Here is a 461373-nt window from a genome sequence, read left to right on the forward strand (position 1 = left end):
ACCTCAAAATTCAGAAAGACTGATCTACTTCCAATCAGTTAGGAAGTGTGATTTCAACTATTAATTAGCAATCAATAAACACGCAATTACTATGAAGATTCTTGTTTGCATCAGCCATGTGCCTGACACAACAACAAAGATCAAATTCACTGCCGACAACAAGCTGGATACAGCAGGTGTACAGTTTATCATCGGTCCATATGATGATTATGCTTTGGCAAGAGCTGTAGAGATAGCAGGTGAAACAAGCGGAACAGTAACCGTACTGAATGTAGGTGGTGCTGATACTGAACCAACCATTAGAAAAGCTTTAGCAATTGGTGCAGACGATGCAATCAGGGTAGATGCAGAACCTGTTGATGCGATGTTTGTAGCAAAACAAATTGTAGAGGTAGCAAAACAGGAAAACTATGACATGATCCTGATGGGACGTGAGTCTTCTGACTACAATGGTGGTCTGGTTCACGGTCTTGTAGCAGAAATGCTGGGCATGCCATCTATTGCGCCTTGTATGAAACTGGACCTGAACGGCAACACAGCAACACTGTCAAGAGAGATCGAAGGTGGTAAAGAGGAGTTGGAAGTTCAACTGCCATTTGTAGCAGGTTGTCAGGAGCCAATCGCGGAATGGAAAATCCCGAACATGAGAGGTATTATGTCAGCACGTAAGAAGCCATTGAAAGTGGTTCCAGCTGTTGATACTGAAAATGTTACTTCATATGATGCCTTCTCGTTACCTCCAGCTAAAGGAGACTGTAAGATGGTTGAGCCTGATAATATGACTGAACTGGTTCGCTTGCTGAAAGAAGAAGCAAAAGTAATCTAATTCTAGTGTCAAATTATGGTCATTTTATTTGGCCCTTTGATTAACTTATTTCGAATCCAATAAACATATTATATAGATGTCAGTACTTGTTTTTGTAGAGGCCGACAATGGCGCAATCAAGAAATCATCGTTTGAGGCTGTAACATGTGGTGCCAAGCTTGGTGATGTTACAGCTGTAGCAATGGGAGATATCAATGCGGGTGAATTGGAAGCCCTAGGTAAATATGGAGCAAAGAAAGTGTTGCATGCAGCTGATTCTCGTCTGAATGACGGTGTGATTGCTGCAACAGCCCTTTTGGTTGCTGAAGCTGCAAAGAAAGAAGGAGCACAAACTGTTCTTATGGCTCGTTCATCTTTGGTGGATGCAGTAGCTGCAAGAGTTGCAGTAAAACTGAATGTGCCTGTAGCTTCAAACGTAGTAGAGCTGCCTGATACTTCAGCAGGCTTTAAAGTAAAAAGAGGTGTATTTACAGGTAAGGCATTTGCAGAAGTGTCAATTCCTGGCGATAGCCGCGTAATTACACTGGCAAAGAATGCGGTTGCTCCTGAAGAAGTTGGAGGAACAGCAGCAGTGGAAGCGTTCGAGGTTAACTTCTCAGATGCGGACTTTGGTGTGAAGCGTACATCAGTACATAAACAAGAAGGAGATATCCTGCTTCCAGAAGCAGACTTGGTGGTTTCAGCAGGTCGTGGTCTGAAAGGTCCTGAAAACTGGGGAATGATTGAGGAGCTTGCTAAAACTTTAGGTGCGGCAACTGCTTGTTCTAAGCCAGTATCAGATATGGATTGGAGACCTCACCATGAGCACGTAGGACAGACAGGTATCAAGGTTAGCCCTAACCTTTATATCGCAGTTGGTATCTCTGGTGCGATTCAGCACTTGGCAGGTGTTAGCTCATCACGTGTGATTGTTGCTATCAATAAGGATCCTGAAGCGCCATTCTTCAAGGCAGCAGACTACGGTGTAGTTGGGGATGCATTTGATGTAGTGCCTAAATTGATTGAAGCCCTTAAGGCAAGCAACTAAGCACATTGTCAAATTTGAAGAAAATGCTTTTTGGTACTCCATCTGGAGTTAAGATTAGATGCACTCAAATACCTTTATAGGTTCGAGGATAAATTCATGATTGATAGTAAAAGCCAGGCAAATCTGCCTGGCTTTTCTTATTGAATGGGTTTGCATCCCTGATTAAGGGTTTTTTCGTAGTTCATTGGTTACCATTCTGATTTTTAGTTGAAGCCTGCTAAGTTCTTCATCTTTCATTTCAAACATGAATTTTGATACTGTATCATGATAGACTTCATAGGCTCCAATAGTATCACCCATCCTCATATAATAGTCACCCAATATTTCATTGTTCAGTGGGTTGTTGTGTAAATCAATTGAGTGGGAAACCCATTCATAAGCCTGATCCATGTTATAGCCTCTGTTGATACAGATTTGAGCAGCTCTGGCGTAAAGGTTCCAGTCTCCTTTGGATCCGTTTTCAACGGCTGACCTGATATACTCAATTTCTTGAGCCTTTTTCTTGTTCTTTTCCTTGTCATTGGCGTACGAAAACGACATTAGCATTACAAGGGCAGCAAATAGCAATGAAAATCTTCTGATAGTATTCATAGTAGTAGAGGGTAATTGGGGTTTAATTAATTTGACACGCATGCTTTGGTTACGAGGGCCAAAGTCTTTTAGAAATTTGATTTGTCAATGCCAAATACGTTGCCTTTTTTATTTAAATCACTGATATGTAGGTAGTTATATAATGAAAGTATTCTGATGATTAAAAAATTAATGCTCGATATTGAACACTCTTGTACAGTCTTGAAAATGAAGTAGTTAAAAGTGTGTTCTGTTCAAAATAACCTAAGAATAGTGATGTGTAGATTGTCAGATATGAATACAATACAGTATGAAATTAAGATATAGATTCAATGGTGTTAACGTAGGCTGTTATAGAGGTGAAAAAGTGCGGACATTTTTTCTGTTTTTGGACATGTAGATATTTTGCGATTTAAGACTGATTTATTGAGCAAACCTCGATTTCCTTACATAAGGTTGTTACTGCAGGTATATTATCCATTCAGATATTTTGATATATTTTTTCAACTATTCAACCACTACAACTCTTGATATGTCTTTCAAATCGTCATTGTAGCAATGTCCAATTGTGGTTTTTGATGTAGTACCTAACTATCATCATAAAGTCGTCAGCAACATCACTTTTGAACCTTGTCTCAGGCATTCAAGACTTAACCAAAATCCAGCAGATGAAAATTTCATTCAATTGTCAGTCATTTAATATTCATGATTTGGCTATTAGCTTAAGGGAAATGCACCAACTACGTGCAGAAAAAAAGAAGCTGAACTTGAGATTAAGCGTCGATAATTTAATCCCTGAACAAATTATAGGAGATGAAGCGAGGCTGCTTCAGGTACTGAATAATCTGATTGAGAATGCCATCAAGTTTACTTCAGAAGGAGATGTTTCGCTTGTTATCGAACTACTCTCATCTGATGAGCACTTTTTGACCATCAATTTTTCTGTTTCAGATACAGGAGAGGGGATACCACCTAATAAGATGGCGTTCATCTTTGACCCTTTCAATCAATTGGAAAGTGAAGTGAACAAGAATGCGAATGGAACAGGGCTTGGTTTGGCGATAACCAGACATATTCTGGAACAGATGGGGAGTTCTATTGAAGTGAAAAGTGAAGTTGGAAAAGGATCAAGCTTTACATTTAAAATAAGGTTTGAAAAGGAAATGCAGGTTGCATCAGATAATGCATCTTATGATAATGAAACACAAACCTTTGAAGAGGAAGGACACTTCAAAGGTAAAAATATCCTGATTGTTGACGACAATGATGGAAATTTGATGATTATGGAAGAGTTTGCCAATTACTGGGGGTTTGAGACCTATCTGGCAAAAGACGGAATAGAAGCGATAGACAAGATAAAAGAGCGGGAATTGGATATTGTATTGATGGATATTGCCATGCCACAAATGAATGGGTATGAGACTTCTCATGTGATTCGGAATGAAATGCAGATTAGTGGTGAGAAGTTACCAATAATTGCCCTTACTGCTGTGGCGATGGTAGGAACAAATATCAAAATCAGAGAAGCAGGAATGAATGATTATGTGACTAAACCTTTCAGCCATCAGGATTTGTTTAAAAAGCTTAAAAATTATCTAAACTGAGAGTAGATGAACATAACCAAACGATCTTATGTTTTTAATATAGTATAGTATAAGTTGAAGCAAACTAGTTAGCCTTGGTTTAAGAACCTTGTCAATCAACGCCCTGTGGCTTGCCACAGGGCTTTCTTTTTTTAATTGGCTGAGTTATTTTTTTTCCAGCCTGAAGCTTTGAACAAATTTGGTTTAATAACCACCATTGCCCAAGCCCAGTAGTTAAATTTATCAGCATCACCACCTTTCAGTACTTCCATGTTTTCATCAGCAAACATGGCCGAAACACCACCCTGAATATTGATAAACTCATTGAGACTATACATAGCCGTAAGATCAACCTCAGCTCCTAGATACTTGTCAATTTCTTCATTGTTCTGAATCATGTTGCCCCAAGTGTTGAAAATATGGATCATTCCATAGAATTTGAGATCGTCGGCTTTTACATTGAAGCCTCCAAAATAATCCTGTAGCCCTACATTGTTGAAATGATTTCCTACATAGAAGTAATCCATAAGTCCATTGAACTTGTGGTTTGTACCATAGAATGGAGAAAACGATTTGTTTTTACTTTCAATACGTATTGGTGTTCCAGGAGTATCAAAATTGATATCTGAGCCAGAGAGCCATTCAAAGCCAGCCACTATGCTTACGCCATTGTCTAGTCCAAGTGTTATAACTGGGCTTAAATCGAATGCCCTTATTTTGACATCGGTAGCATCTTTACCGCCTTGGTAGTAAAAGTTGATATCAAACTTGATAATATCTAGGTCAAACTTGGCTCTTGCCCCATAAGTTTGGCTGTAGATGGTTTCAAGATCTTCACGGGTAGGGTTGTTATTGTCAATATATTCCTGTCCATTATTGAAGAACAGCAATGTTAGGTCAAGGGCGTCCAGCTTTTTATTAAACCTTGCAAATTGCATGGCTTTGTAGTTATTGACGGTGTATTGTTCTCTGAATTGTGTTTCCCTATTGTTGTGTATGGCAGCACCGATTTGCAATTCATAATCGCCTTTATGTTGATATAGAATAGCATCGTGCGATCGACCTTGCATAGCCCAGTCAACATTACCTAAGAAGCGGTTATCATCATAACTCAACTCCTGTCGACCGATTCTAATAAAGTTGGCAGTATCAAAATGGATCGTTCCCCAACCTTCATACATTCCAAGATTATTATTATCACCAATTCCTAGTTGTGGCGTAGCTCCCCATGTCCTTATATCCTGAAGTGATAGCTTGAAAGAGAGTTTGCTGGATTTGTCAGCGAATGAAGTGATGATTCGAGTTCTTTGTGTAACAAAATTGGCAGCAACGTCTTGTGCATCATTGACTGGCCTTAATGTGAAGGAGCCTCTTCTGTGTTCATAGCGAGCTCTAAGGTCTGCATCAAGGCTAAATTCTTGGGCACATAAGTGCGTAGTAAATCCTGACGCTAGAATACTAAGAAACAGCAGTAGTATTTTTTTCATGAGTTATCAGCATTGATATTAAAGATTGTAACTAATGTTATGAAGCGGAAAGACCTTAAATGCTATCGAAAACAAAGGGAAGGGAGTTGGGTTGGTCGATCCGAAAAACAATAATTATATAGAAGGGTATAGGGATAACCAAAGCAGTTTCATAAAACTGCTTTGGTTATGGTTAATTGATTTGTATGTTGTTGTTCAAGGCTAATCTTCTTTTTTACCTTTAAACATATCTTCCAAAAAGTCTTTGGCTTTTGAAGCAGATTCTTTAGCCTGACCAATAATTGGCTCGGCTATATGCATAAAGTCATCTTTGTAACCTTCTGCTGCCTTTTTGGCGTGATCACTGAAAGCAACCTCATCATCTTCTGTGTAATATCCTCTCAAGATTGAATCGTACTCACCTCTCTGCACCCATTTCAAAAGTTCATTCAACCTACTAACAGGGAATGGGTGAGACTTGTCCACAACATTCATAATCTTATGGAAGCTGTCGCTGACTGAGTTTGCATTTTCATACTCTTCAGCCTGCTTGATGAATTCACCCAAATTCATTTCTTCAAGGTGGTTACCTCCAGCAAGCTTCATCAGCAGGTTGATAGAGACCTCTGGGTCTTGTACCACGAGCAATCCTGCTCTGTCTGCACTTAGCTCACTTTTGCGGTCCCACTCTCTCAGAGCAGCGATGATCCCTTGGATTGCCATCATACTAAGTGGAATGTTTACGGCAATCACTGAAATTCTGATGATAAAGAATAATAGTGTTTTGTAAAGCACATGACCACTTTTGATATGTCCCAATTCATGTCCAAGAACCGCCATCAGTTCGGCTTCAGAAAGGGAATCAATCATGCTTGAGTTAATGGTGATAAAGGGTTTTTCAACGCCAATGGCACCAGCATTCAAAACAGGACTTTGAGAAACATAAAGTTCTGGACGCTCTTCAAAGTCAAGAATATCACAGCATTCCTGATAGATTCTGTTGAGTTTGCTGAATTGCTTGTCATTGACCCTGACAGCTGATGCCAAAGTCAGAAGTCTCAATGACTGTTCACTGGTTTTACCTATTAAAGCTTTAATGGCTATATCTAACCCTGGCACTTTTTTGAGTGCCTGTAAAGCAGCTCTATCGGCAGGGTGTTCCCAAGCACTTGGTTTTATACCTTTAAAATGTACTCTAACCTTAACTGGTTTATCATTCATGGTTTAAAAGAATATCGTTTCTGGATTAATACATAGCCGAATGAAAAAAAGAAGTTCAGCTATAGATTGCTTTTATTTCATCCAATATAGGAAAATTTGATGTATCAACTTAACCAATCTTATAGCTAAAATTTAATGCTGATGATAATCATCATTTTATAAATGCTTTCACCGTGTTGAGGCAGTAAGTAAAAGTATTCAAAGGATTAAATGTATATTTGAACTCTAATCACTCAACATAATCATCGATTTAGAAGTTGGAAAATGGGTCGTTAGCTGTAAAGAAGGTTGTGTGAATTATACCTTAGATAAACTAAAATTGAATTTTTTGGCGTGTTGAGCAATCAAAACTTCAATATACATATCAGAATAATGCTGGTAATGTTGCTGGCAGTAATTGGAAGCTGTTCTCCTACGAAACAACTAAAGGAAGGAGAGTACCTACTTTTTTCACAGGAAATTAAAGGTGCAAGCAAATCCAATAAACCAAGGCTGGAGCAACTGATCAGGCAGAAACCAAACAGGAAGATTCTTGGTGTAGCGGGCTATCCCTATTTGGAGGCATACCGAATTGGTAAGAAACGGTATGAGGAGCAGCTGCCTAAAGATTCTGTATTGCTGAAGCAACTGATACATGAGTATGATTCCTTGGTGAAAAACCAACGGAAGATCATTTACCTGCTCAATGATGACTATGAGCAGCAGGTCGAAAAGGTGGTAGCCAAATTTGGAGACAAAGACTCTTTGAGTGTTTACAGGGAGCTTTATAAGCTTGATAAGGAACATGAAAAGGATACTTTATCCATTCTGAAGAAAATCAGGAAGATAAGGTTGAAAGGAAACTCCAAAATAACGAAGGTTAAGCGCAAGATTGAGGAAGGAAACTGGCTAATGCGTTCTGTTGGGGAGCCACCAAGTATCTATGATGGATCTCTAACTGAAGTTTCGAGAAAGCAAATTGAAAAGCACTTGAAACAGAAAGGGTATTTTGATGCGGAGGTGACAGTAGATGTTGATACTACTGACAAGAAGGTCAGTCAGGTATTCAATGTGACTGAAAATACGCCTTCAAAGGTGCGTATAGTAGATATTATATCCCAAGATACAGCCGTTCATACCCTTATTGCCAAGAATATAGAGAAGGCTCCTTTAAAAGAATCTCAGCGTTTCGAAGAGTCAAGACTAGAAAAAGAGCGTGACTGGATATATGCATTGCTTCGTAAAAATGGGTATTACGACTTTAATAAAGGGTATATCTATTTTGAAGTGGATACAGGTGCATCTCCCAATCTTGTAGATGTTAGTGTTCTTATCGATGCTCCCGAAAATCAGGCATCGCATGACAAGTATATTGTTGATGAGATTGTTTTTGAGACAGACGTGGCAATCAATGCCCGTAAGGTGAAGCAAGATACGGTCATGTATGAAGGAGTAGCCTACTTGGATAAAGGTAGAAAGTACTCCAAGAGGGTCTTGGACTCCAAAGTGCTGATTGAAAAAAATGCGCCCTACTCAGAACAGGCTACAGCTGATACCAGAAGGGTATTGGGGAACATGGATATTTTCAAATTCGTGAATGTCAATTACGAGAAAAAGGACAATGGCCACCTCAAAGCCCATATTTTTGCCAGCTCTCTGGACAAGTACCAATACTCTTTTGAAACTGGTTTGAATGTGAATGACCGTCTTCCGGGACCATTTGCAAGTTTTACATTCAAGAACAGGAATGTATTCAATGGTGCTGAAGTGTGGCAAATTCAAGGAAGGTACTCACTTGAAGCCCAAGCCAGTGCTTCCAATACACAAGATACCTACACAGGTCAGGAGATCGGTTTGAACTCATCTCTTATCTTTCCTAGGGTGATGTTTCCCCTGTCAAGAAGCTTGAGAAGAAAGTACTTTGCACGCAGTGCACAAACCAAACTCTTTTCAGGTATTTCTTATACAGAGCGTCCTGAGTACACACGTCTTAACTTACAGGGTGGGTTGAGTTATCAGTGGCGAAACAGGAAGAATGCCTTGTTCAACTTGAGTCTGGTGGATTTGAGTGTGATCAATACGCCTTTTATCAGTGAGGATTTTGACAAGCGTTTGAGTGACCTTCAGGAAGAAGGAAACAACCTGATCTATTCTTTTGACAATTCCTTTGTATCAAGTGTGAGTGCTTATTACTCAAAAGCTAAAGGGAACTATGGTACTTCTCAACTGGGAAAATCGTCTTTCCTGAAATTGTATGCAGAACTTGGAGGTACTTACCTGAACCTGTTGGGACAAAGGTTTGTAGATGAAAATGATCGAATATTCGGACTCCGTTATTTCCGTTTTATGAAGTTTTATGCGGATTTGAGACAGAGTCTGCCAATCATTCCTAATGTGCAGCAACTTGCTTCAAGATTGCATATTGGTATGGTAAAATCATATGGAGATGGTGTAGATGCGATTCCTTATGAAAAATACTTTTTTACAGGAGGCAGTAACAGCAACCGAGCATGGAGACCTCGTCGTATTGGTCCGGGTTCTTTCACTCCTGATGTAAACCCAGACGGTACATTTGATTACAGCTTTGAACAGCCTGGGGAGATCATAATGGAGGCCAACCTTGAATGGCGGGCAAAGCTATTCAGCATTTTCAACTGGGCATTCTTTTTAGATGCATCCAATGTCTGGACCTTTAATGAAGAGGAAGGCCGACCGGGTTCACAGTTTCAATTCAGAGATTTCTGGAAGGAGTTTGCGGTGGGTTATGGTTTTGGTTTAAGACTGGACTTTTCTTACCTGCTTATCCGTTTTGATGTTGGGTTGAAGATGTATGACCCTGCCCGCCCTGACGGAGCCAAATTTGTTGGAGGGTATCAGTTTTTTGGCAGGGAACAGGCTGAATATAACTTGGCGATTGGTTATCCTTTCTAACATTTGTTGATAATCGCAAAACAGAGTTAAAAATTTACTAGTTTTGCGGCTTCAATTTGCTACAGGCATTGATGAGTAATACTCCGATAGAGATATGCGGGGGATCTTTCACTAACCCCACTAGGGAATACTACTTTAATGAAAAATCTGAAAACAGCTTATATCCTGCTAGGCGGAAACCTTGGCGACAGAATGTTGATGCTGGACAACGCTCAAAAACAAATAGCAAAGCTTGCTGGTGAGGTGGTCAAGGTGTCAGGAGACTATGAGACAGCTGCGTGGGGAGTAGAGGATCAGCCAAGTTTTTTCAATAGAGTATTGGCGATTCAAACCGATAAGGAGCCGATGCAATTGCTTGAAACCTTGCAGCAAATAGAGTTGGATCTCGGTAGGGAGCGACATGTAAAATGGGGAGCAAGGTTGATTGATATAGATATACTTTTTTATGAAGATGAGGTAATCGATTTGCCTAGACTGAAAGTACCTCATCCGTTTCTTCACGAGAGAAGGTTTACCCTTGTACCACTGGCAGAGATAGCCGAAAATTACTTGCATCCGGTTTTGAAAAAATCAGTTTCAGCGTTGTTGGAATGCTGTCCTGACGAACTGGAAGTGCAGCCGTTGAAATCCGTACAGGCGGCAGGGTAAATTGAGTTTGGAATACATAATTGCTGAAATAAATATATGGGCAGAAGAAGGAAGGAAAGAATTTCCCTTGAAAAGGTAGAAATTCTAGATATTGGCAGCGAAGGAAAAGCAGTTGCCAAAGTTGATGACATGGTCATCTTTGTAAGAAATGCTGTGCCAGGCGATATAGCGGATTTAAGAGTGACTAAGAAGAAAAAGTCATTTATGGAAGCTGAGCCAACGAACTTCCACAAGCTATCGGAAAAGAGAGTAGAGCCTTTCTGTGATCATTTTGGTTTGTGTGGTGGCTGTAAGTGGCAGATGCTGGATTATCAGGATCAGGTAGCTTACAAGCAAAAACAGGTGATGGACCAGTTGGAGCGTATTGCTAAAGTAGAGTTGCCTGAGTGTAAAACGATCCTGCCTTCGGAGAATACCCAATATTACCGTAACAAGCTTGAGTTTACGTTCTCTACCAAAAGATGGCTGACAGGCAACGAGCTGGAGGAAGAAAACCCTGAAAATACGGCACTAGGATTTCACTTGCCAGGTAAGTGGAACAGAATCCTGAGTATCGACCACTGTTACCTGCAGGGTGGTCCTTCCAATGATATCAGGTTGAAAACCTTGGAATTTGCCAGAGCCAATGACCTGACTTTCTATGATCAGGTGGAGCAGACTGGTTTTATGCGTAACCTGATTATTCGTTCGGCTGTTACAGGAGACCTGATGGTGATTGTACAGTTTGCTGAACATGGTGAGGAAAACATAAAGCTGGTAATGGAATTCCTGAAAAATGAATTCCCTGAGATCACCTCTCTGATGTATGTGGTAAATACAAAAGGCAATGATACATTCGGAGACTTGGATGTACAGTGCTATCACGGTGAACCATATATCACAGAAGAAATGGAAGGGTTGAAGTTCCGTGTAGGACCAAAATCTTTCTACCAAACCAATTCTGAACAAGCTTATGAACTTTACAAAGCTACTCGTGAGCTGGCAGGGTTGACAGGAGAAGAAAGGGTGTATGACCTTTATACAGGTACTGGTACTATTGCTCAGTTTGTTGCAAAACAGGCAAAAGAAGTAATCGGTATTGAGTATGTGGAGGCTGCAATTGAGGATGCCAAGAAGAATGCTTCTCTGAATGGTATTGAAAATACCAAATTCTTTGCAGGTGATATGAAAGATATCCTGACAAGGGATTTTATTGCTGAGCATGGTGCGCCTGACGTCATCATTACAGACCCTCCGAGAGCAGGTATGCACGAAGATGTGGTAAAACAGATTATGGCAGTGGAGCCGAAAAAGGTGGTTTATGTAAGCTGTAACCCTGCCACACAGGCAAGGGACATCAATTGGATGGACAGTAAATATAAGGTGGTAGAGATACAGCCTGTCGATATGTTCCCACATACTCACCACGTGGAGAATATCGTATTACTAGAAAGGAGATAAGTGGTTTAAGTTTTGTAAAGTCAACAGGTTAATAAAAGCCTGTTGACTTTTTTTATATTTTAATTATGGCATCAATTCAGTCAAAATATTTAAAAATAGAGTACTTGATTATAGCATTTTTATGGCTATGTGTCTTGATCTCCTATTCAATAGCATTGTTGACAGACTATGTTTTGTATACATCAAACTATCTAGGTTTCATCGGGTTGTCAATAACTACTTTGATTGTAATTAAGTTTCCTGAAAAAAAGACTGTCAGTACTCTGATATTATTGATACTAGGGGTATTCGACTTATTATCATTTATCTATTTCTTTAATACAATCTTTAGTATTTCAATTGCTAAAAGGGTTTCTATTGAATTTCAAGAACTTTCATTTTGTTTACTATTGATTTTACTGTTTAGTAGAAAAGAAAAAGTTATTCTGATTGTAAGGTCTTTGTTAAAAACAACTCCAAAGGATATCGCTGAACAGAGCAATTCAATGCATAATAGATTTAAAACTAAGTTTCAAATGTTAACTGATAAAGAAATTGAAGACAGGTTGTGTAATGACTTAACATTTGAAGCTAGGGAAGCACTTTTGGAGATTCAGAGGGAACGAAAAGAATTGGTAAAATGAGTGAAAAATAAGTGACTCATTGTGATATAGAGTTGTTAGGTAACTACTGCCTTCTTTTTTAACATAGAAATTGTTTTCGTTCTGAAGAATAGAGAACAAATGATCACAAATGTTGTCAGGTCCTTTCATAAACTTGTCCAATGCCAATCCTTAAGGCAACTCCCTCTAAATGATTCACCGTTCCCATTATTCATCTTCGAAACGCAACAATAACGCATACCAAATCTCTGACAACCTAATACCTACTGCATGGCTACTGGTTGGTGGTGATAACATGTAACAAACAGGCTGAAATCGCAGGGAGAATTGAAGAAAAAAAGAGGGGGCTACTTCCTTATGCCACCATTTTTTGACGGGAGGGCATAGTGATCCCATTTACCTGTGGAGCTACAGGCTGTAAGGTGGGATAGACTGGAGGAGCTGAGGTGATGGCAATTGGGGTTGGTAATGGTTGCTCCACTGCCACTGTCGGTTGTGAAATCATTCCTTTACAGGGGGCTAACCACTTCCTTCGCCAGTAATTGCGGTGGTTGCGTACGTATTGCAAGATGTCGGCATGGAGCCAGTCATAACAGAAGGAACGCCTTCTGTTAGGGCGATAGCGGTAGGTGGGCAGGTAATGGTTATTTCTTGGGGAGAAGTTGAAGGTCAACTCATATGGAGGGAAGAGCCGCATGTGTAGTCTGGAGTGGAGGTAAGCCCCTCTTGCCCCAAAGCGTCCCAGATAGCGCCAGCAAAGGGAACTGGCTACCCAACTGTTTCCCTTTCGTAGGGCATTGGCATAATGCCGCCTGCCCCGCTTTATCCGTTCAGCGTATTCGGCTGTATACACCTTACGCATTGGACAGGTATTGCGGCTGATCTCCCTGCTGACCGTAGAGCGGTGCACACCCAACACAAGGGCAATAGCCGACTGGCTTTTGCCTTCCGTCAGGAGACGTTCGATCTGTTTTCTATGTGCTAAGGTCAGCTGCATCTATTAGTGTAACGGTAGCAGAGGGCTTATGTTGGTTGGGGACTTTGCTTCGTGGTGTAAGGATAGGGCGGTATTTAGATTAATGTGAGTTTTGGATTAGAATTCGCTTTTAAGGCATCATGAATGAGATGGATTGAAATCCATCACTATTATATTTTACCCTATCAGGGTAGATGTCCCGAAAGGACTGAATATATCAGCGATGGCCGTTGCACGCGCGATTATCCCGTCGTAATGAAAACCACACTGTTCAGTCCTGAAAGGGCGATATACTTGAAGATAAATCCATAATTCACGTTAGATTATGGTTTGGGCGCCCCATCTAACCGACTGTAACTAATCGTCCATATTTAGGCGACCCTGTCAGAACTATCATATTATGAGCATTCGCTCACTGTAATATGAGATGCTTCAAAAAAATAACAGGTCTTAGTATGGGACACTCAATGCTGTCAACTTAACGAATCGTATCCCCGTAGGATCACGCCAACGGCGTGTTCGATCGTACCACGGACATGTCTTTCGTGGTGCTTCGCAAGAGCACGCCATTGGCGTGATCCTACAATTTTGCTTAAGTTGACAGCATTGTGTGAGACACTAAGACCTGTTAGGAATGAAAGCCAATGGCTTTCGTTTAACTTTGGGAAGCAAATGCTAGTGCTAATGGAGCTTCGTATCTAAAAAGAACAAACCACCAAGTTTTTACACTTGATGGCTTATTTTATATCTTTCTGATATCCCCTATGTTGTGGTTCGATTCGGGACAGAGTCCTTAGAAGACAATTCACCCGCATTTTGCTTTGATAAATGGCGGACGATGGTGGAGATACTCAACTATTGGGGGAACATTTACTCTGTTTGTGCATAGAAGGCCTAGATCCTCAATTATTGGGGCTACTTGCTCCAGTGTATCCTACTATTGGTTTGGAATTAATATACCTTGATAATTCAAATATTCATCAAAACTCATACATTCAATAGAGTCTAAATTTTCTTTTGCCATATCAGTAATAAAAGGGGTGTTTAAATTAGTATCCATAAATTTATCTAATACTTCTAAATTAAATGCTGTCCCACTGCATATTGTAATCCGATTACCTTGATCCTTACCTAAATACCCCCCTAGTTCATAAAAAAGTATCATTGGTTCATAAGGATCTTCAATAAATTTATTTCCCCTTATTATTTCCTTTAGTTTAAGTCTCCATGTTAAAAAAGAAGAAATAAATACTTTATCAAGATAGCTTCCTTTTAAGTTTCCTGAAAGAGTTAGATTATGTGTAATCTGACCTATAAATTTAGATTCCTCATCCGATAAAATAGCAAATTGCTTAGGAATATTAGCCATACAAAATTTTGTTATTACACCAAACTCTTTTTTATACAAAAACATTCTTCTATAATACTCAAGAAATAAAATTGAACAAGTTGTAGAAGCAAGTTTTGCTTCTCCCCAATTTGTTATGTTTATAACTCTATTTATCTCTTGATTTAAAGTTTCCCTCTCCATCATAAGCCTTCTGATTTTAATATTATATTAACAATTTCATCTAAGTTCATTAGATTTTCTTGAACATTCATGCCATTAGGTATTTGTCTATACCACCCCATGTTAGGATGTGAATAATGATCGAATTGAAAGCTAATATTATTTTGATTGACTGATAAATCATGTGCACCCTTACTATAAAACCTAGGTGAGTTACGTGTATCTACTTCTATAAAACCTCTATAAGGTAATCCTTTTTCCATAAGTTTAGATTCTATATACTCATGGGCTAGATATGCTTTAAAATTAGAAACTATATCTTCTGATTGGTATGTGATGTCACCAAAATCAGGGTCCTTAATAGTAAAAGACTTGAATCCATCTTGAACAGACTCCCAATATCTAGCATCCTCAATAAATCTTGTAAATTTACCATAGTTATAGAAATTAGAACTAGGATCTATTATAAGGTGTTTTCTTCTAAATAGATGTTCTTTCATAACTTTCAAATACCCTTCAAGCTTTGGTATTTGTGTTTTACTTAAACCCAACTCTTTAGCTAAGTTTTTTGCCATTATTGGAATATCTTTCGTATCAGGTATTTCGGCAATTTTTTTACAAGCATTTATTACATCAGGGGCAGTATTAGGGTAATCAGTTTTTGATACACTTCCACCTAACTTACTAGCTATTTCATCATATTTACCAGCTTTATATAAAGCATCTAATTCTAAGCTTAAGCTATACTTAGCTAAGTTTTTAAGAATATCTTCTTTATTACCTGTATAGTTTTTAAACTCATTTAATAATAAGTTCTTATCATGCTTAGTGATAAAGGATGATATTTCATCAAGATATTTAGTATTTAATAATAAAGCCTCATCAACATCAGCTTTTTTCAACACCACCCACGCATCAACCGCCTTTGGGTTATCTTCAAAGAACTTAGCCCCTAGTTTTGCATAATCCTCCTTAAAAGCCTTATGAAGGTCCGTGGTGGGTAACTTGGCTAGCAAATCATCCAATAGATCCACCTCATAGGTATTGTGCACCAGTACTTTACCGTCACCTACAAAGTAGTTGTGTACACCATCTACCATCAGGTTATAAACCTTCACGGCCGTGTCCTGCACGGAGATATTACGGATAGCCTGTCGTACCTCTCCTTCGCTAAAGAGCTGTACCTTGGTGCTAAGGTGTTGGGCGGCTGTCCACTTGTCCTTGCCAGTATAGAATGGGTGCTCGGCAGTGGTATGCAAGGTGTCCGTATCGGTGGCCAAATGGTAGAGCTGTGCTACCTGCCTTACTTTTCGGGCCAGCACCACTTTCAGTTCTGCTTGCTGCAGCTCGGTATCATAAGCCCATACGCTGTCTCCACTGTCGCAAGTATGAGTATTTCAAGCGAGCACAGCGAGTGCCTAAATACGATACTTGTGCCTAAACTATTAAGGAAATATTTACTTCATTTTCCCAAAAAAATATGAATACCCTGCTAGCCATAGTATTCATTATTACCTATCAGAAAATGAGTGTCTTCTCTTTCACTGAATTGATAAAGATAAAAAAGCCTTAGTGAAACACATGAATGAGATGAATTGAAATCCATCACTATTATATTTTACCCTTTCAGGGTAGATGTCCCGAAGGGACAGAATATATCAGCGATGGCCGTTGCACGAGCAATTATCCCGTCGTAATGAAAACCACACTGTTCAGTCCTGAAAGGGCGATATACTTGAAGATAAATCCATAATTCACGTTAGATTATGGTTTGGGCGCCCCCATCTAAGCGACTGTAACTAATCGTCCATATCTAACTATCATCTTGTGAGCATTCGCTCACTGTAATATGAGATACTTCAAAAAATAACAGGTCTTAGTATGAGACACTCAATGCTGTCAACTTAACGAATCGTATCCCCGTAGGATCACGCCAACGGCGTGTTCGATCGTACCACGGACACATCTTTCGTGGTGCTTCGCAAGAGCACGCCGTTGGCGTGATCCTACAATTTTGCTTAAGTTGACAGTATTGTGTGAGACACTAAGACCTGTTAGGAATGAAAGCCAATGGCTTTCGTTTAACTTTGGGAAGCAAATGCTAGTGCTAATGGAGCTTCGTATCTAAAAAGAACAAACCACCAAGTTTTTACACTTGATGGCTTGTTTTATATTTCTCTGCTATCCCCTATGTTGTGGCATTGGGTCATTCACTTGATTTTAAACTATCTATAAACTCCTCAAGCGAAGGGGAAACATATTCAAAAGGATCACTATCTCCACTATCAAATTTATCAATCCATACTTGGCCATAAGTATCTTTTGCTATAGAGATGTTGAAAACCCAACCACCTGAATCTGTAGCAAAAGGTAACCATAGAGCTGCTCCATACTCTTCTTTATATGTCTCAATAATATTTTTAGCTGTTGCATTACGTTTTGATGACAAGGATAAAAAGAATGAAATACTAGCTTTACTGCTATAAGTATTTTCCTTCACCCTACTACCACCATATTTTAACAAAACTTCCTTGTATATATCTGGTAAAGTCATATCTAATTCTTTTTCGAAGGACGTTAACTCTTCCAATGTTACTTTTTTTCCTTGAATTTCTATTGTTAATTCTTGCATATCATTTATAATCAATACCTTTAAAAGATTCATATTGTTTTACTGAACCTGAATGAGCCATACCTGAAATTCTTGTATGAGCAGCATCTTCAACAAGTTGCATTGTACACCAAATATCTCCATACATGTCATCTAAATGATGCCATACATATTCCCCATCAATTACTTTTACAGGAGCTTTATCCCCAAACTCATTTACAAAGCCAGCTTTTTTATTAGCAGCATAAAAGTCTCCATTTTTTGATGTTCTACTACCAGTCATTTTTATTCTAACTATGTTTTTAAGATCACTACCTTCATTTATTGGATATAAATACTGTCGACCACTTCCCTTGGAGTAATCTGGCGCAATCTTATTTACACTTAACTCAACTGGTATATTAGGGTTTGCATCAGGATTATATGCTCTAGAATATTTAGTGGTCTTAAATCCCCCTCCATCTATTGGATGTACAGAAATCACTTTATTTGAACTAGCCCCTCCTCTTTCTAATACAATGGTTAAACGCCCTTGTGTATCCTCTAATATTTCTTTAATTGGATAATTTATTTCATTAATAATCTTGTCTATTTCAGACTGAGGTAGTTTACCTGTTTTATCCTTTATAAAATTTAGAACTACTGTAATACGATACTTGTGCCTAAACTATTAAGGAAGTATTTACTTCATTTTCCCCAAAAAATATGAATACCCTGCTAGCCATAGTATTCATTATTACCTATCAGAAAATGAGTGTCTTCTCTTTCACTGAATTGATAAAGATAAAAAAAGCCTTAGTGAAACACATGAATGAGATGGATTGAAATCCATCACTATTATATTTTACCCTTTCAGGGTAGATGTCCCGAAGGGACTGAATATATCAGCTATGGCCGTTGCACGCGCGATTATCCCGTCGTAATGAAAACCACACTGTTCAGTCCTGAAAGGGCGATATACTTGAAGATAAATCCATAATTCACGTTAGATTATGGTTTGGGCGGCCCCATCTAACTGACTGTAACTAATCGTCCATATCTAACTATCATCTTGTGAGCATTCGCTCACTGTAATATGCGATGTTTCAAAAAAATAACATGTCTTAGTATGGGACACTCAATGCTGTCAACTTAACGAATCGTATCCCCGTAGGATCACGCCAACGGCGTGTTCGATCGTACCACGGACATGTCTTTCGTGGTGCTTCGCAAGAGCACGCCATTGGCGTGATCCTACAATTTTGCTTAAGTTGACAGCATTGTGTGAGACACTAAGACCTGTTAGGAATGAAAGCCAATGGCTTTCGTTTAACTTTGGGAAGCAAATGCTAGCGCTAATGGAGCTTCGTATCTAAAAGAACAAGCCACCTAGTTTTTTACACTAGTTGGCTTGTTTTATATTCCTCTGCTATTTCCTATGTTGTGACTCGATTCGGGACAGAGTCCCTTGAAGGCGATTTCAAACTCGACGAAGTCAAGTTCGATTAGCAGATACTCAACTATTAGTAACGCTATTTCCTAACTCATTTATTAAAATTGCTCTCCATTGGTCTGTAGTATAACACCCTATAAAGTTAAAGTCTGTGTATACATTATATACTAATGCTTCAAGTAGTTCACATAAGCATAAAATAAAAGCAAATCCAAATAGTCGATCATTGTTACTAAATAGCCAAGTTAATTTATATGTGAAATTTAAAGCTGATGCTCTAGATGCAAAAAGCTTTGCATCATCCCTATTAAACTTAGCACTCTCAACAATCAAATCTTCGGCTGTATTGAATTCATCATATGGTTCAGTATTCTTCCATAAAATACAATTTTGTGAAAATTGGCCAAAGAACTCTGTAGAAAGGGAATAGCTATTTAAATTTTGATTCAACATCAATTCTTTGTCATTTTCTTTAGCGGAGTCTAAGTAGTTATCACAAAAGAAAGATTTTAAATACTTTGTATTAATTTCATTAAATCCATCAATTACTTCAATCAAAGTCAAATCCCTTCTTTTGGTAGGTATAATTTCTATTTCTATAGCCATCGTTAATTAATAAGTTTGTAAGAAGCGTCAAAAACAATTTCTTCACCTCCCATTACTATTTTAATTTCATTGAATGTGTTTTCAATGCCAAAAAGGAGATGCCTTCTATTCTCTTCTATACCAAAGTAATAATCTAAAAAATCAGATTTTGTAAAACCACTTTCTACATCTACACGAATATAAGTATTCACATCATCTCACCCACTGTTGCAAGTATTAGCATTTCAAGCGAGCACAGCGAGTGCCTAAATACGATACTTGTGCCTAAACTATTAAGGAAGCATTTACTTCATTTTCCCAAAAAATATGAATACCCTGCTAGCCATAGTATTCACTATGTTCTAACTTGAGATTGATTCTTTTTAAAACCAAAACCAGCTTAAGATATGAAAACTAATGAGAAAATGATCACGGATGCTGTTAGGCTTGCTTATAAGAATGTAGTAGAAAATGGTGGAAAGCCTTTTGGTGCAATATTGGTGAAGGATGGTGAGATTATCGCAACTGGAGTCAATGATGTCTTGGAAACACACGACCCGACAGCACATGCTGAAATTCAGGCAATCAGAAAGGCTTCTGAAAAGCTTGGAACTGATGACTTAAGTGGAATGATAATGTTTGCAAGCGGACACCCTTGTCCAATGTGCTTGGCTGCAATGCATTTATGTGGGATTACAGAGATCTATTATGCTGCCAGTTTGGAAGAGGCAGCTGAAGCAGGTTTCGGTGTATCCCATATTTATACAGAGGTAGGGTTGCCGAATGAGAAAAGGAAGCACCCATTGAAGCGTATTTCTGCTACTCAAGGTACAGAAAACCCAATGAGTGCTTGGAAGAACAGAGATGATAGTTAGCAATAATAATCACTAGCTTTTATTACTCAGACCTGAGGCTTTGAGATTGTATATCATCTACTTTTTTGAATATATCAGGTGTGTGTTTTCTTATCTTAATCTTGACATATTTGGATGCAGGCATATTGCTTTCTTTCACAACATTGTTGACCGAAACCAAAACGTTGGTTTCAGGGAAGTAAGTGACAGTATTTTTTTCAGGAATCGGGTACTCTACAATGATAAATAAAGGCGCTATACGTTCTATGCCATCATCGTAGTTAAATAGATCCACTTTGTCACCTGACTTAATACCTGCTTTTTCTATATCCTTTTTATTCATGAAAATGACTCGTCGCTCATTATGAATACCTCGGTAACGGTCATCAAGCCCATAGATAGTGGTATTGAATTGGTCATGGGTTCTAGTTGTAGCCATCAGGTACTCGTCAGCATCAAGTGTGTTTTCTGGAATGTCGGTTAATGTGAATGACGCACGGTTTCCAAAGTCTCTTGTCTTGAAGTCCCCATCACGGGCAGCATTTGGAAGGTAAAAACCACCTTTCTGTTTTACCCTTTCATTGTAGTTCTCAAAACCGGGGATACACTTTTCTATATCATCCCGTACAGCATTGTAGCTGTTTATATATCGATCCCAGTCAACAACGGACTTGTTGCCCAATGTTGCCTTAGCCAATTTGCAAACAATGTGGGTTTCATTGATCAAATGTTGAGAGATAGGTGTCAGCATACCTCTGGACCATTCTACTACGCCCATTGAATTTTCAGTACTTACAAATTGCCTTTCGCCATTTACCATATCAATCTCACTTCTTGAAAGTGTCGGCAATATCAAGGCTTCCTTTCCGTGGATTAGGTGACTGCGGTTTAGTTTGGTCGATACATATACGGTTAAATCCAGTTTTCTTATTCCTTTGGCAGTATAAGTCGTGTCAGGAGTGGCAGACAAGAAGTTTCCACCCATACCAAAAAACACCTTCACCTGACCATTCTGCATGGCTTTGATGGTTTTGACCACATCCAAGCCATGTCCTCTTGGAGGCTCAAAACCAAATACTTTTTTCAGTTGGTCTAATTCTTCAGTAGTCGGAGTGTGGTTGATAAGCATCGTTCGGTTTCCTTGAACGTTACTATGTCCACGAACGGGACATGCACCACCGCCAGGTATTCCAATGCTACCTTTCATCAAAAGTAGGTTAATGATTTCTTTGATGATATCGACACCATTATGCTGTTGTGTTAGTCCCATTCCCCAGCAGAAAATGATGCGTTTTTTGAATGACATCATTTGCGCTGCCTTGTTTACCAGATCGGCAGCTACGCCTGATTTTTGAATAAGGTCATCAAGGTTGTACCCCTCGAATTGTTTAAGGAATTCTTGATACCCAACAGTCTTATTCGCAATGAAGTTTTTGTCTAATACTTTTTCAGGTGATTCTTTTTCGAATTGAATTAATAGCATTTCAATGGCTTTCAGCAGAGCCATATCACCATTGATCTTGACAGGAAGGTAGAGGTCTGCCAGTTGCACACCACTGCCCAATATCCCTTTTACTTTTTGTGGATCCCTAAACCCCATAAGCCCTGCTTCCGGTAAAGGATTGATCGCAATGACTTTTGCACCATTGCCTTTCCCTTTTTCCAATGCACTTAACATCCTTGGGGAATTGGTGCCGGGATTCTGACCGATTATGACAATTACATCAGTGTCATAAAAGTCACGCAGTTTGACCGTTCCTTTACCGATACCAATTGTAGGAATCAGGGCAACTCCAGAGGTTTCGTGACACATATTGGAACAGTCCGGAAAATTGTTTGTACCAAACTCTCTAGCAAATAGCTGATAGACAAATGAGGCTTCGTTGCTTGTTCTGCCTGATGTATAAAAAGCAGCTTCGTCAGGAGATTCCAACTTATTGAGGTGATGGGCAATTTTCTTGAAAGCTTCATCCCAACTGATCGGTTGGTAGTGTGTACCATTTGGCGGCATATACATTGGCTCGGAAAGCCTTCCAAAATGCCCAATTACATAGTCAGATAATTGGGAAAGGTCATAGACAGAATTTTCCTTGAAGAACTCAACTGTTATCTTTTTGTTAGTAGCCTCTTCAGCAAGGGCTTTTGCTCCATTTTCACAGTATTCACCAAGTGGAGAACGTTCATCATCAGGATCAGGCCATACACAGCTCGGACAATCAAAACCGTCAAACTGGTTCATTTTGAAGAGTGCTTTTCCACCTCTTATAAGCGTCTTTTCTTTCAGAAGAGTTTGAATCGAAACTTTTACTGCGGGTATACCTGCAGCCCATGATTTTGCTTTAGTAACCTGAAGGTTTAGTAGTTTGTACGGTGGTTCGGCTGAAGGGGCCTTTTGGTGTGCTTGCTTATGTTCGTCGTTTTCCATGACCCATTTTATTATGTGTTGGCATTGAGATGCATTCATTGCAATTGTAAATATTAAAGCGATCCTCTTTAAGGAAGCCTATAAGGGTGATGTTGAATTCTACAGCAAGTTCTACTGCAAGGCTGGAAGGTGCACCAATAGCCGCTACAATGGAAATACCTGCCATAGCGGCTTTTTGAATCAGTTCAAAACTTGCCCTGCCACTCAATAGTAAGATATGTCTATTCAGTGGAAGCAGGTTGCATTTCAGGGCAGTGCCAATTAGCTTATCCAAGGCATTGTGCCTGCCAACATCTTCCCGAATAAAAAGTGGTTTTCCGTCTAGTGTAAAAAGACCAGCGGCATGAATGCCACCCGTTTTTGAGAAACCACTTTGCGCAGCTTTCAGCTGTTTTGGCAGTTGATACAAAACATGAACGGGGATATTTAATTCAGGTCTTTTAGCTTGAAAAAATGGACTGATTGTTCGGATAGACTGGATGGAGCTTTTTCCACAAACGCCGCAGCTGGAGGTGGTATAGAAGTTCCGATCAGTTTGCATTAGGTTTGGTATAGCGTCTTCACTTAGTTCGATGATGATAATATTCTCCTTTTGGAGTTGGCAGGCCATACCACCATGATAAATATCCTTTACTTCACTGTAGGAGGAAATAATTCCTTCAGTAAATAAGAAACCGGCAGCTAGCTCAGGGTCATTGCCCGGAGTACGCATCGTTACAGAAATGTTCTTTTGTTGCCGATTGGAAGAGGTGCCATAATGTACTCTTATTTCGAGTGGTTCTTCAACAGAAAGGATATCAGAAAAGTGTGTGCTTGATACTCCATTGTACCTATCGATTGTAATTTGTCTAGTGGAAGTGTTTTCTGGAGTATTCATTTTAAGTGGTTTTATGGGAGAGTTTGTTAACTAATTAACAAAATTCCATTTTAAAATGTGCTGTCATCAAAGTACTTATTCCACCATGGTAACATCAGCTCTGTTAGAAATAGTATGGGTATTTATTGGTATCTTTATAGTATGAACTAACCATGACCAACTATGAAAATCCTAAATGTCTTAGTCATGATGTGGATCGTATTCACAGCATGTTCTTCCAAAGAAAAAACGGAATGCTACACTTCCTTAGATGGCAAAAATGATGTTGAGTTAAAGCTGGTTATTAGCGGAAACCATGTTGCTGGAGATATGGATTATCATCTTGAAGGCAAGGACCTGAACTCAGGTGTTGTTGACGGTGAGTTTTTGGGAGATACCTTAAAACTGATTTACAGGTTTGAATCAGAAGGAGTGGAGTCTGAAAGGGAAATACTATTCTTGAAGCAAGAAGGCAAACTGGCAGAGGGTTATGGTCCAATGGAGCAGGAGGGTGGTAACATGGTATTTACAGATTGGGAGGCTGTTGAGTTTGGTAAGGGGATCATTCTGAAGAAAGAAGATTGCAAATAATTCAAAAATGCTCCGCTATTACTGTAAAACAGTCTAAATTATAGACTGTTTTTTTGTTTTTATGGTATTCAGGTGTTGAATACTTGACTTATTTTGATTTGTTTTACATCCCGAAAAATGCCCTTACCAAAACAAGTGTGTTTATCAGGACAAAATTAAAATTGTCCAAAAAAATGTGTTCACCTTTTGGGGTGACTTTTAGCTACATTAAATCACTATAAATACCAAAACAGATGATGGGGACTACGCTGGAAGCAATTAAGGCAAAATACGAGGAGGCAAAAGCTAAAAACCTGAACCTTGATATGCAAAGGGGAAAGCCAGGTAATGAACAACTGGATTTGGCGTTGCCAATGCTTGATCTTGTAACTTCTTCAGATTACAAAAATGAAGGAGATGTTGACCCTCGTAACTATGGTGGCTTGGATGGAACACCTGCCATGAAAGAACTTTTCAAGGAATTTTTGGAAGTATCATCAGTGGGTGAGGTAATTATTGGCGGTAACTCAAGCCTTAACCTGATGCATGATACTGTCGCTCGTGCAATGTCTCATGGCGTTGTTGGAAGTGAGCAACCTTGGAACAAGCTTGAAAAAGTGAAATTCCTTTGCCCATCTCCTGGTTATGACCGTCACTTCTCTGTTTGTGAACACTTTGGTATCGAGATGGTACTGGTGGATATGACAGCGGAAGGTCCTGACTGCGACCAGATTGAAGCTTTGGTAGCCAATGATGCAAGCATCAAAGGTATTTGGGTAGTACCTAAATACGGCAACCCAACAGGTATTACTTGTTCTGATGAGGTAGTGAAACGCTTGGCAACAATGCCGGTAGCAGCGGGTGACTTCAGAATCTTCTGGGACAATGCATACGCAGTGCACCATTTGGAGGAAGAAGAAGATCAATTGGCTAATATTCTGGATGCTTGTAAGGCGGCAGGAAACGAAGACCGTGTATTTATCTACGGATCTACGTCAAAAATCTCATTTGCAGGAGCGGGTGTTGCTGCAATGGGTGGTAGCAAAGCCAACATGGACTGGATGAGAAAGCACCTTTCTATGGCGACAATTGGACCAGACAAACTGAACCAGCTTCGTCACCTTCGTTTCTTCAAGAATATGGAAGGCGTAAAAGCGCATATGAAGAAGCATGCTGAAATCCTGAAGCCTAAGTTTGATACCGTAATTGAGGTACTGGAAAATGAGCTAGGTGGAAAAGGGTTGGCTAAATGGACAAAACCAAAGGGTGGCTATTTCATCAGCCTTGATACAAATGAAGGCTGTGCGAAAAGAGTAGTAGAATTGGCAAATGAGGCAGGTGTAAAACTGACTGGTGCTGGTGCTACTTACCCTTACAAGAAAGACCCTAAAGACTGCAACATCCGTTTGGCTCCTTCTTGTCCGTCTGTTGACGAGATCAGACAGGCAATGGAAGTAGTTTGTCTTTGTGTGGCTATTGCAGATGCTGAGAAAAACGCATAAGCATAATAGCTGTCATATATAATAGAAGAAGCCCTTCAACTTATTGAAGGGCTTTTTTATGCTATATTGTCATAGTGAGTTATTTATCATTTTAATATCATCTAAATGGAAAAGGTGGAAAAACTGTTTCTGACTTTCATACTTGGAATGGAGTCAAGAAGTGCCATTTTTAATGAAGGGGAACAGCTGGAGAAAATTATCAGTCTTGATATTTTGAAAAGCTACAGGTTGCCTGATGAGTTCAAGCAGCTTTATACTGTAAGAAACGGTTTGAAAAACTATCCTGAAGCGCAGCAGATAGACCCACCATTGGAAAACTTGGGATACTTTCTTTCGATTGAATTTGCTGACAGTGTCTATCAAAAGCTTAAGTCTGAAGAAAAAATACCGAAGCACCTTTACCCAATCTTTGACTTTACAGGAAACGGGGATTACTTGTTGATTGCTTTGGATCAGCATCAGGATGATTACGGAATGGTCTATATGTATTCACCATCACAGCCTCAGTTGGCCTCTACCAATCATTTGGTAACTGCTTATGATAGCATAGAGTCAATGCTGGACACCTTGGAGGAGCTGATTGATAAGGAACTCAGCTTGTCTTACCTGATTACCGGATCGGTAGACGATTTCAGGGCTAAGATGCTTGCTGAAAGGGAAGTCTGCAAAAACAGGAACCCAAAGTCTAAGTATTGGCAATTATAGGTTAAAAGAGTACTTGAATTACCGTGAAGGTTCTATTGGTAAATACTATCAGTAGAACCTTTTTTGGTGGAGGATAAAGAAGGCGCTAACTAATATCCATTCATCTCGCACTAAAGTCCAATATTGTGTTTGATGTAAGTAATGGTTTCTTTTTTAATGTTTTCCTCATTAAGGAATAGGTTATCAGTTAATTATACAAAAATAGGGTAAAGTCAAGACAATGTTATTGATGTGCGATTTGATTATTAATAATGGTAAATACACTTTTTAACGTCTATTATCAGGTAATACCTTATGTAAGGTCATGATTGCCCATAATTTATCTCAATAATTATTTGAATAGTTTAAGGCGCAATTTGAAAAACGGCAATCCTGTAATAAAGTGAAGCATTTTAAAGAGCCATTCTTGACGGAGTGTTTTCACAACTTTTGGATTCCAATTATTTCCCTTAAACCTTACAATTAAATGGCACATTACAAGCCTCCCATTTACATCTACAATCATTGCACAAAGCACCTAGCCAGGACTGTATTTTCTTCCGCTCACAAGTATGACATAGCTTCAGTATCGACTTCCTTGAGCCAACATATTCCTGAGGCTTGGAGATTTCCGATCATTGACTGCTACTCAGAAAATAGCGGAACAGGTGCTTATGATTTCAATGAAGTAACCTTTGTTTGGTGTGATTACTCCAAATCATCTACAGACCTGACAGTAGAGTTGTTTGGTACATTTGACAAGCTGTATAAGGCTATTCCACTTAAAAGGGTTGAAAAATCAATGTACTACACAGTCTCCCTTAAGATCCCTAAAGGAGAAGTACACTACTACAAGTTCAAAGTCAATGGACAAGTGGTATTGGATCCCATTAACCCTCAGCGACACACAGATGAAGGTGACAACGAATGGAGTCAATTTTTTACGGACATGTGTAACCACCTGCTGACTTTTGAAAAATGGGAAGCGGACTTGTTGCAGAAGATAACACAGCACATTCTGCCTTTCAGGACAACCAATGGCAAACGGTTTTTGGACTATTATTACCATGCACTGAGTAATAGTGGAAAGCGAACAGCATCTAGGTTGGACGAGACAGTTGGGGTTGTCAATTTCATTGATAAAGTGTTGACAAGAGAAGAAACGTATCACTTGGTAGATTACCGTATCTGTCTGGAGGTAATTGATAGGCTTCTCCGCAAACGGAATCCGTTTATTGATCCAGTTGAGATGGGAAGTGAGATTTATGAAACACTGTACGATGAAATGATGTCAGGACAGTTTATCCCTGATTGGGACTACAGTAAGTTCAATAACCCTCAATACTTTATGGAACTGATCAGGCGCCACACTTTTACAGGAGCATTCTGTCACCCTCGATATGGAGGAAATATTGGAGCCGCTGGTTGGGAATATATCAGTGAGTCCAACAAGGATGCAGAAGGAAATACACTTTTTAATTGGAAACTGGCCATTGAACAGCCATTTGGAGAAAACCTTGAATACATCTCTTAACACATAAAAGAATCATGAACCAAGAATTTGATATCATTATTATCGGCAGTGGTGCTGGTGGGGCTCCTATTGCTCAAGAAATGGTAAAGAAAGGGAAATCGGTGTTGATGTTGGAAAAAGGTCCCTTATTTCAGCCTCAGTATCTTTCTGACTCAGGCGTAAGTGACTTCAGAAGAGACGAATTGTATGCAACAGGACCTGAAAAGAAAATTACCTTGGATGTCTCCAATAAAGGGGAACCATATTATTCAAGCCACGTTGAGCCTGACCTAAACGATGAACCACATATCTACAGACACGGAGGAGCTGTGGAAGAAGACAGAGCCACACTTGAAGGATATACTGCCCAAGTGGTAGGGGGTGGGACCCAGTTATATGGTGCCGTATCGCTTCGCTTTGCAGAAAATGATTTTAAACTGAAATCATATAACGAGAACAGAGGCTATAACCTGAATGGTGATCCAAATGGAGATGTAGACAGGGAGGTAAGAGATTGGCCAATCAGCTATCAGGATTTGGAGCCATATTATGCCAAGGCAGAAGAACTCATCGGTATCAATGGTACTTACGAGAAACAAGGGAAGCCATTTTCCTCAGGCAATAAGTATCAGACGCCACTGGCTCCAAACCCTATCAGTCAGTTTGTCAAAAATGGGATGGAAGCCAAAGGAATGGATTGGTACAGAACTCCTTTAGCGGTTATTACGGAAGACCATCAGCCAAGTGGCAGAAAGGCAGGGTATGCCAAAACAGGCTATGTCAACAGGTATGGAGATCCAATGGGTTTTAAGTCCAATACATGGGTTGCGCTGTTAGCACCAATAAAGGATGAGCCTAATTTTGATCTCAGGTGTAACTGTACTGTAACACTTTTGAAAAGTGAAAACAGGAAAATCAAGGAAGTCGTTTTTCTGGATGAGAGTGGTGAAACACAGACTGCCAAAGGTAAGGTTGTAGTGGTTGCATGTTCGGCAATAGAGAGCACAAGGTTGCTGATGCTGTCAGCGCAGCATGACAAAAATGGGTTTGGGAAAATCGTCACCCAAAGTGGAACGAATGACCTGTTAGGGAAATACTTTCTTACACACTGTTTTGGAGGAGCGGAGACGACTGTACCAGGAAAGTACGACAAGTCTATATCCTTGGATAGTGATTATGCAACGGACTTTGCTTCCTCAGAAAGCTTTATGAAGGAGAAAGGGCTTTGGGCTGGTGCGGCTATTTATAACAACACGTCCGATCAGGCACTTCCAATTTCATTGGCTCGTACACATGCCAGTCAGGATATTGATACTATCTGGAAAGGGTTTGTAAAGAACTGGCCTGAGTCAGGAGAAACACCAGGAGTTGGAGAAGATCTTTCAAGATGGATTGGGAATAATTTCGGCACAAGGCTGTCAGTCAGCTTTATGGCCAATCAGGTACCGCTAAAGGGAAATCGGATTGAGTTGCATCCAAACGTAAAGGATAAGTGGGGAAGACCTGTCGCATATATTATCAAGAAGTGGCATGAGCACGACAGATACCTGATGGATACGGTTTCAAGTGTTTGCAAGGATATTCTGATTGCTGGTGGCGCTAATGCTGACCGTCTAGGATCAGGAGGTGTGTATCTGTCTGAAAACTCAAGGGCACGTATCGCCAACCACATATTGGGAGGTGCAAGGTTTGGAGACGACCGAAACGATTCTGTATTGGACAAAGACTGTAGGCTTTGGGATGCTGATAACCTCTTTGTAACAGATGGGTCTTTTATGCCTACTTCTGGTGGTGCAAACCCAACACTGACTATTCAGGCAAACGCTTACCGCATTGCGGATATTTTAATCCAAAAATACTTGAACTGATGAACCCTCAATTTGACGAAATATACACCTCACCTGAAAATCAGGTCTTCCATGTTGTGTTCTATCCTGACAGGATTTACCACGCACGATACCTCAATGCTACTCGCAGTAAGCGATACCGCTATAATGTTACAGAAGTACGAGGCAAAGCGGACTTTATAGTAATGAAAGGACAGGTCTACCTAGATGGTAAGTTTTACTCAAACTTTATCAGGATAGAGTATAAGGCAAGCCGTCTGCTTGAAAAAGCAAGGGAGAGTAAAAGGTTCCTTGCTCAGTCAGTGATGGCATGGGTCAAGTTGCACCATAAGGATGGACAACAAGCAGAAGCGACAATAAAGTTACACTATTGCGAGTGGGTTAAATCTTATCAGGTGGAGATTTGGGATAACTTGGAGCCTCCATTCAATAATCCTCACGACATCAAGGTACTTGACTTGGTCGGTTATCAGGGAGAGATCACGAAGGTAAAGCCCTTTACCAATTTGATTAAGGAGGTTAGTGATGTAGGCAAGGTTGAAATAGCGTTCCGTGAAAACAATATCAACTTCCCAATGGGATGGGCTATTACGGATATGGATGCGCAATGGGACAATAACTTTGGAAGAGGTATTCAGGTGCCAAATACCCTTGATCCAAGTAATCAGCAGAATACGGTAGAAATGAAAAATTACATGGTTGACTTCCAAAGGGCATATTTTCTGGAAGCAGAAAATGTTCAGCCAGTCCGCTACAGAAATGCGATGATGAATGATGACAATCCTGAAAGGTTTGACAACAACATTATAGAAATGAAGTGGATGTTGCAGCGAGAGCTGGGAGGTAATCTGGTATTTTTCCATGAGGTGACAATTCCGCCGCATACGGTAGAAGGTACCCACAGGCATATCGGAAGCGAGGAGCTTTATTATATCGTGGAAGGAGAAGGAGTTGCTTATATCGGTGAAGGTGATGACCCTAAGGTGGATGCTGCTTATGAAACAGTCAACACTTCCATTTATGGTTTGGAAAACAGGAACTGTAAGGAGGTACCTGTTAAGCCAGGTGCAGTGATCTATACCAAAAGTGGAGGTATTCATGGTATCAGAAATTTAAGTGATAAGCCACTCAAGTTTGTAGCTTTCCTTTATCACAGTGCTTAACCTAAAAATAGAAAACCAATGACGGCTAATCAGAATGAATTTCAGAGCGCCCCTTATATTGACAGCAATGATGACATTTTTATAAGTGCTGAAGGAGGCGCTCCCAATTATAATGTCAAAAACCCTGTCTGGAAATTGGCAGGGCTTGTTCAGAAAGTGGACATGGCGGCAGAAAGGGAGTTTTATTTGGGAGACAGTCTTGACTACCTGTTTCCTTTCAGGCATTTGGTCTTGTACAATGAGGCAGGGAAAGAAGCGGGGCCTGTTGTAGAACCAAGAGACCAAGACAACAAGAATGATTTTCAGAAGCAAAACATCAAGGACTTTATAATTGAGCATTTTTATTTGGTGAGGGGGTATGCAACAGTGGAAGGAAAAGCATATCCATTTCTGAAGGTTTCTTATGACGCTGGAACGGGAACGCCTCTTTCTGAAGCAACTGGACATAATCTGGGTAAGTACCTGCATGTATGGTTAAAAGTGAGGGATAATCAGGTAGCAGACTTGATAAAGTTGCCATACAATGAGGCAAATGATCGCTATGAAGTGGAGTTGTGGGGATTTACCGATGGTGACTTATACAGTAAGCTTGATACGAAGGGGCAAAAAGCAATGGAAAGGGAAGGGATCATCATCAGGACTGACCTGATTAAGGGAAGTGCTTTTGACTTTACTAGAGAGCGGGTAGAATCCATGAAGAAGACCTATGTCATGTCAAAGGAACATACGATGCATCCTATTTTACCATTACCTGTGGAACTGGCATTTACGGATGTGAATGAAAGACATTGGGACTCTTTAGATGGAAGAAATTACCGAGTGGTTTTTAATATGCTTTTCAGGGGATGGAACAATTACATTCAGGGAGGTGTATCAGCTAATCCGCATGGTGGTGTTGGACACCTGGAATTCCGTAACCTGTTTTCCAATTATTTTACGCATACCAATCACCTTGGAAATGAACTCAAAAAAGATGTCTATTCCTGGAACTTTGATGCACATGGCAATCGGTCTGAAGAATACTTTACGGAAAAATTTATGGCTGTAGAGTATATGGATTTGCATATCCTTAAGTCAAACTGTGTCATAGGCATTCATAGGCATCGTGATAATCAGGAGATTTTCATGATGATGAAAGGTTCCGCTATGATGGTTACAGGAGATTGGATCAAGTTTCCAGACAGGATGAGGGCATTTGAAGTAAAAAACATGAGGGAAGGAGACTTGGTCTTGTGTAAAAATGGAATGTTACACAGCCTTGTCAACCTGACAGATGAGGATATACAACTCTTTATGTTTGGAGGGTATGATTAATCCTCCTTTTGAATAAGATTCGGCGTTTCAGTTTTATACTGTTATTTTTTATATGGTCTGTATATCCAATGCAGACCATTTTTTAATCCCACATCCACCATTCTGCCTTGATACCAAGGTAATGCCCCCATCTTTTTTCTCCTGCAAACTGTAAGTATGGTGAGTAGAGTGTTTCCTTGGCCTGATCATTATAGCGAGCCAATGAAAAGACAAATCTCAAATGAGGTCGTGCCCATTGGCTTCTTTCCTGTGTCGGGGCAATTGTAGGTGCCAGACTGAACTTTACAACAGAGGCAGGGTCTATGGTACCATCCTTCCTTTGGCTATAATGCAGCTCCCAAAAAAGATGGAACAGGTCAGTCAGGTAGTGAGTTGCTCTTCCGCCTATCGTAAAGTCTTCCTTTTTGTTGAGGACTTCTTGTCCGAGGAACGTTGGAGCCATATCATTGCTTTTAGCAGCGCCTTTACTTTTTGTATAAATGATATATCCTGCTGTGGTCAGTTTGGGGTTAAGGTTTAATACCGAGTGAGCTACAAATGACCATGAATAGGCACCTTCGAACTTTTGACTGTTAAGGTCAGGTGCTCCAAACGTTAGGTATGTTCTGGATACTCCTCCATCGCCTCCATTGGCAATTCTACTTCCATACCGTAAGCTAAGGTTGCTATAAGAGCCATCCAGTAGTGTGCTGTGTATTTTGTTTAGTCTGGCCCCCAATACCCAGCCATTGTCTGATGGATAATTGACTAGTTTTCTAATGCTGTCAGGGAGTACTTCAAGGTCTTGGTCATTGGCATTTTCCAAGTGTTGGAATTCAAGAAGACCTGTTACGGTACTGTATGGAGTGATAGGAAAGTCTTGTTCAAGAGCATATACAAATCGCCCTCTTAACGCCAAGCTGGGTGTTCCACTCTGGATATTGATAAAGAATGAAGGCGGAAGTGTTGAGGCGGTATCTGTCGAGGAAACAAAGATAGTGGTGAATCTTGTGTCTTTGTATTCGACTCCAAAACCTTGTCCTGAGTGATCATTGAAATAGAAGTGGTCAGCAATATGGACATCTTCACCTCTGTAGAGTCTGGCACCAACCCATACGTTGAGTGGCAACCCTTTGATATCTCTGGCAAGTACAAATATTTCAGGTACTGCCAATGTAAGTCCTTGAAAACTGGAACTGGAGGTGTTGCCAAATAAGTTTAGGCTTTGGGAGTAGACCGAAAATCTTGTCTGGACATGGATATCTGTGGAATCATTATTTTTAGGCTTGAATTTTATGACATTTACAAGCTCAAGGTAATCTTGCTCTTCCATTCTTCCTCCAATACTGCCCATGTTCAGTAGGTTCAGCTTTTGACCAATGGAACCATTGTTTTCATAGTTCCATCCAAAACCGACACGACCATAGCCGCCTAAAGCGATTGCTTTATTGTTTACTAGCTGATACTGAATCTGCGCCTGAGATAAATGGCTATAAAAGGTAAGGAATATGAAAAAGCAGAGTAGTGCTTTCTTGTACATGTGGTTGGGTTGATAAAAGTGGTGATAAGGTTCTTTATTAATTTACAATATCACATTCAAAACACCACTACTCAGTATGGCTAAAACAGTTAATCCTATTTAATAAGCGGTTGATATTGTTGGTAATTGACCCAAAAAATGCGGATTGTATATCAAAAAAGGGATATAACAGGAGTTCTCTTCAGTCTTTACATTAAAATGAATGAACAACTGCTATTGGAATAGCGTGTGATTATTACTTTATTTTAACTGTTATTTTTACAAATATTAATTAAAAGCATATAACTATTCAGTGACCTTCTTATATTTATCGGTCATGAAACAGGCAATCAACAATACAATCTATTAAACTAACCAATATGGAAACCTACGCTAAAACCTTATTGTATGCGATACCGGGCTTTGTTGTCCTGATGCTGATAGAGGTCGTTTACGGTTATGTGAAAAAATACCAGACTTTTAAAGGAATGGATACAGTCTCAAGTTTGAGCTCAGGATTTACCAATATCCTGAAGAGTACACTCGGACTTACCGTTGTAATCATTTCCTATGAATGGATCGTCGGGCGAGTGGCCCTGATAGAGGTAGAAAGCAGCTGGCTTGTTTACCTTCTAGGCTTTATTTTTATTGATCTTGCAGGGTACTTATGGCATAGGGTCAACCATAAGGTCAACTACTTTTGGAATGTTCACTTGATTCACCATAGCAGTGAAGAGTTCAATCTGGCATGCGCCCTACGACAGACAATTTCCAATGTTTTTGGATATTATGCACTTTTCCTGTTGCCAGCAGCACTGTTGGGTATTCCTCCAAAGGTAATTGCCATCATCTCTCCATTGCATTTGTTCCTTCAGTTCTGGTACCATACCAGACATATCGGTAAGATGGGCTTTCTGGAATATATTATTGTGACTCCTTCACAGCATAGAGTTCACCATGCCATCAACCCTGTTTATCTGGATAAGAACTTTGGACAGATATTCTCCATTTGGGATAGAATGTTTGGTTCATTTCAGGAGGAGCTGGATGATGAACCTTGCGTCTATGGCATCACAAGACCTGTGAGTACTTGGAACCCTATCAAGATCAACTTTCAACACTTTTGGCTGTTGATCAAAGATGCTTGGAGAGCAAAAAGCTATTGGGACAAACTTCGTATATGGTTTATGCCTACAGGCTGGAGACCGGAAGATGTAAATGAGAAATACCCAGTTCATTATATCCAGAATCCACACGACTTCGAGAAATATGGCATAAAACTCTCAAATGGACTGATCGCATGGACGTGGTTTCAGTTCGTTGTTTGCTTTGTATTGCTGTTGCATATGTTTGCCCACTTTGGGGCAATCGGTTTTCCAAACCTTTTGTATTATGGAGCTTTCTTGTTTGTAGCAGTTTATGGGTATACTTCAATGATGGACAAGACATGGGACGGCTTTCTAGCCCAGATGCTTTATGGCATTGGAGGTGTTGCATTTATTGTCATAAATGGAGACTGGTTTGGTATCAATGATCTTTTCCCTCAAGCTGATTTTGTGCTGTTATCATATTTTGCACTGACTGGAATTGGTGCACTTTATTTCAGCTTGACAGAATTGAAACAGGACAAGCAGCCTACTAAAAAGCTGGCAGTCTGACTTTTGATAACATCTTCTAAAAGTCCCGATCGGTTTTGATACTGGTGGGGACTTTTCTTTTGAAATAATAATTCTTACTGTTTGAACTTATTACCAAACATAATCAGATTAAAAAGTGTTTATTGCGAGGTTTGCGGGAAAAAAACCGGCAAACTATTTTGCTATCGACCATGTGACAATGTGGATACCTTAGATTGCTATTCACCTTATAGTCCAGTGCTTTTGCTCGTGCTTTATTGTAGTATTATCTGATTCCATTTTTTACAGTAAGGGACTGCGGCTCTGAAAAAAGTCTTAAGGGGGAGTTGTCACATAGGGAAAGGTCTCATAGCCATATTCTTTGTTCAATTTCAAACAATATGACTTATGAAGAGACTTCTTTCACATTACAAGTCAACACTATCATTGGGAATCCCAGTGATACTCGCCCAAATGGGGCAAATCTCGGTCGGAATCGTAGACAATATGATGATCGGGCATGTCGGTACACAGGAACTGGCAGCAGCCTCCTTTGCCAACACCATCTTCGGACTGACCCTTATTTTCGGGATGGGGTTTTCCTTTATTTTCACACCACTTATTGGAGAAGCTTTCGGGCAACAACAGCACCAACGAATTGGTCTTTTGCTTAAAAATGGGCTGGTCAGCAGTTTGCTGGTAGGTTTGGGAATGATTTCACTTCTATTGGTGACCTCTCTGATGATGGATAGAATGGGACAGCCAATGGAAATTGTCCCCGCATCCAGAAGCTATCTGCTAATCCTGACCTCAACAGTATTGCCTATGATGCTTTTCTATACCTTTAAGCAGTTTGCTGAGGGGATAGGAGATACCCGTACTTCTATGGTAGTCATGCTGGTTGCGAATGTGGTCAACGTGATTGGTAATTATATCTTTATCAACGGTTACCTTGGTATGCCAGAAATGGGATTGATGGGTGCAGGGATAGGGACTGTTATGGCAAGGATTACGATGATGGTAGGTGCCATAGGCTGTTTTGTCTACCGCAATCACATGAAAGTGTTTGTTACGCCATTTAAACAAGCTCAAGTAATCGTAAGTGAGTTGAAGGAAATGGCAAAAATGGGTATACCATTGGGAGCACAAACCGTGATGGAAGCTTCTGCATTTGGGCTGAGTACAGTGATGATGGGCTGGACAGGAGCAGTAGGGCTTGCAGCACATCAGGTAGCTATCAGTATCTCCACTTTAGGGTTTATGATTTATCAGGGGATTGGAGCAGCTACTACCATCCGTATCAGTTTCTTGAGAGGGAAGCTCGATTTTGAAGGGATAAAAGATGCCTCCATTGCTTCTATACATATCACAATGGGTTTGGTACTGATACTGGCATCTTTCTTCCTGATAACAAGCAATTGGTTACCTACTTTATATACGGATGACCATTCGGTTATTATGTTGGCTAGTAGTTTTATGTTGGTGTTGGCAGCATATCAGTTGCCGGATGCCATGCAGATAATACTAGCATCTATGCTGAGGGCAATGTCCGATGTGAAAATACCTGCTGTGATTACATTTATCTCTTACTTTATCATCAGTCTTCCGGCAGGGTATCTGATGACTTTCCAATTGGGAGTAGGAGAGATAGGAATCTGGTATGGGTTTCCGATAGGGCTAACCATCTGCTCAACCCTGTTTATCTTTAGGTTTTTGTTCGTTTTGAAGGAAAAAAGGAAGAAAACAGTGGCACAATATCAACTTTAAGTACAAAGGCACTCAAAAATGGGTGCCTTTTGTGTTTATAAAATGAGGATAAACTTTTAGGAGTTGGACAATATCAATATGATCAGGGAGTGACGAAATTGTCACACTAATTTTATTGTGAAATTTTTTACTAGAAAGGATTTTAGAGTTTACCCATTGTTGTTTAGCCGTTTAAACAGCAGATTCAAAATGTTATTTTGATAATTTTTATGAGAATAATATTAAAGAGAATCAACAGAAAAGGATTTACAGAAGTAAGTATGTAAATTCGCAGAATCATGAAGTATGCAATAGTAGATATAGAGACTACCGGAGGGAACGCCAAAACAGGCAAGATTACTGAAATTGCGCTGTTTGTTCACGATGGTGAGAAAGTTATAGATGAGTTTACGTCTTTGGTAAATCCTGAATGTGATATCCCACCGTTTATCACATCCCTGACAGGTATTTCCAATAAGATGGTCAAGGATGCTCCAAAGTTTTATGAAATAGCCAAAAAGATTGTAGAGGTCACTGAAGACTGCGTGATTGTGGCGCACAACAGTGAGTTTGACTACAGCTTTATCAAGCAGGAATTTCAGCAGCTAGGATATAAGTACAGAAAAAATACGCTCTGTTCTGTGGAAATGTCAAGAAGGCTTATTCCAAATTGTCAGTCATACAGTTTGGGAAAACTTTGTAAGGAGTTGGGTATTGACCTAAATGGCAGGCATAGGGCTTATGGCGATGCTGAAGCAACAGTCAAGCTCTTTGAGATGATGCTGGAGAAAGAGTATGTACAAGCCGTAATGGATGAAGTAATGCGTTACGATCTGTACAATGCGAAGATCCATGCAAACATCAAAAGAGAGGTCATAGACCAGTTGCCTGATGAAACAGGGGTTTATTACCTCTATGATGAGAATGAAGAACTCATATACATTGGTAAAAGTAAAAATATCAGGAAGCGGATTCTTCAACACTTATCTAATACATCAACTCAACGTGCGCAACGCATGGCTAGGGGTGTCAGGAACATTGACTTTGTACTGACAGGAAGTGAGTTGATTGCTCTACTATTGGAGTCTGATGAGATCAAGAAACACCAACCAAGGTATAATCGGGCACAGCGCAAGACAAAAATCCATTTTGGCATCTACAAGGCTCTTGATGACAAAGGGTATATCAACTTTCAGGTAGCACCGATTGAGATGGGGGACCATCCTGTTACAACAGCTTTTTCTAGACAGGAAGGCACCAGATTGCTAGAGAAAATGAGTGAGCGGTTTAACTTGTGTCAAAAGTTGTGTGGACTGTATAAGGCAGAGAAATCTTGTTTCCAGTATCAGATAAAGCAATGTAAAGGAGCATGTGTACAGGAAGAGTCTGTGGAGAGTTATAACCAACGAGCGGAGAAGGCTTCACAGATTTTCAGTTATGGGGTATCTAACGTTATGCTGATTGATGAAGGTAGACATGCTGAAGAACGTGCTGTTGTACAGATTGAAAATGGGATGTATAAAGGTTTCGGTTATATCGAAGTGAACGGAGGCGTTTCTAAAATTGATGAGCTGAAAGCAGTGATCAAACCATACAAAGACAACAAGGATGTCAACAAGATTATCAGGGGATATCTAAGGAAAAAGAAGCTAGAAAAGCAGATACAATATTAGTATCCAAAGCATCTAAATATAGACGGACACAACAGTAGATTGTGTCCGTTTTTTTATGCTTTAAACTGACTTAAAAAGCCTTCATAAAAAAGTTCCTTCATGTAAGGTTTGCAGTTATGATTCATTGAATCAATATTTTATTCTTCATGAGTTTAAGTAACTTACTTAAAGAATCATATTCTAGCTATTTAAAGATAATTATTCTGTGTTGCTACCAACGCTATTCTTTATAGTGCGACAAAGCTATATAGAAATCTAAATTTGTTGTTTGTGAAAGCAATCTGATGATTTGAAAAAATCTAACTGACGTCAATTATCTACTCTTGTTTGTTCGCTTTTATAAAATGCCGGAGGGTTATACTCTTCGGCATTTTTATGTCTTATAGGGTTTGATGTGTTTAGCTTGTATCAACTGATATCTTCCAGCATAATAGCTTCCCATTTTTGCTGTGCGGAGAGTTTACGCTCTTTTACTTTTTCCATAGCATCTTTAACCTTCCGACTGAATTTCCAACAAGTATTTTTACCTATTTCAAACCTGTCAGCCAACTCTTGAGATGTAATGTTTCCCTTCTTTGTGTAAATAAGGAATGCCATCAAGAAGGCTTTTTGGATAGGGAAGTGCAATCTGTGAAATAGAGTCCCTGTTGTGGTAGTTTCATTATAGCCACATTTTGTGCAACGCCTTGCCAATGGTCCTGTACCTGAGGAATACTTCTCGTTTCCACATTTCTTACATTCAAATTCGTTGCGCCATTTGATCTGCTCCAGATACTGGTAGCATTTATTATCGTCAGAGAAAACCCGCTCAAATTCATCAAAAGCAACTTGCCTTTTGTAATCATCATCCAGTTTGGGTTCTTCTGCCTTAGGGGTTTCAGTTTTGGCAGCCAAAGCAGCTTCCAGTTCTATGATTTTATTGGCTTGTTCTGTCAGTAAGGCCGTACTGCTCCGGAGTTCTTTCTGCTGCTTAACTAGCATAAGCCTTAGTTCTTGCTTTTCTAGTCGATCCATTTCGACTCTTTTTTCCAGCTCTTTCAGTCTGCTTTCAGCAGTTTCTTTTGCTCTGGTTTCTTTTCTGAAGTTTAAACTGATGGCTCTTGTATATAGTTTCACTTCCGATAGCAGCAATAGAATGGGACTTAATCCTGCAAAGAAATAATAAAGAGAACATTGGTTGGAAGGAAGTCTGGCATGTTCAGTGAAATAAGAGATGTTGACCATCAGAATGGCAAGGAACAATGTCAACAAACCGATAATTCGTAGAAGTGAGATAGCCTGACGTGGTTGTGACTTGAATGCACCAATCAGCAGAACAATAAAAGGTAATCCGTAGAATGGTGATCCCCATAGAGAGCTTCCTGCCATCATTGCGTAGAGCCAAAAGGCTAAATTGATTGCTGTAAACCCCCAAATCAGTACAGAAATATAGGAAGACTTAATCCTTTGCCAGATGATTGGCTTGTCTCCAGACTTTAGGATATGTCGCTTATTGGCGTAATAATATACCAATGGAAAGAATAATATCAGGACAGGTGCAAAGGTTTCGATGACTGTATGCCAAGCAGGGGTATCATCCCACCAGAACACCGAGCCTGTAAGGTCTTGGGAAAGTCCCATCAATATTAAGCCAAGGACCAAAAAACTGAGAGACCAGTATTCTTTTTTGAAAAGCGTGATATGAAGAATAGAGGTAATGAGCAATACAGAAAGGAGAATACCATAAAACAGTCCTGCATGATAGCTATTTCTGCCAAATAGGAAGAAGGTGTTTGGTAGCTTTTGAATAGAGATACTCTTTGCATTGACAGAGCCTTGTTTCGTCCTGAAATAGAAAATAACCGATTCCTGATTTCGAGGGATAGGGAATAGGTAGTCAGGTTGCCTAAAGTTTTTCATCCAGAAAGGTAAATCAATTCCTGATGTACCAAGGTAATGTGGTTTACCTTTCAATATTAAGTACATCTGAAGTTCTCTGATACTTCGTGCATCAATATTGAGCAATAGTTGCTCGGGGATATTGTCATCAGCATGGATAATAAGTTTATACCATACAGCTGCTTGTGGCATGTATGGCTTTAGGGATTGCCAAGACTGAGGTTGTATTTTAAGAACATCAGATATACCAAACTGGGATTGAGGATCTGGGAAAGTTGAAATTACTGCAGCAGGAATTGCTTCACCGTATTTAACGGTACTGATATGTAAGGTATCTGCTCCTTTGGCTTCAGCGAGCAGATACACTGACATAAAAATCATACAGTAAAGCAGTTTTACAAATTTCATTTTCCTGTTACTGAATAATAGCTGCGGACTTTATCGAACTTTTATCGAATACATAAGTGTACAAGAAAATAGTTCCAGCAATCGGAAAATGAAATGATCAATGTTGATGGTATGGAATATTTTACAGAATATATCTTAAACTTGAAGGAGTGGTATGGTAAAATAAAAAATGCTGCCTTCTCCTTGTTTGGAATCCACCCAGATATGACCGCCATGCAGTTCGATAATTTTTTGGCAATGAGCAAGCCCTATACCGTTACCTTCATATTTTTGCTTGTGCTGTGGTCGCTCAAACATATTGAAAATAATAGCCTTGTCATTTTCATCAATACCAATACCATTGTCCTCAACTAAGAACTTCCAAAGATTACCGTCCTTGGTGGATGTAATATATATCCTTGGTGCTGTGTTGGGTTTTCGGTATTTAATGGCATTTTCAACCAGGTTTTGAAAAAGTAAGCGCATCTCAATTTGGTAAGCATTGATTTTAGGCAATTTTCCAAGTCTGATAATTGCGCCGGTTTTATTAATTGAGCTGATTAAATCATGCTCAATGTCTTTAACCAATTGATGGCAGTCAACCATGGTCAATTTTCTCTGAGTACCTATCCGGCTGTAATTCAGCAATGATTTTATCTGATGACTCATGCGGGCAGATATCTCAAATATGTAATTTAGAGTTTTAAGACCTTCCGCATCAAGCCAGTCACTGTAGGTATTGATCATCAGATCAACAAGTGTAATGATTGTATTGAGAGGACCTTGTAAGTCATGGCTTGCAATTGAGGCAAACTGGTCTAACTCCTTATTTATTTGTTTTAACTTCTTATTGTTTTCAGTCCACTTTTTTTCCGTTACTTTCCTTTCAGAAATGTCAATAAACGTTCCTATAATTTTAGTGGCTTTTTGACTTTTGTTTACCTCAAAAATTCCATCTCTGCTAAGGCACCACATCCAAGAACCATCAGCTTTTTTTATTCTATACTCTGTTTCTATAATATCTCCAATTTTTGAATTGGCTACTTTTTCATAATGCTTTATCACGGATTCCTTTTCATCAGGATGAAATAGTTTTATGAAACTTTCATCTAAGATGCTATTGATCTCTTCAATAGCATAACCTGTCATTTTGGTGAACTGCTTATTAATATAGACATAACCTCCTTTTATCATATCATACACATATATACCATTGACAGAAAGTTCAAGAACTTTATGTTCAAACTCTTCACTTTTCATTTCCATGTTTGTTAGTTTATTCTGGCTTGGAATAAGCCTTTAGCTAGTTTTTGTGTTAGTAATTTCAATAAATGCTAGTTGGAAAGTTAGTAACATGTATAGTCCTAAACTATCAATCTATCAGGAAATTAGAGAGTAAGGTGAATTGTCTAAAAATAAATGGGGCTATCATTACGCTTGTAGAAGTTTTGTTGGGGTAGTGGAGTAGGGATTTTTAGATAAGATAGCCAAGATGGAGAGATTAAAGATGAATCTGTGTTTATGTAGTGGGTATCAATCATATACTATACACAAGCAAAATGATAACTTTCTTAAAATTTGAACAAAGAATATTCAGATTCTCATGTTTGATATGCTTCAGTGTTGATTTTATTAGGTGTATTGTGGCTTCTGTTATCTACAAGGGCTATACGTCTTCATTCTCATTTTACTTTTCAGTATTCGATATAATTGTATTGGGAACTATTTTCCTGATGTCAAGTAAAGAGAAGCCTAACAAAAAGCTTAATTATCTCTTTGTGGGCTACCTGACATGTTCAGTTTGTATTCAATTTATGTTAAATAATGGGCATAAGGGAGTCGTACCTTATGTCCAACTGATGATTGCATTGCTTTTTGCGGCAATTGTAAGGTGGAAAACCTTTTTGCCATGGATGGTATTTTTTTATGTAGTAACCTTTTCCTTGCACCTTATTAGCCATATGAAGGAGGAATGGATTGTATTTCACAGTGATATTACAACCTTTTGGGTTTGGAGAGTAACGGTGTATATGATGGCCATGCTCATCATCATAGTAGTGGTAGCCATATTGAGATACAATCATCAGGTAGCATATAAATCCTCGGTATATAAACGGTTAAAGTTGGAAAAGCAGCGAGAGCTTCTAGAAGTGCAGAAAGTTCAGATTGACCAATCATTGGCCGCTATTACTGAAAGCATTCGATATGCTGAGAGAATACAAAATACACTACTTCCTGACCAACGTGAGACCCAGTCGCTTTTACCTGAAAGCTTTATTTTTTATCAGCCTAAAGATATTGTCAGTGGTGATTTTTACTGGATGGCACAGCAGGGTTCTGCCAAGGTTGTAGTTGTAGCAGATTGTACCGGACATGGGATACCGGGTGCATTTATGTCAGTATTAGGGTATGTTTTTTTGGATCAGGTCGTCAATGTGGATAAGATTTTATCACCTGCTGAGATGCTAAGTATAGTCCATGAGAGAGTCAACCAAACATTATCTCATAAGGGAAGAGAACTGACAACACATGACGGAATGGACATGGCGATCTGTGTGATAGATACTTCAACGTCGACCTTGACTTTTTCAGGTGCTAGGTTGTCATTGCATTATGTACAAGATGGCAAAAACCAAATCATAAGAGGTGTCAAAAAGAGTATCGGCGATGTTTATCGAGAAGATCTGGAATTTGAAAATCACACCATTTCACTAGAAAAACCGACTACCTGCTTTCTTTTTACAGATGGATTCCAAGATCAGTTTGGAGGACCATTAAAGAAAAAGTACCTCTCCAAAAACTTAAAAACGCTTTTGTATAACAATGCAGAATTGCCTATGGATTTACAGAAATCTAACATTGAAAAAGCATTTTTAAATTGGAAAGGTGAAGAACAACAGGTAGACGATGTCTTGGTCGTTGGATTTAGAATCAGCTCATAATTTTTAATTATGGCTATTGGCTATAGACCTTTCAGGTTCGTCATTGTAAGGAATGTAGTTTTCCCAGTACCAAGGCGTATAAATATCCCCAATTCCAACCTCCAATACTTCTTTGAAAATACTTTCTGCATTGTCACTGTTAGACATTAGCAGAATTCCCATATTCTTTTCAGGGAAGATGATAGAATAATGTTGAAACCCTTCTCCATGGCCTTCTTTAAAATATCCGTTTCCATAAGGGGTTGTGAGTATTCCCCATCCCAATCCATAATTTAATTTTATATCCTTATTCTCATCAGTTTTTTCTATTGAATGTTTGCCAAATTGTTGTTTTGAATCAATACTGATATTAGGCTTGAACATCAGGTTTGTTATAGGAGAATCGTTGGATTTCAAGGAAAGAATATGCTCCATAAACTTTGAGTAGTCTAGAGGAGTGGTTTCCATTGATCCAGCAGAAGCCGCTTCATCAGGAATGTCTTTTTTAATAACTTCTTGCTTGACTGTATGACCGTTACAATATTCATTTTCAAAACGTGGTAGCCACAAATAGCTGGTCATATCCATGTTCAATGGATTAAAGACACGTTCTTTAGCTAATTCTTCAAGTCCTTTTCCTGTAATTTTTTCGATTACATATTGTAATAGCATCATTCCCTCACCAGAATAGCTGTATTGAGTGCCTGGGTCGAAGTAAAAATGAATATCACCTTCTGGGGTGAAAACACCTGTCCGACTTATCCATCTCCAGTTTGGAAGCCCAGTGGTATGTGAAAGGCACATTCTGCCTGTGATTCTCTGATACCTTTTATCGTTTTCCAAGTTTTTGAAACCTCTCCATTCTTTTTCAAATTCCATCTCTGGAATAGGAGTGTCCAGATAGTCCTGTAAAGGTTTATCCAAGTCAATTATTCCTTCATTGGCAAGTTGTGCTACAAGGTATCCAAAAACGGATTTGCTCAATGATGCACCATAGAAGACTTGATTGATATGCAGGCTATCTTTTTGTTGATAGTTAGCATAACCAAATGCTTTTCGATAAATGGTTGTGTCGTGATTGAAGATGGTTAGTGTAAAGCCAGAAACATGAGCGGTATCTACAAGTTCCTGAACCTTTTGATCTAGCTTCGAATATGTTATCTGTGAGCCATCCAAACGTTGGACTAGCTTTTCAGTTTGATCCATGGTTTGTTTATTGTCAGTATCACTGCAACCAAATAGGATTGATAAGGTAAATAAGGGTATTAATACTTTTTTCATCTTACTATAAAGGGGAATGAAAAATAAAGTTTTGTTTGAGGTAAATGGGTTAATAAAATTAGGGGATAGTTGACATGGTATTGTAAATCTATTCAGCTTTTTCTCTTTTGAAAACAGTGAAAAATTCATCAGTCTTAGAATCTCTAAACATGATATGATCAGAAGGGATTGGTTCCATTTTAACCAGCTCCCAACCATCATTGCCCCATTTTTGGAAAGCTTCATCAAGTTCTAGTCGGAAGCTTTTTTTACTGAGGTGAGCAATGCTTATCATCACGAATTTGTATTCAAATTTTTTCATGTTTGTGTTTTAGTTTAGTCTATTTTAATCAGTCAAGCTGGGCCCTCACTTTTTGGTAAATGGCTAATATCATCATACCGCTTCCTGTTCCGATAAATATTCCGTAGCTGAAGTCTGAAATTTCAGAATAGTGGGAACATATTTGAGAAGAAACTATAGTTAGCAGTCCTGCTATAAGCAAAATTAAATATTTAGAGGTCTTTAGGTTTTGCATAAGCTTATTTTGTTAAAATATTCTCTTTAGTTTACGAGAGTTAATAAACAATTGTTTTAAAAATTAATCTTAGGACTTCTCAATTATCTTATTGATTTTATATTTGAAGCTCAACATAAACCGCCCTTTTTCCATATTAGAACTGAAATAATTGTGGGTGACAGTATTGCTGAACTGCTGTTTCAAGTCAGGGTTTCCTGAAATCAGTCGTATAGTGTTAGTATTTAAGTTATTTTACCACCATTTGTGAAAGTTTATAGGATGTGATTTTTTGCAGAATACTATCCTTAATAGTTATTTTTTTTCCTATCAGTACGGTATTTTTTTAATTCTGAATGGTTCTCGCTATTTTATTGTACCAATTAAACAACTGAATTTTTTATGAGAATAACACTTACTTTTTTATGTCTCCTTTTGATGGGAGTTTTGTCTGCTTTTGGACAGGACCGAACACTGGAGGGTATAATGCTAGATAGCAATGGTGAGCCTATGCCTGGAGCCTCACTTTCTATAAAGGGAACCAATATAGGTACTGTTACTGATATGGAGGGACATTATAAGCTTACAGCGCCTGTTGGAGCAACCATTGTCGTGTCGTTGGTTGGGTATAAAACGAGAGAGTTTGTTGTACCTGGTAATTCTCCTGTAGAAATAGTTAAACCTACTGTCACTACTGTAAAGCAAAAAAAGACTTCAGTATCTCCGGCATCTTCAGGAAAGGGGATTGGGGTATTGGATGACTCATCTCCGACCTATGTACCGATTGATTACTATAATATTTTTAATCGTTATGCACTATCTAATTACGAAGTTAAATACAAACAGCATAAAGGTAAATACACATTTAAAAGGAAAGAGGAGTATACTATACCAACACTTCAGTACCGATTGAGTACAAAGGTCGGGTGGATAGGAAAGGCTCCTAAATTACAGGATAGTTTTGCTCAGGGTAGCCCTAATGAAGGCTCTTATCAATGGAAGGGCGGAGACCAGCAAGAAATGTTCAGCTGGGGACCAAGGGTAAGTCAGTTACGATATGATGGTAGTTCATACCCTTATGATGTCAATGGTAGTTTGGAATCTGTTGGAACAGGAGGTAATGCCAAGACTTATGATCCTTACGATCTTTTCAAACCTTCTTTTTCTCACCGTCATTATTTAGCCCTAAATGGTAAAGCAGGAATACTGAATTATAAGAGTAGTTATAGTCATGAGTCGATAGATGGGATTATAAAGCCTTCAGAGCGTACAAATGATAATTTATCCTTTGACTTGGGAATTAGGAAAAGAGCTTTTGAAGCAGATTTCAATTACTATTATGGTCAAAAGAGAGACAAATGGTTTCCAATGAATGGTAATTATCAGCAACTGCTTTTTAACTTGATTACCACACCACCTACTTTTCATAACAAAGATGAGAATGTTCGGTCTGTACAACCATATAGAACCTATGCAGCAGGATGGAGTAGAAACCCCTATTCAATGATGGAAGATGACCTCAGTTTGCAGAAGTATAACTCACATATGGCAGGGCTTGGATTGTCATATCATCTTGAGAAATGGAAGTTTATGCTTAATTCTACCTATCAGCGTAGGTGGCAGGATCAGCGTTATGATGTGAATTCATTTGCCAGAACGGACGATATTTCTCGGAATTTGGATTTCCAGTACTGGAATGCTGATGGTGGGATTTCCAAAGAGTTTACGGATTATTATCGTGAATTTCATTATGAAACACTTCTCCATTATCTGTTTGAGTCCAGTCTTCGGGATTACGGGGTGCAAAATATATCAGAGAGTAGGGCTTACAGTGATTATGTGGAGCGGAAGTCCTCTTCCCTAAAATGGGGAAATGAATTGAGATGGGATTACCTTGATATCCAACTAAGTTTGGGTAATACTTTTTACCATTCCAATACATTTTCAGGAGGGAAGTGGAAACCTTGGGCACCTTATGCAAAGGCGACTATACATCCATTGTATATCCTGGATGAACTAGCAGGATTGTATGTAGACCCATTTTCAAGCCCAGACTTTTTCGAGGTTTCTTTGGGGTATTATCGATCTTATCAGGAATGGGCTTTAGAGGCAAATCCACTTTATGCCAATAGTATGACCTATAGCAGTCAGGATTGGAATACTTATTATCCAACTCAGGAAGTGGGGAGAGCGAATGGGCTTCAGCCTGAACAGTATGGTAAGTTTGATTTGAACTTCCGTTCTTTTGTGCGTTTAGGTGCTGTGTCTTTGACTATGGAAGCTTCCAATTACCATTATCAGGTAGAAAATATGTTGGCACCTGTTGTGTCTGAAGAGCAGCTGTTACAGTATGAAAATGTAGGCGCTTATCAGAATAAGGGTTGGGAGGTTTCTTTGGAGTTTGCGGGAAATTTCAACTATAAAGAGAATTTTAAACTGAAGCAAAAAGTCTCCTGGGAGCGTGCACGGACAAAGGTTTCTGAAGTTTATAACCCATCAGGAAGGCAACAACTGGCAGGGTTTACCAATATCGGTAAGTATATCGTGGAGGGGCAACCTTTGGGTGTACTGGTAGGTACACGATTTGAAAAGGACGCATTTGGAAATCTGGTGATAGACAGTGAAGGTTTTACTATGGAAAGTGATCAGGTGGGAATTATCGGTGATCCAAATCCAGATTGGGTGATACAGTCAGCCACGTCTTTAACCTATCGAAAATGGCAATTCAATATGATTTGGGACTTCAAGCATGGAGGAGATGTTTGGAATGGTACAAGGCAGATGCTGGATTATTTGGGGAGGTCTGCCAGTACAGGGGAGCAACGCGAAGTCACAGGATATGTTTTTGATGGTGTCACACAAACTGGTGAACCCAACCAGATGGCTGTAGACTTTGCTGATCCTGCCAATGGATTGGAGGGTAACCGTTGGGTACGTTACGGACCTGAAGGTGTAGGTGAGGCAGGTATTGAGGATGGAAGCTGGGTTCGACTTCAATCACTCTCATTAGGTTATTCCATTACAAATAAGTCTGATGATAAACTGATAAGAGCATGGAAAGTATCTGTAGTAGGAGAGAACCTATTGCTTTGGACACCTTATACAGGCGTAGACCCTCAAACATCACTTTTGGGACAACCATCAGGAATGGGAATAGACTATTTTAATACCCCATCAATGCGTACTATCCAGTTTAAGCTTTCATTTACGCTATAAATCCAAAAACCAATGAACCTATTACAAAAACTAAGCACTGCAATATTGCTATCTAGTCTGCTGCTACTATCAGCAGTACCCATCATCAAGCAATACACTTTACAAGACATAAAAGATACCATCTCTCGGTATAATGAGAAGTTACCACAGGAGAAAGTGTATCTGCAACTGGATAAGCCTATCTATAAGCCGGGTGAAACCATTTGGCTCTCGGGGTATCTAAGGAAAGGCTCAGATCTGCATGCTTCAGATATCAGCGATATAGTGTACGTTGACTTGTTAGATCCAAAAGGGAATGTAAGTAAAAAGCTGACACTTCAGGTAGTGCAAGGACGTTTTGAAGGCAACTTTGATTTAAGGGAAAATGAAGTGGGTGGTAATTACAAGGTAAAAGCTTATACCCTTTGGATGAAAAACTTTGAAGACAGGGATCAATACACCAAAGAGCTGCAAGTGATCAAGATTGTAAAACCGAGACTGCTGATGAAACTGGACTTTGAGCGTGAAGTTTATGGTGCTGGGGATGAAGTAGCAGCTGATCTTGATATCAGAACACTGAATGATTTACCATTAGCCAATACAGAGGTTTCCTTTACTTACCAGCTTAACGGGGAGCCGCAAGCAAAGCAGACTGCAATGACCAATAAGGAGGGAAAGGTTAAACTAACATTCAGGTTACCGACTGACTTGACTACCAATGATGGTTTATTGAATGCGCAAATAGGTTTTGAGGGAAGTGTAGAAGCCATATCACGTTCTATCCCGATTGTATTGAATGATATTGACTTGCAGTTTTTCCCTGAAGGTGGCAATGCTGTGGCAGGTGTAAAAGGGAAAGTAGCCTTTAAGGCACTGAATGAGTTTGGTAAACCGGCTGACATCAAAGGTGTCCTGATGGATGGTGAGGGGAATGTCCTGACAAGCTTCGAAAGTTTTCATCAGGGAATGGGGGCTTTTGAGTGGTTGCCTAAAGAAGGGGAAGACTATTATGCCAAGATTACACAGCCAAAAGGCATCAACAAGAAATATACAATGCCTTCTGTGATGGATGAAGGTTTTAGTCTGGCAGTCAAGCAAGGAGAGAAACAAACACTAAAGGTAGTATATCATAGCCCTTCTGATACGGATGTACATCTCTTGGTCAGGCATGCAGGCTTAATTTGTCATTCAGAAACCTATCAGGCAAATAAAGGGGAGAATGAAGCATATGTGCTATTGAAACAAATGCCAACCGGTGTATTGCAGGTTACACTATTGGAGAAAGATGGTAAACCTCAAGCAGAACGTCTGTATTTCAATAAGGGAGATGGTCAGCTTCAAATCTCTATGGAGACGGACAAGGCACAATATGCCCCTCGTGAAGAAATCACCTTGAAAGTCAAGACTACTGATGCAACAGGCAAACCGATTCCTGCATCCTTGTCATTGGCTGTAGTAGATGATAAACTTCTTACAGTAGCGGATGATAAACAACACAATATTCTTTCATGGCTTCTGATGGGAAGTGAACTGAAAGGGGATATAGAAGAACCTTCATTCTATTTTGATCCAAAAGAACCTAAAGCTGAAAAGGCACTGGAATACGTAATGCTTACGCATGGATGGAGAAGGTATACTTGGGATGATATACTAGATGAAAAGCACGAATTCAAGTATTCGGCAGAAAAGGAAGGAGTTGTGGCAGGGCAGGTGATTAATACAAAGTCCCAAAAGCCACTTGAAACAACCGTTCAGCTATTTGAAATGGGTGGCAAAAGGCGGACACTGAAAATCTCAACAGATAAGCAAGGACGGTTTATGTTTGTGGGTGTTAACCCTTCTCTTGATATCAATATTCTGGCTGAGTTACCTAAAGGGGTTAAGGAACAAGATGTCATGATTAAACTGACAGAGGAGGGAATTGTGGAGGAGATAGAGGAACTAAACTCTAAACTTGAGATTGAACAAGCTTTACCTCAACAAATTCTTATCACCAAAAAAGAAATGGCAGACGAGCCACAAGCCGAACTAGATAAAGTTGCTGCTGAGAATAAGGTAATGGCAATGCCTGCTTTGCAGATGCAGGAAGATGTTTCCAACCTTGAAGAGGTGATAGTGATCGGCTATGGTACACAAAGAAAGAAAGGTTTAACAAATTGTGTTGTCGAGGTTATGGCAGATGACCTGAATGGTAACATACAAGATGTAGGTTCAGTTGTACAAGGACAAGTAGCGGGTGTTAGTATCACACAAGCTGGTAATGCATCTATTATCCGAGTGAGAGGATCAAGTACAGTAGGATTTCAAAATGAACCATTATATGTAGTGGATGGTCTGCCTGTCGCATCAAATCAGTTGTATGGAATTTCACCAGATGAGATTAATTCTGTGTCAGTCATCAAGGGTGGAGAAGCGACTGCATTGTATGGAAGTAGAGCGGTTGGCGGTGTCATCATTATCAATACTAAAAATGAGCTGTATGGCAGGAATATTAAGGTTGGAACCCGTTATGCACTAGCTTATATGAAGGCCGGCAGAAAACTGAGTGCAGTAAAGGAATTTTACATGCCTAAATACACTAAAACGGATACACCCCCTGAGCGTACGGATTTTCGCGAAACGATCATGTGGATACCTAACCTTAAAACAGGAAATGAAGGAACAGCTGAAGTGAAGTTTTATAATTCAGATGCAGTGACCACTTTCCGTGCTATAGCTGAAGGTATTGGAGCTTATGGTAATGTAGGGAGACAAAGCCATACCTTCTCTTCACAAATGCCAATTGGATTAGATATGAAAATGCCGGCTTATTTGACAATGGAAGATACGGTTTACCTTCCTCTTTTTTTAAAGAATAATACAGAGAAGGTGATTACAGGTGTACTGAATGTAGACAGCCCTCTTACCTTATTGGGAGATCCTGAATATATTCATAAGATTGAGCCAAATGAAACCAAAAAAGTGATTTATAAGGCTGTAGCTACTTCCCCGATAAAAGGAGAATTGGTTGTGTCACTAAAAGGCTTAGGTTTTTCAGATGTTGTCAGACAACCAATTGAGGTAAAGCCAAAGGGATTTCCAAGTATCGTTTCATACAACAGCAGTGAACCTAATGTTCATTTCCAGTTTGACCTGAATGATCCGGTTAAGCATACACCTGAAGGAAACATTACCATTTTTGGTAATATGACGGATCAGCTGATGGATGGTGTTGCTGCCATTATCAGGGAACCATACGGATGTTTTGAGCAAGTGTCATCCGCTACTTACCCTAACCTGATGGCACTTCGACTGATGGAACAGACAGGTTATGATGACCCGGATGTAAAGAAGAAAGCCCTTCAATATATTAAGAATGGATACAATAGATTAATTGCTTACGAAACGAATCAAGGAGGTTTTGAATGGTTTGGGCATACACCTCCTCATGAAGCCCTTACAGCTTATGGATTATTGGAATTTACCGAGATGCAACCATTCTATCATGGGGTAGATCAGTCAATGATTGACAGAACAAAAGAATGGCTGCTGAGCCGCAAGGATGGCAAAGGGAGCTTTAAACAAGCAAAAGGTAAATATGATCATTTTGGCAGGGCAACTACTGAAACCACCAATGCTTATATCGTTTATGTGATGGCACGTATTGGTGAGACAGGAATTGAAAAAGAGTATGTATATAATTATAAGAAAGCGTTTGAGGATGATGATGCTTACAGAATGGCACTGATGGCAAATGCAGCTTTTCTGTTAGGCAAAACTCAGGATGGGCATGCTATGATGCATAAATACCTTGAATCAGTCAAAAAGGTGGGACTGGATAGCCTCTCAGGAGTGTCTATAACACAAAGTGGAGGTAAAAGCTTACAGATTGAAATAGCAGCGTTGGGAGGATTGGCTATGCTTCGTCAGGCTGACCATTATATGCCTGAGATAGCTAACGTAGCGGATTATCTGCTTAAGAATAGAACATTTGGACGCTATGGTGCTACACAATCTACAATACTGGCATTAGAGTTTTTGACTGAATACAGTAAGTATACAACCCAATCGGCTCAGGAAGGTGAAATGATTGTGTATATCAATGATCGGCAAGTACTGACAAAAGCAATTGCAGCCAAAAGGGGAGGAAACCTTGTATTGAGTGAATTGGAAGCTTTTTATACTAAATCAGGTAAGCAGGATATTCGGATTGAATTAAAGGGAATAGATTCGCTTCGTTATGCTTTTGATAGCCGTTGGAATACCAGAACGCCACAATCCAATGAGTCCTGTGAGGTAAGCTTAAAAACCGAATTGGAAGGTAATTCGCTTGTTGGTAATACCAGCCGTTTGTCTGCTGTAATTACAAATAAGAAAAGTTTTGGATTACCAATGGTTGTAGCGAAAGTGGGAATTCCTTCAGGACTTTCCATTCAACCTTGGCAACTGAAAGAACTGGAAGAGAAAAACAAGGCAGACTTTGTGGAGATTTTTGAGAATTATATCGTTTTCTATTTTACAGGTATGTCTCCTAATGAAGTTAGAGAAATTAACCTTGACCTAAGAGCTGAAATTGGAGGACATTTTGAAGCACCTGCGAGTTGTGCTTATGTGTATTACCGAGATGAGTTAAAGGATTGGCAGGCAGGGGAGCGAATACATATTAAGGATCAGGAAATGCTTCACGAAAATTGATTTTCTTTAAGAAGAAAAAAGCGTCAGTCAACTCTAATTGAGTGGACGGACGCTTTTTTTAGAACCTAACAGTCATAATACTCAGGTGCTTTGTCTACTTTCAATCCTAATAAAGCTTCGAGTTTATCTTTATAATTATCGAATGCATGGCACTTTCCACTAGCGACGACATATTTTATATCTCCACTGTTTATTTCCAAATACGCACCTCCTGAACCTTTTGCGGGCAATACATTTTGAATTGTAAGTGATTCGACTTCTTTAAAATCAAATACTTGACAGAATTTTGTATCAGCAAAGCCTATACAATTATTCTTACGGTCTACCCATATCAAAGGCTGAGGAGTTTGAGCTAGTTTAGGCGGTCGACGTTTCACTTTCTTGTTTCTTTTATAATCAGCGTAGACTTTGATATTTTCATCTATCAGCAAAACATCACTTACTTCAATCATATCCTCATAGTGCTTATTAATCAGTAATTCGGGATACTCACGCTGATTTTTAATTAACACTAAAGTATTTCCTCCATCAAACTGCCAACCATTGTCATATGTATAAACCAATGAGATCTTGACACCATTGGCATCAAAAGAGAAATGTTTTTGATCAGCCCTTTCATACTCCAGCTTTTGCTGTTGTAAAGGAAAGTCCTTTTGCAAAAGTCTCTTAAGCTCAATGTAACTTATATCTGTATTTGAGCTATCATAACAGTTTGTATAAAAATCGATGATCGGAACATCTTTGCGATCATTATCAAAATAGGTAAACAGTTCAGTCAACAGCAGGTTTCCTATTCGGACAGGGTGCTTGAATTTCAATAAGTTCTGCCCATAAGCTGATTTTTCAAAAAGCACATTCGGATTGTTGACAAGTCCTTCATATGTCGTATCCCAATTAATAAAATCCTTTTCTGCTGATTGAATTTCAAACCCAACTTGATAATCATTGTACGAGTCGTCTAGAATACGATAGTTAGCTTTGATTTTCTTCCTCCAAATTTCCTTTTTGATTGCCTCTTTAGTAAAAACATTTTCAAAAAATTGGACATCATTAAAACCCAGCTTTGCAGAAAGCGAGCGGTAAACAGCTTCAAAACCTTTTAAATTGGCAGGGATGTAATGTTGATGAAAGTCAAAAAGAAAAAGGGAAGCCATCGAGTTTCTTGTAATTAGATAAGCGTATTGCAAGTCATATATATTGACTTCGCTTGGCGTAGCAGACTGATTTATTTGATAGATAACCTTGTTGCCATCAATAAAGATTGAACCATCACCTGTTTCGGCAGGGAAGTTATAGTTTTGTTCTTTAGCAGGTTTTGTCTTCATATGCTCAGAAAGTTTGTCGCTGATTGAAAAGTAAAAGAGCAATAGGCTATTTTTGCTTATTGATCTCTTCAATGATTTTTAAAATATCCTCTCTAACCTCTTTAAAATCATTTTTGTCAATTATATCACTAAAATCATGTGTGTGATATTCATTTGAGAATATCTCTCCACACTTTTTCAGTGTATCCAAACACTCAGATTTGTTACCAAGCTTTAAAGCTACTTTTGCCAATCCATAATAAGGTTTCGTATAAAAATCTTTCCCCATAACCCGACTTTCTTCATACTGTTGTTGTGCTTTGATCAATGTTGCCCTATTGTTGAATTGCTCAATCAAACCTGCATAAGCATATAAATAGTCAGCATGGTATATACTCAATTGGAAGTCATCTATTTTCTTTTGAGCCGCTTCAAAAATGTCAAGACCTTGAGTCAACAAGTCTTTAGCAGTTTCAAACTGACCATTCTGAAGATGAATCAATGCTATTTTTTGTAAGGCACTACTGGCGTAATGCGGATTTGTCCAGCTGGTACCGTTAATTTTTAGCGCTTTTAGGAAATACTTCACCGATACCTGATAGTAAGGAATACTTTCCTCTTTTTGAGCAAGTCTGTCATACAGGTGTCCAACACTGGTTAGAAAAAGATCATCTACAGAGCTAATCTCAGTCATCTGATCCATTACTGCTACAATTTCTATCCAAATACTTTCAATTGTTTCAGCAGAGATTTTACAAGAGGGAATTTTAGGATATTGTTCCCATTCTGTAATCCTGAAAAGGGTTTCAGCCCAATGGAAAAGAATTTCAGGCTCTTGTTGAATATAAGGTTTGATAGCTTCCATAAATGAGGATAAATAATCCTGATGGAATTGTTTTGCATTCCCAATAGGTAAAGGCAATAACTGGTAGGATGTCCTTAAAAAATGGTTGATAGCAGTGCCATTAAATCCGTAAAAACTGCTTTGATGTTCCTCTTTTCTTTCTATATGCAAAGCTTCGAGATACAGTTCCTTGATTTCATTTAGCATTTGCTCCTCATCTTTTTTTACTAGCTGCATGTAGCTAAAAAGATTTTCAGCAAGGTCAGTCAGGAGTGTTACATCTTCACTTTCAATCTTTTGTTGTGCCCTAAACTCTTCGATACACAACTTCTTATTTTTTACTTTTTCTTCATGTTCAGTACTGACAGATGAAACCATTTCATATACATGTCCTTTGAAGTAGTGATACGATTCAAATTCAGGTTTCAGCAGTTTTACTTTTTCTATCCAATCCATCATTTCCCAAATCCAGTCCAGGTTATTGAACTTGTTACACATATAATCATAATGGCATTGGGAGAAATGAGAAAGGTATCCATCAGCTAAAATGCCCTTTTCCTCAGGACTTCCTTCTTTATGTAGCTTCTCAAATAGTTTATCCAGTTTTGATGGGTCTTCTTCATCTACATATTTTGAGATTAGATCTTCTAGGTTACTCATATCAGTTGTTTTAGTATAAAAAATATTGACTAAGGAGTAGAAGGGTAGGAGAAAAAATCAGTTTCCTAGACCCTATATCATGATAGACTCGAATATAGGAATTTTGTCAAAAAATAAAGACCGTAGTGCTTTACTACGGTCTTTAAATAGGGGAATTTGTTAATTGTTTTGGTAATTAACCATCCAATTGATTCCGTATTTATCTGTAAAGCTTCCAAAATAGGCTCCCCAGAACATATCTTGAAGTGGCATGGTGATATTGCCACCAACCGAAAGCTGATCAAATATGCGCTTTGCTTCTTCCCTTGATTCAGGTTCAAGATTGATATGCATATTATTTCCTAAAGTCACGCTGAAGCCCATTTCTTTAGGAGCATCTGTTCCCATCAGTATATGATTACCGATAAGCGGTAACTCAACATGCAAGACCATTTTTTTGATGTTGTCTGCGATTGGAGGCTGGTTTGGATCGGGAGGAACTTCTTCAAAGCGTTTGATACCATTGATGAAATCTGTCTTGAAAACAGATCTGTAAAACTCGAAAGCTTCTTCTGTATTGCCAGGGAAATTTACGTATGTAGCGACTCTCACCTTATGTTCAGGCTTGTTTTGTTTTCTCAAGTAAAACTGTGCACTGATATACTGATCGAGGTTTTCCAATCCGGCAGTGAATCCTTCTTTAAAGCCCATTTCGATGATCTGCTCCAAGTCTTCCAGCTTGTCAAATTTAATGTCAATATGGACCATCGTGCTATCATCTTCAGCAGTGAAGTTATTGGTCCAAAAGCATCTCGGTTTGGTGTCTTTAATGTTTTCATTTTCATCACAGAAGGCGTCCAAACCTGAGAATCTTTGCGGTTGTACGACCTCTTTGTACTCAAAAAGACACCAATGCTTTTCACCTTCAGGACTTACCATTGCATAGTGCCATTTTCCACCTTCTCGGAAGTCCATTGTTTTTGTTTCAGCCTTCCAAGGTTTAGGTGCCCACCACAGGTCAAGAATCTCAGGGTCCGTCCAAGCTGACCATACCAAATCAATCGGCGCGTCAAAAGAGCGCTCCACTTTGATGGTGTTGTTTTCCTTGTCTACAAGAAAATTGAATAAGATTGCACTGTTCATTTTTTAGTTGTTTTCAGGTTACTTAATACTTCATCTAGCTGGTCAAATCGTTGAGCCAGCAGCTTCTTGAATTGCGCTAACCAAGTTTCTACCTCTTCCATTTTATTGGCATTCAGGTGGTAATATATTTCCCTTCCCTGACGCTTTTGGGTCAGTATTTCACATTCAGTTAGTATTTGTATGTGTTTTGAGACAGCCTGTCTACTACTGTTGAATTCCTCAGCGATAGCATTGGGTGTCATGGTATTGACAGCAAGCAACATTATGATGGCTCTACGGGTAGGATCTGCTATTGCTTGAAATACGTCTCTTCTTGTTTTCATGATTTATACGCAACTATTTGATTGCTAATATATCTGCAATTATTTAGTTGCGCAATATTTTTTACATAAAAAAACGACCTGACTTAGTCTGTCAGGTCGTTTAGTCTATACTTGCAACTGCTTAAGAATCAGATTTTTTTGAAGGCTTGAAATACTTCTTTATTTAATTGCTTCTCTGTTTCAACTTCCAAGATACAAGGCTTATCAGAGATAGAGGTGAATTCCTTAATTGCGACCTCATATTCTTCTCTTGTTTTGGCACTGATGTAGTGGATACCAAATTCCTTGCAAAGCTGTTCTGCATTACTATGCTGGAATGTCTCAAAGTATTCTTCCAATTCAGGTTGCCTTGCAGGCCCATCAATCATGCGGAAAATGACACCTCCGTGGTTGTTGAGCAACAAGACTTTTTGGTTGCCTTTATTGACATAGTTGTTCCAGAATGCATTTCGGTCATAAAAGAAGGCAAGGTCACCTGTAATCAAGATATTCGGTTTATCATTGATTAAAGAGTGTCCAATCATGGAACTGGTACAACCATCTATGCCACTGCTGCCCCTGTTGGCCATTACTTCTACATCAGGTCTGTCTTTGATATTGATAAAGTTGGCATATCGTACGGACATGCTGTTTGCTAGATGGAGATTGGTACTTTCTGGCAACTGATCAATCAGGGTTGAAACGGCTTCCAATTCAGAGAATGGCTGACTTGTAAAGAATTCAGCTTTGCCCAAATCATAGTTACTGTCTTCCCTTTTCCATTTGTTCAAGTAAGAAGTTTCTCTCAAATCATTGGAAGGCATAGCTGCCAGCTTACTGAAAAACACCTCAGGAGTAATTCTTATAATCCTTGAAAGTGCCTGATAAGTATCAGCAGCATTGCCGGCAGGTTGTATTTGCCAATGTGCTTTAGGTTTATGCTTACGAAGGTAAAGTTTAAGGTTTTTGGAAATAACAGAGTTTCCAAAAGTGATCAGTAAGTCAGGTGTAAGTTCTCCATCAACCTTGTTGAGGAATACATCCTGATGTCGGATAGCATTAGGTAAGAAGGAATAATTGGAGATCACATCCGCACAGACAGGGAAGGGGAGTTGTGCCAATGAAGCAGCCAATTCTTCATTTTTTGAATCTTGTCCTGCAACGATCAGAATTTTTTCATAGCCAACCAATTCGTCCGAAAGGAGATTCCATTGCGATTCTGTAAAATCGAGTGTAGCCTCAAATGATTCTATCACTTTTACAGGATAGTCAAAATTAAGGGTTTCATCGACTGCAGGGTAAAATGGCTCCCTAATGGGAATATTGATATGTACAGGACCTTTAGGAAAGGCATTTGCTGTATTGATGGCTTCTGATATTGTGCGGTCATATTGCCATTGGGCGTCTGGATGCTCAAAGCTCGCTGGCAAATGGTAACTGGCTTTAACGTGATTCTCAAAAATATTGCGTTGGCGTATCGTTTGCCCATCCTGTTGGTCTACCCATTCATCCGGTCGGTCAGCAGTTAATACTATCAAAGGCACATTCTGGTAAAATGCTTCCGCAATGGCAGGTCCATAATTAAGTGCTGCTGTACCTGAGGTACAAACAATCACAACAGGTGATTTGTCCTGCTGTGCCATACCCATAGCAATAAATGCTGCCGAACGCTCATCACTGATGGTTTTTGTGATGATTTCCGGATGACGAACCATTGCCATGCAGAGTGGGGCACACCTTGAGCCTGGTGACAGAACAGCATGTTTTACCTGTTTCTTGGCACATATACTGGCAATATTGACCAGTGGTTGAAGCTTATATTCATTCATGGTGATCCTGATTGGGTAGTGTTTTAGTCTTTAATTGCAACTGCCTAAAAAATCAAATCAGGGTATTTAAATTTGCACCATTTTAAATACCCTAAACTTTTATCCTATAACTGATCAGTTTCTGAAAAGGATGGAGGAATCTCCATAGCTCAGGAATCTGTAATCATTATCCAAAGCCTGATTGTAAATTTTGCGCCAGTCTTCACCAACGAATGCTGCGATAAGCAGTACAAGCGTTGTGGAAGGCAAATGGAAGTTGGTAATCAATGTATCCACTACCTTAAACTGATATCCTGGCATAATGAAAATGGATGTTTCTCCATTCAGCTCATCAAGACCCTTTTCATTCATGATATTCAGAATTGTCGTAAAGCTTTCTTTACGAGTAGGCAACACACCTTCCTGCTGGTATGGTTCAAGTTTTTGGATATCAAACTTAGCGTCCTTGTCTTTCATCAGCCTAACTCCAAACCAGTAAAGGCTTTCCAATGTCCTCATTGAAGTTGTACCTACAGCGGCTACTTTTTCTGATTCAATCAGTGCTTCCAGGTTTTCTTTGGTCACAATTACCTGTTCGTTGTGCATGTCATGTTCGACCACATTGTCTACACTGATTGGCTTGAAAGTACCAGCACTTACATGAAGCGTCAGTTCATTGGTTTTTACACCTTTCTGCTTCAGTGTATCAATTACCTCTTCAGTAAAATGAAGACCTGCTGTTGGAGCTGCCACAGCACCCTCTTTTTTGCTGTAAACCGTTTGGTATGTACTTCTGTCTTCTACCGTCGCTTCTCTTTTAAGATAAGGAGGAAGAGGTGTCTCACCTGCAGCACTTACGATGTCTACAAACTTGAACTGTGGCTTATTCCACTCAAATTTGACCAATTTCTTTTCCCTGTCTACCAAAGTAGCCGTAAAAATGGTTGGTATTCCATCCACATCCAGTTCTGTAACCAATGGTGTGTCTTTCCACCTTTTCAGGTTTCCGATGGTACATGACCAAACAGCGCCACTTTCAGCGACCATCGCACTGGTAATATCAGCCGAAGGTAATACTGGATTGAAAAGGAAGATTTCAATCAGTGCTCCTGTTTCTTTTTTAAAGAAGAGCCTTGCAGGCAATACCTTGGTATTGTTGAAAAATAACTGGTGGTCAGGTGTCAGAATATCGGTTACTTCCTTGAAAATGCGGTGCTCAATATTTCCATTCTGGTAGTAAAGCAGTTTGGATTCATCCCTTTTCTCTTTTGGAAACTTGGCAATTCGTTCAGTCGGAAGTTCAAAAAAATAGTCCTCCAGTCTGATCTCAGGAAGCTTATTTGTCATTTTGTTCATCATTTATCATTACAAAAGCACCTCATTTTTTCACTTCAATTTGAAACGAAATAGCGTGCTTATGTTTTGTGTTTTAATTACTTAAACAGTTTATGCATTAACCTGCCGATATGATTTTTCGGTAATAATTCTTTCAACAGGCTTGAAGAAACACCTTGTTAATTGTATTTTTGCGCAAATTTACGCTTTCGTTCCCAAATCCCATAGTGAATTGGGTTAATAGGTGAAAAGCAAACAGACAAACGTAACAAAACCATTCTGGAAAAGATGTACAAATCCTTCATTCGTCCCGTTCTTTTTAATTTTGATCCTGAAAAAGTTCACCATTTCACCTTCAATACACTCAAATTTGCGATGAATCTGCCAGGCGCAGGTGCCATTGCTCGAGGATTGTACAAAGTTTCAGACCCAGTGCTGGAAAGAGAAGAATTTGGTATCAAGTTTCCATCACCTGTAGGGCTTGCCGCTGGTTTCGATAAAGAAGCTAAGGTGGTTGATGAGTTCTCTAACTTTGGTTTTGGCTTTATTGAAATTGGTACACTTACACCAAAAGGACAGCCAGGTAATCCCAAGCCAAGAATTTTCCGCTTAAAAGCAGATAATGGGCTGATTAACCGAATGGGTTTCAATAATGAAGGTGTAAAGGAAGCGGTTGAGCGACTGAAGAAAAGAAAGAGTAACGTCATCGTTGGAGGAAACATCGGTAAAAACAAGGTGACACCTAATGAGGATGCTGTTTCGGATTATGAGCAGTGCTTTGAAGCGTTGTTTGATCACGTTGACTACTTTACAGTAAACGTAAGTTCTCCAAATACTCCTAACCTGCGTGCGCTTCAGGATAAAGAACCATTGACAAAGCTGTTACTTGCGCTTCAGGCGTTGAATAATCAAAAAGCTACGCCAAAACCGATTCTACTGAAGATCGCTCCAGACCTGACAGACTCTCAACTGGATGATATCATTGAGATTGCTGAGACGACTGGAATTGCTGGAGTAATTGCAACGAATACAACGATCTCTAGAGCTAACCTGAAATCTTCGGAGAACATGGTTGAGAATATTGGCGCTGGAGGTTTGAGTGGTAAGCCACTGACCAAAAGGTCAACTGAAGTGATTCGTTACTTGTATGAGAAATCAGGAAAGAAGCTGAAAATTATTGGAGTAGGAGGGATACATTCTGCTGCTGATGCAATTGAAAAATTGGAAGCAGGGGCTTGCTTGGTTCAGGTTTACACTGGTTTTATTTATGAAGGACCAAATCTGGTAAAGGAAATCAACAAGGCGCTGATCAAGTATTATAAATCAAAAAAGAACTAAAAATAAAAGTCTGTTCTTGCAACTGCTTTAGCAACAAGAACAGACTTTTTTACTTCAAAGTATATTAGCTGTAAATCTCTTTGTACCTGAATGAAAGGTAGGAGAGCACATCCCCAAATTTTTCGAGTTGTTGCTGCATTTCCTCGTTAACTGTTTTTCCTCTCATTCTCAAAAGCAACAAGCCATAGATACCATTCAAGCAGATTTGAATTTCGTCTGTAATCAAGCCATTGGCAGCCTTAAGGTTTGTTTCAATAGCTGATTTTGCATCCTCATAGATCTTCTGATAATCCTCATCATCTGCAAGCAGTTGCGTGTGCAAGTCAGAGAGAGTCTGAACTTCTTTTTGTACTGTAGAAGTGTGGCCTTGTTCCAATACACCATCTTTTTCCATCTGATCTTTCAGCTGTGCATACCAAGCTTTGATCTCAACTTTTTCTACATCATTAGCAGGTACATGCTTGATGACATACTCATCAACTTGTGTCATATCACAATCAAAAGCCCTAATCAGGTCTTCTGACTGGTACATGAAAACAATGTATTCCGCTATATTCTTCTTTTTCTTCTCAGCTGCTATGTTCATCAGAGTCTTTCTGTTTGTGTTGATCTTTATATATGTGGTCGCAAAAATAAAAGACCTGAAGCTATTTAAAAATAACTTCAGGTCAGTGTCTATATTTTTACTGCGTCTTCTTGTTAAGGTGGTTGCGTTAATCCAGCTCTTCGCCTTGTTTGCGTTTCAGCTCACGGATTTCATCTTGTAGTTTCCAGATGGCTTCCTTCATATCACCCATTGGGTTTAGTGAAGTGTCTTCAGGGAAACTTTTGCCAATATATGCAGCGAATTTCCAAATTTCATAAACCTCTTCAGCCATCACTTCAAACGGAGCGTAGGCAAGGTTTGTAGATTTTAGCAGCAGGGTGTTAGACTCCTTGATCTTGTTGTAGACCTTCTTGAAGACTACACCATCACGTTGGGTTGCAACGATACAAAGGTCACCGTCTCTAACACCGCTCCAATCAGTGAGGTATTCCCCAATGACGATTGAGCCACTAGTGATAGGCAACATTGAATCACCTGAGATTTCGAATGCACGGTAAGTCTTGTTCTTAGGCAAGAAAGGCAGGTTATATTTAGGAAGGTCCTTAATATACTCTGTGTCTTTATAGCCTAATGTGTAACCGGCTGCTGCTTTCTGAGGAACAAGTGCAATAGACTCATTTTCGTCAGCGTCTGTAGTGATTGCAAGTACCCGCAGGTTACTGCCACTAATATAATTTTCCGTATTTTCCTTCTCCAGTAAAAGTTTGTCTGCCATCTTCTCAAAATCAATTTTGAGGAGGTCATCAACGTTTACTTTGAAGAGTTTTGCCATTTCTATGAGTAATTCTAGCTTAGGTTCGGCACGCCCGTCTTCATAAGAACTGATGGCACTGCGGGTAGCATCCAGCATGTTGCCAAGAGCTTCCTGACTGCATTTTGGTTCTAATTGCTGACGCAGGTATCTGATGTTCTTTGCTAGTAGAATTGATTGATTTTTTGCCATAATCTACCAAATTTGACTTTTTGTTGTTTCCAAAATTAACAAATGCTTTTATGTTAAGCAAGAAATCTAGATGTAATCTTTTTGAATATTCAAATCTTTTTTATAGGAAATAGCATCTTTTATGAAACGTGAAAATGAATTTCAAGGAAAAAACAATGTCATTAATTCCCCTAAAATGAATGCATTGTGTTATTAATAATAACAATTGGATGTGTAAAATATAGGCATTGAAATTGGAGCTTAAAAAATGGTTTTTTTGTATTTTTCAAATCTAATTGTTCAAGAGTGTTATATTGTATTTCAGAATGAGGCATGGCAAATTGGATTTTAAACCAAAAGCTTCAATTGATATTAGCTATGCTACTTTTTTATGATGTTTCATTTTAATTGATATGTGAATATGGGGTCTTTTCTTAAGACGATTTTTGCAACAATTGTAGGGGTATTTGTAGCCTTTGCCCTAATCGTGGTTGTTGCAATAGGAATGTTGGTTACAACTGCTTCCAAGATTGGATCTGCTGAGGAGCAGGTTCAGCTAAAAGACAATACGGTTTTGGTACTCAAGTTTGATAAGCCTGTTTCTGAAGTGGCCAATGACCTTCCGTGGGATGATTTTCCATTGCCGTTTACTACTAGCAATGGTACACTTGGACTTCACAAGTTGAGAAATGCTATCAGTCAAGCCAAAACAGATGATAAGGTTGCTGGTATTCTTCTGGAAGGTGGACAGTTCCAAGGCGGTTTTGGTATTGAAACAGAGGTGAGGGAAGCTTTAGAGGATTTCAAGAAGTCCGGAAAGTTTATCTATAGCTATGCCAATAATATGTCAGAAGGCGGCTATTACCTAAACTCAATTGCAGATGAAATATATTTGAACCCTGCTGGAAATATAGAGCTGAATGGTCTTTCTGTTGAACTTCAGTATTTCAAGGATTTCTTTGCCAAGATTGGTGTAGAACCTGAAGTTTTCAGAGTTGGTAAATACAAAAGTGCTGTAGAGCCTTTTATAACTGACAAGATGAGTGATGCCAACCGCGAGCAAATCAGTGCTTACCTGAACTCGATGTATGATTATTATTTGGATGTGGTTGCTGCATCCAGAAATATAGATAGGGCTGAACTGAAAAGGGTTTCTGATGAAATGCTGGTAAGAAACCCAGATGATGCACTTAAGAGCAAGCTGGTTACACAAGTGGCTTACCGCAACAAGATGATGGAAGACTTAAAAGTCAAACTGGGTCAAGATGCAGAAAGTAAATTGAACTTGTTGACGGTAGAGAAATTCATGAAATCACTGAAGGCTGATAAGTCACACTCTTCAAACAAGATCGCCGTTTTGGTTTGTGAAGGTGACATTGTCGACGGTAAAGGTCAAATTGGTCAGATTGGTGGTGATGACATTGCTGATAGGCTAAGAAAGCTTCGTGAAGATGACGATGTAAAAGCGGTGGTATTGAGAGTGAATTCTCCAGGCGGAAGCGCTCTAGCTTCAGACATCATGTGGCATGAAGTACAATTGATGAAGGAGAAGAAACCTATTATAGCGTCAATGTCTTCATATGCAGCTTCAGGAGGATATTACATGTCAATGGGATGCGACAAGATTGTAGCCCTGCCAAATACCATTACAGGCTCAATTGGCATCTTTGGATTGGCGCTTAACCCTTCCAACCTGTTTGAGGATAAGATGGGCATTAACACTTATGCTGTTTCTACTGGTAAATACTCAAACTTTATGAGTTTGTTGGATGACTTCACTGAAGAGGAGAAAAGCATTATTCAGCAGAATGTCAATGAAGGCTACGAGCGTTTTACTTCCAAAGCAGCCGCAGGCAGAAATATGTCAAAAGATGCGCTGCTTGAAATTGCTCAGGGAAGAGTATGGACAGGAGCAGATGCCATACGTATCGGTTTGGTTGATAAACTGGGCGGCATTGAACAAGCAATTGTTTTGGCAGCTGAGCAAGCAGAAGTAGGAGAGGATTATGAAGTAGAGTACATCCCGAAAGAGAAAAACCTGCTTGAATCACTTTTTGAGGATTTAGCAGATGACTATACCGAATATAGTCTCAAAAATAAGTTGGGACCGATGTATGAGGTGTATAAACAAATGGAGTTGGCTTTTGGTCTTCAAGGTGTCAATGCAAGATTACCGTATACACTTGATATTAAATAAAAGCTTAATGCTCATAATATTGAGTCCATGTAACGGCAGGTTACATGGACTTTTTTTATATCCAAATAGATTGAATATAAGTCGCAACTTGCAACTAAATATTACTTGATATCCTCTAAATATTCTAACTCGTAATCCGTATCTTTTAAAACAATTTAGGAAAGGCCTTGTCTTATAGCTGATATCATTTCTATTGTAAACGATCACTTCATATGAACACCAAAAGCATATCATTCCCAAACTTTGAAGGTCAGCAACTTTCAGCCAAACTGGATCTTCCAGTAGATCAACACCCAAAAACATTTGCCATCTTTTCTCATTGCTTTACCTGTAACAAGAACCTCTCTGCAGTAAGGAATATTAGTCAGTCGTTGACGCAAAATGGGATTGGGGTTCTTCGGTTTGATTTCACAGGGTTAGGAGACAGTGAAGGCGATTTTTCGGATACCAACTTTTCAACTAGTGTCGACGATCTAATTGCTGCCGCCAAATTTCTTGAAAACAATTATGTAGCGCCATCCCTGATGGTAGGACATTCATTAGGGGGAGCAGCTGTAATCTTTGCAGGTAGCAGGTTGGACTCCATTAAGGCAATTGCGACAATAGGTGCACCCTCAGATCCTGAACATGTTCAGCACCTGCTAAAAGAAGGGATGGAAGAGATTCAGCAATTAGGAGAAGCGACTGTCAGGATAGGAGGTAGGCCTTTCAAGGTTAAGAAGCAGTTGATAGATGATTTGAACCAGCAGGCCATGTATCCATTACTAAAGCATTTGCGAAAAGGACTACTGGTGATGCATTCCCCTCAAGATAAAATCGTTGATATCTCCAATGCAGCAAGAATCTATGAGACAGCATATCATCCGAAGAGCTTTGTCTCTCTGGATGGCGCAGATCACTTGATGAGTAATCCAGAAGACTCACGGTATGCAGGAACTGTAATTGCTGCTTGGGCTAAAAAGTATATCAAGGAAGAAAGTAAAGCTCCAGACCTGAAAACAGACAAGGATGTAGTCGTCAGTATTGGGGATAAAGGATATACTACAGAAATGTTGGTGGGAAAACATTATATGGTAGCCGATGAGCCCGAAGATGTAGGTGGCTTTGATTTTGGACCGAGCCCCTATGGTTATCTTACAGCAGCACTGGGAGCATGTACTGCTATGACCCTACGGCTTTATGCAGACCACAAGCAATTGGAAGTTGAAGAAATTAATATCCATTTGAGTCATTCAAAAAGCCATATGGAAGACTGCGAAAATTGTGAAGCTGATAACCAAAGTAAGATTGATCACTTTGATCGGGAAATTGAAATAAAGGGAAACCTTACTGAAGCCCAACGGAACCGAATGCTTGAGATCGCTGATAAGTGTCCTGTCCACCGGACATTACATGAAGAAGTCAAGGTTTCTACCAAGCTGAAATAGAAATGGCATGCATAAAATAATAAAAGCTCTTTGGGATAGACCCTCAAAGAGCTTTTATCATTTATAACGATTGAAGCTTAGTGCCAGGCGATATCAAGGCAGATGTCGTCGTACTGATGCTCGCCAGTGCCAAATTCCAATTCAAGTTCAGGAAAACGGTTAGTGACAATATTCAGCAATTGTCCGATCCCCGCAAAGTCAACAATTGTATTGGCAGCTGTCAGCAGCGTGATTTCTGCGCTTTTGGGCGTATTCTTCACATTGTCAAGTTCTTTGGTTAGCATAGTTGCCAATTCATCTAGGTTATTGCCTGTTACAGTCAGATTCCTTCTCATGGTAATTATTTTGGTTGTATATCATTGTGATGCCGAAAGCGATTGTCAAATACAGCTTCAGCTAAATAGCTTTTGGTCAAATTAAAGCAAATTCAAGGTTGGTTTGAAAAAGGTAGCGGAATATTTATACATATAATACTGAATATTAAGTCAATAAATTTGAATTGTTAACGGATATAAATAAATTATAATTAAATAATGATCCAATTCAATTTTTCAACAACAAAAACCTATAGCTCCAAGCAGCTATGCTTATATAGAAATTCCCCTCATTTCTATTATTTACTTTCAAACATTAAACATACATGAAAAAGGTAATAACCCTTTTAACTATCCTATCCTTATCATTCCTTTTTTCTTGTGAAAAGGAAGAATCAAATGTAAATCCTATAAATGAAGCTACTCCTGAATTAATTGCCAAGCTTAACAATCTTGGTTTTAATACGCATGATTTTCAAGTGGTCGTTTATGAGGGCAATATCATCGTTGAAAATGATATCGTTCTGACAATGGATCAGCTTGATAAAATGTCTGCCGTAAAGGCAATGCCAGATCAGGAGCATTATGCTACAGATTATTTAGTAGCAAGTTTGCCACGTACAATCAATGTGTATGTGAGCACCAGTTTTTCGCAAAACTATTTTGATGCTACCGACGCTGCCATTTCACGCTACAATGCGGAAAGTCTGACACTGACATTCCAGCGTGTTACCAGTTCAAGTAGTGCTGATATTTCCATTGTACCTTCACCTTGGTACTATGGCTTTTTCGGTATTTTGGGTTCTGCTGGTTTCCCTACAGCTGCTGGAGACCCACACAATGAAATTATGCTTACAAGATCTTACTATGACGGTGTAACAGATCTAGGAGCATTGACAACTACTATTGCGCATGAAATGGGGCACTGCATCGGGTTCAGACACACAGACTATATGGACAGAAGTTTTAGCTGTGGTGGCTCTACTGATGATGAAGGTGCCTCAGATGTAGGTGCCAACCATATTGCAGGAACACCTACAACTCCTGAAACTGGCTCTTGGATGCTTGCTTGTTCTGACGGTTCTGACCGTCCTTTCACTGCAAGTGATAAAACGGCTTTGGACGTACTTTATTAATTGCCAATTCAATAAAACTTAGAAATGAGGGAAGCCCCGCTTTATATAGGAAGCGGGGTTTTTATTTGGGCAAATCATTATCTAATTTCAGAAAAAACATTCCGATATTTATGTCAGTATCACTTTCTGTCAGCTACCCAAAACTATACTTCAAATTGAATACAACTACCACCCGAGACGAACTTTTCAGAAGACTATCATGGTCATTACTCACAATCCTAATTCTCAGTGCTATAGGTTGGGGAGGTTGGAAAGCCTTCGATCTATTGGCACCTAAAACAGTTTATGTACGCTTCAGTATAGAGACACCAGAACAGGCGAGCTATTACCTTAAAATTGGGGCGAAACTTCATGAATCCCCTTGGAACACAGGAACTGTTTTCTTACCAGCAGAAGCCAACAAAAGAAAAGATAGTCGTTATAAAACCCATGTAATGACTCCATGGTTTAACCTGGCCGAACTACCTAAAGCAAAGCTCCACAAATCCCTGAATAGGGCAGGAGGCAAGTCAGAATTACCCAATGTCATCTTACAGATTTATGGACTGGAAAACTTTAACCCTAAGAAGCTCATTATAGAACTGGCTACCCAAAAAGGAGAGAAGAAGAGCATTGAAAAGCGTATGGAGGAAACTTTCAATGGAAACTGGACCAGCTTCTTGGTTTCTCCAACTTTACAATTGGATGCCAGTGAACTGGAAACAGCTTCTGAAATGACAGAAAGGCATTTGGAGTGGGCTAAGGCAATTTCAGGAAACGAAATGGTTACTCCTGAAAAGCTGATTATCCAGACCAGTCTTTGGGGTAAGCAACGTGAGGAACTGAATGAAAAGGAAGCGCAGGTCTTGAAATACTTGGGTTTTAATACTGTATCGTCAACCATAGACAAATTCCATGAACTGTATGGCTTCAGGAAACCTGTACATTCCCATGCGATAAAGGTAAGTCCCGCCTTAACCAATGAAGATGCCTATCAATTGATGAAAGACCTACTTTTACCCAATCAGAAAGGAAAGCGTAAGGTTATTCCTCAAAAAGGGACACCTTTTAATTTTTCTGATGAACTGGTTTGTAGACCTCCAATCGGCAAAGACTCTGCAGCAATAACACATTTTCATCAATGGCTTTCTGATAACCAGATTTCAGCAAATGAACTGGGAGTAGACAGTCTTTCAGCAGTGGTGCCTATAGAAACGCCCAATGACCTAAGAGAAAGACAGGTAAAGGAAAAGCAGTTTGCCAATCGCATCTTTTATTATACATCGCGTTTCAGACAGGAAAAAGCAACTTCTTTATTAAGGCAATATACGGTTTCGCTTCACCAATTAGCAGGAGCGTCCATGGTATCATCTACACTGATCGCTGATCACCCTTATTTTAGTGGTACTGGTTTAGGTATGGGAATGACTCCCAATATGGCTTGGGGAGGATCGCCTTTGGCATTGGACTGGTTTGATATAGGAAGACGGGAGGCTGTAGACCTGATAGGTATTGAAGACTGGCTTGGCTTACAATACATGTATGGTCCAAATTATACATGGGAAGGCTTTCAACTGTTGGGTTTTCAGGCTGCCATTTTCAGAAGTGCAAGCCAAGGGAAGCTACCAATCATTACTTGGATAACCCCAAGTGATGAAAAGAACTTGCGTTTAAAAGCATCTTCTGCTTTGTGTCAAGGAGCCAAGCATTTTTACTTTTGGAGTTATGGGCCGACATCCATGAGTACGGAAAACTATTGGTCTGATCTCAAAGGAGAATATTATGGGCTAGTGGATATCACAAGGCGATTGGCTAAGACCGAAGACATTATCGCCCCTGGTCATACACGAAAGACCAAGGTGGCAATTTTGTATAGTATCTCATCAGATTTATGGCAGCCATTTGGGTATCAGCATATGCTAGAAAGGAGAGGGCTGTACTTTTCTCTAATACATGGTCAGTATCTGGTTGACTTTCTTTCCGAAGAGGATGTTGAAGCTGGCAGGTTATCAGACTATGAAGTGCTCTATACCGCTGACCCTTGCATTAAAACCTCAGCAGTGACAAAAATTGACGACTGGGTCAGAAATGGTGGATTACTCTATGGAACCTGTATGGCTGGTAGCCGAAATGAGTTTGGTGAAGAAGTGGATGGACTCTCAAATGTATTTGGCATTACACCGAAACCTAAAGCCACTTTACAGAAAGGAAAGTACAGAATTAGGGGAGAGCTGAACCAGTTGGAATACCTTGACAAGGTCAAAACGGAATATGTAGAGATTGGTGTTGTAGGAATGAAGGTTGATTTTGCACCATTAAAAAGTACAGAAGTAAAAGGACGTTTCAATAATGGCAGACCTGCATTGGTCATCAACAAATATGGCAGTGGGAAGGCAGTTTATGCAGGCACTACACCTGGTATTTCTTATATCAAAGACGCTAATTTTGCCAAGAAAGGATTAAGGGAAAAGTGGCCCACCAACCCTAGAATCTTTATCAACCATTGGGTCAATCATATCAAGCCTTTGGTGAAACTATCAGCTCCAGTCGTAGAAACAGGAATATTCGAGACTTCAAATGCAACCGCCTTGATTCTGGCTAATTTCACTTACATCCAAATACCAAACCTTCAGGTCAGTATAAATGTGAAACAAAGACCTTCTGCTGTTACCTCAACAGAGCATGGAGGAGTGAGTTTTAACTTGTCCAAATCAGATAACAAAACCTATCCTTATAAGGTAGACTTTGTCTTGCCTTTGGACTTGAATGATATTATTATGATAAAATAAAAAAAGCTGGAGAGTTTATTCTCCAGCTTTTTTTGGGTGGCTAGTAAGCTAGCTTATTTATGGGCCCAATCAAACTGATTGATATTGGTAACTGCGGTTGTAAGCAGATTTACCATAGCCTTTACATCATCCTCATGTACCATTTCAGTGGTTTGGTGAAGGTACCTCATAGGTAAGGATATTGCACCTGCAATAGCGCCATTCTTAGCCATTCTCTGGATTCCAGCTGTATCTGTACCTCCAGCTGGTAGGATTTCCGTTTGGTTGGCAATCTTATTCTCCTCCGCGATATTTGTTAGGTACTCGATCATTCTGTAGTCACAGATAGTACCTGAGTCATACAGCTTGACAGCAGCTCCTTTACCCATCTCTGTTACCTTTTTATCAGGAGATATACCTGGAATATCATTGGCAACAGTTACATCCAATGCAATTCCAAAGTCTGGGTCCACACCGTGTGCAGCCACATGCGCTCCTCTTAGGCCTACTTCTTCCTGTACAGTGAATACAGCATACAAATCGTATGGCACTTCCTTAAGCTGCTTTAGCATCTCAATTAAGGCATAGACACAAATTCTGTCATCCAGTGACTTCCCATTGAGCATATTGCCAATCATCATCAAATCCTGACGGCGGCTAACGGTATCACCCGGTTTTACCAATTCCTTCACTTCTTCAGCAGGAAGACCAAGGTCAATAAAGTACTCATCCAGTTTGACAACACGATTTCTTTCTTCTTGACTCATTGAGTGAATAGGCTTACATCCCATCACACCAACTAGGTCTTTTTTACCATGTACAATTACCCTCATAGAGGTAATCGTTTTAGGGTCAAAACCTCCCAGTGGAATAAAGCGCAGGTAGCCTTGGTCATCAACATGGCTTACCATAAAGCCTATTTCATCCATATGGGCTGCAACCATCACCTTTTTACCATCAGGGTTGTTGGTACCTTTCTTGACAGTAATCAGGTTACCTATATTATCGGTGTAAAACTCATCCACCAACGGCTTGATTTCCTCAATGATCCTGTTTCTTATTCTCGCCTCGTATCCAGGAACACCAGGAGTTGAGACAATGTCATTCAGTAGGTCAAAGTCAATTTTATTAAGCATAATGATATGGTTTTTGTTAAGTCTAATCTTTGGAATGGAATTCACATACCAAGATATTTTCGGAAACTTGCTGCGAAACAATTTTTCTGTTTCTGCTGTCAACTTCTATCTCCAAGCTATTGTCAAAGGCCATGGCATCCAAAATCTTCAGCGTTGTACCAATGCCAATTCCTACCTTGTCAAGGTATTGTAGAAAAGTACTGTTGGAGTCGTCAACAGAAACTACTTTATATTGTCTCCCTCTTTTACACTCTGACAGCTTGAGTGATATAACCTGATGATTGAAATTGCCCTTTGCATCCGGAATCGGATCACCATGAGGGTCAAACTTGGGATATCCAAGAAACTCATCAAGTCGCTCAATCATTGGAACTGACTTAATGTGCTCCAACTGCTCAGCCACTTCATGGACTTCATCCCAGTTAAACTTCAGTTTTTCAAGTAAAAAAACCTCCCAAAGGCGGTGCTTTCTGATCACCCAAAGCGCTATTTTCCTTCCATCATCTGTGAGGGTAACCCCTTTGTACTTTACGTAGTTGACCAACCTTTTACTATCCAGCTTCTTGATCATATCCGAAACAGATGCTGGTTTGGTACTTAACACTTCAGCAATTGCATTGGTAGTAACATTGTCGCCTTTTTCGGAAAGGTGATATATGGTTTTCAGGTAGTTTTCTTCAGCCCTGCTATAGTTCATAAAAGGTGGTTATGTTCTGTGTTGGCTGGCTGAGAGTTGCCAGGCTTGTCATTTGATTAAAAGGCAAGTTCAATTGCCACATGGCGAATTACGGCATATCCGACATCACTTTCAACAATTTTGGCGCTTCAGTATCCCAAAATGCCTCATAAACTTCACCCTCAGGGTAATATTCTTGTGATTGCATTTTATGAAGAACTACTTCGGGATCATAATTCCTGTAATCAATAAATACAGCTGCCTGATGAGGTTTGCATACTTGCTCCCATAGTGGATTTGACTGAATGACCATCGGTTTTGCCATTGCCAAGCATTCATAGAGCTTTGTGGGGATACAGTTTTTTGTACTTTGGTTTGGCTGATACGGAAGTAAAACAAAGTCAGCCCTTATCATAGCCATTATGATATCGGTATGAGCTGATAGGGCATCAATATTATCCATGCTTATAAAAGAGTAAGTTTTGGCTGTTTTCTTAAGCCATTCAGCTAACTCAGGCTCTACGCATTTTCCGCTTATGGTTAGCATTATGTCAGCGTTATACTCATGTAGTTTTATCGCAAACAACACAGCTTCCTTTGTGCCGAAAACAGTAGACAATGTTCCACAAATCAGTAACTGAATTTTATGACCCTGCTTTACAACATGGGAAAGTTCTTGATGTGGCTTTTTGAATTTATTTTCCAAAAAAACACATTTATAAGAAGGGTATTTCCGCTCTTTTAAATAAGTCTTTTCAGCCAGTAAGTAGTGTTTGATAAAAGGCGCAGCGAGTAGTTCCGTGACCATTGCGCCAGTAGCCAGCAGGTATTTCCAGACTCCTTTATGTATTGGCTGGTATAAGAAATTGTAAATGTAGTTTTCCTGTACATCATACAGCAGCTTTACCTGAGGGTGCTTCATCTTGTGTATCACAGCCGCAGGTAATAGCTCAATAGTATGGATGATGATAATATCGGGTGCTATCACACGCAGTTGTGACAGCAACTCTTTGGAAGCTTTCGATCTAGCACTTTCCTTGTATGCAAAATCGAATAATTCTATATGCTGAATGCGATGGTGTGCTGGCTTAAATGTACTGTCGCTCGCTTTATACCCCAATACATATACCTGATGTTCCTCAGCCAATGTCAAGGCAAACTTCTCATACATCCGGCAGTCGTCAACTGGTTTAAGGACTGAAGCCAGTACTATTTTTTTCATATCAGCTTATTGGGGCCTTTTCAACCAGTCAGAGGCTGCCTCAAAAGTATTGAAGAAACGAAGGTAGACTTCCTTATTTCTGTCGTACTTTCCTAACAGGCTATCCTCATCCAGTTCATCAAAAATATCCCTCGGTACAACGAATGCTATAAACCGAACACCACTCTTGTATAACTTAGGATGAAATTCTTTAACTGACCATACCTCAGTATCATGGTCAGGCCATTGGAGTCCACGGAAGTCAACCATCCAATGCAACTGCTCAAATCGATCCTTGTTTTCGATGTATAAAGCCAGTTTTTTTTCTAATGTCTCACGAAACTCATTAGGTCTACAAAGTGCAATCCATTTCTCATAGATTGCCGGAATCTCTTTGTCAAGAATCAGTTGAACAAATTGATTTTGGTGAAGAATCTCAATCATAGTTATTTATTGTTCATCTATAGATAATTGCGGATCAACACTTTATATAAAAGCGATACAAATTTACCTTATTATTATTATCATAAAAAAATACCTGTGATATAAAGACTGATCATAATAGCTGCCGCCGCAACTGTAACACCCCAAACAAGGCCTATTCTTAGTTTGTTCTCTTCCATATCCCTGACACGGTAATAAATTGCCAACCCAATGACGGCAAATATAACAGCAGTGACAAACACAACAGAATTGTGTACCAGTCTATCATCTGATGTTTTGAATACAAATTGAGACAGTAGGTTTCCACCCGAAAAACCTATCAATAGACCTACAGCTATAAACCGCAAGAAATATTTATCTTTCATGACTTCTTATCTTCTTGTTTCGAACGTTTACCCTCAATCAACAATTGACGTCCTTTCTCTTCGTTCTGAACCACATTCAAGTGGAATTTACTTTTAAGCTTATCGATCAGCTCATCAACAATCTTGTGGCTGATGCTCAGTTTCCGGTTACCTGACCTTATAATGACAACTTCTAGTTTCAACCCAACCCGGCTTAATAGGCGAGGTAGGAACACACTGATCAACCACAGTCTGGACTTTGATTCTGTCGCAGATCCGACTTCATTAATCAGCAATTTCTTGATGTTCTGATGGATGATGAATGATAAGGCGTGTTCGTATGCAAACTGGTATGCCTCATATGAAACATCACCAATCAATTTGACCTCGATATACTGTAATTTCTCTTCGAGGATAATTTTTGCATTGGGTTCATCAAGTAGTAGTGTCATTTGAAAAAAGGGTTGTTATACAATAACTTTCAGAGATTGAGGTACCACTTCAAAGTTGAGTGGACTCTTTGCCATATAAGGTTCTCCATCCCTATGAACAAACAGGTTTGTATCTTCTTGACCAGTTTTTCTGATCTGAATCTTTTTACCTTTCACAGTCAGAACATGTGGACTCCTGTGAATCGTTTTGTTAAAGGTTCGGATTACTAGCGGAATACCTTTCCATTTTGGGAAATGCTTCAGGATTGTCACATTTAATAATCCATCCCTGGTACTTGCCTCAGGAGCGATATAGGCATTGTTTCCGTATTGGGCTGCATTGGCAACGGTAATGGCATAAGCATCTACTGTTAGCTTGTCACCATCGACAATCAGTTCATATTCAGATGAGCTATAACGAAGGTATTCTTTTACACCTGCCTTTACATAGTTGCTAAGACCTCTTCCGGTGGCTGTTGCGAATACGTGGCTTACATAGGCATCAAAGCCCGTTCCTGCTGTACAAAAGAAAGGTACGTCATTTAATATACCACTGTCAATGACTCTTGTCTCCCCTGTAACCAATCTTTTGAGAGCAAATTTGGATTGCAACGGAATACCAAGATGTCTGGCAAGTCCATTGCCAGAACCAATCGGAATAATCCCTAAGGCAGTATCGGTATGTCTGAGGGCTTTTGCTGTTTCATTGATGGTACCATCCCCACCAACTGCTGCAATAATCTTAAAACCTTCTTTTACCCCCTCAATTGCAATTTCAGTTGCATGGTTTACAGCCTCTGTAAATCGGATATCTGCATCCAATACAGTTCCGTCAAGATGAGTTTTGATATAAGAGGCAATTTCCTTTCCTTTAGAAGCCCCTGAAATAGGATTAACGATAAAAAGTATTTTAGGCCTTTCCATACAAATCTTCTTAAAACAGTTTTTTCAGATATAAAACTGTTCAAATCTTCCCCATTTTATTTGACAATAGATTGAATATTTAACACACAGAAAATATTGTTAAATCAAGTTTTTGTTCAACCCTTTCTTCGGCAAATTAAGCATTCATTTAGATTAAAGCTAGATTCGAGGCTGAATTGCAGCTATCTTGAATCTGAACATTTAAAATAAAAAATGAAAAAGCAATTGAATACATTTCAACCACACCAACAATCTACTTTGTTTACACTCCCAACTTATATCTCAGGCTTCACAGAGGAGGGAGTAAGTCCTTTAAACCATATTGAACCTTATGAATTCAGGCTGTTTCTCAGTAGACAAAAGGGAGTTGAAATCCTTAGTTTTCATGACTTTGAAACTGATTACGACTGCTCTTATATGTTATCATTGGTAGAAATGAATGATGATAAGTTTTTGATATTTTGTAACAAGTATTTTCCCTATGTAGCTGTTTCTAAAGTTTTGGAAGAAGGTGTGTCTCTAAAAGATGAAACAGCAGAACTTCCACGCAACAGGTTTGTCAAAGATATTGGACTGTCTGAGATAGACGATTTGCCTTTTTCCTTTTTAGAAGTAGAATTGCTAGAACTAAAAGTGGACGCAGACAATGCTGACAGTATGTTTGTTCTTAAGCAGATAAGCGATACCGAGTTTGCGGAGTTTAGCTACTGGCAACCGTTGATAATTGCTGATATCATCTTTAATCGATGGACAAAAAAAAGACAGGCCCTATAGCCTGTCTTTTCTTTTATATGCTAAGCTGCTGTCTTGGCAGCCCTTAATCTTTGAACCTTTTTGATCACAGGGTAAAGCAATACCGAAGAGAGTATCATCAAGGTTCCGAGATAAAACCCTGAGGTCATCTTCTGCTCCTCCTGAAAGTCTGGTAAGAACTCTCCCAAAATCAGTGCTAGTATAATACCATAAACAGGCTCCATATTGATGGACAAGTTGACATAAAACGCAGTCAATTTTTTCAACACATGGATACAAGTATAGAAGGCATATACAGTACAAACACCAGCCAATACTATTAGGTACATCATGTCTTCAAGACCTGGGATATGTAAAAGTACGCCGTCCTCTGATGGGAAATAGTGTTTGAAAGCTGGCAACAGCAATATGCAAACCAAGCAACCACCAACCATCTCATAGAATGTAATCTGTGATGATTCGTAAACCTTTGTAAACTTACTGTTCATTACAGAGAAGGTTGCTGAAAGGAGTGAGGATATCAATGCAATTCCCAATGCTGTGGAATGGCCGAATTCAAACCTGAATATGACATAAAGTCCTCCAATTACAATCAGTCCAAGCATTACTTCATAGGACTTGATTTTCTCTTTCTTGAATAGAGGTTCCAGGAATGCCGTGAAAAGGGAACAGGTTGCGATACCCGCCAAGCAGACACTTACCGAAAGTTTGGATGCTGCAAAAAATGTGATCCAGTGTAGGCCAACTAAACTCCCCGTCAGGATTAGTTTACCAGCAGCTCTTGGAGGCATTTTAAGCAAGTTGCTTTTCTTGCTCATTACCAAAACTGCGGCGAGCCCAATAGCTGAAAGAAATGTTCGGTAAAACACTAACTCAACCGCATCAATTGAAATCAGTTTTCCTAAAATGGCGGTAAAGCCCCATAGGAACACAACAAAGTGAAGTTTTAGCTGATCTTTAAACATTAGAGATGAAAGTTTGGATGTTTATTATAAATAGTGCTATTGGATTGTCAGAATTCAAAAAACACTGACTCTTTTTTGAAATGCCGCAAGATAGTATTAGAACAAACAAAATTTGCATTCCATTTGAAAATAAATTTTGAGGCTAAACAAAAAGCCCCTGCACATCTTGTGTGCAAGGGCTTTCCAATTGATCTTTTTGTACCTGTTACTTCGGTAAGGTATAGTAGAGTATTGAGGTGATACCGAAGAAAAGCATATTTGGTAACCATGCGGTCAGCATTGGATCAAGAGACCCTGCCTGTGCGATACTCCGTCCCATGATAACCAACAATATATATACGAATGCCAGTACAAAGCCCATTGCGATAAGGAAGCCACTTCCTTGCCTTGTCTTTCTGGCAGATACAATCACACCTAGTGCTGTCAGGATAATGATCGCAAATGGGTAGGCATAACGTTCATGTTTTGCGTTCATGTAAACACCAATACCCGCTACATTACCTCTCAGCTTTTCTTGCTTGATATAATCATTCAGCTCAGGAATGGTAAGTGTTTCTTCAAGCTTGTATTTATTGTCAAAATATTTAGGATTGACATGGAGGTCAACTTCCATGTTTTTGCCGCTGACCATCGTTTCTTCTCCATTGCTTCCAAATGTGTAGAGATCATATTTATCCATTCTCCACAGTTGTTTGGCTGAGTCCCATTCGATACGTGGACCACTGATCTTCTTGTAAAGGCGGTTGTCCCTGATCGTTTCAATGGTACTGCGATAACCTCTATCTATTCGGTTATTATAGCTTTCCATATACATGTAAGTCGAATCATCTACACGCATATGTATATCACGCTCATTAAAATAGAATGGAGGCTTTAGGTAGGCCACCTCAAACTCCACTTTGTCTCTGGAAGCTTTCGGAATCACCCAACCAATAAGCAGGAAAGTCAGTCCACCAAGTAGTGTTGCTCCCATTAGAAAAGGAGAGAGGAACCTACGGAAACTAATTCCATTGGTCAGAATGGCAATAACCTCAGAGTGCGATGCCAATCGGGCTGTCAAGAATACTACTGCGATAAATACCGAAATAGGACTCAAGGTACTTACCCAGTGAACAAACAGATTGACATAATAGTCAAAGAAGATTTCATTGAATGATAGGTTGTTCTTGATAAAATCATCAGACTTTTCGGTATAGTCAATCACGCAAACAATGACGTTCAGCGTAAGCACTACGAAAAAGAACGTCTTAAAAAATTTCTTCAGGATATACTTATCTAAAATCTTCATGCAACAATCTGTTGGTGTTGTAATGATATAAAGACGAAATAAGGAACTTTTTTGGAAGTCGCTCATTCAGCCTACAAAAAAAGAGAGGAAAATAGAATATTCCAATCGTCAATATACTGTGGTATACAATACTCTTCAGTTATTTAACTTAGTTTAAGCCAAAGTATGATATACCAAGTTGAGGTATTTAGCATTGAAGTGGGGTAACCCGTTGCCCTTCAGAAACTTCAAGCACAATAAAGCCTTCCGCTCAATTAAGCGGAAGGCTTTTATTGTAGTGTTGTTAAATATTATTAAAATAAGAAGGTTTATCTAACCACACTTACTTTCATCATATTTGTCTTCACTTTTTCTTTTCTACCGATTGGAGCACCAGCGATGTTGATATAAACATCACCTTTTTCCAGCAGGCCTTTCTCTTTCAATACTTCCGCCAGTTCGTAGAAAGTATCCATGGTACCTTGACCTTCTTTTGGCTGGTAGAAGAATGCTTTCACACCCCAAGCCAGATTCAACGTACAAGCCAAGTGCTGGTCTGTTGAGAAGATATAGATGTTGGCTTTCGGTCTGTGTCTTGAGATTCTGAATCCTGTAAAACCAGAGTCAGTCATGCCTACAAATGCTTTTGCGTGCATTTTCTCAGAGATATCAGATGCAGACTCAACAATCAGGTTACCTGTGTAAGTATCATGTTCTGGATTGAACTCGTAGTTTCTGTGGTAGATTGAGTCAGTGCTTCTTTCTACAGCAGTAATGATTTTCACCATCGCCTGAACTGTTTCTACAGGGAATTTACCTGCAGCAGATTCAGCTGATAGCATTACAGCATCTGCACCATCAAGAACAGCGTTAGCAACGTCGTTAGCCTCCGCACGAGTAGGGCGAGGGTTACCGATCATGCTTTCCATCATCTGAGTGGCAACGATAACTGGTTTAGCAGCTTGGTTACACTTACGGATGATTTCTTTCTGGATCATTGGAACGTCCTCCATTTTGATCTCAACACCCAAGTCACCACGCGCAACCATGATACCGTCAGCAGCTCTAAGAATCGCATCAAAGTTTTTGATTGCTTCAGGTCTTTCGATTTTTGCAATCACTTTAGCGTTAGAACCTCTTTCCTTGATCAGGTCTTTTACATATTCGATGTCCTGAGCAGTACGCACAAATGAAAGTGCTACCCAGTTAACATCTACTTCCAGACCGAAGTCAAGGTCTCTTCTGTCTTTTGCTGTCAGTGAAGACTCTGAGATGTCAGTATCAGGCAAGTTCATACCTTTTTTAGACTTCAGTTTACCACCGTAAGTCACTTCAGTAACGATCTCGTTGCCTTTTACCTCTTTAACACGTACTTGCAGGTTACCGTCATCAATCATGATGTTGTCACCAGCTTTTACGTCTTTTACAATATTGGAATAAGTTGTGCTTACTCTCTGTGCATTACCAACGATAGGGTTGTTCGTAATTACCAGTTCTTCACCTTCCTTGATATCAACAGCACCACCTTCGATGTCACCAATTCTGATTTTCGGACCTTGCAAATCCTGCAATACTGCGATACTGTGACCAAACTTAGAGTTGAATTCGTTAACCCAGTTGATCACCTTTGCATGTTCCTCATGAATATCGTGAGAGAAGTTCAGTCTGAAAACATTTACACCTGCATGGATCAGTTCAAGAATTTTTTCTTTACTTCTAGTTGCAGGACCGATTGTGGCAACAATCTTAGTTTTGTTAAAAGCGGTACTCATTTGCTTTTTCGTTTTTATAGGAATGAAATTTTATTTCAATATGATAAAATCGTGACAGGAATGGCTAAAAATGCTTATTTGGCTTGCTGCCCTGTACAATTTTGGATTTTTGATTTTCACAAAAGCGTTGCAAATTTACAGTTTTGTACAAATAATCAAAAGTCCATTATCGTATTGTAAAAGCTGTACTTCTAACACTTTATATTGCAGTATTAGAGCAATTTACAGTCTAATCTTTTGATAGATAGTTCTTTCTGATGGCAAAAACAATGACTTTAATCTTCGCTTGATAGTCCAATAACTAGGTAGAGAAACTTGAAAAAGATTCTTAATGAAAATTAATTAATTGTTAAAGGTGATTTTTACCTATTTTTTAGCTTATAAATCAGCCTAAAAGGAGTTAGACTCCATATAAAAATAGATAGATGAATTTACATACTTGTATTGCTGAGCGAAAAGCTCAGAAGCTGAAAACAATTGCTGTCTTGATTGACCCTGACAAGACAAGTCCAGAACAGTGTATTAAGATAGCAAACAGTATTAGTGATGAGATGCCCGTAATTTTTTTGGTAGGAGGTAGCCTGATTTCAAATGGGAGTTTGTCAGCAACAATCCAAGCCTTGAAGAGTGCTTCGAGTTTACCCGTAATACTTTTTCCTGGAGGTGTAACACATATTTGTGAAGAAGCGGACGGGATTTTATTGCTTTCCCTTATTTCTGGAAGAAATGCTGATTTTTTGATAGGGCAACATGTAACAGCTGCTCCAATCCTTAAAAAGTCAGGCATGGAAGTGATTTCAACAGGATATGTACTAGTAGATGGAGGTGTTCCCACCAGTGTGTCTTATATGAGTAATACAACACCTGTCCCTGCCAATAAGACTGATATTGCCGCTTGTACGGCTATGGCTGGTGAGATGCTCGGCTTAAAGATGATCTACCTTGAAGCGGGGAGTGGAGCCCAAGAACCCGTCAATATTGAGATGGTAAAGGCTGTAAGGGAATCTATCGCTATTCCACTAATTGTAGGAGGAGGCATCAGAAGTGCAGCACAAGCAAGTGATGCATTCAATGCAGGTGCGGATATGATTGTCGTAGGAACTGCCATAGAAGAGAACCAAGAGTTTCTGTACGCACTGCTTGATCTGACTGCTACGGTTAACGCTGTGCAGTGATTAGACATAGAAAAACCGGCTTTGAAAGTTTAAATCCTTCCAAAGCCGGTTAAAGAAAAAGTTCTTGGGTCACAATCACCATTAGGCAATCAGGTAGTTTCTAGATGTCTATCAAAGAATCTCTTCTTCTCATTTTTCCAGCTGGAATTCCAAACATCATCTTGAATCGGCGACAGAAGTATGCAGTGTCCTTGTAGCCGACTTCCTGACCTATGGCACGGATACTTTTCTTTGATGTTCGAAGCAGCTCTACAGCTTTTTCCATTCTCTGATATTCAATGTAGTCTTGAGGGTTAATACCAGTCAGCATTTTAAAATACTGTCCTACATAATCCTCCGAAACATTGGCAACACCTGCCAGCACTTTATTTGAAAGATCTCCAGCCAAATGCTCCTTGATATAATTGAATATATCAATCAGGCGAGAATCCTTAAAGTAATTGCTGTTGGTTGCAAGCTGCTCAACAAACATGTTGTTCAACAGAATGTAACGGAACAACTCTATGATCAGGTGTTCGGTAACAATATTCGTGATCCTTGACTTACCTGGCATGTCAGAGGTATGCTCTCTGTAAACCTGAGAAGTCAGTTCCTTTAACATTTTATTCTGCTTTACCACAAATGGCGGCAGATCCAGAGAAGTAAAGAAGTTGACAGAGTCAAATGCCTTTACGTCAAACGTAAGCGTTGTAAAGTTTGTGTGAATCACTTCGTCATAAGTATCCACACCACCTGATTTGCTTCCATGTTGCCTCAAAAACTGATCTCTCTTAGTCATGAACACGTCATTCGGAATTTCGTCAGTCTCTTGACCTCCAAAAGTGATTTCCGCTGACTTGCCACCTGGTAAGAAAATCAAGTCTCCCGGACGAGCTTCTTCATCTTCATCCAGCTTAATAACACCTGAATTAACAAGGATCAGGGTATTCTGAACGTCATAGAAGTTGCTCACCTTTACTGGCTGAATTACGTTCAGAGTATTCGAGCGAATAAACTTGATGTTTAGCGACTCGATGATTTTGTTATAATCATCAATCATGGTACTTGGTTTAAGTTAACAAAGTAAAGGATGTAGCAGTCATTGCTTTAGTCTCAATAACTAGTTTTCATGTCATCATTGTAATGCACAATTCCTATTTAAGTCTAAAATAGTATTTTTTTGATTTAATAAAAAAAGTTCAATCCTTATATCTAAAAAAATACTATCAATAACAAGGTAAACAATTGTGCAAGAAGAATATTTTCAAACAAAAATAACTCAATCACACTGACATAACTAAAAATCTTACCAAAAGATTCTATTATATTGATAGAAATTAAAATATTACCTTTTCAAGATAAATCCAAGAAAATTGCTAAAAGAGAGATGTAATAAATATTAATATAGTACAATACTGCCTGCGACCTTACAGTGACCAAAGTGTCAATTGATAATAAAAAAACTGTCAAAAGTACGCCTCAAGTGCATCAAACACTGAGTACACACCCGATAAGTCCGTGATTGACAGCTAAAAACTTACATAGCCACATGTAGGATTTTTTTAAAACTTTACATGAAAAAAATGAGCCAAAAAGCCCATTTCACATAATTAAAGTCGGTAAGTGTAGACATAATCATTCAAACATTACTTTTTGGAGCTTTCCATCTTTCTGATTTGTTCTTCCAACTCCAATACTCTGTTCTGGAACTTTAGCAGCTCCTCCTTTCCCTTTCTCATTTCCATCTCTTTTACCCTGAGTTCCTCGTTCTTAAGTTGTGCCCTATCAAGCATGTTTCGTAGCTCAAGTTCTTTCTTTACCTGTTCAGATATGTCTTGCACATAGGCTATGTAGCGCTTTTCTCCCTGAAAGTCGTGGGCATTAATAAAGAGTTGTGCATCAAATACAACCCCCGTCATTCTTTTCAGTTTTTTGCGAATACGTTTGTGTAAAGCCCTTTCATAGTTTTTACCCAACATGCTTTGGACATCCATCTTATACATTCTGTCTTTGGAGGTAATGAAGATTTCTTCTGCTGCAGGATTGATATTCTCAACAAGTCCACGTTCATTAAAAGCGATCATGGCATCCATCGCACTATTGAAAAATAGCTTACTTTCCTGTTCCCGCTCTTCAAGAAGCTGTTGCCTATTCTCCATCTCTTTTTGAGTAATGGATAACTTTTGCAGGTTATTCTTGAGTTCCTCTTCCTTTTCTTTCATGATATCATTGTACCGTTGGGTTTCTGCAAGCAAGGCTTCTGTCTGTTCAGTAGACTTTAAGGATAATAGCGCCATACTTAGGTTTTCTGCTACTGAAGTAATGAATTGTCTTTCATAAGGTGTGATAGAATGGAAGGTAGCAACTTCAAGCACACCAAAAGTCAGTTCCTGTATTTTCAGAGGCACCAATAAGACGTTAGTTGGCAGTGCTTGCCCCAAACCAGATAATGTAGCCTTGTAAGATTCCGGAACCTTTGTTATCAAAAAAGCTTTACCATTACGGGCCACTTCTCCTGCGACTCCTTCACCAACCATAATTCTTTTTTCCTCCAACTGCCTCTCATTTGGAGAAAAGCAGGCTTTCAGCTCTAGCATGTCTCCAGAATCATCCTCAACGTAAAGCGCTACATTGATGGCACTGATATACTTCCCAATCTCACTTGTTACCTTTTCACTTAGCTCTTCTATTCTGTTGATTGAGATAAGTAACTCACTGATGGTGCTATTTCCTTCTGCGACCCACCTTTCATTGGTCTCTATCTGTTGTTGCTCTTTAAGCTTATCCCTTAGGTTGATTAGCATATTGCCAATCATGTCATGTTCATCTACCTCAAACTCTCGTTCAAATTTGCCTTCCAAAAGGTTTTGAGCAATTCGGACATTCTGTTCCAAATTAGTTTGAGACTCCATAAAGTGTGCATAAAACGCATTCTTTCGAGATTGAGAGCGGAGCAATTGGGAAAGTGCCGTACAGAAACCTAAATGGAGCAAGGACATGGCAGCCATGAAAAAGAGACCTGTAGAAACGCCAAATATCTTTTCTTCAGATTCAGTAACTGCTTCTAACCAAAAATTGTCAGTAAAAAACAGTAGCATCAGATGGAAACCATAAGTAAGGCTAAAATAGTAGACCAAAACCTCCCAACTCTGTAGCAAGATGAGCAATGACATTATACCAAAGAAAATTAATTGAACTTCAGCTATAGAGGGTAGTTCCAAGGTATATTGTACCTGAAAGGTGAAAAGGACTGAAGTCAGCAACATTCTTTGTGTGGCAATGCTTAACCCTCCAAACCTGAGCATAAGAACATAAAAGAAAAGCGAAAAGGTAGAAATACCCAGTGCTATACCCCATGTATCATAGATGAAAGACATGACACCTCCAGTACAAAAAAGCGTCAGAAGCACATAGTTGAAAAATGAATTGATCCGGCTATATAACTGACTGTTATAACGATCAATTTCTGACTGTGTAAGTTCTGCATGTTTTGATTGAAGTAAATAGGACATAGGATGTGGGTTATTAGGAGAATGTTGACCTGATTATACTTGAAGGAAAATAGGACTTTTCCGATTTAGGTTATTGAAGTGAATTACTCAAGGTCAATACAGCTTGTAATATGGTCTTGCTGCTATTTTCATTATATTAAGGAAAATATTTTACTCAAGTAATAAAATCAACTTATTCCAAGGATAATTTTCAGCTAACAACCTATTAAGACCATATGGGAATAAAAGAGGAAAAGTATATTCTGGCAATGGATCAGGGAACGACCAGCTCCAGAGCGATCATATTTGACCATAAAGGGCGTTCAATGGCATCAGCCCAAAAAGAATTTAAACAGTATTACCCAAAACCTGGATGGATTGAGCATGACCCTCAAGAAATATGGTATACCCAAGTTTCAGTAGCTGCCGAGGCAATTGCCAAAATGGGAATCTCAGAATCAGCCTTGGCTGCAATTGGGATTACTAACCAACGAGAAACAACCATACTTTGGGATAAACAAACTGGGAAGCCTGTCTATAATGCCATCGTCTGGCAAGATCGAAGAACTTCCAATTACTGTGATACACTCAAAGAAAGAGGAATTCAACAGAAGGTCAGAGAAAAAACAGGGCTTGTGATTGATGCCTATTTCTCGGCAACCAAGATCAAGTGGATTTTGGATAATGTTGAAGGAGTAAGAGAAAGGGCTGAAGCTGGACACATCTTATTTGGTACAGTGGACTCTTGGCTTATTTGGAAATTTACAAACGGCAAGAAGCACGTGACAGATGTGACTAATGCAAGCCGTACACTACTCTATAATATCAACACCCTCGAATGGGATATGGAGCTACTAGAAGTTTTCGATATTCCTGAATCGATCTTACCCGAAGTCTGCTCTTCCAGTGAGGTGTATGGTTATGCAGAAAGTTTGGGGCATGTACCAATTGCCGGTGTTGCTGGCGACCAGCAAGCGGCATTATTCGGACAGTTGTGTACCGAAAAGGGAATGGTTAAGAATACATATGGAACAGGATGTTTTCTGGTAATGAATACAGGTAGTAAACCTGTACCATCCCAAAATAACCTACTTTCAACTATTGCATGGAAAATCGGAGATCGTGTTGATTATGCGATAGAAGGAAGTGTATTCGTAGGAGGGGCTGTTGTACAATGGATCCGTGATGGACTTCATTTGATTAAGGATTCAGCTGAAATAGAAAGGCTTGCTAGAACAGTGGATGATAATGGAGGTGTCTATTTTGTCCCTGCCTTGACAGGTCTAGGCGCTCCTCATTGGGATCAGTACGCTAGAGGGATGATGATTGGACTTACTCGAGGTACAACAGCTGGGCATATAGCAAGAGCCGCTCTTGAAAGTATTTGCTTCCAGTCACTTGACCTGATCAAGGCTATGGAAGCTGATACTGAACTAAAACCAAAGGAACTAAGAGTAGACGGAGGCGCTGTGGTCAATAACCTACTGATTCAATTTCAGTCTGATATTGTTGACTTTCCTGTCGTTAGACCAGAGACGTTGGAGACAACAGCACTTGGAGTTGCCCAATTAGCGGGACTGGCTGTTGGTTACTGGGAAAGTATTGATGAGTTAAAAGAAAACTGGCGCACCGAAACTGTTTTTGAATCTAAATTGGCTTCTGAAAAACAGTCATACCTTTACCGTAAGTGGACAAAAGCTTTGGAAAGGTGTAAGGAGTGGGCTGATGATTAATTGTCTAAACTGAAAGTAGATATAACCCAATAAACGAAAAAGCATGAAAAGGAGTGAAATGCTTGACATCTTGAAGGAGTCCCAAGAAAACCAATGGGATGTGCTGGTGATTGGAGGCGGTGCTTCTGGGTTGGGAGTAGCTTATGATTCAGCAATGAGAAGTTATAAAACAATTTTGCTGGAGCAGGCTGATTTCGCAAAAGGTACTTCGAGTAGGAGTACAAAACTCGTTCACGGAGGAGTGCGGTACTTAGCACAAGGAGATGTCACCTTGGTAAGAGAAGCGTTGGTGGAAAGAGGATTGCTACGAGAAAATGCGCCACACCTTGTGTCTAATCAGGCTTTTATTATCCCTACATACGACTGGTGGGAAACACCTTATTACGCAGCAGGGCTGAAAGTTTATGATATGATGGCAGGCAATCTGGGGTTAGGGCCTTCTGAGCAGATTTCCAAAGAAGAAACATTGGAAGCAATTCCAAATTTGAATAAGGATGGTCTTACAGGGGGGATCATTTACTATGATGGACAGTTCGATGACGCTAGACTCGCTATCAGTTTGGCACAGTCAGCTGTGGATTATGAAGGAGTTTTGGTCAATTATATGAAGGTGGTTGGTTTGATGAAAGATACTGCCGGAAATATAGTTGGTGCTGTTGCAAAAGATATGGAATCAGGAGAGGAATTTCAGATCAAAGCAAAAGTAGTAATTAATGCAACCGGAGTATTTGTGGATGACATTCTGAAAATGGATAATCCTAGTTCTGAAAAAACAATCCAACCAAGTCAAGGGGTGCATATTGTATTGGATAAACATTTCCTGCAAGGTGATACTGCCATTATGATTCCCAAAACAGATGATGGAAGGGTGCTTTTTGCTGTACCGTGGCACCAAAAGGTGGTGGTCGGCACAACGGATACCCCATTAGAAAAGCTCTCATTGGAACCACGTGCTTTGGAAGCAGAGATCGATTTTATTCTTCAAACAGCGGGAAAATACTTAGTGGAAATGCCAAAGCCAGAAGATGTGCTTAGCGTTTTTGCAGGCTTGAGACCTTTGGCTGTAAACAACGGTGATACTAATACGCATACCAAAGGTATTTCAAGAAGCCATAAACTGATCAGGTCTACTTCTAACTTATTGTCAATTGTTGGTGGAAAATGGACGACATTCAGGAAAATGGGAGAGGATGTGATGGATACGGCTGTCAAAGTAGGGAAACTGCATAACCGAAAATCTATTACAAAAAATGCCCTGATTCATGGTTACACCAAACGGTTTGAGCGGGAAGATCCTTTACATGTTTATGGAAATGATCAGCTCAAAATCAGAAAGAAAATAGAATTGAGTCCTTATTTGGGTGAAAAACTTCACCCAAATTTACCTTACCTGAAAGCACAAGTGGTATGGGCAGTAGAGGAGGAAATGGCTAGAACAGTGGAGGATGTCTTGGCAAGAAGAACAAGGGCCTTATTACTGGATGCCAAAGCCAGTATTGAAATAGCTCCAGCCGTAGCTGAAATAATGGCGTCCTTACTCAAAAAGGATAAAGATTGGGAAATAGAACAGGTAAATGAGTATACTGAATTGGCACATGGTTATATGATAGACCAATACCATTCTTGATTTCAACCAAAAACACCTTTCAATTGACTTTATTGAAAGGTGTTTTGCTATTCTTATAACTCATTCAAGCCCATCAAGCTCAAAAGTGACTCTAAAAAACCATTGAAATCTTCCGGAAAATCATTAACCCCTGAAGAAACCAGTACATGCTCCCTAAATACAATCCGAACTTTCCATTTTGTATCACCAGCATCACTAGATGCTCCTTCATATGTATCTTTCCATCTCAAATTGGTCAATGAATTAAAAAAATACATCCATTCCTCATTCAGTGGGCTATATGCATGCGTGTTTTTTCCAGCAGGGCTTACTTTTGTATAATATAAAGTTAGCTCCTTGTTTTTGACCATAATTGTCACACCTGAAGCCAAAGAAATTTCCACCTCAAAGATCAGTTTATCCATATAGTTACAATGTTTCAGTCTTTATTTTTGTTGCCTAATGTCTATTATCTACCTTTAGCTCTTTATTGAACTATATCATCATACATACTCCACATGATAAACATCGAATATAAGAAACATATTCTACGCTTCAATTTTCCTGCAAAAACTTCCAGAGGGGCAATGGATGTAAAGCCAACCTACTTTATCAAACTAACCGATACAGAAAACCCTGAGTGGTTTGGTGTTGGCGAATGTAGTATGTTGCCTGGATTAAGTATTGATGATGACGTTAATTATGAAATTTATCTGGCGAGCTTTTGCCAAAGCCTGATGCATCTTCAAGACATCAAAAGTATTGATGAACTGCATGATATCAGTAACTTCCCGAGTATAAAGTTTGGTCTTGAAATGGCTGTTAGAGATTTTCAGCGAAACAAGAACAAAAAACTGTTTAGCAATGGTTTTGCAGAAGGAGAAATTCGTATCCCAATAAATGGTTTGGTCTGGATGGGTAATAAGAACTTCATGCTGGAGCAAGTCAAGACAAAAATTGAGAAAGGGTTTGACTGCATTAAAATTAAGGTTGGTGCCATTAATTTTGATGAGGAACTGGAAGTGATTAAATCTATCAGAGATACTTTTTCCTCTGATGAGATTACAATCAGGTTAGATGCCAATGGAGCTTTCAAACCGGGTTCAGATGCCCAAGAAAAGTTGCTAAGGCTATCCGAATTTGAAATCCATTCGATAGAACAGCCAATTATGGCTAAACAATGGGAAGAAATGGCAGCCCTCTGTGCTCAGACACCTATCCCGATTGCTTTAGATGAGGAATTAATCGGTGTAATGCCAGACCATAGAAACCAACTGCTAGACATGATCAAGCCACAGCATATCATTCTTAAACCATCTCTGATTGGAGGTTTTACTGATGCTAAAGACTGGATTGAAAAAGCGGAAAGTAAAGATATAGGATGGTGGGTTACATCAGCACTTGAGTCAAATATTGGCTTGAATGCCATTTGTCAGTTTACTGCCAATTATGACATCAAGATGCCTCAAGGTTTAGGAACTGGACAGTTGTACCATAATAATATTGATTCGCCATTGACTATTGAGAATGGTGAAATCTATTATGACAATAATAAAGACTGGGGGAAGGTTTTCTAACAATCAATTGATCCCAATGAAATGGTCCTATTGAGAGTGTAAAATGTAGACTCTCAATGGGACTTTTTTATTATGGTCTGAACTTCTCTTTTCCAATCAGCAAATGCCAAAAAAGTATAAAGTCTGAAGCAAGGCTCCAAAGTGGATATTGAAAAGTAGCAGGCTTGTTTTTTTCAAAGAAGAAATGACCAACCCAAGCAAAACCATAACCAATTATGGGGAGTGTATAAAGGAATGTCCACTGTTGGGTGAATATGGCATAAAATAGAACCCCAAATAGGATAGAGGTTCCAACAAAATGAAGCGTTCTACAGGTTGGGTTCATGTGTTCAGAAAGGTAGAAAGGGTAAAACTCTTTCAAGCTTTGGTAGCGTTTTTCTTTTGTTTCCATGTGTGTTTATTGAATAAGCCAAAATAATAAGGGGTCACTTGTGACCCCTTATTATATTAAATTATATTGGAATAATTAAATGCTAATCTAATAATTCATACATGCGAAAGCGAGAATATTAGCGCCCATTTCAAGAGCCTTTCTTCTAACCTCTTCAGGGTTATTGTATATGGATTGATCTTCCCAGCCGTTACCCAAGTCACATTCATAGGAATAGAAACAAATCAGCCTGCCTTCATAGACAAGACCAAACCCTTGAGCAGGTTTTCCATCGTGCTCGTGGATCTTAGGCAAGCCATCAGGGAAACTAAATTTCTGATGATAGATCGGGTGATCGAATGGCAACTCGATAAAGTCTAACTCTGGGAATACTTTCTTCATTTCGACCCTTACAAACTTGTCTAGCCCGTAGTTGTCATCAATGTGTAAAAATCCACCTGAAATAAGGTAATTTCTTAGGTTTTCAGCTTCCTGATCAGAAAAGACCACATTACCATGTCCAGTCATATATATGTATGGATAGACAAATATTTCGGAACTCCCAACCTCAACCACCTCATCTTCAGGGTTGATATTGGTACCCAAATTCCTGTTACAATAGTCAATCAGGTTTGGTAAAGCTGTTTTGTTGGCATACCAGTCACCGCCACCATTGTACTTTAGCTTGGCAACTTTAAAAGCATAGTTTTGTCCTGATACCAATGAAGTTTGCATCAAGAAAAACAGTAGCATTGGAATTAGATAAATTACTCTTGTCATGTATGCGGATTGGTTGATATTTATATTCAAGGGTTTTGATCAGTATACGAAATAAGCAATGTGTATGGCTAAAAACAGTTCTGTCAGATATTTTTAAGGTTCAGGATATGACAGGCAGCTAATGCAGCGGTTTCTGTTCTCAAACGACTTTTCCCTAGGCTTACAGCTTCAAATCCACTTTCTGTAGCCATTGCTACTTCTTCTGGAGTAAAGCCTCCTTCAGGACCAATCAAGACACAATACTTTTTACTTGGTGCTGCTTCCTTGAAGAGGTGTTTGTCAGGGTCTTCAGGGACATAGCAGATATATTTTTCGTCATCGTCGCAACTGCTCAAAAATGATTTCAGAGAAACCATTTCATCTATTTCAGGCAGGTAGCTTTTCTGAGACTGTTTCATGGCAGATACAGCTATTTTCTTGACTCTTTCTGTCTTGACTACAGTCCGCTCAGAGTTATTTGTTTTGATAAATGTGATTCGGTCAATACCCAACTCAACAGCCTTCTCAACAAAATACTCAATCCTGTCCATGTTTTTGGTAGGGGCTACCGCAATATGAATTCCGTAGCCTCCAAGTTTGGACTCGTATTCATAATGTACAATTTTAAGTTGACTTTTCTTAGGGTCAGGTTTGGTAATTTCGGCTTCATATTGGCCTCCTTTACCGTCAGTCAGTAGTACACTGTCTCCCGCCTTCAACCTTAACACCTTCGCTACGTGCCTAGAATCATCTGCATTCAACTCTACAGATGTTAAATTTTCATTCAGATCCGGATGATAAAAAATCCTCATTTTTCTACTTTTAAAAAATTCAATTTTCAAATAGTGACTTTTCCTTTAAATAGGCAAACTGCATTTTCCTGATTTAGGAAATATTGATATTTCTTTTGCCTGCAAACTTAAGAAAAGGATAGTCTTGTATTGAAAAAGTAATATATTAGCGATACTTAGGTACATGTTTAATGATGACCTGATTTTAGAAAAAACCGAGGGGAATGATAAGTGGTTGATGTTCAATTCAAGTGAATCGCTTTGTCTGGATTAGACCACAAAGATCAGTAAATGACTAAGACCTCTTACTACTGACTATATTCTGAATGATGTACAAAAATGAAATCAGTAAATATGAGAATGCTTCAAGGTGTGTACATCGCCTGCTGAAGGGGGTGCGGTATTTCCCATTGGAGAAGCTGTATTATGAGTTGAATCTGTTTTTTGACATTCAACAGCCTTCCACATTGGAAGATGCAGTTGCTACCCTAAATGCAAAAGAAAACACTTTTGTATTATTACATAAGCACTATTGCTTGCTGCTGAACCTTAAGCAAGGTGCCCAAAGTTATATTAATGGTAACTTTCCTGAGGGAGATTGGCAGTCTGAAGAAAAAGTGTTACACTATTTTATTCTAGAGAAGGTTTTTGGCATTATGTGTCAAGCCCAATTGGGCAGTCAGATAATCAAGACAGCCAATAGGATAGAGGCATGCATTGACGCCGTTAAGAAATGCACGGCAGATTATGCCATCATTAGAACCAGCTATTTGGATTAATAAGGGAATCAAACGCTAAACCCGTTTTAGAAGCGGTCACGTGATTGCCTTATTATACTTCTCTCAGTACCCTGTTTCCCTGTTCTATTAGGGGAATGTAAATTTTGTAATATTTTACAGGGAGAAGTTTTTGAATCATATATTTATTAGTAAATTTGCAAGCCTAAAACGTGACAGTGGTGAAAAAGAAAGCCAATAACGCGTACAGCATCGATATCTACAACCTTTCAGAAGGTAAGAAGTATGAGTTTTCATTCCATGTAGATAATTCTCTGTTTGAGATGTTCTCATCTAACTTGGCAGAGGCTATTGATGCCGATGTGGAGGTCCTCCTTTCAAAAGGTGCCACCACGATTCAGGTAGACCTGAAGATTAAGGGAGAAACAACCCTGATTTGTGATCGCAGTCTCGATTCATTCAATCACCCGATAGAGGTGGAGGAGAGAATTTATTTTAAATTTGGAGATCACTTTGAAGAGTTGGATGACAACTTGATCATGATACCTGAAAATGAATTGAGTTTGGATTTGTCTCAGGCGCTCTATGATATTATTTCATTGGAGATTCCGATCAAAAAAATCCATCCTGATCTGAGGACAGAAGAAGATGAAGAAGACTTTGATGACGAAGAAGCTGATCTTGGACTTCTTTTCTTTACGACTGCTGATGATAAGGACGAGGAAATCGATGATGAAGGTGAGGAGGATGACGATGATGATGACAAACCAATCGACCCTCGTTGGGAACAATTGAAAAAACTTAAGTAGCAACATAAAAGAATTCTAAAAATGGCGCATCCTAAACGAAAGATCTCGAGAACTCGTAGAGACAAGAGAAGAACGCACAAAAAGCTTAGCACTCCTACATTGAGCGCTTGTCCTACAACAGGTGAGGTTCACTTGAGACATAGAGCTTACTGGTCTGAAGGTAAAATGTACTACAGAGGCCAAGTGGTAATCGACAACAGCACTGAAGAAGAAGTAGCTGAATAGGCTCTTGATCTTCATGACTTTATATAAAAGGAGTTTCCTTTAATGGAAACTCCTTTTTTTATGCTTGAAATCCTACCCAATCAATATTCTGTAAACGCCCAATTTATCTAACATAGATTCTGTTTGGTTGCGCAAAATTTAAATTCCTGAAACCAAACTTCACTTTAAACCCTTTTTCAATGGTTCTTTGTTAGGAAAATAGCCGTGGACTCTCTTATATTTGGGGCTATTCTAAGGATTGTATCAATAATTCTTAGAGAAAAACAATTAACAACCTGACAGTCGATTTTTTTTCTTCTGTCTTATAAATAATGCCTTGCATGACAAAGATGAAAGCAGCCATTACAGGGGTTGGTGCATACCTTCCTGACTATGTACTTACGAATGAGGAACTGTCAACGATGGTAGAAACCAACAACGAGTGGATACTGGAAAGAACAGGGATCAGGGAGAGAAGAATCCTGAAAGGCGAAAAAGGAACATCCTATATGGGGGTGAGGGCTGTGCAAGAACTGCTTGAAAAGACAAATACTCGCCCTGAGGAAATTGACTTGATTATCTGTGCTACTGTTACAGCAGATATGCATTTCCCATCAACTGCCAACCTTATTGCCGCTGAAGTAGGTGCTACAAACTCTTTTGGTTATGACATCAGTGCGGCTTGCTCTGGTTTCCTATATGCACTTGCAACCGGTACTCAGTTTATCGAAAGCGGTGCTCATAAAAAAGTGATTGTTGTAGGTGCAGACAAAATGTCCAGCATTATTGACTATCAAGACCGTACTACATGTGTACTTTTCGGTGATGGTGCAGGTGCTGTATTGCTAGAGCCTTCTGAAGATGAAACAGGAGTTCTTGATTTCATTTTGAAGCACGATGGTAACGGCGGTCAATACCTTAAAATGCCAGCCGGAGGTAGCTTGAAGCCTGCTTCTCACGAAACTGTAGAAAACAGAGAGCATTTTGCAAAGCAAGATGGAAGACACGTATTTAAGCACGCCGTTGTAAATATGGCTGATGTTGCTGCCGAAATCATGGAGAAAAACAACCTGACAGGTGATGATGTTTCATGGTTGGTGCCACATCAGGCTAACAAGCGTATCATCGATGCTACAGCCAACCGCATGAATGTTGGTTCGGACAAAGTAATGCTGAACATCGACAGATACGGTAACACAACAGCAGCAACGATTCCACTTTGCCTGTGGGATTATGAGAAACAACTCAAAAAAGGGGACAACTTAGTCCTAGCTGCATTCGGTGGCGGATTCACATGGGGTTCAGTTTATGTGAAGTGGTCATACGAAGGGAATAAATAATTTGGATAGAAAGGGAAAATAAAACTGACTGAAACTCTGACTCAAAGAAGTACTGTTACTTAAATGGGTAGTACTTTATGCCAACAGATTTTCACCTTTTTGTTTTCTTTTTCTAAATTAGCCACTTCTTTTGCGGACATGTAATAGTAAATGCAAAAGATATAGCATAAATCAATTAAGCATTTTTATGGCTAGTACATCAGATTTTAGAAATGGCCTTTGTATAGAATTCAACCACGATATTTATCAGATTGTTGAATTCCAACACGTAAAACCAGGCAAAGGCGCAGCTTTTGTAAGAACAAAGCTGAAAAGTATCAGAACTGGTAAAGTTATTGATAATACGTTCAACTCAGGTGTGAAAGTGACTACCTGTAGAATTGAGAAAAGAAATTATCAATTCCTGTTCAAGGATGACTTCGGTTTCAACTTGATGGACAATGAAACCTTTGAACAGATTGCAGTACCTGAAGAGCAAGTTGAGAATCCAGACTTGATTAAGGACGGTCAGGAAGTATTTCTTAAGTACTATGTTGAGAAAGATCAGATCCTAGGTGTTGAGCTACCTCAATTCGTTCAGCTGGAAGTAACATACTCTGAACCAGGTTTGAAAGGTGATACAGCAACCAACGCGACGAAACCTGCAACACTGGAAACAGGGGCTGAGATTCAAGTGCCACTGTTTGTTAATGAGGGGGATGTACTCAAAATTGACACAACCACTCGATCATACGTTGAAAGAGTGAAGAAATAATCACTTATAAAGGCCGGAAAATCAGGATTTTCCGGCTTTTTAACTGAATGGTAATTTTTAACTGAACAGACTCCTAATCTGTATAGACTAAATAAGCATAACATCACAATTACTAATATGAAAGCACCAGAAATCAAAGACTTAATTAACTTTATTGCTAATTCAGGTTTACAAGAAGTTAACGTTGAAACAGCAGAAATTAAACTTCACATTAAAAGAAATGTAGATTCAGCAGTATCTGCAAGCCCTTTCAGAACTGAGGCTCCAGCTGCTCCTTTGGCTCCTGCCGCTCCAGTAGCAGCAATGCCGTCTACACCTGTTGAAGCTCCAGCTGCACCTGCGGCACCTGCAGAAGCTCCGGCTGCTGCACCAGCACAAGACGAAAGTAAATTCGTTACTATCAAATCACCAATGATTGGTACATTCTACCTTACTCCTAACCCAGATGCAGAAGCATTTGTGTCAGTTGGTGATCAAGTATCGAAAGGTCAAGTTGTTTGTATCGTTGAGGCAATGAAACTTTTCAACGAAATTGAGTCTGAAGTATCAGGTAAAATCGTGAAAGTATTGATCGACAATGCTTCACCTGTAGAGTACGATCAGCCACTATTCTTGGTAGATCCATCTTAAGACAAAATTTAGGTTCAGTAGCATTTTTGCTGCTGTTTTGAAAACAAAATTCAAGGTTCCACACTTATTTTGTATTTCAGATACATCTTTTTATCTGGAACCCGTTTTTTGAAATCAACTAAACGATACAAGCTGTGTTTAATAAGATACTAATTGCCAACAGAGGTGAGATTGCTTTGAGAGTAATCAGAACCTGTGCTGAGATGGGGATCAAAACTGTAGCTGTTTACTCAACAGCAGATAGAGACAGTCTCCACGTGAAGTTTGCTGATGAGGCTGTGTGCATCGGTCCCTCAAACAGTGCTGCTTCATACCTGAATATACCAAACATTATTGCTGCAGCAGAGATTACAAATGCTGATGCAATTCACCCTGGTTACGGTTTCCTTTCAGAGAATGCAGAGTTTTCTGCGATCTGTGCCGAAAACAACATCAAGTTTATCGGTGCTGATGCTGATATGATCAACAAAATGGGAGACAAGGCTACTGCTAAAGCAACGATGCAAGCAGCAGGTGTTCCTTTGATTCCAGGCTCTGATGGCCTACTTGCCTCAGTGGAAGAAGGCTTAAAGATTGCTGAAGAAATTGGTTACCCAGTGATCTTGAAAGCGACTGCCGGTGGTGGTGGTCGTGGTATGCGTATCGTAAACGAGCCAAGCGAATTTGAAAAAGCTTGGAACAGTGCTCGTCAGGAAGCTGGCGCTGCATTCGGTAACGATGGTATGTACCTAGAGAAATTTGTGGTAAACCCTCGCCACGTTGAGATCCAGATTGTAGGAGATCAGTATGGCAACGTAAGCCACTTGTCTGAAAGAGATTGCTCTATTCAGAGAAGACACCAGAAGCTAGTGGAAGAAACTCCTTCACCAGCTATTACTCCTGAAATCCGTGAAGCAATGGGTGAGGCTGCTGTAAGAGGTGCCAAAGCCATCAAATACGAAGGAGCTGGTACTGTTGAATTCCTGTTGGATGTAGAAGGCAACTTCTACTTTATGGAAATGAACACCCGTATTCAGGTAGAGCACCCAGTTACTGAGCAAGTAACAGGATTTGACCTGATCAGAGAGCAGATCAAAGTAGCTGCAGGAGAGCCAATCTCAGGTAAGCACTATGAGCCTAAAGCTTTCTCTATGGAGTGTCGTATCAATGCTGAGGATCCAGAAAAAGATTTCCGTCCTTCACCAGGTACGATCACTACACTTCACCTACCAGGTGGACCAGGTGTAAGAGTAGATACGCACGTATACGCTGGATACACAATTCCTCCTAACTATGACTCGATGATTGCGAAGCTAATCGTAACAGCTGAGACAAGAGAGGAAGTATTGAGAAGAATGAAGCGTGCATTGAATGAGTTCGTAATCGAAGGGATCAAAACAACTATTCCTTTCCATCTGAAATTGATGGACAACGAGCAATTCAAGTCAGGAGACTTCACTACGAAGTTCCTTGAAACATACTCATACGAAACGCTATAATGTGCAGGGCATTGGCTCTGTTTAAATGATAAAGCTTACAGGTGGGCAGTCCTAATCTAGATTAGGACTGCCTTTTTTATACACCTGATTTTTAGTGCATTAATTTACCTCTATATGATCATGTAACTTTTGAAAAAAATATGTAAGTACTTTTATATAAGTACTTTTACATTTAATCTTTTGTCCCTATACTTGTATGAAAATACCCCTTTAGGGGTATGCACTCCAATGGTTTATTACAGTTTAAAAGCAAGAATTAATCTTTAAAATATGCTCAAGGAAGAAGCAAAAAGTCTTTGGTGTCAATTGAGGGATGGTGATGAGAATGCCTTTTTGAAGATATATCGGGCTTATTATCAAGACTTATATGCTTTAGGGCTCAGTTTATCAGCAGACAAGAGTCTGACCAAGGAATGCATTCAACAAGTATTTACAGATATTTGGAGTAATAGAATAACACTGAGTGAGGTAGAAAATGTAAAGGGATACCTCTTGACTTGCCTGAGAAATATGACCCTAAGGCAACTAACAAACAGTAATCGTCTAACATCCTTCAATAAAGATATTCATTCATCGAGCTATGGTAGCGAAATATCTGTGGAGCAAGAAATTATTGAGGATCAGCGAATGATTGAGCTGAGAGGGAAATTACTGAAAGCTATGGACAAGCTGACTATCAGGCAAAAAGAACTTATTGAGAGGAGATTTTTGCAAGGAATGAGTTATGAGGAAATTGAGGAGGAAACCAACCTGACACGCAGAACAATCTATAACCATATTCATATGGCTATACAGATCCTAAAAAACAGTATCCTTTTCATCCTTTTGAATCTCATTGCCCAATAAGAAAAACAACCAATATCAAGTAAATTATAAGGGAAGATGACTCTTATAATCGACACAGCTATTATTAGCTCAAATTCGTAAGGTTTATGCCGGTAAACCCTACAAATATCAGATTAACAAATTATACAGGTATCACCAAAAACCAAGAATGGACTATTCAGAATATAACGTTGAGGATTTTGCTGCAAATGAATCATTCCAGCATTATGTACTTGGCAGTGCTGAAGAAGATGTGAAGTTTTGGAATGAATGGCTAGAACAGCATCCTGATAAATGGGAAGAAGCTAACAAGGCAAGAGACATCATTCTGGGCTTATCTTTACAGCTACCTCAAGAAGAGTTTGAACAAGAATATCAGAAAATAAAAGCTTTTGTCAGCCAGCAACCTGAGTTACCTAAAAAAGAGATTGTAAAGCCCAGGTCATATTTGTTTGGTTCCATAGCTGCTGCTGTGGTTCTGCTTGTCATTGCTTTTATGGCTTGGCAGGTTTCAAAAGAACCAACTTCAGAAATACTGGTTGCTTCCACTCTTGCTGGGGAAAAGAAAGAAATTCATCTGGAAGATGGGTCTACAGTACTCTTAAATGGAGAAAGCACTTTGAAATATCCCGAACATTTTGATGGAAAACTTAGGGCTGTAGAACTTCAGGGAAGGGCTTTTTTCGATGTAAAAAAAGATGAAAACAAACCATTTCAGGTAAAATCCAAATACTTAACTACAGAAGTATTAGGAACAACCTTTGTGGTGGATGCCTACCCATCTGATTCAAATGAAGATATATCCTTGCTTACTGGAAAGGTAAAGGTACGCTCCAATATCGACTCAAGGAAAGAACTGGCTGTTCTGACTCCCAACCAGCAATTACATTTTGTACAAAAAGATCAATCTTATCAGATAAAGACCTTCCAAACGGATGATGTAATAGGTTGGAAAAACAACATCCTCGTATTTAACAACATACCTTTTACCAAGGTAGTTAAGGAACTGGAATTATGTTACGGCATCAAGATAGAAATTGAGAACCTACCAAATCATATCAAGTCATTTACAGGTAAGTTTAAACAACAGCCATTAAGCAATGTCTTGGAAGGTTTGAAGTTTTCATTTGGATTTGATTACTACTCAGTAGACAAAAAACATATTGTTCTCAAATTCAATTATTGAGACATTGTGAAGGATTTTAAAACCAAGATTCCAAACCCTGACTGAGTTCCAGCCAGGGTTTTTTAATGCTAATTTCAGCGGAATGCAATTCAAAGAAAATCAACCATTTACTGAAATGACCCATTTTTTTAATAAAAAAAATCAAAAAACTCCGGTAAAAACACACTCCCTTTCCCTCTTCTAATAGAATAATATTTCGAAGTCAATGTCCCGAAAAAATCTAATGGCTTTGCAACATGATCAAGTACCATATTCTTCATTTTCACTTGGAGAAATGTACTTAAAAGCATTGCTGGTTGATTTTCCACAAATACCCAAGAACTATCGGGAGACCAACTTTTAACGCAAACTTTCTAACAATGAAAAGTACTATTACAGAACTGAGGAGAGGACTTTCCTGGCTGATGTACGGCTTACTGTCGCTCCCATTACTCTTATCACCTTTTTTTGCTGAAGCTAATCAGGCAAGTAATATCGGTGAGGTGAAAATTTCTATCCAATTAACGAATGCTACTGTTGCTGAAAGCTTTCAGCAAATTGAAAAGAAAACATCATTCACTTTCAATTATGTTGAAGAAGACATCAATCAGCATATCAGGCTGAGCAAAACCTATCAAGATGCCACTGTCAAGGTTATCCTAAGTGACATCGGTACTACAGCAGGCCTTGTATTCAAGCAGGTAGGAAATAACATCTATGTTTCCAGAGAAGCTGAAAAGGCAAAAATTGATGAAAGAATCATCAGAGGTACTGTTGTGGACCAAAATGGTAAACCTGTGATTGGCGCTACTGTCAGTATTCCTGGCACTACCATCGGTACGATTACCAACATTGACGGAGCTTTTGCACTTGGCATCTCAGATGATGTGGCTTTTTTGGGAGACTTGAAGGTAACATTTGTAGGGTATGAATCTGCTACAGTGCGTGTCGGTGACAATAACACTGTAGAAGTGATCTTGCAGGAAAGCACACTTACAATGGAAGAGGTAGTGGTTACTGGCTATCAGGAAGTAGACCGTCGAAAGATGACGGGGTCTGTAGTGACACTTAAGACTGATGAGATCAAACAGGATGCCCTGCCTAGTGTAGACCAGATGATTCAGGGCAAAGTATCTGGTGTTTCAGTTATTAATACTTCAGGTGCACCTGGTGCTACACCAAAGATTCGCATCAGGGGAACTTCATCCTTGAGCGGTATTCAGGAACCTCTTTGGGTAGTTGATGGGGTAATTCTTGAAGATCCTGTACGTGTGAACCCCAACCTGATCAATGAGCCTAATGCTCTTATTTCTTCCGGCATCGGTGGACTGAACCCAGAGGACATCGAATCTATCACTGTTTTGAAGGATGCTTCTTCTACAGCAATCTACGGAACCAGAGCTGCCAATGGAGTAATTGTGGTGACAACCAAAAAAGGTAAGGGTGGAACCATGCGCCTTAACTATTCCGGCAATGTGACGGTATCACAAAAACCTTCATACAACCGCTATAATGTCATGAACTCTAAGGAGCGTATGCAACTGAACAAGGATTTGATCGATGGCGGTTTTAATCTAGGTCTTGGCCAACCGGGTATTCAACCATATAAGATGGGTGATTTTGAGAAAGCACTGATGGATTACTATGCAGGTAATCTTAACAAACAGGAATTGGATGCGGAGATGGCTACTTTGGAAACTGTGAATACAGACTGGTTTGATATCCTTTTCCGAAATGCTGTTTCCCAACGTCATAATGTGAGTCTGTCAGGTGGAAATGACAAATCTACCTATTACATGTCTTTAGGTTATATGGACCAGCAAGGTGATGCAATTGGTTCAGGTATGAAACGATATACGGGAACCGTAAACCTAAAACACCACCTGAACGACCGAGTAACTTTAGGAACGAATCTGGCATATAGCAAAAGAGATGTAGAAAGCTTTTTTACTGGATTGTTTGGTATCGGAAACCCATTACAGTATGCTTTGGGAACACCTCGAAATCAACGCGCCTTCAATGAGGACGGAAGCTATCATTATTACACAAACTATTTTGGCGATTTCCATTACTTGGATGAGTTGGAAAAAGGATGGAACACTTCTGAAGTGGAGGATTTGCGTGCCCAACTTAGTTTAAACATAAGGCTGTTGGACAATTTGGAGCTTCATACAATTGTATCTGCTCAACGCTCTGCTACAAAATCTGAGATGGGGACAGTTGAGGAATCTGCCTATGTCAGGTACATGAAAGACCAATATACTCCACGAGGAGCAAATGAAAGCTACTGGAAATCGGGTGGTTATTTAGATGCTTCTGCCATTGATGGTTCCAATTACATGCTCCGAAATTCCCTGACTTATCGTCCTTCAATTGGCAATGACCATTCATTTGACATTATGCTGGGTAACGAGATGAGAAGTTTTACCAGCGTAAGAACAGCTACTAAGGTATATGGCTATACCAGTGAACCTACCAAGATTCAAATCCCTCAGAATGAGCTTCTGAGCTATTTAGGGCAACCTTACTGGTCATACAATGAGAGCTTCAACAACTTCCTGTCATGGTATGCCACCGCTGCCTATACTTTCAGAGAGAAATATACGGTAAATGCCAATGCCCGTATCGATGGATCTAACAGGTTCGGTGCCAATACCAAAGCGAAATTTAAACCACTTTGGTCAGCAGGCTTTAACTGGCAGATCCACAAGGAAGCTGCTTTGGATAATTTGGACTGGCTAAACTCACTTGTGCTTCGAGGCTCTTATGGAGTACAAGGAAATATCTCGGAGTTTGCGGTATCAGACTTAGTGACTTCAGTAGGGGATTATGATCAGTACATTGGTGAAGTGCCATTGGTCATTAGGAATGCACCTAACCCTGACTTAAGATGGGAACAAACCTATTCCAGTAACCTGGCAATGGATTTTGTCCTGTTCAACAATGTATCAGGTTCGTTGGAATACTATGCAAGAAAATCAACAGACCTTATTGCTCCAAGGGCGGTTTCAGGTGTGTCAGGTTTCCAAAATATGGAGGTAAACTGGGCTGATATGGCTAACAGAGGCTTAGAATTGACACTAAACTTTTCACCGCTTCGCACCAATGATTTTGAATGGAATATGAATTTCACTGCTGGAATCAACAAGAATGAGGTGCTGAAAGTAAACACCATTCCAACTTGGAATGATTTGTCCAGCATGGCGAAAACCAGATCCTCTTCTGCAGTGGAAGGAAAACCATTGGGCGCATTGTATTCATTCAGGTTTGCCGAGATAGGCAACGATGGCATTGCCTATTTCTACAATGAGGACGATTCACTGGTGTACGGTGGCATTGCTGATACGGATGCAATGAAGTATGAGGGCAGTGTGTACCCTGTCTTTACCGGAGGCATTACCAATACCATTAAGTACAAGAACTTCACATTGTCAGCATTATTCACATACGGAGGTGGAAATGTATTGAGAATGAACAGCCTTGGCTCTTACTGGATAACTCCTCGACTGACAGATCAATTATCAAAAGAGTTTATCAACAGATGGAAGCAGGAAGGTGATGAATCCAATACTTCAATGCCCGCTATTCTACACCCTAGCAGTCCTGAATGGTCTTCTTTATACTCCGGTTCTTCTCCTTACAATGAGGCACTTTACAATGACAGTGACATCAGAGTGGTAAAAGGGGATTATTTAAGGCTTCAGAATATCACATTAACCTATGATGTCCCAAGCAAACTGACCCAAAAGCTGGGGATGCAAAGTATGAAGTTGAATATCCAAGGGCAGAACCTTTACCTATGGGCTGACAAGCGACTATATGGTATTGACCCTGAGTCTGCTTCATTCCAGACCAATACTTCCAACTATAACACATCATACATTGGGACCGATACTTCTTTGCCCATCCCAAGAACGGTTACGGCTGGTGTGAATGTCACATTTTAATTGATGCTTCGAGATAACAGTAGCTTGATTGAAATTTAACTGAAAATGAAAATGAATAGATATATCATAAAAATGATGAAAGGAGCGATGCCATTTGTTGCGCTAGCCCTATCAACTGCTTGTACTGATTTCCTTGATAAGAACCCTGGTAACCTTGTCGTGCCGACTACAGTGAACGAGTATAGTTCCTTACTGATGGAAGGCTACCCAACAACGGATGTATTCATCCGAACAGAATGGTTGACAGACAATATGGATTATGCAGCTAACAGTGATGCCAACAAATTGGCACAGGCATTCTACTTTTTCAAGGATAACCATATTGATCCATCAGTGGTCGCTGATGGTAGAGACTTCTTCTGGGATGAGCTTTACAAGGCTGCCTATTATGCCAACATCACGATGAGCGAACTTTTAGCTTTGGCAGAAGAAGAAAAGTCAACGGCTGAATACAATCAAGTACTAGGGGAAGCCTATGCATTGCGTGCTTATGCTCACCTGATGTTGGTTAACCTCTATGGCTTGCCATATAATGTCGGTGATCCTGCTTCAAATCTAGGGGTGCCATTAAGTGATACACCCAATGCTGCTGACCATGTTGGGAATAACACAAGAGCAACAGTTAAAGAAGTCTATGACTTTGTAATGCAGGATATCACTCAGGCAAGGGAACTTCTTGAACTGGGCACCAATGAAAATCTGGAACTGAAGCATCGGTTCTCAACTTCAGCGTTGGATGCCATGTCTGCCCGCATTGCACTCTATCAGGAAAACTGGGATCAGGTCATAGAACTGGCTACCTCACTCGTCAGTAAGTATCCAATCGTAGACTCTTCAACATTTCAGAGTTATGGAAACCTTTTCTCTAAAGGAGGCTTAAATAACGAGGTGTTATTCCGTACAGGAGCCAACTATTTCACTGACCTGTATGACTTCTTGAGAGGACAGAATTCCATCAGAATGTCAGCTTATCTATATAGCCTGTATCCTGATGGCGACTCAAGAAAGAGTCCTATTTACTTCGATTCAAGGGATAACAGTTACTCCCCAGTAAACAAGCTAGATTTGTATACACCATCTCCAGTTTTCAGGTCCAGTGAACTGCTATTGAGCCGAGCAGAAGCCTATGCGCAAAAAGGTGATCTAGATAAGGCTGTAGCAGACCTGAACCTACTGAGAAGCAAACGGATTTTGGGTTATACACCAGTTGCTACCAGTGATATTGGAGGGCAAGCTGAAATATTGGCAGCTGTACTAAACGAGAGGAGACTTGAGTTGCTGTATGAAGGTCACAGATGGTTTGATTTACGTCGTACAGGGATGCCGGAGATAGTCCATGAATTCAAGGACCAAACCTATATCCTTAAACAGGGAGATCCTCGCTATGTATTACAGATTCCACAACAGGAACTGGAAGTTAGTCCAGATATGCAAATAAACCCTAGAGACTAAATTTTCGAGATTGATAGAGGGACGCCCCTAAATATTCCCCTCTATCAAAATCATGGCTTTCACTTAAAACAGTAACTCATACCTATGAAAATATTGAATAGAATATTGGCTTGTACGTTGGCTGGAGCTTTGATACTGTCTGCTGCATGTACTGAAGAGGAAGTGCTTACCCCCTCAGATGAGTCATTAATAATAGCTCCTACATTTCCTGAATCAGCACTGGGGAATCAGGCAAAAGCTCTCTATGAAAAATATGGAGTTGAATTGGTGTTTGAAGGGGAAAACCTCCAGCAAGAGGCCTTTTCGAATTTTCTAGAATCATTACAAAGTAGCATACAACCTCCAATTACACAAGCTTCAGAAGAGGATATCACCATGGCGATAACAGTACTGGACAAATGGTTTGCTTCCCTACCGGAAGGATTTATCTCTGAACAAGGGAAAAAAACATTTCTGGTAGGCACATTGGAACCAGGAGGATGGGATGCATATGATGGGTTTACTTATGACTCCTATGCTTTTTACTACTATCAGTTTGTGACAGCCATTGATGACTTTATAATATCAGACAACACTGAGGAGGTTTTATACCAAACTGACTTGGTTTACAATATGGCTGAGATGATTGGTCAATCATATGCCTATGGCAAAATACAGGAATTGGAAAAGTTTCAATTTATCAGTCAGGCTTATTACAAAGACTGGCCGGCTTATGCTGAATCAGGTCTTATGGCGGGAGGATTTCTATCATCAGAAGGTCAAAGAAGTTATGCTAAAGACTTTGGAGTATTTGTGGCAGAAATCATGACCAATACAAGAGAAGAGATGATGGCTAAATATGAAGGTTATGCTTTCATAGAACAAAAATACGAGCTGGTGATTGACTCATTCAAGCGACAAGGATGGGATTTACAAGATATAGGCAACAAATATTCTTCAAGCAGGGCAACCTTTCAATCAGTTCCCGAATAATTGACTTTTGAATTGTGACCGGTAGTAGGTGTGGGGGTAGTCTTCGGATTATCCTCACATTCTTTAGAAACTGATCAGCCCGATCATAATGGAGAAGATTTTCACTTTTTACTATTTAAAACCTTTCTTATGAACAAGAAAAACATCATAGCAGGATTGATCGCATTATCAGCATGCGGATGTACACAAATCAAGCAAGAGACTCCTGTACAGGAAGCCATCATTTCCGGCTATGTAGATACCGATAAATTACAAAGCGCAAGAGTTTACCGAGTTGATTATGAGTCAGCTTTGGATGCGTCTTATATTGAGGTCGATATAAAGGACAAGCAATTTAAGTTCTCCTTGCCGGTCAATCCTAATGGGGAAATACTGACCTATAGAGGAGCTCCTGTTTTTGTGCAGCCAGGTGATAGTGTACACCTTGAATTTAATCCATACAACAAGGAGAAGTCTATCACATTTTCAGGGAACCACGCAGAGCTGAATGAGAGCTTGCTGAATATGCCTCCTTCATCAGGGTTCAATTCAGGCAAATTGTATGAGTCAATGAAATCAGGGGCAACATTGCAGGAAGTTTCTTTCACCTATGACTCATTGGTAAAGGTTGCAAATAATCAGTATGCAAAGCTGAATAATGTACCTGCTGTAGCACAGGAATTTGTAGAGCAGAATAACAAGGCAGCAAAAGCCTATTTTATGTCTATCTACACCTACTACAATAAGGACGTAGATCTATCTCCATTCTTTTTGCGACTCAGAAAAGACTTGGTCAGTAGCGATTTTCTGGATTTCGTAATGTTCAGAAATGTAGGAGAGTTCTTGACAAGAAATGATAATAAAAAGTTGATAGGAGGAGAGGAGATCAATGAACATTACTATATCCTGAACCGTGTAAAAACTGCTCGCTCCAACATCAAGTATATGCTATCCGAAAAAAGCGTAGCATTTGTGGATTCCATAATGGCATTGCTACCAACGGAGTATGCTTCCTTGCTGAAAGAGGATTATGATAAAAGCATGGAAACGTACCGAAAGTTGGGCAAAGGAGCAGAGGCACCTTTATTCAGTGCTTTAACAGCAGAAGGACAAAAAAGATCACTTTCAGATTTTAAAGGAAAAGTCGTCTATATTGATGTATGGGCTACATGGTGTGGACCTTGCCGCTTTGAAGCCCCTCACTTTGAAAAATTGGCAGAAGAATTCAAGGATAATCCAAACGTCACATTTCTGACTGTTTCAATTGATGAACAAACTGAACGGGAAAAATGGATTAAGATGATTGCCAAGAAGAAATACGGGGAACATCTGCTTGTCAGCAATGCCTGGAAAAATGAAATTGTCACGGAATACAAGATCAATGGAATCCCAAGATTTATACTGATCGACCAAAATGGCAAAATCATCAGTGCTGATGCTCCTAGACCATCAAACCCAGATGAGGTGAAATCACTGATTGAATCAGCCTTAAATTTATCGTAGTTTTTTGATAAGCCCCAGTCTTTAATTAATCAAGATTGGGGTTTATTGTTTTTATGTTTTACAGGTGTATTACTGCAATAACAAAAACAACTAATGGCGAAGACAGTTTATTTGTTTTATTTCATTACAAAATTTCATATTTTAGATAAAGATTCAGAAGGAAAATACAGTACGTTGTGTTATAGGAAATAACTTTACTTTCAATCAAAAACTAACAAGTTATGCTTACAAGTATATTCAAGCCTAAATCAAGAGATAAGAATAGCAAAGGTTTTATGCGCGTAGCCAATGTGTTAACTAAGGATGGTGATTGGCTAACTGAAACTCAATTAGCGAAAAGAGCAGGGGTTTCATTGTATGAAATCAGAACCATTATGGCAGTACTTTCAGAACGAAACCTAGTAGAGAAAAGCTGTACAGATGATGAACCAATCTACAGAATTTCAATAGTAGGGGAACAGCCAAACTAGTATAGTATTGCTTTTTTTAACTCATTGCACACATGAACTAAATGGAATTTTACTTTTACTTTTTGACCTTCTTATTCTCATTTATCATATCAACTATTCAATTCGGAGAAGAAAACATAGGCAAAGACTATAGCTATTTGTATGGAGAGAGTGCCTCTTTTTGGGCATATGGCATCATCCATGGTCTTTTAAGTGTATTGGTACTCGTTTTTTTAGTAGAGAAAAACATCCTTTCATCCCCAAACCTTCTAGATAAGTTTATTTATGCAGCAGCATTAGGCTTATCATTGAAAGGCTTCGCCAACATCTCATTTTTCAATAAGCAAGTAAACAATGACCAAACGATCTCCTTTGGACCGAAGTTGATCATGGACTATTTGGACAATTACCTTGGTAGTAGAATCATAGAGCTACATGATGATATTATCCTTAAGCGTATTGCTACTGCACTTACTACCAACCTGACAAAGTATGATCAAGCAGAACTGAATGAGATACTTGCTGAGTACATTCCCAAATCAAATAAACTCCAGAAAGAGAGCTTTAAGTTGGAGCTTGAAAATGCCACAAAGATTGATTCCTTACGTTTTTTCATCAATCAGTACGGAATGAAACGATTTGATATTATGATCAAAAATATCAAAGATGACTCTCCTTTGATTAGGGAAATACTAAAACGATAGCAAGTAGTGTTAAATAATAGTATGTAATAACACTAAAAATCGTTTCAATCATTATTAATTATGTTTAGACAATCAATATTTTTTTTACTACTACAAGTGTCATTTTTTTTACCTTACCATACTTCTTATGCACAAGAGAACTATTTACCAGGGAAAATATTTACGTTAGAAAAAGACACATTAGATGGTTTTGTAGATTATCGAAATTGGGAAGCTAACCCAAAAAAAATCACATTCAAATCTCTAGATGACAAAACTCAAACATTTACAGTTCTAGAAATCAATGGATTTACGGTACATGATGAGCTATACTTAAGCGCAATTGTAGAGTCTGACCCAAGTGGGCAAAGTATTAGAAAAGGATTGGATGCAGACCAAAAAGTAGTTACTGAGAGTGATACTGTCTTTCTTCAAACAATCGTTGAAGGACATAAAAGCCTATATCATAACCGAAATGATGATGGTAAAAGTGAATACTATATTGGAAAGGGTGATACATTCGAATTGCTAGAGTTTAAGCAATATTTAAAGTACAAAGAAGAAAATGGCATTAGACGAGTGTATATAGGTGAGAATAATAAATTCAGAGGTCAGCTAATACTATATATGCATGATTGTCCAGATATTGATAAAAAAATAGCCAACATTAATTATTCTATAAGAGACCTTAAAAAAGTTTTTGATTTCTATTATTCGAAAGCCGGTAAAGTAAAATCATTTGATAAAACTCAAGATAAAGCAAAACTTAATACAGGTATTTTATTGGGTGCTACAAATTCAAAACTAACTATCAAAGGTGTTGATTTTCCTTATTTAGCTTCACAAGACTATGCAGCTTCACTTAGCCCTACTTTTGGTGTTTATTTTGATGTTGTCTTACCCCGCAATCAAGGGAAATGGTCTATTTATAATGAATTGATAATGAATTCATTTAAGGTTCAAGGAGAATATAGTGAAGTAGAAAGTCCTGATAAAATGCATAAATACTCTACTAAACTTGGTGCTACATATCTAAAAATGAATAATTTAGTTAGGTTTACTTACCCAATCAAAAAAGCATATTTTTTCATCAATATTGGAGTATCAAATGGGTTTGCAGTACAAGTTGAAAATTCCATGTCAGTATATTCCAAGTTTTATAATACGGAAGACACAGAAACTGAGAAAGCTGTTGAAGATTTCAGAAAATATGAACAAGGCTTATTAGCAGGGATTGGGGTAAAATACCAAAAATTCTCGATCGATTTGCGTTTTGAAAATGGAAATGGTTTCTCAGAATATAAGTTACTAGAAACCAAGCTTAATAGATATCAATTACTTCTAGGTTACAGGTTATAACTAAAGTAAAAAAGGTGAAAGAGGGGAATACTTCTTTCACCTTTTTTTATTATATAAATCATTTTGTGGTTACAAAAATCAAAAGGGACTTTTTGGAATTCATACATTCATTTCTAACTTCCATTTTAACGATTTCACACGCTACAGAAAATTGACAACCATGAATCCAGAACTAATCAACAAACTCACCTTATTTAGAAGAGAACTTCACCAGAATCCAGAAGTTTCTGAAAATGAATGGAAAACAAGGGATCGGGTAGCTGAATACCTCAGGCTAAATTCTGAAGCTGAGATTATCCCTATTGGTATCACGGGACTTGCTGCCATTTTTGACAGTGGCATTGATGGGGAAACCATTATGTTGCGAGCAGAACTAGATGCCCTACCTATTCAAGAGGTAAATGACTTTTCATACCGTTCCATCAATAATGGTGTCTCTCATAAATGTGGTCATGATGGACACACTACGATTCTTTGTGGTGTTGCAGAGATGTTGAGCAAAGAACCGATTTCAAAAGGAAAAGTAATTCTTTTGTTTCAGCCTGCCGAAGAAAATGGAGAAGGAGCCAAACAAGTTTATCCTGATTTTGAAAAGAAAGGGTTGTTGCCTGACAAGGTATTTGCACTACATAATTTACCAGGCTACCCAGCCCATCAGATAGTAGTGAAAAATGGGAGTTTTACACCAGCTGTCAAAAGTATTATCATCACGCTTGATGGAAAGACATCCCATGCAGCTGAACCTGAAAATGGACTTAACCCTGCAGCTGCAATGTCAGAGGTCTTTCTGAATACGATAGCGCTCAGTAATAATAACCCTGATTCAGATGACTTCAGGTTGGTGACTCCTGTATTCGCTGAGATGGGAGAGAAGGCACATGGCATTTCTGCCGGCAAAGCCGAAGTTCACCTGACCTTCCGTTCTTGGACAACCTCTGCGACAGAACAATTAGCCTTGGAGATCGAAGCTGTATCAAAGCAAGCAGCAGACAAATATGGATTGACTGTCAATTTTTCATACCTACAGGAGTTTGATGCCAATATGAATAATCAGTTGGCAGTGGATATGATCAGAAATGCGGCAACAGAGTTGGAATTGGATATTCTGGAGAAAAACTATCCTTTCAAATGGGGTGAAGACTTCGGTTACTTTACAACCCGACATGATGGTGCCATGTTTGGATTAGGTGCTGGAGAAAATGTGCCTGCCTTGCATAATCCAGATTATGATTTTCCTGATGAAGTCATTAAAACGGCTGTATTATTATTCATGAAAATTGTAAATTTATTATAAGCGGCGTTAGCTCTCCATTACGCTGCCGATTATTTCCTTGATCTTATTGCCACTGTAAACGACTAACAGACTCTATGACATTTTCAGCAAGCGAATATCGGGATACAGAAAATTCAGCAACCTCTATGCACTCGTCAAAAATTTACTTAAACAAGCAAGCACTGGAACGCAACATCAGCTTCCTTAAGAAAATCATCAAGAAAGGTGTGAACATTTCTTCGGTCATAAAAGGAAATGCATATGGACATGGCATTAAACATTTTGTCCCTATGGCAATGGAAGCTGGTATCAATCATTTCTCTGTTTTTAGTGCTGAAGAAGCTCAGCAAGCTCTTAATGCGGCCATTTCTCCTGTTACAGTAATGATTATGGGGCAATTGGAACATGATGACTTGAAATGGGCTATGGAAAACAGAGTAGAGTTTTTTGTTTTTGATTTCCATAGATTAGAACATACGATCAAGGTTGCTCAGGAATGTAATTTGAAAGCCCGTATTCATATAGAAGTAGAAACAGGTATGAACCGTACAGGGTTCAGTATGCAGGACTTACCTGAGGTACTTCACCTGCTCAAGACGAATGGAGAGGCACTGGAAATGAAGGGACTTTGTACACATTTCGCAGGAGCTGAAAGCATTGTAAACGAAGAGCGGGTACTGAAGCAACAACAGGTTTTCAAAAAAGCACTTGAGCTTTGCGAAGAAATGGGTTGCATGCCCGATTATGTCCATGCAGCCTGTAGTGCCGCTACAGTAAGGTACCCCGATATGCAATTCAATATGGTCAGAATTGGCATTATGCAATATGGTTTCTGGCCTACCAAAGAGGTTTACGTTGAGTACCTAAGAGAGCGATCACAGCCTGAATACAATCCATTACAGCGGGTAATTTCATGGAAAACCTATGTGATGTCGATTAAAAAGGTCAAAGAAGGCGAATATATTGGCTACGGAGACTCTTTCCTTGCTCAAAGAGATATGAAGTTGGCCATTATCCCGATAGGATATGGATACGGATACAGCAGGTCTCTCAGTAATCAGGGTAAAATGCTGATAGGCGGGAAGTTTGTCCCTGTAATAGGAACAGTGAACATGAACTGTGCGACTGTAGATATTACAGAGGTTGAAAATGTTCAGATCGGAGATGAGGTTGTACTGATTGGGCAGCAAGGGGAACAGGAACTTACAATTGCTTCTTTTGCAGAACTCAGTGAACAAGTCAATTATGAAATGCTGACACGATTGCCCCGAAATATCCCTCGTATAATTCAGGAATAAGAAAATCAAAACAGAAGCCTCTCAAACCAATTTGAGAGGCTTTTTCATATATTCAGGTAATAATTTTCTGTATGAAAATCAGGAGATAAATTCTAAATAAATGTCATTTCATTTTCATTTTTGGTGATTGAATAGCAGTTTTTCTATATTAACCGACTGCAAACAGATGAACAGCTCAAAATGAAGTAAAAAACATCTGTGCAATAATATCTACGGGAAAGAGACTAACTAACCAACGAAGCAGAATGACAAATACAAATCTGTTGGAAGCAATGACCGTCCGAGAAAGAACCAAGAAAATTCTGGAAACAATCAGTCAAGGACTATTTGAAAGAGAGGAAACAGTAGCAATGGCCTTCTTGGCTGCAATTGCAGGAGAAAGTATCTTTATGCTGGGCCCTCCTGGTGTTGGTAAAAGTATGCTTGCCCGAAGACTGAAGCACGCCTTTAAGGAAGGACGATCTTTTGAATATTTGATGAGCAGGTTTAGTACGCCTGACGAGATATTCGGCCCGATCTCCATCTCAAGGTTAAGTAAAGAAGATAAGTACGAGCGAAATACTGAAAGTTACCTACCTGGGGCTACTGTCGTATTTTTGGATGAAATCTGGAAAGCAGGTCCAGCCATTCAGAATGCTCTACTGACAGTAATCAATGAAAAGCTGTATAGGAATGGAGAACAGGAAGTTAAAGTCAAACTTCAGGCTTTGATTTCTGCTTCCAATGAGTTGCCAGAAAGAGGGGAAGGACTTGAAGCGCTTTGGGACCGTTTTCTGATTCGCTGCTTTGTTGATCGTATCTTGGATGAAGACAGCTTCTATAAGATGATCACCGCCACAGAGATCAAGGAAGAAATAGAGTTAGAAGAACACCTTCGCTTGTCGGAACACGAGATCTCATTGTTGACCAAACAAATCAACCATATCAATGTTCCTGATGAAGTTCTGAAAGTGATTACGGTAATCCGAAAATTCATTGCTCGTCACAATCAGCAACTCGAAAGCAACAGTGAGGAAGAAGTCTATGTTTCTGACCGTAGATGGCGCAAAATCATCCGTTTGCTCAGGGCTTCAGCCTTGTTGAATGGAAGAGATAAAGTTAACCTTGAAGATTGTCTACTGATCTCACATTGTATTTGGAATACGCCTGCACAAATTGACCTGACTAAAGATTGGATCAATCAGGCTGTTTATGAATATGGATGGCAGAGTAAGTATAACCTGAAAACAGTTGATTTGCAGATTGAGTCTTTGCAGAAAGAAATAGACGAGCAAACAAGAGAGGAAAAAGACATGTACGTCAACAGTCCTCAGCTGGTTGAAGGGAAATATTACCAGATTGAAAATTTCAAAAGCTGGTATGACAAGATTCTTGAAGAGGATTTTGAATTGCTTTCAGGTATCGCCACAGACTGTAAACTTTATACCAATACGGGTAGATGTGAAGTTTATCAGCTTGGAAAAATATCCTCCACTGAGGTGGAAATAAGAGTTGGGGACGGTTACCAACGCTACAAACTGAAAACAGTTAGAGAGCGTAAAAAGGGATTGGTACCTAAAAAGGCTGATACACATGTATTGGAACACCTGAATGACCACGCCAATAAGATCCTTACCTATTTGAACAAGGTAGCTGGTGAATTGGAAGAAATCAGAAAACAACTGATGGATGGCACCGAAACCCACCTTTTTATCAATAAAGTAAGAAGGGAAGAAATGGAAAACTACTTGAATCAAATACTTAAAAAAGTGTTTGATGAAAAGATGCAGGTTCAGAAAATGAAAGAAGCGTATGGAGGCAACTTGGTCTGATAGGCTCGATCAGTTCAAACTATTTGGCAGTATAGGAGAGGTACAGGAAAGAGAATGGCTTGCGCATTACCTACAAAATATTGCCAAAGGTGAAACTGTCACAGTTGATGAAAACAAACTGTCTGAGTCTACCTTATATTATAAAGGTATTGTGGATGATATTTTCCATACTCCCGGCTTACAGGACTTGATCAGCAAACACACCATGTTCAGGGAACAGGTTGTGATGGATGTAGTTGACTTTTTGGAGCAGGCATCTGGAAATGCACCACAGAAAAAGAAGCGGAGATTCAACTTTTCTTTTTCATTTCCATTTGGAAAGAAAAAGCAGAAAAAGGATGGAAGTAAAAGTAACTCTAAGTCCAAGAAAAAAGGGAAGATGGATCAGATGTCTCAGGCACTTTCTGACTTGTTGAATATGGATAACTCCAAGCAGCGAAAGAAAGTTAAGAAGCTTGGGAAAAAGCTGAAAGAAAAGGCTGATAACTTTGAAAAGGTGATGAAGCTGCTGATGCCATTCAAGGAAGGAGCTTCTGAAAAATGGGGAGATTTTGAAGGTAAATGGCAGCATACTGGTTTGGCCGTGTTAGATCAGTATCAGGATTTACTTAAGAATGATCGACAGGTACAGCAACTTGCAGATTTACTTGGAAGGTATAGGGATGTTGAAAAAGATACTGCCAATGACATTATGACCTCAGTCTCAATCAAGCCATTCCGTAAAACATTGAGCAGGGGTAAAAGTCAGTTGGTAGGAGTCCAACAGAACGATGATCTCGCACACCTTCTTCCTTCTGAAGTAGCATTGCTGGCAAATGACGACACCAAAATGATATTCTATAAAAAGTATGCGGAGAAAAAACTGCAAACTTTTGAATTGAAAGGGGTTGTTCCTGATAAGCAGAATAAGGAAGGTAAAAACACCAAAGAAGGAAGTAGACCAAAGCCAAAAGGGCCTATTATAATCTGTGTAGATACCAGTGCTTCTATGACGGGTAAGCCCGAGCAGATTGCTAAGATACTTTGCTTTGCCTTGCTGAAAAAAGCCATGGAAGACAAGCGTAAGTGTTACCTGATTAGCTTTTCAAAAGATATTCAAACGATTGAGTTGACAAACCTCACCACCAACCTTGAACACTTGCTGGAATTTTTGGCTATGTCATTCAGGGGAGGAACGGATGCTTGTCCTGCTCTTCAAAAAGGGATTGAGCAAATCAAGGAGAAAGAATATGAAAAAGCTGATTTGATTCTGATTACTGATGGTCGAATACCACAACCTGATGATATGACCAAGCACCAGATCAGAATGGCACAAGATCATGGGAAAAACAGGTTCTTCCACCTGATGATTTCCAATGAGGCCCAACATGGTCAGATCGTACAGTTTGATGCAAACTGGTATTACAATCCAGCCAAGAAGGATGGTCTAAAAGAAATTGTCCGACATTTAAAGGAAATGAAAGACTAAACAAAAAAGCCACAACGCAATCAGTTGTGGCTTTTTTGCTTTATAAAAAATATCAATATCCAGCAGCCTGCCCATCTTTTCTAGATTCTGAAGCGCCATGATAAACGCCTTTTTCAGCATCATACATAATGGCCTGATAACCGCCATAACCACCTACCTTGAAAGTGACTTTGTGTCCTTTTCTCATCAAAGCTCTAATAGTATCATAGCCAATACCGCTTTCCAAATGAAGTTCACCACCATCAACCATTACTTCACCTGTAGGCTCTGACGAACCGGTATGCCTGATACGTGGTGCATCGCCAGCCTCTTGCAAGCCCATTCCAAAATCAATCATATTGACCAGTATCTGTACATGTCCTTGCGGCTGCATGTCTCCACCCATCACTCCAAAACTCATAAATGGTTTTCCATTTTTAGTAACAAATGCAGGAATAATCGTATGGAATGGACGCTTGTTAGGTTCATAGACATTAAAATGAACTTCTTCAAAAGTGAACAATTCACCTCGGTCTTGCAGCATAAAACCTAATCCTGTTGGCACCATTCCTGATCCCATTCCTCGGTAATTGCTTTGAATCAAAGATACCATATTACCCTCCTTATCTGCCACTGTCATATAAATGGTATCACCATCTTTCAGTTTACCCGCTTCGAGTCTTCGTGAAGCCCTGTCTGGGTTAATCAATGATTTTCTTTCTGTTGCATAAGCTTTTGAAATCAGCTTTTCAACAGGCAATTCATTGAATGCAGGGTCTGCATAATACTTAGCTCTGTCCTCATAAGCGACCTTCTTCGCTTCAGTCAATGTATGGATATACTCAGCTGAACCAAATCCCATACTTTTAAGATCATACTGTTCTAAGATATTCAGCATTTGTAGTGCTGCAATTCCTTGGCCATTAGGCGGTAATTCCCAAACATCATATCCCCTGTAGTTTACAGATACTGGTGTTACCCATTCCGATTTATGGTTGGCTAAATCTTCATAAGAAAGAAAACCTCCTTGTAACTTGATAAAGTCTGCAATCGTGTGTGCAATATCTCCCTTGTAAAATGCATCACGTCCTCCTTTGGCAATCTGCTCCAATGTATTCGCTAAATCGGGATTGGTGAAAATATCTCCTTCCTCCAGTGCTTTTCCATTGGGCATATAGGTCTCCTTGAAGTTTGGATACTTATTAAGGTAACGACTGCTGCCTTGCAAGTAAAATGCAATAAGCTCTGTAACGGGGAATCCCTCTCTGGCATAGTTAATCGCAGGGCTTAATACCTCTTTCATCTTGAGTTTGCCAAACTTGTTATGCATCTCAAACCATCCATCAACACAACCTGGCACAGAAACGGGAAGGGGGCCCAAAGCAGGTATCTTGTCCATTCCTTTCTCTTTAAAGTAACTTAATGTGAGCTCCTTAGGAGATCTACCACTTGCATTCAGTCCATATAATTGCTGAGTTTTTGCATCCCAAATAATGGCAAACAAATCCCCTCCAATACCATTACCTGTTGGCTCCATAAGTCCCAATGTCGCATTGGCAGCAATAGCAGCGTCAATCGCATTGCCTCCTTTCTTTAAAATATCTAAAGCAACCTGAGTGGCTAGTGGCTGACTTGTACAAGCCATTCCATTTTGTGCAATTACAGCTGACCGAGTAGCAAAGCCTTTTCCTGTAATCCTGTCTTGTGCATTTCCCAAAAGTGGGAGTAGGGTGATACCCAATAAAAGTGAGAGAAATTTGTTCATTGAATTGGTTCGTGATTTTGAGATTGTAAAAAGTTCAATTTTATAGTCGAATAATCTAACTCCAAAATTCATTTCCCACAAATCCATCTTGTGGTAATCCTGTAAAATCTCTACTTTTGATATATATTATGAAGCATAACTTCCTTAGAGATGTTATTATTACCAATATTGTATTATTATATTTACACAATCGGGTTAATACATATGCTTACAAACGACAATTCACATATGTACATTATTAGTATGTGATATGCATTAATTCAAATACATATATATGTTTATTATTACAATAGATGGAAATTTCAGTAGGAGCTAACAAAAAGCAAGAATTAGGTTCAAACAGAAGGATTACGGGAAAGGCTTGGACAATAAAAGACGTTTGTGAGCTTTACCATGACTATTTATGTCTCAAACTTGGGATAAATAGAAATGATGTCGAGTCATCGATTTACTCAGAGACAAGACCTATTATTTCTAAGGCAAAATCAAACCTGTCTTTATTTCTGAAGTATGTCCTTGAAAACCTGGGAGGAGAAATTGGAGATGCATTGAATACTTTTGAGCGATATAGCTTGTTTCTTTCCACTCAATTGGAAATGGAAGAAATCACAGCAAACCGATGCTCTTACTTAAAAATGTATGCCACACGTTATCGTAAATACCCTGAACTAAAAGGCTTTGTGGTATGGATCAACGATGTAAAAATCAAACACCTTAAAGATAAAAACACTACTTACCAAATTAAGGGACATCCTTTGGTGCTGGAATTTGCACAGTGGCTCAAGTTACGTTCAAAACTAAATCGAGAGTCCAAATATGCAAAGGCAGCTACAGATGCTGTTTCTCTTTTTATTCGTTGGGTACAAGAAAATCATAATGGCGAAGTTCACATCAATGCCTTTACAGTCAACCAGTATTTGAATGCCAAATCAGACCTTGCGCTTACTACACTAAATAAATACCTCGATTGGATAAAGTTGTTCTGTAAGTTTTTCATGGAACGATTTGAGAAAAAAACACCGCCATCCAGAAGAGACGATTTTTATCACAATACTATTTCTGAGATTAAAGAAATTCTGAACCTGAGAAAAAAAGAATATGATGACACTCAGGTTGAGAGAATTGCCATTCCAAATGAGCACCTCATTAAAATGCTTAACCTGGCAGATGAAAGAATGAAAATGGTAATCAGACTTGGTTCTGAGATGGGCTTAAGGGCTAGCAGCATGTTTGCTTTGAAAGTCAAAGACATTGACCTGAACAATAAAAGAATGATGGTCCAGCTAAAAGGAAGAAACCAGCCTCAGGTACTTCCCATTCCAGTTTCACTAAATAATATGCTGGCTACATATTTTACATCTCAGAAGATAAAACCAGAAGATAAGCTTTTAAGGTTTAATGGTCAGGAACCTGCTACATTATCATCAGCTTTCAATCAGTTTTTAAAGAAAAACGGATTAAAATACGTTGACAAATCTGGAAAGCTATATGGCATTTCCCTACACAATCTTCGACATACTTTCGCTTATAACAGTATTGATCGTTTTGGTTTACTGATGACTAGCCGGCTGCTTTGTCATAAATCAGTGGAGGTCACAGAACGACATTATCTGAAGGATAAATTGACTGACGCTTTATATAAAGTATATGAAATGGATGAAGAAGAAATAAAGCGAATGAAAGAAATGTGGTAACAACTAATATAAAAAAACGGCTATCTCAATCGTGTTTTGAGATAGCCGTTTCCTTTTTATTCTGACTTTCATATAGCTTTCGGAGCTGTTGAAGCCTTATAGCCCTTTGTCTTTCTGTATAATGGTAGACAGCAACTAGCTCTTGGATATTCACATGTACTTTTTCAAATGCATAGAGCATTTCATCTCCACCTACATAAAACTGCAACCACGAAACCACTTCAGAATAGGGGACTGGATTCTCAATCCCTGCTTTTTGTAAGAATTTGATTGTCAACCTCGTCCAAGTATCACCTTGTTTTACTTCATAACTATAACGGTAAGTCTCAATATTTCCTAAATCTAATTCTGATGAAACCCCTTTAGAAGGAAGAAGTAAAATCCATGAAAAAGTAAAAACAGCAATGATTGTTAATTTAGCATTCATGATTTAAAGTGTTTTGTTATTTATCAATTGGGTTTTAATAATCTGTATATCAATTATTTGATAATGCTAATATAATGATCATTTATTTTAATATGCAAGGAAAAATTAAAAAAATGACATTTTTCGTAAATGAATTTATTATTGAATGAAAATAGGGGAGAGGTACGTTAATAGTGAACTGGGGGAAATATTTCAAAAGTAAAATCACAATCCAATAATCACTGATATTCAGTTAATTACAATTACTTAAAATCTAAATAATTGAAGCTATTCAATGCTCAATGAATAAAGTGAACAATGTTACGAAAATAGGAAAGTGAAGTTTTGAAACATAAACTAATACTGGAATACTAGATGAAAGGAAAATGATAAAAAAATGAACGTGAAAGGGATTATAGTAGTGAGAGTAAAAGAGCTATTTATATAAGTGAATTTAATAACTCAAACACTCTATTTAACATAATATATATTATACAACTTTTTGTGCAGTGAAAAAGCAACAAATCTGGTTGCTTTAATCGTCCCATGCTAATGATCTGATAGCCAGTTTAGACATGATAAGTAAATGTTTTGAAGTCTCGATCTGCCTAAATGGACTCTTCCGTACAATTTTCAGCTCATGTTTGGTGTCTTCCTCTAATTTTTCACCTACAGCTATAATTCCAATATTAGGGTCAACCTCCTGCAATGCTTTTCTGATATGTTCCTCAATCATTGGTACTGCCACATAGTAATAATGAAAAAATGTGGCTTGCTCCATCATCAATTGATCTGATTGAACTTTATCCAAGTATGCCAAATCAGATACACCAAAAAGTAACGGTAACTTGTTCTTATCCTCTTTATTCTTTCTTACTATACCGATCAGGTCTACTTTACCTCTGGCTTCATCACCTAGAATATTGAAATTGACAAATGAACTGTAACGGCTTATTTCATACTGATCCAGCGTCAGGCTAATCCAACGTCGAGTACGTAATGCATTGATAATATTGGCTTCCGTTATATCTTCCGAATTTAAGTGAAAGCGTTGCATCTTTCGGTAGTCACGCATCAGCTGTACATAAGTCTGATCCTTGATGCTTTTGTTGACAGAGCTAGACTGCATGGAGTATGGCACTTCAAACTGCTGTTGCTCATCTTTAACCATTCCTGACTCATAATAGTCTTTTGGCTTTCGTCCCCGTTCGGTCTTCCCTCCTTTTAGCGGTCTGTATATTTGCCAAAGTTCTTTCAGCTCGTGTCTCATGCCTTGCCCATCCAACATCTTTTCTTTCACCTCCTGTACAATGCTTTCAGGTGCAATCGTCCTGACCTTACTATACATTTCAAGTTGCTCAGGAGTTGTCTTGACCTCTCCTTCCCTAATCTCATCCAATGTAGGAATACCTTTAATATCCATGTAGATTCTGGCTCCTGAACGGGCTCTCCATAGTGTTGACACATTGATGCCGCTCCTCTTTGCAAGGTCTTTTACATATTCTGTGAATGAACGAGCTCTTACGTTATATAAACCTTTTTGCTCAATGGTCTCCAATAATTTGGCAACCCTTAACCAGTTTCTGCGGTCTTTTTGGATGATAATATCAAACTCAAGTTCTATTTGTTTGAGCTCCTGTACCCTATTAGTCTTATTTATTTCGTCCATTTAGTTGCAAGTTGCGACTTATATTAACAATAATTACAATATAATCACCTGAAATGTTATTTCAACGATTTTTACAAGATTGTTTCATTGATAATCCTATATAAATTTGTAAATAAGAAAGACTAAGTAACTAGACCATGATCTATCAGAAGACAGGTTGGTTTGTTCACAATGTCCTCTACCCTTCCTTGACTTGGAAAAGGGAGACAGAAGAAAAGGTCATTTACCTGACTTTTGATGATGGCCCGATTCCTGATGTAACGGAATGGGTATTGGAACAGCTTGAACAGTATCAGGCCAAAGCCACATTTTTTTGCGTTGGGGATAATGTGAGAAAACACCCAGAAGTTTTTAAAAAGCTAATAGCAAATGGGCACAGGGTCGGCAACCACACCTATAATCATTTAAAAGGTTGGGTTACTGACAACCAAAAGTACTTTGAAAACATTGCATCTTGTAGAGATATCATAAGCCAGTATACTTCTGACACCTCTCACCTATCTCTGTTTAGACCTCCATATGGGCAGATTTCCACCAAACAGATCAAGGAATTGAATGAGCAGTTTGATGAGTTGGTGATGTGGCATGTACTGACATGTGACTATGACCAAAGCATGAATGAAGAAGTGTGCCTCAAAAAAAGTCTGAATTTGACGGAAGCAGGCAGTATAGTTGTCTTTCATGATAGTTTGAAAGCAGAAAAAAACCTAAGGTATGTATTACCCCGTTATCTGAAACATTTCACAGCTCTAGGGTATACTTTCAAACATTTATAGAATAAGCCGCTGACAGGTGTAGAAACCATCACAGCGACAATTGATGTTATACTTTTGTGACAAAACCTGTGTTAAGATATCGTAATCTCGCATTAAATTATCTTAAAAAGGTTATTACCTTGTTATTGTAAATAACCTAAACACAGCACCTTACAAAACACATCTATTAATGCATTTGCAATGAAAAATGGACAGAAGAAGGTCAATTTGTTGTGAGTGCGATTCTTATTAAGTAAATTTGTCATCGTTTTTTGCACGATTTTAATATTCCATTGTAACATATAAATAACAATTAAGGTGGATTTATTTGAAAAATTACTAAAAGATAGAGGACCTCTAGGTAATCACTCTAAACTTGCACATGGATATTATGCTTTCCCTAAACTGGAAGGTGAGATTGCCCCTAGAATGCAATTCAGAGGCAAAGAAGTACTTACTTGGAGCTTGAATAACTACCTGGGCTTGGCTAACCACCCTGAAGTAAGAAAAGTTGATGCGGAAGCTGCAGCTGATTACGGAATGGCATATCCGATGGGAGCTCGGATGATGTCAGGTAACTCAACAATCATTGAGCAGTTTGAGGCTCAGTTGAGTGAATTCGTAGGCAAGCAGGACACAATGGTTCTGAACTTCGGTTACCAAGGTATTATGTCCGTTATCGATGCGTTGCTTGACAGAAGAGACGTTGTAGTATACGACTCTGAGTGCCACGCATGTATCATTGATGCACTGAGAATGTTCCCTGGAAAGCGTTACGTTTTCCCTCATAACGATATTGAAAACTGTGACAAGCAGCTGGAAAGAGCTTCTAAGCTGGTTGAAAAAACAGGTGGTGCGGTTCTTGTTATTACTGAAGGTGTATTCGGTATGCTAGGCGACCAAGGTAAACTGAAAGAGATCGTAGAACTGAAGAAGAAACACCAGTTCCGTCTTCTTATTGACGACGCTCACGGCTTCGGTACACTGGGTAAAACAGGTGCTGGTGCAGGTGAAGAGCAAGGTGTTCAGGATGGTATTGACATCTACTTCTCTACTTTCGCTAAATCTATGGCTTCAATTGGTGCCTTTGTTTCAGCAGATGAGCAAGTAATCGAATTCCTTCGTTACAACACTCGTTCTCAAATCTTTGCCAAAACGCTGCCAATGCCATTGGTATTGGGTAACATGAAGCGTCTGGAGATGCTTCGTACAATGCCTGAGTTGAAGGACAAGCTTTGGACAATTGCTACTGCCCTGCAGAATGGCTTGAGAGAAGCTGGCTTTAACCTAGGTGCAGCAGGTGAATCACCTGTAACTCCTGTATTCCTGAAAGGTGGCCAGAACGAAGCTGTAAACATGGTAATGGACCTTCGTGAAAACTACAACATCTTCTGTTCAGTAGTAGTGTACCCTGTAGTGCCAAAAGACGTGATTATGCTACGTCTGATCCCTACATCATCTCACTCGCTATCAGATGTTGAAGAGACTATTATTGCTTTCAAGGCTATCAAGGATAAATTGGAGTCTGGAGAGTATGCAAAGGCTGAACCAGTGATATTCTCATAATACCAAAAAATAACGTCCTTTCGGACATATATCTACGGATAATCCAATTGTGGCTTCGCCTCAATGGGTTATCCGTTTTTTTTTCTTTAAATATTCATAAAAATGTTTGGGATGTTTAGGATTTTACCAACTATTTCATAAATTGCCTTAGGTAAGTAAAACTAATTACTGATTACATCACTAACTTTTCAACAATGGAAAAATTTAAGCAACTAGTTGAACTAGTAAAACAAACCGAAGAGGATGCAGCGAAATTCTACGAAAACAACGTTCAAGCTGCAGGTACAAGAGTAAGAAAGAACATGCAAGAAATTAAAAAACTTGCTCAAGACATCAGACTTGAAGTACAGGAAATCAAAAATAACGCGAAGTAATTCGTGATGATTTCTGCTCATTAATTGAGCACAAATACAAAATCCGCAGTACTGCTTTTGCACTGCGGATTTTTTTATTCATGAATTTCGTAACCGGAATTTCCTAAAGTAAGGATTGGATTTTTTCTTTTAACTGGTCTGAAGCTCTGAACAGTGGCAACCTCACAGAGGAGCTACAAACTCCCATCAACTCCAAAGCTTGTTTGGCACCAGTAGGGTTCCCCTCTTCAAACAATGATTCAATCAAAGGTATTGATTCCATCAGTATAGATGTTGCACGCTCAAAATCATTGTTAAGTGCATGGTTTACCATCTTACAAAAAGATTCAGGCACCACATTAGCCGCTACTGAAATCACCCCTACTGCACCTATTGAAATCAAAGGTACAGTAAGTGGGTCTTCACCAGAGATCAATAGAAAACCTTTTGCTGCATTCTTCTTGATCCAAAGACTTTGAGTCAGGTCTCCAGAAGCCTCTTTTACAGCAATAATATTCGGGTGGAAAGAAAGTTGACAGATGGTATCAGCAGTCATGTTGACTGCCGTACGAGAAGGGACATTATATAAGATGATTGGTTTTGTTGCATGATCAGCAATTAGCTCATAATGACGCAACATCCCCTGTTGAGTAGGTTTATTGTAATAGGGAGCTACGGATAGTATGGCATCAACTTCTTGTAGGTCAAATGCCTCTAATTGGCTGATGACTTCCTGTGTATTATTCCCTCCTATTCCAAAAACAATTGGCTTTAGGCCCTTATTATACTCAGCTACAAAGTCAAGTATCGCTTGCTTTTCCTCTCCTGTAAGAGTGGCTGACTCCCCTGTCGTACCATTCACAACCCAATAATCAACATAAGGAGCGGTGTGATCAAGGACCTTTTTCAATGAAGAAAAGTCCACTTCATTTTCCTCATTGAAAGGTGTAATCAAAGCTACACCAGTACCGTTTAATGCTTTCATAATTTTCTACCTCACAGAAAAATTTCTCTCTCTTCTAAACCCTGATTGTTTCCACCACCTTCAGCATATTTTCGAGCATATCATCCAATTCTTTCTGATTGGCTCCTACCATAAGCTCAAAAAATGGTTCTTTTCCTTCTCTGCTAATCCCTACTCTACATGATGCTTTGCTTTCTGCTAGCACATAGTCAAATGCAAGACCACCTTCTACAGAGGCAAAGAAAAGGTAATCATAGTTCTTGTCTATAAACCTTTGCGCATCTTCGGAATCTATCTCTCCAAACGACTTGATTTCACTATCAGTAAAGAATTTAAAGTTGAAGTTATAGAGGTTTACTTCTCCACTATTGAAAAAAGTCAACACATCTACGTTCTTACCGCTATCCTGTAGTTTTTGAATAAACTTTTTCAGCACTTTTACTTCCAGGTCGTGATTAACCTGAAACAGCACTCCAATATTGCGGGCATCAGAAAAGGATACCGTCTTTCTTGGTACCGTTTTACTGTTAGCCATAGCCTTATTGATTTTCTGCTTGAAAAAAAATTCTTTAACTGAATTCACGTATATCAATAGTTTAGTTCGTCTTACATCAATATCATAAAGTGAGGCAACTCACCCTTACCTGAAGATTAGCACAAATATAATGTCAAAATTACAGAATAAGGGTGAATGATTTTTTTTAACTGAATAAAGAAATCAATTTGCTGCTAAAATAAAGAGACAAGCTTCACTTGCACTTTACTTAGATTGAATCCCTCAGTTTTGAACCATCGCCAAAAACTCTTCCTCAGAAATTATATTAATCCCCAAATCAGATGCTTTCTGTAACTTGGCTGGTCCCATTTTGTCACCAGCAACCAGAAAGTCTAGCTTTTTGGAGATAGAAGAAGTCACTTTCCCGCCATTGGCTTTGATCATTGCCTTTAGCTCATCACGGCTAAATTGGGTGAACACACCTGAGATGACAAATGTTTTTCCATCCAATGCATCACCTGTTTCGGCAGAGGTAGAAAGTTCACTTTCATCCAGTTCAAGTTTCACACCAGTTGCCTTCAGTTTTTCAATAAATCCCTGATTTAACGGATCAGCAAAAAACTCTTTTACACTGTCTGCAATTTTCTCCCCAATTTCAGGAACATTCACCAATTCCTCTTTACTAGCTTGAGACAAAGCATCCAGACTTTTGAAATGCTCAGCCAACTTTTCAGCTACAGTAGCTCCTACAAAGCGAATGCCTATTGCAAAAAGTACACGGCTAAACGGGATTTCTTTTGAAGCTTCTATCCCTTCAATAAGCTTGTCAGCTGACTTTTCCTTGAACTTATCCAGTTTTGCAATTAGCTCCACTTTACGAAGCGAATAAAGGTCAGTAGCATCCGCAATCAATTGTTTCTCCAGCAATTGCTCGATTCTCTCACTGCCCAAGGAGTCGATATTCATCGCTTTTCGCTGCACAAAATGCTCCACTTTTCCTTTTACCTGTGGAGGACATTGACGCTCATTAGGACAATAATAGGCCGCTTCTCCTTCCTTTCTGATCAGCTCTGTCTGACAGGCAGGACAGTTTTTCAAAAACTCAATCGGTAAAGATCCTACTTCTCTAGCCGAAGCATCTACTCCAGTAATTTTTGGAATAATTTCCCCACCTTTTTCAACGTACACCATATCGTGCTCGTGTAGATCCAAGCGGGCGATCTCATTGGCATTATGAACGGATGCACGCTTAACCGTTGTTCCAGCTAACTGCACAGGCTCCAGATTTGCTACGGGTGTTACTGCTCCTGTTCTTCCTACTTGATATGTAATCGAATTAAGGCGAGTGGTAGCACTTTCTGCCTTGTACTTATAAGCTATCGCCCAGCGAGGACTTTTGGATGTATTACCCAATGTACGCTGCTGGTTATAGCCATTTACCTTGATTACCACGCCATCAGTATCTAGAGGAAGTTCAAATCTCTTCTCCTGCCAATCATGGATATACTCAAGAACTTCCTTAATGTTCTTACAGCTTCTGAAAGTTGGTGAAACATTGAAGCCCCATTTCTTTAACTTGTCTAGTGCCTCAAAGTGTGTTGCTACCTGATTGTTGTCAGAGATAAAACTGTATACAAAACAATCAAGCTTTCGCTCTGACACTACAGCAGAGTCTTGCATCTTAAATGTCCCTGAAGCCGCATTACGAGGGTTTGCCAGCAAGTTTTGTAATTTCTTTCCAGCAGACTGTCTTTTCAGGTTTTCCGCTTCAATCTGGCTATTGATTCTATTAAAAGACTCTCTGCTCATAAAACCTTCACCACGTACCTCAAACAGTTCTGGAACATCCTCTCCATGAAGCCTTAAAGGTATCGTACGAACAGTCTTGACGTTTGCCGTGATATCATCACCCTGCACACCGTCACCTCTCGTCGCAGCTTGCTTAAGAATTCCATTCTCATAAGTCAAGCTCAAGGCTACTCCATCAAATTTAAGCTCACAAACATATTCAAAGTCATCCCCGATAGCATCACGGACACGGTTATCAAAATCCAACAAGTCTTGTTCATCATACGAGTTGGATAAAGAAAGCATTGGATAGCGGTGAGTCACCGTCTCAAAATCTTTTGTGATGGTTCCTCCAACACGCTGTGTAGGTGAATCATCCTGTTGCCATTCTGGAAATTGGTTTTCCAATTGCTCAAGTTCTTTCAGCAGTGTATCAAACTCATAATCTGACACCTCTGAAACACTATTCATATAGTATTGATAGTTGTAGTAGTTCAGCTTTTCGGTCAGCTCTCCAATTCTTTCTTTTGCCTGATTGCGGTCCATGTTGATTTATTCTTAAAAGATGTTTGTGAGTATTTGGTTGCTATGAATATGCAGTCGCAATTATAGACTTAATTGTTTTTCAAAATGAAAGCGAAGCTTGTGCTTCGCTAAACATCAAAATCTTTGTATTACAAATACTGCTTGATATTATCAGCAATTTCCTGCATTTCCTCAGGAGCCAATTTCAGCTTTTCGGATGTAAAGTTCAGGTCTCCGATATCGTTCAAAGGAACCAAGTGCAAGTGCGCATGTGGAACTTCCAAGCCAATTACAGCCTGCCCTACTTTTTTACACGGATAGGCTTTCTTGATAGCCGCAGCAAGTTTCTTGGCAACAATATACAAGCCTGCCAAATCCTCATCCTCCATGTCAAACATGTAATCTACCTCTTGCTTAGGTACCAGTAGCACATGCCCTTTCTTCAAAGGGAATACGTCAAGAAAAGCCAAATACTTATCATCTTCATACACTTTGTAAGAAGGGATTTCGCCTGCGATAATTTTAGAAAAGATTGTTGCCATCGGTTCAAATGTTTTTGGATATACTAAGAATCTATTTTCTTTTTTCTGTACCAAATATAGAATTAGCCATAGAGCTGTGCAAAGCCATTCATTCAAAAAAAGCGTTAAATACCTCAGCTGATTGAGAATTAGGGCAAAAAAAAACTGCCAACTCAAAAGTCAGCAGTTCCTTTATACTTATAATATATCAAGAGACTTCTTCAGGTATATTACAAGCCTACATCGAGTACCTCAAAAATCATTTTACCACGAGGTGTAACAATATCTGCTTTGTCACCAACTCTTTTTCCAATTAGGCCTTTACCAATTGGTGAATCAACAGAAATCTTATTTTTCTTAAGGTCAGCTTCTTTGGCAGCCACCAACTGATATTCCATTACGGTACCGTTTGGTGCTTTGATTTTCACGCGTGAAAGAATGCCTACTCTATCTGTATCTAGTTTAGACTGGTCGATGACCCTCCCGTTAGCTACCAGATTTTCAAGTTGTGCAATTTCTGCCTCCAAGTGCCCTTGTGCATCCTTTGCTGCATCGTATTCAGCATTCTCACTCAAGTCACCTTTATCTCTTGCTTCTGCAATCGCATTAGCAATCTCTTTTCTTCCTTGTGTTTTCAGCCTATGCAGTTCATCCTTGAGCTTCTGTAGCCCTTCTGCGGTATAATATGTGATATTTGACATTTTGATATAGGTTTAATGGCCTAATCTGAAAAGAAAAAACGATTCAAATTGTTTGAATCGCTGCTCGTACTTATAGGCACGAAATACAAATGTAATCAAAATTATAAGTTCCTGGGGAACGTTCCTCTAACTTTTAAATAGATCTTTCTATTGAGAAATCATGTAATGTATAAACCAAAAGTTAAGGAAATGTAATCAATTATTAAAGAAAAAAGCTAGGATTTTGAGTCTTTCCCAGCTACATATGCCGCTCCTATTAGAACCACAAGCAACAAAACGGCTATCAACTCAAAGGCCAGAATAAAGTCCGTCATCAAGTTCACGCCAATGATTCTGATAGATGAACCGTTATGGATTTCGCCTGCATTAGCGGCATCTGCAATCCAAGGAACATCCTGCCAAACCGTCTGAACTATTGTATAACTCAGTAATGCAAATGCTGTCAAGCTGGCGATAATACCACCAAAAAAATTGGAGCTACCTGAATACAACCCCTTATTTTCCCGTGTTTTAGTAAACATGACCCCAAAGAGCAGCAATACGAGGATCCCTCCCATATAAACCACAATTTGAGTAATGGAAAGGAAGTCAGCTCCTGACAAGGCATATAACGCAGCAACTCCTAAAAAAGAGAGTAGCAACATCAACGCACAATAAAGGACATTTCTGGTAAAAAGAATCAGAATAGCAGGCAATACGGTTACAGCCGCAAAAAAATAAAATATATACTGTTCCATGATACGCTACTATACTTTCGGTTTGAAACTCGGTCTGAATTTAGGCTTTGCAGTTCCTGTACTTTCCGGCTTTGCTTCAGTATTTTTTGCAGCTGCTTGTTTTTTAGCAGCCTGAGCTTCCTCAAAAAGACGCTTTTTCTCTTCGACTTCTTCAGGGGTCATCTCTGAGAATTGATAATTCAGCTTAAATAGATCGTACTCACTGAATTCATAATCCTTAGTCATCGTCAGACATTCCGTTGGGCAAACCGTAGTACACAAACCGCAGAAACAGCACTTTGCCATGTCAATATCAAACTTGGCTGCATAGATACGTTTCGGTGTACCGTCAGAAGTGGTTCCAATTACTTCAGCGGACTTCACAGGTTCGATATCAATACAATTCACAGGGCAAACTTTGACACACTTGTCACAGACAATACAGTCATCAATCTCATTGTGAAGCTTGTACCTACCCACATCAGGTACAGGAAACTTCTCACGAGGATACTCCATCGTCACAATTCCTTCCTGATATTTCGTGAAATAATCTTCGTGTGAAGTGCCAATTGGTTGCCTTCTTTCCTTACTAATAGCCTTGTTGAAGTGATCAAGTGTTAGCTTCACTCCTTCTATTGAAGTACTGATTGCTTCCTTGATCCCTCCCCAATAAGAACTATTAGCCCCCTTTCTCGGATTCGTCATATAGAAATTCAGTTTACCTGAAAGTTTTCACATTTGTTCATTTCTGCATTTAGGAAATTTTCAATTTCAAACGCAGTTGCAAGTATAGACTATTAATCTAAAACTATGAAATGTCCGTTAGGTTTAATAAAACCTAGATTAAATTGAATTTTTATGAATTAATCCCCTGCTCTTTCTGAAGGATAAACTTCGCTACTTCATCTTCATACATATACAATTCAACCAGCAATGGATTAACCCATCTGCGGATCATCGGCGGCAAGTCATCTTCAACGGCAGGCTCTTTTTCACTAATAAACTCCTTAAGGTATTTCTCAATCAGCTGCTGCTGTTTATCATAGGCAATCAGCAACTTATCTACTTCATAGTCTTCACTCCTATGCAAGTGCAACAGTCTGGTTTCATCCAGTGTGGTTTCAATATTCAATAAGTGAGCTGCTAGGTCTTCTGACAGAAAACTTTTACTGATCAGTGCTTTCTCGTGTTCTTTTATTTCTTTCATATCAGTGTGCGGATTATATGGTTGCTTGGATAAGCAAAGTTATGATTTTTTTCCACAATCAATTAGTACATTTCAAATACAGCTCAAATATTCCTTCTGCTGACAAAATGAAAGTCAACCTTGACAAAATTTCAGCAAAATCTATCCTTAAGCATTCTTAATCAGTCATTTTGACACAATATTGATCAAGAAAATAGTCTTTTTTCAAATGGTACAGAAATTGAATTTTATAATGTAAAATCAACAACACACAGTCAGTATATAGCTGACCTATTTCATGTTAAACCAATAAACCATTTCGCTATGTCACTGATTAAAAAAGAACCTGGAATGCTTCCAACATTCGGGAGAATGTTTGAGGACCTATTCAACAAAGACCTGTTTGATTTGAGTGAAAACTTCTTTACAGGTAACAAAATGCCTGCTGTGAATGTAAAAGAAACTGAACGGGCCTATGAATTAGAAGTTGCCGCACCTGGCATCAACAAGGACGACTTTAAGATTGAAGTAAACGACAATGTGTTGACTATATCGAGTGAGGTCAAAAGCGAAGTGAATGAAGAAGATAAAGGTCAATTCAGAAGACGGGAATTCAGTTATCAGTCATTCAAGCGTTCATTTACATTACCACAGGACCATGTAGACCTTGAGAACATAAAAGCAAGTCATAATAATGGCGTACTGATGCTGAACATTCCTAAAAAAGACCCAAATGTACCCAAAACAGTAAGGTCCATTGAGATATCGTAATAGGCACAGCCGTCTAACACCAAAAAGCCGAAGTTTACCGCTTCGGCTTTTTTTATCCCTGAAATTACTATTTTGTATACTACATTTGTTACAAGACAAACAGACACTTTTTAAACTGTATCTGCTCAACTGGTCAAAGTCTAAGAAATGAATATGTCAAGTAGGTTAATAATTGAAGAGTTCCAGAATGAGAAAGTAACATCTGAACAGATGGAAATGCTTTTGGCCGCTGGATGGAGACATTTTGGGGAGAAGTTTTACCGATACAATATCAGCATTTACGAGAATAGGGTTTGCAGTGTAATGCCACTTCGCATCAGTATGAAGGACTTTCAGTTCAGTAAAAGTCAAAGAAAAATTTTAGCTAAGAACAAGGAATTTAGCGTTGAGATCAAAGACCTTGAAGTGGATGCCGAAAAAGTAGCACTGTTCGAAAGACACAAAAGAAAATTCAAGGAAAATATCCCTCAAAGCATTTATGATTTCCTTTCTTACAAATCTCCGGCATACTGCCCACTCTTAACCAAGGAAGTAAGCGTTTATGATGGCAGAAAGCTGATTGCCTGTAGCTTTATGGATGAAACAGTAAATACTTGCTCAAGCATTTACGGAATGTTTGACCTTGACTACGGAAAGTATAGTCTTGGGTTACTTACAATGTTATTGGAGCTTGAGTTTGCCATCGCTAACGGAAAGGAATACTATTACCATGGTTACTGTTATAACATTCCTTCTTTTTATGATTACAAAAAGAAGTTCAACAGCCTGTATTATTATGATTGGCATGGGCAATGGCTCCCATTTCCAAAACAGTAAAAGTCCCGAACTTTCAATTTCTTCACTCTGATTCAGAAAATCTCTAATTTATCCTATTTTTGCGCATAATCTGAAGCAAAAATTAGGATAAACAATTATATGATTCTAGGAATAATTCCTGCCCGCTATGCCTCCACAAGATTTCCAGCCAAACCTTTGGCAGATATCAAAGGCAAAAGCATGATTCAGCGTTGCTATGAACAAGTAAGTAAGGCTCAATCAATTGACAAGGTAGTTGTGGCTACTGACCATCAAGAGATTTATGATCATGTCCAAAGTTTTGGGGGCAATGTAGTCATGACTTCTACAGATCACCCAAGTGGTACTGATCGTTGCTTTGAAGCTTTGCAGTTGCAAGAAGAGACTTATCAATATGTGATCAATATTCAGGGCGATGAACCTTTTATCGATCCATCTCAGATTGATGAACTGGCAGCATTACTTCAATCAGGTGAAACCGAAATCGCTACATTAGGGATCAAAATCAAAGAGGCTGAAAAGCTTTTTGACCCCAACACAGTCAAGCTGATCAAAAACAGCGAGGCTGATGCGATCTATTTCAGCAGACAGGCAATCCCATTCTTAAGAGACTTCCCTCAGGATGAATGGCTCGCCCAGCATGATTTCTACAAACACTTAGGAATGTATGCTTACCGAAGCGATGTGCTTGAAAAGATCACACAATTAAAACCCTCTACCCTTGAGCAGCTAGAAAAGCTAGAACAGCTACGTTGGTTGGAGAATGGTTATAAGATAAAGGTGAGTATCACAGACAAAGAGAGTATTGGAATAGACACTCCTGAGGATCTTGAGAAGGCTATTAAGAAACTGCTATAAAAATAAAAGGCTGACATAAACTGTCAGCCTTCTTTTTATTTAAACCTGAATTTCATCATAACAGGATAATGATCTGAAATATCTCCAAAGTCACTTAGCACTTTCCATTCCAGACTTTCAATTCTATCCTTGGTGTAAAATATAAAATCCAGATGCTCATTATCAGGATAATAAGTTACAGCTTGTCCTTCATTTAATTCTGACTCAGGACACGCCACTCCCATCTCAGGATCATCCAGCAAGATCTTAATTCCTGCATTCTCATAGTCAGGATCACTGTTGAAATCTCCCAGCAAAATTACAGGATAACTCTTAGCATACTGTTTAAATAATTGCTGTGCATATTCGATGTGGTTGATTCTGGTTGTCTGGTCAAAAGCCTCAGTATGTATATTGATCAATATGACCTCAGTGCCATTAATATCAATTTTGGCAACTTCAGCTAACCGATCGAGGTACATGGCTTTATAATAGAATGGCTGGCTTTCCACTTTTTCCAATACAATTCTTTCGTGCTCCTTAATCGGGAACTTACTCAAGAACGATTGTCCGGAAACAATTCTTCCATAATGAGCTGAAACAGGAAAATATGGAAATGGCAAATACTTTTTATCCCAATTGACTGCAATTGCTCCATACTGCATTTTAAGGTGCTTTGCCAGCTCATCATGCTGATTGACTTTATAAGAACGATTGCTGTTGAAATCAATCTCCTGAAAAGCTATAATATCTGCATTGACAGCCGAAAGCTTTTCTTTAGCCCTCCTCATATTATCTTCAAACAGCACTTTCTCCATCTTTACACTTTGATTATTGAGCATTCCTGACAAATACCCAATGTTATAGGTTAGCAGAGTAAAGACTGAATCATTCTTAGACGCTTCAGCGTCAGTATAAGTCATAACTTTACTGTACTCCGCTTCTTTGAGGTTAGGAGACTTTGCCCAAAAATAAAATGCTCCTACTCCAACCAAGAGTAAGTCAAATGTATAAAATGCGCCTTTAAATAGTTTTTTCATTATTGGTTAGTATTAGCATTTGTAATGGAGAATTGAATAACTCTCTTCTTAAAAAGTTTTTTAATCCAACTTCTGGTTGTTTTAGCATCACAGTAGAAGTTAATTATGAAATACGTCATTGCCCCTCATATAGCCGATTATATTTGGAAATAATCCAGTCAACATATTTCGACATAAAAATAGCGTAGCTTTTACGAAGCTACGCTATTTAGAGGATAAAAAATCATTACAATTTTATCTTTCAACTTTAACGGATTGTTTTGATTCTATCTCTTTCAGCATTTCATCCAAAGATTTGCCATGATACCCATCTTTCTTGGGTATTTGAGCCATGGCATATTCACTAAGCGTGGTGATTGTCAAGCTTGGGTTTACACCTAGGTTACATGGAATGATTGAGCCATCCAAGACATACATATTTGGATAGCCATTGACCTCAAACTTATCATTGACAACACCTTCATCCGCATTCTTACCCATTGGACATCCGCCAAGGATATGTGCCGTCATAGGTGTATTGAAGAGTATTTCTGTCAAAACATTTTGAGGCGTTCCATTTACTTTTTCTGCATATCGGTACAGTACCTGTTGCCCAATATCGATATAAGCAGAGACAGCTTTGCTGCTTTTACTGTCAAATTTCATACTTCCACCAAACAACCCCTTCTTCCAAACCATCTTCATGGACTCTTCCAATGACTGCATTACGAGTAAAATCAGCGACTGATCACCCCATTTCCTGAACTTGAATGTAGCCTTCAAAAACTGTCGTGGCTTTGAAATAATATGTCCGATCATTTTCCCTATCCTGACTACTCCAGGTCCTGGACCAGCCGCCATTGCAGCCAACCGTCCCATAGCGCCTGATTCAGTATTATACTTTACAACTTCAATATGTGTATCTTTGTCAGGGTTAAAGTATGAACTGATTGCAACTCCATGGTTCAGCTTCTCATCCGTATTGGCAATCCCACACAGCATCTCTGAATTTGTTCGAATATTAGAACCCAGTTTGTCAGAAAGCTTTGATAGTGTACCATTTTCAAACTTTTGACTTAATAGCATCTTTAGAGTACCAATTACACCACCACTGACCACAAGCCCTTTAGCACGAAAGCTTTTCTTTTCTTTACCAAAAAGCTTAGTGCTGCTTTTTGTCTCAACAGTGTAATACGCTCCATCATGAGAAATACTTGTTGCCAAGGTCTCTGGTAAAATTTCTGTCCCAAATTTTTCAGCAAAATAGAGGTAGTTCTTTTCTAAGGTATTTTTGGCATTATGACGGCAGCCGATCATGCAGCCAGCACACTTCTGACACCCTTTACGTGCAGGACCTAATCCTTTGAAGTATGGATCTATTTCCTTATTCGGATCCCCATAATATACCCCAATATTTACACCTCCGAATGACTCTTCTTTACCCATGTCCCTTGCGACTTCTTTCAGTATCTCATCCTCACGATGAAAATCTGTGTAGGGTATTGTTCCAAGCATAAACTTGGCTTTGTCATAAAATGGCGTCAGTGTTTTTTCCCAGTCACGGTAATGAGCCCAGACCTTATTCTCAAAAAACTCGTCTCCCGGTATCATATGAGTATTCCCATAGACATTGCTTCCACCACCTACTCCAACACCTCCCAAAATGAATACTTCTTTAAAAAAAGTAAGCTTCTGAAACCCAAAACACCGAAGTAGAGGTGCCCAAAGAAATTTCCTTATATTCCAATCCGATTTCGGGAAGTCCTTGTCCTTAATGCGCTTTCCTTTTTCAATTAACAATACAGAGTACCCTTTCTCTGATAAGCGCATAGCAGAAACACTTCCTCCGAATCCAGATCCGATAACTATATAATCGTAGTAATTTTCCATTGTGATTTGGTTTGGTACCAATACTGATTTGGTTGAAAGGCGAGACTTTTAATATTTAAACGATTTGATATGGTAAAAGTAGTCTCGATTAATCAGTCAGTATTTGTACTTTTTGTATAGCTTTACAAAAAATACCGAATCAATCTGTTATAGGATATAATAAATATTGACACTTAATTTTCAGATACTTGGCACTACTATTTCCTATATGATTTACGGTAGTTTGTCAATGTAGTAAATCATTTAAATTAATGTCAAAAATACACGTAATATGAATATGGAAATGCACACTGTTTAAGGTATTTTTTATCATTTGTTAAAAACAAAGCCCCCTCAATTGAGATAATTTCAGTTCAGCTATCGAATTAGATTTTTTAATGAATAACTTTAAACTTAAATAGACATCCCAATATATGACGCCATTAATCAAGGAAATATTTCTCTACCTGTCCATACCTCTTTCCAGTGGGATCATTGGGTGGTTCACCAATATTATGGCGATCAAAATGACCTTTTACCCTTTGGATTATATTGGGATAAGACCAATTGGCTGGCAGGGCATCATCCCCTCAAATGCTCGAAAAATGTCAGACAAGGCGGTAGACTTGCTTACAACCAACTTACTGAAGATCGATGAGCATTTCAGTCAGCTAGATCCTGAGTTCGTTGCTAAAGAAATGCAAGCTAGTCTGCTTGACCTCACTAGAAAAACGGTCGATGAAGTAATGATGGCTGAAGCCCCTGCCATATGGGAAAAAACACCTCAAAAAGCCAAGCAAGTTGTATATGATACAGCAGGAAGCAATATTCCTTCAGTGGTCACCAAGGTGATGGAAGATATCGGTGGGTCTATCAAAGAAATGCTTGACCTTAAAATGCTGACGCTGGAAGCTGTATCCAAAGACAAAAGACTACTGAATACCATCTTTATTAAATGCGGAAAGGAAGAGTTCAAGTTTATAGAAAAGTCGGGATTCTACTTCGGTTCCCTATTTGGAATCACACAGATGGTGATTGCCTACTTCTATAACCCTTGGTGGTTGTTACCGCTATTTGGCGTCATTGTGGGTTATGCAACCAACTGGCTAGCCTTAAAGCTTATATTTGAGCCTAAAAAACCTATCAAGGTTGGACCTTGGACACTCTTGGGACTTTTCCTCAAGAGACAGAAAGAAGTGGCTGACGAGTACTCCACCATCATTACTGAGCGAATCTTGACCACTGAACGCATTTTCCAGTATATCTCAAGAACTTCCGGTAGAGATAGACTTAAAGAGATTTTGGAACATAGACTTGGAGAACTGATTGATTCAACCTATGATAAAGTGAAGGACCCTGTTGAGATTTGGGTAGAAAGTGAAGATGCACAAAAGCATTTGGGTATTATTAAAAGTATCGCACTTTTTCGCTTTATGCAGGAGTTTCATATCTGCTTAGAAGATATCTACCCCTATGCAGACAAGACACTCAACATTCGAAATATCTTAAGGGAGAAAATGGAACAACTTCCGTATGAAGATTTTGAAGGATTTTTACGCCCTGCCTTTCAGGAAGATGAAATGACGCTGATTATTGTAGGAGCTATATTAGGAGGATGTGCAGGAGCTTTACAATTTATACTACTGTTCAGCTAATAAAAAAGCATTGACCATTAAGGTGGCAATGCTTCTCTATTCAAGGACGTTTTTTTCTATAAAAGATAAGTACTAACCCCAATATAAAAGCTAAAATATATCCTACCATACTAATATAAGGTATCCCCCAGGCATTTCTTGGTAGATGATCTCCAGAGGCTGCGACCATTATCGATGAGGAAATAATAAGCGTCGAAACCAGCAGGGTAATGTTAAGTCTAGTCACTACAACTCCCAGCATAGCCGACAGCACTTCGATAGAATCGATATCCAACTTGAGTGAGAGCTTACCCGTACGAGCCTTCTTTAGGATAGATTTTAACTCCATCGGCAGATTATAGAAGAGTGAACTCATCTGCGTTATGGAATAATAGAAATCTGTAGTCAAATTGCCTAACGTAAACTGTTCCTTAATCAGTTTTGTACCATAAGGCTTAATCATTGGCATCATATCAAACTCTTTGTAGAGTTGTCTGCCGATCCCTTCTAAAATTGTCAGGGCTCTAAGTATCAGAAAAATTGAACCTGATATTGAAAGTCTGTACTTATAAATGATTTTTTGTAGCCTTCCAGTTATTTCAGCCATCTGAACATCTTCATCTCCATAAAGGATAAAGTCTTCAATCAGCTCATTCAGATCTTGCTCAAGGTCTTTTTGGTTTTCGATTTCATTGCCAGATGACATCCGTTTCAGATAGATCGCCATCCCTCTAGCATCCGCCTTAGACATGCTCACCATAAAATTTGCAAAAGCAAATCGCTGTGCCTTGGTAAGCTTGCCAATCATGCCATAATCCAGTAACAGAATTGTACCGTCAGGCTTCACCAAAACATTACCGGGATGAGGGTCTGCATGAAAATATCCTAATTCAAATATCTGTTTCAGGTAAATTTCCATTCCATTCTCTACAACTTCTTTAGGGTCAAGTCCCCATGCTATAAGTTGAGTTACATCCGTGATCTTACAACCACTGACAAACTCCATTGTAAGCATTTTTTCAGTCGTCAGTTCTTTGTAAGGCTTGGGTACATAAAGCTTCTTATCATTTTCGTAAGCACGTCTGAAGTTTGCTATGTTTCTGACTTCCGTATTATAGTCAAGTTCAGTCTGCATGCTCTTTTCAAACGTACTGACAATTTCTAGTGGATTGAGTATACCAATACTTTTAAAGAAACTCTCTGTTTGCTTTACAAAATCTATTAGTAGAGAAAGGTCTGTCTGAATCTGTTTCTTTGCTTCAGGACGTTGTATTTTGATGACAACATCTTCGCCATTGATTAGCCTTGCTCTATGAACCTGCCCTATTGAAGCCGATCCTAAAGGCGTACTGTCAAAATAACTAAATGTTGCGGAGATAGGCTTTCCAGTTTCTGTCTCAATAATCGCTTTCGCTATTTCAGCATCAAACGGAGGAACATTGTCTTGAAGCTTTTCAAATTCCTGAATCAGGGGCTTGGGTAGTAGGTCAGGTCGGTTACTTAGTATCTGTGCGAATTTGATAAAAGTAGGTCCTAACTCTTCAACTACCATACGGATACGTTCCCAACGTGTATAATCCTTTACAGGACGATCATCACGTTGCCAGTCTTCCTTTACAAATCGGTTCAGTTTTGTAGTTGTTACAATATCTTCAAACCCGTATTTGACAAGTACTTTAATAAACTGCTGAATCCGCTGAATATTTCTGACTGTGTTGTTGAAAAGCATTCCGAAAAAGTTTTTTAGGTTATCTGTTTGTTAGCATTGACAATGTGAAGCTCCGAAAGCTTTTAATAATCCAATTTAAATATATGTAAATATATGGAGGTTTAAAGAGAACCTGAAAGAATAATCCAAATTAATGAACACCTATTCATTATGAATAGATGTTGTTATTGCTCCCATATAACATAAGCAGCTTTTAGAATGGATATCCAATCGCTACATTCACTACTAGGTTTTCTGTAAACCAATTCCAGTCAAAATCTTTAATGACCCACTGATGATCAATAGGACCTCCTGAAATCGGGTCAATATTGTATGGAACTTTAAATGGCAAGGCAAAATCAAACCTAAGGATAAAGAACCCTGCCGCATCTATTCTAAATCCTGTTCCACCACCTATTGCCAAGTCATTTAAGAAAGTTGATTTATTAAACTCTCCACCAGGTCTTGAACTGTCAGCATTTTTTAACCAAATATTACCCGCATCTACAAATAGTGCCCATTTTAAATACTTATGCAAGTCATAACGGTACTCAAGACTTGACTCCAGTTTGATATCACCCGAATGTAATGCAAAGCTATCACTATTGGCCTCATCACTAGGGTCTACAGAGTATGACCCAGGTCCTAGTGTTCTAGTTCTAAATGCCCTGATACTGTTAGGTCCTCCCACAAAATATTGCTTCACAAATGGCATTGTGGTAGAGTTTCCAATCGGGAAGCCAAGTCCTGTATACAGTCTTGCTCCAATTTTAGACTTCTTGGTCAGCTGCCAAAAGTACCTAAAGTCCGTACCTAACCTGATATATTGAGAATACGGATAGCTGAAGAGTCTATATGGATTGGTTTCCGGATCATGGTTAGGTGAATCCCCTCCCTGCAATAGGTAAAGCAAGTTACCCGAAACATCAATCGACCCTCTGAAGAAAAACTTATTAATATTCTCAATCTCTGGAGCAGAATTATAGGTAAAGGAGTAATCAGACCCTACAATAAACTGTGGTCTGAATGTCTGCCCCAGAAAAGGAAACGTCTCCGATAAATCAGCAATGGCACTGGTATCACTTGCATTCTGGAAGCCTATCACGACAGGATTGATCTGATGCCTGATTTTTTCACTTGTGCGCCAATCATATCCAAAAGACGCATTGAAGTAATCAATTTTCAAGCTAGGGTTATCAAACTGGTCGGTTGGTGGCAGACTGAAATCATAGCGCTGCATAGATACCAGAAAGTTGGTAAAAGGAATATATTTCCCCTTTTGCCAATTGACCTTAAAAGGAACCATCAGTCTTGGAACTGTCAGCCTTGTTTCCAGACCATATATCAAAAGACGATCTACGGTAGCATCGGATTTCCCATATTCGGTCTGAACGCCCAAGTTTCCTTTTACGGAAAATACTTCACCTCCTCCAAACAGGTTTTTATGCTTCCACGTTACATTGAACTCAGGTCCAATAAACCCATTATCCCAATAAGCCATACCCAGTTCGAACTGCAATGACTTCTGCGTCACCTGAGACATCCTTAACCTTGCATCAAGTACCTGTGTAGAATCGTCTCTCTCCTTCAGCTTTAGGTCAACAAACCTAAAAGCGCCCATGCCTGTGAGAAGCTTAATTGTTTTCTGTTGCTTTTCCCGAGAGTACAGGTCTCCCTCATGAAATTGGATAAGGTCTTCCAATACAGAAGGTCTCATATTTCTTGGATTCCCCCTATAGGTGAATTCCTCCAATTCAAGTGTCGTATGGTTCTTCGATACATTCAAGCTGTCCAGGTCAAAGTCTGGTTCTACGACAATGTCTCCAATTCGGTATTGCTTAAATGCCTTATCTGTAATGGAGGGACGAATCTTTAACTCAACATCCATCTGCCTGTTTCCTACTGTCGAATCTACCAGAAACTCCAGATACTTTGGGTTAAAGTAATAGTAACCCAGATTTTTCAACTCATCATCAATATGCTCTGCCTCATCTCTTAGTTTCTGAAGACTGTAGCGCTCCCCTTCCCATAGTAGGCTGTATTCCTGCAGGGCATAAACAGTCTTTTGTAAGGAAGTACTATCGCTATATGGAAACGCTATACTTCTTATTGTGTAAGGCTGTTGGTCAATCGTAACTTTGTAAATTACGTTTACCTCTTTTTCCTTTTCATTTACTTCTTTACTGGCTGTCACCTGGGCGCCATAGTAACCATTATTATTCAACTTGTTTTCCAGAAGTCTTACAAGCTTATTGGTGATCAACTCATCATACAGTACGGGTTTTTCCCCGAACTTTTTACCCATCCACTTTGGAATGCCTTTCTTTTTTTCCTCAGCTTTAAAATGATAATAGACACCTACCCTCTTTCCAAATAGTTGACTGTTTGGCGATGGCGTTAGAGAGCCTTCTAATTCCCCTTTTACATCATTGGTCACAATGATACTGTCAGGAACGTTATACTCGATGGTTGCTCCATTATAGAAGTTTTCATTTTCAGCTAAATATTTGGATGGATTACAGCCAAAAAGCAGAATTAAAAAAATGGCAAAAACATTTAGGCGTATCTTCAATGACATGCTCTCTATTAAATAGTTATTCGATTATTATTGAATCATTCATTAGGTAGAGGAAATTTACTCCTCTTCTTCTCTTGGCTCATACTCTCCATTACCATGCATAGCAGGAGACTGACCTGATGAGTTATTCTCTGGTGTATTTTCAACAGGGTCCTTGTCCGGAAGGTTTTCAAAAGAATCTCCTCCACTGTGTTCTGTCTTATCAGGTGCTCCAGTATTGGAGTTTTTCAATGAATCAACAGCAGAGTTGGTTTTAGCAGGTGCTCTTCTTGACCTAGTACCTTGTTCGGTTCGTTTGATTCTTCCGATCTCTCGCCTTCTGTCTTTCTTCTTCTCTATATTCCGAATAAACAGCTCCCTGAACTGATTATATTGTCTGTCATATATAATGGAAACACCAGTCTTGATTACTTGTGGCGTAAAGTATTCCTTATCATTCTCACTGAATAGTTTTGTACGCAAGGTTCCATCACGCATGATCTTATACTCCAGTTCAAAGTCAGTTGTAAAACCGGATGTGTTTGCGGCTGCACTAGCCTCTGCACCTGATTCACTTTCCACAGAATAAGTACCCCCTACAGTTACAGAAATTCGGTCATTGAGCTGTTTCTTCACTTCAACACCCACATCTGTAGTTGTACCAGCATTATTTCCCTGATCATAACTATCCAAGTTGAAATTCAGGTCAACGCCCTTGATATACTCACTTGAAAGGTTATTCAGTTGGTTCGTGATCATGGAACTCAGTGTACCTCTTACAATCTCAGCGCCCTCAGTACCTCCAGAACCTGTCATATCTACAAACCCTCCTACCATTAGAAGGGAGAATACTTGCTTATTCAGTGTACTTGGGTCATCATTAAGTTCAGCCAATGCCTTTTCTATATTGACATCCCTGCCATTAATATCTTCAGGGTATTTCAATTCAAAGGAAATCTCAGGGTTCATTACTTCTCCATTCAGGTTCAGGTATACCTGAAAGGTTTTCCTTTTCCTGTAATTTACATCATCATTTCTAACCAAATTGGCTACTAATGGATATGGCGGTGTTTTGACAGTATAAATAGCACTAATATCTGCCAATGGCTCATATGGGTCTCCAGTCCAATAGATACGACTGCCACTTCTCATGGTAAACTCCTTTTTAGGAACCACTCGATAAAAAGTCAGTCCATAATATCCATCCTCAATTATATACTCTCCTGTCATGGTCATGTCTCCTCCCGGATCCATATTAATGTTCAGTTCCCCACTACCTGTAAGTTCCAGTGCATCTCCTGCTTGAGGGTCCATCACTACTGTCATCTTGGTACCACTCTCAATATTGACCCTTGACTCCAACTCTAACTGGGAATAAGTTGTATTACTTTGGTATGTAGAATCTATATCAAGACTGTCCATGGTTATAAAAGTCACAATGTCTTCCCCTTTATCAAGTTCACCAACCCCTCCATCAACATATACATAAGTCAAGTCTGTTGTATTGTCAATATTGACATTAGACTTAATGTCCAAATGATCTAATGTTCCCTTGATTTTGGTTGTGTTATCTACTACCAGCAATCCATAAATTTCTTGCCCTTTTTCAGGTTCAGAATTGATCAGTTCAAATTTGTCCGCCAGTATATTCAAGTCAAACTGAAAGTCCGCATAATCTTTCGTAAGAATAAAGCCATATAAGGATGCCTTATTACCATTGGTGTCTACAAGATCAAAATCGTCTATTTTTATTCCTTTCTCTATAAAGGCTATTTCTCCTCCTTCAACCTCAAACCTACTTCCCGTCATTTTAATCTTGAATTTCGGTTCAAGTGTATTTACTTCCCCCCTTACTGAAAGTGGTGCTGTACCTAAACCTTTCACATCCAATTCTCCTTCAATTCCTCCTCTCAGGTCAGATAAATAGTCCTTGGCAAAATAGGCAAATGGGTCAAAGAGAAACTTATCGATGTCCAAGCTCAGGTTTAGCGGCACTTCTTCATTATCCAAGTTGTAATTCCCATTTAAAGCAAACGCTCCTACAGGTCCTTCCATCGACATGTCAAAGTCATATTTACTAACCCGAGATTTGTTACTTGCTGACAAGTTTAGGTCTCCAAATAGGTTATTCATAACCCCCATATCCTTAAATAGGAGTTTCGCGTCTAAAGCGCCGTCATCTTCATATTTCAATGATAGATTCAAGTTGCCATTCACATAAGAAGTATCCTTCTCTGTAATCTTGGTCAAATGAGTAAAGTCCAGATTATCTATATTGGCAACAATAGTTGTGTCCTGTCCCGACGTTTGAGATGCTACAGCCAGTGACATTCCATTATGTCCAATTTTGAAATCCTTGAAGAATGGTAAGCCATCTCCTAGAATGATCTGATTATTACTGTCAGCTATCCAAGGATCATAATTGATGATCAATGTATCTTTAAGGTTGAATGCATAATGGTTCTCCTGACTGGTCAATTGACCTCCTATATCCAACCATTTCTCTTTAGTATCACTTAATCCAAGGATATTAAAGTCTATCTTGTCATTGGCTACCTTACCAAACACCCCAAAGTTTTTCAATACCATTAGCTCAGGCACTGTTACTTTCTCCACTTTAGAGAAGAATTTAAGGGATTTTGAATCTGCTTTTATACGTACTTTCAAAGAGTCTACCGTCACATCCTGATAAACCATATTTGGCATCACAGTCGATAGGTATAATGCATCTCGCTCCTCATCATACTCTCCTTCAATTCCTGAGAAGGTTATACTTTCCAAGCCAGGAACCAACCCACTAGTCAGTAATGACAGGTTTACAGGCTTAATTGAAAAATGAAAGTTTGCTCCCTTGATTTCCTCTATCTCTACTTCAACGCTGTCATTTATGGAGAAATAGTTTTCAAACCTTGCCGTCACCATCGTAAGAAGCGTATCCATTGGGATATTTGACTCAAAATTACCTTTTATGATATCAGAGTTCAACACACCATGTGCACTGGTACTATCCAAATGACCTTCAAAATCAATTGTGTTGATGGAATACTTTTTTGTGCCTTTCAACAAGCTAATGTCTTTCAACTGAACATCTGCTTTCATATTGGAAAGTTCTACCCCCACAATATTCATATCCAGTTCGGTACTGACAGCTATGGTATCCTCCATAAATCCCAACTCCTTGAAATGGGCTTTCCCCAAAATACCTTTCAACATTATGGTAGGAACTTCTTTATTGAAGTCTGCATCAGCTGCTATTTTATATTCCAAGCCATCCCCATCTATACTAGAAATAGCTTTTACAGCCATCCTATCAGCTTCTCCTTTCAAAAGAAGGTCTTTGTAATGATAATGGTTATACTCAGCATCAATCACTCGAAGATCAAAGTCTACATTCAGGTTATTCTCAGGATCAAAACCAACTCCTTCAGCGATTACAACAGCAGTCAAGTTTCCAATGGTTGTATCATTCAGAATATTCCCTACTTCCAAATGAGAGACTTTAGCTTCACCTCCATATTGCTCTCCAGGCTTCATAAAAGCATTTAGGCTGACATCTCCCATATCAGTGGTTGCATCAACTGTCGCAACAAGGTTTTCCAAGGTACCCTTATAAGTTGCTTTGGCATTTAACCTCTTTGGAAAAGTCATCCCTTCAGGAAAAAGTGTATCAGGTAAAATACCATAGACCCTATTCAGGTCAGCATACATTGTATCCACAGAGATATCCATCAACAAGGAATCCACTTCAGGCAAGCCCTTTATATTACCACTGGCTTGCATCAGTATATTCCGTTGTTCTCTTACAGTTAATTTCTCAATGTTAAAGTTATTGACCTTCCCTTTTACTCGACCATTCCCTGTTATATTCCACCCCTTCAGTTTGGTAAAATATGGGTCTGTTTTTAATTCAGGAGAAAAGTAAAGTGCATCCTTCGGTGAAAGCAACATCGAGTCCAATGCATAACTGAACCCTACCTTATCCAACTCATCCGCAATTCTCAATAAGGAAGGAAAGTTCAAGGACAATTGATTTTTGAGGTAACTGTTTCCTGTTGCCATTACAAGGTTTTGTGCTTTCAAACCTTCTTCTGGCTTTATCTCAATAAGTCCTTTAAGTTTTTTGAGTTTAAAACCTGACTTCTCCACAAAATTACCGGAAACCCAATCAACAGCAATCAACTCATCTCTGACTACTAGATTTTGCAACTCAACCCCAAACTGCTGAACCAGTAAATGACTGAAATCCATCCCTTCAGCTACAGGTTCATCATGAAAATCGTCAAAACGGAGTGTGTTATCTTTCAGTAAAACATTTCCGACATCCACTTTCCACCCCATAACCAGCCCCGTCTCTGATTCATCAACTGCAGATGGTTCGTCCTGAACTTCAAGTGAGTCTTTTGGAGCACCCAAATCTTTGATAGCATAGCCTGCTTTGGTTTCAATTAGAGAAACTTGCTCAATGTTCACTTTCTGGTTCAGCAAGTCAACCAATATTTCCTCTACATTGAATTCACCTACAACAAGGTTGGCTTCATTACCTCCGGGCAGGTCCTCATACAGTGCTTTCACATTTTCCAACCCTACACTTTCAAGGTTAATCCTATAATCAAGAGGCTCAGAGGAGACTGTATCTTCTGATACAACCTCGCTGGCAGGAGTCTCTGTGGCTTTTCTCATTCGATAAACAAGGTCCGTATCCACCAGCTTGGAGTCTCCAATCCGATAATCATTGGTATTCAGGTTTATCTCATCAATTTCTGTCTTAAACTCTCCTAGTTTTACTTCAGCAAAATCTCCTGATGCTTGGTCGTCATACAGGAGATAAATATTTTTAAGAGAAATATCTTCAATTATAATTGGTGGGACAGCCGTGGAAGTAGTATCAGGTGCAGACGCTTCAGAAGCAAATGCATTAACGATATAGTCAAAGTTAAAAACACTATCTGCAGACTGTCTCACTTTGGCTGTAAGCCCATCCAGCTCCACATCATTAATATGGATAGACTCGTAAAAGATTGTTTCAAAATCAACATCTATAGCCAAATCTTTCACATACAACAAGGTATCACCTGTCTGATCCTCTAAATAAACTCCCCCCAATACCAATGAGGTGGGAAAACTCAATGCTATCTCATCGATTCGCACTTCAGAACCTATCTTTTGCTCTAGGAAATTTACAGCGTACCCTGTTACTTTTTCTTGAACATAGGGCACTCTCAAAACCCCAAAAATGAGGATACATAGCAACAGAAAAATGATTCCAAAAGCCAAAAGCCCTGCCTTTAGAATCTTTTTGCCAATTGAAGACTGATGTTCTTGTTTTTCTTTTTGATTTGTTTCCATTAAATAATCACTCATCACGGCTGCATCCTATTCAATGCACCTATTGATATTATTCAGATGTCCTTATTGGGATATACCTTACTTAAATATATTGATTAAAATTGACCTTTCTCTGTAAAAATCGGTCAGCACAGGGAGATACTGCTTCTATTTTAGATTAAATAAAAAGTTTTAACATAAAAAAGCTATACCAACACAAATATGGCTGAAATATAGGTCTGAAACAGCGTTAGGAGTAAGTAACAAAAAAAACCTTCGAAATTAATTCCGAAGGTCTTCATTATATAATCCAATATGGGTAGCAACTTTTCCTAGTTGTCCCAAATATTCATTTTCCAATATGCATAACGCTCATTGATAATAGACTGCACCTTTTCAAAGTTTTCCCAGTTATCCTGTACTTTAAAGATGCTTTCCTCATTATCTCCTCCAAGCGTCTGATGGAAGTCTTTCATATACATTCCGCTTTCGTAATAATAGGTAGTGAATGCATTTCCCTCAGGCATACTAAACTGATCTGAAGAAATAATCCCGTCCCAAAGTTCTCCTACAATTACGCAGCTAAGGTCTCTGTTCTTAAATCGAAAAATTTGTACACCGAACTCATCTTCGAAGTCTTCACTGTAAAGTGAATTCTCAATTATCCATCCAAGGTATACCCCAATATGTAAATAGGCTTGGTCCAAGTGTATTTCTGAAGATGCAAACTCTTTAAGGAAGTATTGCTTTGCATCATCGATTATCTTTACCTCATTATACAATGAAGCATTAGTGTTTTCTTGTTCCATTATTTATTATGGTTTAGCTTTTTAGCAATGTATCATCCTACAACACTTTCAACGTTGCAAAATAGTAATATTCTTGAATCACTAAAAATAGTTTCACCTATATAACAGGCAGAATACTATTCATAGTATAATTTTTATACGTATCAACTTCGTCTTTTATTCTACAAAACATTACATTGCTAGACAGATTTATTTCCTGACTAACGCACATAAGTGCTAAAACGTGTGGATACAACCCTGATTTTAAGTCAGCTAAACATAAAGACCTTCAATTAAAAAATTATATCATATTCACCAACAATGAGATTAATTACAGCTAATACTTTCATTTTTTTCCTATTTATTCTGTTTTCCGTTGAATCATTTGCCCAAAAAGCAACTATAAGAGGTATTGTAACGGATGCGAATGGAACAGGAATTCCTCATGCCACTGTAATGGTGGAAAACCTTGAAAAGGTTAGCTACATTACCAATGAAGCTGGTGCTTATATCCTTACAATACCGGCTGACAAACCAATTGACCTAATCTTCAAACATGTTCAGTTCCTACCTGAAAGGACAACAATAGTCCTTGCTCCCAATGAAATTCGGGTTTTGGATATTTCCTTCAAGGACAAGGTCACAGAGTTGAGCGAAGTAGCCGTTACAGGACAGAAACTCCCAGAAGCAAGACAGGAAGCTGGTACCATCAAAGTTTCTCCCAATACCTTAAAGTCAATTCCTACACCATTTGGGGACTTTAACCAACAGCTGATCTCTGGTGGCGCTTTGGGTATCTCAGGGAACAGTGAATTGTCTTCTGCCTATTCGGTAAGAGGTGGAAGTTTTGATGAAAACCTCGTTTATGTAAACAATATTCAAATTTACAGACCTTTTTTGGTCAGAGCAGGACAACAGGAAGGTCTTAGTTTTGTTAACTCCGAAATGGTCCAATCTGTAGCATTTTCGTCTGGCGGATGGCAACCTAAATATGGAGACAAGCTGTCATCAGTGCTTAACATCAACTACAAAACACCTAAACAGTTTGGTGCATCGCTGAATGCCTCACTACTTGGAGGAGGCTTACAAGTAGAAGGAGCTTCAAAAAACCAAAAGTTCACTTATGTAACTGGTCTCAGATACAAGACCTCTGAATACTTACTGAATACACTAGAAACAGATGGACAATACCTTCCTAGATTTGGCGACATCCAAACATACCTTCAGTATGACTTAAGCCGAAATGGGGAAAGAAACAAAACAGTGCTTGGGGTTTTGGCTTCCTATGCTTCAAACAGGTACAAAGTAGTTCCTGAAACCCGAACAACTCGATTTGGAACATTTCAGGATGTGAAAAACCTGACAGTAGCTTTTGATGGTAGGGAAAATATGGACTATGATACTTTTCAGGGAGGTCTAAAGCTGTCTCACCGCTTTGCTGACAACTTCAACTCAGATTTTATAGTATCTGTATTGAATACCAGCGAGAGAGAAAATATTGATCTGGAAGGAGGTTATAGAATTTGTGACGTTGATAACAATCCTTCGTCATCTACTTTTAATCAATGTGTATTGGTTACTGGTATCGGAACACAATACCATTATGCCCGAAACGCTCTTGATGCAGAAATCTATTCCGCAGAGAACCGAAATAAGTGGCACCTCAAAGACAATATGACATTGGAGTTTGGAATGCGGGTCGATCATGAAAAAATAAATGACACTTTACATGAATACGAGTTCCTTGACTCAGCTGACTATGTGATTGAGTTAACACCATTATTAAGCAGCCACAATACACTTGACAGCTACAGGTACAGCGCCTACTTGCAGAACAGTGTATCATTGGGAGATTCGCAAACCTTAACCTTTGGAGCCAGAACCAATTACTGGAGTGTCAACAAACAATGGTTATTTAGTCCAAGAGTTCAATATTCTGTAAAGCCGGAATGGGAAAAGGATATCATTCTGAGTATGTCGGCAGGGCTGTATCACCAGCCACCATTCTACAGAGAAATGCGAGACTTTCAGGGTAATTTGAATACGGACCTGAAAGCACAGTCGTCAGCCCACATAATTGCAGGACTTGACTATAACTTTGAAAAGTGGGGACGCCCTTTCAAGCTTATCTCAGAAGTCTATTACAAATACCTATGGAATGTTGTTCCATATGACGTTGATGACCTTCGCTTGAGGTATTATGCCACAAACAGTGCTGTTGCTTATGCGACAGGACTTGACCTTAGATTAAGCGGTGAGTTTATTCCTGATACGGAATCATGGATGAGCTTGAGTATCATGTCAACAAAAGAAGACTTGGAAGAGGACAGTAAAGGTTATATCAGACGTCCAACAGACCAAAGAGTAACATTCACCCTGTTTTTTAGAGACCACTTACCAAATAACCCAACCATGCAAATGCATTTTAGGTTACTTTACGGATCGGGTCTTCCATTTGGACCACCCAATAACCTGAACCAACGAAATATATTAAGCTCAGGCACAGATTATAAAAGAGTGGACATTGGTTTCAGTAAACATATTGACTTTGGTGGGGACTCAGAAAAAAGCATCATCAAAGACCTTTCAATTGGGCTAGAAATCCTCAATGTCATCGGCAGTAAGAATAACATATCATATACTTGGATCAAGGACTTCAACAATATCCAGTATGCGGTACCCAACAGTCTTTCACAAAGATTTTTTAATGTCAGAATGCTTTTAAGACACTAAAAAAAATCTTACTTTATATTATGACAATGAAGAACTGAGGGCGTGTATATTAGAAAAAGTACATGCCCACTTATTAGACTATCATACTCTCTCTTAAACGATTAGACTAAATTCCATTAAACTATTTTCTTTTTGCCTATGTACACAAGACCTATCATAAGTAAGTCTTCTCCCGTTAGACGCGGAAGATTTGGAAGAAATGAGATAGCCATCATAGGAACAACCTGTCAGGAAGTGAAGGCTTTAGCCTTTGAACTGACACACTCTTTCTTTTCTGGCTATAAGGTTGGCTATGTGGATGCTGACCATTTCAGTTCTGAACTTGAAAAGGAACTAGGTTCTGATTCAAATTCAGCACTTTCACATGGAGCTTGCACTGAGTTCTACGATAAGATCACATTTACAAGACTTGATTTCAGGAAATCCTTCAATAACTATGAGTTAAAACTACTCTTCAATGATAAAGACCTCGTATTTGTAAATGGCAACCATTTTAAAGCTACACAACAAATACTTGTTCTGGACCCTGAAAAGTTAGAGAAGCTACCTTCAAAGCTACACAAGATTACGAACGTCAAGGCAATTTTATTAAAAGATGGTGTTAGTGAAATCCCAAAATTTATAGAAAACCATATTGGCAGCAGCATTCAGCATATTCCTGTACTCAATTGGGAGAATCTGTATGGTATTCGTAAAATAATTGAAGAGCTGATCAATACGAATAAGCCTCCGCTCAATGGATTGGTACTTGCAGGCGGTTTGAGTAAAAGAATGGGTGGAAAAGACAAAACAAAGCTCAACTTTCATGGCAGATCACAAAGAGAACATGTATTTCATCTGCTAGACGACATTTGTGATAATACTTATATGTCTTGTCGTAAGGAGCAGGCCAAAGAATTCAAAGGTAAATACCCATACATCACCGACAGCTTTCTTGGACTGGGACCTTTGGGAGCTTTACTTTCAGCTCACCGAGAACACCCTGACTGCTCTTGGCTAGTGGTTGCTTCTGATTTACCTTTTGTTTGTCAGGAAGCATTGAAGTATCTCATTTCACACAGAAATGAATCGGCATTGGCTACTGCCTTCAGTCACCCAACAAGTGGACTGCCAGAACCTCTGTTGACCATTTGGGAACCACAAAGCTATATGACACTATTGTTATACATGTCCCAAGGGCTTAATAACCTCTCTGAGATATTAATGAACTGTCAAATTGAGCAACTTAAAACACCAGTTCCTGAGGTATTAGCAAATGTAGATACTCCTGATGAATTGGATGAAGTAATTCGGATGCTTAGCAACGATATATCATAACAATTACTGCCTTGTCTCCACACATAGGCAAGGCAGCACTCAACCACTGTTCACTGATAAATGCTATTTTTAGGTTGGGTTTATAAGATAAAATTCAAATTACAAACCAGCATTTCTCCTACCTGATCTACCTCTTAATCAGAGTCTTAATATTCCTTTTTATTTTACAATAAATTTTTCGGTAACACTAAGATTCGTTATTTTCTGTTTAATCATTACTTTTGTAGGGGAAAACAAATAAAGGCGATAAATTGGATAAGGTAAGACTTGAAATATTAGGGCTTTCAGCCAGTCATTCAACTCACGGTTCTTTTGCGTTGGTGCTCGGAGAAACTTCTGGGAAAAGACGTTTACCAATCATCATTGGGATGTTTGAAGCTCAGGCAATTGCGCTTGAAATTGAAAAAATCACTTCCAATAGACCGATGACACATGACCTTTTTAAGGCATTTGCTAATAACTTTCAGATTGAGATAAAAGAAGTAATTATCTCAGATTTGAAAGAAGGCGTATTCTATGCGACTATGGTATGTGTAGACAAGGATGGGAACGTGATCAAAATGGATGCAAGACCTTCAGATGCTATTGCAATTGGGATTCGCTTTAAGGCGCCTATTTTTGCCACTGAGTCAATTCTGAATGAGGCAGGGATCAAAATTGATGACCTGTATGAAGAGGAAAATGAGGAAGAAGACGAAATCTCTCTAGACTCAGACGAAGATGAAGCACTGATGGAACTGATGCAAGAAAAAGATGAAAGTGAGTTATCTACCATTCCAGTTGACAAGCTGCATGACATGATGAATGCAGCGATTGAAGCAGAAGACTACGAAAGAGCTGCTCAAATTAGAGACGAAATCAACAAACGTTCATAAAAAGAAAAGCCTCGAAGATTAAACTTCGAGGCTTTTTTATGTCCTTTTCTAAACAAGATTTACGCTTCTTCTTTCCCCTCTTCAGCAGTGATTTTTTTCACTTTCTTGCCTTCACATTCATCATTTCTGCAAACGCCATAAAAGTTCAGTGAGTGGTCATCTATATCGAAATCATAGATTTCCTCAACCATCTGTTTGATTTTCTGAATTCTAGGGTCACAGAACTCAAGAATCTTATGGCACTCACGACAAATTAAATGGTCATGCTGCCTGTAACCGTATGCCTTCTCGTATAGAGCAAGGTTCTGACCAAATTGGTGTCTGGTAATCAAACCACACTCCAACAAGAGGTCAAGCGTATTATAAACGGTTGCGCGGCTTACCCTGTAGTTCTTGTTTTTCATATTGATGTAAAGAGACTCTACATCAAAATGACCGCCCCTACTGTAAATCTCCTCCATGATCGCAAAGCGTTCTGGCGTCTTACGTAGTTTCTTTTCCTCAAGGTAACGGACAAAAAGACGCTTGATTTCATCAAATTTCGATTGCGAATTATCCTCTGTGTTATTCATATTTCCTCCTAAATTGTAAAAGGGTTAATTACAAGTCGCCTAAATATTCTTCTGCATCCTGAAGCCAATAAATAAGCCCTTCATCTCCATAGTTGAGTTTCAACTTTCCTTTAAAGGCTACTTCATCCATGCTAAACTTTCTAGGTTTTTTCATGAAAATTGACATCACCGATTCCGGTCCAACATCACTGTTACAAAAGAAACAACTACTAAACGGATATGCTGAAAGCACTAACGAATTATCTTCTGTATCAACAGGAAGCAGAAATCCTTTGATGACAACCTCCTTACCGTCTAAAGCTTTGACAGAAGCAGGAAAAACTGATATTGAATATCCTCCTTAAATTTTTCACTGTATTTAAACTCCCATTCAGTTTTCAGCAATGTCTCCCACACATTGGACTCCTGAGCTTTAGCCTCAAGAGTCAAAAGCGAGACTAACAGAATTGCCAAAAATGAAAATGTAAGCTTCAGTTTATTCATAATTAAATGTTTTACTGATTCCTAAACAGAAAACAGGTGAAACAAAAATTTGTTCTTTGGTAATCCGAAAAGTAAAAATACAAAATACCACATCAACTCCATACATGGCATGGTATTTCCTAAATACTATATCAATATTTTTTCTTAGTAAAATACATTTTATCTTCGAATTCTTAAATGAATAGCGTATTTTGCCTTAGTTAAATACTAATAAGCAAAGCTACAATCAAATTTTCTAAGAATTAAACTGAAATGGAATTAGCGCAATTCATTTCGGGCAAATGATTTTAATACTAGCATAATGAAAGACAAAAAGATCAGTGTACTTTTTGTGTGCCTTGGTAACATTTGCAGATCTCCAATGGCAGAAGGAATATTCAGCAGTCTTGTCCAAGAAAGCAACTTAACCCAGTATTTTGAGATTGACTCAGCTGGTACCAGTGGATGGCACAATGGCGAGCTGGCAGATCCCAACATGAGAGAAACAGCCAACAAACATGGAATCACACTAACTCACAGATCCAGAAAATTTATAGTCAACGACTTTTCAGCATTTGACTATATCATACCAATGGATCAAAGCAACTTAAGAAATATCCGTACACTTTTACCACAAGGTGAAATTCGTTCAGAGATCGAACTGATGAGAGCATTTGACAATGCCAACTCTGGACTTGACGTAGAAGACCCATACGGAATGAGCATGAACGGCTTCGAAAATTGCTACCAAGTACTACTAGAGAGTTGCCAAAACTTATTAGATCATTTGGTAACTGTACACGATATCAAATAGGACTGACTCAAAACTTCCTAAATGGAAGTACTTGAAAATTACTAAAGCTCATCCCATAAAAACAAAGGAGTAACCATTCCGATATGCTAATAAGACTTTTATCCGGTGGTATTTTCCTGTTTTTGTGTTGTTTTCAATTAACCGTATTAGCACAAAAAACAGCCAACAAGCCTTTTGTTCTGGTCATAGACCCTGGACATGGAGGAAAAGATCCTGGTAAACCGAGAGGTTCAACAAACCATTTACACGAAAAAGATGTCAATTTATCTATCGCTCTAAAACTGGGTGAAAAAGTAAGGGCCAATATGCCTGACGCTAAAGTAATCTTCACCCGAAAGACAGATGTTTATATTCCTCTTGAGGAGCGAGTTAATATAGCCAACAATGCCAATGCGGATTTATTTATAAGTATACATTGCAATTCGAACCCGAATAAGTGGATTGCAGGAACAAAGACACATATTCACTCACACGATCATAAGTCTAGCCAGATGCTCGCTTATACAATCGAAGAAGCTTTATCCAGTAAGGGTGGAAGAAAAAGTAGAGGTGTAATGAGTGCCTATGACAGAGGTTACAACCTTTATGTCTTACAAAACACAATGATGCCAAGTGTATTGGTGGAGTGTGGATTCCTGACAAACCCATATGAGCAAACCTTCTTGAATGACAGGATTGGTCAAGTGAAAATTGCCAATGCTCTCAGTCAAGGAATTCAAAAGTTCAGGGAAAATAAGCACCCTTACCAAAGCTCTCCTTTTATCTATAAAGTGCAGGTTTTGGCATCAGACAAGAAAGTTCCTCTTGATTCTGCGGTATTCAGCAAGTTGAATATGCCAGTTGAAGAACATAAAATGCCCGGCAATGGCAGTGAAAAGTATTATTACAAATACATGGTCGGAGAAGAAAAGAACTCTGACCAAGCAACCAAACTCAAACATAAGGTAAGAGACCTTGGATACAAAGATGCTTTTGTCGTTAAGTTCAGGTAATAAAAAAGCCCTTGCATTGTCATATTGCAGGGGCCTTTCTATTATAGACTTCGATAAAAGTCTATACTTTGCTGAATCTCTTCCCAAGTTACAAACTTGTCAAAAACAGCCTCTCCTATTCCAGCCAATAGCGAACAGTTGATTTGTTCTCCTTCGTTTTTCTTGTCTTGCATCAAATAGTCATGCAATTGAGGAATGTCTTCATCATTTAAAGCCACTTTACCATAAACCGACAATAACGCTGAAGAAACTTCTTTCAGTTCTTCCTCAGTCAAGCCAGTATTCTTGGATGAAAGGGAAGCTTCACAAATCATCCCTACTGCTATGGCCTCACCATGCAACAACTTCCTGTTAGGAATGTCCAACAGATAACTCTCTATTGCATGTCCTACTGTATGACCATAATTCAGTATTTTACGAAGTCCCTTTTCTTGAGGGTCACTTTCGACTACACCTTCTTTAATGGCTACAGAATGAGGAATTACTTCTTCCCAATTTTGATCAGAAATTGGTTTTGCAATCAGCTTATTCCATTCTTTAGAATCTGCTATCAGACAATGCTTCAACACTTCCGCATAACCGGAGCGTAACTCCTCAGCAGGTAACGTAGACAGGAATCCACTATGAATCACCACTTTTTCGGGAATCCTAAAGACACCTATATGGTTTTTCAGTTTACCAAAGTCAACTCCTAACTTCCCTCCTACACTTGCATCTACTTGAGAAAGAAGTGTAGTTGGCATCTGCCAAAAGTCAATCCCTCTCTTGAATGTGGCTGCACAGAAACCTCCCATATCTCCGATTACACCTCCACCCAGGTTCAACAAAAAGCTTTTTCTATCAAACCTTAGATCAGTTAAGGATTGCCAAATTTGCTCACAGGTCCCAAGGTGTTTTTGCTCCTCACCACTTTTGATTTCTATAAGATGATGGTCAGGCAGCAGGTCTTTAACGATTGGATAGCAATTGGCTTTAGTGTTTTCATCTACAAGCACTGCCACTTTTTTGTATTGATGTAGTTCTGTAAATGTCTCTTTGGTAAGCTTTTGTTCAAATACAACCCTGTTAAGCATGCTTGATTTAGTTAAGAAAAAAATGATAAATAAAAGTGGTTTGGGAAAGCATATCCCAAACCACCTAATAAAATATTCATTCCTATATCGCTTATTCAGCTCTTTCTGTATTGACAATCTTAGTTTGCAGTCTGATTGACTCATCGTGAATCAACTTGAACATCTGCTCAATGAAAGTCTTGCTCAAACCAAGTTCAGAAGCCAAACCTGGACGCTTTTGGAAAACATCAATCCAACGTTCTGCTTGGAAAACTGTCAGGTTATTGTCGCGTTTGTAACCACCAATTTCTTCCACGACATCCATTCTTGAAGCCAAAGCCTCTATAATTTCCCTATCAATTCTATCGATTTTACCTCTCAAGTCAGACAATTTGTTTTCCTCAATTGGATCACCATCAAGCTTACGCTTCTTGATTTTCACTTCATTAAGGATTTCAGCCAAACGCTGTGGTGTCACCTGCTGACTAGCATCACTCCATGCTTCCTCTGGGTTTCTGTGTACCTCGATCATCAAGCCATCGTAGTCAAGGTCCATAGCTTTCTGAGAAACAGGCAGAATCAGATCTCTTGTACCACCAATGTGGCTAGGATCGCAAAGTAGAGGAATATTTGGAAGCTCTGTCTTAAGTGCGATAGGCAGTTTCCACATTGGAATGTTACGGTATTTTGTTTTTTCGAAAGAAGAGAAACCTCTATGAAGCGCCGCAACTTGAGTAATACCAGCATTGTAAATACGCTCAATTGCTCCCATCCAAAGTGCCAAATCAGGGTTTAGCGGGTTCTTAACGATCACCGGAATATCTACCCCTTTCAAGGCATCAGCAATTTCCTGAACTGTGAACGGGTTCACTGTACTTCTAGCACCGATCCACAATACATCTACATCGTATTTAAGTGCAAGCTCAACGTGTTCAGCATTAGCCACCTCAGTTGTAATAGGCATGCCAAGTTCTTCTTTAACATTCTTGAACCACTGAAGTCCAACTTCACCAACACCTTCAAAAGAGCCAGGTCTTGTTCTTGGTTTCCAGATACCAGCACGAAGCATAGTAATATCAATGTTCTCCTTAATCTGACGGCAAGTTTCCATCAGTTGTTCTTCTGTTTCTGCGCTACAAGGACCTGCAATTGCAATTGGTGTATCACGAACGATGTCCCAGCTTTTTAGTGGCTTGATGTCTTTCATTGTTTTTGAATTTTAGCGGTTTCCGTTGAATAAACACTCACGTGATCGTTTTAAGTCATTGGGTTCACAATTGTTGGATTTTTTTATTCTTCCCAAACAATCAGAGCAACTGAAAAGTGATAAAATAAAAAAGCCTGATTCCTTTCTGTCAAGGAATCAGGCTTTTCTTACTCTTCTACGCTTTTGGTTTAGCATGTACAGTAGCTCCAGCATTCCTTGACAGAACGAGTTCTAAAGTAAAACCAATAAAAATAATATGTCGCGTTGAAGAATTTCATGTATTTCAGAATAAGTATAATATGTCTTTTCGAGTCTCCGTGAATAAATTTCTTAAGCAAATGTATTGAATTTAATTCTATAATTCCAAACCATATTTGAATTTTCCGCAAAAAAATATCACAATATTTACATTCTATTCATTTACATCTGTTTTGATTATCATTCAAAAAACATATCTGAAAGCTCATTTTATATTATTGTTAATATAAAAAAGCTATTTTTGCACTTTCATAAAATTATAAGGGAATAGCAAGAAAAAATTATGAGTACGGAAAACTATTCTACTGATCAGGGTAATCAAATTCAGATCAAGCGGGTAGCTGTCATTGGAGGTGGAAGCTGGGCAACTGCACTGATCAAAATCCTGACAGAAAATGGTGAGACCAATATAAACTGGTGGCTTAGAAATACAGAAGACATTTCCCATATAAGAGCATTCCATTCTAACCCTAGATACCTTAGTTCTGTCAAACTGAATAGTGAACTGGTTCACCCTTTTGAAGACATAAAAGAAGCTGTAAACGGTGTGGATGCCATCCTTTTGGCAGTTCCTGCAGCTTTCATTCAAGAAGCCCTTTCTCCCCTTACAGCTGAAGATTTCAAAGATAAATATGTTATCTCTTCCATCAAGGGTATGATACCTGAGATGAATATTCTGGTTACAGAGTACATAGAAACTCAGTATAATGTGCCTCACAAAAATGTTGGGGTAATTGGCGGTCCATGTCATGCTGAAGAGGTTGCTATGGAGAAGCAAGCATACCTGACTTTGTCTTCTTCAAATAAAAAATATGCTCTAGAGTTGGCTCGTATCATGCGTAACCGCTATATCAATACCACCACTGTTAAAGACCTTTATGGTGTTGAATACTGCGCTGTTATCAAGAATATCATTGCCATTTCATGTGGTATTGCACACGGATTGGGATATGGTGATAACTTTCAGGCTGTATTGGTGTCCAATTCGATGAAAGAAATCAGAAAGTTCCTGAAAGAAGTGTATAAGGTAAAACGTGACTTGACGGCATCTGCTTACCTTGGTGATTTGCTGGTAACCACTTACTCACAGTTTAGCCGTAACCGAACTTTCGGAAATATGATCGGAAGAGGTTATTCTGTAAAAGCTGCACAGCTTGAGATGAATATGATTGCAGAAGGCTATTATGCAGTAAAAGCAATTCATGAAATCGCGAAGCAACATGAAGGGTTGGAAATGCCAATCACAAAGGCAGTTTACCATATTCTTTATGACAGAATCTCACCAATTGTTGAATTCAGAATTCTGAAAGAGCAGTTGAAATAATATTCTAACAGTTAAAAAAGGCTCCCCTGAATACCATGACTTACGTGTTGTATCAGTTCGGGGGAGTCATACTGAACATTCCCTACCTTTTTGCTGACAGTATAAAACTCCATTTCACTTCCATCGAAAATACTGCACAGCTCCTTTCTCTTATTTACAGTAAGTTGATTATCCAACCAAGAGGTTTCGGCAGATGCAGGAAGTATCACTGGCATACGTTCATGCAATGTAGTGAGGTTTTTAGAAGCAGGAACCGTCAGGATAGAGAATGAAAAAAGCGCTTCTCCTGTATGAGACTCCCATTGGTCCCAAATACCGGCCATTGCAAAAAGTGATTGATTTGAGTTGACTATCCTATAAGGAATTTTCTGCCCCCCTTCCTTTTTCCATTCATAATATCCATCGGCAATTACCAAACAGGGTTGAGACAAAAATGCTCGCTTGAATGTCGCCTTTTCATCTACTGTTTCTGTTCGTGCATTGATGGTGGAGAACTTACCTGAAAAATCGTCTTGAGACCAATATGGCACCAAGCCCCAACGGTAATAGCTCAAAGAGGAAGGATCTTGGCTTGATACCACTGGTAAAAACTGTGAAGGCGCTGCATTGTACAGAGGCCGGACTTTCTTGGTTCCGCCTTTTACTTTAAAGCGTTTCTCTATTTGATCTTCAGTTTTTACCAGTGTATATCTGCCACACATATTTTAGAAGTTTAGATGTCGAAATAATCATTAAAATATTGATTATCCTCTAAACACTAAAGTTCAATGGATTAAAAAGGAGGATTATCTGGTGGAGTATTATTGTTTCTCTCATTCAGTTTACTGCCCAATGTAATGGTACCGCTGTCTTCTTCATCGTTACCATACCCAACATCGAAACCATCCATATCAGCTCCAGGCACATTTGCCATACTTGCAGAGCCCATTGAAAGTAAACCACTAGGGTCACCACCAAACTGATCAGTATCCATAAACCCTCCATTGTCCCAGTCCTGGAACTTGGTATACTTACCAATAAATTTAAGTTTGATGTTTTCAAGTGAACCAGCACGGTTCTTAGCAATAATTACTTCACCTAACCCTTGAGTTGAGTTTCCTTCCTCATCCTCAGTAATATCATAATACTCAGGACGGTAAAGGAACATTACCATATCGGCATCCTGCTCAATGGAACCTGATTCACGAAGGTCGGATAGCTGTGGACGCTTATCTCCACCACGGGTTTCAACCGCACGTGACAACTGTGAAAGTGCAATAACGGGTACATCCAACTCCTTCGCAATCTGTTTCAATGATCGGGAAATAAAGGCAATTTCCTGTTCACGGTTACCCTTAGTCTTGGAGTCACCACCACTCATCAGCTGAAGGTAGTCAATCACAATCATTTGGATGTCGTGTTGTGCTTTCAGTCTTCGACATTTGGCTCGAAGTTCCAAGACAGTTAGAGCAGGAGTATCATCAATAAAAATTGGTGCTTCTGTCAGTGTACCAGTCTTGTCTACAAACTTTTTCCATTCCATGTCAGAAAGGTTACCCTTTCTCAACTTTTCACTTTCCAGTTCTGCCTCAGCCGAAATCAAACGTTTTACCAGCTGTGCAGAGGACATCTCCAAAGAGAACATGGCAACAGGTTTCTTGAAATCAATAGCCGCATTTCTCAGGGTGGAAAGTACGAATGCCGTCTTACCCATCGCAGGACGTGCTGCTATAATTACCAAATCTGAACGTTGCCAACCCGAAGTCACCCTATCCAAATGTGAAAAACCTGACGGAACACCAGTTAGCCCATCCTTATGGTCTTTCATTGATTCTAGCTCACGAACTACCTCATTCATGATTTCTGGCATTCCTGAGAAGTTCTTTCGGATATTCATTTCCGAAACCTCAAACAGGGATGCTTCCATCTTATCTAGCAGGTCAAAAACGTCAATCGTATCTTCATACGCTTCTCGCTGAATGTTATTAGCAATCGAGATCAGCTGACGTTTAATGGCATATTCAACCAGGATACGTGCGTGGAAAATAATATTTCCTGCTGAGTTCACTTTCTGAGTCAACATGGCGATATATGCGGGACCACCTGCCTTTTCCAGATCCCCCATTTTTCGCAACTCATTGGTCACTGTCATTAAGTCAATAGCCTCTGACTTACCGAACAATGTCACGATAGCCCTATAAATGGACTGGTGTGCTTCTTTATCAAAAGTATCGGGTTTCAGAATCTCGATTACATCAGTCAAGGCCTCTTTTTCAAGCATAAGCGCACCCAATACGGCTTGTTCCAAGTCGTAATCATAAGGTCGCTTCTTACCTCCTAACAATTCCGAACTTGGGGGAGTCTGAAGGTTTCTGATACCTGATCTGATAATCTGATTTCTGCTTTCCGATGAGTTCTCGTTCATACCCTGCGTTATATTTCTTTATGCGATTGCTACTAACAATTAACCTGTTGTGGCTTTAGGCTCAATCACAACATCAAATCACCTAAAATGATTCTTATTACTTCCTCCAGTAAATAAGGAAGCGGGGTGCAAAAGTAACTAATTTTATGCACTACTACCTGATGATTCGTGAATAACTGTTCTCTTAATAAATTCCTAATTAATTTAAACCCGCAAATGCAACATTAAAATAGCTGGTAAGCATCTACAAAGGTATTTAGCAGTTTATTTTCAGTTTAGATGTTAATTTAACAGCTATTAAGAGCAAAAGCTCATATTTTGAACCAAAACAGCAAAAGGGCAACAAATAAAGTGATTATTAATCTTTGTTCAATGCAATTTTGAAAATTATAATTTAAAAAAAACACTTATTTTTGCCAACATTATTATCAGCCTGCTGCTTGAATAACACTAGAATGAAAAGTTAGGTTTTACTTTTGCCACTTCTATTTTGGTGAATTTTACTTAAGCAGACTTGAACAAACAACTACCAAAAACCTGATGTGATTTTTACAATTTTTGTTTCAAGAGGCTTACTTATAATTAAGAACCCTTACAGGTTCTGCCAGAATCAATAATTTTGACAGATACTACAAGAACAATGAAGGTACATTTTATCGCAATTGGAGGAAGTATAATGCATAACCTTGCCATTGCATTGAAAGCAAAAGGCTATACGGTTTCAGGTTCAGATGATGAGATTTACGAGCCTTCATTCAGCGCATTGAAATCAGAGGGACTACTTCCTGAGCAGATGGGTTGGTTTCCTGATCGTGTAACAGAGGACTTGGACGCTGTCATCCTTGGCATGCATGCAAGAGAGGATAACCCTGAGTTGCAGAAAGCCAAATCACTTGGACTTAAAGTATATTCTTACCCTGAATACGTTTACGAACAGTCAAAAAATAAGCAACGTGTCGTAGTCGCAGGTAGTCATGGCAAAACAACCGTTACTGCTATGATTATTCACGTGCTAAAAGCGGCCGGTAAAAATCCTGATTACTTGGTTGGCGCAAGACTTAAAGGTGTTGAGCGTCCTGTAAAGCTGACAGAAGAAGCACCAGTGATCGTTATTGAAGGAGATGAATACTTTACCTCTCCTACTGACAGACGTCCTAAATTCTTGAACTACCACCACCATTTTGGTGTAATTACAGGAATCGCATGGGATCATGTGAATGTTTATCCTGAATATGATACTTATGAGGATCAGTTCCGCCAGTTTGCTGAACTGACACCAAAAGCAGGCCTGATCGCCTATAGTGAGGATGACAAGACATTAAAGAAGCTGATCAAGCAAGCTCAGATCAATGAGGAAGACGTGAAGCTATTCCCTTACGGTGCGGTAAAAACCAAAGTAAAGGATGGTATCACATACTTGAAACAGACGGGTGAAGCCTTAAAGGTATTTGGTGAGCATAATATGCAGAACATCAATGCTGCCATGATTATCTGTTCTCAGTTGGGTGTTTCTGAAGAAACTTTTAACCAAGCCATTACTTCTTTTGAAGGTGCATCACTCAGACTTCAGCTTTTAGCGGAAAAAAATGGAACTAAAGTTTTCAGAGACTTTGCACACGCTCCTTCAAAAGTACAAGCCACTGTTCAAGCATTTGCTAAGCAATTCAAAGGCAGCAAGTCTGTTGCTTGTCTTGAGCTCCATACATTCAGCAGCTTGAATAAAGACTTTATCGGGCAATATAAGAACACCATGAAGGACGCTGATGAAGCAATTGTTTACTTCAGCCCTAAAACAATTGAGCACAAGAAACTTTCTCCTATTTCAGTTAGTGAAGTAGAGAATGCATTTGCTCATAAAAACATTAAGGTGTTCACTGATTCTGAAATGTTGAAACAATACCTGACACAGAAGGATTGGAACAACCATAACCTTCTGATTATGACTTCAGGCAGCTTTGATGGGTTAAACCTGATCGACCTTGCTGAAGAAGTGACAAAATAAACTATGACAGCTAAGCCGTTGGTGCAGTTCCAACGGCTTACTTTTCTATTCTATCAACCAAACGACTCATTATAATGCCACAACTCAGCCAGAATATCTCTTTAAAGCCATTCAATACATTCGGAGTTGAAATTTCAGCAAACCAATTTGTCACTGTAAAATCAGCTGAAGATGTTATCGAGCTTCTTTCTAACGAGGAAGTAAGAAACTTACCAAAACTGATTCTTGGAGGTGGAAGTAATATACTTTTCACTCAAGATGTTTCGGGGTTGGTTATCAAAAATGAAATTTCCGGGATTGATGTCATTCAAGAAGATGAGACTGCTGTTTGGCTGAAAGTTGGTGGTGGAGTAGTTTGGCATGAACTAGTCCTTTATACGGTGTCTAATAATTGGCAGGGCATCGAGAACCTGTCCCTTATTCCCGGAACAGTGGGCGCTGCTCCTATTCAAAATATTGGCGCTTATGGCGTTGAACTGAAAGATGTTTTTGAATCTCTGGAAGCAATAGACCTAGCTGATGGTTCACTGCATTCATTCACTCATTCTGATTGTGAGTTTGGATATAGAGACAGTGTCTTTAAAAGGCAGTTTAAGGGAAAGTTTATCATTTCATCAGTTGTGCTTAAGCTTAGCAAACAACCAGTTTTCAACACCTCTTATGGAGCCATTGAGCAGACGCTGAATGAAATGAATATTACTGAACTAACGGTTAAAGCTATCAGTGATGCTGTTATTTCAATTCGTGAGAGTAAACTTCCTAATCCTGCTCAGGTAGGTAACTGTGGCAGCTTCTTCAAGAACCCTGAAATTCCGCAGGCACAATATGAAGAACTTAAAAACAGTTATCCTGCAATCCCTGGTTACCCTACAAAAACGGAAATGATCAAGGTCCCTGCCGGCTGGCTTATTGAACAGTGCGGATGGAAAGGTAAACAGATTGGGAATGTTGGCACATATCCTAAACAAGCATTGGTTTTGATTAATTGTGGCGGTGCTTCAGGAAAAGAGGCTGAAGACCTTGCCATGCAAATTAAAGCTTCTGTTGACGAAAAATTTGGTATAGAGATCATTCCTGAAGTGAACATCATCTAATGATAGGAATTGATTCTATTTTAAGTTTTAGATGTTGTATTAAAAAGTGATTTCCATACAGAATTAACCGCTGTCTGATCAACTACTAATTGCTGATATTTTTTAATGAATAAGCTTTGTCTCATCATATATACCTTAATCACATTTCCCTTTTCTGCAATTTGGGCACAGGAAGCTCATGAAGAAATCAGGAGAAATGATGAGCTAAGTAATTTCAATTGGCAAACCGGAAAAGGACGGTTGTACACTGGGTTGGATTATGGTCTTGGTTTTTCAGTACAAAATAAGCCCTCTAGGCAAATTTTTGTCAACAGCCGAGTTACGTTTAATGCAACCCTCAGTCCTTCTGTCGGGTATTTTGTCTATGACAGATGGCTAGTTGGGATTCACTTTGACAATGCAGGCTCTCTCCTTACGCAAGACTACAATAATGAATACCTTCTCTATTATTACACAGCAGGAGTCTTTACAAGGTATTACCTTAAATGGGGACTCTTTGGTGAATTAAGATATGGATATGGTGATGGAATTGAGCGATTATTATTGTCAGGTGAAAAGTTCAAGTTTGACCTGAATGCAAACAACTATACAGTTGGTGTCGGCATCAGTAACTATTGGACTAGAAGAGTCTCATTTGATGTTATAGCTCGGTACAATTATGCTACACTGGAATATTCCTACCTAAAGAGGGCTAACTCTGATGACGACAAGTTCAGCAATGATGGTATTACCATTTCAGCAGGTATTAGTGTCATTCTTGGTAAACTGCCTAAGGATTAACAATGACTGATAAATCGGAACGTCCCTCCAACAAATGAATTCATAAAGATTTTTGGTATATTTAGTTCAATTTCAAGGCATTCATTTCAAACACTCTATTTGGAATGAATGTTCTTTTCTTCAGAAGCAATCATAAAATGCTTAATCAGCAGTAACCCAAACTGTACTGCATTAACAATTGAACTATGAGTCTTGCAACCAAGAAGGTACTTGTACTAAATGCCGATTTTCAGGCATTCGGGGTATGCAATGTGTACCGAGCTTTTCTGCTCGTATTTATGAACAAGGCAGAAATCATTATCCCCGCAGAAAACATCACATTATGCACGGTAAATAGAGCGTATTCCGTCCCCTCAGTCATCAAACTTAATCGTTACATAAACATCCCTTACAAGGGGGTTATGATGAGTAGGCAGAATATTTTTAAGCGTGATAACTTTTCATGTTTGTACTGTGGCTCCAAAAATAACCTAACCCTAGACCATGTAATTCCAAGGTCTAGAGGAGGTCAATCCACATGGAAAAACCTTGTTACAGCCTGTAAATCCTGTAATTCTAAAAAAGGTGATCGCACACCTGATGAAGCTCTTATGGATTTGGCATACCAACCATTCAAGCCGTCCTTTGTCCTTTTTCTCAAAAACTTTTCAGGGTTAAACGAAGAAAGTTGGCGACCATATCTAGAAGTAGGTGTACATTAGCCTTACCACTCCGATCATACCCGCCAACTCTCAACTCTTTAATGGATAACATCCTCAACAATAACAATCCTATGATTACTAGCATATAATCACCCTTGATCTCAATTTTCAAGGGAGGCTATCCAATGCTCTATCAAATCTATTCCTTCTTTGTGAACCAGCGTCCTTCCGATTTCAGGCATCATTTCTCCAGGATCAAGAGAAGTCATTCTATATAATAAAATAGAAGCATTTGGTTTCCCTGGTACAATATCAAAAGGCCTACTACCAGAACCTTTCCCGGCTGCCACAGGTGACTTATTAATTCCCAATGAAGTTGGATCTTTCTCATGTATATAAAGAAACAAGCCCGATGTATTGGCAGGCCCATCTGGTCTATGGCAATGACCACAATTGATATCTAACCATGCCCTTGCCCTATCATCCAAATTCCCAGTTGTTGGGTCATTCCAAACAGCTAATTGAGGTATCAATTCTCTGCTTGCTGGCAAACCAGTCAAAAGCCTCAACTCACTCCACTTTTCAAGCTGATTCATTTTTCCTTCTTTATATTCAAACTCTCCATTGAGCTGTCTTGCAGATGGACCTATTGGCATCAGCTTATCCCCCCTTAAATGACATCCCTTACATTGGTTGGCATTAGGAACCTGATAATTAAGTTTCATCTTCTTACCACTTTCACTTCTCCAAGTAACTTCTTTGGTAGCCCCTGCCACATCTAAGTATGCTTCAGTTTGGTCATCATTCCAAACATAGGGCAATGCTTTCCAACCTTCTTCTGCATGAATCAAAAGTCTTGTTTCGATTATTCTCCTCCCTTTTTCGGGCTTCCTAGCATCATGAAAATAATAGAAGTTCTTAATCAGGACTGTACCAATGGGATAATCAAAGACTTCTTTCTCATTGTAAGCAACCGAACTCCCTTCGGGCAGTTTGATAAACCTCAACTTTTTAGCATAATCTGAGAACAAAGGTGTGTTCAGTGAATAGGGAATAACATTCTTTGCCGGCTTCAATGCAGAAAGATCCCCTTCAAAAAAATGATATTCCGAAAGTTGATCAAATACTGAATACTCGTACTTAGGGCTTTTGGTTGGTATTGTGGAAAAACCCACGATTATAAAAAATACGACAGTACATACTGCCAATAATCCCTTCCTCATAGTAGTAGTGTGTAGTTTATTAATTTACTTTGGCAAGTACATACAGCCGTATGCACAATCCTGCATACGGCCATAATAGTTATTTGGAAGCCATCGTAATATTGGCTGGTTTCAGACTCTCTATCTCACAATTAAACTGGGACAAATCGTCTGAAATATTTTTGAAATTGTTAGCAGCATCAATATTAGCAAATGTTGCTTGCTTATTATTGACAATACATATTTTAGTTACAGCGTCTTCCTTATCATCTTCAATACCATCATAAATGATATGTGGTACATCCTTACCGAATTTCAGCTTGAACCTGAACATCATCCCTAACCTACCTCTTGAGGTTCCTCTCACATATTCTCTTTCATAATAGTTGTTATGAATGCTAATATGATGTGGGTATGGCTCATAATCTTTATCCTTGATTGGGTTTTCAGTCATGTAATAACTGATGATGCCCGTATTCATTGAGTTATTATTGACAAAGCGGTTTTCAAAAATCTCAACATGGCTTGTCGCCAATATCAATAGTCCTGTTCCATCCGGAACCTTTGCCACAATATTACCTTTTGGAGCAAAGTTTTTCAGGTTGTTATCATGAACATGATTATTGAAAACCCTAACGTTTCCGCCCTTTTTCTGAATTAAATCTGGTAGATCAAAAACCAACAGGCCTCCAGTATTATCATAGGCTTCATTTTCATATACATCCGCCATCAGTGAGTTTTCAATCTCGATCCCTGCAACATTATGATATGCTTTATTTCTCCTAACGATAATGTTCTTAGACTGTCCCACATACACACCAGCATCAGATGCTCCAATGGCCTCACAATCCTCAATCAAAACATTCTGACACATTACAGGGTAAAGTCCATAAGCTCCATTCTTTTTACTTGGCTTTCCTGTCCAAATAGCCCTTACATCACGAAAGGTAATCCCATCTGTTTCCTGTACCTTGATGCAATCACCTTTGGCATCTTCAACCGTAAAGCCTTCCAATACGATTTTTTCACTGTTTGTTACTTTCACCCCTTCTGCTCCCTGTACTTGTCCCTTGAACGAGAGAAACGTTTTGTCTTTCCCCTTTCCCTTTATCGTAATGTTTTTCTTGCCATCAAGCCAAAGGCTGCCTGTAAAATCGAATCTCCCTTTACCTAACTCTATAGTCTGACCGTCTTTCGCTTCAATAAATTTTCTTTGTAAGTCTCTCTGTACCTTTTCCTGAGCGAAAAGGAACCCTGAAAGCAGCAACAATAAGGTTGTTAATAGAAATTGTTGTCTCATTGGTATTCTGTTTTTGGGTTACGATATAAAGTCTTTGTAGTAGTCCTTGTTAGACTGCTATTAAAATAAGACAATTATTAGATTCAGAATATAATTTGGGCTTATTCTTTATAAAGAATGTTAATAACAAAAGAACATTACATATAAATTGATTAAACTGAAGTAACGGAAATAATTAGCATATTCTTTCAAAGCAGATCCTCAAACAACCTCAACAAATACATTAACAACCCCAAAAATAATTGTCCAAAAAATCACTAAACTAAGTACCATTTACCCGTAGCATTACTAGTCAACACTTATCATTTAAACATTGAATATTACACCAAATTGTGAGGTATGTTGAGCACCAATGCCTTCTTACCCTATTAGCTAACTTAAATATTATCTAGATAATAAACTTCAAATTGTACTACATCTATGATTGCATCTTATAACAGCAAGTACTTAGAAGTTCATTTTGATCCAAATTCCGGAACGCTTTATAGCAAAATTGTGAGTGATACATCTAAAATTAGCAGGCAAGCCTTAAAAAATGAACTTCAACAGCTGGTTACCGCATCTGAAAAATTCACCCCTTCCAAATGGGTGCATAATGCTGATGCCGATGAGCTTAATTGGTCAATTGTCAGCCAAGTATGGTTTGCTGGGCATATCATTCCCCCAATGTATGCATCCGGTATTAAAAAAATTGCGTTTTGCATTGACACACACCCCAACAAATTGATCAAGTTACAGGAGGTCATGGGAGAAATACATCATAAAATGGGAGACAGCCCTGAATGCAAAGTATTTAATTCAGTAAAAGCTGCCATGTTTTGGGTTGAATAGATATCTTAAAATACTCATTCACCTAGCATATAACATTCATTTCCTTTAGTTATATGAGGTAAACCCTGATACAAAAAATCAGGCATGTGACTTCCTTCTCACGCCCAAAAATTGAACCCTTCCATTAGTAACTATTAAAAAAGTACTACCTAACCTCACGCTATCAACACTAAATACAAAGGGCTGTATTTAAAATATGATAACAAAATACTTCCACGACTATGTGGTATTTATTCTTCTTTTTTAATAAATTACTATAAGTAACTGATAAAGAACCAAGTAAATAGATGTTTCACAGTTGATTTATAAGCTACTTTATTAGAGTATAACAGCTCCTTACAAATCTCATACATGTACAACTGGTGAGGCAACTCACCCTCAACAGTATCTCTACTCGTTAGGTCGGTAAACTAAGAAACTGCTTTTGATTGCTACTCAAACCGTATTGTCAATATCTTGTCGTGAAGTTACGGAATCCTTTTCCCTCCAAAGCTAATCTTCTAGCATGTATCTCTTCCTGTACAAGCACATTGAAAATACTTTAAGAGTTATCTTAGTACAATGCTTCTGCTTTGCCGAAGTGTTGTAACCGATTGCTTTTAACCAGTGTTCAATATCCACTAACCAGTTAAAAAGCACGACTATGCGCTCGCTTTACAATAACGGCAACCAGTCTATAAAAGAAGTTGCTATGACAGAAGAAGAAGTATGGAAAGAAATTGACTTCACAGACAAAAAGTACGAAATCAGTAATTTCGGAAGAGTCAGGTCATATGCCCGTTCCTCGAAAGGGGAAATCATCAAGGGTCGTGACATTGGAGGTGGTTACCTCTCAATCGATTGTAAGATCAATGGCACTAAGAAATCATTTTATGTACACCGTCTTGTAGCTCAACACTTTCTTGAAAAACCATCCAAGAATGCTAACATTGTCATTCACAAGGATGGTGACAAGTCCAACAATCACCTTTCAAACCTAGAATGGTGCAGTTTAAGGGACAGATTTGAAACCAAACGTAAATATCTACCCAATTACTCCGAAGCGTTTGTTCAAGGCTGCAAGAAAAGTCAGAAGACAACCGTAAAACCTCAAGATGGTCATGACTATTTTGAGTTTGGCAGTAAATATCATCGGGTTTCCGATAATGGCTCCTGCTTATTTATTAGAGTCAATATGGGTGGCAAATGGAAAAGTCTGGCCTTAGCAGAAATCGTTCTTGAACGAATAGGTATTCCAAAGCCAAGTCCACAACATAAATTGGCTTACAAGGACTGGAACTACAAAAATCTTAACCCAGCTAACCTGTTTTGGGAAACACAAGCAGAAAAATCAAGACGTCTGCTTGAAGCAAGACCTCTGCAATTAGCCCGAATCAGGAAAATGGGACTCTCCCACCGCAAAAACATTCCTAGCAAGAAGAAAGAACTTATTAAGAAATACCTTGATGAAGGTAAGAGTATAGCAAAAATCAGTCGATTGCTGGATATTGGCTATACAAGACTCTATAACTACATCAACAAATCTGAATTAGCTTGATCAATCAATACCACTATCACAGATAGCTGTTATAAAATACAGCCCTGAAAACTTATTAAGAAACTAATTCCAAACCCTAACAAACTCACAGATTTGTTAGGGTTTTCTTTTTACTATATTTTTTTAGCGAAATTTCGCAAATATTTTATTATTAGATTAATCATATATATAAATCACTATTAAATCATAATAACACATCAATATTGATATATTACAATATATAAAACAACCTAACCAAACTGAAAAAGTATTTTAGCGAAATTTCGCTTTTATATTATTTTTCGCTTACATATATTTGAATTATCGAAAAGACAACACAAACCCAATACTATACGCAAATGGAAAAAATAAACCTGACGACTGATGTAGCCAACATCGAAATACTAGGAACTATCACTCCTGAGTATGAAACAATCTTAACGAATGAAGCATTGGCTTTTGTAGGAAAACTGCACAACAGATTTAACAGCCAAAGGAAAGCACTGCTAGCCAAAAGGGCAGAGAGACAAAAACAATTGGATAAGGGTGAGATGCCCAACTTTCTGGCTGAAACGGCAAGTATACGTAACAGCGAATGGACTGTAGCTGACATACCTGCGGATTTACAAGACAGAAGAGTTGAAATCACAGGTCCGGTTGACCGCAAGATGATTATCAATGCATTGAACAGTGGAGCCAACGTATTTATGGCAGACTTTGAAGATGCCAACTCTCCAACCTGGGACAACAACCTTCAAGGACAACTTAACTTGAGAGATGCCAACAATGGTTCTATCAGTTACACAAACCCTAAAAACGGCAAGTTCTACACGCTGAACGACAAGGTTGCAACTTTACTTGTAAGACCACGTGGATGGCACCTAACTGAAAAGAATATCCTAATCAATGGCGAGCCTGCTTCTGCTTCAATTGTAGACTTCGGGTTATACTTTTTCCATAATGCCCAAAACTTGATTGCAAAAGGCAGTGGTCCTTATTTTTACTTGCCTAAACTTGAAAGTCACCTTGAGGCTAAAATGTGGAACGACATTTTTGTAATGGCTCAAAATGAGCTTGGAATTGATCAAGGTACAATCAAGGCTACAGTTTTGATTGAAACAATCCTTGCAGCCTTTGAGATGGATGAAATCTTGTATCAGCTGAAAGAACACTCTGCAGGCCTCAACTGTGGAAGATGGGATTACATCTTCTCATATATTAAGAAATTTAGAAACCACCCGACTTTTATTTTACCTGACAGAGCTCAAGTAACCATGAATGTACATTTCATGAAATCATATTATGAGCTTCTGATTAAGATTTGCCATAAGAGAGGTATCCATGCAATGGGTGGAATGGCGGCACAAATTCCCATTAAGAATGATGAGGAAGCCAACAACACTGCCATTGCAAAAGTAGCCGCAGACAAAGAACGTGAGGCAAAAGCTGGACATGATGGTACTTGGGTAGCACATCCTGGACTTGTACCCACTGCAAAGACAGTCTTTGATAAGTACATAACCACTCCCAATCAAATTGACAAAAAACGTACGGATGTCAGTATCACAGCGGCAGATCTTGTCAAGGTTCCAGATGGTACAATCACAATGGAAGGCCTGATTCTGAACATGGATGTTGCAATCCAGTATATCGCATCTTGGCTAAATGGCAATGGTGCTGTTCCGATCTATAACCTAATGGAAGATGCGGCAACTGCTGAAATATCTCGTGCACAGCTTTGGCAGTGGATTCGCCATGGAGCCAAACTGGATGATGGCACACCAATCACCTCAGAGCTTTATGACAAGTTGAAGCCAGAAGTAAGAGAGAGAATCAAAAACTTGGTTGGTGAAGAAAACTTCAACAATGGTAAGTATGCTGAAGCTGAAGAGATCTTGGATCAGTTAGTAAAAGCAGAACAGTTTGAAGAGTTTCTAACATTGCCTGCATACCAAAAACTGAAATAATCAATTCAAAAATAGAATGGCTGAGGAGCCCCCACTCCACAGCCATCAGTCCCAGATTATAATTGCTAAATTTTCACTGAGAACCCCAAAATTACCAAAAAATGACTAAACAGGAAAGAATCGATGCCATTGTAAAAGATTGGGCAGAAAACCCAAGATGGAAAAGTGTAGAACGTACTTACACTGCAGAAGAAGTTGTTAGACTTCAGGGCAATATGGTCATTGAGCATACACTTGCTAAAAATGGAGCCGAAAAGCTTTGGAATGGATTAAACAGCGAAAGATTTGTGGCAGGTCTAGGTGCACTAACTGGTAATCAAGCTATCCAGGAAGTTCAAGCAGGACTGAAAGCTATTTACCTAAGTGGCTGGCAAGTGGCAGCAGATGCCAACCTTGCAGGACATATGTACCCAGACCAATCACTATACCCTGCTGATTCGGTTCCTGCTGTAGTCAGAAGAATCAATAATGCACTCAGACGTGCTGACCAAATACAATCAGTAAGTGGAGAGGGTGACCTTGACTACTTTGTTCCTATCGTAGCAGATGCTGAAGCTGGATTTGGCGGTAACCTGAATGCATTTGAACTAATGAAAATGATGATTGAAGCAGGTGCTGCAGGTGTACACTTTGAAGACCAGCTTTCGTCAGCTAAAAAATGTGGTCACTTAGGAGGAAAAGTACTTGTGCCAACACAAGAAGCTGTCAATAAACTAATAGCAGCAAGATTAGCATCTGATGTTTGCGGAACCTCAACTATTCTTGTAGCCCGAACTGATGCAGATGCAGCTAACCTTATCACAAGTGACATTGACGAACGTGATAGAAAATTCATTTACGGTAACAGAACACACGAGGGTTTTTACCAAGTAAAAAATGGCTTGGACCAAGCAATTGATAGAGGTTTGTCTTATGCTCCCTATGCTGACCTAATCTGGTGTGAAACATCTCACCCTGACTTGGGCGAAGCAAGAGAGTTTGCACAGGCTATCAAAGAAAAATATCCTGACAAGATGTTGGCTTACAACTGTTCTCCTTCTTTCAACTGGGCTGCAAAACTTTCTGTAAGTGAAATGGAAAGCTTCAGAGAAAACTTGGCAGATATGGGGTACAAATTCCAGTTTATCACGCTAGCTGGTTTCCATGCACTGAATACAGGCATGTTTGAATTGGCTAAGGCGTATAAGGAAAGAGGTATGGCAGGGTACTCTCAGCTTCAGCAACGTGAGTTCAGCCTTGTTGATGATGGTTTCAAAGCCGTTAAACATCAAGCTTTTGTAGGCACAGGGTATTTCGATGCTGTTCAGAACATTGTCACAAATGGACAAGCTTCTACAACTGCCATGAAAGGATCTACTGAGGAAGCTCAATTCTGATAAAAAATCGCCTTTAATATCTTATATGTGTTTATTTGGTTATGGAACTTAGTTCCATTATGGTCAGCTGTATACAATGTATATCAGCTGACTTTTTATTCATATGGTACAATGTTAGGACGTGCATCCCTAATCTGGTCAAATAGAACTGGGTCTGAACCAGAAACATCAATATGAAAATGACTGTTTCCATCATCAACAATGGGAATCCAGCCTAGTGTCAGCGAAAAAGTATTGAAAACAAGGCTTTCATTTCTAAGTCTCACCCCCATTCCAAAAGCTGCTCTCAAGTTATCGAGCGTGAAAAAGACTTTATCCTGATCAACAAACCCAAAATCTGCATAGGTAAAAAAGGCAAACTTAAAGCCTATCCAGTTCCAAGGCATAAATATGACTCCTTCCCACGAGGTCGCCAGTCGATTTGGGCCTCCTTCAAAGCCATTGGAATTAAAGCCCCTCAACAAATCATCCAACCTTATTAGGTCATCCCTGCCTGACCTATTAAAACCAAGGAGATAATTCAACTTAAAAATATGCCTTAACTGAGTTCTTTTAATGTCTTTCAGGTTAGTAAAAATGGTACTATTGAATCTAATAGCCCCGTCCCTCCAAGAAGGTTTAAAAAAACCACCTGCATCAAAAGAAAAAGAGAAATAACCCAACCTTGGAGAATATTTAGCACCTAACAATGAAAAACCGACATATGGACGATCTTCAAATTCACTCTTTTCATAACCAAGCGTAAAACCATAACGAACCCCTGCCGATATATCTTCCGTACGACCAAAACCTAAAAGTTTACTGGTTTTGAAAAAGACTATATTATTGAAAAACACATTTCCTAGATAAAGCTTTCGGTCATGGTAGTAATTATTGGAATCAGAAGCCACAAACGGTCTATCCATAAAATTATCATACCGATAGCGTATCCCAAGATTGATACTGGTTCTTCTAGATACCTCCCCAAAATTGAATGATCGCCCTACCCAAACATCATATACTTTTTCAGAAAAAACCTGCTCTTTAAGTGTATCTGCATCCAACTCAGTTCTGAAAGTCTTGATGTCTTCATAGATAATTTCCCCTGCATATTTTGTTTGGGGTGTTAAGTATTCTTTTTTCAAACTTAATGTTAAGCGATCTTCATTAGCCGAGTTGATATAATTTACAAGCCCATCTGTAAAAGTTCCAGCAATGTTATTTGCAAAAAGTCTAACTTGATGACCAAAAGGAGGATCTTCCCCTTCATCATAACTGAATTCATAACTCAAGTCACGGCCTGTTCCAACAACATTTCGATCGTAAACCCTAACACTGTAATCCTGCCAACCACTTGCTGAAGCTGAAAAACCAATTGAAAACTTATCTTTTGTTGCTACAACCAAGTCAACACTATCTTTACTTCCAGTTTTAATTACCCAAATTTTGGCATCTTCAATATAATTCAGGTTCCGAATTACCCTTTCATTATCTGAAACCCTGTATGCATCCAGCTTCTCACCAGACTTGATAAACAGGTTATTCTTCAGAATATGATCTAAAGTATTTACATGAATATTATTGGCTAACTTAGCAATACCACTAGATGCGACAATGGTCGTATCAAATACACTCCCTTCTAGAATTGGTACTTTATAGAAAGAGATACTCCGAATTACCTTCCCTTCATATGCGCTAAAAAAAGATTCACTTTTTACAAATTTCCCTGCTTCTTCCTCTGCTTCTTTCTTTTTATCTCCATCTCTCCTCACAAGCAAATCATAAAGCTCTTTTGTTACTTTAGACTTCTCAGATTTCTTTTTCAGCGTATCATAAAACTCCTCTACAGCCTGATCTTTAACTACTTCGAAACGTAACGTATCCGGTAAAATGAATACCGTATCGGAACGAACCTCTATCAAGCTATCTTTCAATAATACCACACTACCTCCTTTTACATCTATGGTGTCCATTTTCACTTTATTAGCTGGATCCACTTGTGCAAAAACAAGGGTGGGTACATAGACTAAAAAAAAGATAAAATGTAGAAGAGTAGCTAAAAATTGATATTTGTGTCGTCCTTTGTACATCTAGGTAGGTTAGCTGAAGAGAGCAAACTAAATCAAAAGCTTGTATCAATATACAACATTGGTACTTGACTTCCATTCAGTTTAATACTACATCTTAAATAGATTGTACTGATTTATTAATTATTATTGACATTCCAATTTTCCGTGTGTGGAAGTATTTGAGGAAATTTGCGGCCATTGTACAATTTTCATAAATAACTTTCATCATGAGATTAAGGGACACAATGATGGTTGTGGTCGCAGCAGGTTCAATGCTGTCGGCTTGTAACAACCTTCAGGAAGTAAAAGAGGTCAAGAACCCATTCTTCACAGAGTATAATACTCCCTATCAGGTACCTGACTTTACTAACATTAAAAATGACGATTATCTACCAGCTTTTGAAAAAGGGATAGAAGAACAGCAAAAAGAAATTGCAGAGATCGTCAACAACTCTCAGGAGCCAACATTTCAAAACACCATTGAAGCTTTGGATAAAAGTGGACAACTTTTAACAAAGGTCAGCAATGTATTTTTCAACCTGCAAAGTGCCAATACCAATGACACCATTAAGGTCATTGCCAAGACAATTGCACCGTTACTTTCCAAACACCATGATGACATTAACCTGAATAAGGAATTGTTTGAGCGTGTTAAAAGTATTTATGACAACCGTAGCTCACTGAAACTTACAACTGAACAAAATTCTCTTCTGGACAAAACATACAAAGGTTTTGTAAGAGGTGGAGCTAACCTTCAAGAAAGTCAGAAAGATTCTCTTAGAAATATCAATAAGGAATTATCTCTACTGTCTTTGAAGTTCGGTGACAACCTTCTGAATGAAACCAACGCATTTCAATTAGTCATTGAAAATGAAGAAGACCTATCAGGTCTGCCTGAAGGCGTAAAATCTGCGACCGCTCAAGCTGCCAAAGAAGAAAACATGGAAGGCAAATGGTTATTTACTTTGCATAAGCCTAGTATGGTTCCATTCCTTCAGTATGCTGAAAACAGAGATTTGAGAGAGCAGATCTACAAGGCATACCTGAACAGGGCCAACAACAACAATGAAAGTGATAATAACCAAGTCGTAGCACAGATAGCAACACTGAGACTTCAAAAAGCCAAATTGCTTGGATATAACAATTTTGCTGCATACTCACTTGAACCTACAATGGCAAAAACACCTGAAAAGGTGAATGAATTGCTGAACAAGCTTTGGAAAGCTGCGCTGCCTAAAGCGAAACAGGAAGTGGAGGCACTACAGGCCATGATTAAGAAAGAAGGTAATGACTTCAAGTTGGAATCATGGGACTGGTGGTACTATACTGAAAAGTTGAAGAAAGAAAAGTATAGCATCGATGCGTCTGAAGTACGTCAGTATTTCTCGTTGGACAATGTAAGAAACGGACTGTTTGATGTTGTCAACAAGCTTTATGGTATCAAGCTTATCAAACGAGATGATATTCCTGTGTACCACCCAGAAGTGGAAGCATACGAAGTACAAGAGGTAAATGGGAAACATGTCGGAGTACTTTATATGGATTTCTTCCCTAGAGCAAGCAAACGTGGTGGCGCTTGGATGACCAGCTACAGAAAGCAATACAAGGAAAACGGCACTAATATAACTCCAGTAATCTCTATTGTATGTAACTTCACAAAACCTACAGGAGACACACCTGCATTGTTGAGCTTTGACGAAGTGGAAACTTTCTTCCATGAATTTGGTCATGCGCTACATGGGTTACTTTCAGACTGCCAATACGAGACTTTGTCAGGAACATCTGTTTCAAGAGACTTTGTTGAGTTACCATCTCAAATTCTTGAAAACTGGGCTGGTGAAGGAAGCGTTATGAGAAACTTTGCAAAACACTACAAAACAGGTGAACCTATTCCAGCCGAACTGATCAATAAAATGGAAAGTGCTGCACACTTCAACCAAGGCTTTGCTACAGTTGAATACCTTGCTGCTTCAATTCTGGATATGGACTGGCACACAGTTACAAATACCGATGACTTGGACGCTGCCAAATTTGAGAAAAAGGCAATGGACAAGATCGGGTTGATTCCTGAAATCGCACCTCGTTACAAATCAACCTACTTCCAGCACATCTTCAGAGGTGGTTATGCAGCTGGGTATTATAGCTATATCTGGTCTGAAATTCTGGATGCAGATGCGTTTGACGCATTCAAGGAAACTACGTTGTTTGATAAAGAAACAGCTAATTCGTTCAGAAAGAACATCCTTGAAAAAGGTGGTTCTGAAGACCCAATGGAACTATACAAAAAATTCAGAGGTCGCGAACCAAGCATTGAGCCATTGCTAAGAAGAAGAGGACTGAGGCCTATTGATAGAAATATGTAATCAATTACCTTTTCAATAAATTGGAAGGTCTTCCCTAAAAGGAAGACCTTTTCTTTTTTTAAGAAAAAATATAAGAGTATACTGAAACCAATTGTATCAAACCGCAGTATAAGATAGCTGTATTAACAAATATCCAATTAAAAATCTAATATGTCCTTTTTCAAGAAAATGATGGCAGGAATGGGTGTCGGCAATATGAAAATAGATACCCAGCTCGATGTAAATGAAATACAAGCAGGAGAAAGCCTGACAGGTGTCATTCATATTGTAGGCGGAGGTGCGGACCAAGAGCTTAATGGCATCAATATGCACCTGATGACAGAATTACACACTGAAGACGGCGAACACCATGTCATTACACTTGAAAACTATAGAATTGTGGACAATGCATTTGTAGGTGCAGGAGAACATCTTCAAGTAGATTTCTCTATTCCAATTCCAACAGACACTCCTGTATCATTTGGACTTTCGAATACTTGGCTAAGGACTGAAGCTGATGTCAGCTTTGCTATTGATCCAAAAGATGATGATGAAATAATTATCGCGCCTCACCCATTGCAAGCAATTGTCATGGAAGGAATCGAAAGTATTGGACTTAGTTTGAGCCAAGTCGAATTTGAAGAAGCGCCTTATAGAATGGGCAGTCGGGTTCCCGTTATTCAGGAGCTTGAATATAGACCTCAAAGATTCAGCCTATTAAGCAAAAAGCTGGATGAACTGGAAGTTGTATTTGTTCCTATGGAGCAAGCCATGCGCGTTTTCTTCCAGATCGACAAAAGAAAAGGTTGGTTCAAAGAAGCTTTCGATCAGGATGAGTCCAATATTTATATTGAGCTTCCATATGATCAGCAGATTGCGCCTGCACAGGTTACACAATTTCTGGAGCAACACATTTTATAAAGAATATTTCACCCGATTTGAAAGACCCAAACCACATAGGTTTGGGTTTTCTGCTATATAAATCACGGTATTTTCTTTTTTTTAGGACAGTTAACACGAAAAAAGCACAAACTCCACTAACTTTGTAATCTTATACATAATTCAAGAATTACTACAATACTAAATCAATATGATCATCATTGATAATGTCATCCTGAGTGACGATGTAGCGGAACAGTTTTTTGTCTGTAACATCGAGAAGTGTAAGGGAGCTTGCTGTGTAGAAGGAGATTTGGGAGCGCCTCTTGAAGAGGATGAACTGCCTATCATGGAAGAGATCTATGATCAGGTAAAGCCCTACATGAGCCAAGAAGGTATTCAGGAAGTCGAAAAACAAGGGTACTATATCAAGGATTTTGAAGGGGACTTTTCTACTCCTACCATTGATAATAAAGAATGTGCTTATGCTATCTATGATGAAAAAGGCAACTTGCAGTGTGCGATAGAAAAGGCATACAATGATGGGAAAATCGATTACAAGAAACCTATCTCTTGTCACCTTTATCCTATCAGAATCCAGAAATATGACCAGTACGATGCCGCAAACTATGACCGCTGGGACATTTGCAGTGACGCTTGTACTTTAGGCAATGAATTGCAGGTTCCGGTTTACAAGTTTGCCAAGGCTCCTTTGATCCGTAAATATGGAGAACAGTGGTATGAGAAGCTGGAGAAGGAAATTGAGATGAGAAAGAAAGAACTGAAAAGGTAATACCACCAATTCAGATAAAAGAAAAGGCACATTGAAGATTCATTTCAATGTGCCTTGATTTTTTATTGTGCTTCTGCAAGGTAGTGCTCCACCTTAGCTGTAAACTCTTCTACAAACTGATCATAATACTCTCCTGTGCCAGGACCATTAAATCCGGTATGTATATTGACCACCTTGCCATTTCTGTCAATCAAAATGGAAGTAGGAAATGATACAATCTTCTCCAGCATTGGCAATGATGCTTCTGCCTGTTTAGGCTGACCGGCATAAAGCAATTCATACCCAATATCAAACCTATCCTTCATGCGTTTCATCTTCTTGGCAGCTACTTCCAGCTTATCAGTATTTTCGTATGCCAGCCCAATTACTTCCAAGCCTTTGTCCTTATACTTCTGGTAAAATGGCGCCATAAATGCCGTCTCATCCATACAGTTAGGACACCATGAACCTAAAATCTGGACTACTACAACCTTCCCCTTGTAACGTTCATCACTAATCGAAACTTCCTTGCCTTCAATGTTCGGGAAAGTAAAATCAATCGTTTCAAACCCTTCTTTAAGGTGCGTCAGACTTGAAGCGTCAGGAAGCGCTACATTTTCATCTCTTTTGGCTGTCCATGTTCTATGACCAGTCTTTCCTGACCAAAAATCTCCCTGAGTTATTTGATCACCGTCGATGGTTGCCTCAAACAGGTACATGTGCGCCCCATCAAAAGTGGAAAGCTTCAGCTCTTTCCCTGTTACGATACCTTCCAGAAAACGATAGTCGCCATACTGAGTCATAAAGGTACCAGTAAGTTGGTTTCCCTTCTGTTCGAAAACACCAACTGCAAATGTGGAATTTCCATCAGGCTTTTGGAAGTCTACTGCCCATTTGCCTGATACATCAGCTACAGGTACTTCCAAATTATCTGTAAAACGATCGTTCCCTAACTCGGCATGAAATGGTAAACTGTAAATGCCAGGCTTACGGTAATTTCCTGTCAGCTTACCCTCTTCCACTTTTGCCACTATCTCAGCGTCAAAAATATGCATTGGAATCGTTACCGAATCACCGTTGAAATTAAGTTCATTCAATAATAACCGTTCTTCTCCATTCAGGATAAAGATTTTCTGATCATGACCATTTCCTATCACTTCAAAATTGAAAGGCATCTTATGGGAGCCATCATTCAAAGCAATTTCGGCCCTCCACTTTCCTGTAGTCAGAGATGTTTCTTCTGTATTTGCCACAGACTGCTTTGCCTCTTGCTGACATGAGGCAATCAGCATTACACTCAAAACCAAAGTCAGTACATTAAGAAATTTCATATATACTTATTCAGATTTCAATAATTCATTTGACTTTAATTATAAGAAAAAAGCCCGCATGATAGTTATGCAGGCTTTCTGTTTTTAAGATTATTTATCAAGTAGATAGTAATCATCTATATGGATGTAGACATCATCTTGCTCATCAAACTCAAATGCGTTGGCTTTTGCATGCAGTTTGGTGCCTTTCACGGTCTCCAGAATCAGAAAGTCATCTGCACCGGCATATTCTACATCTATCACTTTTGCCTTAGTTTTCTGTTCGTCATGAGCCACTGAAATTCTTACAGACTCCGGTCTAATACAAACCGCCGATGCTTTTTTGTCTGACAAGTCAAGAACATTCAGGGCATCATTCCAACTTAGGATATTGGCATAAGGGAAAAAGCCTGCTATATATGAATTGGCAGGTTCACTATAGATTTGCTTTGGCGTTCCTACCTGAAGAATTTCTCCATCTTTCATCACCGCAACACGATCAGCAATCGCTAAGGCATCAGAAGTATCATGTGATACAAAAACCACAGTCGTACCACTCTCCTTCACCATCCTTTTGACTTCTCTCCTCAACATTGTCTTTACAGGAATGTCAAGGTTACTGAACGGTTCATCCATCAGCAATACAGCTGGTTCGTCTGATAATGCACAGGCAAAAGCAACCCGCTGCTGCTCACCTCCAGACAAATGCTCGGGAGTCTTATTTTCCAAACCTTCCAACCTGCAAAGGCGCATCAGCTCACTGATACGGTACTGCTGATACTCTTTTGTATATTTCCTGATAGGATGCTTGATGTTTTCCCAAACAGACATATTTGGAAAAAGGTCGTAACTCTGTGCTACCAGCTTAATATCAGGGTGCCCAGCAATCAGCTGCTCCCAAGGACCTATGATTCTTTCTCCTCGCAATTGCACTTCACCTTCAGAAGGCTGCTCCAAGCCCGCCATACACCTAAGCGTTGTAGACTTTCCGCAACCACTCTCTCCTATCAAAGCAAAGATTTCTCCCTGCTCAACTTCAAATGAGACATCTGTGATTGCAGCTTTACCCTTCTCATCATATGCCTTCCCGAGGTGTTGTACCTTAATCATAATCCTATATTATTTGCTGCCTGAGCTTACTGATAATTAACAAGAAATGCCCCAACCAGATATTTCCGGCTGAGGCACCTTTATTTTCATATCCCCTGCCTTTAGCAAGAGAGCTGGTAATCAATCTTGAATAGGTGATATTAGAAGTCACCCAAAGTCTCCTCAAGCTGAGCCAAAGCAATCTCAGTTTGTTCAGCGTTTGGAGCTACACCATGCCACTTGTGCGTACCCACCATAAAGTCGATTGGGTAACCCATCTCAGTGCGCATCAGAACCATTTTTGGTTTGCCGTTACCTTTAGCCGCTTTAGCAGCAGTAACTGTCGCATCCAGTTCTTCCATATCGTTACCGTTACACTCGAATACTTCCCAGCCAAATGCTTTGTATTTAGCTGCCAAGTCGCCCAAGCTCAGTACGTCGTCTGTAGAACCGTCAATTTGCTTCAGGTTGTAATCAACGAAACCGATCAGGTTGTCAAGTTTGTTGTGAGCAGCATACATTGCAGCTTCCCAAATTTGACCTTCCTGCTGTTCGCCATCACCCATCAGCGCATATACATTCTTATCTTCTTTGTTCAGTCTTTTAGTTTCCGCTGCACCAATAGCAACAGAAAGACCTTGACCTAGCGAACCTGACGCCATACGGATACCTTCAAGGTGCTCATATGGAGTTGGGTGTCCTTGCAGACGTGAATCAATCTTACGGTGTGTATTCAATTCTTCCACAGGGAAGTATCCTGCACGAGCAAGCGTACTGTAGAACACGGCAGAAATGTGTCCATTTGACAGGAAGAAAAGGTCCTCGTTCAAGCCATCCATAGAGAATTCCTTATTGTGCTCCATGTGCTTGAAGTAAAGCAGAACGAAAAGGTCTGTACATCCCAAAGCACCGCCTGGGTGACCGTTTCCTACATTGTGGACCATTCTGATCACATCTCTTCTAACTTGTGACGCAATACGCTTCAGTTCGCTAATTTCAGCCATCTTAATCTTACCTTTTGAATATGTTTGTGTTGTTAGCAAGGATTAAAGAACAAAGGATTTTCCTTTACCCTCTAAATGATTCCCATGCCCTAAGCATGTCTATCGTTTGAATGCCCGCAAATTTAACCAAAAAGTTTAATAATGAATTCACATGATTCAGAATTGTTCAGAATTAAACGGACTTGGCTTATTATCAGGAGTTATTTTCCGTTGATAATATCACGATAGTTGCGTGGCTGAATGATAGATTTAAACATGTGGTTAATGCCAGCTACACTCCCCTTCAATACATTTCTGCCAAACTGTACGTAAAGGCATCCAAGTACTACAAGTGTAAAAAGCTCTTTCGGCTCCAGTCCTTCAAACTCAAAAGTAAAGTAAAGAACGTCCTCCATCAAGTTCGGTTTGTTCGCTTGCAATTTAATAAGGTTTTTATGTCTGTGATTGTTAGACCAAAAATGTTAAAAATGTTCAACGCGCACAAAAGTATGAAAGTCCTATTGATTCTGCAACCTGTTGAAGAAGTATCCTAGTGCTTTTTAAGCATTACTAACTAACTCATTTACAGATTAATAATTGATCGAATTTTGAATAAACTCACACCGTTAAATGATATACGCACAATATAGAAAGTATAACAAAATAATATTTTGACTCATCAGGTAAAATCGAAATTTTTAAAAAATATTTTTCAAATTTATTCCGAAGTTCCAATAATTTATTTCCCTGATTAATGGCTCAATAAAATTATTATTTTCAAATGATGGCATACAGTAACTTCTGTCACTTTTTAATAAAATGAAAAAGCCTGAAGGAGTAAGAACACTTCAGGCTTTCAACATTTTTCGAAAATAATTTAAATCAACCTGTAGTCCTCAGTGCACTTGAAATTGCATTGATTGATCCCAGTAGACTTAATAATGTGTATTCTGTTTCTGGTGAGTCAGGCTGTTTCTCCTTCTGATCTCTCCACTTTTTAAGCAATGTAATCTGTTTCTTATGCAGAGGCTTTAAGGCTTCCGATCTTAACAGGTTTGAGTGATAATGATTACTTCTTCTCGCCTCAAACTCCTGTTCCAGCAGCTCCTTGAATATTGCACGTGTTTTCTTGAGCTCGGTAGACAGAATCTTGAAGATAGATGAACGAACCTCTTTATCTTTTACCAATGTTGAGTACTGTTCCATGATTTCCTCATTGGTCGCTTCCAGACTGGTGTCAATATTGGTAAAGACATAACGGATGAACGCATCTGTCTTTAGTCCTTCCTTGAAAGTCTTAAAGTCTTTTGGTCTTTCCTTCTTCAGTCTCTCCAATGTTGTTCCCACACCAAACCAGCTGGTTAGGTTACAACGTGACTGGCTCCAGCTAAATACCCAAGGGATCGCCCTTAAGTCTCCCAATGTTCGCTTACCTGTACGTCTTGCAGGTCTTGAACCAATTCGGCTAGACTCAATAGCATCAATTGGTGTTGCCTCAGCAAAATAAGTAATGAAGTGAGGGTGGTTCAGCAAGTCCACATACAATTGCTTGCTTTCTTCTGCTAACCATGAGAAGATCTTACTGTACTCATAGTTTTTCGGGTCACGTCTTGTGTCACGAATGGTAGCAGCAGCCGTTCCTGCCTGCAACAACTCCAGGTTGTAGCTGGCGTTCATCTTGTTTGCATACTTTTGCTCAATCGTCTCCCCTTGTTCAGTCAGTCTCATGTAACCGTTCAGTGACGACGGTGGCAGTGCTTTGATAAACCAGTTAGTAGGTCCCGCACCACGGCTGATCGATCCACCTTTACCGTGGAAGAATACCATGTTGATCTCACGGTAGGCTCCTACTTCTGTAAGCCTGTTCTGTGCATGGTAAAGTGACCATTGGCTAGCCAAGATACCGCCATCCTTGTTACTGTCACTGTAACCTACCATGACCATTTGCTTAGGCTTCGCCCATCCATTTACCTTACGTTGGTACTCAAGACTGCGTCTGGTAATTGGGTGGTCAAGGTAGCTCTGCATGATTTGAGGGCTATTCTGCAAGTCCTCAATCGTTTCAAACAGAGGCACTACCGGCAACTTACAAACCAAGCCTTCTTCTGTCTGGAATGTAAGTCCCGCCTCACGGCAAAGCAGGTAAACTGATAGCAGGTCAGATACATTTCTTGTCATACTGACAATCAGTGCCCCAATACCGTTCGGTCCATATTTATTAACCTGATCAGCAATCACACTGAAACACTTGGTTGCGGTGTCCGCTTCTTTTTCCAATGGAACATCTGGGTGAGTAAATGGTCTGTTGGACTGAAGCTCGCTATTCAGGAATACGATTCTCTTTTCTTCGCTCCATGTGATGAAACGGTCACCGTCCATCGAAGCTGCATTCATCAGTTGCGCAATGGCTTTGTCATAGAAGCTACTATTCTGACGAATATCCAGTTTTGCCAAATGGAAACCGAAAGTGTCTACTATCCTGATAGCTTCATTGACATATTGATATGCACCATTCTTGGCACCAAACTTCACTAGTGCCTCTTGCAGTATCAACAGGTCATCTTTCAGCTCTGAAGAATAGAAATAAGAATGAGGGTGCTCAATCAATCCAATAGCATGTTCACTGCTTACATGTACTGGAAGTTTCAGCATCAATAGCGCAAGGTATTGTCTGAATACCTCTCCTTTGTTTCTATCAAAAGTCAGTTGCGCCTCACTGCCAAACTCCGCCATGATCTCATTGATACGCTTCTTCAACTTCTTGTCAGCTTCCTCAAACTTACATGAGTAGCTTAACTTTTTCACTAGTTGAAGAATGGCATCCCTAATCAGGATCATAGCATTAAGCCTTAGCTTATGCAAAGTAGAACGTGTCACTTCATCCGTTACAAAAGGGTGTCCGTCACGGTCACCACCTACCCAGTCACCAAATGAAATACGTGCTCTGTCGTTTACGTTCTGAATCAGTTCCGGCGCGAAACCAGCCTCTTTCCAAGCTTGCTCAAAACGTCTGTCCAAGATTGGCAATACCTTCAGGAAAACATTATTGAGATAGTGCATAACGTTTCTCAATTCGTCTTCCACCTCTGGCTTCTCGATATAGATCTCTCCTGTACGCCAAAGGGTATCCAGCATGTTTTTGATGTCATTCCTGTTAAGCTCCTGCTCATAACGGGTGTACATCTGGTTTTCACGGTTCAGCATCAACAGGTAAATACTTCTGTTGTGTTCCAGTACGGTCGTACGTTTAGCTTCCGTTGGGTGAGCAGTAAGTACAGGCTCAACCATAATGTCTTTCAGTTTTTCAACAATCTGAGGTCCAGTGAAGCCTTCTTTCTTGAGTTGAACTAGCTTTTCACCCCAAAGTCCGTGAACGGTTGCCACAGACTGGTCATTTTCTTTCTTACGTCTGTGCTGTACTGCACCATTTACCTCAACCGTGTTAAGTAACTGGAAACAGAGAGAGTAAAGTTGAATCAACTCACCATTGAAACCATCCAAAGATGGAGACTCAGCGTTGATCCATGGAATTTGCTTGGCAAGCTCAGCTTCACCGTTTTCTTCCAATACTTCTTTCAAGCACGTCAGGAGAAACTCCAGATCTTCATAGGGTTTGCCTATTCGATCTTTCACCAATCCAAGTGTGTTTAACTTTTCGTTTTTCTTCAAATTCATAATAGAAATGGAAATAGAATAAGTGGAAAAAATAATAGAGTCGAGGTTTGTATATACCTCTACACACGCCGCTGTAAGCCATTGGTTCACTGGCTTTCAGTTTTCGGGCAGGGTTGTTTTCACCCTGAATGTGACTGAATTACTTTCGTAAAACGCCTTTATTATTTTTGTTAGAACTAGACATAGTATTTACGAATATACAATCTTCTCAAGATAAATACATATTTTTTATCAAATCAACACAATTACTGACTTTTAGTTATAAATATCACAAGTCGGTCATTTATTATTTAAATTTCAAATGAATAACTACTCATTTCGTGAAATTGATTTCAATTTCTCTTTCTATAAAACAAAAAAGCTGTCCCAACTCTCTCAGGACAGCTAAATCTTTATTGATTTTTTTCTAAGCTTATTGATTCAAATGCTGCTCAACCCAGTCTTCTACTTGTTTGAATGGGTAAGACTCCAATAAGCCAAACCCTGATTTCTGTCTATTTCTAATTCTTGAAAACTTAGGGTTTGAAATTCCACATAGAAATAAGGCTACAGTTCTGGCAGCCGGAACCTTGTTCAATACCTTTTCTACATTTCCTATAATCTCCCCTGCATCCATACTGCCCAAGCTTGGCAACTCCTGAGCTTCAGGAAGTGTTACTTTTCCTGTTTGACAAACAGAACAGTGTCCACAATTCGCCCAATCGGTTTCTTCACCAAAGTACTCAGACAAAGATTTGGTAAGACAGTGATCACTCTCAAGCATCTCAACCATATGGTGCAGCCTGTCAATCTCTCCAGTTTCCTTATTGACAAAAAGCTGATGCAGTTCTTTTGCCGTCGATTCAGGATCAAAATCCTGCTTCAGTACCCTGAATACTTCCGTCATTTTCTTCGCTTCTAGCTTGACCCACCCTTTTGAGTCAAAGTACTCCAACGCACTGATCACCCGCTTTCGATCATACTTCTCTTCATTGAGCAGCTTTTCCATATCGACGGCACTCCAAAGTTTTGCTTTAGGAGAGTGTGAAAATACATTCCAGATAAACTTTTGACGTTCGCCTTCAAACTTGCCAATGATTGACTCACGAGGAATCAACTCCTTAAACCTATACTCTGCATAATAACTATACATTGGCTGAATTACCCCTAGCGATTCCAAATAAACCAATAATGTCTTCAATGGAAGCTGTCTGATATTGGAGTCATTACTTAGCTGATAAAGCTGCATCTCCCAACGGTCACCTGAAGCCTTGATTCCTTCCAGTACCTTCTGAATGCTTTCCAGTTCAGGTGTATCTCCAAAAACAAAGTTTTCAAGTACATTCAGGTTATCTCTACTTGCCAATACAATACATTCCGAATCATTGCCATCACGTCCTGCCCTGCCAATCTCCTGACTGTAATTCTCAATGGATTTGGGCAGGTCAAAGTGAATCACATTTCTGATATCCTGCTTGTCAATCCCCATCCCAAAAGCTATCGTTGCTACAATCACCTTAGACTTTCCAGACATAAACCTATCCTGAATCGCTTTTCGGTCATCAGGTTTCATACCTGCATGGTAAGCCTCCGCTACTACTCCTTGGTCAACCAAATAATTCGCAACATCATTGGCTGTCTGCTGAAGCGTTACATACACAATACTACTCTCCTCTTTTTTAGCGGAAAGTAGCGTAGCCAATTTAGCAAGCTTTTCTTGGTGACTGGTTGGCTCAATACTTATATGCAAGTTGGGTCTGTAAAAGCCTGTTACCGTTACATTTTCTGGAGGAAACCCAAACTTTTTGCACATATCTGCTACTACTTTTGGGGTTGCGGTAGCCGTCAATAACAATACTTGAGGAATATTGAAATCCTGTCGATACTGTGGCAACTTCAGGTAATCAGGTCTAAAATTATGTCCCCATTCCGAGATACAGTGTGCCTCATCCACCACCAGCATGGATAATTTGAGTGAGTGCAAGAATGTTCTGAAACGCTCATTCTTAAACCTTTCAACTGAAATAAACAGTATTTTATATTCACCAGCTTTCAGTCCATTAGCAATTTGGTTCGCCTCATCTGGTGTAAGCGTGGAATCTATACGGGCAGCAGGTATACCTTTCCGTTTCAAGAAATCCATCTGATCCTGAATAAGCGCCAACAAAGGAGAAACAACCACCGTTAGGTGTGGCAGCAATACTGCTGACAGCTGATAGCAAAGAGATTTCCCCGAACCTGTAGGAAATATCGCTGTGGCTGACTCACCTGAAACAATCCGGTCGATCACTTCTTCCTGACCATCCCTGAAGTGTGTAAAACTGAAATACTTTTCCAATGCCAACGCTGTGGCTTTCTTATTCTCGGACATATAGTGAAGCTGATTTCTGTATTATAAAGAATGGATAAAAGTAAAAACTAAAGGACAGAACTAGAAATTACGCTTTAATTCATTTCGAAACACACAGCGTGACAAATTTGTCACTCCTTCATTATCAACTAAATCCCACGACCTTTTAGATTTGAATTGGACTGGATGATGATACTTTTCAGATTGCTTAATATATAGAATAAGCATGCCTTATTGTATATTTCGGCTTTGATGTAAAAATACAACCACTATCAGCAAATAACCATGGAAGCCAAAAGACACCTTATTTCTACTGAAACTGCGATCACAATAGCAGAAAACCTTTATCAAAATAACACTTTTCACCATCAGTATGACCATGAGAAACATACACTTTTGATCACAGGTAAGGATGAAGCGCTAGAAATTCAGCTGAGGCTCCCCATACACTACAAGTTCTCTCATCCAGATGCAATAGTCAATTACCTTATAGTCCTGGTCCAGACAGAAAACAGTGCGATTGGTTACTTTGAAGGAACTGAGAATATTGACCACAAAGCTTTTTCTTCTTATGGAGTCCGCAAGAAGCAAGGGAAAAGTCAGATCAAGTACTTAAAGACCCGAGGCAAGTCTAAGGCTGGGTCAAGAGTAAGGTTAGGCAATACCACCAATTTTTTTGAGAAAATAAACACTAGGCTACAAGACCATTTCAATGATTACGAGATAGAGAGAATTGCTTTCAGTTGTTCTAAAATTCTACTGCCTTTCTTATTCAAAGCATCTGTCCCATGTCCTTTTGACAAAAAAGATGAACGAATATTCAAAATCCCAAGACACATACACACAGCCAATTATGAAGAATTGTTGAACGTACACAAGTTTCTACAAAAAGGAGAACTGATTTACAGTGAAGAACAACAAACGTTTGCAGAACAAATATTGGATTTGGGGAATTCGTAAAAGGAAAGTATATAAATTAAAGGTTTCTATGATACATTTTCTAATACCAATTTAGCATGATTTTTACACATTACTGACAATATACACAACGACACAACCAACTGTATTTGTGATAGTTAAAAACAATCTATACATCAAAATCGCTTTCAATATTTTCGTCTAAAGAACATAATTTTTTCAAAAAAATATTTTTCCTCCTCTTGGTAATAAGCAAGCTTTTAAGTCATATTTGTACACTTACTAAATTAATTTATTAAACTAATCGTGTGTTTAAGTGCTTTTTCAACCGCTATACTTTCATCAACTTTATAACTAAAATATTTAACAGATATGGCTATTAGCGTAGAACCTAAAGTTGCTCCTCAGCAACAGAATACGACTGGTGGAAACAATACATTTGCTTTTATCGTCGTAACAGGATTGTTTTTTATGTGGGGATTTCTAACTGTGTTGAACGATATCCTAATCCCACACCTTAAAGGTCTTTTTGACTTGAACTATACCCAAGCTTCATTGGTACAGTTCGCTTTTTTTGCTGCTTATTTTATAGTTTCCCTTCCTGCAGGTAAAATTATTGAAAAAGTAGGCTATCAAAATGGTATTGTATTAGGGCTCTTAATTGCAGCAACAGGTACATTCTTATTTTATCCTGCTGCTGAAATAAGAGTATTTCCACTGTTCCTGATGGCATTGGTGGTATTGGCTTCCGGAATTACCATTTTGCAAGTTGCAGCCAACCCATATGTTTCTATTTTGGGTAAACCTGAAAAAGCAGCGAGCCGTCTAAATTTAGCACAAGCACTCAATTCTTTGGGAACGACATTGGGTTCTAAATTTGGACAAATTTTCATCCTTGCAAATGTTATTTTCTACACTGCAGATGAATTAGCGGCATTATCACCAGAGCAAGTTTTAGAAGCTGAAGCAAAAACAGCGGCATCAATTCAAGGTCCTTATGTAAGTTTTGGTATTGCTCTTGTAGTTATGGCGGTTATAATGAAACTAGTCAAACTACCTGTTATTAATACTAGCTCCCCTAAAACAGAAACAACTACGACTTCTAAAAAAAGTATTTGGTCTTTTACTCACCTAATCTTGGGTGTGGTTGCCATCTTTATGTATGTTGGCTCAGAAGTTTCTATAGGTAGTTTCTTAGTTAATTACATAATGGAAAAATCAACTCTTCCAATTGAAGAGGCTGATGCAGCAAAATGGCTACCTTATTTTTGGGGAGGACTAATGGTAGGTCGTTTTATCGGATCAGCTTTATCTGCAAGATTCAAAGCTTCAAGCATTCTTACTATTTTCTCTGTTTCATGTGTTGCATTAATAGTTACTTCTATGTCATTAGAAGGTATGCCTGCAATATATGCAATGGTCGCTACTGGTCTTTTCCTTTCAGTGATGTTCCCAACAATCTTTACATTGGCGATTCACAAGTTAGGTGTTCATACAAGCCAAGGATCATCGCTTCTTGTTATGGCGATCGTTGGTGGAGCATTGCTACCAGTTCTGATGGGCTTTGTAGCTGACTCAATTTCACTAAATGTAGCATTCACGGTTCCATTCATTGGTATTCTCTACATTGCCTTCTACGGATGGAAAGGTAGCGAACCAAAAGGTGTTGAATAATCAACCTTGGATGGACTTCAATATAAAAGACAGATTCTCTAGAGGGTCTGTCTTTTTTTATAAATCAAATCTAAACTGATAACTACACTATGAAAATTGTAAAACTGATTACGCTTTTAGTATGCCTAATAGGCTTGTTTGGTACAGTGTCAGCTCAAGACACTCCTCAATACGAGGCCAAACAATATATTGTAAAAGGCGACACCCTCAACTACCGTATCCTTTTCCCTAAGGATTATGACAGCACCAAGAAATACCCATTCATTCTGTTTCTGCATGGTGCTGGCGAAAGAGGCAATGACAATGAGAAACAGTTGATGCACGGAAGTACATTATTTACACAACCCGAAAATTATGATAAGTATCGTGCTATAGTTGTTTTCCCCCAGTGTCCTGAAGGCAGTTTTTGGTCAAATATTGATTTCACTAAAAATGAGGATGGAACCAGAGAGTTGAACTTCCCTTCAAAAAATCTTCTGAACACACCTGGAAAAATGGCAATGGATGTGGTGAAAAACCTTGTAGATGAAAAAAAGGTAGATGAATCCAGCATGTATGTCATGGGGCTTTCGATGGGTGGTTTTGGTACACTGGCAACCATTGGAACATATCCTAAAACGTTTGCTGCTGCTATCCCAATCTGTGGAGGAGGAAACACTAATGTTGCCAAAAAATACGCAAAAAATACTGCAACCTGGTTATTCCACGGAGCCAAGGATAATGTTGTTTTGCCTGAAAACTCCAGAACCATGTACAAGGCATTACAGGATTTGAATGCAGAAGTGAAATACACTGAATACCCTGAAGCAAACCATAACAGTTGGGACCCTGCCTTTGCAGAAAGTGAATTGCTGCCTTGGTTATTTTCACATAAGAGATAAGTCCATCATATATTGATACAAAAAAGCCCGAACATCAACTGCTGTTCGGGCTTTCTCTTTTTTTATGCTTTGCTCTTTCTTTTGATAGTTTCTGCTTCAATAAATATTCTATTCACAACAGGAATACGCTTTCTGATACTATCCTCTATCCTATCAATGGTCTGTTCTACCTCATCAGGTGTAAGGCTATCCTTGAAATTCACTTCCAGGTTAACCAATACTTCGTTCGGACCAAAATAAAGGCTCAATGGTCGTTTGTATTCCAACACATTCCCTTCTGCTGCTAGAATATCTGTGATGATCTTATTATCTCTTGGCATAAGTCCTTCTCCTACCAGCAGTCCTTTACATTCTACTGCAAAAAACATGGAAACGGCAATAAGCAACAATCCAATTAGTATTGAACCAATGCCATCAAAATAAACGATACCTGTTACCTGTCCCAAGAATACACAAACCAATGCAATTACCAATCCCAAACATGCGGCAGTATCTTCAATAACAATTGCCACAGTAGAGGTATCCTTACTGTCCATTAGGCTTTGAATAAATGGTGTATCCCCTCTTGATTCATTGAATTGTTTCAAAGCAACCCTTAATGCTGAGCCCTCAAATATCAGCGCCAACGTCAGAATTACGTAGTTCCAGATTACATTTTCCACTTTTACAGGGCTGATGATATGGTGAATTCCTTCATAAAGGGCAACACCTCCACCCAATGCAAAAATCAGGATTGCCACTACAAAACTCCAGAAAAACACTTCCTTTCCATATCCAAAGGGGTGCTTTTCATCTGCTGGCTTGACACTCTGTTTCAAACCGAATAATAACAGAACGCCATTTCCTGTATCTACCATTGAGTGAATCCCTTCAGACATCATAGAAGATGAGCCAGTAAAAAATGCGCCTATAAACTTGCTGATTGCGATTCCAAGGTTGGCCAAGATTGCGCCATAGATTGCCTTTTTCGATGAACCTGCCATTTTATCTTTTTTTGTTCAAAAAATCATTCACGTAATCAGACAAAAATACAGATTCAACATTCCAAAATGAAGCTATGGAAGAAACATCTGTTGAAAAAATACAAAACTCATTTGTTCTAAACATAAAAGAGGCTGCACCCTTTCAGGAACAGCCTCTATATTTAGCATATGTTTATCATTACATCGACTCATGGAAAGTCCTTGCAATCACTTCCAGTTGGTGTGCTTTAGACAATCTGATAAAGTTCACCGCATATCCTGAAACACGGATGGTCAGTTGCGGATAATTTTCAGGGTGTTCGTAAGCATCCATCAACGTATCACGGTTCAGTACATTGACATTCAAGTGATGAGCTCCTTTTCCAAAGTACCCATCCATCATGGCTACAAGGTTATCAATTTGCATGTCCTTGCCAGCACCCAAAGCTTGTGGTACAATAGAGAATGTATTTGAAATACCGTCCTGTGCATCATCATAATTCAGTTTTGCCACAGAGTTCAAGGAAGCAATTGCTCCGTGAGTGTCTCTACCGTGCATTGGGTTGGCACCTGGTGCAAATGACTCTCCTGCCTTACGACCGTCAGGAGTAGAACCTGTTTTCTTACCATACATCACATTTGAAGTAATGGTAAGGAGTGACATAGTAGGCACTGCGTTACGGTAAGTTTTATGCTTAGCCAATTCGCTAAAGAAGTAATGAGTAATTTCCTTCGCAATATTGTCTACCCTATCATCATCATTACCGAATTTAGGGAAGTCACCATCGATCTCGAAATCTACAGTCAGTCCATCTTCATTACGCACAGGCGTTACTTTTGCATACTTGATTGCTGACAGTGAGTCGGCTATAATGGAGATACCGGCAGCACCATATGCCATATCAATACCAGGATTGGTATCCAAGAAGGCAAACTGTGCTTTTTCATAGTAATAATGGTCGTGCATATAGTGGATGATATTCATCGTTTTGGCATATACACGAGCCACATCCTTCATTGCCAGCTTAAAGTTTGCCAAGACCTTATCGTAGTCCAGTACCTTGTCAGCAGACATCTCTTTGATACCCTCTACAATCTGAGCACCTTTAAACTCTTCCTTACCACCATTCAATGCCAAAAGTAGTGTCTTAGGCAGGTTAGTTCTTGCTCCAAAGAACTGAATACGTTTACCGATATGCTGGTAAGATACACAGCAAGCAATACCATAATCGTCAGAACCACGGTTAGGACGCATCAGGTCGTCATTCTCATATTGCACTGAAGAAGTGTCAATTGAAACCTGAGAACAGAATTGCTTAAACCCTTCTGGCAGGTTATCAGACCAAAGTACAGTCAGGTTTGGCTCAGGCGATGGACCTAAGTTGTAAAGCGTTTGCAGGAACCTGAATGAGGTCTTGGTTACCTTGGTTCTGCCATCATTGTACATACCACCGATAGCTTCAGTTACCCAAGTTGGGTCACCACCAAAGATCTCATCGTATGCACCAGGACGCAGATGACGCACCATTCTGAGTTTCATTACAAAATGGTCGATAAATTCCTGCGCTTCTTCTTCAGTGATAAGCCCTTCTTCAAGGTCATTCTGAATATATACATCAAAGAAGGATGAAACGTTACCCAATGACATTGCGGCACCATCCTGCTCTTTTACGGCAGCCAAGTACGCCATATAGGTCCATTGAATCGCTTCTTGAGCATTTTCAGCAGGTCTGCTTAAATCCAGTCCATGCATTTCGCCCAAAACCTTGATATCATTGAGTGCTTTAACCTGCTCACTCACTTCAAGACGCAAGCGTATTTGTTCAGCAGTCAAGTCACCTTCAATGGCTACTTTATCTTTCTGCTTTTCTTCAATCAAGCGGTCAGTACCATACAAAGCCAGTCTACGGTAATCACCAATGATACGGCCACGGGCATAATTATCAGGAAGACCTGTCAGGATACCCATTGAACGGTAATTTCTGATCTCCTGGTCATAGGCAGAGAATACCGCATTATTGTGATCCATCACACATTCAAAAACCTTGGTTACTTCAGGGTTTACCTGCTTGCCTTTTTCCTGAACGGCTTTTTCTACCACACGGTAACCACCATAGGGTTTCATAGCACGCTTCAGTAGCATATCGGTTTGAAGTCCCACAATTTTCTCAAGATTGCTATCGATGTAGCCAGGTTTATGACTTGTCACTGTAGAAATTGTATCTACATCAACATCTCGACAACCACCATTTTCACGCTCTTCTTTCATGGCAACCAAACATAAGTCCCAAAGTTTTTTGGTTGCTTCTGTCGGTCCAGACAAGAAAGATGCGTCCCCCTCGTAAGGTGTTACGTTATTGATTACAAAATCGTAAACGTCAATAGTGTTTTGCCACTTAGTCCCTTTGAATGATGCTACAGTCGTTTTCATAAGTGATGATTTGTCTGATACTGAAAAAAAATATATTCCTAATTATATGGTAAATCCTATTTCTAAACATCAATCCATTGATGTCCGTTCTTTTTTATCTATTGAATGTCTATACATTCACCAATTCTTTTTCCATCTCCTCTACTGGCATATTATCTGTCTTCTTCTTATCCGGTTTCACATAGATATACCAGTAGGCTGCTCCTACGAATAATGCTCCACCAACAATATTACCCAAAGTGGCAGGGATCAGGTTTGCTGTAATAAACTGACTCCAAGAGATGTCTGCTCCAAGTAACATACCCATCGGAACAAAAAACATATTGGCAATACAGTGCTCAAAACCAAATGCCACAAACGTCATAACCGGAAACCATATACCTAACACCTTACCTGTAATGTCTTTAGCTGCATATGCTTGCCAAGCAGCCAAACAAACAAGCCAGTTGGCTCCGATGCCTTTCACGAATGTCTTGAAGAATGGATTGGAAGTTTTGGCCACCGCAATATTGATTGCAGAATCCGCAAATGGCCCAGAGGTAAGAAGACCTGTATGGTAACCTAAGAAATATGCCACAAAGACAGCCCCTACAAAATTGGATAGGTAGCCCACTGTCCATACTTTAAGCAGTGATTTCATGCTACGTTCCTTATTGAGAACAGAAACCGTCATGATAGCTGTACTTGACGTAAACAGCTCTGCTCCTGCAACAATCACCAGAATAAGACCGATCGGGAATACAGCACCAAAAGCAAACTTGACAAGACCAGGGTTCTCAGCTGCGATGCCTGGCATACCACCTCCTACTACTAATGCTAATACACTTCCGAATGCGACATAAGCACCTCCGAAAAAACCTAAAAGCAATTGTTTGTCTAATGAGTAGCTGTCTTTCTGAATGGCTGCCTTGCTGATGGCTGGTAAAATTTCTTTTGGTGTATTATACATAAATATGTCAGTCAGAAATAAAGTGATGAGATATAGTTTCCTTTCCGACTACAAAGGTGGGGATGATTGGCCTTACATTTCAGTAACTTTCATCAACGTTTTTTGAAGATTCTTCTCAAAATGCACTTTTAAAAAATCATAACACACTCATAATCAACTCTTTTTAAATGTATTTTATACGTTTATTCACAAATTAATACTATCATTGCGTAAGTCGAACCGACAATAGTTTTTCAATCGAAACAAAAGCATGTTATCTTGGCTTATGTAAAAAACTAAACATCAATAAGCCGAACTTTTCAATATGTCACACTTTCATCATCACGACCATTCTCACGGAATTCACTCCCATTCTGAAAGCGGCAGTATCCGTTCAGCGTTCTTTTTGAATGCATTTTTTACCATCATAGAAATCATTGGTGGTATTATGACCAACTCAATGGCTATTTTGTCTGACGCTGTTCACGATCTTGGGGATACTTTTGCCTTAGGAATGGGGTACTACTTTGAAAAAATCTCTGACAAAAGAGAAGATTTCCGCTATACCTATGGTTACAGACGATATTCTCCTCTTTCGGCAGTCATTAACGCAACAGTACTAACTGTGGGTAGTGTATTGATTATAGCCCAAACAGTTCCCCGACTACTCAAACCAGAGGCGGTGGATACAGAAGGAATGCTATTTCTGGCAATATTAGGTGTGATTGTAAATGGGGTTGCCGTATTCAAATTGAGTAAAAATAAGGGCTCTGCTAACCACAGAGTGATGATGTTGCACTTGATGGAAGATGTGTTAGGTTGGGTCGCTGTCCTGATCGGGAGTTTGGTCATGCACTTTTATGACCTCCCAATCATTGACCCGATACTTTCTATGGGAATTGCCTGCTATGTACTGTTTAATGCACTCAGAAATATCAAACAGATTGTACCGATTTTCCTTCAGGCAGTACCATACAATATCAGTGTAAATAAGGTAAAAGCAAGTCTGGAAGAGATCAAGCATGTATTGGAAGTACATGATATACATGTGTGGTCATTGGATGGCGAATTCAATATTATCACCATTCATGTTGTGGTAGATGAAAGCCTTTCACTTGAAAAATGTTTTGAAGTAAAAAGGATAGTCCGTGATCACCTGATGACCCTACAGATACAACACGCAACCATAGAGATAGAACTTTCCAGTGAGCATTGTGACATCACAGAAGCAGGTTCTATGCACTAATACTAAACAAAGGTTGATTGATAGAATCATGTATTATGGCAAACTTTTTATTGGGAGATCTGTTAAACCATGATTGTCATTCAGCCTTAATTTTAGTAAATCGGGCGCTCATCAAATAACACTAAAGCATACAAACCATGAAAGCACTTTGCTTTGATAAATTCGGGGGACCTGATGTCCTCTACTATGGAGACATACCTGAACCAAGTATTCAAGACAACGAAATACTACTAGAAACAAAGGCCATCGGGCTGAACTTTGCAGATGTTTATCGCCGAAAAGGCAACTACCATCTTGAAGGAAAACCTCCTTACATCCCAGGCTATGAAGGAGCTGGCGTTGTAAAAGCAGTAGGCGCTTCCGTAAGTGGCATTGCAGTTGGTGACCGTATCGCCTTTGCTGATGTTCCTTATGCAAATGCAGAACTGGTTGCAGTCCCTGAGGAAAAAGCCGTTCCAATTCCTGAAGGTATTTCTTTTGAACAAGCTGCTTCCCTTATGCTACAAGGCTTGACGGCACAATACCTGATGTTTGATAGCTACAAGGTAAAGGCAGGAGATATTGTATTGGTACATGCCGCAGCAGGTGGTGTTGGACAGTACCTTGTTCAGATAGCCAAATCATTGGGAGCGACCGTTATTGGGCTAACTTCTTCTGAAGAAAAACAGGCAGCAGCATCTAATGCTGGTGCTGACAAGGTATTTCTTTATGGCGATCACTGGACTGAAAAAGTCCTGGAGTTTACGCAGCAACAAGGAGTAGATGTCGTATACGAATCTGTCGGAACGACTATTATGGATAGCTTTGAGGTAACACGTATCAAAGGTACAGTCGTATTCTTCGGTATGGCAGCAGGAGACCCTGTACACATCGACCCTAGAATGCTGATGGATACTTCCAAAACGCTGACGGGTGGTGACCTTTGGAACTATCTGGTATCTAAAGAAGAAAGACTAAATAGGTCTGAAGCCTTATTTGAGATGGTCAAAAAGGGTGATATCAAAGTAAATATTGACAGCACATTCAAACTTTCGGAAGGAAATAAAGCGCATGCTTACCTTGAAAGCCGCAAAAGCAAAGGGAAGATACTTCTGATACCATAAATATATAAAAGCTCTTTGCAGCCTGTTTTGCAAAGAGCTTTTACCACTTACCTAAACGAGTTTTGAAAATGCTTCCAATGAATCAACCACCAAATCAGGCGTAACAGGCGATGCCTCCAATATTTCTTGCCTGAACTTGCCAGTTCTGACCAAAATACCTTTCACTCCCGCATTTTGTGCTCCTCCAATATCCCCATCCACATCATCACCAATCATCAATACTTTATCCGATGTAAGCCCCAAGCTATTGACCCCCATCTCAAAAAATGCACTCCCTGGTTTTCCTGAGATATAGGCTTTCTTTCCTGTTGAATACTCCAGTCCTGCCACAAATGCCCCTATATCCAGCTTTAACCCAGCTTCCGTTTTCCAAAACCTTCCTTTGTGCAAAGTCAGCATTTCGGCACCTTCCATAACCAGTTTAAAGATCCTACTCATTAATTCATAATCCCAGACATCACCAATGTCCCCTATTACAACTACCTCAGGGTTGGTCTCGACTAATTCAAATTGTTCATTAAAATACGCCCTGATTGATTTACTTACTACAGGATAAATACTCCTGATACCTTTTGCTTTTAGGTAATTGGCCGCTGCAACCGGAGGAGTAATGATTTCATCCATTCCAACATCTACTCCCATTCTAACTAACCGTTCATGAATGGAAGCTACCGGACGACCTGATGTGTTGGTTAAAAACCTAATCGGTATTTGCTTTTGCTTCAGTATCCTTATGGCTTCAATCGAACCTGCTATGGGCGTTTCACTTATATACACTACCCCATCCAAATCACATAAAACCCCTTCAATATCTTTTAGCCAATCATTTTCCATAGTCTGTCTTTTCAAATTTCAAAGTGAGTCAGTATCCCTTTAATAAAACAAAAATGCCGGAAGGAATCCTTCCGGCATATAAAATTAATAAGTAAAAGTCTATCAAATCAATTTACTGATTCCTCCACAACCTCGGCATCTTCTGAGCTAGAAACGTCTGCCAATTCAGCTTCCAGCATTTTCATTTCAGCTTCCATTTTCTTTTCCACTACTGCATTCAGATTAACAAGACCTTGCTCATAATCTTTCAGAATAGCTTCTTCCATCATGAAAGCACCCATATAACGGTAAATCGGATTCAAGCCAAAGTCCATGTCCATAAACCACACGACTTCTGTTCCACCGTCCACTTCAGCAATCTTATAACCGCAAGGGCTTGCCGCACTCCAACCTTCAAATGATGTTTCGTAAAGGATCTCATTGTCTCCCACTTTTGTGAGGACCATTTTACCACTGCCAACATGGCTGTCTTCACTTGACCAACTCATGGTAGCACCTTCTACACCTTGTTGGTCAGAGTATTCATATTTTGTTTCTGGGTCAAGCTTAGCCCAAGGGGACCAGCTATTAAAGTTTTTAAAGTTTACCAATTGTGCCTGTACGACATCATGGTTGCCATGAATCATCATTGATTTTTCAATGTGAAGTTTACTGGGGTACAAAAAACCACCCAGTGCTGCCAATACGATTACAGCAAGTAGTCCAAAGAGAATTTTTTTTAGCATAATGAAAATAGTTAGTTTTAATAATTGTGCCTGTGAAGTCTTACGACAGAAAACCACCGGCAGACCGTAAAACAAGCACGAAGTAGTATAAGGTTACATAACAATATTCACAATTATTATTATTCTTCAAAGTGAATAGAAATAAAAAAGACCTCGTACCGATACGGTACGAGGTCTTCACTTTTACAATTAAACCAAATAATTCTAGATCTTCAATCTGCTTTCGCTTTCATGAATATCTAATTATTATTTAATAGCCAACGCCCAAAAGTAGCTATTCTGTTTTATGATTCTTTGCATCTTCGATGAACGGTAAATCTTTTCCGACAAACGTAGATATTTATTCGTTACGAGTTGTTCACATATCATGTCACTGACTTTAATCAGTAGGCACATCCCGTTTCAAGGTGATTGTTTTACCCGTTTCCTTGAATTTTGTACCACCTTCCCCATCTCCATTTTCCAACTCAATTTCTTTCAAAACAAGCGTGTTTCCATCAAACTGGTATAGGTAGTTTTCCTCCTTGCTATCACCAATCATGGTCAACACATCACCATGGATTGCATCTCCAGACAAGAAGGATGTATTCAGGCTGAAATCAGTATAACCATCAAGTCCTTCAATGCTTCCATCTTCCATTATAAATACAGCTGAATCCTGTTCTGATTTATACTTTCCTTGGAGCAAGTTCCTGATGATATAGTAATTGACCATGGAAAGGTCATTCTTTCTCGAAGCACTTTTATATGCCTTAGGACTCATTACTTTCTTCAGGCTTGTTGTAAAGGTACCGTCAGAGATTTCCAAAATATAGTCAGGTCCAACCGACTTCAGGTTAATGTGCATACCTAACTTTTTATCATTCAAGACCACATGTCCATTTTCGTCCCGGTAAACATAAAAGTTGGCATTAAAACCTTCAAAGTTCCCCCATCCCCCTCTTGCTTCAACCTTCTCTCCTTTTATATCAGCCGAATCAAACAAAATTTCAGAGACAGTGGCCAACTCATTCCTCAAGTTGTAAGGAGATTTGTTACTTGGAAGGTCTCTAACGAAATCCAAAGGAAGCCAACCACCATGAAGAATCTTATTCAACTGATAGTCATCACCAACTGCCCGGTGTTGTTGCTCAGACTCTCCACAACCCGTCATCAAAATGATTAAGCAAAGAAAAGTAGTTGTATATAGATCCCTCATAATTCTTTTATCACAATCTGGAAAATAAAACTGCTTATTTCAGCCATAGCGGACAACTAAATAAATGGTCCTGCACAAGCTCCATTTTATGATAAGTTGAACAGGACCACCCTAATCTTGTCCCCGCTATGATTCATCTATGTGGTAGTATTTCTTGAAGTCTGAAGTAACTTCCCAATAACATTCCATTCCTTTCGGAAATACCACATAATCTCCTTTTTTGATTTTGACCGCTCCATGTTCCTCACTTGTTACAGTGGCTTCCCCCTCAATAACATAACAGGCCTCTGCATGCTCAAAGAAATGAGGAAACTTAGAAACCCCGTTAGACTTAGTCGGCCATTGGCTGATATTTTTAGCAGCCATTTCAACTTCACTCAATTGACGAACCTCTACATCCATAATTATAATAGATTTTATAGTACAAGAAAGTGATTAACTTATTCAGTAGTAGACTGTATGTCATACAAACATCTTTTAAAAATTACTTTAATACCATGTAAGAAGAAATGACTAAAATCTTTTTTCCTCTTTCAGGTACCACTGAAATACATAAAAATGAGCTTTCACCTTAAAACTTACATACCTGACATCTACCCCTGAAAGGCTTTACACCTTAACATTGTTATATAAAATATGATCTATGTACTTTCTAATAATCCATAAATACCATTTCAATCAATAGCCTTGAATACCCCACATTTATTAGAGGATTCAGATAGTGCCCCTTAGTTTACTATATAACAATCATTCAAAGCCTTCTGAAACCTTACATCCTGAAAAAAATGAGGACACTCAATGACATTAGCCTAAATTTATGCTTGATATATGCTCAGACACTACAATTCACTTATCTTCTTCATATTCATTGCTTCGACTAGCTGTAAAGAGCAGAAACAGTCCCATGCCAATGAACAGGAATTTGAGCCTATCAGTATTTCCTTTCAGAATGAAAGGGCAGAGTATGAACCCATTAAACCGATCCATTTCATTGACAGTGATCCCAATAAGGTGGCCTTGGGAAAACTACTCTTTCATGATAATTCAATTACCAAAAATGGTAAGTCTTCCTGTGCTAGCTGTCATAACCTTAAAAAAGGCGGTGCAGATTATACTGCTATTTCAAAAGGTGTTGATACAACTGATGGTGTGCTTAATACCCCCTCCGTTTACAATGCAGTCTTCAACTTTAGGCAGTTTTGGGATGGGCAAGCATCCGACCTGACAGAAGCTGTACATGACACGGTATCACTAACCAAAAATGCTGGAATTAGCTGGACCAAGGCAATCTGGGTAATCAATCATGATGGTCAATATACAGAGATGTTTCAGCACCTATATAATGGTGATATCTCAAAAAAGACCATTACAGATGCCATAGTCGGATATGAAAAGACACTCGTAACCCCTTCCCGATTTGACAGGTTCCTGCTTGGTGATGAAGAAGCCATTAGCAAGCAAGAGCGGAAAGGTTATCAGCTTTTCAAGGAATATGGATGTGGTTCCTGCCATCAGGGTGTTAATATCGGTGGGAATATGTACCAGAAACTCGGTATTGTACGTGACTACTTCAAAGATCATGATACCATCAAAAAAGTGGATTGGGGACGGTTTAATATCACACAGAAACAGTCGGACAAATTCTCTTTTAAAGTCCCTTCTCTCAGAAATGTTTCCCTAACAGCTCCATACCTACACAACGGGGAAGTTCAAACACTCAAGCAAGCTATACAGGTGATGGCTGTCTATCAGATTGGGAGAAACATCCCTGACAATGAAATCAATGACATTGAGGCTTTCCTTCAATCATTAACTGGTGAAGAACTAGAGAAGCACAATCAATAAGGAACTATGAACCTCAGAAACTGGCTAAATAACAGTCCTAATATTGCTCAGAAATACATCACCTATATCGGGATCTTTTTCATGAGTGTATTGGCTTTTTCAGGTCTTTTTATCATGAAAGGCTTGGAAAACCATCAGGTATATGTAGAAATCAATCAGGAAATTGATCACTTGGCTGATGAAAACCGGAAGCTAACGCAAACCCTATTACACCTTAATAGCTTGATGTTTTTTGATTATGACCAACTCGTCAATAGTTTGGAAAGGCTCAAAAGCTCGTTCCAGATTCTTGACAAGGAAAAAGTATCCGAAGCTTTTCTGGATGACTGGCAAACTGAGGCTTTACTGAACAGCATTAACAAGAAGATTGAGCAAAAAATTGAGATGGCTGAGCACTTTAAGTCTAACCATGCGTTACATATCAATTCATTCAATTCCTTGCCCATAATACTCCTTGAAACGGAACACCAATTTGGGAAATCTTACAACTTTGCTGACATCAAGCGAATTGTGTTGGAAAGCTACATTCATTACAGCAGCCAGCAACCGTTGCTTGCCAAAGAATACCTAAAAAGAGTCACCATCGCACATAAAACGCTGAAAGCTCCACAAACTGAAAGAGAACAGCTCCGGTTACTGCTACAGCATTGTTACAATATGATCAGTTATAGGCTGAAAGATCGGCAGATCATTAACCAGATCGAGCAATTGGATATCAATGGTGATATCAAAGCACTCTCTGAAAGAGTGAACAGTATTTTATGGAACAAGAACCGAAGGGATGAGCAAATCATACTCACCTTGTTCTTATTCTCATTACTTGTGTCAATCACGATCTTGCTGCTTATATGGTTTACTAAGAAAAATGCCAACCTTATTTCAGGAAAACATGATCGCCTGATTCATAACCTTGATTATGCAAAAAAACTACAAAGTGCCATTTTTCCATCACATGATACTTTCAAACTACTTTTCAAGGACCATGCGATTATCTATAAACCAAAAGACATTGTTTCGGGAGACTTCTATGCAATTGATCATGTGAATGGAAATACTATTGTAGTAAGTGCAGACTGTGCGAGTAATGGTGTTCCCGGAGCCTTGCTGTCAATTATTGGCAAAAACCTGATTGACAAGATCATTCACGACTACCATATTCTTCAGCCACATGAAATCCTATTTCACCTAGACTGTGAGATTCGTAAAATACTGAAGCTCGACATTGCCCCTGAGATGGATGGAATAGACATAGCCATCTGTGCCATCAATCAGGAAAGAAATACATTAACCTTTGCAGGAGCACATGCTTCTGCTTACTATGTTCAGGATGGAATTGTATCCGAGCTTAAAGGCAATCGTTATTCGATTGGCTGTACAGTCAAAAAGGATGGAGTGAAAAAGTTTAACTCGCAAACCATTTTGGTCCAAAAAGCTACATCGCTCTACCTCTGTTCCAATGGTCTCAAGGATCAGTATGGAGGAACAGAAAATAAACGCTATGGCAATCACAGACTTAAAGAAGTAATAGCCAAATGTTACAGAAAAGAGATGAAAGAACAGGCTATACTCTTTCAGCAGGACTTCGAACAGTGGAAAGGACTCCATCAACAGGGAGATGATATAATGCTGTTGGGACTTAAAATTAGCTGAAAGGATCTTAGTTGGGCTTATGAAAGTATTCCATTATATTCATGCCACTTTTGAAAAGGCAGAAAGTCTTGCAAGTGCAGGAATTTGTAATCAAACAGCTAAAAAAATGACTATCAACGAACGAGTAGCCAAGCTTAGAAATGCAATGGAAGACAAAGGCATTGCAGCGTACATCATTCCAAGCAATGACCCTCACCAAAGTGAATACCCTGCTTCCAGATGGGAAGGAAGAAAGTGGATTAGTGGATTCACTGGATCAGCAGGAACTGCTGTGGTAACCGAAAATCATGCAGGAGTTTGGACTGATGGACGTTATTTCCTGCAAGCAGCACAAGAACTTAGCACTTCTGAGTTTGAGCTTCACAAGCAGGTTGTCGCTGGGGCTCCTGAACATATTGACTGGTTGATTGAAAACCTGTCCGAAGGTGAAGTGATTGGGGTAGATGGAACCCTAACATCACTAAGTGAGTATGAAAACCTGAAGAAAAAACTGAATGCCAAAGGAATTCAGGTTGAAGCTTCATTTGACCTACTGGATGAGGTATGGGATAACAGACCTGAAGTTCCTACTAATCCATTGATTGTCTATAATGATGCGTTTGCTGGAGAAACCGCTGTTGAAAAGCTGACACGAATCAGAAATGCATATCAGGCAAAAGGTGCAGAAGGATGCTTGATCACAACACTTGACGGCATTGCCTGGACATTGAACACCAGAGGTACAGATGTAGAATGCAATCCGGTTGCTGTTGCTTGGTTATTTGTAGACAATACAAAAGCAACTTTGTTTGTGCTTCCTGAAAAAGTAGATGCTGCAACACAAGACTACTTGACCAAAAATGGTATCGAGGTTGCAGATTATCACTCTCTTCCAGAGTATCTTCAAAAACTTACGATTAATAAGGTATTTGTAGACCCTGACAAGGTTGGGATTTATTACATTGACCAATTACCAAAAAGCTGCAAACTGGTAAAGGATATGTCCCCTGAAATCAGAATGAAAGCTGTTAAAAACAGTGCAGAGTTGAAAAGTATTGACAATGCCATGGTAAAAGATGGTGTTGCCCTGACAAAATTCCATATGTGGTTGGAGACTGCTTTAGGTCAGCAAGCTCTAACTGAATATGAAATTGTTCAGAAAATAAAAGAATTCCGTGCTCAACAGGATAATTATTTTGGTGAGAGCTTTGGAGCCATTGTAGGATTTAAAGGAAATGGTGCGATCATTCATTACTCTCCAGCAGAAAACGGTAGTGCGACCATCGAGAATGAAGGTATGTTGCTGATTGACTGTGGTGGACAATATTTTGAAGGTACAACAGACATTACCCGAACCCTCTACCTTGGTAAGCCTAGTGATGAACAAAAGAAGCACTACACGTTGGTTCTGAAGGGTAATATTGCACTGCAAACTATCGAATTCCCTAAAGGAACAAATGGTATGCACCTAGATACATTGGCTCGTCAGTTCCTATGGCAAAACCGCTTGAACTACGGTCACGGAACAGGACACGGTGTCGGCATGTTCCTCAATGTACACGAAGGACCACTTAGCATTCGTCCTGTTACAGCCAACATTCCATTGGAGCCTGGTATGATATTCTCCAATGAGCCTGGTTTCTATGAAGCTGGTTCACACGGTATCCGTATTGAAAACCTGATTGTTGTTGCCGAACGTGAGAGTAACGATTATGGCGATTTTATGGGATTTGACGTTTTGACCTATTTCCCAATCAGCACGAAACTCATTGACAAATCATTGATGACAGAGGCTGAAACCAAATGGCTGAATGACTACCACCAGCTGGTATTCGACAAACTTTCTCCAAAACTAAATGAGGAAGAGAAGACTTGGCTGAAGGAAAGGTGTCTAGCATTATAAATAAAAGAGGGTAGCTAAATGCTACCCTCTTTTATTATTATCTGCTTCTTAATGCAATACTAGCGCCATAAAATGGATAGATCTTTCCATCATTACCTGAAAGGTCAATATTTCTAGCAAAAATGTTCCCCTCAATTGAACCTTGTCCTTTTATAATATCATCAAGTCTATATCCTACTGACACATTTCGGATTTGGGAAACTGAATAGTTGTCAAACGCTTGCAAGTATTCATATGTACCTACATCAATCGAAAACATGAATGATCCATTTGAAAGGGTACTTACCATTGATACCATTTTAGTAAATGGATTCTCTTTCTCATACAACACAGTTGTTCTTTGCAAACTGTAATCATCGTCATTGGAATGATTGTCTGGCTGTTGTAAACTTCCTCCATTTGAATAGTTTACATTAGCATTACACAACCAAGTACCACTCTTGTAAACAACAGCTCCTAAACTAACTCCAATTGTTTTGTAATTCCATGGGGACTGATAAAGTGATGACGTCAAACCCTCACTATCATAGAACATATTGAATTTAGATTTTCTATAAATTCCTTTAAGTTGTATTAAGTCGTTCAGGAATTTTCCATTTAGTCCAAACTCAATATTTTTATTTTTAAAATGATCCCCCATACGTGCTACCTGACTGTAGGTTAAATAAGGAAATAACTTGTAAACATCATTTCTCTTACTGATTAATCGATAAGTCGCCTGAGCTGAATATGAAAATGGCGTATCAAAATTAGCCTCTTCAAAATTCCTGTTTTTTTCATATGCGCCTACCACTTTCAATAACATCCTTTTATTAATCAGTGTTTCCACTACCCCCAATGCATAAGGCTTATTATTTTTCTCATCTTCTTGATCAAGGTCAGCCTGAGTTTTGAAGCCTACAATTCCACTGGTTGAAATACTAAACTTTTCAAATTCAATCTGATTACCTATTTGCCATTCAAGTGATCTTTCATCTTGTCTAAGAAAACCTTCTACATGACGTGGTATAGTAAACTTTTCATATTTGTTATAATTATTACCAAAAGTCCTGATCGATGTCCAAAACTTTTCATTAGCTTGATATTTCAATTCAGCTTTCCAATATATCCCTTGTCCACTCTCCTTATCTTCAAGACCCAATGATTGATCTGACCATACTCCTCCTAATTCTAATGTAAGATTTGATGGCAGCTTTTGGGCATAGTTTAAATTTACACGATCACGATGTCGTTTTTCATCCCAAATATTATAATCTGAATTATTTCTATTATAGGATACTTGAAAAAGACTAGAATCAGATTTACTAAGCAAAGACAAATGATGGTTAAGGCTTTTCACATACCCTTTATCAAGTACGGGTTCAATTATGTTACCACCTACAATATAATCTCCTAGATATTCAGAGGTCATTCTGACCCTATAACTGACTGTCACACCATTTTTAGCTTGAGCAGTTGTTGTGACTCTTATAATCACCTCTTCTCCAGTAATATTTTCATACATAGGAAATATATGGCTACCCGTTATAACCTGAATGCTTTCAATATCCTCAAATGGTACTTCATTAATCGTCATAGGAACATCATTAACCACTATAATGGATGGAATTGTAAACAAACCTGGCACTCTACCTTTAAGGAAAGAAAAGTCATAAATTGGCCCTAAAGCCTTTAACTCATCCCCTTCAATAACATATTGACTTACTGTCAATTCCTCAGTTTTTACATTATTGTATATTTCAATTTTGGAAGAGTCTAACTCCATTGTTTGAGCAAAAAACACAAGTGGAGTGAACAGTAAATAAATAAGTAAAAATATTCTCATCTCATATAAAAAATAAGGTTAATGAAAAAAGTATTCTGCAAAGATACTGTTTACCTTTTAAAGCCACTTAGATATTTTAAAAATAAACATGAGTTTACCCGAATTCTTGTTTCATCAAGAAAATCAGGGCATCTCTAAGTCTATAAAGCGGTATGGAAGCAATTCTGTACCGCTTTCCTTTTTTGTCAGAAGTATGTTTTAGAATAAGTACTACTAGGACACCCTTCCTCAAATGCATCAGCCAAAGCAAAAACAGGTAAACAAGCATGACGATCTTGATAAACTTCATTCGCTTTTCCCATGTCATGACTCTGATAGACTCAATACCCAGCTCAGCTTTGTTGTAACGGAAAGTGCTTTCGACAAGCCATCTTCTTGAATAGGCAAAAACCAGTTTCCAGGCATGTCGACTGTTTTCCACCCTCTCGGAAGTGAGTAGATACCAAGGGCTTCTTCCCATCTTTCCTGACCGGCAGATGATCAGGGTGAGTGGCACATCCGGGTATGCAGGGTGCGTCACCCTCATCCAGAGGACACCGGCTTTTCGGTAGACCTGCTGTTTCATGTCCCATACCATCCGTGTAGAGGTGGCTTTTTTTCCAATGGACAGGTAACAGGTCTTCTTTTTCACCCCGGCGGAATTGAGCAGGATGTAGTGTCCGTTCCACCGGATGAGGAACCGGCATTGCAGTCCGATCAGGAAGCTGAGCCAACGGGTTGCGGCAAAGCCTCTGTCAAATACATGTAGCGCGGTATCTCCAAGCAACTCCTGACATCGCTTCAGGAGCCTGACATGCCGGTCATACCAGCCTTCCGCCTGCGGACCACGATGGCTCCAACAGTCACTGCGAAACAGGATGGGAGCCGTATCCATACCCGACAGCAATACCGTTAGCCAATGCAGGCCTGCTACAAAAGCAGGCTTGGTGGTAGGAGGATCGTAATACCCTTTCCGGATGCGGATCAGACGCTTGAACTTGCTGCTGCGTACAGGGCAGAGCCCTTCCCCCTTTTCCGTCTCATGCTTTTCTATTTCCCCATCGTCCCACAGGGCCAGCAACCACTTGCCGCTAGCCACTACCTCTGTGGCAAATGCTACAGCCTGCTGCTCAAAGAAATTATCCAGCAAGGTTGACATCCACTTCTGTGAGTCCAGTAGCCGATGGATACGTTTCATACCTGCCCAGCCTTGGTGCTCTCCCAAAAAGTGGGCGCCTAACCTGGTCACCAGCAAGGAGTGCCGACTGTTTTCCAGGCTCAGGATCGAGACAAATAAATGGTAGAAAGTTCGGACCAGACGTTTGTCCAATACTTGGTTCAAGGTCTCAAGTAAAGGCTCCAGAAATACGTACAACCGACTTAAGGTGATTTTTGCCAGACGGGCGCACTCTTTGGGAGCTGGCTTTGTTTCTTTATGTAGAATATAATTCTTCATAAAAAAGAACCTTCAGAAGAGAAATAACATTCCCTTTTGAAGGTTCTTTTATATTACACCGAAAATTCGGGTAAACTCATGTTATTAAATCTAATAATTAATATCCCAATACAGGACTCAACCATCTTTCTATTTCCTCCACAGACATATTCTTACGCTTGGCATAATCTTCTATCTGATCTTTGTCTATTTTTCCTAGACCAAAGTACTTGGAATCAGGGTGAGCAAAGTACCAACCACTTACAGAAGCCGCAGGATACATCGCAAAACTTTCAGTCAGTTCTATACCAATTTCCGATTCTGCATTCAGCAAGTCAAACAACTTCCTTTTTTCAAGGTGGTCCGGACATGCTGGGTAACCCGGTGCAGGTCTAATACCTACATACTTTTCTCTGATAAGGGAATCATTATCCAGACTCTCGTCTTTGATATAACCCCAATAATCTTTTCTGACTTTCTGGTGAAGCAATTCAGCAAAAGCTTCAGCAAATCGATCTGCCAGTGCTTTCACCATAATTGCATTGTAATCATCATGGTCAGCTTCATATTTTTTAGCCAATTCATCAGCTCCATGAATCGTTACAGTAAATGCACCCATATGATCCTGTTTACCTGTTGATTTTGGTGCCACAAAATCAGAAAGACAGAAGTTAGGACGCCCTTTCGCTTTAATATTCTGCTGACGAAGGTTACACAGTACCTCAGAGACTTCCTCACGGTTTTCCTCGAAGAAGGTTTCTGTATGGGCTGGATTGTCGGGCATTGGAACTAACTGCTTGTCATACTTATAAAGCTCAATGTCGTCTTCTACGCTATTGGCTGGGAAGAAACCGAATACAGCATTTGCCTGAAAAGCTTGTTGCTCGATGATTTGCTTGACCATTGTCTGTGCATCATCAAACAGTTTTCTTGCTTCACTACCAACCACTGAGTCATTCAGAATGGCAGGGTATCTACCTGCTAGTTCCCATGACTGGAAGAATGGAGTCCAGTCAAAGAAGTGCAAGATTTCTTCCAGATTATAATTTTTCAAGGATTTTGCACCTAAGAAAGAAGGCTTGGTAAATGATGAATTGTCCCAATCAATTTCCACCTTGTTCTTACGAGCATCTTCCAATGAGATCAGTTTCTTACCGCCTTTACGCTTTTCATGGTCTTCTCTCAGTCTAACATACTCTTCCTTGAAATGAGTAAAGACCCCTTCTCTTGACGCTGCATCATCAGAGGTAAATGCACTGGCAACTGGTACTGATTTGGACGCATCCAGTACATGTACTACAGGACCGCTGTATTTAGGGTCGATCTTCACAGCCGTATGAATACGAGACGTTGTCGCGCCACCAATCAACAATGGTGTTTTCATACCTTTGCGCTCCAACTCTTCAGCCACATAAACCATTTCGTCCAATGACGGCGTAATCAGGCCACTAAGCCCAATGATATCCACCTCTTCTTCCTGTGCTGTCTTGATAATCTTCTCCAACGACACCATCACTCCAAGGTCGATGATCTCATAGTTGTTACAGGCCAAGACTACTCCAACGATATTTTTACCAATATCATGGACATCACCTTTCACTGTCGCCATCAGAATTTTACCGGCAGTTTTACGTGCAGAAAGCTGAGGATTCTTTCTCTTTTCTTCTTCAATAAAAGGAATCAGGTAAGCAACGGCCTTTTTCATTACACGAGCAGACTTCACCACCTGAGGCAAGAACATTTTACCTTCTCCAAACAGGTCTCCTACGATATTCATACCGTCCATTAGTGGCCCTTCAATCACCTGAATTGGTCGGTCAAATTGCTGTCGTGCTTCTTCTACATCTTCATCGATGAAATCAACAATTCCTTTTACCAATGCATGTGAAAGTCTTTCCTGAACTGTTGTCTCTCTCCAAGAAAGGTCAACTTCTACTTTCTTACCATCACCCTTTACCGTTTCAGCCAGTTCCAACAGTCTTTCAGTTGCATCGGATCTTCTGTTCAAGATGACATCCTCAACTCTTTCGAGCAATTCCTTAGGAATCTCCTCATACACCTCAATCATTCCAGCATTTACAATACCCATATCCAAACCTGCCTTGATGGCATGATATAGGAATGCGGAGTGCATGGCTTCACGTACAACGTTATTACCACGGAATGAGAAGGAGATATTACTAACACCTCCACTCACCTTAGCATGAGGCAGGTTTTGCTTGATCCATCTTGTAGCTTCGATAAAGTCAACACCGTAGTTGTCGTGCTCCTCTATACCTGTAGCAACAGTCAGGATATTAGGGTCAAAAATGATGTCTTCTGGAGGGAAGCCTACTTCGTTGACCAATATATCGTAAGACCTTTTACAAATCTCAATTCTTCTTTCATATGAATCTGCCTGCCCCTTTTCGTCAAAGGCCATCACCACTACAGCAGCGCCATAACGTAATACTTTTCGGGCATTATCCTTAAATGCATCATCTCCTTCTTTTAGGGAAATAGAGTTTACAACACCCTTACCCTGAATACATTTAAGTCCAGCTTCAATCACTTCCCATTTTGAGGAGTCAATCATGATTGGCAAACGTGCAATGTCAGGCTCAGAGGCAATCAGGTTCAGGAACCTAACCATACACTCTTTTGACTCCAACATTCCGTCATCCATATTGATGTCAATCACCTGTGCACCACCTTCTACCTGCGTACGGGCGATCTCCAAAGCCTCATCAAATTGCTCTTCCTTAATCAGTCTCTTGAATTTAAGGGAACCTGCCACATTGGTTCGCTCACCAATATTGACAAACATGCTGTCTGGCTTAATGGTAACCGGTTCCAAACCACTCAAATTCATGAAAGGCTTGTGCTTAGGTATTGTTCTAGGTGCTGCCGTTTTAAATGTCTCAGCAATATCATGGATGTGATCTGGTGTTGTACCACAACAACCCCCAATGATATTTACCAATCCTTTAAAGCTATCAACAATGTCAGCCATCTCTTTCGCTGTCTGATCGTACTGACCAAACTCATTGGGCAATCCTGCATTTGGGTGTGCAGAAATATTGACATTGGCTACACGAGATAACTCTTGAATGTAGGGTCTCAACAAGTCGGCACCTAGGGCACAGTTCAAACCAACACTAAACAGGTTTGCATGACGGATTGAGTTCCAGAAAGCTTCTGCTACCTGACCGGAAAGTGTACGTCCAGAAGCATCTGTAATCGTACCGGAAACCATAATTGGAAGGTCAACCCCTACTGACAGGTTTGGAAACTCCTCTTCCCTGCCTCTAGGACGTCTGTCCACTAGATTGCCATTTTTTACATCCTCAAAATATTGGTCAATTGCAAAAAGGGCTGCCTTACAGTTAAGCGTATCAAAAACAGTCTCTACCAAAAGGATATCTGCTCCTCCTTCTACCAATGCCTGTACTTGCTCATAGTATGCTTCTACCAGTTGGTCAAAATTGATGGCACGATAACCTGGATCATTTACATCTGGAGAGATGGAAGCCGTTCTGTTGGTTGGTCCAATTGAGCCAGCTACATATCTTGGTTTATGAGGCTCCTTAGCTGTAAGCTCATCAGCTACTTCTTTTGCTATTGCTGCTGAAGCATAGTTGAGTTCATATACCAGATCTTCCATCTGGTAATCAGCCATGGCTATACTGGTACCACTAAAAGTGTTGGTCTCTACAATGTCAGCGCCAGCCTCAAAGTACAGTCGATGTATTTCCTTGATAATGTCAGGTCTTGTAATGGACAGTAGGTCATTGTTACCTTTCAGGTCACTAGCATGACTGGCAAAGCGAGTCCCTCTAAAATCCTCTTCTGTCAATTTGTGTCGCTGGATCATGGTTCCCATGGCTCCATCCAGGATCAGCACCCTTTCCTCGGCCTGCTTTCTGATATCTGCTTTCATGAATAATAGTTAAATGGCTCTAGAATTAATCGCAATTACGGCTAGCCAACTGCATAGCCAAACCTGTCAGACATTTGTCTGTTCGATCAGGGTGTTATCAAGAATAACTGGAATTGAGTAGTAAGGCAGGAATCAAGATACCGGCAAAGAGCGCTTGCCGGTACATAACATACCGTACTCATTTTTCCTGGACACCTCCAGGGCGGGAATTAGCACCTTGTTCAATTTGAAAAAATGATTCAAAGAATTGCAGGTTGCTAAGACTTCACAGAGCCCGTTCTCTCAGTCTTTCTCAATAAGCACGATGCAAAATTAAAAATAATCGGCAGATAAATAAAAATCTTTTTCAATTCTAATGACTCTACTCAGTATTAACATTTCTTAAATCAATACAAAAGCTCACAGTTTACGTTTACTTTCAATGTGTAACATTCAATACCTTTCGTTCACCATTATTAAAAAAATAAGTTACACTTCAGGTATTGCTTACCTGTGAGTTTACAGTCTCTTTCCTCCTAAATTTACCTTTATTCGTTATCCCCTGACAAACACCTCTCCCATAATCTTAAAATAACACAACACTAACTACTATTAATGATGTGATTTCAACTCATTAACTAAATTTTATTCAAAAACACCTCAAACCTTACACATCTGTGATTTTTACTTAAAATTGCGTACTTTGGATGTAACAAATCACAAAGGCACTTCTTTAGGCCTACTTACTTCAGAACTATCCGCTTGTAAGAATTTTAATTAACACCACTAATTCTGCGCGCCCATACTTTTCTATTCAAATAAGCTTTCATTTTCAGTTCTGAAATCAGGAAACACAATTAAATCAAACAATACAGCTATACCACAATAATCAATTACACAACCAGCAACCCTCACTACCATGATTCGCTTTGCTATTCTATTGGCTTTTTGCGCATTTGGCTTATCCGCTGTTGCACAAAACAGCCCTACCCCTCAATGGGACGGGGTATTGCTTATCTCTGAAAACCAAGGTGTTTATACAATTTTCATTGACAAATCAGGTGAAGTTGATAACACAGAAATTGTAATCAAAACCACTAATGGAGTGGTTGTACACCCAGTAAGAAATGGACGTCTAGTTACCATCCCAAATGTAGCCACAGGTGGATGGGTAAAAGTAAAAGACAATGGAAAAACCGTTACTTCAGTATCTCTCAAAAACTTTATGAATTCCCCTTTGGCATATGTTAATCACCGTGCAGGAATTATGGGTAATTTTGACTATGCCAAAAGGAAAAAGAAAGGTCAAAAAGGCAGCCAAGAAGATTTAGCTAAAAATGACTCCAAACCACAGAAAAACTCCTTAGTAGCTCCTGTTATAACAGCCCCAGAAGAGGACGATGATTATATTGACCCTAACCTAAAAAGTGGTTTTGGAGAAGAAGAGATATGGGAAGATGAAGACCAAGTAGAAGAACTTAAAACGGCTTTTGATGCCGATGCAGCAGAAATACTAGAAATTGAAAAAAGACTGGCACAGGAAGTCGCCGCATATCCTGAACTTAGACCTGACCTAATCATGAGAAAGGAATCTCAGACTTTTCTCGAAAAGCTTGAATCTGCAAGGTTAAGGGATCAAACAGAATTGGCTTCAACCTTTGCTACCGTCAAAAGATTCTTGATTGATGCTGACCCACTTGATTATGAAATGCCTTATTACACTGAAAAGGAAGCCGTAAAAATGAGGCTCGAAGTGCCTTCCGAAATCTATGAAACAGCTGTGTTCATGGAAGAAAACTTTGAAGTGACCAAGGACTTTGGAGACTGGCTACTTATAACAGAGCGTAAAACAGGTTATGAAATGGCTTATATCGGGTATGACATGTTCAAATTCAATATCAATGAGTTCGATGTCAATACAGAAAACGACGAGAAAGTAATCGCATTCTTCAATGAATTTAACCTTTTGGTAAGACCAATTGCCCGTAAATGGTTAGGTATTTACTGCGACAGGGTTTATTTGGGGGCGATCAAAAAATCTCGCACTTACAAAATCGAGATCATGCAAAGTAATAAGATTGCTGTCAGAAGCTCGAGAGAAACACATTACCTTGAATTTGTAAGTGGCAACAGATGCCTGATCACAACAGAAGGTTCTAACAAGATCAGAACGATGCTCTACAGACCAAGAAGCTCTGAAAAAGAACTGTCATCCAAAAATGATCAATAAAACACACATCACACTTTATAAACTTTTCTATTGTTCATACCTCAGTACCTTTATTAAATAAAGATACCCCGGCAAATTGCCGGGGTATTCTTTTTTGCACAAAATCACAACTAAACTGAATGTCAATGAGGAAGCTTATCCCTCAAAAGACCGTAGACAAAAGTCCCTGTAATTGCACTCAAAATTACTATAAACATAATCAGGAAGCCATGTCCAAGTAAAACAAACATTGGTCCTGGACATGCACCTGTCAATGCCCAACCCAATCCGAAAATGGTACCCCCAATCAAGTATCTTGAAATACTCTTTTCCTTGTCATGGAATTTTATTGTTTCACCATAAACATCACGGATACCAAACCTTTTGATGACTGCCGTTATGACAATCCCAGTCAACAATGCGGATCCAATGATTCCATACATATGAAATGACTGAAACCTAAACATCTCCTGTATTCTGAACCATGATACCGCTTCCGACTTGGTCATGACAATACCGAACAATACACCAATCAGTATATATCTAATTCCTATCTTGAATTTCATATTGATAAATTAATCTTAACCTAGAATAAGTGGCATTAAAAGATGTGTCATGATAAGCCCCCCAATAAAGAATCCTATTACTGCGATCAAAGAAGGTAACTGAAGGTTTGAAAGTCCACTGATAGCATGTCCTGAAGTACAGCCACCAGCGTATCGTGCACCAAATCCTACCATAAAACCTCCTCCAATCAACATCACCAAACCTTTCCATGTAAGAAGGAACTCAAGGTTAAAAAACTCTTTTGGCAATAGTGATTCACCTGAAGAAGCAACTCCCAATGCCTTGAGGTCAGCTACAGTTTGTGCTGAGATTTCGGCACCTTCAGCACCATTCATAAAATTCACCGCCAATACACCACCTAAGATAGCGCCAAAGGCAAACATCAAGTTCCACCTTTGTACTTTCCAGTCAAAAGAAAAGAAATCACACTTTTTTCCAGCACCACAAGCAGCACAGATTACTCTCAGGTTGGCTGACATTCCAAATGACTTACCTGTAATAAGCAGTAATGTCATCACAAGTGCGATCATTGGCCCTGAAACATACCAAGGCCATGCATTTTGAATCCAATCCATAATATTTTTTGAACAGTTCGAGACAGATTATTTCATTCAGTAGGAAAAACCACTTGGCCAGTGGTTTTTCCATTAAAGCTGATATTTAGAATATTATAATGTAGAAGGACAAACGTACGCTGTAAGTTGTATACCAGTCTCCTTAATAGCTCCAAATCCACCCGTTACATCCACAATATTGTGATAGCCTTGCTTTCTCAATATTGAAGTCGCAATCATTGAACGGTAACCACCAGCACAATGCAAGTAGAATGGTTGGTCCTTGTCCAGTTCGTTCAAGTGCTCGTTGATATAGTCAAGTGGAAAATTAACCGCACCTTCTATATGTTGAGACAGGTACTCATTAGGATTTCTTACATCCAGAATACTTACTGTACCCTCTTTCATTTTTTCTTCTAAAGCAGTTGCAGGTATAGACTTAATTGAGTCAACTGTTTTACCTGCATTTTCCCATGATTTAAATCCTCCTTTCAGGAAGCCAATCGGATTGTCATAACCAACGCGTGACAATCTTGTCACAGCCTCTTCTTCAGAACCTTCATCTGTTACCAGCAAGATAGGTGTTTTCAGATCTTCGATAAGAGCTCCTACCCAACCTGCAAACTTACCTGATAAACCAATATTGATAGCTCCTTTTACAAATCCTTTGTTAAATTCCTGTGGTGCTCTTGTGTCTAGAATCAACACACCTTCTTTTTGGGGTGCTTTTTCAAATGCATCAGGAGTCAAAGCATTCAGACCTTTTGCCAAAACTTCATCAATAGCCTCATACCCTTTTTTGTTAAGCATTGCATTTTTGGCAAAGTATTGAGGAGGAGGCAAAATTCCGTTGGTCACTTGCTTGATAAACTCATCCTTAGATAAATCCTGCAACGCATAGTTTGTCTTTTTCTGGTTGCCTAAAGTATCAGTGGTTTCCTTACTTATATTCTTTCCACATGCTGAACCAGCGCCATGACCTGGATATACAATTACATCATTTGGCAACGGAAGGATTTTATTATGAAGCGAGTCAAATAACATTCCTGCCAAATCCTCTTTAGTCAGTTCATCTGATTTCACCGCAAGGTCAGGACGTCCTACATCACCGATGAACAGCGTATCACCTGTGAAAATTGCCTGAGGTTTTCCATCAGCTCCTTTCAGCAAGAAAGTACTTGATTCCATTGTATGGCCTGGAGTATGAAGTACTGTGATCGTGTAATCACCAATCTTGAACTCCTCATTGTCTGTGGCTACATGCACATCATAAGTTGTTTGAGCTGTTGGTCCATACACAATTGTAGCTCCAGTTTTCTTAGCCAAGTCAACATGTCCAGATACGAAGTCAGCATGGAAGTGCGTCTCAAATACATATTTAATCTTCGCGCCTCTTTCCTCAGCCATCTTGATATATGGTGCTGTCTCTCTTAATGGATCAATGATCGCAGCCTCTCCTTTTGATTCAATATAATAAGCACCTTGTGCTAGACATCCTGTATAAATTTGTTCAACTAGATTTTTCATATCATTATTTCGTTTTGTGTATCGTTAAATTAATTGATCGTTTTTTAATGGTTTGTCAGAAAATCAACTCTTTTGAGAGTACCCAAACCCCCATGATGACGACAAACCAGCCAAATCCTTTTTTCAACTTATATCCTGGAATATATTCAGCTAACTTCATCCCTATGAAAATTCCTGCAACTGCTAGCGCTGCAAAAATCAGTAAGAAACTCCATGCAATATCCCTTTGCAATACGTCGCCAATAAACCCGAACAGCGAATTGAAAGCTATTAAAGTAAGAGAGGTTCCGATTGCCGTCTTCATTGGTAGCTTGGCTAGTACAACCAAAGCTGGAATAATCAGGAAGCCTCCTCCTGCACCCACAAATGCTGTAAGTGTTCCAATCAATACACCTTGTACTAACAACATCAGGTATTGATTTTTACTAGGCTCCAACTGACTTTGGCAGTTTTCCTGACTTCTACCTTTGATCATGGAGACCGAAGCCAACAACATCATTACTGCAAATACCAGCATCATCATCACTGGCTTAGTCAACTCAAAATTGCCTATATCCATCAAATGGTCAGGAATGGCTGGAACGAGAAATTTTCGGGTTAGGAACACCGCTGCCATAGACGGTAAACCAAAGATGATTGCTGTCTTATAACTGACTAGCCCTTTTTTCATATTCCCTACTGCTCCTACCAATGATGCACTCCCCACTATAAACAGTGAATATGCAGTTGACAGGACAGGATCTATATGGAGTAAGTATACCAAGACAGGTACTGTCAGAATCGACCCTCCCCCTCCTATCAGTCCGAGTGAAACTCCTATTGCGATTGCACCTGCATATCCTAAAACTTCCATTTACTACAATTTTATATATGTTTATATATTCATGTTATTGTTAAATTTTTTTCATTAACGATGCCCAGTTCCCGACATTGAAGACATTGTTGTAACCTTCATTTTCTAATAGCCGTTTGGCTTGTCCTGCTCTCATTCCTGACTGACAACAAATAATAACAGGCTTGTCAACTGGCAGGTGTTTTTGCATTTGTGCTTTATTTAGTTCCCTTAAGGGAATATTCAGAGAGTCTGGCACATGGCCTTCTGCATATTCAGCTTTGGTTCTAACATCTAATATGCTAGCCCCCTCATTTACCAGTGTCATGTAATCTGTTTCTGGTTGTTTTCCGAAGATTTTTTTAAGCAATTCCATATGTCTGTTTCTGGTTATTCTTTTATCCGTTTCCTTAACTTACAATACAAATGTAGTGTGCCTGTTTAAGTTTGTTTGTAACTTTTGTCACATAGCTGATTACTTCATTATTTCCAGCTGATTCCTTCCAAGCTGGATTACATTTTCTTTCTCCAGTTTTTTAAGAAGGCGTGACACTACTTCCCTCGATGTATTTAAGTCAATGGCAATTTCAGCATGTGAAATACTCAGTTTTCTTGAGTTTTTGACTTCACTTTTATTGATCAGGTAATTCAACAAACGCTCGTCCATCTTCTGAAATGCCAACTGATCAATAGCTCTCAGCATTTCTTCCATTCTAAAAGTATATGACTCCATCACATAGGCTCTCCAACTTGCATTGGTACCCATCCACTCCTCGGTATCCTGTACCGAAACCATAATTGCAGTACCTGCTTCCTCAGCGACAACCCTTACCCCACTTCTCTTATGTCTCAAGCAACAAGTCAATGACATAGCACAGGTGTCTGCCCTCTCCATATAATACAATAGGATTTCCCTGCCTTCTTCATCTTCCCTGACCACTTTTAAACTACCATTTATAATTAGAGGTACGGCTGTAATATCATTGCCAATGTCCATCAGGTACTCTCCTTGCTCAAATGTTTTAATAACTCCTACTTCTCCTATTTTCTGTGTCAGAGACTCATCAAATACACCTGAATAAGTCTGACGAATCATTTCAATAATTCTTTCCGAATCCCTTAACATCACTTATCTGTTACTTTAGTTTAAATATGAAGTTTTATTCATGTAAAATTAATGAAATAAACTAAGAGATAGGAATTTTTGAAGAAAGCTTTATTGAATACCATCTTTCATCAGTACAACCGGAAAGTAGTATACCTTCCATAGAAACCATGGAGAAACTACTCCTAAGACAGCACCAATAAATACATCCTGAAAAAAATGCTGACACAAATACACGCGTGAAATACCTGCCAGACAAGCAATTATTATCATCAGGACTTGCAGTAACTTTGACTTTAAAAATAGTATTATAGCTGTACAAGCCGCAAACACTGTAGCTGTATGACCAGAAGGAAATGAATTCCATTTATGTACTTTTAACCCCTCTACCAGATGTAAGGTGTACTGTTTTAGGTAAATAATCGGGCGAGGTGAGTTTTCAAAAAGTATATACTTACCAATTGAGACCAGTGCTGCATGCATTAAACCTACTAGCAGGTAGTATATGCCTAATCTTTTATCTATTAGAAATGCAATTAGGACAAGAGGCAAAAAGATAAGTCCATCTCCCATATTTGTCAGGTAATAGAAAAAATGATCCAATACTTTATTGTGGTATGTATTCAAGAAGATCAGCAAGTCTCCTTTGGGCAAAAATGATACGACTCCTGCACCAATGAGTAATAACAACCCTGTTAACAACAAGGCGAAGTTGTAGGGTCTTATTTCTTTGTAAATTTGAATCATAAGCCAAGGGATTGTGTGGAGGTCAGAATCTTAATACTGCGGATACTTTAATGGCGAAATCTTGCCCTCTAGACTCTGTATAAGCAAGGCGGTGTATAAAGTCTACACGAATTACTCTTAGAATATTTTCAATTCCATAACTGACCTCTGCATAAGGTCCGTCATTCAGTGTGTTTAATAGTTCAGGTGCAGGGTCAACTAAAATAATCTCTCTATTGGCATCTCTGGCAGAGCCATACAAAATGCGTCCTGAAGCCAAAAGTCGCCACTTGAGTTTTCGGAATAGAGGTACCTTATTCATTATAATCCCTTCAAACCTGTGTGTAACATTCAGAGACGCAAACTTATCACTGACAAATTCACCAAACCTCATCAGGTTATAGGCATTATCATTATAGAATATAGAGATTTCGTTACCGAGGTGATTTTCCAACAATGGGTATGGTAAGATTTCCCTCACATACCCTCCAGCCAAAATATAGTCTGTCCTTCCCAGTGCTCCCAACCTAAAGGTTTGTTCTATACTGGCATAAACCTTATGATACTCAAAGTCACCTCCCAATAGATTAGGAATGCCGTAGGTGTACCTGAAAGTCAAGCGAGGTCTGTCATCCCTTGTTAGGACAAGGCGGGTATTATAGTCCGTTTGGATGTAGCGGTTTCCTGGAGCATAAACCAATTCACTGACAAGTTCAGTAGTCGTGAAGTTGTCCTTTACATCGCTCCCATCGCTTTCATAGCTGTATTCAAATGGGAATAGTGGATCAAAAAACCTGTTTTTTAGGGCAAGCTGGAAAGATAATCCTCTGACAATATCAGTTCCCCACCATACTTTATTGAGTGTATTATAAAAAGGGAGATTAATATTCCCCCATCGAGTCGCAGCCTGAAAAAGAGTTGATTGTTCTTTATTATCATCATACACACCAACCTGTTGCATATCAAAGGTGGTCATAAAGCCTGCCCTCATCCACCTGTCTCTGTTTAGGATATAAGTAAGACCAAAGTTATACTTCAGTTTCTCATCTCCGAACCCATACGCCAGAAAGCCATCCAATTTCCACTTTCTGCTAAAATCTGTATCCGTGGTAGCACCTACCTGAATGCGGCTTTCTTCTACATCGTTATAAGCATATAGCTGTGAATAGGTCCCGAGGTTTACTGTTCCAATATCGACATAGCCATTGATCAAAAAGTCCATTACGTCGACCAATGTCTTTACACGAGGCAGATTATTCAAAGTATCAATTACCTGATACACTAGCTTATCCTCATCTGACAATGAATCGTGTCTTGCCTGAACCCAATACGTTTCTGGAGCTGCAAGTCTTGCATCCTCCGCCACTTCTACCTCAACACTATAGAATTCAGGGTCCTTTCTCTTATTGATTACAAAATCCTTGTTTGAAACATAACTTTTTGCCAACACGCCTCCCCATTGATCATTGACATTTCCTATGTCCAGTAGAATTCTAGTTTTTTTGGGCAACCAAGCATTTTCCACTTTCAGTAATTCCTGCTGTATCTTAATCTGATCTATAAAGTTGAGGTTTGCTTCCTTACCGATAGTGACATCTATTTGCTTGAGGGCATAGTTCTCCGTTGAATCTGTGATCCACATTGTCCCCCTAAATGCCAAATCCTGATCTCTCTTTGGGGTAAAGCTAATCTTGTAACAGTTGATATCATCAATAGGATACATTCTGCTTAGATCTAACTCGTATTCGTAAAACCCACTCCAACCATCTGCGATTGGAGAAATAAAATCTTTCGCCAAGATGGTTACCCAGTTTTGATAAAAATTATAGTCCAAAAAAGTCGAACCTGTCAGTTGGGACACTATTGACCCATCTTCCACCCCAATACCTGATATTTTGGTTTTCAATACATACTCTGTCTTCCTTTTCGGATTATTGATAAAGAACACGTTGGAAAGCGTTTCTGACACAAATACAGGCAATACAGGTTTACCGTCATCGCCTACCTGTACTCCTTTGTCCTCAACTGCATTGATCATATCTCTCACGATCTTTTTCTGCTTAAAGCGATCAGTAATATTGTCAACACTCAGCTCATTTCGGGTATAACTCTCAAACTGATATGCATCCAGTTTTTCCAAATTATGGTCTGCTTTGTTACTGATCACATTCCTGAGAATTTCCCATGCAGGGTTTTCATATCCCTTTTGGGTCACTACCACTTCCTGCAAGCGTACAGCACCACTTTTCAGCCTGAAATTGATATTGTATACATTCTTACCCTTGACCAAGGCTACAGATTTGCTCTCATAACCAACGTATGATGCTACAAGTGAATCTTTGAGAAATGTGGAAGAAAAACTGAAGAACCCTTCAAAGTCAGTTGTTGCTCCTTTGGTAGTACCTTCCAAATACACATTCACAAAAGGAATTGGGTCACCAGTTGCGGCATCAGACACCCTGCCCTTGAATGAATATTGCTGTCCATAAATCAATACAGGCAGCAATAAAAGTATAGCAGTAGACAAAAGGGTTTTAATCCCAATTTTACAATTGGTAGGTTTTTGGGTCATAGCTAGTCGTTAGAAGCAAGTAATGCCTTTAATCAAAAAGGTGTCGGTTACTTAAGGGTGATTTCAGTAACCTTTGATGCTGTATATATTTGATCTTCTCCTAGCAACACAAGTGTTACGTTGTATGTTCCGGGATACTGATAGGTATGGGTAGGACTCTGCTCTCTGGAAATATTCCCATCCCCAAAGTCCCACAAGAAGCCACTTACCTCTTCAGGAAATTCCGTTTGGAATTGAATTCCCCTACCAGGTCTGAAGTTCTCGCTGGACAACTGAATTTCAGGAGTATAACCTTCTAAAGGTTGTCCTCTAGTAGCAACTTTATCAAATAATGCCATCGAAGCATTTTCATTATCTGTTAAGCTTATAATGTATTGCCCCGAAGGTAAACCAGGTCCCAATGAGAAAACCTGAAAATGATCTCCCCCACAGACACTGAATACACCGCCCAACACTTCTGCACCTGTCTCTGCATCTTTGATCTCATAATTGAGGACGGCATCATCAGGACAGTAATATTCCAGCACCAATTCATCGCCTGAAAGCTGTGAAGGATAAATGTTTCTAAGTGTGAATTCCGAGAGTTGTGTTTGCTGGGCAAATGCTCCAAATACTCCACATGTAATAAATAGCAGCAACCAGCATATTTTAGCCCAAATCATAGTCATAGTGGTTGATTTATTACTTTAATATACACAACCCACGTACAAAATACAATGCATAAAAAAAGCCAATGACCTGTGTTAGGCAACTGGCTTTATCATATAAACTGTTCTATTCTTCATCATACAGGAAGATTGAAGTCTTCTGAGATCACATAATGCACTCCTAGTGCTTTAAGTTTTCTGGTTACATCCCAATACACTGCTTCCAACTCTTGAAAACTTTCAACCTCAAACATCACTTCATAGTGTGGAATAGTATCAATGATTTCATGCTTTCTTTCATTAAGCACTTCCAAAGCATGTTCTTTCTTCTCAATCAATAATGTGAAGTTATACATGTTAGTTTTTTTATATTATGTATTATTGAAATCCAATTTATTTGGTCGACATACTGTATACAACCATTAGGAGGGTTTACCCTACAACTTTGAAGCATTAACTGTCAATGGTTAATGTTTATTTTGATAACAACATTTAATACAAGAATAATTATGCGATAAATCAAGGATTCACTCCCATTTTATGATCTTCATTTAAGAATTGACCAGTATTTATTACATCTAAACTTTAATGTACCTTTTTCAGAACAAGAAAATGTTTTTGTAGTTTTCAGTAAAAGATTTTTTAGCTGAAATAAAACAATGAGTATATGAGAAAGGCTGGGGTGATTGGTGCTGGCATTGCCGGTATAGCTTCTGCAATAAGGTTAGCTGTAAAAGGTTATGATGTTACTGTTTTCGAGAAAAACGATTACTTGGGAGGTAAACTCACTTCATTTACACAGGATGGGTATCGATTTGATGCAGGACCATCTCTGTTTACCCTGCCAGAGCAGGTAGAAGCGCTTTTTAAACTAGCTGGTCAGCCTACTGATGAATACTTCTCCTACAACCGCCTTCCTGTCATTACAAATTACTTCTTTGAGGATGGGACAAACATCAAAGCGTATGCTGAAAAGGAGCGTTTTGCCCAAGAAGTTGCTGAGAAGAATGGTGAATCCATACAAGATGTACTTCATCATTTAGCTAAAAGTGCCAAGCTCTATGAAATTACAGAAGATGTATTTCTGAAGAAATCATTGCATAAATTGTCTACCTATCTCAATCTGAATACTGTAAAGTCCATGTTCAGATTACCTGAGTTGAACGTATTCACTTCTATGCATGATGCCAACAAGAGCCAGTTCAAACACGACCGTACCATACAGCTATTTAACCGGTATGCTACTTACAATGGCTCCAACCCCTACGAAGCTCCAGCTACTCTCAATATTATTCCCCATCTAGAGTTCAACTTAGGTGCTTATCTTCCAAAAGGTGGAATGCACAGTATTACAACGAGTCTTGTACAGCTTGCGGAAAAACTAGGCGTTACATTTCTGAAAAATGCTGAAGTGGAACGTATTATTCAATCCAATGGTAAAATTAAAGGTATACAAGCCAATGGTCACCAATACCCTTTTGACATTGTGGTAAGCAATATGGACATTGTCGGGACATACCGTAAACTTCTACCGGATAATAAGCCACCTGAAAAACTTCTTTCACAACCTAAATCAAGTTCTGCCTTAATTTTTTATTGGGGTATCAAACAAACCTTTCCAGAGCTGGACGTTCATAATATCTTTTTCAGTAAAGACTATAAAGCCGAGTTTGAACACATATTCAAGCATAAACTTGTTTGTGATGATCCAACGGTCTATATCAATATCACATCAAAAATGGAGAAAGCAGATGCTCCTCAAGGGTGCGAGAACTGGTTTGTAATGATTAATGTACCAAACAATGAAAATCAGGATTGGGACAAAATCATTAGCACTGCCAGAGAAAATATCAAAAAGAAGCTTTCCAACATTCTAGGCTCAGAGATAGAGAGTCTAATTGAAACGGAAGCGATCCTGGATCCTCGAAGTATTGAAGCCCGTACATCATCTTCTCAAGGTGCACTGTATGGCAATAGCTCCAATAATAGGTTTGCGGCATTTTTGAGACATGCCAATTACGCTTCAAAAATAAAGGGGTTGTATTTCTGTGGAGGAAGTGTTCATCCTGGTGGAGGAATCCCTTTATGCTTGCTTTCTGCTAAAATTGTTGGGGATATGGTTCCGCCAGCGTCTATATAACAAAAAAGCCCTCAGTATGACTGAGGGCTTCTAAATTGAAAGTCTTTTGAATTATTTCAATGGAACTTCAATTGGGTTGGAATAACAACCACTTGGCATATTGATATGTAAAAATGCCGATACTGTTGGCGCTATTTCTGTAATCGTTTGGCGCTTCACTGTTTCTCCAGCTTTTACTCTCCAACCGTAGAACAGAATTGGAACATGAGTATCATAGGCATAAGGAGTACCGTGTGATGTACCAGTTCGGCTATAATCCATATAGTTGGAATGCAAGATGCCATAAACATCAGGACTGTTCTGTCTGTTGTAGGCATTCTGGATCAACATTTTATAATCTCTTGAATAGTCATATTTTTCCAGTTGCTTACCAGTCAAAGCATCCTTGATCTCTGGTTCCTCAACTAGCTTGTCAGCTACTTTTTCCTGAATTTCAGCAAGGTCAATCTTTTTCTCTTTGATCGCCTCTCTGTTCAAATACACTTTTGCTGAGTGATGAGACTTGATCCAATCTGCCTCTCCATATTCCTGATCTAGGTATTGATCCAGTCTTTCAGTCACTGCTTTGCTGTCAAAATATCCAGCTGGTACTTTCAGTGATTCCATGTAAGCAGGAACATTGGCACCAGCGTGGTCAGCTGATAAGAAAATCAGGTAGTTTCCTTCCCCTACTTCTTTATCCAAGTAACTGATCAAGTCCGCAAGGTCACGATCAAGCTTGATGTAAGTGTCTTCAGTTTCGATTGCTGTTGGTCCATACTGGTGTCCAACGTAATCAGTAGAAGAAAAACTGATCGCCAAAAGGTCTGTAATATCATCTTTACCCAAACCTTCTGCCTCAATTGCCTTCTTGGCCATATCTTTCACCATTGTATTGCCAAATGGCGTTGACTTGATCATTGAGTATCTTTTTCCTACACTCTTGGCTACTCTGTTACTCTTATCGATCTTATCCAAGTCATGTGGAAAAACAGGTGCTTCTTCTCCTTTAAATTTCCCTTCGTATGGGTTATTGTCTTTTAGAGATGCCTCATACTTCTCCAATGGCAATGCAGGCTCCCAAACTGACTTCATATATTCGTCAACTTTTCTTTCCTTGTTTGCCTTTTCAACCCACTCAGGAAGCTTATCCATGTAGAATGTACTGGAGATCCAATTACCTGTAGCATCATCCAACCAGAATGCGCCATCTGCAATATGACCTGCCGGCAGTACTGAAGATCTGTCTTTCAGAGAGATTGAAATCACTTTTGAGCGCATATTTGAAGCAAGTTTGATTTCATCAGTCAGCGTTGATACCTGAACACGGTGCGGTGACATCTTCCCTCCTTTACTGTCAGCTCCAACAGTATTGTAATTGTCATCAGAGACACAATACACTGTATGGTCCTGTGACCTGTCAAAAAATGAATTACCTACGATTCCGTGATGCGCAGGGTAAGTACCTGAGTAAACCGAGATGTGACCAGGTCCTGTAGCAGTTGCTGCATAGTCATAGTGACCATTTCTACATACAAAGCCATTATCAGTCAATTCTTTAAAGCCTCCATCTCCGTAGTTGTAACGGAATCTTTCAAGGTAATCATAGCGCATCTGGTCCACCATGATACCCACTATAAGTTTTGGTTTACTGTTTTGAGCAAAGGTGCTGGTTGCCATCAAGGCTAAACCAATAGCCAGGAATGGTTTTATTAAATTTCTCATCCTCGTTTATTGATATTATTTCAAGTAAAAAAATATATTGCAGCTTTAATTTTTACAAAAATTGCGAATCAATATTACTATTCTATCAACTGCTGAAAAATTTTAATGAAAAAAATTATCTTTTTTCTTTCAGTTTGGGTGCTATTTGCTATTCAGACTGGAAGTGCGCAATCAAACCTAATTTTAGTTCACACATTAACACAAGATACAGTTGAAATTTCAAAAGGAGATCTGGTAGCCTTCAATTATGATGGCTATTTGGGACAAGATGAAACCGTATCAGGAAAAGTGCTCAAAATAGATGGGCAGATGGTCATTCTTAATTCACCAAAGCACAAGAAGAATACTTTTAGCGGCAAACGCTATCTCAATGTAAAGGACATCACTGGCTTCCGGAAATTCAGGAAATCAAGACAGTGGCTCAAACCTGCTCTGAAACTAAGTGCCACTATAGGGAATGTGCTGCTTAGCAACTATTGGAGTAGAACTGACAAACTCTCTACTACGAATTCTATCTTGGCTGGAATGGGAATTGGACTTGGTTCAAATATTGGAATCAACCTTCTTTTTTCAGAAAAAATAAAATACAAAGTAGAAAAAGACGGTTGGAAAATCCTGATCAAAGAGCCAGTACTAAAAAAGGTACTTTGAGTTTTTCAACACAGTAATCTCACCATGATTCTATAGCCTAAAAAGGGGAGCTTAAAAGCTCCCCTTTTTCGTAAATTCAAAAGGAATTCACTGAAAATCAACCTCCTTTTTGTAATTACATTTCTATTTTCATTATCTTCATACCACAGTCAGTAACTATCAAATCTATTTTCCACTTTATTGATCTCACCCCTCATCACTACCTTTTGATTTCAGAACTCTAAACACCTATTCAGCCATGTATGGAAGTCAGCTGACAGAAGAAGAAATTGAAAAATTGTTGGATATCTACCAGTCCGAACATAGACAGTTACAGTTTCAGATTGCAAGAGTTGAGGAAGCAATAGCAGACCTTCAAATTAAACGGAGAGAGCTTAGAAAAGGAGGTAATTCACTAGACCCATTGGTTATTGGTGAGCAATTGAAAACTGATAAGAATATGGCTACCGCATCTACAAAACAGGTGATACAGCCAGATATTAAGGAAGAAACCCCTTCTTCTGATGAAGTACTACCCAAAGAATTCGAACAAGAATATCAAGTACCTCTAGAAGTGGTTGAAGCTGCTGGAGAAAAAAACCAACAGGGTTACAGGCTTTCCGATTGGGACATTTTTGTAATTCAAGCACTTTGGGAAAGTAACAAGTTGATGGTCAGTAACGAATTGCTTGACTTTGGAATGGAAGCTGCAAAAGAAATTGAAAATGACCCAAAAGAAAGGACTAAGGATAAAGTGAAAGGCAAAATCACTCGAAGCCTCAACAAACTAGTCAACAAGCGTAACTATGTCAAGAAACATGAATATAAAGGCAAAGGTCATAGCTACGGATTAGCAAATTGGTTTTTCAAGAATGGAAAAATCAGGAAGGAATGGGATACTTCTGGTACTTAGCCAACAAGAAAATTTCAATATTTTACAATTATTAACCTCTAGTTAAACATATTAATGCAACCTTGCCTAAAATAATTCAAATCATGGATCAGTTCTAAGGTCTGATCCATTTTTTATTGATAATAGATAAGAAATTCGGTCTGAAAGCAGTACTTTATCAAGTAAAACTAAACCAATACCCTAAAGTGAATGTTCTTTCACCGTATTTCCGAAATACAAAAACAATCAATTATCAATTTGATTTTTAGTTCTTGATAGTTAGGCATAATTAGAGGTGTACAAACTGATCAGGAAATAGAAATAAACAAAAGTATGCTCCTATTTTAGAATAATTTCAAAAAGGAGATGGAATTTACTACAATTCTCGTACCTTTGCGCCTTTGAATTGTAGCCGCTGTTTAACATGATTTGCTGTTCATAGATGTCGCGTTTGTCATTTCTGGTCGCGTAGCAAGTCATAAATTAAACCTCGTGTACAACGTCCGTTGTGCATAGCGCTAAGTTTTGCTTTTGTGCTCAATATGCAAGGGCAAGGCAATCTTAAGATCTTATTACAGAATAAAAGTAAAGAATGGTTTTTAAAAATTTAGGACTGCAAGAAGAAATTCTTCGTGCAATTGAAGATTTGGGTTTTGAAACTCCAACACCTATTCAGGAACAAGCAATTACTCAAATCTTAGCTGGCAACGCAGATGACATCGTGGGACTGGCCCAGACGGGGACAGGTAAAACAGCAGCTTTTGGACTGCCATTGCTGCAAATGATCAATCCTGCTGACAGAGCAACTCAAGGAATCGTAATTTGTCCTACAAGAGAGCTTTGTCTGCAAATCTCAAATGGTCTTCAGGACTTTAGTAAGTACCTTCCTAAAATCAATGTAGTACCTGTATATGGTGGTGCAAGCATTGAGAAGCAAATCAAGGATATCAGAAGAGGCGCTCACATCATCGTGGCTACTCCTGGTCGTCTGATTGACCTAATCAAAAAGAATGTTGTAAAGCTGGATACTATCAAGTATGCCGTACTTGATGAGGCTGACGAGATGTTCAACATGGGATTCCATGACGACATCGACGAGATTCTTTCATATGCTCCAGAAGAAAGAAAAATTTGGTTGTTCTCAGCTACCATGTCTAAAGAGGTAGAAAAGATCGCCAAAAAGTATATGAACGAGCCTCTTGAGATTTCGGTAGGACATCGTAACCAAAGTGCCACTAACATTGACCACAACTACTTCATGGTAGAAGGTCGTAACCGTTATGCAGCACTTAAAAGGGTAATTGACTTCTACCCTGAGATTTTCGGCGTTATTTTCTGTCGTACAAGAAGAGAGACTCAAGAGGTTTCTGAAAGCCTTGCAAAAGACGGTTACAATGCAGAAGCGCTACACGGTGACCTTTCGCAGGCGCAACGTGATTACGTAATGCGTAAATTCCGTGAAAGAAGCGTTCAGCTTTTGGTTGCGACTGACGTTGCTGCCAGAGGTATTGACGTAAACGACGTTACTCACGTAATCAACTACAACTTGCCAGATGACCTTGAAAGCTACACACACAGAAGTGGTAGAACAGGTCGTGCAGGTAAATCAGGTGTTTCCATTATTTTGGTTACTCCTAGAGAGGTTAACAGAATCAAGGATCTTTCTAGATTTATCAAGAAAGAGATCAACTATACAAAAGTTCCTAGCGGACATGATATCTGCCAAAACCAACTTTTCTCACTTGTTGACAGAATCAACAATGTTGAAGTAAAAGAGGATGAAGTAGATAAGTTCTTGCCTAGCATCTATGAGTCGCTTCAAGAGCTATCAAAAGAAGAACTGATTCAAAGATTTGTTTCAGTTGAGTTCAACCGTTTCTTAGACTATTACCGTGGTGCTGAAGACATCAATGCTAGAGAGCGTAGAGGTGGTAGTAGAGACAGAAATGATCGTTTCGGCAGCAGAGATGGCGGACGTGACAGAAGAGGCGGTAGAGAAGGCAGCAGAGATAGCAGAGACGGTGCTCGTAGTGGCGAAAGAAGAGGCAAAAGAAACTTCAATGGCAACAGTGAGCGTTTCTTTATGAACCTTGGGGAAATGGACAAGATTAACAAGGGTGCATTGGTAAGAATCATCTGTGATAACACAGGGATCAACTCTGCCAGCCTTGGTAGCATTGACCTAAGAAGAGAATACTCTTTCTTTGACGTTGACAAGCAAGTTGCAGGTAAAGTCCTGACTAAACTTCACGGTGCACAACACCAAGGTCGTAAGATCAAAGTGGAGATCGCTCAAAAGAGAAAAAGATCGTAACCATACGGTTTTAAAAAATATAAAGATAGCCTTGTGTGTCATTTGACTGCACAAGGCTATTTTTTTAGAATAAAGAAATACGTTTTTGGGGTACAATAATAGAAACTGCATTTCTGACTGCCTCTGCTTCTATATCTGTATACTTGCCCAGTACTTCCCCATCTACCTGAAGGGTTTGGCTATTTTCCATTTTTACGGTTGCTCTCTTACAACTGATCACCTCTACTGAATCCTCATTGACAAAGAAAGGTGAAAGCTTGGTCAAACCAGCAGAAATGATTGACTCAAATGACTTGTCTTTAACAATACAAATCTCAAACCTCCCATCTGTCAATTTACCTTTTGGATTAAGAATAATTCCCGTTCCATATTTTTGTGCATTTGCAAATGCCAACATATAGCCTTCCCTAAAATAGGTTTTACCATCTGCCAGAATTTCAAACTTAATCATCTCAGCCTCTTGCAAAGCATTCAGGAAATGTTTGGCATAGGAAAGCATTCCCCTTGAACCTTCTTTTTCAAAGCCTTCCACAATCTGGGCATTGACCCCAACGTCTCCAATATGAATACCATAATGTCTTCCGTTGATCAGAATAAGGTCTAATTTAAGCGTGTTGGAAGAGTCCAAAGCAACTTCTATAGCATCCCTCAGGTTTATTGGTATCTCAAGTTCAGTAGCCATTCCATTGGCAGAACCCATTGGTATAATTGCCATTTTCTGAGACCTGTTAATCAGGTTTCGGGCTACCATCAGCATGGTACCATCCCCTCCTACTGCCAAAATTCTGTCAGGCTTACTTTCGTTGATTGCTTCCAGTAGCTTCAGGTCATCATTTTCACCAGAAGTATAGTATAAGGACAACTCACCGTTGCGCTTTTCAATCTCGGATGAAAGTATAGTTATGAAATCAGACTTATCGGTATCACCCGAGATAGGATTAATAACTGCTAGTACCTTCATTTATTTGATTCTTAATAATTTGTTGTTCAGCAAATAATTAGGCATAATTGACATATAATATGCATACCATATGCACCATAATACCTGTAAATACTTTTTATGCTTTAGGCAAGCAACTGTATGCTTGCAAAGTATCTTCTAAAAGTACAACTCCTTAAGCGTTTTTTTGTACTAAATAAAAAGAAAAGTTTGAGTAGAAAACTCGTCATATTACCACAAACAGGATTGATATGTAAAGATAGCCTTTGTTTGGAAGGACAAATATTAAGGCTGAAGAACAAACACCTTGAAGTAAAGAAGAAGGATGGTATTTGGCGAAATATCAATAGGTTATATAAACTCTACACCATCCACAAAGTCAGTAACACACCGATCTGTATTCAGTATTTGAATCAATCCTGTGAAGTGACTACAGATAGCCACGGCTACTTTCAGTTAAACTTTCCGGTAAAAGTAGGTCACCATTTTACGTCTGAAGACATTCAGTATTCTCTGTTACATGGAGAAGAGAAAATTTATATACCTGAAATAAGTCAATCTGATGTTTACCCAATCAAGGAAGACAGCTTTGGAGTTATCTCTGACATTGACGACACCATTCTTCAGACTTTTGCCACCAATCTTTTCAAGCGCCTTTCCACGGTTCTCAGGTATAATGCACTCAAAAGGAAAGAGGTGAAACACATGAGTGACTTTTATAACCTTTTCAGTAAAAGAGGAGGTAATTTCTTTTATGTATCAAACAGTGAGATGAATCTGTTTCTGATTATAAAGCTGTTTCTTAACAATAGAGAGTTTCCGGATGGTCCTATCTACCTAAAGCCATTCAAAAGATTGAAACACTTATTGTGGAAAAAGCAATCTCATCACAGTCGAAAGAATCAACACAAGCTTGACAGGATTCGTTTTTTGCTCAATAGTGCTCCACTTAAACCTTTTGTTTTCGTTGGAGACAGCGGGCAAAACGACCCCCTCATTTATTACAAAATTGCACTTGAATTTCCAGAGCAGGTCAAAGGAATATTTATAAGGGGAGTCAAAAAATATCCACCCAAAAACGCTACAGAAATCAACCGATACAAAGATATTCTCAATGAGAAAGGAATTCCATTCTATATTTTCAGAGACCCGCACGACATGATTCCAATTGCCGTAAACCTATTGGACCATTACCTGATGATAAAAAAAGAAAGCCCACTATAAATAGTGGGCTTTTAGTATCATTAAAGCTTAGCTGAAAATTAACCTTTGTAGAAAGGGAACTTTACAACTTTAGCTTTCAGTCTTCTTTTTCTTACAGCAATGTAAACCTCTGTATCAAGCTTGGCAAAAGGTGTCTGAACATACGCCATTGCAATACCATAACCCAACATTGGAGACATCGTACCAGAAGTTACTTTACCGATTACGTTTTCATCAGCATCAAGTATTTCATACCCTTGTCTTGGAATTCCTTTTTCAATCATCTCAAGACCAACCAACTTCTTCTCTACGCCAGCTTCTTTTTGTGCTTTAATTGCCTCACTGTTTGTAAAGTCTTTTGTGAATTTGGTAATCCAACCAAGACCAGCTTCCAATGGTGAAGTTGTGTCATCAATATCATTACCGTACAGGCAGTACCCCATCTCCAAACGAAGTGTATCACGAGCAGCCAAACCAATTGGTTTGATATCCCAATCCTTACCAGCTTCAAAGATTTTGTTCCAAACTTCTACCGCTTTGTCATTTGGCACATAAAGCTCAAATCCTCCAGCACCAGTATAACCTGTTGCCGAGATCACGATATTATCTAGCCCAGCAAAAGTACCAATCTCAAATGTATAGAAGCCCATTTCAGCAAGGTTCACATCAGTCAATGACTGTAGTGCTTCGAATGCTTTAGGTCCTTGTACTGCAAACAGAGAAAGGTTATCAGAGATGTCTTCCATCTCCACTCCTTCTGTATTGAACTGACTGATCCAGTTCCAGTCCTTTTCGATATTGGAAGCATTCACTACCAACATGTATTCTTCCTCACTGATACGATATACAATCAGGTCATCAACAATACCACCTTCATGGTTTGGAAGACAAGAATATTGAGCTTTTCCATCTACCAATTTTGAAGCGTCATTTGATGTTACACGCTGAATGAGGTCAAGAGCTTTAGGGCCTCTCAACATAAATTCACCCATGTGTGATACATCAAACACCCCAACACCTGTTCTTACTGTTTTGTGCTCTTCAATATCTGATGTGTAGCGTACTGGCATGTTGTACCCTGCAAAACCCACCATTTTAGCACCAAGTGACTCATGAATGTCATTAAGTGCAATTTTCTTCAGGTTTTCTGCTTGCATATCCTGTTTGTATTTTGGTTAGAAAAGTATGTGGACGCGAATTTAAAAGGTTGGAAACGTAAGTTCAAACCCAGTTTTCTATTTCCTTTCAGTAGCGCAAATAATTATTCAACTATTCACACATTATCAATCAATTAACTTACATCATTACAAGGATTTTTTTTTATAGTTCGTTAGTGTTTTCAATGTTGAGGAACAGAATTTCATTTGAATTTTAATTCACTAAACCTAAAACCCTACACCCTGTAAGCTATTTACACAAAAGTCCACCTATATGGAAATCCCAGCGTTTATGACAAACGTTAATTCACCAAACAGGAATTGACTTTATCAAGGTTCAAAAAAATTGTATTAATTGAACCAACTTCAAAAAATCCATTTCCAGTTATGAGCATGATTTTTATTGTTGATGATGATTACCAATCCAGAACCAATATCGTTTCATTACTCCAAGCAGAAGGGTTTGAGACCAAAGTTGCCACAAACGCAAGAGAAGCACTTGTTCAAATCCTGCTTTTCAAACCATTAATGATTTTATGCAACTGCTATTTGGCAGACTCTAGTGGTTTTGATTTGCTACAAGAAGTAAGGTCTAACCAAGAGGTAGCCCATATCCCATTTATCTTAATGAGCAATGACGATAGTGACAGTATTGAAAGAGCTCTAGAATCAGGCGCAGACAATTTACTACAGAAACCTTTTAACTTCGATGAGATCATAGAATCTGTCACCCCACTATGATTCTACTTTTTACCACTATCAATTCAAAAGCCACCTCAAAAAGGTGGCTTTACTTTTTTCCCCTCATATCATTAAGTGAAAAAACTCCGCAGGAAAACCTATTTCCTACGGAGTTACTTTATCTAAAAGGAAGCCCCGAAAGGCTCCTTACCTGTTGCCATACTTAAGCTTACTTGCCTGCCTTGTCAGCAATCCAGTTTTTCGCATTTACGAATGCTTCAATCCAAGGTGAAACCTCATGGTTAGCCTTCTGTCCTGCAGGGTAGTTAGCCCAGTTCCAAGGGAAGATCGCACGCTCCAAGTGAGGCATCATCACCAAGTGACGACCATCCGCCGAGCAAAGTGCTGCTGTATTGTAGTCAGAACCGTTAGGGTTCGCAGGGTAAGCCTCATAGCTGTATTTACCTGCAATGTTGTAACGGCTTTCCTCGTAAGGAAGATCAAACTTACCTTCACCGTGCGCAATCCAGATACCTAGTCTGCTACCAGCTAGTGACTTCAGCATAACTGCATTCGTCTCAGCAGGGATTGACATGTTCACGAAACCTGACTCAAACTTGTGAGACATGTTGTGCAACATGCGAGGACGCTGCTCATGCTCAGGGTTCACAAGGTTCAGTTCCACCATTGCCTGACAACCATTACAAACACCCAGTGAAAGTGTATCTTCACGAGCGTAGAAGTTATCCAATGCTTGCTTTGCTTTCTCATTGTAAAGGAAGGCTCCAGCCCAGCCTTTAGCAGAACCCAGTACGTCTGAGTTAGAGAATCCACCTACGAATACGATAAAGTTTACATCTGAAAGATCCTCACGACCAGCGATCAAATCCGTCATGTGCACGTCTTTCACGTCGAAACCTGCCAGATGCATGGAGTAAGCCATCTCACGGTCACCGTTCACCCCTTTCTCACGGATGATCGCTGCCTTGATACCAGACTTCTCTTTTCTGTCAGGGTTCAGACCCAGTGCTGCCAGTTTACCTGTAAAGCCTTCAGGGAATGTGTACTGAAGTGGCATGATGCTGTAGTTTTCGTAACGCTCAGTTGCCAACTTCTCTCCCGACTGCTTTTTGTCAAGCAAGTAAGATGTCTTCACCCAAACGTCACGCAATGCTGCTACATCAAATGTATAAGCATTGTCACCGTGTCTCAGTGCAATTTCAGTACCTTCAACAGCTTCACCAATGATATGGAAATCAACACCTGCCTCTGTCAGTACTTTTGCTACTGCATCTGCATCGTTTGCCTGCAACAATACCGAAGGTTGCTCAGAGAACAGAGTCTTGATCAGGTCTGCGTTCAATGCAGAAACGTCAAGGTTCATACCCAGATCAGGCTCGGCGAAGCACATTTCAAGAACTGCTGTAATCAAACCACCCGCAGAGATATCGTGACCAGCTACCACTTGGTTCGCTTCGATCAGCTCCTGAATGGTATTGAACACTGTCTTGAAATAAGCCGCATCCTGAACTGTTGGTGCTGCTTTACCTACTTTATTGATGATTTGGGCGAATGAAGAACCACCCAAGTTGAATGCATCTTTAGAGAAATCGATGTAGAACAGTTTCTTGCCTTTCTGCGCAACTGGCTCTACAATTTTCTTCAGGTCACTTACTTCTGCTACAGAAGAGATGATCACTGTACCCGGAGAATACACCTTGTCATCACCGTATTTCTGTGTCATTGAAAGTGAGTCCTTACCTGTCGGGATATTGATACCCAAAGCACAAGCAAACTCAGAAGTAGCTTCTACTGCCTTATAAAGACGAGCGTCTTCTCCTTCATTCTTACAAGGCCACATCCAGTTAGCTGAAAGTGAAACTTGAGAGATCTTGTGTGTCAATGGTGCCCAAACAAGGTTAGTCAGTGCCTCAGCAATTGCAATCTTAGAACCAGCAGCTGGATCGATCAGGGCAACAGCTGGAGCATGACCAATAGTCGTAGCAATTGCTTTTTCACCTCTGTAATCCACTGCCATAGCGCCCAAGTTGTTCAATGGCAACTGCAATGAACCAGCTGTTTGCTGTTTCGCTACACGACCTGTTACCGAACGGTCAACCTTGTTAGTCAGCCAATCCTTACAAGCTACTGCTTCCAGTTGCAGTACGCCTTCCAGATATTCACTCAGCTGCTCAGCTGTATAATCAACATCTGCGAAGTTGCTAGGCTTAGCCGAATCGTTCATCACCGTTTTAGGTGCTTTACCGAAGAAGTTCTCCAACGGCATGTCGATTGGGTTCTGACCTGTCTTTTTATCTTCAAAAGTGAAACGCATATCACCAGTAGTCTCACCTACCACGTACATTGGTGCACGCTCACGGTCAGCTACTCTTTGCAACGTTTCAATATCTTTTTGTTTCATCACCAAGCCCATACGCTCCTGAGACTCGTTACCGATAATCTCTTTAGAAGAAAGCGTTGGGTCTCCTACAGGAAGTTTTGAAACATCAATTACACCACCTGTTTCCTCAATCAACTCTGATAGACAGTTCAAGTGTCCACCTGCACCGTGGTCGTGGATAGAAACGATTGGGTTCTCATCAGACTCAACCATGGCACGGATCGCGTTGTAAACACGCTTCTGCATCTCAGGGTTAGAACGCTGAATGGCGTTCAATTCAATTGAGTTAGAGAATTCACCTGTTGCTACTGATGATACAGCGCCACCGCCCATACCGATGCGATAGTTGTCACCACCCATTACAACCACTTTATCACCTGTTTCAGGTGTGTTTTTCAGGGCATGCTCTTTCTTAGCCAGACCAATACCGCCAGCCATCATGATCACCTTGTCAAAGCCGTGCTTTTTAGCATCTTCAAAGTGCTCAAATGTCAGTACGGAACCTGAGATCAATGGCTGACCGAACTTGTTACCAAAGTCAGATGCACCGTTAGATGCCTTGATCAGGATTTCCATTGGAGATTGGTACAACCAAGGTCTTGCCTCAGTAGCTTGCTCCCACTTTCTGTCCTCTTCCAGACGAGAGTAAGAAGTCATATATACCGCTGTACCTGCCAACGGAATTGAACCTGTTCCACCTGCAAAACGGTCACGAATCTCACCACCTGCACCTGTTGCAGCACCGTTGAATGGCTCAACTGTAGTTGGGAAGTTGTGCGTTTCTGCTTTCAGTGAAAGTACAGTCTCAATTTCTTTTGTTTCAAAGAAATCTGGCTTATCCTGTGTTTTTGGAGCAAACTGCTCCGCTTTAGGACCTTGGATAAATGCTACGTTATCTTTGTATGCAGAAACAAGGTTTTCAGGAGTTACTTTAGAAGTCTTCTTGATCAGTTGGAAAAGCGAGCTAGGCATCTCCTCCCCGTCAATCACAAAAACACCGTTAAAGATCTTGTGACGGCAATGTTCAGAGTTTACCTGTGCAAAACCATATACTTCTGAATCCGTCAGTTTTCTGTTCAGTTTTTCACTTACCTCTGTCAGGTAATCAATCTCATCTTGGCTCAATGCCAAACCTTCCGCTTCATTGTAAGCGGCAATATTATCGATATACTTTACAGGCTCTGGCTCAATGTCAATACGGTAGATATTTTGGTCCACCCCTTCGTACAGTGCTTGCAGCATTGGGTCAAAGTCAGCTGTCTTGTCAGACTCTACTTTGGTGAATTCCTCAATACGCAGCAAACCTGCAATACCCATGTTTTGGGTAATCTCAACGGCATTGGTACTCCAAGGAGTCAGCATTTCCTTTCTCGGACCAACAAACCAACCATCTACTGTTTCAGTTTCAAGCAGTTCCGCATTACCAAATAACCAAGTCAGTCTGGCTACACTATCCTGAGAAAGTTTTTCGGTGGCATGAACGGCAAATACATTGTCATGAGCACCCTGAAAGAATAAGATCATTTGTCCTATTTATTTATCGAATGTGAAGAAATTTGGCGCAAAAATAAGCCAAAATTTAACTTTTACCACTTTGTTGATTGCTTAATAGCTATTTTTTAACCCTGCCTATGGATTAAAAAACAAAAAAGGGCATACTCAATGTTAGAGTAAACCCTCTTTCTTTACGGACACAAAGCCCCTGAACATCTGCAAAAACTCAGGAAGTTTCAGTGCGTTACTTACCTTCACTTTTCCTGAGAACACAGCCACAGTCGGACTCATCTTTCCTGTCTCTATTTTAATATAGTCATCAATGTCTGCCGTCATCTTACAGTCAGCATCTCCTTCCAATGTTTCTGACAGAGTAAAAGCACCGTCTTTCACCTGTATAGAAAAGGGTTGGGCACCTTCTCCCTGAATATCGAAATGCATTGTGAAGTTTTTCCCTGCTGCCTTTTCTGGCAAGAATCTAACTTTATAAGAATTAATCAGTTCCTGAATCGTAGTCTGTTCCATTATATCTTTTATTTGCCGCAAAGATAGAAAGACTAATTAAAATCACGTCAGAAATTATAAACACTTTTGGAGAAATAATGCAGAGGTGAAGCTTATCAAAAAGTAGCTATTTAAAAATCAGGTAGATTCAATTTTAAAGGCTAAAAAGTAAAACCTGATTACTCATACTATATAGAAAGAAGCCATTCCTCAGCTTGCTCTTGGTCTGTAAAATATCTGGTGATAGTCCTTTCACCAGCTTCATCCAACTCTTCCATCAGCTGCTCAACTGAAAGCAGTGTAAATATATTCTCAGAAACGACTATTCCATTATACTTGGCTGCAATACCCAAAAACTGCTGACTTACCCACTTTTGCAGTTCAGGAGTCACAACATATTGCATTTTATTGGTCACAGCCAAGCATTTCAATGGTTTATACTTTTGAAAAACACGCACAAGAATGCTAACTGTCTTTTGATAATCCTCATCAGACATCTGACTGGTACTTTCATACCAATAATGGATCAGAAGACTTTGACCAGCATCATAAACTATTTCCACAAACTTATCTGCATATAAATTAGAAGTCATAAGCTAAAATGTGGTATCTAGTTTATCATTTGAAAATTCATTATTCAACCATTCTTCCGCCTTCTCATAAGTCTGAAAATAAGAAACCTCCACATTCAGTCCGATTTTCTTCAACATCTCAACTGTTTCTTCCACATCAATTTTGGAAAACAGGTTTTCAGGCAAGACGATAGCCATCATTTTGAGTGCAATCTTATTCAGCTCAACAGCCAATTCCTTTTCATGTGAAGGATCTACCATAAACCTTAAATCCCGTAAGTCTGCGATCACTTTTTGTGGGCAACACTTTTTATATAAGTCAATGATATCGTATGAGATTCGTTTATAGTCCTTGTTTGTCATCGATAACGTTTCAGGAAGCCAAATCTGTTCGAAGATCTGGTTAGTCTTGTCAAAGTAAGCCCTGATATATTCATTTTGATAGTAAAGTTGCTTCATCCAACATTCATCTAAATTGAAAAAGTTTTTATGCTTTAATCTGCTCTAGCCATAAAAAAGCAGCACTTCTGGAATTGAAAAATTTGGTAATTATGGTATTGTCAGCGTAAGTGATTTCTTCAAACATCTGTTGAGCTGACATTCTTGCAAAAATCTCATCAGAGACAACTATGCCGTTATACTTCGGAACCAAAGAGACAGCTGCACGAGCAATCCAAGACTGGATTTTCGGGTCAATAACAAATAGAAAATCCCGGTGCCCTCCAATTGACTTGAGTGGACGATACTTCGTGAAGCTTCCAAAAAGCTGGTCAATTGCCTCGAGGTATTCACTATCACTCATATTTTTTGTTGATCGAAACCAAACTGTCTCAACCAAACTTTTCTCTTCGCAATAAAGAATCCTGACATACTGATTTTCAAATATGGTCTCTGTCATACATTGATTTCATTTGCACTCATCTTATGTAATACCTTAACACCACAAGCTTCTATACTCATTTACAACTTAACCATAAATCGCTTTAAATCATTTTGAAACGCAAATCAAGCGCTTTGGTTTTGGCTTCAAGGTTATTCCCCTACTAGCCATGTCAGTTAACAATTCCTAATATATCAATTATTTGATAATGACTTCAAACCAAAAAATCCTATTTATACTTACGTAATATAAGGTGCTTCACCCCTAACTACCTCTTCAAGCCTTTTTGAATTCCAACCACATTCACCCACAAAACTGCTATGCGATGCTTGACTCTACTGACTTCCATTTTTCTATCTTCACTCATAATATCTTTCACTGGTTGTACCAAAACGTTTGATTACAGCCCCTACCAAACCTTTGTAGACAAGGATGAAAGGAATACAACTAGTAATCAACTCAATAAAATCCTAATCAACTCTTCAGACACTTTTCAACCTTTCAGGTTTGCACTAATCAGTGACAATCACCTCGCTTACGATAGCTTTACAGATGCATTGGACTTGATTGCTCAAGACTCATCGTTATCCTTTGTGCTACATGGAGGTGACATTGCTGACAATGGTTTTTTGAGGGAGTTTGAGGTTTTTCATAACCATATGGCAGACCTTCCCATTCCATTTCTTACTGTCATTGGTAACCACGATTACCTATCCAACGGTGAAGATGTATATGCTATCATGTTTGGGGAAAGGAATTACAGCTTCGTCTATAACGATATTAAGTTTGTTGTTTTTGACAATGTTACATTGGAAAGCAATCAGGTTCCTGAATTTGAATGGATTGAAAAAGAATTAACTGATGGACTTAACCACACTCATACGCTAACACTCTCACATATCCCTCCAACCTCAAATACCTTTACAATTGAACAACAGGAACGCCTTAGTTCACTTATGAAGAACTTCAAAGTCACACTTTCCATGCATGGTCATATCGGCAAATACAGTTTTGAGGAGTCTTTCGAAGATGGAGTCAGGTACCTGACAGTGGACCTGTCTGGCCAACGAACCTTTGCTATCATAGAAGTGCAACTGGATTCAGTCATAGTCAACAGGATAGACTACTAACTTATGAGAGTACTTTTAGCTACAGTTTTCATTTTAATTTCTCTCCTCTCATTTGAGCCTTCATTTGCCCAAACTGAGACCAAACACTGGTACTCACCTAACCATGTGAAACTTCAATATGCAGGAAACAATGGTTGGCTATCTACAGGAGTTGGTTATTCTTTCCTTAAAAAGAAAAGCTGGCTAATGGACTTTATGTATGGGTATGTCCCGAAGAGTATTGGAGGCACAACCATACATGTCCTCTCATGGAAAAATACTTTTATCCTCTATCGCATCAAGATCAACGAAAAGGTTGCCATATCCCCAACTATAGGTATCAACAGCATTTTTGATATCAGTAATAATTCAGATTATAACCTACCAGATAAATTTGCTGAAGACTATTACGAATTCAATGATGCCATGCAGTTTTACCAGTTTATTGGGGCTACTGTTCAGCTGAAACTGAAAGAAACATATTTCATCAAACAAGTAGATTTTATGGCAGAAACTGGTGCATTGGTAATTCATATGGCCGATATGTTTGTTAATGGAGTAAGGCCAAAGGACATATACAGTGTTTCTCTTAGTGTAAATGCATATTTCTAATGATAAACTAACAATTCCTTACTTATGGCAAATCCATACGCTTCCCAATTCAGGCATTGCTTCCTAACAATCGTATTAGGTCTTTGCTGCTGGGCTTGTCAGCCACAACATCAGCAAGATGAAACTCAACAAAAAGAAATTGGCGACAACCCGTCTGCCAAAGGTTTTAATGAGAAAGGATCTGATAAAAAAGCGATTGAGCTTGCAGATAGTGTCATGAGTGCAAGTGGAGGAAGAACCAATTGGGACAATACACATTATATCTCTTGGAACTTCTTTGGAAGAAGAAATCTTGTTTGGGATAAGTTTACTGGAAATGTACGTATTGATTATCCCAATGGAAATATCAGTCTACTGAATATCAATTCAGGTGAAGGAAAAGTACTAAGGGATGGTAAAGAATTGACTGATACAGACTCCCTCAAAAAGTACATTAATCAAGCTAAAGGAACTTGGGTTAATGACAGTTATTGGCTTGTAATGCCTTTTAAACTAAAAGATACAGGTGTTACACTTCAGTATATTGGTAATGATAGCACCAAACATGGAACCTTAGCTGATGTCATTCAACTCACCTTTGAAAAGGTGGGAAATACTCCTGAAAACAAATACTACGTCTGGATTGATAAGGACAGCAAACTAGTATCTCAATGGGCTTATTTTGAAAAATATTCAGATCAGGATCCAAAATTCATATTACCATGGCTTGATTATCAGTCGTATGGAAACCTTAAGTTGAGTGGGAACAGGGAAAAAGCATTACTGTCAAATATTCATGTATTCGATTCATTGGATAGTCAAATCTTCCATTCTTTTGACCAACCAGATTTTATCAAGAACGCACTCTAAAACGAAAAACACACCTATTAACGCAAGCTTAAAAGGTGTGCCCCTAATTCAAGGTAAACTTATTAGATAAAGAAGAAATGGGTTGATTCAATACCCACTTTCTTGCTTCAAACTGATCACATAGTATTTCAGACCTTCCTTTAAAATACTTCTGAATAATATCTTCTATAGCAATCTGGACAAACAGGTCATGAGCAGGTACTATTCCTATATTCTTTGGGCAATAGCCATAAAAAAGGTCGAAGAGCCAGTGACCATGTCTTTGATCCCATACAAAATGCATCAGCTCTACGTCAATGACAATTCGTTGTGGCTTAAACAGAATTGATTGAAGAAAATGGTTGATGGAAACATAAAACTCCCCCTCATTCATATGTTCAGTAGCTTGCTTCCAACTCAGAATAACTAAACTGTGTTTTTTTTCCTTTAATACTGACAGGAAACGGGTATCCACGCAGAGTTCCATAAGTCTTAGCTTTATCTGCATTTTATACAATCAAAAAATATGCTAAATACCACTTTTTACAATGATTATATTCCGACAAACCAAGATCACACCAAATAATGAATAAAAATTCATTATTAATTGTAAATATTACAATAATTAACTAAAATAAGTCCAAAAGAAAGCTCCTTGTGTAACTTCGTTTGCTACACAAGCTCAATCGAATAATTCTACTTTCTAACCTTTAAACTATCCAATCAAATGACAGATGCCTTTATTTTTGATGCCGTTCGGACACCCCGAGGCAAGGGCAAAAAAGATGGTGCTTTGCATAATATCAAAGCCTCCCACCTATTAGCCAATACACTCACTGCACTTAGAGACCGCAATAACTTAGACACCAGTTATGTAGAAGACGCAATCATTGGCTGCGTCACACAAGTAAAGGAACAAAGTGGTGACATTGCCAAAGTCGGGCTTATGACGGCAGGTTTTGATGAAAACGTGGCAGGCGTGACCGTTAACCGATTCTGCGGTTCTGGACTCGAAGCTATCAACCAAGCTGCTGTCTATGTAATGGCTGGTCAAACTGACTTGATGATAGCTGGAGGAGTTGAATCGATGTCTCGGGTACCAATGGGGTCTGATGGCTCTGCCTTACTTTATGACCCTGAAATGGTCATGGATAGCTATATCGTACCACAGGGTATCTCTGCTGACCTTATTGCTACTAAGTATGGCTACTCCAGAAAGGATCTCGACATTTTCGCAACCACTTCCCACCAACGTGCTGACGCAGCTTGGAAAGATGGTCGTTTCCATAAATCCATAGTTCCTGTCAAAGACATTAATGGTGACCTGATTCTTGATCATGATGAAATGGTTCGCCCAAACACTTCTCCTGAAATTCTTGGACAATTGAATCCTTCATTTGAAATAATGGGACAAATGGGTGGCTTTGATGGAATAGCGTTGCAACGATACCCTGAAATTGAGCAGATCAAACACCTACACCATGCTGGTAACTCCTCTGGTATTGTAGATGGCGCAGCAGTCACCTTAATCGGTAACAAGATGATTGCCGATAAGCTAAATCTGAAGCCAAGAGCTCGTATCAGAAGTGTGGCAATTGTAGGAACAGAACCTACAATAATGCTTGTCGGCCCTGCTCCATCAGCTAAAAAAGCCTTAAGAAAAGCTGGAATGGAAATCAGCGATATTGACTTATTTGAAGTGAATGAAGCATTTGCGGCTGTCCCTATCAGGTTTATGGAAGACCTCAACATTTCCCATCATCAGGTAAATGTAAATGGAGGTGCTATTGCAATGGGACATCCTCTTGGAGCAACTGGTGCCATGCTATTGGGCACATTACTCGACGAACTGGAAAGACAAGGAAAAGCAACTGGCATGGCTACTCTTTGTATTGGCGGCGGTATGGGTATTGCCACTATCATTGAACTTGTTTAACCCTTCTCAAAATCAAGAAAGAATAATCCAATATGATCAACTATAAAATAGATAATGATGGTATAGCCATCATCTCCATTAATGATGACATGGCACCTGTCAATGCACTTGGTCAGAAGATGGGAAAAAAGCTTGGTGAGACCTTCAGGCTTGTAGCTGAAAATGAAGACGTGATTGGTATCATAGTCACCTCAGCCAAAAAAGATTTTATCGTTGGAGCTGATGTCAAAGAAGCTGCATCCAACCGTGAAGCTTTCACCAAACTGGCAGTGGAGCTTAAAAAAGACCTGCGCTATATGGAAACTTGCGGCAAGCCTGTAGTCGCTGCGATCAATGGTACAGCCTTGGGAGGTGGTTATGAAGTATGTCTAGCTTGTCACCATAGAATTGCACTCAATCATCCTAAAATTCAAATTGGTTTACCAGAAGTAACACTAGGTCTGCTTCCTGGAGCAGGTGGCACTCAACGGTTACCAAGAATGATTGGGGTAGAAAAAGCGCTTGAACCTATCCTACAAGGAAAAAGGCTTAACCCAGAAGCTGCCTTGAAAGTCGGGATGGTAGACGAGCTGGCTGAGTCACCAGAAGCGTTAATCTCTAAAGCCAAACAATGGATTAAAGAAAAAGGAGACCCTATACAACCTTGGGATAAGGACAAGTTCAGGCTACCAGGAGGAAACATTGACTCCCCAAAAGTAGCCATGCACATTACAGGTGCTGCCGGTAATATTCTCAAAATGACGTATGGAAACTACCCTGCCCCTAAAGCAATTCTGAATGCTATTTATGAAGGCTTGCAACTCCGCTTTGACCGTGCATCTGAAGTGGAAGACCGTTATTTCAAGCAATGTGTCTTATCTGATGTGGGGCGCAATATGATGCGTTCACTTTTCATCAACATGAAAAAAGCAGAAAACGGTGCAGCTCGTCCAAAGGTTATCCCAGTCAAAAAAGTAACTAAGGTAGGTATTTTAGGTGCTGGCATGATGGGAGCGGGTATTGCATACGTTTCTGCAATGGCTGGTATTGAGGTTATTTTGAAAGACATTTCCCTTGAAAGTGCTGAAAAAGGGAAAAGCTATTCAGAAGAACTATTAAAGAAACGAATCAGCAAAGGCAGAATAAATGAGGCTAAAGCCAAAGAGATTCTATCTCTGATAAAACCTACCTCATCCGCAAAAGATGTCAAAGACTGTGACTTAGTCATAGAGGCTGTTTTTGAAGACCGTAACCTGAAAGCCAAGGTGACACAAGAATCTGAAGCTGTTACTAGCGACACTTCCATCTTTGCATCCAACACTTCTACACTTCCTATTACAGGGCTGGCTGAAGCGTCTGCAAGACCTCACAATTTTATAGGTATGCATTTCTTCTCACCTGTTGACAAGATGCCACTGGTTGAGTTGATAAAGGGAGAACAAACCTCTGATGAAGCTGTAGCGCTTTCCTTGGACTATATAAGGCAAATCCGAAAGATTCCAATCGTAGTGAATGACAGCAGGGGCTTTTACACATCTCGTGTTTTCACCACTTACATTCTGGAAGGGCTTGCCTGCCTTCAGGAAGGTATTTCACCTGCATTAATCGAAAACGCAGGAAAAATGGTAGGGATGCCTGTGGGGCCATTGGCTGTAGCTGATGAGGTAAGCATCGAATTGATATACAAAATCAATAAACAAACTGAATTGGATTTGGGAACCACAGGTGACCCGACTATGGCAGTTGCCAAGAAGTTTGTAGAAGAACTTGGCAGATTGGGTAAAAAAGAAGGTAAAGGTTTTTATGAATACCCTCAAGGTGGCAAAAAACACCTTTGGAGTGGTTTATCAGAACATTATCCATTATCCCGCAAGCAACTGACAGCAAAAGAAGTTGGTAAACGCTTACTACACCGTCAGGCATTGGAAGCAGTAAAATGTTTGGAAGAAAACGTTGTGACTTCTCCTGCTGATGCTGATATAGGCTCTATCCTTGGTTGGGGTGTTCCTCCATACACTGGTGGACTAATTTCTTACATCGATACGATTGGCCTCAAGACATTCGTATCAGAGTGTGAAGAATTAGCTTCCAAATATGGTGACCGTTTCCTTCCTACCCCGAAACTGAAAGAAATGGCTACCAATGGAGAAAGTTTTTATCAGGAAGAAGCCATCATTAGCCATGCAAGATAAACCATTGAGTGGCATCAGGGTATTAGACCTCACATGGTTACTTCCTGGGCCACTTTGCACCCTACACTTAGCTGATATGGGCGCGGATGTAATCAAGGTGGAAGCACCACTGAGGGGCGACTATGCTAGGCTGTCTCCCCCATTCCAGAAAAACAACTCGTCCCTTTTTTTGGCTATAAATCGCAACAAACGTTCAATTACTTTAGACCTTAAGTCTGAATCAGGAAAAGAGGCATTTCAAGCCTTATGCTGTACTTCAGATGTCATTGTAGAAGGCTTCAGACCCGGCACCATGAAAAAGCTAGGTTTGGACTATGCCTCTGTAAAGGCAATAAAACCTGATATCATTTACTGTTCCATTACTGGTTTTGGACAGGATGGACCTTATGCGGAAATGGCAGGACACGATCTGAATTTCTGTGCCTATAGTGGTTTACTTCAGCCCAATGAAGATGTAAAGCCAGCGGTCTTGCCTTTTCAGGTAGCAGATATTGTAGGAGGAACCCAAACAGCGGCCATGGGGATTTTAGCGGCAATCATTCAAAAGTTGCGGACAGGTGAAGGTCAATACCTTGATGTATCTATGATGGATGGTGTCATGTCTCATCAAGCTATCAACCTGACACAAGTCAAAAGCGAGCAGCAAAATCAGGCATTTGTTGTGGATTTATTAAGTGGAAACCATCCATGCTATGCCATTTATGAAACTGCAGATGGGAAATATTTAGCCTTGGCCGCCATAGAACTGAAATTCTGGCAACGATTCTGTGAGTGCATCAATAGGGATGAATGGATTAATCAACACCCCGCTTCAGGGAAAAAAGCAAAAGAAATAACTGATGAACTAAAGCTTCTTTTCTTATCAAAGTCACAAGAAGAATGGTTGCTCCAATTCGAAGGTATAGACTGCTGCCTTTCCCCTGTACTTACAATGAATGGTGCTTTAGAAATTCCGCAAATCAAAGCAAGAAAAATGGTATGTGAGCACTCCCATCCAATTGAAGGCCAAGTAATCCAATTTAGCTTCCCTATCAAGTCTTCTGCTTTTGAGTTTGAGGTATACAGACCTGCTCCTCAATTGGGAGAACATACTGCAGAAATACTGAATGAATTAAACATTGAAAACCCAAAATTGACTAACCAATGATGATTCCAAGAAACATTTACACAGAAGAGCATCAGCTTTTTATTGAATCGGTCAGAGACTTCTATGAAAAGGAAATTGTTCCTCACCATGACCAATGGGAAAAAGAAGGCATGATTTCTAGGGAAGCCTGGAAAAAGGCAGGTGAAATGGGCTTTTTATGTATCAATATGCCCGAAGAATATGGTGGCAGTGATGTCGACTTCAGGTACAGCGCCATCCTAATTGAGGAACAAGCCAAGTCTGGTTGCTCTGGTCCGGGCTTCTCACTACATTCTGACATTGTGGCTCCTTATATTTTACACCAAGGAACCGAACTGCAAAAGCATAAATACCTTCCAAAAATGGCAACTGGCGAAATCATCGCTGCTTTGGGAATGACTGAGCCAGGAGCTGGAAGTGACCTAAAGAATATCAGAACAACAGCCATTAAGGAAGGTGACCATTATATCGTAAATGGGTCAAAGACTTTCATAACCAATGGTTATATGTCTGACCTAGTTTTGGTTGCAGTAAAAACTGACAGCCAAAATAGTGACAAAGCCAAAGGAATAAGTCTACTGCTGATGGACACCAACGCCGAAGGTTTTTCCAAAAACAAACCATTCAAGAAGGTTGGCATGAAAGCTCAGGATACCTGTGAGCTTTTCTTTGATAATGTAAAGGTTCCCGCTTCCAACCTTATCGGTGAAGAAGGTATGGGATTTATTTACATGATGCAGGAACTTCCAAGGGAAAGGCTGATCGTTGCTGTGACTGGGATAGCCACTGCTGAGGCTGCACTGCAACACACCATCCGCTATGTCAATGAAAGAGAAGCCTTTGGCAAACCTGTATCAAAGTTTCAGAATACTAGGTTCAAGATCGCAGAAATGGCCTCTGAAATTCAGATGGGTCGCCTCTTGGTAGATCGCTGTATCGAACTGCTGGCTGAAGGTAAACTGGACGCCGAGACAGGCGCCATGGCAAAATATATCTGTACCGAAATACAGTGTAAAGTGGTTGATGAATGTGTCCAATTACATGGCGGATACGGCTATATGTGGGAATATTGGATAGCGAGGGCTTATGCAGATAGCCGTGTTCAAAAAATATATGCCGGAACCAATGAAATCATGAAAGAAATCATTGCCCGCAAGCTTCTTGACAACAAAGATTAAAGTGCTACTAAAAGCGAACGGCATAAAATCGTTCGCTTTTTTACCAATCCTATAACACTGTTATATCTGCAACTCCTATATGGTTATATATATAACAACTTGATATATTTTTGACTTATATCAATAAAAAATTCCACTCTCCCAAGCATCTCCTTACTTTTGCATCAGCTTATTAGAAAAGCCACAACAGTAAAACAGATCACTCCTGATCTGATTTGAATCAAATTATAACATCGCACTAATAATTATCTTTTACAGATCATTATACATAGTCATATCATAAATTCAACTTGATATGACCTTTTCTTTTGCCTCTTAGCCAAGGCAAAAGACTGTTTTTGAAATGCACAATAACATGAGATTAAGACTACAAACAACTTTACTGGTTGCACTAGCAACATTATTTACATTGCCAGTTATCGCACAGAACATTCAACTGAAAGGTACGGTTACTGATCAGGACAATGCTCCTATTCCAGGTGCTGGTATACTTATCAAAGGAACTTCAAAAGGTACTACAACGGATTTTGATGGGAATTTCACCCTTTCCATTTCTTTACCCATAACATTGAAGATTAGCTACCTAGGTTTCAAATCTCAGGAAATCAATGTAACAACCAACTCACCTATTTCAGTCCAGTTGGAGTCTGAAGACGTGATGTTAGAGGATATTGTCGTAATCGGTAGCCGTAATGCCAACAGAACTGTAACAGAAACAGCTGTTCCTGTAGATGTACTGAACTTGGATGAGGTAACCAACTCAGTTGGACAGGTAGATGTATCACAACTACTTCAGTTTGCGGTTCCTTCATTTAACGCCAACCAAAACGCCGGTTCTGATGGTAGTGACCATATACAAGCGGCTTCACTTAGAGGATTGGGCCCTGACCAAGTATTGGTTTTGATCAACGGTAAAAGAAGACATACCGCTTCCCTACTGAACATGTACGGTACAAGGGAAAGAGGTAAAGTGGCAACTGACTTAAGCACCATTCCTGCTAGTGCTATTGAAAGAATTGAGGTGTTGAGAGATGGTGCTTCGGCCCAATATGGCTCAGATGCCATTGCTGGTGTAATCAACATCGTATTGAAAAAACAAACTGAAACTACGTCAATCAATGCTTCTGCAGGTATTCACCAAGAAGGTGATGGAGAAACATATATGGTTGGTTCCAACTTCGGGTTCGGATTAGGTGAGGACGGTTATTTGAATGTCACGGCCCAAATAAACGGCAAGAAAAGAACTAACCGTGCACCTGATTACGAAGAAATGAGAAGAATTGGTACTGCCGCATCTAACAATGCTTCCCTATTCTTGAATGCAGGTAAAAACATTTCAGAAAATACTGAAATCTACGCATTCGGTGGAGCCAGTATCAGACAAGGGGAAGCGGATGCTTGGGGAAGAGGTGCTGATGATGCAAGAAATATCCCTCAGATCTATCCTGAAGGCTTTGTACCAGTGATCAGTACTGACTTGAGTGATTTCTCATTTGCAGTAGGCGTTAAGTCTAAAATGGGTAACTGGGATGTTGACTTGAGTAATGTTTTCGGTTACAACAAGATGATGTTTGACTTGTCAAACACCTTGAATACTTCTCAAGCAGCAAATGCAATTGAAGCTAACGAGACAGCATTGACGAGCTTTGATGCTGGTGGGTTCTCATTCGGTCAGAATGTAACCAACCTTAATGTATCAAGATTCTTCCCTGATGTTGCCAATGGATTTAGCTTGGCATTTGGTACAGAATATAGAGTTGACCTATACAACATTTACGAAGGCGAAAGATGGTCTTGGGATAGAATAGAGCGCAACGGCTTAGCAGGTGGATCTCAAGGGTTCCCTGGTTACAGACCTGAGAATGAAGTAAACGCCAGCAGGTCCAATATTGGAGCTTACATCGACACAGAATTGGACATCACGGATAAATGGATGGTAGGTGCTGCTGTCAGAGGTGAAAACTACAGTGACTTCGGTGGTACTTTTACTGGAAAAGTATCTTCAAGATATGCCTTTACAGACAACCTTGCATTCAGAGGTTCAGCAAGTACAGGGTTTAGAGCGCCTTCTATTCACCAAGCCAATTACAGCAGTACTTTCACTGACTTCACGCCAAATGAAAGCGGAGACCTTGTTGCTACAGAAGTTGTATTATCCAAAAATGATAGTGAACTCGCAAAGCTGTTGGGCATTCCTGAGTTGAAAGAAGAGACTTCTAAAAACTACTCACTTGGTATGACGATCTCCCCTGCTGAAGGCTTAACAGTTACAGTAGACGGTTACCTGATAGACATTGAGGACAGAGTGGTGATGACAGGATATTTTGACAGCAATGACCTGTCTGCTGATGTAGCTGCCATTATGAATGATATGGGTGTTAGTCAAGCTGCATTCTTTACCAATGCCATTGACACAAGAACAAAAGGTCTGGATTTGGTAGCTTCTTACAACAAGTCTTTTGGTGAGCACAATTTTATGTTGACTGCTGGTGCTAATTACAATAAGACAGAGGTTGTTGGTGATGTTAAAACATCTGCAGAACTGGAAGGCATGGATGAAACTTACTTTGGTGAGAAAGAGCGTTACTACCTTGAAGGATCTGCTCCAGAATGGAAAGGTAACCTAACGCTGAACTACAATCACCAAAAGCTGTCAGCTATGGCAAGGGTTAACTACTTCGGCGAAGTGGTAATGGGTACTTGGTCTAGTGGTGGTCTGCTACAGGTATACTCACCAAAAGCTGCAACAGATTTGAGCGTTTCATATAAACTGCTTGATAACCTGACAACAACAGTTGGTGGATCAAATATCTTCAATGTATATCCTGACAAGCAAAACCCTGACGAAACAGATACAGGAGGATATTGGGAAGGTGTTCAGATGGGCTTCAACGGCGCATACTATTACACAAGAATCACATTCAATTTCTAATATAAACACAGAATCGAAATCACATGGATGTGGTTTCGATTCTGTAAAATTTATAAAGGATAAGGATTATCCTTTCGGCTAGACAAAACCTCGTGGGAAATTTCCATGAGGTTTTTTTATTGTAAAAGCCCCTTTTCATTTAACTTTATCGCTGAAAATTGAACGACAATCAACCAAAAACTATATGCCTGTCATAAAATCTGTCAGAGGCTTTAAGCCTGAATGGGGTAAAGAATGCTTTATTGCCGAAAATGCAACCATCGTTGGAGATGTAAAAATGGGAGACCAATGTAGCGTTTGGTTTAATGCTGTTGTCCGTGGTGATGTAAACAGTATCATTATCGGAGACAAGTGTAACATTCAGGATGGCGCTGTGATTCATTGCACATTTGAAAAAACGAAAACCATCCTTGGCAACAATGTCTCCATTGGTCACAATGCAATTGTTCACGGCTGCACAATTGAAGACAATGTACTGATAGGAATGGGAGCTATTGTTATGGACAATGCAATTGTCAAAGAAGGTTGTTTCGTTGCAGCTGGCGCTATAGTGCTCGAAAATAGTGTCTTGGAGTCTGGTTACCTATATGCTGGAATCCCTGCCAAAAAGATAAAACCTTTGGATGAACGACTGACAGCAACTTTTGAAAGAACAGCTAACAACTACGTTAAATATAGCAGTTGGTTCAAAGACGAAGAATAATAAGTATTAAAGTCAAAAAGGCGCTTATAAACCCATATTTATAAGCGCCTTTTCTATTTTAACCCCGTATGTAGAATACCGTTACAATAATCCTTTTCTAATAAAGTCTGCGATTAACTCTGTAATGTTTTTCTTGCCAGACTTCTCAAGGATATTCTTCCGATGTTTTTTGACAGTTTCTTCAGCAATGAATAGTTTTTCTGCTATTTCCTTACTGGTATAGCCTTTTGCAATATAATCCAGAATTTCCAGCTCCCTACCAGTCATCATACTACCAACCCCAACGTATTGGTGGACATAATATGGATCAGGTTTTACATTATAATAGGATGGTTCTCCATTCAGCCCTAAAAAGGATACCGTATTATCATTATAGCTAACCCCTTTCAAAAATGTGATATCAGTGTATGACCCCAGAATCACGGACAACTTGTTATCCGCAGTAGTTTCAATCACTTTAAATTGTTGAAGCACCCTTCTCCACTCCCCACTCATGTCCTTTACACGGAAGTCAGTCACTATCTTATAGTCCTTAGCTTTATTAAGTGGTAAGTTTCTATTCGTAAAATCCATGGTCATTCTAGCTTTTACAGCAAAGAATGGCTGATCTTCAGGGTGTACCTTTGAGAATATCTTATGTACCGTCAAGTCAGACTTGTCATAACTGAATACACTTTTGACATCACCGCTGATATATATATAGTCCTTTACATTGTAATCAAACATATAGTAAACAGCAGGGCCTATACTGGACAAATCTGAAATTTGATTTCTGTATGCTTCTATGTTGAAATCACTTTGATCCGTTCCACTTTCACCATTAATTTCACTCCAAACACCTATCGTTCTCTCAAGATTAATGTTCATTTTACTTTGGTTGTATCTAAAATGGCCAAACAAAATACCTCTAAAGGGGTATGGCTATAGCTAGCTAATACTCTTACATTTGTGTGTTAATAATCCTGAATAGTTACTCAGCTCCTTAATGGGAAACATTCATCAATATTAACCGAGGTATGCTATACTTTAAGTATTAAACTTTAAAGTTAGAATTCATCAGAACAGTATAAGTACAAGTGCAAAAAACCCATCCACCAACCCTGTGCCTTTTAGTGCACAGGGTTTTTTATATACTTTGGTTAATAGCTGACAAGTGATTTCACCTCGTATTCTTGTAACCTGTCTCTTCCATTCAGGAATAATAAGTCCATCAGAAAAGAAAGCTGTACTACCTTACCTCCTGCTCTTTCTACCAACTTCACGGTTGCTTCAGCAGTACCACCTGTAGCCAGTACATCATCATGAATCAAAACATGATCTCCCTCCTGGATTGCATCGGTATGCATTTCTAGAGCATCTGTTCCATACTCAAGTGCATATTCCTCTTTGAGTGTTGAGAATGGAAGCTTGCCTGGCTTTCTGACCGGAACAAAGCCCGCCCCAAGTCTTGCAGCCAATAGTGTCCCAAACATAAAACCTCTAGACTCCATGGCTACTACTTTGTCTACTTTAAGACCTTCAGCCATTTTTAAAAGTGCTTCAACAGTACCTGTCAATGCTTTTGGATTGCTTAATACAGGTGTAATGTCTTTAAAAAGAATACCATCCTTTGGAAAATCATGAATATCGCGAATGTATGATGTTATATCGAAGCTCATTTTTGTTTTTGTTTATTCTAAATAGGATACAAAAATAACAAGATTTAGTCATAGATAACTACATCAAAAGTCAAACCTTATTACTAAATCATGATGTATCCCCAATTCATTTTATAATCTCCCTCAAATAAAGTGCTTACAGATTTTATCGCTCAAAGCATATAGAATGCGTCAAAATGAATTTTTGACACATTTATTACTTCACCAAAATAAATTGAGTACAAACCGAAAGTAGGCTTTGCCGTCAAAAGAATTACTTCAGGATTAAAAGTATTTCGCTCAAAATGGCTGTTCAGTTTAAAAACATATCTCAATCAGACACAACGTGGTCAGCGACCATTATCAAGAGATATAAAACTATTTACTTCAACTCCATTTACCTTAAGCTTTAAACTTCTATTATTGCAACCCTTTATGAACATTATACATAAAATGAAAGTTCACTCTTGCATTACATCAATATGTAACGTACAGTCCAATATTTGTTAACATACGGGGTTGTTATCTTACTACTTAAAAAATAGTTTTCTCCTATTTACGTTAACTTATGTACGAATTGATATAAATATACTTTGATTAGATTTTATAAAACTAAGATTTTGGCTTCATTTTAGTAGGAAATAAAGCGCACACCAAAAATGTGCAAAACAATAACTATCAATACCAGAAACACCAGCTTACCGACTAAAACATTTTTTTAAACGATGAAAATTCACATGGGTAATCTATTTCTATGTGTTTACAAGGTTGTACCTCCAAAAACTGTTTTCACTGCTATTTTTGCTGCAGTTGCATTTTTTGTACTTGTAACACCAATAACGTGTAATGCGCAAGACGCCCAATTTACACAGTTTCATGCTGCTCCCCTCTATATAAACCCTGCCATGACAGGGTCTACTGGAGACGCACGTGCAGTAGTAAATTACCGTGACCAATGGTTTCGTATGCCAGTCAATTACCAGTCTTCAATGGCTTCCTTTGACCATCATATCCGCCGTTATGGATTTTCATATGGTGTTTTGTTAAAAAATGACCGGATTGGACCTAATGCCAGCCTCCCCATACAACAAAATACTTTTTTACTGTCTGGTGCTTACATGGTTAAGCTCAATAGAAGAACAACCATGAACCTTGGCCTGCAGGGAGGTGTGATACAAAGCTCGCTGGATTACAGTGGGTTTATCTTTGGAGATCAGCTTAATGATATGGGTGATATTGGAGGTACAGCTGAAAGCTTTTCCAAAGACAATGTCATGATGGGTGACTTCTCAACTGGTGCATTGGTTTTTGCCAAAAGATGGTGGGCTGGGTTTGCTGCGCATCATATCAATAGTCCTCGATATTCTTATCTCGGTGATGAGTTTAATGTACCAGCCAAGTTTACCTTACAGGGTGGTTATGTTATTCCATTTGAATTCCTGAAACGCTCACGGGTTGGTAAACTTGATGATAAAACGCTTACAGTTACTGCTCTTTACAAATCCCAAGGAAAATCTGACCAATTCAGTGTTGGGGTTTATGGTCATGCATCTCCGTTCCTTCTTGGCGTGTGGTACCGTGGTATTCCACTAATCAAGAACAATGCTGAAGGAGACTTTAACAATGATGCCGTTGCTGTTCTAATGGGCTTTAAGCTCAAAGGTTTCAACATCGGCTATAGCTATGACATTACAATATCAGAATTGCCAATGGACAGGGCTGGCTCTCATGAGTTATCGCTTATATATAACTTCTCTACCTATAAGAAGTACAGAAAGAAACCGAAGAAAAAAGTAGATCCTGTAGTTTGCCCTATACCGTGGATGTAGTGTCAATACTTTTTCAACCTTACAAACTAAACTGACAACTGACAACAACCTTTACTAAACCAAATTCTATGAGAAAGATATACGCAATTTGCTGTTTACTCATACTTTTTTTCCAAACAGGTCCTACGAATGTATTTGCACAGCAGATTGTCGCTACTGTGAATGGGACTGAATATACTTCAGGCATAGAAACAGTGAGTGAGTGTGAAGGTGCATCTGTTAGCTTAAGTATAAAACCAAATGCTAATATTGCATCCTATAGCTGGGACTTTGGAAACGGGAACACTTCCTCATTAGCTACCCCATTTGACCAGTACAATAATGCTGGTACTTATGATGTATCAGTCGTAGTCACCTTCAATGATGGTACACCTCCCAAAACGATTAGTGCACCTGGGTTTATCCAAGTTAATGAAACACCAAAGGCTAATATTATCGTATCTCAAGCAGGTGGTTGTGAAGGCAACACTATTACAATAAGTAACGATGCCCCTGCTGGAGACTACACGGAAGTCTATTACCTGATTGACAACCAACTGTACACTTGGGATGGTTCTCAAGCTGATTACGGAGTTGACGTTACTTTTCCTGATGCTGGCGTATATGATGTCACAATTCAAGGAATCAGCCCTACAGGGTGTAATTTCATCTCTGAAGAAACAGGTATCATTACCATTGATGAGCCTTTTACAATAGACTTTTCTCCTACAGATATTATTAGCTGTAACGACACTGAAACAGTAACGTTTACTGCCAATCCAAACCCGATTCCAACTAATGCGACATATGTATGGGATTTTGGTGATGGCACAATCGATTCAGGTAGTAATTCAACTGTGAATCACACTTTTGATAAAATAAATGGCAACTCTTTTACAGTAAGCTTGACTGTTACCTCTGAAGGCGGGTGTGAACAGACTTTTACTGCCAATTCAGTTGTGGAACTATTGGACTTCACCAATACTTTTACATTTGATGATCCATCAGGTCCATTCTGTACTCAATATGGTGCAGTAACATTTTCACCTAACCTTCCCTCATCCCTTGATGGAACGGCATTAGAATGGGAGTTTGAAGATGGCACTATTTTAAACAGTACAGCACCCAATTCTGTAAGCCATATTTTTTATAATAACACCAATGCCAATAAAACTGAAAATGTCATTTTACGCATCAATGGCATCAGTGGCTGTTCTGAAACCAGAACCATAACAATTCCTCCTGTAACGACAGCTACCGCTAGTACACCATTTACACAATTCTGTAGTGAGCCATACAGTGCCACATTCAATATTGATACTTCAGAAAACCTCAATAACTTTTACTGGAGGGTAAATGGCTCATCTCAAGGTACAAACAACTCTAATCCAACATTCACGGGAATGACTGGAACCACAACAGTTGAACTAGTAGCTGACAATGCTGATGGTGAATGTGTATTGTATCAGGAAACTTTGGTTTACACACCTATCACTTTAAACATTATTGGTTCTAGGGGTGGGTGTGATGCCTTCAGTGAGACTTATAGTGTTGTAGTGAATAATATGCCTGCTGGAGCAAGTATTGCAAGCTATGATTGGGAAATAAAAGATGTAACACCTGCATTTGCAGGAAGGACTCCATTAACTGATATCAGCGGAAACAATCCAACTATCAATGCCTTTGGACTACCATGGGGTGATTATGAGGCAAGTATAATGGTTGAAGTATTACACCCTAACGGTACTACAGTCTGTACAGCAATGCAGACAGCTAATATAGCGGTTAGGTTGTTACCTGAATTGGATTTCACTTACGATCCAGTTTCACCAATCTGTAATGAAACGACTGTTGATTTCACCAACGAGTCTTACTTCTCAGACCCTAATTATCCAGCTGTATATAGAGATGAGGTCATTTATGAATGGGATTACAGAGGTAATAATGGCTGGCAGGCAGGTGATGCCAATGGCGACGGTAGTCACTTCTATGATGATATCAGCCCTGCCACTCCTGGTAACTGGGATGTAACACTTGATGTAAGACTAAGAGCACGTTATCCGTCAACCAACTGCTCTACTCCTATCGCAGAATACGAAACAAAGGAAATTGATATTACTGCGCCTAGAGCAAACTTCACATACAACCTTGATAACTGTGAACCTACCCACCTAACTGTAACCAATACATCAGATGGAGCAGGTACAATGAGTTATACTTGGGAAATTACAGTCAATGGCACAACTACTACGATTGGTCCACTGGCGACAACTGACTTCCCTGTTTCAGATCCTTCTTTCCCGACATTTACGGACCTTGCTGTTGGAGATTTCCCTGCAGGAGCCAATGTCGCTATCAATCTAATTGTAGGAAATGGGATCTGTGAAGATGACTATCAGGAGTATTTCAATATGCCTGATGCCCTTCCTGAACCAACAGTGACCTTCCCATCACAGGTTTGTGCTAGCAGTACACCTGTTAGCATCTCTGTAAATGAGTGGGGAGCAGCGCAATATCACTGGGTTCTGAAAGATAAGGATTCAGGGCTTGAGGTTTTCAATCAGTATGATGACCAAGCTATTGAATTGATCTTTACGCAACCATCTAAAACCTATGAAGGTGAACTCACCATCACACTTGCCAATGGCTGTGTGATAGATACGACATTTGGAGATATCAGTGTTGAAGGCGCCTATGTAGAAATTGTTGGTGATGCGACTGGCTGTATTAATACGCCTATTACATTTACTACCCAAAATGCTGACTTCAGCAATGATAATATTGAATGGGAATGGAGAGTAGATGGAGGCACCGTCGATACAGGATCATCTTCAACTGGAACTGTCGATAACTTTACACACACATTTACCAATCCAAAATCACCTCAGACTGATAATCATACAGTTGAATTGGTAATTACTGTTGATGGAAAATGTCCAACAGTTTTTTCTCATGAAATCAATGTCACCAAACCAACCTTTACGTTGGATGACAGCATGTTAAGCTTTGCGTATGGCTGTAGTGACGTATATACAGATTTCAGCACCTCATTTGATACCAATCAAATTCTTAATGCTGGAAGTGATGCCACATACGAATGGTTTACGGTTGATGGAATTGGAGCTGAAACTACACTGACTCCAGATGGAGGAAGTATTCAATCTCCACGATTCAGTCTTGCATCTGGCAATTACCAAATCAGACTTAAAATCACTGATGCCAATGGTTGCAGTGACTATGCTGATCTAAATATTGTTGTGCCAAAGCAAACATTACCAACTCCTGACTTCACGCCTACTCCAGCAGAGCTTTCATGTCCTGGTATTATTACATTTATTGATAAATACAATGATACCGCCGGAAACACCACTACAAGAAAACTGGATGATGGTACAATTACGGTTATAAATCCTGTATTGTGGATTTGGGATTTTGGTGATGGAAGTTCTGCAACGACAGCTACAGGTCAGGTTTCCCATTACTATGCAGAACCAACCAACTCTGCTGGTGGAGAAGCTTATGAAGCGACTGTAACCATTAAAGAAGTTCTTCCTGATGGCACAGAATGTTATACAACTTCAGCAATTGTACCGATCACTGTTGGCGGTACCAAAGGTACTTATGAACTGTCAAGAAGAATAGGCTATGAAGGCGTTCAGGTAGATGCTACTGCAATCCCAGAAGGTAATGATGCCTCTGTGGATATATCAAAGACCTTATATACTTGGGCTTCTGGTGATGGTGAAAGTGGTCAAGAGGACCCTTCCAATCCTCCTTTCCATTTGAAAGACCAAACTTTCACTTATACAACTATAAAATCAGGCCCTGGTCACACACCATCACTGACATTTATAGATGAAAAGGGATGTAAATTCCCTGCTGATTACTCAGGTGATGTTTCTGTCTTGGAATGCCCTGATTTTGATTTGGAAGATCAGCTAATCTGTTCAAGTGCTAACAACCTTGTGCTGGATATGTCTGATCCAAAATTCAGCAGCTTTACACCAGGTGTTGAGAGATTGGTTTACTCTGTAAACGATGCCTATGGCCAGGCAAACTACTATGCTACATTAAGGTATGAGTGGAACATAAATGGAACTACTGTTTCCGATACTGAATCCATTACATTTATACCTGGAAGCAATAGTAACCTTTACGAGATTGATCCAGACTCTAATGGTAAAACCATCAAAGCAAAAGTCTGGGTGGAAGCACGCTATGATGATCTTTTGGATAATTCGAAAGACTTGACAGAGACCACTTGTATTAAAGAAGTAGAGTTTCAGGCTGCTTTCGCTCCTACTCCTGTACAGGATCCATCGGCATCTTCACCTTTCAATTACACTCAGACTTGTGAAGGAGGTACGACAAACCTTTCACACAATATTAACTTCTCACCATATGCTGGAACAGGAGTATCCATTGATTATGAGTGGGATTTGGATAACAACGGATCTTATGAGACTTCTGGTGCAAGTGTAACTGGTCATGATTTTGGCTCAGCAGGTATCTATACTGTAGGTCTTAGAGTTCGTGCTACCAAAACCATCAATCTACCTTCTGGAGGGACAAAACAACTGACATGTACCAGTACATTTGATGATAATGTTGTAATAGATGCAAAACCAGAGGCCATCTATTACTTTATACCAGTATGTGGCAATACGTACGAGGTAACATTTAGAGACGCTTCTACCATTACTCCAATAACTGATGACAAAATTGTACAGTGGGATTGGGATTTTGACAATAACGGTTCTATTGACAAGACCTTTACAGAGGCAACATATACTGCTTCATTTATTGAAGACATGAGTGCATATGGCAGTGAGGTGATATTCTCACCAAAACTGACTGTTACCACCAATAAAGGTTGTACTTATACAACAACGGTCTCTTTACCGGACTTTACAACAGATAGTGGTGATGATGATGTTCCTGTATTTAAGTTCAACTCTCCTGTAGCAAACTTCAAGGCTGAAAGGACTTCAGACAACCTACTGGATCAAGTATGTCTTGGTGAAGAGTTTTCATTTACAGACTTATCATCCGTTGACAATTCCAACATTGCTCCATATATACCAGGTACGTTGGCTACAGGTACAAATGAGATTACTATTTGGGAATGGGATTTTGGAGATGGTAATTCATCTACAGACCAAAACCCTACACATACCTATACAACTACTGGTACAAAGACTGTCACATTAACTGTACATACAGAAAGAGGCTGTATCAAGAGTATTTCAAATGATATTTATGTAAGGCCAATTCCTGAAGTTGAGCTTGGAGATGATCAGGTGGTTTGTTCTGATGGAACTGCAGTGCTACAACCAGCTGCTGCTGAGCAAAGTGGATTTAAATATACTTGGACGCAATCTGCTCTTGTTGGAGGAACGATTACTGTTAACCCTTCTTCATTGGATAAACACACATTGAATATCGATGACCTGACTTTTGATAATGGTTCAAGCCAGATCGATGTGGATTACAACCTTGCAGTGATTGATGAAAACTTCTTGTCTGCCTGTGAAGAGTCTGACGATATTCACCTAACAATTTTGAGAAAGCCGATTATCACTGGTTTTTCAGATGGACAAGTAATCTCCATTACAGACTGTAGCGATGAACACTCACTTACCCCTTTTGGTACTGAAACGATCAATGGTTTCACTTACTTATGGGAACAGGTCAATGTTGATGGTGGCTCAATGGAAGCTATTGCCAACACTGGCCTTCAAAACCAAACCATGAAGGTGAATGGCTTCAGTGAAGGAAGTGCAAAGGTTGAAGTTACATACAGACTAACAGTCACCAACAGTAGCAGCTGTTCGGATATTAAAGAGGTGAAACTGATCTTCTTCAGAACACCAACTGTAGCAAAAGATGCTTTTAATCCTTGTAGAGAAGAAGGAACAACATTGACCTTAAAGCCACTCAAAAATGAGGATGTTCCTGACTTTACTTATACATGGTCAAATCCTACTATTTCAGGAGGTACAGTAAATGACAATTCCGACTACAGCAGCCAAAACCTGGCTCTGGAGGATATTAACTTTGATCCTAACAGTATTCTGATTGAAGGTTCATACCAATTGGATATTGAAAACTCCTTAAATACAACCTGTAAGCTGGATCCTTCTGCCACGATTGATTTTACCATCAAAAGAACGCCAGAATTTGATTGGGTAACTACCAATGGAAATGCTTGTGTAGAATCAAGTGAAACCATTTTGCTAAACCCATTCAAGGATGAAACGCTTGCTTACAATTACAACTGGTCAATCAGCAATATCACAGGTACTGATGGAAACAGTATTCCATCATCAGTGCAGACACAATTTGATGGGCTGAAGGATAAGCAAGTTATGTCTATCTCCATTCAGGAAAGTGACTTTGCAGAAGGCCAATCAGTAATCCAAATTGACCTAGCACTTGAAGCCGACAATGATGGTAGCTGTTCAGAATCTGATAATCAAACAATCTATTTCTTTAGAAAACCATCATTTAGTGGTAATGACTATAACAATAGTGCCGACTGTACATACAGTGTTGAGCTGGCTTCCATTACTGAAAACATACCTGGCTTCGAATATGAATGGACATTGGATACTTCTAAAACTACTGGCGGTACACCTAGTATTTCAGATAGTTCTATTCCAAACCCTATCGTATCGGCAGATTCGTTTACAGCAGGAAGCAGCAAACTTACGGCTGTATACCAGTTGAAAGTCACCAACACAGGATCTCCAACTTGTTCAAGAACTGAAGAATATACCATTGTATTTGACAGAACGCCTGAACTTGACCTTTCACAAACAACAACATGTGGCAATTCAATTGTGGTTGCTGCTACTAGTGATGGGTTTGATGAGGTTGATGTTGAATGGGAATTAGTCTCAGGCTCTGAAAATGGTGGTAAAGTGACACCTGCTTCTGCAAGCGGAAGTAAAACCGTAACCGTATCACTAGATGACACTCATGAAATGGGTGGTTACAATTTTGGTAGTCACAAGATTACAGCAGATTACAAAATCAAGGTTATCAATGCCAATAACAGTCATTGTGACGATGAAGAGTCATTTGGTCTGACATTCTACAGAACTCCTGACATAGATTTTGAGCAGACTATGGTTGCTTGTGACCTGACCAATACACTTAAACCTTTTGGTGATGAAACAATTGCAGGTTTCAATTACCAGTGGAAAAACATCAGTGTAACAGGTGGAACAATTGAGAATCACTCAACAACCGAACTTGAAAGCCAAGACCTAACCTTCAAGGCTGTAAACTTTGACAGTCTGCAAACTTCCATGACTGTAACTGGAACCTTAGAGGTGTTCAACTCAGAAAGCAGTTGTAGTGACGTTAAAGACTTCTCATTTACATTCTACAGAAATCCGATCGCCAATATCGAAGTGAACTTGGAAGAATGTGGTTATGACGCTGAACTGTTCCCTCTGGGTAAAGCACTAATACTGCCTTATGCAAATGGATTTAGCTACAAGTGGAAAATCAATACAGTAGAAGGAGCTTCCGCTTCATTGACTGATTTCCAGAACAGATTCAATACATTGGATTCAGCGACAATGGCTTATCCTACTCTTAGTATTGATGACAGTGATTTTGCCAATGGCAGCCACGAAATCAGCATGAACATCACGGTTGAAGTTGAGAATACAAACAGTCCTTCTTGTGAGTCATTCGATACAATTGATCTAGTTTTCAAAAGACAGCCGAAACTATCATTTACTGCAGACAACGCTGATCCTTGTGTGGTAACCAATCAGACGATCAAGGTAAATCCATTCGGAACAGAGATCATAGCAGGTTTCAACTATAGTTGGTCGGTAGATCCATCAGCGGTTACAGGTTACAAAGGAACTTTCGCTTTTGACTCCTCACAGGAAAATGATTCAACCGTTTCCATCTCAATTAATCTAATTGATTTTGAAGACAATGCTTCGGTCATTACCATTCCGGTACATTTACAAGTAACAAATGGTGCTGATACTGACTGTATAACAGAAGGGACACATGAGATTAGTTTCTTCAGAACTCCTAAGATTGATGTTTATGAAAACAGACCTGAGGAGTGTACAGAGGTGACTCAAATTGCAGTGGATGAAAAAGTGGATGGCTTATATTACAAATGGGAAATGGTAGGTACTCCTACCAACAATGCCACAATTTCACCATTGACAAAAGAAGGCTTAGGCTCAATAGCTGATATCAACACATTGGATATTCAGGTTGACAGCTACGGATTGAATGAAAGTTATACATCAGTCTCTTATAAACTGACTGTCTATAATACATTGAACAATACCTGCGAAGTGACTGATAACATCACACTTGAATTCTACAGAACGCCAGAGTTGAATGTCACCAAAACAAACTCTGTTTGTGATCAGGAAGCTGAAATCAGTTCAGGTAATGAAAGTCTGAACGGTGTTGACTTCACATGGATTTCGAGTGTAAATGGAGGATTGATTAAAACAGAAGAAGTTGAAAGTGGCGCTAAACTGAATGTAGAAGTTGATGCAGTGACAAACGCTTCACATATCAATGGTTATGAATCGGATCAGGCAGCCATTACCTCAAGTATAGAAGTACTTGTTGCCAATAACACGAGCAATCTTTGTGATGATAAGGATACTGTTGACGTAATCTTCTATAGAAATCCTAATGCAACATTTACGGATAATGCCCCTGAAGCTGTTTGTGAAGACCAATCCATCACATTGCAGACTGAAGAAGGCTTTGTTCCTGATTTCTTGTATACATGGACGCAAGTTGGTGGCATTAAAATTGACACTGCTCAGTTGAATAATCAACTGACTGTAAGTAACCCTGTATTCCCTAATGGAATCGGTACACTGACAGAACAGTTTACGCTGACGCTCACCAACAATTATGACGCAACTTCTACAGCATGCTTTGATGAGAAGACGGCAACGTTCACTTTCCTGAGAATTCCTGACGCTACCATTGTCGCAGATTTCGATAAGGTCTGTGACACAGAAAGCATTACACTGACTACTGATGAAGAGTTTGTTGATGACTTTATTTATACATGGAGTCAGACATCAATTAAAACAGATCAGGATGCAAATGGTGTCGGAGCTAGTGTAACTACCTCAATCAATGAGAATGAGATCACGCTGTCAGCACCTGTATTCCCAGAAGGTGCCGCAAGCGTTGAGATAACTTATGAGTTAAATGCCAAGCATCAGGACAACAATGGGTGTTCAGATACAAAATCATACACAGTAACGTTCTACAGAATTCCAGAGGTGGTGTTTACAGCTCCTACGCCAGTCTGTGCAGATCAGGATGCTGCTGAGGTATTGTTTAGACTGAACCCTACTGAGGAAGAAGTTGACAACTTTAACAATACATGGACGCAAGTCAGTATTGTAACAGATAATGGTAAAGACTCAGAGGCTTCTGTTCAGATGTCTGCGAATGATCAGTACCAACTAAATCTATCAGTACCTCACTTCCCTGAAGGTACTGCTCAGATCACAGCAACTTACCAGTTAGCAGTTGAGAATGATCTGTTTGGTTGTACCATTCCATCTGAAACAATCACGGTTGTATTTAACAGAAATCCTTTAATAGACCTAGGTTCAGATCCTGACCCAGTTTGCGCTGAACAGAATGAGATGCTATCACTATTCAACTTGTCTCCTTCTATCAGTGAAATTGGCAATTTCGACTATACTTGGTCACAACTGTCTCTGACTTCAAATACAGGATCAACTGGAGCAAGTATCAGTGATGATGGAAAAGATGGATGGGCAATAAACCTGACAAATCCAGTATTCCCAGCTGATGCAGCTGTTTTGAATGCCCAGTACGAATTGTCTGCTTCTAATACTTTGGGATCTTGTGAGGATGACAAAGACACGGTTGCTGTTACTATTTTCAGAAAACCAGTGGTGGACTTGGGTGATGACCAAATGTTCTGTTCAATACAGAATGGACAAGGTGATTTCCTTACTATAGCACCAGTTGAAAATGAGGTAACAGGTTTTGCCTACGAATGGACACAGGTTTCAATTACAGATCAAGCAACTGTAACAACCTCTGACCTTAACGCTCGTGAACTGAACCTACAGGAAGTCAACTTCCCTGAAGGTGTATCGGAGATTGAAATTGAATACAGTCTGAAGGTAACAAATACCTTGGTTGGTGCAGATTGTGGAGATATCTTGGATAATATCACGGTCAAAATACAAAGAATCCCGACGGTTACCTTTACTGCTTATGCACCAGTCTGTGCAGAGGATTTGGAAGGCAATACACTGTTTACCCTTTCACCACAGGAAGAAAAAGTAGATGGATTTACGTACCTGTGGGAAAGAGTGGACAATGGTCCTGCTGTAACCATAAGTGACAATACAGAATGGGAATTGAACCTATCTGAACCGGACTTCCCTGATGGTGTGACCACATTTACAGCAACCTACCAGTTGACAGTAACCAATGTTTCCAACTCAACTTGTGAGGCTGATCCTGTACAGGTTGAAGTTACATTCCAAAGAACACCTAAAGTTAAATTGGGTGATGACCTGACTGCTTGTATTGTTCCTCTGCAATCTGAAACAATCTTTACATTGTCACCTGAGGAAGAGTTGGCAGGCGGATTCCAGTACAGCTGGTCTCAAGTTTCTATCTCAACAGATACAGGTGTAGATGGCGCTGCAGTAACCATGTCAAACACAAGTGAAAGAACTCTTGAATTGTCTAATGCAGTATTCCCTGAAGGAACAGCGTCAATCACAGCAACCTACAAACTGGTAGTTACAAATACCGATTTGGGCTGTCAGGCTGAAGACAGTGTAACGGTTACTTTGTTCAGAACGCCATACGTTGACTTGGGGAATGATCCAACTCCTGTTTGTGCTGGTACATCTGTTGTACTATCAGCACCTGAAGAAGTTGTAGAAGGATATACATATGAATGGGTTAGAGTTTCTTCGTTAACAGATGAAGGTATTGAAGTGATTCCTAATGAGTCAGGTATCAATGAACATACACTTACAGTATCGACTAGACCTGACTTCCCACTGACATCCGTGAGACTTGAAGCACAATACAAGCTTTTGGTAACCAACGATGCTGGTGGATGTACAATGGAAAGCAATACAGTCACGGTAGTATTCAATAGAAGAGCAATTACTGAACTAGAAGAAACTCCTTCTATCGTTTGTGAAAGTGAAACAGTTGAGTTGCAATTAGCTGATCCAAGAAAAGCTGATTTCAATTTTGAATGGACTAACAATTCAATTGCGACTGACAATGATGCTAACAATGCAACAGTTGAAACAGGCATTTCAGATCAGAATCTTCAGGTATTTAACCCTGACTTCCCAGAAGGAAGTGCTAAGATTACAGCTAGTTATCATGTAAATGCCACTAACCTTTCTCCTGATGCACCAGAAGGCTGTCCAATTGAAGCAGACTATACTGTAGAGTTTGCTAGAACTCCTTCTTTCTCTTTAGGTGATGACCGTAAAGTTTGTGGAATCTTCCCTTATACTGTCAACCCAATCGATGAAGAAGAAGTAAATGGATTTGAGTATCGTTGGGAAGTCCTGTCTGGAGCAGGTAATGTATTTGTCAGCAATACTGACGGATACCAAATCTCAATTGACAGTATCGCTATTCCTGATGGCGAAACAAGTTTGCAGGTTACACTATCTCTAAATGTTTCGAACAAGTTCTTACCTTCTTGTTCAAGTACAGAAACCGTGAACCTCTACTTCTACGATACGCCAACACTTACTTTTAGTAATATCTGTGAGGTAAGCGATGCAACGTTCTCACTTTCTGGAGATATCGCCCAATCAAACTGGTTATTTGATTATGATGGAGGAAACCTTCCTTCTAAATGGGACCAGTCAGTAAACGGAAATACCACTTCAGCTTTCTATCCTACAGCAGGTGAGTATAACGTACTAGTTGAATACACATTGGAATCAGGATGTATTGACACACTCACTAAATATATTACGGTCTATGAACTGCCTACCACTTCAATTACAGATGAGAATGGTCAAAGTGGTGTTACCGTGCTCTGTGCGGATGATAACCAAGTTGAACTGACAGCAAGTGGTGGTGAGATTTTCCTATGGGGTAATGGTGAGTCAACTCCAGCTATTACGGTAGCACCAGAAGCAGACTCTGTCTTCCATGTAACTGTAGGAAAAATTAGAGAAGATGGATTGGTTTGTTATCAGGAAGACAGCATTCTTGTAAAAGTAATTCCTGACCTCCCTATCTCTTCAGTGGAACAAACATGTGAGAATCAAACACTGATTCTAGATGGCAACATTACTGAGTATGATGGTTTATCTCAATCATTTATCTGGTCAGATGAGTTTGGCAACCAACTGACAACTGAAGCAGTAATTCACATTACTGACCCAGGTAAATACACTTTGACAAGTAATGTAAGACACGAATCGGGCAAAACCTGTACATTCGTAAAGGACTTTGAAGCTGTTTTCAACCCAGTTCCTGAACGTGTTCTGAAAGACACAATCTTCTGTTTCGAGTTCGGAGACAGGTTGACCTTACAAGCCGATCAGGGTGACAATTATGTTTACTTGTGGGATACAGGAGAATCAACCAGTAGCATTTCTGTTGACGGACCTGGAGTTTACAGTGTGATTGTCACAGACATGACGAATGAGACCAACTGTTTCACCATAGATGAAGTCGAAATTATAGCAGTTTGTCCTCCAAGACTTTATGTTCCTAATGCCTTCACTCCTAACGCTGACAGGCTAAATGATGAGTTTACACTCAAGACAGCCCATACCAATAATATCGAGTTTACGGTATACAACAGATGGGGTGAAATCATTTTCAGAAAGTTCTATCAAAAAGCTTCTGAAGCCAAAATGGAAGGTAACGGTTGGGATGGAACTTACAGAGGCAAACCAATGCCTGCTGGAGCCTATAACTTCTCTGTGACTTACTTCAGTGATCTCTTCCCTGAAAAAGGGAAATTCACACATTACGGAGCAATTACATTGATTAGATAGAAATGATAAATTAATTTAATAAAAGGGTGAACCAAATATGGTTCACCCTTTTTATTTCCCCAACTTTTAGTCCTTTAGACTCGTTTTCATAATAGTCAACAAGATGAACAAAACTTACATGAAATAATCCCCGAATGGCTTATGTCAACAATAACCACCACTGAAAGTGTCAAAAAACTGGAAACACATTTTTCATCTAGTAATCAAAACCAGATGACTGTCGGCGATGTTGCCGCATTTTCTGGCTTAAATACAGATGACGCCAAGCATGCACTTGACGCCATGATGGAAAAATACGAATGCCAACTGAAGGTTACCGAACAAGGTGATTTGATTTATGATTTTGGAAATCACTTACGAAGGCGAGGTGAGAAAACTTGGAAAGAAAGATGGGAAGAGATACAACAATGGCTTTGGGAAGCATTTGTTGTTATCTTCAAAGTCTGGATTGCTGTTATGCTTATTGTGTATTTTATCGTTTTTGTAGCACTCTTGATAATGGCATTTGTCGTCCAGATTTCAGGATCTTCAGATGATGACAGTAACGATGGTGAGCCTATTCTCAATTTCAACTTTATGTTTCTATTTACAGATATCCTTCGTGGTATTTTTATTTGGGACATGTTTAGGGGAGAAAGTTATCGGTATGAGAAACAGCTTTATACAGAAGTCAAAAGTCCTCAAAAAAAGAAAAGCTTTGTCAGTTCAATTTATGACTTCGTGTTTGGTCCTCCCAAGCCTAAGTTTGACCCTGTGAAACAACAAAAAGAAATGGCTGCTTTCCTAAGAAACAGTAAGGGACTGGGAGTTCAAGCAGAGGCTAAGGCTCTTACAGGACTTCAAGGGGAACAAGCAGGCAACTTCTTTTCAGATATACTGGTAAGGTTTAATGGTGATGCTAAAATTCATCCATCAACTGGTACCCTATATGGCGATTTTGATGAACTCAGAAGAAGTGCCTCCAAAGAAAAAGATGCCCGTTTTGAATGGTTTTGGAAACAAGCAGAGCCATCTGAAGCCCTAACAGGAAACTCACAGAGCAGGAATATATGGATTGGCTGTATCAACTTCTTTAACTTGGCAGCTTCAGGCTATATTCTTTCCAAAACATTTGACTATCAGTTTATAGAAACTTTCGGGAGCCAAACAGAGACAATCAGGTGGGCATTAGGATACATTCCTTTGATATTCTCATCCGTATTTTTTGCAGTTCCTGCACTGAGAGCTGTCAAACATGAAAAGGAAAAACATGTAATCAAACGCAATAAGGTTAGAAAAGACCTGTATCAAATGATTTTTGAGGAGTCTTCCAATGAAATCAATTATGAACTGATGAAACAAAGTGCCTCCGTTATGGGAGATGGTTTATCTGATAATGAAATTGAAAAGCTAATAGAAGACACTGCCTTTGATTTGGATGCGGAAATGAAGGTAAAAGAAGATGGTACGATCATTTATGATTTCAGTAAAGTTAAAGACGAATTCATAATTGCTCAGGAATTAAGGAAGGAGATCCCCAATAATGGATCTGATAATAACAATATTATATTCAGCACATAATGTAATATTGACTAGCTCTTCCTCTTTTGGAAGGGCTAGTCATTATTACTAGAGTGTAGCGTTCTCCCTCACAAGAATTCTCGTTCTGTTATATTTGATCTGACGTTCCTTTTCTAAAGCACTTAACACAGTAGTCACTTTTTGTCTATTGGTGGCAGTCAGTTTTGCAATGTCCTCATGGGTAAGCTTCAGTTTGATTTCAACCTCACCATTCGGTAACCTCCTACCGTGTTCAGCCATTTGCTCACTGATAAACATCTTTACCCTATCCTCTGCATTGTAAAAGCACAAATGCTCTAACCTACTTTGGACTTTCTTAAGCCTCAATCCTATCAGCTTCGTGATACTCAGATTAAATGCAGGATTTTTCCTGAAAATATTCTCCATTTCTGACACACTGATACAACAAACCAAGGCATCTTCCAAGACCTCTGCAATTTCATTATGCTCTTGCTCACCTGTTAGGGAAAGCTCCCCAAAAATATGTCCCGGTGACAGTATATCTAAAATAATCTCCTTCCCTCCGTCAGAATACCTAGATATTTTGACTTTACCTTCTTTCAAAAAATACAAGCTCTTGGATGAATCACCTGCACAATAAACAAGCTCTTTACGCTTGAAAGCAGACATTACAGAGTGCTCACTTACCCATTTTTTCTCATCTTTAGACAGAACTGATAATACACTCAAGTTATCAAAATACCATAGCTTCGTTTTTTCCATCCTGTTTAGCTCCTATCTACAAAACCTCAAGGTTCTTTTCTTTTTTTATAATTTTTCTTCCTGAGAATAATACAGCCTTTTAATACTTAGCCCAATTACCTCTTTATAATACCTCTAAAAGAGTCATTTTGTTAATAAAATTACATTATCATTTCATATTTTTTTCACTGAACCCTCTTTATTCTTACACCGAGATAAAAATGGACAATTCACAGCAGTCCATGATATTCTCAACATTGTACAGTTGTTTTAATCTTATTTATACTTAAATTAAGAAAACAGCTATTATCAACCAGTCTCAATACGCTATCAACAACTAAAACATACATTTGTAAACTAACCAACAAGCTGTATTTCAACCAAATATCTTACATCATTGTAATGAATGTCTAGCTATGTACAAAATTATATTGTGCCTTGCAGTCTGTATCCTAACATTATTGATCCCCTCCCTCCAAATTCAAGCACAGACAAACAACCCAGACGATGTTTCATGTGATACAATTTTTGGAATAACTGGAACGGGCACACTTGAATGGATACACCCTGCCAGCAATACTTCAGGTCTTTATGAGAACAATATCAGTGGTGTGAATGCTCTGGCAATCAACAGTGACCTTGGTTTGGCTTATTACGCCAATAACCAAATGGTTTACTGGTACGACCTTAAAACAAAAGAGGAAGGTCTACTCGGTACTTTTAATGTTGAAGGAGATTTACAAAGCGGTGGTGCTGCTTTTCATGAAGGCTCCCTTTATATAGGAACAGAAGTCGAGTCAATGGCAAAAGATATCTACAGGATACAACTTAATCCTGATGGAAAATCGGCAAAAAATGGCCCTGCTGTAGAAAACCTGACAAATGGTAATGGCCCTACCTATGATTATGGTGACATCGTTGTTGATGGTCCACAAGATGACCTTGTCATATATGGCTCCACCTATGATGGAATTGAAAGTCAAAACACCATTTGGATGTATCAGGTAGCAAGTGACACCTATACAGAATTAACTCGCCTAAAAACCGATTATGTTTTCCAGCTTGCTAAAGATGGAAATGGGAAATATTGGGCTTACAATTTTTCTACAGGTGAATTGCATAATGTCACTTTCAACCCATTTACAATTATCAATACTGTAACCATTAAGGCATTTACCTATTTTGATTTAGGAGGCTCCTACTGTTCTCTGTCTCCGTGTAACCTCACGGTAGATAAAGTTATCATCAATACAACCGATGAAACTGAAAACAATCAAGATGGTACAGCGACAATCACAACCACAGATGCAGACTCTCTTCTTTACACCATATCTGACGAAAATGGAATAATTGAGCCTGAACAGCTAAGTGATTCAATTACAGTTGAAAACCTTTCAGCAGGCATTTACTCTGTAAAAGTAACTGATCCTGATGACCCTACATGTTCTGTTACAAGATCATTTGAAATTGGTCGTGTATCTCAATCGTTGCTTACAGTATCAAGCATATGTAGAAGAGCCTATGAAGGGTCTGAATTATACAGTATAGAAGTCACTAACAGTGGTTCTATAGTTGGAACAATCCGTTATATAGACATCAATGGAAACGATTCCCAAATACCCGTTCCTGCTGAAAATACGATTAATCTTATTTCTTCGGGAATGGAAGTCCATGAAGTAAAAGAGGATGGCACAACCCATGTATTGGAAATTGATGACAATGCGATGGATAATTGTTTTAGTACAGAAATTGCAAATATCCAATGTATTGACATTGTTTGGATTGATGAGCAATACAAACAAAAATGGGAAATCAAGAATACCAACCCTACTCCTATACTGTATAGGATCGCCACAGAAAATGGTAACTATGGCGATTGGGAAATGGTCAACTCAGACACAACTGAAGTTTTCTACCTTCCTTTCGACACTGAAATTGCTTTCTTCATGTTTGAGAATGAGATGCAAACGGAAGGTAAATGTGATACCTGTGATGGGCTTACAGGGTTTGTTACTCCAGAAGAATTCGAACTTCTAAATCGAGGTGATATAATTTATTATCCTAATCCTGTTATGGAGAACCTGACTGTAAAGGTACCTTGTATCACTGAAACAGTAGAAATTCAACTCTACAATGCAATCGGACAGATGATTGCTGAATACACTGTTGGAGGATCACAATTTGCCTCTTTTGATATGAGTACCTATAGTTCAGGTATGTATATCATGAGGACTAAAATCAATGGCAAAATGATCTTTAAAAGATTGATCATCCTTTAATTCCAAGCATAAAAAAAGTTGCCTGATTAGATATATCAGGCAACTTTTTTAGTTAAATGAAGAAGTTACTATTCAATCAACTTTCCTTCAGCAAGTTTTTTCTCTAACATTTCACTGTGCTCTCCTTCAGCTCCCTTAGCTTTTTGCCATTGCTGAATTGCTTCTTCTTTTCTACCTAGTCTAAACAATACATCACCATAATGTTCGATGACAGTCGCATCATTTGATTGGGCTACAGCTTTCTTTAAGATCTTTTCAGCTTCACCATAATCCCCTTTTACATATAAAACCCAACCATAGGTATCCAAGTAAGTAGCATCGTCAGGATGCATTTCAATTAACTTACTAGCCATTTCTTGTGCTTTCTCAAGATGCTCTTTCCTAGTTGAAAGGAAGTAACTATAATTATTTAATGCATGAGGATCATTTGGATCAAAAGCTAAAACAGCATCAAAAGCCTCATCAGACTTACGGTATTTTTCCAATTCATGGTACACATCAGCGAGTTGAGCCTGAAACTGAGATTTGGTCGCTGGATCAATTGCCAAAGACAATCCTTGCTCAAGTATAGCTTCGGCTTCCATAAACTCCTTTTGCATATATAAAGCAGTACCATTGAACAAATAGAAATTCACTTGATTGGGGAACATCTCCAAAGCCATCTCTGAGTGTTTGGCCAACTGATCCATATCATTGAGCTCCCAATCTATATTCATGAGTTGTTGCCAAGTGTTATAATTATTCCCATCCAACTCAACCGCTTTCTCATAGTATGCTCTTGAATCTTTTAGTTTTCGTTGCCTGATCAAAAAGTCTCCCATTACTACATTCATCTGCGGATGATCAGGGTGTGTCCTAGCTGCTATCTGAGCCAGTTCAAAACCTTCTTCCATTTGCTTTTCGTTATGAATGTATTGAAGGTAATTTCCCAATATATTCAGCTTCTCATCAACTGACATATCCTCACTACCAAAGGCAACTTTCAGCTCTCTGCGATACCCTTCCTCGTCACCTTGAGCCATCAGAATATTGGCTTTCAAAAAATGAGCCTGACCATCTTCAGGGTTTTCCTCCAAAAGTGGGTCAAGCATTTCTTTTGCCTTGTCATTTAAGCTATTACCAATCAGTAGCCTTACCTGAGAGTATTTGAACTCATCAACATCAGGAAAACTATCTATCAACAATTGGCCTTCATCTATGGCATCATCCAATTTATTAAGCCTGATATAAATGCGCTGTTTCTGCCTTACGACCATTTCATCCACACCATAAACTTCCTGCATCTTATCATATGTCTTGATGGCCTCTTCCGGATTATTCATCATCAAGTGAAGGGCTGCAATTTCCATATAGGTATCTTCATCATCTCCCGTATTTTCCAATAGAGACTTATTGATTTCCAATGCCCTTCCGAATTGCTCCATTTCTTTATACAACTCTCCGACAAGCTGGTAGTAATACTTGTTATCCTTTCCCAACTCCATTGCACGAGTAGCATATGGCAAAGACTTTTCAAAATCCTTCAGCATATAAAAGCATTGAGCCATTTGGTACTTTACAGCAGGCTCATTTCCAGTGATTTTGTCACACTCCTTAAAACTTTCTAAGGCTTCGGCAAAGTCCTCCAACATAAATTTCCCCATTCCATCAATAAAAAGTGATTCTGCTTCAGCTTGAACAGCTTTGGAAACCCCTTTAAATGTTGCAGAAGGATGGTCTACTTTTTTATTGCGTCTCTTATCCCTACGCTGCGCCTCTACATCAGAAACAGAAAAAAAGAAACCTACTAACAGGAGTAATAATGTTATATGCTTTATGGATATCATTCCCTGATAATGTATTTAATGTAAGAATTAGTAGCTAACAACCTAATGAGTGAGTTCAAGGTTGTTTACTGACAATAAAAAGTCAGTATTTTACTTTAAAACCAAGCCTGTTTAGTCATTGTTCGGGTCAAATGCCTAGTTTTTCTTCTTGTTAATATACAGAACTCTATTTGGAGATTGAAAAATATTATGCCAACATCTTTGAATTAGTGAAACTAATTGCATTAGTCTTCTGATACCTAGAAAATTAGCCAAAACAAAAAAGCCTCTGGATGAGAATTTTCTCCTCAACCAAAGGCTCTTAATCCTTTATTTTTAGTAGGACTACTCTTTTACTTTCGTAAAATCACCAATACTCAAGTCTTTTGATCTACCAAAATACTCAACCTTGTTACCCACTACAGAGTTCTCAATATTCACGTGTGTAATCTTAGCATCTTCCTGAATAATTGAGTTTGTTACAACTGAATGTGAAATTTCAGTGTTATCTCCTACTGATACATGAGGTCCGATTACAGAGTTAGTAATCTTTACATTTGCACCAATGTATACAGGACTAATCAATACAGTATTTGAAAGCTCAGCTGAATCACTGATCAAATCCTGATCTTTTATAAAGTTCAGGTAATTTTGATTGGTATCTACTAAAGCATCCTTGTTTCCACAATCAAGCCAGTGTTGAACAGTTCCAGGTTTGAAATTAGTACCATTCTGCTTCATATTCTCCAAAGCAGCAGTTAGTTGGTACTCTCCACTATTCATGATCTTGTTATCAATCAGGTATTGAAGTTCATTTCTCAAAACTTCACCTTCTCTGAAATAATAAATACCGATGATAGCCAAATCCGTAACAAAAGTTTGTGGCTTTTCAATGAAGTCCGTAATAACGCCTTGCTCGTTCACCTTCACAACTCCAAATGCAGAAGGGTCTTCCACCTTTTGAGTCCAGATGATTCCATCCTGAAGCTTATCAATTGTAAAGTCAGCTTTAAAAAGCGTATCAGCAAACGCAACAATCACGTTACCCTCCAATGACTCTTTTGCACAGTGAATGGCATGAGCAGTACCAAGAGGATCTTCCTGATAATATATTTTACCTTCAGCTCCTAAAGCTGAAGCAATGTCAAGTAATTCTTTTTCAACAACTTCACCAAAGTCTCCAATCACGAAGGCTACTTCTTCAATTTTTTCATCAGACATTGCAGCTAGGTCTTCCACAAGTCTATGTACAATTGGTTTACCTGCAATCTTTACAAGTGGCTTAGGTGTTGTTAGTGTATGAGGGCGAAGTCTAGTACCTCTGCCCGCCATTGGTACAATAATTTTCATTGTTAATTTTTGATTGGTAGTTTAATTATTATAGAAGTCAATGTTAAGTGTTAGCTCAGTCGATTTATAATCAGGGTTAACCCAAAAAACTAAATGATTCTGTTTTAATAACTTCTAACTTACTATTTGTTATATCTAAAGTTCAATATTTATTATTTCCCCGTACTTCCATATCCTCCAACTCCTCTATCTGTTTCACTTAAAAGCTCAACTTCATCCCAGCTCACTTGTTCATGTTTTGCGATAACCATTTGAGCAATACGCTCTCCACTTTTCACTGTAAATGGTTCATTAGAAAGGTTTACCAAAAGCACTTTGATTTCACCTCGATAGTCTGCATCGATTGTTCCTGGGCTATTCAATACTGTCAAACCGTGTTTGTAAGCTAATCCGCTTCTTGGTCTAATCTGAGCTTCATATCCAACAGGCAATTCTATAAAAAGCCCTGTAGAAACAAGTACTCTTTCAAGTGAACCCAAAGTAATATCTTCTGCAATATTTGCTCTTAGGTCCATTCCAGCTGCATGCTCTGTCTGGTAAGCAGGAAGCTCATGTATCGATTTATTTATAACTTTTACTTTCATAATTTCTCAAACAGAAACTATTAATGTCTCTGTAGCATTTTCTTTATTTCTTTACGTTCAATCAATCCCACAAAAATCAAATATCCTGCAAAAATGCAATTTTGTAGGAAAAAGTTGCCCCAAAAATCACCTTTATGCAGGTAATATGCAAACAGGATGAATAATAATCCCCCTATCATATGCAATAGTGCATTTCCCAATTTGTAAGGAATTGGATAATACCTTTGACCTAAGACATATGATGTAATAGCCATTAAAGCATAACATATCAAGGTAGCAATGGCACTGCCGTGATAACCTAACACAGGTATCAGCAAATAGTTTCCAAGCAAGGTCACCAGCGCTCCTCCCAAGCTAATAAAGGCTCCAAACTTTGTCCTATCCGTAACTTTAAACCATACAGACAAGCTGTAATAGATTCCTAAAAACATATTTGCCATTAGCAAGAATGGAACTATACTCAACCCTACTTTATAGGAGTCTCTTCTGATAAAAATTGAAGACAGCCAATCAATATTGGTACAAACCCCTACTACCATAATCATCAATACAATGATGAAGTAGCGCATCACCCTTGAAAAAGTCTCAGGTGAGTTTTTATCATCAGCCTGTGCAAAGAAGAATGGCTCTGCTGCATACTTAAATGCCGTAACAGCCAAAGTGATAAATATGGATAACTTATAACAAGCTGAGTATACGCCAACCGCATAAGTACTGTCTCCAAAGCTATAAAACCCTTCTGGCAGCCAAGCCTCTAACATCAACTTGTCAGATGATTCATTTACAAATACAGCAACCCCTGTCAGGATAAACGGAAAACCATATTTGTAATACTGTTTCATATGTGTCCAATCCCAAGCCGGTCTCCAATTAGCAAATGCCTTCCATAACAGTAGCAGAACAAAAGCTTTAGCGTAAAGATTGGAAAGGAATGCGTAGCCTATTCCTAAATTTGGATTGTAAAACCAACTGATTGTTTCAGGAGAATCACCAGAATATATTTTAGGACAGATAACAAGAAAGAATAAATTCAAACCTACAGTTACAATCACTTCTGCCAACTTTAGGCTAACAAACTGCTTGGCTTTGTGCTCTGCTCTCAATTTTGCAAATGGAATGATTAGAATCGCATCGATAGCAAATAAAATGGCAAACCATTGAACATAGTGTTGGGCATTGGCATACCCTAAAAACGAAGCTATTTCTGCGGAAAAGCCATACATTATTGCTGAGAACAATAATGATGAACTGATAAGCGAAGTGAGAATCCTATTATAAACTTGAGGCTTTTCACTCTCATCTGCCTTAGACATAAATCTAAAGAATGTTGTTTCCATACCGTATGAATACAATGCATTAAAAAGCACAGCATATGCATAAAAAATGGATACAATTCCAAACTCAGCAGGAGCGAAAACTTTTGTATGAATCGGAATCAGTGTATAATTAATCAACCTGATCAACACAGTACTGACTCCATACAGCACCGCTTCAGAAAAAAGTTTTTTAAGCATCTTATATTTTATAAAATATCTATCCTAATCCTCGATGTGTCGTCCCAATCACTCACACTTTCTACAATTCACATGATTAAACTGAAGGGGGCACAATAATAGTGAAATTCCACTTACGAAATGGATCTTGCCAATGAATAAACAGTAAACAAAAAGCCCGCCTGACAGGAAAATTCACCTGACAGACGGGATTTAATTAGTTTTAGTTTTTGGATATTAGCCTGACACTTTAATGTATCATTTAGTTATTTGCCTTCAAATTCAGGCTTTCTTTTCTCAAGAAATGCAGATGTACCTTCCTTGAAATCTTCGGTTTTGCAACAGTTTCCAAATGCATTGGCTTCCATATTAAACCCATCAGTACCTGATTGAGCATAATGAATACAATCAATGGCATGTGCAATAGCTAAAGGAGCCTTTTGCATAATCTTGCTTGCCATGTCTCTGCATTTTTCCATCAAGATGTCCTGAGGATAAACGTGGTTCACAAGTCCAATTTCAGCCGCTCTTGAAGCTGAAATCATTTCTCCTGTTAGGATCATTTCATATGCCAACCCTTTCCCTACCAGTTTAGGAAGTCTTTGTGTTCCTCCATAACCTGGAATCAGTCCAAGAGATACTTCAGGTAATCCGAATTTTGCATTTTCTGATGCAACACGTATATGGCATGCCATTGCAATTTCTGAACCGCCTCCTAGTGCAAAACCGTTAACGGCTGCAATGACAGGCTTAGGACAATGTTCAATTTTCTCAAACACCTCTTGTCCTCTTTCAGAAAACTTGCGGGCATTTAGTTCATTCAATTCTGCAATTTCAGCAATATCCGCACCTGCAACAAAAGCTTTTGAACCTTTGCCTGTGATTATCACCACACGGATATCCGTTTCGTCATATGCTATCTGAATCGCTTGCTCAATCTCCTCGATTGTCTTTACGTTCAGTGCATTCAGCTTATCTTCACGGTTGATGGTTATGGTTAGTATACCATTCTGCTGTTCTAGTAGTAGGTTCTGAAAGTCCATTATTGAGTCTGCTTTTGTTGTGGCTACATGAGCCAATGACTTATGCATTTTTGATTTTCAGTTTATTGAAGAATCAAGGAGCAATCGACTTACAATTATCAAATTAAAAATAAAAGAAGCTTCAAGTCCTTTTATTGGGCTGCTTTCGATGAGCAAGAATAAAATAATATTGTGAAATTTGCACAATTTTCTTAGCAAACTTCAATTTTTATATAAAATTTCCTTGACCAAAATGTTTTAACAACCTTTCATTTCTTTCTCAGAAACAAGCCCTTCATTTCTACTTTTTGACTCTACAAATGCTTTACAAGCCTCATTCTGATTTCCTTTTAGCAGGAGCGCTTTTCCAAGCCAAAAATAGAGTTGAGGTGTATCAGCATTTAACTGCTTGGCTGTGGTAAGAAATTCAAGAGCCTTCTCATCTCCTTTTTTAACCAAACAGATACCCATATTTCGTTGAGCTAAAGGGTTCTTCTCATCATAAAACACAGACAGTTTAAAATCCTGTTCTGCTCCATCCAAATCATTCTGATTCATACGGGCATAGCCTCTGTTGTTTCTGTAAAAAGGATGAGATGGTTTTAACTCAATCGCTCTATCATAATACTTAAGTGCTTCGTCAAAATTCCCTTTTTCTGACTCGATCAGTCCTAGATTATTACATGCCTGATGCTGTTTCGGATTTACCTCAAGCGCACTCTTGAAAGCAGATTCCGCTTCATCATAAAGCTGTCTTGTGTAAAGGATATACCCTTTATTGACATAGGCTGCCTCATTTTTTGGGTTCAACCTAATCGCACTATTGAAATCAACTAATGCGCTGTCTGTTTTACCCAATTGCTGATAAACCATACCGCGATTCAGGAACACATAAGCTGAGTCAGGATAAATACCTGTTACAATATTCAGGTCACTCAATGCCTGTTCAAAGTCTTCCAACTCATAATAGGCATTTGACCTATTGTAATATGCATCAGCTAACGTGTCATTGACTTGGATAGCTCTGCTATAATCAGCTATAGCCAAATCATATTTACGCTGTCCAAATAATGCTACTCCCCGGTTGTTCAATGCCTCATAAAAAGCGGAATCCAATTTGATCGCCTCACTGAAATACCTGATAGCATCACCGTAATTCTTCTCATTGAGACTTACTTTTCCTTTGATAAAAAATTGATTTCTGTCCGCATTCGGATCACAGGAAATCAAAAAGAAAAGTCCTGTTAACAACAGGAAACTTCTGAAATAAATTTTCATTGTCAATCAACTAAATTAGAATAGATTAACCCTAAAACAATATACCCTAAGTATAAGGAAAAAAGTCACTTAAAGCTGTCTAGCAGTCTTTAATTGGACAAGGAAGTGGCTTTTTAGGGTTGAATTTTTTTTGTGTTTTGCACGACGTGCTTACCCCTGCCGCAATAATCAGTAGGGATACTACTGTCAGTTTTACAATGTTTTTCATATAGCTAAAATTTAATTTTTTCTTACTTCTGCCACAAAAAACTATGCCGCAAATATAATGGTCTAATCAAGGATATCTAAAGTCATTCTTAATTAGATTGTACTACGTTTCGATTCAACACTATCAACTAATTCTAACTCCGACTCTTATGTTTAGTTTTTAACAATACTTGAACTGAAAAATATTATGATACAAAAACGCTCTGCAACCCATATAGCTGCAGAGCGTTTTCTATTCATTTTTAAGCCAATTGCTTATGCCTTATAGTCAAGGATTACTTTTTCGATGATATCACAGCATTCGTGCAGTTGCTCTTCTGTAATTACCAATGGAGGTGCAAAACGAATGATATTACCATGAGTTGGTTTAGCCAACAAACCGTTTTCTTTCAGTTTCACACAAATATTCCAAGCAGTTTCACTTTCTTCAGAATCGTTTACCACGATTGCATTCAGAAGACCTTTACCTCTTACTTTCAGAACCAGATCAGATTTCTCGATCACCTTTTCCATTCTGCTACGGAATACCTCACCCAATCGCTGAGCATTTTCCATCAGGTTTTCATCCTTGATAACGCTCAAAGCCTCCATCATTACAACAGCAGCTAGCGGGTTACCACCATATGTAGAACCATGCTCACCTGGGTTCAATACCAGCATCACATCGTCATTAGCCAAAACAGCTGAAACAGGATAAACACCACCTGAAATTGCTTTACCCAAGATCAATAGGTCAGGCTTTACGTCTTCATGATCTGCTGCAAGCATTTTACCTGTACGTGCCACACCAGTCTGAACTTCATCCATCATAAGCAATACATTGTTTTGCTTACATAGCGCTTCTGCTTTCTTCAAGTATCCGTCCTGAGGTACATAAACACCTGCCTCACCTTGGATTGGTTCAATCCAAAGGCCTGCTACATTTGGATTTGACAAAGCTTTTTCAAGCGCCTCTACATCATCGTAAGGAATCACCTGGAAGCCTGGCATATATGGACCAAAGTGGTTTCTGGCAGTTTCATCAGTTGATGCAGAAATAATTGTAGTTGTTCTACCGTGGAAGTTTCTTTCCACTGCCACAATTACAGCTTCATCTGCAGGAATATTTTTCTTAGTATAACCCCACTTTCTTACAAGTTTGATAGCCGTTTCATTTGCTTCAGCACCTGTATTCATTAACAGCACCTTATCGTAACCGAAGAATTCACACACAAACTTCTCAGCAACGCCAAGTTTGTCTGAGTGAAATGCTCTTGACGTCAGTGTAAGTTCCTGAGCTTGTTTTGTCAATGCATTGATAATTCTTGGGTGGCAATGCCCTTGGTTAACAGCACTGTACGCTGAAAGGAAATCAAAATACTTGTTACCTTCAACATCCCAAAGATATACTCCCTCACCTTTTGAAAGCACTACTGGTAGCGGATGGTAATTATGGGCTCCGTATTTGTGTTCTAAGTCAATTGCTTGTTGTGTTGTTACTGTAGCTTCCAACATAATTGCTTTTAAGTTTTGAGAATTTGTAAATAAATACTGCTTAAAAAGGCAGATAATAGCCCAATAAAAAGCCTCCCCTTTCTTAAAGAACACAGAATAATTTCACTGTGTTTTTCGCAGGTGAAGGCAAATATATAAAAATTTTAATGTTAAAAAATAAACACATCATTATTTTATTGTTCATTTTTTAACACATCATTAATTATCAAACTTGATTAGAGCTATCTGATTGATGAATAACGATCAACAAGAAATATAACAGTCAATAGCACCAAAACATCCGAATTATTATCAAATTAGCCTTTATTATATCTAAACAATCGTTAATCACTTATAATCAATGCTGTTTTTGTTCAACCTGATCCTTGCTATATACAGTCCTTTCTATCACCCCAATCACCTGAGGATTTTGTTCACGATTATTCAAGCGTCTAGCCATGTAAACCACATTTGAATTCAGATAATCGCCCATTTCATCCAAACTAACTAATCCATTTTGATCAGCATCTGCATACCCCTGAATTCCTTTCAAAAAGAAGTAAGTAAAAAGCCCATGTTGTTTTTCAGGATACCATGAAGCAACCTGATCTGCTGAAGCTGATGCAAATACCATTGCCTTCTCATCTCTCATAACCTTATTTTGTGTCTTGATAAATACAGGTGAAATATTCTTGAGCAACATTCCTTTTTCAGATGCACCACTAAAACAGGCATCCAAAAGTACAGTCAGCGAGCGATAAGGTACTTCTCCTAGATTTGTATAAAAAGTATTCAGTGAATATCCATTATGCTGAATCAGTGACGGATCAGTATCAACCGGCACAAAATAACCTTCATTAGTCTCAGGATTTGGCGCCCCATGACCACTATAAAACACAAATACATCTGATTTCCCTGCCTTTACATAGTTATATAGCTTTCCTTTCGGGTTGCCATCTGTACCAAAAATTGCATTAAATGAAGCCTGTGTCGCATCCTCAACATATATGATATTCCCTTCCCTGAAGCCATATGCCTGCTGAAGGTACATTTTCATAGCCCTTGCATCATGTATAGCAAAATCGACGGCTGGTACATCAGGATTACGGTAATTTCTGTTACCAATCACAACTGCCACTGCATTTTCATTCACAAAGTTGGCTTTAGGTATATTGGTATCTACATCTGATTTGAGGGTAATCGCCTTGTTCCTGTTATTTCCATAAACACCATTATCGTCTTCAGCTGATGCTATCTCAGCCAATAACTCATCCGCATCACGTTTAAATGCTTGTCTAGTCAACCCCGCAATATCGCTGGTGTACATCTTATTGGAACGCATTGTCTTGTAGGCAAGCTGAAAATCAGATGCCGCATCAAATACAGTCATTGCCAGATTCACATAGTTTCCTGTAGAGGATGTACTATAATTTGCTTCAAGTAAAACATATAGGCTTGCTCCCGATACTTCACAGACATTTCTAATTGTCTCTTCATTATTTCCTGAGCACTTTCCTTGTTTCATTAGGTATCTCAGTAAAGGTGTGACTTTAGCAACCTTGTAACCTTTTTCCTTAAACACCTCTTCTACTGCTTCTACAGCATTTCGTCTATCCAGATCCTCTTCCATTGCCTTACAAAGAGGTTCATAGTTTTCCACATATGGCAATACCACAACCTTCTCCTTATTTACAGATTGTGCCAGACTCAATGAAGGGATCAATAGTAACAGTAAAAAATAATGACTGTATCTTTTCATTTTATAGGATTTGGTTCTTTACATATCAACTTTCAATGCTATAAAAATAAGACAAAAAGAATACAGGTTAAGACAGTTCAAAAAAGAAAGTCCTTGGAAAAAGTTCATTTCCAAGGACTCCATTTATAAATAATTCATTCCGGATATTTAGTATGCCCACTTAAGGTAAATAGCACCCCAAGTAAATCCACCACCAAATGCCGCCAAAATCAGATTATCTCCTTTTTTAAAGTTCTTCTCCCATTCCCAAAGACACAATGGAATGGTAGCACCTGTAGTGTTCCCGTATTGGCTAATGTTCATGGCTACTTTGTCCATGCCAACATTCATTCGTTGAGCAGTTGCTTCAATGATCCTTTTATTAGCCTGATGTGGAATCAGCCAAGCAACATCTTCACCTGTCAGGTTATTCTTTTCCATCACTTCAGCAGCTACATCAGCCATTTTAGTCACGGCATGACGGAAAACATTCTTCCCATCCTGATAAAAATAATGCTCTCTTGCAGAAAAATCTTCAGCACCTAAAGGATAAGCCGAGCCTCCCCTTTTGACATTAAGCATATTCTTTCCACTTCCATCAGAATACATTGTTGCGTCAACAATTCCATATTCTTCATCAGGCTCAAGCAAAGCTGCTCCTGCCCCATCTCCAAATAAGATACAGGAGTTTCTGTCCTTGTAGTCAATCACTGATGACATTTTATCTGCCCCAATGACCACTACTTTTTTGTAGGTTCCGCTTCGGATAAAGTTGGAGGCCATTTCAAGACCGTAAAGGAATCCCGAACAAGCTGCAGAAATGTCCAAACTCATGGCATTGCAGCCAATGGCTTCTGCTACAATATTAGCTGTCGACACAAAACCCATATCAGGTGTTGCCGTTGCACAAACAATCAGATCCACTTCATGGCCTTCAATTCCTCTCTTAACCAATAGATCTTTCACAGCGTGAATGGCCATTTCGGAAGTCCCTCTCCCATTCCCATTCAAAATCCTTCGCTCCTTAATCCCTGTACGGCTAACGATCCAATCGTCATTGGTCTCAACCAGCCGTTCTAGGTCCTGATTAGTTAATCGTTCATCCGGAACCCATCCGGCAACAGCCGTAATCGCTGCATTAATCGGTTTCATGGTAATACTTGGTTATATTAATGATAGTTTGTCTAATAGGCTGGATATCAATGTATCCAAATCGTTAGTATGGTATATAGACGGTTACAAAGTGTAAATTATCAAAATAATTTAAATCATAGCCCTATAAAGTTCAATTTTCATGGACTAAAAATAGTGCCTCTGAGGTAAACGAAAGCTCTAAATAAATGTTCAATAATTATAAAAATTGTACAACCTTTAAACTTTAGACTGCTTTTAGCATATTTGCAGCCGAATAAGCGTACTAACTACACAGAACAGACTTTTTATTGCTGAATCAAGGTTCAGCAGAACATGTAACGAAGCGTGACTATGGAAAAAAGTAGCATTTTTGATATGATTGGGCCTGTAATGATTGGGCCTTCTAGCTCTCATACAGCAGGAGTAGTAAGAATTGGTAGAGTTGGACGAAAAATGTTGGGTTGTCAACCAGAAGAAGTGACCATCACTTTTTATAACTCTTTTGCCCGCACTTATGAAGGTCATGGTTCGGATAGGGCTATCATTGCCGGTCTTTTGGATATGAAAACCGATGATGACAGAATAAAATGTGCATTGGATTTAGCAAAAGAAGCAAACCTAAAATATACTTTCAAGCCTGTAGGAAATGCTTCTGCTCAACACCCAAACACAATCAGACTGCAAATGAAAGCAGGAGATAAAACGGCAGAAGTGTTGGGAATTAGCAGAGGTGGTGGATTGATCAAAATCAAAGAAGTGAATGGCTTCTCATGCAATTTCAGTGCGAGTACTCACACACTGATTGTTTTGGCAGAGGACCAGATTGGCACTATTTCATTTATTGCCAATGTTATGTCTCATGACGATTGTAATATTGCAGAAATGACTGTTTCCAGAAAAGGTAAAAATGACTTGGCTTGTCAGTTCCTTGAAATGGATTCAGCTCCTAGAGAAATTACTTTAGAATACCTTAGAGGCTTAAAATGGATTCGGGAGATTAACTACCTTCCAGATATTGATTTGTAATAATATTGTAAACGTTGTGTAGAACCTGATGACTATAATTAACATTAGTCATCAGGTTTTTGCATTATTTATATCATTTTTTCAATTATATACTTCATTCTTCCCTACCATCCTCTTATATTTCAACAATCGAAAATCTTATTCAAAATATATTCAACCCACTCAGAATACTTTTTTTGGATTTTTGATTTAGTGTCAAATTGTAACTGAAAATTAAAATCATCAACATTTTTATGTACAAGAAACTATCAATTGCAGCTTTCTGTCTGATGGCAGCCCTTCAAGCAAATGCCCAAAATGACAATAACCAATGGTCACTGGAAGAATGTATTTCCTATGCAAAAGACAAAAACATTCAGGTTCAGATGAGTCAGCTAAACGTTAGAGAATCTCATGAAACTATTCAAAATGCAAAAGAGCAACGCTTACCATCAGTAAATGCCTCTGTTGGGGAAAACTTCTCACGAGGCCTATCATTCGACGTTTTCACAAACCAACCCGTTACTGATAATGTCTGGACAACTAACTTTAACTTAAATGCAGGTGTCACTCTTTTTAATGGTTTTAGAATAAAGAATAATATCAGTAAAAGCCAAACTGACGCTGAAGCCAACCTACTGGACATGCAAAAGACAGAAAATGATATCTCATTACAAGTAGCGGCAGCCTACTTGCAGATTTTATTTGCTGAAGAGAACGTATCTGTTGCTCAGAAAAGGGTTGCTTCTAATAATGACCAAATTGAGCGAATGCAAAAAATGGTAGAAGCTGGCGCATTGCCTTTGGCTAACCTCTTGGATATGCAGGCTCAGAAAACGACCAATGAATCGCAGTTGATTACAGCAGAAAATCAATTGACTATGGCTAAGCTTCAGATTAAGCAATTGCTTAGACTTGAAGCAGACTCTCCTTTCAATATTGTAAGACCTGAAATAGGAGCACCTGAATCATTGGTTTTCGCAAGCCTTGGCACAGTGTACAACAGTGCTGAATCCCATATGCCCGAGGTAAAAAGTGCTGATTTGAGAGCCGAAAGTGCTAGTATGAGTGAAGAAATAGCAAAAGGTGCTTACTTACCATCACTTACTGCAAATGCAGGAGTTACAAGTAATTATTCGACAAACAACCTTGTCTATAAAGAAACTGAGACAGGACAAAAAATTCCAACAACTGAAATTGTTAGTCTTGGCACACAGTTGGATGAAAGTTTAAGGTATTATGCAGGATTGACATTACGTATTCCTATTTACAATAACCGCAGTGCAAAAAATCAGGTAGAAATTTCTAGAATTAACATAGAAAGAGCCCAACTGAACGCCCAGTCTGTACGACAGCAATTACGTTCTGATATTGAAAGAGCTTACACAGAAGCCTTGGCTGCTCAGAAAACTTTCATAGCCAGCTCTAAACAGGTAGAGGCTTTGACTGAGCAATTCAGAACAATTGAGAATCGTTACAACAATGGTGCAGCCAATGCCACAGATTATACAGTAGCTCAAAACAATTTGAATATTGCACAAGCTGAGCTAATCAGGGCAAAATATGATTACGTGTTCAAATCAAAAGTTTTGGACTTTTACCAAGGAAGACCTATTATTCTTAATTAATATGGTTTAAGCATTACAGTTCAATTTCCTGACTGTAGGCTTAGATGTTTATTTTTATTATTTCAATTATTAAATACCATGTTTAAACAACTCTTACTTACTATCACATTGCTACTTGCTGGTACTGCAGCAATTCAAGCACAGTCCGTAATGGGCAAATGGAAAACCATCGACGAGGAAACAGGCGAAGCAAAATCAATTGTTGAGATTTATGAAAAGAATGGCAAAGTATTTGGCAAAATAGTAAAGCTTCTAAATAAGCCTGCTGACACACTTTGTGATGAGTGTCCTGGTGACAGAAAAAACCAACCAATCGTTGGCATGAATATCATCACTGATATGGAAAAAAAAGGAAAAGAATACGCTGAAGGTGAGATCATGGACCCAGCAAACGGTAAAGTATATGACTGTAAGCTGTGGACTGAAAATGGTAAGCTAATGGTAAGAGGATATGTTGCTTTCTTCTTCCGCACTCAAGAATGGGTGAAAGCTGAGGATATGTAATTTATCAATTATAATGTACTATGAAGGCACACTTTAGATTAATCTAAAGTGTGCTTTTTTTATCGATGCCACATCAGTGAGGATATCAGTTTATCAACTAATTTACTGTCTTGTTCATTTTCTTCTTTCTGATAAGCCACCCTCAATTCTTTCAGTAAGACAGTCGCCAGTTCTTTTCCTGAAAAATGCTCGTTGATAACCTCTTCTGGCACTTTATGCATTTGTACTGCATAACCTTCCAACTCCTTTCTGGAAAAAAGCATTCGCCTACTAAAAGGGTGTACGTAAAAGATATTGTCAGGAAATGTATATCGGAATAAAAAAACTGAGGGTAATTTCACTAAAGAAACAGGCATATTGAGACGTTGCCCCACTAGTAGATAAAGCATACAGATAATCAAATAATTACCTTCTCTACAACTCATCACTTCATCTACCATCAACATAGAAGTCGGCTTTACTTTGTTGCTTTTATGATACTGATAAGTCTTGAAACCTAGCTTTTGCCAAAAAAGGTGATCTATCTTTTTTATCTTTTCTACAGGATACAAATCATGTTGCATCTCAAGCCAGATATCATAATTCAACTGGACAAGAACATCATTGAGCGTTTTTATTGAAAGTAAAGGCCTTTCAAAGGCAGCAATAATCCACAACAATTCCAGTACATTTCCTGATTGTTCTGCAATCCATCTTGAGAGTCTAAACTCTGTCAACTCGACTCTGTGATTCTGCATCAGGACACTCAGCCGATTTACAACTGCACTATCTCCATCCTCAAATGCAATATTCAGTAAAGCATCCAAGTTTTGAGCTGACATTGATTCCAATCGATCTTTTACAATACTAACTACCTCAGGATCATCATCGGACATTAGTGTAAGTAAAGCTTTAAGCTCATTTGCATCCATATTAAGAATATATGATAAATAATAAACCAAAGTAAGGACTGGAGCAAAAGCAAATTCACTAATACAAAAAAAGGAAGCCAATTATTCAAATTAGCTTCCCTCTCCAATATATCACCCTCTAACTTTATAAGTTAAAGTGCTGCAAAAATAGTTTCTTCTTCAGAACCTTCATCATCCTTATAAGGAATCATATTCATTGGCTTGGCACTTTGATCACTTCCTTAAAGTCTTCTCCCGACTCCTCCATATCTTCATCATCCTCTTCAAAATACCAATTTACAACCACTTCACTACCGTCTTTTGCATTTAGCTCTTCCAATGCTCTAAAAACTTCTATCAGACACTTAGAAGAACTTGTATTGAAGTATTCAAGCTTGATATCTACTACAGTCTGGTCTTGAGGTTGATCTATATACTCATTGACCCAATCTATCAGTGGACGGTAAAACTCAATAGAGTTTTCAGGAATCGATCTACCAGCAATATAGAGATGACCTTTTTCATAATTCAACTCAATCTTAGGTGTCTTATGTCCTTGGGATAGATAAAAATTTTTCATATTAAAAGCCTTATGGCAAATTTATTTTCAAAAAATAAAAACCGAGATAACCCTGCTCATCATGACAACTATCTTCTTGGCTTTAGCCAAACAATCCTATTGTCAGGATAAATCTTTTGCTTAAAAAATATGCAACTATGACTTCTTATCTCTAAGCAATCAAAGGTACATTAATCTTAAGCTCAAAAAATATTTGCTTGTTGTCAGACTCAACAAATTTATAGTCCAATGGTTGACCAGATTTACGTACTATATCTATAATACCCAATCCAGCACCACCTTGTTCAGAAAAATCTCCATTACTTAAGATTTCTCTGTACTTGGACTTCAATTCCTCCAAAGATAAACTATTCACATAATCTATTTTTTCTTTAAGGTATGAGGCTTTCTGAACAGACACAAAATTACCCGACTGGATAAAATATGCGTCCTCATTCTTTCCAAGCATAAATATAACAGGACTATGCTGACTGTCACCTTCTGTTACAGCGGCATAGTGATGATAAACATTCTGTAGAATTTCTACAGCAATAATGCTTACCCTTCTCCGAAGTTTAATGTGAGACTCACGGTCTGAAAGCTTATCAGACATATGCTCCAGTATTTCATCTAACATCTTACCGGACATCTGACCTTTATAGGAGAATATCACATTCTCAAAGTTTCTTAGCTTTTCATAATACTCGCTCACGTCAAACAGTTTTTTCAACGTTAAATTATCCAATTTAACAGCAGTTAATATCAAGTGCGACTGATAATAGATTTGATTTAATATTGACAGATTATTCATATTGTTAACACAGATTAACCTATCAATGTGAACAAAAGGTTTATTTATGTTCACAGCTAAATGCTTACAAAAAATCTGCCTAATATTAATAATAGGTGCTTATAATAGATTTTGTACTAAATAATCTAAAATTTATTGAAGTATCAAGATACAGCAAAACAAAATGACGTACAAACTGAGATTATTGTTTTAGTACAATTTCATCGCTAAATATTTCTATTAAATTATTCTTCAATAAGAAACCAACGACCTTTTTAAAATGCTTTTTACTCATAGAAAGTTCCTCCTTAATGATCTCAGGAGATGATTTGTCAGTGATAGCTAACCTACCACCGTTTACCATTATTTTACCTAACAGCATTTGAGCATCTTTCGATATTTCATCTTCGTTATATCCAGGTTTTTTGGCTGAAAGATCTATAAGACCATCTTCTCTTACTTTCTTAACATACCCCTTAAGCCTGTCTCCTGTATACAATTTTTGAAAGACCTCATTACTATAAAGTAAACCTTTCAGTAAATTGTTTACAACACATGAATATCCTATATCTGTTTTCTTAATAACAAGCAGATCCACCTCTTCATTCTCTTTCAACTCAAGAAATGCCCTCATAAAGAAACTGCCTAACTTAGCAGTACCCATCTGTCTATCTGTACGTGGATCAACCAGCACCCTTACCACATGTTTTTCACCAATGTTCATTTTTTTGGACTGTTCAGCATATGGTACCATTAACTGCTTGGTGAGTCCCCAATCCATAAATGCTCCAGAGTCATTTACATCTACGACTTCTAAACATGCAAAATCCCCATCCTTAGCCAAAGGTTCTTCTTGAGTTGCGACCAGCCTGTTTTTATGATCCTTATATACAAATACCTTAATGGTATCCCCTTCTTTAAAGCTCTCATCCAGAATACAGTTATTAGGCATCAAAATCTCTTCATCATCTCCTAAAAGGTAATAACCGATGTCTGTTTTTCTTTCTACTTTTAGTTTATTGTAGTCTGCTATTTTTATCATTTCTATAGTTTAAAGTAATAAGCTGGTCTTAATTTATTCTATTGGAACAGTAGGTGAAACAAGTCCTATCTCCTCAAGTACTTTATTCATTTCACTAGGCATATCTGCATGCAATTTTACTAGTTCTCCTGTAAAAGGGTGCTCAAAAGACAATTCTTCAGCATGTAACAAAAGTCTATTATTGCCAAATTTATCCTGAATCATTTTATTGTGTCTCCCATCTCCGTACCTAGTATCACCAACTATTGGATGATTTAACGACTTAAGGTGAATTCTAATCTGATGAGTTCGCCCAGTCTCTGGATATGCCTCCACTAATGAGTATCTAGCTGTCTCATAGGGACCAACCGGAATTGGTAATTCTACTTTGGCTATTGTCTTAAAAGACGTGACTGCATCTTTTGCCTCACTCTCGTAACGGCTCTTAACAGGCTTATCTAATCTAATAGCTTCATCCGATGTATAACCCCTTACTACTGCCAAGTATTTTTTGAATATGGTTTTATCCGCAAATTTCATCTGCAACTTGTGCCCTGCCTCTGCTGAAAGTCCAAATATCAACACTCCTGAAGTTGGCCTATCCAACCTATGGCAAGTGAATACGTGTTGTCCAATTTGATCTCTCAGTTTCATCATGGCAAACACACCTTGCTGCTCAGCAAGCTCAGTACGATGTACTAACATCCCACTTGGCTTGTTCACTGCAATATAATGCTCATCCCTGTAAAGTATCTCCAGAGCTGGTCCAGTATCTATCAAAGTAAAAAAGAAGTTTGTTGATCTATCTTTAGAACAGATCTATCTACATATAAAATGATAATTCCGTTCGATTTTCAGCGAAATTAACAATTTAATGGTATACCATCGTAAATTTATAACAGATGACATAAGTAAACACTCCTGTTTTTTTTCAAATCGCCATTTATTTCAACTTAAAAACTGTTTTTTTCAATTTCAATCGTATATTAGAAGTCACATTTTTTAAGGGAAAAGTATAGTTTTGTGAGAATAGAAGAATCAGCAATTATCAATGAGCATCCAGTCACCGCCAACTAAGCAAACTTCTGACAATTTCTTTGTAGCTAGCAGCAACATTTTCGAAAAAGCCCGTGAAATCGGTATTTCAGATAAAGCCTTCAAGCTCTATATGTTCTACCTATCTGTAGCTGATGAAGAAGGATGGAGTCAATTCACAAATACCCGAATTGCTCTTGAGATGGGATGGAGCAGAAGAACTGTCATCAGGATGAAAAATGAGTTGGAACAGGCTGCTCTCATTAAAATCAATAATAGTTTTGTAGACAATCAACAAGTAGCTGACTTCATCAAAGTATTTTATTTTCCGGAGAATCTAATTGTTGGTGGTCGGGAGAGAGTCGAGAAGTCAACGGAACCGAATCATGGGTCAGAAAAACTCAAGATTAAGGAATACTTATCTGATACAGCTGATCAGGAAGAAGCAGACATTTCATATGCATTTTTGTGCCTAACTGATGAATTAGATCGGTTGTCTGTCAAAACAGATGATTGGGAGCTAGACAGTGAAGGTAGAAAAAAGCTTGAGCTATTTCTGACGATGTATATGTTGTGGGGTGATCAAGAAGAGATCTACAACAAAATTGTTGAGCTTACAGAGAAATATGCTGACACATTGTCATTGGTATGCAATCTTACTGATTTTTTCAGTGTGACTGGGGTATTTAATTGTTCTGAGAATGCCTTCACTTCAAAGAGATTGTTGATTTAAAAAGCTCTCACATTCATTGAAAACATACTGATCAAAAGTTAAAAACTCTAACTCAATAAGATACAACCTTTTCTAAGTAGAGATACTGTACTAATAAACACGAAAAACCATTAACTTTTAGATGAGAGTTAAAGATACACGCTACTATGAAAGCATTTCATTAACTTTTATTTAATTTTATTAACACCACATTGATTCATTCCACTCGTTTTTGGTACATCATTAGATAATGGTTTATGAACAGATCAATACTAATGTATGAAATACTTTATCTTAATTATTACACTTATCACACTAGCTATAGGCGTACAAGCACAGCCTTCACAGTTGGCAAAACATAATAACCAACTGGCAAGGAGTCTTACGTCCTCTACTCATGATCTGTATTATATCGTAAGCCCAGAATATACTTTTGAAGATTATAAGTTTGAAGTTACTGTTTTTTATAATGGTGAAACACCCGTATTAATTGTAGAAAACAGCAGTTTTGGTGAAATTCTTCAACAGCAGATAAAGTATTATTTGAAAAATAAGGAGATGATTTTACAAGAGACGATTTCCCTTGAGAAAACGGATGAGGGTAAAACAATCCAACAAAATACAAGACATTATTATAATGGCGGTAAACTGGTCGAAGCTTATATACAGGATATCAAAAAAGGAGGAGTAGAAGGAGGGTGGAATGCATATACACCTGTAATCCCTGAAGATCCAAACCATATTCAATGGCTTGTGGATGCTGCAAATTTAGAAGGAGAATTTTACCCTGTACTTATTGGGTATGAAGAGGAATTAGGAAAAGATTATATGGTCTTGCAAACTCAAAGTGTGATACCATTTACATTTCAGATTCCAACAAATATCGATAAGCAAAATATAGGTGTTAAAGATGCTCTAACACTTTATAAAAAGAAACAACTTAAAAGCAGCAAAGAGCTGATGAGATAAACAGCCTACGAAATAACAAATAGTCAATCAAAGTTTTCATGAATAATGAGAGCTTTTTTTGTTTACAACGTTTTGTCAACTATCTCTATTTCTGCTCTTTCAAAGATTTGAAATGATTTCACTTTCGACAGTAGCTCATCCTTCGTCAAATGAGCCCTTCTCCTATTAGAGAAAATCCCTAACATAAAATCCGTATAAAACTGTATCTCATTAGCATGTAACCTAAACCTACCTGTATCCAAATCTCTCTTCATTGAGTAAGCCAAAAAACTTTGCTTTCCATCAATTACCACTCTATCTTTTGGCATCTTGGACTTTCGGTTATAGAATTTATTAAATAGCATTTTAGTATACTTCGAATCATTAAATCGAGTAATTTTAGCTTCCCACACTCCTCTCATTTCATTAAAAAAAGCCATTTCACATTGATAATGGCCTGAGAAGTGATCACCATATCTTCCCTTCACTGCTTCTAATTGATGATGTCTAAGAAAAACCAAGCTTTCAGAGTTTGTTCTATTTGCAGGTAAACTGAAAAGAAAATCCCTCAAAGAATTATAATTCCAAATATTACGCTCATTTCCAATCAACTTGGCAACTTCCAGCATTGCATTTTCTTCATTCTGCTTGGATTGGATAAAAACGGTATACCCCAAACTATTTTCAAGCAAGATATATTTCTTATAGTGCTCATTATCTGGAGAAAGTGTCACCAAATACCCTTTCCAATCCTCTTTCCCTTCTACAGTTATCTGATCAATCTTTTCAAATGAATATATTCTCGTTTTTAGAATTTTTTTAGCAAAATAATGAGCACTCAATTGGCTTTTAATTTTAGTCTCACTCCACTTTAGGATATGAATAGTCATTTCTGAACCAGACAGAGGGTCTTGGTAAACTCCCTCTGCTATAATTGCTAACATGGGTGCTAACTGTTTTAAAGACACACCCCTCGGTAAGTCTAGTGATACACGCTTAAAAGGAGGAAAACTGAGTACATCTTGTTTTGGTAAGGTTTCAACAGAGGTGAAGCTCTTCAACTCCATGTTAGAAATTTCAGGAAATGATTTCAGTAAATCATCAAACTCTTGAGAAAGGTCTGGAAAATGTGCATATGTCCGCATTGTAGCTTCATGCTCAAAAGAAACAAGGTCTTCTATTACATTATTGTAATTTTCGACCTTTAGAGAAGTCAAACCAAATTGGCTTTCATATGTAGTTTTTTGCTGAAGTACTTCTTCAATTGTAGCGTATGAATCTGCTAGAACTTTAAACCATTTCCCATTGGATTCATTTTCTAGGCAAACCAAATAAGATTTTATTCCCATTTCCCTAAACCTATTATTGACCTCTTCAGCGACTTCCTTTTCTCTATACTCCCCCATTATCAGAGCATAAGGAGCATCTTCACTGAACTGGCTACCAGATTGACAACCAGATAGTGTCAATAAAAGTAATAGTCCTATTCGGATATAGTTATTGGTTTTAAGAAATCTAAGCATATATGAATCATTGTCTAGTTTTGGCTTCAGTTCAGGGTATTATAATTTGATGTTTAAATTAAATATCCCACACAACTCATCCTCTTTTTCAAATGACAATACCCTTCATACAAAATTAGTCATTAAGTTCTCCTAAAAAATCAATGTTTCACTCATACCTAACAACACCAAATTATATTATGAAAAATAAGATATATAATTGAATTTTTCTAATATTAAGTGTGCTTCGTGTTAGATTTACTCAAGAATTAAAGTTTCAGAAACTAGCCAACACCCCTCCTTCTCTAGCTTCAATTATCAAATCACCAACTTCAAGGTTTTCTATTACAGAAAGTCCACGAGTAACTTCAGCAAAGGCTGTATACCTTCCATCAAGGTGAAAAGCAGGCTGAAGCGTAATAAACCACTGACAACTTTCTGTATCTTTTCCTGCAGATGCTATACCCACCACTCCTTGTTGATAATTGACTGATGATAACTCTGAACGAATTGTTTCATCAAGTCCTCCAAAACCATCTCCTCTTGGACAACCTCCCTGCACTACAAAGTTTGGAACTACCCTATGAAAAGTTTTACCATCATAAAAGCCTGTCTTCAGCAACTGATAAAATAAAGCAACTGTAGCAGGTGCTTTTTCAACAAGTAAGTTCAATTCTATCTCACCTTTTGAAGTGGTGATCACTACCTTCTGTCCTTTTGGAATCTCCTTAACTTTCTCCCAATTGATACCATTATAGTTTTGTTTCGGAAAGTGTAATCCCTTATCCAGTTCACCTTCAAAATAGTGTAACGTTTTTTGAAGTTCAGCATAAGCCTCCACATCTCTAGGCATTTGCAAAGACTTCATTACATCTGAAATAAAACTATAATCCTTTATGGTATTACGGTAACCGTACTCAGGGTTTCGCAATGCAATTGATGCATAATAAATCTGTGCTATATCTCTACTTTCAATCGCATTTCTGAAAACAGTTTCAAAGTCACTTTCAACATTTGGATGCTCAACTTTAAGGATTTCAAAATCTTTATCATTCCGAATTTGAATCAACCCTTCCATTGCAGCAGTAATCAAAACAGGATGTGCCGTTTCTTCCAGAATATGGATCAAGAATTTGTATTGTGAAGGGGACTCAGCCATAGCCTTCAGTAGCATTCCCTGTTCATATACATTTGCTGAGTTCCTATATAAATACTCGATCTGCTGAAATGTGTACCTGTCTTTGGGATTTGCATTTAGAAGTGCTCGCAAAAACATGGCTCTTGCCCTAAGATTTGTAATCTTTTCAGATGCAGCCAAATAACCTTTTACCTGCAAAGGTTTTACCCTTCCATAAAAATGCTGTGAAGCTGTCACCGTTACATTTGGAGCAGGATCCATCATTAGGTTGAAAATATCTTTCTCAACCACCAAACTCGAATAATCGCTGAACGCCCTAATAATACTTACTTTGATTTCACTAGAAACCTCCTCAGTATTCAAGATGTGCAGTAATGTACTTTCTATCTCTTCAGAAGGAGTTAACCTACCAACAGCCAAAATGAGAGAACTTCTTACGTTGTTTTGCTCCTCATCCACAATCAGTTTTAACAGATGGCTGGCTTTGCTATCCAGCATTTGACCTTCCACTACCCGGCTCAAATAAAATGCTGCAAGCTCCCTCACTACCAAACTATCACTTACAGTTAGAATATCAATTGCTGAATTAATACTATTGACAGATACTAACCCTCTTAAGCTTGCTCTCATTATTCCAGCAGCCTGCCCATAATAACTGACATTTGATGAGGATTGAAAAGATGCCAAAAATTCCAAACCAGCACCTGAAGCACATTTACCAATTGCTTCAAGCAATACAGCTTGGACTTGTGGCTGATCATTTAACTCACTGACCATTTCAATCATTTCATCTTCTAGATATGTTTGACCGATTTGCCCCAAAGCAAACGCTGCAGCCTTCTTTACATTTGCAACTGTTTCCTTCTTCAGTAATTGAATTAAAGGTCTGGCTGCTCGCATATCCTGTACCGACCCTAGTGCATCGGCAGCTTCTTCACGATAAATCGGGTCTGAATGATGCAAATAGGTAATTAAAGAGTCAGTCTGTCTCTTGTCTTTCAAATCATAAATTTCACAAATATCTGAATCTGAGAACTTATTTTTTTGAGAGAGAAAGTCGAATGCGGACTCAATAGAGGTTGTAGACCTTGAGCATGAAATTCCCACCAATGCCACGACCGTCAATAGTCTCCATAATCTCATAAAAAGTATATCTATTTAGTTTTAGCGCTTTTCAATTCTAATCAACAACCACTTTTTCTGACAAAAGTTTTATGTATGACAGAACCTCTGTTTAGAGAAATAATTCTTTGTCTAATCAATAAGTATCAATTAAAAAAATTATTTCCTTTGTACAAAGATAAGCAGGAATTATGGAGACGCTCAGAAAGATTATACATATTGATATGGATGCTTTTTATGCATCAGTAGAACAGCGTGATAATCCGTCTCTTAAAGGAAAGCCTGTAGCAGTTGGTGGTTCCGCCTTACGAGGAGTTGTAGCTGCAGCAAGTTATGAAGCAAGAGCTTTTGGTGTTAGATCTGCAATGCCTTCCTCTCTAGCTAAAAGGAAATGTCCTGAGCTGATTTTCATCAAACCTCGATTTGAAGTCTACCAAAAGGTATCGAAACATGTCCGAACAATTTTTCATGAATACACTGACCTTGTAGAACCCCTCTCATTAGATGAAGCTTACCTCGATGTAACTGAGAATAAAAAAGGATTGAAATCTGCCATTAACATGGCTATGCAGATCAGGCAGCGAATCAAATCGGAACTAAACCTGACTGCCTCTGCCGGTGTATCATTTAACAAATTTCTGGCAAAGACAGCATCTGACCTCAATAAACCTGATGGGTTGGCTGTAATCTTACCAGGTGAAGAAGAGAAGGTTCTAGACCAATTGGCTATAGAGAAGTTTTATGGTGTCGGAAGGGTTACAGCAGAAAAAATGCGAAAGCTTGGTATCTACAGAGGTAGAGACTTGAAAATGTGGCCCAAATCAGACTTGACACATATGTTCGGTAAAGCGGGTAACTACTACTTTAATATTGCAAGAGGGGTTGATAACAGACTCGTCACCCCCAACCGGGTTCGAAAGTCAATTGGAATCGAAAATACTTTCTTTGATGACTTGCTCACTATGGAAGAGGTTAAAAATAAGTTGGAACAACTTTCCTCAAAACTTTGGGAGAGGTTACAAAAGGCAGGAGCACATGGCAAAACACTAACCCTTAAAATTAAGTATCACGACTTTGAGCAGATTACCCGAAGTAAAACACAATTGAATAACTTTCAGGATCAAAGAGAGATTATGGAAATAGCCAACGAACTTCTGATAGAATTTGGAGAAGAAGATTTTAAGATCAGGTTACTAGGTTTGTCCATTTCTAACCTCAATAAAGAGATTGAGCAAAAAGATTATCAACTAAGTATATGGGAAGAATAAAAAAGCCATATAATCAATCTTACATGGCTTTTTTTGGTACTTAGTCAATGTCAAAAATATTCTGCATGGCATTTTCTTCTTCTAATACATGCCTCATCAATAGACTATAAATGTCAGGAGCCAAATATTGCTTACCATTCACCCAGTCTTTTTTCTGAGTGATGAATACTGGCCAATCCAACTCCGACTCAGGCACCCTGCCATGAGACCCTTTAACCAATGAAGGATTAAGAGGAATAATATCAAGCAATGTCCTGAAACCTATTTTACGCTTCAACAGTTTCATTCCAATATTAAAAAGCGGATTCTTTAATTCAGGATCGATAAACAATTCCGCAGGATCATAACCTGGTTTTCGATGAATATCTACAGTCCGAGCAAAGTCTGGTGCCTTCTTTTCATTAAGCCAATAGTAATAAGTAAACCATGCCTTAGGAGTTGCAATAGCAACAAGCTCACCGCTTCTTTCGTGATTAAGTTTATGAATATTCTTTCCTCTCTCATCCAAAACCAACTCTACTCCTTCCTGTGCAGCGATCAACTCTTTTATAACCGGAACATCTTTCTGGTCTCGAACATAGATATGAGCTACCTGATGGTCAGCAACAGCAAAAGCTCTACTCGCTCCCGGATCCAGTATCTCCTTTCCCATTTCTTCTTTAACATTCAGAAAGCCGTGGTACCTTAATATCTGATTCAATGAAACAGGTGTGTCTACATCTGTAATTCCATACTCAGATAGGATAACTACATCAGCCCCTTTACTTTCATAATAGGTTACTACTTCCTCGCAAAGCTGATCAATGTCTTCAAGATCTTTTCCAATTTTAGAAAAATCAATACCGTATTTCTGAAGACCATAATCCAGATGAGGAAGATAGATCAGTGTTAGTGTAGGGTCGTGCCATTCATCCACCAACATAGACGCTTTAGCTATCCAACGACTTGCTCTTATATGCGTATTAGGTCCCCAAAAATTGAATAGAGGAAAACGTCCTAACCTATTTTGTAACTTTTCTCTTAAGTAAAGTGGCTGAGCATATACGTCAGGTATCTTACGGCCGTCAGCAGGATACATTGGACGCGGAGTTACAGAATAATCAGTAGTGCCATACATATTGTACCACCAAAACATATTGGCACAGGTAAACTGAGGGTCTATAGCTTTTAACCTGTCCCATATTTTAGGGGCCTGAACAAGATTAGAAGACTGCCGCCAAAACTTCACTTCACATTCTTCTCTGAAATACCATCCGTTTCCTACGATTCCATGTTCTTCGGGCCATTCTCCTGTCAGATAAGTATATTGTGCAGTTGTAGTAACGGCTGGAAATGATGGCTTAACAGTCACGCCTTTTCCTTTCTTCATCCATTTGTTTAAGAAAGGCGTATGTGCACCAATCACTCTTTGGGAAAGCCCAACTACATTTATTACTACGGTTTTATTCATTTTAGCTATTGGCTATGAGATGGATTAATCAAGTCGAAATTACTTGTCAGTTTTAAGTAGAAACACTCTTTCTAATTGGTCTTTGACCCAAGAAATTTCTTTCGTCACACATTCTTCTAAAGTAGAAGGACGAAGATTCTTAGGCATTACTTCCCATGTATATGTTTCCACTTCCAAGTGTTTACATGTGGTATATCGAAAGAAGTGCTCCAATGTACTAATTACTGCATGCTGAGTTGAAGAGAGACTTTCTAGGGCATCCAAAAAGACAGGAATATGGTAATGGACTCTCCATTTTTGGGGATACTCATTCACTTGCGCAACAAAAGCATCACACAAGTCCTTATATCTTAAGATTGTGCCGTCTGACAATTGATTAGCTACTTGATGAAGGTATACATAGTCTTTCAATGCTGAAAGTGAAGATAACAACTTCTGATCTCTTTCTTTCTGACCTGTAAAGTTTGCTTCAACTGCCGAACTGATTTGAATCTTTCCTATTCCAATCTGATTCTCTGCATATGACTTGAAAGAGGATACAGGATCTTCATAAACCAATGCTAGATGACAAACATCAAAACAAACTTGAATATGTGTTCTTATTGCATTTTCGGCCTCCTTTACAGAAATCCCTTTATGCTGAATTAGATACCTAATTCCTATTGGAAGTAACCAAGTATTGAAAAAGGAAATCACATCTTCAGTAGACTCCAGCATTCCATCAGGTTCAGGCTCAATATCTATATGTATGTTTTTAGCAGTCTCTATTTTCAGGTCATATAATTCTCCCACTAACCTGCTCAATCTATTGGCACATACCTTATACACCTGATTGATTGCAGCTGTATTACTACCATGCCAAGGTGCATATGACAATGGAGAAGTAGAAATACTTCCATCTTCCTCAAAGTGAGGTAAAAGCTTCGCCAATATCTTAGAAAGCTTCAGTGTATAATCGTACCGCTGGTCTGTCATCCAATCGGGCCTATGTACATTATCTTTCACCCTTTCCTGATGAAATGTTCCAAACGGAAAACCATTGAGTGTATGTACATACAACTTATTTTCATCAAGCCATTCCTTGAATTTAGAAAGCTCTTCAATATTTAGGTCACAAGCAGCCTGGTAACCGATTCTCAAGCCTGTACCCATCCACTCATTAGGACAAACTTCCTTTTTCACCTGAGGTAAAACACTTTGGAGCTTTGCTTTTATTTCACTCCAGTTTTCACCTGATATGTTATTGGTACAGTAGCTTAAATGATATTTATCCGTGATGATCATCTTCAGGAAAATTAGAGGTTCTTGTAAATCCATGTTCAATCCCCACGGTAGTACGTGCAAGACTGGTTCTGTTATCAGCCGGTGAAAGACTTGCCAATAGATCAATAGCCTTTTTCATTAGGCTTTCTTTAATATGGTGCACTTCCACTCCTTCCCCAATATCCTTTAGCATCATGACTGTCAGGACACCTCCCAGATGCTCCCTAAATTCCTCTAATCCATCCAGCACTTCGAACCTACCATTTATGGCATGTCTCATAGCTGGGTGATACAGTTTTAAGCCTGAGGAATGAATCAGGTTCAGCACACGGTGCCAACTTTTCACGGGTAACATTCCAGATAAATAAGCATAGGTAACGTCCAAGGCTATTCCAACGGCTACAGCTTCACCATGGAGCAAGCTATAATTGGTAAGTTGTTCTAACTTATGTGCAGCCCAATGTCCAAAATCTAGTGGTCGAGAAGACCCTCTTTCAAATGGATCTCCACTATTACCTATATGGTTTACATGAAGTTCTGCGCACCTGAATATCAGTTTCCCCATTGCTTCCTCGTTCCTGAACTGAATATCCTTGATATGCATTTCTATAAAATCAAAAAAGTTAGCATCCTTAATCAAAGCCACTTTTATGGCTTCCGATACTCCTGCTAACCAATCCCGATCTGTCAATGTCCTCAAAAAGGTTGTATCATTAATCACAGCTTCGGGAGGTGAGAACGTTCCTATGAAATTCTTTTTATTGAAAGCATTGAAACTGTTTTTCACCCCTACACCTGAATCGTTTTGAGATAGTACAGTAGTCGGAATCCGGATATGCTTGATCCCTCGGTGGGCAATGGTTGCCGCAAAGCCAACAGCATCCAGCAATGCTCCACCTCCAATGGCAATTAGGTAAGCATGACGATCTATTCTTTGCTCATCTATCAACTCAAGAATACTCATCAAGTATTTGATATCATTCTTGATGGCTTCTCCTCCCTGAATCACAATTGGGTTGATAGGCATATTAATCCTACTGGTATGATAAACAGAATAGCATTCGATCTTCGAAATCAATTCTGGGTGTTCTTGGTGTACACCGCTATCAATTATGAATATTACTTTAGGAGGAATATGCTCTTTAACAGGATGGATAAGTGAGGCTAATAAATTATTTTCTGACTCGAAAATCCCCTCAGTAAAGATAACTGGGTATTCATAAGTCACCTGAAATGACTGAGTTAGTGTTTTTTCCATTGGTCGGTGATTTGCAATCCATTACTATGAAATTGCGACTTCAATTAAGTGACTGCAAATAGCCTTGAAATCACAAATGAGATGGGCAGCAGTAAGAATATCAGTAATGATAACAGTAGTGATGAAAAGCCTGCTACCAATGCAGCATCAAAAATGATTAGCGAAAGTACTCCTACCTTCACTGCATGCTTGATAAGTAAAGGTTGTTGCTTTTTAAGGGCATCAAATAGTGGTGAGAAAATCATTACTGATAATAGCAATAGCCAAGGTGCTGCTGTGTATAAGCTGAATGCTGTGAAGCTTGACATTAGACAGACTGAGAGGATGACAAATCCATAGATTGTTGCCGCAATTTTTAATGAGGATCTATTCTTTCCATGGACTTCTCCTTGACTGATTAGTGTTACTGCAAATATGTATAGCAATGAGAAAACAGCTACCCAACCTACTGAACCAGTAGCACCTTCTACACCACTGATTCCTAATAATAAATTGGCGCCTCTACAGCCCCCCATAAACAATGGACCTGCCACCTTCAGATGCTTTGCCCATGCATTATAAAGGATAGCCATGACTGCAATTCCAATTGCTATTATTAATGATAATCCTGAAACCATACTAGCGGCGAACACTCCTCCGCCCATCAATGAAAGTGCAAACCATGTAGCATTGGCTTGGGATATTTTTCCACTTGGAATAGGTCTTTCTGGTCTTTCAATCCTATCCAGACCAGCATCCAGTGCATCATTCAGTGCAACACCGCCACCATACAGACCTGCTGTTGCCAAACATAGCCAAAGCATATCTTGCCATGACAGTATTGCGGACATTGTAGCTAATGCAACAAGATACCCTGCCAATATATCAGCAACGGATGTAACCACATTGGCTGGGCGCATCAATGTCAGGTATGCCATCGTGTTTACTCCTTTCATAGTTTCAAGGTCTTAGCTTATGATATTATCTGATTCAACTAGAGGGTCTTGCCCTCTCAGGACACTGTTTTCATTGAACTGTCTGCGCTGATCTATAGGTATACGGTCTTCCCAATCACTTTCCTTCATCTGACCGCTTTGGCTGTAAGCAGCTAATGCATTCTGATAGCAAACCATGTGTACATGTTCTTCAGGAATACCCATATCCAGCATCAGTCTAGCTGTCTTTGGTACAGCCAATGGGTCACTCACTCCCCAATCAGCAGAGCTGTCAACAATGATTCTTTCAGGACCATATTTTTTTACAACAGCTGCCATTCTTTCATTTCCCATTTTGGTTCTTGGATAAATGGTAAAAGCTGCCCAATACCCTCTATCCAACACAGATTCAACCGTCTCTTCGTTGTTATGGTCTATGATTACCATTGACGGTTCAAGTCCATGTTCTTCACAAACATCCATGCTTCTGATCGTACCAGCTTTCTTATCGCGGTGAGGTGTGTGAACCTGAACAGGCAGGGTAACTAGTTTCGATAACTCTAATTGCATTCTGAAGTACTTGTCTTCAGCTGCTGTTTGGTCATCATATCCGATTTCACCAATTCCTACTACACCTTCCTTGCAAACATACTTTGGCAGCAACTCCATTACAGCTTCTGCAAGTGGCTCATTGTTGGCTTCCTTTGAGTTCAATCCAATGGTACAGTAGTGCTTAATACCGAACTGACTTGCCCGAAACCTTTCCCAACCAATTAAGTGATTGTAATAATCCTTAAATGAACCTACTTCTGTCCTAGGTTGTCCCATCCAGAAAGATGGCTCAATGATTGCCACAATTCCTGCCTTCGCCATTCTCTCATAATCATCGGTTGTTCGGGAGGTCATGTGGATATGTGGATCTATTAGTTTGAGTTTTTTATCCATATCAGTAGTATTTCTGGTGCTGTTTGTAAATACAGAAATTGGTTCTAGTTTTTAGCTAAGACAGCAGTCAAAGAAGTACTGCTGTCTTTAAAATGATTGAAGAAATGGCTTTAGCCTTCAGCTAAAAGATGATTGACAACGATAAGGGTTTTAGGCTTTAGCTACAGGACAGAGCGATTTATTTTGAATGCATTATTAGTTATTCAATATCTATTGGAGCGTAACCACTCCCTGCCTGCTGATAACCCTCTGGTATTTGTTTCTGCTCCCAAAAACTGACACCCAAGTCATCCCAGGTTACATCCTTATTATTTCTTGCTACTCCCAACTTCTCAATTAGTTTCATTGCCTCTTCACTGCCGTCATCTTTACATGCCAAGAAAGCAGCAGCTTGTTCGAATGGAGACCCTTCACTCAAGAGTTTTTTCATTAAAAAATGAAAGTCATCTGGTGCATATTCACCTACAAAACGCCATAATTCAGGTGATACATCTCTATGGGCAGCCCAACGTTCCTTTACATAATCAATTAATATTTTCGAGAGCTTAGTATTGCTTCTCTTATCCGCACCAATCAAACGGTATATAGGCCTATCGGTAAAAATTGACTTGACAACAAGCTGATTCCAAGCATTTTCTTCCAAATAGGCTGCAGGAAATGGGTTATTTTGGGTAATGGCATCAAACACATTGGTCATATTTGTCCTAACTCCTTCTTCTGCCAATGACACAAACTGAGATGGGTATGGTAAAAGTGGTAGCGTCTTATAAATAGCTTCCAACTCCATCATATCTGCAGTATCTATTAAGTTTTTTACGATGTTACAGGATCGTACTTCACCTTCCCAATCTAGTATCAATAGTAAGTATGATCGTACAAACTGAACTTCTGACCACCCTACAGGTTTACAACCATACAACTTCTCAAACTCTTCCGCATAACCATTAAGGTCTGGCTGTCTGGTGCTTGAAAAATATCTGGAAACCAATGAAAAGGCCATACAGTATCGAAGCTCCTGAATAATAGGAAAGGTGGCAGCATGAATAGACAACGTGAGCCAATCAGTGTTTGATTTGGTAGAAAAGGATGAAATGATTTGGCTAAGGCACTCCTTGGACTGTGTAAGTTTTAGTGAGTAATGGTCAAAATCCATAGGGTCTGATAATTTTTTTGCAATCACCTAACTTCTTTTGGTCAAACTCAATCCTGTTATCAAGATTAAGAGTAATACCGCTTGACCGGTTTAGAATGATTACAATAATAGTATAGTCTGGTTGTCGCAAATGTAATGTACAAACTACCTCAAGGCAGTAATCAGCAAATGATGAAGGGTATAATAGGTATTGACTTCCAACAGCATAAGCCTAAGTAGCAAACTATGTATCTACCTCCCTTTGAGGATATGATACATTTCTTTCTGTCCAAAAAAGCTTGAACAGCATTCGTGTAAGAATTTGATCTTATATCAATTTAAGAAAGGGATACAAAGCGTGCAATCATTCTAGTATTGTATTTTTCTTAATTCTGATAACAAATCCTAACACCGTTCATTTGCTAATGATTTTTTTAAATAATTCTCCACAAAATAGGATTAAATACATGTACCTTCGCTCGTTAGCCTACCTTATCACCTACTTTAAAGTAAAAAAATCAAGACCTAAAAAAATGATAATTCATATTGGATTATTTTAGTGTAAAAACCTGCCATGTTAGTTTAAATATAAAAAATCTCAGAATCGCAATTTCTAACCTTCCTGAAAACCATTGACTAACAGCTTATGTTATAAGCTTTAAGAAGTATATATATAGAAACCCAAATAACCTCGCTATGCAACAACTTAAGGATTTACTTCAAGAGATTAGCCTGATTACGCTTGAGATTGAGGATAACTATCCTGAACTGTATCAGTATTTGGATGAAAACCCAATAACAATTCCATCCAATGCACACCCAGAAATGGATTTTGAAACCATGAAGTCGTATTTACAAAGCTTAAAAGAGCTTCTAAAGAAACATATAGAAACTGGACACCCTGCTGACGTTAAAGACAAGTAGTCCAATAAAAAACAAGTCCCTTCATACTTAATGAAGGGGCTTACTTTTTTTATAGCACTCTGTAATTCTTTCTATATTTTGCTTCTCAACGCTAACACGAAATTACGACCTGCTGCACTAATTCCTGAAGCGTAAGGTCTATAATGCTTGTCCAGTATATTTTCAACACCTCCACTAATTGTTACGTGGTTGGATACTGCTGCCTTAAATCTCATATCCATTGCCTGCCAAGGTAAAGCACCTTGCTCCGAGTATAAATAAGGTTTGTCCTCCCATTCTGACCTTGATATTTCGTCAGTAGTAAAACCATCACTAAATCTGAGTACTGACTCAATAGTTAACCACTTCCTTTTATACTGAAGACTTGCTTGTCCAAACATTGGGGGTACATGCCTCAATGGATCATCGTTTTCGATATCTTTCCCTTCTGCATAACTAATAGATGACTTGAAACTTAACCAAGAGGTCAGTTCCGCATTCAACTTTAACGAAACGCCACTTACATAAGCTGTACCTGTATTCTGAAGTGCCAATATGGAAACCTCTTCATCTTGGTAAATCATTTGGTCACTTCCGTTCACTTGAAATGGTCTTCTAACCATCGCATCAACCAAATAAGTATAAAAAGCCGTGCTCTCCAGTCTTACCTTTTCAAAAAGTAATTTAGAACCACTTACCTCTGCAGAATAAGTATATACAGGTTTTAGATCAGGATTGGGAACCACTAAACCATCTGAACCTGGATCAAAAAATTTACCTGCATCATCAATATTTGGAGCCCTAAAACCCGTAGCCAAATTCAAGCTCCACTTCCAAGACTTTTCAGGTAACCAAACCAGACCTAAAGCCCCACTCAATGCTCCCGTACTAAAAGCAACCTCATCATAAGGTAATTCGATCAGCGATTTATCTGAAAAATCACTGAAAAGATTTACCCAAGTATATCGTATGCCAGCGTTCAGAAACATTTTATTTCCCATCAAAGGTTGTTTATAATTGACGTAAACAGCCGAAGATGTCATGGAATTCCCCCTATTGGCATAACGGCTTATTACAGGAGATTTTTCATGTGTAATAATATCCTCCACTTCTCCCTTTGATGAAACCGTATTATATATCAACTCTGCACCATAATACAAAGTCCCTTTACTGGATAGTCGTTTTACAATATCCAAGTTTACACCATAGACATTGACATCCTCTTCCCTACGTCTTATAGCTGTGTTATTTACTTTTCTATCTACACGGTCTTCATCTATACGCTGGTGCGAAAGTAAAACTCTTATTTTGTCCGAAAAATTTGTCTTCTGAGCATACTGTAAACCAAACCTGTTCATCATCCATAATTGAGGTCCGTAATACCATTCTGCGAACCTAAGTATTCCATCTCTTGTCTCAGTCAGTCGGTCATACCTTGGAACATTCGAGGAACTGGTCAGGTAAAAACCGTAATCAAACTGCCAATGGTCATTTGGTGAGAAGTTGAATTTCTGCATTGTATTCCACTGGCTGTATGCAGAACCTACTTGTACCGTTGGATCTGAATTTGTCACTTCTACATCCGAATCACCAATACGTTTAACGTAAGTGGCTCTTTTCCCAAAATCTGGTGCTTTATCAGAAAACTTGCTCCCTGCTTTTAAGTCTCCAAAATCACTATATAAGAAGGTTCCTGTCCAGGCAAACTTCTCTTTTGTAAACCCTAATTTTGTAAAACCTGTCCGCTCTTTGTTTGCAGAGGACACTCGTAATAATGCCTCAGCATTTAACCCTTGCTTTTCTGACATAGGTGAAACGGTATGAAAGTCCATCACACCACCCAATGCATCGCTGCCGTACATTACAGCACCAGGCCCCAAAACGACATCTGCTTTTTCTATTGTATTTGGGTCAATAAGGATAACATTTTGCAAATTTCCACTTCTGAAAATGGCATTATTCATTCTGACACCATCTACTACAATCAAGACATTGTTAGCTGCAAAACCCCTTAACATTGGACTACCTCCTCCCATTTGACTTTTCTGAACAAAAACTTCCCCTGTCCCTGCCAAAAGGTCCGCTGATGTTTGTGGGTTTATAAATGCCACATCCTGTTTTCCAATTGAAATTACTTGAGCTGGCACTTCTGACTTCCTTTCTTCCCACCTTTTGGCTCCAATAACCACTTCATCCAAATTAATAGAGGAAGCTTTTAGGGTAACAGAAAAGTTATTCGACACCAATTCATCATAAGTAAGTTTCAAAACGTGGTAGCTCAAGTGCCTAAATACAAAAGTACTCGCTTGATCTATTTGTTTGAACGCTACAATTCCACCTAGATTAGTGGTTAAGTTATTATCACCGTTTGAAATAATTACTCCTTCAATTGGGGCTTGTGATTCATCAACTACTTTAATCCTTTGAGAAAATAGCGGAAAGCATAGTAGCACAAGAAGTGTTAGTAAAAAGTAACGTTGAATTGGCATCTTAAAAAAAGTATAGTTTCTATTTAAAAAACCATAAAATAAACATTAACCCATCTAGTTTTAAAATGAAACCAAAAATATTGTAGCATAAAAAAGCCCAACCCATCTAAAAATTAGAGGATTGGGACTTTCACAGCTATATATTATTTAGAAAATTTGAGTTCTGAATTTGTAATCTATAAACAGATGTCTCAGCCCTATTTTTGGTTATGTATTGACTCTTCGTTCCGCTTTTTCCCAAATCACAGTCTGCTTTCCTTTAACTAACCGAACCAGCCCCAACAAAACGCTATAGTTCATCATAAAGAAATAGTACGGTATAAAAAACACCTTATACCTGATTTTAGAATCTTCGATACTCTTCCCTATTAAGACTAAAGCATAAAACAGAAGCTGTGCGCCAAATACCCAATCATAGAATCCTTGATAGTGCCAAGCCAACCAGAAATTACTGATAAACAGCAATCCCATCGAGATCGGTGCCAATGTCCAACGCATTGCCCTATGCGACATATACTGAAATGAAAGTATACCAAACTTAAATATATTCAACAAGGGATATAGCAACATAATTGCCTGTAAACCACCCGCTGAAATACGCACTTTACGTTTCAGCTCTTCCTTTACATTTACTGAAGCTGTTTCACATGCATATGCATCAGGCTCATATACAAACCTGTACCCCTGCATGGCGATTTTCAGAGACATGTAAAAGTCCTCAATCAGGATATTGGTGTTAACTGTCTCATACAATTCTGTCCTGACAGAGAAAAGCTCACCAGCTGCTCCAATCACACTATTTAGTTCTGAATCCCATTTCTTCAAAGTAGATTCATACCTCCAGTAAAACCCTTCACCTGCACCACTGGCATTATCGGAGTCCAATTTCAAGATTCTCTTTTCTCCTGCTACTCCTCCTACATTTTTATCCTCATAATGCCTGACTATATTCTTGATTACATCGGTATTCAGAATTGTATTGGCGTCAGAGAAAATCGTAATTGGCGATGTTACATAAGGCATAATTCTATTGACCGCTGCAATCTTACCTGCTCTCTCAGGCTTGTGGTAAAGCGTAATCTCAGGATATTCACGAATAATATCCATCGTTTCATCATCAGAACCGTCCGTTACAAATAGAAAATTGATCTTGTCAGCAGGGTAATCCAACGTCAAGCTGTTCTCTATCTTTTCTCTGATAAAGTCTTCTTCGTTATAAGCTGCCACAACAAGTGTTACCTCAGGATACTCCGTAATGGTTGGTGGACTGCTCTTTCCCTTGATCATTCTTTTTAACTTGACAAGTCCAAACAGTAAGAAACCATACCCAAGATAGGTATATACAACTACGGCAAGTGCCAACCAAAACAAGATTTCCATAACAGATAGTAAACTTAATGAGTAGAATGATTACATATTTTCAGATAGTGTTTTTGGACTAACAGGATCATTAGGCAGGACGCCAAAGACCATCAAGAAAGCCATTCACAACAGCTTTCAGGTTATTAAACCGGGCTTTGACTGTATTTTTCAATAGTTCTTTAGGTAAGACTGTAAAAGTGAAGTATGTGTAAAAAAGGATAAACTGGGGCAAGGCAAAATTCCGCTTCATAAAAAGGATTCTATTCCTGGTCATGTAATATGACTTCAAAGGACTTTGCTTTCCTGTTGAGGCAGATTCTTTATGATAAACTAATGCATCTCCAATATAGCGAATCTCAAATCCAGCTCTCCGTATGGCAGCACACCAATCCAGTTCCTCATAATACAGGAAAAAACCCTCATGCATCATTCCCACTTTTTCTATTACTTCACGAGACACCATCATGGCCGCTCCATGTGTCGAATAGGTTGGCATGATGCAATCATACTCTTTATTGTCTTTTTGGTTCTTGCCTATAGCCTTATTTCTTCCAGTATAAGGGTGAATAGGTGAAAAGCCAGCATATTGAATTATTTCAGGTGTATAATAGTACCTAATCTTGGGACTTGCTGCACCTAAACTTTCATCCTTCTCAAACTCCTCAACCAATGGCATTATCGAAGATGAAGTCAGTGCCGTATCATTGTTCAGAAAATACAAGTACTTACCACTTGCAGCCTTGATTCCCAGATTATTTCCTCCTGCGAACCCTAAGTTCCTTTTACAAACTATCACTCTTGCGTCAGGATATGCTTCCCTGTAAGCAACTGTCTTGTCAGAGAGCGCACCATTATCCACCACAATTACCTCAAGGTTTGGATAACCTGAATCTGCTATGGTTTTTAGCATTTTCAATGTTTCGGCAGCCTGCCTGTAATTGACTGTAATAATGGATACAAGTGGGTAGTCTTCTTTTCTTGACATGGCTATATCAGTTTAGTCGGATATAAATATGTTAGGGTCAGTCGTTTCGAATATTCCACCTGACAGTTTCTTCCTCTGCCTTCAGGATTTCTTTCCACTGCTCAATGCGCTTTTCCCAAGTATTGCCTGCTGCAAATATTTTTCTCTTGTGAGTATCTTCCTCTGTACAGGCTGCCAAACCTTGTTGTACTTTTTGAACAAACTCATCTACATCTTTGTACCTGAGTATCACATCATCAAAATCACTCAGATCTGCAAATTGGCTTGTAACGACTGGTTTGCCTAAGGATAGGTATTCATTGATTTTGAGTGGATAGATGTGCTTGGTATACTCTGTACATTCAAATGGGATCATGCAGATATCACCTGCATTCATATAAGCAGGAACTTCCTTGTAGGGTCTTCGTCCGAGGAAATGTACATTCGGTAATTTCTTGAGTTCTGCACCCTTAAACTCCCTCTCATCAACTGGTCCAACAAACACAAACTGAAAATCTGGAAGTTTCTTGGCTGCTACTTCCAGCAGCAAATAGTCTATCCTGAGTCCAATATTACCTACATATACCACTCTTGGATGTTTGATATTGGCAATGTCTTCAGGAATCGGCTCTGCATTATTGACAAAAAATGCAAAGTCAGCAGCATTCTCTACGGTATAACATTTCTGGTTCCACTTTCTAAGCCTTTTGGAAATCTGCTTGGATGTTGAAACCACAAAATCCGCTTTTCTTACAAATTCCCTTTCAGCAATAGTCCCATGCCTTGCAATGTACCTTTCGCCAGGAGTATGATCTACACAATGATATACCCTCATTACAACATCCTTATCTGTCCGGATCTGAGAATAAACAGGGTCAAAAGAATTAATGTAAATAAACTCGGAGATTCCATATTGGTCTAAAACCTTATCGATATATGCCCATACAATGTTATTATTCAAGGCTCTACATTGGTTATATACAGCCCCTTCAGGTAAGAAATTGATAGACGGAATTGGTTTAGGACATATATTAATCAGGTTTGGATATTCCTCGAAAGGATGGTGTGCCAAATTCCCCTTTTTCCATAGGTTTTTCCTGTATATCAATTGTCGGTTGTATTTGGCCGTAAAGGAGTCTTTCCAAGTGAATGGGTGGTCTACATAAAAGACAATTCTGTTCCGAGATAGTTCTTGGGCTACCTTTAAGGATGTTGACGCATATAGTCCATCCCACCTTGGCAATGCCTGCATCACAATGGGGGTTTCTGAGAATGGATTCATAGAGAGTAGCGGTAAAACATAGCGGTTAATTTCGAGCTCTGGAAAGGACAGTGAATGAAAAATACATAGAGCTGATAAAGCGGCTCTGTATTACAAACCAAATTGTAACAGCCGGAACAGGATATCCCATTCCGGCCATAATATTTAATCCAATAGTTTTTTATATGGCTTTCTGCCGATTACTTGAATGGCATTCCCTTGTTCGGAATTATCAAAGAACTTATCAATATGGATAAGTGCTTTACAGAGTGGTAAAAATGCCAGTTGAACGACAGGCCCTGCCTTAAGGGAAAAATACCCTATTTCCCATGCTGCTCTAGCCCACTTGCCATCAGAGTTGGCGGCATACTTTACCTCAAAACCTGCTGAGGCAAATTTTCTTACTAAACCTTCAAGGTTAAGCACCTGACCAACATGTTCATCGTCAAGCCATTCGTTATGATCTTTGAAGAACTTGTGTGGAAGGATTGTCTCCTGTGTAATGTTAGGCATCTTCACTAACAAATAGCCACCAGGCTTCAGTTTCTGGAAACAATCCTTGAACGGCATCTGCTCCACATAGATATGCTCGAATACATCAACTGAGAAAATCAGGTCAAAGTGTTCATCTTCTGGGTAAGAATCGATCTTTCCTTCAAAGACTTCCACATTGTCAAGCTCCATTTCCTTGCGGGCATCCCTTACTTTTTCAATTCTTTTTGAATCAATATCTAGCGCAGTAACTTTCAAGTTCTTTAGCTTTTCTGCTACCATAAAAGAGAATTCGCCATACCCACAACCAAGATCCAACACCTTCTGGAAACTTGTCAGTGGTAACTTGTTAAGCAACTTGGTTAGTACCTGTGCTCTTGCATAATTGCCGATATTGGTATATCCGAATACGTTGTAAACTAGTTTTCCCAATTTTGGGAACCTTTTCATCATCTTGCCTGTGCGCAACTGTGACTTGCCGAAATCGAATTTGATCCGCTCGACTTTCTGCACTTCTGGAGCAGGCAGTTGATTGATTCTGAAACTCTGTGTAGATGTAGTCATAGTATAGTAGTAGTAAAGCTGGAAATTGAATTTCTGATTGTTGGTGGGATAATTATCTTCTGATTACTTTAGGGATTAACTGACCGACTCCACTCTTCTTAGCCTTTGTGTTTTTCACTAATGCCTTATAGCGTTTGTCTGCCTGTCTGAACTTAGGGAAAAGGTAGATCAGAGATGCCCACCATGATAGGTTAATCAATACACCCTGAGCAAATACCACAGGACGATTCATATATTTTATGCGTGACTTGAGTGAAAGTGGAATATGCTTGAAAAACATTTTACCATAAATATTCACCCAAGGATTAGTGGCTCTTTTGCTTTTATAGGCATCCTTGTCTTTATAATAAAGCAGGAACTCACTTTCCAAAATCTCCATCCGCTTCATCAGCTTGGAAAGCTTCTCTTTTCTTGGTGGATGGATGACCTGCATACTTGGAACAAACAATAGCTTTCCTATTTTTTCCAATCGCCAAGCAAGATCCGCATCTTCATTATGTGCATAAGGAAATGATTCGTCAAAACCTCCAACCTGCCAGAAAGCATCTTTCTTTATGGCTACATTACAAGTCGGAAATGCATCACTTCCATGTTCATTATCGATCTGGTGCGTAAGAGGTGTACAGGACTTCCTATCAGTAGAAGTACGCCCTTGCAAACCAACAGCTTCAGTTTTGTCAAAGTGCTCTACAATTTGTTTCAGCCATTCTTTCGTCACCAAACAGTCATCATCAGTAAATGCTATAATATCTCCTCTAGAAGATCTCACACCTACATTTCTAGCTTTGGCAGGGCCTTCTCCCTTCTTTGCTATACATTTTATTTCAGGATGCTTTTGGGCAACTTTCTTCACCATTTCTTCTGAGCCATCAACACAACCATCACAAACTACTATTACTTCAAAAGGACAGACGTGTTCCATGGTTTCCAAAATTGAATCCAGCAATTCTTTCAAAGAATCAATCCGATTGTGCGAAGGAATGATGATCGAAACCTTTGGAATCTTGCTTGTAAAGTTCAGGGTCATATGCTTATTCTTTTTGTTCACAGTAATCAAATCCTTTTGTTCCATGATAGCTATCGCTTTTTGCCTATGTAGTCATTATAAGCGTTGTTGGCTTTATGAATGGCGACCTTGTAACTGACAGGTACAAGTGAAAAACACTTCTTGTAACTAATCTGCACTTCTCTTTTCAGGATAACAGAAGTCCATATCAAACTGACTGCTTCTGCGACGAAAGGCCCTAGAATAGTACCCCAAAGACCAAAGTTGCTGATAAAAATATATGAGGCGATAATATTGACGATACTGACTACTATCAGCAGATAAGTGTTCACTTCTGGTTTTCCGATTGCATTGATACAGCTGCCGAATGCATTTCCAAAGGGTGCCGTGATGGAGGACATCATCAGGATGGCTAGTATGAGTGGAATCGACTGTATGTATTGGGGCCCATTGACCAAAGGGACCACCTCATATGCTAAAACTGCCACTACAATGATAATGATCAAGAAAAAGCCCATTAACGAGGAGACCGTTTTTTCAAACAATTCCCTTAGAACATCTTTCTGACCCAAGTTGGCAGCTTCACAAAACTTGGGAAAGATCAGACTCTGAATAGCGCTATTAGGCATCAGAATCAAATGAATATATTTTTGTGCTACACCATATATAGCAGTATCGGTCATGGTCAACAGACCTGCAGTCAAAAAGACATTGATCCGGTTGGCTATATTTCCAGTAAAGCCTCTTAAGGCACCATGACCTCCATAGTGCATAATTACCTTGACATCCTCTTTTCGAATTGTCGCCTTCCAAAGTTTCCTAAAACCTATGGCTCCTACTCCATAAAGACTCCCTGCTGTTCCTGCAAATGCCAAGACATACACCAAATTTTCAACTGGTGCCTTTTCATAAAAGATCAATCCTGTTGTTATTACCAATACCAAGAATACCAGAATATTCCCTCTGAAAATGGTTACAACTTCATGGGTCAAAAGGTGAGCATACACTTGCCACCTGTAAATTGCCCAAGGGATTGCCCCTAAAGGATAAAGCAGGAAAAACTCTTTCAAAGAACCGGGGATTCCCAACCATCCGAGCAAATAGATGATTAGAGAAACCACTATCTCCAAACCAAGATTGACAGATAGATTTAACTTATATACATCATATCTTCTCTCTTCTGACACACCACTTCCTGACTTATTCAGAGCCGTCTGTATGGCTCCTTCTCTAATTCTTGTGATCAGGAAAAAGATGGTGGTGAATAAAATCCATTTCCCTGCATCATCTGTTGAATAAAATCTAGTTACAATGACCAGTAACCCGATTCCAATCATTAAGTCAACCACATTATTGAGCAGTGCCCAGATAACTTTCTTCAATGAAGGCATGATCTAGTTCCTTTTTCGGCTTCTTTACGAAACCTGTCCATCAGTCTTATCTTCAGGTAGTCTACTACCAATTTCATTGGCCTTGTATGCCATTGCTGTCAGTACCCAGAAAAGTAGGTTGAAAGGAAGTTTACCAATGATATCCTGTGTATACTCTACTACTGCCAAAGGCAGGGTACTGGCCAATATTGACATGGCAAACCACTTCATTTCACTATCTCTGATATTGTAATAGCCAATTATTGTTGACCATATAATTTTGATCCATAGAAACAGGTATATTAATAACCCTACCCATCCCATTTCAACTGCTACACGCATATATCCTGAATCTGGTGGGAAATTAGCCAAGAAAGTCCCTGGGCTAAACCGGTTACCCCAAACGCCTGTTGATCCTAACCCTCCTCCCATTGGATGGCTTAAAATATAAGGAGTGATGATCTCTCTGTTTTCTTTTCTAACCTGATAGGAAGCATCTTCTTCAGAATTAAAGGTTGATTGAATCCTTTTGAGGTGATAGTTATTGGTGGGAATCTGCATCACACCCCAAAACATGGCTCCTCCCACAATGGTCAGTATCGATAGCTTTTTGTTACGGGCAAGCACCACAATTACTATAATCCCGACTGGAATCATGGCAATCCCTGTACGAGTCCCTGAATAAATCAATCCCATTACAATGGCTATCACACCTATCAGAATAAAGGTTTTCCACTCCCACCCAATCTTAGCCCAGAACAACACAAATGAAAGCATCATGGCAAATGACATCCCAACCCCAAACTGTGCTGGAGAACCTAACGTACCAAAACACCTCCACCTACCTTGAATATATACAAACCTTACAATCTCACTTTCAACCATAAAGTCCATTTCAAACCCAAAGTAATCATGGAAATATTGCTTAAGTCCCCATACAGCAGATATGAATGAAAGTAACCAAATGAACAGGAGCATTTTCTTAATATCCTGTTTGGTATTCATGTAATGATAGGTGATAAAGAAAAGCATGATATACCCAACTACAGGTCTCATTACATAGAACCAAGCTACCCGTGAAGCTGCTTCAGGGTTCATCAGCTCCAGCAAGTGCCAGCCAATCCAAATCAGGATAGCTGAAGTCAGCGGAGACTTAAAAAACTCAAAGTTTTTTCTCGAAAGATCTCTAAGCCAACAGGAAAGTGTCATGATTAGAATCAGAAAATCCATAATCAATCCAACTGGCAAAGATGGAATCAGCATCCGGAACACATTCAGGAAATAGGCAATCCCTACCATCAGGTATATACCAAACTTGGGATTCATGGTAGCCTGAATCAGTAATGGAACCCCTACAGCCATACCTCCAATTACGTAGCCAGTAAGCCAATGAACTTTTGTTGCCAGCAATGCAACACCTACTGCAAGACATACTCCCCACAGATACCAGAGTTTGGCAAAGTCTTTTTTATGTATGGTGTCTCCAATCATTGGGTTTATTGTCTGTATAGGTACATTGTTAAGCGTCTCGAGTATGAATAAACTTTCCTTGAGACTTTTTCTGTACTCCTTTAAAAGCACTGATGAGGTTATTCCAAGCTAGTATTGGTGCAAATATGATTAGTCTGAAAAACGAGTTCATTCTTCTTGGAGCTTCCAATACAAAAGCGAGTACACCTAAGGCAATGGTTAGAAAACTGATAGTGAAGAATGGGAATGGAACCCATGAAGCATTCCATAAGAATATAACTTCCAAGGCAGCACCAACCAATGCCAGTAACCAGTGCACACTCCTTGGGGGTCTGTAAAGTGCCAATAAATAATCCAATGCTTTCTGTCCGCCTTTTTTGAATAGTTTTTTCCCGTAATAGATTGCATTGAAATACTGATTTCCAAACCATCTGACCCGTTGCCTTTTGAGTGCTTCCAAGTCATCTGTCTTTTCCTCATAAAGCATCGCCTCTGGTACATAGGCTACTTTTACAGGCAAATTTCTTAACAGCAGTTGAATCATCAGGTTCTTGTCCATGCCGGGAGCTCTTCCATCCAAGTGGTTAACCAAGTAATTAAAGGTTTCTACTGGAAATACAATTCCACTACCACTAAACTCCGGACAACTCCTTTGAAGCATTTTTGAAGCCCTTAGCATAGTGTCATTCAAGCTTTCAGCCATAGCATCATATACTGCACCTGCTGAACTGGTCGACAAAGGCTTTCTGCACCCCTGTACAATTTCATAATCGTCTGTATATAGCGCTGCTTTACTGAAAAAGCCTACATCCACTAGGTTATCCTTGTCAAGCAATACAATATGTGATGGGTTCAACAGTCCCTCACCAACCCACTTCTTCAGAGTGCCCGCCATATGTCTCAATGCCTCATGGTATGGATTTCCCTGTACATGACTGAATGATTTCTGCTCTATGATACAACCAAATGCCTGTGCCTGTTTTACAATGCGCTGGTCTGCATCCTGAAAAAGGACATAAATATGTAGTGTTCCATCAAAGCTTGCCCTTCTAATTACTTTCAGGGCTTCGAGCAGCCGTTCATTTGGTTTGTAAGCTGGCAGAAACACGACCCACTCTAAGTTACTGGTATCTGCACCACCAATTGCCTTGCGCTTATTATGCAGCCAGAGTACACCTGCCAATAAGTTTATAGTGTTGTAAACGGCATAGAACAAGCAGTAAATGCCAATGATCGAGTAAAGGATGCTAAAGAGCCACATAGCTGTGCATGTTGATAGTTTGTCTATACCTTTGGTTATTGCTCCTTAAGAATTGAGTAATAACTTCAGGTCTTCTTTATAGTATTCGTAAATTTCAATAAGTGTAAGCGTTAATATCAGGAGGACAAATGTTCCGAGGAATGCTCCAATCACCATTAGTATGCGTTTACTTTTCTCTGGCTGCTCAGGTGGCAGTGGCATATCAACCACTATCAATTCCTCTTCACCTGCTTCCTGTTCTGCCAGAATGGAGGTTTCTAACTTGTCTAAAAGCTGCAGGTACTTTTCCTGTGCTACTTTCAGGTCCCTATTCAGGGTAAACAAGCCTGATTCGAGTGGAGCAAAATCCTTGGCGTAGTTTTTCATGTTTTCAAGCTGACCTTCTACCAAAGGCAAAAGTGCCTGATTCATTTCCATCTCAAGTTTGTAGTCCACATACCTCCCCATCATATCCTTGTTGATTGCAGAACCTCTGGAGCTTGGGTTGCCAGAATCATCTGCCATAGACACCATTTCTTCTGCAATATTATCTCGCAGTTCCTTGGCTTTACTCTCCAACTGCCTTTGATCTGCCTCTGACAGTTTGCCACCTTCAATGCTGTTATAGAAAATATTTTCATTAACCTTCCGTAGAGAATCTTTCAGCGCCATCAAGTAACTGTTACCACTGTTATTGATCGCCAGCAGTTGATTTTTACCTATGAGCTTTTCAATATTGCCGATAGCCTTTTGCTGGGTATGCTGTGCTTCTTTCAAGTTGATCAACTTAACTTCCGTTGCCACAATCTGATCTACAATGTTGCTGGTATACTCATCCAAGTTAATGATCTTATGTCCGATCTTAAATTGTTGCAATGCTTGCTCGGCATTGTCAAGGTCATTTTTTGCTTTGTCAACCAACTCTTCTGTCTGTATCCTTTTGGCCTTGAATTTTGCCCTTGCTATATTTTTTGTATTCGTTATCAGCTCCGAAATCAACAGTTCAAGTATATAGGTAGACTTGGCAGGGTCTTCAGTTTCGACTGAAACGCTGATAAAATAGCTGGTACCAATTCTGTAGATCGAGATGTATTCCATCATATTTTTGAAAGACAGTCTATTGTCTTCCAGCAGATCAATGATTCGCTCATCGTATTCATTTCGTGCGTCCAGCAGCAAACCATTTTGGTAAAGGTTACCAATATATTCTTTCAACCTGACTGACTCCTTTTTGAGGTCTTCATAGTCAGCAAACTCAATGTATTGATGGTATCCACTTAACCAATCCAATACCATCCTTTGGCGTACTTTGTCTACAACATTTCTTGATTTGAGTAACTCAAAGATATTGTCAAACTGGGTTTGGATTTCGTATTGCTGAATGCCTTGATCAATAAGACTCAGTTCTTTGTTTTTAAGATTATAAAGCAACCTTGAATTGGAAATGTATTTCCGTTCCATAAAGAAAGTAACTACTACCACAGTTACTGCCGACAGCATTGGCATAACCAGTAGCACTCTCCAGCGCAGTAGTAGTGACTTCAGTATATTTCGATATAGCATGGGTCCACCATTTATTTCCTTTTCAGGAATTTCTCTAGTAAATAGTAAATCAGTATTAGAGTGAGGTAAGTACTATTCTTCGGTCTGATAACCTTCTTGCAGCTTACCTGTCAGTGAATATATTTCCACTTCACTCTTCAATACATTAGCTTTTAGCTCAAGCAGTTCATTTTCCAACTCATCGACTTCTTTCTCCGCCATCATATATGCTTCTATAGGACTTTCTCCCTTTTCAAAGCGATCTTTGAGCAAGGTTCTTTTCTGCTTGGCAGTATCGAGTTCCTTTTGCTTATTTTTTAATTGGTCTAGTGCTAGCATATAGTCAATGTATTTTAGCTCTACATCTTTTCTTAATTGGTTTTCCCATCTGGCTTTTTCCAAGGTTGCCTTATCCAGGTCCCGCTCAGCTTTCCTGATCCTATTTTTGGTCGTAACGATTCCATACAGGTTAATACCTATGTTTGCACCAATGGAAGGAACAAACTCAATGGAACCATTTTCTCCCAAAACGTTATTCTGTCTGGTGTAGAACTGCACACCAAAAGTCAGGTTTTCAAGCCAGCTTTTTTTCTGCATGGTAACCTCTTCCACCTGCTTACGGCGTTCCTCATCCAACATTTTCAGATAGATTTCATTATCCAATGCCTGATCGTAAAGTGAGTCAACCACAGGTGTGCGTCCATCAAAAGGCTTCCAGTCTTGGGCTTTTATTTGCGCAGTCACCATAAGTAAATACACAAATAAGATTGCGCTTATGAGTTTCATGTTAGTGACGGTTATTAGCTTAGGCTTAACATGAGTAGGGTTTACTCATGCTATCAGTGTTTCAGAAAGCCTTTGCTTTCTTTGAAAGTACTGACAGGAACAAAGGAGAAGAACAGCGGTGCAGGCTCAATTTTTTCAGGCTCATATCCTTATTGGATACAACCTACCATTCAATTCAAGTAACTGATGCAGAATGATTTCTTGATTAGGTATCTCTACCTGTTGCTGCATTCCGCCGCTTCTCCTGCTCCTGTACCAATATTTATTTACTTAGCTAAATCTATTTATACATCCTCCTTTTGCATTAAGGCAGGGATTGTTTTGAGTATAATTTGTATATCTGTAAGCATAGACCATCGTTTTGCATAATCGTTATCCAATGCCTTCCGTTCTGCTTCTGACATGTCCTTCTTACCTCTTTTGGTAACCTGCCATAAACCTGTAATACCTGCAGGAGCACCGAATCTTGCAACGGCTTCATCATCAGTCAGCATTTCCGCCTCATAAAGAGGCAAAGGCCTGTTCCCAACAATGGACATGTCTCCAATCAATACATTGAAGAGTTGTGGTAACTCATCAATGCTGGTTGACCTGATAAAACGTCCCACTTTTGTAATTCTCGGGTCGTTCTCAAACTTCAAGAATGCAGGAGAGGCTTTCATCTCCTGCATGGCCATATACTCACACTTTTCTTTTCCATTATCTCCAATGACCATTGAAGTACACGACGTACTTCCAGCCGCTGAACAAGCAGGACAAAGTGAAGTACAATCTTCTTCAATGTTAGTTGCTACTGTTTCTGCAGCTACAGCATATTGGTTCAAATGCTTCATATTGGCCAACCGCTGATCTGCATCTGCATACATGCTTCGGAACTTGAAGAAGTTGAATATCCTGTAGTTCTCTCCCACCCTTTTTGAGATATAGAAAATATCCCCTTTAGATTCTAGACGAATCAACAATGCTATGACCATAAATATTGGCGACAACATTAACAATGCTGTAAAAGAGAAAGCAATGTCAAAGATCCTTTTGATCCAATGTGTCTTCTTCCCTGCCGTATGCTTGGAAACATTATTTTTTGGCTTTTCACCTGAATGCCCATTTTGGCTTTCCAATAGTCGATCAACACGCAGTTTCAATTCTTCTGGATGAAATGGCTTGGTCACAAAATCAGATGCTCCCTTGATAAAACTATTGATCCTGTCTGTACTCTTACTGCTTCCAGAAAGTATCAGGACCGGAATAGCATTGATTCTCTTGTGCTTCCTGACCTCTTCCAATAAATGTACACCAGTCTTTCCTGGCATATACAAGTCTGAAATTATCAGGTCAGGCTCCCAAAACTTCAGGATTTGCCAGCCGTCTTCAATGTTTTTAGCAGATTGTAGTTCAAATTTTTCTGAAAGGATCGTACAGAGAAAATCCCTCATAAACTGGTCGTCGTCCAGAATAAGTATTTTTTTAGCCATGACGTGTTAGTTTACAGAGCAGTAATAACAGATTATAATAGTGGTAGATACCTGAAAATAGGTATCGGTTCTTGTTACAGTTTTGGAAAGCGTCATGAATCGAAAATCATTACACTTTGTTATAGGCACGCATCAGCAAGCGTCTGTACGTTGGTACAGTCGAAATTAATGGACTATAAAGTTCTAGTGTTCTTACTATGTCAGGATGGCTCTTGCTGTTCTATCTGCACAGAAACCTGACGAAGAATACTCAAACTTTTTCGCAAATATCTTGAGGAGAGTCTAATCCTGCTGGCTTCAGGCAAAGCCATCAACCAAGTATTGGACTCCAAAAGGAATGTTTCGTATCTAAGTAATCGAATACCAAGCGTTTCAAATGAAGATTTGAGTTTATGGGCCAGTTCACTAATTGTCAGCCAATCTTTGGCTAGTAAGGCTGATTCAAATGAGGCCAGGTCTTGATCTAAGCTTGAAACAAATGAGTTTAAGATGTTAATATAGAAATCTTTTTTACCTCCAGAGAATTTCTCGAGATACGACAAATCGTATAAATCACTTTTCATAGGCTACAGATTGAATAATTTTTGGAGTAAGTAGTTGTTGAGTTTGGAGGCTGATGATAGGAAGCAGCCACATAGCACACAAATAGCAATAGTGATTGTAATTATCCTTTGAGAACAGAGCTTATCTCAAAAGTGTAGTTTTATAAGTTGAGCATTTGGGTCACTTGGATCGTTACCAAATTTACACTGACAAACATTACATGTGTAATATTTGATCGTTTATCAATAATTCTTAGACTCAATATAGCCAATAAGCACCATGAAAGCCAATAAGCTTGATCTATCTTAATACTTATTTGCAACTCTTAAACATTTAGAGCACAAACTTCAGTTCAAAAAAATTAAATAAGATTAAAAAAATCACATATTCATTTCTGAATACCTAAACTATAATATCAAAATGTATTGAATTGTACTTTTATATCATTTACGGGTGCTCTAATGATTAAAATTGAAAGCGCCAGCATCAAACCTTCCATTTTCCCTACGCTGTTCAATAATATCCTTAATAACTCCTTTATCCGAAAGGTCTGTTCCATAACCAATAGCCGGAGAATCACTACCCAATCGATAATCATCTGTTTCTGGATTTACAAATCCCACTTCACCAATTTTAAAGGCTTTCAGGTTATTTGAGTCTATAACATTTGGTAGTCCTGGGCACCCATCATGAGAGATATATTGCCCTGAGCCTGGAGCCACGATAATATTATTGACAACCTCATTTTTTTCCACCTCTTCAGCATAGATCCAAACCCCGTGCTTCCGAGGTTGAATAATGGTGTTATTATAAACCCTATAACCACTGCCAGGTCCAGTAATAGTAGATGGGAAACGCTCATCAATAAACATCCCTGCACCTTCGGGCCTGATCAGGATATTGTTGAAGATCATATTATCACCTAAACCAAGAACAATTATTGCATTTCCCTTAGCGTCCTTCACTATATTGTTATAGCACATGCCTCCAGTCCCCTCACCCAACTGGATTCCATTCTGCTGATTGCTTCTCCCATTAAATGGGTCCAAGCCTGTCCTTTCTATATAATTACCATAAATGCGACATCCTTTTACGGCACATCCAACCTGAATCCCTTCAGCACCTGTATCATGTACTCTATTATTATATAGGTCTAAGTTTACTACTTCATGAGGGTATACTTTCCCGCACTCTTTATCCATTCCACCTGCAAAGAAGGAATTCCCCACATAAAACCCTTCACCTCCTTTTGTGTGATGCACCAAGTTGTGGTGAATAGAAATATTTTTCATCACAAAATTTCCTCTCCATGTTCTTTCATCACAACTAGGGTCTGTTTTAGCCATTACTCCTGCAAAGCTGACATCATGTACGTGTATACCTTTCACCTCAAAGTCAGTAGTAAGTCCTGTCAACTGTAAGCCTATCACCCCGCCAGATAGTTCTATTCCATACTTTTCCTCTTCATCTCCATCCCCAGAAAGGATAAAGTCAGATGAATTCAGAAACTTTAGCACAAAAGACTTATCAGCAGGCACGTTAAAAGAAGAGAGTCCACCACAGTTTTTCACAATAATTCTGTTCTCTGAAGTGCCTTTTAAGTTGTTGATAACAAGCTGTGAGTTCCTTTTCCCTGCCTCAAGACAAACCGTTTCTCCGGGCTTTACATGATCCCCAAACCAATTATACCCGACACTCAATGGTATTGTATGATCACAACCACATTCCTGAGCAAAGACAGGAGACGCCCAAATATACAGAAGTAACGAAAGGATTGGATTGGTTAAAACGAGGCATTTCATAGCGCTTGAAAGTTTAGTCAGTAAATCAGACAAGATGAATTGAAGCCGTCTAAAAAGTATATCCTGATAGGAATGATAATTCCTTTTCAATTAAAAAAATACGTTTCATAATGCCTTAGCAATATTAGAATTATTGAGAATATAAAGGAATATTCACAGTTAATCTTACGTAATAAGTGAATTATTTCATTTAGAAAATGTTTGTAAAATAACAGTGCAAACAACAACTCATTCTGGGTTATTCTTTCAACAAAATTCATTTGAAACACCCCAAATTCAAATGAAAGTCCTTTGACTATTTATTATTCACAAATGACACTTCCGCCTTTGTTAGGTATCTATTAAGATTGCTTTACATCAATTCAATATTTAAAACCTATACACCATCAATCACCCTTATTAACCATACAACACAGCTTAGTCACGTCAAATCTTTCCTCATTTTACTATGAAAAAGAATTCTACCCTAGTCTTTCGCTATTCTATACTGATCCTCCTCCTATTGAGTAATGTTATAGACACCAATGCCCAAGAGTGGAATAATGGAAGAAAGAAGCATCGCCACAATGCTCCTGAGTTCAGGACATACAATGGAGAAGGCAACAATCCATATTTCGAATCTTTTGGAGCTACAGATATAAGACTGTTAAGAGAATGGTTTTCTCCGGGCATCCAACGATGGATCAATACACCTTCAAACTATGCAGACAAAATAAGTGAACCTTGGGGAAATGGATCTTCTTCAGACAAGTTACCGTCTCCAAGACTAGTCACCAATAAACTTTGTCATCAAGGTTTCAATATGATGAACCGAAAGAACTTCAGTAATTTTGTATGGGCCTGGGGACAGTTCCTTGACCATGACATTGATCTTACAGAAGATGGTACTGGAGAAAACTTCAACATCAAAATACCTGAAGATGATGAGATTTTCCTGCATTGTAGAGGAGCATACGAAATGAATACTACACGCTCTGTTTATGATGAAAGTACAGGAAATAGCAGAAAAAACCCTAGAGAACAAATCAATGTAATTACCGCCTTTATTGATGCTTCACAAGTATATGGCAGCAGTGAAGAAACCGCAAATAGCCTAAGAACAATGAGTGAAGGACTGATGAAAACCAGTAATGACGGTAAACTGCTACCTTACTATGGAGGAATGTTTCAGGCTGGTGACATCAGAGCCAATGAGAACATTGCTTTGACCTCGTTACATACACTTTTCCTTAGAGAACATAATAGACTTGCCAAATATATTGCAGCTCACTATGCTGATGAACTCCCTGATGGTGCATCAGAAAAGGACGAGAGAATCTATCAGATGGCTAGAGCTATTGTGGGAGCCGAAATGCAGATTATCACCTTCAAAGAGTTTTTACCTAAAATTCTGGGTTACTCTTCTCCAAGTCCTTATCAGTATTATAGTTACCGAGTTGACCCAAGCATTAGTAATGTTTTCTCTACTGCAGCATTCCGATTTGGACACTCTATGATCCCTCCTGTCCTGATGAGAAGAGACTCAAACAACCAACCAATTGAGCAAGGAGATGTAAGGCTAAAAGATGCTTTTTTCAATCCAAACCTGATCAGGCAAGAAGGTGGTATTGAACCTATCTTAAGAGGGCTTTGTATCAAACGTGCCCAAGATGTAGACCTGAAAATTGTAAGTGACTTACGAAGCTTTCTGTTTGGGAACAACGGTCAATCATTTATCGGGTTTGATTTAGGTGCCAGAAACATTCAACGAGGACGAGATCATGGTTTGCCTTCATATCAGGATTGTAGAAGAGCCTATACCGGTGAAAAAGTTCATCATTTTAGACATATCACCAATGACTATCAGGCTGCCAAATTAATGGAGGAAGTATATGGTCATGTTAAGAATGTTGACCTTTGGGTTGGTGGACTTGCTGAACCTGCCTATAGAGGTGGTATTGTTGGAAAAACGTTTTACTACATCATCAGGGATCAATTTGAAAGACTCAGAGATGGCGACCGTTTCTGGTATACTTCAGTAAACTGGAGAAAACTAGGATTCCATGACTATAATCCTGTAATACACTCCAAACGAAATTCATTGTTCAGAATAAAACTTGCAGACATTATCAAATGGAACTGTCCTGATATAGGATATATTGATCCTTGGTATGCCAAGGGTGAGATGGAAGTTTTTGCAAATATTTCATATAAGGATGGCTTGGGTCATATCAATCTAGAAATTAATGGCTATGATTATAGCACACATATTATCAAATGGTATAATGATGGCAACTTAATGGACAATACAGGAACTACTGCCATGCTCACACCAGGTGAGTATGCTGTAGAAGTCACTTACCAAGGTAAAAAGGCAAACTATGGTATGACAGTACTTGACTTAAGCTGCCCACCAAGTCAAGCTAGGATAGCCGCTGGTACAGAAACAGAAGAAGTCATCTCAATTAGAGAGCAGTTGGTACAGCAGCCGATTCACGAAGTGATTCTTGAACAAAATGCTCCAAACCCTTTCAGTAGCAATACCGAAATCAGGTATTCAATACCAGAAAATGTCAATGAAATTCACCTAATCATTTACAATGCACAAGGCGCTGAAGTACAACGTATCAGTAACCTTCAAAAAGGAGAAGGCTCTGTCAACTTTACCAATTCACAACTTACCAAAGGAATCTACTTTTACACTTTGGTTGTAGAAGGTAAAATGACACAGGTCAAAAGAATGCTTATCAACTAAACTTACACTTGAATGAGCTGCTTTCTCAACGATGCAGCTCATTCTCCTATCAAATTATTCAAATACAGAATATCATTCTTTCTTAGAATCTACGTTAGTACGCGATTTCATTTACAGTCATTCAAAGAAAATAACATTATACACAACAATTACATATGTAAGCATTACCTATTTTTTCCCATTCTTATTATATTAATGGTACACCACTCCCAACTATATATTAATTCTCAATCCATGATATCCTATCACATATAACTATGTAGTTGGTAGAGGTTAAACTAATTGATGCTTTCAGCAACTAGCTAAGCGAATAATACGATATTCATTCAACCCAGAATAACATTCCTCTTATTGATGCTACTATGAAAACCTATTATATTTTATATAGCCTTATCATATCATGTTGCCTCTTTCAACATGTAAATGCCCAAAACACTATCCCCATACAAGAATCAATTCAAACTGAAACATTTTTGGAAGAAGAAGTCTCATATCCTGTTGGAATCAACCGAACCTCACTTGAAGCAAGTGGAGAATCAGGAGTAACATTATCCAAATTAATTCAGAGAAATGTGGCTTTAATGGAGGATCAATTTCACTACCTAAAGCAAAAAGGATATCTGATTGACTTTAAAGTTGAAAGTTCTGAAAGTGAGTTGCTAATTTCGGACAAGTTCGGTCAAATGAACGAGCAACTCCCCTCTATTGATGTTACTCTTCACCTTAACCCAACAAAAGTTTCAACACCCAATACAGGTCAGGAAGTTGACAAAAAAGAGCCGGAAGCTTCTGGTGTAGCTAGCAATGAGCATTTCACGCAACAAAAAACGCCAGTTGAAATAAACAGAGATGAGTATACACTCTTCCCTAATCCTTCTGAAAATGGGATAATTACATTAGAGTCATTTCTGAACGAGGGAACAGAAATCACCGTATACGATGCCATTGGCAAAATTGTATTAGAGGAAAAACTGCCTCCCAACTCAAGAAAGCAATTGCAGCTTCCTAGCGCTTATACAAGCATGTATTTTGTGAGGTTTAGAAGCGATAGTGGACTTGAAAAGGTCAAAAAGCTAGTCATCAAGAAATAGTTCAATTTGCTAGCTTGTAACTATCTAAATATTCCAGCACTTCCACATGAAGTGCTTTTTTGTTACAGAAGATGTTATGTGCGAAGAAATATTTAGTTCGTACAGAAACAATTTTGTAATATTGCAATGTAAAAGACGAAAAGTCCAATGATAATTTTAATGTTTTGATATTTTTCTTTTAGTAAATGGATTATACTGACATCCTTATTGACATTCGAAAAATTGTCAGATCCATCAACCTTGAAAGCAAACGTATTGAAAAGCAGTACGGAATCAGTATCCCACAGTTATTGTGTTTGGATTATTTAAAAAACAAGGAAGACTTTCAAGCATCAAATGGAGAACTCAAAAACTTCTTGAAATTAAATGCCAGTACAATCACTGGACTTATTTCAAGGCTTGAAAAAAAAGGGTTAATAGCCAAACTACCCAAGAAAGCTGACAAGCGAGTGTCATATATCACGATTACGGCTTATGGCGTCAAACTGTTGGAAAGCATTCCACCTCTGATGCATGAGCGACTTACTCAAAAACTGCAAACGATGCCTGAGGATGAACTGAATCAAATGCAGAAATCGTTCAAACAGATCGTTAAAATAATGGACATTGAAGATGTTGATGCAGCTCCTATCATTACTTACGGTGATATGGGAACTCCAACAGTCTAACACCATAAAGAAAGCCGCTAAAAAGCGGCTTTTTTGTTGAAAAATAGTTTCATCACAAAATATCCTCTCTCCTATTTCAATACACTGCCTATTTGGTAAGTATCTTTTCCCTGATTTAACCATCTCAAACAATTAGTTTCTACACATACAAAATTCCAATTTCAGGCAATTTACCTTACTGTACTTCTAATAAAATACAGGACATAACATCACTATTTATCAATATTTTATACTTACAGTCAAAATGCATTATTTGACTAAGAAATATAAAATAGTTAATTTTGTTCGCATAGAAACTATTTTTGAAAGCTAATATTTACCTCTAATGGTAGAGCGTATCACACACCAAAACTATTTTTTATAGAAAATTATGCACTTTCTCGATATGATCATATTCTTCGCCTACATGGTTGCCATGTTAGGAGTGGGATTTTATTTTCTTAAACAAAACAAGACAACGGATGATTACTATGTAGGAGGAAGATCAATGAGCAGTTGGCATATAGGTCTTTCTGTAGTAGCCACTGATGTTGGTGGTGGATTCTCTATTGGACTTGGAGGACTCGGTTTTGCTATGGGTCTATCAGGGTCATGGATGTTATTTACAGGGTTGGCCGGCGCTTGGTTAGCTGCTGTATTTCTCATTCCGAAAGTAAGCAGACTTTCAAAAGAAATTAACTTACTGACATTCCCTCAGTTGTTTGGGTTTCTTTTTGACGGAAAAACTGCATTACTGGCAGGTATCATCTCTGCGGTTGGTTATCTGGGCTTTACAAGTTCACAAATTCTGGCAGGAGCCAAGTTAGCTTCAGCTACTTTCCCTGAATTGAGCATTGAATCTGCTCTTTGGGTTATGGGTGGTATAGCAGTAATCTACACAGTATTTGGAGGCTTAAAGGCTGTAATTTATACTGATACTGTCCAATGGATCATTTTGATGGTTGGATTAATCTTCGTTGCCATCCCTATGGCTTATATTGCTGTAGGTGGATATGATACAATTGTATCTACTTTACCTGCATCATTTTTCGAGTTCGGGAACCTTGAGTGGCAAACTTTTGTCAATTGGAGTGTTACGATTATTCCGATTTGGTTTGTCGGCATGACCTTGTACCAGCGAATCTATGCAGCCAAAAATGAGCACGAAGCTCAAAAAGCATGGTTCATTGCAGGTATATTTGAGTGGCCTATCATGGCTTTTATGGGAGTTCTTTTAGGACTACTGGCAAGAGTAGCAATGGTACAAGGAATCTTAGGAGATGCTGCAGCCACTGCAATGGCAGACGAAGAAATGGGCTTACCATTGCTATTGAAGTCTATTCTTCCGGCAGGTTTAATGGGCGTCGTGATGGCAGCTTACTTCTCTGCAATTATGTCAACAGCAGATAGTTGCCTGATGGCGGCTTCTGGTAACCTTATGACTGATATTGTTGGTAGGTTTATTAAAACAAGTGAAAAGAATGTTCTTAAACTCTCACAGTTTTTCACCTTTTTGATTGGCTTTGTTGCAATCATTATTGCAACCTATATGAAGAACGTACTTGAACTTATGCTAATGTCCTACTCTGTCATGGTTTCAGGATTATTCATTCCATTATTGGCTGGAATGTTCATTACAAAAAAGACATCTATTGGTGCTTTCTGGGCTATGGTCGTGGGAGGGTCAGTGACTGTCACACTTATTGCAACTGGATGGAAGCCTCCATATGGGCTTGATGCCAATATAATTGGTATTACATCTTCTGCATTTATATACTTCCTGATTGGTATATTTCACAGTGACAAAAGAAAGCCTACAGAAGTCTTAGTTTAAATAAAGTTTTATAGAAATATTCTTGATACAAGTTATATATTATGGACACAATTAAGGAAAAAGCAACCGAAATTAAGGTTATTAATTCAACAACTGGACCTGATACAAATTTCACAAATGACCAGATTGCAACATTCCTGGAAAAATTTCTGGAGCAATATGGCGACCCGAAAGAAGATATTCTGAAATGTCTGGATTATGTATTTGATAAGAATAAGGGTGGATTTGTAATTCTTGCGACGCAAGATGACAAAATCATGGGAGCATCTATTATCAATGAAACAGGTATGTCAGGCTATATTCCTGAAAACATTCTTGTTTACATTGCTGTACACCGTGACGCCAGAGGATTAGGCATTGGTAAAAAACTGATGAAAAATATCATGGAGATTGCGAATGGCAGTATTGCACTCCATGTTGAAGAAAACAACCCTGCCCGATTCCTATACGAAAAAGTTGGATTCGAAAGTAAATACGTTGAAATGCGTCTGACACGATAAAAGCTCCTTACTAACATTTAGAAACAATCCTACACCAAATATCTGATAGAATGGTTACTAGCCGAACCGCTCTATCTTCACTTGCTGAAGCAGAGTAGCAATACATATTGTTGCTCACTTAATGCTTTGCACTAACACTAAAACAATGGCTTTTATTGAATTTTACAGAGAAAAACTCCAACACAACTATCAATTCCTACAAGAAGTCTTTGAAGAAAACGAGATTGACTGGTCAATTGTAACCAAAATTCTATGTGGCCACCCTGAATATCTTCAGGAAGTCATCAACCTTGGAATCAAAGAAGTCTGTGATGCCCGAATCAGCAATTTGGAGACAATCAAAAAATTGAATCCAGACATCAACACGGTTTATATCAAGCCGCCATCTAAGAGTATCATCAGAGATGTCGTAAAATATGCTGACCTGAGTTTCAACACAGAGTTTGAAACAATTCAATGGCTATCTGACGAAGCTCAAAAACAAAATAAAGAGCATAAGGTGGCTATCATGATTGAATTAGGCGACTTGAGGGAAGGAGTAATGGGAGAAGATCTGATAGATTTCTATGCCAAAGTATTTCAGTTGCCCAATATCAAGATTGTTGGTCTTGGGGCAAACCTAAATTGTCTGCATGGTATTATGCCATCTGAAGACAAACTCATTCAACTTAGCCTCTACAAGCAGCTGATCGAAACTAAATTCAACCAGCATATGCCTGTAGTCAGTGGAGGTACATCTGTGGTGATTCCATTGTTATTCAAAAAACAGGTTCCTAAAGGGATTAACCACTTTAGAGTTGGTGAAATGCTTTTCTTTGGAAACAACCTTTTCACTGGTGATATAGTGGAAGGTATGCACGACGATGTATTTAAACTTAAAGCTCAAATTATTGAGATCACCGAAAAACCGAAAGTCCCAATCGGTATGATGGAAGAGAATCCATCAGGTGAAATGTACGAGATCAATGAGGAAGATTACGGTAAGACTTCCAAACGTGCGATCATTGATGTCGGACTTCTTGATGTAGCTCAGGAAGGATTTTTGATTCCTGAAGATCCAAAAGTGGAAATTGCAGGTGCAAGCTCAGATATGCTTGTTTTGGATGTTAATGAAGTTGGAGACGAGTATCACGTTGGAGACTACGTTTCTTTCAAACTGAAATATATGGGGGCGCTTAGGGTATTCAACTCTGAGTATGTAGACAAGAAAATTATCTAGTTACCCCTACTCTATTACATACCAAAAGGTCATGACTGTTACGATAAAGTCATGACCTTTTTTTTATGTCAGGAAATGAAATTTTCTTTCAAGCAAGATTTTCGCCTTATCAAACATATTGACTGAGAATTTCTTTCAGTTTTGGAGCAGGCATTACACCACTTCCTCGCCAAGCTATTTTACCTTTATTGAACAAAAGTAAGGTTGGAATACTACGAACCTGATACTTTGCAGCTGCCTGACGGTTCTTGTCAATATTCACTTTAATCACTTTTAGCTCCTCCCCATACTCTCTAGCAACTTCTCTTATGATTGGAGCCAAGGCATGACATGGTTGACACCAGTCAGCATAAAAATCGACCAATACAGGTACTTTTGATGTGCTTATCAGCTTATTAAATTTCGACATATCTAAAGACAGATTATATTCTGATTACTCAATTATCAACTTAATTCCCTGAAGATTTGTTCAGTGATTTTCACTCCTCTCTTATGGAAATCATAAAATTGTACAGCTCACCGAATCATATCTTAAATTTCAGCAAAAACATACATCCAAAAGGAATTGACGAAAGTCTCCAAATTTAAGCATTATCTCGGATTACAGCTGCCATCAGCATGTAATAAAACACCCGTGGAACTGTGGAACATAGTAACCTAAAATGAATTAAAATCTAAGTTGTATCATAGCATTATCATAATTACTTCCTGCAAATATTAACTGTATGCAATACAATGGAAAACTAATCAAGTTACGCCAGAGAGCGGAACTACTCGCATCCTTTGAATTTCCAGCAAGACGGTTTGAACTCCTTTATTGTAATGGCCTTTTTGTTGAAGTATCAACTAATACTGTCACAGAACAGGTTGTTGACGTCAGGCTTGTCAATGATATTCAAACTTTATATGACTACTGTGAGCATATAAAACTGGATTTCAACTGACACATTATTCCTAGTTATTAGGAACCTAAAAGCCACAGAGAAAATAGGAGCTCGTGCAATTCCCCCATTACCCTGTGGCTAGAAATAAATCATAAAATCTACAATCAGTGGCTTCTCACACCACTGATCTCAATGAAAGTGGTAGTCAGATTGGCTACTCCCGAAAAGATACATATCAGGATTTACCGTAAATTGTAAACTGACCTACCTTCAAACTTCCGCTCTGTCATCGACAGCCGTAGTCCTATGCGGAAGATTCAGAACTTTAAAGCCAAGTTCAATAGAACTTCCTATGGAATCTTACATGGGTAAGGTCTTTCCAATTTAAGAAGGTCCATTCCATGTGTTTGCATATTCTTAGAATATGTCTGAGCAAATAGCTTGTTAAGCAAAAGTCAAAATCCCTTGAAGCCTTGCTCCAAGGGATTTTTTTATCAGATCATTTAACTAAGTCTAGCACCTAAAACCAATATATCATCTGTTTGTGGCTCATTACCCTTCCAGCTCTCATGCATCTTGATCAGCAACTCACTTTGTTCCGACATATTTAAGTCTTGAATCTGTTCCAATAGTCCTCTGAAACGTTTACTTAAGAACTTCTTATTACGTTTACCTCCAAACTGATCCTGATAGCCGTCAGTATACATATAAAATGTTAGTGGCAACTCGTATGGAATTTTAAAAGACTTATAGTGACCTGTCTTATTAAACCTTCCTTCCACTTTAGACTTATCCCCTTTAATTCGGTGCATCTGACCATTCTGGAAATATAAAAGTGGCAATCCTGAAGATGCAAACTCAAGAACTTTTGCTTTTTTCCTCACAAGGCAAAGTGCCAATTCCATTCCATCGTGGTTCAAGGTAGCATCCGGCTTTAAGTGTGCATACAGAGCATCTTTTAGAGAAAGCAGAATTTTTTCAGGTTCATATATTTTTCTCTGAATTACTGTTTCCCTCAAAATACTATTTCCTAATACACTCATAAACGCCCCCGGCACACCATGACCTGTACAATCACCTACTGCCAAAAAGGTCAATTCTTCATCCCCTTGTTTTACAACATGAAACCAATAAAAATCACCACTTACAATATGTAATGGCCGGGATAGTATAAAATGCTCAGGAATTGAAGAGTTTATTCTTTCCTCCAAAGGAAGTAATGCCTTCTGAATCTTACTTGCATAGGTAATACTATCAGTAATGTCTTCATTTTTCTGCTTCAGAACCCTTGTAGCCTCTTTGAGCTCTTCTTGTCTAGCCAATAACTCCATTTGCTTGTTATGCAGGTTTTCATTGACTGATTTCAAGTTCATATTAGCTGTATGTCTAAAGCTATTTGCCCTGAAAAGCACAAATACAAGAACAAGAACAGTTAATAAACTAACACCAATGATAAACACCACAATTTTCTGCCAATAGATAACAGAGGTTTGTTGCTCATTCTGCGCCTTTAACTCTTGATTTTCTCTTTCACGAATTGCTGTCCCATACTCAGTCTCCAGCGTCTTAATAATCTCTTCCTTCTGACCATTATAGATTGAATCACTTAGAGACCTCAACTCTTTCAGGTAATGCAAAGCCTTAGGATAATCCTTGATCTGCTCATGCTCAATATATAGCTGTTCATAGACATCCTGTAACAGCTCAACATCACTAATTGCTAAAGCCAAATCCAAGCCCTGCTTGAACATTTCATCTGCCATAGCATATTTCTCTAAATCAAAATAGCACCTTCCCTCTTCGACATAAGTAGCTGATATCACTCTATTCAAAAGAAGTTCCTCCGATATCTCTCTTGCCTTGGTTAGGTATGTTACAGCATCAGTATATTGCTTTTTCATTCTGAGGGCAACACCTTTTTTATATAGCGACCAACACAAACCTCTTTTGTTGTTTTGGCTTGAGTCAATAGCAATACTCATATTTAGTTGCTTTATTCCCTCATCATACTTTCCCATTTTGACATTTGTACTACTCAGTGAGTAAAGTACAGAAGACTTCAAGGGAACATAACCGATTTCATTGGCAATTTCTAACGCATTTTGATAGTAACGGTATGCATCCTGATAGTTTTTCCGGACATAGTTGATGTGACCAATATTACGGTAGCTTTCTAGAATACCTTTTTTATTCTCGACTTTATCAAAATAAGTCAAGGCTTCCAAGTGGTAATTAATAGCCTCCTCATGCTTTCCTACAACTCTTTCAGCTGAGCCTAAATAGTTTTTAATATTGGCTTCCAATTCTTGATCACCTGAGACTAATGCAGCTCTTAATGCCTTTCGGTATACAGATGCAGATCTACGATAATAGGATTCTCCATAATAGCCTTTAGCAATCAAAAAATAACCAATAGCAATACCTCTATACCACTGTCTGGATTCGCTAAATGAAAGTACTTTACTGCCTATTCTTTTTGAAAGCTCAGGGTCTACCCGATACATCTCTTCAGCCTTCTCATATAGCTCAATAATTTCTGTTGTATCCCTCCAGGCATAGCTTACTACTGTCCCTGTATCAGAAGGACTTCCTTTCACTGTTATGTTACTTTGAAAACTTTCAGTGGGAACAATCTGAAGTAATATGGCTACAATAAACCCTAGCATTTAAATAAAAATTGAAAAACAGGAGTCAAAAATAAGTACAAGTGTGTGCAAGGCATTTTAAAAGTATATGCTAAAGATGATATTCAGCGTCAATTACATTTAATAGAATGTTTGCTGGATATTATCAAATAGCTTACACTCTTACAATACATTCAATTTCATCATCATATCTACTTTTCATTCTCATTGAGTAGCTTTACTAATCAGGCTCAACTCCTTCAATTAATATGCACTTAAGTACATTGTTGTCAGGTAAACATCCTACCTCATTTGCAAGCTCCCAAACACCAAATGACTATGTAAATCAAATTGGATATACTAATAAAGGAAAAAATACACATACTTTCCTGTAAAGTCCAATAATCTATTCTAATAATAAAATTATTATTGGAATCAGATTCTAATTTAAAATGATTTTAGGGATTGATATTAATGGAAGAGAAAGGTGAAAAGTACCTGGGGCGGGACTCGAACCCGCACGAAGTTGCCCTCACTTGAGTTTGAGTCAAGCGCGTCTACCAATTCCGCCACCCAGGCTTACCTATTAAAAATAAAGCCTGATGATCATCGTGTGTACCTGGGGCGGGACTCGAACCCGCACGAAGTTGCCCTCACTTGAGTTTGAGTCAAGCGCGTCTACCAATTCCGCCACCCAGGCTTACCTATTAAAAATAAAGCCTGATGATCATCATGTGTACCTGGGGCGGGACTCGAACCCGCACGAAGTTGCCCTCACTTGAGTTTGAGTCAAGCGCGTCTACCAATTCCGCCACCCAGGCTTACCTATTAAAAATAAAGCCTGATGATCATCGTGTGTACCTGGGGCGGGACTCGAACCCGCACGAAGTTGCCCTCACTTGAGTTTGAGTCAAGCGCGTCTACCAATTCCGCCACCCAGGCTTACCTATTAAATAAAGCCTGATAATCATCATGTGTACCTGGGGCGGGACTCGAACCCGCACGAAGTTGCCCTCACTTGAGTTTGAGTCAAGCGCGTCTACCAATTCCGCCACCCAGGCTTGCTTTGTAAAGAACAATTTTTGAGAGCGTGTTTCCCTCAAAAGCGATGCAAATATGAGCCTAAAAGTGCAAACTAACAAGTCTGAAAACACAAAAACATGCTTATTCAATTGAATTAGTCCAATAATGGTCTGATTACTAGAATGAAAATTTTTCAAAAAAAATAGAGGCAACTACTAAAAGCTACCTCTATTTATGAGTCAAATACAGACTAATTCTACTCTTCAATATTCAATTCATTGTTAAGATATGACAATGCATTGTGGGCTGTCATATCTACTGCAACTGGTACTACCGACACAAAATTGTTTTCAATAGCCCAAGCATCTGTATCTTTTCCCTCATCCTGATTCACAAAATATCCTGTCAACCACAAGTATTTTCGTCCATATGGATCAACTCGCTCATCAAACTCTTCCTGCCACTTAGATTTTGCCTGTCTACAGACTTTTACTCCTTTTAATGGCTCCTCAGATTTTTTAGGGAAATTCACATTCAATGAAATTCCTTTTGGAATTCCAAACTGCAACACTTCCTTCACTATCTTAAGAATGGCATCAGATGTATGTGAAAAATCTGCATCCATCCCATATTCACATAATGAGAAACCAATAGCTGGCAAGTCCTCAATAGATGCTTCAATAGCAGCAGACATTGTTCCTGAATACAAAACACTTACTGATGTGTTACTTCCGTGATTTATACCACTTACTACCAAATCAGGAACTCGTCCTTCAAGCAAGTGGTTTTTTGCTAACTTCACACAGTCAGCTGGTGTTCCTGAACATTCATAAGCCTCAATATCCCCAAAAATATCCGACTTGTAATAGCGTAATATCTCATTGATGGTAATGGCATGACCCATACCAGACTGTGGACTATTTGGGGCTACGACAACAACTTCCCCAATCTGACTCATCAGTTTCACCAAATGAGCAATTCCTTTTGAAGTGATACCATCGTCATTAGAGACTAGTATCAATGGTTTTTTCTGATTTTCCATAAACCCTATTTAATTCGGCAGCTCCAGATTATAGACTTAATTAAGATAAAAAGCCTCCCAAAATATGAAAGCGGCATTAAGCCGCTAAATTTAAAATACTATACAACCTATATGTCAATTATTACTTGTCATCTCCCACTGACATTATTCTGATCCATCTCCGCCTCCTTCATCGCATTATAGTAATTAACTACCTGTGTAAAATCTTCCTTATCCCTAATATTAAGACCATTCACTTTTATAAATGCTTCCAGTTCTTCCATTTTGTCTTTCATATACAAAAGTGCCGTTTCAGACTTTCTCAAGTCCACCTGTCTAAGCTCAGCATATTGATCTATCAGGAAAAAATCATGCTCAAGTACAAGTCTACGTGTGTTATAAGTACTTCCCCAATAAGGGCTAAAGTCCGTTTCTATCTTCTCAACAATCTTCTCTCTGACCATTAATGTATAAGGCACACCTTCCGTCATTAACTCAAAGAAATGTTTCTTAGAATAATTGCCTGATATCTTGAAAGGAAGTGAATAAAAATACCTTATTCTTTTCGTCAATGCATCCATTATCTCAAATGCAGCGATACTTTCAGCACCATAAGACTTTACAACATTTCCTGTCGTCACAAACTGCAAAGACTCACCTTGGAGGTCATATTTAATTTTCCCTTTCATCGTCACACCAGATTCAAGGTCCAATTCACCGCTATGCCAAAACTCAGATGAGAATTCCTGAGCAGATAGCATACTTGCCATCAGCATAAAACATGTCAGTGCCATTATTTTTTTGATAATTCTTACCATCGTCGTATCTGGTTTAGAAATAAGGTTTTCAAGCATGTATTCTTAAGATAAAAAAGAGTAAAGAAAAAATGAAAATATTATGCAAACCGTTTGATAAGATATCGAAAAGCAATTTAAACAATTATTACTCAGCTCATTTCACAACAATCATCATCTCAAAGGGTTGTAATAGAACTGAGCTGTTAGCTGTAAGTATTGTGTCAAAAATTTCACATTCACACAAAAAATCATTCAATTTGCCAGATATCCTTACAAGGCATCGCAAAGCAAAAGGACCAACAAGCAACTATCCGTAAAATTACTAATGATCATGGAAAAGGAAAAAGATAAAAACACACTAAAGGACTATTTTGATTTCGGACCTGTTTTTTCCTATTTCTTTAGAAAAAAGGATCCAAACAGAAAGACCAACTTCAACCTGAAAGTGATGCATGGGATCAATAAGATTTCAATTATCCTGTTTCTGATCGCTTTGGTTGTAATTATTACAAGGTTGATCATCAGACAATAATAGGAGAATGCACATAGAAGCTTTTAGAGATTACTGTATCCGTAAAAATCATGTAACGGAAGAACTCCCCTTCGATGACCGGACTTTAGTTTTCAAAGTAATGGGAAAAATGTTTGCCCTAACCGATATCGAAGACTTCAAGTCATTCAATGTCAAGTGTGACCCTATAAAAGCCATTGAGCTTAGAGAACAATACAACTGTGTGGAGCCTGGGTACCACATGAATAAAAAGCACTGGAACACAATCAAAGTTACAGGTGAAGTCTCTGACAATACACTATTTGAATGGGTTGACCATTCCTATGACTTAGTCGTTAAAGGACTCCCTAAAAAAGTACGAGAGTCTATGTAAAACTTCAGGCTATAAAAAAACGGGACTATTTGAATAGCCCCGTTTTTTATTATTGGTTGTCTCTCAGTTTTTGCTTCAATTTTTCTAACTCACTCTGATCGCCATTTCCATTATTAGTAGCATTATTGTTTTCTGGTTGGCTTCCATTTGTTGTTTGGCTACTCTCCCCTTCACTGTTGGTAGTTTCTGACTTTTCTGATGCCATCTTTGCTTTTAGCTTTTTCAAGGCTTCAGACTCAATGCCTGGAGTGGCACTTGTTGCAGCACTTCCCAATGCTTTGTCAATCTCATCATCAACAGTACTCTGACTCAATCCTGCTACCTCTCCATAAGATTCAGCTAAAGCTTCTTGTTCAGTTACTTTCTGCTTCATTCTTTCCAGCCTTGCCAAAGTATCAGAAGAATCAATACTAGATAACTGCTTATTGAGTTTAGCTGTAGCCTTACTTACAGTTGCCCTAGCTTTCAATGTCTTCAGCTCATTTTCCCATTCAGAGATCTGAGATTTAAGCTTCTGAACATTATCTTCCATCTTGGTCACCATTTGACCATAGTATTCTACATTTTTAGAACCAGATGTAGCTCTACCTTCCATCTGCTCTTTCTTTGCCAAAGCCTGTGAAGCAAGTCTATCCGCCTCAACCGCATCAATTTCACCTGTCTCTGCTTTTTGCAACAGCAGGATGGCTTTATTTTCGTATTCAGTAGCACCTTTTGAGTTGGCTTCCAGCTCTTTCTTCGCTCTGATATGTAAGGCTTTCACCTCTGCAAGTCCCTGTAAGCTTTTAGTAAGGTCAACTTTAAGGTCTCTGATTCCCTGTTCTGTCATTTTCACAGGGTCTTCTAATTTATCTAATGCTGCGTTTGCTTCCGCTTGGGCTATTCCAAATAATCTTTTCAACCAGCCGAACATAGTATTGTAATGAATTTAATGATAAAAGTTCTCCATCTTTATAACAATGGAAATATAAATAAAAACAAATTAAAATATCGTAAACAAGATGTGGTTTAACCACTACTTATGCTTACGAGAAAAATAGGTATACGCCTCATTTATCTTTAACGATACCTCTTGAGCAATCTTAAATTTCTCAGGATCATTATTATAAAGGTCCGGATGATAAATTTTCATCAGCTTCCTGTAAGCCTTTTTAATTTCAGTATAAGGCGCTCCATTAGGCAATTCCAAAGCTTCATAGTACTCTCGCTCCTTGTTAACCGTCTTGGTATATTCATATGAAGAACGGTTGCCTCCATACTGCTGATGGTCATAGTGCTCATAACCATATCCTCCAGCGTGCTTCTTGTCATGAGATTGAGTGTACTTGTTGAAGTCAAACCCAAATTCTTTTTCAAGATCTTCAATATTATGCCTGAAGTTATCCTTGAAAACTGGGTTGTTTTCCAATTGGTCAAAGATATTGGCAATTAAGATGTCTTTAAGTCGGTTTAGGATCATATGGTGAATTCTCAGTTAACTATACCCCCAAAAATTACAACAAGTAAGATAGTATAAAAATATTCAATGATTCTTGATACGAATTTAATTATTCTAAGGTTTTGTATGTTCAACTTCTTTTTTTAAACAACTATCTTTTGTTAAAGATGGTTTTGAGATACATTCTTATAGGTTGAAACAAAAGATAGAGAATAAAATCACCATCCGAAACACCTAATAGCGGATAGTTTTATTCTTTTTTAACAAATAAGCCAAACTTTGCTATAGTCGAGCCTTCCCTTTAGCACTATTAAACTGTACTTCAAACACTTAAATATCCAACTCATGTAGAAATAGGCTATAATTGGCTATATTCAATCAAAATGAAATAAAAATTGGCAATCACTTTAATCAGCCAACATACGTTTTATAATTTCACCCAATTTCATATATTGCCCACATCAAGATTTTTTCTTGATAAAATCCAATTGAAAATAATTGTACTCACATAAGTTCTACTATAAATCCCTATTAAATTAAACCTGACATGAAACTAGAAACAGCACAAAAGCCATGGTTTAATAACTATCCAAAAGATGTGGCACATGAGATAAATCCTGACCGATACTCATCATTAATAGAATTATTTGAAGAAAGCTTCCTAAAGTTCGGTGATAAAATCGCATACGAATGTATGGGAGGAAAATTAACCTATAAAGAATTAGACACTGCTTCTAAACGCTTTGCTGCTTATCTTCAAAACCAGACTAACCTTGAGCCTGGTGATAGAATTGCTATTCAAATGCCTAACTTACTTCAGTATCCAATTGCCATGTTTGGTGCATTGAGAGCTGGTTTGGTGATTGTAAACACAAACCCACTCTATACTGAACGTGAAATGGAGCACCAGTTCAATGACTCTGGAGCAAAGGCAATTGTGATTCTAGCCAACTTTGCTTCAAAGCTTGAGAAAATACTTAAGCAAACAGAAATTGAAACCGTCATCGTCACTGAAATCGGTGACATGCTCACTTTCCCGAAAAACCTTTTGGTTAATGCTGTAGTGAAATATGGCAAGAAGATGGTTCCTCCGTTCTCTTTACCTAAAATGCTAACCTTTAAGGAAGTACTTAGAGGTGGAGCAAAGACCAACTTCACTCCTGCTAAAATCACAAACGAAGATATTGCATTCCTTCAGTATACAGGTGGTACAACGGGAGTTTCCAAGGGAGCGATGCTTACGCACCGAAATATAATAGCCAACTTAGAGCAAAACTCTGAATGGATGGACAAGTTCTTGGAAGAAGGCAAAGAAATTGTCATCACTGCTCTCCCACTCTATCATATCTTCTCGTTAACCGTCAATTGTATGACAATGCTGAAGATTGGCGCTCATAATATCCTGATTACAAACCCTAGAGATATGAATGGGTTTATCAAGGAAATTAAAAATGCCAAATTCTCAGTAATTACAGGTGTTAATACCCTGTTCAATGGTATGCTTAATCACTCGAACTTCTCAGATATTGACTTCTCTAGTCTTAAAGTGACAGTTGGTGGTGGTATGGCTGTTCAAAAAGCTGTAGCCATGAGATGGCAAGAAGTAACAGGTAGTCCGCTTACTGAAGGTTATGGTTTAACAGAATCATCGCCTGTACTCTGCTGTAACCCAATTGATGGGTCAGGTAAAATTGGCTTTATTGGACTACCGTTCCCTTCTACTGATGTTGCTATTATGGATGATGACGGCAATATATTACCACAAGGTGAAGTTGGCGAAATCTGTGCCTCAGGCCCTCAAATCATGAAAGGCTATTGGCAACGTGACGAAGAGACTGCCAAGACATTTACCAAAGATGGATGGTTACGTACAGGAGATATTGGAATGATGGATGAAGATGGATATTTCAAGATCGTAGACCGTAAAAAGGACATGATTCTGGTATCTGGCTTCAACGTTTATCCAAATGAGGTGGAGGATGTAGTAGCTATGCATGAGGGTGTTCTTGAAGTGGCAGCTATAGGTATTCCTGATGAGAAATCTACTGAAGCAGTAAAAGTCTTTATTGTAAAGAAAGACCAACACCTGTCTGAGGATGCTGTTAAAGCATTCTGTAAAGAAAACCTTACTGCTTACAAAGTTCCTAAGCATATTGAATTCAGAACAGAATTACCTAAAACTAACGTTGGTAAAATTCTGAGAAGAAGTCTTAAAGAGGAAGAACTTGAAAAGGCTAAAAAAGTATTACACTAATAATAATTTTGTCTTCTAAAGAAAAAGGACATCAGCTTGAGTTGATGTCCTTTTTTACTTTTAGAATTTTCGATCTAATATCTCTTTCATGATTACAGCATTTCTGACACTTTCAGGATTCGTAATCATATCCTTCATTTTCAGCTTTTTCTTCTTAATTGTTTTGGAACCTTTAGATACTGCATGTACATTTTTTTGTACCCTCTTCTTTTCTTTATCATTCCATTCTCTATTGATACCGCTGTGATCCCTATAATAATCACTCATCTTCTCATTATAGACTCGGTCAGCCACTTTTTCAGGTGAGTATTTGTCCCCTATTAGTGCTTTAGCCTTCTCCTCTGCTTTTTCTGTATCTATAGCTTGGCGTTTTGCTTTCCTGCTTCTATCTACATTCTTCGGATCTTCAAACTGCTTTAGCAATTCTTCAAATGGTGAAGACTCTGCCGTTGTTGATGGGTTTTCACCTCCTCTCTCAGAGCGGCTAGGCAAATCAAAATCCAAAGGAGGCAATGTAGGTGTACTGGTTTTCTCCTTTTTCTTACCTGACCTTGAGGACAGCGTCCAGTAAACCAAGAAACCAATTACGGCTGCGATAATTTCAAAAGAATCCATCTATGTATATTTGAGTTATTATATCAGAATAATCTAATCCTGTAACACACGAATCTACATACAAATAAGCAAATGCTAAAAAAGTTCCTATTAAATCTTAAAAATAGCTATTTTTGAAGTTCGTACAAACACCCTCAACGATTCAAAATCCAATTCGATTGAGGTTGAAACAAACTGACAAACTATGCTCTTAAGCAAACTGGAAATTAAGGGATTCAAGAGTTTTGGAGATAAAGTAAAACTCAGCTTCGACAAAGGTATTACAGCAGTAGTAGGTCCCAACGGCAGTGGTAAATCCAACGTCGTTGACGCTATACGCTGGGTACTCGGTGAGCAGAGCACAAAGGCTCTCCGTTCTGAAAAAATGGAAAACATCATTTTTAATGGAACGAGTAAGCGTAAGCCACTGCAAATGGCTGAAGTATCTCTTACTTTTTTGAACAACCGAGACCTACTCCCAACCGAATATACTGAAGTAACTATCGCAAGAAGGTACTACCGTTCTGGTGAAGGTGAATACCTATTGAATGGGGTTCCTTGCCGACTGAAAGATATTCAAGGTTTGTTTTTGGACACAGGTATTGGGTCTGACAGCTATGCAATTATTGAGTTGAAAATGGTGGATGAAATCCTAAACGACACCAACAACTCTCGAAGAGCACTATTTGAAGAAGCTGCTGGTATTTCCAAGTTTAAAAAGCGTAAAAAAGAAACGCTGAAAAAGCTTCAGGAGACAGATGCTGACCTTGAGCGTGTAGAAGACCTTTTACACGAGATAGGTAAAAATATGCGCTCTCTAGAAAGGCAAGCAAAGGAAGCTCAGCGATATCTCAAGTTTAAGAATGAATACCGTCAGCAAAGTATCTCATTGGCACGAAAGTCAGTAACGAGTCAACTTGATGAAATGCAACGCCTCAACGATGAACTTCAAATGGAAAACACACAACAAGGTTCCATTACGAAGCAGATTGAGGAAATGGAGCATCAATTAGAAACAGAAAAAGATGCACTGATACAACGTGAGAAACTACTTGGTTCTCGCCAAAAAACTCTGAATGAACATATTTTCAAGATTCGACAACTTGAAAGTGACAAAAAAATAAAAGGAGAGAAAAAGAAATATCTTGAAGACAAGAAGAACACTTTGCTCCTTCAGGCTGAAGAAGACCGTCAGTCAAACGAACAAATGAAGCAAAGTCTGAATGGACTTAAAACTCAGCTTGCATCCGCTCAGAAAATGCTTAGCGAAACAGAGTTCCTTTTAGATGACTATGAAACAAAGAAAACCTCTCAACAGGAAAAAACAGAAACACTTAAAGCTCAATTCTCCGATTTAGACAGCAGAATTAAAACTAAGGAAGCGGCCTTATACCAACTAAAAAAGAGTGTTGAAATTAGTGAGGTACAGCTTTCTGCTCTAAAGCAAGAACTAGAAAGAGAGTACTCTGCCAACACAGAAAAAAGCGCAAGTCTTGAACAATTTGACAGGCAGTTTGCAGCACTACAGGCTGAACAAAATGAAGTGAAATCTGAACTTAGCTATACACAAGAGCAGCAGGTTCAACACGAAAGTAAAATTGCAAAAACTCAAGCAGAAATTGAGCAGCAGAAAGACCGTTTAGCAGAAATCAACCGTTCACTCGATGCCAAACAGCATGAGTATGACTTAACAAAGTCAATGGTTGAGAACCTTGAGGGCTACCCTGATGCAATTAAATACCTGAAAAAGAATACGGACTTCGCTCAAAATGCTCCACTGCTTACAGACATCATTACCTGTGATGAAGAGTACAGACTAGCAATTGAGGGTTATCTAGAACCATATCTCAATTATTTTATCCTTCAAAATGAAGAGGAAGCTTGGAAAGCGGTCAACCTTTTGGCTGAAGCATCAAAAGGTAAAGCAAACTTCCTCCTTCTTGACAAATTTAAAGGTTTACCATTAGCTCCTCGTAAAGCAATTCAAGATGCTGTCCATGTTTTGGATGTTGTTGAGTTCGATGAAAAGTATAAGGACCTAGTCAACTTTATGCTTCACAATGCTTACATCATTGTAAGAAACCAAGGACAACTTCCACAACATGATGATGTCGTCTTGCTGACCAAAAATGGCAAAGGGATCAGAAAATGGAATACCGTAACTGGTGGTTCTGTGGGTGTATTTGAAGGGAAGAAAATGGGTCGTGCTCAAAACCTAAAAATCCTTCAGGAAGATATTCAAAGCCTAAAGACAGAAAAAGATACACTTGAACTTTCCAAGCTTAACTCTATTGATGAACTCAATGCTTTAAAAGAAATTTCTTACAAAGCTGATCTTGACAAACTTCAACAGGATATGAATCTTGTTTCTCAAGAAATCGTCAAGATTCAAACTCAAAAAGAAGAATTCTCTAAGTTCTTGGCTGAAAGTGAAAATAAGCGGGACGAAATCATGGAACGAATTGCCAATGCAGAGCAAACCATTGAGGAAAACCGCCCTAAAGCTGAAGAAGAACAAGAAGGACTGGAAATCCTAAAGGAGCAATTTGATATCATCAATGATGACTATCAGCTTGAAAATGAAAAACTGACGCAATTGTCAGCTCAGTTCAATCAGCAGAATATTCTGTTTCACCAACAACAAAATCAGGTAGAAAGCCTTGATAATGAGATTTCATTTAAAGAGTCTACTTATATAAAAGGGGAAGCTCGGGTACAAAGTAACCTTGAAGAAGCTACAAGAGTAGATTCTGAACTTGAAGAAGTAGCCAATATGGATGTAGCTGGCGATCAAATGATGGAGCAGCTTTATGAAGAAAAAACCTCCATTGAAGAAGGCGTCCAAGAAGCTGAAACTTCCTATCATCAAGCCCGAAATAAAATCAATGAGCTTGAAAAAACTGTAAGGGAGTGGCAACACCGAAAGGATAATGCTGGACAAAGAAAATTGGAGCTTAATGAAAAACTGAACCAAATCAAGCTATCATTAACATCTATCAAGGAAAAGATGGCTGTTGAGTTTGAGTTGGACCTTGAAGAAATTGCTTCAGAAGAGAACCCTGAAGATTCTTATAAAGATATGTCTGAAAGTGAACTAAAGGAATCAGTCAAAACCATCAAACAAAAACTTGATAAGATTGGTCCAATTAACCATACAGCCATTGATGCCTATAATGAAATCAAAGAAAGGAATGATTTTATAATTGAACAGAAAAAAGACCTTGAAAAAGCTAAAGAAACATTAGCACAAACCATCGAGGAAATTGATGCAGTTGCTAAAGAGAATTTCATGGAGGCTTTCAATAATATTCGTGACAACTTTATGGAAGTTTTCCGTTCCCTATTTACTGAAGAAGATAAATGTGATCTTAGACTTGTTGACCCTGATGACCCTTTAAACTCTAAAATCAGTATCATGGCTCAACCTAAAGGAAAACGACCATTGACAATTAATCAGCTATCTGGTGGAGAAAAAACACTAACTGCAACAGCTTTACTATTTGCCATTTACCTTATCAAACCTGCACCATTCTGTATTTTTGATGAGGTTGATGCTCCTTTGGATGATGCTAATGTAGGAAAGTTCACGAAAATCATTCAGAAGTTTTCAGAAAGATCGCAGTTTATCATTGTAACTCATAACAAACGTACTATGGCGAGTACTGATGTTATTTATGGAGTAACAATGATTGAACAAGGTGTTACAACAGTAGTACCTGTTGATATTAGGAATACACCTCAGCTTGAAGGCTTTGTTCATTAATCTCATTTATATCAAATAAAAAAGAGGTAACATATTAATATGTTACCTCTTTTTTTGTATTAGCCTAAATATATTAGAACCTTCTAATTTTATATCCATGCAAGTAGAATATCAATGATGCATTGAATGAACAATACATATCTACAGAAAATGGATTATTATCATAAAGGTCTAAATTATCTGAAAGAACTACTCTTCCTAAACCTTCGAAACCTAAGGCTAGATCTGGAGTTACTCGATATCTAAAACCTAAAGTCATTGGTATTATTCCATCAACTCTTCTTTCAGCATCTACCATATAATCATTCAAAGGAAACTCAGGATTTATAGCATACATCTCAGGCTGATGAGATATAATCCCTAATCCTATTCCTGCAAAAGGAATAAAGTTATCTGACCTTCTATAACGAAGCATGGACTCATTGACTCTTTTCAAGTCAAATATAAGCATACCACTTGCTTCAATAACTTGATTATCCATTGCCCATAGTCTTGCTTGGTATGCATCTTTATTAATATCTCCATCATATGCCCTTAACCATGTATAGGCTAATGTAGCTCGCCAAGACATCGTGCTTCGGTATCGCTTCTGCAAACTTACAGCGAAAGATGGCATTGCTCTTTTCAGCACTATTGGAAAGCTGTTAGGGTTTGCAGTCTGATTCGAAAGCTCCCCTGAATATAACGAAGGTCCTCCACTAAATGACAATAACATCAGCTTACGATTGTGAAGATAATTCTGCTGAGAAAAAGCAGAAAACGACAACAGAAGAAGCAAAGACGATAATACAGTTCCCCTTAAAAAATTCATATCAAATTTAGTTTAATATATCAGAAGTCTTTTTGGGTCTAATTACTCCTGCAAAGTAAAAATTCCAGTTCCAGCTAATATTCAATAGTAAATCTATTCCCAAACTAAGACATTATTAATTACAATCTATAATCTAATTTACAAAAAAATACTCCAATAGTTATATTTCTCACTTCTTATTAAAGAATTTATTCAAATAACTACTATAACAAAGTAGACAGTCACTTAACATTGAATCAACCTTTCCTCAAGAGCTTATCTATAAATCTTTGATATGGTCTTTTTTCTATTTTCCCTTCTCCAAAGTAGCTATCATCGTAAACATATCCTCCATAACCTGGCCCTATATACTTACTATGTAATTTTGAAAAATCTACACCATTAAAAATAATACTAGATTTTCTTGCTACTTTTTCGCCCAAAATAGTTTCGGCTTTACTTAGCATTTCTCTTTGACTCCTACCCTGTCTCACAACTAATAGGTTTGCATCGGATAATTCCAGAAGAGGTAATGTATCTGAAACCAAACCAATTGGAGCGGTATCTATAATTATGATATCAAAAATCTCTTTAAGTTCAGTAATCAATTCAGACATTTTCTCACTCATCAAAAGTTCTGATGGATTTGGAGGAATAGGTCCTGAATGAATTACTGAAAGGTTTTTAATATGGGTATCTTGCAACAATTCATACACATTTGCAGCATTCACTAAATAATCAGATAAACCTTTACCTGTTAAATCTTTAAAGTATGTTTCTAATTGTGGCTTTCTAATATCAGCACCAATCAATACTGTCTTCTTATTAATCATCGACAGTGATGCTGCAAGGTTAGCTGAAATATAAGTTTTACCCTCACCACTCATCATTGAAGTCAAAAGCATTGTTGCTTTATCTGACGATTTTGTCAAATATTTAAAGTTTGCTCTTATACTTCTGAAACTTTCAGTTATAGATGACTTTGGTGATTCAACTACATGTAACTTATCGGGGTCAAAAGCTTTTTGAATTACACCAATAATTGGTAAATGGGAAGCTGCCTCTACATCCTCTATTTCATGAATGGAACGATTAAATAGCTGAGCTGATATTATCAAACAAACAACAACGATAACGCCAAAAGCTCCACCACCACCCATCAGAACTATTGAGGACGGTGTTACAGGTTTTAAACTCACCTCTGGTACTTCTAGCTGTTTGTAGTTTGACAGTGATGCAGCCTTACTTATACTTGACTCAGCTTTTTTCTCTAAAAGAACCAAGTAAAGCTGCTCATTCAAATTATACAGTCTTTTAAAACCTTCAAGAGATTTCTCATCTTCCATTAATGGCTCTACAGATGAAAATAATAATGATATTTTCGATTTAGTTTCCTTAAGCCTAAACTCATACGTTTCAAGCATGTTTGAAATATTAGTTAGAATTGACTTTTCAAGCCCTTCTAATATTTTCGTCCTTTCTTTCATTTCAATTTCAAAGATCGGACTCATTTCAACTAAATCATTTCTCTTTGCTTCAGACTCTATTTTTGTATTAATATACTGTGACACCAAAGAAGTTAGTACTTCATTTTCAACTCCAAACACATTTGGAGTTACTAATTCCTCTTCTTTATTATTTAGTATATAGCTTTTGAGGTATTTACAATACTTAACCGCTAGTTCTAACTCAGTACGCTTCTCCTCAATTTCATATATTTTTTCAAATATCTTTTCAGACCCTCCAGCTAGATTTTTGTCTTTAATCTTGAGAGTGTGCATTCTAGTTGCCATATGTTTCATTGAATCAGCTACTATATTTAGTTGCTCCTCAATAAACCTTATGGTCTTTTCTTCAACCTCATTTTTCTCCTCAACATTATACTCCCTCGCAATTTCGATAAGTCGCTGATGAATCTCACGTTCTCGATTTGTATTTGTTCCTTGAGAAGATAGTTTTAATAATACAATTTCATTTGTTTGTTCACCAAGCATTGAAAGTGAAAAACTGGATCTAAATTTCTCTACAAGTCTATCTTGTGAATTTATTAGAACAGAAATCTCATTTTGATCCACATTTGACTCGTCCTGTTTAATCAGAAACTTAAAACCAAATATCTCGTAATATTTACCAAAATTAAATACTTGATTATTTACCCCATCACTTAAATATTCATCATTACTACTTAATGTAAATGAATTTTGATCAAGTTTATTAATGGTAAATTCAATATCATATGGCACATATGAAGATGATGAATCATAACTAAGAATGAAGGGTATTTCTTCAAAAATCTCTTTTCTCAATATGCCATTAGTCTGATAATAAGAAACATTCAGAGAAAGATCATTTGTCAACTCATTTATAAGTTTTCTAGAAAAAAAGAAGCCCTTCTCATATTCCAAATTCACCCCTGAAGCACCCATTTCTCCCATTAAACCTAGATCTAATGGAAGGTTACTCAGTTTATCTTTTTGAAGCTGTTTCACAAATTTCGTTGAAACACTCCACTTTGGTTCAATTGTTTTAGAAATAAAGTACCCAACTAAAAGACCTACTATTGCTCCGACAACAATTAAGTACCACTTACTTTTTAAGTAAGAGAACCAACGGCCTAAATCAATAGAAATTTCGTCTTCCTGGGTAAAGTTAGTTGAATTGCTAGTTTGTATCATAATGCTATTCCTCTAAAAAGGTCATCTACTTAATAAAGTGGCAACAGAGATCACTAATGAGGTTATAGATGCTATTAACCCTACATTTTTATAAACGTATGTGATAACTGGTCTTTGTTTTAGTGGCTGAACTACTAAAACATCATTTGGTTGAATATAGTAATATGGGCTAGCTACAAATTGTTCATCTAAAAAATCCAGATACACGACTTCTGCTATACCATTATTATTTCGGATAAGCTTCACATTTTCCCTATTGGCAAGTTCACCAAAGCCTCCTGCCTGCCCAATAGCTTCCATAGCTGTGATACGCTTATTAAACGTACTGTACATTCCTTCTCTAGGAACCTCTCCAAGTATTGAAAACCTAAAGTTCAGTAAACGTACATAAACAACTGGATCTTTCACATATTTTGAAAGCGCTACTTGAACCTCGTTTTCTACCTCCTTCAACGTTTTACCCTCAGCTTTCAAACTCCCAATTAATGGCATTTGAATTTCGCCTAATTCATTTACCTCATAACCATAGATAGTACCATTTGCACCACCTATAACCTGAGTATTCTGGACCCTTCCTTCTAACCCTGATGGATTAGTAATATCAAATGCATTATATTGGGATGGAGTCAACGATGCTACTCTTATATGCAGTTGATCATCTACTCTAACTAAATATTCTGCTGTTTTTTTCAGCTCGTATTTCCTCAGAACAGAATCCTTTGCATATTCTTCTTTAAACTCATTTTTGGTTCTCAAATAAGTAGCTTTCTTATTTGGCACACATGATGTCAAAAAGACATTGAAAGCCAAAAATAAGATCAACAATCTACACACGCTCTTACTTCTCATTAAAAAATCAATTGAAATATATTAGATATCATCAGAGTCTGTTCTATGACAAAATCGTTCCAAAAAAAACAAGTCATAGAAATAAAACGCTTAATTTTTCATAAACGTCTTTCCACACATTACTTTTTATTAAGTAACGTGATGAATTAAAATGTTCAGTTAAATTGTTAAAGCAATAAATAACCACATTGACTCAATATCTCAATGTGGTTGACAATTAATTATATCAAAAAAGCTAATATTCTCAGTATAAGCTGACTACTTCTCTATTCGGCATTAGTCGTTCTCCAGTCAAACCCTTTCCTTCATACTCAACGACACTCAACACATATCGCATTGCTTCTTTTCTAGCGACATCTCTATCATTACCTTTTATTACTACCCAAGGATGATTTTCAGTTGATGTCGATTCAAACATTTTCTCTTTGTATAAAGTGAAATCATTCCACTTAAGCTGAGCTTGCATATCGACTGTACTAAGTTTCCACTGCATTAATGGATTTGTCTTTCTTTCTTCTAGCCTATTCTTTTGCTCATCCACATCTATTGAAAACCAAAGCTTTACAATTTGAATCCCATCTTCAAAAAGCATTTCTTCCAATTGATTGACTTGTTTAAGAAAAACTGAATATTCTTTTTCAGAACAAAAACCCATTACTGGCTCCACAACAGCTCTATTATACCAACTTCTATCAAAAAAAATTATTTCACCAGGGTTTGGTAATTCTTTAAGATATCTCTGAAAATACCACTGTCCCTTTTCAGTTTCTGTTGGTTTTGGCAAAGCAACTACCCGATAACCTCTTGGGTTTAAAAAGCGGACAAAGCGCATAATTGCACCACCTTTTCCAGCAGTATCCCTACCTTCAAACAGTACTACAAGTCTTTTATTGTGCTCTTGGATCCAACGTTGCATTGTAACAAGCTCAGTCTGCAAGTTGATATATTCCGGGTCGTTTTCAAGGGTCAATAAAGGCATTATATATTAGTATTAATTCCCTAACAATTAGATTCTTTTTTAAAGAAAATAGCTACCCTATAATTTGAGTGCGCAATATAGCATTCCCCTTTTATATAGTCATAATTTAATTTTGAACATTATGTTTAATTTCAGCTAACCAAAAAACAGATACAACACATCAATCTAACAATCAATAACTTACACATAAATAAAAAGGATAATATCATAAGAAAAAGTTTCTGAATTAAATTCGGTATTTTTGCTGCTTTTGCAAAAACAACCACCTTATGAAACTGAATAATTCTTCATTAATCTTCATACTTAGTGCTTTAGTTGCACTAGGTCCTCTAAGTATTGACATGTACTTACCTTCCATTCCGGAAATTGCCACATTTTTCGGAACCAAAATTCATCAAGCTGAATTAACAGTAAGTATTTTTTTCCTTGGGTTTGGTATTGGGCAGTTTATAGGAGGTCCATTTTCTGATAACATTGGCAGAAAACCAATAACACTGATAGGACTGATTATTTTTGCTATTGCATCACTCATGATTACTTTTTCAACTCAAGTTGAATGGATGATTCTATTCAGGTTTTTTCAAGCAGTTGGAGGTGGTTTTGTGACAGTGAACGCATCCGCGATTGTTAGAGACCAATTTGAAGCTAGTGAAAGTGCTAAAATTTTATCTTCAGTTGCCAGCATCATGATGATAGCACCCATGGTAGCTCCTCTTCTCGGATCATTCGTTGTCAAATTTGGCGAATGGCAATACATTTTTGCATTCCTAACTTGCTATGCTATCATAATGTTATTGGCAGTGAAGATATTACTTAATATAAAAACTCGAGAAAAGTCAAAGATATCAATCTCTCAAATTACGAAAAGCTACCTAAGTGTCTTTAAACACAAGCAAGGTATGGGGTACCTTTTATCAGGCTCTTTTGCCTCGACAGGAATGTTTGCATTTATCACTAAGTCATCCTATATCTATATAGAGTACTTTAAATTATCTTCGGATATATTTCCTCTTTGCTTTGGCGCGAATGTACTTCTGATGATAATTTTAAGTAAGACAAGTGGAAAGCTTGTTCATAAATACCATCCTAGTAAAATAATGAAGGCAGGTCTAACCTTGAACATTATTGCAGGAGTGATGTTATTCACCTATACATCTTTGATGACACCCGCTTTTGAAGTGGTTTTAGGACTCAATATTCTGTTTGTTGGTTCTTTAGGGCTCGTATATGGTAATGTAGATGCTTGTTGTCTGTCTTACTTCCCTAAGAACGCAGGTGTTGCAAATGCACTTTTTGGCATTACTAAATTTGGACTTGGCGCTACAGCTGGAGCTGTGATTGGCATAGTTGGAGGCAACGCTATTTCTGGACCATTTGCAGTAATGATGGGAGCAAGTATTCTCTCAAACTTATTTTACTACATATTAGCACAGAGTAAATCAAGAACTTTAGAATTAGCATAAAGCAAGTTTCATAAATATGGAAAAGGATTACAGAATCCCTGTTACAATTATTACAGGCTTTTTAGGCGCTGGAAAAACTACTTTGCTAAACCGCATTATACAGGCATATCCTGATAAAAAATTTGCCATAATTGAAAATGAGTTTGGTGAAGTAGGTATCGACAATGAGTTAGTCGTAGATGTAGAAGATGGCATTTTTGAAATGTCTAATGGTTGCATCTGTTGTACTCTGTCAAGTGAACTACTTGAAACACTAGAAAAACTACTAAAACAGCGTGAAAAATTTGATCATATTCTGATTGAAACAACTGGCATTGCTGAACCTTCCAGTATTGCTATGCCATTCCTTACGACTCCTGTCATTCAAAACCACTTTAAGTTAGACGGAACAATATGTTTGGTTGACACGCAGTACATAGAGGATAACCTAAAGGATGATGAAAATGCCGCACATCAGTTATCATTTTCGGATCTAGTATTATTAAACAAATCCGACCTTGTTACTGAGGAATATGCTAATGAGGTAAAATCTTTATTAAAAAACATCAACCCTTACGCTGAGTATGTAAAAACCATTAATTCAGATTTCAATGGAAAAAACCTACTGAACTTAAATGCTTTTGCACCAGAGAAAGTCGAGGAAAAGACTTCTTTTATTCATCACCACCATCACCACCATCACCACCATATCACATCTCACAGTGTGAGTATGGAAGGAATTGTCAACCCTCAACAACTTGAATATTGGCTTACAGTCTTGTTACAGCTGCAAGGTCATGCTTTTTACAGAATCAAAGGGATTTTCAACTTTCCTGATGAACAAAGAAAAGTAATCTTCCAGTCAGTAAGGAACCAGTCAGCACTTACGCTTGGAAGTGAATGGCGTTCTGATGAACAAAGGGTTAACAGAATGGTCTTTATCGGAAAAGAGCTCAACAAAGACATTCTTGAAAAAAGATTCAAACAATGTTTGTTGAAATAAAAAAACAAAGCTGTTCGAGAAATTTGACTCGAACAGCTTTTATACTTGAAGCCCTACAACCAAAATATCATCAGTCTGCGGATACTCGCCTTTCCATTCTACAAGTGATTTTTGCAATTCACACTTTTGTTTACTGACAGGAATATCACTTAACAAGCCTATTAACTCCTTAAATTTCTTACGATGAAACTTATCTCCAGACAAACCTCCAATTTGTTCCTCAAATCCATCTGTAGCTAAAATCAGCCTATCACCCTTACATATCCCAACTTCTCTATGTGAAAAAGCTTTCTTATCATGAATAGCCCCCCCAATGGAAAAATGGTCTCCTTCCAAATCAAAAACCTGACTCCCTCTGCCAATATAAAGCCTGTTTTTTGCTCCTGCATACTTCAATTTCCTATGCTCTTTATTATAAGCTATCAGCAACATATCTACCGTTTCATCTACACCTAATGCATTTTGGTGGTCTTCCACAGTTTTATGCATCATATAAGTGACCTTCCTGTCTAACTGGGACAATATCTCAGCAGGATCAATTACCTTTTGAGTAATCACTGTCTCATTCAAAAAACTGTAACTCATCATTGACAACATAGCACCAGGAACGCCACACCTTTTACAATCTCCTATGGCGACAATATCCCACCCATCTGAGGTACCATGCCAATAAAAATTACTGCTTACAATATCTTTTGGGATAAACAACACAAAACCATCCTCAAAGTTTTTTCTCACTTTCTGTTTGCTTCCAAAAACAGCTTTTTGAATATGTTTTGCATAATGATGCTCATAAATCATTTGCGTATTTTGATCCTGAATCAACTTACTTTGAATTTCCAGTTCATTTTTTTGCTCCATAAGTTCCAACCTCTGGGCAAAGGCTTCCCTGCTAGAATTGACTAAAAACCCTCTCCTATTTAACCGTTCAGTCTCAAAGAAAATCGACATTAAGGATATGATCACTAAAAAGGCTATATAACTCCACACTTCTCCTATTGACTCCATTCCCATTTGACTACCGCCATTTATCATAAAAACCACTATTGTCAAAATGGATATGACTAACCAAAAAACAGCAGAGAGTCTTGATGAAAAAAACAGGGAGAACATCACTAGAATAGAGAACCATGGCACAATTGCATAGGGATTATCAATATTGTTAACCCGAACAAGCAACAGCAATAAATAAATATTGAAAATCAATAAGTTTCCATAAAACGAAACTGACTGTCTCTTCTTCTCTATTAGAATACCTCCTATTAGTCCAACTGCTGAAAGAAAACAGGTAAGCTGTAATAAAACTTCCGAATCAGAGAATGCCTTTTTTGAGTTGAGAAAATAAATAAGTGATAGGGTATGTAAAAAGACTCCACATGCAGCGATCGCCTTTATATAATTCAGTTTTTTTTCTCTACTGCTATGATATGCCAAAAACCTATCATACAGTCTTGTCATGAAGTTTGGATTCGAAGCAATCAATGGGTTTTTCCTCATATTAAAATTGGTGTTAACCAATTGTTAGTCAATTATGTGTTTTCAAGTGCTTCATACAAGATAAGTAAATATCTCAGCTGCATAGTCTTTATTTTATATAAAATAGGATTTATTTGACGTACTGCTATTTCACTTATCCAAAAACCTATTTCCAGATATATGTTCCCATATAATTTCAAATGGAATTGGTCTTATAAGAAAAAGTTATTACTTTTGCGGACTCTAAATTCAATGAATTTTAATAATTGAAGTTTCAATTAGGTAGTATTATGAGTATGAAACATTATGAGACAGTCTTCATCGTGACGCCAGTGCTGAACGATTCCGAGATCCAGGAGACTGTCAAGAAGTTCGAAGATGTCCTGAAAGAACTTGGTGCGGACATTTATCACTCAGAGAACTGGGGGCTGAAAAAATTGGCTTACCCTATCAACAAGAAGACTTCTGGTTTCTACCAGTTGTTCGAATACAAGGCTGACCCTGCTACATTGCAGCGCCTTGAAGTTGAATTCAAGCGTGATGAAAAAATCCTTCGTTTCTTGACTGTTGCTCTTGACAAACACGGCATTGAGTTTAACGACAGAAGAAGAAACGGAAAATTGATTAAAGATCAAGCACCTAAAACAGAAGCGTAATCATGACATTACAGAACGAACCAATCAACAGACAGGAGCAGACAAAAAAATACTGCCGCTTCAAGAAGTACGGTATCAAGTACGTTGATTACAAAGATGCTGACTTCCTACTGAGATTCTTGAACGAGCAAGGTAAAATCCTTCCAAGAAGAATCACAGGTACCTCTTTGAAGTATCAGAAAAAAGTAGCTAAAGCTGTAAAAAGAGCGCGTCAGCTAGCTCTGCTTCCTTACGTAGCAGACGGTCTGAAGTAATCACAGCTTTTTTTAAAACGCGAAAACTGATTTAAAGAAATGGAAGTAATTCTGAAAACAGACATCAAAGGTCTTGGATACAAAAATGACCTTGTTACCGTAAAACCGGGTTACGGCAGAAACTACCTGATCCCTCAAGGATTTGCTACATTGGCTACTGAGGCGAACAAGAAGATGCAAGCTGAAACCCTGAAGCAAGTTGCTCACAAAGCAGAAAAAATTCAGAAAGATGCTGAGGCATTGTCTAACAACATTGGCGAACTTACACTGACTATCGAAGCGAAAGCTGGTGAGTCTGGTAAGATCTTCGGTGCGGTTACTCCACTGCAAATTTCTGAGGCGCTGAAAGCAAAAGGCTTTGACGTAGACAGAAAGAAGATTGGCTTTACTACAGAAGTGAAAATGTTGGGTTCTTACACTGCGGTTCTTGACCTGCACAAAGAAGTTCAGCACGAAATTACTATCGACGTAGTAGCTGCTCACTAATCTTCAATTACACAACAGCAACTGTTGAATCTGCCGTGAGGCAGCATGTTTAACAACTGTTGATACTTAAGTTTTTTCCGAAAAAGGCTGTTTTTCATCTAGAAAAACAGCCTTTTTTGGTTTCAAAACACTCTTATTTTAGCTGGGAAATACTAATTTACAACCTCAAAATCTTACCACTCAATTATAGTAAGAGCCTATCAACTGATTATGAGAAAATTACTATTTACAGTCTTTTTAGCCTTTCTTTCAACAGTTACTCATGCACAAGGAGTATTTGTGTTCGATGCTATTGAATACAACTTTGGAGAAATATTGGAAAGTGACACTGTCTCCTACTCTTTCAGGTTCACAAATCACGGAAATCAGCCTATCATAATCTCAGAGGTTGCTGCATCATGCGGTTGTACTACTCCATCTTGGAGCAAAGAGCCTGTATTACCTGGTGAAACAGGACAAATCACAACCGCTTTTACAAGTGAAGACAATGAAGGGCATTTTGTAAAGACTATTTCGATCTTTTCAAATGCATTGATTCCTAAACAGTATCTTAAAATTTCAGGGGATATTGTAGAAGAACATACAGATTCTACCAATGTTGCACACCAAATTGACAACGATCAGCCATTCCTGCAACTGAAAGAGCTATCTGCTAACTTTGGAACCATCAATGTAGGAGAAACTGTAACTAAAGCCTTTACTGTAGTAAATGCAGGTAAAGAACCATTAAAAATCACCTCTGTATACAGCAAATGCCAATGCTTGACGTACAGTATCAGTTCAGCAGAAATCAATTCTGGAGAATCCGCTAAACTTGAGATCTATTACACTCCTAAAAAAACAGGTTATATGCCTGAATATGTAAAAATTGACAGCAATCACCGCTTTGGGATACAAATGATAAGACTCGATGCAGATATCGTCAATCCTAAATAAGCTTTAGCTCCTAAATACTTTACTAACGAATAAAATTAGACAAATGGCAATTATCCAACCAAAGCCTTTCAGACCACCTTTACACCACTTCAACGGACATATGCAGACCATTCTGCCATCTATGTTCCGAAAAGTTTCAGAGGTTACATATAATAGAGAAAGACTCGAACTTGAAGATGGTGACTTCCTTGACCTTGACTGGTCTGTAAAAGGAAGTGACAAGCTATTGATTATTTCTCATGGACTTGAAGGAAGTGCAGACAGGCACTACTGCCTCGGTATGGCAAAAATATTCAATCAGGCTGGTTGGGACGCTATGGCTTGGAACTTTAGAAGCTGTAGTGGCGAAATGAACAGGTTACCTCGTTTTTACCATAGTGGTGAAACTGAAGATATAAGAAGCATTGTCAAATACGTTCGCTCCCTAAAAAAGTACAAGCAAATAGGTTTGGTCGGATTTAGTATGGGGGGCAGTATCACCCTTAACTACCTTTGTGAGGAAAGTGATAAGCTTGCTGACGAAATCATTGGTGCAGTTGCTATTTCGGTTCCTGTTGACATAGCAGGCTGTAGCATTGAACTTGAGAAAAAGGGGAAGTTTTTCTATAACAAGAATTTCTACAAGCAGCTTAACGAGAAAGTAAAACAGAAAGCCCAAATGATTCCTGAGCAATTTTCTGATGCGCCGTTAAGCCAATTTGACATCAACTCATTGAGAGCTTTTGACACACACTTCACAGCTCCACTACACGGGTTTGAAAGCGCTGAGTCTTACTATGAATTGGCAAGTTCTTTACATAAACTAAGTAGGATTGACCGAAAAGCGCTTATTCTAAATGCTACTAACGACCCGTTTTTACACCCTACCTGCTTCCCTGTAGAAGATGCAAAGCAAAACCGATTCATAGATTTGGAAGCGCCTAAATTAGGAGGACATGTTGGATTCTGTATTTCAGGTGAAGAAGCAACCTATGCTGAAATCAGGACACTGGAATACCTTAGCCAATTGACTCAATAAAAAAAACAGCGGAGTATTCTCTTAGAATATCTCCGCTTTTCATTGTTATTTACTTTCGCTCTAAGTTGTAGTACTAATCTCTCATAACTGTGTTTCTATTTCTTCTATAATTTCTTTAGGATTTGCATCGCCGTACATGACCTTCATAGCTCCATGTAAATAGCGATCCATTGTGTTTAGGTTAACATGAATCAGTGAACTGACAATTTGCTGGTTAAGCATTTCACATGATGTAAAGGCTGTAGTACGGTACCTGACTTCTCCCGTATCATAATCCATCTCAAAACTTCCGTAATGCAATCCATAATTGGCTCGGTTGATGTACTCTGAGATGGCATGTAACCTATCAATAGGAACATTGAGAGGAATCAGGGAAAAAAACTGAAGGAGTTCCTGTTCAAGTTTTTCAATTAACAGGCATTCTACTTTTCCATTGTCAAGCTCCATTCCGAACCTGATAGCGTTGTGTGTTTGGTCTTCCTGATACTTCCACTCTAGTGAATCAAGGTATCCTCGACTTAGTTCAAGTGCATAACTCATATTAGATGTAGGCTTTCAATTGTAACAGTACTTGACTATTAGATAGATTTGTGAATTAAATTTTTCAAAGCTTTTATTCGATTTAATATAATATACGCTTTGTTGCACAAAAGGCAATATGGGGCTGTACGCATGCAGAATGAAAGATTTGGTGAGTGTTCATAAGAATAGATGCTTTTGTACAAAACCAAGGATAAGCAGTTTTTGAAGAGATTTATTAACGAAATGACTTTATTGCAAATTGGGTAAAATCTCCCATCAGCATTAATCACCTATTCCTTTTCGTTCAAATGATACTTCCCGTAAATTTGTATGAGCTAAGTAAATTCATTCGAAAAACTGCATATGCTATCTGTTGATTGTCTATTTGATAAATGCAGATTAAAAACAATAAATCCATACATGAAACATACTTCACTTTTTATCACACTATCAACACTGCTTTGGCTAAGCTTCAATGCCAATGGTCAAAACCGCCAGGCTGTAGTGACGTTCCATGATGACAAACAAGAGATTATCAAAGAGGAATATACCATGGTAAATGGTGACTCTTCTTTGAAAGTAGGTGTTTACAAGAGGTATTTCCCAACTTCCAAGCAAGTTGAAATCAAAGGGTTTTACCAGAATGGTCAACTGCAAGGAGAGTACATGGAATATTATGAAAGTGGGATGCCGAAACTGACCTACCAATATAAGAATGGTAAAAAGAATGGCCCTTATTTCCTGTACTACTTTGAAGGACCTAAAAAGGTAGAAGGCAATTATAAAGATGACCAACTGGTAGGTGAACTAAAAAGCTTTCACCAAAATGGTACTTTGGCTGCTACAGTCAGTTTTAATGATGGAAAAAGAGAGGGGAAACTAACAGAATACTTCCCTTCAGGAAAAGTTCAGTCCATCTATCACTTCAGCAACGACTCCCTTGATGGCAAAGTACTTTCGTACTTGGAAAATGGCACCCTAATGCAAGAGGGAAATTATGCAGATGGCAAAAAAGAAGGCATTTTCAAAAGCTATTTCCCTTCAGGTAAATTACGATCAGAAAGTGAGTTCAGAAACGGCCTCTTGGACGGGTTGACAAAATCTTATTATGAGAGTGATACACTCAAATCTGTTATCCCTTATAAAGAAGGTAAAGAAGAAGGTACTACGAAACGTTACTACCCTAACGGTCAACTTGAAGTAATCTCTGAACACAAGGGAGGTAAGCCTACCGGCAATATCACCAAATACTTTGAAAATGGCTCTACTCAAATGGAAATGGTCACCAAAGCTGATGGACAAGGATACTACAAAGAGTACAGCCTAAATGGCAACCTGAAGAAAGAAGGTCAGATGCTAAATGGTCAGATGCATGGCAAAGCGACCTTATATTATGGCACAGGCGAAAGAGAAGCAGAGATAAGCTACCTGAATGGAAAAGTAAGAGGAGACTCTAAATCTTTTCACAAAAATCAGGACTTGAAAGAAGTAGTAACCTATGTCAACGAGCAGGAAAAGAAAATAAAGGAATACTATCAGGGTAATAAGGTTAAGCTTGAAGGGCAATTCAAAAATGAAAAAGAAGATGGCCTTTGGAAAGAGTACTACCCTGAAGGCAATTTAAAGTCAGAATATGCTTATAAAGCAGGCAGACTATTTGGTCCCAAAACGGAATACTATCCATCTGGTAGTAAAAAAGCGGTTACTGAATACAGAAATGATAAAATCACTGGCATAAAATACGAGTACTTTGACGAGAGCGAGCAAGCGAAAGCAATCACTCCTTATGATGATAATAAGATTTATGGGGTGGTAAAGTACTTCTTCCCTAACGGACAGGTAAGTTCAGAAGGAAAACAATACCTCGACAGAAAGCGAGGCGATTGGAAATACTACAAGGAAGATGGCTCCCTTGAGAAAATAGAGACTTACAAAGATGGTAAACTCATCAGTAGCAAGACTGGGGAAGAATTAAAATAACCAGATAACGAAACAAGGTGATTACTTCCTTGGTTATTTATTTTAATCTATAGAATAGTTATATTGTATAGAGACGTATGACATACTTTCCAATGTGTTAGGCTTATTTATTTTCAACTCCTAGAAATAAGGAGACTGGAAAAGATCATTAATCAATTATCTGTTTATGCCAGAAACAAGACTTCAGTATTTAGGTAATGAGCCAAATAGGCAGGAGTCATTAACTAATGTCTCAAGTTCAATCTGGCTCACACTTAACTTACTCTATGCGAATTGATAAGTTCCTTTGGGCTGTCAGGCTTTACAAAACTAGAAGCATGGCAACCAATGCTATCAAAAGTGACAAAATTAAAGTAAACGGAGAATCAATAAAACCTTCCCGAAAAGTGGAGATGGGAGATGAAGTGGAGATTTTCAAGGCACCGATATGGAGAACTTACAGGGTGAAGGAAATCATAGAACAAAGAGTCTCGGCTGCCATTGCCCAACCATGTATTGAGGAAATCACCTCCGAGCAAGAATTGAATAAACTAGAAGAATATCTAGAAGAAAAGCGGTTTTACCTATCAAGGTAAAACCGCTTTTTGCTTATTCGGGCAGGTTATAGATTTTCCAAACTGAGATTGAACGGTCATCACTGCACGACACTAGTTCATCATCTGACAGCCATAAGAGCTTGTTAACTGATGTACCATGTCCAGCATGCCTTGCCTTATCAATCACTTTCAGGAGCCTGAATGTTCGGGCATCCCAAACTTTTACGGACTTGTCTTTGCTACATGTCGCAAAAAACTTTCCGTCTTTCCTGTAGGCGATATGGTTAATGGTATACATATGCGCTACGATATCTTCTTTCAATCCATAACCATCCTGAGCATCCCAAACTTTCATATGTGCATCACGGCTCCCCGAAAGAAGGTGATTGTACTTTGTATCATATGTAAGTGCAAAAACTGAATTGGTATGACCAGAAACCTTTTGTTTTAATGCTAGCGTATCCAAATCCAATAAGGTGATCGAATTGTCACTACTTCCAACAGCTAAGGTATTTTCCTGTTCATTCACAGCCAATGCTCTCAGATGTTGATCTGAAATCTTTAACCTCTTCTCTATCAAGAGCTCAGGATAACTCACCTTAATCAACTCTCCTTCCCCTACCGCTATATACAGTTTCCCATTACTGAACTTAATATCAAAAATTGCCTTGTCTGTAAGCTTCAAAGAGGCTTTTTCCTTATTTACAGTCAGGTCTATAATATGGATTCCTTCAAAATTTTGCCCAACTACCAAAATCTCCTCTCCCGGAATACGTACCATGGCATATACCGTATTCGGAATTTTCGCCACCAATGTTCCCTGATCAGGGTTGCTTAAGTTCCACTTTGCGACCAAACCGTCAGAACCACTTGTAAAAAAGCCATTCTCCTCCAAGTTCGGCTCTAAGCTATAAATACAATCTCTATGTCCTGTAAAAGTACCCAGTTTCTCTATTTCTATTCTTTTGATCATTCTCTCAAGTAATAAGTGCGCTTTGCTTCAGGGTACAAAATTGCCATTTATTTCCCCCAATTAAAAAATTGTCTTCACGATATTCCTAAACATGGATATGGCAACTTTGTTTTATATGTAGTAAGGCATGATTCGGAATGAATTACATCCTTGACTATCTTTGCAGCTTAGTTTAAAACATTGAATAAGATGCCTTTTATCCATCAAGGAAAAGTAAAAAACACCTATTGGGGAATTTGGGAGATCACAGAATCAGAAACTCAACTGACTGATCAGCTTTCTTTCCATACAACTGAAGAGTTCAGTCACATCAAAAGTGAATTGCAAAGAAAACAGAGTATTTCAGGCAAACTGGCAATTCAAACACTGACCGAAAATATAGGAATGGAATATAATGGGATATTAAAAGCGGAAACAGGTAAGCCATTTCTGAAAGATACAAATGCCCGTATTTCAATATCTCACAGTAAACACTATGTAGCAGCTTGTTTGAATACAGAAAGAGATACGGGCATTGACATTGAGCTTATTTCACCACGTATTCAGCGATTGTACAGTAAATATATGCATGATGAAGAGCTTTCACACTGTGACATGACAGACACAGCGCTAACATTTTACTGGTGCGCCAAGGAAGCGCTTTATAAAATGTACGGAGAGAGAGAGCTGATTTTCAAAGATGATATCAGAGTTACGGAGAGTAAAGGCTTAGTTGAAAAAAATGGAAGGAAAATAACAGCAGACCTCGAAGTGTATAAACATCATGACTTTATGGTCGTGTTAAGCTATTAGGTATACAAAATCTAAGACATAAAAAAAAAGCGGAGGGTTAACCTCCGCTTTTTTAGTTTAATATAGATCAGTTGGTTGATACCATATCATTAAGTACTTGTGATGCTTCCTTGATGTACACATCCTTTTTCAATTGTTGTGTCCATCTGTTTGCAGTCTCCTGAATCACAGAATCAGGCTTTGATGTTGGGTAATGATCTGCCATCACCTTAATGTCAAACTCATTATGTTCTTTTTCAAGATCATTGAATTTCTTTGACTCCTCATCCAGCTTCTTCTGCTCTTGTGCAAAAGCTTTCAGGTTAAGGCTTTGAAGCGTTTTGTCATTATTTGACTTCAGACGTTTAGCGTTTTCCTCTACAAGGTTGAATACATCATTTTTAGCAATTCTGTCTGAACTTCTCTTAGCCAATGCTTTCATGTTAGGCTTATGATCCCAATTCTTGAAATCTGCCTTTTCCACTTTATCCCAAGGCATTACGTAAGGAAGGTCTTCCTCTCCTACATCTAAGTACGCATACATATCAGGTAAGTGTACATCTGGCTCAACACCTTTTACCTGAGTTGCTCCACCTGATACACGATAGAACTTCTGTACCGTCAACTTCAAAGCACCAAATGGCTTATACTCGTCCATACGGCTAAGTCTATCCAAATCAATAAAACGCTGAACAGTACCTTTGCCAAAAGTTTTGGAGCCTACAATTACAGCCCTGCCATAATCCTGCATAGCAGCAGCCAAAATCTCTGATGCTGATGCACTGAAACGGTTTACCATAATTACAAGCGGTCCGTCATACTCAACTCCTGACTCTGTATCAGGAAGTGCTTGAGCTCTGTTGGTTTTGCTTTTCACTTGTACTACAGGACCTTTATCAATAAATGCTCCTGCCATCTTAACAGCATCGGATAAAGATCCTCCACCATTGTTTCTAAGGTCAAGCATCACACCTTCAACTTGCTCTTGCTTAAGCTTTTTCAGCTCTTCAATAACATCATCACCTGAGAAACGACCATTGCGGTGCTGGAAGTCAGCATAGAAGCTAGGCAATTCGATAACACCCCACTTCTTACCTGTTTCCTTGTCAACTATCACTGCTGATTTGGCATATGACTCTTCCAAAATCACTTCATCACGGATAATTGGAATCACAGTTAGTCTACCGTCAGGTTTTTTAACAGTCAAACGTACCTCAGTTCCCTTTGGGCCTTTAATCAGTTTCACTGCATTCTTCAGTGACATATCTTCTACCGACACAGGCTCTGCTTCCTCCTGTGCCACTTTCAGGATAATATCTCCTTCCTTCAATTCCTTTTGTCTCCAAGAAGCACTACCTGGAATGATTTGAACTACTTTGATTTCACCTCCGGTCTGCTGAAGTCTTGCTCCAATTCCTTCAAATCTTCCTGACATTTCAGCATCAAATTTCTCTTTGCTTTCTGGCGGGAAATATTCTGTATGAGGACCGTATACACTGATGATCGAATTCAGGTAAGTTGTAATCCTATCTTCCTCATCCATTTTGTCAAGCGCATCAAAAACATCATCATAGTTGCTTTTCACCTTGCTTCTAACGTCAGCCTCAAGCTCTTCAGGGTTCATTCTAGCAAACTCCTCTTTCTTCTCTTTGGCTTCTTTTTCCTTCTTGTCTTCAGCTTCCATCTTGTTGTGCATTCTAACAAGGGCTGAATATTTCAAGTACTTTCTCCAACGTTCCTTCAGTTCTTCTTTGCTAGACGCAAACTGAACCTTATCAGCATCGAGTTCTACATCTTCCTTCTTGTCAAAATCAAATGACTTTGACAGAATTTCCTCACAATACTGTTTTGCTTCAGCTCTACGTTGATCCAACAATTTCACTGACATCTCATAAAGCGGGTTGTCAGCTCCCATCATTTCATCATCAATCTGATTCTTATAAGCTGACAGCATATCAATATCTTCCTTCAACAAAAAGCGCTTGTTTGGGTCAATATTCTTCAGGTACATATTATAAGCCTCCTCAGACATCTTGTCATCAAAGACCACATCCTTAAAATGTGCTTGTTGCAGGCTAATAAAAAGTAGGTTTTTCAAGACAGACTGCTTGTCCTGCCCTAAAGTTTCGCTTTTAGGCATAAAGCTATCCTGAAGGCTGATAAACCCAAATAGGGTAACAACCACCAAGGGAATGAAGATTAGTTTTCTTTTTGACATGACAGTTATGTATGATTTATTGACTGACAGTATTTTACTGGTTGTGACTAAAACTACTGTCAGATATTACGCTTACTTACAAAACAATTTAAAAGGAGTAGTTATGAGTTACCTTCTGCGTTTTTTATACTCTTCCAGCATTTCTATAAAGTCTTCTGCTTCCTTGTATCCAATTTTAGCTTGTCCTGCTTTTTTAGCATCAAGCAACAAAATTGTCGGGTAACTATTCACTCCAAACTTACGGGCAAACTGCCTCTTGGTCATCTTTTCTTTCTTATAGGTAACGGTACCCTTTTCTTCAGGATTCAACCTTACTGCCAAATAGTTGTTGGCTACATATTCCATTACTCTAGGAGACTGAAAAGTATTCTTATCCATGTGTTTACACCAACCACACCAATCTGTCAGGACATCCACAAAAACAGGCTTATGCTGTTCTTCAGACCGCTTCATTGCCTCTTCCAAGGTTAGCCATTCTATGGTTTCATAATTATTGGCTGGCATAAATGAAGACCCTGAAATGAAAATAATCAGTGATGTTATAAACACTTTAAAACTTGCTTTGCTCATACTTGAAAAGTAATAGAAATAATTTGGGAACTGATAAGTTGTTTCCAACTAACCCAAAGTGTGAAAAAATGTTCTTTGGTGTTTTCCCTTTAATCTAATAACAAATTACATTATTTCATTTTGCTGCAAAGCTAAAAGCTTCTCATTGCTAGTATGACAATACTAATAAACAAATGAAGCTAATTTCAAATATAGCTTTCTATACAGCTTAGGCTAAAGGGAAGGTTCGTTTTTTTACTTTGCTTAAATTAATTTAACATTTATAGTGATAAATTAATCAAAAACAAAGTGTGCACTTAAAAACGTACAATTTTGAAAATTAGAAATAATATAATCTCACTGTTAACTTCAACGAAAGCCCACCACCAAATGTTTAATCCACTCTTCAAAAAGTAACAAAAAAAGCCCCTTTACTGGTCGTAAAAAGGGCTTTTACATGCATGTTAAATTCTTTTATGAGATATGAATTTTCTTACAATAATCCATATACTTACAAGGCTTCCACAACGTCTTTCAGCCAACTAAATCGCTGCAAGTCTGCTTCTTCATCTATATCTGTGTACATATCCAGAAGTGTGACGGATAATTGTAACTTACCCGTATCCTTAAGGGTATCATTCAATACTGAAGATGTACTCCATTTTTTACCTCTAAAAAGTTCAGGAGTAAATTTGTTCATACCCAACAGGTAATATCCTCCATCTTCAGCCGGTCCTATTACCACATCGTTTTTCAACAAACTGTCAAATGCTTTTTCGATAGTTTCCTTATTAATCTCAGGACAGTCACTTCCGATTATGACCACTTCATCAGCCCCTTCCTCAAAGGCATGCTCAAAGGCATTACTCATTCTTTCACCTAATGAATCTCCCTCCTGAAGGGCTTTGTAATAGTCAACATTATCCCAAATATCCTCAACATTGATATAGTCTCCATAATACACCTTCTTAACTAGATTAAGAGAAGAGGTCACCTTTTCAGTATGGGCTAATAGCTCCCTGTAGATTGCTACAGCTTTCTCATTTCCTAAAGTAGCAGCCAAACGGGTCTTGACCTTTCCAGGTTCGGGGTTCTTGACAAAAATAATTAAGTGACGACTATTCATTAGACTGTGTTTTTGTGTTACTTTTTAAGATACTGCTGAAGAACAGGAATAAGCTCTCCCATATCAATCGGCTTCGTTATATAATTGTTCATACCTGCCAAAATTGCATCATTCTGCTTTTCAACAAATACATCAGCTGAGATTCCGATGACAGGCATTTGAGACAGTGCCGGTATCTTTCTGATAATCTTGGTTGCCTCTATCCCACTGATCTCAGGCATATGCATGTCCATCAAAATTAAGTCTGGTTTTATTTCCATTGCCCTTTCGACACCTTCTTTCCCATTGGAGGCTATCTTGATATCGATGTTCATTTCCTTAAAAAGTGCCTTCATCATAACCTGACTCATGGGGTTATCCTCTACAACCAAAACCTCATTTTCAGCACTGAACTTTACTTCTTCAGGAGTATTTGACACGGCAGTACCATACTGACGAATATTCCATATGTTTTCATAAGGGATATTTACTACAAACTTAGATCCTTCTCCTTTTCTTGAGTCAACTGAAAGCGTACCGCCAAGCATCTGAATCAAGTTATTCACAATAGTCAAACCTAGCCCTGTACCTCCGTATTTCCTCGTGATTGAATTATCAGCTTGCTCAAACGGGTCAAAGATATGCTGTATTTTCTCTTCAGAAATTCCAATACCATTGTCTTCAATTGAGAAAACCAATTCGTTATTAGAATGATCAACCTCAAATGTGACACTGCCATTTGTAGGTGTAAACTTAATGGCGTTAGATATCAAGTTGGAAAGAATTTGTGTCAACTTGACTTCATCAGACCAAACAACTTCGGGCACATCTTCTCTAATCCTTACACTTAGTTCTATATTCTTTTTCTCAGCATTGATTCTATGCATCTGGTAAACTTTGTCTACCATCCTACCTACCTCTACCTCTCCTTTAATCATAGGCATTTTGCCCGCCTCAATTTTGGAAAGGTCCAAAATATTGTTGATCAATTCAGAGAGGTTTTCACCACTAAGTTTAATATTCTCGAGGTATGCTGTAAAATCCGGATCCAAGTGCAATTTCTCAGCCTTGGTTTTCAATAAGTAACTGAACCCAACAATCGCATTGAGAGGTGTCCTCATCTCATGTGACATATTCGCCAAAAACACGGTCTTGGCTTTACTCGATGCCTCTGCCACTTCCTTGGCTTCTCTCAATTCCTGCTCAACCCTTCTGTTGTGTGAGTTATCCCAAATCAGCCCATATACAGCCAACTTACCATCTGTTTCCACCGTTTTGCCATAAATACTGATATACCTGTACTCTCCCCTTACATAGAAACGGTACTCATTGGATAGCACTTCCATTCTTCCCTTTTGACGTTCAGTACGGAATTTATCCATTTTCTTTCTATCATCAGGGTGCAGCAACCTGTAAAGCGACTTGAAATCAGAATTAAAGATTTCCTTATTTACTCCCAGAATATCTAGCAAGTAATCATCACACTCCAATGTCTCTCCAAAATCCCAACGCCATGTTCCGATCTTTGCAGACTGCAATGCCAAATCCAGCTTTCTTCTACTCTCTGAAAGTTCCTTGGTTCTTTCATTGACACGTTTCTCCAAATTGTTGTTTAGCTCTCGTATTTTCTGTTCATCTTCAACCCTGTCAGTGATATCATGTCCAAAGATGGCAACTCCCATCACTTCCCCTTTTTTATTGATAATAGGGTTACAGTTAAAATCGAAATACATCGTTTTTCCCTGACAGTTGTACTCCTCAAACAAAGCCACACTTTCCCCATTCAACACCTTTTCAAAAACAGGCTTAAGGAATTTCACTGCATAAGGAGAGTTCAATTGGGTAAAAATATCCTCACCTTGTTTCACCTGCACCCCAAACTCATCCCCTAAAATGGACTTAAAGTTTTTATTGTAAGTCAGTACTTTGAAGTTTTTATCCAATGAACAAATAAGACTATTTGAGCTTTCAATCAATGAGTTTAATTGTGCATTCACATTGCTGATCTGCTCATTCAGCAACTCAGCTTCGGTTATATCCTGAAAAAAGAAAAGCTTCTGGACTCGCCCATCTATATGGACTTGGGAAAAGAAGATCTGCAATGGAAATGTTCTTCCATCTTTTTTAATGCCAATCGATTTTGTGCTTTTAAAGCCTTCCAAATAACCTTTTCTAAAACATTCACGCTCCTTCTCCTGAATTAACTGAAGCATGCTGTTACCAACCAGTTCACCTTCTGAATAGCCAAACATGGTTCTAAGTGTGGAATTCAGTTGAATCACTTTTTCATCTTCCATGACACAAACGCCTAAAACGCTCGCATCCAAAAGATTTTGATAAAGCAGCTTACTCTCTTCCAGTTTCAGCATTGTCCGCTCCCTATCAGTTACGTCACGTACAACTACAGTTGCACCTTCAATACCTGAATCACTGTATATAGGTGTATAGCTAGCCTCAAAGTAACCTAACTCATACTTTTCACCATCTCCATAGATACGTTCAATTGTATAGGATTCTCCCCCAAAAGCCCTTTCAAAATCCTTTTTGGCAGTTTCATGGTCTCCATTGACTTTCATATAGCCCAACACATCACCACCAACTTCAATCTGACAACCATAAACACGTTTCATTGTCAGGGCGTGACTGCTGTTGAATGCTGTATATTTAAAGTTACGATCCACTGAAAAAACAATATCATTGGATGACTCTATCAAAGTATGAAGCCTGTTGTAGGTGGACTGAAACTTTGCTTCCGATAGCTGCTGTTCTGTATTGTCTCTTCCCACACCTACAAAAAAGTACTCATGCCCTATTTCAGCAGGTATTCGGCTACCACTGCATAAATGGTATTGGATAGTCCCATCTTTGGTCACAAAACGAAAGTTGCGTGTCTTTTCAGACTTGCCAGTATCAATCACCTTATTGAAATACTCTTGCCAATGCGGCCGGTCTTCCTCTACCAAAAAAGTGTAATATGGCTTTCCTATGGTTTCCGGAATAGTGTATCCTGTTAGTTCCTCCCAATAAGGCGACAGGTATAGTACTTCACCACTGTTAGAAAGCATATACAAGATAGCGGCAGAGTGTTCCGCTATCTGTTTGATGATATTATCTTCATTGATTCTGATATAATCTGGAAGGGAATTTTGCTTGTATAGGTCTTTTCTTATACACCGGACAGCCAAGGAATAAACAATCGCATAAATCAGCAGATGCTCTACAATACCCCAAACCTGCTGACTCCTACCTACATTAGGGTAGTTTATCCAGTCTTGCGTCACTGGCTCTATAATGTACATAGAAAGTAAGGACAACAAACCTATTGTAAAGATATATGGCCACACTTTTCTATTGAAAACCGCCAACCCTAAAATACTGAGGAATAGCACCAGCAACGGCGCAGCACCTTGTGTTCCACTATACTGAAAAAAGTACAGAAACAGGTAAGTAAACTGTACTGCAAAATAGGCTACTTTAAAGTACAAGTTTACACCCTTGCTAAGTCTCAAGACTGCAAATGCCATACAGTAAAACAAGGCAAAACACAATGTTGAATGGCTAAAGCTCAGGTTGTCCGTAAAGCATGCCATCAGCAAAGTTGCTACAGAAGCAAAAAAATACAGTAGATTGTATTTCCTATGTTCGAATGATTTGAGTACTCCTGCCCCACTTACCCAAACCTTCAGATTATCAAATTTTCTCATACCCTACATTCGATTAACAAGAAGCAGCTTATAAAGCTGTTTTTGCAAAGCAATAGGTAATAAATGGATTAATAGTAAAATGAAAAGCCTGTCCAATCATATTGAAAATGAGTGAACAGGCTTTTGTCTTTATATTTTATATCTATAAAATCAGCCTGTTACGAGCCAAGGTGCAAAGAACAGAATCAAAAGTGGAAGTGCCAAAACAATGAAAAATGTTTTTCGAGCAATTGTCCATTTAATCGTTACTTCTCCCTTGCTCTCTCTGAAATACATCATATATGGCATTTTAAGATAGAAATACAATGCAATAGCAGTGTTGACTAACCCCAATACCAAAACTGCAATCATCCAGTTGTTGCCAGCCGTTTCAAAGCCATTCCAAAGCGCCACAAATATAAATAGCTTTCCTGTAAATCCAGCTGTAGGTGGAAGCCCTGTCAAAGAAATCATTACCACAACAACCATTGCTCCCAGTATCGTTGACGACCTTCCCAAACCAGCAAAGCGATCAAATTTGTCAGAGCCACTGCTTTCTTCAACCATATCGATATAGAAGAAAATAGCATAGTTGGCAAACAGGTAAACCAGCAAGTAGTACATCAAGCTCAGCTCTCCCATTCCATTGACCACCGCTAATCCGACCATCAGAAAACCTGCATGGGCTATAGTTGAATAAGCCAGCATACGCTTGGAAGATGTTTGCCATAAGGCAGAAAGGTTTCCCCAAAAAATACTGACTGTAGCCAACAGTAAAATGGCATTGGTTACGTATTCATTATTCAGTAATGGTACATTCGTCAATACTTGAGCCATAAACCCAACTGCGGCTACTTTTGGTGCGACTGAAATAAAAGCAACCACTGATGTAGGAGCACCTTGGTAAACATCTGGTGCCCAAATATGGAAAGGTACTGCAGAGAGTTTGAAAAGGATACCAGCCAATAGCAACACCAATGCAATATGACCTGCCATTTGCATATTCCCTACTTCTAGCAATAATGGTAAATCATTTACTGATAACGATCCTGTCAAGCCGTAAGCCCATGATATTCCATACAGCATTATACCAGTTGACAAAGCACCAAACAGTAAATATTTTGCAGCGGCTTCTGCTGCATCTTTACTCGCTCTGAATAGCGTCAAAAGATATGATGGCATCGAAACCAATTCTATCGAAATAAACAGCATCAGCAGGTTTGAGGACATTACCAGAAACTGCATTCCTAATACCATTCCTGCAACCAAGGTGAAAAATTCCCCTTCTCCAGAAAGACTCAACCCCCTTTCAGCTTTTGCTGCTCCAACTTCATCTTTGCCTAACCACCTGAATGCAACTAGAACCAATGCAGCTAAAGTCACTAGTGCCTTGTAGTAGAAGGTAGTCTCTGTAATTCTTAAGGCCCCCAGAAAAAGATCATCAGCTACAGGTGCAGAAGCTATCAGGTAAAAATTGACCAATAGTCCCGCTCCAAAAAACAGGGAAAGTATTCTAAAATGATTTTTCTTAAGTATCAGATCTATCACCACAAGACCAATCAGCAGTACCAGTATCCACACTTCAGATCCTGTGTATTGCACACTGTCTACAATGATATTCAGTTTATCCTTCAGCATCTTGTTCCGATTATTATCCAAAGAGGAGACTTCTACAGACGCCTCTTTATCCCCAATTCTATTATTTGGTCAATAGCGTCAGGTATTCCTTACCTGTATGGTTTACAAATTCAATAAATACTTCTACTGAATTACCCATCAGGTCAAGAAGCATTTGAGGGTAAATACCGAAAGCAAAAGTTGTGATTCCCAATGGTACCAACATGATCATTTCCCTTTTGGTCAGATCATAGAGCTTGCTTTCATCTTCTGGGAATTTCAGGTGGAATTTACCCAAGAACATTCTCTGCAAAGCCCATAGATAATAAGCCGCACTCAGGATCAAACCTAATGTAGCAGCGATTGGCATCCATCTTGGAAGCAAGCCATTTACATTATAAGAGCTAAACGAACCAAGGAATACAAACAACTCAGCCATAAAACCTGAGAACCCTGGCAGACCTAAGGATGCAAAGAAACCAATGGTTGCCAAAATTGTGTATTTCGGCATATGCGTATAAATACCACTGTAGTCATTGATTTCAAGGTTCTTCGTTCTATAGTATAAAACACCTGCAATCAAGAATAGCATCGCTGAAATAATACCGTGTGAGAACATCTGGAATATCGCACCACTTATTCCTTCACCTGTCAAAGAAGCAATACCTAATGCGACAAAACCCATATGAGATACTGAAGAATAAGCTATCAGACGTTTCAGGTTATGTGTTCCCAATGCTACAAAAGCACCATATATAATGGATACAACACCGAATAGACCTACCCACCATGCAAAATGGTTAGCACCATCAGGGAAAATTCCATATACGATTCTGAGCATACCATAACCACCTACTTTCAGCAAGATGCCTGCTAATACTACGGAAATACTTGTAGGAGCCTCTACGTGAGCATCAGGAAGCCATGTATGTACAGGAACTACCGGTAACTTGATACCGAAACCAATCATCAGCATCAGAAAGGCAATAAAACGCACTTTTGTTCCAAATAGCATATAACCAGAAGCTACATCCAGCAGTGATCCCGGAATATAGTTACTGGCATCCATCATACGGAGAATATTAAAGGTTCTCACCATATGCGCTCGTTCCAATTCACCAGCAGATAACATTTGCTGAACTTTCTCAACCATACCTTGTGTCACCAACTCTCTGCTTTGTGCCAAACCAACCTCAACAGCCGTAGCCATTGGGTCAATTACAGATACCGACAACCCAATCATGATAATCAGGATCAAGACAGAACCAAAGAGTGTATAGATAAAGAACTTGATCGAAGCATATTCACTGCGCTTGCCACCCCAAATACCGATAAGGAAATACATCGGCAGTAGCATAAACTCAAAGAATAGGTAGAAAAGGAACATGTCCAATGAAAGGAAACATCCCATAATTGTACCACTCAACAACAAGTAAAGGGTATAGAAACCTCTTTGCTTATCCTTGATTTCAAATGAGGATATCGCACCAATCAACATCACAATAGCCGTCAATACAACCATTGGCATGTTTACTCCATCAACGCCTAAATGAAAGTCTGCAGCTAGCTTACCAAAATCACCCAAGGACAACATTATCCAATTATGGTAAGTCAAAAACTGAAAATCGCCAGCCAGTACTCCAGATCCAGCACCATCTCCAGTTTGGTATTTGGACAATAAGAACAATGATGCCAACAGCTGTACAGTAGTAGCACCCAACGTTAGCATTCTGTATGCCTTATATGATTTCTTAGGCAGTACCAAGACTACTATTGCCGTTACAATCGGCAGGAAAACAAGCAGTGATAACAAAAAGTCACTCATCAATTCTCTACATTTATTTTCACACAGAGCAGAAAACCACTCCTAATACAATACTTATTAAATTATAATCCAGATCAGCAGTACCAACAAAAGAATTGCCCAAACCAAATAGACCTGAAGTTTCCCCCCTTGCACAGAACGTGTTACTAGTCCCGCCCTACCTGTAAAGAAGACGATTCCATTAACGACTCCATCCACAAAGTAGCGATCGAAGAAAGCATACAAATGGGCAATTATCACATTGGTAACGCCAAAGAAACGGACAAAGGCATCCACAATTCCATTATCGAAGTTCCTGACAAAGACCGAAAGCCAAAGCGTGCCTTTTACGATATTACTCTCAGGTGTTGCCGTATTATTGAAAACCCTAGCAGTTCTAATAAATGAGGCGGCACCGATATTATAAATCTCATTCAGGTAAAAGAAATTGAACGACAAGCTTCTCATCCATGAGTTTCTGGGGAAAAGTGTATTTTTCAAAGGCTTTAAAGTACCTGTCACATACATCATATATGTTATCACTACGCCTGTAACTGCCAATAGAACTGAAATTACTTCCGCCATTAAGTGAACAGACGAAACATCCAAATGTGACAGACCTACAGAATCTGTTATCCAATTATGTCCACCGAAAGGATTAATACTATACACTACCCAAAGCGATAATGCAGCCAATAGCAATATTGGATAAACCATCCTTTTACCTGTTTCCAAAGGCTCTATAAAACATGACGGACATTTTTTGGCTATTCCTAAATCACCAAAGAATACTGTAAAAATCAATCTACCTGCATATATAGCTGTCAGCAAAGCGGTCAAAAAGCCCATCACAGGCACCAAATATGCTATTCCTCCATTAGCTTCTGCATATACCATGGTTCCCGCCAGTATGGCATCTTTTGACAAGAATCCCGAGAAAAATGGTAGACCAGCCAAGGCTGCAGCACATATTGTAAAGCCTACAAATGTCTTTGGCATGTACTTTCTCAGGTTACCCATAAATCGGATATCCTGAGCATCAAACCCTTTACAAATATCACAACTGACTTGATGCATGCTGTGAATCACACTACCAGCACCCAAGAAAAGTCCTGCCTTGAAAAATGCATGAGTAATCAAGTGGAAAAATGAAGCATCTACTGCACCTACACCTATTCCAACCATCATATAACCCAGTTGAGATATAGTCGAAAATGCCAAGATACGCTTGATATCATATTGAGTGAGAGCCGCAAATCCTGCCATAAATGCAGTCACTGTACCTGTCAGTGTGATGAGATGCTGAATTTCAGGAGTCAGCAAAAAGTTCATCCTGATAAGCAAGTAGATACCTGCCGCTACCATTGTTGCTGCGTGAATCAAGGCCGATACAGGTGTAGGGCCTTGCATTGCATCAGGCAGCCACACAGCCATCGGCACCTGTGCAGATTTGGCTATAGCTCCCAAGAACAATCCAAACCCTGCCAAAACCAACAACCAACTTTCTACCCCAATAGCTTCTCCCCCTTTCACAGCCTGATATAAACTATCTAGGTCTGTTGTGTGAAAAACAGCAAATATAATCATCAGAGAAAGCATAAAGCCTGCATCTCCAAAACGGTTGACCACAAATGCTTTTTTAGCAGCTCGCACAGCCGATTCTTTTGTTCGCCAAAAACCAATCAGCAAATACGAAGAAAAGCCTACCAGCTCCCAGAATATATAAATCAGTAATAAGTTGTCTGTGATAATTACACCAAACATGGCGAAGGTAAAAAGTCCAAGCAACGAGAAATATCGCTTGAAGTTCGGGTCACCATGCATATAAGAAGAAGAGAATATATGCACAAGCAATGATACCAATGATACCATAGCCAGCATAATATGGGATAGTGTATCCAATTTGACTCCAAATGCAACCGTATATCCTGCTACATGGAGCCACTCCTTTTTCAAATGCAGTGTCTCAGCACCTCCTATAAAGTGTTGAATAAGTAATGCAGAAGAAAGAATTGCCGAAATACTTAAAAAACCAATGCTTACGATATCTGCCCAACGGTTCTGCCTCCTGATACTCAGAAGCAAAAAGCTAAGCAGTGGTGCAAGCACTGACAGAAACAGTATCGTAATAAAAAGATTCAAGTTTGTTGTGTTTTAGTTTTTCAGGACTGCTAATAGTCCAGTTGATAATCCAAATACCTTATTACTTATCTCCCAAATGGCTTATTTTGTTTAATTCAACTGTCTTGAAATATTTAAACAACTGAATTACAATTGAAAGCGCTACCACGGCTTCAGCCGCCGCTACCACAATTACAAATAAGGAATATAACTGCCCTTGTAGCAATGATGGATCATATCGGCTAAAAGCTACCAAATTCACATTGGCTGCATTAAAAATAAGTTCTATCCCCATCAGCACTACTATGATATTCTTCTTGGTAATGGCAATTGCCAAGCCTATACAAAATAGTAATGCCCCTACAATCAGGTAATGCGTTAATGGTATCATCCGTTACGAGATTTGATTATTTGGCTCTATTATTCATATTCTTCCTCTTCATCCTCTTCGAGCTGTGCACGCTCCGTAAACTGGCGGAAAGCAGCCTCATCCCGATCCGAAGCACCCAGTATTTCAATCTTCTCTATTTTGTCTCCTTTCCTTAGAGATCTCAAAATATGGAAGTCTTCTCTATCTACAATTCCGAAACACGTACATAGTCTATCGAGATGGTAGGTTTCTTCCCTACTCATAGCAATAAAAAACTGTGTACTCATCGTATTTGTTGTCGTACACGCCATAGAAAGAACACCTGTATCGTGTCTTTGTTTCTTTGCAGATGCTTCTCCTCTGAGAAAATATCCTCCCCATCCTTCAGGTTTGCCATTTGGACTTCCTGCTTGAATTAGTACATCTTCCACATATTTATGGAAATGAGATGCATCATATACCCCCTGTTCAGCTAATCTACTGAAGTTTTCGACCGTAACAGGGACTTCATTTTCAAACAAACGAGCATTCAAAATGCCCTTATTTGTAATAATTCTAGCAAATTTCATATTTCCCCCTTAAAAAACAACACCTGATAGCGCATAAAATCGCTATCAGGTGTGAATATAATGAGGGAAATGTCCTATTCATAACAGGACACGATAATCTGAATGGCAAAATTATACCTTTTCCGCTACCAAGAATTTGAATCCGATACCGTGAACGTTCAGGATTTCAATAGTAGGATCTTCTTTCAGGTATTTACGCAAACGCGACATGAATACATCAAGGCTTCTACCTTTGTAGTAATCATCATCACCCCAAACTTCCTGAAGGATGTATTCTCTTTTAATCAGATTATTTCTATGTCTGAACAGGAAACGAAGTAATTCAGCTTCGCGGGTAGTCAATTTACGTACATCATCCCCATACATCAGTTTCTGGTAAGGGAAATCCAGTACGTATTTACCTATATGGATTTCTTGAGGATCTTCCTCCTTCAGTTGGTCAACCTTTGGCTGGTTGTTTTGTCTTTTGAGGATAACCTCAATACGCAACAGCAACTCTTCTACATTGACCGGCTTTGTAACATAATCATCCGCTCCGATACGGAACGCTTTGATCTTGTCTTTAGGCAAGTTGTTCGATGACATGAAAAGAATCGGAATATAAGGATCTTTAGCTCTAATCTCTTCTGCCAACGTATAACCATCCTTGTGAGGCATCATAACGTCCAGAATGATCAGGTCGAAGTCAAACTTTTCAAATTCCTTCAGTCCGTTCACGCCGTCTTCAGCGTGGTGAACTACATAACCCCGGATGTCCAAATACTTCTTTACTAATGAAGCAATAATACGATCATCCTCGACTAATAAGATTTTTACAGCGTCACTCATTGTATTAATAGTTATTTGGTTCTATCAATGTTTAGCTAAAATGTTTTGTCCAGAAATTTTCCGGCAATGCCGATCAGGGCTTAAAATATCATCAACAAATGATATGGTTAGCTGGTTATAATAAAGCTGCCTGACAGGATTGTTGTTCGCATAACATAAATCTACTAAACATTTACTAAGTAAATTTAACAATAATCCTTAACAGCCGTTAATGAATTAGAATAGATTTCGCACTTTTTTGTCATTTTAAAAATTAAAAAAGTCACTTCAGCCCTATTTTTATATTATTTATCTTTTAAATTTAAATAAACCAACACACCTTAAAACCCAACATCCTTGAAAAGGTTTGCCTTCAAATCCATATTCCTTATATCGGTAATGTCAACTTCCGTTATAACGCTGATCTTCATCGCTACCTTCAGACACCAATTACGCTGTATGTTTGTAGGTTTTTCAGAACTCAAACGCCCTCACAACAACTTATATATTTCTGATGATGTCGATTCATCAATGGAAAATAGTTTGCTTGAAAAAATATATTCTGCCGAGCAGAATATTGCACTTTTCTTTGGTGACAAATCTTCAAGTCCCATAATTCTTGCAGGCAACAATCAAGAATTTATCCATTATTTCGGAGCACAACGCAACGTCCCTGGCGTATGCCATAACGCACTGAACAACACTTATATAGTATTAGGCCCTAACGGTCTGAATATCGATGTTATAAGTCATGAAATGACCCATGCTGAGCTGATCCATCGTGTAGGTTGGTTCAACCGTGAATACGAAATCCCTACCTGGTTTGATGAAGGACTTGCCATGATGCTTGACCACCGCTATGATACCATTGGTGATATCATGTGGGAAAGACTAACCTTGAACGGTGAGTTCGCTCCCCGCCTTCACCAAATGGAAAACATGAAAGGCTTCCTTGAAGTATCAGAAATCAGTCCCTACATATCTTATATGACTTCCAAAAGAGAAGTACAAAGATGGTGGGACATCGTAGGTCTCCAAGGGTTTAACGAATTTACTGGGCTAATTCGTGCTGGAACACCTTTTAAAAAAGCCTATTCAAGTATTGAGAACAAATACAGCAAATCAAATAGACTAGCTCCCAACTAGAATAATGATTTCTGGACACCCGTATTTAGCATTTTTGGCACCTCAAGATTCAACCCTAATGCTTTATTCACCTCATTCACAAAATAAATAACCGCTTCAGGACATAATACATCTGATGGCTGGTGCAAAAAGAAGTAGACTTCCTTCAATCCTTGGCTGATCCAATCTTTTAAGCGAACGACCCAATCATCCAAACGGCGATAATCTGTAATATCAAGACGGTTACCTACAAACCTTATAACTGCTATTGGTGTCGTTAACCGCTGATGCAACACATCTCTTCTTCCAGCCACATCTGTAATAACGGTCGATATCCCTCTGCTTTCCATCCTTTCAGTTATTTCCTGAAAAATGGCATCGTTCAAGAACCACTCCTCGTGCCTAAACTCAATCGACAAAGGGATTTCCGTTGGAAAGTTTTCAATAAAGTGTGCCAACTTTCCAAACTCATTAGGTGTGAAATTCGGCGGTAACTGCATAAAACTTACACCTAGTTTATCTCCTAAAAGCCCCATAGCCCTACAAAAGTCCTCCGTCTCAACAGCCACCCTTTCTAACCGATTCCAATGACTTATTTTTTGAGGGACTTTGGGACAGAACTGAAAACCATCAGGTACACTCTCCTTCCATCTCAAAATTGTCTCGTCCTTGGGTATACCATAATGGGTTGAGTTTAATTCAATATTTGAGAAATGACGAGCATAATGCTCAAGGAAGTCCTTAGGCTTCAGACCAGGTGGATAAATTTTACCTTGCCACTCCTTACAAGACCATGCAGGGCAACCAACCGTAAATTTGACTCCTTGTTCCTGCTTATTACGGCTAAGCACAACAGAGGTCAGAGGGTGATCTTCAGGCATCGTGAAGTCCACACCATTAATATCATGCAGCTTTCCGAATTCCATAATCTTAAAAGAAAAGGGCTCAAAGTTACCCCTGAGCCCTTACCATATATTTCTTTACCTTAGAGGCCTTTTACTTTTGCAATCAATTCATCAGCAGAAATGACTGACTGTTCACCGCTCTCCATATTCTTTAAGGTATATTTCTGAGCCTCAATCTCATTGCTACCTGCCAAAACAACAAATGGTATTGCCTTATTGTTGGCATAAGTCATCTGCTTCTTCATTTTAACAGACTGAGGATAAATTTCAGCACTTACACCTTCATTTCTCAACCTTTGAAGCAACGGCAGACAATAATTTTGGCTTTGCTCATCAAAGTTCACGAACATCACAGCCGTAGACTGGGTTGTTCCTACAGGCCATAACTCCAACTCTTCCATCACATCATAGATTCGGTCAACTCCAAATGAAAAACCAACACCTGACATGCCTTCCATCCCGAATACACCTGTAAGGTTATCATAACGACCACCTCCACTGATGCTACCGATCTGAACGTTATTGACTTTTACTTCAAAGATTGCTCCTGTATAATAAGAAAGTCCTCTAGCCAATGTCACATCCAACTCTACCCTAGGGTTTGCCAAACCGAACAAGTCTACATATTTCAGAACCTCTTCAAGTTCTTCAACTCCTTTCAATCCCACTTCAGAGCCTTTCAGGATTTCTTTCAATACTGACAGCTTCTCAGCATTGCTTCCTGAAACCTCAAAGATAGGCTGCAAAGCAGCTACACTCTCTTGAGAGAAACCACGCTGCTGCATCAACTCTTCCTGCACTTTTTCCAGTCCAATCTTGTCAAGCTTATCAATCGCCACACAAAGCTCAGCCTCTTTACCTTCCTGACCAACAGCTTCCGCAATACCTGTAAGGATTTTACGGTTGTTGATCTTGATTGTAAAGTCTGAAACCTTCAGGTTATCCAAAACCTCATTCATCATTGAAACAATCTCTGCTTCACAAATGAGTGAATCAGTACCTACTACATCCGCATCACACTGATAAAACTCTCTGTAACGCCCTTTTTGAGGTCTGTCAGCTCTCCAAACAGGTTGAATCTGAAAACGCTTGAATGGGAAAGTCAGCGTACCACGGTTCATCACCACGTATCTCGCAAAAGGAACAGTCAGGTCGTAGCGCAGTCCTTTTTCAGAAACCTTCTTCAGCATATGTTTCGAACCCTGATGGAAATCATCCTCTTTAGAGCTTTTCAGATAATCTCCAGAGTTCAATACTTTAAACAACAACTGGTCTCCTTCATCGCCATACTTCCCCATCAATACAGATAGGTTTTCCATTGTAGGCGTTTCCAATTGCTGAAAGCCGAATTTTCTGAATGTCGCTTTAATGGTATCGAGCAGGAAGTTTCTTTTCTCCATTTGCTCAGGACCAAAATCCCTTGTTCCTCTCGGAATACTTGGTTTTTGTGCCGCCATGAATCCTTCTTTTGAAAATTATATATTTGAAATTATGCTTCTACCTAAAAATTCAATTTTTCTACGCTGAGGAAAAATCAAGCCACAAAATTATAAAAAAATAATACAATCTTTCCCCCTCTTCATACATCAATCTATAGATTAGGGTGATTATTTCATCCATAAATCCCTCAATTGCACTTTTTGACTAATTTTCTTTCCATTCTACATAACAATTGTTAATTGATTTACGTAAAATCCTTACATTACAACCAAAATTATCAGAGCAGCTAAAGCTCAAGTGTCAAATTTAACGATCAACTTAAAATGAAAACTATCAAAAAATTATCAGCCCTGTTGGCTGTAGCTTTTCTAATGGTATCTGTACCTCTCTTTGCTCAAGAAGAAAACAGTAACGAAGACAGTAACATCAAGATCACTATCAATGAGGAAGAAATAGAGAAGTGGGCAGAGGAGTTTGGAAAGAAAATGGAAGCTTTTGGCACTTCATTGGAAAGCCTTAAATGTCTTGAGAACTTGGAAGGACTTGCTGGGTTAAGTGCTTTGAGTGAACTTGAAAACCTTGACATCGATGTTGACTTGGAAGGCTTGAACATTGCCAACCTGATGGATGGCACGCACATGCATATAGACTTTGATGAGGATGACCATGTTGACCTTGATAATGAAACAGTCAGAGAAATAGAAAAACAATATGGCTCAAAAATTAAGCGCTTTTACACAGCTGACATAAACATCAAGGATGGATACATCACTGTTGTGATGGATGCTGAGTTGGAAAACGGCGAGCGGATCAAACACACCCGCAAAGAAAGATTTGAAGATGGAAGACCTAAAGAGTAATTTCTTCCAACAGATTTAAGTTATATAAAAGGCTATGGTTGAATGTACTTCCATAGCCTTTCTCGTATTTAGAAAATAGATTTTTTCATTTTACCATTCAAATTATGATAAATCAGGATCTATGGAAAAAAGTAGAAATGTTTTCATTTGACTCACCTTCTGATGAATATGGATTTTCTACACGACTAGCTAAAGAAAACAACTGGACTATCAACTTTACACAAAAAGCGATTCTTGAATACAAGAAGTTCATGTACATTGCAGCTACCAGCAATGAAATGGTTTCTCCTTCCCCAATTGTCGATATCGTTTGGCATCAGCACCTAATTTTCACACAATCCTATACTGAATTTTGTAAGCTTTTAGGTAAGAGAATTGAGCACATTCCTTCCACTCATAAAAAAGAAGAGCAAGTAAAGTTTGAAAATGCATTAGAGAAGACTAAAACCACTTATCAGCAGTACTTTGGAGAGCAACCAAATGATATTTGGAATCATAGAGAAGTTGTTAACTTAACAAGTCAACCTGATATTATTAAAAAAGTAAACATCATTGCTGGTATGGTTACTGTTGTTGCAGCAATGCCATTTTATATTTATATAAAGCCACACCTACTTTCAATCGGCAATCCTGACTTTTTATACCTTTATGGTCTTATAATTATTAGCCTTCTATTTATTGCTCATCAAATCGTTTCCACCAGTTCAAACAAACTGATGAAACAACTCACGGAGCAACATACATTTAAACTATTGCACCCCTTCGAACTACTTTACTTGAAATACAACAGAATTGAATATACCATTCATGCTGTAGTCAACCAATTGATCACAGAAGAGAAAATCAGTATTATTAACAGGGAGCAAATCATCTTAAATGATGACACTTATACAGGTAATCTTTTACAAGACAAAGTAATCGAACTGCTCAAAGAAAATGATGAAATCTATTATAGCAGGTTAGTTTCAGAACTCAAGTACAAACCAGCTTTTCAACAGATTGAAAATGAGGTTCAGAATATCAAAAATCACTTCTTGTCTTCTTACCCTTTCCTAAAGCAATATATTTGTTCACTAGCTGTCGTAATATTTCTGCTCGGCATTGGTTTATCTCGTCTTTATTTAGGGATTTCAAATGGAAAACCTGTCATCTTTCTTTTAATCATACTAGCTGTTTTTCTGGTTTTGAGTTATATGTTACTCACAAAAAGTAAAACATACTTTTTCAATAAGACGATTCCTAATTATTATAAATCTACAATAAGTTTAGAGGTTCAAAGTGAAGAATGGGAATGGGGCTTCTACTTTCTTGGAGCTCAATTACTGGCACCTGACTTTGTTGAATTGTTTAGACAGGAAGAAGTGAAATACATGGCTGCGTCTAACAGTGGTTCTGGCTTTTTCGGTGATAGTTCCTGTGGAAGCAGTGACAGTGGCAGCTCTTGTGGGAGTAGCTGTGGAAGCAGTTGCGGTGGAGGCTGTGGAGGTTGCGGCGGCGACTAACAAAAACAACCTATTGATAACAAACAATGACCAAGTCCACAGCTTGGTCATTTATTTTTATAGCACTATCTTATACTAGATCATCTTATATAGCCTCACACCTAAATCCAACCTAACCCAAACATAATGAAAGAAGAAAACACCAAAAGTGTCACACCTGAAAGAATCCTTCAAGTGGGAATGGGGTTTTGGGCTTCTAAAACCCTGCTTACAGCAATCAAATTAGAGTTATTTACGCATCTTGGAGACCAAAAATTATCAAGTCAGGAAATCAAACAAAAGCTTGGCTTACATGGCAGGGGCTTCTATGACTTTATGGATGCGTTAGTGGCTTTAGGGTTTCTTGAAAGAGATGGCATAGAATCAAGTGCTACATATGGCAACACGACTGAAACATCCTTATTTCTAGACAAAAACAAGGAGAGTTATATTGGTGGTATTCTTGAAATGGCAAATAACCGATTGTACCGCTTTTGGGGTTTTCTTGAAGAAGCATTGATAACAGGAGAAGCACAAAGTGAGGTAACAAGGGGTGAAAAACCATTTTTTGAGGAACTCTATGCTGATGAAGAAAGGCTTAATGAGTTTGTTTCTGCTATGGCAGGCATTCAAATGGGAAACTTTGTTTCATTTGCCAAGAAGTTTGATTTTTCTCACTATAAAACCTTATGTGACATTGGGGGTGCAGGTGGATTTCTTTGTGCACAGGTTGCCATGTTAAACCCTCATATGCAATGCATGTCTTTTGATATGCCTGTGGTTTGCAAAATAGCAGAGAAAAATATCAAGCATATGCACCTGAATGAGCAAGTCAAAATAATTGAAGGTGATTTCTTTAAAGACTCTTTCCCAAAAGCGGATATTATTACAATGGGCAACATCTTACATGATTGGGGATTGAAAGATAAAAAATTGCTTATCAACAAGGCCTACGAAGCTTTACCTGAAGGAGGTGCTTTTATTGTAATTGAAAACATCATTGACAATGACAGAAGGCATAATGCTTTTGGCATGATGATGTCCCTCAACATGCTAATAGAAACACCTGAAGGCTTTGACTATTCCTTTAACCGACTCAAAGAATGGACAGAAGAAGCTGGATTTAAACAAATCTCCTCCATTCCATTAACTGGTGCTACAAGTGCCGCCATTGCCATCAAATAAATATTGACAAAGTGTTTCACTACTCAAAAGCCCCATCAAACTATGCTATACCTTGATGGGGCTTTTCCTATTAAAAAGCAAAAACCAAATCCAGTGTCATCCCCATATTTGGTTTGTGATCAATAATGTCATAACCCGGATATACCGTAAAACCTGTACTCCAATGGCTATCCAAAGCATACGCCAACCCTGATTCCAACATCAGGTTTGTATGCCACTCACTCCCATGCTCGTGTTCATTATCAATTACCTGATGATTCAGCTTATTTTCAAGAAGCTTCTCATCATAATCAAACCCTGCCCCAAACCCCAGAAAAGTACCTAACCTCGACTTATGAAAATGCAGTTCTCTAACTAGCATTGCGGCAAAACAATGACCTGTTGTTTCGACCATTCCTTGTAGTTTCAGGTTCTGGTCAAAAAAATAGGCTCCTTTAATCTCAAAGTGTTCAGTAGTAGTGTAGGAAAGTTCAACTTCATAATGGTGTGACATTTTTTTAGTGTGGCTACGACTTTTAGGATCTCCCTCTATAGCGAAGGACTGAAGTGGAATTAATAAATAAAGCAGTAGTAAAATTGGTTTGTCCATAGATCATTCATTGTTAGTTAGACATTCAAAACATCCAAAAATACCTCACTACTCTTCAATTCAGCATGATGTAAATCAACCCTTTACAACGATACAATTCACCAACATCACCTTACAAAAGTCTTTTCAAGTATGCATAAAAAAAGGTACTTCAGAACAACTGAAGTACCCATAGAAGGTGATCAACTTATACATCAAATCACTTTTTTCTTTCTCAAGTCCCTGAAAATCTCGATCAGTGCACTAACGATTGCGAACAGAAAACATGGTTGTGCCACAAATACAAACAAAAACATCAGGAAGGGTGTAGGCCAAATCATGTAAGGAATTGTAATTACCATTCCTACAATAACAAACAAGCTTTCAATAAATACCTTTCTCATTTTTTTAGTGATGCTTTTTCAATGTCTTTAATATACTTTTCTATAACAACCACCTGTTCAGCTGCCTCATTCAGTTTTTTATAATCAGGATGGTCTGGCGTCCTTCTGGACCGCTCTGGGTGTGCTCTCCCGTGACAGTTCAAACAACTCAGTGTTGGGTTAGCACTAGTAAGGTTAGAAAGCACTGGTTCGTGCTCAGCCACTCTAGTAAAACGGTAATCATTTTCATGGCAACTCAAACAGTTACCATAATTGAACTCACCTCTATATGCAATTGGCTCTTCATAGGTATTGGTCACATATCGCATTAAATGCCTGTAACCATCCATTTTAGCCTTAAACGTACCTTGAAAACCATAATCCTTATGACAGGCATAACACTCATGCTCTCCTAACCACCCATTCCGGTAATGTCGAGCTGCAAGTGTCATGCTGTTTTCCTTTGTCAAGTCCATCATATCAGCTCCTATTGGCGCCATCACATGACAACCCATACAGGTTTCAGAGTTTTTTGTACCTTCAAATACATGGTAATTGGCAAATACCATAGTCGCTATTGGCACAAGTATAATCCCAAATAACACCAGCCACTTTACCTTTGTAGTCAAACTATCCCGGTTTTTACGTAGCAGATAAAGAAGTATTACCTCAATTATCAGCAACATAATCGCCAAGGGTATCAATATAGTTTCCATCAGCTATCTGTTTTGGAGTGGTAACGACTTGGATACACTTACAGCTGTTACCTTATATGCAGGCTCTTTTGATACAGGATCATAATCGTCTGAAACCACTTTATTGACCAAGAAATTAGGGTCATAAAATGCGGCAAAAACAACACCTGGTGTCTCATTTTCAGAAATCTTGACTTTACCCATCATTTCACCTCTACTGCTATCAATCTTCGCCATATCCCCCTCTTTCAGACCGAGCTTCAGGGCATCTTCTGGATGCAATACCAAACATGCATCTCCACTAGAGTTTTTCAGTTCATCCACCAAACGTGTCATCGTACCTGTATGCCATTGGGAGATAACCCTACCTGTTGTCAGGAACAATGGTCGTTGTTCAGAGAGTTGCTCTTTCGTTTTGATATAGGGTCTCAAAAAAACGACAGCCTTCCCATCAGGCTTTCCATAGAAATAGTGTTTCTTTCCTTTTGGCACAAATGGATCACCTTCTGTATACCTCCTGACCGTACCGGGATGGTCTTCACTTGGACAAGGCCACTGAATACCTCTCTCCTCTTTGAGCCTTTCGTATGTAATTCCCTTAAAGTTGTATTTACTGTGCGAAGAAAGCTCTCTGTATTCTTCCCAAACATCATGAGGTGTTCTTGCCTTGATCAACCCTCCATAACCCATCCTTTCAGCAAACTCTCCCAAAATTTCCAAGTCACTTCTTGCTTCACCTGGCGGGTCAATGAGTTTCTCAATCAGCTGATACCTTCTTTCTGTCTGACCATATACGCCCTCCTTCTCTATATACAAAGCTGCTGGTAACACGACATCTGCCAATTTGGTAGTCTCCGTTTCAAATACATCTGCCACCACCAAGAAGCATTTCTCCATTCCCTCTCGATAGTAATCTGCATTGGGAACTGACTGTGCTGGATTGGTACACATTACCAAACAGCATTTGAGTTTATCTTCCACCATGGCTTTAAACATATTGATCGCATCATACCCTGGTTTAGGATTTATGGTACCCTTTTTCACACCCCATAGTTCTTCCATCTCATTACGGTGCTGTTCCTTGGCAATCAGCCTGCCATTTGGAAGCATATGTGATAACGACCCTGTATCCCTTACTCCTCCACAGGCATTACATTGTCCAGTAAGTGAAAGTGGTGTAGCGCCAGGTCTATTGATATGCCCTGTTACAAGGTGCATGCTGTTCAAGGTATTATTAAGGAAAACACCTTGAATTCGTTGGTTAATCCCCATTGTCCACAAAGACATCGTCGCCTTTGAATTGCCAAACATATAAGCAGCCCTTCTGATTTCCCTTGCAGAAACACCCAATTCCTCAGCTATGTCTTCAGGTTTGTAATCCGCCAAAAACTTTTTGTAATCCTCAAAACTGACATTCTGTTTACCATCATTGAAATTGATATGTTCATTGACAAACTCATTGTCATAAAGTCCCATCTCGATCAATGTGTAAAGCATTGAGTTCAGAAGAAGTAAATCAGTACCGGGAATTACAGCCAAATGCAGGTCAGCATGTTCTGCAGTCTTGGTTCTTCGAGGGTCAATGACTATGATCTTGACTTTTGGGTTGGATTTTTTGCGGATCATTATCCGTTCAAACAATGGCGGGTGACATTCATATGTATTGGAACCAATCAGGAAGAAACATTCTGCATGGTCAATATCTTCATAAGCGCCAGGTGGCTCGTCCTTACCAAAAGTCTGTGTATACCCTACTGCGGCAGAAGCCATGCATAGCCTTGGATTTCCATCTACATTATTGGACTGGATACCTGCCTTGAATAGTTTATTGGCGGTGTAAGATTCCTCTGCATACAACTGACCTGAACCATAATAACCAACACTTTCGGGGCCACTTGCAGCTATAGCTTCCTTAAACTTGTTAGTGATCAAGGTCATAGCATCATCCCAAGAAGCTTCAACCAGTTTACCTTCCTTTCGGATCATTGGCTTGGTTAAACGTTGCTCCCTGTTAGCCATCATTTTATCAAGAGTAGAACCCTTGATACAAATCACACCTTTGTTATGTGCTTCCTGATCTCCCCTAATTCTAACAAGTTTCTTATCCTTGTTCATACCTAACATCACACCACATCCCGTTCCACAATACCGGCAAACGGACTTATGCCATTTAGCCACAGGGCCTTCATCCACAATAAACTCTGTAAAAGCCCAACCTCCAGCCGCCAAACCACCTACAGCAATCACGCCACCAGCAAGCTTGACAAAGTCCCTTCTTCCGATATCATGTATTTCTTTATCCGATTCTTTTTTATCCATAATAAAAATGTATTAAAGTCAGCATAAGAAAAGCGGAAAGCAGATATGACCTAGAGAAAAAACAACCATATCTATCTGATTATATGCATTTTAAATTACAACCTCAGATTTCATAGGACAATGACTTTCAACATGTTTTGAAGATCTCCTCCAACAATCAACCTCAGAAGAAATTTTTGCTTAATTTTAAGTTCATAAACCCAAAACTGCTTATATATGAAATTACGCATTAAAGATGCATCAGTAAGGTTAAGACTGGATAAGGTTGACCTTGATACCTTGAATGAGAAAGGAAAAGTGGAAACAGTTACGCCTTTTTGGAATAGAATGCTAAAATATGCGGTCAGAACGACAACCTCAGTTTCTCACCTATCGGCAACTTTCGAAAATGAACGCATTATGCTGTACATTCCTGAAAGCTATCTGGCAGAAATGATCGAGACTGACAAGGTCGGCTTTGACCATGTTCAGAAAAATGAGGATGGAACTCAACTAAGTATTTTAATTGAAAAAGACTTTAAGTGTCTGACACCTAGAAATGAAGATGAAAGTAACGCCTTTCCGAATCCACAAGAGGGGCATTCATGCTAACAAATAGATTTATATGCTGCAAGATAAATATGGAAGACCAATCAGCTATGTAAGATTAGCTGTGACAGACAGGTGCAACCTCAGGTGTACATACTGTATGCCTGAACACATTCAGTTTGTTGAAAGAAAAGCGCTGCTCACTTTTGAAGAAATGGAAAGGCTACTGATGATCCTTACCCAAATGGGTGTCAACAAGGTAAGAATCACTGGAGGTGAGCCATTTATGAGAAAAGGCCTTATGGATTTTTTAGACAACCTATCTTCCATAGAATTGCTCAAAAAGATCACCTTGACTACCAATGGTGTATTTACACAACAATACCTCTCAAAGCTGAAAGCGCTTGGCATCAACAGTATCAACCTAAGTCTTGATACACTGGACGCTCAAAAGTTTTTTCAGCTGACTAGGCGAAATGAGTTCCAGACAGTATGGGCTACTTTTGAGCAAATGGTAGCGATGGGCTTTGCGGTAAAAATCAATATGGTAGTGATGGAAGACCAAAATACAGAAGACATTCTTCCAATGGCTACTTTGGCTGAGCAATACCCTGTTGATGTACGGTTTATTGAAGAGATGCCTTTCAATGGAGAAGAAAACAGACACCCTGTGCTGAAATGGGATTATGTCCGAATACTGGAGGAATTAAAAAGTGTTTACCCTGACTTGAAACTGATGGTGGCAGAACCTCATTCCACTTCACTCAACTACTCTGCTCCAAGGTTAAAAGGAAAACTGGGAGTGATTCCCGCCTACAGTCGTACCTTCTGTGGGAGCTGCAATAGAATCAGAATCACATCTCAAGGATTTTTGCATACTTGCCTTTACAGCAAGTCTAGCCTGAACCTAAGATCTTTACTTCGATCTGGTGCTTCAGATCAGGAGATCCAACTTGCCATTCAGCAGGCTGTTAGTGGAAAAGCTAAAAACGGATTTGAGGCTGCCCGTCTCAACAAGGACAGCCTATCCGCCTCTATGTCAACAATTGGAGGATAAAACCTTAAGGGATTTGCATAAACTTGTGTGTCTGAAGCGAAATATGCCACTTAGGGTTTTCCTTGACATAGTCCACGATCAGCGGCATCATCTTTTCGTGCTTGCTCCACTCAGGTTGCAAGTACAGTTTACAATCAGGTGCCATTTTTTCGGCAAATTCCTCTGCAAAAGCAAAATCACTCTTATTGAAGACAACCACCTTCAGTTCATGAGCTTTCTCATAGATTTCCGGAAGGGGTTGCTTGAATTTTTTAGGAGAGAAAGTGATCCAATCCAAATCACCTGATAGTGGATGTGCTCCTGAAGTCTCAATATTGACTTGGAATCCCGCCTCTTTCAGTTTTTGAGTAAGGTAAGAAATGTCATGCATCAGTGGTTCACCACCCGTAATCACTGCCAACCTGCCAGGCATAGCCGCAGCCTTACTCACAATATCTTCTACCTTAACGGTTGGGTGTGCTTCTTCATCCCATGACTCTTTCACATCACACCAAACACAACCTACATCACAGCCAGCCAAACGAATAAAATAAGCTGCATGTCCTGTGTAAACGCCTTCGCCTTGGACAGTATAAAAATCTTCCATCAATGGAAGTGCTGTCTTGGTTACAGCTTTACCTTGCTCAATAACGCTCTTTACCATTATTCCTTTTTTTTCTATTTAAAAATGAAAAACACAAGGGGTGAGGGAACCCTTGAAACTTTTTAGATTTAAGGTTGGAGTCCTGTACATCAAACCCCTTACCCTATACCTATAACAAGATTATCTGAGTTTCAGAACAAAGACTTGAGTATGAAAGAAAAGAAATCTTTCACATCAAGTCCTCTATCTAAAATCGTATACGATTAATTATCTATTCTTCGCTGCCAGCAATGTATTACGCATCAGCGTTACCACAGTCATTGGACCAACACCTCCAGGAACTGGTGTAATAAAGCTACACTTAGGAGATACCTCATCAAACTTCACGTCACCTTTCAAGCTGAAACCTGACTTCTTAGAGTCGTCCTTCACACGAGATGTTCCTACGTCAATCACTACAGCACCTTCTTTCACCATATCAGCCGTCACAAACTCAGGTTTACCCAAAGCTGCAATCAGAATATCTGCTTCACGTGTTTCAGCAGCAAGATCAGCTGTACGGCTATGCGTCAAAGTAACAGTACAGTTACCTACTTTAGCATTTCTAGACATCAGCAAGCTCATAGGCGTACCTACGATGTTGCTTCTACCCACAACCACACATTTCTTACCTGAAGTTTCTATACCGTAACGCTCCAACAATTGGACTATTCCGTAAGGAGTCGCTGGCAAGAAACCAGGAAGACCAATCATCATACGTCCCAGGTTTTCAGGGTGGAAACCATCCACATCTTTGGCAGGGTCAATTGCCAAAGTGACTTTTGTCTCATCTATATGTTTCGGAAGCGGCAACTGAACAATAAAGCCATCGATATCCTCATCCTTGTTCAGTTTGTCAACCACAGCAAGCAGTTCTTCTTCTGTGATTGTCTCTTCAAACTCCAGCAATGTCGACTTGAATCCGCATTGCTCACAAGCTTTGACCTTGTGGTTCACATACGTACGGCTACCACCGTCATTCCCCACTAGTACTGCTGCCAAATGTGGTTGCTTACCACCATTTGCCAAAATCTCTTTTACTTCAATTGCAATCTCGCCCTTGATTGCCTCAGCTGTCGCTTTTCCGTCTATCAGTTGCATTATAGAAAGGTTTTAGTGTTGAGGGTGGCAAAATTAGTCTTTATTTCTCAAAGTGAAAATGAAATATTTAATCAATTAACCTCAAAATAAAGGTGTTAAAATGACGATTAATCACTACTTAATTCATTACAAAGATCAATTTGTGTCAATTACATCAAACTTGGCAAGATAATTTTGTATCAAATAATGAAATGAGCACTTGCCTTTGTTTAATTTCATTAACAAATTATACTGTAACCCCAATATCATTCCCCATTAGACCTAATAAAAGCCAGTCTAGATATGAAACGACTACTGCTATTGCCATTGCTGCTCTTGACAAGCATAGTCTTGCTGAGTTTTGTCTTTTTCCAAAGTGACCCCTTCGATAAGATGATTGCCAAATTAGCTGCCTACACCGAGGCTCTGCCTCAGGAAAAAATCTATGTCCAAATGGACAAACCCTTTTATAAGCCAGGTGACAATATTTGGCTTAGTGTCTTTCTTGTAAATGAGATGGACCACCTTCCCTCCACTCAAAGCCAAATAGCAAACATTGAGTTGGTAGACCCCAAAGGTGAAACCAAAAACTTAAGGTTAATCTGTAATAATGGTAGAGGAAAAGCTGACTTCAAGCTCCCATCAAATGCCCCTGGTGGACTGTATAAAATCAAGGCTCATACCCAATGGATGAAAAACTTCCCGGATGAATACTTCTTTGAAAAGTCATTTCAGGTACAGGCTATCACCAAACCGAATGTATTGCTAAGCCTTGATTTCGAAAGAAAAGCTTATGGTCCTTCTGAAAAGGTTGTTGCCAATTTTGCAGCCCAATCACTCACCAAAAAGCCACTGGCTAATCAGAGTTTTATGGTAGCCATCAAATTGGAAAATAAGCTATTCAAATCTCTAAAACTGACAACTGACCAAAATGGGAAAGCAGCGATCCAATTTGACCTACCTGAAAACCTAAAAAATAACGATGCTCTCTTAAACATTACAATTGAAAACAATGGTAGCATTGAATCAATATCCAGAGCAATTCCTATCATGCTACAGGATATAACGCTGCAGTTTTTCCCAGAAAGCGGTCACTTGGTAGAAAATGTCAATTCAAAGGTTGCTTTCAAGGCTACTGATGCGTTTGGAAAACCAGTAGACATAGAGGGTGTAGTATTGAATAAGCATAAGGAAGAAGTTACTAAATTCAGAAGCTTTCATGATGGTATGGGCGCTTTTGAGATACTTCTTGAAAGTAATGAAGCCTACACTGCATATATCACACACCCTGTCAAGACCGACACCCCTATCCCCCTACCTGAAGCTTTGTCATTTGGGTTTAGTATGTCTACAGGACTAGCTGAAAATGGCACACTGCCTGTTTCTATTCATGCCCCAGACCAAGAAATAGTCACACTTATTCTTCAGGTTAGAAATAAGCCCTATTACTATCAGACATTCCCACTTCATCCCGGTGTCAATTCCTTGAACATTCCTCTAAAGGATATACCTGCAGGTATTGCGCACTTGACTTTGTTTGACAATCATCAGCGACCTTGTTGTGAAAGGCTCAATTTTATCAATTCAGACAAGCAAATGAAGGTCAGTATAGAAACAGACAAGGAAAAATACCTTCCGTATGAAGAAGTGAAAATGATGGTAAAAACGACTGATGAAACAGGACAACCTATTTCTGCTTCATTGGCATTGTCAGTTGTGGACGACAAGGTTCTCAGCTTTGCTGATGACAAACAAGATCACCTTTTATCCTACTTACTTCTGAGCAGTGATTTGAAAGGAGAAATTCATGAACCTATTTTCTATTTTGATACAGGAGAAACAAAAGCGGCTCAGGCTTTGGATTACCTACTGATGACACAAGGTTGGCGAAAGTTTAACTGGCGGGAAGTGATGGATAAAAGTTACCCTGAATGGAAAAATACTATAGAATTTCAGGCTGAGCAAACTAAGGTAAAAGGTCAACTTTTAGATAATAACAGCCATCCACTTCCTGATGTGGACCTCAAACTGGATGGTTGGTCTACCAAGACAGACAAAAACGGGAACTTCTCATTTTCTACCATAGACCTTTCAACACCAAAAGACCTTGAAGTTTTTTACCCCAACAACAATCCTTTTAAACAAGCCATATATAAATACAAAGACGATTACAGTATCATCCCTACAATCAAAGGTAAAGTAACAGACGATGATGGCAACCCTATTCCCAATGTCTCCATATATATTCCAGAATCTGGTGAAAGATGTGTAAGTAACCAATATGGTCAGTTCTCAATTTCGGCACTGATATCACAGAGTCTAGCAGTGAACAAACCCGGCTTCCAACCGCTAAACATTAAGATTAAAAATTCCGATTCTCTTTCCATCACACTTCAGAAGAGGAAGGTAGTGTTAATGAGAAATAAGTTATACGAAGAAGAAGTCATAGATGAGATGGTGATGGCAGCACCAGTAGTATGGGGAGCAGAAGAACCTGATTTTGCGGCAGGAAATGAAGTGTTTTTAGAGCAAGCTTTCACAGAAAATGACCAGCCTGTCGTACCTCCGGTTGCTGATGAGGTTGCTATAGAAGAGCTTAAAGTGGAATTTGATGAAGATGATGAATGGGTTGAATTATTCAATGGAACAGATGGATTTGTTGACATACCATTTGAGGAAATCAACGAGTTCTATGAAGCTCGTACCTTTTATATACCTGACTACAAAACCAATCCTCCACAATCAAGAACTGACTTCAGAGAAACAATCTACTGGAACCCTGTGGTTGAAACAGGAAGTGATGGTACAGCCCAAATTTCCTTTTACACCAATGCTGCCTTAACCTCCTTTTCAGCCACTGCACAAGGAATTTCAGCTACAGGAAAAGTCGGCAGAAGCAACCATCAGTTTTACAGCCAAATGCCAGTAAGTATTGAAAGTAAAGCTCCTGAGTTCCTCACTTATGAAGATCAGTGTATCATTCCTATCACGCTTAAAAACAATACGGAAAGTCCCATTTTAGCGAAAGTAAAAATTCAGACCTCAAATAACCTGAAGTCCGTTTTACCTAACCTTCAAACAATAGAACTTCAAGCGTATGAAGCGATCAGCATTCCACTCCAAATAGAGGTTCAGTCCAGTGGAAACGAAGCTATGGTTTCAGCTAGTGTAGCAGCTTCAGATTACAAGGACAGCTTTTCCAAAACTTTCAAGGTTGTGCCTAAAGGATTTCCGGTAAGCCAATCCTTTTCTGGAAATACCATGCAACAGCAATATTCCCTTCATATCACGGACATGATGCCCAACACACTTACAGCAAGTGCTGTTGCCTACCCTGATATGCTAACAGAACTAATGGCGGGTGTTGAATCCATTTTACAGGAGCCTTATGGCTGTTTTGAGCAAACCTCATCCAGTACTTACCCAAATATCTTGGCTTTACAGTTTATGAGGCAAAGTGGTCAGGTAAATCCTGAAATTGAGAAAAAAGCACTAGCCTTGATTGACAAGGGGTATAAAAAGTTGATTTCATTTGAGACGAAAGAGAATGGCTACGAATGGTTTGGCGGCCTACCTGCACACGAAGGCTTAACGGCTTATGGGTTATTGGAATTCAGTGATATGGAAGAAGTGTACGCTTCTGTTGACAATAAAATGGTAGCCAGAACCCGAACCTATCTTATGGACAAAAGAGATGGCAAGGGAGGCTATATCACCAATAAAAATGGACTGGATAGTTTCGGGAATATCAATAAGGAAGTGTACAATGCCTATGTTACCTACGCATTGGTCGAAACTGGTCACAAAGGGTTAGAAAAGGAAATTGATGCCATTTATGATCAGAATATCGATCAGCAAGATGTCTATAAGCTTTCACTTCTGTTGAATATCCTGCTTGAAGCCAAGGATACCAGGTCACATAAAGTATTCTCCAAAATCAAGAAACTAACTGATTCAAATGGTTTTGGAAAGCTCCCTGCCACTTATTCAGTGACTATGTCTGGGGGAAAATCACTTCAGGTTGAAACCACCTCTTTTTTAGTGTTAGGCATCCTAAAAATGCAGACACCTGACAACAAACTATTGCAGGAAGCTGCTAACTATTTGGTAAATGCCAGAGAAAGTTACGGAGGATTTGGCTCCACTCAAGCAACCATTATGGCTCTAAAGGCTCTGACCGAATTCGCTCGATACTCAAAAGTTACCAAAAGTGATGGGGACATTATCCTAAGTATCAACAACCAAAAAAACACCATACATTTTGAAAAGGGATCTCGTGACCCAATTCAGCTATCCAACTTGAATGACCTATTCAAAGAAGGTAACAATACCCTCAATTGGCAATATAAAAATACAAAACAGGCACTACCCTACTCCATCACCGCCAACTGGTACACCTACACGCCGCCATCCAGTGATAAGTGTGATGTATCATTGGATGTACGAACGCCTGAATCAAAAATAAGGATTGGAGATACTTTCAGGGCTGAAATAGAAGTCCGCAATAAATCCAAGCAACCATTACCAATGGTACTTGCTAAAATTGGCATTCTTTCGGGAGTTAGTGTACAGCCTTGGCAAATCAAAGCCCTGCAAGAGAAACACCTCTTCGATTACTATGAAATTACGGACAACTACTTGATTCTGTATTTCAGAGGCATGAAAGCTTCAGAAAAAAAAGTGATCCAACTGGACCTCAAATCAGAGTTTGAAGGCAAATATTTTGCACCAGCTAGCTGTGCCTATCTATACTATACTGCCGAGTACAAGCATTGGATCAAAGGGATAAGTTGTGAGATTACACAGGGGCATTGATTTATCACCCATACAAGTTAACTTTGCCTCCTGATCCCGTTGGGTCAGGAGGTTTATTTTTTCAATTTAATTGCAAACATCTTGGAACTGCTAACGCAAACCATCAGCTACTTCAGCGAAAACCAGATAGAACTGTGGGGCACAATCTTCGGTATCATCTGCGTATGGTTCAATACCAAAGAAAATATTTGGGGTTGGCCCACAGGTCTGATCAGTGTCGGTTTATATATCTATATATTTCTGAATGCGGGCTTGTATGGTGACTTTTTGCTCCATATCATCTACGTCATCTTGGGTATCTACGGCTGGTACCATTGGCTTTATGGTGGAAAATCAACAGATGCCTTACCTGTATCCTACTCCTCTACCAAGGAATTATCCATATTGGTGGTAATAGGCACTTTAGGCACTTTGGTGATGGGCTATATTTTTGAAAATTACTTTGGCTCTGATGTACCATACTGGGATGCTTTTACCACTTCATTTAGTTTGATAGCACAATGGCAACTCGCCAAGAAACGTATCGAAAACTGGGTGATCTGGATAATCGTAGACGTTGCCTGTGTAGGTATTTACTTCTACAAAGGATTGATGTTTACCACATTCCTGTACTTTGTTTACCTGTTTTTGGCGTCATGGGGCTTTATACAATGGAGAAAATCATATCAGCAACACAAAACTGAAAAGGTAATCGCCTAAATGTGTGAGGATAATGATAAAATAAGAAAGGCTTCAGAAACCATCTATTTCTGAAGCCTTTATGGATTTTAACCTATTATTCACTAGTTCTTAGCAATCTCACTTTTCAGTTTTTCCATTGTTTGTTCTGGCACTTCTTTGAGGTCCAAAAGTATCAGTCCATCCAAGGAATTATTGAACTTGGGGTCCATATTAAAACTGATAATCTTGGCATTCAGCTTAATATATTGCTTCAGCAATGGTGGAATATGGAAACGGTTTGGTTCAATCTCAGTGATCAACTTATCAAAGCTCAGGATATCCTTGGCTTTCTCCAATAGAATTTCATAATCCGAATGCCTGAAATCCACCTTATAACCTGTCCTTGGCTTCACCAGTTTTGCCAGTTCATTATTGTAAAAGTACTTCATGATAAAGGCTATGATATAGCTCTTCGAAACCGTTGAGTAGTCATTGCTGATACTGACAGGTCCCACCAAGTATTTGTACTCAGGGTTTTTCAAAAGGAAGATCAAAATACCTCTCCACAATAAAAACAAAGGCATTGGGTGCTGCTGGTACTCCTTGATTACAAAGGAACGCCCAAGCTCCACTGACTGCTCAAGTATTGGCAGCAACTTCTTGTTCATCTCAAAAAGGGTATTGGTATAAAACCCTTTTACGCCTTTCTTTTCTGACAATACCTTTCCCCTGCCAAGCCTATAGGCTCCAATCACTTTCTGCTCCTTATTATGCCAAAGGAAAAGGTGTTCATACTTTGTATCATACCTATCCAAGTCCACTGCAAGGTTGGTACCCTCTCCTACCTCTCGGAAGGTAATCTCCCTAAGTCTACCGATTTCCGTTATCAGGTTAGGAATATTGGCATATGGTGCGACATAAATCTCAATATCCTGATGTTTATGGTAACACATCCCTAGCTCCCTCAACTTATCAACTTCCTGCTTCAGGATTGCTTTTGGAATAGGTGCTATAATGGTCTTAGCACGCTTCAACACAGCAAGGTTTGGTCTTATATGTTGTTGCTTTTTACGAAGGGCACTACCTTGAACATATACCCTTGCACGCAGATAACGACCAAACTTATACACATCTCCCAACTCCAGTTGCTCTTTGACAGAAATAGGCGATCCAATTCTAACCTTTATCTTCTTATTCTTCTTTCCCAAAAACTCCGCCGGCAATCGAGCTGTCCTCAAGGAAGGGTGTAACTTCCCTAGCAAGTGGAAGAGTAAACTGTTTTTCCCATCAAAATAAACTGGTACTACAGGCACTTCGGCATGCTTGATCAGCTTTATGGCTGGTATTTCCCAAGCCTTGTCCTGTACACCGCCTTTCATACTTTGATAGGTAGAAACTTCTCCGGCAGGGAAAATTCCCAACGGATATCCATCCTTCAAATGCTGTAAGGCATCACGAATGCCCTTCTTGCTTACTACACTTCCTTTCTGTGCAAATGGATTGACCGGTATAAAGAACTCTTTTAAAGGTTCAACCCTATGCAAAAGGAAATTAGCCATTACTTTAAAGTCAGGTCTAACCTTCCTGATCAGATGGAGCAGTATAATTCCATCAAGTAAGCCAAATGGATGGTTTGCTACGACAATAAAAGGTCCTGACTTGGGAATATGCTTCAGGTCTTCATCCCTGAAATCGCATTTCACATTCATTTCCTTCAAAATACTTTCAATAAGTTCTACTCCCTGCTCAGCAGTCAGTTTATCGTATAGTTTGTTGAACTTTCGCAGTTTTAGCAGTCTCATGACAAGCTCTGCTGTTACGTTGTTCATCCTGTTGCCGGTGGCTGCCTGCAAGTCAGGTTTGTTGATTATTGCCATAATTTCAATTCAAATTCTGTGATAAGTACAGCCATATCGGTTTTTGTATAAATAGGTCATGGTATAGTTCGGCTGTTTCAGTCACAATAATTGACTTTTTTTTGATGGCTTCTGATAAGGAAATTTGAATAGAATATGAATAAATTATTTCCAGTATGGCGGTACGGTAAACAGCATTTCGTTTCTGATTTGTAATCAGCAATTTCCGTGAACTTACATTCACTCAACAGGAGTTTCATCTACACTAGATCGCTGCATCAAAACAACTTTACGACCAACTGAATCTATATAAAATATTATTATGCAAGCATAACTTTAATTATATTGAGCCTGTATTGAATAACCCATTCAAATTTGCCTGTAACCAGATGCTGTTTTTAAGACAGGTAAAACATAAGGCAAAGGAGATAATTCTAATTTCAAATCCATTGCAACAACTATTGTGTTGCTAGCAGATTCTATTAAACTCAACACCCAATTAAAGAACCATGAACGACGACAAAAAAGAACTGATCGAAGGACTTTGGCTGACAGGAGCAAAAGACGCACATGTACATGTCTGGATTGGCGAAGATGACAGAGCTTACGGTAAAGTAGCTTGGATGGAAAGAGATGCCAACAAGGACGGTTCAAAACCAAGAGTGGACGAACTTAACCCTAAAAAAGACTTGAGAAGCCGTACACTGGAAGGTCTGGTCATTTTGGATGGATTCCAATACAAAGGTGATGGAGAATGGGAAGAGGGAAAAGTGTATGATCCGGACACAGGCAATACATACAGTGGAACAATCAAGAATAATGGCCCCAACGTCCTGAAGATGCACGGTTATGTAGGTATCAAATTATTTGGAAGGTCAGAAAACTGGATTCGTATTGATGATTAACCTTGTGAAAGGTGACCAAAAATAAATGGGAGTAAAATCAATAGGTTTTGCTCCCGATCTTTGAATATTAATAAACAACTAAAACTAACGGAGAAATGGCTTCAGAAGCATTTGTGAACGCACAGAAAAAAGTCAACACCCTTGACAGCAAACCATCAAACGAGGCATTGCTTAAACTTTATGCTCTTTATAAGCAAGCAACAGAAGGTAATGTAAATACGGAACGCCCTGGTGGTTTTGACTTCAAAGGAAACGCCAAATGGGATGCATGGAAAAAAATGGAAGGAATCAGCCAAGAAGATGCTGAAGCAAAATACATTGCTTTTGTAGATGAATTGGTAGACAACCAATAAGCTAGGCAAAAGATGCTAGACGCTAGGTTTCCTCTAGGTGCTAGCATCTTTCTTCTAGTCATTATAACCTGCTTTTATACTCCTCGTACCCGAAAGTCTTCAGCACCTCAAAAGTACCGTCTTCCTTCATAATACCGATATTAGGCAAGTTTACTCCATTAAAGGTGGTAGTCTTTACCATCGTATAGTGGATCATATCCTCAAATATGATTTTTTGTCCAACTTCAAGCGGTTTATCAAAAGCATAACCTGCCATAAAGTCTCCAGCCAGACATGTAGTTCCACCCATATTATACTTGAACTCACCTCCTTCTATGGCTTCTCTGATTCTTGGCTTATAAGGCATCTCCAGTGTATCAGGCATATGTGCCGCAAAAGATGTATCCAACATGGCAGTGGTTGTGCCTTGGTTTTCTACAACGTCCAATACAGTAGCAACCAATGGACCTGTCTCCCAACCTACAGCACTTCCTGGCTCAAGAATGATGTCCAAGTTGTAATTATCTTTCAGGTTGCTGATTAGAGAAATCAATAGCTCGATATCATAGCCTTTTCGGGTAATGGCATGACCACCTCCCATATTCAACCATTTTGCCTGATGCAGCAAGTGACCGAATTTCTCTTCTACAGCTTGAAGCGTTCGCTCCAAAGTGTCAGCACCATTTTCACATAATGTATGGAAATGCAAACCGACAATTCCCTCAGGAAGCTCATCTCCGATCTGCTCAGCCCTTACGCCAAGTCTTGAACCAATTACACAAGGGTTGTACAAATCCGTTTCTACTTCAGAGTACTCTGGGTTGATACGCAATGCAGCCTCTACGCCTTTCGCCATGGTTTTCTCCTTGTGGCGTTCCCACTCATTCAATGAGTTGAAAGTGATATGGCTTGCGATATCCAGCATTTCGTCAATCTCATTCGGCAGGTAAACAGGGCTGTAAGCGTGTACCTCTCCTCCAAACTCATACTTGCCAAGTTTGGCCTCGTTCAGTGAGCTTGACGTAACACCAGGCAAATATTTCTTGACAAGATCAAATGTATGGTAAGTGGCAAAACCTTTCAGTGCCAAGATGATCTTCGCTCCGGTTGCCTTCTGTACCATGTCCAATGTTCTTAGGTTGTTGTGGAGTAATTGCTCCTCCACTACATAACATGGACTAGGAATTTGGTCTATAACTTTTTCTATCATAGTCTTAAAGAAGTTAGAGGCTAGAAGAAAGAAACATGACGAAAAATCAAGCTTCAACTTCTAGCCTCTAGTCTAGTATCTAATCTCTAGAATAGTGTCTAGATTAATATTCATGAGGGAATTCTACGTTCTCTGTCTCTTCCCAAGGCAGACCGTACTTGCCGATCTCTTCCATAAATGGATCTGGGTTGAATTGCTCTACGTTGAATACACCTGCACCATTATCCCATTTGCCTTCCAGGAACATTTTTGCACCTAGCATAGCAGGAACACCAGTAGTATAGGCAACACCTTGACCACCTACTTCATCCCAAGCGTGTTGGTGCTTGCAGTTGTTCCATACGTAGTAAGTTTTCTCCTTACCGTCTTTGATACCTTTGATCTGACAGCCAATAGAAGTCTCCCCTACGTAGTTTTCACCCAATGAAGATGGCTCAGGAAGCAATGCCTTCAGGAATTCCAAAGGAACGATGTCCTGACCTTGGAACTTGATAGGCTCGATGCTTGTCATGCCTACGTTCTGAAGTACTGTTAGGTGCTTGATATACTCCTGTCCAAACGTCATCCAGAAACGGGCACGCTTGATCGTTGGGTAATTTTTCACCAATGACTCCAACTCTTCATGGTAAAGCAAGTAAGACTCTCTCTCACCAATATTAGGATAGTCGATTGGCTTATGAATTGACATAGCGTCAATTTCTACCCATTTACCATCTTCCCAATACTTACCCTTCTGTGTGATCTCACGGATATTGATCTCAGGGTTGAAGTTGGTTGCAAATGCTTTTCCGTGATCACCAGCATTACAGTCCACGATATCCAAGTAATGGATCTCATCAAAATGGTGCTTGGCTGCATATGACGTATATACGCCAGTTACGCCCGGATCAAATCCACAACCAAGAATAGCTGTGATACCTGCCTCCTTGAATTTATCCTGATAAGCCCACTGCCAGCTGTACTCAAACTTCGCCTCATCTTTAGGCTCGTAATTGGCAGTGTCCAAATAATGTACTTTCGTTTCCAGACATGCGTCCATGATCGGCAAATCCTGGTAAGGAAGTGCTACGTTGATCACCAAGTCTGGTTTAACGTTATTAATCAGGGCTACCAGTTCAGGCACATTGTCCGCATCCACTTGATGTGTTGCAATGTCACGACCTGTTCTTTTTTTGACTTCGGCTGCAATCGCTTCGCACTTTGAAACAGTACGGCTCGCCAATGTGATCTCCTCGAACACTTCAGGGACCATCGCACATTTGTGTGCCACGACGTTTCCGACGCCACCAGCCCCGATGATTAAAACTTTTGCCATTTAATAATTCTGTTTAATTGGCTAAAAATATGATAAGCTTTAATAATCAACACTTTGCAGAAATAAAGCGTTGCAACAAGCAATCTACCTCCTACAAAGTTGCGCAAAAGTATATAGTCTCCAAATATAATCCTATGGATATATCAGGAAATAATCAGTCTTAAAATTAGATTCCTGATTACGAGACAAAAACATACTTCAAACCTTGAAAAAATAAAGTATGCGTGAAAAAAACATAAATAATTCATTCGTCATTCGATTCAGTTATCACTTATCCTTTAGAATGATTATTTTTGTATTTATCCAAGTGAATATTTGATTTAAAATAACAAACTATGAAGCGTAACTTCACCTTTTTCCTTATTTTCGCAACCCTGATGCTATCAATGACATCATGTGGTGTAAAAGAACCTGAATTCAGATCTATCAGAAATGTTGAAATGATTTCATTGGAAGATGGCAACATTCTCCTGAAAGCAGATGCTGATATCTACAACCCAAATGGTGTTTCATTGACGATCAAAGAAATTCATGTTGACGTGATGGTTAACGACGAACTGATCGGAACAGTTGATCAATTCCTTGAGCGAGAAATGCCCAAAAAAGATGAAGTGGCTCTCCCATTGGAAGTAAAGTTCCCACCTAAGTTACTATTCAGCAATTTCCTGACAGGACTGATGAATATGGCTACAGGACAGGACTTCGAAATCAACTATGTAGGCTATGTAAAAACTAAAGCGATGGGTATCAGCTTTACGGTACCTGTTAAGTCGAAACAAAAAATAAAACTGAACTCTTAAGCAAATTATGCGACAAGTAGTGACCAAGCACTTTGCTCAGGCATTAAGAGATAAAGCTGCACAATACGGACAAAGAGCTGCCTTGAAATTCAAGGAGTATGGTGAAGGAGAATGGATTTCCATGTCATGGGATGAAATGCTAGATAAGGTTAACAGGGTTTCTAAAGCCCTACTTGACTTTGGCATTGAGACACAGCAAAAAGTTGGGATATTCTCACAGAACATGCCGGAATGGTCACTTGTCGACTTTGCTACTTTAAGTATCAGAGGCGTAGTAGTACCTATCTACGCAACAAGTACAGCTCCTCAAGCAGACTATATCATCAACGATGCAGAGATCAATATCCTGTTTGTTGGAGATCAGGAGCAGTACGACATTGCTCATTCATTACTCTCTACAAATGAGCATCTGAAAAAGGTGATCGTATTTGATGACCGTACAGACCTGAAGTCATGTCCTGACGCTGAGTACTTCAAGGACTTTATCAAAAAAGGAGACAGTCCTGAGCATGACACTGTACTTCAGTCAAAGTTGTCAGCCATCCAAGAAGATGACATGGTAACGTTGATTTACACTTCTGGCACCACTGGTGAACCTAAAGGTGTTATGTTGGACAATGCCAATTTCAATGCTTGTATTGAAATGCATGAAGACCGTCTCAACGTGAATGACACAGATACCTCTATCGCATTTCTACCACTTAGCCATATCTTTGAGCGTGCATGGACATACTACATGTTCTACAAAGGTGTAATCAATCACTATAACCTCTTCCCTACCAATATTAAGGAGACACTAGAGGAAATCCGCCCTACTTTGATATGTTCTGTACCAAGGCTGTATGAAAAAATCTACGGCACGGTATACGCTAAACTGGAAACAGCTTCGCCTGTAAAGAAAGCATTATTCAATTGGGCTGTCAATACAGGTAAAAAGGTAGTTGCTACTAAGCAAAAAGGGCAAACACCTTCCGGCTTCCTGAATATGCAATACAACTTGGCTGATAAGTTGGTATTGAGTAAAATCAGAATTGCAACAGGCTTGGAGAACGCCAAATTCCTGCCATGTGCCGGTTCAAAACTTTCAGAAGAAATTAACTATTTCCTTCATGCGATTGGCTTCAACCTGAAGTACGGATATGGCTTGAGCGAAACTTGTGCTACTGTATCTTGCTTTGATGACCACAACTACCGCCTAGGTACTGTTGGTATGCCATTGAAAGGTATTGAGATCAAGTTGGGTGAGAACAATGAGATTCTTGTCAAGTCCCCTACCATTATGCGTGGTTATTACAACAAGCCTGAAGCTACTGCTGAAGTTTTTGAAGGGGAATGGTTCCGTACAGGTGATGCTGGAGAAATTGATGAAAAAGGAAACCTGATTTTTATAGAACGCCTTAAAGACTTGATGAAAACAGCAGGTGGTAAATACATTGCTCCACAAGTAGTAGAAACAACGATTGGTAGCGACCAGTATGTGGAACAGATAGCCATCATTGGTGATGAAAGAAAGTTTGTTTCAGCCTTGATCGTCCCTGCCTTTGAAACATTGGAATCTTACGCTAAAGAAGCTGGCATTGCATTCAAAGACAGGGTTGAGTTAATCAGAAATGCGGAAGTCATCAAGCTATTTGAGAACCGTATCAATGATCTACAGAAAAACCTTGCAAGGTTCGAACAGGTAAAGAAATTCACACTTCTACCAAAAGAGTTTACCATCGAGAATGGTGAAATTACTCCTACGCTAAAGATTAGACGTAAGACAATCTTACAGAATTTTTCTTCAGAAATTGAAGCGATGTATATCTAAGCCCTTAAATAAAAAAGGCGGACAGTTTATATAAACTGTCCGCCTTTTTTGAAAAATCTCCCAAATTACATTGACTGTTTTGCTGCATTTACTGTAGCTTTTTTCTCATCATGCTTATCAAATGAGAACTTGCCTTTCAATTTCAGGAACTGGTCTTCAAAATATGTTTTAGACAGATAGGATACCGAAATAACTGATACGATAACCATTAAGTGATAAAGTATAAACCCAACTGCTGTAGGCAATCCTGCCAGAAAATCTCCCAATACAAATACGATCGCAAAAACAATCGTCAGGTGGTACATATAAATACCATAGGAAATATCTCCCAACTTATTCATAATTGGATGCTCAAGTCTGAACAGTGTTTTCACATTCAAAGAAACATTGATGATCATCCATAAGAAAAGGAAATAGGTAAACAGAGATGAAAAGACAGGGGTAGCAAAGAACACTTGATAGATAAAACCACCTACAGAAGTATCATTCATCAGGAAGTTGTGACATGTACATCGCACTACAATTACGGCAAACAATATCAACTGCCACTTCTTAGTAAATAGCTGCATCGAAGAAATGCTCTTCTGGGTATGATAGATAAAATAGGCTCCCAATCCACCAAAAGCCATCGCATCGATCTGAAGTTGCCTTACCAAAGAGGCTACAAATGGGTGAGTCGGATCTATAAAAGTAAAATAGTAATCCAGTGAAAGCCTGATAATGATGATTCCTATAAAAATATTGATCAGGTATTTTGAAAAGAACTTAACGATTGGCGCCCATGTGATATAAAAGACTTCTTCAACTCCTATTGACCACAAAGGGTATAGTATCGTATGTCCAAAAAGAGCATTCACAGCAAATGGCAAGAACAAAACATACATCCATGCCACCTCGCCAGGGTCATAAGGCAATTGGTAATCGGCACCCAACATGGTCAAAGCAGTCGGGACTATCACCAAACCAGTCAGTACCATCAGAAAGTATAGAGGCCAGATTCGTAATACCCTCCTCATATAAAACTTCCGTACCGATACATCATTTTTCTTTTCAAGCTCTTTGAACAGTAGATAGGAAATCAGAAACCCGCTTAGGACAAAGAAAAAAGTAACGGAAAGACCTCCAAGGCTGAAAAGTGTATAATCATGCAGGTGAAAGAAGCCTCTACCTAGTTTCACACTTTCAGCGTGATGCAAAACCACCAGGTAGGCAGCAATAAACCTGAGCGCATTGAGGCCAGGGAAGTATTGAATGTGTTTCATATAGACAATGATTGGAGCTAATGCGGTTCAAGGCTGAAGCGCAGTTCAATGCAAAAACAGAAATTTTCAGAAAGGAAATGAACCGAGTATGAAATGTTTGATATAGTTGGCTTATAAAATAAAAGAAGTGCAATAATGTAATGTGAAAGCCTGAAAAGATTCCTTTCGAGTTGTTAATTTGATAAATAACATGACAGTTTAAAAAATGATTTCCTTAATATCTGTTTAGCTGAAATTTCTTCTAAAAATATTTATAACATAGTGTATTACTATTATTATCTATTATTTATCCATATCTATTTTTCCTCCTTCAATATTGAAAATGTTATAATTTATGCATCAAGGCAAAAAGAAAGGGATACATCTTTTTTCAGAATGTATCCCTTTCCAAAGCACTTTAAATATTTATGTTTTCAAAGTAGCATCAAACTTATTCTACTTCAATCAAGGTTACAATATCCTGATAAAGGTCATCAACGACTCTCTTGTAGATAATGTTAAGTGCATCTTCTTTCATATCATCAGTCTTCGAAAATGAAGGTCTTCCTTCAAACATTCTTTTCCATGAAGACGATGGTCTAATCTTATCACTCGTCTTATTGATTTTTCTATCAGAAAGACTGTTAAGTGACAAGTCTCCAGTATAGGTATAACAGTCAAGAGACTCTTCGCTAACCCCTTCAAATTCCTGATAAATATTCGTTCCTCTTACTGCGTAAGATACTTTACATCTCACCTCTTTGGTTCCGTAGAAGTGCATGTATGTAACAGGTCTTACTGCTTTATAGTAAGTCTTCTCAACCGTCTTGTAAGTACTGTCTGATTGCATTACCCTGTGCTTTTCTACCCAGTGATCAATCTTGTATGCTTCTCGCTTCTTAATGATTGGTCTTGCGCCATCCACATGGTAGTCCAAAGAAACAATCACGCTGTAGTCAGCTTTGGCTTCAGCATTTTCAAACCTGATAAATGGATTATCAATGTCACTTACAAGATCACTGTAAACCCTGTTAGTCAAGGCAGGGTATGCAGATGAAATATAAACACCAACACTACCTCTATCAATACACTGCTGCATCAATGAATCCAGTCTTGGGTATTTTTCATTTCTTTCTCTACTTTTCACCCAACTGAACAATGGGTAAGCTTTTCTGTAGCTTTGAGCATCGAAGTAGCCCATTGCTGCATCGTATCTGTTTTGTGTTACTTGATCGTAGCTAAACACATACAGTTCCTGTGCATCTCTATAAGATGGGTCTCTACCAGTTACTACAGCAAATGCTTCTTCAGCATCTTCGTATTTCTTTGCATCAAAGTAATACATAGCCTGCTCGTAATGCTTTGCTGTGACATTATCATAACTGGTGTTTTTATACTTGACAGCTTCCTTGTAAGAAGGTTCACGTGCAATTACATCTTCAAAGGCTTCGTAAGCTTGCTGATAAGCTCCTTGCTTATAGTAGCTCATTGCTCTTTGATAATAATCTTCTGTAATACGAGCATACAAGTCATCAATATGCTTTTGGTCTACAGCTTTCCACTTCAAAGATACACCAAACTGTCTGTTGATATTCTCAAGTCTGCTTTTGGCTCTTTCGGCAATCGCATATGCCTGCTCCAGAGACTCAATAGAAGCACCTGCATTGCTGTACTCCCTACTTTGCTCCAAATAAGACTCAACACAAACGTAACCAATTTTGTATAATGCACGATCTCGTTCAGCACTAGGCTTATCAGCCAGTTTGTATAAATATTGGTCAATCGCTTGACAAGCACTTCCTGCTCTTTCCAGCTCATTGGCTTTCTTGATCATCTTCGAGCTGCTGACACATCCTTGCAGTGCAACAAAGCCAATGATTAAAATCAGTCGTATAGTTTCCTTCATAATCAGTGTTAATAATTTCGCCTACAGGCGTACCTGATAGCGGATAAAAAATTAGTCTTTCAGAAATCATCTGACACCTAAACGTCAGAATCAAAATATTATGACAGCTTTTAGCTATGAATTATACAATCTCAGTCTTGCATAAATGCCTTACTTGAATTGCCATCCAAAAATAGGACAATCAAACAATATACACATGTCACCAATCGGTTAATAAATTTTCTTGATATGTTAACTTTGTGTTATTTCTAGATAGATTTTAGCAACAGCAAATACTTCATGCTTCCGGTATTCCACACTTTATAGTATCCATGCTGTGCCATAAGCCTTTCCTCATCACCTTCGTTCGGGATACTGACCGGCAAAAGATGCGGATAATAACGGGTATTGGATTCAGGGTCAACCCAAAAGTAAATAGGTGGTAATACATCTTCGAGTTCAAACCCCAACTGTTCGTATGCATTTCCGTCTGACCAGTCTCGATCGGCATAACTCATCACATCGTCAGGGTTCACTTCTTTTACAAAATGCTTCAACAGTTTACTCATCCCTCCTACAACTGTACAACCTAACTTATTGCAATACCTCACCATTTCATAAGACTGAAACGGAACACCATCTCTTGGTATTTGTCGCCCTCTACTGAATGACATCACAGCAATAAGTTCACCTTCTAACGTCAAACCATATTTATACTTTCCATTCAAAGGAACTTGCAGGTGGTTTTCATCTAGAAAAGAGAGAAGTGTTGGCTTGTCCAATTTACAAACTTTGGTTTTCCGACCATGTATTCTTTTCGTTACCCCAAATATGGATAGAATCCTTGACTGTAACACTTTAGGTTTTGAATACCATTGGTCTTCCCAAATAATAATCAGTTTGGTTCCGCTGCTGGCTGCCTTTTCTGTCAAGTCCAACAACTGCTTACCATCCAAAAGTTTGGTCTTGGTACAGATCAAAAATCCAACATTCAAATTTGGAAAAAAATAATCCAACACTATGTCATCAATACTTTTATTTGTTTCGATAACATTATTGTAACGTTTTCGGATAAAGTCATCCAGACCTGCCAATTCCTTACTACTCAATTTTACGACGATTAAAATTCCACCAATTCCCTGACAAATTTAAGGGATAAGTGCACTCTATTCCTATTTTTGAGAAGCATGTGTATCTTCGCAAACAATATTTGAGTTTGAAGCAATCGTTACAGCCATGAAACCTAAAGAAATATATGAAGTGCTGCTGGAAGAAAAAGGCAAAAGCACAGACTATTCGGAATTTAAACAACTATCTGACTATCAGAAAAAAAGACTTTACAATGTTAATTACTGGAGGGTGCAAGCAGGTGAAAAAACCATTCCTATTCCAGAAGAATTCACTAGCTACTGGGAGGAATTAAAGAACAACTACGAAGCTTGTCTGGATGAAGAATAGTTTCATTTTAACAAATGAAACTTTTTTAATATTTATATAACTACTTATATTCGCCTCAGTTTTTTCTACACGAATCAAGATTGTTGCTATACATATGACGCTTCAGGACTATTTCAATAAATACAGAGAGCAGATCATAGGAGTTGATCAGACTTTCGAGACACCATACGGAACTCAGAAAATCTTATATGCAGACTGGACTGCCAGTGGTCGTCAGTTCAAATCAATTGAGGACAGACTGGTTAAAAACCTCGCTGCTTTTGTAGGTAATACACACACTGAGACAACCGTCACTGGTTCAAGTATGACACAGGCATACCATAAAGCATTACAGGTCATCAAAAAGCACGTAAATGCTTCTTCAGATGACGTGATCATTGCCTATGGAACAGGTATGACCGGAGTTGTCAATAAGTTTCAGCGAATATTGGGACTTAAGATCAATGAGAAACACAAAAAGCAGATAACCATTACGCCTGAAGATAAACCTGTAGTGTTTATCACACATATGGAGCACCACTCCAACCAAACTTCATGGCTGGAAACAATTGCTGACGTGGAAATCATTCCTGCAGATGACAATGGCTTGGTAAAACCGAGCAATCTTTTGCCTTTACTGGAGAAATATCAGGACAGAAGGCTGAAAATTGCTTCCGTAACAGCTTGCTCAAATGTGACAGGAATTGAAACCCCATATCACGAAGTTGCTGAAATCATGCACCAGCACAACGGACTTTGTTTCGTGGACTTTGCTTGTTCGGCTCCTTATGTTGATATCGACATGCACCCAAAGAACCCAATGCAAAAGCTGGATGCAATTTTCTTCTCTCCACATAAGTTTTTGGGAGGTCCTGCTACTCCAGGTATTATTGTCTTCGACAAGAGCCTTTACTCTAACGCAGTTCCTGACAACCCAGGTGGTGGCACAGTTGACTGGACTAACCCTTGGATGGAACACAAATATGTGGACAATATTGAAGCAAGAGAAGATGGGGGAACTCCTGGCTTTATGCAGGCAATAAAAGCGGCATTCTGTGCTAAGCTTAAGGATGAAATGGGAACAGAAAATATTCTTAAGCGTGAGAAAGAGCTTATGAATATCTTATGGGATGGCATGATCAAAACTGATGGCTTGCATATTCTCGCAGACCACATCAAAGAAAGACTGGGTATTATTTCATTCTATATCGAAGGACTTCACCACAACTTGGCTGTAAAACTTCTGAACGACAAGTTTGGAATTCAGGTAAGAGGTGGGTGCTCTTGTGCCGGTACTTACGGTCACTACTTACTGCAAGTATCTCAAGAGAAATCAAAATACATTACAGACCTGATTAACAGTGGAGATTTGTCTCTCAAACCAGGTTGGGTCCGTATGTCTATTCACCCTACCATGACTGATGAGGAAGCTCATTACTTGGTAGATGCAGTATCTCAATTGGCTCAGAATCATACAGAGTGGATCAAAGATTACAACTACAGTAATAAGACCAACGAGTATACCCATATCTCGGATGATTCCTTTGAAAAGGAGCTTGCTGAGAGCTGGTTTAATGAGCCTTTTGCTTAATTCTTGGAATTAGTTCATTGGATAAATAAATGACCGACCCGCCTACTTTTTATAAGTGGCGGGTTATTTTTTTCCTATAATTGCTACGTTCTGTTATATTCACATCTAGATAAAATCCAACAATTAATTAGCATAAGTGTTGGATAAGGCTATTCAAAACCAATTGCTTAACTATCAGAATTATGACGCTGTTCAACTACCTATTACCTATTCTCCTATGTATTTTGATAATTCTGTTGCTACAAAAAAGGAGAAAACTGAATAAGGTTCGCAAACAAAAAGCCACAGAAGAGGCTCTATACCAGAATTATATAAAGAAATTCCACAAGGTCACTGCCGAACAAAAATTACCATTAGAGTACACCAACATCGTGGGTACACGGTATAAAAATGAGGATGGTACTGAAAGGCAAGATCTAATCAAAAAAGCAAAAATTGGTGACAGGCTTTTATTACTTCCTGATGAATTGAATCCACATGACAAAGATGCCGTCAAAGTCATCAGGCTTAATGGAGATCAGTTAGGTTTTATAGATATGGACCAGTCACTTGAATTAAAATCAAGAATGCTTTCCGGTTCTAGAGTAGATGCTCGTATTGAAGAAATCAAGCAAGTTAAAGGAACACTGAACGTCAAGATTTCATTGCAGAAATACAGTAGGAAACAACAAGTTAAAAGTAAATAAAATTTTAAAAATCTAATTAAAAATTAGACTCTGCTAATTTCTGGTTTGGCTTAAACTTTGGATAAAGAAAAGCTTGTTTCTATTTTAGCAAAAGAATAATCAAATTATTACTTCAGATAGTGATATAATTTTGCTTATTCACACCTGAAAATCAGAAAACTATAAAAACCAGAATCTGTAATGAAAAAACAATTAATGACCATCACTGCTGCTGCTTTAGTAGCATTTGGAGCAATAAGCTGCAACAAAGCAACACAACAAGAAAATACTTCATCTGTTGAAGTTGCTGAAACAAAAACCGAAAAGCAGGTTTTCACATTTGACAAAGCCAATACAAGTGTTTTGTGGACTGCTTTCAAATTTACTGAAAAAGCAGGTGTGGGTGGAAAATTTGACGAGTTTGAAGTAACACCTAAAGTGACAAGTGCTGAGTCTCCAATGGCTATCATGAACGCTCTGACTTTTAGCATTCCTGTAAGCAGCGTTAACTCTAGCAACCCTGACAGAGATGGTAAATTGCGTGAGCACTTCTTCGGTAAAATGGCCAATACTGAAGCGATTACAGGAACAATTAAAGCAGTAGAAGGCGACGACAAAGCAGGTACTGCTACTGTTACAGTAAAACTGAATGACGTAGAGAAAGACCTGTCAATGAAGTATACAGTTAGTGAAAAAGAAGATGACGCTCCTGGCACTATCAGACTAACAGGCACAATCGACGTAGCTGAATTTGGTGCAACTCCTGCACTGGAAGCATTGAACGGTGTTTGTGAAGATCTTCACAAAGGATCTGACGGCAAGAGCGTACTTTGGCCAACTGTTGACGTAGTAGTGAAATCAGTACTTTCAACTACTGCTCTGTAATAAATAGTCAGGCTTTATAATATTTAAGCGGTATTCTTTCAGTGAATACCGCTTTTTTTGTTTCTTCATGAATATCAGAATATCCGTTATTATATAGCCCCAAAAGACAACACAACATGCATAAAACCCTTCATATTCTAAATGGAGATGGCCTCCTTCATTCTTTTAAGGAATCACAAATCAAAGGTGATATTGCCATTTTCAGAGAAACACTATGTACTGGCCCAGTCCATCCGGATGTTGCTTCTGAAGACTTCTGGAAAATTCGTGCTGCTTATTTCGAAGCTGATTATGAAATTGACAATCCGAACTACCAAGAAAAGACCATCAATGAGTTTGAGGAAAAAATAAGCAGCTTATGTCAATATGATCAAGTAGTTTTTTGGTTTGAACATGACCTGTTCTGCCAGATCAATCAACTGGCACTGATCTCATATGCTCATCTACAACAATGCTCAAACACTCAGTTTTTTCAAGTTCCTTTCTCCAAGTTATTTTCTACAGCCAAATATAAAGGTCTAGCGGAATTACCTCCCCAGAGCCTGGTACAGTTATATAAAAACAAAACCTTACTTACAGAGGAAATGATGGAAAAAAATCATCTTTTCTGGAAAATGTACTGTGATCCTGACCCAAGAAAACTGCACGAATTAATAAAGGAAAATCACCCTGATAGCACCGATCTTTATGATGCATTCCTCGCACATTTCAGACGATTCCCCCACCCTATCAGTGGTATCGGTTCCCCTGAAAGACTGATTCTCAATGTCATTAATGAGTCGCCAAAACCTAGAAGAAAAGTGTTGGGAAGTATACTTATGGCGGATAGTATTTATGGTTATGGTGATTTGATATTTGAAAAAATACTCGATTATCTATCACCTTTATATGATAATCATGAAATGCTAACCCTCAATGAAACGGGCTTAAAAGTGTTAAATAATGAAAAAAACTTTTTAGAGCTTGCAGATGATAAATTTTATATGGGTGGAAGTACACAGCAAGACTTCTATTGGGATGGCTTGTTAATCAAACGATAAGCGATTTATAGTGTGTAGAGGACACTTGATTTTCTTACAAAATTACCTCGAAATAATGATAAAGGTCATTCTTAATGGCTTTAAGATTTGATTAAGTTTGTGTAGCGCACGGTTCGAACAAACCATCGAACTGAGCAGTTATGTAACCATAATATCCTTGGATTCTTTTACTACAGGACCCAAAGCGCATTTTACTTATTTATCATAAAATAAAATTCAGCAAACTATGTCAACAATTAAAGTTGGGATTAATGGATTCGGAAGAATCGGTAGACTAGTATTCCGTGCAGCACAATCTAGAGACAATATTGAGATCGTAGGTATCAACGACTTGCTGGACGTTGACTACATCGCTTATATGCTGAAGTATGACTCAGTACACGGCCAATTCCAAGGCGAAGTTTCTGTAAAGGACGGTCACCTTGTTGTAAATGGCAAGACTATCAGAGTAACAGCAGAAAGAAACCCAGCAGACTTGAAGTGGGGTGACATCGGTGCGGATTTCGTAGTTGAATCTACTGGTCTGTTCCTGACAAAAGAAACTGCAGCGAAACACATCGAAGCAGGTGCTAAAAAAGTGGTTATGTCAGCTCCTTCTAAGGACGACACTCCTATGTTCGTATACGGTGTAAACCACGGCAAACTTACTGCTGAAGACACAATCGTATCTAACGCATCTTGTACTACTAACTGTCTGGCTCCTATCGTGAAGGTGTTGAACGACAACTTCGGTATCGTAGAAGGTCTGATGACTACAGTTCACGCTACTACTGCAACTCAGAAAACAGTTGACGGTCCTTCAATGAAAGACTGGAGAGGTGGTAGAGCTGCCCTTAACAATATCATCCCTTCATCTACAGGTGCTGCAAAAGCAGTAGGTAAAGTAATTCCTGAGATGAACGGTAAACTGACTGGTATGGCATTCCGTGTTCCTACTGTTGACGTTTCAGTAGTTGACCTGACTTGCCGTCTGGACAAAGGTGCTTCTTACGAAGACATCAAAGCTGCTATGAAGAAAGCATCTGAAACTCCAGTTTCAGATGGCGGTCTGCAAGGCGTATTGGGTTACACTGAGGATGCAGTTGTTTCTCAAGACTTCGTAGGTGAAGAAAAAACTTCAGTATTCGATGCAGATGCAGGTATCGCACTGAACGACAACTTTGTGAAAGTTGTTTCTTGGTATGACAACGAGTGGGGTTACTCTAACAAAGTAATCGAACTGTTGGCTTACATGGCGACTCTGTAATCCAAGTCGGTACATTAACATACCTCAAAAGCCTTTTGCCCAATATATGGTGCAAAAGGCTTTTTTTGTATCTCATCATCCTTAACCAAAAGTAGCTTATGAAAAAGTCAGTATTTGTAATCATTGGGGCTTTAATCGTATTAGGCTGTGGAAGCAATCAATCCAACCCTCATGAAGCACAAGATTCTGCACCTGAGGCAGCTCAGGAAGCTGTCAAAGAAGTACAGACTCCCGCACTGATTGAGCACCTTGAGACTGCTCATAACCGTAGTGATTTTTATAAGCAACCAGCCATTTCCTTTGACCTAACGCTCTATTTTGGTGATAAGAAAAGGCTTGAAGGAAAGGTAAAAATGCTTACCAATTCTACCAAAATAAGAATTGACAAGACTGACAGTACTTCATTGGTTTATGATGGGGACAAAGTTTACATCACTCCAGCTTCAGCGAAATATGACGGCGCCCGATTTGATATATTCACATGGGCGTACTTCTTCGCAGCTCCATTCAAGTTTAGCGACCCGGGTACCCATTGGGAAATGCTCGAAAATGAGGAATTAAATGAGAAAGCATATTCGGTTGGCTTGCTTACTTTTGGTGACAATGTAGGAGACACTCCTGATGACTGGTATCGGGTCTATATTGACACAGCCGACAATACGCTATTCGGCATGGCCTATATCGTGACCTACGGCAAAGATGAAACGAAAGCCAATGAAGATCCGCATGCGATCACATATGAGAATTATGAAAGTGTTGATGGAGTGCCAATTGCCCAAAAATGGAAATTTTGGGAATGGAGAGAAGGCAAAGGGATAACTAAACAACTTGGCGAGGCAGACATAAAAAATGTACAATTCTTTACCCCTTCTGACAGCACTTTCAAAGCAGCAGATGACAAAGCATTGGTGACAATGTAACGTCAATGTTAACCTTCATTTAGAAATAGCTTCTATTTGCCTCCATATTTTTAAAAATATCTGTTAAAGAATTGTAATATTTGAACACTTAACCTATATAAAGCGTATATAGAGTAGAATTAATTTTCAATTAACAAATAGCTATATGAAAGAAGCAACCACCATACTGATCTTATCGATTATAACAACGCTACTATCGCTTCTATCTAATGTAATGTTACCTTCTGTGCTTGGAGCAGGATTGGTTGCAGGACTTATAGCAGGAGGAATTATTGTTGTTGAAGAGATGAATAAAAGAAAACCTGCACTTCAGCCTGTTCCTGTCAAAAACAATAAGCAGAAAGGTCCTGAAAGACAATAAGATTTAATACAAACACGCATATAAATAAACAGAAGCCATGACTCGATTCATGGCTTTTTTTATTTCTTGTTATAAAGCCCAAAAAAGGATATATACTATTTTGGGTTTACCACATGTCGACAACATTATACTCCCGCAATGATATAAGGATATGCATTTATTAAGCTTTGTCAGCATATTTATCTCAAAATCTGACAAAGATTACCATCTTATGAATTTTATTAATCGTCTTGGTTTAATACATTTGTTACAGCCAAAAGGGCAATAATTCATTTAGTTTAAAAATTAAGATTCATGAAAGTAACAGTTGTAGGAGCAGGCGCAGTAGGTGCAAGCTGTGCTGAGTACATCGCGATCAAAGATTTCGCAGACGAAATCGTACTGGTTGATATCAAAGAAGGTTTCGCTGAAGGTAAAGCGATGGACCTGATGCAAACAGCTTCACTGAACGGCTTTGACTCTACTATTACAGGTACAACAGGTGATTACGCTAAAACAGCAGGCAGTGATGTGGCTGTTATCACTTCAGGTATCCCTCGTAAACCTGGCATGACTCGTGAAGAGTTGATCGGTATCAATGCAGGTATCGTAAAAGAAGTATCAGAAAACCTGATCAAACACTCTCCTGATGTAATTATCATTGTTGTTTCCAACCCTATGGACACAATGACTTACCTTGCAGCAAAATCTACAGGTCTTCCTAAAAACCGTATCATCGGTATGGGTGGTGCTCTTGACAGCGCTCGTTTCAAGTACCGTTTGGCTGAAGCTATCGGCTGTCCTCAGTCTGATATCTCAGGTATGGTAATCGGTGGTCACAGTGACACTGGTATGGTACCTTTGATCGAGAAAGCGACACGCAACAGCGTTCCTGTAACAGAATTCCTTACTGCTGATCAGCAAGCTGAAGTAGTGGAAGCGACTAAAGTAGGTGGTGCTACACTGACAAAACTGTTGGGTACTTCTGCTTGGTATGCTCCAGGTGCTGCAGTATCTGAATTGGTAAGAGCAATTGCACTGGACTCTAAGAAAATGTTCCCTTGCTCGGCACTACTTGACGGTGAGTATGGACTGTCTGACCTTTGTATCGGTGTGCCAGTAATCATTGGCAAGAACGGTATCGAAAAAATCGTAGAAATCGAGCTTTCTGACGCTGAGAAAGAAAAGCTTACTGCTTCTGCGGAGGGTGTTCGCAAGACCAACGGAGACCTTAAACTGTAATACAACACTGCTAGAATATTAAGTAAAAAGCCATTCCATGTTCAACTTGGAATGGCTTTTTCTTTATCTAAATCAGCATCTGAGTTGCCTATTAAGACATTTTCTCCAATACCTGCATCAGTTCAAGTACGTGTGTATAAGAATCCTCCAGCAACGCTTTCTCTTCGTCGTTAAGCTCTAATTCAATTATCTGCTCAACGCCATTCTTACCTAAAATTACCGGAACACCAAAACAGCAGTTTTCAATTCCGTACTCCCCTTCAAGACAAACTGACACAGGGAAAACACGATGTTGATCCTTTACAATGGCTTCTACCATTTGTGCAGCAGCAGCTCCAGGAGCATACCAAGCTGAGGTCCCCATCAACTTGACCATCTCTCCCCCACTGAACTTAGTTCTCTCTACGATATGTTCCAAAGTCTCTCTATCAATCAGCTCTGTCACAGGGATGCCACTGATAGTTGTATACCTTGGAAGAGGAACCATTGTGTCTCCATGACCTCCCATCAATACAGCTGAGATTTCTTTTGGAGAAATATCCAATGCTTCTGCTAAAAATGCACGGTAACGGGCCGTAAAAAGAGTCCCTGCCATACCGATCACTTTTGTCCTTGGAAGTCCTGATGACAGCAAAGCCTGATAGGTCATCACATCCAATGGATTGGTCACGACAATGATAATGGCTTCAGGTGAATACTTGACTACTTTTTCAGTTACTACCTTTACGATATTGGTGTTGGTACTGATCAGGTCATCACGTGACATCCCAGGCTTTCGGGGAAACCCTGAAGTAATCACAACAACGTCTGAGTTCGCAGTCTTGGAATAATCATTGGTTACCCCTACAACTTTGGTGTCATAAGGGTACACTGATGCTTTCTGCCAAATATCAAGGGCTTTTCCTTCAGCATATCCCTGCTTTACATCAAGCAGCACTACTTCATTTACAATTTCTCTGTACGCTAGTACATCAGCACATGTAGTACCCACATTGCCAGCTCCTACAATGGTGACCTTCATGGAAAGTTCGTATGTTAAGTTTAATATTTCAACGTTATCAAACGAAGATAGAAAACAGCTTTGTTTTTAAAAAAACTTCTAACAGTAATTAGAGTTTCTATACCATTAAAATTTAAATCATTTTCTATCTGCATACTATTCTAACAACTCTTAAGGAAAGAGTGTTAACTGGAATTCGTTCCAACAATTGTATTTTTATATCTTTGGCAACTGATGGGATGCTTAAAACCTATGTAAATCCCTTCTGTCAAGCAAATGATCGATCAATGATATGGAAATAGAAAAATTATATCAGCTATACTTAAAGCACCCCAATATTTCTACCGACACAAGAAAAATTGAAGAAGGCATGCTGTTTTTTGCCTTGAAAGGTGGCAACTTCAACGGAAATAAATTTGCTTTACAAGCGCTTGAAAAAGGAGCTGCCTATGCCATCATTGATGAAGAAGCTTATGCCACAGACAAGCGTATGATCCTCGTCGAAGATGTGCTTACTACGCTTCAGCAATTGGCTCACCATCACCGTACTCAATTTGACATTCCATTTATTGCTGTAACTGGATCTAACGGTAAAACAACCACCAAAGAGTTACTCCACAGAGTACTGGCCAAAAAGTACAGGACACATGCTACCAAGGGGAATTTCAACAATCATATTGGTGTACCTCTTACCTTACTGGAAATGCCTCTTGATACTGAAATGGCGCTGGTTGAGATGGGAGACAACCATGTTGGTGAAGTAACTGAACTTTGTAAAATAGCTGAGCCGACACACGGCTTCATCACCAATATAGGAAAGGATCACATAGAAGGGTTTGGGAGCTTTGAAGCCAATGTAAGAGCCAAGAGCGAAATCTTTGATTACCTTATCAAGAACGATGGAATTGTCTTTGTCAACTCTCAGGATCGTATCATTGCCAATATGGCAAAGCGTTTCAAAGCACCTGTCTGGTATGGTGGTGAATATGATTTTGCCAACCTTGAGCTGCTTGGTGCCAGCCCGTTTATTCGATATAAAGACAGACAGGACAGAGAAGTGCAAACCAAGACAATTGGCTCGTACAATTTCCAGAATATGCTGACGGCATTCTGTATAGGTAAATATTTTGAAGTTCCAGTTGAAGAAATACACGATGCCATTGCCAATTATGCGGCTGACAATAACCGTTCGCAGCTAATTGAAAAAGGCACGAACCTTATTATTCTGGATGCATACAATGCCAACCCTTCTTCTGTTGAGGTCGCTATGGAAAACCTTGAGCAGTTCGATACAGAAAAGCAGAAAGTGGTAATATTGGGCGACATGCGTGAATTGGGAGATATCAGTCAGGACGAGCACCATAAGATGGTTGAAATGGCTGAATCGAAAAACTTTGTACTTTCTTTCTTCGTAGGCGAAGAATTTTTCAAACAAAAAGACAATCCTGGAGCTTTCTATAAGGAGAAAGAGGAACTACATAAGCACTTACAGGACAATCCAATTCAAAATGCACTGATCCTTGTCAAAGGCTCAAGAGGAATTGGTTTGGAAACTGTTCTGGAACTTTTATAAATGCAATTAACTACTAGAAAGGGATTGCACAATTATCATACATCAACAAGACAGAATTGAAATATGGACCAACAAAGCAAAACATTTCTGACTAAATACCTTAATAATGCTTCACCTACTGGATTTGAAGCAGAAGGCCAAAAAATATGGCTGGATTACCTGAAACCTTATATCGATGAGCACTATGTAGATGTTTACGGCACAGCGGTTGGTGTTATCAACCCTGATGCTCCATATAAAGTAGTAATCGAAGCTCACGCTGATGAAATCTCGTGGTTTGTAAACTACATCTCACCTGAAGGCTACATATATGTTGTAAGAAATGGTGGCTCTGACCATCAGATTGCTCCTTCAAAAAGGGTGAATATCCACACCAAAAACGGTATTGTTAAAGGTGTCTTCGGTTGGCCTGCCATCCACGTACGTAAGGAAAAGGAAGACAACCCAAGCATGGACAATATCTTTATCGACATCGGGGCTGAGTCAAAAGATGAAGTATTGGAAATGGGTGTACACGTTGGCTGTGTAATCACTTATGAGGATGAAGTTGCTGAACTGAATGGCAAGTTTATCAGTGGTCGTGCCCTTGACAACCGAATTGGTGGCTTTATGATCGCAGAAGTAGCCAGAAGGCTGTATGAGAATGATATAAAACTGCCATTTGGACTGTATATCGTAAATGCTGTACAGGAAGAAATTGGTCTGAAAGGTGCAGAAATGATCGCCAACAGAATCAAGCCAAATGTAGCGATTGTCACTGACGTATGCCATGACACCACTTCACCGATGTACAACAAGCAGAAGCAAGGTGAAAGCAAATGTGGTAAAGGTCCAGTTTTGACTTATGGCCCTGCTGTACAGAACAATTTGCTGAATATGATCATTGACACTGCTGAGGAAAAAGGCATCGAGTTCCAAAGACTTGCGGCTTCACGTATTACTGGAACGGATACAGATGCTTTTGCCTATTCAGGTGAAGGGGTTGCATCAGCATTGATTTCCCTGCCGCTGAAATACATGCACACAACTGTTGAGACAGCTCACAAGGAGGACATTGAAGATACGATCAAGCTTATGTACGAATTTTTGGTACAGCTTGAAAACGGACACGATTTCCGTTATATCAAATAATAACTATTAAAACAAAAAAGGATCTGGTATCGTACCAGATCCTTTTTTGTTTTAATGCCTAGCGTCAGATTACTTCTTTGCTTCCTTATTGGTTTCGTTTGGAATCATGATTTCCAAACCTTCCCCAACAATTACATTCAGCCTGTTTACTTTTCCTTTTTCAAGTCTAGTAGTTTCAAGACCACTCTCTGATTCCAGTTTTCCTTTCTTTGCCTTGATGTAGTATTTTTTCTCAGCCAATCCACCACCAAACCATGATGCATGTCCGTGGCTATTGGTTTTCTTGATTTCTACAGCAGGGTTTGCCATTGCATCTGCATCATCCTCATTATCAAACAGAGATACTTCCGCATCACGTACAGGATTACCTTTTGAATCAATTACAGTAACTTTCAGGACAATAAGTCCTCCAACTGCATCAACATTGGTTGCACTTGTCAACGTAAGAAGCATTCCTACAAATGCAAGAGCCAAAAAGATTTTCTTCTTCATAATATTCAGCTGATTATTTGAAAAAAATGATAGATATAAGATTGTATTTGCTTAAATCAATGCTATAAACTTCTTGATATTCCACAAAAATCAAGCCCATTAACTTGACAAAGTTAAACATAAAAGCTGAGTACAGTATTGAGGTACTTCAATATTTTCATTAACAAATATGAATTTTCCAAGTTAGCATAATCCTAGACCTCTTATACCCAACGCATTTTTATGAATTAATACATCTACTGATCAAGTATATTTCATGATTACATTGAACTATATCAATAAATAACTGATTACTAACCTACTCCATAACACTTTACATACTTTAATTGAAAAAAAATCACGACATTGAGTCATAACTAATTGAAAAGCGTATAACAGAGATAAGTAAATTTACTTCTCCCTATTAAAAATATCGCCTACACAAAGGTGACCAGCGATGAATAACTAACACAGGAACGGGAAACCGTTTTACAAAGTAGATTTTATTGACTCAAGACCTTATTATCTTAATTGTCAGAAAAAGCGAAAGGGTGTCCATACAAAATGTGACACCCTTCTTTTTTATAGTTTTTTGAGGCTCTTCCCAAATATCATCCCAGCAAAATAAGTACGTAGTACTTCATGCTTGTATTCATGTTGATCAAAGAGGTTTTCAAATGATGGCAACCTTGTGATATGAAGGTTACTTGTAATCTTGAAGAAGAACAACATGAGCTGAAGTAGTACCCATTGCCAGATAAAATGAACTCCCTTTCTTAACTGAAAGTCCGCCAACAGCCACTTCCCTCCTTTTTTCAATGCTCCACCTAACTTCTGTATGGCATCAGATTGTTCACTTTCCTGCAAAACATCCAAGAAAAAGAAGGTGATAACGGCATCATATATACTTTGCTCTTTTACAATTTGGTGAGTAGCTACAACAAACTGGACTTGGCTATGTAACTCCAGATCCAATTTTGCTTTGGCTTGGGCTACCATCTTTGGAGAAGCTTCAACATAGGTAACTTGAATCGCTGGATATCTATCAAAAATCTCAGGAAGAATCCAACCAGTCCCTCCTCCTACGATCAGCACCTTGTCATTCGCTCTTAACTCTGAAAGTAAGTCCAATTGGACATTGACAATGTGTTTACCAAAAACGATCCTTGCCAACCTGTCATAGTATGGAGCCAAAAAATCAAAGCTTGTTTTACTTGATTGATTCATAAAAAACTACTTAGAAAAGGCCAATTATGGGAAACAGAAAGACTGCATCTCCCAAAATTCGGTAGTATTGTCTCCGTTCAAGCTGCTTTCTGAATATCAATACAGCCAATAACCCTAATGTCATCAGTAGAATTACCCATTGAGAAGCTACAAACAGAGGTGCATTTGACAACCAGTAAAAAACACCTACAGACATACAGGTAAACAGGAGTACAAACAGAAGGGTAATCATCCAATAAATTTTTGACTTTCCTACCGCACTGACGGCACTTCTCTGTTGATCTTGTGCATCTGAAGAGGCATCATATAAAGAAAACTCCAACAAATTGATATAGGCAAGCAGCAAATACTCTGTCAACAATAGCCACAGACCTGTATCAGAAAAATCATGAGCCAGACTAAATGGCCCCAAAAAAATCCCTAAAGTATAAATGGTGGCTATGGAGACTTCCTTGAACATTAAAAGATTACCTCCGGTAAGCTTCAACACCAAGAAATATAAGCCTACAACTATAGTAAGTGTCAAACCGTACTGAATTGTTACAACCGGAAGGAAATACACACCAACAGCACCAATAATCCCTACAACCGCAACAGCCCATGTTAGCTTTTTGGAATGCTCCTGATGAAACCTGTGTCTCAACGTATGTGCCTTATGCTGTATTGATTTGGCATCCAGCAAATGGTCTGTTGTATAGATCACCCAAACAGCCGCTCCCAAAGTAATCAGGACACTTAGTGGCAAAGTAACATTCAGGTACTGTGCAATGAAAAGTGTACTTGCCAAAGCGCCTGCCACCACATCAAGACTCAGTACCTGCACCAATCTATATAACTCTCCGATCTTCGCCACTTCAATCCTATCTGAATACCTTATACCCTACAGTAGTTTTCTGAATTTGTTCGCATTCGTTGGGTTCAACTTGATCATCAGTTGAACAGCTTCTGCTATAACCGTTTTATCACCTTGAGAAAAGACATTAATCAGTTCAGGTGCTTTCGTATCAAAAAACATATCAATCGTTATTGAAATCGGAACTGCATCCCTTACTTGTTCAATTTTTCTCAGCGCTGACAAAATCACTTTGCGTGCTTCATCTGGGTTTTCTTCAAACTTATCCATTCCCAACCTATGATACTCATATAAAGCTTCACGGAAAGGCTCAAACAAAGGATTTGTTAAGTCCCTGATCAGGAATACACGGTCACGTTTATCCCCCAACTGATCCCAACCTCTACCACCTGACTGTTGCGAGTAGTTTGCGATGTTTAAAGCCCTCTCATAAAATGGTGTTCCTCCTTTTGGCGAGAATGTATCATAATCCAAAGCTAGAATCAGGTAAGAGTAATAAGCCATCAGCGATGTCAGTTCTGTAGAATAGGTATTCTCAGAAAAGATCATGGGATCAGATGGTCTATATGAAAAAAGCCATTTATTGTCCAAATAATTCATTACAGGTGTCTCATAGTCTGTACCGTATACAGGTCTGAGTGATTGAATCTGCACATTTGCCTCATAAACCTGATTATTGATATCAGTATTGCTGTTGAGGGTTACTTGAATATTGGACTTAATTCTTTCAAACTCCTCAAAAGTATCTGTGGTCCACTCCTGAGACAACAGAAACTTCTCCATGGCATTTTGTAAGTCCGTAAACACCTGTTGCTCCTGTGTCTGCACACGTTCGCCATTCACCGTTACATTGATATCAAGTTCTTGTGCCCAACCAATATTACAGCAAGCAAGTAGTACCAGTAAGAATAATTTTCGCAATGGGTATTTCATATAGTTTAGTTTTATCTGATTCTTAAACCTCTTGAAGTTTTTTCAACAAGTAAGCTACAATATCTTCCGCCACTTCCCTTTTGGACTTAAGCGGGAATGTCGTCGCACCCTGTTCATCAAATATGGTAATTTGGTTTGTATCATGTCCAAACCCAGCACCTTTGTTTTGCAATGAGTTCAGAACTACAAAGTCCAGATTTTTCTTATGCAATTTTTTAATTGCGTTCTCCTGCTCATTATTGGTTTCCAAAGCAAAACCAACAGTCATTTGTCCAGACTTTTTGAGTTTTCCCATTTCAAAGGCAATGTCATGTGTTTTGACCATCTCAATATTCATGTCATTACCCTCTTTCTTGATCTTGACATCCGATTTATACTTTGGTGTATAATCAGCCACAGCTGCTGTAAAAACGGCAATATCTACCTTATCAAATTCATTGGCAGTTGCCTTATACATTTCTTCCGCTGTATTGACAGGAATGATTTTTATGCCTCCTTCTGCCTCAACGTCAACAGGACCACTTACTATTGTAACATCTGCTCCCTGCTTTAGAAAAGCAGCTGCCAAAGAGTAGCCCATTTTTCCGCTGGATGCATTGGTCATATACCTTACAGGATCGATATACTCTCTTGTAGGTCCTGCTGTCAATAGCACTTTCTTCCCACTTAATGGCTTATCTTCACTAGTCAGAAACTGTTCCATAGCAGCTACGATATGCTCAGGCTCTGCCATTCTACCTTTTCCAGTCAGTCCACTTGCCAACTCACCTTCCTCAGCGTCGATAATATGGTTACCATACTCCTGTAACAGTACCAGGTTACGCATCGTTGAAGGATGTGCATACATATCAAGATCCATTGCAGGACATACAAATACGGGACACCTAGCAGACAGGTATGTTGCCAATAGTAAGTTATCACATATTCCACCTGCCATTTTGCCCAAGGTATTTGCACTTGCAGGTGCAATCAGCATCAGGTCAGCCCACATCCCCAACTCTACATGGTTGTTCCATTCTCCTGTTTTGCCTTTCGTAAAATCAGAAAGCACAGGCCTTTCAGATAGGGTTGAAAGTGTAAGTGGTGTGATAAATTCTTTGGAAGCGTCTGTCATCAGCAGTTGAACTTCTGCCCCTTGCTTTTTCAGCAACCTTGTTAGATGTGCAATTTTATAGGCTGCGATACTTGCCGTAACGCCAATCAGTATTTTCTTGTTCTTCAGTATGCTCATTCCCGTTCGCTCATTCAAAATCCAATATTGCGCCAATATAATTGTACGAAATATAGATGAACTAGAAGTTTAGACAAAAAAAAACTTCCGAAACCATTCAATGGATTCGGAAGCTGTTCGAGTTGCTGATACAAAGAATTAAAATTCTTGATCAGTACCTTTTGTGAAATACACCTTACCTTCGATAAACTCCTCAGTTGCCAGAGTAGTAGGCTTCGGCATTCTTTCGTAGAACTTAGAAATTTCGATCTGCTCTCTGTTCTCGTGAATTTCTTCCAGATTGTCTACTGTTGTTGCAAACTCTGAAAGCTTTGCTGTAAGCTCTTCTTTCAGGTTAGTAGAAATCTGTCTGGCTCTTTTAGAAATAATCACCAGCGACTCGTAAATGTTATCAGTTTCTTGAGTCAAGTCCGAGAAGTCTCTCGTAATAATAGATGATTTTGACATTATGCTTTATTTGTTATGACGATATCAAATCAAAGTGGAATCGAACTGCTAAACTACAACTTTTTTAAAAAAGTTTCCAAATTTATCTAGCATCATTCACTAACTGCTGTTACACTTAATAAGCTAAACTTATCGAACAGAAGCAGTTATTCTATCCAATTCTTTTGTGGCAGCATCACTAATTTTTGAAGCTGTCTTGAAATATTCTGAATCTGGGTACTTACTTGAAAACTTCTTGTAAGTAATCAGTGCTGTCTCAAAACGCTCTTGTTGTTTGGAAGGAATACTGATTTTTGCCAGTTCAAACTCTGCTTCCAACTTCTTGAACATTGCCTGCTCTTTCAGCTCAGAATCCGGATAATCCTTCATAAAGTTATCCAATGCTACAGATGCTGCTTTGTATCTTCTCAGCTGTGCATACTGCATTGCATTTTCAAAAGCCTTCTTCTCCAGTTTCTGACGCAATTCCAAAATAATTCTGTTTGCTTCAGGAGCGTACTCACTAGCAGGGTATCTGTTCAGGAAGTCCTGCATCTCGCCAATCGCATCATTGGTATTGGACTGATCAAGGTTGTATCTTGGTGTATCCTTATAAAGCGAGTATGCTGACATATAAAGTGCTTCTTCTGCATAAGGGCTTCTGTTGTAAGTATTAAAGAAGCTCTTAAAGTAATGGTTTGCCAGCAAGTACTGACTCTGATAGAAATGACAGTATGCATAGTAGAACTGCAACTGCTCAGACTCAGCTGCACCCACAAAGGCAGGCATCACATCTTCAAACAACAACCCTGCTCGATAGTAATCTTTTTCTTCATAATAGGCTACAGCAGCTTCATACTTTTCTTTCGGATCAGTACTTTTCATTACTTTAGAAAAGTTGCTACACGCCCCCAGTATCAGGCCAAGTAATATTGGCAATAATATTCTTCTCAGCATAGGTTCAAAAACTATATCCTGCTTGTTAATCGATTTTCTGCCAGAATTTACACAATTCAATGACCTCACTGACAGTTTTTAAAAAATTTAGCACTTGAAGCTCCTCAAATGAATAACTTCCTTAAAAATGCGTTCTAAGATTGCGAATTTGTCTAAAAAATACGAATTATCTAATTTTTTAAATGTATTTTAACAGATTACACACTCGCTATTTAAAAGTACACAGAGGCTGTTTCACCAAAGCTGGTTACTGCTTCTCATTAGGTTTATTAAAGAAAAAAAACACCAATTTTCATGTAATTAATTCATATAAAATACAATAATTTTATACTTTCAATATAACAGTGCCTTACATAGAAAAGTGACTACTTTGATCTGTTGTAATGCCACTTGGTCAATTTCCTGAAAACTAATTCCCAAACTTAGACATGCGTCATATTGTACAACCAGGGGACACACTGTATAGCATCGCAAAAAAATATAATCTTTCAACCAACGAACTGCTATCTATTAATGGCTTGAAGCCGACTTCTGTATTACAGATCGGGCAATCGCTTTTTGTTTCCCAAGCCAATGCAACTCCTGAAGGGCAAAGTGCTGTAGAATACACTGTACAAAGTGGTGATACACTTTACGCCATTGGTAAAAAATTCAATATTCCTCCCCAAGAAATTCTACGGATCAATGGACTATCAACCAACTCTGGAATCTATGTAGGTCAAAAACTGAAGGTTTCTTCCAACAGCAGTAATTCTGTTGTACATGAGGACAATCCCAATATGAAACAGATTCGGTACTATACCGTACAGGCTGGAGACTCATTATTCAAAATAGCCAAACAGTTTGGCACAACGCCTGAAGAAATCCTTGGGCTTAATAATATGAGTCCACAGGCCACTATATATATAGGGCAACAACTAAAAGTAGCAGAAATGCCTGCCAACACACCACCAGTATCATCTCCTTCGCTAGCTGTAGAGGATTATACAGTACAAGCTGGTGACTCATTATATTTAATTGCACAAAATTTCAATACAACACCTGCTGACTTGCTTTCCATGAATGGACTTCCTGTCAATGCATCCATTTATGTAGGACAAATACTTAAAGTACCTACTAGAAGCAAGTCCAATGGAAATACATCTATTCCTGATTCAAAATCCCCAGCCGACACCAAATATAGGGTTCATACAGTAAGTCCAGGTGAATGGTTAGCCAAAATAGCCAAGGATTACAGTGTACAACCTGAGGATATCGTAAGACTGAATAGCATCAGGGGCAACAATATTTATATAGGTCAAAAGCTGATGATTCCATTTAGCTCTACACCTAATCCTCCATCCCATCTTCAAGGGAATACAAAAGTTATCGCTCAAAACAGGGAAATTCTTAGCCTTGAAAAGGTTGACGGTAAACTGGCAATTGGCAAAGGACTTTTGGGCAGGATTGCTGCTGATACTAATATACATGCAGAAGATCTAGAAAAAGTACAGCTTAGATTGATGCAATTGGGCTTTTTAGCAGAGGACCATGATGAAAACCCCTACAGACTTCAGCAGCAAACCGGTGGCGACATTTGGGGTAAAAACATACCTCAAACCATTTCCGCTATTAGAAAGCTTCAGGATAGATACCGCCTCAACTGGTGGGTAGCCAACACTCAACGTTGTGAGATGCTAGGCACCAACCGTTTTACTGCTGGCGTCATTGACAATGGAGACATCACCTTTAAGTTCCTCAGAGAATTTACCGAGTATGAACTCTCCTTCCCCCACCCTATTACAGGACAAACCATTACAATCAATTTCAATAACTTTGTCAGAAGTGGCTACAATGTTTATTATCACGGAGTTGGTTTTCATGGTAACTCATCAGCTGAAAGCGTTCCGTTGTCTACCTTCTTGGAACTGGGACTGGATGAGAACCTAGCCATGGCCATGCGTTACATTTCACAACATGAAGGAAACTTTGACGCAATCAACACTTACGACAAAGCTATATTCTCGTATGGGTTCATCCAGTTTGCAGGAGGAGGTCGTGGTTTTGGACCATTGATGGCTAGAATGAAAGTAAGAGAGCCTGAGCTTTTCAAGATGTACTTCCAAGACTTAGGCATTGATGTCACCTACACGACCCGAAATGGAGATATCCATAAAGGGGAACTTCAACTGGTGGACATTCACGCTAGTCAAGGACAGTTTGAAGTATCAGGTGAGGATGCTGAAAAGGCATTGAGAGCAGACCCACAACTATACGGAGCCTTTATGAGAGCAGCTTACCACCCTGCCTTTATAAAATGTCAGATCGAACAGGCAATCCGAGCATACGTAGTGCCTGCACTTGGCATCAAGCTCAACCTTAATATTGGAGGTCAGCAATATACTGATGTACCAATTACTGAAATAATCAACTCACCGATGGGCCTTGGCTTTGCCATTGACATGACAGTCAACAAATGGATTACCAAAACAGGGCAACTTTTTGAAGGTGCCATCCAAATGGTAGCCAATGAAAGTGGCTTGTATTCTTTCGATCAACTGAAGTCAATTGACGAGAAACTGGTGATACAAAGCATCATTGATAATAATGGAGATGACCAAAGAATTGTGACCCGAGGAGGCAATATGCTGAACAGTGAGCTGGCAGCAACCAAGCGTCAGAATGGCGGCTTAGGACTTCTTACGTAAACACTACACCTCTATTATTTCGAATAAACTCACAAAACCGTCAAACTAACCATTTGACGGTTTTTTTTCTCCCATAAGTCATTTTTACAGAATATTCCCTCAAATTATTTTTTTGTGCTATTCAAATATAGTTTGTACTTTTCGAGGGAGAATTTACGTGATCACTACACTTAACATCATATTTGATAGCAATATCACCTGACAGGTTGAAATTGTTATATAGATATAGGTGGTAGGAAATTACTACACAAACGACTTAATACAACAACAGAATTATAAGGAAGAAATGGGATTTCTGAAGGTAGTGATGTGCCTGAAGAAAAAAACAAGGTTTTACTTGATGCAAACGACCAAACTCAAAAGAAATCAATGTATTAATCATCGTTTCTGAAATGGCTTTCAAATTGTCATTCACAGAATCTAACTAACCTTGACCAATACACAACTTCCTAAAACACATAAAAAACAACAACACTATGAACTTTCAACTTACAGAAGAACAACTGGCTGTAAAAGAGGCTGCCAGAGATTTCGCTCAAACTGAACTTTTGCCAGGAGTTATTGAGAGAGACAATGCTCAGAAATTCCCAGCCGAACTGGCTGCCAAAATGGGAGAAATGGGCTTCATGGGCATGATGGTAGACCCTAAATATGGTGGAGGCGGAATGGATAGCGTTTCTTACGTTTTAGCCATGGAAGAAATCTCCAAAGTTGATGCTTCTGCTTCAGTAATGATGTCAGTAAACAATTCGCTTGTTTGCTGGGGTCTGGAGAAATATGGCACAGAAGAACAAAAGCAAAAATACCTGACAAAACTATCAACAGGCGAACTTATTGGCGCATTCTGTCTTTCAGAGCCTGAAGCTGGTAGTGATGCAACATCTCAGCGTACAACTGCTGAAGATATGGGTAGCTTTTACCTGCTAAATGGTAACAAGAACTGGATCACCAACGGTGAAAGAGCTTCTGTATACTTGGTAATGGCACAAACCGACCGTGAAAAAGGACACAAAGGTATCAACTGCCTAATTGTGGAAAAAGGCATGGAAGGTTTTGTAGTAGGTAAAAAAGAGGACAAGATGGGTATCAGAGGTTCTGATACACACTCACTGAACTTCAATGATGTAAAAGTTCCTAAAGAAAACCGTATTGGCGAAGATGGCTTCGGATTCAAGTTTGCCATGAACACATTGAACGGTGGACGTATCGGTATTGCAGCTCAGGCATTGGGTATTGCAGCAGGTGCAGTGGAATTAGCTGTTCAGTACTCTAAAGAAAGAAAATCATTCGGCAAGCCTATCCACCAGCACCAAGGCATCGCGTTTAAGTTAGCTGAAATGGCAACAAAAGTGGAAGCTGCCAGAAACTTGGTGTACCGTGCTGCATGGATGAAAGACGAAGGAATGGACTACACACAAGCCGCTGCGATGGCAAAACTGTATGCTTCTGAAGTTGCAATGGAGGTTTCTACCGAAGCAGTTCAGGTACATGGCGGTTATGGTTTTGTAAAAGAGTACCACGTAGAAAGGCTGATGCGTGATGCAAAAATCACACAGATCTATGAGGGTACTTCAGAGATTCAGAAAATCGTTATCTCAAGAACTCTTACAAAAGACTAGTCAATTGAGGGCTTTATAGCTATTTGCAATAACTTATCACACAGAAGCACTTTAGGGAAGCAATTTCCTGAAGTGCTTTTTTTATTTTACCTCTCTCCTATCCTAACTATGTTTTGTACCAATTTTTACTTGCATAAACTATTGATAACAAGATTTTAGTCAAATAATATCATATTACTATATAAAGTATTCGTACATTCTTATGAATAGTTATAAATTTCACCTGTTACACAATTCAAACGATATATGAAAGACTACTTTTCTAGACAAGCTTCAATCTATGCCAAATTCCGACCAACCTATCCAGATGCACTTTATGACGAAATTGTAAAGCATGTGGATGACAAAGGGGTAGCGTGGGATTGTGGCACAGGCAACGGACAGGTTGCACAAGGGCTTGCCAAGCACTTCAACAGCGTTTATGCCACAGACATAAGCTTGGACCAACTCTCACATGCTATTTATAACAGGAAGGTACAGTACCTCCAATTCCCTGCTGAAGAAACGCCTTTTGCTGACGATACATTTGACTTGATAACTGCAGGTCAGGCATTGCACTGGTTTGACATTGAAAAGTATTATGAGGAAGTAAAACGTGTGGGCAAAGACAATTCACTGTTCGCTTGTTGGGGGTATAACTTCCCGATAGCTCAAAATGAAGAAATTCAGCAGCTGCTAACAGAATTCACCAACACACTTCACGAATATTTCCCACCCGAAAGACAAATGGTTGATGAAAAGTATGAAACCATTCCTTTCCCATTTGAGGAAATCAAAGTATCAGAGAGCTTTCAGATCGAAAAGAAATGGATGACTGAAGAACTTTGCGGGTATCTCAACTCATGGTCAGCAGTACAACGATATAAGGATCAGCATAAGGAAAACCCTGTTGATAAACTATATGAACAGCTTGAGTCTTCAGAAACAGCAACGGCAACTGTCTCATTGGTGTTCCCTATTTTTATTAGAATAGGAAAGATTAAAAAATAGCTAAAAAAACATACAGGTGAGTATTTCAAAAACTCAAAAGCACTTTAAAAGAGAGTCCTCTATCCTCCCTTTTAAAGTGCTTTTTTTGCCTAAGAATCAGATTGTCAAACCTGACTAATCATTATCTGGAAATATCTGTTTGAGGTGGTGCTCCATATGCACTAAGTAGTCATCCATAATCCACTCAAGCGTTACGGTATCCCCATCTACAACACAAGCTGAGGTCAGTTGTTCATTTGGCATTTTTTCCCAAATCATAATGACCTGTTGGTTTACAGACCTAAAATATTGAACCAGTAACACTTCATCCCAACTTTGGTAATTGTTTAGTTCAACCCACTTATCCTGCTCATACTTGATAAGCTGATAGTTGTCCTGAATTTGTGCACGGATAAACCGCTGAATATTGTTTTGAGCAGAGTCTACCAAATGCCCCACAATTTCCTTTTTAGACCATTTTGATGGAGATGTTTTTTGTTCCATCTCTTCTTCCTCCATCATGGAAAGTCTGATTGTGTAATTATCAAGAAGGTCTGCAAGTTTCTGAGATTGTCTTTTCATGGATTATAGTAAGATTAAATTGCCACAAGGAAACATCTATGACCGTCAATGTAGCAAATCCTATGCAAAAAAGTTAAGTCTCTCAAAGGTTAGTAATTTTTCAATGTCATGTCCATGTTGCTTCAAACATTGTCATTAACAAGTATAACCAAAACAAGATTTGTAAAATTGGTAGCAAATAACGACCGCCAGTGAGAATTATTAACAGCGCTTTACATCAATTGGAGCATTTTAAGAATATTTAAGAGCACTAATTCTGTTTTCTACACAAACTTTGTTGAATACAATTGTTCGATTGGTTTATTTCACGTTCGGAAGATTGAATTGTCTGATTTGAAGTATTTAATTAGGCTAGTGATTCATATCCTACATTCAATCAGCTCAGTCTGGGCGTGTTTATAGCTTATGACATAATTTTTTATCAAAACGATAACACAAGGAATTTATGAAACGATTGACGATCAACAGATTGCTTATCTTGGTTACTGCATTCACAATGGCATTTGGCTTTACAGGTTGTAAAAGCAAAAAGAAGCTAGCTGAAGAGCAGGCAAGAAAAGAGATGCTAGAAAAAACAGCCAATGCTAAAGCTACCCTTAATGAAATTTTGAACAAGAGCTACGCTTCTCTTGATGAACTGGAAGCTGATGAGCAAAAACTGCGTGACATCAAAGGCATGAACCTGCTGGATGAGGAGGCGCTGACTCTGATTGCACAAGTAGAAGATAAACTAAGTGCTGACCGCAAAGCTTTGGAAGAAAAAGAAGCTGCTGAAGCTGCCAAAAGAGCTGAAGAAGAGCGTCTGGCTAAAATTCGTGAGCAAATGGCCAGCAAAGAGAACCAAGACATCAACGGTTACCTTGACAGAATCCTTGGTGCTGGAAATACACCACAGGCAAACAACATGATCAATGATGCCTTGAAACTGTTTGCTTCACCAGAAGCACCTGTTCTGATCGAAATCTACAACGATGGTGACATTGTTGACTATGATAAGCCAACAACGGCGCAAAAATACCTTCACTACCTGAAAGACGTTAAGCGTAAGCCAGATGCAGTGAAAGAATTCAAGAAAAACGATGCAGGCAAGATCACTGAACTTGTACTTACAAAGATCAAGTACTAATTCAATCAAATTGGACTAACAAATAGCTAATCGATCTTAAATACATTAGCATCATCACAATACTAGATTTATGAAACGATATACATCATTTTTCCTACTGATTTTTACCTTGCTGTTCACATCACAGGTTTGGGCTCAAGAAACTGAGCTGAACGAGGAGCCTCCGATTCCGCCTGCAAGAAAAGCAGCGATCGACTCTCTGGCGATGGAAAAAGTAAGGGACTTAAGTAAATACATCAGCAAAGTTGGTAACAAACAAACATCATTTTCTGAAGCCAATCGTGTAATCGAACGTGCATTGGAACTGTTTATGGATGACGCTCAGATCGGTGTATCTTCACTGAACCGTGAAAAAATCCAATACTACACGGTAAGAAAATACTTGGAGCACCTGAACAGACTCAACTACCAGAAAGTAGAAATCGAGTGGTTTGACATCCAATACATCTCTGACCTTGAAAAGCAGCCTGACGGTAGGTATGTTGGGGTTATCACCATTTACCAAAGCTTTAAGGGTACAACCAAGGACGGCATGGTGTACAAAGACATCACAAAGAAAGATATTACTGTTTACGTTGAGCGCAAACAAACTCAGATCGGCGGTCGTACAATCGGCTTCTGGGATGTATTGCTAGGTGATATCAGGGTAGCAGAAACTTCAAAAAATAACCGTGGTTAATACGGAAAAATGACAAGTAGTTCTTATGTTCACACCCGAACAACCAAGCGCTTGTCAAAAATCAAGGTTCCACTTCTCCTACTGAAGGATTGGTGGAACCTTTATTGCATTGAAAGGGGAAACAAGGTCTTTGTTCTGGCTTCCAGCATTAGACCTGAAATTAAGCCAAACGACTGAACACGACTCATAATTTACTTGACACATGAAAAAATTAATCACTTATATCCTTCTGCTATTACCGTTAGCTTCACAAGCCCAAACCATTGGCAATTACCTAGGCGATGAGTCGCTGATGTATGCTGAAACAAAACAGGTCAACCAGTTTTTGAGACGGTTCAATAATGAGGAGGATAAAGCAGGCAATAAATATTCCCCGAACAGTCAGGAGTACCGTTCCAATGAGATGAGACCTCAGTATATTCGCTTGCTGTTTGATGCGCAGAACCCAAGTATCTCAGCAGCAACAAAAGAGGCTTTCATCAAAGATGTAACGGCTCCAAATAATACCAAATACCTCGAATTCCATAATGGTGACTGGTTTGCAGAAGTTGTTGCTGAATTCAAATGGAAAGGCAGACCTGCAAAAGCCAACCTTTTCCTTAAGCTGGAAAAAGATGGCCCCGGTTATAAATGGGTAATTAGCGGTTGCTACTTTGAAGAGTTCAGCAGACTCTTCCAAAAAAATAATGATGGTGTATCTAAGTTCCTGCACCCGATGAGCCATGAGCTTGATTTCATGAACCTTATCAAGGTGTTTAATGACAAAGGACACTTAACGGATTATGCCGAAAAAGACTTTCAGCCCGACTACCTGACGCTGCTGATTTATGAACTCAAGCAAAACAACTTGAAGTTCGAAACCATCAGCAAGGTCAACTTCCACTTCTTCCAGATAGATGGATGGTATTTTGAGCTTTCGGAATTTAACCGTGCAAGCTACAACTCGGGTTGGCTGATTTCCAGCATGACTAAGCTGGCTCCCAATGACAAAAAGATTTTGTTAGACTACATAATAAACAAGGAGTAAGAAAACTGTTTTTAGAGACAGCTACTTGCGACACAATTGTACTGATATGAATGTGAGTAAATACTTTTTGGTGCTAACAGTTTTGGCTGCCTTGTTTGGCTCCACACGCAGTATGGCACAGTACGAAGGACCACAACTTTCTGGTGAAGAAGTGGAACAATACAAGGAAGAAGCCACATTTCTGGTGCGCTACCTTGAAGGAACCCTCAATGAACTGGGGAACCCTTCTGTAACGCCTGCAGAAAAAGGCATCATCATACAGAATTCGTACAGCAAGCTTTTCAGGGATGATAAGGTTCAGATTGAAGACGACCTTGACCCAAACCGTGAAGCAATCAATAACAAGGATGTTCAGGCTTACCTGAAAGACATCGAATTTTTCTTCGATAGCGCACATTTTGAGTTCATCATTGGTGACATCTCCCATAGTGTTGCAGATAATGGAGAACTTTACTTTACAGTGGAGCTAACCCGTAAGCTTTTTGCTGAATCTATCAAAGGTGAGCAGATTGACGATACTAAAGAGCGCTTTGTTGAGATTAACCTTGATGAGATCAACAGGGTGCTGAAAATTGCGAGCATCTATACGACCAAACTGAGCCAGAAAGAGGAAATGGCTCAATGGTGGAGCAAAGTTCCTATGGACTGGAAACATATCTTTGCCAATGGTGCTACACTGACAGATTCAACACCGATGGAAAACGTTGCTCGAATCAGTGAAGAGGAAATGGTGATGTATGACAGTACAACACGCCCGTTGGACGCTTCGATCTTTGGTAGAATTGAACAGATCAGAAATCTGGAAACGTTGGATGTATCCAATTTTGACTCGCTTGCAGACCTGTCTCCACTTTCTAAACTGAAAAAACTTCGCAGCTTAAATCTGGCAACTATTCAGGCTACAGACCTGATGCCACTAAGAAGTTTGACAAAACTGGAAGAACTGCATATTGACAGTACTCAGATTAGCGATTTAACACCTCTTAGATACCTGACAAACCTAAAGTTCGTAAGTGCGGAATACACTCCGCTTCGTGACTTGTCAGCTGTAGCCAACTTTACAGCACTTGAGAGGCTGAATATTTCACATACACTTGTAACCAACTTCTCTCCACTGAGAGAGTTGAAGTCACTGAAGACATTAAAGGCAGACAATACGCCATTGATTGACCTTCAGCCACTTTCAACTTCAACTGAGCTACAAGTATTGGATGTTGCTTATTCCAATGTAACATCACTTGATGGACTTCAACAATTGAAGAAACTCGAAAGGGTGAACATTAGTGGAACGTCTGTTGAAGACCTGTCACCATTGAAGAATGCTACACTGTTAAAGATTCTATTTGCTGACCAGTCTTCAATTCTTGACCTGACACCACTGAAAGATGCCAAAAAACTGGAGAGAATCTATTGCGACAATTCCAATGTTTCTCAAGGCATTGCTGTAGCATATATGCAAGTAAATCCAACAGCATTGGTGATCTACGATTCAGAGCAACTTCGTAACTGGTGGTCTGGTCTGAGCCAAGAGTGGAAAAGCTATTTTGTAAGTGCAGCAAAACTGCACGGTGAGCCTAACAAGGAAGAGCTGCAGCAAATTGCCAATATTACAGAAGTAAATATTGAAGGTAATCAGGCTATCACTTCATTGGATCCGCTTACCAACTTGGTAAACCTGAGAGTATTGGTTGCAAGCGGTACTAACATCAGTGACCTTACTCCTATATCAAGACTTTTACCATTGGAAAGCCTTCAGGTTTCTGACACAAAGGTGAGCTCGCTTCAGCCTATTTCAGGTCTTGTAAACCTGAGAACACTGGAAGCTGTCAATACACAAATCAGTGACCTGACACCACTTTCTAAGTTGTACCACTTGCAGATTCTAAACCTGCAAGGCACTAAAGTCTATCACTTAACGGCATTGAATCCATTGTCATCACTGGTTTATATGAATTGTGAGCAGACACCAATGGATCAGTCAGCAATTATGACTTTCAACCGAAACCATGCATCTACGGAAATTATATTCCGTACTGGTGAGCTACAGCTTTGGTGGACTGAGCTTCCTGAAGAATGGAAAGAAGTATTTAAAGGATATGTCCCTGCCAATGGAACTCCAAGTGATCAGAACCTCCACAAAATTGGCGCTTTGACAAGTATCAATGTTTCAGGCAACAAAGACCTGAAAACATTGGAGCCTCTTAAAAAGCTATTTATGCTACAAGAGCTTCAAATGTCAAATACAAGGATCAACAGCATTGAACCTTTATCAGGAAACAGTACGCTAGAAGTTCTGGCTTGTGACAATACTCCTGTTGAGAATCTTTCGCCAATTGGTAACATCCAAACGCTTAAGAAGCTTGACTTCTCCAACTCACTTGTAGAGGATATCGACTTCCTTGAGAACCTCTATGCACTGGAAGAACTAAGAATGTCTGGAAACGAAAACGTTAAGGACTTGAAACCGCTATCTGACCATAAAGCTTTGAAAATTCTTGACTGTTCCAACACGAACATCAAGCATCTGAAATACTTGGAAAATGCAGATAACCTGAAAAACCTGAAGTGTTACAAAACACGCTTAAACAGCAAGAAGGTTGCTCAGTTCAAGCAAAGAGTTCCTCAATGTGAGGTAGACTACTATTAGTCATCAGACAATCACCATAAAAGCACTTGAAGGATTACTTCAAGTGCTTTTTTTATGCGCTACACCAAGTATAGTATTTGAAAAGTTCACTTCAATCTTTAAATATTCATTGATTTTAAGCGAGTAATCGACTATCATTGTTAACACCTCAATAAAAACAGAGTACTGACCACCTAAGTCGGTTCACTTACTGAAACCAATTGAGACACCTTTCAAATACATATTGCTTGCTTCAAATACATGGAACCTCAACAGTGGAAAGCTACTGGTAGCTTTTTTCATTACAATGGACATCAGGTTTTCTTCAAAAAAGAAGGAACAGGAGAACCGCTTTTACTTATTCATGGCTTTCCGACAGCCTCGTGGGACTGGCACAAACTGTGGCATTCATTAAGCCAACAGTTTCAGGTAATCACAGTAGACCTATTGGGCTATGGTTTTTCAGACAAACCAAAAAACTATCCCTACAGCCTAAAAGACCAAGCTGACCTTATTGAATCTTTTATGAAAGAGCTTAAGCTTGGGCATACCCATATCTTGGCACATGATTACGGAGATACAGTAGCCCAAGAGTTACTGGCGAGACAGAAAGAGCAGAAGTGTTCGTTTGAAATAAAATCCGTTTGCTTTCTGAATGGCGGAATGTTTCCAGAAACAACCAAACCAAGAAAAATTCAGAAACTCCTGACAAGTAAAATCGGTCCAATCATCGCCCCTTTCCTAAACAAAAGAAGGTTAAGCAAAAACTTTCATGAAATCTTCGGTCCGGACACCAAACCAACTATACAAGAGATCAATCACTATTGGGAGTTGATTACATACAATAAAGGAAAGTATGTAATCCCCTACTTGAGCAGGTATCAGTTAGAGCGTAAAAAGTTTCGAAACAGATGGGTGGAATATGCTCTGACAGGACACAAAACACCAATTTGTATGATCAATGGCATCCATGATCCTATTTCAGGGATAAATATAGCAAGCCGATTCAAGGAAGTTACTGAAGATGCGGAAGTCTATTTACTGGAAGGAATTGGACATTATCCTCAGATGGAGGCGCCAGAAAAAGTCCTTAGTCACTATTATAGCTGGCTAAAAGCCTTTTCTAAAAAGGAAGATGAACTATATCAGAAGTAATCATTTACACTTCTGATATAGTATCATTATTTTATCAAGTCTCTACGTATAAATGAGACTTCTTCAAATGAATCTGAAACCGCAAAAATATCATAACCTGCTTCACTAAGCTTTTGTACAGCTTTCTTTGAGCATTCGATCCCTTTATCAAAGAATCGGTCATGGAATTCGATCAAAATTTGATCAATTTCAACTGGAGAACTCAGAATGGAATCAATGACTTTGTACTCAAACCCTTCAATATCCATTTTGAGTACATCTATTTTCTGATGTCCTAATGATTCGGTAATATCAACCAATGACTTGAGCAATACCGAAACCTTTTTGCTGCTGTCTACATCTGAATGTACCACAGCGCTGCCAGAAACATAGTCAGGGTTCTTCGGTAAATTGAAATCGACATATCCGGTTTTATTGGCAATTCCAAAGTCAAAAAAGGTAAACCCATCAGGAAGTACTTGTTCACTTACCCATTGGATAGACTTTGGTGTTGGGTCAAACCCAAATACCTGACAGCCGTACCGTTCAATCATGGTCCTGTCAAATGAGATATCCAGTCCTATACCAAAAGAGTAAACGATGGCATTTTCCCCTAAAATCTCATCACACACATAAAACCCTCCATAATCATTTCCATACCATGAATACTTACACTTCACTTTAGGGGAGAGGTGCCAAATACCTTTCTTTGACTTAAAATAAAAGCGCTTCAGTTCTTTAATCATAATAGTTTTAGTAGCAATAGGTTTATCCAATATGACCTCCAACCTACAATAAATACGCCATTACTCTTAATTGGTCATATATAAAAATGAAAATAATCATCTATAACTACACTGATAAAAACCACTATTCTACTCTCCAATATTCAAGGTAAAACAACCCATTGCCTTGTTTTCGAAAAAACCGCAACAGAAAAGGCTAAAGCTCCTTTATGATTCTATCTAAAATATGGATATTTACAGATTGGAATTGTATTCAAATATCTTGTACCAATTAAGAAAGCAATGGTTTCTTAATTTGTATCCAAAAACAAATGTGTATAATTGCGGTTACTCTTTTAGCAATAAAAACAGCTCTCCCAAACTAATCAGGGCTTCTCGATTTTGTGAGGTCGCTGTTTAACACAACAAACTGTACTTAAACGATCAATTAGACTGGCTGATGAATCAATTTTTTTCTGAAAAAGAAATCAAAGTATTGCAAAGCATAACAGGCTCAACCATTTCCCATGTCCTGTACCATGTTTGGACGAATGTTTCCAAACCAAGCGAAATATTCGAAAGCCTCGACTGGCTTGAGCTTCGTTTTGAAGACCAGAGCCGAATCATACTTACGGCAGGAGAAGAAAGTGATGGAATTAAAATCGCTGAAATCAACATGGTTGATGAAATAGAACGTGTCAAGGAACAGTTTGGTGGGCAGATTGAGATACGCAGTTACCTGATGAATGAGATGGAGATTTGGAAACCTGCCATTGGCAATCCGATTAGAGAGGTTTCTTTTCATCAGGTTCGGAAAGAGAAAGTTATGAACGATGAGATTACTCTGAAGTTCGAAGGGGAAGAAGACCATCAGTTAATGATCAGTTTAAGCTCAGAAGAAGGGCTTCTTGTTGAATTACACGAGGATGATATTTAAATTCCCTACTATTAATAAACTAAATTCCTAGTCGTATAAAACCGCACCCCGCGAGCGAATCAAATTGAATAAAAATGGATATAGAAGTTACACTCGACCTAAAACTACAATTTGAAAAAAGAGGTGGACTATTGCCTGCCGTTGTTCAAGACACAGACACTCAAAAAGTCTTGATGCTTGGTTATGTGAATGAAGAAGCTATTACGCAAAGTATCAAAACAGGTTATGCTACTTTTTACAGCACATCTAGACAAGAGCTTTGGACAAAAGGCAAAACGTCAGGAGACCTTTTAGCTGTGACTGAAATTTTGGTGGATTGTGATCAGGATGCAGTCCTGATGAAAGTAAGGACTTTGGGTGAGGGTGCATGCCATACCAAAAACAAGGAAGGCAAACATCGGGAATCTTGCTTTTACCGCAAATTGACAGACATTGAGAGAAAACGCCTATCAGTAGTTGAAGGTGAAGAATAAAATAGTCAGCCTCTATCCGTTAATGGTAGAGGCTTTTTTATTAATCCATATTACACATTGTTCTAGAATTGGTAAGATACACCAGCATTGACTACGCCTTTATAGCCGTACCCCAATTCAAGAAAACCACCAAAGGCTTTTCCAAACCTAAAGCCAAGTGCATTAATCTGAAAGTTAAAATAGCGATCATCGCTATCCGCTATATCAGATGAACTTCCATCATACTTATCATCCTGAAAGGTAAAACCCACTCCTATACCTGAATACATCTGAAAAGCCTCACGCGAAATGTACCGGTAATCAGATTCTATTCCCACTGTGTAATAACCATATTTCGCTTCCCCTGCATCGCTCCCATTTACCTTGACATCCTCTTTCACCTGTTGGTAGACAAAAGCTAATCCGAGCACCCACCTGTCTACAATGGTATACCTATACCCCAGGTATACGGCACCAAATGTACTTGTATTACTATAATTCACATTACCTACTGATGTTCCAGTAACAATCAAGTTGGAGATATCATTTAGCAAATCATTTGAGGTAAGCCCACCAATCCCTATAACAAATTCACTTGTTCCTTTTTCCTGAGCAATTGCCGAAAAGTTGGCACACAAAAGCATGACAATCGACATAATGATCCATTTAAATTTCATAGCAGTAATGTTTATTGGTATGTTAGTAGAATGAATAATTGAGAGTTAAAATCATTTTAACAAAACAGCAAATATTATGGAAAGATTCACTCATATAACAAACCACTATTCTATTCCAAAAATCAATTATCTTGGATCTAAATAAGTTCAAGGAAGATAAAAACCTTCTTTCACAACTTTATAAATGTACTATCACCAAGAGTGATTCATTTAAAATTCAACTATTTCTCACTCCAACAACAAAGTATTTTATTTTAAAAAAATGACTCAAAAACTTCAAAACCATCTACATTAAAAACTTATTGTTTTTTAATTAGATTACAGTCAATAAGTTTATAACCCCCAACACATGAGACAAAAAATAAATATTATAACACTCGGAGTCACAAACCTGGAAAAGTCACTTGATTTTTATGAAAAAGGATTAGGCTGGAAAAGATCAGAAGCAAGTCAAGGCGACATTGTTTTCTTTCAGTTAGGTGGGATAGTCTTAGCATTATACCCAAAAGAAAAGCTAGCAGAAGATGTCACCGTTCCATCCAATGGAAATGGCTTCTCGGGAATCACAATCGCCTACAATACCAAATCAGAACTAGAAGTGGATGAAGTATTAAAAGAAGTGGAAATGCTAGGAGCTAAAATCATTAAACCTGCCCAAAAAGTATTCTGGGGAGGGTACAGTGGCTACTTCAGTGACCCTGATGGTCACTTGTTTGAAGTTGCCTACAACCCATTTGTTGCGTTTGACGAAAATGACAACCTAAAACTGTAATCACCGAAAAAGCCTTTACCACCAAGATGGTAAAGGCTCAACTTATACATAGCTTTTTTACCGATACACTACTCTCCTATCTCTCCACTATTGTTAATGACGAAAGTCTACTTTTCAAACATTTTTTAATTTTTGTATAATTTTTCACTTTTTTGTGCAACTAATTAACAGGTCAATTGTCTTTAGAGGGAAATCAGACAGTAACAGTCTACTACTACCAAAAGAACCAATGTAAAACTGCCCTTAAGGCAATCACATATACAAACTAAGCCAGATCAGCTATCCTGACTGGCAATTTCTATTACTAGTGTCAACTATATTACAACCATGAGAAAATTTGCTCAGCAACTGTTCATTGCAGTTGCACTACTACTTCACTTGCCAATTCTTGCTCAAGATGTTTCATTGGAGCATCAGACATTTAAAACTTCTAGAACTGCTTCAGCCCCACAGATTGATGGGTTGTTAGGTGATGATACTTGGAAAAATGACCCTTCTGCTTTTGAAGGCAAGTTTGTACAGACCTCTCCTGACAACGGTAAAGCGTCAGCATTTCCTACAAAGGTTCAAATCAGGTATGATGACTATGCAATCTATGTTGCAGCCAAAATGTATGATTCACAACCTGACAGCATCCAAAGAGAAATGGGGTTCAGGGATTCAGGAAAAAACAATGCTGACATATTCGCCATTGCCTTAGATACCTACAACAAGCAACAGAATGCATTTCTTTTTATGGTTTCTGCCTCAGGTGCTCAAACTGATATTTACATCACACCTAACAATGAGGATGAAAACTGGAATGCCGTTTGGAAAAGTGCTGTAACAATAGTGGATGATGGATGGATTGTTGAGATGGAAATCCCCTATATGGCATTGCGTTTTCCGAAAAAGGAGGTACAAACTTGGGGGCTCACACTTCACCGTGTTATCAAACGAACAAACGAAGAATCTTTTTGGAATTACCTTGATCCGAATGTGGAAGGAGTTGTAAACCAGTTTGGCACCTTGGAAGGTATTGAAGGCATCAAACCCCCTCTCCGACTTTCTCTATCGCCATATGTGTCGGGATACTACAACATAGATGAGGAGAATGATATTTCAGAATTTACAGGCACTGCGGGTATGGACCTCAAATGGGGTTTGAATGAAAGCTTCACACTTGACATGACACTGATTCCTGATTTTGGTCAGGTAAGGGCAGACAACCAGATTCTTAATCTTTCAGCATTTGAAATACAATTTGATGAAAACCGATCTTTCTTTACCGAAGGCACCGAGCTATTCGACAGAGGCAATATGTTCTATTCAAGAAGGGTTGGAAAAACTTTCGGCGATATTGACCTCAATGACAATGAGGAAACCAGCTCTGCTCCTGGTGAAGCTCCTCTGATCAATGCTACCAAATTAAGTGGCAGAACCAGTAAAGGATTAGGAATTGGAGTCTTCAATGCTATAACTGACAAAACTTTCGCTACGGTTAAGGATACACTGACTGGAGAAACAAGGGAAGTATTGGTTGATCCACTTACCAATTTCAACGCTTTGGTACTGGAGCAGAACCTGAAAAATAACTCGAACATCGGTTTTATGAATACCAATGTTTATAGGGGAAAAGATGGAAAGATGGCCAATGTCTCAAGGGTCGATTTCCGTTTCTTTGATAAGGAAAACACCTACAGCATCAAAGGTAACTTGGATATCACACATATTCGGGACGGTGACAATGAGACTAAGACAGGTTACAATGCCTTCTTGAATGGAGGAAAAGTAAGTGGAAAGTACCAGTATGTTGGCTGGCTCAATATTGAATCTGACAAATACGACCCTAACGATATGGGCTTCCTGAGAAGCAATAACGAAATCAACTTGGGTGGACGCTTCACTTACAGTAAACAAGAGCCTTTTTCCATTTTCAATAATATGCGAATCAATACAGGAATGGAAAGAACCGTGCTTTACAAACCTAGAGTATTTACCAATATGTATGGGTGGGTAAACTTCTATACACAATTCAAAAACTTCTGGGAGCTGGAAGCATGGGGCGAAGGCATTCCTGTTGATTCTTACGATTACTTTAACCCTAGAGCTGATTTTGAGTATTTCTACCTTAGAAGACCTTCCTATAATGTAGGAACATGGTTTTCTTCAGACAGAAGAAAAAAGCTTGCTGTATCCGGTCATGCATGGATATGGTCTAGACCATCGCTTGATCAGTTTGACAACGGCTTCAACATAGAACCAAGAATGCGTTTCAGTAATCAGTTTTCGACCTCATTTGAGTTGAATTACAATAAAATCAGAAAAGAACAAGGGTTTGTAGATCATGTCAGAGATGATGACGACAACCTTCAGGAAGTTATATACGGTGTGCGTAACAGACATGAATTCACCAATAGTCTAAAAGCCAACTATGCCTTTACCAATAAGATGGGATTAAACCTGAGATTGCGTCACTACTGGGGAAATGTCCGCTATGACTCCTACCACAAACTGAATAAGGAAGGAACGTTGGAAGACACCTCATTCCAAGGTTTCAATGACGATGGCAGTTCTGACTACAACACCAATTTCAATGCATTCAATATGGAGCTGACCTTCAGTTGGGAGTTTGCACCATCAAGTTTCCTGACTGCTGTATGGAAAAACCAAATCTATACAGACGATAATAATGTGGATATTAGCTTTATGGAGAATCTGGACAATACACTTTCGTCCTACCAGCTAAATAGTTTCTCAGTCAAGATGATTTACTTCCTTGACTTTCAGCAAGCGAAAAGAATGATCAAAAAGGGATAAATAAAAAGGGCATTCCTGATTGGAATGCCCTTTTTGGTATCTAGTGTTATTCCGATTATTAGTCAAATAACTCAATCCCAAATCCCATTTGAAGCTGTAAGAATTACAGGCGCTTGATCAGTCACCAAGATAGTTTGCTCATGCTGTGTTACAAAGCCTCCTCTGTTACCTACCAAAGTCCAGCCATCATTTAGTTCAACTGCAATAGTAGATTTGGTTGAAATAAAAGTCTCTACTGCCACTGTTGTGTTTTTTCTAAACCTTTCCCTGTTGGTACGTACCCTATAGTTCAATATATTTTCAGGACTTTCGTGAAGACTTCTACCAACCCCGTGTCCTGCTAAATTTTTAATTACTTTAAACCCTCTCTTTTTAGCCTCAGATTCAATAATATGTCCAATATCTGCAATCTTGACACCTCCTTTTATACTGTAAATGGCTTTCTTCAATATTTTCTTCGAGGCATCAACCAGTGGCTGATGGTTATGAATATCCTCTCCGATTACGAACGAACAACCATTATCAGCCCAAAAGCCATTTAGTTCTGCAGAAACATCAACATTGATTAAGTCACCCTCTTTCAGAATTTTCTTATCAGAAGGAATGCCATGAGCTGCTTCTTCATTGACACTGATACAGGTATAACCGGGAAATTTGTATGTTTCATATGGTGCCGACTTTGCACCATAACTTTTCAAGATTTCACCTCCATACTCATCCAATTCTTTTGTGGACATCCCAACTTTGGCATATTCCCTCATTAACCTTAGTGTTGTACCTACAACCTCACTGACCTCTTGCATTCCTACAAGTTCAAATTCTTTTGATATTGACATATTATGCTATTGATCGTTTATTTATCTCAATTGGAGAGATTCCAATTCAGTTATTTCAACTCCAGTCCCATCCTATTATATTCCATTCATCCGTCTCATCCTTAAAGGTCTTGATTACTTTAAAACCAACCTTCTCATGAGCTTTCATTGACCTTTGGTTACTGTATGAGACCTCTGTTAAACACAGATCATATAAACCCGAAAACACCTCTTTATGTTTCGAATACATTGCTCTAAATACGCCTTTCCCTTTATGTGAATCAGCTACACAAACTTGCCCCATCACGTAATAATTGTATTGACTTAGCTTCTTTCCTTGATAATCTACTATTTCAAAAGTATCAAACATTGGAACCAGTATCGGCACCTTCTCACTTAACTCTTTGACCATAGTCAGTGCATATCCTACTACCTTTCCATCCTCAACAGCAATAACATGTTTTGCCTTGTTATTCATTTCCTTAAGTAACTCTAGGTTATGCATAACTGTCACAAACCCTTTCACCTTCATATCATCACTTGAAATATAATCAAGGTGATTCTGCTTTTGTACCTCAAGTATTTGTAAAAGCTCACTGTCTGAGTCTGCCAACTTTATTTCCATTTTAGATCAAGATTTCGATATAGTAAATGCTTTTAGCGTAAAGGCTTTTCCCTTCCATTTTTTACATTAATGCCATTCTAAAAGAATTAAAACCTTATTATTTAGTCCTCTAAACTAAGAAAGTCAGGTTATTATACAACACACTTGAATTCAAATCCCCTAGTCCTATTCACAGATATCTCCATTCTTTGACATGACATTTCAGACCTGTGTATTCTGGCAATTAAAAGCCTCTCTAATGCTTATTTTTCAATAGAGAGGCTAGTCTAAATCAGGCTTTACAAAGCCTTTCTGAAAACTTCAATCTTTTGTATCAACTCTTCCTTCAAATCAGGGTCAAGGATTTCACCTTCAGAAAAGGTTTTGTAGAATGAAGGCAACGAAAAGGTTTCAATAACCTCTGCTCCACATTTAGGAAAAAAAGCTTTGGCTGCATTCATTACATTTCCTCCACCAAACCCACCAGGAGAAGTACTCATCAGTAGCATTGGCTTATTTTTAAAAATGTCGAGATCAACTCGACTGCTCCAATCAAAAATGTTTTTGAAAGCAACTGTATAAGAGCGGTTGTGTTCTGCCATAGAACAAATGATAGCATTTGCCTCTTCCATCTGTTTACGGAATAAATTAGCCTTTTCCGGAATACCATGCTGTTGCTCCCTATCCATGGAGTAGATTGGCATTTCAAAGTCATTCAGGTCCAACAAATTGATATCAAACTCTGAAAAATAACTTAATGTATATTTTACTAGCTCTCTATTAATAGATTTTGAGCTATTACTTCCAGCAAAGGCAACAATTTTTTTCTTACTCATCTCTGATATATTTTATAGGAGTCAACATTTTATAGAACGGCTATAAAGGCTCAATTGAAGACTTGACTTAAGAAACTGTAGGCTATTTATTATACTCAGGATAAGGCACAAAACCTGTTTCTCCAGGTATTTTTGGAAAACGCTGATGAATCCAATCATCCTTTGCCTTTTCTATCCGTTCTTTTCTTGATGAAACAAAGTTCCAATTAATAAACCGTTCCTCAGGGAATGGCTCACCCCCAAAAATATAGATGGTACTATTTGCTCCAATCTCAAATTCACAAAGCTTACTGTTTTTGGCAACCAGCAACTGTTTTGGTTCAAACACGTTTCCTTCACTACTGATATTACCATCCAGAATATACAAAGCACTTTCACCGAATAAATCACTACCAATATTCAGTTTTTGGGCTTCCTTGCTTTTAATTTCAAGAAAATAAAGTTTACTGTGAACTGGCACTGGCGACTTCATTCCAAAAGCTTCACCAGCAATCAATTTCATCTCTACACCATCTTGCTCCCATGCCGGAATCTCATCTGCTGAAATATGAAAAAATGTAGGATCCATTTCCTCCAATTCTTTTGGTAGTGCGACCCAGATCTGTAGCCCGTGAAGATTTTTTGTGGAGTTTCTCAAATACTCAGGTGTTCTTTCCGAATGAACCACCCCTTTACCGGCAGTCATCCAATTGACAGCTCCCGGTTTGATTTCCACTTCTGAGCCAATACTATCCCTATGCATAATGGACCCTTCAAATAGGAACGTAAGTGTAGAAAGTCCGATATGAGGATGAGGCAAGACATCCATATTATCACGCTCACTCATTTTTGCAGGCCCCATATGATCAATAAAGACAAATGGCCCAACCGCTCTTTTTTGTCTGAAAGGAAGCAACCTACCTACCATAAAGCTTCCAATATCGGCAGCTCTCTCTTCGATAATCAAGGAAATATTTGACATGAACTATAGTTTTTGGTGTATAACCTGGATATCCATCAATTTATATAAGTCTCCTCTTACATTGATGGTTTATATAGTGAACAAATGCTACTACTAAAACATAACGAGATACTCAGAATTGCTTTTTCTTTTAAACTCTTTACTTGTTTGTAGGTATGCTGAAAATCAAAAACCCCAACAATGACTGTCGGGGAAACTTTGGTATCCTACTCTGAACTTCACATTATTCGACACCCTATTGCTTTGAAATATCTTGAAGTGCTAAAAACAAGTTAAGAGGGTATTCAGCAATACGGTTACACAAGTATAAATACCACTCATAACCATATACAAAATAAAGTTTAGTGACATACCCCTCCTCTTTTAATTTTGCCAATTGTTCAGTTTGAATTCCATAGAGACTTTCAAACTCATAATAATGCCTGTCAGGATTATAATAGTCGATCAGCTTTTTAGCCTGCTGCTGTATTTCAAAATGGTGCGTCGCAATGGAACATTTGTGTCCTTCCATCAATAACTGATCGATATAATAAAGGTAAGTCTCATCCAATTCTTTTCCTCTCGGCATTGATAATCCTTCGGGCGTATGGAATGCTCCTTTCACAATCCTGATACGACCATCTTCCTTGAGCAATTCCTGAAAATCATCTTTTGTTCTGTACAGATATGCCTGAAGCGTGATGGATAAATTTGAAAAAACTGGAGAAGCTTTTTTATAAGTTTCAATGATAGTATCTGTCTGATTTACTCCCTCTGCACTTATAATAATCTCAATGTCTTGCTTTGCGGCATTACACAAAAGTTCCAAATTATGCAGACAAAGCGCGGGAGATATTGCCAATCCAATATGAGACAGGTCTAAAGAAATAGTGGCATTTAACTGCTTACCTCGGATAGTTTCAGCAATTCGAATAAATTCCTGTGTAGCATCATTGGCTTCTTTTTCGGTACTAGTATTTTCACCCATAAACTCGATGGAACACTTATAGTCATCCTGATTACTTTTCAAAACTTTGGAGACTGTCTCTTCCAAGGTTTCACCACCAATGTACCGATCTGCTGCCTTTCTCAATACCTGATACACAGGTTTATTATTGAGAATAAAATCTTTGGCATTTTCATCAAGGGCTATTTTTTTGAGGGCTTCAGAACCTACCTGCAATAAGTCATTCATGGGTTTCTTCTTTATGTGTAGAAATGAAAGGAAAAAATTCATATGAAATGGAAGAAGTATAACACCTTAGTTCTGATTTTGTTTACCCTGAGTCTTAATCTTATTTATTCCCTTCAGTATATTTTTCACATCTTCCCATCACATACTTTCATGAACATATTCCTTATTATTTCAAATAGTAAATCATACTAATCACATATAAATCATAATTCTTTAATATGAGCTATAGAATAATATCACTAGTGCTTCTCACCATTAACACATTATAGTAGATATCGGTAGAAGTCCCAAACATTGGTTCCTTCGACCCCTGCTCTGGGAACAATCAGAATTCATTAGAGATTATCACGAATAGTTTTGTAAGACAGGCAGGTTAGGGAACAAAAATAGGCGGAAAAGCACTCATATAGTTGTGAAGACTAAATTGAAGAATGCTCGCCGCCTACAAAGTTTAACGTCATTACGTAATGGGGAGTTCGATAATCTTCTTCCTTATTTTGAAAAGGCGTTCGAGGAGTACTGCTGTCAGTTTACATTAAAAGGGAAGCCCCGAAAAAAGCCTTTGCTGACATGCCCTGAATACAGCAATAGCAGCCTTCCAGACTCATCGCTCAAGCTTTATTTTATCCTATATGTACTCAAGACCAATCCCCTTCAGGAAGATATTGGTGAACACTTTCAGATGAGTCAAGGTAAAGTCAGTGAATGGATAGCAATATTACTTCCATGCCTGCAGCAGGCACTGGCGCGACTTAAATCATTGCCTGCACGTGATGAGCACACCCTTGACAATTGGCTCTCTGAACAAATAGACGCCATTTTGTTGGAAGATGCGACCGACCGTCCTGTTCCACGCTCAACGGATTATGTAGTACAGGAGGAGCATTACAGCGGAAAGCATGGGAAACATACGGTCAAGAACCTGATTATCATCAATCGCAACAGGGAAGTCGGTTTCCTTTCCCAAACCTATGAAGGAAGCGTACATGATAAAACCGTCTTTGACAACGAGGCCCTGAATTTCCATAGAGAAGGTTTTTCGATGGTACATGATTTAGGATTTCAGGGA

Annotated in this window: 363 protein-coding genes, 5 tRNA genes, 1 pseudogene and 1 riboswitch (1 of these 370 cut by a window edge); of the genes and pseudogenes, 167 read left to right on the plus strand and 202 right to left on the minus strand. The window is 38.9% G+C overall.

The annotated features are described in order from the left end of the window. Positions 1-91: 91 nt before the first annotated feature. Together V6R21_RS15410 and V6R21_RS15415 are read left to right on the plus strand one after the other, a co-directional pair. Entirely contained in the window at positions 92-826 is a 735-nt protein-coding gene (locus V6R21_RS15410) for an electron transfer flavoprotein subunit beta/FixA family protein (protein ID WP_334244523.1), read from the plus strand. Between the two features lie 76 nt (positions 827-902). Next, positions 903-1853: an electron transfer flavoprotein subunit alpha/FixB family protein gene (locus tag V6R21_RS15415; protein WP_334244524.1), complete on the plus strand. Its 951-nt coding sequence runs from the start codon at positions 903-905 to the stop codon at positions 1851-1853. Between the two features lie 162 nt (positions 1854-2015). Here V6R21_RS15415 and V6R21_RS15420 read toward each other — a convergent pair whose 3' ends face one another. Then, on the minus strand, positions 2016-2444 hold the full coding sequence (locus tag V6R21_RS15420; RefSeq protein ID WP_334244525.1) for a hypothetical protein: 429 nt from the start codon (positions 2442-2444) through the stop codon (positions 2016-2018). A 647-nt stretch (positions 2445-3091) separates the two neighbouring features. On the opposite strand from V6R21_RS15420, the gene V6R21_RS15425 reads away from it, so the two are divergent. After that, positions 3092-4027 carry an ATP-binding protein gene (locus V6R21_RS15425; RefSeq protein ID WP_334244526.1) on the plus strand — a complete coding sequence of 312 codons (936 nt, stop codon included), beginning with the start codon at positions 3092-3094 and terminating at the stop codon, positions 4025-4027. Between the two features lie 131 nt (positions 4028-4158). Here V6R21_RS15425 and V6R21_RS15430 read toward each other — a convergent pair whose 3' ends face one another. Next, the gene (locus tag V6R21_RS15430) at positions 4159-5493 is read right to left on the minus strand and encodes an alginate export family protein (protein ID WP_334244527.1); all 1335 of its coding nucleotides are present in this window, start codon (positions 5491-5493) and stop codon (positions 4159-4161) included. A gap of 201 nt (positions 5494-5694) precedes the next feature. Further along, the gene (locus tag V6R21_RS15435; RefSeq protein WP_334244528.1) at positions 5695-6693 is read right to left on the minus strand and encodes a M48 family metallopeptidase; all 999 of its coding nucleotides are present in this window, start codon (positions 6691-6693) and stop codon (positions 5695-5697) included. Positions 6694-7026: 333 nt separating this feature from the next. On the opposite strand from V6R21_RS15435, the gene tamL (V6R21_RS15440) reads away from it, so the two are divergent. From tamL (V6R21_RS15440) to V6R21_RS15455, 4 genes are all read left to right on the plus strand, one after another. Then, on the plus strand, positions 7027-9603 hold the full coding sequence (tamL, locus tag V6R21_RS15440; protein ID WP_334244529.1) for a translocation and assembly module lipoprotein TamL: 2577 nt from the start codon (positions 7027-7029) through the stop codon (positions 9601-9603). A gap of 138 nt (positions 9604-9741) precedes the next feature. Next, positions 9742-10251, plus strand: a complete 510-nt coding sequence (gene folK / locus V6R21_RS15445; protein ID WP_334244530.1) for a 2-amino-4-hydroxy-6-hydroxymethyldihydropteridine diphosphokinase — start codon at positions 9742-9744, stop codon at positions 10249-10251. Positions 10252-10287: 36 nt separating this feature from the next. Then, positions 10288-11691 carry a 23S rRNA (uracil(1939)-C(5))-methyltransferase RlmD gene (gene rlmD / locus V6R21_RS15450; protein WP_334244531.1) on the plus strand — a complete coding sequence of 468 codons (1404 nt, stop codon included), beginning with the start codon at positions 10288-10290 and terminating at the stop codon, positions 11689-11691. 65 nt (positions 11692-11756) lie between these two features. Continuing rightward, positions 11757-12314 (plus strand): hypothetical protein, encoded by a 558-nt coding sequence (locus V6R21_RS15455; protein ID WP_334244532.1) that lies wholly within the window; start codon positions 11757-11759, stop codon positions 12312-12314. Between the two features lie 334 nt (positions 12315-12648). On the opposite strand, the gene V6R21_RS15460 is transcribed toward V6R21_RS15455, so the two are convergent. The 7 genes and pseudogenes from V6R21_RS15460 to V6R21_RS15490 form a co-directional block, all read right to left on the minus strand. Beyond that, on the minus strand, positions 12649-13290 hold the full coding sequence (locus tag V6R21_RS15460) for a helix-turn-helix domain-containing protein (RefSeq protein WP_334244533.1): 642 nt from the start codon (positions 13288-13290) through the stop codon (positions 12649-12651). A 916-nt stretch (positions 13291-14206) separates the two neighbouring features. Further along, entirely contained in the window at positions 14207-14803 is a 597-nt protein-coding gene (locus V6R21_RS15465) for a hypothetical protein (RefSeq protein ID WP_334244534.1), read from the minus strand. Continuing rightward, positions 14800-16149: pseudogene (locus V6R21_RS15470) on the minus strand (polymorphic toxin-type HINT domain-containing protein); the annotation flags it as partial. The pseudogene V6R21_RS15470 and the gene V6R21_RS15465, both read right to left, overlap by 4 nt. 836 nt (positions 16150-16985) lie before the next feature. Further along, positions 16986-17444 (minus strand): SMI1/KNR4 family protein, encoded by a 459-nt coding sequence (locus V6R21_RS15475; RefSeq protein ID WP_334244535.1) that lies wholly within the window; start codon positions 17442-17444, stop codon positions 16986-16988. Next, complete coding sequence (locus V6R21_RS15480) at positions 17413-17874, minus strand: HNH endonuclease (RefSeq protein ID WP_334244536.1); 462 nt, start codon at positions 17872-17874, stop codon at positions 17413-17415. The genes V6R21_RS15475 and V6R21_RS15480 overlap by 32 nt, the downstream gene beginning before the upstream one ends. Positions 17875-18885: 1011 nt before the next feature. Then, complete coding sequence (locus V6R21_RS15485; RefSeq protein WP_334244537.1) at positions 18886-19428, minus strand: hypothetical protein; 543 nt, start codon at positions 19426-19428, stop codon at positions 18886-18888. Positions 19429-19430: 2 nt separating this feature from the next. Then, a complete protein-coding gene (locus V6R21_RS15490; protein WP_334244538.1) occupies positions 19431-19619 on the minus strand; it encodes a hypothetical protein in 189 nt (62 codons plus the stop codon). Between the two features lie 195 nt (positions 19620-19814). Here V6R21_RS15490 and V6R21_RS15495 point away from each other — a divergent pair, with 195 nt between their 5' ends. Then, positions 19815-20282, plus strand: coding sequence for a nucleoside deaminase (locus V6R21_RS15495; RefSeq protein ID WP_334244539.1), 468 nt, complete (start codon positions 19815-19817; stop codon positions 20280-20282). A 22-nt stretch (positions 20283-20304) separates the two neighbouring features. On the opposite strand, the gene V6R21_RS15500 is transcribed toward V6R21_RS15495, so the two are convergent. Further along, a complete protein-coding gene (locus V6R21_RS15500; protein ID WP_334244540.1) occupies positions 20305-22686 on the minus strand; it encodes an FdhF/YdeP family oxidoreductase in 2382 nt (793 codons plus the stop codon). Beyond that, positions 22667-23563: a formate dehydrogenase accessory sulfurtransferase FdhD gene (gene fdhD / locus V6R21_RS15505; protein ID WP_334244541.1), complete on the minus strand. Its 897-nt coding sequence runs from the start codon at positions 23561-23563 to the stop codon at positions 22667-22669. Before fdhD ends, V6R21_RS15500 begins: the two co-directional genes overlap by 20 nt. A 162-nt stretch (positions 23564-23725) precedes the next feature. Here fdhD and V6R21_RS15510 point away from each other — a divergent pair, with 162 nt between their 5' ends. From V6R21_RS15510 to V6R21_RS15540, 7 genes are all read left to right on the plus strand, one after another. Then, positions 23726-24133, plus strand: coding sequence for a hypothetical protein (locus V6R21_RS15510; RefSeq protein WP_334244542.1), 408 nt, complete (start codon positions 23726-23728; stop codon positions 24131-24133). Between the two features lie 233 nt (positions 24134-24366). Next, positions 24367-25614 carry an aminotransferase class I/II-fold pyridoxal phosphate-dependent enzyme gene (locus V6R21_RS15515; RefSeq protein WP_334244543.1) on the plus strand — a complete coding sequence of 416 codons (1248 nt, stop codon included), beginning with the start codon at positions 24367-24369 and terminating at the stop codon, positions 25612-25614. Between the two features lie 105 nt (positions 25615-25719). Continuing rightward, on the plus strand, positions 25720-26319 hold the full coding sequence (locus tag V6R21_RS15520) for an SMI1/KNR4 family protein (RefSeq protein WP_334244544.1): 600 nt from the start codon (positions 25720-25722) through the stop codon (positions 26317-26319). Between the two features lie 466 nt (positions 26320-26785). Further along, positions 26786-27832, plus strand: a complete 1047-nt coding sequence (locus V6R21_RS15525; RefSeq protein WP_334244545.1) for a gluconate 2-dehydrogenase subunit 3 family protein — start codon at positions 26786-26788, stop codon at positions 27830-27832. 14 nt (positions 27833-27846) lie between these two features. Then, on the plus strand, positions 27847-29679 hold the full coding sequence (locus V6R21_RS15530) for a GMC family oxidoreductase (RefSeq protein WP_334244546.1): 1833 nt from the start codon (positions 27847-27849) through the stop codon (positions 29677-29679). Further along, positions 29679-30821: a cupin domain-containing protein gene (locus V6R21_RS15535; protein WP_334244547.1), complete on the plus strand. Its 1143-nt coding sequence runs from the start codon at positions 29679-29681 to the stop codon at positions 30819-30821. Before V6R21_RS15530 ends, V6R21_RS15535 begins: the two co-directional genes overlap by 1 nt. Positions 30822-30839: 18 nt before the next feature. Next, positions 30840-32135: a cupin domain-containing protein gene (locus V6R21_RS15540; protein ID WP_334244548.1), complete on the plus strand. Its 1296-nt coding sequence runs from the start codon at positions 30840-30842 to the stop codon at positions 32133-32135. 82 nt (positions 32136-32217) lie between these two features. Here V6R21_RS15540 and V6R21_RS15545 read toward each other — a convergent pair whose 3' ends face one another. Further along, positions 32218-33654, minus strand: a complete 1437-nt coding sequence (locus tag V6R21_RS15545; RefSeq protein WP_334244549.1) for a carbohydrate porin — start codon at positions 33652-33654, stop codon at positions 32218-32220. A 359-nt stretch (positions 33655-34013) separates the two neighbouring features. Here V6R21_RS15545 and V6R21_RS15550 point away from each other — a divergent pair, with 359 nt between their 5' ends. The 3 genes from V6R21_RS15550 (at position 34014) to V6R21_RS15560 (ending at position 38668) form a co-directional block, all read left to right on the plus strand. Next, the gene (locus tag V6R21_RS15550) at positions 34014-35291 is read left to right on the plus strand and encodes a sterol desaturase family protein (protein ID WP_334244550.1); all 1278 of its coding nucleotides are present in this window, start codon (positions 34014-34016) and stop codon (positions 35289-35291) included. A gap of 366 nt (positions 35292-35657) precedes the next feature. Further along, the gene (locus V6R21_RS15555) at positions 35658-37016 is read left to right on the plus strand and encodes an MATE family efflux transporter (RefSeq protein WP_334244551.1); all 1359 of its coding nucleotides are present in this window, start codon (positions 35658-35660) and stop codon (positions 37014-37016) included. 278 nt (positions 37017-37294) lie between these two features. Next, positions 37295-38668, plus strand: a complete 1374-nt coding sequence (locus tag V6R21_RS15560) for an exonuclease domain-containing protein (protein WP_334244552.1) — start codon at positions 37295-37297, stop codon at positions 38666-38668. Positions 38669-39076: 408 nt separating this feature from the next. On the opposite strand, the gene V6R21_RS15565 is transcribed toward V6R21_RS15560, so the two are convergent. Together V6R21_RS15565 and V6R21_RS15570 are read right to left on the minus strand one after the other, a co-directional pair. Further along, a complete protein-coding gene (locus tag V6R21_RS15565) occupies positions 39077-40927 on the minus strand; it encodes a 7TM-DISM domain-containing protein (protein ID WP_334244553.1) in 1851 nt (616 codons plus the stop codon). Between the two features lie 162 nt (positions 40928-41089). Continuing rightward, entirely contained in the window at positions 41090-42193 is a 1104-nt protein-coding gene (locus tag V6R21_RS15570) for a sensor histidine kinase (protein WP_334244554.1), read from the minus strand. Positions 42194-42576: 383 nt separating this feature from the next. Here V6R21_RS15570 and V6R21_RS15575 point away from each other — a divergent pair, with 383 nt between their 5' ends. After that, a complete protein-coding gene (locus tag V6R21_RS15575) occupies positions 42577-43875 on the plus strand; it encodes a PP2C family protein-serine/threonine phosphatase (protein ID WP_334244555.1) in 1299 nt (432 codons plus the stop codon). Between the two features lie 3 nt (positions 43876-43878). Here the strand turns inward: V6R21_RS15575 and V6R21_RS15580 are convergent, their stop codons facing one another. Together V6R21_RS15580 and V6R21_RS15585 are read right to left on the minus strand one after the other, a co-directional pair. Beyond that, the gene (locus tag V6R21_RS15580) at positions 43879-45060 is read right to left on the minus strand and encodes a serine hydrolase domain-containing protein (RefSeq protein ID WP_334244556.1); all 1182 of its coding nucleotides are present in this window, start codon (positions 45058-45060) and stop codon (positions 43879-43881) included. Between the two features lie 163 nt (positions 45061-45223). Further along, entirely contained in the window at positions 45224-45436 is a 213-nt protein-coding gene (locus tag V6R21_RS15585) for a DUF4177 domain-containing protein (protein WP_334244557.1), read from the minus strand. Between the two features lie 595 nt (positions 45437-46031). Here V6R21_RS15585 and V6R21_RS15590 point away from each other — a divergent pair. Together V6R21_RS15590 and V6R21_RS15595 are read left to right on the plus strand one after the other, a co-directional pair. Then, positions 46032-48845, plus strand: coding sequence for a carboxypeptidase-like regulatory domain-containing protein (locus V6R21_RS15590; protein ID WP_334244558.1), 2814 nt, complete (start codon positions 46032-46034; stop codon positions 48843-48845). A 12-nt stretch (positions 48846-48857) separates the two neighbouring features. Continuing rightward, positions 48858-53498, plus strand: coding sequence for an MG2 domain-containing protein (locus V6R21_RS15595; protein WP_334244559.1), 4641 nt, complete (start codon positions 48858-48860; stop codon positions 53496-53498). Positions 53499-53563: 65 nt separating this feature from the next. On the opposite strand, the gene V6R21_RS15600 is transcribed toward V6R21_RS15595, so the two are convergent. The 6 genes from V6R21_RS15600 to V6R21_RS15625 form a co-directional block, all read right to left on the minus strand. Further along, positions 53564-54823, minus strand: a complete 1260-nt coding sequence (locus tag V6R21_RS15600) for a hypothetical protein (RefSeq protein ID WP_334244560.1) — start codon at positions 54821-54823, stop codon at positions 53564-53566. 46 nt (positions 54824-54869) lie between these two features. After that, a complete protein-coding gene (locus V6R21_RS15605; protein WP_334244561.1) occupies positions 54870-56306 on the minus strand; it encodes a hypothetical protein in 1437 nt (478 codons plus the stop codon). A gap of 159 nt (positions 56307-56465) precedes the next feature. Continuing rightward, positions 56466-57428, minus strand: coding sequence for an SRPBCC domain-containing protein (locus V6R21_RS15610; RefSeq protein WP_334244562.1), 963 nt, complete (start codon positions 57426-57428; stop codon positions 56466-56468). Then, positions 57425-57751 carry an ArsR/SmtB family transcription factor gene (locus tag V6R21_RS15615; protein WP_334244563.1) on the minus strand — a complete coding sequence of 109 codons (327 nt, stop codon included), beginning with the start codon at positions 57749-57751 and terminating at the stop codon, positions 57425-57427. The genes V6R21_RS15610 and V6R21_RS15615 overlap by 4 nt, the downstream gene beginning before the upstream one ends. A gap of 128 nt (positions 57752-57879) precedes the next feature. Further along, positions 57880-59559 carry a 2-succinyl-5-enolpyruvyl-6-hydroxy-3-cyclohexene-1-carboxylic-acid synthase gene (gene menD, locus V6R21_RS15620; RefSeq protein ID WP_334244564.1) on the minus strand — a complete coding sequence of 560 codons (1680 nt, stop codon included), beginning with the start codon at positions 59557-59559 and terminating at the stop codon, positions 57880-57882. A 114-nt stretch (positions 59560-59673) separates the two neighbouring features. Beyond that, positions 59674-60885 carry an S-adenosylmethionine:tRNA ribosyltransferase-isomerase gene (locus V6R21_RS15625; protein WP_334244565.1) on the minus strand — a complete coding sequence of 404 codons (1212 nt, stop codon included), beginning with the start codon at positions 60883-60885 and terminating at the stop codon, positions 59674-59676. A 276-nt stretch (positions 60886-61161) separates the two neighbouring features. Here V6R21_RS15625 and V6R21_RS15630 point away from each other — a divergent pair, with 276 nt between their 5' ends. Further along, positions 61162-62211 carry a quinone-dependent dihydroorotate dehydrogenase gene (locus V6R21_RS15630; protein ID WP_334244566.1) on the plus strand — a complete coding sequence of 350 codons (1050 nt, stop codon included), beginning with the start codon at positions 61162-61164 and terminating at the stop codon, positions 62209-62211. A 64-nt stretch (positions 62212-62275) separates the two neighbouring features. Here the strand turns inward: V6R21_RS15630 and V6R21_RS15635 are convergent, their stop codons facing one another. Both V6R21_RS15635 and V6R21_RS15640 read right to left on the minus strand, forming a co-directional pair. Then, a complete protein-coding gene (locus tag V6R21_RS15635; RefSeq protein ID WP_334244567.1) occupies positions 62276-62797 on the minus strand; it encodes a DUF4924 family protein in 522 nt (173 codons plus the stop codon). A gap of 127 nt (positions 62798-62924) precedes the next feature. Continuing rightward, positions 62925-63761, minus strand: coding sequence for a LexA family transcriptional regulator (locus V6R21_RS15640; RefSeq protein WP_334244568.1), 837 nt, complete (start codon positions 63759-63761; stop codon positions 62925-62927). Between the two features lie 400 nt (positions 63762-64161). Between V6R21_RS15640 and sppA the strand changes: the two genes are divergently transcribed. Both sppA and V6R21_RS15650 read left to right on the plus strand, forming a co-directional pair. Continuing rightward, on the plus strand, positions 64162-65937 hold the full coding sequence (gene sppA / locus V6R21_RS15645) for a signal peptide peptidase SppA (protein ID WP_334244569.1): 1776 nt from the start codon (positions 64162-64164) through the stop codon (positions 65935-65937). 212 nt (positions 65938-66149) lie between these two features. Then, entirely contained in the window at positions 66150-67364 is a 1215-nt protein-coding gene (locus V6R21_RS15650) for a bifunctional alpha/beta hydrolase/OsmC family protein (RefSeq protein WP_334244570.1), read from the plus strand. A 77-nt stretch (positions 67365-67441) separates the two neighbouring features. On the opposite strand, the gene V6R21_RS15655 is transcribed toward V6R21_RS15650, so the two are convergent. Continuing rightward, complete coding sequence (locus V6R21_RS15655) at positions 67442-67699, minus strand: hypothetical protein (protein ID WP_334244571.1); 258 nt, start codon at positions 67697-67699, stop codon at positions 67442-67444. 305 nt (positions 67700-68004) lie between these two features. On the opposite strand from V6R21_RS15655, the gene V6R21_RS15660 reads away from it, so the two are divergent. Both V6R21_RS15660 and V6R21_RS15665 read left to right on the plus strand, forming a co-directional pair. After that, the gene (locus V6R21_RS15660) at positions 68005-68814 is read left to right on the plus strand and encodes a M57 family metalloprotease (RefSeq protein WP_334244572.1); all 810 of its coding nucleotides are present in this window, start codon (positions 68005-68007) and stop codon (positions 68812-68814) included. 110 nt (positions 68815-68924) lie between these two features. Next, positions 68925-71582: a beta-galactosidase trimerization domain-containing protein gene (locus tag V6R21_RS15665; RefSeq protein ID WP_334244573.1), complete on the plus strand. Its 2658-nt coding sequence runs from the start codon at positions 68925-68927 to the stop codon at positions 71580-71582. A 53-nt stretch (positions 71583-71635) separates the two neighbouring features. Here V6R21_RS15665 and V6R21_RS15670 read toward each other — a convergent pair whose 3' ends face one another. The 7 genes from V6R21_RS15670 to V6R21_RS15700 form a co-directional block, all read right to left on the minus strand. Continuing rightward, entirely contained in the window at positions 71636-72697 is a 1062-nt protein-coding gene (locus V6R21_RS15670) for a M42 family metallopeptidase (protein WP_334244574.1), read from the minus strand. A 22-nt stretch (positions 72698-72719) separates the two neighbouring features. Then, positions 72720-73394 (minus strand): metal-dependent transcriptional regulator, encoded by a 675-nt coding sequence (locus tag V6R21_RS15675; RefSeq protein WP_334244575.1) that lies wholly within the window; start codon positions 73392-73394, stop codon positions 72720-72722. Positions 73395-73482: 88 nt separating this feature from the next. Beyond that, on the minus strand, positions 73483-74595 hold the full coding sequence (locus V6R21_RS15680) for a glycosyltransferase family protein (protein WP_334244576.1): 1113 nt from the start codon (positions 74593-74595) through the stop codon (positions 73483-73485). A gap of 6 nt (positions 74596-74601) precedes the next feature. Further along, on the minus strand, positions 74602-75018 hold the full coding sequence (locus tag V6R21_RS15685; protein WP_334244577.1) for a hypothetical protein: 417 nt from the start codon (positions 75016-75018) through the stop codon (positions 74602-74604). A gap of 80 nt (positions 75019-75098) precedes the next feature. Continuing rightward, positions 75099-75383 carry a hypothetical protein gene (locus V6R21_RS15690; protein WP_334244578.1) on the minus strand — a complete coding sequence of 95 codons (285 nt, stop codon included), beginning with the start codon at positions 75381-75383 and terminating at the stop codon, positions 75099-75101. Continuing rightward, positions 75380-75814, minus strand: coding sequence for a hypothetical protein (locus V6R21_RS15695; protein WP_334244579.1), 435 nt, complete (start codon positions 75812-75814; stop codon positions 75380-75382). The genes V6R21_RS15690 and V6R21_RS15695 overlap by 4 nt, the downstream gene beginning before the upstream one ends. Before the next feature lie 15 nt (positions 75815-75829). Next, on the minus strand, positions 75830-76717 hold the full coding sequence (locus V6R21_RS15700) for a diacylglycerol/lipid kinase family protein (protein WP_334244580.1): 888 nt from the start codon (positions 76715-76717) through the stop codon (positions 75830-75832). A gap of 213 nt (positions 76718-76930) precedes the next feature. Between V6R21_RS15700 and V6R21_RS15705 the strand changes: the two genes are divergently transcribed. Next, entirely contained in the window at positions 76931-77491 is a 561-nt protein-coding gene (locus V6R21_RS15705) for a hypothetical protein (RefSeq protein ID WP_334244581.1), read from the plus strand. A gap of 20 nt (positions 77492-77511) precedes the next feature. Here V6R21_RS15705 and V6R21_RS15710 read toward each other — a convergent pair whose 3' ends face one another. From V6R21_RS15710 to pyk, 3 genes are all read right to left on the minus strand, one after another. Further along, positions 77512-78435 carry a DMT family transporter gene (locus V6R21_RS15710; RefSeq protein WP_334244582.1) on the minus strand — a complete coding sequence of 308 codons (924 nt, stop codon included), beginning with the start codon at positions 78433-78435 and terminating at the stop codon, positions 77512-77514. 205 nt (positions 78436-78640) lie between these two features. Beyond that, positions 78641-79723 (minus strand): LptF/LptG family permease, encoded by a 1083-nt coding sequence (locus V6R21_RS15715; RefSeq protein ID WP_334244583.1) that lies wholly within the window; start codon positions 79721-79723, stop codon positions 78641-78643. A gap of 308 nt (positions 79724-80031) precedes the next feature. Continuing rightward, on the minus strand, positions 80032-81474 hold the full coding sequence (gene pyk / locus V6R21_RS15720) for a pyruvate kinase (RefSeq protein WP_334244584.1): 1443 nt from the start codon (positions 81472-81474) through the stop codon (positions 80032-80034). 425 nt (positions 81475-81899) lie between these two features. Here pyk and V6R21_RS15725 point away from each other — a divergent pair, with 425 nt between their 5' ends. After that, complete coding sequence (locus V6R21_RS15725; RefSeq protein ID WP_334244585.1) at positions 81900-82649, plus strand: phosphoglycerol geranylgeranyltransferase; 750 nt, start codon at positions 81900-81902, stop codon at positions 82647-82649. A 100-nt stretch (positions 82650-82749) separates the two neighbouring features. On the opposite strand, the gene V6R21_RS15730 is transcribed toward V6R21_RS15725, so the two are convergent. Next, on the minus strand, positions 82750-83685 hold the full coding sequence (locus tag V6R21_RS15730) for a helix-turn-helix domain-containing protein (RefSeq protein WP_334244930.1): 936 nt from the start codon (positions 83683-83685) through the stop codon (positions 82750-82752). 589 nt (positions 83686-84274) lie between these two features. Further along, positions 84275-86140, minus strand: a complete 1866-nt coding sequence (locus tag V6R21_RS15735) for a GAF domain-containing protein (protein ID WP_334244586.1) — start codon at positions 86138-86140, stop codon at positions 84275-84277. A 215-nt stretch (positions 86141-86355) separates the two neighbouring features. Here V6R21_RS15735 and glpK point away from each other — a divergent pair, with 215 nt between their 5' ends. After that, a complete protein-coding gene (glpK, locus tag V6R21_RS15740) occupies positions 86356-87852 on the plus strand; it encodes a glycerol kinase GlpK (protein WP_334244587.1) in 1497 nt (498 codons plus the stop codon). 43 nt (positions 87853-87895) lie between these two features. Then, positions 87896-89479, plus strand: a complete 1584-nt coding sequence (locus V6R21_RS15745; protein WP_334244588.1) for a glycerol-3-phosphate dehydrogenase/oxidase — start codon at positions 87896-87898, stop codon at positions 89477-89479. Between the two features lie 53 nt (positions 89480-89532). Here the strand turns inward: V6R21_RS15745 and V6R21_RS15750 are convergent, their stop codons facing one another. Continuing rightward, complete coding sequence (locus tag V6R21_RS15750) at positions 89533-89883, minus strand: hypothetical protein (protein ID WP_334244589.1); 351 nt, start codon at positions 89881-89883, stop codon at positions 89533-89535. Between the two features lie 93 nt (positions 89884-89976). On the opposite strand from V6R21_RS15750, the gene V6R21_RS15755 reads away from it, so the two are divergent. Next, entirely contained in the window at positions 89977-91035 is a 1059-nt protein-coding gene (locus V6R21_RS15755) for an o-succinylbenzoate synthase (RefSeq protein WP_334244590.1), read from the plus strand. Positions 91036-91105: 70 nt separating this feature from the next. Here V6R21_RS15755 and V6R21_RS15760 read toward each other — a convergent pair whose 3' ends face one another. The 3 genes from V6R21_RS15760 to V6R21_RS15770 form a co-directional block, all read right to left on the minus strand. Further along, the gene (locus V6R21_RS15760; protein ID WP_334244591.1) at positions 91106-91426 is read right to left on the minus strand and encodes a DUF962 domain-containing protein; all 321 of its coding nucleotides are present in this window, start codon (positions 91424-91426) and stop codon (positions 91106-91108) included. A gap of 87 nt (positions 91427-91513) precedes the next feature. Next, positions 91514-92158, minus strand: coding sequence for a DUF4159 domain-containing protein (locus V6R21_RS15765; RefSeq protein WP_334244931.1), 645 nt, complete (start codon positions 92156-92158; stop codon positions 91514-91516). A 110-nt stretch (positions 92159-92268) separates the two neighbouring features. Further along, positions 92269-92976 carry a 16S rRNA (uracil(1498)-N(3))-methyltransferase gene (locus tag V6R21_RS15770; RefSeq protein WP_334244592.1) on the minus strand — a complete coding sequence of 236 codons (708 nt, stop codon included), beginning with the start codon at positions 92974-92976 and terminating at the stop codon, positions 92269-92271. A 305-nt stretch (positions 92977-93281) separates the two neighbouring features. On the opposite strand from V6R21_RS15770, the gene V6R21_RS15775 reads away from it, so the two are divergent. The 20 genes from V6R21_RS15775 (at position 93282) to V6R21_RS15870 (ending at position 117091) form a co-directional block, all read left to right on the plus strand. Then, positions 93282-93734 (plus strand): hypothetical protein, encoded by a 453-nt coding sequence (locus V6R21_RS15775; protein WP_334244593.1) that lies wholly within the window; start codon positions 93282-93284, stop codon positions 93732-93734. Positions 93735-93913: 179 nt separating this feature from the next. Continuing rightward, positions 93914-94501, plus strand: coding sequence for a YceD family protein (locus V6R21_RS15780; protein ID WP_334244594.1), 588 nt, complete (start codon positions 93914-93916; stop codon positions 94499-94501). Positions 94502-94522: 21 nt separating this feature from the next. Beyond that, positions 94523-94726, plus strand: a complete 204-nt coding sequence (rpmF, locus tag V6R21_RS15785) for a 50S ribosomal protein L32 (protein WP_334244595.1) — start codon at positions 94523-94525, stop codon at positions 94724-94726. Between the two features lie 320 nt (positions 94727-95046). Next, complete coding sequence (locus tag V6R21_RS15790; RefSeq protein WP_334244596.1) at positions 95047-96045, plus strand: beta-ketoacyl-ACP synthase III; 999 nt, start codon at positions 95047-95049, stop codon at positions 96043-96045. A 187-nt stretch (positions 96046-96232) separates the two neighbouring features. After that, a complete protein-coding gene (efp, locus tag V6R21_RS15795; protein WP_334244597.1) occupies positions 96233-96799 on the plus strand; it encodes an elongation factor P in 567 nt (188 codons plus the stop codon). Positions 96800-96916: 117 nt separating this feature from the next. Continuing rightward, the gene (gene accB / locus V6R21_RS15800) at positions 96917-97429 is read left to right on the plus strand and encodes an acetyl-CoA carboxylase biotin carboxyl carrier protein (protein ID WP_334244598.1); all 513 of its coding nucleotides are present in this window, start codon (positions 96917-96919) and stop codon (positions 97427-97429) included. A 134-nt stretch (positions 97430-97563) separates the two neighbouring features. Further along, positions 97564-98907 carry an acetyl-CoA carboxylase biotin carboxylase subunit gene (gene accC / locus V6R21_RS15805; protein WP_334244599.1) on the plus strand — a complete coding sequence of 448 codons (1344 nt, stop codon included), beginning with the start codon at positions 97564-97566 and terminating at the stop codon, positions 98905-98907. A 270-nt stretch (positions 98908-99177) separates the two neighbouring features. Beyond that, positions 99178-99753, plus strand: a complete 576-nt coding sequence (locus V6R21_RS15810) for an RNA polymerase sigma factor (protein WP_334244600.1) — start codon at positions 99178-99180, stop codon at positions 99751-99753. A gap of 148 nt (positions 99754-99901) precedes the next feature. Next, a complete protein-coding gene (locus V6R21_RS15815; protein ID WP_334244601.1) occupies positions 99902-100918 on the plus strand; it encodes a FecR family protein in 1017 nt (338 codons plus the stop codon). A gap of 359 nt (positions 100919-101277) precedes the next feature. After that, positions 101278-104844 (plus strand): SusC/RagA family TonB-linked outer membrane protein, encoded by a 3567-nt coding sequence (locus tag V6R21_RS15820; protein WP_334244602.1) that lies wholly within the window; start codon positions 101278-101280, stop codon positions 104842-104844. A 51-nt stretch (positions 104845-104895) separates the two neighbouring features. Beyond that, entirely contained in the window at positions 104896-106296 is a 1401-nt protein-coding gene (locus V6R21_RS15825) for a RagB/SusD family nutrient uptake outer membrane protein (protein ID WP_334244603.1), read from the plus strand. A gap of 84 nt (positions 106297-106380) precedes the next feature. Continuing rightward, complete coding sequence (locus tag V6R21_RS15830; RefSeq protein WP_334244604.1) at positions 106381-107268, plus strand: hypothetical protein; 888 nt, start codon at positions 106381-106383, stop codon at positions 107266-107268. Positions 107269-107397: 129 nt separating this feature from the next. Further along, positions 107398-108750 carry a TlpA family protein disulfide reductase gene (locus V6R21_RS15835; RefSeq protein ID WP_334244605.1) on the plus strand — a complete coding sequence of 451 codons (1353 nt, stop codon included), beginning with the start codon at positions 107398-107400 and terminating at the stop codon, positions 108748-108750. A 221-nt stretch (positions 108751-108971) separates the two neighbouring features. After that, positions 108972-109220 carry a hypothetical protein gene (locus tag V6R21_RS15840; protein ID WP_334244606.1) on the plus strand — a complete coding sequence of 83 codons (249 nt, stop codon included), beginning with the start codon at positions 108972-108974 and terminating at the stop codon, positions 109218-109220. A gap of 41 nt (positions 109221-109261) precedes the next feature. Next, the gene (locus tag V6R21_RS15845; protein ID WP_334244607.1) at positions 109262-109903 is read left to right on the plus strand and encodes a hypothetical protein; all 642 of its coding nucleotides are present in this window, start codon (positions 109262-109264) and stop codon (positions 109901-109903) included. A 60-nt stretch (positions 109904-109963) separates the two neighbouring features. Next, positions 109964-111241 (plus strand): porin family protein, encoded by a 1278-nt coding sequence (locus V6R21_RS15850; RefSeq protein ID WP_334244608.1) that lies wholly within the window; start codon positions 109964-109966, stop codon positions 111239-111241. Positions 111242-111401: 160 nt separating this feature from the next. After that, entirely contained in the window at positions 111402-112535 is a 1134-nt protein-coding gene (locus V6R21_RS15855) for an amidohydrolase (protein ID WP_334244609.1), read from the plus strand. Between the two features lie 74 nt (positions 112536-112609). Next, on the plus strand, positions 112610-113812 hold the full coding sequence (gene alr, locus V6R21_RS15860) for an alanine racemase (protein ID WP_334244610.1): 1203 nt from the start codon (positions 112610-112612) through the stop codon (positions 113810-113812). A gap of 245 nt (positions 113813-114057) precedes the next feature. Continuing rightward, positions 114058-115623: an AAA family ATPase gene (locus V6R21_RS15865; protein WP_334244611.1), complete on the plus strand. Its 1566-nt coding sequence runs from the start codon at positions 114058-114060 to the stop codon at positions 115621-115623. Beyond that, on the plus strand, positions 115604-117091 hold the full coding sequence (locus V6R21_RS15870) for a VWA domain-containing protein (protein WP_334244612.1): 1488 nt from the start codon (positions 115604-115606) through the stop codon (positions 117089-117091). The genes V6R21_RS15865 and V6R21_RS15870 overlap by 20 nt, the downstream gene beginning before the upstream one ends. Positions 117092-117143: 52 nt before the next feature. Here V6R21_RS15870 and ggt read toward each other — a convergent pair whose 3' ends face one another. Next, entirely contained in the window at positions 117144-118835 is a 1692-nt protein-coding gene (gene ggt, locus V6R21_RS15875) for a gamma-glutamyltransferase (RefSeq protein WP_334244613.1), read from the minus strand. Positions 118836-119128: 293 nt separating this feature from the next. Here ggt and V6R21_RS15880 point away from each other — a divergent pair, with 293 nt between their 5' ends. Beyond that, complete coding sequence (locus tag V6R21_RS15880; protein WP_334244614.1) at positions 119129-120529, plus strand: tyrosine-type recombinase/integrase; 1401 nt, start codon at positions 119129-119131, stop codon at positions 120527-120529. Positions 120530-120554: 25 nt separating this feature from the next. On the opposite strand, the gene V6R21_RS15885 is transcribed toward V6R21_RS15880, so the two are convergent. Together V6R21_RS15885 and V6R21_RS15890 are read right to left on the minus strand one after the other, a co-directional pair. Then, positions 120555-120956 carry a hypothetical protein gene (locus tag V6R21_RS15885; RefSeq protein ID WP_334244615.1) on the minus strand — a complete coding sequence of 134 codons (402 nt, stop codon included), beginning with the start codon at positions 120954-120956 and terminating at the stop codon, positions 120555-120557. Positions 120957-121470: 514 nt separating this feature from the next. After that, positions 121471-122604, minus strand: a complete 1134-nt coding sequence (locus V6R21_RS15890) for a hypothetical protein (protein ID WP_334244616.1) — start codon at positions 122602-122604, stop codon at positions 121471-121473. A gap of 137 nt (positions 122605-122741) precedes the next feature. Here V6R21_RS15890 and V6R21_RS15895 point away from each other — a divergent pair, with 137 nt between their 5' ends. From V6R21_RS15895 to V6R21_RS15905, 3 genes are all read left to right on the plus strand, one after another. Continuing rightward, positions 122742-123380: a polysaccharide deacetylase family protein gene (locus V6R21_RS15895; protein WP_334244617.1), complete on the plus strand. Its 639-nt coding sequence runs from the start codon at positions 122742-122744 to the stop codon at positions 123378-123380. Positions 123381-123677: 297 nt separating this feature from the next. Then, positions 123678-124925 (plus strand): aminotransferase class I/II-fold pyridoxal phosphate-dependent enzyme, encoded by a 1248-nt coding sequence (locus tag V6R21_RS15900; RefSeq protein ID WP_334244618.1) that lies wholly within the window; start codon positions 123678-123680, stop codon positions 124923-124925. Between the two features lie 194 nt (positions 124926-125119). Continuing rightward, entirely contained in the window at positions 125120-125299 is a 180-nt protein-coding gene (locus tag V6R21_RS15905; protein WP_334244619.1) for a histone H1, read from the plus strand. A gap of 103 nt (positions 125300-125402) precedes the next feature. Here the strand turns inward: V6R21_RS15905 and dapA are convergent, their stop codons facing one another. The 8 genes from dapA to V6R21_RS15945 all read right to left on the minus strand — a co-directional run bounded on the left by dapA (position 125403) and on the right by V6R21_RS15945 (position 132196). Continuing rightward, on the minus strand, positions 125403-126263 hold the full coding sequence (dapA, locus tag V6R21_RS15910; protein WP_334244620.1) for a 4-hydroxy-tetrahydrodipicolinate synthase: 861 nt from the start codon (positions 126261-126263) through the stop codon (positions 125403-125405). A 34-nt stretch (positions 126264-126297) separates the two neighbouring features. Continuing rightward, entirely contained in the window at positions 126298-126825 is a 528-nt protein-coding gene (locus tag V6R21_RS15915) for a DUF6913 domain-containing protein (protein ID WP_408613008.1), read from the minus strand. A gap of 195 nt (positions 126826-127020) precedes the next feature. Next, positions 127021-129072 (minus strand): NAD-dependent DNA ligase LigA, encoded by a 2052-nt coding sequence (gene ligA, locus V6R21_RS15920; RefSeq protein ID WP_334244622.1) that lies wholly within the window; start codon positions 129070-129072, stop codon positions 127021-127023. A gap of 128 nt (positions 129073-129200) precedes the next feature. Beyond that, positions 129201-129593: an HIT family protein gene (locus tag V6R21_RS15925; protein WP_334244623.1), complete on the minus strand. Its 393-nt coding sequence runs from the start codon at positions 129591-129593 to the stop codon at positions 129201-129203. Positions 129594-129802: 209 nt separating this feature from the next. Beyond that, positions 129803-130273 (minus strand): transcription elongation factor GreA, encoded by a 471-nt coding sequence (gene greA / locus V6R21_RS15930; protein WP_334244624.1) that lies wholly within the window; start codon positions 130271-130273, stop codon positions 129803-129805. 215 nt (positions 130274-130488) lie between these two features. Next, on the minus strand, positions 130489-131010 hold the full coding sequence (locus tag V6R21_RS15935) for an NADH-quinone oxidoreductase subunit J family protein (protein ID WP_334244625.1): 522 nt from the start codon (positions 131008-131010) through the stop codon (positions 130489-130491). Between the two features lie 9 nt (positions 131011-131019). Next, a complete protein-coding gene (locus V6R21_RS15940; protein WP_334244626.1) occupies positions 131020-131694 on the minus strand; it encodes a 4Fe-4S dicluster domain-containing protein in 675 nt (224 codons plus the stop codon). 151 nt (positions 131695-131845) lie between these two features. Continuing rightward, on the minus strand, positions 131846-132196 hold the full coding sequence (locus V6R21_RS15945) for a hypothetical protein (RefSeq protein ID WP_334244627.1): 351 nt from the start codon (positions 132194-132196) through the stop codon (positions 131846-131848). Between the two features lie 303 nt (positions 132197-132499). Here V6R21_RS15945 and V6R21_RS15950 point away from each other — a divergent pair, with 303 nt between their 5' ends. The 3 genes from V6R21_RS15950 (at position 132500) to kdsB (ending at position 134599) form a co-directional block, all read left to right on the plus strand. After that, complete coding sequence (locus V6R21_RS15950) at positions 132500-132946, plus strand: Hsp20/alpha crystallin family protein (protein ID WP_334244628.1); 447 nt, start codon at positions 132500-132502, stop codon at positions 132944-132946. 153 nt (positions 132947-133099) lie between these two features. Next, a complete protein-coding gene (locus tag V6R21_RS15955) occupies positions 133100-133762 on the plus strand; it encodes an arginine-tRNA-protein transferase (protein ID WP_334244629.1) in 663 nt (220 codons plus the stop codon). Between the two features lie 99 nt (positions 133763-133861). Continuing rightward, entirely contained in the window at positions 133862-134599 is a 738-nt protein-coding gene (gene kdsB / locus V6R21_RS15960; RefSeq protein WP_334244630.1) for a 3-deoxy-manno-octulosonate cytidylyltransferase, read from the plus strand. A 35-nt stretch (positions 134600-134634) separates the two neighbouring features. Here kdsB and V6R21_RS15965 read toward each other — a convergent pair whose 3' ends face one another. Both V6R21_RS15965 and V6R21_RS15970 read right to left on the minus strand, forming a co-directional pair. Further along, a complete protein-coding gene (locus V6R21_RS15965; RefSeq protein ID WP_334244631.1) occupies positions 134635-135618 on the minus strand; it encodes an endonuclease/exonuclease/phosphatase family protein in 984 nt (327 codons plus the stop codon). A gap of 234 nt (positions 135619-135852) precedes the next feature. After that, positions 135853-137487 (minus strand): GMC oxidoreductase, encoded by a 1635-nt coding sequence (locus V6R21_RS15970; RefSeq protein WP_334244632.1) that lies wholly within the window; start codon positions 137485-137487, stop codon positions 135853-135855. A 413-nt stretch (positions 137488-137900) separates the two neighbouring features. Between V6R21_RS15970 and V6R21_RS15975 the strand changes: the two genes are divergently transcribed. Further along, positions 137901-139121, plus strand: a complete 1221-nt coding sequence (locus V6R21_RS15975; protein ID WP_334244633.1) for a DUF445 domain-containing protein — start codon at positions 137901-137903, stop codon at positions 139119-139121. Between the two features lie 40 nt (positions 139122-139161). On the opposite strand, the gene V6R21_RS15980 is transcribed toward V6R21_RS15975, so the two are convergent. The 4 genes from V6R21_RS15980 to V6R21_RS15995 form a co-directional block, all read right to left on the minus strand. After that, the gene (locus V6R21_RS15980; protein ID WP_334244634.1) at positions 139162-140829 is read right to left on the minus strand and encodes an ABC1 kinase family protein; all 1668 of its coding nucleotides are present in this window, start codon (positions 140827-140829) and stop codon (positions 139162-139164) included. Between the two features lie 193 nt (positions 140830-141022). After that, complete coding sequence (gene tamL, locus V6R21_RS15985) at positions 141023-143386, minus strand: translocation and assembly module lipoprotein TamL (RefSeq protein WP_334244635.1); 2364 nt, start codon at positions 143384-143386, stop codon at positions 141023-141025. A 57-nt stretch (positions 143387-143443) separates the two neighbouring features. After that, positions 143444-148726, minus strand: coding sequence for a translocation/assembly module TamB domain-containing protein (locus V6R21_RS15990; protein ID WP_334244636.1), 5283 nt, complete (start codon positions 148724-148726; stop codon positions 143444-143446). Positions 148727-149022: 296 nt separating this feature from the next. Beyond that, positions 149023-149499 (minus strand): DUF7832 domain-containing protein, encoded by a 477-nt coding sequence (locus V6R21_RS15995; RefSeq protein WP_334244637.1) that lies wholly within the window; start codon positions 149497-149499, stop codon positions 149023-149025. 300 nt (positions 149500-149799) lie between these two features. Here V6R21_RS15995 and V6R21_RS16000 point away from each other — a divergent pair, with 300 nt between their 5' ends. The 3 genes from V6R21_RS16000 (at position 149800) to V6R21_RS16010 (ending at position 154403) form a co-directional block, all read left to right on the plus strand. Further along, the gene (locus V6R21_RS16000) at positions 149800-152211 is read left to right on the plus strand and encodes a TonB-dependent receptor (protein ID WP_334244638.1); all 2412 of its coding nucleotides are present in this window, start codon (positions 149800-149802) and stop codon (positions 152209-152211) included. 138 nt (positions 152212-152349) lie between these two features. Then, positions 152350-153528 (plus strand): NTP transferase domain-containing protein, encoded by a 1179-nt coding sequence (locus V6R21_RS16005; RefSeq protein ID WP_334244932.1) that lies wholly within the window; start codon positions 152350-152352, stop codon positions 153526-153528. 251 nt (positions 153529-153779) lie between these two features. After that, positions 153780-154403 (plus strand): bifunctional nuclease family protein, encoded by a 624-nt coding sequence (locus V6R21_RS16010; protein ID WP_334244639.1) that lies wholly within the window; start codon positions 153780-153782, stop codon positions 154401-154403. A 59-nt stretch (positions 154404-154462) separates the two neighbouring features. Here the strand turns inward: V6R21_RS16010 and V6R21_RS16015 are convergent, their stop codons facing one another. The 3 genes from V6R21_RS16015 to V6R21_RS16025 all read right to left on the minus strand — a co-directional run bounded on the left by V6R21_RS16015 (position 154463) and on the right by V6R21_RS16025 (position 155458). After that, on the minus strand, positions 154463-154975 hold the full coding sequence (locus V6R21_RS16015; protein ID WP_334244640.1) for a Fur family transcriptional regulator: 513 nt from the start codon (positions 154973-154975) through the stop codon (positions 154463-154465). A 28-nt stretch (positions 154976-155003) separates the two neighbouring features. Further along, positions 155004-155129, minus strand: a complete 126-nt coding sequence (locus V6R21_RS16020; RefSeq protein WP_334244641.1) for a hypothetical protein — start codon at positions 155127-155129, stop codon at positions 155004-155006. A gap of 140 nt (positions 155130-155269) precedes the next feature. Next, on the minus strand, positions 155270-155458 hold the full coding sequence (locus V6R21_RS16025; RefSeq protein WP_334244642.1) for a hypothetical protein: 189 nt from the start codon (positions 155456-155458) through the stop codon (positions 155270-155272). Between the two features lie 301 nt (positions 155459-155759). Between V6R21_RS16025 and V6R21_RS16030 the strand changes: the two genes are divergently transcribed. Beyond that, the gene (locus V6R21_RS16030; RefSeq protein ID WP_334244643.1) at positions 155760-156251 is read left to right on the plus strand and encodes a low molecular weight protein-tyrosine-phosphatase; all 492 of its coding nucleotides are present in this window, start codon (positions 155760-155762) and stop codon (positions 156249-156251) included. Positions 156252-156334: 83 nt separating this feature from the next. Next, entirely contained in the window at positions 156335-157243 is a 909-nt protein-coding gene (locus V6R21_RS16035) for an N-acetylmuramoyl-L-alanine amidase (protein WP_334244644.1), read from the plus strand. Between the two features lie 41 nt (positions 157244-157284). Here V6R21_RS16035 and aroB read toward each other — a convergent pair whose 3' ends face one another. Next, on the minus strand, positions 157285-158316 hold the full coding sequence (aroB, locus tag V6R21_RS16040) for a 3-dehydroquinate synthase (protein ID WP_334244645.1): 1032 nt from the start codon (positions 158314-158316) through the stop codon (positions 157285-157287). A gap of 91 nt (positions 158317-158407) precedes the next feature. After that, positions 158408-159502, minus strand: a complete 1095-nt coding sequence (locus tag V6R21_RS16045; RefSeq protein WP_334244646.1) for a bifunctional 3-deoxy-7-phosphoheptulonate synthase/chorismate mutase type II — start codon at positions 159500-159502, stop codon at positions 158408-158410. Positions 159503-160043: 541 nt separating this feature from the next. Between V6R21_RS16045 and V6R21_RS16050 the strand changes: the two genes are divergently transcribed. Beyond that, a complete protein-coding gene (locus tag V6R21_RS16050; protein WP_334244647.1) occupies positions 160044-161084 on the plus strand; it encodes an NAD(P)H-dependent glycerol-3-phosphate dehydrogenase in 1041 nt (346 codons plus the stop codon). A gap of 11 nt (positions 161085-161095) precedes the next feature. On the opposite strand, the gene V6R21_RS16055 is transcribed toward V6R21_RS16050, so the two are convergent. Further along, positions 161096-161785 carry an SOS response-associated peptidase gene (locus tag V6R21_RS16055; protein WP_334244648.1) on the minus strand — a complete coding sequence of 230 codons (690 nt, stop codon included), beginning with the start codon at positions 161783-161785 and terminating at the stop codon, positions 161096-161098. 71 nt (positions 161786-161856) lie between these two features. Continuing rightward, a complete protein-coding gene (dnaB, locus tag V6R21_RS16060) occupies positions 161857-163488 on the minus strand; it encodes a replicative DNA helicase (RefSeq protein ID WP_334244649.1) in 1632 nt (543 codons plus the stop codon). Positions 163489-164128: 640 nt separating this feature from the next. On the opposite strand from dnaB, the gene V6R21_RS16065 reads away from it, so the two are divergent. From V6R21_RS16065 to V6R21_RS16080, 4 genes are all read left to right on the plus strand, one after another. Then, positions 164129-165490: a UDP-N-acetylmuramate--L-alanine ligase gene (locus V6R21_RS16065; protein ID WP_334244650.1), complete on the plus strand. Its 1362-nt coding sequence runs from the start codon at positions 164129-164131 to the stop codon at positions 165488-165490. A gap of 74 nt (positions 165491-165564) precedes the next feature. Beyond that, entirely contained in the window at positions 165565-166584 is a 1020-nt protein-coding gene (murB, locus tag V6R21_RS16070; protein ID WP_334244651.1) for a UDP-N-acetylmuramate dehydrogenase, read from the plus strand. A gap of 105 nt (positions 166585-166689) precedes the next feature. After that, positions 166690-167364: a hypothetical protein gene (locus V6R21_RS16075; RefSeq protein ID WP_334244652.1), complete on the plus strand. Its 675-nt coding sequence runs from the start codon at positions 166690-166692 to the stop codon at positions 167362-167364. A 185-nt stretch (positions 167365-167549) separates the two neighbouring features. Beyond that, on the plus strand, positions 167550-168065 hold the full coding sequence (locus tag V6R21_RS16080; RefSeq protein WP_334244653.1) for an HNH endonuclease: 516 nt from the start codon (positions 167550-167552) through the stop codon (positions 168063-168065). 101 nt (positions 168066-168166) lie between these two features. Here the strand turns inward: V6R21_RS16080 and V6R21_RS16085 are convergent, their stop codons facing one another. After that, positions 168167-169228 (minus strand): SO2930 family diheme c-type cytochrome, encoded by a 1062-nt coding sequence (locus tag V6R21_RS16085; RefSeq protein WP_334244654.1) that lies wholly within the window; start codon positions 169226-169228, stop codon positions 168167-168169. A gap of 79 nt (positions 169229-169307) precedes the next feature. Beyond that, positions 169308-170507, minus strand: a complete 1200-nt coding sequence (locus V6R21_RS16090) for a parallel beta-helix domain-containing protein (RefSeq protein WP_334244655.1) — start codon at positions 170505-170507, stop codon at positions 169308-169310. 420 nt (positions 170508-170927) lie between these two features. Here V6R21_RS16090 and V6R21_RS16095 point away from each other — a divergent pair, with 420 nt between their 5' ends. The 4 genes from V6R21_RS16095 (at position 170928) to aceA (ending at position 176197) form a co-directional block, all read left to right on the plus strand. Further along, positions 170928-171338, plus strand: a complete 411-nt coding sequence (locus V6R21_RS16095; protein ID WP_334244656.1) for a hypothetical protein — start codon at positions 170928-170930, stop codon at positions 171336-171338. Between the two features lie 643 nt (positions 171339-171981). Beyond that, the gene (locus V6R21_RS16100) at positions 171982-172875 is read left to right on the plus strand and encodes an NUMOD4 domain-containing protein (RefSeq protein ID WP_334244657.1); all 894 of its coding nucleotides are present in this window, start codon (positions 171982-171984) and stop codon (positions 172873-172875) included. Between the two features lie 338 nt (positions 172876-173213). Further along, positions 173214-174821: a malate synthase A gene (gene aceB / locus V6R21_RS16105; RefSeq protein ID WP_334244658.1), complete on the plus strand. Its 1608-nt coding sequence runs from the start codon at positions 173214-173216 to the stop codon at positions 174819-174821. Positions 174822-174922: 101 nt separating this feature from the next. Then, the gene (aceA, locus tag V6R21_RS16110) at positions 174923-176197 is read left to right on the plus strand and encodes an isocitrate lyase (RefSeq protein ID WP_334244659.1); all 1275 of its coding nucleotides are present in this window, start codon (positions 174923-174925) and stop codon (positions 176195-176197) included. Positions 176198-176292: 95 nt separating this feature from the next. Here the strand turns inward: aceA and V6R21_RS16115 are convergent, their stop codons facing one another. Further along, positions 176293-178149 carry a BamA/TamA family outer membrane protein gene (locus tag V6R21_RS16115; protein ID WP_334244660.1) on the minus strand — a complete coding sequence of 619 codons (1857 nt, stop codon included), beginning with the start codon at positions 178147-178149 and terminating at the stop codon, positions 176293-176295. 323 nt (positions 178150-178472) lie between these two features. Here V6R21_RS16115 and V6R21_RS16120 point away from each other — a divergent pair, with 323 nt between their 5' ends. The 3 genes from V6R21_RS16120 to V6R21_RS16130 all read left to right on the plus strand — a co-directional run bounded on the left by V6R21_RS16120 (position 178473) and on the right by V6R21_RS16130 (position 182259). Next, the gene (locus tag V6R21_RS16120; protein ID WP_334244661.1) at positions 178473-180608 is read left to right on the plus strand and encodes a M3 family metallopeptidase; all 2136 of its coding nucleotides are present in this window, start codon (positions 178473-178475) and stop codon (positions 180606-180608) included. 150 nt (positions 180609-180758) lie between these two features. Further along, a complete protein-coding gene (locus V6R21_RS16125) occupies positions 180759-181508 on the plus strand; it encodes a sporulation protein (protein ID WP_334244662.1) in 750 nt (249 codons plus the stop codon). A 169-nt stretch (positions 181509-181677) separates the two neighbouring features. Further along, the gene (locus tag V6R21_RS16130; RefSeq protein ID WP_334244663.1) at positions 181678-182259 is read left to right on the plus strand and encodes a DUF3109 family protein; all 582 of its coding nucleotides are present in this window, start codon (positions 181678-181680) and stop codon (positions 182257-182259) included. 62 nt (positions 182260-182321) lie between these two features. Here the strand turns inward: V6R21_RS16130 and V6R21_RS16135 are convergent, their stop codons facing one another. The 6 genes from V6R21_RS16135 to V6R21_RS16160 all read right to left on the minus strand — a co-directional run bounded on the left by V6R21_RS16135 (position 182322) and on the right by V6R21_RS16160 (position 191645). Then, positions 182322-183569, minus strand: coding sequence for a peroxiredoxin family protein (locus V6R21_RS16135; RefSeq protein ID WP_334244664.1), 1248 nt, complete (start codon positions 183567-183569; stop codon positions 182322-182324). A gap of 90 nt (positions 183570-183659) precedes the next feature. Beyond that, a complete protein-coding gene (locus V6R21_RS16140; protein WP_334244665.1) occupies positions 183660-184658 on the minus strand; it encodes an ABC transporter ATP-binding protein in 999 nt (332 codons plus the stop codon). A gap of 140 nt (positions 184659-184798) precedes the next feature. After that, positions 184799-185647, minus strand: a complete 849-nt coding sequence (locus V6R21_RS16145; RefSeq protein ID WP_334244933.1) for a transketolase — start codon at positions 185645-185647, stop codon at positions 184799-184801. A 194-nt stretch (positions 185648-185841) separates the two neighbouring features. Beyond that, positions 185842-186060 carry a hypothetical protein gene (locus V6R21_RS16150; RefSeq protein ID WP_334244666.1) on the minus strand — a complete coding sequence of 73 codons (219 nt, stop codon included), beginning with the start codon at positions 186058-186060 and terminating at the stop codon, positions 185842-185844. Positions 186061-186502: 442 nt separating this feature from the next. Beyond that, complete coding sequence (locus V6R21_RS16155) at positions 186503-189253, minus strand: phosphoenolpyruvate carboxylase (protein WP_334244667.1); 2751 nt, start codon at positions 189251-189253, stop codon at positions 186503-186505. A 454-nt stretch (positions 189254-189707) separates the two neighbouring features. Further along, entirely contained in the window at positions 189708-191645 is a 1938-nt protein-coding gene (locus tag V6R21_RS16160) for a RecQ family ATP-dependent DNA helicase (RefSeq protein WP_334244668.1), read from the minus strand. Positions 191646-191909: 264 nt separating this feature from the next. Here V6R21_RS16160 and V6R21_RS16165 point away from each other — a divergent pair, with 264 nt between their 5' ends. From V6R21_RS16165 to V6R21_RS16175, 3 genes are all read left to right on the plus strand, one after another. Then, positions 191910-192584: a hypothetical protein gene (locus V6R21_RS16165; RefSeq protein ID WP_334244669.1), complete on the plus strand. Its 675-nt coding sequence runs from the start codon at positions 191910-191912 to the stop codon at positions 192582-192584. 330 nt (positions 192585-192914) lie between these two features. Next, positions 192915-194216 carry an L-fucose:H+ symporter permease gene (gene fucP, locus V6R21_RS16170; RefSeq protein ID WP_334244670.1) on the plus strand — a complete coding sequence of 434 codons (1302 nt, stop codon included), beginning with the start codon at positions 192915-192917 and terminating at the stop codon, positions 194214-194216. Positions 194217-194305: 89 nt separating this feature from the next. Next, positions 194306-195097 carry a carboxylesterase family protein gene (locus V6R21_RS16175; protein ID WP_334244671.1) on the plus strand — a complete coding sequence of 264 codons (792 nt, stop codon included), beginning with the start codon at positions 194306-194308 and terminating at the stop codon, positions 195095-195097. 62 nt (positions 195098-195159) lie between these two features. Here the strand turns inward: V6R21_RS16175 and V6R21_RS16180 are convergent, their stop codons facing one another. The 3 genes from V6R21_RS16180 to V6R21_RS16190 all read right to left on the minus strand — a co-directional run bounded on the left by V6R21_RS16180 (position 195160) and on the right by V6R21_RS16190 (position 199439). Then, complete coding sequence (locus tag V6R21_RS16180; protein WP_334244672.1) at positions 195160-196080, minus strand: cation diffusion facilitator family transporter; 921 nt, start codon at positions 196078-196080, stop codon at positions 195160-195162. 178 nt (positions 196081-196258) lie between these two features. Beyond that, positions 196259-198490, minus strand: a complete 2232-nt coding sequence (gene pflB / locus V6R21_RS16185; RefSeq protein ID WP_334244673.1) for a formate C-acetyltransferase — start codon at positions 198488-198490, stop codon at positions 196259-196261. Positions 198491-198599: 109 nt separating this feature from the next. Then, the gene (locus tag V6R21_RS16190) at positions 198600-199439 is read right to left on the minus strand and encodes a formate/nitrite transporter family protein (protein WP_334244674.1); all 840 of its coding nucleotides are present in this window, start codon (positions 199437-199439) and stop codon (positions 198600-198602) included. Positions 199440-199743: 304 nt separating this feature from the next. Between V6R21_RS16190 and V6R21_RS16195 the strand changes: the two genes are divergently transcribed. Both V6R21_RS16195 and V6R21_RS16200 read left to right on the plus strand, forming a co-directional pair. Beyond that, positions 199744-200664: a cation diffusion facilitator family transporter gene (locus V6R21_RS16195; RefSeq protein ID WP_334244675.1), complete on the plus strand. Its 921-nt coding sequence runs from the start codon at positions 199744-199746 to the stop codon at positions 200662-200664. Between the two features lie 137 nt (positions 200665-200801). Continuing rightward, a complete protein-coding gene (locus V6R21_RS16200; protein WP_334244676.1) occupies positions 200802-201767 on the plus strand; it encodes a quinone oxidoreductase family protein in 966 nt (321 codons plus the stop codon). Positions 201768-201818: 51 nt separating this feature from the next. Here V6R21_RS16200 and V6R21_RS16205 read toward each other — a convergent pair whose 3' ends face one another. From V6R21_RS16205 to V6R21_RS16220, 4 genes are all read right to left on the minus strand, one after another. After that, on the minus strand, positions 201819-202616 hold the full coding sequence (locus tag V6R21_RS16205) for a TIGR01458 family HAD-type hydrolase (protein WP_334244677.1): 798 nt from the start codon (positions 202614-202616) through the stop codon (positions 201819-201821). A 92-nt stretch (positions 202617-202708) separates the two neighbouring features. Continuing rightward, positions 202709-203326 carry an SRPBCC family protein gene (locus tag V6R21_RS16210; protein ID WP_334244678.1) on the minus strand — a complete coding sequence of 206 codons (618 nt, stop codon included), beginning with the start codon at positions 203324-203326 and terminating at the stop codon, positions 202709-202711. A gap of 379 nt (positions 203327-203705) precedes the next feature. Next, the gene (locus V6R21_RS16215; RefSeq protein WP_334244679.1) at positions 203706-204524 is read right to left on the minus strand and encodes a hypothetical protein; all 819 of its coding nucleotides are present in this window, start codon (positions 204522-204524) and stop codon (positions 203706-203708) included. Between the two features lie 126 nt (positions 204525-204650). Continuing rightward, positions 204651-204926, minus strand: coding sequence for a cupin domain-containing protein (locus tag V6R21_RS16220; protein ID WP_334244680.1), 276 nt, complete (start codon positions 204924-204926; stop codon positions 204651-204653). 426 nt (positions 204927-205352) lie between these two features. Between V6R21_RS16220 and V6R21_RS16225 the strand changes: the two genes are divergently transcribed. From V6R21_RS16225 to V6R21_RS16235, 3 genes are all read left to right on the plus strand, one after another. Next, on the plus strand, positions 205353-206369 hold the full coding sequence (locus V6R21_RS16225; RefSeq protein ID WP_334244681.1) for a cytochrome-c peroxidase: 1017 nt from the start codon (positions 205353-205355) through the stop codon (positions 206367-206369). Between the two features lie 6 nt (positions 206370-206375). Further along, on the plus strand, positions 206376-208019 hold the full coding sequence (locus tag V6R21_RS16230) for a SpoIIE family protein phosphatase (protein WP_334244682.1): 1644 nt from the start codon (positions 206376-206378) through the stop codon (positions 208017-208019). A gap of 106 nt (positions 208020-208125) precedes the next feature. After that, a complete protein-coding gene (locus tag V6R21_RS16235) occupies positions 208126-209901 on the plus strand; it encodes an aminopeptidase P family protein (RefSeq protein ID WP_334244683.1) in 1776 nt (591 codons plus the stop codon). 37 nt (positions 209902-209938) lie between these two features. Here the strand turns inward: V6R21_RS16235 and V6R21_RS16240 are convergent, their stop codons facing one another. From V6R21_RS16240 to metH, 3 genes are all read right to left on the minus strand, one after another. After that, positions 209939-211726, minus strand: coding sequence for a hypothetical protein (locus V6R21_RS16240; RefSeq protein WP_334244684.1), 1788 nt, complete (start codon positions 211724-211726; stop codon positions 209939-209941). 94 nt (positions 211727-211820) lie between these two features. Continuing rightward, the gene (locus tag V6R21_RS16245; RefSeq protein ID WP_334241169.1) at positions 211821-213161 is read right to left on the minus strand and encodes a transposase; all 1341 of its coding nucleotides are present in this window, start codon (positions 213159-213161) and stop codon (positions 211821-211823) included. 97 nt (positions 213162-213258) lie between these two features. Continuing rightward, positions 213259-217059 (minus strand): methionine synthase, encoded by a 3801-nt coding sequence (gene metH, locus V6R21_RS16250; protein ID WP_334244685.1) that lies wholly within the window; start codon positions 217057-217059, stop codon positions 213259-213261. A gap of 175 nt (positions 217060-217234) precedes the next feature. Continuing rightward, positions 217235-217361, minus strand: a riboswitch (SAM riboswitch). A gap of 596 nt (positions 217362-217957) precedes the next feature. Here metH and V6R21_RS16255 point away from each other — a divergent pair. Next, positions 217958-219268, plus strand: a complete 1311-nt coding sequence (locus V6R21_RS16255) for a hypothetical protein (protein WP_334244686.1) — start codon at positions 217958-217960, stop codon at positions 219266-219268. A gap of 122 nt (positions 219269-219390) precedes the next feature. Here the strand turns inward: V6R21_RS16255 and V6R21_RS16260 are convergent, their stop codons facing one another. The 10 genes from V6R21_RS16260 to V6R21_RS16305 form a co-directional block, all read right to left on the minus strand. Further along, the gene (locus tag V6R21_RS16260; RefSeq protein WP_334244687.1) at positions 219391-219813 is read right to left on the minus strand and encodes a DUF6691 family protein; all 423 of its coding nucleotides are present in this window, start codon (positions 219811-219813) and stop codon (positions 219391-219393) included. Between the two features lie 15 nt (positions 219814-219828). Continuing rightward, entirely contained in the window at positions 219829-220389 is a 561-nt protein-coding gene (locus tag V6R21_RS16265) for a YeeE/YedE family protein (protein ID WP_334244688.1), read from the minus strand. 93 nt (positions 220390-220482) lie between these two features. Beyond that, complete coding sequence (locus tag V6R21_RS16270) at positions 220483-221895, minus strand: MBL fold metallo-hydrolase (RefSeq protein ID WP_334244689.1); 1413 nt, start codon at positions 221893-221895, stop codon at positions 220483-220485. 55 nt (positions 221896-221950) lie between these two features. After that, entirely contained in the window at positions 221951-222748 is a 798-nt protein-coding gene (locus V6R21_RS16275; RefSeq protein ID WP_334244690.1) for a sulfite exporter TauE/SafE family protein, read from the minus strand. Positions 222749-222788: 40 nt separating this feature from the next. Next, entirely contained in the window at positions 222789-223103 is a 315-nt protein-coding gene (locus V6R21_RS16280; RefSeq protein ID WP_334244691.1) for a rhodanese-like domain-containing protein, read from the minus strand. 99 nt (positions 223104-223202) lie between these two features. Beyond that, on the minus strand, positions 223203-223853 hold the full coding sequence (locus tag V6R21_RS16285; RefSeq protein WP_334244692.1) for a Crp/Fnr family transcriptional regulator: 651 nt from the start codon (positions 223851-223853) through the stop codon (positions 223203-223205). 90 nt (positions 223854-223943) lie between these two features. After that, positions 223944-224579 carry a phosphatase PAP2 family protein gene (locus V6R21_RS16290; RefSeq protein ID WP_334244693.1) on the minus strand — a complete coding sequence of 212 codons (636 nt, stop codon included), beginning with the start codon at positions 224577-224579 and terminating at the stop codon, positions 223944-223946. A 22-nt stretch (positions 224580-224601) separates the two neighbouring features. After that, positions 224602-227085, minus strand: a complete 2484-nt coding sequence (locus tag V6R21_RS16295) for a DUF5686 and carboxypeptidase-like regulatory domain-containing protein (protein WP_334244694.1) — start codon at positions 227083-227085, stop codon at positions 224602-224604. A 92-nt stretch (positions 227086-227177) separates the two neighbouring features. Continuing rightward, positions 227178-227798 (minus strand): PKD domain-containing protein, encoded by a 621-nt coding sequence (locus V6R21_RS16300; RefSeq protein WP_334244695.1) that lies wholly within the window; start codon positions 227796-227798, stop codon positions 227178-227180. 116 nt (positions 227799-227914) lie between these two features. Further along, the gene (locus V6R21_RS16305) at positions 227915-228133 is read right to left on the minus strand and encodes a hypothetical protein (protein WP_334244696.1); all 219 of its coding nucleotides are present in this window, start codon (positions 228131-228133) and stop codon (positions 227915-227917) included. 311 nt (positions 228134-228444) lie between these two features. On the opposite strand from V6R21_RS16305, the gene crtD reads away from it, so the two are divergent. Further along, the gene (gene crtD / locus V6R21_RS16310) at positions 228445-229917 is read left to right on the plus strand and encodes a 1-hydroxycarotenoid 3,4-desaturase CrtD (RefSeq protein WP_334244697.1); all 1473 of its coding nucleotides are present in this window, start codon (positions 228445-228447) and stop codon (positions 229915-229917) included. Positions 229918-229968: 51 nt separating this feature from the next. On the opposite strand, the gene pafA is transcribed toward crtD, so the two are convergent. Then, the gene (pafA, locus tag V6R21_RS16315; protein ID WP_334244698.1) at positions 229969-231621 is read right to left on the minus strand and encodes an alkaline phosphatase PafA; all 1653 of its coding nucleotides are present in this window, start codon (positions 231619-231621) and stop codon (positions 229969-229971) included. Positions 231622-231726: 105 nt separating this feature from the next. Between pafA and V6R21_RS16320 the strand changes: the two genes are divergently transcribed. From V6R21_RS16320 to V6R21_RS16330, 3 genes are all read left to right on the plus strand, one after another. After that, on the plus strand, positions 231727-232272 hold the full coding sequence (locus V6R21_RS16320) for a hypothetical protein (protein WP_334244699.1): 546 nt from the start codon (positions 231727-231729) through the stop codon (positions 232270-232272). A gap of 238 nt (positions 232273-232510) precedes the next feature. Then, positions 232511-233164 (plus strand): hypothetical protein, encoded by a 654-nt coding sequence (locus V6R21_RS16325; RefSeq protein WP_334244700.1) that lies wholly within the window; start codon positions 232511-232513, stop codon positions 233162-233164. 571 nt (positions 233165-233735) lie between these two features. Further along, the gene (locus V6R21_RS16330) at positions 233736-235457 is read left to right on the plus strand and encodes a DEAD/DEAH box helicase (RefSeq protein WP_334244701.1); all 1722 of its coding nucleotides are present in this window, start codon (positions 233736-233738) and stop codon (positions 235455-235457) included. A gap of 64 nt (positions 235458-235521) precedes the next feature. On the opposite strand, the gene V6R21_RS16335 is transcribed toward V6R21_RS16330, so the two are convergent. Further along, a complete protein-coding gene (locus V6R21_RS16335) occupies positions 235522-236418 on the minus strand; it encodes a diacylglycerol/lipid kinase family protein (RefSeq protein ID WP_334244702.1) in 897 nt (298 codons plus the stop codon). Positions 236419-236607: 189 nt separating this feature from the next. Here V6R21_RS16335 and V6R21_RS16340 point away from each other — a divergent pair, with 189 nt between their 5' ends. Then, positions 236608-237621, plus strand: coding sequence for a phosphatase domain-containing protein (locus tag V6R21_RS16340; protein WP_334244703.1), 1014 nt, complete (start codon positions 236608-236610; stop codon positions 237619-237621). A 38-nt stretch (positions 237622-237659) separates the two neighbouring features. Here V6R21_RS16340 and gcvT read toward each other — a convergent pair whose 3' ends face one another. After that, the gene (gcvT, locus tag V6R21_RS16345) at positions 237660-238757 is read right to left on the minus strand and encodes a glycine cleavage system aminomethyltransferase GcvT (protein ID WP_334244704.1); all 1098 of its coding nucleotides are present in this window, start codon (positions 238755-238757) and stop codon (positions 237660-237662) included. Between the two features lie 387 nt (positions 238758-239144). Here gcvT and V6R21_RS16350 point away from each other — a divergent pair, with 387 nt between their 5' ends. Beyond that, positions 239145-239498 (plus strand): response regulator, encoded by a 354-nt coding sequence (locus tag V6R21_RS16350; RefSeq protein WP_334244705.1) that lies wholly within the window; start codon positions 239145-239147, stop codon positions 239496-239498. Positions 239499-239667: 169 nt separating this feature from the next. Here V6R21_RS16350 and purL read toward each other — a convergent pair whose 3' ends face one another. The 5 genes from purL to V6R21_RS16375 form a co-directional block, all read right to left on the minus strand. Further along, positions 239668-243363, minus strand: a complete 3696-nt coding sequence (purL, locus tag V6R21_RS16355; RefSeq protein ID WP_334244706.1) for a phosphoribosylformylglycinamidine synthase — start codon at positions 243361-243363, stop codon at positions 239668-239670. Between the two features lie 141 nt (positions 243364-243504). Further along, positions 243505-243858 (minus strand): SCP2 sterol-binding domain-containing protein, encoded by a 354-nt coding sequence (locus V6R21_RS16360; protein WP_334244707.1) that lies wholly within the window; start codon positions 243856-243858, stop codon positions 243505-243507. A 167-nt stretch (positions 243859-244025) separates the two neighbouring features. Continuing rightward, positions 244026-244430 (minus strand): hypothetical protein, encoded by a 405-nt coding sequence (locus V6R21_RS16365; protein WP_334244708.1) that lies wholly within the window; start codon positions 244428-244430, stop codon positions 244026-244028. A 3-nt stretch (positions 244431-244433) separates the two neighbouring features. Continuing rightward, positions 244434-244868, minus strand: a complete 435-nt coding sequence (locus V6R21_RS16370; protein ID WP_334244709.1) for a hypothetical protein — start codon at positions 244866-244868, stop codon at positions 244434-244436. Between the two features lie 28 nt (positions 244869-244896). Continuing rightward, positions 244897-245307 carry a hypothetical protein gene (locus V6R21_RS16375; RefSeq protein WP_334244710.1) on the minus strand — a complete coding sequence of 137 codons (411 nt, stop codon included), beginning with the start codon at positions 245305-245307 and terminating at the stop codon, positions 244897-244899. Between the two features lie 302 nt (positions 245308-245609). Between V6R21_RS16375 and V6R21_RS16380 the strand changes: the two genes are divergently transcribed. From V6R21_RS16380 to V6R21_RS16390, 3 genes are read left to right on the plus strand one after another with little or no spacing between them, the layout of a single operon-like run. Further along, positions 245610-246419 (plus strand): metallophosphoesterase family protein, encoded by an 810-nt coding sequence (locus tag V6R21_RS16380; RefSeq protein ID WP_334244711.1) that lies wholly within the window; start codon positions 245610-245612, stop codon positions 246417-246419. Positions 246420-246422: 3 nt separating this feature from the next. Then, the gene (locus V6R21_RS16385) at positions 246423-247010 is read left to right on the plus strand and encodes a hypothetical protein (RefSeq protein WP_334244712.1); all 588 of its coding nucleotides are present in this window, start codon (positions 246423-246425) and stop codon (positions 247008-247010) included. Positions 247011-247034: 24 nt separating this feature from the next. After that, positions 247035-247859 carry a hypothetical protein gene (locus V6R21_RS16390; protein WP_334244713.1) on the plus strand — a complete coding sequence of 275 codons (825 nt, stop codon included), beginning with the start codon at positions 247035-247037 and terminating at the stop codon, positions 247857-247859. A 43-nt stretch (positions 247860-247902) separates the two neighbouring features. On the opposite strand, the gene V6R21_RS16395 is transcribed toward V6R21_RS16390, so the two are convergent. Continuing rightward, a complete protein-coding gene (locus V6R21_RS16395; RefSeq protein WP_334244714.1) occupies positions 247903-248325 on the minus strand; it encodes a hypothetical protein in 423 nt (140 codons plus the stop codon). 240 nt (positions 248326-248565) lie between these two features. Here V6R21_RS16395 and V6R21_RS16400 point away from each other — a divergent pair, with 240 nt between their 5' ends. From V6R21_RS16400 to V6R21_RS16425, 6 genes are all read left to right on the plus strand, one after another. Continuing rightward, a complete protein-coding gene (locus V6R21_RS16400) occupies positions 248566-249774 on the plus strand; it encodes an acetyl-CoA C-acetyltransferase (protein ID WP_334244715.1) in 1209 nt (402 codons plus the stop codon). A 32-nt stretch (positions 249775-249806) separates the two neighbouring features. Then, positions 249807-251945 carry a 3-hydroxyacyl-CoA dehydrogenase NAD-binding domain-containing protein gene (locus V6R21_RS16405; protein WP_334244716.1) on the plus strand — a complete coding sequence of 713 codons (2139 nt, stop codon included), beginning with the start codon at positions 249807-249809 and terminating at the stop codon, positions 251943-251945. Further along, positions 251896-253092, plus strand: coding sequence for a CaiB/BaiF CoA transferase family protein (locus V6R21_RS16410; protein ID WP_334244717.1), 1197 nt, complete (start codon positions 251896-251898; stop codon positions 253090-253092). Before V6R21_RS16405 ends, V6R21_RS16410 begins: the two co-directional genes overlap by 50 nt. After that, positions 253089-254249, plus strand: coding sequence for an acyl-CoA dehydrogenase family protein (locus V6R21_RS16415; RefSeq protein WP_334244718.1), 1161 nt, complete (start codon positions 253089-253091; stop codon positions 254247-254249). The genes V6R21_RS16410 and V6R21_RS16415 overlap by 4 nt, the downstream gene beginning before the upstream one ends. Before the next feature lie 355 nt (positions 254250-254604). Beyond that, positions 254605-257181 (plus strand): TonB-dependent receptor, encoded by a 2577-nt coding sequence (locus tag V6R21_RS16420; protein ID WP_334244719.1) that lies wholly within the window; start codon positions 254605-254607, stop codon positions 257179-257181. Between the two features lie 184 nt (positions 257182-257365). After that, positions 257366-257884, plus strand: coding sequence for a gamma carbonic anhydrase family protein (locus tag V6R21_RS16425; RefSeq protein ID WP_334244720.1), 519 nt, complete (start codon positions 257366-257368; stop codon positions 257882-257884). An 81-nt stretch (positions 257885-257965) separates the two neighbouring features. On the opposite strand, the gene V6R21_RS16430 is transcribed toward V6R21_RS16425, so the two are convergent. Both V6R21_RS16430 and V6R21_RS16435 read right to left on the minus strand, forming a co-directional pair. Further along, a complete protein-coding gene (locus V6R21_RS16430) occupies positions 257966-258751 on the minus strand; it encodes a LuxR C-terminal-related transcriptional regulator (RefSeq protein ID WP_334244721.1) in 786 nt (261 codons plus the stop codon). A 272-nt stretch (positions 258752-259023) separates the two neighbouring features. Continuing rightward, on the minus strand, positions 259024-259542 hold the full coding sequence (locus V6R21_RS16435) for an adenine phosphoribosyltransferase (RefSeq protein WP_334244722.1): 519 nt from the start codon (positions 259540-259542) through the stop codon (positions 259024-259026). 704 nt (positions 259543-260246) lie between these two features. Here V6R21_RS16435 and V6R21_RS16440 point away from each other — a divergent pair. From V6R21_RS16440 to V6R21_RS16450, 3 genes are all read left to right on the plus strand, one after another. Continuing rightward, positions 260247-261350 carry a PorP/SprF family type IX secretion system membrane protein gene (locus tag V6R21_RS16440; RefSeq protein WP_334244723.1) on the plus strand — a complete coding sequence of 368 codons (1104 nt, stop codon included), beginning with the start codon at positions 260247-260249 and terminating at the stop codon, positions 261348-261350. Positions 261351-261418: 68 nt separating this feature from the next. Beyond that, positions 261419-274387 carry a PKD domain-containing protein gene (locus tag V6R21_RS16445; RefSeq protein ID WP_334244724.1) on the plus strand — a complete coding sequence of 4323 codons (12969 nt, stop codon included), beginning with the start codon at positions 261419-261421 and terminating at the stop codon, positions 274385-274387. Between the two features lie 141 nt (positions 274388-274528). Next, positions 274529-275947, plus strand: a complete 1419-nt coding sequence (locus V6R21_RS16450; protein WP_334244725.1) for a hypothetical protein — start codon at positions 274529-274531, stop codon at positions 275945-275947. A gap of 48 nt (positions 275948-275995) precedes the next feature. On the opposite strand, the gene V6R21_RS16455 is transcribed toward V6R21_RS16450, so the two are convergent. Continuing rightward, positions 275996-276670 (minus strand): Crp/Fnr family transcriptional regulator, encoded by a 675-nt coding sequence (locus V6R21_RS16455; RefSeq protein WP_334244726.1) that lies wholly within the window; start codon positions 276668-276670, stop codon positions 275996-275998. A 395-nt stretch (positions 276671-277065) separates the two neighbouring features. On the opposite strand from V6R21_RS16455, the gene V6R21_RS16460 reads away from it, so the two are divergent. Then, entirely contained in the window at positions 277066-278928 is a 1863-nt protein-coding gene (locus tag V6R21_RS16460) for a T9SS type A sorting domain-containing protein (protein WP_334244727.1), read from the plus strand. Between the two features lie 68 nt (positions 278929-278996). Here V6R21_RS16460 and V6R21_RS16465 read toward each other — a convergent pair whose 3' ends face one another. The 9 genes from V6R21_RS16465 to V6R21_RS16505 form a co-directional block, all read right to left on the minus strand. Further along, on the minus strand, positions 278997-280754 hold the full coding sequence (locus tag V6R21_RS16465; protein WP_334244728.1) for a tetratricopeptide repeat protein: 1758 nt from the start codon (positions 280752-280754) through the stop codon (positions 278997-278999). A 324-nt stretch (positions 280755-281078) separates the two neighbouring features. Next, positions 281079-282083, minus strand: a complete 1005-nt coding sequence (locus V6R21_RS16470) for a sugar nucleotidyltransferase (RefSeq protein ID WP_334244729.1) — start codon at positions 282081-282083, stop codon at positions 281079-281081. Between the two features lie 152 nt (positions 282084-282235). Next, entirely contained in the window at positions 282236-282667 is a 432-nt protein-coding gene (gene dut / locus V6R21_RS16475; RefSeq protein ID WP_334244730.1) for a dUTP diphosphatase, read from the minus strand. Positions 282668-282687: 20 nt separating this feature from the next. Then, on the minus strand, positions 282688-284181 hold the full coding sequence (locus V6R21_RS16480) for an oligosaccharide flippase family protein (RefSeq protein ID WP_334244731.1): 1494 nt from the start codon (positions 284179-284181) through the stop codon (positions 282688-282690). A 245-nt stretch (positions 284182-284426) separates the two neighbouring features. Then, positions 284427-285251, minus strand: coding sequence for an enoyl-CoA hydratase/isomerase family protein (locus tag V6R21_RS16485; RefSeq protein WP_408613012.1), 825 nt, complete (start codon positions 285249-285251; stop codon positions 284427-284429). Between the two features lie 189 nt (positions 285252-285440). After that, positions 285441-286460, minus strand: coding sequence for a tetratricopeptide repeat protein (locus V6R21_RS16490; protein ID WP_334244732.1), 1020 nt, complete (start codon positions 286458-286460; stop codon positions 285441-285443). Positions 286461-286922: 462 nt separating this feature from the next. Beyond that, complete coding sequence (gene rocD / locus V6R21_RS16495) at positions 286923-288161, minus strand: ornithine--oxo-acid transaminase (RefSeq protein ID WP_334244733.1); 1239 nt, start codon at positions 288159-288161, stop codon at positions 286923-286925. Positions 288162-288498: 337 nt separating this feature from the next. Further along, a complete protein-coding gene (locus V6R21_RS16500) occupies positions 288499-289899 on the minus strand; it encodes a DUF6175 family protein (RefSeq protein ID WP_334244734.1) in 1401 nt (466 codons plus the stop codon). A gap of 147 nt (positions 289900-290046) precedes the next feature. Next, entirely contained in the window at positions 290047-291030 is a 984-nt protein-coding gene (locus V6R21_RS16505; protein WP_334244735.1) for a beta-ketoacyl-ACP synthase III, read from the minus strand. A 333-nt stretch (positions 291031-291363) separates the two neighbouring features. Between V6R21_RS16505 and sdaAB the strand changes: the two genes are divergently transcribed. The 3 genes from sdaAB (at position 291364) to V6R21_RS16520 (ending at position 294149) form a co-directional block, all read left to right on the plus strand. Then, positions 291364-292038 (plus strand): L-serine ammonia-lyase, iron-sulfur-dependent subunit beta, encoded by a 675-nt coding sequence (gene sdaAB, locus V6R21_RS16510; RefSeq protein WP_334244736.1) that lies wholly within the window; start codon positions 291364-291366, stop codon positions 292036-292038. A gap of 233 nt (positions 292039-292271) precedes the next feature. Continuing rightward, positions 292272-293645 carry a TolC family protein gene (locus V6R21_RS16515; protein WP_334244737.1) on the plus strand — a complete coding sequence of 458 codons (1374 nt, stop codon included), beginning with the start codon at positions 292272-292274 and terminating at the stop codon, positions 293643-293645. 78 nt (positions 293646-293723) lie between these two features. Then, positions 293724-294149 carry a DUF2147 domain-containing protein gene (locus V6R21_RS16520; RefSeq protein ID WP_334244738.1) on the plus strand — a complete coding sequence of 142 codons (426 nt, stop codon included), beginning with the start codon at positions 293724-293726 and terminating at the stop codon, positions 294147-294149. Between the two features lie 59 nt (positions 294150-294208). On the opposite strand, the gene V6R21_RS16525 is transcribed toward V6R21_RS16520, so the two are convergent. The 5 genes from V6R21_RS16525 to V6R21_RS16545 all read right to left on the minus strand — a co-directional run bounded on the left by V6R21_RS16525 (position 294209) and on the right by V6R21_RS16545 (position 298189). Next, entirely contained in the window at positions 294209-295060 is an 852-nt protein-coding gene (locus tag V6R21_RS16525; RefSeq protein ID WP_334244739.1) for a transglutaminase family protein, read from the minus strand. Between the two features lie 193 nt (positions 295061-295253). Further along, positions 295254-295619, minus strand: coding sequence for a DUF1987 domain-containing protein (locus tag V6R21_RS16530; protein ID WP_334244740.1), 366 nt, complete (start codon positions 295617-295619; stop codon positions 295254-295256). 151 nt (positions 295620-295770) lie between these two features. Next, positions 295771-296343 (minus strand): SiaB family protein kinase, encoded by a 573-nt coding sequence (locus V6R21_RS16535; protein WP_334244741.1) that lies wholly within the window; start codon positions 296341-296343, stop codon positions 295771-295773. 247 nt (positions 296344-296590) lie between these two features. Next, positions 296591-297430 carry a CvfB family protein gene (locus tag V6R21_RS16540; protein WP_334244742.1) on the minus strand — a complete coding sequence of 280 codons (840 nt, stop codon included), beginning with the start codon at positions 297428-297430 and terminating at the stop codon, positions 296591-296593. A gap of 33 nt (positions 297431-297463) precedes the next feature. Next, a complete protein-coding gene (locus tag V6R21_RS16545; RefSeq protein WP_334244743.1) occupies positions 297464-298189 on the minus strand; it encodes an RluA family pseudouridine synthase in 726 nt (241 codons plus the stop codon). Between the two features lie 271 nt (positions 298190-298460). Here V6R21_RS16545 and V6R21_RS16550 point away from each other — a divergent pair, with 271 nt between their 5' ends. Both V6R21_RS16550 and V6R21_RS16555 read left to right on the plus strand, forming a co-directional pair. Further along, a complete protein-coding gene (locus V6R21_RS16550) occupies positions 298461-299177 on the plus strand; it encodes a helix-turn-helix domain-containing protein (RefSeq protein WP_334244744.1) in 717 nt (238 codons plus the stop codon). Between the two features lie 258 nt (positions 299178-299435). Next, positions 299436-300125, plus strand: a complete 690-nt coding sequence (locus tag V6R21_RS16555; RefSeq protein ID WP_334244745.1) for a hypothetical protein — start codon at positions 299436-299438, stop codon at positions 300123-300125. Between the two features lie 62 nt (positions 300126-300187). On the opposite strand, the gene V6R21_RS16560 is transcribed toward V6R21_RS16555, so the two are convergent. Both V6R21_RS16560 and V6R21_RS16565 read right to left on the minus strand, forming a co-directional pair. Continuing rightward, positions 300188-301627: an SPOR domain-containing protein gene (locus tag V6R21_RS16560; RefSeq protein ID WP_334244746.1), complete on the minus strand. Its 1440-nt coding sequence runs from the start codon at positions 301625-301627 to the stop codon at positions 300188-300190. Between the two features lie 256 nt (positions 301628-301883). After that, a complete protein-coding gene (locus V6R21_RS16565; RefSeq protein ID WP_334244747.1) occupies positions 301884-303887 on the minus strand; it encodes a peptidylprolyl isomerase in 2004 nt (667 codons plus the stop codon). Between the two features lie 170 nt (positions 303888-304057). Here V6R21_RS16565 and dinB point away from each other — a divergent pair, with 170 nt between their 5' ends. Next, complete coding sequence (gene dinB / locus V6R21_RS16570; protein ID WP_334244748.1) at positions 304058-305134, plus strand: DNA polymerase IV; 1077 nt, start codon at positions 304058-304060, stop codon at positions 305132-305134. Positions 305135-305174: 40 nt separating this feature from the next. Here dinB and V6R21_RS16575 read toward each other — a convergent pair whose 3' ends face one another. From V6R21_RS16575 to V6R21_RS16600, 6 genes are all read right to left on the minus strand, one after another. Beyond that, positions 305175-306584 carry an alkaline phosphatase family protein gene (locus tag V6R21_RS16575; protein WP_334244749.1) on the minus strand — a complete coding sequence of 470 codons (1410 nt, stop codon included), beginning with the start codon at positions 306582-306584 and terminating at the stop codon, positions 305175-305177. 39 nt (positions 306585-306623) lie between these two features. Further along, entirely contained in the window at positions 306624-307901 is a 1278-nt protein-coding gene (eboE, locus tag V6R21_RS16580; RefSeq protein WP_334244750.1) for a metabolite traffic protein EboE, read from the minus strand. Then, entirely contained in the window at positions 307852-309105 is a 1254-nt protein-coding gene (locus V6R21_RS16585; protein WP_334244751.1) for a 3-dehydroquinate synthase, read from the minus strand. The genes eboE and V6R21_RS16585 overlap by 50 nt, the downstream gene beginning before the upstream one ends. A 44-nt stretch (positions 309106-309149) precedes the next feature. Further along, positions 309150-310040, minus strand: coding sequence for a UbiA-like protein EboC (gene eboC, locus V6R21_RS16590; protein WP_334244752.1), 891 nt, complete (start codon positions 310038-310040; stop codon positions 309150-309152). 12 nt (positions 310041-310052) lie between these two features. Continuing rightward, entirely contained in the window at positions 310053-310964 is a 912-nt protein-coding gene (locus V6R21_RS16595; protein ID WP_334244753.1) for a TatD family hydrolase, read from the minus strand. A gap of 199 nt (positions 310965-311163) precedes the next feature. Further along, the gene (locus tag V6R21_RS16600) at positions 311164-312117 is read right to left on the minus strand and encodes an EboA domain-containing protein (RefSeq protein WP_334244754.1); all 954 of its coding nucleotides are present in this window, start codon (positions 312115-312117) and stop codon (positions 311164-311166) included. Positions 312118-312792: 675 nt separating this feature from the next. Between V6R21_RS16600 and V6R21_RS16605 the strand changes: the two genes are divergently transcribed. After that, positions 312793-313020 (plus strand): hypothetical protein, encoded by a 228-nt coding sequence (locus tag V6R21_RS16605; RefSeq protein WP_334244755.1) that lies wholly within the window; start codon positions 312793-312795, stop codon positions 313018-313020. Between the two features lie 71 nt (positions 313021-313091). On the opposite strand, the gene V6R21_RS16610 is transcribed toward V6R21_RS16605, so the two are convergent. The 14 genes from V6R21_RS16610 to V6R21_RS16675 all read right to left on the minus strand — a co-directional run bounded on the left by V6R21_RS16610 (position 313092) and on the right by V6R21_RS16675 (position 331362). Then, entirely contained in the window at positions 313092-315488 is a 2397-nt protein-coding gene (locus V6R21_RS16610; protein WP_334244756.1) for a TonB-dependent receptor, read from the minus strand. A 207-nt stretch (positions 315489-315695) separates the two neighbouring features. Further along, on the minus strand, positions 315696-316868 hold the full coding sequence (locus tag V6R21_RS16615) for a glycosyltransferase family 2 protein (protein WP_334244757.1): 1173 nt from the start codon (positions 316866-316868) through the stop codon (positions 315696-315698). Positions 316869-316938: 70 nt separating this feature from the next. Beyond that, positions 316939-317835: a glycosyltransferase family 2 protein gene (locus tag V6R21_RS16620; RefSeq protein WP_334244758.1), complete on the minus strand. Its 897-nt coding sequence runs from the start codon at positions 317833-317835 to the stop codon at positions 316939-316941. Positions 317836-317872: 37 nt separating this feature from the next. After that, positions 317873-319096, minus strand: coding sequence for a glycosyltransferase (locus V6R21_RS16625; protein ID WP_334244759.1), 1224 nt, complete (start codon positions 319094-319096; stop codon positions 317873-317875). A gap of 144 nt (positions 319097-319240) precedes the next feature. Then, positions 319241-320131, minus strand: a complete 891-nt coding sequence (locus tag V6R21_RS16630) for an SAM-dependent methyltransferase (RefSeq protein ID WP_334244760.1) — start codon at positions 320129-320131, stop codon at positions 319241-319243. A gap of 52 nt (positions 320132-320183) precedes the next feature. Next, positions 320184-321203 carry a glycosyltransferase family 2 protein gene (locus V6R21_RS16635; protein ID WP_334244761.1) on the minus strand — a complete coding sequence of 340 codons (1020 nt, stop codon included), beginning with the start codon at positions 321201-321203 and terminating at the stop codon, positions 320184-320186. Between the two features lie 5 nt (positions 321204-321208). Continuing rightward, a complete protein-coding gene (locus tag V6R21_RS16640; protein WP_334244762.1) occupies positions 321209-322528 on the minus strand; it encodes a lipopolysaccharide biosynthesis protein in 1320 nt (439 codons plus the stop codon). Between the two features lie 24 nt (positions 322529-322552). Continuing rightward, on the minus strand, positions 322553-323998 hold the full coding sequence (locus V6R21_RS16645; RefSeq protein WP_334244763.1) for an O-antigen ligase family protein: 1446 nt from the start codon (positions 323996-323998) through the stop codon (positions 322553-322555). Positions 323999-324026: 28 nt separating this feature from the next. Beyond that, positions 324027-325238 carry a glycosyltransferase family 2 protein gene (locus tag V6R21_RS16650; protein ID WP_334244764.1) on the minus strand — a complete coding sequence of 404 codons (1212 nt, stop codon included), beginning with the start codon at positions 325236-325238 and terminating at the stop codon, positions 324027-324029. A gap of 45 nt (positions 325239-325283) precedes the next feature. After that, the gene (locus tag V6R21_RS16655; RefSeq protein WP_334244765.1) at positions 325284-326780 is read right to left on the minus strand and encodes a GumC family protein; all 1497 of its coding nucleotides are present in this window, start codon (positions 326778-326780) and stop codon (positions 325284-325286) included. A gap of 72 nt (positions 326781-326852) precedes the next feature. Continuing rightward, the gene (locus V6R21_RS16660) at positions 326853-327545 is read right to left on the minus strand and encodes a TolC family protein (RefSeq protein ID WP_334244766.1); all 693 of its coding nucleotides are present in this window, start codon (positions 327543-327545) and stop codon (positions 326853-326855) included. A 284-nt stretch (positions 327546-327829) separates the two neighbouring features. Continuing rightward, complete coding sequence (locus V6R21_RS16665; protein WP_334244767.1) at positions 327830-329017, minus strand: sugar transferase; 1188 nt, start codon at positions 329015-329017, stop codon at positions 327830-327832. A 200-nt stretch (positions 329018-329217) separates the two neighbouring features. Then, complete coding sequence (locus V6R21_RS16670) at positions 329218-329580, minus strand: Hpt domain-containing protein (protein WP_334244768.1); 363 nt, start codon at positions 329578-329580, stop codon at positions 329218-329220. A gap of 438 nt (positions 329581-330018) precedes the next feature. Further along, positions 330019-331362, minus strand: coding sequence for a right-handed parallel beta-helix repeat-containing protein (locus V6R21_RS16675; RefSeq protein ID WP_334244769.1), 1344 nt, complete (start codon positions 331360-331362; stop codon positions 330019-330021). 448 nt (positions 331363-331810) lie between these two features. Here V6R21_RS16675 and V6R21_RS16680 point away from each other — a divergent pair, with 448 nt between their 5' ends. The 6 genes from V6R21_RS16680 to V6R21_RS16705 all read left to right on the plus strand — a co-directional run bounded on the left by V6R21_RS16680 (position 331811) and on the right by V6R21_RS16705 (position 339387). Then, positions 331811-334096, plus strand: a complete 2286-nt coding sequence (locus V6R21_RS16680) for a peroxidase family protein (RefSeq protein ID WP_334244770.1) — start codon at positions 331811-331813, stop codon at positions 334094-334096. A gap of 473 nt (positions 334097-334569) precedes the next feature. Continuing rightward, positions 334570-335187, plus strand: a complete 618-nt coding sequence (locus tag V6R21_RS16685) for a T9SS type A sorting domain-containing protein (RefSeq protein ID WP_334244771.1) — start codon at positions 334570-334572, stop codon at positions 335185-335187. A 185-nt stretch (positions 335188-335372) separates the two neighbouring features. Next, positions 335373-335855 carry a MarR family winged helix-turn-helix transcriptional regulator gene (locus V6R21_RS16690; protein ID WP_334244772.1) on the plus strand — a complete coding sequence of 161 codons (483 nt, stop codon included), beginning with the start codon at positions 335373-335375 and terminating at the stop codon, positions 335853-335855. Between the two features lie 370 nt (positions 335856-336225). After that, positions 336226-337668 (plus strand): sodium:solute symporter family protein, encoded by a 1443-nt coding sequence (locus V6R21_RS16695; RefSeq protein WP_334244773.1) that lies wholly within the window; start codon positions 336226-336228, stop codon positions 337666-337668. A gap of 41 nt (positions 337669-337709) precedes the next feature. Further along, positions 337710-338168: a GNAT family N-acetyltransferase gene (locus V6R21_RS16700; RefSeq protein ID WP_334244774.1), complete on the plus strand. Its 459-nt coding sequence runs from the start codon at positions 337710-337712 to the stop codon at positions 338166-338168. 145 nt (positions 338169-338313) lie between these two features. Beyond that, positions 338314-339387, plus strand: coding sequence for an alanine/ornithine racemase family PLP-dependent enzyme (locus V6R21_RS16705; RefSeq protein WP_334244775.1), 1074 nt, complete (start codon positions 338314-338316; stop codon positions 339385-339387). A 109-nt stretch (positions 339388-339496) separates the two neighbouring features. Here the strand turns inward: V6R21_RS16705 and trxA are convergent, their stop codons facing one another. The 9 genes from trxA to V6R21_RS16750 all read right to left on the minus strand — a co-directional run bounded on the left by trxA (position 339497) and on the right by V6R21_RS16750 (position 345757). Next, the gene (trxA, locus tag V6R21_RS16710; protein ID WP_334244776.1) at positions 339497-339796 is read right to left on the minus strand and encodes a thioredoxin; all 300 of its coding nucleotides are present in this window, start codon (positions 339794-339796) and stop codon (positions 339497-339499) included. A 978-nt stretch (positions 339797-340774) separates the two neighbouring features. Continuing rightward, positions 340775-342937 carry a tetratricopeptide repeat protein gene (locus V6R21_RS16715; RefSeq protein WP_334244777.1) on the minus strand — a complete coding sequence of 721 codons (2163 nt, stop codon included), beginning with the start codon at positions 342935-342937 and terminating at the stop codon, positions 340775-340777. Between the two features lie 453 nt (positions 342938-343390). After that, positions 343391-343474 (minus strand) — tRNA-Leu (locus V6R21_RS16720). A gap of 37 nt (positions 343475-343511) precedes the next feature. Further along, positions 343512-343595, minus strand: a tRNA-Leu gene (locus V6R21_RS16725). Between the two features lie 37 nt (positions 343596-343632). Next, positions 343633-343716, minus strand: a tRNA-Leu gene (locus V6R21_RS16730). A gap of 37 nt (positions 343717-343753) precedes the next feature. Continuing rightward, positions 343754-343837: transfer RNA gene (locus tag V6R21_RS16735), tRNA-Leu, on the minus strand. 35 nt (positions 343838-343872) lie between these two features. Further along, positions 343873-343956, minus strand: a tRNA-Leu gene (locus V6R21_RS16740). A 218-nt stretch (positions 343957-344174) separates the two neighbouring features. Continuing rightward, positions 344175-344960, minus strand: a complete 786-nt coding sequence (gene surE, locus V6R21_RS16745; protein ID WP_334244778.1) for a 5'/3'-nucleotidase SurE — start codon at positions 344958-344960, stop codon at positions 344175-344177. Positions 344961-345088: 128 nt separating this feature from the next. Continuing rightward, on the minus strand, positions 345089-345757 hold the full coding sequence (locus tag V6R21_RS16750; RefSeq protein ID WP_334244779.1) for a hypothetical protein: 669 nt from the start codon (positions 345755-345757) through the stop codon (positions 345089-345091). Between the two features lie 310 nt (positions 345758-346067). Here V6R21_RS16750 and V6R21_RS16755 point away from each other — a divergent pair, with 310 nt between their 5' ends. Together V6R21_RS16755 and V6R21_RS16760 are read left to right on the plus strand one after the other, a co-directional pair. Beyond that, positions 346068-346268, plus strand: coding sequence for a DUF6728 family protein (locus tag V6R21_RS16755; protein ID WP_334244780.1), 201 nt, complete (start codon positions 346068-346070; stop codon positions 346266-346268). 7 nt (positions 346269-346275) lie between these two features. Next, entirely contained in the window at positions 346276-346620 is a 345-nt protein-coding gene (locus V6R21_RS16760; protein ID WP_334244781.1) for an MmcQ/YjbR family DNA-binding protein, read from the plus strand. A gap of 49 nt (positions 346621-346669) precedes the next feature. Here the strand turns inward: V6R21_RS16760 and V6R21_RS16765 are convergent, their stop codons facing one another. After that, positions 346670-347521, minus strand: a complete 852-nt coding sequence (locus V6R21_RS16765) for a PspA/IM30 family protein (protein WP_334244782.1) — start codon at positions 347519-347521, stop codon at positions 346670-346672. A 114-nt stretch (positions 347522-347635) separates the two neighbouring features. Continuing rightward, positions 347636-348079, minus strand: a complete 444-nt coding sequence (locus V6R21_RS16770) for a J domain-containing protein (protein ID WP_334244783.1) — start codon at positions 348077-348079, stop codon at positions 347636-347638. 526 nt (positions 348080-348605) lie between these two features. Between V6R21_RS16770 and V6R21_RS16775 the strand changes: the two genes are divergently transcribed. After that, a complete protein-coding gene (locus tag V6R21_RS16775) occupies positions 348606-350312 on the plus strand; it encodes an AMP-binding protein (RefSeq protein ID WP_334244784.1) in 1707 nt (568 codons plus the stop codon). A gap of 60 nt (positions 350313-350372) precedes the next feature. On the opposite strand, the gene V6R21_RS16780 is transcribed toward V6R21_RS16775, so the two are convergent. Next, complete coding sequence (locus V6R21_RS16780; protein ID WP_334244785.1) at positions 350373-350927, minus strand: hypothetical protein; 555 nt, start codon at positions 350925-350927, stop codon at positions 350373-350375. 184 nt (positions 350928-351111) lie between these two features. On the opposite strand from V6R21_RS16780, the gene smc reads away from it, so the two are divergent. Next, on the plus strand, positions 351112-354669 hold the full coding sequence (gene smc / locus V6R21_RS16785) for a chromosome segregation protein SMC (protein ID WP_334244786.1): 3558 nt from the start codon (positions 351112-351114) through the stop codon (positions 354667-354669). 73 nt (positions 354670-354742) lie between these two features. On the opposite strand, the gene V6R21_RS16790 is transcribed toward smc, so the two are convergent. The 4 genes from V6R21_RS16790 to ppk2 all read right to left on the minus strand — a co-directional run bounded on the left by V6R21_RS16790 (position 354743) and on the right by ppk2 (position 359962). Further along, positions 354743-355480, minus strand: coding sequence for a DUF6089 family protein (locus tag V6R21_RS16790; protein WP_334244787.1), 738 nt, complete (start codon positions 355478-355480; stop codon positions 354743-354745). Positions 355481-355716: 236 nt separating this feature from the next. Beyond that, the gene (locus V6R21_RS16795; RefSeq protein WP_334244788.1) at positions 355717-358134 is read right to left on the minus strand and encodes a polysaccharide biosynthesis tyrosine autokinase; all 2418 of its coding nucleotides are present in this window, start codon (positions 358132-358134) and stop codon (positions 355717-355719) included. A gap of 21 nt (positions 358135-358155) precedes the next feature. Then, the gene (locus tag V6R21_RS16800; RefSeq protein ID WP_334244789.1) at positions 358156-358890 is read right to left on the minus strand and encodes a polysaccharide biosynthesis/export family protein; all 735 of its coding nucleotides are present in this window, start codon (positions 358888-358890) and stop codon (positions 358156-358158) included. Between the two features lie 337 nt (positions 358891-359227). Then, positions 359228-359962 (minus strand): polyphosphate kinase 2, encoded by a 735-nt coding sequence (gene ppk2, locus V6R21_RS16805; RefSeq protein WP_334244790.1) that lies wholly within the window; start codon positions 359960-359962, stop codon positions 359228-359230. 269 nt (positions 359963-360231) lie between these two features. Between ppk2 and V6R21_RS16810 the strand changes: the two genes are divergently transcribed. Both V6R21_RS16810 and V6R21_RS16815 read left to right on the plus strand, forming a co-directional pair. After that, complete coding sequence (locus tag V6R21_RS16810) at positions 360232-361425, plus strand: multidrug effflux MFS transporter (RefSeq protein WP_334244791.1); 1194 nt, start codon at positions 360232-360234, stop codon at positions 361423-361425. 16 nt (positions 361426-361441) lie between these two features. Next, a complete protein-coding gene (locus tag V6R21_RS16815; RefSeq protein WP_334244792.1) occupies positions 361442-362407 on the plus strand; it encodes a CobW family GTP-binding protein in 966 nt (321 codons plus the stop codon). Between the two features lie 39 nt (positions 362408-362446). Here V6R21_RS16815 and V6R21_RS16820 read toward each other — a convergent pair whose 3' ends face one another. Continuing rightward, positions 362447-363904: a PP2C family protein-serine/threonine phosphatase gene (locus tag V6R21_RS16820; protein WP_334244793.1), complete on the minus strand. Its 1458-nt coding sequence runs from the start codon at positions 363902-363904 to the stop codon at positions 362447-362449. 269 nt (positions 363905-364173) lie between these two features. Here V6R21_RS16820 and rpsF point away from each other — a divergent pair, with 269 nt between their 5' ends. From rpsF to V6R21_RS16845, 5 genes are all read left to right on the plus strand, one after another. After that, on the plus strand, positions 364174-364539 hold the full coding sequence (rpsF, locus tag V6R21_RS16825; RefSeq protein WP_334244794.1) for a 30S ribosomal protein S6: 366 nt from the start codon (positions 364174-364176) through the stop codon (positions 364537-364539). Between the two features lie 2 nt (positions 364540-364541). Further along, positions 364542-364793: a 30S ribosomal protein S18 gene (gene rpsR / locus V6R21_RS16830; RefSeq protein WP_334244795.1), complete on the plus strand. Its 252-nt coding sequence runs from the start codon at positions 364542-364544 to the stop codon at positions 364791-364793. Between the two features lie 39 nt (positions 364794-364832). After that, the gene (gene rplI / locus V6R21_RS16835) at positions 364833-365279 is read left to right on the plus strand and encodes a 50S ribosomal protein L9 (RefSeq protein WP_334244796.1); all 447 of its coding nucleotides are present in this window, start codon (positions 364833-364835) and stop codon (positions 365277-365279) included. 210 nt (positions 365280-365489) lie between these two features. Continuing rightward, the gene (locus V6R21_RS16840) at positions 365490-366215 is read left to right on the plus strand and encodes a DUF1573 domain-containing protein (RefSeq protein WP_334244797.1); all 726 of its coding nucleotides are present in this window, start codon (positions 365490-365492) and stop codon (positions 366213-366215) included. 43 nt (positions 366216-366258) lie between these two features. Continuing rightward, positions 366259-367233 carry a YheT family hydrolase gene (locus tag V6R21_RS16845; RefSeq protein ID WP_334244798.1) on the plus strand — a complete coding sequence of 325 codons (975 nt, stop codon included), beginning with the start codon at positions 366259-366261 and terminating at the stop codon, positions 367231-367233. 81 nt (positions 367234-367314) lie between these two features. Here the strand turns inward: V6R21_RS16845 and V6R21_RS16850 are convergent, their stop codons facing one another. Next, entirely contained in the window at positions 367315-367773 is a 459-nt protein-coding gene (locus V6R21_RS16850) for a YbjN domain-containing protein (RefSeq protein ID WP_334244799.1), read from the minus strand. Between the two features lie 402 nt (positions 367774-368175). On the opposite strand from V6R21_RS16850, the gene V6R21_RS16855 reads away from it, so the two are divergent. Continuing rightward, entirely contained in the window at positions 368176-369735 is a 1560-nt protein-coding gene (locus tag V6R21_RS16855; RefSeq protein WP_334244800.1) for a toxin-antitoxin system YwqK family antitoxin, read from the plus strand. 266 nt (positions 369736-370001) lie between these two features. After that, positions 370002-370310 carry an RNA-binding S4 domain-containing protein gene (locus V6R21_RS16860; protein ID WP_334244801.1) on the plus strand — a complete coding sequence of 103 codons (309 nt, stop codon included), beginning with the start codon at positions 370002-370004 and terminating at the stop codon, positions 370308-370310. Between the two features lie 13 nt (positions 370311-370323). On the opposite strand, the gene V6R21_RS16865 is transcribed toward V6R21_RS16860, so the two are convergent. Next, positions 370324-371244, minus strand: a complete 921-nt coding sequence (locus tag V6R21_RS16865) for a WD40 repeat domain-containing protein (protein ID WP_334244802.1) — start codon at positions 371242-371244, stop codon at positions 370324-370326. Between the two features lie 189 nt (positions 371245-371433). Between V6R21_RS16865 and V6R21_RS16870 the strand changes: the two genes are divergently transcribed. Beyond that, positions 371434-372036 (plus strand): 4'-phosphopantetheinyl transferase family protein, encoded by a 603-nt coding sequence (locus V6R21_RS16870; RefSeq protein WP_334244803.1) that lies wholly within the window; start codon positions 371434-371436, stop codon positions 372034-372036. Between the two features lie 67 nt (positions 372037-372103). Here V6R21_RS16870 and V6R21_RS16875 read toward each other — a convergent pair whose 3' ends face one another. The 10 genes from V6R21_RS16875 to V6R21_RS16920 form a co-directional block, all read right to left on the minus strand. After that, positions 372104-374233, minus strand: coding sequence for a carboxy terminal-processing peptidase (locus V6R21_RS16875; RefSeq protein WP_334244804.1), 2130 nt, complete (start codon positions 374231-374233; stop codon positions 372104-372106). A gap of 108 nt (positions 374234-374341) precedes the next feature. Then, on the minus strand, positions 374342-374803 hold the full coding sequence (locus V6R21_RS16880; protein ID WP_334244805.1) for a thioredoxin family protein: 462 nt from the start codon (positions 374801-374803) through the stop codon (positions 374342-374344). A gap of 490 nt (positions 374804-375293) precedes the next feature. Next, positions 375294-375908 carry a TIGR04282 family arsenosugar biosynthesis glycosyltransferase gene (locus V6R21_RS16885; RefSeq protein ID WP_334244806.1) on the minus strand — a complete coding sequence of 205 codons (615 nt, stop codon included), beginning with the start codon at positions 375906-375908 and terminating at the stop codon, positions 375294-375296. Positions 375909-375925: 17 nt separating this feature from the next. Beyond that, on the minus strand, positions 375926-379591 hold the full coding sequence (locus V6R21_RS16890) for a PAS domain S-box protein (protein WP_334244807.1): 3666 nt from the start codon (positions 379589-379591) through the stop codon (positions 375926-375928). 150 nt (positions 379592-379741) lie between these two features. Continuing rightward, on the minus strand, positions 379742-381208 hold the full coding sequence (locus V6R21_RS16895; protein ID WP_334244808.1) for an NADH-quinone oxidoreductase subunit N: 1467 nt from the start codon (positions 381206-381208) through the stop codon (positions 379742-379744). Between the two features lie 61 nt (positions 381209-381269). Further along, positions 381270-383012: a complex I subunit 4 family protein gene (locus V6R21_RS16900; protein WP_334244809.1), complete on the minus strand. Its 1743-nt coding sequence runs from the start codon at positions 383010-383012 to the stop codon at positions 381270-381272. A 57-nt stretch (positions 383013-383069) separates the two neighbouring features. After that, on the minus strand, positions 383070-385133 hold the full coding sequence (locus tag V6R21_RS16905; protein WP_334244810.1) for an NADH-quinone oxidoreductase subunit 5 family protein: 2064 nt from the start codon (positions 385131-385133) through the stop codon (positions 383070-383072). Positions 385134-385194: 61 nt separating this feature from the next. Further along, complete coding sequence (nuoK, locus tag V6R21_RS16910) at positions 385195-385503, minus strand: NADH-quinone oxidoreductase subunit NuoK (RefSeq protein ID WP_334244811.1); 309 nt, start codon at positions 385501-385503, stop codon at positions 385195-385197. 29 nt (positions 385504-385532) lie between these two features. Beyond that, a complete protein-coding gene (locus V6R21_RS16915; protein WP_334244812.1) occupies positions 385533-386051 on the minus strand; it encodes a peptidylprolyl isomerase in 519 nt (172 codons plus the stop codon). A gap of 111 nt (positions 386052-386162) precedes the next feature. Next, positions 386163-386879, minus strand: coding sequence for a response regulator transcription factor (locus tag V6R21_RS16920; protein WP_334244813.1), 717 nt, complete (start codon positions 386877-386879; stop codon positions 386163-386165). Positions 386880-387317: 438 nt separating this feature from the next. On the opposite strand from V6R21_RS16920, the gene V6R21_RS16925 reads away from it, so the two are divergent. Next, positions 387318-388004, plus strand: a complete 687-nt coding sequence (locus tag V6R21_RS16925; RefSeq protein WP_334244814.1) for a DUF1570 domain-containing protein — start codon at positions 387318-387320, stop codon at positions 388002-388004. Here the strand turns inward: V6R21_RS16925 and V6R21_RS16930 are convergent. After that, entirely contained in the window at positions 388001-388909 is a 909-nt protein-coding gene (locus V6R21_RS16930) for a DUF72 domain-containing protein (RefSeq protein WP_334244815.1), read from the minus strand. The two genes, V6R21_RS16925 and V6R21_RS16930, sit on opposite strands and share 4 nt — an antisense overlap. 59 nt (positions 388910-388968) lie before the next feature. Beyond that, positions 388969-390345, minus strand: coding sequence for a histidine--tRNA ligase (hisS, locus tag V6R21_RS16935; RefSeq protein ID WP_334244816.1), 1377 nt, complete (start codon positions 390343-390345; stop codon positions 388969-388971). Between the two features lie 306 nt (positions 390346-390651). On the opposite strand from hisS, the gene V6R21_RS16940 reads away from it, so the two are divergent. The 3 genes from V6R21_RS16940 (at position 390652) to V6R21_RS16950 (ending at position 393854) form a co-directional block, all read left to right on the plus strand. After that, positions 390652-391188, plus strand: coding sequence for a hypothetical protein (locus V6R21_RS16940; protein ID WP_334244817.1), 537 nt, complete (start codon positions 390652-390654; stop codon positions 391186-391188). A gap of 104 nt (positions 391189-391292) precedes the next feature. Next, positions 391293-392690, plus strand: a complete 1398-nt coding sequence (locus V6R21_RS16945; protein WP_334244818.1) for a glycine-rich domain-containing protein — start codon at positions 391293-391295, stop codon at positions 392688-392690. 126 nt (positions 392691-392816) lie between these two features. Beyond that, the gene (locus V6R21_RS16950) at positions 392817-393854 is read left to right on the plus strand and encodes a methyltransferase (protein ID WP_334244819.1); all 1038 of its coding nucleotides are present in this window, start codon (positions 392817-392819) and stop codon (positions 393852-393854) included. A 70-nt stretch (positions 393855-393924) separates the two neighbouring features. Here V6R21_RS16950 and V6R21_RS16955 read toward each other — a convergent pair whose 3' ends face one another. The 4 genes from V6R21_RS16955 to V6R21_RS16970 form a co-directional block, all read right to left on the minus strand. After that, the gene (locus V6R21_RS16955) at positions 393925-394443 is read right to left on the minus strand and encodes a hypothetical protein (RefSeq protein ID WP_334244820.1); all 519 of its coding nucleotides are present in this window, start codon (positions 394441-394443) and stop codon (positions 393925-393927) included. Between the two features lie 194 nt (positions 394444-394637). Then, positions 394638-394826: a hypothetical protein gene (locus V6R21_RS16960; RefSeq protein ID WP_334244821.1), complete on the minus strand. Its 189-nt coding sequence runs from the start codon at positions 394824-394826 to the stop codon at positions 394638-394640. Continuing rightward, positions 394823-395521 carry a hypothetical protein gene (locus V6R21_RS16965; RefSeq protein ID WP_334244822.1) on the minus strand — a complete coding sequence of 233 codons (699 nt, stop codon included), beginning with the start codon at positions 395519-395521 and terminating at the stop codon, positions 394823-394825. Before V6R21_RS16965 ends, V6R21_RS16960 begins: the two co-directional genes overlap by 4 nt. Positions 395522-395524: 3 nt before the next feature. Then, a complete protein-coding gene (locus V6R21_RS16970; protein WP_334244823.1) occupies positions 395525-397819 on the minus strand; it encodes a molybdopterin oxidoreductase family protein in 2295 nt (764 codons plus the stop codon). Positions 397820-398035: 216 nt separating this feature from the next. Between V6R21_RS16970 and V6R21_RS16975 the strand changes: the two genes are divergently transcribed. Further along, positions 398036-398410, plus strand: coding sequence for a DUF7009 family protein (locus V6R21_RS16975; protein WP_334244824.1), 375 nt, complete (start codon positions 398036-398038; stop codon positions 398408-398410). A 13-nt stretch (positions 398411-398423) separates the two neighbouring features. Further along, positions 398424-399404, plus strand: a complete 981-nt coding sequence (gene moaA, locus V6R21_RS16980) for a GTP 3',8-cyclase MoaA (protein ID WP_334244825.1) — start codon at positions 398424-398426, stop codon at positions 399402-399404. A gap of 4 nt (positions 399405-399408) precedes the next feature. On the opposite strand, the gene V6R21_RS16985 is transcribed toward moaA, so the two are convergent. Further along, positions 399409-400047: a 7-carboxy-7-deazaguanine synthase QueE gene (locus tag V6R21_RS16985; RefSeq protein WP_334244826.1), complete on the minus strand. Its 639-nt coding sequence runs from the start codon at positions 400045-400047 to the stop codon at positions 399409-399411. A gap of 207 nt (positions 400048-400254) precedes the next feature. After that, complete coding sequence (locus V6R21_RS16990; RefSeq protein WP_334244827.1) at positions 400255-401127, minus strand: bifunctional 5,10-methylenetetrahydrofolate dehydrogenase/5,10-methenyltetrahydrofolate cyclohydrolase; 873 nt, start codon at positions 401125-401127, stop codon at positions 400255-400257. 282 nt (positions 401128-401409) lie between these two features. Between V6R21_RS16990 and V6R21_RS16995 the strand changes: the two genes are divergently transcribed. Both V6R21_RS16995 and pnuC read left to right on the plus strand, forming a co-directional pair. Beyond that, on the plus strand, positions 401410-405921 hold the full coding sequence (locus tag V6R21_RS16995) for an MG2 domain-containing protein (protein WP_334244828.1): 4512 nt from the start codon (positions 401410-401412) through the stop codon (positions 405919-405921). An 81-nt stretch (positions 405922-406002) separates the two neighbouring features. Further along, on the plus strand, positions 406003-406620 hold the full coding sequence (gene pnuC / locus V6R21_RS17000; RefSeq protein ID WP_334244829.1) for a nicotinamide riboside transporter PnuC: 618 nt from the start codon (positions 406003-406005) through the stop codon (positions 406618-406620). Positions 406621-406703: 83 nt separating this feature from the next. On the opposite strand, the gene V6R21_RS17005 is transcribed toward pnuC, so the two are convergent. Continuing rightward, on the minus strand, positions 406704-408458 hold the full coding sequence (locus V6R21_RS17005; RefSeq protein WP_334244830.1) for a lysophospholipid acyltransferase family protein: 1755 nt from the start codon (positions 408456-408458) through the stop codon (positions 406704-406706). A 488-nt stretch (positions 408459-408946) separates the two neighbouring features. Between V6R21_RS17005 and V6R21_RS17010 the strand changes: the two genes are divergently transcribed. Beyond that, positions 408947-409342: a DUF2147 domain-containing protein gene (locus tag V6R21_RS17010; RefSeq protein WP_334244831.1), complete on the plus strand. Its 396-nt coding sequence runs from the start codon at positions 408947-408949 to the stop codon at positions 409340-409342. 95 nt (positions 409343-409437) lie between these two features. Further along, entirely contained in the window at positions 409438-409695 is a 258-nt protein-coding gene (locus tag V6R21_RS17015) for an acyl-CoA-binding protein (protein ID WP_334244832.1), read from the plus strand. Positions 409696-409756: 61 nt separating this feature from the next. Here V6R21_RS17015 and nspC read toward each other — a convergent pair whose 3' ends face one another. Together nspC and V6R21_RS17025 are read right to left on the minus strand one after the other, a co-directional pair. Then, on the minus strand, positions 409757-410884 hold the full coding sequence (nspC, locus tag V6R21_RS17020) for a carboxynorspermidine decarboxylase (protein ID WP_334244833.1): 1128 nt from the start codon (positions 410882-410884) through the stop codon (positions 409757-409759). 103 nt (positions 410885-410987) lie between these two features. Next, positions 410988-412199 carry a saccharopine dehydrogenase family protein gene (locus V6R21_RS17025; RefSeq protein ID WP_334244834.1) on the minus strand — a complete coding sequence of 404 codons (1212 nt, stop codon included), beginning with the start codon at positions 412197-412199 and terminating at the stop codon, positions 410988-410990. Positions 412200-412534: 335 nt separating this feature from the next. On the opposite strand from V6R21_RS17025, the gene V6R21_RS17030 reads away from it, so the two are divergent. Further along, a complete protein-coding gene (locus tag V6R21_RS17030) occupies positions 412535-412999 on the plus strand; it encodes an LEA type 2 family protein (RefSeq protein WP_334244835.1) in 465 nt (154 codons plus the stop codon). A gap of 7 nt (positions 413000-413006) precedes the next feature. Beyond that, the gene (locus V6R21_RS17035) at positions 413007-414809 is read left to right on the plus strand and encodes an AMP-dependent synthetase/ligase (RefSeq protein ID WP_334244836.1); all 1803 of its coding nucleotides are present in this window, start codon (positions 413007-413009) and stop codon (positions 414807-414809) included. A gap of 65 nt (positions 414810-414874) precedes the next feature. Here the strand turns inward: V6R21_RS17035 and V6R21_RS17040 are convergent, their stop codons facing one another. The 3 genes from V6R21_RS17040 to V6R21_RS17050 form a co-directional block, all read right to left on the minus strand. Beyond that, positions 414875-416071 carry an acyltransferase family protein gene (locus V6R21_RS17040; protein ID WP_334244837.1) on the minus strand — a complete coding sequence of 399 codons (1197 nt, stop codon included), beginning with the start codon at positions 416069-416071 and terminating at the stop codon, positions 414875-414877. A 430-nt stretch (positions 416072-416501) separates the two neighbouring features. Continuing rightward, positions 416502-417956: a tetratricopeptide repeat protein gene (locus tag V6R21_RS17045; RefSeq protein ID WP_334244838.1), complete on the minus strand. Its 1455-nt coding sequence runs from the start codon at positions 417954-417956 to the stop codon at positions 416502-416504. Positions 417957-418204: 248 nt separating this feature from the next. Continuing rightward, positions 418205-419044, minus strand: a complete 840-nt coding sequence (locus V6R21_RS17050) for a hypothetical protein (RefSeq protein ID WP_334244839.1) — start codon at positions 419042-419044, stop codon at positions 418205-418207. 127 nt (positions 419045-419171) lie between these two features. Here V6R21_RS17050 and V6R21_RS17055 point away from each other — a divergent pair, with 127 nt between their 5' ends. The 9 genes from V6R21_RS17055 (at position 419172) to mdh (V6R21_RS17095) (ending at position 427301) form a co-directional block, all read left to right on the plus strand. Beyond that, positions 419172-419393, plus strand: a complete 222-nt coding sequence (locus V6R21_RS17055; RefSeq protein WP_334244840.1) for a hypothetical protein — start codon at positions 419172-419174, stop codon at positions 419391-419393. A gap of 94 nt (positions 419394-419487) precedes the next feature. Then, positions 419488-420963: an aminotransferase class V-fold PLP-dependent enzyme gene (locus V6R21_RS17060; protein ID WP_334244841.1), complete on the plus strand. Its 1476-nt coding sequence runs from the start codon at positions 419488-419490 to the stop codon at positions 420961-420963. Between the two features lie 182 nt (positions 420964-421145). Continuing rightward, positions 421146-421649, plus strand: a complete 504-nt coding sequence (locus V6R21_RS17065; protein WP_334244842.1) for an HIRAN domain-containing protein — start codon at positions 421146-421148, stop codon at positions 421647-421649. Positions 421650-421829: 180 nt separating this feature from the next. Continuing rightward, positions 421830-422513 carry a YceI family protein gene (locus V6R21_RS17070; RefSeq protein ID WP_334244843.1) on the plus strand — a complete coding sequence of 228 codons (684 nt, stop codon included), beginning with the start codon at positions 421830-421832 and terminating at the stop codon, positions 422511-422513. Positions 422514-422629: 116 nt separating this feature from the next. Then, a complete protein-coding gene (locus tag V6R21_RS17075; RefSeq protein WP_334244844.1) occupies positions 422630-423553 on the plus strand; it encodes a DUF1835 domain-containing protein in 924 nt (307 codons plus the stop codon). 226 nt (positions 423554-423779) lie between these two features. Beyond that, positions 423780-424799 (plus strand): type I glyceraldehyde-3-phosphate dehydrogenase, encoded by a 1020-nt coding sequence (gene gap, locus V6R21_RS17080; protein ID WP_334244845.1) that lies wholly within the window; start codon positions 423780-423782, stop codon positions 424797-424799. Between the two features lie 98 nt (positions 424800-424897). Continuing rightward, a complete protein-coding gene (locus tag V6R21_RS17085) occupies positions 424898-425719 on the plus strand; it encodes a hypothetical protein (protein WP_334244846.1) in 822 nt (273 codons plus the stop codon). Between the two features lie 145 nt (positions 425720-425864). Further along, positions 425865-426080, plus strand: a complete 216-nt coding sequence (locus tag V6R21_RS17090; RefSeq protein WP_334244847.1) for a hypothetical protein — start codon at positions 425865-425867, stop codon at positions 426078-426080. Between the two features lie 294 nt (positions 426081-426374). Beyond that, complete coding sequence (mdh, locus tag V6R21_RS17095) at positions 426375-427301, plus strand: malate dehydrogenase (RefSeq protein ID WP_334244848.1); 927 nt, start codon at positions 426375-426377, stop codon at positions 427299-427301. A gap of 91 nt (positions 427302-427392) precedes the next feature. Here the strand turns inward: mdh (V6R21_RS17095) and mdh (V6R21_RS17100) are convergent, their stop codons facing one another. Beyond that, complete coding sequence (gene mdh, locus V6R21_RS17100) at positions 427393-428322, minus strand: malate dehydrogenase (RefSeq protein ID WP_334244849.1); 930 nt, start codon at positions 428320-428322, stop codon at positions 427393-427395. Between the two features lie 271 nt (positions 428323-428593). Here mdh (V6R21_RS17100) and V6R21_RS17105 point away from each other — a divergent pair, with 271 nt between their 5' ends. Together V6R21_RS17105 and V6R21_RS17110 are read left to right on the plus strand one after the other, a co-directional pair. Continuing rightward, positions 428594-429874, plus strand: a complete 1281-nt coding sequence (locus V6R21_RS17105) for a UDP-N-acetylmuramoyl-tripeptide--D-alanyl-D-alanine ligase (protein WP_334244850.1) — start codon at positions 428594-428596, stop codon at positions 429872-429874. Positions 429875-429937: 63 nt separating this feature from the next. Continuing rightward, complete coding sequence (locus V6R21_RS17110; protein WP_334244851.1) at positions 429938-431005, plus strand: M42 family metallopeptidase; 1068 nt, start codon at positions 429938-429940, stop codon at positions 431003-431005. Between the two features lie 69 nt (positions 431006-431074). Here the strand turns inward: V6R21_RS17110 and V6R21_RS17115 are convergent, their stop codons facing one another. From V6R21_RS17115 to V6R21_RS17145, 7 genes are all read right to left on the minus strand, one after another. Then, the gene (locus V6R21_RS17115; protein ID WP_334244852.1) at positions 431075-431497 is read right to left on the minus strand and encodes a peptidase associated/transthyretin-like domain-containing protein; all 423 of its coding nucleotides are present in this window, start codon (positions 431495-431497) and stop codon (positions 431075-431077) included. Positions 431498-432058: 561 nt separating this feature from the next. Continuing rightward, positions 432059-432703: a class I SAM-dependent methyltransferase gene (locus tag V6R21_RS17120; RefSeq protein WP_334244853.1), complete on the minus strand. Its 645-nt coding sequence runs from the start codon at positions 432701-432703 to the stop codon at positions 432059-432061. 10 nt (positions 432704-432713) lie between these two features. Then, positions 432714-433556 (minus strand): hypothetical protein, encoded by an 843-nt coding sequence (locus tag V6R21_RS17125; protein ID WP_334244854.1) that lies wholly within the window; start codon positions 433554-433556, stop codon positions 432714-432716. 27 nt (positions 433557-433583) lie between these two features. Continuing rightward, positions 433584-434489, minus strand: coding sequence for a type IX secretion system protein PorD (gene porD, locus V6R21_RS17130; protein ID WP_334244855.1), 906 nt, complete (start codon positions 434487-434489; stop codon positions 433584-433586). Between the two features lie 22 nt (positions 434490-434511). Then, entirely contained in the window at positions 434512-435720 is a 1209-nt protein-coding gene (coaBC, locus tag V6R21_RS17135) for a bifunctional phosphopantothenoylcysteine decarboxylase/phosphopantothenate--cysteine ligase CoaBC (protein ID WP_334244856.1), read from the minus strand. A gap of 138 nt (positions 435721-435858) precedes the next feature. Further along, complete coding sequence (locus V6R21_RS17140; protein ID WP_334244857.1) at positions 435859-436167, minus strand: DNA-directed RNA polymerase subunit omega; 309 nt, start codon at positions 436165-436167, stop codon at positions 435859-435861. Positions 436168-436296: 129 nt separating this feature from the next. Next, positions 436297-437103: an outer membrane protein assembly factor BamD gene (locus V6R21_RS17145; RefSeq protein ID WP_334244858.1), complete on the minus strand. Its 807-nt coding sequence runs from the start codon at positions 437101-437103 to the stop codon at positions 436297-436299. A 428-nt stretch (positions 437104-437531) separates the two neighbouring features. On the opposite strand from V6R21_RS17145, the gene V6R21_RS17150 reads away from it, so the two are divergent. From V6R21_RS17150 to V6R21_RS17160, 3 genes are all read left to right on the plus strand, one after another. Beyond that, positions 437532-439790 carry a muramidase family protein gene (locus V6R21_RS17150; protein WP_334244859.1) on the plus strand — a complete coding sequence of 753 codons (2259 nt, stop codon included), beginning with the start codon at positions 437532-437534 and terminating at the stop codon, positions 439788-439790. Positions 439791-440266: 476 nt separating this feature from the next. Further along, entirely contained in the window at positions 440267-441409 is a 1143-nt protein-coding gene (locus V6R21_RS17155; protein WP_334244860.1) for an acyl-CoA dehydrogenase, read from the plus strand. Positions 441410-441655: 246 nt separating this feature from the next. Next, complete coding sequence (locus V6R21_RS17160) at positions 441656-442399, plus strand: class I SAM-dependent methyltransferase (protein WP_334244861.1); 744 nt, start codon at positions 441656-441658, stop codon at positions 442397-442399. Positions 442400-442513: 114 nt separating this feature from the next. Here V6R21_RS17160 and V6R21_RS17165 read toward each other — a convergent pair whose 3' ends face one another. After that, positions 442514-442960, minus strand: coding sequence for a DinB family protein (locus V6R21_RS17165; RefSeq protein WP_334244862.1), 447 nt, complete (start codon positions 442958-442960; stop codon positions 442514-442516). A gap of 445 nt (positions 442961-443405) precedes the next feature. Here V6R21_RS17165 and V6R21_RS17170 point away from each other — a divergent pair, with 445 nt between their 5' ends. The 5 genes from V6R21_RS17170 to V6R21_RS17190 all read left to right on the plus strand — a co-directional run bounded on the left by V6R21_RS17170 (position 443406) and on the right by V6R21_RS17190 (position 449573). Further along, positions 443406-444086: a hypothetical protein gene (locus tag V6R21_RS17170; protein WP_334244863.1), complete on the plus strand. Its 681-nt coding sequence runs from the start codon at positions 443406-443408 to the stop codon at positions 444084-444086. A gap of 70 nt (positions 444087-444156) precedes the next feature. Next, on the plus strand, positions 444157-444765 hold the full coding sequence (locus tag V6R21_RS17175; protein WP_334244864.1) for a hypothetical protein: 609 nt from the start codon (positions 444157-444159) through the stop codon (positions 444763-444765). Positions 444766-444967: 202 nt separating this feature from the next. Continuing rightward, positions 444968-445792 (plus strand): hypothetical protein, encoded by an 825-nt coding sequence (locus V6R21_RS17180; protein WP_334244865.1) that lies wholly within the window; start codon positions 444968-444970, stop codon positions 445790-445792. Positions 445793-445838: 46 nt separating this feature from the next. Continuing rightward, the gene (locus V6R21_RS17185) at positions 445839-448439 is read left to right on the plus strand and encodes a leucine-rich repeat domain-containing protein (protein WP_334244866.1); all 2601 of its coding nucleotides are present in this window, start codon (positions 445839-445841) and stop codon (positions 448437-448439) included. A gap of 240 nt (positions 448440-448679) precedes the next feature. Further along, a complete protein-coding gene (locus V6R21_RS17190; RefSeq protein ID WP_334244867.1) occupies positions 448680-449573 on the plus strand; it encodes an alpha/beta fold hydrolase in 894 nt (297 codons plus the stop codon). A 26-nt stretch (positions 449574-449599) separates the two neighbouring features. On the opposite strand, the gene V6R21_RS17195 is transcribed toward V6R21_RS17190, so the two are convergent. Beyond that, the gene (locus V6R21_RS17195; RefSeq protein ID WP_334244868.1) at positions 449600-450298 is read right to left on the minus strand and encodes an FkbM family methyltransferase; all 699 of its coding nucleotides are present in this window, start codon (positions 450296-450298) and stop codon (positions 449600-449602) included. A 439-nt stretch (positions 450299-450737) separates the two neighbouring features. Between V6R21_RS17195 and V6R21_RS17200 the strand changes: the two genes are divergently transcribed. Then, complete coding sequence (locus V6R21_RS17200; protein WP_334244869.1) at positions 450738-451214, plus strand: hypothetical protein; 477 nt, start codon at positions 450738-450740, stop codon at positions 451212-451214. A 74-nt stretch (positions 451215-451288) separates the two neighbouring features. Next, on the plus strand, positions 451289-451687 hold the full coding sequence (hisI, locus tag V6R21_RS17205; protein WP_334244870.1) for a phosphoribosyl-AMP cyclohydrolase: 399 nt from the start codon (positions 451289-451291) through the stop codon (positions 451685-451687). Between the two features lie 62 nt (positions 451688-451749). On the opposite strand, the gene V6R21_RS17210 is transcribed toward hisI, so the two are convergent. Then, the gene (locus V6R21_RS17210; RefSeq protein WP_334244871.1) at positions 451750-452343 is read right to left on the minus strand and encodes a hypothetical protein; all 594 of its coding nucleotides are present in this window, start codon (positions 452341-452343) and stop codon (positions 451750-451752) included. Positions 452344-452692: 349 nt separating this feature from the next. Here V6R21_RS17210 and V6R21_RS17215 point away from each other — a divergent pair, with 349 nt between their 5' ends. Together V6R21_RS17215 and V6R21_RS17220 are read left to right on the plus strand one after the other, a co-directional pair. Next, on the plus strand, positions 452693-453115 hold the full coding sequence (locus V6R21_RS17215) for a VOC family protein (protein WP_334244872.1): 423 nt from the start codon (positions 452693-452695) through the stop codon (positions 453113-453115). Positions 453116-453442: 327 nt separating this feature from the next. Next, positions 453443-455914, plus strand: coding sequence for a DUF5916 domain-containing protein (locus V6R21_RS17220; RefSeq protein WP_334244873.1), 2472 nt, complete (start codon positions 453443-453445; stop codon positions 455912-455914). Between the two features lie 71 nt (positions 455915-455985). Here the strand turns inward: V6R21_RS17220 and map are convergent, their stop codons facing one another. The 5 genes from map to V6R21_RS17245 form a co-directional block, all read right to left on the minus strand. Continuing rightward, positions 455986-456750 carry a type I methionyl aminopeptidase gene (gene map / locus V6R21_RS17225; RefSeq protein ID WP_334244874.1) on the minus strand — a complete coding sequence of 255 codons (765 nt, stop codon included), beginning with the start codon at positions 456748-456750 and terminating at the stop codon, positions 455986-455988. A gap of 55 nt (positions 456751-456805) precedes the next feature. After that, positions 456806-457354, minus strand: a complete 549-nt coding sequence (locus V6R21_RS17230) for a GNAT family N-acetyltransferase (protein WP_334244875.1) — start codon at positions 457352-457354, stop codon at positions 456806-456808. Positions 457355-457632: 278 nt separating this feature from the next. Then, on the minus strand, positions 457633-458169 hold the full coding sequence (locus V6R21_RS17235) for an NADPH-dependent FMN reductase (RefSeq protein WP_334244876.1): 537 nt from the start codon (positions 458167-458169) through the stop codon (positions 457633-457635). Between the two features lie 82 nt (positions 458170-458251). Then, positions 458252-459130: a pirin family protein gene (locus V6R21_RS17240; protein WP_334244877.1), complete on the minus strand. Its 879-nt coding sequence runs from the start codon at positions 459128-459130 to the stop codon at positions 458252-458254. Positions 459131-459365: 235 nt separating this feature from the next. Beyond that, positions 459366-460304 carry a proline dehydrogenase family protein gene (locus V6R21_RS17245; RefSeq protein WP_334244878.1) on the minus strand — a complete coding sequence of 313 codons (939 nt, stop codon included), beginning with the start codon at positions 460302-460304 and terminating at the stop codon, positions 459366-459368. A 412-nt stretch (positions 460305-460716) separates the two neighbouring features. Here V6R21_RS17245 and V6R21_RS17250 point away from each other — a divergent pair, with 412 nt between their 5' ends. Further along, a protein-coding gene (locus tag V6R21_RS17250) for a transposase family protein (protein WP_334244879.1) crosses the window boundary here: on the plus strand, positions 460717-461373 show its 5' portion. 261 nt of this gene lie beyond the right edge of the window; the window shows 657 of its 918 coding nt (coding positions 1-657); it begins with the start codon at positions 460717-460719; the stop codon falls past the right edge of the window.

The sequence above is a fragment of the Limibacter armeniacum genome (assembly GCF_036880985.1).
Lineage (GTDB): Bacteria > Bacteroidota > Bacteroidia > Cytophagales > Flammeovirgaceae > Limibacter > Limibacter armeniacum.

Excerpts from the sequence above, each read along its gene's own strand:
- V6R21_RS15410 (WP_334244523.1), top strand. The coding sequence starts at position 92 with ATGAAGATTCTTGTTTGCATCAGCCATGTGCCTGACACAACAACAAAG.
- V6R21_RS15415 (WP_334244524.1), top strand. The coding sequence starts at position 903 with ATGTCAGTACTTGTTTTTGTAGAGGCCGACAATGGCGCAATCAAGAAA.
- V6R21_RS15420 (WP_334244525.1), bottom strand. The coding sequence starts at position 2,444 with ATGAATACTATCAGAAGATTTTCATTGCTATTTGCTGCCCTTGTAATG.
- V6R21_RS15425 (WP_334244526.1), top strand. The coding sequence starts at position 3,092 with ATGAAAATTTCATTCAATTGTCAGTCATTTAATATTCATGATTTGGCT.
- V6R21_RS15430 (WP_334244527.1), bottom strand. The coding sequence starts at position 5,493 with ATGAAAAAAATACTACTGCTGTTTCTTAGTATTCTAGCGTCAGGATTT.
- V6R21_RS15435 (WP_334244528.1), bottom strand. The coding sequence starts at position 6,693 with ATGAATGATAAACCAGTTAAGGTTAGAGTACATTTTAAAGGTATAAAA.
- folK (WP_334244530.1), top strand. The coding sequence starts at position 9,742 with ATGAAAAATCTGAAAACAGCTTATATCCTGCTAGGCGGAAACCTTGGC.
- rlmD (WP_334244531.1), top strand. The coding sequence starts at position 10,288 with ATGGGCAGAAGAAGGAAGGAAAGAATTTCCCTTGAAAAGGTAGAAATT.
- V6R21_RS15455 (WP_334244532.1), top strand. The coding sequence starts at position 11,757 with ATGGCATCAATTCAGTCAAAATATTTAAAAATAGAGTACTTGATTATA.
- V6R21_RS15460 (WP_334244533.1), bottom strand. The coding sequence starts at position 13,290 with ATGCAGCTGACCTTAGCACATAGAAAACAGATCGAACGTCTCCTGACG.
- V6R21_RS15465 (WP_334244534.1), bottom strand. The coding sequence starts at position 14,803 with ATGATGGAGAGGGAAACTTTAAATCAAGAGATAAATAGAGTTATAAAC.
- V6R21_RS15475 (WP_334244535.1), bottom strand. The coding sequence starts at position 17,444 with ATGAATCTTTTAAAGGTATTGATTATAAATGATATGCAAGAATTAACA.
- V6R21_RS15485 (WP_334244537.1), bottom strand. The coding sequence starts at position 19,428 with ATGGCTATAGAAATAGAAATTATACCTACCAAAAGAAGGGATTTGACT.
- V6R21_RS15495 (WP_334244539.1), top strand. The coding sequence starts at position 19,815 with ATGAAAACTAATGAGAAAATGATCACGGATGCTGTTAGGCTTGCTTAT.
- V6R21_RS15500 (WP_334244540.1), bottom strand. The coding sequence starts at position 22,686 with ATGGAAAACGACGAACATAAGCAAGCACACCAAAAGGCCCCTTCAGCC.
- fdhD (WP_334244541.1), bottom strand. The coding sequence starts at position 23,563 with ATGAATACTCCAGAAAACACTTCCACTAGACAAATTACAATCGATAGG.
- V6R21_RS15510 (WP_334244542.1), top strand. The coding sequence starts at position 23,726 with ATGAAAATCCTAAATGTCTTAGTCATGATGTGGATCGTATTCACAGCA.
- V6R21_RS15515 (WP_334244543.1), top strand. The coding sequence starts at position 24,367 with ATGATGGGGACTACGCTGGAAGCAATTAAGGCAAAATACGAGGAGGCA.
- V6R21_RS15520 (WP_334244544.1), top strand. The coding sequence starts at position 25,720 with ATGGAAAAGGTGGAAAAACTGTTTCTGACTTTCATACTTGGAATGGAG.
- V6R21_RS15525 (WP_334244545.1), top strand. The coding sequence starts at position 26,786 with ATGGCACATTACAAGCCTCCCATTTACATCTACAATCATTGCACAAAG.
- V6R21_RS15530 (WP_334244546.1), top strand. The coding sequence starts at position 27,847 with ATGAACCAAGAATTTGATATCATTATTATCGGCAGTGGTGCTGGTGGG.
- V6R21_RS15535 (WP_334244547.1), top strand. The coding sequence starts at position 29,679 with ATGAACCCTCAATTTGACGAAATATACACCTCACCTGAAAATCAGGTC.
- V6R21_RS15540 (WP_334244548.1), top strand. The coding sequence starts at position 30,840 with ATGACGGCTAATCAGAATGAATTTCAGAGCGCCCCTTATATTGACAGC.
- V6R21_RS15545 (WP_334244549.1), bottom strand. The coding sequence starts at position 33,654 with ATGTACAAGAAAGCACTACTCTGCTTTTTCATATTCCTTACCTTTTAT.
- V6R21_RS15550 (WP_334244550.1), top strand. The coding sequence starts at position 34,014 with ATGGAAACCTACGCTAAAACCTTATTGTATGCGATACCGGGCTTTGTT.
- V6R21_RS15555 (WP_334244551.1), top strand. The coding sequence starts at position 35,658 with ATGAAGAGACTTCTTTCACATTACAAGTCAACACTATCATTGGGAATC.
- V6R21_RS15560 (WP_334244552.1), top strand. The coding sequence starts at position 37,295 with ATGAAGTATGCAATAGTAGATATAGAGACTACCGGAGGGAACGCCAAA.
- V6R21_RS15565 (WP_334244553.1), bottom strand. The coding sequence starts at position 40,927 with ATGATTTTTATGTCAGTGTATCTGCTCGCTGAAGCCAAAGGAGCAGAT.
- V6R21_RS15570 (WP_334244554.1), bottom strand. The coding sequence starts at position 42,193 with ATGAAAAGTGAAGAGTTTGAACATAAAGTTCTTGAACTTTCTGTCAAT.
- V6R21_RS15580 (WP_334244556.1), bottom strand. The coding sequence starts at position 45,060 with ATGGATCAAACTGAAAAGCTAGTCCAACGTTTGGATGGCTCACAGATA.
- V6R21_RS15585 (WP_334244557.1), bottom strand. The coding sequence starts at position 45,436 with ATGAAAAAATTTGAATACAAATTCGTGATGATAAGCATTGCTCACCTC.
- V6R21_RS15590 (WP_334244558.1), top strand. The coding sequence starts at position 46,032 with ATGAGAATAACACTTACTTTTTTATGTCTCCTTTTGATGGGAGTTTTG.
- V6R21_RS15595 (WP_334244559.1), top strand. The coding sequence starts at position 48,858 with ATGAACCTATTACAAAAACTAAGCACTGCAATATTGCTATCTAGTCTG.
- V6R21_RS15600 (WP_334244560.1), bottom strand. The coding sequence starts at position 54,823 with ATGAAGACAAAACCTGCTAAAGAACAAAACTATAACTTCCCTGCCGAA.
- V6R21_RS15605 (WP_334244561.1), bottom strand. The coding sequence starts at position 56,306 with ATGAGTAACCTAGAAGATCTAATCTCAAAATATGTAGATGAAGAAGAC.
- V6R21_RS15610 (WP_334244562.1), bottom strand. The coding sequence starts at position 57,428 with ATGAACAGTGCAATCTTATTCAATTTTCTTGTAGACAAGGAAAACAAC.
- V6R21_RS15615 (WP_334244563.1), bottom strand. The coding sequence starts at position 57,751 with ATGAAAACAAGAAGAGACGTATTTCAAGCAATAGCAGATCCTACCCGT.
- menD (WP_334244564.1), bottom strand. The coding sequence starts at position 59,559 with ATGAATGAATATAAGCTTCAACCACTGGTCAATATTGCCAGTATATGT.
- V6R21_RS15625 (WP_334244565.1), bottom strand. The coding sequence starts at position 60,885 with ATGACAAATAAGCTTCCTGAGATCAGACTGGAGGACTATTTTTTTGAA.
- V6R21_RS15630 (WP_334244566.1), top strand. The coding sequence starts at position 61,162 with ATGTACAAATCCTTCATTCGTCCCGTTCTTTTTAATTTTGATCCTGAA.
- V6R21_RS15635 (WP_334244567.1), bottom strand. The coding sequence starts at position 62,797 with ATGAACATAGCAGCTGAGAAGAAAAAGAAGAATATAGCGGAATACATT.
- V6R21_RS15640 (WP_334244568.1), bottom strand. The coding sequence starts at position 63,761 with ATGGCAAAAAATCAATCAATTCTACTAGCAAAGAACATCAGATACCTG.
- sppA (WP_334244569.1), top strand. The coding sequence starts at position 64,162 with ATGGGGTCTTTTCTTAAGACGATTTTTGCAACAATTGTAGGGGTATTT.
- V6R21_RS15650 (WP_334244570.1), top strand. The coding sequence starts at position 66,150 with ATGAACACCAAAAGCATATCATTCCCAAACTTTGAAGGTCAGCAACTT.
- V6R21_RS15655 (WP_334244571.1), bottom strand. The coding sequence starts at position 67,699 with ATGAGAAGGAATCTGACTGTAACAGGCAATAACCTAGATGAATTGGCA.
- V6R21_RS15660 (WP_334244572.1), top strand. The coding sequence starts at position 68,005 with ATGAAAAAGGTAATAACCCTTTTAACTATCCTATCCTTATCATTCCTT.
- V6R21_RS15665 (WP_334244573.1), top strand. The coding sequence starts at position 68,925 with ATGTCAGTATCACTTTCTGTCAGCTACCCAAAACTATACTTCAAATTG.
- V6R21_RS15670 (WP_334244574.1), bottom strand. The coding sequence starts at position 72,697 with ATGCTTAATAAAATTGACTTTGACCTACTGAATGACATTGTCTCAACT.
- V6R21_RS15675 (WP_334244575.1), bottom strand. The coding sequence starts at position 73,394 with ATGAACTATAGCAGGGCTGAAGAAAACTACCTGAAAACCATATATCAC.
- V6R21_RS15680 (WP_334244576.1), bottom strand. The coding sequence starts at position 74,595 with ATGAAAAAAATAGTACTGGCTTCAGTCCTTAAACCAGTTGACGACTGC.
- V6R21_RS15685 (WP_334244577.1), bottom strand. The coding sequence starts at position 75,018 with ATGATTGAGATTCTTCACCAAAATCAATTTGTTCAACTGATTCTTGAC.
- V6R21_RS15690 (WP_334244578.1), bottom strand. The coding sequence starts at position 75,383 with ATGAAAGATAAATATTTCTTGCGGTTTATAGCTGTAGGTCTATTGATA.
- V6R21_RS15695 (WP_334244579.1), bottom strand. The coding sequence starts at position 75,814 with ATGACACTACTACTTGATGAACCCAATGCAAAAATTATCCTCGAAGAG.
- V6R21_RS15700 (WP_334244580.1), bottom strand. The coding sequence starts at position 76,717 with ATGGAAAGGCCTAAAATACTTTTTATCGTTAATCCTATTTCAGGGGCT.
- V6R21_RS15705 (WP_334244581.1), top strand. The coding sequence starts at position 76,931 with ATGAAAAAGCAATTGAATACATTTCAACCACACCAACAATCTACTTTG.
- V6R21_RS15710 (WP_334244582.1), bottom strand. The coding sequence starts at position 78,435 with ATGTTTAAAGATCAGCTAAAACTTCACTTTGTTGTGTTCCTATGGGGC.
- V6R21_RS15715 (WP_334244583.1), bottom strand. The coding sequence starts at position 79,723 with ATGAAGATTTTAGATAAGTATATCCTGAAGAAATTTTTTAAGACGTTC.
- pyk (WP_334244584.1), bottom strand. The coding sequence starts at position 81,474 with ATGAGTACCGCTTTTAACAAAACTAAGATTGTTGCCACAATCGGTCCT.
- V6R21_RS15725 (WP_334244585.1), top strand. The coding sequence starts at position 81,900 with ATGAATTTACATACTTGTATTGCTGAGCGAAAAGCTCAGAAGCTGAAA.
- V6R21_RS15735 (WP_334244586.1), bottom strand. The coding sequence starts at position 86,140 with ATGTCCTATTTACTTCAATCAAAACATGCAGAACTTACACAGTCAGAA.
- glpK (WP_334244587.1), top strand. The coding sequence starts at position 86,356 with ATGGGAATAAAAGAGGAAAAGTATATTCTGGCAATGGATCAGGGAACG.
- V6R21_RS15745 (WP_334244588.1), top strand. The coding sequence starts at position 87,896 with ATGAAAAGGAGTGAAATGCTTGACATCTTGAAGGAGTCCCAAGAAAAC.
- V6R21_RS15750 (WP_334244589.1), bottom strand. The coding sequence starts at position 89,883 with ATGGATAAACTGATCTTTGAGGTGGAAATTTCTTTGGCTTCAGGTGTG.
- V6R21_RS15755 (WP_334244590.1), top strand. The coding sequence starts at position 89,977 with ATGATAAACATCGAATATAAGAAACATATTCTACGCTTCAATTTTCCT.
- V6R21_RS15760 (WP_334244591.1), bottom strand. The coding sequence starts at position 91,426 with ATGGAAACAAAAGAAAAACGCTACCAAAGCTTGAAAGAGTTTTACCCT.
- V6R21_RS15765 (WP_334244931.1), bottom strand. The coding sequence starts at position 92,158 with ATGCTACTGTTTTTCTTGATGCAAACTTCATTGGTATCAGGACAAAAC.
- V6R21_RS15770 (WP_334244592.1), bottom strand. The coding sequence starts at position 92,976 with ATGAGGATTTTTTATCATCCGGATCTGAATGAAAATTTAACATCTGTA.
- V6R21_RS15775 (WP_334244593.1), top strand. The coding sequence starts at position 93,282 with ATGATGTACAAAAATGAAATCAGTAAATATGAGAATGCTTCAAGGTGT.
- rpmF (WP_334244595.1), top strand. The coding sequence starts at position 94,523 with ATGGCGCATCCTAAACGAAAGATCTCGAGAACTCGTAGAGACAAGAGA.
- V6R21_RS15790 (WP_334244596.1), top strand. The coding sequence starts at position 95,047 with ATGACAAAGATGAAAGCAGCCATTACAGGGGTTGGTGCATACCTTCCT.
- efp (WP_334244597.1), top strand. The coding sequence starts at position 96,233 with ATGGCTAGTACATCAGATTTTAGAAATGGCCTTTGTATAGAATTCAAC.
- accB (WP_334244598.1), top strand. The coding sequence starts at position 96,917 with ATGAAAGCACCAGAAATCAAAGACTTAATTAACTTTATTGCTAATTCA.
- V6R21_RS15810 (WP_334244600.1), top strand. The coding sequence starts at position 99,178 with ATGCTCAAGGAAGAAGCAAAAAGTCTTTGGTGTCAATTGAGGGATGGT.
- V6R21_RS15815 (WP_334244601.1), top strand. The coding sequence starts at position 99,902 with ATGGACTATTCAGAATATAACGTTGAGGATTTTGCTGCAAATGAATCA.
- V6R21_RS15820 (WP_334244602.1), top strand. The coding sequence starts at position 101,278 with ATGAAAAGTACTATTACAGAACTGAGGAGAGGACTTTCCTGGCTGATG.
- V6R21_RS15825 (WP_334244603.1), top strand. The coding sequence starts at position 104,896 with ATGAATAGATATATCATAAAAATGATGAAAGGAGCGATGCCATTTGTT.
- V6R21_RS15830 (WP_334244604.1), top strand. The coding sequence starts at position 106,381 with ATGAAAATATTGAATAGAATATTGGCTTGTACGTTGGCTGGAGCTTTG.
- V6R21_RS15835 (WP_334244605.1), top strand. The coding sequence starts at position 107,398 with ATGAACAAGAAAAACATCATAGCAGGATTGATCGCATTATCAGCATGC.
- V6R21_RS15840 (WP_334244606.1), top strand. The coding sequence starts at position 108,972 with ATGCTTACAAGTATATTCAAGCCTAAATCAAGAGATAAGAATAGCAAA.
- V6R21_RS15845 (WP_334244607.1), top strand. The coding sequence starts at position 109,262 with ATGGAATTTTACTTTTACTTTTTGACCTTCTTATTCTCATTTATCATA.
- V6R21_RS15850 (WP_334244608.1), top strand. The coding sequence starts at position 109,964 with ATGTTTAGACAATCAATATTTTTTTTACTACTACAAGTGTCATTTTTT.
- V6R21_RS15855 (WP_334244609.1), top strand. The coding sequence starts at position 111,402 with ATGAATCCAGAACTAATCAACAAACTCACCTTATTTAGAAGAGAACTT.
- alr (WP_334244610.1), top strand. The coding sequence starts at position 112,610 with ATGACATTTTCAGCAAGCGAATATCGGGATACAGAAAATTCAGCAACC.
- V6R21_RS15865 (WP_334244611.1), top strand. The coding sequence starts at position 114,058 with ATGACAAATACAAATCTGTTGGAAGCAATGACCGTCCGAGAAAGAACC.
- V6R21_RS15870 (WP_334244612.1), top strand. The coding sequence starts at position 115,604 with ATGGAGGCAACTTGGTCTGATAGGCTCGATCAGTTCAAACTATTTGGC.
- ggt (WP_334244613.1), bottom strand. The coding sequence starts at position 118,835 with ATGAACAAATTTCTCTCACTTTTATTGGGTATCACCCTACTCCCACTT.
- V6R21_RS15880 (WP_334244614.1), top strand. The coding sequence starts at position 119,129 with ATGGAAATTTCAGTAGGAGCTAACAAAAAGCAAGAATTAGGTTCAAAC.
- V6R21_RS15885 (WP_334244615.1), bottom strand. The coding sequence starts at position 120,956 with ATGAATGCTAAATTAACAATCATTGCTGTTTTTACTTTTTCATGGATT.
- V6R21_RS15890 (WP_334244616.1), bottom strand. The coding sequence starts at position 122,604 with ATGGACGAAATAAATAAGACTAATAGGGTACAGGAGCTCAAACAAATA.
- V6R21_RS15895 (WP_334244617.1), top strand. The coding sequence starts at position 122,742 with ATGATCTATCAGAAGACAGGTTGGTTTGTTCACAATGTCCTCTACCCT.
- V6R21_RS15905 (WP_334244619.1), top strand. The coding sequence starts at position 125,120 with ATGGAAAAATTTAAGCAACTAGTTGAACTAGTAAAACAAACCGAAGAG.
- dapA (WP_334244620.1), bottom strand. The coding sequence starts at position 126,263 with ATGAAAGCATTAAACGGTACTGGTGTAGCTTTGATTACACCTTTCAAT.
- ligA (WP_334244622.1), bottom strand. The coding sequence starts at position 129,072 with ATGGACCGCAATCAGGCAAAAGAAAGAATTGGAGAGCTGACCGAAAAG.
- V6R21_RS15925 (WP_334244623.1), bottom strand. The coding sequence starts at position 129,593 with ATGGCAACAATCTTTTCTAAAATTATCGCAGGCGAAATCCCTTCTTAC.
- greA (WP_334244624.1), bottom strand. The coding sequence starts at position 130,273 with ATGTCAAATATCACATATTATACCGCAGAAGGGCTACAGAAGCTCAAG.
- V6R21_RS15935 (WP_334244625.1), bottom strand. The coding sequence starts at position 131,010 with ATGGAACAGTATATATTTTATTTTTTTGCGGCTGTAACCGTATTGCCT.
- V6R21_RS15940 (WP_334244626.1), bottom strand. The coding sequence starts at position 131,694 with ATGACGAATCCGAGAAAGGGGGCTAATAGTTCTTATTGGGGAGGGATC.
- V6R21_RS15945 (WP_334244627.1), bottom strand. The coding sequence starts at position 132,196 with ATGAAAGAAATAAAAGAACACGAGAAAGCACTGATCAGTAAAAGTTTT.
- V6R21_RS15950 (WP_334244628.1), top strand. The coding sequence starts at position 132,500 with ATGTCACTGATTAAAAAAGAACCTGGAATGCTTCCAACATTCGGGAGA.
- V6R21_RS15955 (WP_334244629.1), top strand. The coding sequence starts at position 133,100 with ATGTCAAGTAGGTTAATAATTGAAGAGTTCCAGAATGAGAAAGTAACA.
- kdsB (WP_334244630.1), top strand. The coding sequence starts at position 133,862 with ATGATTCTAGGAATAATTCCTGCCCGCTATGCCTCCACAAGATTTCCA.
- V6R21_RS15965 (WP_334244631.1), bottom strand. The coding sequence starts at position 135,618 with ATGAAAAAACTATTTAAAGGCGCATTTTATACATTTGACTTACTCTTG.
- V6R21_RS15970 (WP_334244632.1), bottom strand. The coding sequence starts at position 137,487 with ATGGAAAATTACTACGATTATATAGTTATCGGATCTGGATTCGGAGGA.
- V6R21_RS15975 (WP_334244633.1), top strand. The coding sequence starts at position 137,901 with ATGACGCCATTAATCAAGGAAATATTTCTCTACCTGTCCATACCTCTT.
- V6R21_RS15980 (WP_334244634.1), bottom strand. The coding sequence starts at position 140,829 with ATGCTTTTCAACAACACAGTCAGAAATATTCAGCGGATTCAGCAGTTT.
- tamL (WP_334244635.1), bottom strand. The coding sequence starts at position 143,386 with ATGTCATTGAAGATACGCCTAAATGTTTTTGCCATTTTTTTAATTCTG.
- V6R21_RS15990 (WP_334244636.1), bottom strand. The coding sequence starts at position 148,726 with ATGAGTGATTATTTAATGGAAACAAATCAAAAAGAAAAACAAGAACAT.
- V6R21_RS15995 (WP_334244637.1), bottom strand. The coding sequence starts at position 149,499 with ATGGAACAAGAAAACACTAATGCTTCATTGTATAATGAGGTAAAGATA.
- V6R21_RS16000 (WP_334244638.1), top strand. The coding sequence starts at position 149,800 with ATGAGATTAATTACAGCTAATACTTTCATTTTTTTCCTATTTATTCTG.
- V6R21_RS16005 (WP_334244932.1), top strand. The coding sequence starts at position 152,350 with ATGTACACAAGACCTATCATAAGTAAGTCTTCTCCCGTTAGACGCGGA.
- V6R21_RS16015 (WP_334244640.1), bottom strand. The coding sequence starts at position 154,975 with ATGAATAACACAGAGGATAATTCGCAATCGAAATTTGATGAAATCAAG.
- V6R21_RS16020 (WP_334244641.1), bottom strand. The coding sequence starts at position 155,129 with ATGAAAAAACCTAGAAAGTTTAGCATGGATGAAGTAGCCTTTAAAGGA.
- V6R21_RS16025 (WP_334244642.1), bottom strand. The coding sequence starts at position 155,458 with ATGAATAAACTGAAGCTTACATTTTCATTTTTGGCAATTCTGTTAGTC.
- V6R21_RS16030 (WP_334244643.1), top strand. The coding sequence starts at position 155,760 with ATGAAAGACAAAAAGATCAGTGTACTTTTTGTGTGCCTTGGTAACATT.
- V6R21_RS16035 (WP_334244644.1), top strand. The coding sequence starts at position 156,335 with ATGCTAATAAGACTTTTATCCGGTGGTATTTTCCTGTTTTTGTGTTGT.
- aroB (WP_334244645.1), bottom strand. The coding sequence starts at position 158,316 with ATGCTTAACAGGGTTGTATTTGAACAAAAGCTTACCAAAGAGACATTT.
- V6R21_RS16045 (WP_334244646.1), bottom strand. The coding sequence starts at position 159,502 with ATGAAAGACATCAAGCCACTAAAAAGCTGGGACATCGTTCGTGATACA.
- V6R21_RS16050 (WP_334244647.1), top strand. The coding sequence starts at position 160,044 with ATGAGTACGGAAAACTATTCTACTGATCAGGGTAATCAAATTCAGATC.
- V6R21_RS16055 (WP_334244648.1), bottom strand. The coding sequence starts at position 161,785 with ATGTGTGGCAGATATACACTGGTAAAAACTGAAGATCAAATAGAGAAA.
- dnaB (WP_334244649.1), bottom strand. The coding sequence starts at position 163,488 with ATGAACGAGAACTCATCGGAAAGCAGAAATCAGATTATCAGATCAGGT.
- V6R21_RS16065 (WP_334244650.1), top strand. The coding sequence starts at position 164,129 with ATGAAGGTACATTTTATCGCAATTGGAGGAAGTATAATGCATAACCTT.
- murB (WP_334244651.1), top strand. The coding sequence starts at position 165,565 with ATGCCACAACTCAGCCAGAATATCTCTTTAAAGCCATTCAATACATTC.
- V6R21_RS16075 (WP_334244652.1), top strand. The coding sequence starts at position 166,690 with ATGAATAAGCTTTGTCTCATCATATATACCTTAATCACATTTCCCTTT.
- V6R21_RS16080 (WP_334244653.1), top strand. The coding sequence starts at position 167,550 with ATGAGTCTTGCAACCAAGAAGGTACTTGTACTAAATGCCGATTTTCAG.
- V6R21_RS16085 (WP_334244654.1), bottom strand. The coding sequence starts at position 169,228 with ATGAGGAAGGGATTATTGGCAGTATGTACTGTCGTATTTTTTATAATC.
- V6R21_RS16090 (WP_334244655.1), bottom strand. The coding sequence starts at position 170,507 with ATGAGACAACAATTTCTATTAACAACCTTATTGTTGCTGCTTTCAGGG.
- V6R21_RS16095 (WP_334244656.1), top strand. The coding sequence starts at position 170,928 with ATGATTGCATCTTATAACAGCAAGTACTTAGAAGTTCATTTTGATCCA.
- V6R21_RS16100 (WP_334244657.1), top strand. The coding sequence starts at position 171,982 with ATGCGCTCGCTTTACAATAACGGCAACCAGTCTATAAAAGAAGTTGCT.
- aceB (WP_334244658.1), top strand. The coding sequence starts at position 173,214 with ATGGAAAAAATAAACCTGACGACTGATGTAGCCAACATCGAAATACTA.
- aceA (WP_334244659.1), top strand. The coding sequence starts at position 174,923 with ATGACTAAACAGGAAAGAATCGATGCCATTGTAAAAGATTGGGCAGAA.
- V6R21_RS16115 (WP_334244660.1), bottom strand. The coding sequence starts at position 178,149 with ATGGACACCATAGATGTAAAAGGAGGTAGTGTGGTATTATTGAAAGAT.
- V6R21_RS16120 (WP_334244661.1), top strand. The coding sequence starts at position 178,473 with ATGAGATTAAGGGACACAATGATGGTTGTGGTCGCAGCAGGTTCAATG.
- V6R21_RS16125 (WP_334244662.1), top strand. The coding sequence starts at position 180,759 with ATGTCCTTTTTCAAGAAAATGATGGCAGGAATGGGTGTCGGCAATATG.
- V6R21_RS16130 (WP_334244663.1), top strand. The coding sequence starts at position 181,678 with ATGATCATCATTGATAATGTCATCCTGAGTGACGATGTAGCGGAACAG.
- V6R21_RS16135 (WP_334244664.1), bottom strand. The coding sequence starts at position 183,569 with ATGAAATTTCTTAATGTACTGACTTTGGTTTTGAGTGTAATGCTGATT.
- V6R21_RS16140 (WP_334244665.1), bottom strand. The coding sequence starts at position 184,658 with ATGATTAAGGTACAACACCTCGGGAAGGCATATGATGAGAAGGGTAAA.
- V6R21_RS16160 (WP_334244668.1), bottom strand. The coding sequence starts at position 191,645 with ATGTCCGAGAATAAGAAAGCCACAGCGTTGGCATTGGAAAAGTATTTC.
- V6R21_RS16165 (WP_334244669.1), top strand. The coding sequence starts at position 191,910 with ATGGAAGCCAAAAGACACCTTATTTCTACTGAAACTGCGATCACAATA.
- fucP (WP_334244670.1), top strand. The coding sequence starts at position 192,915 with ATGGCTATTAGCGTAGAACCTAAAGTTGCTCCTCAGCAACAGAATACG.
- V6R21_RS16175 (WP_334244671.1), top strand. The coding sequence starts at position 194,306 with ATGAAAATTGTAAAACTGATTACGCTTTTAGTATGCCTAATAGGCTTG.
- V6R21_RS16180 (WP_334244672.1), bottom strand. The coding sequence starts at position 196,080 with ATGGCAGGTTCATCGAAAAAGGCAATCTATGGCGCAATCTTGGCCAAC.
- pflB (WP_334244673.1), bottom strand. The coding sequence starts at position 198,490 with ATGAAAACGACTGTAGCATCATTCAAAGGGACTAAGTGGCAAAACACT.
- V6R21_RS16190 (WP_334244674.1), bottom strand. The coding sequence starts at position 199,439 with ATGTATAATACACCAAAAGAAATTTTACCAGCCATCAGCAAGGCAGCC.
- V6R21_RS16195 (WP_334244675.1), top strand. The coding sequence starts at position 199,744 with ATGTCACACTTTCATCATCACGACCATTCTCACGGAATTCACTCCCAT.
- V6R21_RS16200 (WP_334244676.1), top strand. The coding sequence starts at position 200,802 with ATGAAAGCACTTTGCTTTGATAAATTCGGGGGACCTGATGTCCTCTAC.
- V6R21_RS16210 (WP_334244678.1), bottom strand. The coding sequence starts at position 203,326 with ATGCTAAAAAAAATTCTCTTTGGACTACTTGCTGTAATCGTATTGGCA.
- V6R21_RS16215 (WP_334244679.1), bottom strand. The coding sequence starts at position 204,524 with ATGAGGGATCTATATACAACTACTTTTCTTTGCTTAATCATTTTGATG.
- V6R21_RS16220 (WP_334244680.1), bottom strand. The coding sequence starts at position 204,926 with ATGGATGTAGAGGTTCGTCAATTGAGTGAAGTTGAAATGGCTGCTAAA.
- V6R21_RS16225 (WP_334244681.1), top strand. The coding sequence starts at position 205,353 with ATGCTCAGACACTACAATTCACTTATCTTCTTCATATTCATTGCTTCG.
- V6R21_RS16230 (WP_334244682.1), top strand. The coding sequence starts at position 206,376 with ATGAACCTCAGAAACTGGCTAAATAACAGTCCTAATATTGCTCAGAAA.
- V6R21_RS16235 (WP_334244683.1), top strand. The coding sequence starts at position 208,126 with ATGACTATCAACGAACGAGTAGCCAAGCTTAGAAATGCAATGGAAGAC.
- V6R21_RS16240 (WP_334244684.1), bottom strand. The coding sequence starts at position 211,726 with ATGAGAATATTTTTACTTATTTATTTACTGTTCACTCCACTTGTGTTT.
- V6R21_RS16245 (WP_334241169.1), bottom strand. The coding sequence starts at position 213,161 with ATGAAGAATTATATTCTACATAAAGAAACAAAGCCAGCTCCCAAAGAG.
- metH (WP_334244685.1), bottom strand. The coding sequence starts at position 217,059 with ATGAAAGCAGATATCAGAAAGCAGGCCGAGGAAAGGGTGCTGATCCTG.
- V6R21_RS16255 (WP_334244686.1), top strand. The coding sequence starts at position 217,958 with ATGATTCGCTTTGCTATTCTATTGGCTTTTTGCGCATTTGGCTTATCC.
- V6R21_RS16260 (WP_334244687.1), bottom strand. The coding sequence starts at position 219,813 with ATGAAATTCAAGATAGGAATTAGATATATACTGATTGGTGTATTGTTC.
- V6R21_RS16265 (WP_334244688.1), bottom strand. The coding sequence starts at position 220,389 with ATGGATTGGATTCAAAATGCATGGCCTTGGTATGTTTCAGGGCCAATG.
- V6R21_RS16270 (WP_334244689.1), bottom strand. The coding sequence starts at position 221,895 with ATGAAAAATCTAGTTGAACAAATTTATACAGGATGTCTAGCACAAGGT.
- V6R21_RS16275 (WP_334244690.1), bottom strand. The coding sequence starts at position 222,748 with ATGGAAGTTTTAGGATATGCAGGTGCAATCGCAATAGGAGTTTCACTC.
- V6R21_RS16280 (WP_334244691.1), bottom strand. The coding sequence starts at position 223,103 with ATGGAATTGCTTAAAAAAATCTTCGGAAAACAACCAGAAACAGATTAC.
- V6R21_RS16285 (WP_334244692.1), bottom strand. The coding sequence starts at position 223,853 with ATGTTAAGGGATTCGGAAAGAATTATTGAAATGATTCGTCAGACTTAT.
- V6R21_RS16290 (WP_334244693.1), bottom strand. The coding sequence starts at position 224,579 with ATGATTCAAATTTACAAAGAAATAAGACCCTACAACTTCGCCTTGTTG.
- V6R21_RS16300 (WP_334244695.1), bottom strand. The coding sequence starts at position 227,798 with ATGACTATGATTTGGGCTAAAATATGCTGGTTGCTGCTATTTATTACA.
- V6R21_RS16305 (WP_334244696.1), bottom strand. The coding sequence starts at position 228,133 with ATGTATAACTTCACATTATTGATTGAGAAGAAAGAACATGCTTTGGAA.
- crtD (WP_334244697.1), top strand. The coding sequence starts at position 228,445 with ATGAGAAAGGCTGGGGTGATTGGTGCTGGCATTGCCGGTATAGCTTCT.
- pafA (WP_334244698.1), bottom strand. The coding sequence starts at position 231,621 with ATGAGAAATTTAATAAAACCATTCCTGGCTATTGGTTTAGCCTTGATG.
- V6R21_RS16320 (WP_334244699.1), top strand. The coding sequence starts at position 231,727 with ATGAAAAAAATTATCTTTTTTCTTTCAGTTTGGGTGCTATTTGCTATT.
- V6R21_RS16325 (WP_334244700.1), top strand. The coding sequence starts at position 232,511 with ATGTATGGAAGTCAGCTGACAGAAGAAGAAATTGAAAAATTGTTGGAT.
- V6R21_RS16330 (WP_334244701.1), top strand. The coding sequence starts at position 233,736 with ATGGTTTTTAAAAATTTAGGACTGCAAGAAGAAATTCTTCGTGCAATT.
- V6R21_RS16335 (WP_334244702.1), bottom strand. The coding sequence starts at position 236,418 with ATGAAGGTACTAGCAGTTATTAATCCTATCTCGGGTGATACCGATAAG.
- gcvT (WP_334244704.1), bottom strand. The coding sequence starts at position 238,757 with ATGCAAGCAGAAAACCTGAAGAAAATTGCACTTAATGACATTCATGAG.
- V6R21_RS16350 (WP_334244705.1), top strand. The coding sequence starts at position 239,145 with ATGAGCATGATTTTTATTGTTGATGATGATTACCAATCCAGAACCAAT.
- purL (WP_334244706.1), bottom strand. The coding sequence starts at position 243,363 with ATGATCTTATTCTTTCAGGGTGCTCATGACAATGTATTTGCCGTTCAT.
- V6R21_RS16360 (WP_334244707.1), bottom strand. The coding sequence starts at position 243,858 with ATGGAACAGACTACGATTCAGGAACTGATTAATTCTTATAAAGTTAGA.
- V6R21_RS16365 (WP_334244708.1), bottom strand. The coding sequence starts at position 244,430 with ATGACTTCTAATTTATATGCAGATAAGTTTGTGGAAATAGTTTATGAT.
- V6R21_RS16370 (WP_334244709.1), bottom strand. The coding sequence starts at position 244,868 with ATGAAGCAACTTTACTATCAAAATGAATATATCAGGGCTTACTTTGAC.
- V6R21_RS16375 (WP_334244710.1), bottom strand. The coding sequence starts at position 245,307 with ATGACAGAGACCATATTTGAAAATCAGTATGTCAGGATTCTTTATTGC.
- V6R21_RS16380 (WP_334244711.1), top strand. The coding sequence starts at position 245,610 with ATGCGATGCTTGACTCTACTGACTTCCATTTTTCTATCTTCACTCATA.
- V6R21_RS16385 (WP_334244712.1), top strand. The coding sequence starts at position 246,423 with ATGAGAGTACTTTTAGCTACAGTTTTCATTTTAATTTCTCTCCTCTCA.
- V6R21_RS16390 (WP_334244713.1), top strand. The coding sequence starts at position 247,035 with ATGGCAAATCCATACGCTTCCCAATTCAGGCATTGCTTCCTAACAATC.
- V6R21_RS16395 (WP_334244714.1), bottom strand. The coding sequence starts at position 248,325 with ATGGAACTCTGCGTGGATACCCGTTTCCTGTCAGTATTAAAGGAAAAA.
- V6R21_RS16400 (WP_334244715.1), top strand. The coding sequence starts at position 248,566 with ATGACAGATGCCTTTATTTTTGATGCCGTTCGGACACCCCGAGGCAAG.
- V6R21_RS16405 (WP_334244716.1), top strand. The coding sequence starts at position 249,807 with ATGATCAACTATAAAATAGATAATGATGGTATAGCCATCATCTCCATT.
- V6R21_RS16410 (WP_334244717.1), top strand. The coding sequence starts at position 251,896 with ATGGAGAAAGTTTTTATCAGGAAGAAGCCATCATTAGCCATGCAAGAT.
- V6R21_RS16415 (WP_334244718.1), top strand. The coding sequence starts at position 253,089 with ATGATGATTCCAAGAAACATTTACACAGAAGAGCATCAGCTTTTTATT.
- V6R21_RS16420 (WP_334244719.1), top strand. The coding sequence starts at position 254,605 with ATGAGATTAAGACTACAAACAACTTTACTGGTTGCACTAGCAACATTA.
- V6R21_RS16425 (WP_334244720.1), top strand. The coding sequence starts at position 257,366 with ATGCCTGTCATAAAATCTGTCAGAGGCTTTAAGCCTGAATGGGGTAAA.
- V6R21_RS16430 (WP_334244721.1), bottom strand. The coding sequence starts at position 258,751 with ATGAACATTAATCTTGAGAGAACGATAGGTGTTTGGAGTGAAATTAAT.
- V6R21_RS16435 (WP_334244722.1), bottom strand. The coding sequence starts at position 259,542 with ATGAGCTTCGATATAACATCATACATTCGCGATATTCATGATTTTCCA.
- V6R21_RS16440 (WP_334244723.1), top strand. The coding sequence starts at position 260,247 with ATGAAAATTCACATGGGTAATCTATTTCTATGTGTTTACAAGGTTGTA.
- V6R21_RS16445 (WP_334244724.1), top strand. The coding sequence starts at position 261,419 with ATGAGAAAGATATACGCAATTTGCTGTTTACTCATACTTTTTTTCCAA.
- V6R21_RS16450 (WP_334244725.1), top strand. The coding sequence starts at position 274,529 with ATGTCAACAATAACCACCACTGAAAGTGTCAAAAAACTGGAAACACAT.
- V6R21_RS16455 (WP_334244726.1), bottom strand. The coding sequence starts at position 276,670 with ATGGAAAAAACGAAGCTATGGTATTTTGATAACTTGAGTGTATTATCA.
- V6R21_RS16460 (WP_334244727.1), top strand. The coding sequence starts at position 277,066 with ATGTACAAAATTATATTGTGCCTTGCAGTCTGTATCCTAACATTATTG.
- V6R21_RS16465 (WP_334244728.1), bottom strand. The coding sequence starts at position 280,754 with ATGATATCCATAAAGCATATAACATTATTACTCCTGTTAGTAGGTTTC.
- V6R21_RS16470 (WP_334244729.1), bottom strand. The coding sequence starts at position 282,083 with ATGAAAATTATTGTACCAATGGCGGGCAGAGGTACTAGACTTCGCCCT.
- dut (WP_334244730.1), bottom strand. The coding sequence starts at position 282,667 with ATGAAAGTAAAAGTTATAAATAAATCGATACATGAGCTTCCTGCTTAC.
- V6R21_RS16480 (WP_334244731.1), bottom strand. The coding sequence starts at position 284,181 with ATGCTTAAAAAACTTTTTTCTGAAGCGGTGCTGTATGGAGTCAGTACT.
- V6R21_RS16485 (WP_408613012.1), bottom strand. The coding sequence starts at position 285,251 with ATGCATAAGTCATTGGCTCATGTAGCCACAACAAAAGCAGACTCAATA.
- V6R21_RS16490 (WP_334244732.1), bottom strand. The coding sequence starts at position 286,460 with ATGAAAATTTATTTCAGAAGTTTCCTGTTGTTAACAGGACTTTTCTTT.
- rocD (WP_334244733.1), bottom strand. The coding sequence starts at position 288,161 with ATGTTGGAAGCTACAGTAACAACACAACAAGCAATTGACTTAGAACAC.
- V6R21_RS16500 (WP_334244734.1), bottom strand. The coding sequence starts at position 289,899 with ATGAAAAGATACAGTCATTATTTTTTACTGTTACTATTGATCCCTTCA.
- V6R21_RS16505 (WP_334244735.1), bottom strand. The coding sequence starts at position 291,030 with ATGAAACCGATTAATGCAGCGATTACGGCTGTTGCCGGATGGGTTCCG.
- sdaAB (WP_334244736.1), top strand. The coding sequence starts at position 291,364 with ATGGAAAAAAGTAGCATTTTTGATATGATTGGGCCTGTAATGATTGGG.
- V6R21_RS16515 (WP_334244737.1), top strand. The coding sequence starts at position 292,272 with ATGTACAAGAAACTATCAATTGCAGCTTTCTGTCTGATGGCAGCCCTT.
- V6R21_RS16520 (WP_334244738.1), top strand. The coding sequence starts at position 293,724 with ATGTTTAAACAACTCTTACTTACTATCACATTGCTACTTGCTGGTACT.
- V6R21_RS16525 (WP_334244739.1), bottom strand. The coding sequence starts at position 295,060 with ATGGATGCAAATGAGCTTAAAGCTTTACTTACACTAATGTCCGATGAT.
- V6R21_RS16530 (WP_334244740.1), bottom strand. The coding sequence starts at position 295,619 with ATGAAAAATTTTTATCTATCCCAAGGACATAAGACACCTAAGATTGAG.
- V6R21_RS16540 (WP_334244742.1), bottom strand. The coding sequence starts at position 297,430 with ATGATAAAAATAGCAGACTACAATAAACTAAAAGTAGAAAGAAAAACA.
- V6R21_RS16550 (WP_334244744.1), top strand. The coding sequence starts at position 298,461 with ATGAGCATCCAGTCACCGCCAACTAAGCAAACTTCTGACAATTTCTTT.
- V6R21_RS16555 (WP_334244745.1), top strand. The coding sequence starts at position 299,436 with ATGAAATACTTTATCTTAATTATTACACTTATCACACTAGCTATAGGC.
- V6R21_RS16560 (WP_334244746.1), bottom strand. The coding sequence starts at position 301,627 with ATGCTTAGATTTCTTAAAACCAATAACTATATCCGAATAGGACTATTA.
- V6R21_RS16565 (WP_334244747.1), bottom strand. The coding sequence starts at position 303,887 with ATGAGATTATGGAGACTATTGACGGTCGTGGCATTGGTGGGAATTTCA.
- dinB (WP_334244748.1), top strand. The coding sequence starts at position 304,058 with ATGGAGACGCTCAGAAAGATTATACATATTGATATGGATGCTTTTTAT.
- V6R21_RS16575 (WP_334244749.1), bottom strand. The coding sequence starts at position 306,584 with ATGAATAAAACCGTAGTAATAAATGTAGTTGGGCTTTCCCAAAGAGTG.
- eboE (WP_334244750.1), bottom strand. The coding sequence starts at position 307,901 with ATGGATTTACAAGAACCTCTAATTTTCCTGAAGATGATCATCACGGAT.
- V6R21_RS16585 (WP_334244751.1), bottom strand. The coding sequence starts at position 309,105 with ATGGAAAAAACACTAACTCAGTCATTTCAGGTGACTTATGAATACCCA.
- eboC (WP_334244752.1), bottom strand. The coding sequence starts at position 310,040 with ATGAAAGGAGTAAACACGATGGCATACCTGACATTGATGCGCCCAGCC.
- V6R21_RS16595 (WP_334244753.1), bottom strand. The coding sequence starts at position 310,964 with ATGGATAAAAAACTCAAACTAATAGATCCACATATCCACATGACCTCC.
- V6R21_RS16600 (WP_334244754.1), bottom strand. The coding sequence starts at position 312,117 with ATGGATTTTGACCATTACTCACTAAAACTTACACAGTCCAAGGAGTGC.
- V6R21_RS16605 (WP_334244755.1), top strand. The coding sequence starts at position 312,793 with ATGCAACAACTTAAGGATTTACTTCAAGAGATTAGCCTGATTACGCTT.
- V6R21_RS16610 (WP_334244756.1), bottom strand. The coding sequence starts at position 315,488 with ATGCCAATTCAACGTTACTTTTTACTAACACTTCTTGTGCTACTATGC.
- V6R21_RS16615 (WP_334244757.1), bottom strand. The coding sequence starts at position 316,868 with ATGGAAATCTTGTTTTGGTTGGCACTTGCCGTAGTTGTATATACCTAT.
- V6R21_RS16620 (WP_334244758.1), bottom strand. The coding sequence starts at position 317,835 with ATGTCAAGAAAAGAAGACTACCCACTTGTATCCATTATTACAGTCAAT.
- V6R21_RS16625 (WP_334244759.1), bottom strand. The coding sequence starts at position 319,096 with ATGAATCCATTCTCAGAAACCCCCATTGTGATGCAGGCATTGCCAAGG.
- V6R21_RS16630 (WP_334244760.1), bottom strand. The coding sequence starts at position 320,131 with ATGACTACATCTACACAGAGTTTCAGAATCAATCAACTGCCTGCTCCA.
- V6R21_RS16635 (WP_334244761.1), bottom strand. The coding sequence starts at position 321,203 with ATGGAACAAAAGGATTTGATTACTGTGAACAAAAAGAATAAGCATATG.
- V6R21_RS16640 (WP_334244762.1), bottom strand. The coding sequence starts at position 322,528 with ATGCCTTCATTGAAGAAAGTTATCTGGGCACTGCTCAATAATGTGGTT.
- V6R21_RS16645 (WP_334244763.1), bottom strand. The coding sequence starts at position 323,998 with ATGATTGGAGACACCATACATAAAAAAGACTTTGCCAAACTCTGGTAT.
- V6R21_RS16650 (WP_334244764.1), bottom strand. The coding sequence starts at position 325,238 with ATGTGGCTCTTTAGCATCCTTTACTCGATCATTGGCATTTACTGCTTG.
- V6R21_RS16655 (WP_334244765.1), bottom strand. The coding sequence starts at position 326,780 with ATGCTATATCGAAATATACTGAAGTCACTACTACTGCGCTGGAGAGTG.
- V6R21_RS16660 (WP_334244766.1), bottom strand. The coding sequence starts at position 327,545 with ATGAAACTCATAAGCGCAATCTTATTTGTGTATTTACTTATGGTGACT.
- V6R21_RS16665 (WP_334244767.1), bottom strand. The coding sequence starts at position 329,017 with ATGGCTAAAAAAATACTTATTCTGGACGACGACCAGTTTATGAGGGAT.
- V6R21_RS16670 (WP_334244768.1), bottom strand. The coding sequence starts at position 329,580 with ATGAAAAGTGATTTATACGATTTGTCGTATCTCGAGAAATTCTCTGGA.
- V6R21_RS16675 (WP_334244769.1), bottom strand. The coding sequence starts at position 331,362 with ATGAAATGCCTCGTTTTAACCAATCCAATCCTTTCGTTACTTCTGTAT.
- V6R21_RS16680 (WP_334244770.1), top strand. The coding sequence starts at position 331,811 with ATGAAAAAGAATTCTACCCTAGTCTTTCGCTATTCTATACTGATCCTC.
- V6R21_RS16690 (WP_334244772.1), top strand. The coding sequence starts at position 335,373 with ATGGATTATACTGACATCCTTATTGACATTCGAAAAATTGTCAGATCC.
- V6R21_RS16695 (WP_334244773.1), top strand. The coding sequence starts at position 336,226 with ATGCACTTTCTCGATATGATCATATTCTTCGCCTACATGGTTGCCATG.
- V6R21_RS16700 (WP_334244774.1), top strand. The coding sequence starts at position 337,710 with ATGGACACAATTAAGGAAAAAGCAACCGAAATTAAGGTTATTAATTCA.
- V6R21_RS16705 (WP_334244775.1), top strand. The coding sequence starts at position 338,314 with ATGGCTTTTATTGAATTTTACAGAGAAAAACTCCAACACAACTATCAA.
- trxA (WP_334244776.1), bottom strand. The coding sequence starts at position 339,796 with ATGTCGAAATTTAATAAGCTGATAAGCACATCAAAAGTACCTGTATTG.
- V6R21_RS16715 (WP_334244777.1), bottom strand. The coding sequence starts at position 342,937 with ATGCTAGGGTTTATTGTAGCCATATTACTTCAGATTGTTCCCACTGAA.
- surE (WP_334244778.1), bottom strand. The coding sequence starts at position 344,960 with ATGGAAAATCAGAAAAAACCATTGATACTAGTCTCTAATGACGATGGT.
- V6R21_RS16750 (WP_334244779.1), bottom strand. The coding sequence starts at position 345,757 with ATGGTAAGAATTATCAAAAAAATAATGGCACTGACATGTTTTATGCTG.
- V6R21_RS16755 (WP_334244780.1), top strand. The coding sequence starts at position 346,068 with ATGGAAAAGGAAAAAGATAAAAACACACTAAAGGACTATTTTGATTTC.
- V6R21_RS16760 (WP_334244781.1), top strand. The coding sequence starts at position 346,276 with ATGCACATAGAAGCTTTTAGAGATTACTGTATCCGTAAAAATCATGTA.
- V6R21_RS16770 (WP_334244783.1), bottom strand. The coding sequence starts at position 348,079 with ATGATCCTAAACCGACTTAAAGACATCTTAATTGCCAATATCTTTGAC.
- V6R21_RS16775 (WP_334244784.1), top strand. The coding sequence starts at position 348,606 with ATGAAACTAGAAACAGCACAAAAGCCATGGTTTAATAACTATCCAAAA.
- V6R21_RS16780 (WP_334244785.1), bottom strand. The coding sequence starts at position 350,927 with ATGGATTCTTTTGAAATTATCGCAGCCGTAATTGGTTTCTTGGTTTAC.
- smc (WP_334244786.1), top strand. The coding sequence starts at position 351,112 with ATGCTCTTAAGCAAACTGGAAATTAAGGGATTCAAGAGTTTTGGAGAT.
- V6R21_RS16790 (WP_334244787.1), bottom strand. The coding sequence starts at position 355,480 with ATGAATTTTTTAAGGGGAACTGTATTATCGTCTTTGCTTCTTCTGTTG.
- V6R21_RS16795 (WP_334244788.1), bottom strand. The coding sequence starts at position 358,134 with ATGATACAAACTAGCAATTCAACTAACTTTACCCAGGAAGACGAAATT.
- ppk2 (WP_334244790.1), bottom strand. The coding sequence starts at position 359,962 with ATGCCTTTATTGACCCTTGAAAACGACCCGGAATATATCAACTTGCAG.
- V6R21_RS16810 (WP_334244791.1), top strand. The coding sequence starts at position 360,232 with ATGAAACTGAATAATTCTTCATTAATCTTCATACTTAGTGCTTTAGTT.
- V6R21_RS16815 (WP_334244792.1), top strand. The coding sequence starts at position 361,442 with ATGGAAAAGGATTACAGAATCCCTGTTACAATTATTACAGGCTTTTTA.
- V6R21_RS16820 (WP_334244793.1), bottom strand. The coding sequence starts at position 363,904 with ATGAGGAAAAACCCATTGATTGCTTCGAATCCAAACTTCATGACAAGA.
- rpsF (WP_334244794.1), top strand. The coding sequence starts at position 364,174 with ATGAGTATGAAACATTATGAGACAGTCTTCATCGTGACGCCAGTGCTG.
- rpsR (WP_334244795.1), top strand. The coding sequence starts at position 364,542 with ATGACATTACAGAACGAACCAATCAACAGACAGGAGCAGACAAAAAAA.
- rplI (WP_334244796.1), top strand. The coding sequence starts at position 364,833 with ATGGAAGTAATTCTGAAAACAGACATCAAAGGTCTTGGATACAAAAAT.
- V6R21_RS16840 (WP_334244797.1), top strand. The coding sequence starts at position 365,490 with ATGAGAAAATTACTATTTACAGTCTTTTTAGCCTTTCTTTCAACAGTT.
- V6R21_RS16845 (WP_334244798.1), top strand. The coding sequence starts at position 366,259 with ATGGCAATTATCCAACCAAAGCCTTTCAGACCACCTTTACACCACTTC.
- V6R21_RS16850 (WP_334244799.1), bottom strand. The coding sequence starts at position 367,773 with ATGAGTTATGCACTTGAACTAAGTCGAGGATACCTTGATTCACTAGAG.
- V6R21_RS16855 (WP_334244800.1), top strand. The coding sequence starts at position 368,176 with ATGAAACATACTTCACTTTTTATCACACTATCAACACTGCTTTGGCTA.
- V6R21_RS16860 (WP_334244801.1), top strand. The coding sequence starts at position 370,002 with ATGCGAATTGATAAGTTCCTTTGGGCTGTCAGGCTTTACAAAACTAGA.
- V6R21_RS16865 (WP_334244802.1), bottom strand. The coding sequence starts at position 371,244 with ATGATCAAAAGAATAGAAATAGAGAAACTGGGTACTTTTACAGGACAT.
- V6R21_RS16870 (WP_334244803.1), top strand. The coding sequence starts at position 371,434 with ATGCCTTTTATCCATCAAGGAAAAGTAAAAAACACCTATTGGGGAATT.
- V6R21_RS16875 (WP_334244804.1), bottom strand. The coding sequence starts at position 374,233 with ATGTCAAAAAGAAAACTAATCTTCATTCCCTTGGTGGTTGTTACCCTA.
- V6R21_RS16880 (WP_334244805.1), bottom strand. The coding sequence starts at position 374,803 with ATGAGCAAAGCAAGTTTTAAAGTGTTTATAACATCACTGATTATTTTC.
- V6R21_RS16885 (WP_334244806.1), bottom strand. The coding sequence starts at position 375,908 with ATGAATAGTCGTCACTTAATTATTTTTGTCAAGAACCCCGAACCTGGA.
- V6R21_RS16890 (WP_334244807.1), bottom strand. The coding sequence starts at position 379,591 with ATGAGAAAATTTGATAATCTGAAGGTTTGGGTAAGTGGGGCAGGAGTA.
- V6R21_RS16895 (WP_334244808.1), bottom strand. The coding sequence starts at position 381,208 with ATGCTGAAGGATAAACTGAATATCATTGTAGACAGTGTGCAATACACA.
- V6R21_RS16900 (WP_334244809.1), bottom strand. The coding sequence starts at position 383,012 with ATGAGTGACTTTTTGTTATCACTGCTTGTTTTCCTGCCGATTGTAACG.
- nuoK (WP_334244811.1), bottom strand. The coding sequence starts at position 385,503 with ATGATACCATTAACGCATTACCTGATTGTAGGGGCATTACTATTTTGT.
- V6R21_RS16915 (WP_334244812.1), bottom strand. The coding sequence starts at position 386,051 with ATGAAATTTGCTAGAATTATTACAAATAAGGGCATTTTGAATGCTCGT.
- V6R21_RS16920 (WP_334244813.1), bottom strand. The coding sequence starts at position 386,879 with ATGAGTGACGCTGTAAAAATCTTATTAGTCGAGGATGATCGTATTATT.
- V6R21_RS16925 (WP_334244814.1), top strand. The coding sequence starts at position 387,318 with ATGTTTGTAGGTTTTTCAGAACTCAAACGCCCTCACAACAACTTATAT.
- V6R21_RS16930 (WP_334244815.1), bottom strand. The coding sequence starts at position 388,909 with ATGGAATTCGGAAAGCTGCATGATATTAATGGTGTGGACTTCACGATG.
- hisS (WP_334244816.1), bottom strand. The coding sequence starts at position 390,345 with ATGGCGGCACAAAAACCAAGTATTCCGAGAGGAACAAGGGATTTTGGT.
- V6R21_RS16940 (WP_334244817.1), top strand. The coding sequence starts at position 390,652 with ATGAAAACTATCAAAAAATTATCAGCCCTGTTGGCTGTAGCTTTTCTA.
- V6R21_RS16945 (WP_334244818.1), top strand. The coding sequence starts at position 391,293 with ATGATAAATCAGGATCTATGGAAAAAAGTAGAAATGTTTTCATTTGAC.
- V6R21_RS16950 (WP_334244819.1), top strand. The coding sequence starts at position 392,817 with ATGAAAGAAGAAAACACCAAAAGTGTCACACCTGAAAGAATCCTTCAA.
- V6R21_RS16955 (WP_334244820.1), bottom strand. The coding sequence starts at position 394,443 with ATGGACAAACCAATTTTACTACTGCTTTATTTATTAATTCCACTTCAG.
- V6R21_RS16960 (WP_334244821.1), bottom strand. The coding sequence starts at position 394,826 with ATGAGAAAGGTATTTATTGAAAGCTTGTTTGTTATTGTAGGAATGGTA.
- V6R21_RS16965 (WP_334244822.1), bottom strand. The coding sequence starts at position 395,521 with ATGGAAACTATATTGATACCCTTGGCGATTATGTTGCTGATAATTGAG.
- V6R21_RS16970 (WP_334244823.1), bottom strand. The coding sequence starts at position 397,819 with ATGGATAAAAAAGAATCGGATAAAGAAATACATGATATCGGAAGAAGG.
- V6R21_RS16975 (WP_334244824.1), top strand. The coding sequence starts at position 398,036 with ATGAAATTACGCATTAAAGATGCATCAGTAAGGTTAAGACTGGATAAG.
- moaA (WP_334244825.1), top strand. The coding sequence starts at position 398,424 with ATGCTGCAAGATAAATATGGAAGACCAATCAGCTATGTAAGATTAGCT.
- V6R21_RS16985 (WP_334244826.1), bottom strand. The coding sequence starts at position 400,047 with ATGGTAAAGAGCGTTATTGAGCAAGGTAAAGCTGTAACCAAGACAGCA.
- V6R21_RS16990 (WP_334244827.1), bottom strand. The coding sequence starts at position 401,127 with ATGCAACTGATAGACGGAAAAGCGACAGCTGAGGCAATCAAGGGCGAG.
- V6R21_RS16995 (WP_334244828.1), top strand. The coding sequence starts at position 401,410 with ATGAAACGACTACTGCTATTGCCATTGCTGCTCTTGACAAGCATAGTC.
- V6R21_RS17005 (WP_334244830.1), bottom strand. The coding sequence starts at position 408,458 with ATGGCAATAATCAACAAACCTGACTTGCAGGCAGCCACCGGCAACAGG.
- V6R21_RS17010 (WP_334244831.1), top strand. The coding sequence starts at position 408,947 with ATGAACGACGACAAAAAAGAACTGATCGAAGGACTTTGGCTGACAGGA.
- V6R21_RS17015 (WP_334244832.1), top strand. The coding sequence starts at position 409,438 with ATGGCTTCAGAAGCATTTGTGAACGCACAGAAAAAAGTCAACACCCTT.
- nspC (WP_334244833.1), bottom strand. The coding sequence starts at position 410,884 with ATGATAGAAAAAGTTATAGACCAAATTCCTAGTCCATGTTATGTAGTG.
- V6R21_RS17025 (WP_334244834.1), bottom strand. The coding sequence starts at position 412,199 with ATGGCAAAAGTTTTAATCATCGGGGCTGGTGGCGTCGGAAACGTCGTG.
- V6R21_RS17030 (WP_334244835.1), top strand. The coding sequence starts at position 412,535 with ATGAAGCGTAACTTCACCTTTTTCCTTATTTTCGCAACCCTGATGCTA.
- V6R21_RS17035 (WP_334244836.1), top strand. The coding sequence starts at position 413,007 with ATGCGACAAGTAGTGACCAAGCACTTTGCTCAGGCATTAAGAGATAAA.
- V6R21_RS17040 (WP_334244837.1), bottom strand. The coding sequence starts at position 416,071 with ATGAAACACATTCAATACTTCCCTGGCCTCAATGCGCTCAGGTTTATT.
- V6R21_RS17045 (WP_334244838.1), bottom strand. The coding sequence starts at position 417,956 with ATGAAGGAAACTATACGACTGATTTTAATCATTGGCTTTGTTGCACTG.
- V6R21_RS17055 (WP_334244840.1), top strand. The coding sequence starts at position 419,172 with ATGAAACCTAAAGAAATATATGAAGTGCTGCTGGAAGAAAAAGGCAAA.
- V6R21_RS17060 (WP_334244841.1), top strand. The coding sequence starts at position 419,488 with ATGACGCTTCAGGACTATTTCAATAAATACAGAGAGCAGATCATAGGA.
- V6R21_RS17065 (WP_334244842.1), top strand. The coding sequence starts at position 421,146 with ATGACGCTGTTCAACTACCTATTACCTATTCTCCTATGTATTTTGATA.
- V6R21_RS17070 (WP_334244843.1), top strand. The coding sequence starts at position 421,830 with ATGAAAAAACAATTAATGACCATCACTGCTGCTGCTTTAGTAGCATTT.
- V6R21_RS17075 (WP_334244844.1), top strand. The coding sequence starts at position 422,630 with ATGCATAAAACCCTTCATATTCTAAATGGAGATGGCCTCCTTCATTCT.
- gap (WP_334244845.1), top strand. The coding sequence starts at position 423,780 with ATGTCAACAATTAAAGTTGGGATTAATGGATTCGGAAGAATCGGTAGA.
- V6R21_RS17085 (WP_334244846.1), top strand. The coding sequence starts at position 424,898 with ATGAAAAAGTCAGTATTTGTAATCATTGGGGCTTTAATCGTATTAGGC.
- V6R21_RS17090 (WP_334244847.1), top strand. The coding sequence starts at position 425,865 with ATGAAAGAAGCAACCACCATACTGATCTTATCGATTATAACAACGCTA.
- mdh (WP_334244848.1), top strand. The coding sequence starts at position 426,375 with ATGAAAGTAACAGTTGTAGGAGCAGGCGCAGTAGGTGCAAGCTGTGCT.
- mdh (WP_334244849.1), bottom strand. The coding sequence starts at position 428,322 with ATGAAGGTCACCATTGTAGGAGCTGGCAATGTGGGTACTACATGTGCT.
- V6R21_RS17105 (WP_334244850.1), top strand. The coding sequence starts at position 428,594 with ATGGAAATAGAAAAATTATATCAGCTATACTTAAAGCACCCCAATATT.
- V6R21_RS17110 (WP_334244851.1), top strand. The coding sequence starts at position 429,938 with ATGGACCAACAAAGCAAAACATTTCTGACTAAATACCTTAATAATGCT.
- V6R21_RS17115 (WP_334244852.1), bottom strand. The coding sequence starts at position 431,497 with ATGAAGAAGAAAATCTTTTTGGCTCTTGCATTTGTAGGAATGCTTCTT.
- V6R21_RS17120 (WP_334244853.1), bottom strand. The coding sequence starts at position 432,703 with ATGAATCAATCAAGTAAAACAAGCTTTGATTTTTTGGCTCCATACTAT.
- porD (WP_334244855.1), bottom strand. The coding sequence starts at position 434,489 with ATGAAATACCCATTGCGAAAATTATTCTTACTGGTACTACTTGCTTGC.
- coaBC (WP_334244856.1), bottom strand. The coding sequence starts at position 435,720 with ATGAGCATACTGAAGAACAAGAAAATACTGATTGGCGTTACGGCAAGT.
- V6R21_RS17140 (WP_334244857.1), bottom strand. The coding sequence starts at position 436,167 with ATGTCAAAATCATCTATTATTACGAGAGACTTCTCGGACTTGACTCAA.
- V6R21_RS17145 (WP_334244858.1), bottom strand. The coding sequence starts at position 437,103 with ATGCTGAGAAGAATATTATTGCCAATATTACTTGGCCTGATACTGGGG.
- V6R21_RS17150 (WP_334244859.1), top strand. The coding sequence starts at position 437,532 with ATGCGTCATATTGTACAACCAGGGGACACACTGTATAGCATCGCAAAA.
- V6R21_RS17155 (WP_334244860.1), top strand. The coding sequence starts at position 440,267 with ATGAACTTTCAACTTACAGAAGAACAACTGGCTGTAAAAGAGGCTGCC.
- V6R21_RS17160 (WP_334244861.1), top strand. The coding sequence starts at position 441,656 with ATGAAAGACTACTTTTCTAGACAAGCTTCAATCTATGCCAAATTCCGA.
- V6R21_RS17165 (WP_334244862.1), bottom strand. The coding sequence starts at position 442,960 with ATGAAAAGACAATCTCAGAAACTTGCAGACCTTCTTGATAATTACACA.
- V6R21_RS17170 (WP_334244863.1), top strand. The coding sequence starts at position 443,406 with ATGAAACGATTGACGATCAACAGATTGCTTATCTTGGTTACTGCATTC.
- V6R21_RS17175 (WP_334244864.1), top strand. The coding sequence starts at position 444,157 with ATGAAACGATATACATCATTTTTCCTACTGATTTTTACCTTGCTGTTC.
- V6R21_RS17180 (WP_334244865.1), top strand. The coding sequence starts at position 444,968 with ATGAAAAAATTAATCACTTATATCCTTCTGCTATTACCGTTAGCTTCA.
- V6R21_RS17185 (WP_334244866.1), top strand. The coding sequence starts at position 445,839 with ATGAATGTGAGTAAATACTTTTTGGTGCTAACAGTTTTGGCTGCCTTG.
- V6R21_RS17190 (WP_334244867.1), top strand. The coding sequence starts at position 448,680 with ATGGAACCTCAACAGTGGAAAGCTACTGGTAGCTTTTTTCATTACAAT.
- V6R21_RS17195 (WP_334244868.1), bottom strand. The coding sequence starts at position 450,298 with ATGATTAAAGAACTGAAGCGCTTTTATTTTAAGTCAAAGAAAGGTATT.
- V6R21_RS17200 (WP_334244869.1), top strand. The coding sequence starts at position 450,738 with ATGAATCAATTTTTTTCTGAAAAAGAAATCAAAGTATTGCAAAGCATA.
- hisI (WP_334244870.1), top strand. The coding sequence starts at position 451,289 with ATGGATATAGAAGTTACACTCGACCTAAAACTACAATTTGAAAAAAGA.
- V6R21_RS17210 (WP_334244871.1), bottom strand. The coding sequence starts at position 452,343 with ATGAAATTTAAATGGATCATTATGTCGATTGTCATGCTTTTGTGTGCC.
- V6R21_RS17215 (WP_334244872.1), top strand. The coding sequence starts at position 452,693 with ATGAGACAAAAAATAAATATTATAACACTCGGAGTCACAAACCTGGAA.
- V6R21_RS17220 (WP_334244873.1), top strand. The coding sequence starts at position 453,443 with ATGAGAAAATTTGCTCAGCAACTGTTCATTGCAGTTGCACTACTACTT.
- map (WP_334244874.1), bottom strand. The coding sequence starts at position 456,750 with ATGTCAATATCAAAAGAATTTGAACTTGTAGGAATGCAAGAGGTCAGT.
- V6R21_RS17230 (WP_334244875.1), bottom strand. The coding sequence starts at position 457,354 with ATGGAAATAAAGTTGGCAGACTCAGACAGTGAGCTTTTACAAATACTT.
- V6R21_RS17235 (WP_334244876.1), bottom strand. The coding sequence starts at position 458,169 with ATGAGTAAGAAAAAAATTGTTGCCTTTGCTGGAAGTAATAGCTCAAAA.
- V6R21_RS17240 (WP_334244877.1), bottom strand. The coding sequence starts at position 459,130 with ATGTCAAATATTTCCTTGATTATCGAAGAGAGAGCTGCCGATATTGGA.
- V6R21_RS17245 (WP_334244878.1), bottom strand. The coding sequence starts at position 460,304 with ATGAATGACTTATTGCAGGTAGGTTCTGAAGCCCTCAAAAAAATAGCC.